Raw genomic sequence first — 461,373 nt, 5'->3', positions numbered from 1 at the left:
TGGCTACTTCCCCCTGGGCGGTACCATGGTGAGTGATCGTGTCGCTGAAGTGATCAAAACCAAAGGTGGCGAGTTTACCCACGGTTACACCTACTCCGCGCATCCGGCTGCCTGTATGGCCGGTCTGGCAACTATCAATATTCTGCGCAACGAGAAGATTATCGAGAATGTCCGCGATGTAACCGGCCCCTACCTGTCCAAGCGCTGGGCTGAACTGGCGGAGCATCCGATCGTTGGCGAAACCCGCAGTTTGGGTATGGTCGGCGCCTTGGAGCTGGTAAAAGATAAGGCCAGCCGCGCTCGTTTTGATGATGACTGCACCGCTGGTGCGGTATGTCGTGACCTGAGTATCAAGCACGGTTTGGTGATGCGCGCCGTTGGCGATGCCATGGTTATCGCACCACCGCTGATTATGACCACTGAACAGGTCGATGAGCTGGTAGAAAAAGCGCACCGCGCCCTGGACGACACTGCTAAAGCACTGGCGTAACATAGCGGCAAGATACTCTGTTGCAGAGGCGATCAGGTACTCCGTTTTCCATGATTTGAATGGAAAAGGGATGGCGGGTCGTCTCTGCGTTTAGATTGGATCACCCCAGGCACCTTATGTCTCAAGAAAAAGAATTCACTGCCCAGCCCGATCTGCTGGAGCAGTCGCAAAAATTCCTGGCAGAGCACTCGGACCTAAAGTGGATCGAAGGCTTTATGTTCGATATCAATGGCGTGCCGCGAGGGAAGTGGTTGCCGGCAGAAGCTGCGGAGAAATTGCTCAAGGGCAGTCTGCAAATGCCGCGTAGCGCGGTCAGTCTCGATATTTGGGGGCGGGATATCGAAGACAGCCCGCTGGTATTTGCCAGTGGAGACAGCGATGGCGTTTGTCTGCCGGTTTCGCCTATTAGCTTGGCGCCCTGGCATCGCGAGTCCACTGCCCAGCTGCATATGCAGTTGCATGAGGCAGATGGCTCCTCTCTCTATGCCGATCCCCGCAGCCAGTTGCAACGCGTGGTAGAGCGTCTCGGCAAACTGGGTTATACCGCCGTGTGTGCGACCGAGCTGGAATTCTATCTGCTCCGCGATGAGGTGGATCATCTGGCGCGTCCGCGCCCGGTTAGCGATAACGACGCCGAGCTGGTGCCTTCCACCGACGTTTACGATCTGTCCGAGCTCAATGCACAGCGACACTTCTTTGCCGATGTGCGAGCTGCTTGCGAGGCGCAGGGTATTCCCGCAGATTCAGTATTGTCGGAGTGTGCGCCGGGACAGTTTGAAATCAACCTGTTGCACAGTGCCGATCCCGTTAAAGTAGCAGACCAAACATTACTGTTTAAGCGCTTGTTAAAAGGGGTGGCGCGCAGTCACGGCTTCCGCGTGAGTACCATGGCCAAGCCTTTCGGGGATCAGGCGGGTAACGGAATGCACGTGCATATGAGTTTGATCGACGCCAATGGAAAGAACGTTTTTGATGATGGTTCTGACACTGGCTCCGATTTACTGCGTTACGCCGCAGCAGGAATGCTGGCGACTGCCAACGACGCGATGGCGTTTTTCGCACCTCACAGCAACTCCTATCGCCGCTTCCAGGAGAGCTCTCACGCACCGCTGAATCTCTGCTGGGGCTACGATAATCGCACTACAACTTTGCGTGTGCCCGCCAGCGATCCTGTGGCGCGGCGTATCGAGCACCGCATTGCCGGGGCGGATGTTAACCCCTATCTGGTGTTAGCTGCGATTCTCACTGGTGTGTGTCATGGCATTGAGAACCAGGTGGAAGCGCCTGCACCTGTGGAAGGCGATGCTTATCAGGTGGAGAGTGAGAAGTTGATCAATACCTGGAGTGGCGCACTGGAGCGCTTTGAGCAGAGCCCCTTGTGGCGCGAGTATCTTGATCCGCGCTTTGTGGAATTGTTCTCTCTGTTGAAAAGACAGGAGCAAGCAGAGATAGCTGCCCGCGTTACCGATGTTGAATACCAGAGTTATCTGCATCGGGTATAAACATTGGCGGTGTGCTTTAGCGCCGATTGCCGTTTTAGTGAACGGCTTTCACGACAGGAGAGTTAGTGGGGGTATTTCCTCTGCTATACCTAAATTTAAGTGCGTAATGTGCTTGAAACTCTCCTCCTGAAAGTGTGTTCGAGAAATCTGGCCCGCCTTTTGGCGGGCATTTTTTTATTTTCGATTGACTTATTTCCACTTCCTGTTCGTATTAATCCCTTCTTTTAAAGTCGCCATGGCTTGAGTGTATCGAATGACACGGTGTGCGGTTGCTGGGCTTTTGTTGCTATTTTGGCTTGCGAGCACACATCCTTGGGCCAGGATACCAAGAGGGTGGACCGCTTCCGCCTAGCAGTCATTTCTCCGCCAGTGTATTCTTCCGCTTTACCAGCGAGACACCCCAGACGGTCGGCTCTTAGACGTTGGCATTCGCAGAATGTCTGTGCGAGAGCGGATAATGTTATGGGGTATAAGAATATTGCAGATGGGGAAACTATGACCGCCTTGGGAAATTGTGCAGACGGTCCAACGGCTGGCGAGACGCAGCCACTAAAAATATGCCTTTTGGGGTATCGCAGCAATCCACACAGTGGTGGTCAGGGCATCTACCTGCGCTACCTGAGTAAAGCACTGGTTGATGCTGGTCACTCCGTGGATGTTATTTCTGGCCAGCCCTACCCAGAACTCGATGAGCGCGTAAAACTCATCAAAATGCCAGGGTTGAACCTCTATGAAGTTGAGCGTCCAGCGCGGGCCTTGAAACCTCGCCACCTGCTCTCGTGGGCGGATTTTTTTGAATGGTGGAGTAAGCTTACCGGCGGTTTTGCTGAGCCTTATACCTTTGGCCGTCGGGTAAATAAATACCTGCGCAAGCACGGCAAACAATACGACATTGTTCACGATAACCAATCACTGTGTTACGGCTTGCTGGATATCGAGAAAAATGGATTGCCTGTTGTCGCGACAATTCATCACCCCATTACCCGGGATCGTCAACTGGCATTAGATGCCGCCCCCGATTGGCGTTTTCGTTTGCTGGTACGTCGCTGGCATAATTTTTTGAATATGCAGATTAAGGTATCGCGGAAGCTTCGCCATATCGTGACAGTTTCCAAGCAATCTGAGCGGGATATTATCGAGCAGTTTGGCGTAGCTCCCGAGCAGATTCACCTGATTTACAACGGTATTGATACCGAATTATTTAACCCAGGGGCAGAAAATAAGCGCTTGTCTCTGCGAATTATGACCACCGCATCGGCAGATCAGCCCCTCAAAGGTCTGCGCTTTTTATTACAGGCGTTGGCGGAACTGCGCCAGGAATATGAAAACATAGAGTTGTTGGTGGTTGGCAAATTACGCGAAGGTGGCGCTACGGAACGCTTGCTTCACGATCTGGATCTTCAGGATAGGGTTCAGTTTGTCTCCGGTATTTCTAACGAAGAACTGGTCGATAATTACCGCAAGGCTACAGCGGTAGTTTGCCCATCGCTCTATGAGGGGTTTGGTTTACCTGCCGGGGAGGCAATGGCATGTGGTGCTCCGGTAGTATCCAGTGACGGGGGTGCCTTGCCTGAGGTGGTTGGGGATGCCGGAATCGTGGTCCCTGCAGGAAATCACGAAGCTTTGGCCAATGCCCTGCGCCAGGTTTTATCCAGCGAAGCGCTGCGAAAAGAACTCAGTGAGAAAGGTCGCCAGCGCATTGAAAATAAATTTTCCTGGAAAATCGCTGCAGAGAGTTTGGTGAAATATTACCGGGAAATTCTCGGACATACATTGGCGGAACAACCCAGTAGTCATGAAATAGAAACTCCGAATATGCGCAGTGCGGAGGCGGCTTAATGATTACTGTAGATCCCCAGCACTTAAATCTTCGCCCTGGCCAAAAAGTCCTCGACTTGGGGTGCGGTGAAGGGCGCCATTCCATCCACTTGATGATCACCGATGATGTCGATGTTTACGGCATTGACCTGTGTTTTGATGATGTGCGCACTGCCAGTGAGCGAGCGGAACCTTTCCGCTCTCCCGAGCACTCAAAAGGTCGCTTGCAGTTCGGAGTTGCCAATGGCTTGCAACTACCATTTGCCGATGGGAGTTTTGATGTGGTTATCTGCTCAGAGGTACTTGAGCATATCCCCGATTACAAGTCTGTCCTGGCTGAGATTAACCGGGTATTAAAACCCTCCGGTATTTTTGCCGCGACAGTACCGGCATTTTTTCCCGAGTGGGTGTGCTGGAAACTCAGCGATGAATACCATCAGGTTGAGGGTGGTCATATCCGAATATTCCGCGAGCGCGAGCTGCGAGAGGATATTGAAAGGCTGGGACACCACTATTTTGCCCGGCATAAGGCCCATGCGTTACATGCACCTTACTGGTGGTTAAAGTGTTTGTTTTGGGACAAGCCCGATTCCCGTTTGGTCTCTGCCTATCACCGCCTGTTGGTGTGGGATCTGATGAAGAAACCAGCCTTTACCCGGGTTCTCGAAAAACTATTGAACCCGCTGTTGGGAAAAAGTATCGCTCTCTATTTTGTGAAACCTGCCGGGTCGACACAACGAGTGGATGCGGCCCTCTCCCTGCCTGAGGGAGTTGAAGCATGAGTAAAATTTCTGTGCCGGCAAAAGCTTCTGGTCTTTTCCCTGAAGGATTTATCCAGGATAGCGCCGCCTATATTCTCTCCCAGCAGCTCCCCGATGGTTCAATTCCCTGGTTTAAAGGGGGCTATGCCGACCCCTGGGATCATGTTGAGGCCGCTATGGGGCTCGCCATTGCCGGAGAGTTCAGTGCTGCTGAAAACGCTTATTGCTGGTTGGCTGAGATTCAGCTGGAAGACGGCAGCTGGTGGGCCGCTTATAAAGATGGCGATATAGACAACCGGGAGCGCCGTGAAACCAATTTTGTTGCCTATGTGGCAACAGGAATTTGGCAATACTTTCTGGTTAGTAGAGACGCGCTGTTTTTACAGCGCTATTGGCCGATGGTGGAGCGTGCAATCGAGTTTGTATTGCGCTTGCAAACGGAATTTGGCGAAATTCATTGGGCGGTAGATTCAGAGGGCGCCCCTATGAAAGATGCCCTGATCACCGGTTGTTCTTCCATTTATAAAAGTCTGGAATGCGCAATTAATATTGCCCACCAGCTAGGGGTTGCTCGCCCTCAATGGATACTTGCCCGGGAAGCTTTGGGCGATGCGCTGCGCAATAAACCGGAGCGCTTTGATCGCACCTGGGAAAGCAAGGCGCGCTTTTCAATGGACTGGTTTTATCCCGTATTAACCGGTGCCTTTTCTGGTGAGGCAGCGCAGTTGCGTCTTCAGCAGCGCTGGGATGAGTTTGTCGTGGCTGGTTTGGGTTGTCGTTGCGTCAGTGATGAGCCCTGGGTGACGGTGGCTGAATCCTGCGAACTCACTATGTCCCTAATCGCTGCTGGCCAGCGTTCGCGGGCGGAAATTTTGTATCGCGGCTTGCACCGCTGGCAGGATAAAGATGGGGGCTACTGGACCGGTTATGTCTACCGGGATGAGGCCATCTGGCCGAAGGAAAAAACCACCTGGACTGTAGGGGCCATGCTTCTGGCTGCCGATGCGCTCGCCGGATTAACGCCAGCGAGCGAGCTGTTTACATCGGTGCGCCTGCCCCTAAATGCGGCGCAGGATTCCCAGGGTGTCGACAGTTTCGACGAGCTCGAATTGAGCGGAAGCCAGGGCTAGTTTGTAAATATCGTAGGGCGCCTGGCCGCCATCGGCGGGGTCCGGGAAAATGTCGTGGATCGCCAGGTAGCCACCGGGCACGATATGGCGGGACCAGCTGCGATAATCGGTCATGGCCGCTTCCAGGGAGTGGCCGCCGTCAATAAATACGAGACCCAAAGGGGTATTCCAGCAGCGTGCAGCTGTTGCGGAGGGGGCGACGACGGGAACAACCCAGTCATCCAATTCAGCCGCGCGAATATTCGCGCGGAAAGTGCGAAAACTGTCCATTAAATTGGCCTGGCCATCAAACAGTTCGGGATCGTGATACTCCTCTCCGGGCTGGTGCTCTTCAGATCCTCGATGGTGGTCCACGGCGAACAGGACGTTATCGGTCAGCTTACAGGCACTGGCCAGGTAAATTGATGATTTGCCGCAGTAGCTGCCCACTTCAAGACAGGGACCCAGTGAGCTGGCTTCAGCTGCCAGGTGGTAGAGAGCTTCCCCTTCATGGGCGGCGAGGAAACCTTTAATTGCTCGAATATCAATAGGTAGATTTAGGGACATGGGTAAACGCTTGCTATTTTTCGTGGCCGAAACACTAAACTGCCACTAATACAAAAGCAATTGGGTTTTTACTCAGGGCTCCGTAAATCCCATAAAATATAAGTAGAAATTAAAATATGCGTAAGGATCACAGGCCCTATTGGCTCAAGCGACTGCAGCTGCGTTGGCGAAAATGGCGAACAGAGTATTTCCTTCTGCCACAATTCGATGCGGTTGGGGTTGAGCCGGAAGTAATGGACCCGGGTTCTGTCCATGTTTTTGGCGGAAATGTTCGGCTCGGAAATTATCCTCACTTAATCTCCAGCAACGAGAAGTGTATTCGCTTTACCACTTTTGGGCACAAGGGGGGAGAGGCATTTATTACTATTGGGGATTTCGTATTGATCTCTCCAGGGGTACGTATTTCTGCGGCTCAATCTATTGAGATTGGCGACGCCTGTATGATCGCAGCCAATGTGTATATTTCCGATTCTGATTGGCATGGGCTCTACAATCGCACGCGGCCCTTCCGTTGTACCTCCCCGGTGCGCCTGGGTAACAATGTTTGGATTGGAGATAGTGCAACCATCTGCAAAGGTGTCACTATCGGTGATAATTCTGTAGTGGGAGCCGGCAGTATCGTCACCAAGGATGTCCCCGCAAATACGGTTGTCGCCGGTAATCCGGCAAAACCCATTAAATCAATTAATCCCAAGCGGCGAATGATTACCCGCGAGGCATTATTTGCCGATGCCTTTCGCCAAGCGCATAATCTGGATGAATTGGATAAGATGATGTTGGGTGGGAACACCTTATTGGGTTGGTTGCGCTCGGTATTCTTTCCCCGCCGTAGCGATTGAATGTGCAAGTATTAATAAAATGAAAAAAAGAAAAAGTATTGTCCTGATTGGAATGCCCGGCGCCGGTAAAAGTACGCTGGGGGTGTTGTTGGCAAAGGAGCTGGCACTGGGGTTTACAGATACTGATGTTCTGATCCAGTCCAGAGAGGGCAAGACTTTGCAGCAAATTATGGCTGAAAGTGACTATCTTAATCTCCGCGCCATTGAAGGGGAGGTATTAGCTGAGGCCACCCTCCCCAGTGATGTTATTGCCACTGGAGGAAGCGCAGTCTATAGCGAAGAGGGCATGGCGAATCTACGCAGTCAGGGTGTGGTAGTGTTTCTTCAGTGTTCAGCGGAGGAGTTGCGCCGGCGTATCCACAATTATGAAAGCCGTGGCATTGCGAAGGCGCCCGGGCAGTCTTTTGCGGACTTATTTGAAGAGCGACAGGCCCTTTACCGGCAATATGCTGAAATAACGGTGGGTTGTGACAGAAAGTCACTGCAGGAAACGCTTGATCATTTACTTAATGCGCTGCGGGAGCTTGCAGAGTAACCGAAATTTTCTCAGTAAGCCCCATGCGTTAAAGCAAGGGGCTTTACTTTTCACACTTTTGGCTTAAAGTGGCAGCTGGGTGGTGTACTTCACCTGCTTGAGGGCAAAGGTGGAGTTGACTGAGGCCACGTTTGGCAGGTGTACCAGGGAGCGCTTCAGTAATTGCTCATAGTGCTCCACGCTATCCACTACCACGCGCAGGACATAGTCTTTGTCTCCGCTGGTGGAATAGCACTCTACCACCTCCTGGACATCCTGAACTGCTGATTCAAAGTTGTTCAGGGATTCCTCATCGTGATTGTGGATGGTAACGTAGCAGTATACGGTGACACCCAGATCCAATTTGCGTGGATCCAGCAAGGTAACACGGCCACGGATAATACCTTCGGCTTCCAATCGCTTGATTCTGCGCCAGCAGGGAGTGTGCGAAAGACCGACTTTATCGCCCAGCTCTGCCATGGAGTAATCTGCGTTCTCCTGCAGCGCTCGCAGAATCTTACGGTCAAAATCATCCAGGTCTGTCGAACGCTTCATAAAGACTCCTATCCTATAAAAATTATCTATATCGAAACTTCTATCACAAATTTACGCATATTTGCGTGAATAAAGCAATGCTCTATTGCGCTTAACGAACTAGTATGACCTGACTAAACCGTTTCGGGATAGGTGCAGTGTGCCCTTAGCCGCTCTGGGACTTTGCGGCAAATATAAAAACAGGCGTATCTGACCACGGAAAACGGACTATTCGGAAGAATAATGACTAATAACTCGAACCGGGTTTCGAGAAGAATAATTAACCGGAAGTAGGTGTATGACTGAAAAAGTAACCAGTCCTCAAAGTACGGCGGATTCCCAAGTAAAAAAACAGGTTTCATTGGACGACCGCTACACCATGCTCAAGGGCCGTGTGCTCCTTTCAGGTATCCAGGCCCTTGTGCGCTTACCCATAGACCAGATGCGAATGGACCGGGATCGCGGCCTCAATACCGCGACTTTTATCTCCGGTTATCGGGGGTCGCCCTTGGGTGGCTACGACCTGCAGTTATCCAGGGCGAAAAAGCTGCTGGGAGAGTACAACATCCGTTTCCAGCCTGGCGTCAATGAAGAGTTGGCGGCTACAGCAGTTTGGGGTTCCCAGCAGGTGGGCTTGTTCCAGGGCGCAGAAGTGGATGGCGTCTGCGGGATTTGGTATGGCAAGACACCGGGTGTCGATCGCTCCTGCGATGCATTTCGCCATGCCAACGCCGCTGGCTCCTCTCCCAAAGGTGGTGCACTGATCGTTGCCGGCGATGACCACGGCTGTAAATCATCCTCCTATCCCGGGCAATCTGAGTTTGCCTTTGTAGATATGCATATTCCAGTACTTAACCCCGCCACCGTGCAGGAAGTGTTGGATTATGGTCACTATGGGCTGGAGCTGTCTCGCTTTAGCGGCTGCTGGGTGGCAATGATCACCCTGGCAGAAAATATGGATAGCTCTGCGACCGTGGAAGTGGACCCTGAGCGGGTTAAATTCCACTACCCGGATATTGAGCGTCCCGAGGGCGGCCTGAATATTCGCAAGCAGGACAACCCTCTCGAGCAGGAAGAGCGCCTGTGGCGTTACAAGCGCCCTGCTGCGCTGGCTTTTGCCCGCGCCAATAAACTCAACAAGGTTGTACTGGAAAACCCTGAGGCGAGCCTCGGTATCGTAACCACCGGTAAGGCCCATCTGGACTTGATGCAGGCCTTCGAAGACATGGGTATCGATGAGCAGAAGGCCAAGCAGCTCGGTATCCGAATCCTTAAAGTGGGTATGACCTACCCGTTGGATGTGCCGGGTATCCAGGAGTTTGCCCGTGGCTTGGATACGCTGCTGGTGCTTGAGGAAAAACGCAGTTTGATGGAAGTACAGCTGAAAGAAGAGCTGTACAACGTCCACGTGAAGGACCCAAATTTCCCGCGTATTCTCGGTAAAGTGGACGATAGTGATCAGCCGCTGATGCCCGCTTATGGCGAGCTGTCGCCAGCGATTATTGCCCAGGTATTGGGTTTTGTTTTGGGTGAGGACAAGTTGGATGAAGGCGGCAAGCACCGCTTGATGCGCCTCAATGCCCTGGCTGAACGTATTTCCCAGCAGACGGGCTCAAGCGTGTCTCGCTTGCCTATGTTCTGTGCCGGCTGCCCCCACAACCGTTCCACCAAGGTGCCAGAAGGAAGCCGAGCCTTAGCAGGTATTGGTTGTCACTATATGGCTCAGTGGTTGGATAGGGAGACTTATACCTTCACCCAAATGGGTGCCGAAGGAGTTAACTGGGTAGGGCAGGCGCCGTTTACAACTGAAAAGCATGTCTTTGTAAACCTGGGTGATGGTACCTATTTCCACTCCGGTATTTTAGCTATTCGTGCTTCCGTGGCTGCCAAGGTCAATATCACTTACAAGATCCTGTTTAATGATGCGGTCGCCATGACAGGCGGCCAGCCCCACGATGGTGAGTTGGCTCCGGATATGATCTGTCGCCAAGTTTTGGCAGAAGGGGTTCAGAAAGTTGTCCTGGTGATGGATAACCCGGATAAATACAAGGGTGCGCTGTCCTTCCCCGGTGAAGTTGAAATTCATCACCGGGATTACTTGCCCGTTGTAATGGATGAGCTGCGTGAGGTTGAAGGTTGTACCGTTATTATTTACGACCAGACCTGTGCCACCGAACTGCGCCGCAAGCGCAAGCGCGGGCTACTGCCTAAAGCCGAGGGGCGCCCCTTTATCAACGAGCTGGTGTGTGAAGGCTGTGGAGACTGCGTCCAGCAGTCGAGCTGCATCGCTGTTGAGAAAGTGGAAACGGCGCTGGGCGACAAACGCAGGGTAAACCAAACCGGCTGTAACCAGGATATGTCCTGCGTTAACGGCTTCTGCCCCTCATTTGTCACGGTGAAAGGAGGCAATATTGCCAAGGGCGCCGGGGTAGGCGACGTTTTGCGAACTGAAGCGGCCAAGTTGCCCTCGCCGCAGCTTCCGGGCTTACAGCAGCCGTATAACTTCCTGGTTACCGGCGTTGGTGGTACGGGTGTGGTGACTATTGGTGCCTTGTTAGCGATGGCGGCACATATCGAAGACAAGGCGTGCAGTACCCTTGATCAGACCGGATTGGCTCAGAAGGGCGGTGCGGTTTACTCCCATATTCGCTTTGCGGCTGCGCCCGAGGCTTTGCAGGCGGTACGTATTTCCGACGGTCGTGCCGATGCCCTAATGGCCTGCGACCTGATTGCAGCCGGCAATGTAGCAGCTTGTTTGGTTAAACTGGATAAATCGCACAGTCGCGCGGTAGTGAATACCCACTTGAGCCCAACGGCGGCAACGGTTCTCGGGCGTGAGGATGTCCATTCACCGCAAGCGGTATTGGATACGGTGAGTGGCGCGGTTAATGAGCTCAGCTCTGTAGAAGCGCATCGCCTGACCAAAGCAGCTCTGGGTGATACGCTCGCCGCCAACATTTTTATGCTCGGCTACGCCTGGCAGAAAGGGTTGATTCCGCTAACTGAAGCCTCCCTACTGGAAGCGATCCGCTTAAACGGTGTCGCTGTGGAAGGTAATCTGCAGGGATTTGCTGCAGGGCGGTTGGCGGCAGAAAATCGCAACGCTCTGGACAAACTGTTAACCCACGAAAAAGTTGCAGTAGAAGTACCACAAACTCTTGAAGCGATCGTGGCTCACCGGGTGGGGCACCTCACCGGTTATCAAAATGCGGACCTTGCCGAGCGTTACCGCAGTTTGGTCGATACGGTGAAATCTGCTGAGATCTTAAAAGTGCCCGGGAACGTGCAGTTGGCTGAGGTGGTTGCGCGCAATTATGCAAAGTTGCTTGCCTATAAGGATGAGTACGAGGTGGCCCGCCTATACACCGATAGCCGCTTTATCGAATCGCTAAAAGAGAACTTCAGTGGTGACTTTACCCTGGAGTTCAATTTGGCTCCCCCGTTATTGGCGCGCTTCGATAAAGGCTTGGGGCGTCCCCGCAAAATGAAATTTGGCGGTTGGATGTACAAGGCATTTGGTGTTTTGGCGAAGCTGAAGTTCTTGCGCGGATCGGCGCTTGATATTTTTGGCTATACAGCTGAGCGAAAAATGGAGAGGGCACTGATTAGCGAATATGAAGAATTGGTTAAGAAAGTTCTGGGCCAATTAAATTCGCAGAATCACGCTGCTGCTGTTGAGCTACTTCAATACCCGGATATCATCCGGGGCTACGGCCCGGTGAAGGAGGCCAATATTGAGAAAGCGAAAGAACAGCGAAATATCGCATTAAATCGATTTGAAAACCCGGTTCGGGATATAAAACTATCAGCTGAGGTTGAGGTTTTTGACCCAGCTAAGGCACAGCAAGTAGGTTAATTGCCCGTTTGATAAAGTGGCTCAAGGACTGTCTTGAGCCACTTTATAATCCCCTACCAAACCCCTTGTAGTCGTATGGCGAATTGGTTGGTTTTGTCTCCAGTAAAATCGTTGTCGCCTAGGGTGATGTTCATCATTACCCGAACTTTGGGGTTGAAGTAATAGTTTACCCCTAACGTAAGGTTACTTGCTCGAAGCTGGTGGAAATCGCGATTTTCGATGGTTTGGTATCTTGCGGCAACTTCCCATGCGCCTTCTGGGGGGGATGGTTTAATTGACTTAAAAACCCCTTTCTTGTCGTCATATGGCTTGTGCTGCCCGGTAATTGCCCAGCTTCCCAAAATGTACCAGGAGTGGACATCCTGTCCGCCAATAAAGCACCCGGTGATAGGATCACAGAAAAAATTCGGAGGCAAACCGAAAAACTCTTCATAGACCAATTCTGAGAGATATATTTTTCCTGAAAAGTGCCCGTAGGCGTATTCCGCCTGACCAAATAAGGGACCGTAGGTTGCAGCCAGCTCGAAACCGGTAATATTGACCCGCCCCCCACCGTCGCCGAGAAAAAATTCATCGTCACCAAAATCGCCAAAAAAATTAATTGATCCACCAGGTGAGATGGCTATAAGTTGCTCTGGCCCCCGCCGGCCCGCATAGGCGACCTCAGCAATAATATCAGGTGTATCTTGGTTAGCTTTTTCGTAACTACGGGATACGCCGAGGTGAACGGTTGATATGGAGTCGCTGATTGGAGCCCAGGTTAATCGAGTTGCGGCGCCAAACCCCGAATTGCGTGGGTCACCGGGGTTTCGCAAGTTGAACAGGGTAAAACCGAAGGTATGGCAGCACCATTGTTTATCCCATTTGATCCCCTGTAAGTAGCCTCGTCCGTCGTAAATACCTGCAGAGCTGGTAAATGCTCGCTCCATAAGTACGAGGTCGTTTGAGCTGGTTAGTTGACTCATTGATCGACTGGGTTTGAAATTGCCAATAGTCAACTTTCCTGTATAGAACTTTGTACTTAAATAAACGTCACGCAACCCTGCGGTTCCACTGGTGGCAAAGTCTCTCTGAAGTTTGTATTCCCACTCCCAGATTTTGCCCCTCATTGTCAATCTAACCCGACGGAAGTCGGTTGTATTGACCGGATCTTCTAGGTCTTTGTCAAAAATGTATGTATCGAAGTGAATCCTTCCGCCGAGTTGTGCGGAGAAATCCCCATCGTCAGAGACAATTTTCAGTCCGCCTTTTGTCTCGGCTTCATCAGCAATAGCCGGGAAGCTAAATAAAAGAATTGATATGGCACAGTATGCTCCCCAGCATTTCATCGGACGCCTCTAGTTGAGAGTTGTCATTGGTCACGGGAAAAGTGCTATTCGAGTTTAGCAATAGAAAAGACTTTGGACGGGGAGGGGGAATGGGACGGCGCAGAAAATCTGCGCCGAGGGTTACTGGACAGTTGATTAAATGCGTTCTAATTTGTAACCAGTGTCGCCTAGAAACTCGATAACACTGCGTTCGCCCACCAAGTGGCCAGCGCCGACTATGACAAACAGAGACTGGTAGTTTGGCCCCTTAAGGGCAATTTTCTCAGCCATCCTTTCATTGCGATTAAAAAAAAGTGTGTCATAGAGCGGCTTATATTCAGGGTTTTCAGTTAGGCCGTCGAGGATAATAAGGCGATTCAAAGCTTCTTCATCTCCTCGCTTCCATGCGCTGGTAAGTTTGGGTAAAAAGGTTGAAATATCCCCAATTTGCTCAAGGGTTTGCTGGAAGAGGAGCGCAGGGTTGTCCAGGTCATTTAACATCTTGAATTGTTGCAAGACACCTTCTAGCTCCAGAACGGATTTCCCATCCTTTTTTGCTTTTTGTAAAAAGTGCCTATCAATGCCTAGTTCTGGGTTGAGGCCGTGGGCCTGCATCTCAATCATACTCATAGAGATCATGGCTATGGCGGGACGCTGCCGGATAAACATAGCCTCGGGCATACTACGTTTTCGCATCCACGACTTCAGTTGGCTGTATATCGCGGGTGGAAGTTCGTCTTTTAAAGTTCGTTCACCTTGGTAGATAGACTCCATCATGATTCGCTGCTGTAACAGGCTGTCGCCTTCTGCAGCGAGAATGTCAGCCTCGACGGCAATGGCATCACTATTGGAGTAGGCCTGTTCAATTTTTGGTCTAAGAGGGTAAAAGTCCTCAGTTGCCAAGTGAACCGAGCCTAATAAGTAAACGGTTTTATCATCTTTAGTTGCTTTCCAGAAGATGCCTTTATCGCTCTCAGCGGCTGAAGCTCCTATTGTTAGTAGAAGCAGTGTAAAGGCGAGAAAGTAACTTATTTGTCGCTGAAGCATTGTCGGGTCCCTGAGTAATTTGCCTTTGCAAATACTATCACTAACACCTTCAGGTACCAGAGGGGCTTTTAGGCATCAAGTCACTGACTTGTAAATTAGTGATGATTTACTGGGAAATTATCTTATTGGAAGTCAAAATAGACCTTTTGGTCTGTTTCACGGAAGTCAAATTGAAAGTTGTACAGTTTTTGCCCAGTCTAGAGCCTGGGATCACAGCAACTCTTGCGCTTGAGTTTGCAAATGAACTGGTCAAAAAAGGCCACGAGTCCCTGGTAATTTCTACTGGTGGACCATTGGAGGCGCGGTTTCGTTTGCACGGTAGTGACTTTATTAGCTTTCCAAAAATCAGTGAGTCAATTTGGTCTTTGCGGCACAAATCCCGCCTGCGTAAGATTCTCGCAAGGTTGCAACCGGATATTGTCCATACCTATGGTCGCTCAACGGCTTTTCTAGCTTGGCGCGCCTTAAAGAGTGAGTCAGCTACAAGTCGCCCTAAGCTGGTGCCCCTCGTGGATCAAGATTTCCCCGACAGTTATTTTAATAAAGGTATGCTGTCAGGAGATGGAATTATCGCAAGCTCCCGAGGGGTTGCAGAGAACCTGAAGAAGTTCTCCCCCAAAATTACAGAAGACTCGATAGAGGTTATTTATCACGGTATCAATATTCGCGAGTTTGATCGTGAAAAACCGGTAGCGAGCCAGTGGCAACTGAAGCTTTTGAATAGCTATCCCCAGCTGGAAGGGAAAAACTGGTGGTTAATGCCGGGAGAGATCTCTGCAAGTGGGGGCCAGGAGGAGTTTTTACACCTGTTGGCCCAGGCTGCGGCACAAAGCGATGATTTTCACGGAGTGATTATAGGAGCTTTGGCTGAAGATAATTTGCGTTATCTGAAAAAACTTGAAGGGCTCGCACAAGATTTGGACCTTGGTGGTAAGGTTACATTCCTTGGTGAACGCCGTGATATGCGTGAGCTGTACGCAACTTCTCAGTTGGTTTTTCAACTCGCCAGCGAGAAAGATGGGAACGCAAAACATTCGAAGGAAGCGCTGGCGATGGGGCGCCCGGTAGTCGCTTATTCCGAAGGTTGTACGGGGGAGGTTTTACAGAAACACTTTCCTGAAGGACTGGTGGAGAAAGGTGATCTGAAATCTTTAATGGAAGCGAGTTTGAATTTGGTAAGCAAGCCAAATAATCTAAATCCTCAAGAGTTTAGCTATGCAGCTTCGGCTGGAAAAACCATAGACTTTTTTCAGGGCTTACTTAATTAAATTAAAAGCAATTTTAGTCGTTAACAATCTGGAAAGTATTAAAAGGTTGAATTTCTAAAAGTTAAGGTGCCCGTTCAAAGAGGCGAAATCAAAACCGGGATTGGGTGTATTGGTTCTGGCGTTTGAAAAATGACTGTACCTTAAAGAAAGGACGTGGCCTCTGGAAAAACGGTACCCGAAAGCAAAGTGCAGGGCAAAATTTAGTTTGGTGCTCAATCCAATATCACCAAAGTTTTTTTGGCTTAAGTAGGATGCTCCTGCGCCTGCTTCAGCAAAGCCACCCCGTAATTCACCTCGGGGGTACCAGCGCAAAATAGGTTTAATTTCGAGAATATTTTGTTGCTGTTTCTCGCTGTGGTGTTCAATTCGCATATGGGAGTAGCTGCCTTGTCCCCACCATTGAAGTGAATTGTCGCCAAGGCTAAATGAAGACAGTAGATAGGAGTAGCTGAATCCAGCCATTTCTGAAGCTGAGATAGAGCGATACTGCATTAACTCATTTCCTAACCCTTTACCTGCGCTTGCAATGAGCTCGGATTCTGCTTGCGTCGGTTGGGCTAGAAGTAGTCCGCCGGCAAAAAAATAGGTACAGCATTTAAAGGCATAGTATTTTTCGTTGAAGACCGCTAACTTACGCATAACTTCGCAATACTAACTGATAGAACTGTTTTAAAGACTAGTGGGAAAGGGTTCGATGGCAAGCTCTCAGGAGGGGCTTGCCATCGACTTCCTCCTTTTCTAGCGCCACTGCCGCTTCAGTTGTCGAAGTGCGTCAGAATGAAGTTGTCGCGCGCGCTCCTGGCTAAGCCCCAATTGCTCGCCAATAACTCGAAAAGAGCAGTCCTTGTCAGAAATTAATCCATACCGCAAGTTGAGGACTGTCCTTTGTCGTGCGGGGAGGCGGGCAACAGCTTCACGGAGGCGTTGAGCTAGCTCCTGGTTGGTTACAAGCTCATCCGTATTGTAAAGTTCATCAGCAGGTGCATAGTCCAGTCGGGTACTGCTCTGGTCGTCTGCGACTGGGTCATCAAGGGACCCTGTTGGTCCTGGGAGTTTTAATAAGCTCTGGATTCTCTCAATATCTAGTCCTGTGTGGCGGGCCAGATTGTCATCGGATGCGGGTTGCCCCTGAGCACGTACTTCACCAATGGCTCTGTAAATCGCTCTTAAATCATCCTGGACATTGGCTGGTTGTCGGACAAGATCTTCATTGCGCCTTAAAGCCAATTGAATTTCTTGCTGAATCCACCAGTAGGCATAGGTCGAAAAGCGGTATCCCATTTGTGGTTTGAATCGCTCAATGGCTTTCATTAATCCAACATTGCCTTCTTGAATTAAATCGATAAAGGGAACTGATGGGTTGCGAAAGCGTTTTGCGATGGCAATAACCAGGCGCAGATTACATTGGATCAGTTTTTTCCGCTGTTGTTGAAAGCGCTGTAGGAGTCCGGTTAGCCTGCTGCGGCCGCGCCTATCCAGGAACTTGCTGGCAAGTAGGATTTCAGTGTGGGCAATTATAAGTCCATGGTCGTAGGCGCCTGTGCTTCCGCGCTGCTCCACTCCTTCGCTGCGAAGCTGAACCAACTCGGTGCCGCTTTCCTGAAGATTGGAAATGAGCTTTTCTTCCAGGTCGCGCAATAGACAGGTGGTACTGTGCTCTTCCTCCGGAGTTAATAGCTCAAGCCTGTAGAGATGCTTGAGATAGCTCTGCATTGGGGTGGTGCCGCTCTCGGAGAGGGTATCACCCGCGGCATGAATCTCTTCCGAGTCAGGGTCTCGCTCGACTTGAGGGTCGGGCTCGCTGGCACCCTGGCAGGAGTCAGAGAGTGGTTCGCCTGTATCCTTCAGCCATTCTTCATCCCTTGAGTAAAAATGTTCTCGGGACAAGTGCTTAAACCTTTGTTGGCTGTGTGAACGAAACTTGTTGATCAGTCTATTAAGGTGTCGATTGACGCCTATTTCTACTTACTATAGATGTATCAGTAAGCTTAAGAAGGGAAAAATGAGACTCGAAGGTTTTGCCGGTCTGAAAAAGGGGGAGAGTTTTATGTGCGCCTCTAGAAACTAGCTTTTACTGGGCGCGCTTGCTCTTACTTTTCGGCCACTATCTTTTGGCGGCATAAAGAATTAGCCAAGCATTGCTTTTTCTGCGGCGACCGAGATTCCAGCCTTCCAGTAGATCCTTTCATTGTCATTTTGGCGCCAGAACCGGCTATTATCCAGTTTGAATAGGGGCTTCTGATAAGTGCCTTTGGTGATTGAAACAATTCTAATTCCGATGAAATTAGGCATTTTAGTTGTTGGACTCTTTTTTTCTTTCCTAAGTCATTTTTTGCCCGCTATTCCGCGGGTGGGTTAACTTGCCAGAGTAAGTTAGTCGTTTCATGTCAGCTTCTATCCCACAAGATCTTCTCAAACAAATAGAAATGCAGATGAGTTCACACTTTTTTGGCTGTCAGCATGAAAGAATTTGAAGAGCCATACATGCTGATTGCCCACAAAATATGGGGCTCGAGTTCGGTTTGTGAAATATTGTCGTTTTTAGTAGTTGTTGTTTGGAGGGTATGACTACTTAATAAGTTGCAGAAAATTCTATCGATTGAGCGATTTTTTATAAAACTAAACTATCCAGGGGCGGAACTATGAAGGGGTTGCTAACACCTGCAGCACTGTTTGCTGTTGTGGTTGGGTACGTGTCTTGCGAGGGGATAAGCCTTGCGGTATCTGATCGATCTGCAGCTTATGCTGTCGGGGTCGCGCTTAGTGAGCGGGATGATCAGTCCGTTGACTACAACCAGTACTCGGGAGATGCTCAAGATATAGAGCTGTTTGATGGCTCCAATATGATGGAGTTTGAAGGCGATGTATTTGCCGATGCTCCCGAGCATATGCCTCCAATTGGAGAGGGGGCGGACTCAAAAGACAGTGATGACAAGGGCTTCGGTGAGTAGCTATCAAGTGCAATGCCAATAAGGCTTACATGGACAAGTACCCGAGACCGAAGCCCGGATTCTTGTCCAGGAGACGGGGTCTCTATTTCTTCTGGGCGCTAAAATGCTTCCCGCTTACGCCGTTACTGTCTCTACCCATTAAATAGAGGTAGGTGGGCATAATATCTTCTGCAGAGGTTACCGACTGTGGGTTTTCTGCTGGGTAGGCAGTTGCTCGCATTGTTGTACGGGTTGCCCCTGGGTTTAGGGAGTTGACCCGGGTATTGGAAACCCCTTCCAGTTCATCGGCGAGTACCTGCATCAGTCCTTCAGTGGCAAACTTCGATACTGAATAGGCCCCCCAATAGGCTCTCCCTTTAACCCCAACGCTGGAGCTTGTAAACACAACAGAGCCTGCTTCTGATTCCTCTAGCAGAGGCAGCATTGCCTTTGTTAGTCCAAACGCTGCATTAACATTCACCTGCATTACTTGTTGCCAAGTGTTGAAATTGTAATTGCCTATAGGGGTGCGTTGCCCGAGTAGGCCGGCATTGTGCAGGAGTCCATCCAGGCGGCCAAACTCGTTGCGAATAGCTTCTGCGAGGCTCTCGAAACCCTCTATTTTTGCCGCACCCAGGTCCATGGGGAAAATAGCCGGCTGTGGTCCGCCGGCAGTCTCGATTTCGTCATAGACCGCTTCTAGCTTGGGGGTTGTACGGCCTAGCAAAATTACTGTCGCCCCGTGAGCGGCAAAAGTCTTTGCTGCAGTTTTACCTATGCCATCTCCGGCACCGGTGATAAGAATAATTTTGCTCTTTAATAGGTCGGAGGGCGCTTGATAGTCGCCAACAAAGTCTGACATGAAATATCCCGATACTGTCACCGGGCTTGGGTGCCCGGTATTACTTCAAGTTTCAAAAATAGTGTTGTTCTAGAAGGGGCCAAATTTCATTGGCGGAATTTACCAGGTGGTCTGCCCCCCAATTGGCGGGGTTGTCTGTAGAGTCAATATAACCATACCCGCAAGCGATAGTCGGCATACCAGCCTTTTGTCCGGCGATGATATCGCGCTTGTGGTCGCCGATATAAATTGCTTCAGCGGGCGCGCAACCAATCTGGCTGCAGGCTAAAAATAGGGGCTCGGGGTCCGGCTTGGATTTGCTGACGTGGTCAGGGCAAACAATTGCAGAGGCTGGCGGTAGATGGGTAAAGGCTTCCATCAGCGGAGTGGTGTAGGCCTCCGGTTTATTGGTGACAATCCCCCAGGGAAGGTTTTTTTCAACCAGGTTGTCGAGCAGGTTGTCGATACCGGGGAAAGTGGTCGTCTTCTCTGCAAGATGTGCCAGGTAGAGGTCTAGCAACCTTTGCAGTAATCCTGGGAAGGCGGGGTCACCTTCTTCTTTGTTAAACCCCAATGTCACCAGCGCCCTGGAACCATTGGATACAGTTCCCCGGATCGTCTCGTCAGGCAGTGGAGGTAACTGTTCCTGTTGGCGCAGTTGATTTAAAACAACAATAAAATCTGGCGCTGTATCAAGCAGGGTACCATCCAGGTCAAATAAAACGGCTTTCATTTTGCAGTTCACTTATTCTGGTTTGCTGGCATACATCAAATAATTGACGTCGACATCCTGGGGGTTCAATTTGTAGCTTCGGGTAACCGGGTTATAAGTCATACCGGTTATATCGTGCGCTTCCAGGGACTCATCGCGCAGCCAGGCGCCCATTTCTGAGGGGCGGATAAACTTACTGTATTCATGAGTGCCCTTGGGCAGTAAGCGTAGGACATATTCTGCTCCGACTACGGCAAACAGCCACCCTTTGGGGGTGCGGTTGATCGTAGAGAAAAATAGCTTGCCGCCAGGTTTTACAAGTTTCGCGCAGGCGCGAATGACAGAGGACGGGTCTGGTACATGCTCAAGCATCTCCAGGCAGGTAACAATATCAAAGCTCTCGGGCGCTTCTTCTGCCAGTTCCTCTACTGCCACTTTGCGATAGTTGACGCTGACGCCACTTTCGAGGGCGTGGAGTTTGGCGACATTGAGTGGGGCTTCCCCTAGATCGATACCAGTAACATCGGCTCCCCTCTGTGCCATGGCTTCAGCCAGGATACCGCCACCGCAGCCCACATCGAGGAGCTTCTTACCGGCAACCGGAGCATACCCGTCAATGTAATTTGCACGCAGTGGATTGATTTCGTGTAGTGGTTTGAACTCGCCTTCCTTGTCCCACCAGCGGCTGGCAAGTTGCTCAAATTTGGCGATTTCTGAGGGATCTACATTGCTCATGAACTTCTCTGCAAACTCCGTCGCTCGTAACCGGCATTTTTCAGTGATTGGGCCGGAATCAGTTAGCTAGCGTAAATTTCCGCTGATTCTATCACGCCATATTTGCGCCCGCTGGATAACCTCAGTTTCGTTTAAGGTTTGTAGCTGGCGCTCCTTTAAAAGTTGTCGCCCGGCGACCCAGACATCGCTGACATTGTGTCCTCCGTTGGCATAAATCAACTGGGACACTGGGTCATGCAAAGGCTGCTGTTCTAGACCGCCGAGATTGATAGCAGCAATGTCTGCGCTTTTACCTACCTCCAGGCTTCCGGTTATATCTTCAATTCCCAGTGCTTTGGCTCCGTTGATGGTCGCCATGCTCAGTGTCTGATGCGCGGGTAGGGCTGTTGCGTTCCCGCTAACAGCTTTTGCCAGTAGTGCGGCTGTGTTGGCTTCGGAGAACAGGTCTTGGGTGTTATTGCTCGCGGCGCCATCGGTGCCCAGGGAAACGTTGATGCCGGCTTCCAGCATGTCATAGGTCGGGCAAAAGCCTGAGGCGAGCTTGAGGTTGGATGATGGGCAGTGAGAAACATGGGCGCCACTTGAACTCACTAGCTCAATATCTCGCTGGTTGGTGGCCACCATATGTACACAAAGTGTCTGCGGTCCCAGCAACCCAAGGCGGAATAGCCGCTCGGTGGGTCGCTCTCCAGTAGCGTTCAGGGCGCTTTCAACTTCAGCGTGGGTCTCGTGGAGGTGCATTTGCATGGGGATCTGCGCTTCGGCAGAGCAGACTGCAATTTTTTCCAGTGTTTTATCCCCCACGGTGTAGGGGGCGTGGGGTGCAAATACCACCTCAATTCGATCGTGCGCACGGTAATCATCGCGTAACGCCAATCCTTTGTGCAAGGCCTCATCGCTATTGCGGCTCCAGGGGGTTGGGGCATCCAGCACGGGGAAGGCGATATGGGCCCTGATTCCGCTCTCCCGCGCAGCAATGGCGACGGCTTCCGGGAAGAAGTACTGATCAGAAAAAGTAGTAGTACCAGAGCGCAGCATCTCGGCAATCGCTTGCCGGCTGCCGTCAGCTACAAATTGCGGACCGACCCAGCGTTGCTCTGTCGGCCAGATGTGCTGCTCCAGCCACTCTTTAAGGGGGCGGTCATCAGCGTAGCCGCGCAATAGCGTCATGGGCGCATGGTTGTGAGTATTAATTAACCCTGGAATTAGTGCGTGTTGCCCCAGGTCGATCTCATTTGTTGCCCTAAAACGAATTGAGGCCTCAGCTGTGGGTACCAGGGCAGAGATTTTGCCCTTTTCTATTGCGAGCGAACAATTTTCGTACACTTTTTTCTCGGGTACGACGGGTATGATCCAGCGTGCGTGGATCAGGGTATCGACAGCTTGTTGCATGAGGAGTTATCTGGTGGCTGCTGTGGGGGTGTTTTACTGTAGCCGCAGTCAATGAGGGCGACAACTGTGGTTTGTGCCGCAGTTGGATATCTCCGAGTCCTGCGGCTCCAAACATCTCAAACTATGGTAGAATCGCCCGCTTATCCCGGGCACAGTACGTACGCCCGCGCTATAAAAGGAACGCCGTAAGCCATGGGCGAATTAGCCAAAGAAATCTCTCCGATTAATATCGAAGAAGAACTCAAGCAGTCTTATCTCGACTATGCCATGAGCGTGATTGTCGGGCGCGCACTGCCGGATGTACGCGATGGCCTCAAGCCGGTACACCGCCGCGTGCTCTACGCGATGAGCGAGCTTAAAAACGACTGGAATAAACCTTACAAGAAATCAGCGCGTGTCGTTGGTGATGTAATCGGTAAATATCACCCGCACGGAGACACTGCGGTCTACGACACTATTGTGCGTATGGCGCAGCCGTTTTCTATGCGTTACACCCTGGTAGATGGCCAGGGTAACTTCGGTTCTATCGATGGTGACAGTCCAGCTGCCATGCGATACACCGAGATTCGTATGGATAAGTTGGCCCACGAACTGCTGTCCGACCTCGATAAAGAAACTGTTAATTTTGTCGATAACTACGATGGCTCCGAGCAAATGCCGGAGGTATTGCCTTCGCGTGTGCCGAACCTCTTGGTCAATGGTTCCTCCGGTATTGCGGTAGGTATGGCCACCAATATTCCTCCCCATAACCTGGGTGAGGTGATCAAGGCTTGCCTGGCTCTGATCAATAATTCCGAGTTGACCGTCGACGACCTGATGGAGTACATCCCCGGGCCGGACTTCCCCACGGGCGCCATCATCAATGGCCGCGCCGGTATTCTCCTTGCTTACCGCACTGGCCGTGGGCGCATTTATGTGCGTGCCAAAGCAGATGTGATCCGCGATGACAAGACCAATCGCGAAACCATCATTATTACTGAGATCCCCTTCCAGCTGAATAAGGCGCGCTTGATCGAGCGTATTGCTGAGCTGGTGAAAGAGAAAAAGATCGAGGGTATCTCTGAGCTGCGCGACGAGTCCGACAAAGACGGCTTGCGCGTAGTGATTGAGCTTAAGCGGGGAGAGCTGGGTGATGTGGTTCTGAATAACCTCTATTCCCAGACCCAGCTGGAAAGCGTCTTCGGTATCAATATGGTGGCCCTGGTCGATGGCCAGCCCAAGGTATTGAACCTCAAAGAGCTGCTCGAGCACTTTATTCGCCACCGCCAGGAAGTCGTTACCCGCCGTACGGTCTACCTGTTGCGCAAAGCCCGCGAGCGCGGTCATATTCTGGAAGGTCTGGCGATTGCCATCGCCAATATCGATCCGGTAATCGAGCTGATCAAATCTTCCGCCACACCGGCAGATGCCCGCGAGGCGTTGCTGGCTAAAGGCTGGCCTGTGGGCAATGTACAGCAGTTCCTGGAGCGGGCTGGTGCTGATGCCTGCCGTCCAGATGATCTGCCGCAAGAATTTGGTTTGCGCGACGATTCTTACTACTTGTCCCCGGCCCAGGCTCAGGCAATTCTTGAATTGCGCCTGCACCGCTTGACGGGTATGGAGCACGATAAGCTGCTGGCAGAATACCAGGATCGACTGGAGCAGATTGCTGAATATCTGCATATCCTCGGTAGCTTCGAGCGTCTGATGGAAGTGATCCGCGAAGAGTTAGAGCAGCTGTCAAAGGACTTTAACGATGAGCGTCGTACCGATATCGTTGCGTCTCGCCAGGATCTGACTGTTGAAGACCTGATTACCCCGGAAGACAAGGTAGTAACTATCTCCCACGGTGGTTACGCCAAGAGCCAGCCTCTGACCGATTACCAGGCCCAGCGCCGTGGCGGTATGGGTAAATCCGCGACCCAGGTAAAAGACGAGGACTTCGTTGAGCATCTATTGATCGCTAACTCCCATGACACCCTTTTGTGCTTCTCCAATAAGGGCAAGGTGTACTGGTTGAAAGTCTACGAAGTGCCTACCGCTGGCCGAGCCTCCCGTGGTCGCCCAATGGTTAATATGCTGCCCCTGGAAGAGGGCGAGCGTATCAGTAGCATGATGCCGGTGTCTGAGTACGACGAAAATCACTTTATCTTCTTCACCACTGCCAATGGCACCGTGAAGAAAACCCCCCTCACCGCTTTTGCCCGCCCCCGCAGTGTTGGTTTGCGTGCAATTGAGCTGGAGGAGGGCGATCGCCTGGTAGCCACTGCGATTACCGATGGTGAGCGCGATGTAGCGCTGTTTACCAGCGCCGGTAAGGCAGCGCGCTTCTCCGAGTCCAATGTGCGCTCAATGGGCCGTGTTTCCCGTGGTGTTCGCGGTATTCGTATGCAGGAAGGTCAGCAGGTTATCGCTATGGTTATCCCTGAAGAGGGTGGCTCTGTGATGATGGCTACTGAGAATGGTTACGGTAAGCGCACAGCTATCAGCGAATTCCCCACCAAGGGACGCGGTACCCAGGGTGTTATTGCGATCGCGGAAAGTGAACGTAACGGTGCCTTGGTTGGGGCCTGTCAGGTGCACCCAGGTGAGGAGATGATGTTGATCTCCGACCAGGGCACTCTGGTGCGCACCCGTGTTGATGAAGTGTCTGTACTTGGGCGCAACACGCAGGGGGTGCGAGTGATTCGCCTGAAGACTGGCGAGAAGCTGGTTGGTCTCGGTCGCATTGAAGAGACCGAAGATGACGGTGAAGAAAACGGTGGGGAAGAGTGACCCACCGCTCTAGACCACTAAGAAAGGCTGCGTTTATCGCGGCCTTTCTTGCCTTTGGCTCCCACGAAAAACGCTAAAGGCGCGATATCTATCCCTCTGAATGGCAATTTGTGCGTAGACACATCTAGTTGTATTTGAAACCTTTTTTGTATTGTGGAAATCAGCTCATGAGGAAGTTTAATTTCTGTGCAGGCCCTGCCGCTTTACCGCAGCCCGTACTGGAGCGGGCGCAAAGGGAGTTGCTCGATTGGCAAGGGCTCGGTTGCTCTGTAATGGAGGTCAGCCACCGCTCTCCAGAGTTTGTTGAGGTAGCTGAGCGGGCCGAACAGGACCTCCGCGATCTGCTCAGTGTGCCGAGCAACTACAAAGTGTTGTTTCTTCAGGGCGGGGCAACTGGGCAATTCAGTGCCGTGCCCTGGAATCTTCTCGGTGCCGGCTCATCCAAAGCTGAATTTATACACTCTGGTAGTTGGGCGGCCAAAGCGATCAAAGAGGCTCGTCGCTATGGTGAGGTAAATGTGGTTGCATCCAGTGAGGATCGCAACTTCAGCTATGCACCTGCGGCAGACAGCTGGCAGTCGAGTGGTGATGCGGCTTATTTCCACTATACCCCCAACGAGACGATTGGCGGTGTTGAGTTTGGCTATGTGCCGGAAGTGGAGTGCCCGCTAGTGGCGGATATGTCCTCAACTATTTTGTCTCAACCGATTGAGGTGGAAAAGTTCGGCGTTATCTATGCCGGCGCGCAGAAAAACATTGGCCCCTCAGGTATCGCTGTAGCCTTGATTCGGGATGATTTACTCGATCGCTCACTGGAAAATATTCCTCGCAGTTTGAGTTGGAAGGTGGCGGCAGAGGCGGGCTCTATGGATAACACGCCACCTACTTTCGCTTGGTACTTATCTGGTCTTGTCTTTCAGTGGTTGAAAGATCAGGGGGGTGTTGATGCGATGGCTAAGCAGGCCGATGTTAAATCCAAAATGCTGTACGACTTCCTCGACAGCAGTGACTTTTTCTCCAGTCCGGTTGAGGAGGGAAGTCGCTCCCGCATGAATGTGCCCTTTGTGTTGGCTGACGACCGCCTGGATAAGCAGTTTTTGATTGAGTCAGAAGAAGCGGGTTTGTTGAGCTTAAAGGGGCACCGCTCTGTGGGTGGTATGCGCGCGTCGCTATATAACGCCGTTCCCATGGAGGCAGTGGAAGCGCTTGTGGCATTTATGGCGGATTTTGAAGTGCGCAAGGCTTAGGTGGTTAATTCAATCTTGATGATTTCTAGAGAAAGTAGATAAACGAATGGCAGAGGAAACTGTGAGTGGTGACCAGCGACTGCTGGAGCTGCGCAACCAGATCGACAGTATTGATGGAGAGATTGCTCGCTTAATTAGTGAGCGGGCTCGCTGCGCCCTGGAGGTTGCAGAGGTTAAGAAAGCTACTGGCGAGGATGCTCTCTATTATCGGCCGGAGCGTGAAGCACAAGTGCTGCGCAAGGCTATGGAGCGCAATAATGGTCCGCTGACTGATGAAGAAATGGCGCGACTGTTTCGCGAAATTATGTCGGCCTGCCTGGCCTTGGAAGAGCCTGTCAAAGTGGCCTACCTGGGCCCTGAGGGTACCTTTACCCAGCAGGCGGCATTAAAGCACTTCGGCAACTCTGCCCAGAGCCGGCCGCTGGCGGCAATTGATGAAGTTTTCCGTGAAGTAGAAGCAGGTGCCGTCAGTTACGGTGTTGTGCCGGTAGAAAACTCTACCGAAGGGGTGATCAACCACACCCTGGACAACTTTATGCACTCCAACCTGAGTATCTGCGGTGAGGTGGAGCTGCGTATCCATCATCACTTGATGATCTCAGATGTAACGCGCCCAGAGTCAATCACTCGTATTTATTCCCATGCGCAGAGCCTGGCGCAGTGCCGCAAGTGGCTTGATGCCCATTATCCCAATGTGGAACGTGTTGCAGTTGCCAGCAATGCGGATGCGGCCAAGCGCGTTAAGGGTGAGTGGAATGCTGCGGCGATAGCTGGCGATATGGCAGCGGAACTCTACGGACTGAAGGTGCTGTCGGAGAAAATAGAAGATCGCCCGGATAATTCCACCCGCTTCTTGATTATTGGTACCCAGCAAGTGCCTGCGAGTGGGGATGATAAGACCTCATTGATGGTATCAATGCGCAATGAGCCAGGTGCTCTGCACGATCTTCTGGAGCCGTTTCGTCGCTACAGTGTCGATTTGACCCGGGTAGAGACCCGGCCATCGCAGTCTGGCAATTGGACCTATGTGTTCTTTATCGATTTTAGCGGCCACCGCGATACCCAGGGAATTGCCGAGGCGCTAAAAGAGGTTGGAGGCTGTGCCTCAGATCTGAAAGTGCTGGGTTCCTACCCTCGCGGAGTGCTGTGATGGCGCAAGCTCAAATTGGCCGACTGCTGGTTGTTGGGATCGGTTTAATTGGGGGGAGTTTTGCCCTTGCAGTGAAAGCTGCCAGGGCTTGCCGAGAGGTTATCGGGGTCGCTCTGGAAGAGAGTGTCTGCGATGAAGCCAGGGCGCTCGGTATTGTTGATCGGGCCAGCACCAGTCTCGAGCTGGTATTGCCGCAGCTGGAGCCGGGCGATTTGGTGTTTGTGGCTGTGCCGACACTGGCGATTGAGTCTGTATTCGCGCAGCTGAAAGAACACCTGCCGGCGGGAGTCACCGTGACAGATGGTGCCAGCGTAAAAGGTAGCGTGGTGGCAGCGGCAGAAAAAGTGTGGGGGAGTGCTCCAGATTTTCTGGTGCCAGGACACCCAATTGCTGGTTCTGAAAAAAGTGGTGTTACCGCGGTGAGAGATGACCTCTATAGGGATCACCGCATTATCCTGACGCCGCTTGCGAATACAGGGGCTGCTCATTTGCAGCTTGTGGAGCGAGCATGGCAGGCCGTGGGAGCAGAGCCCCTGACAATGTCAGTGGAGGAGCACGACGAGGTTCTGGCTGCTACGAGCCATCTTCCCCATGTCATCGCTTTTAGCCTTGTGGACACTTTGGCCCACGATGCGGAAAACGAAAATATCTTCCGCTATGCGGCGGGAGGCTTCCGTGACTTTACTCGTATCGCTTCTAGTGATCCGGTGATGTGGCGAGATATTATGCTCGCCAATCGGGATGCCATCTTAAAGGCTATCGACCTATACAGCCTCAACCTTTCTTCCCTGCGCGACGCTATTGCCTCCGGTGATAGCGCTGCCCTGATGGGGGTTTTTACCCGCGCCAAAGCGGCACGGGATCACTTTACCAAAATGTTGGCAAAACAAGCGTATTCGGAACCTATGCAAGAACAAGAGATTACTTTTATCGTGCAGCCGGGTGAGGCTGTAAATGGCAAGCTCAGGGTGCCGGGGGACAAATCCATGTCGCACCGCTCAATTATGCTGGGCTCCCTGGCCGAGGGAGTTACAGAAGTTGAGGGCTTTCTGGAGGGTGAGGATGCACTGGCAACCCTGCAGGCTTTCCGCGATATGGGGGTCGTAATTGAGGGGCCGGACAACGGTCGGGTTGTAATTCATGGCGTGGGTCTTAATGGCTTGCAGGCACCGCCCGGACCGCTATATCTCGGTAACTCCGGGACCTCCATGCGCCTGTTGGCTGGATTGCTTGCCGGGCAGGATTTCGACGTAACACTCACTGGCGATGAGTCCCTGTCAAAGCGCCCGATGAATCGCGTGGCTAACCCCCTGCGTGAGATGGGTGCAAATATTGAGACTGGCCCGGAAGGTCGTCCGCCGCTTTTGATTAAGGGTAGTAGTGCGTTGAAAGGGATCGATTACCCGCTGCCGATGGCCAGTGCCCAGGTGAAATCAGCGGTATTGCTGGCTGGGCTCTATAGTGAGGGTCAAACGTCTACCGTTGAGCCGGCGCCCACTAGAGATCATACCGAGCGCATGTTGCAGGGCTTTGGTTATAAGGTGGAGCGGGATGGTGCTCAGGCTAAGTTGGTGGGCGGTGGCTCACTGAAATCCTGTCGCATCGATGTGCCTGCCGATATTTCTTCAGCCGCATTCTTTATGGTTGCTGCCGCTATCTCTCCCGGTTCCGATGTTGTGCTGGAGCATGTGGGGATCAATCCCACCCGCGATGGGGTTATCAATATCCTCCGTGCAATGGGCGGCAATATCGAATTGCTGAATATGCGCGAAGTGGGCGGTGAGCCGGTGGCGGATATTCGTGTTCGCTATGCGCCCTTGAAGGGAATTCGCATCCCTGAGGATCAGGTACCCCTGGCGATTGATGAGTTTCCTGCATTGTTTGTTGCGGCAGCTTGTGCAGAAGGTGAGACCGTCCTGACTGGTGCGGAGGAGTTGCGGGTCAAAGAGAGTGACCGGATTCAGGCGATGGCAAATGGCTTGATTGCACTTGGGGTAAAAGTTGAGCCAACACCGGACGGTATCGTGATCCAGGGCTGCAAAGAGGGTGCGGTATTTTCTGGAGGCACCGTCGATAGCTTGGGGGATCACCGTATTGCTATGGCGTTTGCAGTGTCATCGTTGCGCGCAAAGGATACAATCCGCATCCTTCACTGCGCCAATGTGGCGACTTCATTCCCGAACTTTGCCGAACTGGCAACGGGCGCGGGTCTCAAGTTGCAGTTGGCGTGACACGGACATTCAGGTTTGGGCGGTTGTGATTCGTTTGAGCGCATCCGCCAGAGATGTTGAGTTGTATAGATAATATGAGTGATACAAACGGGTTGCCACCAGTAGTTACCATTGATGGTCCCAGTGGTTCGGGCAAGGGGACCATTGCAAAGCTTTTGGCTGATCGCCTGAAATTTTCCTTGTTGGACTCCGGGGCCCTTTATCGGGCTGCAGCTTTGGCCGCACTTAATAAGGAAGTTGACCTCTCCAATGACAAGTTGCTGACCGAATTGGCGAAAGATCTCGATGTGCGCTTTACCGTGAGTGCTGGTCAGTTGCAGGTGTGGCTGGAAGAGAGTGACGTCACCGCAGATATCCGTATGGAGCGGGTAAGCATGGCCGCTTCCAAGGTCGCGGCAATTCCCGGAGTGCGGGCAGCGCTGCTGCAGCGCCAGCGGGACTTCCGTCAAGCCCCCGGCTTGGTTGCCGATGGTCGGGATATGGGCACTACCGTGTTTCCCGACGCGCCGGTCAAGGTTTACCTAACCGCCAGCGCCGAGGAGCGCGCTAACAGGCGTTTCGCTCAGTTGCAGGAGAAGGGGGTTTCTGTTAGCCTCCGCGACCTGCTGGAGGACATCCGTGCCCGAGATGCACAGGATATGAACAGAAAAGCCTCCCCCCTGGCTCCCGCTGAGGATGCGGTTGAGCTGGATAGTACGGGGGTGGGTATCGATGAAGTCCTCCGAAAAGTGCTCGATTTGGTTCAGGACCGTATTTCACCCTGAAGTTCGGGCAGTAAATAGTTTTCTAACGACAGCGGCCGGGATCAGCCAGAATCGCCCGGCCGTTATCGTAATCCGACCCGCGTGCTGGCAGCGCGGTTGGGGTCGCGGCTGGCGGTTGACTAGACTTAACAGTTACCAACGGCTGGACCCAGCACTATAGGTAATGTAATGAGCGAGAGCTTTGCTGATCTATTTGAAGAGAGCCTGAAAAGCGTTGAAATGGCACCGGGCGCAATTGTTACTGGTGTTGTAATCGACGTAGATAAAGACTGGGTTACCGTTCACGCGGGCCTGAAGTCTGAAGGCGTTATCCCTGCTGCACAATTCGCCAACGATAAAGGTGAAGTTGAGCTGCAGGTGGGCGACGAAGTACAGGTTGCCCTGGAAGCTGTAGAAGACGGTTTCGGTGAAACCCGTCTGTCCCGCGAAAAAGCCAAGCGCGCTGAAGCCTGGAAAATCCTCGACGCAGCTCACGCAGCTGACGAAGTGGTTAAAGGTGTTATCAGCGGTAAGGTTAAAGGTGGCTTTACTGTTGATGTTGCCAATATCCGTGCGTTCCTGCCCGGCTCTCTGGTTGACGTTCGTCCGGTTCGCGACACTGCGCACCTGGAAGGTAAAGAGCTCGAGTTCAAAGTTATCAAGCTGGACTCCAAGCGCAACAACGTAGTTGTTTCCCGCCGCGCCGTTATGGAAGCTGCCACCTCCGAAGAGCGTGAAGCTCTGCTGGAAAGCCTGCAGGAAGGCATGAGCGTCAAGGGTATCGTGAAGAACCTGACCGACTACGGTGCTTTCGTAGACCTGGGCGGTATCGACGGCCTGCTGCACATCACCGATATGGCTTGGAAGCGCATCAAGCACCCGAGCGAGATCGTGAACGTTGGCGACGAGATCGAAGTAAAAGTACTGAAGTTCGACCGCGAGCGCAGCCGTGTATCCCTTGGCCTGAAGCAGTTGGGCGAAGATCCTTGGGTATCCATCAAGCAGCGTTACCCAGAGAACAGCCGCGTGAAGGCGGTTGTAACCAACCTGACCGACTACGGCTGCTTTGCCGAGCTGGAAGAAGGTGTGGAAGGTCTGGTACACGTTTCCGAAATGGATTGGACCAACAAGAACATTCACCCGTCCAAAGTTGTCCAGGTTGGCGACGAGGTAGAGGTGATGATCCTGGATATCGACGAAGAGCGTCGTCGTATCTCCCTGGGTATCAAGCAGTGCCAGGAAAATCCGTGGGATGCCTTCGCGCGTAAATTCGCTAAGGGCGACAAGATTTCCGGTAAGATCAAGTCCATCACTGACTTCGGTATCTTCATTGGTCTCGACGGCAGCATCGACGGTCTGGTTCACCTGTCCGACATCTCCTGGAACGAAGCTGGCGAAGAAGCTGTTCGCAAGTTCAAGAAAGGCGACGAAATCGAGACTGTTATCCTGGGCATCGATTCCGAGCGTGAGCGTATCTCCCTGGGTATCAAGCAGTTGGAGTCCGATCCGTTCTCCGACTACGTTACCACCAGCGATCGCGGCAGCATCGTTGTAGGTACTGTTAAGGAAGTTGACGCTAAGCAAGCAGTAATCACCCTGGCGGACGAAGTAGAAGGCGTGCTGCGCGCTTCTGAAATCAGCCGCGACAAGGTTGAAGATGCTCGCAACGTCCTGAAAGAAGGCGAAGAAGTAGAAGCTAAGATCACCAGCGTGGATCGCAAGAACCGCGTGATCAGCCTGTCTATCAAAGCCAAAGACCAGGACGACGAGAAGCAAGCTATCAAGGATCACAGCAAGAAGCAGTCTGAACAAGTTCAGCCCGCTACTATCGGTGACCTGATCAAGGCTCAAATGAATAACAAAGACTAATCGTCTTTGAGTGTTCATAGCTCCAAATGGATCATTTGGAGCGACCCGAAAGCCGGACTGGGGTTGCCCAGTCCGGCTTTCTATTAGATGATTGGTGCTCTACTCCAGAATAATCAATGACTTACAAAGGTTGCGGAGCGCATGACCAAGTCCGAACTGATCGAAAGGATTGCGTTGAGGTTGGATCAGCTGCCAGTTAAGGATGTAGAGCTGGCGGTAAAAGTGGTGCTCGACACCATGTCAGATGCCCTGTCCCAGGGTGAGCGTATAGAGATACGCGGCTTTGGTAGCTTTTCTCTTCACTATCGAGCCCCGCGTACGGGCCGGAATCCCAAAACTGGGGACGCGGTTGATCTCGCCGGGAAATATGTCCCGCATTTCAAGCCTGGCAAAGAGTTGCGCGACAGAGTGAATCGAAGTATGCACGATGAGGCGAGTATCGAAGTATGATTAGACTCCCTGGCAGCAGTGTGAATACTGCCATTAATCGGGGTGAGCTTCGTCGTTAATCGATAAAGTTTTTTGTGGAACGTGGAGGTTCCCTTGTCATTTTTGCGTTGGCTGACACGCATCGTCTATGGGGTCGTCGCCCTGCTTTGCATCGCTTTGGGGATTTATTTCGCAGTTGCCAATCCGGAGACTATCAAGCCAAATATTGTGGGCTATCAACTGCCGGCGGGAAGTGTAGGCTTTTGGTTGATTGGTTTCTTGTTGCTGGGGTTATTGCTGGGTTTTGTCGTTAGTCTGCAGCCTGTTTATGCCAAGCGTCGTCAAGTGCGGTCGCTCGAGAAGCAATTGAAGAAAATGGAGCGGGAATTACACACCGCCCACCGCAAGGCTTCTGGAGACTGATTTGCTCGATTTTACCTATTTCTTTTTCCTGCTTGCGGCAATCGCGATCGGCTGGGTGCTGGGGCGAGGCAGCGCCAAAAAGAAAGTGGCGGATTATAGTGAGCAAGAGCATGCGCTGGTGAGGTCTTACGCCCAGGGCTTAAATTATTTATTGAGTGAGCGCCACGACGATACCATCGATAAATTTATTGACTCTCTGGAAGTAAGTCAGGCTACTTTTGACACCCACCTGGCTCTTGGAAGTCTGTTACGCCGAAGAGGAGAGTACGATCAGGCGATTCGAGTCCATCAAAATTTACTCGGGCGCCCGAGCTTGTCCAGGGTTAGTCAAAACAAAGCTCAACTTGAACTTGCCTGTGACTATATTTCTGCTGGCTGGCTGGATAGAGCTGAACGTCTGCTACAAGAGCTGGTTGAGACCTCTCAGGAGTTAAAGGCTGTTAGCCTGGAGCGTCTGATTGAAGTCTACCGGGATGAAAGGGAATGGGCTAAAGCGATCCATGCTGTAAACCTGTTGCATGGTCGACGGTTCAAGCGCCTCTCGGCTGACTGGGCCCCGGTTCAGGCTCATTTTTGCTGCGAATTGGCAGAGGAGTCAATAGCGGCAAAGGATTACCTAAGTGCGAGGAAGCATATCGATTCTGCCTTGAGTTATGAGCGCAGCTCAGTGCGGGCAAATTTGCTGTGGGGTCGCCTCGAATATCTGCTTGGCAAGCCGAGAGAGGCCATTAAGGTTTTACAGCGGATCCCCAAGCAGAGTCCGGACTATATTCCAGAAATCCTTGAGTTGTTGATTACTTGTTATGGGGATTTAGGGGATGGCAAGGGGTTGGATCGCTATCTTGAATCCCTTTTGAAAGAGCACCCCTCTAATAGCGTATTGATTGCCCTGACTGAGCGTATTCAGCAGCAGGATAGTGAGGCTGCAGCGGCTGCATTTATGGGGAAGCAGCTGGCGCTGCGTCCGTCTTTGAGGGGATTGGGACGCTTTCTCGATCTGCATATAGATAGTACAGAGGGTAGGGCGAGAGAGAATCTCTCCCTACTCAAGACATTAATCGACCAGCTTATAGCGAGCCGCCCTCACTACCGGTGTAGCAATTGCGGGTTTTCGGGCAATCAGTTGCACTGGTTGTGTCCGAGCTGCAAGCACTGGGATTCAGTACGCTCCGTTAAGGGGATTGAGGGCGAGTAAAGTAATGACTGTCCTGTACATTGGGCTGACGGCCTGGTCGGGACGGCTTTTGAAATAAATGAGGTTTTTCTTGCAGTCTAAAGTTTCTTCTCCGGTTATCGTTGCTCTGGATTACGACAATGCTGAGTCTGCACTGGCAATGGCAGATCAGCTCGATCCGTCGCTGTGTCGGGTCAAGGTTGGTAAGGAGCTGTTTACTGCCGCTGGTCCAGACTTGGTGAAAACTCTGGTTGACCGGGGCTTCCAGGTATTTCTGGATCTTAAATTTCACGATATCCCCAATACTGTTGCGAAGGCCGTTAAAGCTGCTGCGAAATTGGGGGTATGGATGGTTAACGTTCATGCAAGTGGCGGTGAGCGGATGATGTCGGCTGCCGCCGAGGCCCTGCGGGAATTTGGTGAAGATAAGCCTTTATTAATTGCGGTTACCGTACTTACCAGCACAACTGCAGAGGAGCTGGCTGCGGTTGGTGTGGCTACTCCGTTGGAAAAGCAGGTGTTGCACCTGGCTTCTCAAGCTAAATCCTGCGGTCTCGACGGTGTAGTCTGCTCCGCGCGGGAGGCCCAACTGCTGCGCAGTGAATGCGGAGCCGATTTCTCCCTGGTGACGCCGGGAATTCGCCCCGCAGGTTCTGATGCTGGGGATCAGCGACGCACTTTGACGCCCGCTGAAGCTTTGGCGCAAGGTTCTGATTACTTGGTTGTGGGTCGCCCCATCACTGCGGCTCCTGAACCTCTAGCGGCCCTAAAGTCAGTACTGGCTGAACTGGCAGATTAGGGTGGTTGCCTTGCTTCGCAACTTGTAATGATGTGTAATTAGGCCTGAGCCGACAGAGAGTCGCCGGTTGATATTATGGTGTTGCTTGGGGGAGGTAATTGTAGTCCCAAAGTGAAACTGATAATTCACTGGGAGTTGACCATGAAATTGACCTACCGATTGTTTTCTGTTGTTTTTGCACTAGCTGTTTTGCTCTTTCTGAACCCCTCTACATATGCAGGGGAGCTAGAGAGTGTTGATGCCAAGGAAGTTGTGCTGTCAGTTAATGTTAATAGTGCTTCAGCCATTGAGCTTGCTGATAAGCTGGATGGCATTGGCGAGGCGCGAGCGCAACTGATAGTTGAGTATCGTGAAGAGCACGGCCCGTTCACATCTGTAGAGCAGTTGTTGAATATCAAAGGTATAGGTGCGACAACCCTGGATAAGAACAGGGGTATAATTCGGCTCTAAAGATTTACGGGTCCCGACTGGTAGGTCCATAGTGGCCTCCTGTCGGGGTTTTAAGTTGATAGACAAGAGAGTCGCGATAGATGAGCCCCCTTGGTGCCGTTCAACTGCTTTCCCCGGTAAGATGTAATGCTTGGATTGCATCAGTCACAAAACCTCGTAATTTATTGTGTTCTACCCCCCGCTCCGATCTTCCTTTAATCATTCATGAATGTTCTCTGCTTGGGCGACCTCTAGGGTTTTTCTTTAGGGGTGTATAGAAATTGTAATTGATTGCGGTGCAAATATTTGTCTGTGTTAAGAGTGGCTGGAGGGATTGGCTTGCGTGAAAGTGATAAGGGGTTGGTTAGTTGAGTAGTGTGGCTTGGGAGTGGGTAATCCCACTATTGCTTGCTGTGGTGACAAGCTATGGTGCTACATCGGTGTTTATTGTGCGAATGCGCAATTTTGCGCTCGATATGCCAAATAATCGCTCTATGCACTCGGTGCCGGTTCCTCGTACTGGTGGGTGGGCTTTCCTGCTTGGTTGCTTGGTCGCGGTAGTTGCTGGCCCGCTTGATTTGTCTCCATTGGTGTTGAGTGCATTCGCGTTACTGTTAGCTGTGTCCGCGCTAGATGACTTGAGGAGTGTGGCGATACATTTTCGCTTTTCAGCCCATCTTCTGGCAGTAGCCTTGCTGTTATTTGCGTTACCGGAAAGGTTGGACTGGTGGCTTTACCCGATATTTGTTTTGGCTGGAGCCTGGACCGTCAATCTTTACAACTTTATGGATGGGATGGATGGCTTGGCTGGGTCAATGACTCTCGTCGGCTTTTCTTCTCTGGGGTTGGTTTGCGCTTTAAATGGAGATGCTGAGCTAGCTTGGCTCTGTGCACTACTGGCTGTATGCGCGTCTGTTTTTTTGATCTTCAATTGGCCTTCGGCGAAGATTTTTTTAGGTGATGCCGGCTCAACAGGTATAGGTTTGGCGGTGGTTGCTGTCAGTTTATATGGTTGGCAGCGGGGGGCGTTTGAGCTTTGGGTGCCGGTGATTATATTTGCACCTTTTTGGCTGGATGCTACTTGCACGTTATTAAAGCGAATGTTGAGTGGTCAGCGTTGGTGGGAGGCTCATCGTGAGCACTTTTATCAAAGATATGCAATTCGAGTCGGAGTAAAAAAAGCACTCGTTGTGCAGTTGGGTGTGATGGCGCTCTGCTCTTCGGTGGTATTAGCAGTTGCTGTATTTCAGAAGGTCTGAGTAGCCTCTACAGAGGATGGTTTTTTGTTTGTAGGTAGATTCCGGGGAGTCATGTGATAAGAGTTTGGCGAAGCGTAAAGAGAATCCACAAGCCGGTATTGATGTTGGCGTTTGATATGCTGATGTTAAGTTTGGCCTTTTTTCTTGCTATGGCTATCCGTCTCAATGGCGTCGCACAATTTCTTGAGTGGCGGATGTTTGCCTGCCTGGCGTTAACACTGGTCGCTACGAGTTTTATTTTTCTTCGGTTGGGTTTGTACCGGACAATTATCCGGTACATGGGGCAAAAAGCTATTATTGCGGTTCTGCAGGGGGTGACCCTGTCTGCAGTGATGTTGGCACTTTTTTCATACTTGACTACGGCAGGGGTTCCTCGCTCTGTCCCTGTGATCTACTGGTGCTTTGCGTTTATTGCCGTGGGTGGGTCCCGCTGGTTGGTCCGCCTTTACTATCAGGCAGCACTTGAGATTCATAAAACCCGGGTGGCCATTTATGGTGCTGGTACTGCGGGCCTGCAAATGTATAAGGCGTTGGTCCACGGGCAGCTATATAAGCCCGTTGCTTTTTTTGATGATAACGCCTCCAAACAAAAGACATTTATTGATGGGCTGCTTGTGTATAACCCTGCAGACATTCTTGAAGTGGTTGCAGGTAAAGATATTGCAGAAGTTATTTTGGCTATGCCGGGAGTGCCCCGGCGGCGCCGTAGAGAGATAACCAAGGCGCTTAGAGAGCGAGGCCTGGTGGTAAAGGCGATTCCCGGAGTGGAGGAGCTGCTTGACGGTGTGGGACGGGCAGAGGATGTTTCGCAGACTTATGAGAATATTCTGGGGCGTGCTTCTGTTGAGCCTCAGAAGGAGCTCGTTTCTGGCTCCATCAGCGGCAAGGTGGTTTTGGTCACTGGTGCTGGCGGGTCTATTGGGTCAGAGTTGTGCAGGCAGATATCGCAATGGAAGCCTGCCAGGCTGGTTGTTGTCGAGTCCTCTGAATATGCCCTCTATCAGATAGAGCGCGAGTTGAGACAGCAGCATCAGGATGACGGGGTCCAGTTTGAAGTAACCGCGCTGCTTGGCGATGTGCGTAACACTGAGCGTATGGCGGAAATTATTCAGGGCTTCTCCGTGCATACAATTTACCATGCGGCCGCATACAAGCATGTGCCATTAGTTGAGCAGAACGTTGTTATTGGTGCCGACAATAATGTTCTGGGCACCCTCTCTGTGCTTGAGGCTGCGGAGCAGTGTGGGGTTGAGCAGTTTGTGCTTATCTCTACTGATAAGGCTGTCCGGCCAACTAATGTTATGGGGGCCACTAAAAGATTTGCTGAGCTGATTTGTCAGGATTTTGGTCGCCGCTTCAACAAGATGCGTGTGTGCATGGTTAGGTTTGGTAATGTTATCGGCTCTTCCGGCTCGGTAATTCCCTTGTTCACGGATCAGATCAATGCCGGCGGTCCGGTAACTGTGACCCACTCAAAAGTAACCCGTTACTTTATGACGATTCCCGAGGCGGCTCAGCTGGTATTGCAGGCTGGGAGTATGGGGCGCAATGGGGATGTATTTGTTCTCGATATGGGTGAACCGGTTCGCATCTACGATCTGGCTGAGCGCTTGATTCGTTTGATGGGGCACACGGTAAGGGATGAAGAAAACCCTGATGGTGATATTGAGATTCAGCTCACAGGGTTGCGTCCTGGGGAGAAGTTGTACGAAGAATTGTTGTTGGGGGATAACGTGCTGGGCACGGACCACCCAATGATTATGCGCGCCGAAGAGGAGCGTCTGGATAGCGAGGCTTTGCAGCTTCTGGTTTCAGAGCTCAGGGATGCGTGCGGCTCTCATGATTGCGAGCAGGTCCGCAGGATTCTATGTCGGGCAGTAAAAGGCTATTCACCCAAGCAGGGGCTGGTCGATGTTGTTTGGTCGAGGCAGGGGCAGGTACGTAAGGCGAGTGGAGGGGCGACTGTGGAGAGGTTGCCTTTAGCTGGGGAGGTTGGCTCCCGCTAGTGTATATTTTGGGCGGCTAACTAATACGGTTGGCCGCTATCTCACAATCTCCATATAGATTAAAAATATTTGAGCAGAAAAGAAAAAGCCCGGATAGATGGAATCTATCCGGGCTTTTGTTTGGCTCCGCCTGCTGGGCTCGAACCAGCGACCCAATGATTAACAGTCATTTGCTCTACCAACTGAGCTAAGGCGGAATTTAATCTAATTTATAGAGCGCAAATTAAGCTGCGCTTTGAAATTTGGCTCCGCCTGCTGGGCTCGAACCAGCGACCCAATGATTAACAGTCATTTGCTCTACCAACTGAGCTAAGGCGGAATATCTTTTCGGCTGTGCCGTTGAGATGGCGCGTATATTATAGAGCACTTCCGAACAGGTCAACCCCTTTTTTCATCTTTAACTAATTGATTTGTCAGGAAATTATTTTTTGGGGTCATACGCAAAATGCCGCAGGTCAGAGTTGGGAAGGGTAGGACGCTATTCTCTTGTAATTGTGGGTCGTATGACGACAGCCTACAATCCTGTGTTGCATGAATGATTAAGCGGTTGGGGGAAGTGTATGGAGTCGCGACCTTTTAAGGTGGAATCCAAGTATCAGCCAGCGGGCGATCAGCCTCTGGCGATAGAGCAGTTGTCAGAAGGAATTGATGATGGTTTGAGCCATCAAACGCTGCTAGGTGTTACCGGTTCGGGTAAGACCTTCACTATGGCGAATATTATTGAGCGCCTGCAGCGGCCGGCCATTGTGATGGCTCACAATAAAACGCTGGCGGCTCAGCTCTACGGGGAGTTTAAAGAGTTTTTCCCCAAGAATGCCGTGGAGTATTTTGTCTCTTACTACGACTACTACCAGCCGGAGGCTTACGTTCCCTCTTCGGACACCTTTATCGAAAAGGATGCATCCGTAAACGAGCATATCGAGCAGATGCGCCTCTCGGCCACCAAGGCACTTATTGAGCGGCGCGATGTGGTTGTGGTCGCCACAGTTTCGGCAATTTACGGTTTGGGTGACCCCGACAAATATTTGAAGATGGTCCTGCATCTGGATCGCGGCGATCTCGTTGACCAACGCACTATCCTCAGGCGCCTGGCTGAACTGCAATACACCCGCAATGATGCAGATTTCCGTCGCGCTACTTACCGGGTGCGCGGCGATATTATCGATATCTACCCGGCAGACTCCGATTTGGAAGCGGTGCGCCTGTCTCTTTTTGATGAAGAGATCGAAGAGATCACCATATTTGACCCTCTCACTGGAGAGCAGATCAGGAAGGTGCCCCGGGTCACTATCTTCCCCAAGAGTCACTATGTGACGCCGCGAGAGACCATCGTCAGTGCTATCGATGAAATCAAAGATGAGCTGCGAGGGCGCCTCGAGCAACTGCGTGGAAACAACAAGCTGGTCGAAGCGCAGCGGCTAGATCAGCGTACCCGCTACGATGTGGAGATGATGCAGGAGCTTGGCTACTGCAATGGCGTAGAGAACTATTCCCGCTACCTCTCCGGTCGCGGTATTGGTCAGCCGCCGCCCACGCTTTTTGATTACCTGCCCAATGATGCACTGTTATTTATCGATGAGAGTCACGTGACAGTGCCGCAAATCGGCGGTATGTATCGTGGAGACCGGTCGCGCAAGGAAACTTTGGTGGAGTATGGCTTTCGTCTGCCATCGGCCCTGGACAATCGTCCTCTCAAGTTTGAAGAGTGGGAGGGGTTGGCACCCCAGACGGTTTTTGTGTCCGCAACCCCAGGGGCCTATGAGCAAGAGAATGCGGGGCAAGTGGTCGAGCAGGTGGTTCGCCCGACAGGGTTGGTGGACCCGGAAGTCGAAGTTCGCCCAGCATTGACCCAGGTAGATGATGCCCTGTCTGAAATTCACCGTTGTGTGGATGCCGATCAGCGAGTACTGATTACCGTATTGACCAAGCGGATGGCGGAAGACCTGACTGAATATCTCTCCGAAAGTGGTGTTCGTGTCCGCTACTTACACTCCGATATTGATACTGTCGAGAGGGTGGAGATTATCCGGGACCTGCGTATCGGTGAGTTTGACGTGCTAGTTGGCATTAACTTGCTGCGAGAAGGCCTGGATATGCCAGAAGTTGCCCTGGTGGCAATTTTCGATGCAGATAAGGAGGGCTTCCTCCGTTCCGATCGCTCGCTGATCCAGACCATTGGGCGGGCTGCGCGAAACCTGGAGGGGAGGGCGATTCTCTACGCGGACAAAGTCACCGGCTCTATGGAGCGAGCACTCGAAGAGACTCGTCGCCGCCGCGAGAAGCAGCTGGCCTTTAACGAGGAGCACGGCATTACCCCCAAGGGTATTCGCAAGAGTGTGGCGGATATTCTGGAGGGGGCGGTGGCCCCCGGTGTGCCCAAGAAAGGGCGCCGCAAAGTTGCCGAGGGTAAAGGTGAGTACAAGGTGGATGTCGAGGCCCTTACCGATAAGCAGCGCTGGGCCCGAATTGCCGAGCTGGAAGAGCAAATGTACCAGCATGCGAAGAACCTGGAATTTGAAGCGGCAGCAAAATTGCGCGATGAGATTACCCACTTAAAAGGTGTGGAATAATCCTTGCTGAAGGGCGGGACTTGGATCTACATTTTGATAGTCCCGCACTGCCTTGTTGGTGCTTGGTCGCTCTTAAAAAATTTCACACAAAAGTTCAGTAAGTTGTTGAAAACACTGAAAAGCGGTGCTAAAGTTCGCGCTATTCACAGCACAGGGTTCCCCCGCTGTAGAGCTTTAGACCCGTAGCTCAGTTGGTTAGAGCGCTGCCTTGACATGGCAGAGGTCGGCGGTTCAAATCCGCCCGGGTCTACCACCTTTCAAAAGGATGGATTGCCCATCCCGATCAAGAGTTCCATGAAAAAATTCATGGATAGTTTCATGCGGTCTTTGGTAGGGATCGCCACTGAGAACAAAGGATAAACAATGCCCGTTGTTACTCTCCCCGATGGTTCCCGTCGAGAATTTTCTGCTCCGGTTTCCGTACACGATGTAGCCGCTGATATCGGCCCAGGTTTGGCAAAAGCCGCACTTGCTGGCGTTGTAGACGGCAAGGAAGTCGATACCAGTTACGTTATTGATACCGACGTAAATCTGGCAATTATTACTGATCGTCAGCCCGAAGGCTTGGAGGTGATCCGTCACTCCACAGCGCACTTGCTGGCACAAGCGGTTAAACAGCTGTACCCCACAGCCCAGGTCACCATTGGCCCGGTTATCGAAAACGGCTTCTATTACGACTTTGCCTACGAGCGTCAGTTTACGCCAGAAGATCTCGAGAAGATCGAAGAGCGTATGGAAGTGCTGGCCAAAGAAGACATCACTGTCAGCCGCCGCCTGATGCCGCGCAAAGAAGCGGTGAAATATTTCCGCGAAATGGGCGAAGAGTACAAGGCTGAGATTATCGACAGCATCCCCAGTGATGAAGATATTTCTCTCTACCGCCAGGGCGACTTTGAAGACTTGTGTCGCGGTCCCCACGTACCTTCCACTGGCAGGTTGAAAGCGTTCAAACTGACCAAAGTGGCCGGTGCCTACTGGCGTGGCGATTCCAACAATGAAATGTTGACCCGTGTTTACGGCACTGCCTGGGCCAACAAAAAAGAATTGAAAGCTTACCTGCGTCGTATCGAAGAGGCAGAAAAGCGCGATCACCGCAAGCTGGCGAAGAAATTTGACCTTTTCCATATCCAGGAAGAGGCGCCCGGTATGGTGTTCTGGCACCCGAACGGCTGGACCATTTACAGCACTATCGAGCAGTACATGCGTCGCCGCCAGCGCGAATTCGGCTACAAAGAAATCAAGACTCCACAGCTGGTAGATTTCAGCCTGTGGCGCAAATCCGGTCACGCCGATAAGTTTGGCGATGACATGTTCACCCTGACCAGTGAAGAGCGTCAGTTCGCCATTAAACCGATGAACTGTCCTTGTCACGTACAGGTATTCAATCAGGGCCTGCGCAGCTACCGCGACCTGCCGTTGCGTCTGGCGGAGTTTGGCTCCTGTCACCGCAGCGAACCCTCCGGTTCCCTGCACGGCCTGATGCGCGTGCGCGGCTTTGTACAGGATGATGGCCATATCTTCTGTAGCGAAGATCAGATCCAGTCAGAAGTTTCTGACTTTATGGATCTGCTGCACTCCGTTTATAAGGATTTCGGTTTCCAGGATGTTATCTACCGTCTCTCCACTCGCCCGGAGAAGCGCGTAGGTTCCGATGAGAGCTGGGATAAGGCTGAGAAAGCCCTGGCCGACGCACTGGATGCCGCTGGCCTGCCGTGGGAAGAGCTGCCGGGTGAAGGCGCCTTCTACGGACCGAAGATCGAATTCTCCCTGAAAGACTGTCTCGGCCGTGTATGGCAGTGCGGTACTATTCAGGTGGACTTCTCCATGCCGGGCCGCCTGGATGCCCAGTTTGTAGCGGAAGATGGCTCGCGCCAGTCCCCGGTAATGCTGCACCGCGCAGCCCTGGGTTCCTTCGAGCGCTTTATCGGAATCCTGATTGAGCACTACGAAGGCGCGTTCCCCACCTGGCTCGCGCCGCAGCAGGTGGCGATCATGAATATCACCGATCGCCAGGCCGAATATTGTCGCAATTTGCAAGATCGTTTGGGTGAGCTGCAATACCGCGCCACAGCTGACTTGAGAAACGAGAAGATCGGCTTTAAAATCCGCGAGCACACGCTTCAGCGTGTTCCTTATCTATTGGTAATTGGCGATAAGGAAGTAGAAAGTCAAGCCGTGGCAGTACGTACCCGTAGCGGTGAGGATCTTGGTACAATGACGTATGAGTCATTCCTCGAGATCCTCGAGCAAGACGTGAATCGTCGCGGTCGTTTGACAGAAGATAATGCATAACAACTTGGCAACTGGGAGACCATAGCTATTAAACGAGACACTAAGGGACGGTCCAAAAAGGCCCGCATAAACGATCAGATTGAAGCGTCAGAAATCCGCCTGATAGGCGCTGATGGCGAACAGGTAGGCATTGTCTCCCTGGATGAAGCGCTGGAAGCTGCACAGAAAGCTAGCTTGGATCTCGTTGAAATTGCCTCGGACTCCACGCCGATAGTCTGTAAGATCATGGACTACGGCAAGCACGTATTCGAAGCTAAAAAAGCTAAGAATGCCGCCAAGAAGAAGCAGAAGCAGCAGCAGATCAAGGAAATGAAATTCCGCCCGGGCACCGATGTCGGTGACTATCAGATCAAGCTGCGCAACCTGGCCCGCTTCCTGGAAGCGGGTGACAAGGCCAAAGTATCCCTGCGTTTCCGTGGCCGCGAAATGGCTCACCAAGAGCTGGGCATGGAAATGATGCAGCGCATCGAAAAGGACCTTGAAGAGCTGGGCACCGTAGAGCAGCGACCGAAAATGGAAGGTCGTCAAATGCTGATGGTGATTGCTCCGCTCAAAAAGAAAAAGTGAGGTTTGGGGAAGTCATTCCCGGGATCTCCTTTGAGAAGTGGTTGGGCGACGGCTGCCTCCCCACTCTCGCAGTGCCGGTAACTTCGGTTGTCGGCAGTTACTAAAGGTGCCTGTTTTACAGGCGAATATTAACTTTGGAGTACAAAATGCCGAAAGCAAAGACTCACAGTGGCGCTGCCAAGCGCTTCAAGAAGACGGCTGCGGGCTACAAGCACAAGCACGCTAACAAGAGCCACATCCTCACCAAGATGACCACCAAGCGCAAGCGTCAGCTGCGTGGCACCCAGACTATGAACAAGTCTGATGCTGGACTGGTCGATCGTATGCTGCGCGCCAAGTAATTGGCCCAAATCGCAAAGGTTTAAGAGGATAGAAGTATGGCCCGTGTAAAACGTGGTGTAGAGGCGCGTCGTCGTCACAAGAAGATTCTGAAGCAGGCTAAAGGTTACTACGGTGCGCGTTCACGCGTATTCCGCGTTGCCAAGCAGGCAGTAATTAAAGCTGGTCAGTACGCATACCGTGACCGTCGCGTTAAAAAGCGTAACTTCCGCGCTCTGTGGATTACTCGTATTAACGCCCAGTCCCGTGCTGAAGGCCTGAGCTACAGCCGCCTGATCGCAGGTCTGAAAAAAGCGGACATCGCACTGGATCGCCGTGTACTGGCTGATCTGGCTGTTTACGATAAAGTCGCTTTTGCTGCCGTAGTTGAAAAAGCTAAGGCAGCCCTGGCAGCGTAAGCTGTCACTTCAGTTGTAAAACTGAATACTCAAAATAGGGAAGGGCTGTAGTGGCCCTTCCCTATTTTTTTATGGAGTTTCCGCTATTTTTTACCGGTGGCGGTGCCTGGGGAAATTCCCTCCGGTACAGAAAGTACCGGCCGAACAAAGCAGAAAAAATTAATCGAAGTTGGATTCAAACGGGAACAGTTCGATGCAAGATTTGCAGTCCCTCACCGAGCAGGCTATGGAGCTGGTGGAAAAGGCCGATGGCCTCGCCGCACTGGATCAGGTGCGTGTTGATTACCTGGGTAAAAAGGGCCAGCTGACGGCGCTGCTGAAAGGCCTGGGCAAGCTGTCGGCTGAGGAGCGTCCGGCGGCGGGTGCCAAGATCAACGAAGCCAAGCAGCAGGTTCAGGAAAAAATTAACGCGCGCCGCACTATGCTGGAGCAGGCCGCCATCAATGCGAAGTTGGCCGAAGAGACCATAGATGTCACTTTGCCGGGGCGCGGCGAAGAGCAGGGCAATGCCCACCCCATTACGCGCACCTTAAAGCGCGTGGAAGAATTCTTTGCGAGCATTGGCTTCTCTGTTGAGAACGGCCCGGAAGTCGAACAGGACTACTACAACTTCGAAGCGTTGAATATTCCCGCGCACCACCCCGCGCGCGCGATGCACGACACCTTCTACGTGGACCCCACTACCGTACTGAGAACCCACACCTCCTCAGTGCAGATCCGCACCATGGAGAAAAAATCTCCACCGCTGCGCATTATCTGCCCGGGCCGCGTATACCGCTGCGACTCCGATGTCACCCACTCGCCCATGTTCCACCAGGTAGAAGGCCTGGTAATCGGCGAGAACATCAGCTTCGCCCACCTGAAAGGCACCATCGACCAATTCCTGCGTGCCTTCTTCGAAGCGGAAGTACCGGTGCGTTTCCGTCCGTCTTACTTCCCGTTCACCGAGCCCTCCGCAGAAGCGGACATCCAGTGTACCGCCTGTTCCGGTGAAGGCTGCCGCGTATGTTCCGGCACCGGCTGGCTGGAAATTCTCGGCTGCGGCATGGTGCACCCGAACGTCTTCGCCGCCTGCGATATCGACAGCGAAAAATACTCCGGCTTTGCCTTCGGTATCGGTATCGAGCGCCTCGCCATGCTGCGCTACGGCGTAAACGACCTGCGCTTGTTCTTCGATAACGATCTGCGCTTCTTGAAACAGTTCTAAGCCAAGTGGCAGCGCGAATGGCAATGGCCCTTCGCAACAGCAGTCGAATTGTGGAGGCCTGGGAGGCGAAATAGCCCCAGGCGAAATGCGCACCAAGTTGCGCTGACGGAATACAGAAAGAGATCAACTATGAAAATCAGCAACTCCTGGTTGCGGGAATGGGTAAACCCGGAACTCACCACGCAGGAACTGGCCGATCAAATCACCATGGCCGGCCTGGAAGTGGACGGTATAGAAAAAGTTGCGGGCGATTTCTCCGGAGTGGTTGTCGGTGAGATTGTCGCCTGTGAACAGCACCCGGATGCGGACAAGCTGCGCGTGTGTAAAGTGGCAGGGCACCCCGACGGTGAAATGCAGGTTGTGTGCGGTGCTCCCAATGCGCGCACCGGAATCAAAATTCCTTTTGCCCTGGTAGGCGCCAAGCTGCCGGGCGATTTTAAAATCAAGAAAGCCAAGCTCCGTGGTGTAGAGAGCTTCGGTATGCTCTGCGCACAGACCGAACTGGAACTGGGCGAAGACAATGACGGTATCTGGGAACTGCCAGAAGACGCACCCACCGGTACCGATCTGCGCGAATACTTGCAGCTGGACGACGAGACCATCGAAGTGGATCTCACCCCGAACCGTTCCGACTGCCTCGGTGTTGCCGGTATCGCTCGCGAAGTGGGTGTACTGAATCGCTGCGCCGTTCAGGGCCCGGAAGTTGCTCCGGTACCCCAGCAGATCGACGAGAGCATGCCCGTATCCCTGCTGGCCGAAGCCGCCTGCCCGCGCTACGTAGGTCGTGTGATTCGCAATATCGATATCAAAGCGGTAACACCTCTGTGGATGCAAGAGCGCCTGCGTCGCAGCGGCCTGCGCAGTATCGACCCGGTAGTGGACGTAACCAACTACGTTCTGCTGGAACTGGGCCAACCCATGCACGCCTTCGACCTGGAGAAACTCTCCGGCGGCATCAAAGTGCGTATGGCGGAAGCCGGTGAAGAGCTGACCCTGCTGGACGGCCAGGAAGTCAAACTGAAAGAGGGCACCCTGGTAATTGCCGATGAGGAAAAACCTCTGGCGATGGCCGGCATTATGGGTGGCCTGGATTCCTCCGTGACCGCAGGCACACAGCATATCTTCCTGGAGAGCGCCTTCTTTAGCCCGCTGGCCATTGCCGGCAAGGCTCGCTCTTATGGCCTCCACACCGACTCCTCCCACCGTTTCGAACGCGGCGTGGACTACCACCTGCAAGAGAAAGCGGTAGAGCGCGCTACCCAGTTGCTGCTGGATATCGTCGGCGGTGAACCCGGCCCGGTACACGTGCGCGAGTTGACCGAAATTATGCCCGCCGAGCGCCACATTACCCTGCGCCGTGCCAAGGTAGAGTTAGGCCTGGGTATCAAACTGGCCGATGACGAAATCGTTGATATCCTCACCCGCCTGGGCCTGGAAAAAATCGACCAGAACGACGAAGGCTGGACCTTCCTCGCCCCCAGCTTCCGTTTCGATATCGCCATCGAAGCAGACTTGCTGGAAGAGCTGGCCCGTGTATACGGCTACAACCGTATTCCCAGTGAAAGCTTTACTGCCGAACTGGAAATCGCCCCGCGCCCGGAGAGTACCATTGCCCAGGACAACCTGGAGCAAACCCTGCTGAGCCGCGGTTACTACGAAGCGATTACCTTCAGCTTTATCGATAGCGACAGCGCCGCGCTGTTTGATCCGGAAGCCGATCCGGTGGCCCTGCAAAACCCGATCAGCGCCGAGCTGGCGGTTATGCGCACCACCTTATTGCCGGGCCTGTGCAAAGCGTTGCAGTACAACCTGAATCGCCAGCAAAACCGCGTGCGCCTGTTTGAAACCGGCCTGCGCTTTGTACCGGGTGCCGAATTGCACCAGGAGCAAATGATTGCCGGTCTCGCCTACGGCAGCCGTTACGCAGAAAACTGGACTGGCAGCAAAGACGCAGTGGATTTCTTCGACGTGAAAGCCGATGTAGAAGCTCTGTTGGCTCGCACCGGTGTAGCCGATGAGTTCCGCTTTGTTGCTGGCCAGCACCCCGCGCTGCACCCCGGCCAAACCGCCAAGATTATGCGCGGCGACCGCGAAGTAGGGGTTATCGGAGCCCTGCACCCGCAGCTGCAGAAGAAGTTGGACCTGTCCAAGCCCGCGTTCGTATTTGAACTGAGCCTGGAAGCGATCGGCGAGGGCAAAACCCCCGCTTTCCGTCCGCTGTCCAAGTTCCCGGAAGTGCGCCGCGATCTGGCCCTGTTGATTGATGCAGAGGTTCCTGCCGCCAGCCTGGTGGAAACTGCTGTCGAAGTTGCAGGTGAAACCTTGACGGACCTCAAGATATTTGATGTCTACCAGGGCAAAGGTATTGATTTAAATAGAAAAAGTGTCGCTTTGGGGTTGACGTTTCAGCATTCGTCACGCACCCTTAATGACGACGAAATCAATGCCGCTGTAGATGCGGTGGTCGGAAAACTAGAAGAAAAATATAACGCTAGTCTGCGCTAGTAGAGCATGATGCTCTCGGGTGCAGGCTGAATTGCACCCCGAGAGCGTCTGCTACCGGGTTGAAAGCCGCCGCGGTTTGGGCCGCTTCCGATCTGGAGTCGACGCCTCTGAATCAATTGGTAGGATCCAATGACAGAGGCACTGACCAAGGCCGGGCTCGCCGAGAAACTGTACGAAGAGCTGGGCTTTAACAAGCGCGAAGCGAAAGAGATCGTCGAATATTTCTTCGAGGAGATCCGCAATGCGTTGGAAAGTAACGAGCAGGTCAAGCTCTCCGGCTTTGGCAATTTCGACCTGCGCGATAAAAGCCAGCGTCCCGGTCGCAATCCCAAGACCGGCGAGGAAATCCCCATCTCGGCCCGCAGGGTAGTCACTTTTAAACCCGGGCAAAAACTCAAGACACGAGTAGAAGAGCATGCTGGAACCGAGCAATAACGCTCAGCTGCCTGCAATCCCCGGTAAGCGCTATTTCACCATTGGTGAAGTGAGTGAACTGTGCGCCGTTAAACCCCATGTCCTGCGTTACTGGGAGCAGGAATTCCCCCAGCTGAAACCCGTCAAACGTCGCGGCAACCGCCGTTACTACCAGCACCAAGATGTCATCATGATCCGCCAGATCCGTGCGCTCCTGTACGAAGAGGGCTATACCATTGGTGGAGCCCGCCAGCAGATCGAAACCGGCAGCGAGCGGGCAGAGGTGGTACAGCTACAGCAAGTACTACCCGAAGTGATCGCAGAACTAAAGGACGTGGTGGCCCTGCTGGAGGGGAAAAATAATTTATAAAAAACTATAAACCTGGGCTTGCAATCCAGCCGCACTCAGGTATGATTCACGCCACATCGAGACACGATGTCTTTAAAAATCAATCACTTAGCGAAGTGAGCGATTTTTCAAAATCGGAGCGTAGCGCAGCCTGGTAGCGCACCACACTGGGGGTGTGGTGGTCGTCGGTTCAAATCCGGCCGCTCCGACCATATATATAGTTGCATTGCAACGGCCAAGAAACCCGCTTTTTAGCGGGTTTTTTTTGTGTCCAAAATAAAGTCAATTAATAGATGGGTCTCCTTACTGGCCCGCACCTATTCTGGGGTTACTTAGCTGTTGTATTGCTGGGAGTCTTCAATAATCAAGGATCTTGGGCGACACCAGCGGCACAATATCGCAGCGCAGATTTTTGAGCGCGCTAGGCAAGTCTCCTGGTGCCAATCGGGATAGCGGTGTATGGGCTAGATTGCGGTGTTATGTCCTTGGGTATAGTGCACAGCTTGTTGCTATTCACAGCGAGCGGCATGGCTCTCCTCCAGTTGCTCGACTCGGCTTCCCACTTTGTTAGGGTTGTTATCCTCCTCTGCAGCGTTATTCAGTTGTGCGATATCTAATTTCTTCTGGTGCAGGGTGATATGTCTCTCACTATTGAAGTACTCCAAAAAATGATATCAGTATGGGCACCCTCGATATTGTTTAGATTGCGCCCCTCTGTGGAGACGGCAAAATAAAAAGTCACCATATCCGCGCATAAATAGTTTGTTGTCTTCACTGCGTTGCAGTTGTTGAGGCCAAGCACTTATTGCCGGCGGCTAGCAAGTTGAGCTCAATAGAACCGAGGTTCCTCTGTTTGTTAAATTCGCTTTATTGGAATTTCCCTTTGGTCGGTGCGATATGGTTTCTTGTGTAACGATTAGATATAGAAGATGTAGATTTAGTGTTGATATTTTTAGGTGTTCTTCCCTATTGATGGTGTGAAATTAGGAGGCTTTGCTCAATTAATAGTATTTTGCGAGGTGGTATTTAGGCACTGAGTTGAAGTGGAGGTATGGGATTTTTGTGTGGCTTGCTGTACAAGTGCTCTATCCTAGGGCTTTTGCCTTAGTGCTAAGTTCAGTTTTTTGGAAGTTATAGTTATTAAATTCCAAATTGACGCAATAAATTGGGGTGAGCTATATTTTTGTTAGAGGTTGGGGAGTTTTAGGGTATTTACGAGTTTTTTGGGGTGTAAAAATTATTTATTTAACAGAATGATACGCTGTGGATCTAAAGGCGGGAACTAATAATAGATTATAGTATTGCATAACGCTGTATCTTAGCGATCGTAATTTGCAATCGAGATCTTTATCAATTCTCCGTCACGGCACTTGGTTTTTGTTGTGTGGATAGATGGATGTTGGGTGAAAAATATACAGCTGTACGCTCTATAACAAAGATCAGCAGTTGCTGCTTCTATTTCTGGATGAAACTTAGTAGCTCATTGATGCTTAAAGAATTTCAAGAGTGATATAAAAAAGAAAAAATACAAAATTATAAAGACGCTTCATTTAATTGAGTGTTAGATTTTGTCAGCAGTGGAGTGCATGGCTTTTGAATTATACAGAGTCTTAAATGTATATATACAGAATAGAAATAAAAAATTATAGAGGTCTGTGAAATTTTTTCTAAAACGAAGATGATGGTCTAGTATTTTTTGTGTTACTGCGAAGCATTGTTTCTGCTCGCAAGCACGGGTGGTTGCGGTCGAAAGTCTCATTTGATGGTAAGGAATTTTATCGCATCTACTATCCCTTTCAGTCGCAACTTAACGCCCAAACAGTTTAATAGGCTCTGCTTAAGTAGAGACAAAAAAGTCTGGAGAAGCTGGTTATGATTTACCGTTCTACTTGGCTAAAATCTAACAAGGCGCGGGACGATTCCCTGCTAAAAACTCAGGGGTCGTTGGCTAGTCGTTAAGCATCAATATACTAACTTTATAGTTCCAAAATATGTCAGGTATAAATGATGGTTAGTGTGAATATACAGCCTTTACCATGAATGGTGATAATGAGTATTTTGTAATAGACGAAATTTCAGATTGTATAGTTGTTGTCGCAGTAGGGGTAGACGAAAAAAATTTAGTGGGACATTTCTGTTCGAGGTGTTATCAGAAAGGGAATTATTCGGAAAAGTGGGATGAATTCAAAAGAGCGGTAGAGGCGATGCTTCAAAATAAGTGTGGGATAATAGCGTCGCCGTGGCCATATCAAAAGGTGGTCGATACTATTCGTCCTCAAATCTTTTCTGAAACTGACGATGTGATTTGAAGGAATGGTAATTCAAAATATGACCTTCGTGTGAATTTTTCCCTTAGCATCATTTTTAATGATAGGAATAATAGGGGGGGTGTATTTCATGGCGCAATGAGGGCACGATTTAGGACACCCAGACATCATCATCAACCTACTACAGGCAAGATCAGCTAACTAAATAGGGAGGGGATTACCTAATCAATATACGCCTTACTTCATAAGGCTCTAGATATGCTGTAAAGCTCAAATGGTTTCAGTCTTATAAGTGGCTAAATTTTATATACCGCGATTGGGGGATGACTATTTCTCTGTTTGAGGCTTTGAATAGGACTCAAATATGTGTAAAAAACACAGGTAAGGCGTTGGCGGGCAAGAATCAACTCTTCAAAAAGGAGTAGTAAAGATGGCATCGATCGGTTTCGACTTTCAACAATGTAGTTGGAATATGGGGCCTGCATGCGCGTCCCCTTCTCATAACCCTGCGCCCAAAACAAACAGGTGTATATATATCATTCACAATTCGACAACTAACCATACATACGTGGGATACGCAGCCGACGCAAATCACAGATGGAGTACGCGCACAGAGGCGTTTTTTTGCCTTGGCATAACGCAGACGTATGCACAGACTGTCTTGTGTGCCGCATGCGTCCCAGTCGAAAACAGCACAGGCTCTTGGAAGGAGATTAATGGGGCGATTTCCGGAAGGTTTAATGCGGAGCACCTTCTGATAAGAGCGGTCAAGAAGGGAGTGTTGGGAGTAACGACGAACACAAACACGAAATTGCGGCAGCTAAAGTATTCATGCAAGGGAGTGGACAGAGTCGATATTCAATTGCCTACGGATCCGTGGGGAAAGCTCGAAGGGTCCAAGTTTGATAAATTTAAGGGTGAATACTAGTGTTCATCTAACAAAAACAATCTAGGACACCCCGTGCGCTCCAGGACCAGTACGATCCAGGACACCCATAAATTGAAAGAATTGCTTTCAAATCGTGTATTTCATCTTCTCTGGGCTTGCTGGTAGTCAAGAAGTAGGTATCAGATTAGTTAGTCGCACATTTTCCTGGTTGATTATAATTTGATCATGCGGGGCGATAGCGTTATGGTTAGCTCGATTATTAGTGGTTTGTAATTGCTTTAGGTGCTGCTAGAGAGATAGATTTCACAGTCATGCAGGCCATGCACCCAGCGTTTATGTTGCGGGGTACAGACTTCTTTGGCTTTTTCAGTTGCGCCGACTAGACGCTTGAAGCGGCTTTCAAAGTTGCAATTCAGATAAAGCCACTGTTTGGGTGAAATGCCCAGCCTTAGCAATATCAAGCGCATAGATGCCGACCAGCTTTTGCATTCTGCCCTCAATCTACTGACGCCGATGCTCATAACCTCTCCCGGATTGGATATCTTTCCCACAAAGAAAAGCTCTGCGCACACAACGGGAGACGCAGTGATAGTAAGGGGTTGCATCGAGGGATATCTGCGAATGCCGAGGCTGGGCCATGAGATAGGGATTTAACTGTTTTAATATCCAGTATTATTATTGTATCCCCTATATTGTGTCAATGAGTGTGGCGTCTCAAGTTTCCTATTTGCTGGGTGTCCAGACATAACTTTGTTAACGGTTTTATATAGGGCAGCCTAGGGAGGGGTGGTAGCTAGAAACTACCGGCTACCAGTTGGCTGAAATAAAGAGAGTCAAGAGTCGGGTTGCTGAGAACATTGACTTAGAATGTCCTGCATGAATAGAAATTGTTCTGGGTAATGATATGGCTCATACGTATTCAAAGGATAGGAGGTATCTCTAGTAGCTACTTTTCCAAAAATGGTTTAAATTTTATAAGTTAGCGAGGACCTTTGCTGGCATCAGCTATTGATTAGCTGGCGAGATCTGCGCTAATGGGTTCTTTACTTGTGTTGCTAGCAATCTTCAGTTGTTGCCGCAACCAGCGGTGCACAATATCGCTATTGCAAATCCGGGGCCATACAAGGTAAATCTCCAGGGGTGCAATTGGCACAGGGAAGGGCAGTATTTGTATGGGGTTATGTGCGGCAAATTGCTGTGCCATGCCCTCCGGCATAGTGCACAAGTAGTTGGTATTCAAAACGACCGGAATCATATTTTGGAAATGAGAGACTCGAACCGCTACTTTCCTACCTAATTGGTCTACTTGAGCCCCAACCCGTTGCGAGCTGTTATCTCCCCACTCCCCCACATGATTCTCGAGGTGGGTCAAACCTGAGGTATTCTGGTGTAGAGTGACATGCCTTTCGGCATTGAATTGCTCCAAACTAATTTCTCTGCGGATCCTGGGGTGATTATTTTTGGTTACAACAACCAGGCGATCAGAGGCAATATGCTCTGCCTGTAATTCTTTGGAATCTACGGGCTGATAATAGAGTGCAAAATCTACTGCACCGTGTTTCATCTTGGATTCCAAGCCGCCAACCTCAAGCGGAGAAATCTCAACAGTTATATTGGGAGAGATAGATTCCAGGTGGTTTAGCAGGCTCCCCAAAAAGATAATATCGGCATAGTCGCCGCCGATAATATTAAAATTACGCTTTTCTACGAAGGGATCAAAATCAACCTTCTCTTCAATCTCCTCACGTATTTGCCTGAGTGCCTCACTCACCGTTGCATGTAAGCGTTCAGCCCTTGGGGTTGGCAAAAAGCCAATACGCCTGCGAATAAAAAGTTCATCGCCCACAGTATGTCGCAATCGCTGAAGTGCGGCACTCATTGCCGGTGGGCTCATACCGATACATTCCCCCGCTTTACCCAGCTGACCATGCTCCATTATGGCTTCGAATACCGGTAGTAAATTGAGATCGATAGATCTGAGGTTCCGTTTCATTCTTAAATTCCGTTTAATGAAATATCCCTTTAATCGGTGCGATATGGTTTCTTGTGCAACGATTAAGCATAAAAATTGCCGATTCGATACTGATATCTTTGTAAAGTTTTTTTTCTTATAGATTGCATGAATTTGGAGGCCGTCCTTAGCTAACACTAGCTTACGATGCCATATATAGGCGCCAAGTTGAAGAGTCGATATGAGAGGTATTTGTTGTTTAGTATGGAGGTGATTTATTCGAAAAATTTCGCTTTATTAAGAGTGGATACAAGTTTGTGAAGTTCATGGCTGTTAAATATTTAATTAATGTGATGATATTGAGTAGGTTGCTTTTGTGTTGAGGAGAGGTATTGGATATGGTGGTCAATTCTAATCGAACATCTCGTTAAGTATATTTCTCAAATTCGATAGGGTTGTGTCCTCAAAAATTTAGGACACTTAAAGGTTAGAGCGGGGCCAGACTAGCAGGGGTTGAGAGGAGGCGTCAGCAGTCGCCTATGCCGTGTACCCAACGATCTAGGACGGCCATAGTTTGAAGGATTAAAAATAATGCTATTAATATCCGCTATAACAAGCATTTTTCTCTGGTTTAAGAGTAAAAGGAGATGTAAATTTCATGACCAGCGATGATATTTACAAATATGGGTGGGAGGGGGAATGGTGAGCAAGATCGAAGTTGGCTTATATAGCGCGAATTCAAATGCTCAGTACCCTCGAATGGGATGACAAATCCAGGACACCCAAAGATTGGGGGAGAAGTGTCCGTTACATGGCAAGCACCAGCTTTGGTGGTTCTTCCTCTCTGATTTAGGGGTAAGGGGGGTGGAATACAGGGGGGGTTGTGTTCAGTCTGTAGGTAGCGCAATTTTTGGATATAAAACCGGCAATCGTGCTATCGAATGTCTGGAGTAGGGCTAGATTAGTGGGGGGGTAGCTGAGAGGAAGCGCCGGCAGTCACCAATACCGTGTACCCAGCGTTTATTGAGCTGGCTACAGGCTTGCTGTACCACCTTCACTGATCCTACCAAGCCTTTAAAGCGACTTTCAAAATTTCGGTTGAGATAGAGCCAGTGCTTGGGTGAGATACCAAGCCGCTCCAGGATGGGAGGTGTGTTTTCGGCAATACAGCCTCGTTTTCTGGGATCTAAATGTCGGCCACTCCAGTCTACTAGCTCCAAATAGTGATCCAGCTGAAAAGGTAGCCCTTTCGGCATACTCAAACGCTCACCGCCGACAAACGGAAGTAGACTTTTGGGCTGCTTGCCTGAGACTGCGGCACGAATACGCTGTTGAATCGAAGTGTAATCGGAGTCTTCAGGGGTCTTGGCAATATTGGCACGGATCGGGTTGAGGTCTACATAGGCCATGCAGGCAGCAAGGGCTCTTTCATCTAGTAAGGCTTGGGACTTAAAACGGCCCTCCCAAAAGCGGCCTGTACAGTTGTCCTCAGCGTTGGCCTGGCGAGCGATAGATTCGTTTAAGCAGCGCATAAACCAGCTGATATCCATTAGACGCTCCCGCCATAGAGAATCGACTTCTTTTAGCCTAGTTACCTCACAGTGATCGAGGGTATCGCCCTGAAGATAGCGCTGAGCCAAGCTGGAAGCTTTGAACAGTTTTTGCCAGCGAGTAATTACCTCTTTGAGAGACCACTTGCTAGCAGCTTCTCTGTCGATATAGAGCACTATATGGTAGTGATTACTCATTACTGCATAGGCGGCAATATCTAACGCAAACACCTCGGCCAATTTATACATACGGCTTTCAATCCACTCGCGCCGATATTCGTAATCTTTTCCGGATTTACTATCTCTGCCACAGAGAAATGCACGGCGTACACAGCGGGAAACGCAGTGATAATAAGGTGTTGAATCCAGAGATATCTGGGTGCTTCGGGGTAGAGTCATCGGCGGCACGTGTATTGTATTGTATGAATATACAGTATCCTGAAGGGTTTCATCCTTTTGTCAATAGGGCTGGCGGTTTATACTTTCTATTTGGTGGGTGTCCAGAAATACCCTTGAGACCTGAATGCCCCTCCCAAAAGTGGCGACCCTACCTCTCCTCATAGCAGTTAGGCGGAAGTTTGTTATAAAACTCTACTCACTATGGTATTTGCCATAGCCCTCTGACCACTCTTGCTGATAGCCTTGCTTTTTGAAGTAACCTCTAAATATATGAAGTGCTTTTTCTAGCCAAGACTGAATATCTGAAATACCCTCAATCATCTTGCAATCTTTTTCGTCATCAACCGCTTGATCCGTCATTTTCCAGAAAAAGTAAGCCAAAGACTCTGCCTCCTCTTTACTATCTAAATTGGAGTTTCCAGAAACAACCGATCGAGCGATTTCAGAGTTTAGTTGTTTCGCATAATACAGAACCAATGTCTTTGCTGGTTGATTATATTCATTGAAATTTATCATGCTTTATAGGTCTCTAGTGGCAAGTCATTCATTATGGCCACTCTTTAAGCTCATGGAGCTTTTCTATTTCGCTAGAATCGAGAGTGTTCCCTTGAAGATAGCGCTGAATTAGTACGGAAGTTCTTAAAAGCCCTCATCAGGGAGTAAGGATCTCGGTATCGGACCAAGTTTTGGCGGCTTCTGTGTCGATATAGAGCAGAATACAGTAGTGGTTTCTTATTACAGCATAGGCTTCAATATCGAGCGCAAAGATGGCGACTAGCTTTTGCATTCTACCCTCAATACACTGACGCCGATGCTCATAATCTCTCTCGGGTTGGGCATCTTTCCCACAAAGAAAAGCCCTGCGTATGTAACCAGAAGCGCAATGATTTACATTGGAGTCAAACTTACGAATGGAGATAGAAATACTCTTGAAATAGTTATCAATATGACTAGCTATTATTGATGGCTACCTATTAAGCGCATTTATAAAGGAGATAACTGCCATGCCATACAAAGAACTTGGAATGCTAAAAGATAGCGGTTTAAGTAAAGATACTTATAGTGGAGTTGTTGTGCCCTATATGAGTGAAGCTGAACGAGAAGAATATCAGGTTACGATACAAGATGGGCTTCTGTTTTGGCGCGGAGAGAGACTTAATACCAATCCTGGCGGATCTTGGGCATTCGTTATGGATAAGAATGGGCGTATCTTTTGTGGTAACAAAAATGGTGACATTCAGCACCATTCAGCATTTTTCTCGGGGCGACCAGTTGCTGCGGCTGGGCATATCTCGGTGGTAGGTGGAATAATAGAGCATATTAATAATTTCAGTGGCCACTATCAGCCCACTAGCGATTATATGGAGCAGTTTAAAGAAGAACTGGAAAAAAATAATGTTGACTTAAGTGAAACTGAAATGGATTTTGGGATTTCGTCAAAAACCTGTAAGTTGCGCTTAAAAAATTTTCAAGATCATAATTATAGAGGCAAATGGTATCAACGTTTTCGCGGTACTGTTGTTAGAGAGACTGTCGATGGGAGCGAGGATACTTATACCGGCCGTACACATATTCAAGGGCAAAGGTTAAGGCTTTATCCTGATGGCCCCAGATGGCAGTGGCTCTGATGTAAATAGCCATAAAAGCTTTCTGCAGACTCTCCATCTCTGACATAGAGGCAGGGGAAGTGGAGTACCAGAAATTGACGTTCAGGTTTTGGGGAAGGCTGATTTTGGGGGTAGGCCAGATTATAAGGAACGCTGAGAGGAAGCTGCCGGCAGTCACCTACAGACTTTAAATCTGCTTTCAAGATTCGGTTGCTACCTAGCCACTGGAGAGGTGAGATATCAAGTCTCTTGGATAGGAGGGGTGATTCCGTAAATACTACCTCGCTTTTAAGAATCTAAATACCGGCCACTCCAGTCACTGGCTCGAAATAGTATTCCAACTGAAAGGGGAGTGCTATAGCTTCCTTAAAGCGCTCACCACCAATAAATAAAGTAGAGCTTTGGGTTGCTCACTAGATACGACTGTGCGAATGCGCTGTTGAGTACAAGTGTAATCAGAGTCTTCAATATCTTGGCAATACTGGTAAGGATAGAGCTAAGCCTGGAATTTTAAATGACCTCACCAGCGGCTACTTGTACGGTTGGTTTTAACTCAAAATAACCAAGCAATAGCACTGATTTGGAGAGGTGACTTGCAAGATGGTAACTCCACGCTGAACTCAGTATTTATCCCTACAATGGAATCCCGCTCTTCCAGTATTTAACAAGGGAGTGCGGATACGAGTATAAAACTAATGAGCCAATTAAATCATTAGTGGACTTTCACATTCCCCGGTTTAGCCTTTAGTCGGCCATGTGATTGAGAATGTTGCTCTTTAATCTTTTAAGAAAAGCATGGAGTGCATTTCAATGTGAATTGAATTTTCCAATGGTTGATTGAGATTTCCTCAACCGAAAACAACAAAAAATATAGGCGCGAAAATAATCTTATTGGAATTTATTCAGTTTGTTTAAATCTCAAAGCTGCGTAAAATCGATAGATATTTTTGGTATTTTGGTCGTAATTGAGCGAGCCGATTAAAAAGGCTTCAGAAGTCTGAAGAATTTTAAAGGCTTCGAGAGAGCCGAGAATTTTCTAAAAGACCCATCCCTTCAAAGGAGAACGGTAGCGTGACATAAGAGTAAGTAAAAGGCGCTGACCCAAGGTGCTAGGAACACCCGGGGCCAGCTGACCAAATTGATAGGATAAGTATCAAGATGGCTATATGGATAATACGCTAGAAACCCGCTCGTCTTCAATAAAGTGGAGTACATTCAGTGGCTTGGGGCCTGTTCCCAAGCGCTGGAAGCCTAGCGCCCGCCTTTTCCTTTTCTCTGCCTACCGCCCCCGAGCGCCACCCCACATTTCCTCCAAACGTTAAGCCCAAGCTTCCCCACCCTGGAAGCGCCCAAACTTTGACCATCGAAGGAAATAAGTATGTTGATCTTAAAGCGACGGACAGGTGAACTTCTAAGGATTGGAGCAAATGTCTCAGTCACAGTGCTGGAGGTGAAAGGCAATCAAGTGAAGATAGGCATAAGCGCACCCAAATCACTCCCCATCCACCGTGAAGAAATCTATGTGCGGATCAAAAAGCAGCAGCGAGCAAAGGCCTGAATATGCTTGAGGGTAGGGCAACTTGAGGCACCCAATAATTGAAAGCGGGATTCCAAGAAGATTCATTGCGTCTCTGTTCGTAAGGCGATATGCGCGCTCTGAATCGAATGCCTCTTGGGTGCTAAAGGTGATCAGGTAGCGAATTCGGAGTGGCCATGCTGGCGTCTTGGAGATGTTTAACAAGCAGACCCTCTTATCCGACAGGAAGAGAGGGTAAGCAAGCCTTGCCAGCGCCATAAGATGTGTACTCAATGCTTGGCTTGCTATGCACAGACCCTCCAGATGCATGTTGCCGAGCCCACCAGCTGCTTCAAGCAGCCTTCAGGATTGCGCTGAAGGCAGACTCTACGCTAAGTGAAGATGCCTAGCCTTTTGATGAAGGAGGTATATTCCCCTCAATGCTCCCTAGCTCTTGTGTACTGAGTCAGTGATCAATCCAGCTGCCAGCAAAGGAGGTTCCACTTTTGATGGAATCTGTGCTTTGGTTTTTCTGCTCCTAGCAACTTATCCTTTCCTGGATGGAGTCTCAAGCAGCTCGCCGACCCTGCAAAGTGCCCCTCCACATCGCTAGATTTCAATCCGTCACGCTTTTTCGAACCTGTATAACCAGCCCCCTAGATTCGTTATCGCTACTTACAAGGTAGTAGTAACGGAAGCACTGTTGACGCCAGGTGATAAAAAATCAGGAGATCAATAAGGTTGGGGGAGTGAGGTGACTGAAGGTGCTGTATATCGACTTGTGTTTACAAGACAGTGAAGCATAGATTTACAGCTTGGATGGGAGGCTATGCCTGATGATATGGAGCACACCGCGTGCAAACACATATCAGTGATGGGGTTGCTTAGACGGCACAAGTGGCTAGCAAGCCATAACCCTCAGATTATCAGTTTTGGGCTATGTAAATTGGTTGGCGCTTATCGAAAAGTGTACAGTTGTACTTTCAATAACAAAAGCCAGCAGAAGCTGCTCCTACTTCTAGTTGAAACTCAGTAACTCATTGATTCTTTAAGGGTTCCAAAGGTGATGTAAAGCAGAGAAAATACAGAATTATAAAAACGCTGTTTTGTATATATTCTTGCGCACTTGCACAGGATCAATATAAGTTATTGATTTTATTGGTTTTTTAGCTTTTAGGGGAGGTGGGACATAGAAATATAAAGCGGGCTGATATAAAGAAGCTTCTTTTGAATTAACAGTTAGCTGTCTGGGGTAGTCATGAGCGAAGTCGCACAACCTAGGGGGAAAGCACTGGCTTTGTGGCTAATTCTATTTTTGATGTTGGCCTACTTTGTTGTCGGAGCACTATCAAATGGAATAGTTATTCCCGGCCGAGACGGTACGATAACTTTATTAAGGCAAGCCGCGTGGGTAGCTTGTCTTTTCCCATTGTTTTGGTTGTCGGGTGATATTATTCGCAACTATCCGGGCATAACATTATCTAGCACTAAACGTAAAGTCGTTGCCTCAGCGCTTACCGTCACAGGGATAGGGCTGTTTTTCTATGCAATCTATCCAGTAATCAACAGTTAACAAGTACATCAATCTCGCCAGCAGAGCTGGCTGAACCACAACAAACTGCCGCGCCGTTGGCCGGTTATGTGAACGTTAGGTATATCATTCATGAATCCGTACAAAGCACCTGAATCAGATATTGAGCTAGAGAAACTAGCTACTCCTACAAGTATCAAGATGGTGTACCTCCTCATAGCCCTAAGCTTTCTAATCTTCTTGATTGAAGAGTTTATCTACGTGCTTAGCTCTGAAACAGGAATATTCGACCCTTTTAATTACATATTCATCCCTATATGGGGTGCCATTTTGCTATGGGTCTCTGGCATGATCAGAAAAAGGACCGAGAATCCTAAAAGTACCTTCCTGATCTTGGCTATCGTAGTTGCCGGCATGAGTATTCTCACACCTCTGGGTGCTTACTCACTATATACGGGGATCGGCGAAGCTTCATGTTTTCTAGCGGTATACTATCTGCTAAACAAAAGAGCACCAGAACGCTGGTTTAAACCTGCCTAACAATCCAATGAAGTCTGACTCAGTAAGCGCCACTGGGTCGGCACGAGGCCGTCACTATTGTAGGGGCCTCACTGGACAGTTTATTGGCGAGTTAGCCTCTACATGAGTTCAAGGAATGGAAGCAAGTATTTTAGATAGACCTCCATTGTCTGGAGAATTTGAAGAGCATTCATTCATAGAGTCAGGAAATAATACTCTGTGGGTTAAATTTTTGGATTCGGAATACTTGGAATGGGTTGGCGTCTTTAGCCAAGGCGATTGCAAATCAACAAATTTAGTGCTCCCGTTACAAGATAAACACCTATTTTTAATTGTTGCTGGTGGTCAAGGCTATCTTGTAGATCCAGATTCTAGAAAAGTAATGGCAAAAACAGATTGGGATATGATTGAAGCAGTCGCGTACAATGGCGAAACAAATTGCTTTGTTGCCACAGATGGATTGTGTTTAGCTGTTATCGAGGGAATTAACATGGTCTGGTCAGGTAATCGAGTATCCGCAGATGGTATTTCTATCGAAAAGCAAGTGGGTTCTACTGTGTATGGAAGAGTCAACGATCTTACAGCTGAGGGCTGTGAATATAGCTTTAATATAAAAACTAAAGAGTTCAACTGTAAGTGGGAATGTTTCTTCTAGTTCCAAAGACTAACAAGTTACTGTATTCAGGCACATACTGCTACGCTCATTTTTATATCTGTCACTGTGCACCATTTTCACACAAAAATGCTCCCTGCAGTATGTCCCGGTGAGCAAGACATTTTCGCAAGGCATTAAGGTTAAGACCAGTATCCATCAGAATGAAATATCAAAGTATTGAACAATATTTGCCTTCGGATTTTGGGTATGATCAATATCAAGTCTCTGATCATGCAGTAAATCACCGGGAAGAAATTCTACGAAGTGTAATTTGTGGGTGTTTTATGTACGAGGAGAATTTTTCACCAAGTGAGATTGTTCGCTGGACTGACAATGAGCAAACAGCTTGTTGTCCAAAATGTGGGTTAGGCAGCGTTGTTGTTGGGGCCTCATCAGGTATGCCAGTAACTAATAAAACATTTTTAAGTTTAGTTGGGTTGCATTGGTCATAAAAAACTTAACAAGTTTAGGCATCTGTATTACGAGATTATGATATGAATCGACTAGCAATATTAACATATTTTTTGTGTGTCTCAGCTTTTGGCTATGATACAAATTTATTACACGTTCACGAGCTAAAATTGAAGGGCATTCTTCCTGAGCCTTATAAGGAGTTTTTTCTCGAAATAGAGCTTGATGAAAATACGGATAATGTCAGAATTTTTAATCTTAGAGTCGGCGACGAACAAATTAAGATGCCCGCTGCTGAGATGAAGAAACTTAAGGACGTAAACCTGGGTAGCTTAAGAATAGAGTATGGTATGTTCGGGCATGTTTTTCCGGATATTGGAGATCGAATTTATATTAGGATGTCTGTAGGAGACTCAAAATATATCGAATGTAAGGGAGCAGAGGGAGTTGATGGTAAACGGGCTTTCGATACAGTATTGATTGATATCAAACCCGGCTCACCAATTGAGGTAACAAGTGAATCCAATTACATTCATTTTATTGGTTCGTATATCCCGTGCTATCGCAGCTCATAACAAAGCGTTACAGTACTTTGTCTAAAGTAGAGGGTCTTTTGTGATCGCTATGCCAATACCAAAAAAGTCACCCAGCTTTGGTTGCGGCTAAATGTAGCGTAGTATTCTTCAGCGGAGAGATATGAATTTTGAGTAAGTGGCTTTATCTTTTAGTTATTTTTGTACTGGCCGGTCTTCTTTATCCGGTAATCTACCTCCTCGGCCTGGAAAGGTTAGGAGGTGGAACGTTACTGAGGATCCCGGAGTTCATCATATATAGCGTACTGATAGGATTCCTATTGTATCCGTTTATAGAGGGCTATAGACGTTATAAGGCAGGTGGTCGCTTATGGGCTGCTATTTTTTTCATTTTCGGAATAATTTTACCAGTTATAAGTGGCGCTTTTTTCATACTTTTATTTGAATCTATGTTGAAGTCTAGAAATCATGGATGACAAAGCTGCACATAATCATGCCGGACAAGTTTGTCCAGCTATATACATGTCATAGGGCATGCTGTTTTCATATGTTATGTAGGTATGGTAGCTACTGCCGTCTTTTGCTGGACGATTCGGTACTATGCCTAACTAGTAAAAGCACCGGACGCACTGGCGTGCCCTCGGTACATATACCCCAATACTCTAAATAGTTGATAAGATAAATGAGAAAATCATCACCTGAAGCTTTATTTACAATAGGCACTATCATTCTGTTGACATTACTTCCACTTCTGGTTGGATGGCTGCTGGTAAAAACCTACAGACTTATAAAACCAATTCAAGAGAAAGAGCTTACGGGCCTTGCAAGTATAGGGTCGCCAAGGCGGGATAGTTTTTTCAAATTTGCAGTCGCAGGGTGGGCTGTCTGCGGTCCAATTTACTATTGGGTTTTCAGTTCTGGGGTTCTTGCTTAGCTCTGTGCTTGACAATCACAACCTTTTCGCTGCCCAATTCAGCCCCAAAACCAGTCGTTAAGGCAATCAAGTATCAGAGAGTTATGAAAAGTTTAGTATCAGTTATATTTGTACTATTCATATCAATTAACACGCATGCTGGAGATTACTCTGTGGAGGTCGAAAAGTTTATTGAAGGGAGCATTGCAGGTTTAAGAATTCAAGCTGATGCTTACGATAAGACATGGGGGCTGGGCTCTGCTAAAACATGGAATGTCGACCAAGACAAAGGCATTATATTTTGGTCGCTTGAGGATGGTCGGATCGCTGTAGCTCCTGTTCAAATAATAGGTACTTACAATCCGAAAGATAGAAGCTTTCTATGGGGGTGGGATCACCCTTCAGTGCTAAAACCTCTTCAGCAACATTCACGTTTAGTTAAAGAGTATGGTGAAAAGCACGGAGTAAAGCTCTTTACCTCAAGAAAGGTCCATGTTTCCGAAGATCAAGCATGGGAATTTTCAGCCGTTGCCAGCCGTTTGGCTGAAGCAAATGGAGCTTACAGGGCTGATGCGGGTGGACCTCTTGTTTATATGACATTTGGTGAAATTGAGCTAAGAAAGCAGCGGCCCTAACAATCGGATGCTGTCAGGTGTAAAAGTTTCAGCCAAAAGCGGCCTCCGCTTTTGGTTAACGCAGAGCCGAACATTTTGCACAATTTTTTGGCCTTTGGCCTCCAGCGGACCCCGTCAAGCTTCGCTTGTCGTGGCCTTCGAACCTGCGCTATGTGTTGTAAAAGAGTAATGAGCATTTTCATAACTTAGCTGATTAGCATAATGTAGAACTAATATCTTTGCTGATCGATTAACTTCATTGAAGTTCACCATGCCTGATAGGCCCCGAATTTGCGTTTAGGGTATGGTATACCATTACTGGATACTGTTTAGAGTTTGTTGTTTTGGTTTTTGAAGAGTGTTTTTTCTAATTTTATCTTTCCACAGACTTGATTTTATAGCTCTTCTGAAAATTTATGGGTATCTACAAATGTGTAATGTTTAGCTGAGTAAAAAAGGCAAGATTGATTGTGGTATTTATGCTGCGGAGCTAATGTTTGACTGAGGTTGTGGCTTGGGATGATTAATATCATCTCGGGAATATCTCACTCGTGAGCGTAAACTATTCTTGTATTAAATGGATAAAGCCCTTTATATTTTCACAATTGAAAGGCTGCTTAAGTTGCATAGATATTAACCAGTAGTGCTCTGCAGCTCAAAATATTATTGATAATTTTGTGGTTTTTGAGTTTTATTTTAATTTTATCTAATAGAAATTTTTTTCATAGTTGGTAAGTTGAAATTCTTCAATTAATTTCTTTGCACCCATGCTATGAGTTATCTCGCGCCGATACACCAGACATATTTCATCTTTAAAGCCTGGTTGGTCTTTACTTACCCATTCGAGCTGATTTCTTCCATGTGTCTGTGCAACTCGACCAGGAATAATACCAACCCCAAACCCCTCTAATGTCATTTTTGTGATTAGCTCGTGACTTGAAGACCTTATATATTGTTTATATCTATTGCTTTCAGATATGGTTTTCAACAGCCAGTTCGTCTGCATCAGTGCTGGATCATATATTAGTACGTCTCTAGATTGAATTTTCTTAGGATTATGCCAAAAACTAACCACATCGTGACAAAGGTGCTTGATTACTAAATCAGGATGAGATACAGGATTTACGACAATACCGATATCGATTTTCCAGCTGATCACGGCCTCTACAATTTCGCGAGAAAGTGCATGTTGGAAGCTCAATTCAATACCTGGATTTTGTGCGATAAAAGCAGGAAGGCTATCAGGTAGCATATGTAGTGAAATCGAGCTATGACATCCAATGGTGAAATGGCCAACGGCCTCTTTATTTTCTCGCAGAGCAGAATACTTAACCTCATCCCAATCATCTAATAGCTGCTGAGCGCTCTTTAACAGCCTAAGACCGGCACGTGAAAGCTGAACACCAGTTTTTTCTCGTATTATTATTTCAGTACCTAGCTGTCTTTCTAGCCTCTTGATAGCAGCACTCAGACTCGGCTGCCTAATCCCCAATCTTTCTGCTGCCCTGGATATGTTTTTTGTTTTTGCAACTTCAATAAAGTAATTAAGTTCATCAGCGTGTGGGAACATAGAGCCTAACTTATTTAGCGACTTAATTTAAAAGCAGCTATCGAGTCTACATCGACATACTCTTGGTTGCCATAGATATTGCCTATGGCAACCAGCGCCGACTTCTATTTTTCATGTTTTTATACTCATGTTAATTTCTTTACTCCCTATTTATTCAAAAAGTTTTGGAGTTAGAGTGTCTACGCCATCTCTCAGCTATCCCGTAGCAGCGAATAGTAATGTAGTATCCACTGAAGCTAATTTTAGTTTAGCTTTAACTTTTCCTTTGCAGACTTGGTATGAGTGGGGATATCTACACAACCCAGTTCTCGCGAGTGACAAAGACATTTCCAGAGTTAAACGCTCCTATGCATTACTTCAAGATCAGATCGATGATACTGATAACCCCATTTATGGCCTACACACTAGCTATGGTGAGAATGAGCGAAATGCCCTAGATCCAAATCAGTGGAAAAATACCCAAGTCAACCTATTGGAATATTTACAAGTTGGTATCGGTACTCCTCTGCCGAAGTCGGTCGTCAGGCGCGCGTTGAAACTACAAGCTCGGAAAACGGCCCATGGCTTATCTGGCATCCATCCTTCTACTTATCAAGCACTTCTTAACCTGGCAAACAGTGAAACTCTTCCCAGAGTTCCCCGAAAAGGTAGCTTGGGAGCCAGTGGTGACTTAATTTCTATGGCCCATGCCATATCTCCTCTATTCGAGGATGGACCAAAGGGCCCTCGCGACGTAATTGGTCTGGTAAATACCAATGCCATGATGGCTTCATGGGCTATCGAACATGATTATCAATTAAGAAAGGTATTAAGGGACTGTTTTAAATCTGTTGCGCTTATGTCCCTGGCGATAGGCACCGGAGATGAACATTTCTCGGAAGGTTTGCATTATGGGGAGGTACACACCAGCTACGCTCGGGCAGGTAACCTACTGACACAACTACGACGTGACTATTTAAAATCGCCGAAGATTGCCGAAGGCAAGAAAACTTTGTTACAAGCTCGTTATTCTGTTCGCTGTGCTCCTCAGATACTTGGGCACTGCCTTGATTTATTGGATTACTCCGAAGCTAAAATTCGTTCCGAAGCTCTAGCCGTCGCTGACAACCCCCTAATTCTTGAGTCTGGTCCCTGGCATGGCGGACTCTTTTATGCGATTGGGCTGGCAGCTTCCGCTGAATTTATGCTGGAAATCATCCATCGTCTATCTGAAATGCTTGATCGACAAATATTGATTTTAATGGATCATCGCCTTAACGGAGGTTTGCCGGATAATTTAAGTGTTGAATCTTTCAATCACTGTAAAGGAATTCACCAGTTAACGTCGGCTTTGTTCCAGGAAATAAAGGCCAGGTCGACACCGGTGCGTCAGATGAGTTTCTCATGTGAAGGTAATAATCAGGACCTCGTGCCCTGCGGAATGGCCGCTCTTAACAATGTTAACGATCAGCTGGATACGTTAAAAGAAATTGTTCGCGCAGCAACTTTTTGTTCAGCTAGAGCCGCAATGATGCGCTCAACGGGTGGTTTACCCGAAGCATTAAAATTGTCGAACTGGTCACAATTTACAACAACCGAGATCGAGAGCATTTTATGAATTTTAACTATTTAACTGGTAATTTCGGTATTGAGATTCAAGCAAAAGAGCTAGCGGATGTGGATCAAGGTACAGGACTAACATTGCAAAACCTATGGCATGAGCATGAGCTATTGGTTATCAGGGATATGGACCTGGATACACAAGCATTTGTCAACTTCTGCAGCTTATTTGGAGAACTTCAAAAAAATTATTTCTTTTTTCAAGGTCACTCTGAGGAGTACCCACAAGTTGCTAGAATTATCAAAGAGATCGGTGAAAAGAAAAATACTGGTGGGATCTGGCATCATGATCAGGGATATTATTCGAAGCCGGTAAAAGGTATAGCTTTGTATGGTATTGATATTCCCAACAGAGGAGGCGATACCCTTTTTACAAGTTCAACACTTGCTTACGAGAGCCTTTCAACTGCAATGCAGCAAGTAGTTAAATCCCTCAATGTGATACATACCACAGAGCTAATGCTCAAGAAACAACCATTATCAAAGTTAATGGAAAGTTCAGGTGAGAGTAACTCTGGTATAGAGCGGGCACTAAAATTAATGCCACTGGAATCTGCAGTACACCCGGCAGTTTGTAGAAACCCTGTAACTGGTAAGCCTTTTCTCTACTTGAATCGGACTACCACCTCGCATTTTGATGGTATGACACTTGATGAAAGTTCGGGGCTGCTAAATTATCTATTTAAACACATCGAAAAACCTGAGTTTAATTGCCGAGTGCAATGGCGTCCCGGCACCCTAGTGCTTTGGAATAATCACCAAGTCTTACACTATGCAGTAAATGACTACAATCAACGACGGGAATTACACCGTGTGCATTTTTCTGCAGAACGACCAATTAAATATCTATAAATAGATTACTAGTGTATTTATGAACTATAGTGAACTACTGGCAGATTTTTTGCACCAAAATAGTCAGTCTAGAACTGAACAGCAGGCATTTAAAAATAATCAACTCAGGTGGCTGCTCAATGAGGCTTTTGCAAAGTCTAACTACTATCGTGAATTACTTGAACAAAACAAAGTTGATATAGAGGCAATTCAAAGCTATAAAGATTTACAACAACTGCCGATTATAAGCTCAGAAATATTTTTAAAGCCTATGCCGACAGTGAGTATGGCTTATGACGATATCATACGCTACTGCCACACATCGGGTAGCACTGGTACTCCCAAACATGTACCTTATACCCGCAAAGATATTAATAATGCAATAATCTCACAAGCACGCAGTTTCCTATTTACAGGTGTCGAGCCGTCCCATAAGTGTTTGTGCGCAATGACTTATGGTCCCTGGCCCAGTGGTATGATTTGTCATGCTGCCGCAGAAATATTTGGCCTCACTATTCCTGCAGATTCATTTCTTGGGGTAGACCATCAGCTCCAGAGCCTTCAAAGGTATCAGCTGGATTATATGGTCTGCCTTCCTTCCTTATTACCTAGGCTCGAACGCCACTGTCTGGAGAAGGATATATCTCTAGCGTCCTTAAATATACGCAATATATTTATGGTGGGTGAACTATTCTCTGAAGAATTTCGGAGCCACTATGAGATGCTATTCAACGCCAGGCTGATTAACATGTATGCAAACACTGAGCTTGGGCTGATAGCAAGTGAATGCCAACATCATAATTTACATGTGTGGGAAGACTTCTTTCATGCAGAAGTTATTGACCCTGATACAGGAGAACCATGTGAAGATGGAGCTACTGGAGAATTAGTTATAACCGCTCTGCAACGTGAAGCCCTTCCACTGATTCGCTATAACACTCATGATCTGGTGGAGATGCACAAAGGCCCTTGCGAATGCGGCCATCCCGGGACCTATTTGGGCCCCATCAAGGGGCGTATTGATAATATGTTCACAATCAATGGTGGAAATGTCTATCCAATTGCGCTAGAAAAAGCTATCACTACCGTCACGGGTCTTAGCTCATTTTACCACTGTATCATCGAAAAAGTTGATGGACACGATCATTTGGCATTTGAAATTGAAGCGAGAGAATCTGTCGATAATCGAGATAAAGATCATTTATCACGAAAGTGTTATAAGAATCTCACCAGTTCAGATGTAACCCTTCGTATGATTTTCCTTGGACTCGAAGCGGCCTCAAGAATCACTATAGAAATTTTGCAACCTGGGGAAATAAGTAACAAATCTGGTAAAGTAAAAAAAATTATTGATCGCAGATAGGTATTCCGACTACTGAGCGAGGCTTGTAGGTGGTTATGGCGACTCCTGTTAGTTTAACTAATTGTGCTTGTGGGAGTTGTATTAATGTCTAGATTTTTATAGCTGGCCTATTGGGAGGTGAAAGGAATTCGTGTCCCACTATGCAGATATAAAAGTTAGCATTTCCCTGAATGATATTTGAGTAGAATTAAATGGGAGATTTTAAAAGCATTAAAAGTCACTGTGAAAGAAGTATAAGTTAAATTAAAAAGGATGATTATGAAACTTGATGCGATTTGCAGCCAACTTAAACTCCCAGAGGGCACACTTGACTATGCAGCGCTTCGCTTGGGGATAAATAGGGAAAAACATATAACACGTTATGATCTTGACAGAATTTCCTCTTTCTTAGAGATATATGGAGGTTATTCTAAGGCTGGTCTAGAGGCAATAAGATATTTCTTCAATATTGGAGATGTATTTTGGGATAGGGTTAATGAAGCTAAACAAACAGACAACAGTGAGATAAAAAATATTCGTATCTCAACCTCTGGGTTCTCTTATCGAGTAGCCGGTGTGAAATATTTTAAAGCAACAACAAATGACGGAAAAAGATTTACTTTAGAAGGAAAAGATGACCAGTGCGATGAATACCGAATTGGGGTGTACTGGCTTCCTTACGAAGCTAATAAAGTCACGCATACAAATCGCAGAGTTTATGAGTCTTTACCGGATGTCAACTTCTTTTTAACCATGGAGCTTTCCGGGTGCCGATTCACTATGACTGATCAATCTGTATGCCATGTTGCTTTCGATGCAGGAACGTCAATGTATCAAACTCCAACCTCTAGCACGCGAGATGTTGCAGAGAATTCTGTGTTAACAAATAATAGTGATAAAAAATTGAAAATACGCAGATTATCTATAGGAGGAGATGATAACAATTCATATGGTTACGCTTACTTTGGTTATGAAAGAAATAGAGCTACAGTGATTGGTGTACGGCAAAGTAATCAAAAATGGGTATACAAAGCCTTTATCTACCATCGCGATTCACATTTGCCTCAAAATACTACTAAGGCCCTTGTACACATTCTTGATAACGTAAAATATTCAAGTAATAACTATTGGGCAGAAAACTTTTTATAAAGGATATTTAATTAAGCAGTTCCTGCTCTTTATTAAATACAGATGCAGAGATGATTCAGAACAGCCAAAGACTGAAGGGAGAGGTTAGTTATGCGACAAGAATCACTTCTGTTGAATCTTTACTCTAATTTGGAATCAAGGAGTGTAAAATAATCGGAGTTTGTGCTCAGATTCTGGAAAACTTTGTTGTTGGATGGAAATAAGGCGATTGTGGCGTGAAGTGCTTGGAGTAGGGCTAGATTAGTGAGAGGAAGCGCCGAAAGTCGCCTTTGCTGTACACCCAAAATATATTGATTTGGAGCTTGCTAAGACCGAAAGTGTTTCGCCAAGACTATAGTTTACAGAGGCTCCTTTACGTCTATGAACTAAAAGTCTCGGATGCTGGACGAGCCCAACTCAAAATTAGAATCTAGCACTATGGCAGCAGGCGATCCGCGTTCCAGATCGCCTGGAGAAATACAAAAGCCTATAGGTGTTAGGCTGATACAGAGCTTTGAACACCCTTGCAGATGTCTACAGTAACCTTTAGCTGATAACTCTTAAGAAAAGGTCACTGCACGCTCATTCAAATCATAATACTTGGTATTAACCTTAATCTTGACAGAGCTGCCAGTAGCGTCAAACCAACCAAGGTACCCAGTAACCTCTAGGCTTTTATGGGTAGTGGCCATCGCCTCACGCAAACGCTGTGCCCAGGGTCTTAGCCTCTCACCGTCATAACCTGACCCGCAAGCACAGAGATGCAAGTCCACAAAACTACCAGGCAAACCTTCTTTAACCAAAGTAGCTGCTAGTTGTGTCGGGGTATAGGTTTTCCATTCTCCACCCTGCCACGACTCTACGCCTCTCTCGAAAACTTTGGTTTGTTTATTCTTACCGTTATTGCGTTGAGCACCAATTTGCTCACCATCACCAGCGCCAGTACCATGAGAAACAATATAAAGAGTATCACCAGATTTGAGGCTACTAAGACACTTATCTATCCAGCGGTACATAGACTTACCAATACCGGATGTCACCTTGTTGGCAAGAATATGATTCTTCGGAATACTCCATGCGCTCGCCATATTCTCCGCAAACTCTAGCATTTCTTCACTGTTTACGGGGAGGTAAATATACTTTGCCATTTTTACACCTTGTTATTATCACAATACGAAAATTATAACACTAAGCGCCTTTCAGAAAGAATTATTAAGGACATCCAAAGATTTGAGTGAGGTATTAGCACTGGACAGGTATAAATCATGAAGGCTATCCATCTCCGATTTGGTTGTTAGGGCCATGAAATACCGGTAAGCGGCTCCACATTCGTTTCAAACTTTAAGGTCCAAGCTACCAGCACCAATGGTGTTCAAATTTTGATCATTTAAGAAAGCGAGCATGTTGGTTTTAAAGTGATGGGCAGGAGAAAACTTGAGAAGTGGTACTGAAGTCTCATCCGCAATGCTGAGGGTTAAGGAGAGCCAAGTTATGATAAGTTTAAGCGTACCCAATTCATGGTGTAGAACCTTATACATGAGTCAAAAGTCACCGAAAGAGAAAGTCTTAATGTGCTGAGAGAGCGCAACAACTCTGAGCTTCGGTAGTAATAAGTCAGATTTTAAACAAGAGTATTTTTGCCCTTTTAAAATAGATGACTTTAGATAGAGGCGGCGCGTTAGCGAGATATGTAATCTTTTGCTGATCAGAAGGTCATTCAGAGATGTTGCATCAAGAGATGTCTGGGCGTTTCATGGTAGGTTTTTCGTCAATTATATTTATTTGCATAATTACCTAACGTTCAGCAAGATTCTGATCCTTTGTCAATAGGACTGACGGCTTATACTTTATATTCATAGGTAACTGATGTCCTTAGCGCGTATTTAGTTAAAAGTAGAGTTGAATTATTAGGCAAAGCTTGCGAAGGAATATGCTTAGTTGTAGCCGCATGCGACAAATTGCATCGGTATAGCAGGCATATAGCTGGCCCGTCCGTTAAATACTTGCACCTTGTCTATATTACGAACTGCCTACCTGTTTATTTAGAAAGGATTAATAATTTTACGATCCACTTAATATGTAGCCGGGTGAGGAAATGGTATGGCTGGTTGCAACACCGGCTATCTATCAAAGTTTCTATTTCACTGCCGCTAGATTACTGTGGAGGGTGCCAATGAGATTTTTGATTTTATGTCTGGCGACATTAGGTAAGTACGGACCAAAGGGTTTTCCCAATCAGTTTTTGAGAGTCATATTTTCACTTAGCTTAGCTGTGGGTGTCACATCAAATGCGCAGGAATCCAGTTCTTCAGAACTGGAGGGCGATAAGTTATCTACTGCTGACTATTTAAGGAAGGAGTTAAAAAGCAGGCAGAATTTAGTTTGGATCGGGCATAAAGTCCCCGATACTGATTCTGTTAGCGGAAGCTTACTAGCAGCCTTTATTTATGGTGGTAAGCCTGGAACACCCAGTAAAGTTAATCCTGAAACTCGCTTTGCAATTGATCAATGTGGTGCTGATGAGCCAAAAATAATCGAAAAGTTTTCAGGAAAGGCTGTTGGCTTAGTTGATTTTAATCAAAGCACACAATTGCCAACTGGAATTGACCCAGACTCGATTGTAGCAATAGTCGACCATCATGCGATTGGCGGATCACCAATTAATATTCCGAATGTAATTAGTATAGAGATAAGGCCCTGGGGATCGACCGCCACGATTTTGACTGACCATGCACGCATGTTTGACATTGAACTGCCGATTCATTTGGCGTGTATGGGGTTGGCCGCAGTTCTTTCGGATACGGTTAACCTGACATCACCTACCACAACTGAATACGATAGAGCTTATGTTCAAATACTGGCCAAGAGAGCTGGCATAGATGATATCAATAAATTCGCAGAGCGTATGTTGATGGCAAAATCTGATTTGGGTGGCTTTTCGGCTAAGGATATCATTTTACTCGACTATAAGGACTTTGAATTTGGGGGAAAAGAAGTTGGCATCGGTGTTGCTGAAACGCTGATAGCCCAGCCGTTGATTAATAGGAGATACGAGCTGCAATCTGCTATGGGCGAGATAAAGAAAGAGAAAGGTATCGATCATTTGATCTTCGCAATCGTTGACACTCGTGAAAATCGATCTTATCTGCTTTGGAGTGATGACCAAGATAAGGCTGTTGTTATCTCGGCATTTGGAGATCATGTAGTCGATGACATGGTTGTTGCTGAGGGGGTGATTTCACGGAAACGCCAAATTGGTCCTGCGATTCAACGAGCCCTAGAGAAGTAAAAAGGGAGATAAGAGAAATGAGAGTGGCTGGGCCTGTGTCAGTTGCGCGACTTCACTACTATCCCTCCTAAAAGAGCTATAGCAACCAGTAGGGACTATCACTTGACCGGACGATCTCGGGTTAGTGTTTCGAGCTGCATATGCTCCTATTACTAGCTGAGGAGTAGATTTCTGTTTAAAGCTCATTATTCCTTGATTGGTGGAGCACTGCTATGGTCGGAAAAAACCTGAGCTAGAATAATAAGGAGGAAAGGTCGTTAGATTAATTTCGGTGTTTTGGAACTATAATCTGCTGTGGCGGGTTTTTACTATTAACACGAACCTATAAAAAATTATCATTCGCGCGTAGGTAAAGAGAAAACTAGCGAGATGAACTATATTTATTTGACAGGGACTTCAGCTTCTCGGCTGTCTCAAAATCGGAACTAAACCATATCTGTAATGGATAGGACTCAAGAATAACCACATCTTTTACCTTTCCTAATTCTTCCAGACGCTGTACTTCCTGTAAAACTGGATCAGGTGTTTTTAGGCTGCCTCTCACCATTATTCGCTGCCATTCGGGTTCATCATCTGCCATCATTCCACATGCACTTAGAAAAAATATTAAAGAAATTAGCGTTCTCATACTTTTAAAAAAGGCGCCCAAGGGCGCCTTATCCTAAATTTGGGTGAAGTAATTTTACTTTATGGGTAATTCTCAATCCAATCCTGCAAAGTGTTATAGACGGAGCTGGTTATACGCGTTCCACAGTTTTGCGAGGATGATCCAGTTGTGTGGATTCCGCGAACACTGTTGGACGTGTCTTTAATCCCACTGCCACTCTGACCGCCAGCTGTATCTAATGTGTAACACACTCTGTATGTACTTGAAGACGTGCTACCGGAATCTGTCCACATAGTAGCAAATGGCTTATCTCCTGGGTATCCAGTAACACTATGAGTGCCGCCAGAATAGACACCCCATCCGGAATATCCATTGTGTGGTGGTTCCGCTAACACAATAATTGCATAGTCATAGTTCGTATCTGAATTATTATGCCAAGCACTGGTAGTCACAGCATTTGTCCAGGATTCACTCCCCCAGGGCTCATAATTACCAGATTGAGCCACTGTAAAATCAAGAGAACTATACCAGTTGCCGGAGCCATCAGAAACACAATGTCCTGCTGTTAGCACATGCTTTGCGGTAATCAATGTACCGGTACAGCCTACATCAATGCGGCCATTGTACCAGTGAGGATTTTGCACGGTATTAGTAATTTGAACTCTGTCGTCGGTACCAATTACAACTGTGGGGAGCAGTTGTTCCTCACCACGAATCATGGTGGGCGCCTGTCCTTTTGATGAAAAAATCCTTGAATCCAAACCATGAGATTCAATAATTGCTATCGCTTGCTCCAATAGCGATAAGGATTCTTGATCTACTTCTGCAGTATATTGCCTACCGTCTGGAGTAACCGAAACAGCTCTTAAAGAAGCGGTGCGTTCCATTAACGTATATTCTTTACTTACTGCGGCATCATTGACTACCGGTTGTTTTGCGACATTATGACCGCTTATAAAACTTGCGGTTTGGTCTATCTCAACAAAGTTATAAAGGGGGGCTGCATGGGATGCCCCTGAGAGCACTACCAATGAAAGAAAAATATGACTTCTGTTCATATCTGATCCCTCTAAATTAATAGGTTTTAAGTAGTGGTACAGCCATTTTTGTTTTCGCACTTAATTTATGTGCGGGCGCATAATATAGTACCGCCGTACATGTTTACAACTCGATGATAGTTAATTAGAAAATAACCGGCGCCAGTTTTTATGTGAGAGAAAGCAGAAAATATTTGCCTAAAAGATTATATTAATTGCTTTAGGTGTTGAGGGTTTTGTGGTTGCTAATATTTGTTAAAGTATTGAGTGGATAAGCTAAGATTTTTTAGTATGCGAACATTAAATTAATTGGTTCATAGTGAGGTCTATGTCATTTGTCCAATGTTTCTCGCAGCTGAAGATTATCACTTGCTCAGCTTATGGTTGCATATTATCTTGGTTATTATTTAAATAGGAAGTGTTTATGTAAGAGATATAGAGCTCGGAAGTGTAGGAATCAGCAAGATAAATAAACTGTTATAGAAGTGCTATTTTCTAAATCAGCTGCGGCGACAGATACCCATTAAAGTCGTGAAGAACCTTGATGGCTATAAATGGAAGAGGGCTATAATCAAAATAAAGGTTTTTGTGGCGCTGGGCACTAGATATTCAATCATCCTCAAAGGAAATAAATGTTTGGCACTCATATATTTTGAAGCGCCAGAGGGATCTGTGAAGTGTTCGAAATAGGTACTCCAACTATTTAAAATAGCAGATTCTTTAGAGCTACTAGTTGGAATCAAGACTAATTGGTAGTAAAGCGGTAAAGGGCCCGCATACTGCAGGCCACTCTTATCTATCTCTGAGAATCTCCATAGCAGCATTATGCCCAGGTACTCCAGTAACTCCGCCTCCCGGGTGGCTACCCGAGCCACAGAGATACAGATCCTGTATCGGTGTGCGGTAATCTGCAAAGCCCATAAAGGGGCGATTACTCCATAGTTGGTCCAGTCCTAGGGCACCATGGAATATATCACCCCCCATGAGGCCAAATTTGCGCTCTAAATCTAGCGGTGAGTGAATTTGTTGGGCGATTACCGCATCACGAAAATTGGGAGCATAGTTTGTGACAGTATCGATAATTGTTTTTGCAGCTTGGTCACGATAGTCGTCCCAGCTTTTTCCTTGCGGAAGTTCTGGAGCGAATTGCTGGCAAAATAGGCTGGCGACATGTTTGCCTTCTGGAGCAAGAGTAGGATCGATGGTGGAGGGGATCAATATTTCTACAATGGGGTGTGTTGACCAGCCGTATTGAGTTGCATCGACAAAGGCCTGCTCCAAGTAGGTCATTGTTGGACCAATGACTATCCCAGATTGATGATGCTGTTGTAGGTGAGTTCCAGGCTTACAGATGAAGTCTGGGAGTTCAGACAGTGCTACATTCATACGGAAAGTACCGGAACCTACCCTGAATCCACGTACGCGGCGGCGGAACTCTGGCTCTAGGTGTTGTTCGTCAATCATCCGGGAGTAAAGCAGCTTGGGACCGACATTGGCGATTACTTTGTCAGCCGTAATAGTTTTTCCACTGCTAAGTCGTACGCCGTTGGCACGACTACGGTCTACCAGAACTTCTTTGACTTCCGCATCTGTACGAATATTGACCCCAAGGCGCTCAGCTTCTTTTCGCATGGCTTGAGTGATAGCGCCCATACCGCCCATAGCATGTCCCCAAGCGCCTTTCTCACCGTTAGCCTCGCCAAATACATGGTGTAACAGCACGTAGGCAGAGCCAGGAGTGCTGGGAGCTGCATAATTTCCGACTATAGAGTCGAAAGCAAATGCAGCTTTGACATGGTCATTTTCAAACCAGGCATCCAATACACTTGAAGCACTCTTGGTGAACAGGTCAAGTGCATCGCGACGAGATGACATACTCAACTTTTTCGCTCTTAAGCCAAAGCCCCCAGCACGAACTAAATCCACAAAGCCACCGCCCACATTAGGGGGAGAGCGGAGTAATTCCTCGCGCAAAATATCTGCTACGGTTTCCAGCATGGCATAAAAGTTAGGTAAGGTAGCTGCGTCCTTTTCTGAGAAACGTGCAATCTCAGCTTGTGTATCCAAGATATTTTTATGGAAAGAGAGACTTTCACTATTTGAAAGTGGAAAGAAGTTAGCTTGTGGCCGTAACTTGATTTCCAAGCCATGTTCACGGAGATTGAGATCTTCGATGATTTTCGGGTTGAGTAAACTTACTGTGTAGCTTGCTACAGAATTTCTAAATCCCGGGTAGAACTCTTCAGTTACTGCTGCCCCTCCGACTATAGATCGGCGTTCAAGGATCGTTACTTTTTTCCCTGCTTTTGCTAAATAACAAGCGCAGACCAAGCCGTTATGACCACCACCAATAATCACATAATCCTTCATTATTATTCTCTATATGGATAAGGACTAGTATGAATATTTACAGAAAACTATCAAAAGATAAAGAGTGTTTTTTGGGTTTCAGTTTTGGAGCGATAACTTTAGTCATTACTTATCTGTTTTAGGGTATTGGGGAAGCGGAATTCAAATGCCCTAACTCCAGATAATGTGGTTTAAGTAAGTCTAAAGTAACTAGAGCTGAAGAAAAAATAACTGCTGAAGTTATTTAGATGTAAATTAAAATACAACATGCTTCTGAGTATTGGTAGGGCGCCAGATGTTGAGGTTTATCTAATCTTGATCAGATAAAGACAATATCGCAGGTTGCAGTCATTTGGTGCTTTTGATTTTCGCCAACGACTACCTATATACGGATGGAGAATAATGTTCCTTAAATTCAAAACTGTTCATGTATGTTCTTATCAATCCTGCAATATATCAATAATTGAGTTGAGTTATGAAAGAGATGTAGTTCAGTTGATGGTTATTTTTTAATTGTCTGGGTTATGTTTGAGTGATAAAGTCAATTAGTAAATGTCTTTATTTAGTATGTGAAGGTTAAAAGGATTTAATAATATGTACAAACGTATAAGTTTAAGTACTGTACTTTCTTTATGTTCGGTATTTCTCGCTGAAAATTCAGTAGCGCATACGAGTGACTTGGATAGTCTTTTTATAAATGCGGTTTCTGAGGAGTCTGTGCCTGGGATTAGCGTGGCTGTAGGGGAAAATGGGCATGTTCGATGGGCAAGAGGTTATGGTTTTGCTGACCTCGAATCTCATGTTCCAATGACTAGAAGAACCAAATTGAGAATCGCCAGTGTTTCGAAAGTTATCACAGCAGCTGCTCTCATGAGGTTGAAAGAACAGGGGATTATTGAGTTGGACACCTATGTCTCTTCGCTGGTAGAGGCTTGGCCTGATTCACACGCTGATATTAGCTTAAGACAGATAACAAATCATACTTCAGGGATTCGCCACTACCAATCTTTGGGGGAATTTCTTTACAATGTGGAGTATAGTTCCACAATAGATGCGTTAGATCTTTTTAAGGGTGACGATTTACTTTTCTATCCTGGGACAGACTCTAATTACTCGACCTATGCTTGGACATTGCTCGCTGCCGCAATGGAATCTGCATCAGGAACTGAATTTAAAAAGTTAGTTCAAGAGGAAGTATTTGATCCTTTGAGCCTCAAAAATAGTATTTTTGATGAAAACTCTCCCATAATTCCCCACAGGCAAAGAGCTTATTCTTACTGGGGAGGAAGTCTAATCAACTCTCCAGAAGTAAATAGTAGCTATAAATATGCTGGCGGAGGTATGCTCTCTACACCAAGTGACCTGGTTAGGTTTGCTATGTCACATCTTGATAGTGGCTATCTGAGTGATGAATCGCTTTCTGAGCTTTTTAGCCCAGGAACTCTAACAAGTGGTGAGGAAGTAAGCTACGGAATTGGTTGGATTGTTGACTTTATCAGTTTAAGCGATTGGTATGATCCGGAGGAGGATGCGGAGCTGATTAGAGTTATCGAGGAGCATCCAAACATTAAATTGATGAGCGGTGAAGGAGTTGGCGGAAGTACCATGCTAATGCTTTGCCCTGATCATGCCCGCTCTATAAGCGTTGTCAAGAATGTAGATAGTGATCAAACGGCTGACTTGATAGAGCTATCTCTGAAAACATTAGATATTTTCCATAATAAAAACTAATTAATTTAAGGTGTCAGAAAGCTAAAGTTGCTAATTTTAAGATTACCCTTCACTCGCTTAGAGCCATTTTCTGGTCTACAAGGAGGGGAAGGGTAATTAAATTCCTCCGCCGTCCTCAGGTGACTATTTAACTGTTTCTTCGAAAATAATCGCGAGCACATTCCAGTGTCGCATGGGGTGAAAGCATATCAAAAGTAAAGTTCTTTGGAGTCCGATTTTGTTTTATGGTATTTGGCCAGTCCTGATTGGCCAGGGCCGTTTTACCAAGCGAGATGATATCTGCTTCATTGTTTTTTAGGACCTGAGCTGCGAGTTTTGGGTCTGTAATTCCGCCGTTGGCAATAACCGGTAGAGTACTATATTTCCTTGCCAGACTTGCTAATGAGTTACTGTTTTCAAAGGCGGGAGTGTCTATTTTTGGTTCGGTGGTATGAATATAGTCGGTACCACATTGCTTCATTAGCTCGAAAACTTCGGCAGCTCCAGCTTCGCCTTCAGGCCAAATATAGTTGGTATCATTCACTTTTTTCTGAGAGAAACGAACGCCCACTACAAAGTCCTTTCCGACCGCTGCCCTTACTGATTCAAGTGTTTCCTTGTAAATACGTAAACGGTTAGTGAGTACTCCTCCATAACAGTCTTTTCGTTTGTTGGTATAGGTGGTTAAAAATTGGTCTAACAAGTAGCCATTGGCACCGTGTATCTCAACACCGTCAAAGCCGGCAAGTTGTGCCATGCGGGCAGCCTGAGCGAAGCCCTCAACAACCATTGCAATATCTCGCTGTGTCATGGCTTCCGGCATGGGATAGAGGCCTTCACCATAGTAGAAGGGCATTTGACTTCCCTGGGGACGAACCTTAGAGGGGCCAGCATTTTGATCGGTATAGGGGTTATATTGCGAAAGGGCGCCGGCATGCATCAATTGGGCATATATCCGGGCTCCTTGCCTATGAACTCTTGAGATAATCGGCTTCCAGCTCTGTGCATGATCGTGATTGGCCATACCGGGTTGATACTTGTAACCCTGACTGTAAAGTCTATCTGTATATAATCCCTCGGTAATAATCAGCCCAAACCCTCCGTGGGCAAATCCCTCATAGTACTCTTCCATCAGTGGACCAATGCGACCATCCAGCCCGGCGCTGACCCGTGTCATCGGTGCGACTGCGAGCCTGTTGGGCATACGTAAGTTACCGATTTCAACGGTGTTGAATAGATTTTGATATTTGATAGCCATAAATATTTCTTACCCATTAAGATTTTTCATATTTTGACAATTAACGAATTGTTGTGTAAATCAGACATTAGGTAATTACAGTTTCAACTATTTATTGAATATGGCAGGAATTAATCAATTAGAGAGCTTGAGGGTTTTCAGTACGGTCGTGGAGTGTGGAAGCTTTACCAGCGCTGCAAAACGTTTGGGTGTGTCTGCAGCTTGGGTTTCTAAGTCGGTAGAGCGATTGGAATCTCGCCTGGGAACCACGCTTTTGCGCCGCAGTACTCGGCATATGCAGGTGACTAGCTCCGGGGAACGGTGTTACATGCGGGCACTTGAAGTGCTCAGCAAGTGGGATGCTTTAGAGGATGACTTGTGTGAATCCAATGAAAGCCCTAGAGGAAAGTTACGGATTGGCGTCCCGATGTCTTGGGGGTTATCCAAGTTCGGTTCTATTTTGAATATGTTTATGGATCGGTACCCGGAAATCCTTCTAGATATTCAAATGGGAGATCATTATGTGAATGTGCTAGAAGAGAAGTTTGATCTTGTGCTACGGCTAACTAATGAGCTAGCTGATAGCGCCTTGTTATGCCGAAAAATTACCAGTTATCATCGAGTTGCCTGTGCGGCGCCTGAGTACCTTAAACAATATGGGGAGCCAGGCCACCCCCGTGAGTTAAGTGACCATCACTGTTTGGTATATACCCTACCGGGTAAACCCAGCGTGTGGCAGTTTAAAGATAAAGGTAAATGGCTCGATATTTATCTGGAACCTAGGTTGACTTCTAATAACAGTAAATTACTCCATTGTGCTTTGTTAGAGGGGAAGGGCATTGCACTGATTCCCCATTTTATCATTGAAGATGATCTTAGAGAGGGGCGATTAGTCCCGATTTTGACAAGCTTTCAAACTGCTGAATTAAACCTCTATTCTCTTAGGCCTGGGGACCGTATGTCCTCCTATCGATTAAAATTACTATACAATTTTATATGTGAGCAGCTTGGTGAGTAAGATTGGGGATGTATCAGAGGTAATATCTTTTACCTTGGGTGCATCCCCTATCAAGCTCTACCCTTTTATAGATTACCTATGATCGTGCGGATTAGTTCTAGTTAAGCATTAGGGTTTTACAAACTTATTTCTTGCACTCTCTATCTTAGATCGCGTGACACATCCCTCTAGATGGTCATTAATTAATCCCATTGCTTGCATAAAGGCATAGACAGTTGTAGGCCCTACAAATTTCCAGCCTAACTTTTTCAAATCTTTCGATAATATGATCGATTCATTTGAGGTAGACATGGACTGAGGCTTGCCAAGCATCTCTTTTTTAGGTTCGTATCTCCAGAGAAATGATGCAAGAGATCCTTCTTTCTTTACGATTTCCTTGGCACATTTGGCATTATTAATAACGGCTTCGATTTTACCTCGGTGTCGGACTATTCCCTCATTTGATAGCAGTTTTTCCACATTTGTATTGGTAAAACGGGCTACTTTATTAAAGTTAAATCCATAAAAAGCTTCCCGAAAGTTTTCTCTTTTGGCAAGAATTGTACGCCAGCTTAAACCAGACTGAAAACCTTCCAGGCATAGCTTTTCAAATAGGCGAAAATCGTCACTAACTGGAAAGCCCCATTCTCTGTCATGGTACTCCAGGAAATCTGGTGCAGAAGCGCACCAGTTGCAACGGTATTTACCATCATGACTTTGAATAAGTTGCGCGGCCATACTAATTACCTAACCGTTTGTCTCTGGGTCTAATAAAAATTCAAGCTGCGGACTAGCCTTGGATGAATCAATTTCTATGACATCGGCACTAACCACTTTTTCAGATACGAAAGGGTCTTGTTCGATGCGTATTAGCAATTCTTCATAAGTGGTGTTAAATGCTAGGATACCTCCACCAATTCCAGGTTTTATACTTCCAGACAGTATAAAAACTCCATCATCGAAGCCTTTCTGTAACCACTCCTTATGGCCAGTCATATATTTTGCTGCTTGTGATTTTCTTTCTGAAAATTTTAACAAAATAATAAACATATACTCACAGTTCCTTGTAAATAGCGCTAAGCTTTCGTCTTGTATGTGTCAACCCAAGAGCACATTTTATTGACTTCGTACTCAACATAGTCCTTGTCCTGAAAAGCATTTGCTAAGGTTGCAACACCCTGGCTCCAAGAGAGAACCTGTAGAGCTAGTTTATCGGCATCAGTATTGGGATTTAGTTGTGTAAATTGTGTTTTTAGCCACTCCCGAAACAGACTGAAAATTTTATTGGCATCCTCTCGCCCTACATGGTTCAACTTGGCAAGTTCATTGGAGAGAGTACCTACGGGACAGCCGAAATCTCTGATCTTATCCCAGTTGGTAATGACAATACGGATATAACATTTTAACCGTTGCTCAGATGTATTCCCTTGTGCTTCCCATTCTTCAAGCATTGCTTGGGTTTTTTGCAATCTTCTCTCTATGACACCAGATAGAATTTGATCTTTAGTCTTGAAATGGTGGTAGAAGTTTCCGCGAGAAATATTTAAAAGATTAGCGATATCCTTGAATGAGGTATGCTCAAAACCCTGTTGATAAAATAAGTCATCTGCTATTGCGATGATTCGCTCGCGGGTGTCTAGTTTTTCCATATCGATTACTTTACTGATTTTCTACTTGGGTTGAGGCAAATGGGTAGTCAGTGTAGCCTTTTTCATCTCCACCGTAAAAAGTTGAGTGATCGGCTTGATTGAGTGATATGCCTTGTTTTAGTCGGTAAACTAAATCAGGGTTGGCTAAAAATGGTGTTCCAAATGCAATTAGATCGGCATTATTGCTTTTCAGGGATTTTTGGGCCAGTTCGAGATTATAGCCATTATTCGCGATATACACACCCTTAAAGCATTCGCGTAAAGCTGGATAATTTACGGTTCTCTCTTTTTTCATCATATCGCCTTCCAGAATATGAACGTAGGCAATATTCCGGTTACTTAGCTGCTCTAAAACATACTCGAAATTTTCTTGTGGGTTAGAGTCAGACATTGAGTTAAAACTATTCTCTGGTGTTAGACGCACGCCTATACGGTTTGAAGGCCAAGTTTCCATCACGGAATCAATTATTTCGTTTAAAAGACGCATGCGATTCTCTATATTTCCACCATAGAGGTCGTTGCGATGATTAGTCCCGTCACGCAGAAATTGATCAATCAGATACCCGTTAGCGCCGTGAACTTCAACTCCATCAAAGCCGGCCTCTTTAGCCATTTGTGCAGCAAAGCCAAATTGCTCCACGATTTTTGGAATCTCACTAGTTTTTAGTGCACGAGGAAGAGCAAAGTCCTTATGCCCCTCGTAGGTAACCGCTTGCCCAATTGGTTTAATTGCAGATGCGCTCACGGGAGCCTTTTTATCTGGTTGTAGGTCGGGATGGGAAATGCGCCCGCAATGTTGCAGCTGTATAAAAATTTTCCCACCAGCTTGATGTACTGCATGGGTTAACTTCCTCCAACCATCAACTTGATCAGCGGTGTATATACCTGTCGTGTAAGGGTATCCCACACCTTGCGTAGAGATAGGAGATGATTCAGCGATAATTAGGCCAGCGCTTGCCCGCTGTTGGTAGTGCGTAACCATCATGGGTGTTACGACTCCATTTTTGTCCGCTCGATTTCGCGTCATCGGCGCCATAACCATGCGGTTTGTAAGTCGAAGACCTGATAAATCGAAGGATTGAAATAGATTTGCCATGCTGTACTTCCTCTTTAACTAGCATTACAGGGTCTAGGACGCTTGACCTAGAATCAATAATGCTAGGTCAGGCGTCCTATACCTGTCAACCGTTTATCATTTGGGATGGGGGTGGAAGCTAAAAGTGGCGATAATTCATACAGGTGGAGTGCCTGGTCGTGGGGTTAAGTCTTTATGGCAACATTTGTTCTGGTACACGGTGCTTGGCAGGGAGGCTGGTGTTGGAAGCGGGTATCAGCGTTTCTTAGGCGGTACGGCCATGAGGTTTATAGCCCAACTCTGACGGGGCTCGGAGAAAGGGCGCACCTTTTAGATGGCACAATCAACCTGGATACGCATATACAAGACATTCTGGGTGTTATCGCATGTGAAGAGTTAACGGATATTGTCTTGTGTGGCCACAGTTATGGTGGAGTGGTAATAACCGGTGTGGCTGATAAGGTTCACCAGCATATACGATCCCTTGTCTATCTTGATGCCTTAGTTCCAGAGGATGGGCAAAACGTCTTAGATCTTTTGCCTGTAGAGGTCGGGTTGAGTTTTCAGGATATTGCCAGAACTCAGGGTGATGGATTTCGCGTAGCGCCAAGTCCTGCAATAGATTTCGGGGTTAACATTCAAGATCAGGCGTGGGTGGATCGGCGCTGTGTCGACCATCCACTGGGATCATTTGAGCAACCGATTCAACTACAGGGCTTATGGAAGCAAGTTGGTCGGCACCGGTACATCTATGCATCGGGCTGGGCACCAGGAATTGGTAGGCCGTTCTTTGAGAGAGCTCAGAAAGAACTTGGTTGGGAGACGATAAACCTTCCCTGTGGTCATGATGTGATGCTAGATATGCCCAAAGAACTTACCCAAATTTTGATAGCCTCGATATAGCGATAGCCGCGCTACTTTAGCAACTTATATGGGGCACCCCTTATGGATGCTCCAATGAGAGATGGGTCAAGTATGTCTCTGTATAATTAAAGTGCGTGTCGATATAAAAAATAATTGATCTATTGAATCCAAGTTTTGTGTTGACTACGCCTAATTACATAGTGAAGAAATCAAAGAGAAAAAACATTTCCTCGGTTGCGGGTGGGTGGCATAAATCTAGGGGAGCAAGATAAGCCATGGTTGGTACTACATCACGGTGGCGTGACTGATGATGCGGCTACGGCTTACCTTTTAGTTGTTCCTGAATGTAAGGCCTCTATAGCTTTTGCGACTAACTATGTGCCAGAAAAATTCTGGCGGATGCGGGGGCGTATGGCGTCAATCTTGAAAGAATACCTTGGTGTTGAAAGATGCAACCGCTGGGATTTCCTTCAGCCCTCTGTATAGTTGCGTTAACTTTTATGTATCTTCATTGCTGCATACGTTGAGCGTGCCTCCCTGCTGACAGCCCTAAGCTTTTGGAAAGGCGAGTTGATGCTCATGTCAAATTTCTATAAGGCCTTTAAAGGCTTCTATACAATATCTCCATTTTCAATTTTGACTTATACCTGAAGTAGAAAGAGATAACTTACTGTTTTTGGTTGAAATGAACTGGGCTGGCTAAACTAAAGATACTAGTAGCAGGAGCTATCAGATTAAATAGAGAAGACGCCTGCATAACACTATAGAAAACGGTCGATATGGGTTGTGCCAAAGGCGGAAAAAAACGCGTTTCTCTGTTGAGTGCTACGCTGCTTAGTGCCACCTGTATGATAGGTTCGGGCTGGTTGTTTAGTGCGCAGCTTACGGCAAACTATGCTGGTAATTGGGCTTTTGGAGCCTGGATATTAGCGGCGCTTTTGGTCTTGATGGTTGGCTTGTGCCTAAGCCGTGTCGTTGCATTCTACCCAGTCCGAGGAGCCCTCGCTCAATCCAGTGCATTGTCGCACAATAGTATTTTTGGAATGCCATTTGCGTTTGCTAACTGGTTTGGCACATTAATGGTTGTTGCGACCGAGGCGCAGGCAACTACCCAATACCTCTCATCTGCTATAGATTCCTCTTTGTTAATTGACAACCACACCTTGACTCCGTGGGGGAAGGTTCTCGCGTTAAGTATTCTTTTTGTATATTTGCTGATTAACTATTATGGAATACGGTTTCTTGCCAAGATCAATAATGTTGTCACTGTTCTAAAGATATTTACTCCCACCTTTGCAATAGTCGTATTGCTTATAGTTGTATTTAGTAGTGATACAAGTGGGTCAAATTTTTCAATTGACTCTAATCAGGAGTTTGGATTTGGAAGCGCTTTTTCTGCTGTTATTGGGGCAGGTCTAATATATTCGTTTAATGGCTTTCAGATCAGCGTTGCCTTTGCCAGTGAGATAAAACACCCCAAACGCAATATTCCTTTGGCCGTTACTTTATCAATTACAATAATGACGCTTGTTTATCTTGCATTGCAATATGCTTTTATGGCCTCAGTGCCGAACGATCTTCTGGTAGAAAATGGTGGTTGGCAAGGGATTAATTTTGACTCGCCGCTTTTGGACTTGGCGACACTGCTTGGCTTGCACTTTCTTGCGATGATACTACTCGCAGACAGTGTGATAAGTCCCTCGGCATCTGGATATACTTATTTGGGGGCCTCGTCAAGAATTCTATTTGCAATGGCCTCTGTAGGGCAAATGCCACGATGGTTGGCTGTTTTAGATCCTGTACATAATTTATCAAGGCGCTCGATGCTTACTAATTGGTTGATAGCGGCAGTTGTACTTGCTCATGCTGATAGCTGGGCAGCACTTATGGTTATCGTATCTGGCTATCATATAGTTGGATATATGGCCGCCCCCATTAGCATGGGAGCACTTGAACCTGGCAAGAGATACTTTGGGGCTGCTGTTTTTGCTGTACTGGGGGTGCTCATGATTACCATAACTTCATCATCCCTTTTGTTGGTGTGCGCCTCTTTGTCAGTACTTATCTGTATTTATGCATCATTGCATATTGCCAGTATTGGGGTTAAGAAATTATCTGTGTTAGTTCTGCCGTTTATTATATATTTATGGATTTTATATTTTATTCAGTATACTTGGGCGGTAATTGCTTTTTCAGTTGCTTTTTATTTGTTAATATCTTCGAAGCCCTATGTTAAATTTTGCAGGGTATATAATAAGCTGTAGCTTGATGTAAGGTTTTAAATGGTTGGTGTCTGTGATATTGGTAAAAGATTCCAGGGTGTTGGGCGCATCCAAGTACATGAGTGAACCCTTTTGTTAGGGCTAAACATTTAAGTGCTAAGTCAGGAATTCTATTGCCTAGGCCAATTCTGGCATGATCTGTTTAAGTTTTTGCATGCCTGATAATACCTATCATTTTATCCGCAGATATATTGGCAGGTGGTAATAGGGGGTATTCGAGTACAGCTCGCGCAGTAGTATCAAGTTGAAGAAGCCTATTAATTCTTGTTTGTTTAATAGGTTATTACTTTTCTCCAAAAAACTACTACTAAAATATTTAAGTCCGGGGTAGTGCTGGGTTTTAACTTTTACTACACAGCCCTCCTGGAGGCTCACTTTCGGAGGGAGCATAGTTAGTAGGCTGGTGTGACAAATTACTCAATTGTCAGAGCTTAGAGAGCCGCCTTACAGCTTTCTCTCTCCATTCATTGGATAAGGGCTGTAGCTGACTTGCAGTCTGGAGTACTTGCTTGGTATTGGGAAATTGCTTATCAAAAAAAACTCTGAACATAGATCGTATGTCGATTGAGTTTGGAGCTTCAGCTATCTTACAAATCGAATCCCCCTCTTTAATATGCCCCTCTTTAACAACTCTAAAATATACACCGCAATTAAAGCTGCTAGTGAGAATCTTGGCTGCAGCGTCATTATCTAGGGCCATGCTTAGCTTAAAGCAGGGTATTCTGGGTTGACTTACTTCAAGGATACAACTGCCTATGCGGAATTGGTCGCCAACAAAGATATTTTCTTCTCGAAGCCCTTCTACCGTTAGATTCTCACCAAATGCGCCATACTTAAGGCCCTTTCTGCCTAACAGGTTCTCCCAGTAAGGGTAGTGGTCATTAGAAAACGCATATATGGCCATATCTTTGCCGCCATGATTTTTTAAGTCTGCCTGCTCATCTCCTTCCAAATTATTCTTACCAACAAAAACTTTTCCTTGGGCTGGTTTCTTGAAGATCCCCGTTGTTACAGTCTTACCCTTGTATTCATAATCTACTTTTTTGGATACGTTTATAGAAAGGAGTTTCATATTTGCTTATTGGTAGATAATTTATGCAGGACCTGGATCTTAGCAAAATATACGCTTATTGCACAGCTATCCAATGTTGCCTTGACATCCTATAGGACGGCTAACACATATCTGTTTATTGGTTAATGGTTGGAAGATTTATCTCGATACCAGCGCCAGCGATCTTCTTCGTATTCATAGCATATATTATCGCAGTGGATCTTCTTCTCTACGCACCAGTCTTGATTTTCATTATCTCTAATGCAGTCATAGTAGCTATTCTTACAGGTTTTTATACACCTGTTTCGAGCCTCACGATCATGAAGTTCTCCAGCTCTAACATTCACAAAGAGGCAAGAAGTCAGTGTAATTAGAATTGTGATTAGATAGCGTAGCTTTGGCATGGTTAAACGCCGTTTGATTTTGCTCCTGAAGAGTAATGTCACTAGCGATAAATCAGTAAAATATTTGTTGGTTGGTTTGCTGGCAGGCGGGTGTGCGGATGATGAGTGCTAAGCGTGTATTTTCTGATAGAGTGAATGTCACTGTCCTTAGGCTAGGCGGCAACTTTTTTTGAGTTGCCGCCTTACATTGTGATGAGATTTTTATCCGTTGGCAGTGGCCAATTGGTCAATTACCTGTTGTATTTTCTGTTTATTGTTCTTAATGAGTCGATCTGAGTGAATCTTGAGTGAGTCGATATTGTCGTATTCGAATAGACCGACATGGGGTTCAGTTACCTCTACATTGAGATAGTCATATTTGATCTTTACATTGTTGGAGAGTAATGAAGCAATTTCCAGGGCGTGCAATTGCTGCTCATCCATTGATCTTTGAACACTTGAGATAGCATCTCGTGCCCACTGTAGTATGCCCCAGTTTTTCAGGTCTTTATATTTCACCTGCGAACTGTTCAGCGGGGACGTGCCGGACCCAAGAATCAGCACATAGTAGTTCTTGTGAGGGAACTCTTTGATGATATCCAGGAGCGCAACACTTGCAGGGTTGTTGGCAGAAATACCTGCGTCGGCAAAGTATTTATGGCCCACTTCTTTGCTGTCAGCCATAAAGCCAACTGGGGGAAACAATGAGACCCCACTAACTGCAGCTGTGACCAGTTGGTATAGGCTGTTGGTAGGAAGCTCACTGGTATCTCCTCCTCGGTTTTTGAAGAGGTGAAGTTCACCAGTATTTACACTGAGTGAGGGGATAATCACATAATTTTTCAAATCGGTGAAGTTAAGCTCTGGTGTATAGTGCTTCTCCATCACTTTGTGAAGACGGCGACCCAAATATTTTGGAGAAAAAAGACCGGATGCCGTAAGCAGTTTATGATACCAAGGGGTTGAAAACAGATAATTACTTTTCGACTTATATAGGTTAATAAGCAAGTCTGTTTTTGAGTCGACATTGGCATAGTTTTTAGCTAGGTGAGATGAGCGGACATTTAAACCGGTAACAATGACAGCGCCCGTCGAGACACCACTAAACACATCGAAAAGCTCGTCAACTGGTTGCCCCAGTGCTTTTTCCAAGTGCTTAATGACATATAGCGGTATGAGTCCACGAATACCACCACCGTCAATGACAAGTATATTGATCGTATCTTTATCAATGAGGTGATTGCGTATCGCAGTCTCATCCTCTTGCACTGGTGAGCGATAAAATGTTGCGCTTGCTGTAAGGATATAGTTGTACAGATAGGCGCAGGCAGTGAAAATCACGATGATCACTGTACATATAATAAGGAAATAACTGAGTTCCATTTCTGCACCTATAAGGTATTTACGTCGCAAGGATATAGACACCGAATCTTTGATATTGACTAAATTGAGAGAGCGGGTTTTGCCGGGTAAGAACGGGGGCGGAAAAACGTATGATATTAATTTTTATGGGTTGAACGGTCCGTAGTTTTTTCTCGGTTGTAAGGGCTTTCGGTGAGAAAAAAGTGCGATTTCTAGGTCTGTGCGTCTTATTTTCAGTTTTCTGGTAATGATTATTTCGTATATCGATTTTTTCGAAATTATCGATATATCGATGATGACCGAATGGTTTAATATGAGCTGAAGATGACTATTTAGTTTAATTCCAATGGTTCAATGCTGGATGGAGTGCTGTCCTAATTTAGGATAATACACATTTCAAAAAATAAGTGTATTTCTGTATTAACTCATTAATTTTTCAGTGCTTTTTGCTTGACTGGAAATTCCACCTTTAGTTACTTTTTACGCATAGAATCTTGAGTGTCCACAGAGTCCAGCCTTCTAGGCTGACTCCCCGCAGGATTGATATCAGCGCTTGGCGTACTGGCTGGTATCAGAGTTCGCCCTTGATAGCGCTAGCCATGCAAATAGCCAAAAAGCTCTCGGTGGCTGAAAAGAGGGGTTCAGCAAGGAGAGGAATGCTTTTTAAAGGTATTGAGCAGGGTTTTGGCTTCTTTAAGGCTTAGCAAGTGTGCCTTGAATGAATTGGCCCCGGCATTTACTCCCAGAGAGATCAATTTCATCACTACATTGAACGCGAGTTCTGATTTTAGGTAGGGGGTAAATGCCAGAAAGGCATTAAATATAGACTGATGAACTCTGTTTAGTAACTCTTGTATATCTGGATTGCTGGTTGATATCTTCTCGGCCTTTTTCTCAAAGGCTTTTAGCTGATTGACATACTCTGAAAATAACCTGAGATTAAACACAACCGTTCTGTGCTCTTTATATCCGGCAATGATGGTGCTGAGTGCATCATTGATCTTGCGTAAGGCTATGTAATCATTTCTTGATAGGTCGGTATAAGAATCGGAGAGATAGCCGATCGTATCTCTCCGTAGCTGACAAAACTCAAATAAGTGTTGATCATGCTTCTTTACTTCCAGAAGCTGATATATTTTCGCGAAAATGAAGACAAGAGCAATTGCCGGCAATAGATAGAGCACTACTCAAACTCCTTTTCATTAATTGGCTTCTTGGGCGCGTTTTTCCTAGTGGGAGGTGAATAAGAGAAGGCGTTGTCCATCAACTTTAAAAACCTGTCCCTATATTCTTTATTATCTGCTGCAAGCCGGTCAATTTCAACTTGTCGGTCCTTCAGGCGCCCACTGTACATCCAGAAGAGGAGGTAATGCGCAAAGATGAAAAATATGACAAAGAGGCCATTCTTAAGCCCCACATTCTGTACGAACTGAAGTATATCTTTGAGGATATCAGTCATGTAGTCCCTTACTTCTGATTTTGACAGCTCCTCATGCATTTTTAACTATTGAGACTCTTGATTCAACTTGGTTTAACTTTGAACAGTAATTTTGGTACTTGAGTCTTATTTGCTTCTGTTTAAACCCCGGATATAGCCTTCGTGAGACTGGAGGTGTCCGGCCTTGCAGCGCAAGCCACTTCTCTAGTTTGGGTAGTTAGTCTAAGCATGTGGGGTCTGAAGTAGTGAACTGGTTTCCACTCCAAAGATTTCTTTCATTGCAGTCGGGGTCAAAGGGATCTGCGAGGTCAAATTGCTGATTGCCGTTTAGGGTATTCCCGGTAATCCGGTTGTTTAAGCTATTCGAGTCAGTAACGATAATACCGCCATTGCTTGATAGTATCGATAGCCCATTATTGGATACCGTGTTGCTTGCAATCGAATTGCTTGAGCCGCCACTTAGATTAATGCCCACCTGCCCATTATCCGCCACATTGTTACTTGCTATGTTGTTGAAATTACCGTTTATCAGGATTCCAGCTTCACCGTTATTCTCAATGATGCTGTTAGATACAAATGTGAAGTTGCCGTCAATCTCGAAGCCGTCCTCGCTAAACCCAGAAACGGTAGTAAAGGAGATATTGTTATAGTCTCCCAGGATTTCAATGCCTTCGTCTCCGCCTCCTAGTACCGTACTGCGACTAATGGTGTTGTAATCGCCAAAAACCTCAATACCATCAGAGATGGTTGAAGTAGCAGGACCTGTAATATCGACGTTGGTGATGGTATTGCCGTTGCCGAATAGCAAAATTGCATTTCTTACAGCGCTATTTATTTCCATATTGGAGATGGAGTGGAAGCCTGAGCTGGAGGTGATGACACCATTGGTGCAGTTGGTTAGTTGGCCGTTGCTGAGATATGCTGCGGTGCCCTGTAGGTCTATTGCGTAGAAATCTGTTTGGGTTGGGTCCAGCGATACGCAGCTAAGCTCAAACTCCGCCATATTCAGGCTCCCTGATGGGCCTACAATGGTGAGTGCTACAGGATTGGCGATACTCAACTCGCAATTCAGGTCCTGAGATAGAGTGGTGGGCTCAGATATAGTGTCGCCGCATTCAATGGCCAGTGCGGCCGTAGATAGGGTAAAGACTGCGGCTAACAAACCTAGCTGCTTAAGTACATTCAGAGTCGTGATATCCATGGCGCTACCCCCTGAAAACTTCTCCTTGTTTCCATAATCCAAAGCCTAGCTGTGTTTTGGTGTTGAGGTTGTCGCAATAAAAAAGGGGCTTACGTCAAAAAACGTAAGCCCCTTGAAAATGGCGCGCTCGGGAGGATTCGAACCTCCGACCGCCTGGTTCGTAGCCAGGTACTCTATCCAGCTGAGCTACGAGCGCGTCGAGGAGGCGCACAATATAGATTGGTGTAGGTAGAGTCAAGCTTTTTTTCATATGAAGCACTTTTTTGGTGTTTGGTGGCCGTAAAACCTGTTTGTCTGTTTCTGTTTTCTCACAAAGGGATTTGGCTCAGGAGCCGTGGGTAGGGCTTTCTAGAGGTTATAAGAGGCTTTTTAGGCTCTACGGCGACTACTGACTGATCGTTCCGCTATTGCTTGTTCCCAGCTGGGTCACATTGGCAAGTTGTGAGGTTCCACCTTGGCTAGCTGTGAGGCTGTTCAGAGTCCCGTTTTGAAGGGATGTTAAAGTGTGGTTCATTCCGCTTTGATTCGACATTACAGAGTTCTCCATGCCGCTTTGGGTGGTCCATGAGCTAATTTGTGAGCCTGTCTGAAACAGTGTTTGTGAATTTTGCATGCCTTGCTGGCTTATATTTAATTGGTTAAAGGAACTGTTGGATTGATTGGCTGACACGGTATTTAGCTCACCAACTTGATCTCCAATAGCAAAATTATTACCGCCTGCACTCTGACCAAGGCTGGATATATTTCCAGTGCCAAATTGTGTAGAGCTGGCAAAATCAGAAATGCTTAAGCTGTGAGATATTCCACTCTCATTTTGATCCCCGATTTGTAAAATTTGAACGGTACCCAGTGAGCTTTCAATCTGTATAGATACTCCGACATTAATCAAAGTACAGCTAGAAAAATTGCTACTTGCTACTGATAAATAATACTTGAATTGGAGTTTTGGGGATTAGGGGTAGTATCTCCGGCAGTATTTATTATTTAGGTGGGATTATTGTATTGCCCGAATAGGACAGCTTATGGTTGGGATAAATCTTAAGGCTCGGATCTAGTTTGTCCTTAACCTCTTGGCGGTTTGTTAGCCTTGGCTAACGTGCGACTCTAGTGAATTGATATAACCCATATATATGTCTCGGTCACGCCTGTCTCCATTTGCATCTACTCCTGCCATAATGTCATTGATTAGATTGAATAGAGTTTCCGATAAAGTCTCTGATGCTTCACTTACAGCTTCAAGTCGGACAGACTGGCTTATATGGGTATAGAAGAAGTCCAATAGCCTTGTATCGTGGAGATTTATCGTTGAGCAAGCCAATTCTATTTGTCGTGCGTATATTTTGTATTCCGTCATGATCATTGCCCTGAACTTGTAGTTACGAGGGAGGGCTTCCTTAAGGATATTTGCATTTCTATTATTATTGTTCTCCAAGTATGCTCTAAAACCCATCATGTCATAGGATGCTGGGGCTTGTTCTTTGTGGGTTATAGTACTGATAGCCGCGGCACAAAAGTCGGCCATATGAACTCGAAAATAGTGGTATGCATTTTTTAATTGTTCGACTCTTTTTTCTTGTCTTAATTTTTCTTGTCGGTTTGATTGGTATTTTGTAAATTCATTCAATAGTAGCCCAAATGTTGCAATTCCCGTCAGTGTTTCAATGGAGGTTAGTAGATAACCGAGCTCATTGACAGGGTAAATTTCTCCGTAGCCCAAAGTTGTTATTGTTACAATGCTGAAGTAGATACTTTTTGTGAAATCGAGCTTTTCATTTATACAGGAGTCACATTCACTATATATGGCAGCAAAGATGAAGATTACTGAAAAATAACCGACAAGTATTTTTTTCCATGTCAGAAAAGATAGGAAACGTGTCATGTTCTGTGCTCATTAACTATAAGCGATATAATTTATGCCTGCGTCATTCCTTTTGGGATAATTACGATCGCGCCAGCAAGTGTAAAAGAGGGCTGCTTGCAATCAGTCAATCTGAATTATGGTGACTGTTTTGATCTTACGTTTCTATTAGCATAGTAACGTTAGCTAAGTTGTGAATTATTGAGTCGATACTATAAGGTGTATTGCTTATGGGTTGGTGGTGATGTTGAGAGCATCATTTGCATTCATGAGTTGATGTGGAGGAGGTAGGTTATATCATCGAGAAGCTCGCCCCTCAATTTATCTAACACCGAAAATGGTCTGTACGCGAGGGGGTATGATTATTGCTCTTCAGCAGAGAGTACTGATGCGTAATTCTATTACACCTGATAATGGCTTTCCGTTGACAGTTTGTCGACTGGGGTTCACCCACTTAATTGTTGCCGGTGGAGCTCAGTTAAAATCTAGTGCTTGCCCAATCGCTGGTTTTCTTCTTGGGAAAGAGGAGCTGGCTCAGCCCCTGCTTATATAAATTTATCTATATCACTGGCAATTTATGTTTCTGGCAGTGAACGGCCAATTCCCTCACTAGCTCCCAGCAATGGGTTCAAGGTGAGGAATACTTCCTAGAAGTTCTTGTATTACGGCCCGGTGACGGATGCCTTATGGTGGAGTTCTGGGGGAGTTGATAGCGGTGGGGCCGACTCAGGCATAAAGGTAGTGCTGGCGGTGATATATGCATGCGGGTTTTACCGCGCTATAACAAAAAAGGGCTTACGCCGTTAAGCATAAGCCCTTTGTTTGTATGGCGCGCTCGGGAGGATTCGAACCTCCGACCGCCTGGTTCGTAGCCAGGTACTCTATCCAGCTGAGCTACGAGCGCGTTACGGATGCGGATATTATAGATGCCCCTGGTGCAAGTCAACCTAAAGAATGAAAAAATCCTTAAAAATCATTATGTTGGCTAAAGATTAGGCATTTTGGGGGTATTTAGTGCAAGCCGAGATTTTCTTGGTTGCCGATTGGCTCCCGGCTACCTCTAGGTGGCCCAGAGGCATTTGATTGTTTTTAACTTTAGTGAGCGAAGGGAGCTGCAGCTGCTTTCTCTGTAGCCCCTCCTGTTTGTAAGGTGGATTAGAAGCGGGCTTCCAGTGATAGGTCAAACCCGTTAACGGCTACAATGTCGTTATCGATTGTCTTCCACTGAAGCTTTCCTGAGAACTTATCGGTAAAGTCATAGGTAGCACCAAGGCCGTATGTTAGATCCACATCTTTTTCACTGTACCTCTCAATTGGAGATATGAGTGACCACCAAGTGGATACAGGTCTGAACTCACTGTCGACCCTGGTGTAGGAAATACCAAGATTCGCACTCAAGGTCAGTTTTTCGAGAACCGGGTAGTGAGCGACACCGCTCAACTGAAAACTGCTGACTTCAAGTGTTTCGTCATCCTCGACGTAGGTGTTTATGTACTCTTCTTTCCACTCGTCATAATAAGTGACGGGGGAGAGATACTCATCCTGGGCGCTGCCAAAATTGCTGTATCCAGCTTCTACAGAGAAGTACGGGTTAAATTTATATCCGAGATAAATATTTAAAGAATTTGTTTGATCGCCGAAGCGCTGCCCCTCAAGGTAGTGGCCGGATCGGGCTTTCTGACCATCGAGGTCATGGTAGCCTAGGCCAAACCCGATATAGAACGGGTTCTCTTCGGCTATAGAGACATTAGAGATTGTTAGAGCTAAGGGGACTAATAATAGTTTAGAGATTTTCATACCGGTTACTTCTATTCCATGAAAAGTTTGGTGTAGATGTCGAATTGTATCGCGTTTATATTTTTTTTTATGAACTTGGTCAAGTTATTTTAAATGAGGTGAAATTTTCTGAGTCTGAATTTTTAGCACTATAGTAATAGTTGCGGCTCGTGGTGATGTTCTGGTTAATACCGTGAGGGGGTATATTTGGCGAATTATTTTTGATGATAAAGAGCTGGAAGAATTTGGCGCTGAAGTGTTTTGGTGATTTTTATATAAAACTAAATTCAGCTGGGTAACTGTGGAACCCATCAAAATCGCCTTTGTTAAGGGGTACACTATAGCGGCGTGCGATTGCATAAACCATACTCATATGGAATAGTAAGTTTGGAAGTATGTATTGATGGATATATTGTGGTTGTGGGAGATCCACTGTTGTAAAACCCGCTTTATCATTGATTCTTCTACTGCTGTCCAGATCGGTTACTTCGGGTAAAGAATCTAAATAGCTTAGTGTTTTCTGGATGGTTCTCAGAATACCCTCCTTTGTACTGCCATCTTCTTCAAATGCCACAGTTTTTTGGTCAACGAGCGGGCAGTACCCACGAAGAGAAAAATTGGCCGCAATTTTTGCATTCTCGGCTAAGCTGAACATATCTGGTGCCAGCTGCTTGTGAAATATTTCCTGCGGAATTTTTTTCACAATTGAAAGCAGTTGGGAAAGATGATTATGAAGAAGGCTCTTGATAGATATTTGCATTAGGTAACCTGATAATAGCGGAGCGAATTATTTTTTTGGTACGCACGTTCCTAGGTATTGCTACATCAGGTATTGTGACAAAATTTCCCAATCAAACCGTCGAGCTTTTCCATCGCTAAATAACACCTCGATACGCTTGTCCCCCCATCCCAAAACCCTTCCATAGCCAAGTTTTCGATGCCGCAGCCCCTCTCCAGGTTCGGGTTTTCGCATTGGTGCCCGGGGTGCACTGATAGTGGGGTTGTAATCGCAAGCTTCTAAATAGTGGAGCGCTTGGCGTGAAACCGGCACATCAGTGTCGATTTTTTCCGGGCGCTCCTTAAGGGAGTCTGCCATCAATTTACTTAAAGGAAGCTGCATTTCATTAATAAATAATGAAGGCTGCGAAGCCTCGGGATCATTCTTTTTGGAGTCTTCTGCAGGGGCCAACAAGAAGAGTTTTGACTTGGCGCGGGTCATCGCCACGTACATCAAGCGGCGTTCGCTCTCCAGTGACGCGGGTGTGCTGAAGTCCCGTTGGGGCTGATAGGGCATATTGTGCTGGGTGAGGGTGGGGATAATCACTTGTTCCCACTCCAAACCTTTAGCCTGGTGCATAGTCGTTATCTGTATAGCATCCGCTTCGGTTTGTTCGCCCTCCCGGTGTTGGCGTTGCAGCTCTTGTAGATGTGCCAGGGCTTCAGCGGGCGGCTGCTTCAGAGTGTCCAGGTATTTGCAGAAAGCGAGGATGGTTTGTTGTCTCTCCTCCCCTTGTTGGCGGGTGAAGGCGTCGTCAGCGATTCCGCTGAGAAGTTCCAGTTCACCGATATGGCGACGCAGTAGCTCTCCAGCGTGACCGCGCCAGCTTTCGATCTGGGTAAGCAGGTCTGCCCGTTGGCGCAAGCGTTTGGTCTGGGGCTTGCTCAGGTTTTCAGGTAGTAGGGCAATTAGCTTCTTGCCCCAGCCTTTGTCCAGCGCTGCCAGAGATGAACAGATGGGCTCCAGGACTTTGCGCGGAATACGCACATGGGGAGAGGTCAGCCATTCGTAAAGTCCCTGCTGGCGACGCTTGGGAGGAAGTTCGGCGAATCGACCGGAGGCAATATTTAAACTCCAAAATAAGGGGCGGAGCTCCCGGCGCGAAAGGACGGTGTTGCGACTTGCTGAGCGGTAGGGAATATTATTGGCCAGCAGTGCCAGTTCAATAGGAGCGGCGATAGACCACAGCCGCACCAGTACGGCGACTTCCCTGAATGACTGACCTTGCTTTTGACATCGGCGCAGGTGCTCTACAAGCCAGCGCCCCTCCTTATCGGTTTTTACCAGCTCGATTTTTGTTTGCTGATCTTCATTGGCTGAAATACAGAATATATCGGCGCGATCGCGATTGTTCTCAATAAAGTGGTTGGCGGCCAGGGATAGCTGGTGGCCGTAACGGAAAGTGCGGCTCAGGTGATAAATATTCGAGGGGGGAAAATCCCCATCGAAAAATGTGAGCAGGAAATCCGGTTTGGAGCCTCGCCATTCGTAAATTGTTTGGTCTGGGTCGCCAATCGCGATGACGTTGCCAGATTTTCCGTAGAGAACTCGCAGTAAAAAGTGCTGTATCTCATTGATATCCTGGTATTCGTCCACCAGGATATCTTCGTAATAGCTGCCGTACTGCTCGGCCATTTCCTCATCCATGCTGAGCAGCATGGCTGGGTCATAAATCAGGTCGGCGTAGGTAACCGCATTTTGGCTGCGGCGCCAAGCTTCAAAAGTGCGAAATACTTGCAGAAAATACATGTATTCATCGCCGAGCTTCAGTTCCTGAAATGCGCTGAGATCTCCCGACAGAATCGTTTTGGTGTAGTCAATAAAAAATTCAGCGGCCTCAATCTCAGATTGCTTCCGTGCTCTAATCTCTTCGAGTTCGTGAGTGGGCGCGCACTCTTCAATGGCCTTCCAGATTTGTAATTGGATTGTGGATTGGGGCAGGGGGGATAGGTTGGCAGCAGCGATATGATCATTGGCGATCATGCGTTGGTATAAACGATATCCAACACTGTGAAAGGTATGTACCGCTGGTGTCGAGCCTTCAGTCAGCTGCCGTAAGCGGCGGTCGAAGTCCTCCCGAGCACTGCGGTTGTACATTAATACCAGCAGTCGTTCGGGGGCGATACCTGCATCAAGGCGGTTCTTTATGTAGTGCAACAGAGCAGTGGTTTTGCCAGAGCCGGCAACGGCAATGATCTTGGCGTGACCACCGGCATGATCTGCAATTGCCTGCTGTTCAGAGGTAAGGTTATTTCCGCCCATCGCGCTCTTTGCTCAAATACTGGATATTTTGCCAGTGTTTGATGCTGTCTTACAAGTCGCGCAACCTTATTCGGATGGTTTGTCGCTATCGGAGATTTGATGGTGGCGCAGAGCAAGCTCTGCGATGTAGGGGGAGAGGAACACGCGGCCGCTCAATTCCTGCAGTAACTTGGAGTGGCCCAGGCGATCCAGTACAGCCCCCTTTACCTCAGCCAGATGCAGCTGGACATTCCGATTCTGTAAATCCCGGTTTACTTGTAACAGACGCTCTATCGCTGTGCTGTCGATCCGGTTAACAGACGATAAGATCAGCACCATATGGCGGGTATTGCGATGTCGCTTTATCTCTACAAAAAGTCGCTCCTCAATCGCATTGATGTTGCTAAAAAACAGGTTCTCATCAATACGCAGGAACAAAATCTCAGAGTCGGTTTTCACCGTATGGCGAAGTACATTGCGGAATTGCTCAGTACCCGGTACACGCCCCACAACAGCGATATGTGGCCGGCTGGCTCGCCAGATCAATGTGGCGAATGAGAGCCCGACGCCCAGGGCAATCCCGGTCTCCACGCCAAAAAACACTACCCCGAGAAATGTGCCGGCCATAGCCAGTCCATCGGTGCGGTCGTAGCGCCAGTGGTGGGCCATACCCTGGAAGTTGATCAGGTTTGCGGCTGCAACAATGATGGTGGCAGCTAGCACGCAGATTGGCAGTTCGGTAAAGACTTTGGTGGCATACAGAAGTAGCAGGGCGATTAGCACTGCGGCTATCACGCCGCTGAGGGGGGTTTTTGCTCCACTCTCATCATTAACGGCTGTCCGTGCAAAGCTGCCGGTTACCGCAAACCCTCCTGAAAATGCGCTGAGAAGGTTGGAGGCGCCCAGCCCCCGCAGCTCCGCATTAGTGTTGAGCTTCTCGCCGCGCCGCTGGGCGATAGAGTGAGCAATAGATAAGCTTTCGACAAAGCCGAGCAGGGCAATAATCAGGGCGGGCAAAAGCAGTTTGTAAATCAGCCCCGGGTTAATAGAGGGGATACTTAGGTTTGGTAGGCCAGCGGGAATAACTCCCACAACGGGTAATTCCTTCTCCCAGTGAAAAATAGTGGTAAGCACAATGGCAATCACCACGATAAGCATGGGCGCCAACCGTGAAAGCAATTTGGATCGTGCTGGGCCGACCCCGATTTTCCTGAGCAGGAAGGGCAAACCTAGACGGGCGGCAATTAAGCTGGCCAGTGCAATGAGCCCTAGCAGAGCTGCTTCCCGATCGGTTTCGGGTAGGTGGTTAAAGGTGCTGATCAATATCTCGAGAACCGTATCCCCATTGCTTGATATTCCCAGTAAAGGGGCAATCTGCCCGGCAATAATCAGTAAGGCGGCGCCGGAGACAAAACCGTCAACAACCGGAAGACTCAAGAGGTTGGCGAGGCTGCCGAGGCCAAGAAACCCCATTAATAGCAGGATTGCTCCACTCAAGAGCGCTAATAATATGGCTCCGGAAATGTACTCGGGACTTCCCGGTGAGGCTGTGGGGGTGAGAGCTGAAGCGGTCATCAGGGCGAGCACGGCCACCGGGCCGACGGACAGCACTGAGCTGGAGCCAAACAGTGCGTATCCTACTAATGGGAGCAGCCCAGCGTAGAGCCCTAGATAAGGGGGCAAGCCGGCAAGTGCGGCATAGGCGAGGGCCTGTGGGATCAGCATCATGCTGGCCAGTAGGGCGGCAACACTATCTCCCACCAGCCACTTGGGCTGGTAGCGTCGAAGCCATGGAGGGATTAGGTGGAGTAGCCGCATCCTTACGCTTGTTTCTGCTCTCTTCCTGCCGCAATTGTGTGGACTGCTCAAACAAGATAGACGGCGGCTGCCTCACCGTAGTGCTTGGGCGCAAGTTACTCCACTGCGGCAGTGCGCTTGATTCCGAAGAGTTGGAATATCCCCATACCCGTGAGCATGGCGAGCATAAAAATTACCGCTTTAAGTTGTCCTGCCCCAGTAGCGACAATCGCCGGTCCGGGGCAAAAACCCGCCAGTCCCCAGCCGGCGCCAAATAGAAGGCTGCCCAATACCAATCGGCGATCAACCTGGTTACTTGCCGGCAGGTGAAGCGGTTGCTTCCAGATAGACTGTCCCCGCCGTCTGATGAAATGGAATAGTGGCAGGCCCACAGCGATAGCGCCAAACATCACCAGTCCCAGAGAGGGATCCCAGGCGCCGGCTAAATCGAGGAAGCCCAGGACTTTCTCTGGGTTGGCCATACCGGAGAGCAATAACCCCAGGCCGAAAGTGAGCCCGGCCAAAAGTGCGCTGATATTGGTTTTCATCATCATTGCCCCAGCTGGCCGATCAGGAGGTGTCGCATTAGAAATACGGTTGCGAAGCCCGCGGCCATAAATATCAGGGTGGCGGTTAGCGAGCGAGTGGAGAGTCGGGACAAGCCGCAAACACCATGGCCACTGGTACAACCGGAAGCCATCCGCGTGCCCAGGCCCACCAGTAATCCCGCTGCAATTAAGGTGGGATAACCTGCCTGGATATCAATGTCGGGCACTGTTGCAAAGATTTTCCAGGCAAGAGGGCTTATCAATAGTCCCCCGATAAAGGCCAGGCGCCATAGGGAGCCCTGGATTTGGTCAAGCAGTCCGCCAATGATGCCGGAGATACCTGCGATACGACCGTTGAAGGCGAGTAAAGCGGCACTGGCGAGGCCAATCAGCAGCCCCCCGGCGAGTGCAGTGCCCGGGGTGAAAGCGGTCCAATCGATGGTCATGGGATTACTCCGCACAGTAGAGCTGGTAAAGGGTTTGCAGCAGGGCGAGTACTCGCGGGTCTGCAACCCGGTAGAAGACGTTTTTTCCTTCGCGGCGTGTTTCGACCAGGCCTTCGCGACGGAGGACACCCAGTTGTTGGGACAGGCTTGGTTGATGAATACCCAGGCGCTCTTCCAATTCGCCTACATTTAACTCTTCCTGGCTGAGCTGACATAGAAGTAGCAAGCGGTCCTGATTGGCCAGGGAGCGCAGCATCGCTGCCGCCTGGCCAGCGGAATCGCGCATTTTGTTGAGATCGAGATGTTCAGTATCAGGCATAGGAACTAAATCAATTTACACAATTACAATATATTGTTTTATATAATATCACATTGTATATTGTTGGTGTAGTGAATACGGGAGAGCAGAAGATGGCTCATGAAGAACACTGTGCCCGGGTACAGCCGTTCCTGGATCGGGATACAGAAACCTGGAGCTATGTGGTGTACGACAGGGAAGGGGGTTCCGCTGCTATTGTGGACTCTGTGCTGAATTTTGATTCAGCCTCGGGTCGCACCAGTAGCCGAGGTGCTGAGGCGCTGGTGTCATTTATTCAAGAGAAAGGCCTGACTCTCGAGTGGATACTGGAGACTCATGCCCATGCTGACCACTTATCAGCGGCACCGTTTTTACGCCAGCAATTGGGTGGGCGTATCGGGATCGGTGAGCACATTTGCCAGGTGCAGAAAATCTTCCGCGATGTATTTAACCTTGAGCGGGAATTCCTGGCAGATGGTAGTCAGTTTGATCATCTCTTTAAGGATGGTGAAACTTTCCAGGTCGGTAAGCTGACAGCGAAAGTGATTTACAGTCCCGGCCACACCCCCGCAGATATGGCCTGGCTAATCGGCGATGCGCTTTTTGTTGGCGATACCTTATTTATGCCGGATGTTGGCAGTGCGCGATGTGACTTCCCCGGCGGCGATGCGTCAGAGCTGTATCGCTCAGTGCGTAAGATCTTGTCCCTTCCCGACCAAACCCGCATGTTTATGTGTCACGACTACCCGCCTAAAGGTAAGCGGGGCTATCAGTGTGAGACCAGCGTGGGAGAGCAACGCAGGGAGAATATTCATTTGCGCGATGGGGTTGCCGAGGAGGATTTTGTCGTGGTGCGCCGCAAGCGCGATGCCACTTTATCTGTGCCGCGGCTGATAGTACCGTCTGTGCAGGTGAATATTCGTGCGGGGCAAATGCCCCCGGCAGAATCGAATGGTACGGTTTATTTGAAAGTACCGCTTAATCAGCTTTAAACGAAATTATTGATCGATATATTTATTCAGTTGAATGCATAGAACTGAGGTGACAATGAATATTAAACAATTAGATGAACAGGTGAGCGTTTCTGAGCATATAGCCTGTGAAAGTATGGTCCCATTGGCTCAGAGTGGGGTGCAAGTTGTGGTATGCAATTGCCCGGAAGGTGAGAGTGAGACTCACCCTTCCTATGTGGAAATGGAGCAGGCCGCATTAGCGGCGGGCATTAAATTTGTGGCTATACCTTTTACTCGCGGACATATGATGCGAAATCACTGCGAGGCATTTCGTGATGTTTTGCAGGACGGAGACAAAGTGCACGCGTTTTGCCGGACGGGAAATCGTTCCAGCCAGGTATGGGCCGGTGCCAAGATCCTGATGGGGGCAGATAAAAAGCAGCTCAATTCCCAGGCCCAGGCCGCAGGATTTGATATTGGCGCTGTGCTGATATCGATTGAACCCTAGCTCTAAAGTGCAGCACTTTCGGTGCTGCAATTCAAACCCTTCTTCTAAGGCGATAGAACTCAGGCCGTAAGGCCAGAGCGGAAAACAGATCATGGCGATGCAGCATCTCACCAGATGGTTTCCCATTCTGGCTACTATTCACTCCTATAATCGGCAGCTGCTAACCCAGGACCTACTGGCGGCTTCAATTGTTACCGTGCTCCTTATTCCCCAGTCCCTTGCTTACGCTTTGCTTGCCGGATTGCCACCTGAGGTGGGCCTCTATGCGAGTATTGTTCCGCTGCTAGTCTATGGCCTGTTAGGCAGCAGTCGAACACTATCCGTAGGACCTGTAGCGGTAATCTCCTTAATGAGCGCCGCTGCCCTTGGAAAGGTAACAGCGAGCGGTGAGGTGGACTACCTCACTGCAGCAGCGATATTGGCGCTCTTATCTGGAGGAATTCTCACAGTATTAGGTATATTAAAGTTAGGTTTTCTCGCTAACTTTTTATCACACCCGGTAATCTCCGGCTTTATAACTGCTTCTGCATTATTAATTGCACTTAATCAGGTTACCCAATTGCTGGGTCTATCGGTCCATGGAGATACAATATTAGAGCTGTTGCCTGGCTTGTTCGAACACTTGGGTGGCTACAATCAGTTGACCTTGTTAGTCGGCTTGGGGGTGGTGCTATTTCTATACCTATCTAGAGCTTGTGCGGCAAAACTATTGCAAAGATTAGGAATCACAGCTGATACCGCTAATCTTCTGTCTAAGTCAGCCCCCGCAGTAGCAGTGCTGATAACCGTGTACTTCTCATATACTTTTAACCTAGAAGCATGGGGAGTAGCCCTTGTTGGCAGTGTTCCTTCGGGGCTGCCTCAATTTAGCTTGCCAAAGCTGTCGGTTTCCCTATTTGAGACACTTGCGTTACCTGCGCTAATGATTGCTATCATCGGCTATGTAGAATCGATATCCGTGGCAAAGACTTTAGCCGCAAAACGTAGACAAAGAATTGATTCCAACCAAGAACTGGTGGCTTTAGGGTTTGCGAATGTTTGGGCAGGTTTTTCTGGTGGATTTCCGGTAAGTGGTGGCTTCTCACGCTCAGTTGTAAATGCTGACGCGGGAGCACAAACACAGTTTGCCAGCCTATTTGCCGCAATAGGCATTGGATTCACGGCTCTTTTTCTAACGTCACCACTATATTTTCTTCCGAAAGCTACTCTCGCTGCCACTATTATTGTTGCAGTACTTTCACTGGTAGATTTTTCTATCTTGCGCAAAACTTGGCAATTTTCCAAGGCAGATTTTCTTGCTGTAGCGGTGACAATCTTCGTTACTCTATTATTTGGCGTTGAGTCGGGCGTGCTCTGTGGAGTGGGTGCATCGCTATTATTATTTATTTGGCGCGCATCAAAGCCTCATATTGCAGAGGTAGGATTAATCGAAGGCACTGAGCATTTCCGCAATATAGATCGACACCCAGTTAAAACTGCTTCTGAGATTCTTACTTTTAGAGTAGATGGCCGTCTGATGTTCTCTAATATAAGTACATTGGAAGAGCGTATTTATACCCGTCTAGCAGGTAATTCCAAGGTCAAGAATATTATATTGATGTGTAGTGCCGTTAATGAAATTGATTGGAGTGCCTTGGAAGTACTGGAAAGTATAAACAGTATCTTACTTAATAGAGGTGTTCGACTTCATCTTTCTGAAGTTAAAGGTCCGGTGATGGATCGTTTGGAGAGGAGTAGTTTTCTGCAGGTGCTGTCTGGTCAGGTTTTTTTGACCCAGTATCAAGCTTTTTCTTCGGTTTCAATTGTTAATGATAGTGCTGAATCGACCTAAATATTTTTTTTAAAAAAATATCTGATCCGAGCTTCTTTGGGATTGTTTTAAATGTTTGGATGGAGGTTACTACCTAGACAGCAGCAAAGAATACAGTCGACTCTTGAAAAAATGATTTTACAAGTTTTCTATTTTTCTTGATACTCTGCTAATCTGCATTTGCACGACTCATTAGTGTCTCACCTTTTTTCAGCGGCTTCTTTGAGGTCCCTATATTTCTCATACGATTCCAGACCAACTCATCTGGATTTAGGTCTGGTGCATATGGCGGTAAGAATACCATTTCAAGCTTGCCATCCTGTGAACCGACATACTCCAATACCTTTTTCGATTTGTGTACTGGGTGCCCATCAACAATGAGAATCACTGGTCTTTTCTGGCTTCTCTGGAAATTTTTGAAGCATTCTACGCACTTTTCTGCCGTGAACTTTTCACTATAAATATGATACCAGAAGCCACCTCTGTTCGATAAAGCTGAGATCGCATTGATTGACTGTCTTTGACCACTCGTTTTTACCACTGGAGTTTTTCCTTTTTCTTCCCATGTCCTTTGGAGTGGATCGTCTGATCTGATACTAGCCTCGTCCAGCCAAAATATTTCTGCCCCAGTTTTTTTCGCATAAGATTTAATCTTTGGGTAGACTTCCTTTACCCATTTATTCACCACCTTCTCATCTCTCTCGTAAGCTCTTCGTAGAGGCTTTTGTGGCGTCAGGCCCAGTCGATATAGAAGTGTGCCGACACTAGAAACGCTAAGTTCAATCTTGAATCTCTCAAAAATCAAATCCGATACGAGCTGACGTGTCCACAACCCGAAGTCAAAGCCATATTGCCTTGGATCGCTACTAATAATCCATCTCTTGACTTCCTCTCCTTCAATAGCTGACAGTTTTCTACCGCGTCCAGGTCTAATTTTTGGAGATAGCGCTTCAATACCTTTCTCCCGAGCAGTCCTTAACCATGGGAAAATAGTTCTGCTCCCCAACCCTAAGCTACGACTAACCTCCGCCGCAGATTCTCCATCAAATACTCGCTGAACAGCAATTTTACGTATGAGGTGCTGCTCCTCAGTACTAAGTTTTCTTGCATCGTATTTCATGCAGTTTATATTACCAGAGTGTACTGATTATTTCTGCCCCGCTAGTAAGTTGATCTCCTTAATTGTTTTATCTGTACCAGTTATTCATGTTTTCTGATGATATGTATTTTAATTGATTTCTGTGGTTAGGCTCATCTTTATATCTTGCAAAAGTTTAACTCTAGCTTATATATGAAATGCACAATAGGCAGGTTTTTAGATGGTTCGTTATTTATTTTAAGTTGCTTCAAGTGAACATTTCCTTAGAATGCCGATTAAATAATTTTATTTATATTGGGTCTTGGCGGAGTTATGAAGCTTCTAGTGGGAATCCTTTTAGCCATTTCATTTTTTTCGGTTAATGCAAATGCAGTTACATCGCCATCAATTGATAAGGATGGGCAATTTACTGTCAGTTGGATTTTGCCGCTTGGTCATGAGGATCCAGTTGTACGAGAGTACAAGAATGGTGTATTTCTGGGAACAACGTCAGTAGGGCCGGTAGGGCCGACCCAAACCTCCGTAACTGTTTCGGGTCGATCTGATGGAATTTGGAAATACTCGATTGCTGCGCATAGCACTATTGGCGATGGAGGGCTTCCTCAGCCTTTACCGGAGCCAGGCCAGCCTGATTCCTCCTCTACGGGAATTGTTACCCTGGGGACCACCACTACAGAAGTTTTACTTTCACCGGGTGTGCCCGGTGGTTTTACTGCACCTACCTCGGTACAAGAGGGTTCCTACCAAATTTCGTGGAGCAACGCTTCTGGTTCTGTAGACAGGTACGAGTTACAAGAGAAAAAGAATAATGGTGGTTGGGCCCGTGTCAGCAACTCATCAAGTAAATCAGTAAACATCAGTGGGCGTGATAATGGTATTTACCAGTATCGGGCCAGAGCTTGTAATGACAGTGCATTTTCTAGTGCAATTTCTTGTGGTAGTTGGACAGGTATAAAGACCGTTACTGTTATTTTCCGGCCATCATCAATCGCAACACCTGCAAGCGATAACAATGGAGTCTATAGCATCAGCTGGCAATCTGTTAGTGGTGTTGAAGAGTATGAGCTGCGAGAAAAGCTCAATAACGATAGTTATAAAACAATATACACGGGGAGTGCTACAGAAATCACCCTCTCTGGAAAAGTTACCGGAAAATACCAATATGCCGTAAGGGCAAAGCTTGCAGGTAAGTATAGTGCCTGGCGATATTCCGGGGGCTTTTATGTCAGTGTGCGGCCGGGATCCATAACATTTCCCTCGGGAGTTGATACCGATGGTAGTTTCTCGATTAGCTGGGATAATGTCTCCGGAGCTAACAACTATATTCTCGAGCAGCAAAAAAATGGCGGTAGCTGGGTGAGTCTGGATACAGGTTCTGATAACTCCCATACCGTATCAGGGTTGCAAACAGCTACTTATGCATATCGAGTAGCAACTGTTATTGAAGGCATACATAGTGAATACCGCAACTCGGGTAGTAAAGTCGTTATTCTAACTCCTGAATCAATTACTGTGCCGTCAGAAGATAATGATGGAAAATTCGCAGTGGAGTGGGCGGCAGTAGCTGCAGCCAGTGATTATGAGCTTCAACAGCAGGTTAATGGCGGTAGTTGGTCGACCCTCGCGAATTTACAAGAAACCTCAAGAGAGCTGACATTAAGTACTTCGGGTAGCTATAAGTACCGGGTTCGAGCCAAGCTAGGTGGAAGTGTTGGAGCTTGGAGAACCTCTGCAAGTGCTGTGGTCTCCATTATCCCCGCAAGTATCACTATCACAGAGGTAGATAAGTCTGCGGGGAAATTGAAAATTTCCTGGGGAGAAGTGCCTGGAGCTGATGAATATATACTAGAGCAAAGCAAGGGAAATGGTGCTTGGGTAGAGACTTGCAGGATCGTTGGGACAGCTTGTGATCTCTCCGGTTTACTTACCGGGGAATATTCATATCGGGTAGCCGGTATAAAGGGTGGCTTGCTGAGTGGCTTTAGAACATCCACCGTTGTTGTTATTCGTGGTGTAGAGCAGCTTTTGGTTCCCTCAGAGGTTTCTGGTAATAGCTTTTCAATTGACTGGAGTGCAGTTGATGGTGCTGATAGCTATGAACTTGAGGAGCGGTTTGAGTCTGGCAGCTGGGCAACAATTTACAAAGGGTCAAACCTTACTCAATTTATTTCCGTCTCTCTTGGCGGGACTTATCAATATCGAGTACGTGCAACATTGGCAAATAGTCAGGGAGCTTGGACTACTTCTAATGGAGTAGAGGTTATTGGCAGTACTAATCCAAGTGATCCAGAATGGGCTCAAGGCTTGGTTGAAGGTATTACACCACTTGATAGCGCCTATATTGAAGCAAGCCCCAAGACTCATAATGCTGGGGTTGGCACAATGGAGGGTAGTGGCTCTGTTTCCGGAGGAGCTGCGTCATACAATATTCCAATTCAACTCCCACCTGGTCGTAATGAAATACAGCCAAGTGTGAGCGTTAACTTTAGCAGCCGAGCAGGCAACAACCTTCTTGGGGTTGGGTGGTCTATTAATGCGACCTCAAAAATTTCTAGGTGCCCTGAATCTCTGGCAATTGACGGGGTAAAGGGGGTTGTAAATTACGATTCAGATAGTGATAAGCTGTGTTTGGATGGTGAACGTTTAATCGCAGTATCCGGAGTTTATGGCCAGTCTGGAGCTACCTATCGGTCGTTGATAGATACTTTTGCCAGAATTACACAAACCGGTGATATCAATGGTGCTTCAACTTACTTTAAGGTGGAGTATAAGAATGGCCGGATAGCCTATTACGGCTCAACCTCAGATTCTCGTCACTCTCACGGTGGTAAAAGCCAGATTTACAGCTGGGCTTTAGCCAAGGTAGAAGACCGTACTATTATTTCTAATTCAATTCACTATGAATATTCTAATTTTTCTCATGGTGAGCACCTATTAACGGATATCTATTACTCTGGGGAGGGGGATTCACAGGGAGATAGAAGGGTTCATTTTGAATATGAAGCTCGCCCTGATATATCTTCGATGTATCTCGCAGGTGGACTTACGCGTTCAACTCAGCGTCTAATAAGTATTGATACCCGTATTTCCAGTAGTGTTATTAGAAGTTATCACTTTTCTTATCATCTAAGTGATGCCTCTGCTCGCAGCCTGCTAAATAAAATTGAAGAGTGTAATTCAAGTGGAGAGTGCTTTCCCGCCAGCACTTTAGGCTGGAATGAGAATTCTCCCACTTTTACCCTTGAAAAAGTGGGGTATTTGAATAGTAGTGGTAGTTTGTCGCCACAATTACAGCACTTAAATCGAGTATTGTCCTTAAACTCAAGAGGTGATGTCGATGGAGATGGTGTTGTTGATTGGCCACTTTGGCGACATGATGCTGAAGGTGTATTTAGAAGCTCTGAAGAGTATGCGGGTGATTTTTGTAGCAGTAACCCACTGACTCATAGGATGTATTGCCTGATTTCAGATTTCGATCGGGATGGCAAAACTGATATGTGGCAAATAAATTCTGGAAAACTACAAATCAGTTATGAAAATAGTAATGGCAACAGATCTTGGCTGAGCACAGATATTTCCTTCGATTTAACCGATGTAGAGTTAATCCGCAGTTTTGGGGATTTTAATGGAGATAACTGGCCAGATGTTATTGTAGAGCGCGGTAGCCTCGATGGTTCGGGATACTTGCAATTGTACTTGCATTCTGGAGAAGTCAGCAGGCCATTTTCTACCGCGCCTGTCAGAGTTTACGATTTTGAAACTTTCAATGCTGGCGCGCCGATAGGTGAATTTAGAACCAGTGAAGTGCAATTTATTGGTGATGTCGATGGAAACGGCTCCGAGGACTTTATTGAGGTTGATCTTTATATTGATGCTGAAAGTCAACTCGCTACAGATCAACCAACTCCCAAAATAGTTTTTTTAGCCAAGCCGAGCTCTGTAGGAAGTTTGGCCTTTGAACAAAAAGCGCTGTTATCTAATGCTGGCGATGCTCCCTTCCAGCAGAGTCACTTTCATTACTTTATGGATGTAAATGGTGATGGTCTTATTGACTGGCTCAGCTGGCAATCCTCACTTTTTATGGTTGCTGTGAACAAGGGAGATGGCACCTTTACAGATTGGCAGCCTGTGGCAGGGGCAGATATTGAAACTCGTCAATTACCGCTTGGAGAGTTTAAGGGGGACATCACATTCTTGCAATATCCCCGCTATTCTCACAGTTTTAGGCAGTTCGATTATGACGCGGATGGACGCGCTGAAATCTTGGTGCCAGGAAATTATCTTGCTGAGGCCTGTCATACAATTATTGACGATGGTGACCAAGAGGAGCGTTGTGGCACAGAATTGTATGACCCGGTCGACCAGCAGCCAGATGGGGCTTTTTCCTGGGCATCGCTGAATACTGAATTCTTCGATGATAGTGTTTTCCAATATAAAGCTATGAAGTTTGTGGAGGATGCGAGCGGAAACTTCTCAGTGCAAATGCTGAATACCCCATTGGTGGGATCTGCTGTGGAAACGGTGGTAGTAGACGGTTTTGGCAACGGACTTAGCGACTTAGTATTTGCTTACGGTTGTAGAACTACGATGACCGATTGCACTATCCGTAATGTTACGGGTGCGATGTCTGGAAAATCTGCGGGGTTGTATATCAATCGGAATAAAGGCGCTGCAACGGGCTCTGAGCGCTATGAGCCACTGGATATGCTGGCTTCTATAGAAAACGGACTTGGGTTTAGGGATGAATGGCACTATCGCCCCTTGTCTTCCCGTGATGACCGCTACCATTCCAGTACAAAACCCTTCTATGAGCGTGGTGGCTACTTGGATAACCTGCCATCCTCAGTACAGGAAGATCACTTCGAGTTTACCTCCAGCATGTATGTGGTGGCAGAGCATCGTCAGTCCAATGGTGTTGGTGGCTTGAATAAAAAGCAGTATCGTTACAAGGGGGCTGTATTTAACAACAATGGCCGTGGTTTCCAGGGCTTCCACACCATTATTGAGGAAGACCTGGCTGCGGATATAGAATCCCAGTCTGACTTCCACCAGATATTCCCCCTGTCGGGCAAACTGCATAAGCAGCGTCAATGGGCGCTGGGAGATCGTACTGCCGATAGCAGCAGCGTCAATGCCTTTAAGGAGTCCAGTTTTGAATGGCAGTTCTGGCCCAAGGGCGGCCACTCATCCCCCGTAGAGGTGGACGCCCTCACGGATTCGTGGAGCGTCTCCGCCAATGACCCCTATTTTGTTGGCCCTAAAGAACAGAGTTCGACTTACCGCACGCTAGAAAAATCTGGCAATAGCCGTACACATTTGTACACCCAGAACCAAACCACCAGCTTTGATGCCTGGGGCAATGTACTATCAGCGGAAAACCGCTATGAGGAAGCCAATAGTTCTCATATTGTCGTATCCACCACGGATACCCAGTATACGGCTGCGGATGAGACCAACTGGTGGATCAATAAACCTTCGAAGCAGACAGTCACCAAAAAATCCATTCAAAGCCGCAATGGAGTTTCTATCGCTGCAAATACGGATGAGCAACAATCCGTAGTGGTGGACTTCCTGCAGTGGGATAGCAACGTCCGTAAACCCAAGCAGGTAAAAACCACACCGTCTAATGGTAAATGGACTCAGGTGGATACCGTTTACAACAGTCACGGTCTGCTCACCAAGGTCACCACGTCAGCAGAAGGGGAGGCGCAAACCCGGGTAGTGGAGACCACCGCCTTTAGCGCCGATGGATACTTCCCCAAAACGGTTAAAAATGCCCTGGGTCACACGGTCACCACCGAGACCAATGCCAAGTTCGGTCAGCCGGATTCGGTCACTGATGCCAATGGTTTGACTACTGGTTACAGTTACGACGCCTTTGGCCGTGCTATTAAGGTGACGGCGCCCTCTGTACTTGGACTTAAGGCCGCACCGGATCTCTTTACCGCTTTACAGTGGTGTAATTCCGGCTGTAGTCGTGCGTCGGATGCGTTATTTAAAACCGTCCAGCAGCAGGCTGGTATGCCGGAACGAATTACCTATTACGATCAGCTCGGCCGTGTAATCCGTACAGAAATTCAAGCCTTCGACGGTAGCGACTGGATTGCACGAACCGTTACCTATAACGCACTGGGCCAGACCACCTTCGAATCGGTACCGCACTACGCCAGCAGCGGCACAAGTTATGGCACTCGCTACCCGGATTACGACACCTTCGGACGCGCCTTGCGCAAGACGGTAAACCAGACCAACGGCCAACAACTGGATGTGACCTACACCCACGAACAGGCCAGTGGATTTACTACCAGTATTCAGGTGAATGGCCGCCTGATGAGTCGCACCTACAACGGCCTGCAGCAACTGACTGAAACCATTGATGCCCTAAGCGGCACTACCCGCTATGCCTACGACGGTGCCGGCAATCCCATCGTATTGCAGGATGCCAGCGGCAATCGCATCACTGCCAAGTACAACGCCCTTGGCCAGAAGGAATGGGTGGACGATCCCAATATGGGTTCCAAATCGTTTACCTATACCGGCTTTGGTGAAGTGGAAACCGAGATAGACGGCAACCTGGATATCACCAGCTTTACCTACGACCGCCTCGGCCGCATGGACAGCCGCAGTGTCAACGGCACCGAGGAAGCCAGCTGGACTTACGACAGCGCCGCCAACGGCAAAGGCCTGCCCGCGCAGGAGAGCCGCAGCGATGCCAACTATGCGCGCAGCTATAGCTACGACGCCCTGAGCCGCCCCTACAAAGTCACTACTGCCATCGATGGTGAAGACTTTGTGACGGTCAATCACTTCGACAGCAACTATGGCCGCCTAAAAGGGCTCAGCTATCCCTCCGGGCTCACCCTCCAATACGGCTATAACAATGCCGGCTACCAATTCCGCACCAGCAATGCCGCCAGTGGTTATACTTACCGGGAAATCACCCAGATGGATGCCTGGGGCGAATGGGAGTTTGCCAATGTCGCCGCCGGCAATTACACCATCGGCCGCAGCTTCCATGCAGAAACCGGGCAGATGGCCGGCACTACTTTTGATAACTTGGTACAAAACCACCAGGGTATTGCCTACCGCTACGACAGCTTCGGCAACTTGTCCGAGCAGGTAGTGCAGCTGCCCTCAAAAACTCCGGCACTCAATGTAGAGAATCACTACTACGATGCCTTAAACCGCCTGGACTACAGCACCCGCACCGATGGCCCCAGTATCGATTACGACTACGATGCTATCGGCAACCTGCTGAAAAAAGACGACTTTGCCAGCAGCTACAGCTACACCGGCGGCAGCAATGGCGGCCCCAGTGCAGTGAAGAGCGTGAGCCTGATCAACGGCGGCACCAAGACCTACGGCTACGACCAGAACGGCAACCGCACCCATGAAAATGGTGCGCAGCAGATCTGGTACAACGCCTTTAACAAGCCCACCCGCATCAACCGCAACGGCGCCAACCTGTACTTCTACTACGGCGCTGACCAGATGCGCTACAAGCAGGTAAATCAAACCAGCGGCAAGACCACCCTGTATATCGGCAAGCTGTTCGAAAAAATTACAGGAGGCGGTGAAACCCAGTACCGCCACTTTATCGGTGATATTGCCGTACTCACTACTACTGAGAAAGGTAGTGAGATCATCCACAAGATTGGCTTCAGCCATCGTGATCGGCTGGGCTCCGCTGTTGCCGTGGGCGATGAAACCGGCAACCTAAAAGAAAGCCACAGCTTCGATCCCTTTGGAAAGCCGCGACAGGGCAATATCCTCGATAAAGATGCTGCGATCCTGGAAAGTGTCTACAGTACCCGGGGCTTTACGGATCACGAGCATCTGGACGATGTGGCATTGATCCATATGAATGGACGGGCCTATGATTATAACCTTGGGCGTTTCTTGAGTGTTGATCCGGTGATCCAGAGTCCTGGCAATAGCCAGAGCTTGAATCCCTACAGTTATATTATGAATAACCCGCTGGCAGGGACCGATCCTTCGGGTTATGAGATGGCTGATGAGGTTGACGAAGAGGAAAGCATTGAGGCGCAAGCGGTAGAGGTTGAGTATCAACAGACCGGCAGCCGGCTGACCCGAACAGCGAAAGTTACACAGACCTCAAATGGTTATACGGTTCAGATGGGCTCGACTGCACTGGGGGGTGCTTCAAGTGCGGCGGCTGCGAGCGTGACCTCGGATTTGATGGGATTGGCTAGTCGGGGGAATACAGGTGTATCTTCTACTGGTGGTGTAAGTGGGCAGAGTGGCGATGCAGGGAATACCACTACTAATCAGTCTCGGCCTGAAGGAGGTGCTGTTACTAGTTCAGATGATGGTGCACAAAAGGGGTTTATTAAACCTTCACCTCCGTACAGGGTTGCTACGTTTCCTGGAAAAGGAGGAACAGTATCCTACGTTGACCCAAACTCTCTAACAGTTTCTGTATCAGAGTGGAAGAGCTTAGATATTGTTGAAAATTTTATTTGGGGTTCGTTTAAGGGACTTGCTGTTATGCGAGGTGGCCAATTGCTTGGGCTTAGTAAAGCCTTATCAGGTGGTGCCGGTGGTACAGCGGCTACTAGTGGCGCCACGGAGAATTTATTTCTTCAAGTGCAAACTACGACATACACAGCTAATGTATCAAATTGGCATGGTCAAGTGTATTTCGGGCTGCTTGGAGGTGTTAAAGCTATTGATTTTCAGGGGCTTTCTAATACAACTCCAATGGTATTAGAAATAACTAGACAGTATCGTGTTATGTCAGGCTCTCAAGTATTGTATACCTCCAGTCCCGACACTATCTCTGCAACACGAGTTTCAAATTATATCCCTAATTCAGCTGGATTCCCTGCATATGATACTTATCGCTAAGTTTTATCATTTTCGTTTGATTTTTATTAGTATCATATTGGGGGTACTTTTTGTTTGGTCAGTGGTTCCAATTTCTTTGGAGATTCATGCGTTTTTATTTGATAGTCCAATAATGAGTCCTGATGAGATAACTAAAATAGTCCAAACCCTTTATGTTATTTTATTGCCTCTTCTGATATCGATATTTTTATATGGCATGTGGTTTACTTACAGCTCTAAAAGAATATTTTGGGAGTTGGTGTTTGAGAAATTTATATTCCATACTTGTGTTTATATTTTGGCAGCAAGCTGTGTGATCTTATATAGGAACAATTTTACCCATAGTAGTTTCAATTTAAGTTGGGATTTTGTTGGGTTTAGCTCTGCTTGTGTGTTCGTTATTTTTCAATGGTCATTTCAATCCATAAAAAATAGCGCTAAGCATGACACCTAATAGCATATGCACAAAAGCTTGACGAAGTCGACCTTTATTTTGAGCATAGCAAAGAGATTTCTCTATCAAATGAGATTCCTTCCCCAATGCCTGCTGAAACCAGAGCTGCTTTACAGTCGATATTGGATTCTCCAGTTGGGGATAAAATTAGGACTTCGGGCACTAGGATAAAATTAGCTTTGACCTTAGGAGTGGATAACATTTTTGAAGTGGTTGAAAATGTTATCTATTACCACACTGATGTGAAAGGTCATTTGAATGTGATGAAGAAATATCACCTCAATGGAGATGGCAATAGTAGTGCGACTTTAGGAAGCCTTCTTTCTCATGAGATCGGCCATGTCATAGGGGCTAATGGTAGTAGCGAGATTTGGACAGTAAGAAATTTCGAAAACCCGTATAGATTATATTATGATTTACCTGCACGCCGCTCGTATTGGAAAGAAAATGATATCATTGAATAATTACTGTATAAAAATATTTTTTTGGTGTTTTTTATTTCTATCAAGTAGCTGTGTATTGAGTGATCCATGTAGGTACTCTCAGTTAAAGAGCGAGTTTGCTAAAACTCAAAAGTTTGTCGAATATGCACCACCAATAGTTCCTAATTATGATGTACTAAAGGGGAGCCTTCGGCGTGCTTGCACGGTCCTTTCTTTCAAGGTTAATGACGCAGGAAGAGCTAGTGAATGGCAGGTAGAAGAATCTTATCCTGCAAAGGTCATGGATCGAGTCGCACTGAAGACATTGATGAAATATAAATTTAATACTCCATCTGTCGGGACGAATAGCTACAAAGGGGAAAGATTATATATCTATTTTGAGTTATCTAAGGAATAGCATTTTTAGAAATGCGATCAATGATTAATTGTGTACTTAAGATAGAATTATCCTTTTTTACTTTATGGCTTATTGCGTCCTGTGCCTCGGTAAATGCGAAATCATATGTCATCGAAGGGCAGGTTTCTTCAACCAGTGGGAGCCCGCTGAACGGATTGAGAGTTTCATTATCTAAAAAAATGATCTTTCATATCCATCCTTCAAGGAGATTGAGAAAGCTGTGTCTGATAATAAGGGTCGTTTTTTATTTACTGTTGAACGTCGCGGAGAATATCTAGTCGAGGTATGGCATCCAAGAAAGTACGTAGTCGTTTCTGGAAGAACTGTTACCATAGATCACGAAGAAACAGTCAAATTATCTCTACAAGTTGATGAAGAGCGACTAGATTAACTGGGCAGAGTGGTAAAGGAGAAACCAATCAAGCAAGTATTGGTGGGGTTGCTTCTGCTGGTTTGGCACTAACTGCGACTGATAGTGCAGCGGGTGCAGCAGCTAGGGGAATTTTAGGGCGCATTGGCCAAGCGCTTTTTGGAACCCCTGTTGGCGCTGACGTAGTAGCAGCGATATTTCCAACCCAGATGGGTGATGGAACAAGACCTCTTCAAGGGAGATTAGATGCGGGGGGCGTGCTAGAGGAGGCTGGAGCACTTGAAGCAATTCGAAGCGCTAGAGGAGCTGTCAATTTAGATACAGGGACACTGAGGGCACTTTCGTCAGGAAACGCTGAAGTTGCCGTAGCTATTTATGCTGCAATTGGCGATAAACATATGTTGGTGACTCAGGCGGCTTTTAGCGAGCTTGTTTCTTCTGTTGCCAGGGATGGAAATGAATCTACGATTTTGGCTGCGGCAGCAGTCTTGTCTCAAACCTCCCTCATTCCAAACCTTCCATCTGCCCGAGTAATGTCTATGCAAACAACCAGAAGTGTTGGGGCAATGGATAAGCTTATCTTTGGAACTGGGGATGCGTTGCGAGTTGCAACTTTTTCATCAGATGCAAAATTTGTAAGAGGGGCAGCATCTTAAGGGATTGCTCTTGATGTGTTTTTGCATCCTCCTGCATCATTTTAGAATAGGAGTCACAGTCTATGGGCGATGTAACTAGGAGGGTATCTCTATGGGATATGGCCGGTTGCGCTCTGATAATTTTGGAAAAAACTGGCGTTGTCTATTTTAATCAGGTTGGTGGTACTGCCTGCTTGTCAGAGGAGGCTGAAGGGTTTTTGTGCCCTGTTAATCGCGAGGATGGTTCGTTAGAGAGCTGTTTAACTAAGCTGTTTTCCAATGTCAATAAGATTGACCCTGATGTTGTGGATGAAGAGTTTAAGAAACATGCTGAAACATCGTTTATTAGTCTTGATAAAAAGGTGCTCGGAAAATCATGTGAGTCGTGGTTGTATGTGAATATCACCCCTGGCTTAAGCGACCTTCTTTCTGGAGTGAATAGCGTTAATGCTATCTTGACTTGGCCTAATAGCGATTAGCTGTTGGTTTGATCCCATCTTGTATTTTTATCCCACAAAGCCCCGGCAGAGTAATCTGCCGGGGCTTTGTCATATCTGGCGGAGTGTGTCAGTGACTAGCCTGCTGAATCACAGTCTCTAGCATCTCACTGACAAACTTCTGCTTGGCCTTGGGCAGTAGGGCTACCTGTTCAACCTGCCGTAGCAGCTTCGGCGAATCCGCACCGCCGTTTTAGCTGGCAACCAGGAGGGGGGCAAGCGCCCCTTCGCTTTAGCTGCTTGCAGCGGCCGGTATCGTCGGCGGTGCGGCAAAGTTAAGCGAAAAAGTGCCTTGGGGGTTGTGACCTGTTAATCTGGGGTTCGCCTTGGCGCGAGTGCTCTTTAAGTCTTTGATTGCATTGGGGTTGTAGCGAAAATAGCGGCGGGTTCGCGTCGGAACAACTCTTCTGGGCAGAGTGGTAGTGCAATGGGGGAGGCTCCCGGCTTGTATCATGTTCAATGGAACTCAGAGCGTGAGTCTTGGGAACGCACTGGACAGGTAAGCCAAGTGGATACTGAATACGCTGCTATCAATGGGATGCTTAACGAGCTTGATTATGCGACAGAATTAATGGGTGCTCATGTTCAACACGCTTTTGGTAAAGGGGTGACTGAATTTACACTGTTTCACAATCCGACTGGAGATCTGCTCGCAGACGGATGGGAATCTTTCAGAGATAAAATTGGCTGGACAACTGATGTAGCTAAACAGTTTTCAGCTGTCTTAGGCAATATCCAATCTAGGGGTAAGGGGGTTAGCTGGGTCGCCCACAGTCAAGGCGGGATAATTTTCTCTGAAGCGGTGAGATATAACGGTGGTAACCTTTCTAACCTGAGAGTTGCTTTCCACTCAGGTGGTAATAATAGGTGGCCAACCAGTGGGATATTGAGAAACACTGGCGTTACAAACTTAGGTTATTAAGACCGCCCTTACGACCCAGTGCCAAGTATCGGTGGATTAAACAAGCTGAATCCAATAAGGATTCTTGGTTCACTAGGGCAACTAGATAATGTAGCTTATGGTGGATCACAAAATAGCCCGCATACGTTACCTTACACTAAGGATAAATATGAAAATAGTGAAAGGAGCATCAGAGTGTCCAATATTTTAAAATTATTTATGGCGTATTTAACTTTAGTTAGCGGAGCCGTGATGGCCGAAAGCTCTAATTGGAATGAATCCAATGTAAAAATTGGAAGGCAGAGCTTTCATATCAAGCTGCCACCAAATGAAAGTAAAGACTTTCCTACCACAGAATCGCTACAGTTTGTAAACTTGACTGATGAAAGGCTGGATGTTGGTGCCCAATCAATAACTGCCATTAAGAAGTATTGGGATTTTAGTGGCGGACTATTACAAGGGGTTCAGGGGGCATTGAATATAAAGGTGAGAGTGAGGAAGGTTCCATCAAGTTTTGAAGGCAGCATCTTCAATGATGCAGACTTAGAGATGTTATTGATGGAAAGGATAAGTAATTCGGGGGTTGACCTTCCATCTCAATGTGTCTACGAAACCATTAACGGTGCCAAATGGATCTCATATAAGCTTACGGGTAACCTGAATTCTACTGATTACGTATTCCCATTAACTGAGAATATCTATATTCAAGTGCAGGCTGATTTTATTACCAACAGTAAAGAAATTAACCCAAAGTGGCTTAACAAAGCACAAAAAATGCTGGTAGATATAGCTTCATCAATGGTGGTAGTCAAAAACGATTGATAAAACGGTAATGGGTAGAGTGGTAAATCTTCTGAAGGTGATACATTTTCCGAGCCACCTGAAATCTCCAATGAGGTAGAGTGGAACAGTATAGTTGCGGAACATATACGGGTTGAGACAAAAGAAAATCGTACCCTAATCGAATTAAATGTCGACCCAGTAAGCCTTTTGAATCCAAATGAGCCTGAATCAGTTTTTGTTGAAACTTTGGAGCGGATATCTAAAGGGTGGAATGTTACTAGGGTGGATGAGAGTGGTCATCAATATACAATGAAGCTAGATTTCAAAGAAGGTGGTGCCGTATATTATGTTACTCAAGGAATGAGATTTCAGGGGCCGCCTGGCATAGCTACTGGTGCACCTGATGGTGTATTTGTGATTAGGTACTCAAAGGATAAGTTTTGGCGCTACCCGACAACCCCAGCACATGAATTTGGGCACTACCTAGGGTTCAGACATCAGCCGAACCCCACAAATTCCATAATGAGTTACAGCGAAGGTCGCCACGTTAAAGCAAGTGACTTATCGCGACTAGCTAATGCATATAAGCAATAAACAATGATTAATAAAATTTTTTTTAGTGTAATCTTGGTCTTAAGTTCTGTTTTTGCTCAGAGTGACGAAGTGGTAAATCAATTTGATAAAAAAGAGTTTATTTCTCACTTAAATGAGGATATGGATAGGTTGTATAGTTTGTCTCAATCAAAGACGTACGACAAAAATTCTTCGTGTAAAGAAGCTGAGATACTGCGTAAATATCTTTTGAAAGACCCTGTTGTAGAAGCGAATAATGCAATAGATAAAGGTGAGCTAAAATACTTGGTTGTCAGTGGACCGCAGTTAGAGATAGTTGCGGATGGGATGCCAGAGACGATAAGTCGGCAGTTAATAAATAGTGGAAAATTTGAAGTTATTGAGGGAGTTGCCGATAGTGTCTCTTGTGGTGAACAGCTTTATCTAACGAGATATACTCATTGGTATATCTATGTATATAACTCGGTTTTGTATATTAATTCTGTGAGTGCTATTCAAGATACACGCAGATAGGGAGATATGAAACACACTCGGGATATCCGGTGCACAGAGATATACCGGAAAAAAGGAAAGACTTGGGCTTTCTTCAAATAGTAATCTTACTGAACCGAAAGAAAGCCCCGGTAGAGCAATCTGCCGGGGCTTTTATTATTATCCGGTACGTGTCTAGCGCCGGGCCTCATACTTCACAATCTGCCTTCCAGCAGCTCGCGGATAATCAAGCGAAGAAGTGCCTTGGGGGTTGTGACCTGATAATCTGGTGTTCGCCTTGGTGCGAGTGCTCTTTAACTCTTTGATTGCATTGGGGTTGTAGCGGAGATAGCGACGGGTTCGCGTCGGAACAACTCTTCTGGCCAGAGTGGCGATAGTTTGTCTGTCGGAGCGAAAAATTCAAGAACTCCACTGGCGAAACAAAAGAGTGGGTACGGTTGGACAGAAATAGACGGCCACCATGTTGCATATTTTGGTGAAGATGTAGTTTCTGATGGGATTGCTGACTTAAAAGCTATAAATGATTTACGCAGCTTGCCGTATCGGAGTGGTGAGGAATTACTGGTTTATAGACTAGATTCAGATGGAGAGCCATATATATCAACAGTGCTCAGCTCTGATGGTGATCAGGTCGACGGAAATGTCTCTAGCTCAGACCCGATGATAGCAATTGCTCATACCCATCCCTTATATTCACGAAGAGATATAGGTCGTTCATATAGAACTCAAAATAGGTTGAATGAAAATCTCGGTCCGGGAGATCACCACAACATTATTAGCAATCAAAAGCCAAATTATTTACGGACCCCGTCGGGTATTATAAAAGTATTGGAAGCAAGATCTGGGAGAATAACTGTGAGAACACTTACTGGTGATGAAGCAGGTAATATTGAACTTTGGGTTAGGCGCAGAGATCAGTAGGGCGAGGCAGAGAATGAAAATTTTTTATTTAATATCATTTTTATCCTTAGTCTCAGTTAGTTTTTTTCGCAGGAAATGCGTGCCAGATCTCCAGATGATCGAATATTATTAATTAAGGTGAATTCTATTTCACAGTTTAGATTTGAGGGGGATCGCTCTATTCCTAGTTGGGTTAACGAAGCACTGTCACCATTACTGTGTGGGCAAGAGGTGTATTTTTCTACAGTGATAGCTGGCGGAGAGCAGCTTAAAAATGTGAAGATTAATGCATTTTTGGATGAATTTTGCGTTTCTCATAAGGAAATTTTATTGAGGCCTTCCATTTACTTGGTGAAGCTCGAGAAGCAATTAGATGGGTTATGGTTGAAAAAATCTAGTTCGATAATTCATAAAGATAAAAATGTAATTTATGTTGATTCACCTGGTTGGCTTTTGTCTATTGAGCAGAATTTAATTTCCGAGGTTGTCTGTACAGATAAAGCTTATAAGCTTGAAGGGATTAGATGTTATGAAATTATAGAGTCGATCAAAAACTTCGTAGATTGAAAGAGAACCTGAAGAGCAATAGTTTAAGGTGTTCATGGATTGGGCAGAGTGGTGATGCATCACTAGATCAGTCTGGTTTTCAAAAAGCCAACTTTTCGATTGGTGTTGGTGAGGTCGCAGGCTTGGCAAATTTGGCTAACGAACTAGATGATGATTTTGCTCGAGACGCAAAGCTTCTAAGTAAGTGGATTCGTAAAAATGAGGATCATAAAGATAATGCCCCTCTCCTTGCGGTGCTTGTTTCGATAGGGTACATAGACAGGAAGAATATAGACTCTTACCGCTTCTTATTAGAAAATAACCCATCTAACAATTTGGAGCTGGGAGCAATGACCCAAGAGGCAATGAGAGGGTTAAGGTCTTCTTGGGCAACGAAACATCTTAAAACTGTTGCAAAACAATATGGTGATTTACAGTGGAAATATTTCCCTGGTGGAGGGAAGTTTGACCCTGGAAAACAGCTTAAACAGCAGATGCGAGATATTGTTTATGATAGGACAAACACTTCAGAGGGGAAAATAAAGGTCTATGAAGCTGTTTATGATGTTGTTGAGACAGGAGTAACTAAGTTATGAAAAAGAGATATTTAGGCGCTCTTGTTCTAGCTTTGATTTCTCTGTGCTCTCTGAGTTGGTCATCTGATGATGCCAAGTTGAATAGGATGTGTAAGGTTTTGTCAGAGCTCAGTTCTGAATCAATTGGTGGTGGCGATTGGCTTAAGCCTGAAGGTTCATTTGGCCGTTACTCTAACCTAAAGACTGTTAAATATCGCTCCTCTTTGGTTCCGGTACTTGATAATCAATTGATCTCAGTTGATGACTTAGCAAAATCCAAATTCGACAAGGTGAAGCTTTATTTTTCAGAAAGCACGACAGAAATTCTGATTGCTCCCCTTGATAATTCCCATTTTGATCTTATTGCGAGTGAAATATCTAACATATCTGAAAAGGATGGGGTTAAATTTAGAGGGTTTATTAAAACAAAAACGTTTAGAGAGCAGCTTGACTCCTATCTTACTGGATTGAGAGATGAAACTAATTGTGGTTCAAATCTTTCACAGTCTTGGTCAAAGGTATATGTGGAAGAAATATTATCTTCGTCAATTATGAGTCCGACGAAGGGGAGCTATGCTCAAGTTTTTGGCGATGGGATAGTATTTGACTTGCAGGGAGGTACAGCGTTTGTATCTGTAACAGACGACAAGAAATATATCCTGATGAGCGTGAGTTATAGAACTAGTCGATGATAGCGAGGTGAGGGGAATGCTTAGCCTTGAACCTTAGGTCATATAAAGCCCCGGCAGAGTAATCTGTCGGGGCTTTATCGTTATGGACTATCAAGCCTGTTTCTTCAGCTTGGCATTCTCGATAAACGTATCGATCACCTGAATGACCTGTCGCTTGGTGGTGGGGTCCAGCTTCTTTACTGCCTTCCCGTCGGCTTCAAATCATCCGTAAAGGCGCGCCGGGCATTGTGCTTGAGAATCAAGCTTTCCAATAATGCCTTGGCGATCTTCCGTTCCTCTTCATCAAACTGGCTCAGCGCCTCGAACTGTAAGCGCAGGTCGTCGCTCGGGCTGCGGTGATCCTCACCAAACACTAGGTCATCAAGGGTGGTGTGCAGTTCCTTGGCGAGCCTGACCAAGGTGTCCAGGGTAGGCTGGGCTGTCCCTGCCTCGTACCGTTTAATCTGATTGACGTGCAAGTCGATGGCGTTGGCCAGGGCTTGCTGAGTCAGACCGCGCTCTTTACGCAGGGTGGTTAGGCGTTTGACAAATTCCATGGTGAGCAACCAAAAGATTGTGGTGCCCATACTGTACTCCCGGGGTAGCTTCACCCGGGGCTTTACGGATCACGAGCATCTGGACGATGTGGAGTTGATCCATATGAATGGACGGGCCTATGATTATAACCTTGGACGTTTCTTGAGTGTTGATCCGGTGATCCAGAGTCCTGGCAATAGCCAGAGCTTGAATCCCTACAGTTATATTATGAATAACCCGCTGGCAGGGACCGATCCTTCGGGTTATGAGATGGCTGATGAGGTTGATGAAGAGGAAAGCATTGAGGCGCAAGCGGTAGAGGTTGAGTATCAACAGACCGGCAGCCGGCTGACCCGAACAGCGAAAGTTACACAGACCTCAAATGGTTATACGGTTCAGATGGGCTCGACTGCACTGGGGGGTGCTTCAAGTGCGGCGGCTGCGAGCGTGACCTCGGATTTGATGGGATTGGCTAGTCGGGGGAATACAGGTGTATCTTCTACTGGTGGTGTAAGTGGGCAGAGTAACGAGCCCGAAAAAAATACTTATGGTTTGAATCTTACTCAAGAAGAGTATCTGCAGGCTGTAGAAGATGGTATTTGGGAAACTGCTCCCGTTATGGATAAGGGGTTTAAAAACAATTCTGAAGTTAAAAAGGCCGCAGCAAGAGTTAATGCTCGTCAAGCATCTAGTGTTGATGACGTTGTATCCCCTGATGCTTATATTGAATTCCTTCGAAATGTTTCTAAGGCAACAGCATTAGCAAATATTAATGTGACAGGAGAAAAGTTCCTGATGATGACACAAAACTCTAAAGGACAAGTCGTTGTTACGGATATTGGTATCTTACCGGCTCAAGGAGGGGTAATCCGAACAGCTGGTGCTTCAGCGATCGCACATGTACATTATCTAGGCTTGGAGCAAAAACCAGGGCCTGGTGATCACAGCTCTGTTAAAGCCTATGCTAAACCTAGCTTCGTAATTGGAGCGAGAGGGAGTAAAATTTGGGAAGTTGGGCGAATATCTCAAAAGTATAAATATCGGCGAGTTGATACAGAGGAGCCTGGGCGCTGGAGAACCTTGAGAGGGGCCAAATAGTGAAATATGGAAATAGATTTACGTTGTTGGTCAGTTTTCTGCTGTTGTTCGATTCGGCTTTTTGCTTGTCAGCTGAGAGCACTCCCGAAGTATTTGTAATTACGGGAGTGCCAAAGTCAGCTTCGCTGTTATCAGAGGATTCTGGAGAGTTAAGAGAATCTTCGGTTCTAATTTCTAATCAGTATAATGTGGTGCTTGAATCTGTAGCCCTTGTAAAGGGCAAGGCAAAAATTGCTGACGAGGTTACAGTTAAGCTTTCAGCAAGTCATTTAGAAAGTGTTACTGGACAAAAAGAAATTTTTGTTGCTGTTCAGCAGTTAGATGATAACTCTTGGAAAGTGCTTTATTGGGGAGTGCCACAAAAGGTTATTTGTATCCCTGTTGGTTTGACGATTGATAAGGATTTAGAAAGAAGTTTTGGTGCATTTGAAAGATACGATGGTTCTAAATGCTCCTCACTGAATTAAATTTGGGCAGAGTGGTAAAGGAGCAACCAATCAAGCAAGTATTGGTGGGGTTGCTTCTGCTGGTTTGGCACTAACTGCGACTGATAGTGCAGCGGGTGCAGCAGCTAGGGGAATTTTAGGGCGCATTGGCCAAGCGCTTTTTGGAACTCCTGTTGGCGCTGGAGTAGTAGCAGCGATATTTCCAACCCAGATGGGAAATGGAGAGCTAACTGAGGAGGATCATATCCTTAGTGATGCCTATAGTGCCAGTATGTCCCGCGCCGAAACTCAAGCGAAAAATCTCAGGAATAAAAATCCAGTGGCAGTTATTGGCGAGGGTCAAGAGGATAGGGTTATACCTTATGCTCGAGCTGTAAATAGCATCTCCTTTTCAATATCGGAAAGATATAAATATGAGTCGGCCTATATGCAGGGTTTTGATGATGCATTTAAAGAAAGAATATCTGTAACCTTTAACAAAGGGTGGATATATGGGGTTATGAATGCAGGCCTAGAAATTCATGATATTGGTGCGCACCCAGCGAGAGGGGGTATTCCTACTAGCCCTTGGTATCTGGCAGAAAGGGAAGCGATTGCAATAAGAGAATATCCAACGTATAGAGTAAAATTCAAATGAGTAGCTATGTTCCTGAGATTGGCAGCTTGCTGCATGAAAAATTTGCTAACCTTTTTTGGGTTTTTAAATCTGAAGGTATCACAGAGCAGTTTTCAGTTTTTCAAGATTTTACTTCTTCCGGTGTTAGCAAAAAAATAATAGTGATAACGGATGACTTGTTATTTTGCTTAGTGTCTAGGGAGTTGGAAAGAACGGGAACATTGTTGATAACTATAAATGATAGACGGTGCCAGCCAGAGCGGTGTTTTATCGGTAAATCAAGTTATTTGTCTGATGTGTTTAGTAAGGCTGGGATGGACCTTGAGTGGAAAGAGCTTGAGGTCGATATCGGTAAGTTAGATAGGTATCTCGATAGCTTTATTCAAGCCTTCATTTTTTATTTAGAGAATAACAGTGCTGGGTATGTATATGAGGAAATGATTAATGCCCTAAAATGAATCGATGGGGACAGCCCCAATTGTTCTGAATTGCCTCAAAGCCCAGCTAAGCGCTGGGCTTTTGTTTTTATTGCCTTCCGGTCGGCTTCAAATCATCCGCAAAGGCACGCCGGGCATTGTGCTTGAGAATCAAGCTTTCCAAGCCCTCAATCGCCTGGACTACAGCACCCGCACCGATGGCCCCAGTATCGATTACGACTACGATGCTATCGGCAACCTGCTGAAAAAAGACGATTTCGCCAGCAGCTACAGCTACACCGGTGGCAGTAGTGACGGTCCCAGTGCAGTGAAAAGCGTGAGTCTGATCAGCGGTGGTACCAAGACCTATGGCTACGATCAAAACGGCAACCGCACCCATGAAAACGGCGCGCAGCAGGTTTGGTACAACGCCTTTAATAAACCCACCCACATCAGCCGCAACGGCGCCAATCTGTATTTCTACTATGGTGCCGACCAGATGCGCTACAAGCAGGTGAACCAAACTAGCGGCAAGACCACCCTGTATATCGACAAGCTGTTCGAAAAGATTACCGGCGGCGGTGAAACTCAATACCGCCACTTTATCGGCGATATTGCCGTGCTCACCAGCATTGAGAAAGACAGTGAGATTACCCACAAGATCGGCTTCAGCCACCGCGACCGACTGGGCTCCGCTGTTGCCGTGAGCGATGAAACCGGCAACCTAAAAGAAAGCCATAGCTTCGATCCCATTGGAAAGCCGCGACAGGGCAATATTCTCGATAAAGATGCTGCGACCCTGGAAAGCGCCTACAGTACCCGGGGCTTTACGGATCACGAGCATCTGGACGATGTGGAGTTGATCCATATGAATGGACGGGCCTATGATTATAACCTTGGACGTTTCTTGAGTGTTGATCCGGTGATCCAGAGTCCTGGCAATAGCCAGAGCTTGAATCCCTACAGTTATATTATGAATAACCCGCTGGCAGGGACCGATCCTTCGGGTTATGAGATGGCTGATGAGGTTGATGAAGAGGAAAGCATTGAGGTGCAAGCGGTAGAGGTTGAGTATCAACAGACCGGCAGCCGGCTGACCCGAACAGCGAAAGTTACACAGACTTCAAATGGTTATACGGTTCAGATGGGCTCGACTGCTCTGGGAGGCGCATCAAGTGCGGCAGCTGCGAGCGTGACCTCGGATTTGATGGGGTTGGCTAGTCGGGGGAATACAGGTGTATCTTCTGCTGGTGGTGTAAGTGGGCAGAGTAAAGAAAATAATGTTTACCCCGCAACACAGGGGGAATTAACTGATGAAGAGTTTTCACTTATACAAAAAGATAGATTTGAAGCATCTACTCGAATAAATAATTTATACGATGAGAAAGTATTGAGTAAGGCCGCTAGGTTTAAAATTAGAAAGAAAGCTGCTGTTGCAATCTTAAGTGCGATTGCAGATATTTCCCACGAGCTTCATATTGAGCTTGGAGGAGCAATTTTTAAGGATAAAGATGGGTGGGGATATACAAAACCTATAGTTGGCGGGAGAGGGCTAATACATCTTCGTCGAAACCCATTTATGTTAGATCGAATACCTGAAGAAGCAATAAGAGGGGCTCACTATCATACGCATCCTCAAAGGAAGGGATCATTTTTTGGTTTTTCGGATCCGGACGTAGGGAATTCAAAACACCATATTATGTATATGATTGAATCTAAGTCAAAACATATTTTTAGGGTTTCAGGGGGGAGTTATGGGTCGATATGTCGAGTGAGCGGTGGATTTAATCTATACAATATGCAGCCTTGTGGATAATGCTTTATGAAATTAATTTCAGTTTTTATATTCCTCCTCATGCCAGCCTTTTCTCTGGCTGATAACATGGAGAGTTTAATTGATTTTCCTAAATTTTCTGTTTCAGGGGAATATGCATCTTCACTTTTCAAGTGTTTTAAGAAAATTGACATTTCTTCATACAAATACCCGAGTGTAGAGGTTTTCGAAAAGGGTGAGATTTTATTAATTCAAGTGATAGATCTTGGCGTAACTGATAAGTATACAGGTTGTAGGTTTAGGGGTGGAAAAATTATTGATGTTAAGTCAAGCTTGAGGGGAGTTGAGCCAGATTTTTAATGGTTTTGGGCAGAGTGCTGAAAGTCACAATGATCCAAGCATTTCAACAACAACAACAAATTACTCGGAGCTTTCTAAGGGAAAACGATTAGCCTTTAATATAGATTTAATTAATGGATGGAATAACAATGAGTTATCGAGAGGCTTCGACTCCCAAGCAGATGCGGCAGAGACATGGATAAATGTAATTAATACATGGGTAAACCACCGCCTCTGGCGGTGAGACTTGACAAGGCTCTGCCGTTCCGGCGTGCAGAGTAAAAATATGGCCTCCATGAACCGGCAAGTTCTTTAAGGAGGCCATATGCGAGATTGGCAGTGCCAAGCTCACGTGAAACATTATTGCAGGTACCATGTGGTATTTGTGCCCAAGTATCGAAAGAAAGCGTTAGTTGGGGCATTGAGACGTGAGATTGGAGCAATATTCCGAGACTTGTGTCGTCAAAAAGGCATTGAGTTGGTCGAGGGGTACGCAATGAGGGATCACATTCATATGTTGTTAATGATTCCTCCCAGGTTAAGTGTTTCCAATACGGTTGGGTTTCTGAAAGGGAAATCTGCGATCCGGATATTTCGGAAGTACAAGCATGTACAGAGAAATTTCACAGGAAGACGTTTTTGGGCTCGGGGCTACTGCGTGAGTACAGTAGGGCTTGATGAGCAGATGATTCGAGAGTACATCAAGAATCAAGAGGTTGAAGAACGCCGGCAAGAGCAGATGCAATTGGCGGGATTGTAACAAGCCCCCTCTGGGGGCTTTCACCATACCACCCGCTATGCGGGTGGTTGCTGATTTAGGAATTTTCTGTCAAGATTTTTCGCTTTATTTTTTAATGCTTTCACTTTTTAAATGATCGACAATTAGATCGATTTGGGCCTGATTGTCTTTGATTAGTTGGTCCGAATAGTCCTTTAACTTTGGGAGCTTCTTATGCTCAAATATGCCGATAAAAGGCTCTCGAATTTCGATATTTAGATAGTCGTATTCTATCCTCCCTTCTTCAGATAAAGACTTTGCAATTTCCAGTGTATGGAGCTGGTGTGTATCCATTGAGCGCTGCATATTTGTTAATGCATCTCGAAACCAGTTTATTTGTCCCCAGTTTTTCAATGTGTCGTAGTTTGTTGTTGAACTAAGGAGTCGAGGGCTGCCAGCACCTAATACCAGGATGTAATAATTTTTATCGGGAAATTCGTTGATAACATCTCGAAGAATCATACTGGCCGGGTTGTTCATAGCTATAGCTGCATCTGCAAACACACATTGGGATTCGTTTTCCGACTCTGCAAATTCAGGCTCACAATGCTGGATACCTTCATCTTCTGAATAATTGAATACGACAGGCGGAAAAGCAGTTTCAGCACTTACCGCAGCTGTCATTAATTGATAAAGCCGATCGGTGGGGAGATAATTAACCGTCTCACCTTTGTTCTTGAAAAGGTGTATCTGTCCATCCTTTAAGTTTAAAGAAGGAATGATTACGTAGTTCTCAAGTTCAGTAAAGTTAAGGTCTTTAGTATAATGTTTTTCCATTACCTCATGTAATCGGCTGCCAAAGTAAGAGGGTGAAAACAGACCGCCTGCGGTTAGGAACTTGTGATACCAAGGGGGAGAGAAAAGGTAATTTACTTCGTTCTCATAGATATCAACCAGATAGTCGAGATGGGATAGCTTTTGCCCGTTTCTGCTGGGAATAGCTTCATCAGGAATATTGAGGCCTGTTGCGATAATGGCTCCAGTGGAAACCCCTGAAAAAACGTCGAACACCTGATCAAGGGGCTTCCCTAATTTGTCTTCAATATACTGCAGTACATGTAGAGGAATTAAGCCTCTGACTCCTCCGCCTGCTACGACGAGGATATTAATCGTGTCTTTTTGCTGGAGATAATCGGTATTGTGAGTAAGATCATAGGTGACCGACTCTCGGGGGAATGTGGTTGTTTGCGTAAAAAAATTGTTATAAACGTAGGCGAAAAAAGCATAACCAACAGCAATATACACAAGTGCAATAATAGTCTTTTTGAAAGAGGCGTTGAACTTACTTGCCATGTTGTACCCAAAACCATCTATTCCTTATGGGTTTTGCCTTTTAAAAGACAAACCCCCAAGGGTATATTAACTTTTATTTTATATCTTCAAAGACTGAATGGTAATAAATCAAAATCTATAAGCAATATAGTAAGGAGTTTACGCGGAGCTTAAGTAGAAAGTGTAATTGTTCTAGATGGTAGTGGTGACTTGTCTCGAAATCCGACGCTGGTAAGCTCCGCCTTTCTATTGATATAGCATATGCAATGATATCTAGCGGAAGTAATGCAGCTAGATTATGTATCTTGGTTTTTGAAATTAATGTGTTTGGATTGTAACAACTAATTCATGCGGTCTTGCAGCAAATGAAACAGCGTGGTAGTGGAGCTATTGTCCAGATATCAAGTATTTTGGGGGAATTCGTATTACCTTTTCTTGGCTCATATAATACTACCAAGCACGCAATAGAGGGAATCGGAGAAAACTACCGCGTGGAGCTGGCTCAATTTGGCATTCAGTCTCTGATTGTTCAGCCTGGTAAACATTCATTTAGAACAACTGTTGATGGTACAGGATTAAATTCCATGATTAGGAAAATTAACAAGGCCACAGAAGAGACGATGCAAGAAATTTATTCAGCTTATGGGGTGAACAATATGTTCCAGATTAAGTAGCTTTGCTAATATAAATAATTGCTTGGCACTTCAAAGAGCAAGTTGATTTTTAGCGGGTTTGTGATGTGCTTGTTTGTATAAGAGTTAATTTTTTAATGGCTGCTTTCAGGGTTTCCATTTTAGGGTTGTTTGCTTAAAGTATTTGCTTGCATGGAATGCTATTCCGAAATAAGGCCATTTAATATACGCATATATTCATTAACAAATAAATCAATACTATGTCTGCTAATCAATGGTTCACAATACCCAAAAACAAAGACCGAATTACGGTAAGTGGTAAAGGTAGCAGCCATTAATGGGTTAATACCGTTAGTTAGAGTGATCATCGGCATCTGAATTTCAAAATACTCCATTTCATCGGCTAAAAGAGGTATGCTGCCTGCATTGGATACAATAATCCCTGCTGGAAAGGACTTCTGTTGGGCTGTTATCTCTGAAGCCATATGAGTTATATCGCTCATCGTATAGTCTGAACTGAGATTTTTTGTCATAGGCCTCTGCTTGAGCAGTACCGAAAAGATTTGCTTTTGTAGCATTTTGGCAACATCAATAACATTGGCAGACTCTATATTTGGGGGGAGCTTCAAGCTAGCGGTTTCGGAAAAGGCTCCAATATGCCCTATGGGAATGTTTGGGGAGCATAGCCCTCTGGCATCCATCGATAAAATTACTTCTGTTAATTTTTTGTCAATAGGTACTGCTCGTGCAGCAATAGATGCAATGGCACAGTAAATAGCAGTAATTTTTATGCCGTTACTCTTGCCCCAATTAGCGAGTTTTTTAGTTCTTTCTGGCGACATAAGATATGAAATTGCACAGGACTTGCGCTCATTGGGAGCGGCTTGCTTTTCTACCGGCCAGATGAAATCGTCAGTGTTCTTATGTTCAACTCCCTTTTCTCCAAAATATCCAGCTGACTCTAGCTGGCTCGCAATGCTCTCTTGTAGTGGAAGTGACTTGGCTTGTTCAAGTGTTTCGTTAGATCGCAGGAATTTGTCTAAGTCTGAAAATATAGTCATTACTGATCTGCCATCAAATGCCGCATGTATATTGATGACGGAAATCCACTCTACGAGACCTTCTTTATTGAGGTATAGCTTTATGCTGTATACATATTTTTCACTGTCCAGGCAGTTTATGCCGTGAACTTTAAACTCATCCTCTAAATTGAGAGTGTCACTAACTTGGCTTATATTTAATGGGATATCATTAAAGTCAACGTCGCAAATCCAGCGAAGTTTTTCCCCTCTTTGGATACGAGCGCGTAGAAGAGGGTGGCGTTTGTGTAGATACTCTAATCCTGTGCGTAAAGTGTCAACACTTAACGATTTGCAGACTCTAATGAAAGAAACAAATTGTAAGCCACCATAGGAGAGTCTTGTCATCTCTATAAACAAGGCCTCTTGGGGGCCAAGTTCTCGAGATGGAGTTTCTAAACTCATATAAGACACCGACCAAAATATCGACGATCTTGATTGTTTGGGTTCAGAGCAGCATGAATGCCGTATGCGGGAATGTATCCTGACTTGCTGTCAAGGATAGTATTACTCCGCAATTGACTACTTCAGTGCACCAAGCTGCTTTAGGAATCCATATTTGTCCCAAGTGACCCAAGCTTCGACTATTTTGCCGTTCTGAATCTTGGAGAATTCCACGGCATCCCAGGTGATTGTTTTTTTGGTTGGAGTTTCCCCCATAAATGAGCCGACATGATTAGCACTGACTGTAACATGGGTTGCGACTAAATCTCCTTCAGCTACTTGCTTGGTACTGACCGCCTTGATGTCTTTGAAAGCCTTGTGAAACTTAGCCACCTCTTCTTCAAATTGTTTGAGGTTACGCTTTTGTGGGCCTGCGCTATCCGTTGTCGCAGAATCCAGGTTGTTTATATAGTTAGGAGATAAAATTGTCTTGGGATCTATCTTATTGCCGCTTAGCCACAACCCCACAGCTTGCATTGCGAGTTTTTTATTCTCTTCTAAGTTATTTGGCTGTGCCGCCACCAAATTGGTGATACTGAATAAAAGGGCTGTTAAAACCAAACAGGAAGCTCGTTTGAACATTTGATAGATTCCTTTCTACATAAATTAGGGTGTGTTTCAGGACGTCTTGTAAACGACATTGAAAATGAGTAAAGAATTGTGTCATCTCCTATTATGGACACATATTTCATAAGGTGAATCGATATTCAGGTAGTTTGGCAAGCTGTCCATCTTTAGACTTTGCTGGATTAAAATTCCGCCGCTAAAGTTGATGTTTCAGATTAGCAGCAGAGTATTTATACGAGGTGAGTAATAGAGATGCTGCTGCCAGCATGGTACCTGGCAGCAGGTTATACGGCCGACCTACAAACTTAGCATTTCCCGTAAGCGAGTAGCGGGGCGTCTTGCAGCCTCTATTTCTTTTCCATCGGTCATTGTTATTAGTAGCCCACTATTGACCCATGGTTGAATATCCTGAATAAAATTCAAGTTTATGATTTGCTGGCGGTTGGCGCGAAAGAAAACCTCAGGATTTAAACGCTGTTCAATTTTGGATAATGATTTATAAATAAACGGCTTGTTGTTATCAAAGAATACTTGGGCATGATTTCCGCAGTTTTCAAAATAACGGATATTCCCTATTTCTATTAGCCAGCAACGCTCTCCGTCCTTGATAAAGATCTTGTTATTGGTGTCTAGGTAATTCGATGAGTGATTATCATCCTGTAAAGGGGAATCACTTAGTGTTTTGTTAAGGGCTCGCTTTAATTTTTCCGGGTTGATCGGCTTGAGGAGATAGTCTAATGCGTTGACTTCGAATGCTTGTATGGCGTATTCGTCATAAGCCGTTGTGAAAATAACCTGGGGTGCAGTTTCAAGCTGTTCTAGTATATCGAAGCCTGTCCCATCTGGTAGATTAATGTCTAAAAAAATTAAGTCTGGTTGTTCTTTTAGAATCAGAGAAACTGCCTGCTCACAATCTTTTGCCTCTGCAACTAAATTTATATTTTTGTGAGGCTTTAACAGCTCTCTTAATTCATTGCGAGCGAGTCTGGAATCTTCAATAATAATGGCTTTCACTTATTATACCGCCAACTGTAGAGATGAAGTAGGAATATGGCATTGGGCAATAACTTGCTGCCCTTGTTGCTTTATCTGGAAGGATGTGTTGTTACCATATTGAAGAGTCAATCGTTTTTGTATATTTGCTAGCCCCAATCCGGTATTTTCATTTTTCTTTTTGCTGGGCTTTGTTTCTATAGGTGCGTTTAGTTCTAAGGTCCCTGGGTTAGCTACCGTGATGACTAGGTGTTCCTCTTCATGGGATACTCTGATGGTTACTTCACCGCCATGCTTGGACTTTTCAATTCCGTGGCGTATCGCATTTTCTGTAAGCAGTTGGATAATAAGAGGAGGGATTCGTTCTCCCATCAATTCTGGATCAGTTATCAACTTGAAAGTCAAACGATCTTCATATTGTATTTTGAGGAGGTCGATATATTGACAAACAATTTCCAGCTCATCTCTGAGTGGCACGGTTTTCTGTTTATGTGCCATCAATGTATATCTCAGTAGATCAGAGAGATTTGTCAGCATCGTTCTTGATTTAGTAGCATCCTCGAGAATTAAGGCCCGAATATTGTTTAGTCCATTGAAAAGGAAATGTGGGTTAAGCTGCCCCATAAGTGCTGCCATTTTAACCTCATTGAGCTGTAGGTTAAGTTGAATGGCTTCCTGTTCAGCTTTGAGTAAACGGTCTTGATTAACTGCTGTAACATAAATCAGGGTCCAGCTTACTAATAAAATAGTCATGATAAGCCAGTTGCCAAGTACGTTGTGCCAAATTGATTCGGGAGTGGTATATCCCATTAAATTGTAATATGAGAATAGAAAAATAACTGAAATATAAGCACATGAAAATGCGAGTGAGATTGAGGATAGAAAGAAGTAGGGCCACTGTTGCCTCCAGTTTTTATCTAAGAGGTCAAAGCGATAAATCATTTCTCTGATGATTAGTGTTAAAGCTCCGCAGGTTAATATCAGGGTGAGTGCATGTATGGCGAGTTGCTCAAAATTTTCATCGGTAAGTAACCCGCGAGAAATGGAGTTCACTAGGGCGAATATTAGCCAGCCGCCAAAATGATACACTAAGAATTTTGTCGTAGGTGCGGGAGACTTCAGTAACTTCATAAATTAATACATGTTAATAAAATGGCCCCTTATTCTGGGGCCACAGAGTTTAGTTGAAAATAAAATCAGAATCTCTCGTTCAGCCAGGTTGATATCGTCTCAAGGGCAATAGGGGAAAAGGTTTCCTCTATTTCCGCATACTCGGCATAGCTACCAGTCTCGGCTGTTTGAAAGAGATGATTCATTTTATTGAGTTCAATAATTTCATAATCCTTATGATTGGATTTACTCAACACCTTTTCTATATTGCCCAAGTTCATTTCCGCATCAACTTGAAAGTCCAGTGAGCCGTTAAGAGCCAAAATCGGACATTTTGTACCCTCTAAATAGGGCTCAGGGTTGAAGTTCAATGCATAACGAAACCAAGGAGTGGAATACTGTTTCTTAAGTACCTCAACTTGAGCTTCCAGTTTGCCTCCTTCCAAGCCTTCGAGCTCAACAGTCTTATAGAGATATTGGTGCAACTCATCACTGATAGTTCCCCCAATAGGAAGTTGAGCAAATTGTTCAAAAACAATTTTATCAATCTTGCGTAACTCTTGTAGGTTTTTCTCAGTCACGCCGCTGTGCTTTCTATCCCTGTACCACTGGTCGAAAAAGAGTTCTTGTAGTTTAACCCCCGGACCGCCGAGAAGAATTGTAAATGCAATATCATCACGATTGCTGGCTACCATGGGGGCAATCATCCCCCCCTCGCTGTGCCCAATCAAGCCCGTTTTACCCTTGGGGAGATCGTTACGACTGTTCAGATAATCCACAATTGCACTGGTATCATTGGCAAAATCTTCGGTAGTTGCCGTGGAGAAACTCCCGGTAGAGTCACCAATTCCTCGTTCATCATAACGCAATACGGCGTACCCTTGCCGGGTTAAATAGTCGGCAATTACCGCAAATGCTTTATGGCCGAATGCGGTTTCATCCCGGTCTTGCGGCCCCGAACCACTAATCAGGATCGCGGTGGCTTTTATCCTTGAGTTTGGTTTGGTTAGTGTCCCAGAGATTATATTATTTGTGATTGTACTTTTAAAACTTACCTCTTCAATAGTATAGGGGTAGGGGCCTGTTGGTGTCTGTGGACGATTCTCCGGCTGAACAGTATTTATCTTTCTGAAGTTAAGAGACAGTGACTTCCCTTGAGTAAATGAACCGAACATAAGCTCAACTACTGGGTTGTACGCCCCCTCGTAACTGAGTCCTAAGTCCTCAATTTCGAAGGATATATTGTTGCTGCTAACTTCCAGTGATGGCATCTCTATGCCATAGGTCTTTTGTGAGGGGCTATCCAGTACCCCCGTCCATTTGCCGTTGTCCTGATCAATATGGAGGACAATCGGAAGTATCTTGTCACTCTCTGTTTGAATAGTGGCCTTCCATTCCCCATCGATGCCACTAGCACTTGCTGTAGTAGAAAACAGGCCGGCGGCTACGAAGAGCGCCTTTAACTTTGCGTTGGTCTTTGAATATCTAGTTTGAATATATCGCATAACTATTCTCTCTGTGTTCACCTGCTGAATGCTTGCCATCTTAGAGCTATCTTTTTCTTCTGGATAAAAATTAGGATAAGTGGCGAATAGGGCTGCTGAACGGCGAGGAAGTCTTGGCTATCCTTTGTCTAGTTAGGCGTGGGGGTACGTTATCAGATAGAGGCGACTTATCCTGATAGATGGGACGGAGAGACTAACTAACGGTGCGGATTGTATCTATGACGAACACGAAATCGCCTATATAAGTTGGTAAAGAACTTGGGTTATTCCTAGGTATGTGGATGTAAGGGAAGAGTTAGTTCGGAAATAACTCTTTGGAAGATGGTCTTTCGGTGCCAATGAGTCCATGGGTGCTGCCCATTTATGGGCAGCACTGCGAGATGAAGCGTTTACTGTAGAATCACACCTACGTTTGCGTTTCCGGTTTGATTGGCAAAAGCAGATTGCGCATCGCCAATTTGTGTTGTTGTTTGGGCGTTACCCACACCATTTTGGTAAGTTTGAGCGGAAGAACCAATACCTGTTGCCGTAATATTGGCAAAGTTGGAAGTCCCAAGCTGCTCGGTCAGTGCGTAGTGATCTGAACCCGTCTGGTTATGAATGGCCACATTGTTGTCGCCAATTTGCCAGAGGTTGCTCTCGTGATCATCGTTGGTTTGAATCACATTTAGGGTGTTGGTAGTACCGTCCTGATATGAGGAGGAGTAGTTGGAGTCTCCATTGACTTGATTGTGGGTCGCCAGGTTGGAGTCGCCGAGCTGATCTACATAGACTTCACTGTTTGACGTCAGTGTTTGGGTAACAAATGCGGTTTGGTTTACTCCAGCTTGAGTCACCACAATAACATCATCGGTACTATTAGTTTGATTTAAGGTTGCACTGTGACCATCTCCATCTTGGGTAATGGACATGGTGCTACCGTCAACAAATGACTGGAGAGTGAAGACGTATTGATTGTTGTCTCCCTGATTGATTTCGATATAGGCGCCTACAGAGTTATCCTGATAGGACTCGGCTGTATTCATATCGCCAGTTTGATTATGAATAATCGTGCCACCATCACTGTTAGCGGATTGCTCCGCATAGCTGGTGTTGTTATCACCGATCTGAGTTTGATCGATGGTATTGTTTGTGGCGGTTGGATCACTTTGATCAGCTGTCGCAGTGTTCCCAAGACCTTCCTGGTATACCGTAGCGGTATTGGTGTCGGCGATAGCGCCCTGACTAATGATTGCCAGGGCAATACTGGCGGCTAGAGGTGCAATATTCTTCATCAGTAACTCCTTTAGTGATGAGACTGTACGACCAATGTCGTTTTCCATTGCATTTTCAAGGTTGAGGTCGTATCAATCACCGTTCACTAGCCTGATCATCGGAATTTGGCCGACAACCTGGCACGTACTCCTTGTGAATGGGGTTGATACAAGTATGAGTTTGATAGATGGCCTAGATAGACGCTATGAGAGGTAAGTGCTGATTTAGTGGGACATTAGTTTAATGGGAGGTTTTACTTATTTTTGTTAAACAACTGATAAATAAATAGTGGTGCTGTTGATAAAGGCGTAGCATTCCAATTCAATGTAAATCCTAAAGTTGCGTTGGTAATTATGTAAGAAGACGATATGGAGCTTTATTATCGTCTTCAAACTAAACCTTCGATTGAGTAATCTTTTCGCTTAATTCAGGCATGAAGGGTCGCTGGTAACAAAAGTATTACCTAACCAAGTATTGGCGGTGCAGCTTGGATCATCGGGGGAGTAAAGATCAAAACTCCCATTGTTTAGCGATGAGTTGGATAAAATGTTATTGCCACTAGCATTTGCATCCTCAATATATATTCCGTAATCCGTATTATCGCTAACGCTATTGATAGTGACTGTATTGCTATCTGCATTATCAATTGCGATGCCGGTTAGACTGTTTGTTACTACATTTTGAGATATAAGGTTTGAATCTGATTCAAATGTTAAAATGCCTTCACCTGCACTCTGATCGATAATGTTTGATGTAACTATGTTGGAGCTGCCAGGGGGTTCAATAGATATACCAACACCAGAGCCATTAGTGTCAGAGGTGTTGGTGATTATATTGCCAGAAACACTATTTGAAGACCCCTCTATTTGCACGCCAACGTTATCCATACCATCAACAGTATTTCCGAAAACCTGGTTGAAATCATTGTCTTCAATTCGTATACCAAAGTTAGAGTCGGGGACGTTCGACTGTATCTGAACACCGGAGATAAAGTTGTGATCGCTTATAACAAATAATGCAGTAGAGGTAGGGTTAACAATATCAACGTCTACAACCTGGTGGGAGCCGTCTCCTGTTAATATAATGCTATTATTACAGTTTTCGACAGTCCCTGAGGATATTCTCGCAAAAAACCCACCAAGAACTATACCATTATTTGCTGTGAGAGGGCATGTAACGGTAAAGCCATTCATATTAAGGCTGCCTGATGGACCCACAATGCTGAATGCAACATTTGTAGTGCAATTTAAATCTTCAGTTAGCGTCTCCGCTGTAGTGATACTGCCTCCACAGGTAACGGCATAGCTATTAATAGAGGTTGATATTGCGGCGGTTGTTAAAAGGATGTAACAAAGGGCTATTGTTAGTTTTTTCATAGGGTTTGTACCATGTCAGTAATTATTGCGGATACCTTAGATAGGCAGTTTTTTAGTCTGGGTGAATTTCGTGAGGATATATCAGTGTTCCCCTTGCAATATTTAGTTGTTTTAATGATTTTTAATAATACTTAATTTAAATGATAGAGGATGGCTTAAGGGCTATTTCTAATAATGAATCTATTACTACGTATTTAAATGGGCTGTTTGTCTGTTTTAGAGCGCTATTTATTGTTGGGGTTGTTTAGGTATAGACAGGCAGGATGGCTGAAGTTTTTATCTCTTGACATACAAAGCGATTCACACTTCGCGTTGCGACTTCTTGAAAGGTCTAGACATCCCTACGCAACAACGCCTTGATTGTGAACCGCTCTGTATCCCAGAGGCATCACGGAGCTATTCAGAGGCTCCCTGGTTATTTATGCTATTTGTTAGCCAGCGATATACTACTCAGCTATTGCTTGTATATTAGGGAGTGTGAATGTAATCGAGTGAATATTTAGTCCAGACAGTTGGGATCATTGGTTGTAGAGATGTTGCCAATCCAGTTGTTCGAAGATGTGCAGTTCGGATCATCAGGGGAGTAAAGGTCGAATATACCATTGTCATTGGCTGTATTAGATAAAATGTTATTGAATTCAGCGCTAGTTCCCTCGATCACTATGCCATAGTCAATGTTATTGTCAGCTTCATTACTGCTTACGGTATTGCTGTCACTATTGTTGATTCTGATTCCAGTGGTGCTGTTCGATATACTATTTTGAGAAATGAGATTTGAATCTGAACTTACAGATATTCCCACATCTCCATCGCCATTTAGGGTGTTGAATATTCTCGCTTTACTGTCACTGATTATAGTGTTAAGTAGGATTAAGTTGTTTCCTCCATCGGAATCAAGAGCTATGCCAAAATCACCAGGGTTAAGAATTTCATTTCCGGTGACTGTATTGCTTCGCCCCTCTATATATATTCCTGAAAATCCCGGGAACTCTAGAAAATTTCCAGTGATCTGATTGAGGCTTGCGGGATTAGCTGTTTCTATGCCTATTGCATATTGCGTACCATTAAAAGGTATCACGATGCCGGTAACAAAATTACTGTTACTTTCAATACGTACGCCCACACCTACAAGATTGTTAATCTCAATATCACTGACAAAATGAACACCATCTTCCGTAAGTGCTATTGAGTCATTGCAATTGTCTATTACACCATTAAACAGGCTTGCAGCTAGCCCTGTTAGATAGATGCCCTCATGTAATGGTTCTATACAGGTAACAGTAAACCCATTTAAGTTCAGCCCGCCACCGGGGCCGTCGATTGTGAGGGCTGGATTGGTTTCGCAAGAGAGATCTTCTGTGAGGGATTCCTGGGTAGTAATCGTGTCGCCACAGCTCACAGCAAAACTGTTTGAGGCTAAAGGTAATCCAAGGGCAGATAATAGACTGAGAAATAGCGCTAAATTTGGCTTCTTCATGGGGGCTCCCAGGTCGATAAACTAAATTTTTATAGTGGGCACATGTTCGGGGGTGGGAATGAATGAGTTATTCCGGTTGATATTCTATCGAATTTATCGGCTTGGTTTTCTGTTTGTTAATAATATATATAAATCAAAGGGAGAGGTTTAGTTTCTGTTGTAAATATGGAGCTAAAGTGGCATGTGAAACCACACCTTCCATTGCTGTTTCTGTATGCGAAGTTGGGCGTCTTATATAGGTGTTGGCCAGAATTTTGGAAGCGGATCGGTTTGATGCGAGTACAATTTTCTTTATTTCTAGGGAGAGTTGTCCCTTTGGTACTTAACAAACTTGGTAATAAGTGTCGGTGCTTTGTTGGCGAGCCCGATTGACGCAAGAAAGGTTATAGAAAGTGCAATGAGAAGAATGGAATCTAAAAAGATATCGTTGGGGAATCCGTCTTGAAGAATTAGATAAAAAAGGAATAAAGGTATTGACCAGACAAAGCCGTGAACCATTAGCGAAAAAGCGTAAAATTTAAACCCTATAGTTTTGCTTTTTCGTGTGAGAAAGCTGATTAGGTCAAAAATTACAGTTAGCTCGACAAAATAGAGAGCAGGAAATATTGCAAGATAATAATTTTGGTATATGAATATCATCCCAAGAATAATGTAGTAGATATGATGTATTTGATTAAATCGACTTATCTGTAAGAAGATTATCTCAAACGCATACATTGATACGCCATACAGCAATGCAAGTCGGAAAAATCTGGTTGCGCCAATTTTGCCGATGCTTTCGTATTCTTGATATAGTGCGATAGCGCCAAATATGACTAAAATAGTGTACAAAATTAGCTGACATACTTTATCGATATTGTCCTTTGAGCTGCTCTTAATAACAATGTGAAGAGATTTATGAATGAGAAAAAAAGTAATGATGAATGCGGAAAAACCAAGTATGATGGTGAAACTGTTAATCATCGCCTAATTCTTCAAGACTCTTTTAGAAAGGTGTAACAACTATTTAAGTTGGGCATCTACATGATCTATATGGAAGTTAACCAGCCAGCTTTACCTATCTTACTTAGATGGCTTTCTTTAATGAGTGGAATTAGTCGCCGGTGAATAGAGGGTATACCTTTGAAAAGTAGGTGAAAATCAAAGTATAGGGCAATGCAGGTGTTGGAGGGCCTACCCCTGAAGTTAATGGGGGGTTTGAGTCAGTGTTTAAATATTAAGTTACTTTTGGAAGTACCCTAAATCTTAGATTGGGGCCTGTGAAAGTTTATTGTGCACTTAATTGTTTAAGCACAGGTCGGCAAAGTGTCGGCCTGTGCTTGCTTAAGGGTTAGTCAACCGAAGATCGAATCAAGTAGTCAAATGCGCCCAGCGAAGCAGTTGCACCTGCACCCATAGAGATAACTATCTGTTTGTAGGGGACAGTAGTTGCATCGCCGGCAGCGTAAACGCCGGGGACTGAAGTTGCGCCGCGCTCGTCGATCACAATTTCGCCCATGCGATTCATCTCGACATCGGTTTCCTTAAGGAATTCCGTATTGGGTACCAGTCCAATCTGTACGAAAACACCAGCCAGTTCGACCTGCTTATTTTCACCACTCTCTCGATCGGTATAGGCCAGGCCGTTCACCTTGTTGCCGTCGCCGAGGACTTCGGTGGTTTGGGCATTGACGATAATATCGATGTTGTCCATCAACTGAGCCTTGCGTACCAGTACCTCGTCTGCACGCAGTTTGTCGGCGAACTCCAGTACGGTGACGTGCTCGACGATTCCAGCGAGGTCGATCGCTGCTTCGATGCCCGAGTTGCCGCCGCCAATAACGGCTACACGCTTACCTTTAAAGAAGGGGCCGTCGCAATGGGGGCAGTAGGCTACGCCCTTGGTGCGGTACTCGGCTTCGCCGGGAACCCCCAGTTCCCTCCAGCGGGCACCGGTAGCCAATACTACAGAGCGGCTGGATAGGGTCGCACCGCTTTGTAGTTTGATATCTACCAATTCGTTGCGTCGCAAGTTGGCTGCACGTTGGTCGGTAATGATATCGACACCATACTCTTTAACATGTTGCTCAAGGCTGGCTGCGAGCTTGGGGCCTTCGGTGTAGGGTACAGAGATAAAGTTCTCGATACCTACGGTATCCATCACCTGGCCGCCGAAGCGTTCTGCCACTATGCCGGTGCGAATGCCTTTGCGAGCGGCATAAATAGCGGCTGCTGCGCCCGCTGGGCCACCCCCTACCACTAAAAGATCGTAGGGTGCTTTTTCATTCAGTTCTTCAGCTTTACGCTCGGCTGCGCCGGTATCCAGCTTTCCAACAATCTCTTCGAGGGACATCCTGCCTTGGCCGAAGTGTTCACCATTGAGGTAAACCGCAGGTACAGCCATAACATTGCGCTTTTCAACTTCCTCCTGGAACAGGCCACCGTCGATCATTTCGTGGGTGATGTTTGGGTTGAGGGTTGCCATCAGGTTCAGCGCTTGGACAACATCCGGGCAGTTTTGGCAAGAGAGCGAGATATAGGTTTCAAAGTGGAATTCACCCTTGAGGCTTCGAACCTGCTCCAGTAGCTCCGGGTCTGCTTTTGAGGGATGGCCCCCCGCTTGCAACAGTGCCAGTACGAGTGAGGTAAATTCATGTCCCAGGGGAATACCGGCAAAGCTAACCCGGGGTTCCTCTCCGGCAGGGGCGATGGCCATACTCGGCGTGCGCTTGGCTTGACTCTGCTGTGCAGTAATTTTGTTGGAGAGTCCGGAGATTTCATCTACCAGCGCTTCCAGCTCTTTGGATTTTTCACTGTTATCTGTGGACACACGAATCTCGATCGGCTTGACGATATTCTGCAGGTAAGTGTCCAGTTGTTTTTTCAGGTTTGCGTCCAACATCGGTGTGTCCTTTCTCTAACAATTTAAGGCTGGGTTGTGGCCCACCTTTTGATGGGCCGGGTCAGAGGTATTTGGGTTAAATCTTTCCTACCAGATCTAGGGAGGGGGCTAAGGTCTCTTCGCCTTCTTTCCACTTGGCCGGGCAGACTTCACCGGGGTGAGCGGCGATGTACTGGGCAGCTTTGATCTTGCGCAACAGCTCGCTGGCATCGCGGCCGATTCCGCCGGCAGTGATCTCGACAATTTGGATACGGCCTTCGGGGTCGATTACAAAGGTGCCGCGATCGGCGATGCCTTCTTCCTCGATCATCACACCGAAGTTGCGGGTGATGGTGCCGGTGGGGTCGCCGATCATCGGGTATTGGATTTTGCCGATGGTGTCGGAAGAGTCGTGCCAGGCTTTGTGGGTGAAGTGGGTATCGGTAGATACGGAGTAGATCTCAACGCCCAACTTCTTGAACTCTTCATAGTTGTCCGCCAGATCGCCCAGCTCAGTGGGGCAGACGAAGGTGAAGTCTGCGGGGTAGAAGAAGAATACGGCCCACTTGCCTTTAACGTCGGCGTCGCTGATATCGAAGAAGTCGCCGTTTTGATAAGCCTTGGCGCTAAAGGGTTTCAGCTGGGATTCGATGTAACGTGACATGGATAGCTCCTTATTCATCACTGTCTTGTTGGTCGTTGTTTGGAAGTGGGATCTATACTATCGGTCGATGCTCTTTGATAAAAATTATTAATGTAAATGCGTGTGATAGCTTTTGGCAATCGCTGTTGGCTATTTGATTGATTGGGTGTTTAGCCGCTATTTAATGGCTTTGGCAAAGCGACAGCCGTTAGGTGAAACCTTATCGGCGCATCCTGATGTCTATTGAGCCGCAAAGACGACATATAGAAGTGTTGATCGCGGTCTATACCCTCAGGCATCAAAAAAGAGTTGAGTCGTAAATCAGCGCACATTAGCAATAAGTTAGAAGTGCGAGCCCGGTTCTGACGATCTGGGTAGTGCCAGCGGATGTGAGGTTAAATGTTGCCGCTATGAATCAGAATGTGGTGCATGTCACGGTGGTTGGTGTCGGTCTGCCTGGGGAGTCAATCGGATGGCTGCATTTGTCTCAGCTAATGAATATGCGAAATGTAGTGGTAGATGCGATTGTTGAAGAGTATTGGCTTTCCAGGGATGCCGAGTCATCTAAAAAAGGGATGGTTTTCCGAAATGAGATGGCAAGGCTAAAAGCTCAGTATGGCGATTTCAAAACTTGTTCCTCGGTGGAGCAAATACCTGATGCGCATCCCTCCTTAAAAAATTTGGTTGTTATCTCGGTGAGGACTCCACACGCGAAGGGGGTTTTTGAATCGGTAATTAGTAAAGGATATAGGAATATATACCTAGAAAAACCTGGTGCAGACTCGCTGGAAAAGCTGCGTGAAATGGAAAGGATCGCCGACAGAAACAATGTAAATGTTGTTGTTGGCTATCAAAAGCATATCGCAAATTACGTGGATAGAGCCGAGAGGCTTAACGAGCAATGGAAGTTGAAGTCCAGGAGCGTGGGATTTATTCATCACAACCCGCATCCGGAAGCCAACCTGGAAAGCATCTTTAGGCAAAATTCCGAAGGTATGCTGCTCAACCAGTGTTGCCATGAACTTGAACTCTGTATAGCAAAGTGGAATCTTGCTCCTCACAACATTACTGATGTAGTAGTGAATCGAGATGAAACCGTGCAGAAGCGCTTCGGTGATATCGAGGACTTCAAAAAGCTGTCTTTCACGCTAAAAACTAATCTAGGAGTAAGCTTCTCTTTTCTGGCTACCCGTTGTGAAGGCGTAGAAAATTGCATAGTGATGCGAAAAGGCCTTCGAGGCGACCCTGTTTTTATTCGGCAGGCCATGGAAGATGTGCTTGATCGGGCACTTGAGCTTACTAGAAAAGAAAAGGGAGGGATGTGGTATTGCTACTTGTTTGAGCGAGATTATTACAATCTGAAGCGGCTGTTTATTGAATCCATTCTAGATAGCGATGATGAGAAATACTTGAGCCTGCCGCGACTGCTTCATGCATGTGGTGTTCTCGAATTGGCTGCAGCGATAGAGCCCAGTATTAAGGCTCAATTAAGAGAAGATGAAAGCCATCATTCTATCGTACAAATTTCAGATACTATTTGTCAGGCTCCAACAAACCAAAGAATCTGGTACCACCATGGACTCTTTAATCCTGGTAATAAATTCCTTATAGAACTTCTAAGACCGCCGCAGAACAGAATTATTTGTTGTGTTGATGACAAGGTATGGGAACTCTATGGGAAGGGTATTACCGAGTGGCAAGAGTCCATGGGGATTGAGTTCATCCCGATAGTTATGAAGGGTGGCGAACAGTCAAAAAATATTAATAGTCTTATCAGTATGATTGATGAGATATGGAAGGCAAATCCTCTTCGTTACAGGGAGCCAATCTTAGCTATGGGCGGAGGGGCGGTAACCGATACGATTGGGTTTGTCAGTGCGGTGTGGCGACGGAATACACCCTGGATACGTATTCCAACGACTCTAATGGGAATGATTGACTCCTCTATCGGCATTAAAGTCAGTGTGAACCACAATATTAAGAATGGGATTGGTGCTTTTCATTGTCCCTTGCATACCATTATTGATCCCTCTTTCTTGAAAACTAATCCACAGCGGGTATTAAAAAGTGCGATTGGTGAAATGATTAAGGTTGGAGTGGTATTCAATAAGGATGTGCTCGATACCTTGTCAGCTCAGGGTGCCACTCTGTTGGAAAATAGTTTTTTAGAACCTGATGGCCTGCCGGGAGATGCATCCTATAAACTGCTGATAAATTGTATTGATGCCATGCTGGATAGTATTGCGGGAGACTTAAAAGAAGAGAACTTATCCAGACCAATGGACTTTGGACATACGTTATCCCGCTGGTTGGAGCGTGATGAGGCTTTTAGGTTGATGCATGGTGAAGCTGTGGGCATTGATTGCCTGTTTACTTCGCTGGTAGCTGAAAAAATGGGATTGATATCCAAGGCAGACATTGAGTTACTGTTTGGAATTTACGTGCAGCTGGGACTTGCAGCTAGTGTCAAAGGGCTGAGCCTGGATGTATACAAGACGGCAATAAAACAGATCTCGATTCATCGCTCCGGTACTTTGCGAGCGCCTCTCCCAGCCCCGCTAGGAAACTGTATTTGGGTCAATAAGATAGAGGCGAACTATCTGGAAAGCGCTTGGTATGACCTGCAAGAAAGGCTTACTCGTCATCCAGAGCTCATATTGGATCCTGATGAAATAGCAGAGGAGGAGTATTTACCTAAGCAATTAGACTTGACCAGTCATCAAAGCGCTAAAAAACTACCTTTGGGAAGGCTGCGCTGGGGATTTATAGGCTGTGGAAGAATAGCAAATGATTTTGCATTAGTCCTCAACTACCTGGATTCCTCAGAAGTGTTTGCTGTAGCTTCCAGGGATTTTAATAGAGCGAGAGAGTTTGCGAATAGTTATGGAGCAAGTAGGGCTTATGGCAGTTACCTGGAACTTGTTTCTGATCCTGATATTGACATTGTCTATATTGCAACTATCCCCGAGTTACACCGACAACATGCTGAATTAGCATTAATGGCAGGTAAGCCTGTTCTTATTGAAAAACCTCTGGCGTTAACAGTTGAGGATGCTGTAAGGATTAAAGAGCTTGCCAATAAAAAACAGCTGTTTTGCATGGAAGGGATGTGGATGAGGTTCTTCCCTGCTATTAAATACTGTAGAGATATTATTAGTCTTGGAAATATAGGTAAGGTAAGCCAGCTTCGTGCAGATTTGAGCTTTGACCTGCGTAAGGATGAAGGGTTGCAGTCTCCAAAATGGAAGGTGGGAGCTGGTATGGATGCCGGTGTGTATCCTGTCCACACGGCGCTGATGGTATTGGGTAGGGGGATATCAGACCTGGAGTTCTCTGGGGTGCTGGATAACTACGGTTTCCAGGAGGATGGCGCCGGACTCATTTATGCGCACTTCGATAGTGGATCAACAGCTGTAGTTTCCTGGAGTCATCTGGTTGAGGGTGCGGAAGAGTTGGAAATCTATGGCACAGAAGGGCGGATAAAAGTGTTTGCCCCGGCACATTGTCCAACTAGGGTGTCAGTGACGCGGATCACTGGTGATCGAAGGACAGATAATGAGACTAAGTTGTACGAATTCCCATTACCGAGAATAAGAGGCAGGTTTAATTATCCAAATTCTGAAGGGCTTTATTATGAGGCACAGGCTGTTCAGTTATGCATTGAGAAAAACTTAATTGAATCACCGGATCTTCCTCTTGCCGACTCTATACAAGCAATCCGAATGATTGAAGAGTGTGATCAATATATCAAAAGAAGGGCTGCGTGAAGCGCAACATCTATTGGTTTGGATTGCTGTCATGCTATGGGGCTCTATTTTTACTGGGCTTTGTGGAGGTCTATAAAGCTCCAATTTATCCAAAAATTTTAGATTTTTTTTCTGTTTCCCCAACAAAAGGCTCCACCTTTTTCTTCCTGTCCACTTTTTCTGCCTTACTTATGACTTTGTCAGGGGCTCTCTGGGTGAAAAAAATCAGAGTGATCTCTGGGTTAGCATTATTCGTAGTGTTTATGGGGGTAGGGTCGGTACTTTCAGGTATTTCTGGATATTTGTACTCGTTTACCCTGCTTATTCTGGGCAGCTTCCTCTTTGGTTTGGGTGCCGGAGGGAGCATGGTTTTGATTAATGTGGCAATCCCCCTTTTTGTGCCTGAAAACTTAACTCGTCAAGGTTATTGTGGATTACATAGTACCTATGGGGTTGCCTCCATATTGTCTCCTTTGTTACCTGGGTTGTTATATAAATTTCACTTTGGATGGGAGGGCGGTTTCTATTTGTTTGGGGGGATAGCTGCAAGCATATTATTTTTTATCTTGTCTGGATTAATAAGAAGAAAAGGAAAACTAAGGAAAAATGGGAGTTCTTTTAACCCTGGCGCCTTTAAAGAGGCGAGCCAACGAGATAAAGAACCGAAAGAGTGGTGGATCGCAATTGGTGGTGGGTTTATTGTTTCTGCCTACAACGGCGCTGAACATATATTGGCGAGTAGGATGGTGCTGTTTCTTGAAGCTAGGGGAGGGCACTGGGCCGTTGAGGCGGATATTTTGCTTTCAATCTTTTTCGGATTGCTTTGTTTAGGGAGAGTGGCCTTCACTTTTATCCTGCTGAAGGGAAGTGCTTTTTTTTGGTTGGTAGTCTCCTTTTTATCGACAGCAGCCGTATTTTCTCTGGGCTACTGGGTGAGCCCACTATGGTTCCCAGTGTGTGGATTGACACTATCCTACTTGTTTCCTTATGCCATGGAATGGTTGACACATTGTAGTAAGAATCCCCCTTTTACAGTTTCATTCTCCTTAGGTATGGGGGGAATTTTCTTGATTCTGGCCCATGCTTTGGTGGGATGGTTAGACGAAAGTTACGGAATACAAACCGCAATCTTTGTAGTTCCTGTGTTCCTCTTGGGAGGAGTTGTATGTTGCTTGCTTTTGTCACTTATTGCGAAGCAAAGAAGCCATTAACACGGATTAGCAATATTTGATTAACGACAATGCCCGCCAAAAGGGCGGGCAAGGCCAGTTCCAATCCTGTGAGGGCTTGGGAAGTCTTAAATTTTGCCTACCAGATCGAGAGAGGGGGCCAGGGTTTCCTCACCTTCCTTCCATTTTGCTGGGCAAACTTCACCGGGGTGAGCAGCGATGTACTGAGCAGCTTTGATCTTGCGCAGCAGCTCACTGGCATCGCGGCCGATACCGCCAGCAGTAATTTCCACAATTTGAACACGGCCTTCCGGGTCGATTACGAAAGTACCACGGTCGGCAATGCCTTCTTCCTCAATCATTACACCGAAGTTGCGGGTAATGGTACCGGTAGGATCACCGATCATCGGGTACTGGATCTTACCGATGGTGTCAGAGGAATCGTGCCAGGCCTTGTGGGTGAAGTGAGTGTCTGTGGAGACTGAGTAGATCTCTACACCCAGCTTCTTAAACTCTTCATAGTTGTCTGCCAGATCGCCTAATTCAGTGGGGCATACAAAGGTGAAGTCGGCGGGGTAAAAGAAGAATACGGCCCATTTACCTTTGACGTCAGAGTCACTTACATCGTGAAATTCGCCATTTTGGTAGGCTTTGGCGTTAAACGGCTTGAGTTCGGATTCGATATAGCGGGACATGGTTAGCTCCTTATTGGGTGCCTGGCTCTTAACTTTGATGCCGCTTATGCTATTGACTGATTATCAATAATAGAAATTAACAATTTAAATATCTGAGATAGTTTTCTGCTATCTAGGCAGCTTGGCGATAATTTAGTCTGCAATCCGTACCAATTTGAGGTCGCTGGTTACATCGGGGATACTCGGGACCAAAGTATTAATACCCATTCATCGGGTATGGGTAATTTTTCACAAGGCGCATCTATGCGATTGATTCGGTTGCTTAAGCATGATCTGGCCCGCGAGGCCGGAGATTGGGTTGAAGACGGTGTGATCAGTGAAGCTCAGGCTGAGCAGATCTGTGCCCGCTATGAAGTGGATTACCACCGGGCGCAAGAAAGAACACTTGGATATCGTATTTTGATTGGGTTGGCCTATCTCTTTATCGGGCTGGCGGTGATTACATTGATTGGGGCCAATTGGGAGGAAATCCCCAGAGCGCTGCGAATGGGGGGGCTGATCGCTTTGACCTTGGTGACCCAGGGAGTGGCGTTTAAGGTTTACCTATCTGGAGACAGGAAAGCCGGAGAGGGCTTGTTCTTGTTGGGCAACCTGTTTTTTGGTGCGGCGATTATTTTGATCGCACAGATATACCATTTGGGCGAGCATATGCCAGATGGTATTTTCTGGTGGGCACTGGGTAGTTTGCCATTTGCTTTAATTACCCGCAGCCCGTGGATCGCAGAGCAGTCCTTGCTCTTGGCTTTGCTTTGGTTCTTCCTGGAGTCGAGTTTAGGCTTTTACCCCGCCCTGTTCCCAATTTTCTTGCTGGGGGCCCTCTATATCCTGTTAAGTGGTCGTGCGAGCGTGATTCTCTTGCTGACCTTTATCTTTGGCTTAGGTTTTTGGCTGGAATTTTCCCTGTCAGAATTTTGGCGTTTGCAGGATGGGAAATTTAGTGCGGATATTTATCCAGAGAACCTTGCTGTTGCAGTCTCACTCTTTATCCTGATGTATTGCTTTGCCCATTGGTTGGCAACTCGCCCGTCGGCGGTAGCCAAGGACTACGCAGCAGTAATCTCTATTTGGTGCCTTCGGTTTACTTTAATTGGCTTACTGATTTTTAGCTTTGAATATCCCTGGGAGGAGATGATAGAAGCCCCCTGGAGTCACCTACCTTCTATGTGGGCGGTAGTGGGGACTATGTCTGCTGTGTCGATAGTGTTGGCGCTGCTGTCTCAGAGGTTGCTATTCGGGCTGGGGTTGTGCGGTGTTTTTGCGGCAGTACTTGCGTTCGTAACAAATGCCAGCTCCAGTGACTACGCAGTTTGGTTACAAATTTTTACAAACTTCGCCCTGATTGCCTGTGGAATCTGGTTGATCTTCAGGGGTATTCACGATGGTATCTCACACTACTTCTTCCTCGGAGTTATGGCGGTCCTGTTGACGGCTCTGCTGCGCTATATTGACTTGATTGGCGACTATATAGGTGCTGCTCTCCTGTTTATTCTCTTCGCAGTTTTATTGCTGGCAGCAGCCAAGTATTGGAAATATCACCAGGCGGGGGGAAGTTTGCGATGAAACGTAGAGTTGTGATTGGCCTGGTTGCCGCCATTGGCGTGCAGTTTTTTATACTGTTAGGAATGTATATTAAGGCTCAAATGCCGCTGTGGACGGGCCAGCCTGTCTCAGTGAAAACTGTTCCTGTAGACCCGCGCTCATTATTTCGGGGTAACTATGCCCAGTTGAGTTACCCCTTTTCCACTTTAGATAAAGCCTTGTTTAAAGGGCAGGGACGGTTGCGTCAGGGAGAGGTGGTTTATGTGGGCTTAGAAAAAGGGCCATCCGGATTGTATGAACGCGCCTCTGTCAGCCTTGAAAAACCACAGGGCGGAGTCTTTGTTCGAGGGCGGGTAGCAGGCCAGAATTTTTGGAATTCATCAGATAGCTACCGGATTCGCTACGGTATTGAAGCCTACTTTGCTCCGAAGGAAAAAGCCCTGGACCTGGAAAAACAACTGCGGGACGGAGGAGTGGCTGAATTGATGATTTCTGCGGATGGGCGAGCGAGCTTGAAGGTTGTCAGAGGCTCAGGAAATCAATAGGCAAAGGGAAAAATCAGGAATGGAAGCGATTGGTCCGGCACGGCGCAGCCTGCCGGTTTTCTTTTTTTTAATGGATATTCAACTGGGCTGTCTATTGCTTGCGGCTCTGGGTCTCTACCTTGTGCCAATGGAAGTTTCATTTATTGGTGATACGGTTTGGCTGCAACTGCTGTTGGGATTGTTAGGCGCTATTGTCACATTTGCGGTAGTACTGACATTGGCTCGTTCTGAGACGCTATTTGGGAAAATGCTGCGGCTCCACTGTACTCAATTGACTCCGCTATTTTCCAAGTTGTCCCCACCACAGATGGTATGGGTTGCTTTAGCTGCGGGTGTTTGTGAGGAGCTGTTGTTTCGCGGTTTTCTACAGTCTTGGCTCTCCCAGCTCAGTACGCCATTCCTCGGTTTATTGGGTGCATCACTGATATTCGCATTACTGCACTGTGTTTCCTGGGTGTACTTCTTCCTTACCTTTATGATTGGGCTTATTTTAGGCATTTTCTACCAAATGTCCGGGGGCTTGGTGGGGGCGATTGTTTGGCATGCGGTATACGACCTTTTGGCAATTTTCGCCATAGTGCACTTTCCCCATTTGCTCGGATTAAAAAATCAAGTCTTAAAGCGAGGGTAAGTAGCCAGCTTTGGTCTGGAGACCTGCAGAGATATTACGGAGTTACTCGCGGGCTCCTAGATCACGGCAACGATCACCACTAGTACCAGGGAGGCCGTTAGGATAAAAGCAATAAGCGCTAAGAGTCCGTCTCGAGCTGCCAGCGATAGCCCAAAAATGGTGAGAGCGAGACCAGCAGTTGAGGCAGAGAAGGGGATTACTTCCATTATTGGCAGGGTCAATGCAATAAAAATGCAGGTTCCAGCAATAGCGTAGGTGCCATATCGGCGCACGATAAAATCCATCCGTGGCTGAATCCAGCGGTCGGCAAATCGGGCGGGCTTTTCCATCCAGTGCAGGGCATCCATCAGCTTCTCGCTTGATATGGAGCGGTTGATTAACCACTGTGGAAGCCAGATATAGTTGCGCTTCATCAGCAGTTGTAGGGCAAACAGTAGTAGCAATACGCCCATCGCGGTAGACATTCCGGGAATACCGCTCAGAGGGGAAAACAGGATCAACCCGATAAGGATAAGGAATGGGGCAAAGGATCGAAGCCCCACAGCCTCAATAACATGCTGGATGGAGATTTTCTCCTGCCCCTGACTTTTCTCCTCAATATCCTTCAGCAGCTGGCCCAGTCCTATGATTTCTTGTGTCATGGTTGGAATTAGTTGCTGTGTAGTTTCTTTGCAAGACAATCTACTGATAAGAGGGCTGGAAACCGGGTAGTCTCTACGAGCTATCCGGTTCCAGAGATATTGTCGAGCATAGCACTGTGACTGGCTTTTCGGCTAAAGTCAGGCAGTTTTTCAAAGGGGATAAGCTGTCTGGCGTCAAACTAAACGGATAGAGATAAGCTGTTGGCGGAGGATTATGCCTGTCATCATTTTCTGTTAGATTATTGCCGATGGCGGGTTTGCTTATTTCGGCTGATTGAATTTCGATGTGGTTTCTAGTTGGAACGGAATCCTAAGGCAGTCTATTTAGGTACTGAGCCACTCGACTACCTCGATAAACTACTAATAAAAAGGACGGTCACAAATGGATGCTGTTGACCAAACAAAAGGGAATCCACCAGTTTTTCTTTTATTAATTGGCACTCAGGTTGTTTGCTTGTTGCTGGCCCTTCTGGGCTTTTATCTGACTTCACTCAAGGTAGTGATCATTGGTGAAAGTGTAGGGTTGCAAGTAATAATTGGCATCATTGGTGCTATGGCTACCTACGGTGTGATGTTGTCGTTAACTCGCTCAGAAACGACCCTTGGCAAGTCAATGCGGCGTCAATCGATCGCCCTGATTCCGCTATTTTCGCGATTGTCTTTCTTTCAACTGCTGTTGATTTCTATTGTAGTCGGAATTTGTGAAGAGCTTTTGTTTCGGGGTTTTTTACAGTCCTGGTTGTCAGAACTTAGTTCGCCATTGTTGGGGTTACTAATTTCCGCAATTGCATTTGCGCTACTTCATTTCTCATCGTGGACCAATTTCTTTCTGACTTTGGGAATTGGTGTGGTTTTAGGAGTGGTTTACCAAGTGTCCGGAAGTTTATTGGGAGTAATAATTTGGCACGCAGTCTACGATGCAATTGTCCTTATTGTTTTGACTCAATACCCGCACTGGTTAGGGATTAAGATAAAAGAATAACCGCAATTTTCGGGAGCGATTTACTTGTTTTAAGCTCCCGAATTTAACCTTTGGGGTTTAAGGAGCCTCCCAGACCCGCAGGGACATTGTAGAATTACTCGGAGGCTCCTTAAGCATTGAATAGCTCATCCAAACGCAGGGTCTCAATCCCTGTTCGTTCTTGTCGACTTAAATAAACCATTTTTTTGGCTACTTCACGCCCCTCAATGGGTCTATAACGTCTCAGCCCCGGCAGCATACAAATTACTGGTAGGAGGGTGCCTCCGATTTTCTCACCGGGGCGGGCATTTGCACGATCTCCGAGAAGTAGGGAGGGTTGCAGAATACTGATGCGCTTAAATGGAAGTTTCTTGATTTTCTCTTCCAGCTCACCCTTCATACGTAAGTAAGCACTGGCGCTATTGGCATTGGCCCCGCTGGATGAAACCAGTACGTAATGGCTGACCCCCGCCTCCGCTGCCAATTGGGCCGCTTTGTATTGATATTCAACGTCAACCTTGTACTGGGCGGCTAGGCTGCCGGCTTGCTTGCGAGTGGTTCCCAGGCAGGAAAATAGAGTATTTCCCTGAAAAAGAGGGGCAGCCTCCTCCAATCGATCAAAATCGACAATATGATTATGTATTCTTTGACTTGCAGTGGCTTTGGGGCGTCGAGTGAGGGTAAGTACTTCATCAAAGACTTCTTCACCAGCCAGTTGCTCTGTGAGATGGCCACCGATAAGGCCCGTAGCTCCGAGGATAATGGCTCTTTTGCTCATTGGAGGTTGATTTCCATTGGGTAGATGTTCGCAAGGCTAATAGCGTACTTTAGCGCAAAGATGTCTATGTTTGTTAAAAGTTGCCAGCTGGAAAGGGTGTCTGGTGAGCAAAGAAGGCCGAAGCGTAATTAACTGAGGGAAATCTAACTCTGGGATTCCTCAGTAATACTGGAGGATACAAAAATTCTCTATCAGATTGTGGATGTTCAATAATTGTTCACTGTGCAGATCCTTGCTGCATCTCATTGCGTCGCATGGGCATGCTGTCGATACGTTGAAAAATTTCGACGGCTGAGAATTTATCGGCTTTATACTTTACTTCCCCATCCTTCCCTATAAGAAGTACTTGCATTGCTGGTCCTTGCAGATATTTTTCCCGTACATTTTTAGCAAAATTGTCTGTGACTTTACCGGGAAAGTTAGTCTCAAGGGTGTCGTTAGAGAATAGGAACCATATCAAGTTTCTCTCTGCAAACTGCGGCGCTAACTTGAGTAATTCATTGATTGTGCTATTGGGATCTTCCGGGATATTCAGTAATAGAATGCGGTTTTTCCACTGGAAATCTTTTAGGTCGTTCACCGTAGATCCCTGGGCGAATGTAGAAGAAGTCAACAGAACCAAGACAAGCACAATGAACTTATGCATTTACTAATCTCATCTATTAGCGTGATCTTAGGGGGCTCAGTAGGCTATCCAATCACTAATTCAATTTTCCGGTGCTTGGATGTCCTTTAAGCATAAGATATGAGCTGCCAGTTACAAGGCAGATGATGATCCGTATCCACAGTGAAAACTGACTAGTCAAAAGGCGTGTAAATGAGCGAGTGGTCTAGGCTCTAGGCGGGAGTATTAAAAATATATCGCAAGCTAATTAGGTTCTGAAGGATTACCTGAGCGGCTCGGGTGTCGAGTGAATTACGCAGTATGGCTAAACAGAGCGGCAAAATTACACGAGATCAGTACTTGGGGTTGGCTGCATTAGTTCTCGCGGCCTTCCTTATTAGTAATGACTATACCGCTTTTGCCCCCGCACTACCTGCCATCGAAAGAGAATTCAATGCAGACATAACTAGCTCCCAGTGGATCATTAACGGCTACGCCTTGGTTTTTGGTGTTTTCATCATAACCGGTGGCCGCTTGGCGGATATCTATGGCCGCCGCAGAGTATTTATGATTGGAGCGGGAATATTCGTTTTCTTTGCCGTGCTGGGTGGCTTGGCAATGGATATGTGGATGTTATTGATATCCCGCGCATTGATGGGAGTGGGTGCGGCATTGATGTGGCCGTCCACTTTGGCAATGACTTTTAATTTGTTGACCTATGAAAGGTCAGGGTTGGCGGGTGGTATCCTGATGGCCACCTGTGGGTTAGCGAATGCAGCTGGACCAGTTTTGGGTGGGGTGCTCGCAGATTTTTTCAGTTGGCGATGGATTTTCTTCGTTAATATTCTCCTCACTCTGGCAACAATGCTGGCTTGTTGGTGGGCAGTGCCCCCCGATAAACCTCGTGACACCGAGGAAAAAATAGACTTCTTCGGTGTGCTACTATTATGCACCTCGCTATTTTGTTTGCTTTTTGCACTGGATGTTTCCGCGGAAATTGGTTTCAAGCATCCTGTGGTTATCAGCCTGATCGTTGTGTTCCTGGTGTTGCTCTGCCTGTTTACCATCGTGGAGTATCGAGTTGGTAAAGATGCCCTGATTCCCCCTGATATTGCAAAGAACCGGAAGTTCCTAGCGGTAGGTGTTACGACACTCCTAATCTCGGTAGTATTCCTATCGGCAATTCTCTATGTCCCCCAATTTTTGGCGAATTTTCGTGGTTACTCAGCATTTCAGGCCGGTTTATCTTTGGTCCCTTTAATGGTCGTATCGGGGCTGGTTGCTATTATCTCCGGCCGCTTCTATGAGCTAGCTGGACCAAAATTACTCGTCTCATTAGGTATTTTGGGGATGAGTGTTGGAATGTTCATGCTCTCGAACCTGACTTCGGACACGGGTTTTCTGGATATGTGTCCGGGCTTGGTCGTGTTGGGAGTGGGTATTGGGCTGTTCAATCCATCCAGTACGACTGCGGGTATTACGGTGGTGGAACCTCACCGTGCCAGCTTGGCAGGCGCTATCCTCTATATGTTTAAAATTGGTGGCGGTGCGGTTGGTTTGGGTATGAATGCTACAATCATTGCCTTCGCTCCAGATATACCTTCGGGTATAGATAGAGCTTTTACAGTAAATGCTTACCTAGCCTTGGTTGGTTTGATTGTTTGCATGTTCTTTGTGATCGGTAGGCCAGAGAGCCAAAGCGGAGAGCTTTCTTGATCGCAAGTGAAGTGCGTCTCACTTCTTTTGTGCTGTAGATCTCTTTTATTTGCTGGAAGTGCTTTTTTCAAAATTTATCCATTCTTTGAGTTTTTGTGAGATTTGAATTTCCTCACATCTGATTAACCCTCTATTCAATACAATGCCGCAGCTCAAGGCTCTGTTGTGCCTGGGTTTATTGCGGTCCTGTTCCAGATTATCTGACAGGAATTGATAGTTTAGGGTTGGGTCGGAGGTAGGCCACATGTTCAGAATTCTTCAGATTGTACTTTTCTTTCTGTTGGCCAGTACTGGGCATGCTCAGACTATTGATAGAGATGATATCCGTGGCCTGGATGAGCAGATCCAGGATGTTAAGAAAGATGTTATTGATCTCACTGCTGAGTTGTCACAGCTGGAGGAAAAGCTCTTATTCCCCTCTAATACGCAGGTAGCTCTTTTTGTCTCGGTGGCTGATGAAAAGCCCTTCGAGCTGGAGTCGGTTGAGGTCACACTGAATGGCAAATTAGTTGCCCATCATCTCTATACCTACCGGGAAATTGAGTCCCTGCAAAAAGGTGGGGTACAAAAAATATACACTGGCAATGTGCAAGTGGGTGGGCACCCATTAGAGGTTAGTTTTCTCGGTAAAACCCCATCAGGAAAAGAGTATCGAGCCACAGCTTCCTACACTGTAGAGAAGGCAGTGGGTCCTAAATTTGTCGAGATTAAGGTTCTGGGAACCGAGTCCACGATAAACTTCAAGGACTGGTAATCATGCTCAGGTCCCTGGTAAATGTGTTGTCCTGTCAAACCAGGGTGATGCTTGGTGCTCTATCCCTTTGTTCTTTGGCTGCTCTCCCCGCTGCAGCGGCGACTGAACCGCAGGAAGAACTTAAAGACCTGTTTTTCGGTGCGGCAATGTTTCATGCCCATCAGGAAAGTTATTTTGATGCGATTGTGGCACTGGACACAGAACTTGCTCAGTATCACCGCTTAGATCAGCCCGAACTCGATCCTTTCAGTGCGCACTTGGGGCAAGCTGAGTTTTCGGTGGGTGACTTGGAATTGTCCTACCGAATGCACAGGGAGGCCGGGCGGGCTATTGAGGCTGTACTGCAGGGAAATGTTTCCCAGCCGGTGCGCAATGAAGCCGCGTATCGACTGGCAAAAATTCACTATCACAAACAACAGCCGCGCAACGCCTTACACGCCCTGGAAATGATTGATGGGCGGGTTCCCGAGAGGGTCCGTGCAGATGAGCAGTTTTTGCGTGCTCGAGTCTATATGCAGCTCGGTCGATTCGAGGAGGCCGTAGAACTGCTGCAAGACCTGAAGGGTGAAGAGTCGCTAGAGGGCTTTGTTTCCTTCAATTTGGGTATTGCCCAACTGAAGGCGGGAGAAGAGGAGCGCGGTGTTCTGGAGTTGACTGCACTGGGAAGAAAGCGCAGTTCAGAGGCGGCCCTGCAGGCCCTTTACGATAAAACCAACCTCTTATTGGGCTCCCATTTAATGGAGCTGGGCAAGCTGGATATGGCGCGCCCCTATTTTGATCGTGTAAACCTCGATGGCCCTTTTTCAAATAGGGCGCTGCTGGGTGCTGGCTGGGTAGAGGCCCGCGCGGGTCGCTATGACCGGGCACTGGTGCCCTGGAAACTGTTGCAAGACCGCAAAGGCACCAGTGAGCCAGTGCAAGAGGTCATGTTGGCGGTGCCCTATGCCTATGGCAAATTGGATGTCCACAGTACCGCTGCAATTAACTACGGCCGCGCATTAGACGCGTTCGGGCGCGAGATTGATACCCTCACTCAGTCTATTCATAGTATTCGCAAAGGTAAGTTCCTTGAGGCGTTGCGTCGTAAAGAGGCTACCCAGGTACAGAACTGGGTAGTGGCCTTGCGCAATTTACCGGAAGCCCCCGAGACCCATTACTTACTCGACCTGATGGCGTCCAATGACTATCAGGAATTTCTGCGTAACTATCGCGACCTCAACGATTTATATGAGCGCAATGAAGAGTGGCTAAAAAGCCTGACAGCCTACGAAGATATTATTCGTATTCGCCGCAACTATTACGAGCCCCTGTTGCCGGAGCTGGACAGGCAATTCCGGGAGCTCGACGCCCGTATCAAGCTGCGGATGGAGCAGCGCGATCAGTTTGCCAGTCGTATAGAGCAGATGCTGATCTCCCGCCGCCCAGAATACCTGGCAACCGCCGAAGAGCAGGAGGCGCGATTGAAGCTCCTGGAACTTAGCGGAAAAATTGCTGAGCATCCCCAGGGCTTTACTGAAACTACTTTGGAGCGGGTTCAGCGGCTCAAAGGTGTATTGGACCTGCGTCTTTCCTTTGAGTACGACCAGCGTTTGACCGAGGCCTACAAACACCTGGCGGAATTAAACCAAGAGATCGAAAGTCTCCAGTCTGTTTACGACTCCTTTGTGCGCAGTCGCCAGGCGGCAACTCACAGCTATACCGGTTACGACCGCGATATTACTCGTTTGCGCGCGCGTATCCAGCAAACCCAACGGCGACTGAAAACCCTGATGGCCCGCCAGGGCACCATGCTTGAGGCATTGGCAATTGCCGAGTTGGAACGCCGTCGCGCGCAGTTGGAGAGTTATCAAATCAAAGCCCGCTTTGCTCTGGCAGACAGCTACGACCGCGCTAATGAGCTGCAGGAGCAGCGTGAAGATGAATTTAAGGTAGAGCAGCACAAGGCGCTGTTGGAAGAGCAAATCCCTGAGGAGAATCCAGCGGAGATGGAGCCGGTGGAGGAAGAAGAATCAGCAGAGGGAGGTGATTCGTGAGTAAGTTGCTCAAATCTAAATCTCAAGCTGGTAAATCTCTCAATCGTGCCGTCGGTCTTCTCTCTGCACTTATAGTGCTAGGGGGTTGTGCGGGAAACAGCGGTAAGACCATCGGCAGCCTCCAAAATGTCGAAGTAGAAATTAAGGAAGAGCATATTGATGGCAGCCTGGAGAAGGCACTGGCCAGCTACCAGAAGTACTTGCAGGAAACCCCTGAATCCAAGCTGACCCCCGAGGCGATGCGCAGGATTGCCGACCTGAAAATCAAGCAGGCACACCGCGCTGAAGATGCAGAATTCGATAACCTTGCTGGAGTTGCTGCTGGAAGCGGGGCGGTGATCTCTGTCGATGCGTCAGAAGCTATGGCTGAAAATACCCTGGATGCTCCAGAGACGACAGCGCCGGTGGCGAAGGTAGAGCCGGTAGTGACTGAGGCGCAGGCCCCAGGGGTTGTCGAGTCTGATGAGGAGTTTGAAACCCGGGCTAGTGGCAGCATAGAAATAGCTGCAGATGAAACCCCGCTTGAAGCGCCGGGCGTTGATTCTGAAGAGATGATGTCAGCCAATGCCCGCGAGGCCATCGATCTCTATATTAAATTGCTGCAAAAGTACCCCCTGTATCACCGCAACGACCAGGTGATGTATCAGTTATCCCGGGCTTATGAAGAGGCGGGAGAGATTGACGCAGCGGTGGATGTATTGCGCCAGCTGGTGGCCAACTATCCGGACTCGCGACATATCGATGAATCCTGGTTCCGGTTGGGCGAATACTATTTTACCCGCAAGAAGTTTCTCGATGCGGAAGAGTCCTACGGAAAAGTTATCGATATTGGTGTGATATCCAGTTTTTACGAGCTTGCCCTGTATAAACGCGGTTGGGCGCTGTTTAAGCAGGATATGTATGAAATGGCCCTGGATGACTATATCGCCATGCTGGATTACAAAGTCTCCCAGGGATATGACTTCGACCAGCAAAACAATAAGGGCGAGCGCAAGCATATTGACGATACTTTCCGTGTGGTCAGCTTGAGCTTTTCTTACCTGGAAGGCCCTGATTCGGTTGTCGATTACTTCACCCGCAAGGGCAATAGAGAATACGAGTTCCGGGTATACAGCCAGCTGGGTGAATATTATTTGGAGAAGCGTCGCTACCAGGATGCGGCAAAATCCTATATTGCGTTTGTTGATCGAAACCAGTTACACAGAGTATCTGCGGATTTCTCAATTCGTGTTATTGAGATCTACAGTAAAGGCGGCTTCCCCAAACTGGTGCTGGAAGCGAAGAAGGATTTCGCCACTACTTATGCACTTAATGCCGATTACTGGACTGTCTTTGATATTAATGAATACGGAGAGGTGGTTGCCTTCCTGCAGACCAACCTGATCGACCTCGCCGGACACTACCATGCGGCTTACCAGAATAAGAAGTTAAAAGACAAGAAGGCCGAGAATTATCGCGAGGCGATTCACTGGTATCGCAGCTATCTCGATTCTTTCCGGGAAACTGAGCGCGCACCGGAAATCAATTATCAGCTTGCCGGATTGATGTTGGAAAACCGGGATTTCCATGGTGCAGCTCTGGAGTATGAGCGCACGGCCTATGAATACCCTGCGCATAAGGATTCCAGCGAAGCAGGCTACGCAGCGGTTTACGCTTATCGCGAACACCTGGCTAATAACTTAAAAGATGCAACGGATGAGCAGCGTGCACCACTATTGCGGGAAATTATCCGTTCATCGCTGACATTTGCAGCCGCATTCCCTGAACATGCCAAAGCCCCTCAGATCATGCTCGGAGCGGTGGAGGATCTTTACGGGTTAAAAGACTATGCCCCGACAATCGCCAATGGTCGATCACTGTTGGAGCAGTTCCCCGCTGCGGAGCAGGAGATTAGACGTTCTGCCTGGCTGCTGGTGGCTCACGCTTCTTTCGATACTGCGGCCTTTGCGGATGCAGAAATCGCTTACGGTGAAACTTTGACGCTGACTGCCCAGGATGCAAAGGATAGGGCGGGACTGGTAGATAACCTGGCGGCTTCCATCTACCAGCAGGGTGATATGGCCCGTAAGCAGGAGGATCATGCAACCGCAGCGAGCCATTTCCTGCGTATTCGAGGCGCTGCACCTGGCGCGACCATTCTGGCTACGGCGGAGTACGATGCTGCCGCATCATTGATCGTTCTTAAGGATTGGGTACAAGCGGCAACGGTATTGAATAACTTCCGCAGTCACTTCCCGGAGCATGAGCTGGCGAAAAATGTCACCAAGAAGTTGGCAGTGGTTTACCAGGAGAGCGGTGAGCTGTTGCTGGCAGCTGCGGAATTTGAGCGTATTGAGCGGGAATCCGAGGACGATGAAATACGCCGTGAGGCCTTAACCCAGGCGGCAGATCTTTACGCAGCGGCAGAAGATAGCGCTAAAGCGCTGTCTGTTTTGCGTCGCTACGTCGATTATTTCCCCGAACCCATGGAGCCGGCGCTGGAGACCCGCCAGAAAATTGCCGATATCTACAAAGTGTCCGGGAATCAAAAGCTTTATATGGCAGAGCTTCGTGAACTGGTGAAAGTTGAGTCCCGCGGTGGTTCCCAGCGCAGCGACCGCACCCGTTATCTCGCAGGTAATGCGGCCCTGCTATTGGCTGAACCCAGCTTTGAGGCTTTCACCCAGGTGGATTTGGTTGCGCCTATCGAGAAAAGCCTCAATCTCAAGCGCAAGCGTATGAAAGCAGCCACCCGTGCATTTACTGACCTGATTGATTATCAGGTGGCCGATGTGACCGCTGCGGCAACCTTTTACCTGGCTGAAATTTATCTCCACTTTAGCGTGGCCCTGAAGGACTCTGAACGTCCAACCAACCTGAATGCCCTGGAGCTGGAAGAGTATGAGTTGGCATTGGAGGAGCAGATTTACCCCTTCGAGGAAAAAGCCATTTCTGTTCACCAGAAGAATGTCGAGTTGCTGGGCGTCGGTATTTATAACCCCTGGATTGATAAAAGTATTGGCAAGCTTGCCAATTTAATGCCCGCTCGCTATGCACGGGCGGAAGAGGCTGGTGAGTATCTCCAGACTATTGTACCTCTGCCGCCAGAGCCGGAATTGCCCTCTGCGGGATCAGCAGTTTCGGGTCAGTAATAACAGGCATTTGCCTTTTGGAGTGGAAAGTTATGCAAAAACAAATGCGTTTGTTTTTTCTGGTGGGCTTAGCCTTGTTGTTAGCAGCTTGCGCCAGCACCCAAACCAAGTCTGGAAAAATCTCTGATTATTCTTCGGTGCGGGTATCGGGCAGTGTGAGTCGGGACTTTGAGCGATCCCTGGAATATCTTGCCGAGCAGGATTATGTGAGTGCTATTGAACTTCTGCAGTCAGTGGTGGAGCGCGAGCAGCGCCTTCCGGCACCCTATATCAATCTGGGTATTGCCCACTACAAAAGTGGCAATGAGGCAAAAGCGGAAGAGGCCTTTTTAAAGGCATTGGCGCTGGACGAAAAACATCCGGTGGCAACTAATGAGCTGGCTGTTCTCTACCGAAAGCAAGGGCGCTTTGCCGAGGCGCGAAAAATATATGTGAATGCTTTGGCAGAAAATCCAGAATATCTACCTTTGATAAAAAATCTGGGCATATTGTGTGATCTGTATCTGCAAGATCTCCAGTGTGCTCTGGCACAATTCGAACAATATGTTCAATTGGAACCAGAGGACCGGGATGTCACTATCTGGTTAGCTGATATTCAACGGAGGGCTGGTAAATGATTAAACTTCGTTGGGCTTTGCCATTCGTGGCCAGCTTTATGGTTTTCCCTTATGCCTTGGCTCAGTCTGAGGGAGAGGAGAAAAAAGAATCTACCGATAAAAAGGTGGATTCAAAAATTAAGGAGTTGTCGGGTATTTCTATTATCGGTAACAAGGAAGCCCCTAAGTCTCTCTATATTGTCCCCTGGAAAAGTTCCGAAGTGGGTGTCGAAAGCGACCTTGTCTCCAGCTTGATGGATGACAAACTCAAACCGCTCGACAAGGAAGTTTTCATGCGTGAGTTGGAGTTCTACCAGCTCAGCCTGTCCGGCGATTAACGCCATATAGACTCCGGCTATCGCCGGAGTAGCACCAAGTTTTAGCTGTATTTCTCAAGAGGGTTTGTAATGGGCTTTTTCAATAACGTCATCGAGTTTTTCCAGACGGGCGGTACTTTTATGTACCCGATTCTCGTGGTTGCCGCACTGGGTGGTGCTGTGGCTATCGAGCGCTTTATCCGCCTGCATTTGGAGCGCCGCAGCAACCGCAATATGTGGGATAAGCTGCAGCCTGTATTAGCTTCGGGAGACTTCGATCGCGCTCGCAACCTGGTAAAACAGGACGAGTCCAGTGTGAGTAAATTACTGTCTATGGGGCTGGCCCGGCAGGGGGCTGTTCGCCGTCGTGAAGATATCGAAATCGCGATGGAAGAGAGCATGATGGAGATTACTCCACAGCTGGAAAAACGCACCCCTTACGTAGCTTTGTTTTCCAATATCGCGACTTTGCTCGGGCTTCTGGGAACCATTATGGGTCTGATCGAAGCCTTTACGGCGGTAGCCAATGCCAACCCGGCAGAAAAAGCAGACCTGCTCTCCGCCAGTATTTCCGTGGCGATGAACACCACCGCCTTCGGTCTAATGACTGGTATCCCGTTGTTGATCGTCCACGCACTGTTGAACTCACTCACCGGTGAAATTATCGACAGCCTGGAGATGGTCTCAGTAAAAGCATCCAACCTGATTGATGGTGCAACCCGTCGCCGTTTTGAAGTGGAGCCCGAAAAATCCAAGCCGTCTAGTGAAAAAACTGCCCCAGCTAAAACCAATCCAGTAGCACAGCAAGCGGAAACTGCGTAATGAGAAGGCGGCGCCACGGGCGGGATAAAGAAGCTCCTGAGCTGGATATCACTGCTTTCTTGAATTTGATGGTGGTATTGGTGCCTTTTCTATTGGTATCGGCGGTATTTTCGCGGGTGACAATTCTCGAACTGAATATGCCGAGTGGTGCCGGTGGTGGAGCACCGGATGATCCCACGGTTACGGTGGAGGTAGTTGTGCGAGAGCAGGCCGTGGAAATCAGTGATGGTGAAAAGGTTATCGCACGTTTCCCCAACCTGAATATCGATGGCGAGGGTGAAAATGCTCCTATTGAGGCTTCCGTTGGAGCAGATACAGAACAGACTGAGATTCTCGCTGTGCTGCCCACAGCAGAAGTGTATGACCTTAAAAAGCTCACGCAGTTTTTGTTGGAAGTTAAGGCCAGTTATCCGGAAAAAACTGATTCCATCATCCTGATGGAGCCCACAATCGCCTATGAGCATTTGGTGGGCATTATGGATACTGTGCGCGGAGCTGAAGTACGGGTTGAGGGGAGTGATCCCAGTGATCTGGATGCGGTGGAAAAGGTGGTTTTATTTCCTGATATTTCCATAGGAGATGCGCCATGAGAAATGAAAGCCGACGCATGAAGCGTATGGCGCGAAGCCATAAGCGCAAGAAAACCTCGGGCATGAACCTGACTTCCCTGATGGATGTTTTTACGATCCTGGTGTTTTTCCTGCTGACTAATACCTCCAGCAATGAAGCGCTGGAGCCTCCCAAGGTGATTACCTTGCCGGACTCAGTGGTGGAAACCAAGCCCCGGGAAACGGTGACCTTGATGGTGACCTATGATGAAATCCTGGTGGAGTCCAACTCGATAATTGCCACCTCCGAAGTGTTGGAAAGTGAGGAAACCATTATTGCGGCCATTAAGGAAGCGATGGTTGCAGAGCTGGCCAAGGCAATTGGAGTTGCACAGGCCTCGGCAGATTCAGGTGAGGGTGATGTCGAGGGGGGGCAGGATCCAGAACCACCGGAGGTCAATATTCTCGCGGACAGAGGCATTCCGTTCAGTTTGCTGAAAAAGGTGATGTCCAGCTGTACAGACGCTGGCTATACCAAAGTTTCACTGGCGGTTATTCAGAAAGCATCTCAGGGTTAATGGAAGTTTGTGAGTAATTTTCTTCAACAACAGCGGGCGGTAGGTGAGGCGCTTGAGGCGGTTCACCATCGCATGCAGCTGCTCGAGGATGAGCGGCACCAGATCGAAGAGAAGCTGGCTGAATTACAGGACCAGGGGTCCAAGTACCAGTTGCTCGACGAGATTTCCGAACGCCTGCGCAAGCTTGAAGAAGCGGGCGCGGGAGAAATGTTCTGGGCGGAAGATTATCGGGAGAATGCTTCTGCGCAGGTTATCGAGCGGATCGGTCAGTCGACGCGCAGTTTCAACCAGAGCCTGGAGCAGCTGCGCGATGAGCGCAGTGCTATACAGAACAGCATAAGCGAGTGCCAGGAAGAGGTCTTTGCGCTGGATGAGCGCGCGGATGAGCTGCGCCGCGAGGAGGAAGAGTCAAAGTTCGAGTTCGAGATAACACGGGAATTCGAACAGCCTAAGTTCCGCCCTATGGTGATGCCATGGCACAAGCAGGGCGAGGACGAGAAGCGTTTTCGCCGCTGTGTCTTTGCCTCACTGTTTATCGCCGCCTTGCTGGGCTACCTGATTCCTCTGTATACGGTGCCCCAGCCCGAGTCTCAAATAGTGGAAATTCCCGAGCGTTTGGCCAAGCTGGTTATTGAGAAGAAAACCAAGCCCAAGCCACCGCCGGAGCCAGAAAAGGCCAAGCCTAAGAAAGAGGAGAAAAAGCCAGAGAAGAAGCCTGAGCAGAAGGTAGCCAAGCAGGACCCGAAACCTTCCAAGGCGGAGAAAAAGCAGGCGCGTAAAAAAGCTGAGCGATCCGGTGTTCTCGCCTTTAAGGATAACTTCCAGGACCTGATACAGGATGATCTGGATAACCGCCTCGGCCAGCAAACCCAGCTGAGCACAGCCGGTAAAAAAGAGAACCGCAGTCAGCGCTCACTGATCACTGCAGCATCTACCGCGGGAAGTGGTGGTATCAATACGGCAGAGTTGAGTCGCAATGTGGGTGGATCTGGTTCGGACTTGGGTGGCGTTGCCTTTGCGCGAGTGGAAAGTTCTATCGGTACTGAAGGTGACTTTGCCGGTGAGGACCGTCCTCTCAGTGATGGTGCTGGACCGTCGCGGACAGATGAGGAAATCCAGATTGTTTTCGATCGCTACAAGGCCACCTTGTACCGTATCTACAATCGTGAGCTGCGTAATAATCCCGCGCTGCAAGGTAAGATGGTGTTGAAGATTACTATTGAACCCAGCGGATCGGTTTCTGCCGTGAGTGTAGATTCCAGTGATGTGGATTCGCCGTCACTCAATGCAAAAATTGTGGCTAGGGTCAAACGATTTAACTTTGGTGAAAAGGCCGGGGTACCGACCATAACCATTCTTTATCCGATTGACTTCTTCCCACCAACCTAGGCTGATAATTGGCCGGAGCCCGCTAATTGTGGGTTCCGGTCGTTTCAAACTGATGAAATTTTCGTCATGCCTGTTCATTTATTATTTGTCCGTTCTGGACAAAAATTTTCCCTCACTGAGGGCCCGCCTGAGAACCACTTGGCAATCCCTACAAAAGTTCCACTTGTCAGCTGGCTAATTATGACTTGTTTCACGGCTACCTAAGTGGGTTGTAATTAAAGTTCGCCCACCGTGGAGTGTCTGGTGTAAATGCCCGATTTACCTCCAAACATCTGTATTAGAAAGTGGCGGCCGTTAAGTGATAATGAAGTCGGAATTTGTTGAGCGAAAATCCTGCAAGTCTGTGATTATTGGATTTTTATTGGTCTGTGCGGTGGTCCTGCTAACTGCACCGCAGGCACTTGCTCAATCCAACTGTCCTTCTATTACCGATGATCCTGCAGGGTTCAATATTCTCAGTCACCGCTCAGGCCAAAGTTGGTGCGTTTTATGTGGTGATGGACAGGTAACCATCGAAGTTGATGTACCCAGTATTTTCAGTGGCCTATCGGGTACCCAGTCTATTCAGGATATCGTTATTACGGAGAACTTCGGGTCCTCCGGTCTCGAGTATGTGACTGGCTCTACTTCAGTGAGTTCTGGGTTTGTTCTGGGTGAGCCCACTATCAGTGGTACCACGATTACCTGGGATCAAAATGACCTGTCAGCACTTGCAGAGCGTGACGAAAATACGACCCTGACTATCACCTTCAACGTGCGAAGCCAGGATGAAGAAGAGGAAGAGCTGGTTGTTAATAATCGCACCCTAAATGCTACCGCAACTTTTGACTACTGCAGTTACCCCACCACTACAGATACTCACAGCATGGAGTTGGCGATCCGCGAGCCGGAACCCTCCATGGACAAGCGAGGCCGTAACATTGACGCGGCGCAAACAAACTACACCAATAATGTCTATGGCAATATTGAAGATGATGTGATCTGGCGTATTCGTATCTCTAATGATGGTGACGCGGATATGCAGGATGCGCGTTTTGATGATTTGATGTCCAACCCCAACATGGATATCAATTACGCCTGTCCGAGTGAAAGTGCCGCTGAAGCTGTTGCCAATAATAATGGTGTTGCGCCTGGTGGCAGTAGCTGCGTTTCAGCAAGTAATTCTATTAATAACTTTGAGCTGGATGGTAATTTTTCCAATGGCTCAGGGCGCACTGACGTTCCGTCTGGTGGTGATCTGGATATTTACTTGGTAGGTAAGGTAAATACCTCCTGCACTAATGGTACTAATACAGTATCAGATTTACAGTGGGGTTGTGAGATTGACGGTGATACGGGTGTTGGCGGTATTTCCAGTCCTGCGGAAGCCTCGGCTCCAGGCTCTGATACTTCGGAAATGCGTGTTGAGGTTTCAACTGATCTCACTATTACCCAGGAGATTACCGGTACCAACTTGAATCAACCTCTCGGTGCTTCCGGTTACGTCACTATAACCGTAAATAACCGGACGGGTGGCTCGGTAAGAGATATCCAGTTTGTCAGCGATCTGCCCGATGAGTATGTGGTTGATACCACCTTTACACCGGAAATTACCCGAGAGCGTCGCGGTATTGATAACCATGGCGCTAACTACAGCTCAGACTATGACGGCAAAGCCGATACGCTGGAATGGCGTGTGGGTTCTACTTGGAATCAATGGGATACGGATCCACTTAATAACAACCAACCGGAATTCCGCTTGTTGAGTAGTACAGTTCACTCGGTATACTCAGACCAAGAGCACATGATGCGACATGGAGATGAAATTCAAATTCGTTTCCGCATCGTTACGATTGAGCCTGACTTCTTTGATCTGGATGCGGACCTGGATGTAGAGGAAGAGTCTTCGACCACCGGTACTGATCCTAATAGTAATATCGCACTGGCAAACAATGTTCTCACTATTGATTACGAGGACTTTTGTTCTTCAACCAGCCCTGCTACTCAGGTAGATACGGAATCGGTTACGCCCGACCCTGAAGACCTGGATATTAGTACTGTTCACCCCCTCTATATTGTTCGCGATAGTGGCACTTCAGAACTAACAGTGGATATCACTAATAATGGTGGCCACGATGCGAATGATTATTCAGTGTATGTCACCTTCGGTGAGGCGATGAGGGTATTGTCTAATGACCGCAGCTGTACGGCGTTGGGCAATCCGAATGTGGGCACTGTACCTCAGCACCCTGTATGGAACCAGCCGGATTACTTGCCAGATTCCTCAACAGTGTATCGCTGTGACAGTGGTGATCTTGGTGGTGAAATTGGACCCGGTGATACAGAGCGGGTGATTTTTGTGGTTGAAAAGAATCACTCGGCCACCGATGACGACCTGACTTTCCGCGCGGATGTGGTCGGTGAGATCACTTTGAATGATGGTACACCTCTGTACTTTCCGAGCCCTGCCGTAATTACCGAGACAACACCAAGCTTGCAGCTGGCCAACAATTACACCCTTGATGGTATGCGCGCACGGGTAATGGGTTTTAACCTGGTCAAGGACCGTTCCGATGAATGTACCGAGCTGACCAGTGAAACTGCTTTCCCAAATAGCAGTGTATTGATTGGTGAAGAGTGTAGTTTTGAAATTCAAGCCGGTGGTTGGTTTGGATTCGATACACCGGGATTTACTTTGATAGAAGTGAAGGACATTGATGTTATCGATGACCTTCCCGACGGCCAGGGCTATATTGCGGATTCACCGCTAAATTGTTCAGACGTCAGCCTTCCTGATCCCACCTCTCAGGCAAATTGTGTGGTGATTTCGAGCAGTGATATTGTTGAGGGCGGTGGTCTGAATAACTCTCTGAGTGAGACAGATTTACGGTGGGATATTACTACCAATATTACAGCGAAAGACCGCTGGTTCCTTGCGGATATGACAACCCGCTTGTTGAATGACCCAGTGGATACAGAAAACACTGATCCGAACCAACACGCAAATGACAGTATCGATTACGCCCGCGCCCAGTTTACTGCGGTTTTTGATACTGAAACGATTATCGTAGATAACTACAATACCAGTGGAACCCTGACCAATATTGATGGTGTTCCAACCACGGTCCCCGGTTTCCCAGATATTACTGAATGGTCGGAATCTGTCACTGTTACTGAACCCTCGATAGAAGTCGATAAAAAAGTCTGTAATGAAAATCTCTACGGCACTGGAACAAGCTGTAGCAATTTTGTGGATTTTACTGATGAAGGGCACAGGGACCAGACTTATATCTTCCGTCTCACGGTGACTAACCGGGCTGCGGATAGCGGTGTTGATCGCGCTCCCGCATACGATGTTGTAGTAACTGATACCCTGGATTCTTCCGGCCAGATGTGTGTGCAGGCAATGGATTCCGATAGCCTGGATAACGATGCTGATGGCAGTTCGGAAACTGTCAGTGGCGACGATGGCTTGGTGGGAATTACCTCCGGTGCAAATAACTATTCGGAAGCTACCCACTGTAGTGATGGTGGCACTCCGGCTATTATTACTTTTTCCTATGAGCATTCCACTGCCCTTGAGCGAATTAACCCGGGTGACTCCGTAACTCTGTATTACCGTGTGAAACCACATCAGTCAGTGGCACCACTGCAGCTGTTTACCAATACTTTCTTCGCTCGCTATGACAGTTTGGAAGGCGATTTTGGTAATCAGACTTCTCCGCAAATTGACAGTGACACGGACAATGATGGTGTCGGTGACGGCACTCTTGCAGCCGGTCGGGCGCGCCACTACCAGTCCGACGATGCCGAAGCACAGATGAGGATTATTGAAGTACAGGCAGAGCCGAAGGAAGCCCTTGAGTTCTCCAACGGCACGGCCAGTGGAACCAGCAGTGACACAGCTGTTGTCGGTGAAGAGGTACGTTACGAACTGACAGCACAGATTCCGGCAGCGAAACTGCGAGACTTTGTGATTCGTGATGAATTGCCGGCAGGTATGCGCTGTATCGAAGGGGAGACCATCGATTTAAGTGCCTCCCCTTATGATGCCGCTGGCTTTGTACCGGGAGGTACTTTTAATGCTACCTGTACCAGCACGGGTACTGCAGATTACGTTGAGTGGGATTTTGGTGATCAGGAACTCACCACCGTATCCGGTAGCCTGTTTGATTTTCCGGTAGAGTTTATTGCCCGTATTGAAAACAGCAGTAACACCAATGACGGTGATGTTTTGGGTAATGGCGGCAGCTATACCACTGCGCAAGTTACCTATGTGGATGAGTCCGGTGCGGCGGTGGCGGTGCCATTTGATGCCCATGAAATAACAGTACTCGAGCCACAAATACAGCTGACCAAATCCTTTGCTGTTACCAATAGTGATGCTGACGATATTTTGACAGTCACAGTTACAGCAGAAAATATTGGCAGTGCTGATGCCTACAACTTGCAGGTGCTCGACGACCTCACCGGTAGCAATCTTATTTACCTGGGAAATGTGGGCGGCAACGATCCTCCCAATAATGTTGATGTCACTACGGTGGGCACCAATGCCCCCATCTTTAGCTGGAATCGCAGCAATAGCGATTACACTATTGCGGTTGGCAATACAAAATCATTCACTTTTGAAGTCCAGGTAGAGCAGGGCGTTGAGCCCCATGAAATTCTGGACAACACCGTTGAAGCCCGCTGGCAGTCCCTGCCGGGCTCGGATGTTGCACTTAACAGTGGCAATTCTATTGGCATTGATGGTGCCGCTGATGGCATGCGTATTGGTGTTTTGCCTAATGTCGGCGATCCCATCAACGATTATGAAACCAATGCCAGCGCCCAGACCGAAGTGCCGTCATTAGCAATGACTAAAACGGATTTGGACACCTCGGTAGTTCCCACCATTGGTGCCCATAAAAAATTCCAACTGGAAATCAGTTTGCCGGAAGGTATCAGTGAAAATGTAGTTATCACTGATCAGCTGGGTAGCCCAGAAGGCTATGTGCTCTCTCACAATACTGACTACGATATTACTTACGATTTTGTCGGTATTGAAACTATTAATGGCAGCGCGCCATCTGAATCGGCCTTTAACAGTTTTCCGGGGGATAATACTTCCGGAAATGCTACCTGGGATATCGGCACCGTCGATACCAGCAGTGAAAATGACACGGCCGGAAGCACAATTGCTCCGCTGATTCGAATTACCTATTTTGCCCGCATCGAAAATGATCTCGCCACTAATGATGGTGACAATCGCCAAAATAGTGCCGCGCTTACTTACAGCAATGGGGAAAGTGGCAGCACAGAAAATATCAACGACAGCACAACCAGTGTAACGGTAGTAGAGCCGTTACTCGAGATTAATAAGACAGTGAGTAATGCCACCAACCCCGGCAATCTGCCGGTGGGTGGTGATGTGCTGGAATATGTTATTACCGTGGAGCATGATGCGGGCTCCAGTGCCGCAGCTTATGAGCTGAATTTAGTCGATACGCTGCCTTCAGAGTTGACCTTTGATAGCAGCTTTACACCTACCGCAGAAATAGGCGGTACCGCAGTATCCGGCTTTGTCGCCACACCAGCGGCAGCTCCAGCAGGTCCACTCGTATGGGGTCGTGACAATGGCGATAACAGTCTGGATTTAGCGCTGGGTCAAACTCTGGTGCTCACCTACCGAACCCAGGTTACAGGCGTTTTTGGTTCGCCTATCAGCAACAGTGTGATGCTGGACTGGACCTCCCTGGACGATGGCAGTATCAATGACCAGGCCTATGAGCGAGACGGTGCTGGATGCCCCAGTATTTCCGCACCTGATGATTACTGTGTTGGTCCTGCAGAAGCCAGTATTAATACGGTAGACAATACTAGCATTACAAAAGCAGTAATTGCCGATACAGATACCGCAACTGCAGTGGGTACCCTGCGTGTTGGCGATACTGTCACTTACCAGCTCACCCTGAATTTACAGGCGGGAACAACACCTGCAGTCACTATTGATGATGTGCTGCCCAGTGGTTTGGAGTTTGACACTGTTGTCAGCGTAAACGGGGACACAGCTGCTCCCTACAGCGATAGTCTGAATGACTTTACCTATTCAGCGATTTCGGTTCCCACTGCCGGTGATACTGGCACGGTGACCTGGGATCTAGGGGATATCACCAGTAATTTCGGTAATACCAATAACTTTGTTATTGAGTACACCGCTAAAGTAGTGGCGGGTTCGGGAATCACCGCACCTACCGCAACCCTGACCAATACGGCCCAGCTAAATTACACCGGTGCCGCCAGTACCTTGCAGGACAGCGCCGATATTACTGTACTGCAACCGGTGATCGACAATCTCACCAAGACCGATGCTACCTGGCCCAGCTCCCATATGAATGTGGACCCGGCCAACGATATTATGCAGTTTACCCTGCAGGCCTGTAACTCGGGTCTTGCCCCCGCCTACAACCTATCGCTAACTGACGATTTAGCGACGCAAATGGATGAGAGTTCCATTGCCAATCTCCAGGTGAGCCTCGACGGTGCTCTACTGACACAGGGAGCAGATTACACCTATAGTGGGCCGGCAACACGCGGTGCTGATATGGGCTTCGATTTCCTGGTACCGGTTGAAGCGGGCACCTGTTTGGAAATCAGTTACGAGATCGGTTTCTATACAGATATTAGTGGCGGTGAAAGCTGGGTTAACACTTTTACCGTCGATGAATTCTGGTCGCTGGAAGCTAGCAATGGCGAACAGTACTCTGCAGTTACTTTGGGCACTCCCTATCCTATGGGCACTGTTGCGACCAGTGTGACTGCTCCACAAAAAACACTGCAAACAGCGACTACTGCTGCTGTCGGTGACGAGGTCGTATACCAGATACAGGTCCCCGGTAGCGGCACCACCTCGGCCATTTACGATATTGAAATTTCCGATGTATTAGACCCCAGCTTAGAGCTGGTGCAATTGCAGGAAATTAATGGGCTTACCTACACCGATAATACCAGTGGCAATAATATCGATCTGGCAATCGATATTATCCCAGCCGGTACCGTGGCAATTTTTGAAGTTCGCGCCCGGGTTGCCAACAATGCCACAGCCCAGGCTGGTCACAGCTTTGAAAATGTGGTGACTTATTCTTATGCCGCGACTGATGGCGGCACTTCTCAGTCCGGAGGCACCGGCACTGCAGCGACACTCACCATCGTCGAGCCAGAGATAAGTGCAATTGCCTCTGTCGCAAATCAAACCAATCCCGGTAACGATCCGGATGCGGGCGATGTACTGCGTTTTACCCTGGACCTCAGTGCTGCGGGTAATGCGGAAAATTCTGCAGCTTACGATCTTTCGGTTAATGAGTTGTTATCCCTGGGGCTTGAGTTTGTACCGGGCACCGTGACTTTTGCCGGAGCCTCCCAGGCAGATCCCACCGTAACTGGTGACGGAATTACTACTGCGCAAAACCTGGTTTGGGATCGGGCCAATAGTGATCTGGATATCGCCGCTGGTGATAACAGTGAACTGGTCTTCGATGTGGTTGTACTCGACAGCGTACAGCCAGCAGCTGCGCTGTCCGCAACTGCCAGCGTGGAATGGACCAGTCTCGATGAAGATAACAGCAGTATTTATGAACGTAACGGTGCTGATGGCAGTGGCGGCCTGAATGATTACTTGCTGGAAAACATTGCTGCTCAGCTAGATGCTGCCAATGACAGCACAATTAGCAAAATTCGTTCAGATGACAGCTATGGTAGCGCTGATGAGCAATTGCGAGTGGGTGATTTGGTTGAATACCAGATTACCCTCTCTCTACCAGAGGGCACGGCTTCCAATGGGCTTATTGTCGATACTTTGCCCCAGGGAATGGTGTTTGTAAGCACACTTTCAATTAATGGCCAAACTTCTGCACCATTTACTGCTGCGGCGCCCTTTACCCACACCGATATCGCAGAACCAGTGCAGTCTGGTGATCCTTCTACTGGTGCCACTACGGTTACCTGGAGCATTCCCGACCTGGTCAATACGGGTGATAACGATACCAGCAACGATGAATTTGTTGTGCGTTACCTTGCCCGGGTTCTCAATGAGGATTCCCACCCCTGGCCGGCAACGAATACTGCTCTGATCAATACCGCAGAGTTTGGTTTTGATGCCGCCACAGGAGCCGAAACCCGTAGTGATAGCGAAACACTGGACCTGTTACAGCCGGACCTCGCCGTAGCCATAAGCTCAACTCCCGCTGATGGCAGCACGCTTTCCGCTGGCGATACGATTGAATATACCGTTACGATTACCAACAACGGTTCTTCACCAGCCTATGATCCAGTATTCCGCGATGTGATTCCTTTAGGTCTGCGCCAAGGGGGAGTCAGTGTCCAATCCCTCACAGTAAATGGTGCCGTAGCAACAGTGGTTGCGCCTACTTTCGATAGTAGTAATGGCGAAGCCGTTTGGGATTTTACCGCAGGTTCGGGCTACGGAATCAACGCCGGTGAATCCATGGAGATGGTATATCGCGTTGAAGCGGATTCTAATTTAGGGGCTGGACTTAGCCTGCAAAATGCGGCCTATGTTGAAGTTTATTATTCGCTTGATGATAACGATTTGCCGTCTCTGAATTCCGTGGCGGTCACTGACGATTTACGCGAGGATTATGGCCCGACTTCTCCGGTGAGTATCCAATTTAATACTCCCAATGCCGCGCCACTGTTGATTGAAGTTACCCAATTAGCAGCTTCCATTGGCGAGCCGTTTAACTATCGCATTACCATCCCGGAAACGGTGCAGACCACAGCGCTTCACGATGTCACTGTGCTGATGGATCTGACTGCGTCTGCTGCGGATCTGGAATTTGTCAGTGCCAGTAAAGTATCTGGCAGTGCATCTTTCACTCCGGAAAATAACGGCAGCTCCACCAGTCTCAGTATTGCAGATAGCACTAACGGAATTGATGTGCCCGCCGGCGAGCAAGTCGTTATTGATGTAACCCTGCGACTGCTGGATATGGACCCGCCGAATGTGGACGGTTTGAATTTTGCCACCAGTGCCAGCTACAGCTACAACTACGATAATGATAATGCCTCTGCGGGGCAGGGTGCGGGTAGCGGCAATACTACGGCGGACATGACAGTAGTAGAACCCACGGCTATTACCCTGACTAAATCTGGCCCCACCAGTGTTCAGTCCGGTGTAGGCGGTACCTTTACTTTAGATTTGCACAATACCGGTACGGGCCCGGCCTGGGATATTAGTGTTACCGATATTTTGCCGGATAATAATCCCGGTGGAATGTGTGAAACGCCCCCGGCCAATTTCACCGCGCAAATTACTGACAGCGCCGGCACCACGACGGCCACCCTGACAGAGGGTTCTGACTTTAGCGCGGTATTTGATAACGATAGCTGCACCCTCACAATTACCTCCATCGGCCCAGCGGCAATGCTGGATGCGGATTACCATCTGCTGATTGGCTACGACGCCTATTTGGATGCCGACACCGTCGATGGGGATACGCTGACGAATATTGCTGGTGTTACTCAGTGGCACAGCTGGGATAGCAGCCTCACTGAAGTTCGCCAGTACACCCGTGCGGCGCCCACTGATGGCACTCCCGGTGTATTGGATCATGAGGATGCTTATTCGGTTAGCGCCTCTGTGCCGAAAGTAACTTTCTACAAAGTAGTGGAAAATATCAGCCGTGGAGAAAACCCGGCCACTGCAGCCAGTCCCACAGAAGTTTTACGTTACACATTGACACTGACCAATATGAGCAGTGTTGATGTGAGCGGAGTCGAAATAACCGATGACCTGGGCCGATTAAATAATTCAGCACTGTTTGAATCGGGCACTTTACAGTTGGTAAGTGCTCCGACTGGCAGTGACAGCAGTGCTATCGATGCCTCTGCCGGTACCTGGAATAGTGGTTATCTGGAAGTCAGTAATCTGGATCTTACTGCGAGCGGCGCCGCGGGAGATTCTATCCAGATTGTTTATGAAGTTACCCTGGCAGCAGTTATTGATAATGGGACCCAAGTCTTCAACCAGGCCCAGGTTCAGCTTCCCGGGCAATTACTGCAAGACAGTGATGATCCCAACATCAACGGCACCGATGATCCGGATACGGCGGGTGATGAAGATCCCACAGAAGTACTGATTGAGTCAGAGCCATTACTGGTGGTAGAAAAAACGTCGGCAGATATGACTGATGACGCAGAACTGCTGATGGTTGGCGATACCCTGCGATATACCATTACCGTGGAAAATGCCGGTAATGAGAATGCGATCAATGCTCTGATATTGGATCAGATCCCATCTAATACAACTTATGTCAGTGGTTCTACCACCCTGAACGGCTCCACATTGTCTGATGTCAGCGGCACCTCTCCTCTGGCTGCAGGTATGAGCATTAATACCGATGGCGAAGCCGATGGTTTTATCGGCGCAACGGCCAATGGTGCAGCCGCAGTGGTCATCACCTTTGATGTCACCATTAATGACGTTAATGATGGCACCGTTATTTCAAACCAAGCGTTCGTAAATGGTGAAGGTGCGGGTAGCGGTACTTTTGATGAAGTGCCCTCCGATGACCCGAATACCGATGCCCCCAATGATCCCACGATCGATATTGTTGGCGATGTACCCCTGTTAATTGCCCACAAGACTGTGGAGATTGCCGAAGACTATATTTCCGCAGGAATTGTCGATCCGGGTGATGTACTTCGCTATACCATCGCAATCACCAATATGGGTGGTGTAGATGCTCTCGAAGTAGCGCTTACCGATCAGGTACCAAATGACACTACTTATGTTGCTGGCACCACCACTTTGAATGGTGAAGTGGTAGCGGATAACGGTGGTGGTAATTCACAGTTGGATTCTGCCTTACCGGTTTCATCCGATGACCTGACACCGCCGCTACCAGGAGCCAATGAAGGCATTATTACCTCGGGTCAAACTGCCACTGTCACATTTGAGGTAATGGTGAATGCTGGCACTCCGACAGGTACAGTTATCAGCAACCAGGGTAGTGTTGATGCAGATGAGTTGGCACTTACCCTGACCGACGCAGATGGCAACCCAGCCAATGGTGCACAGCCAACTGACGTTGTCGTGGGTGATGCCCAGTTGCTCTCCATTGTGAAAGAAGTTGCTGTTGTCGGTGGCGGTGCCGCAGAAGCGGGTGCAGTATTGGAATACCTGGTAACCGTCGAAAATATCAGCGGTGTCCCCGCAACTTATATTGAGATCACCGATGACCTGGCTATAGCTGGAGATGGAGTTCTCACCTATATCGCCGATTCGGCCATGCTCAACGGGCAGACCGATGGAATAACGGTTGTCGACACGCTAATCACAGCAGACTACGCCACAACTTACGGTGACTTGGAACCGGGAGAGATGGTTACTCTGCGATTCCAGGCGCAGATGTCAGAAAACCTGGATTATGGTTTTACTGTATTAAATACCGCAGAAGTACAGTGGAATGATCCTGCTTCCAGCGCTCAGGCCAGTGTTGCCATTGACGTTGGCGGTACCCCGGGCATTGCCAACCTGGCTGGTTATCTGTGGCACGATGTGAATTTCAATGATGCCTTGGATACGGATGAGAGCCTGTTGCTTAATTGGGCGGTAGACCTGTATTTCAATGACGAATTGATGGAAACAGCTCAGTCTGATGAAAATGGTTACTTCCAGTTCCAGGGGCTGGTACCGAATAGCTATGGTGGCCTTAGCTATGAAATGCGTTACACCGCACCAGATGCTACTGAAAGTACAGCTTCATTGGGTAACTCTGTTTCTGATTTCACCAACGGCCCGCAGTCCATTAGTGAAATTTATGTAGATTCGGGAGCGAACCCACAGGATTTGAATTTGCCTCTAACACCCAATGGCGTGGTTTACGATTCAGTAACCCGCTCCGCCATTGAAGGTGCCACCCTCACTATGTTGAGGGTGAGTTCCGGTCAGGAATTGCCTGCGCGTTGTTTTGATGATGAGAAACAACAAGGGCAGGTAACCCAGTCTGGGGGTTACTACAAGTTTGATATCAACTTCAGCGATGCAGCCTGTCCATCCAGCGCGGACTACCTGATTCAGGTGGATATCGCGGATGAGGATTATGTGGGTGGTGAATCACTGGTAATTCCTTCTCAGACAAACAGCGAAACTGCCGGTTTTGATGTGGCCGGTTGCCTGGGCAGCAACGCCGATATGGTTCCTGCGACCGCAAATCATTGTGAGGTTCAGGAATCATTCTCTCACCCCTCTCTTGATGTCGAGGCGCGGGATGCGGCAACGGACTACTACCTGCGAATGACTTTGGATGATGGTCAGATTCCAGGGGAAAGCCAGCTGTTCAACAACCATGTCGCCATGGACCCGGAGTTGGAAGGGGCGCTATCCATCACCAAAACCGCGGCCATGCTCAACGTAACCCGCAGTCAGTTGGTTCCTTACACCATTACTTTTGGCAATACGCTGCCAATTCCACTGACAGATCTACAGCTAGTCGATTACTTCCCGGCAGGCTTCAAATATGTCGCGGGCTCGGCGCGCCTTGATGGAGAAGCGGTTGAGCCTGAAAGCGAAGGCCTGCAATTGAGGTGGTCAGACCTGCGCGTGGAAGCGGAAGAAACCCGTGTATTGAAACTGCTTTTGGTTGTGGGCTCCGGTGTGGGCGAGGGCAAATATGTGAACCGCGCCCGTATGTTCAACCAACTATCAGGTCAGGCTGCCTCTGGTGAGGCCTCTGCCACAGTGCGCGTAGTACCCGATCCCACCTTCGACTGCACCGATGTTATCGGCAAAGTGTTTGACGATAAAAATATGAATGGCTACCAGGATGAAGGAGAGGGTGGTTTACCGGGTGCTCGAGTGGTGACTGCTACCGGCCTGAATGCTACAGCGGACTCCCACGGTCGATTCCATATTACCTGCGCAGTGGTGCCGAATGGGGATCGAGGTTCCAATTTTGTGCTCAAGCTCGACGATCGCAGCTTGCCAAGCGGGTATCGTCTCACCACTGAAAACCCGCGTGTGCTGCGAGCCACCCGAGGCAAGATGCTGAAGTTCAACTTTGGAGCCAGCTTGCACCGGGTAGTGCGCCTGGATATTGCCGAAGCGGTATTTGAACCGGGCACAACAGAATTGCGCCCGCAATGGCATTCCCGAATGGATTTATTGTTGGAAAAACTCAGTGAAGCTCCCTCTGTTTTACGCCTTGCCTATCTTGGGGAGAATGAAGATCCGGATCTGGTGGACGAGCGTCTGCAGGCAATTAAAGATCAGGTCGCCCAGGACTGGGAGAGCCGTGAAGGTGACTACGATTTGACCATAGAAACTGAAGTTTTCTGGCGCCGTGGAGCGCCTCCTGGTAAAGGAGGTTTGGAGTGATGTCCTTTGCAAAACGGAATCGTGATCAGCGAGCTTGCTCGATAAATACTGCCGCGAAGACGACCCGCTTTTTCCCCCGGCGGGACTGCCGTCTCGCCACCGCGATCGCGTTGGCATTAACACTTCCAGCGCAGGCCCAGGAAGCGAGAGCGCAAGTAGATGAGCCTAGTTGGTGGCAGGTCTGGCAAAATATTCCAAGCCTGAGTTCTGAAGAAAGTGGAGCTCAATCCGAACTCGAAGAGCAGTCGATAGGCGGTAATACTGAAGGTATGCTGCTGCGCGCACCTACAAATCAATGGTTGCAGGATGCGACTCAATTTGTTGCACCGCTGGACCCGATTGTGGTGGAAGATTTTATCGACCCAATCCTGTTCTATGGCGTTGAGGATGAAATTCCTCTGGAGGCAGTGGAGTTACTGCGCCAGAGTTTGAATGATTTGGGTGAGACGCCCAATTTTAAGTTGCACTTTATTGGCCATACAGATTCCGATCCCCTTACCGGGGAACAGGTAGCAGACTTTGCCAGCAAAGAAGAATTTACTTTGGCGCGGGCCCAGTTCGTGGCGGACTTCCTTCAAGAGGCCCTTGAACTGCCTGAGCAAATGATTGTTGTTGAAGGGCGAGGGGATATAGAACCCACAGCGGATAATATTACTACCGCAGGTCGTGAAGAGAACCGCCGAGTACAGGTAAAAGTAACCTACGACGCCCTGGATGAAAAAGCCATGGCGGACCGTGCCCGTGCGGAAGCATTGTTGCTCAACCGGGTGAAAGTATGCCGCCAGGAAACGGTGTGCAGGCTTACTTATGCCGCAGGCAGTGAACAGCGGGCACGCCTTAGAAACCTGGTGACGCCACTGAGGATGGAGCCCGGGCAAACAGAATTGCCGGAAGCCTTTATTCGCCGTATCCGCGAGGTTCGATCCAACCTTGCGGATAAAAACAATCTGGTTATTCACTTTATTGGTCATACCGACGCCCGCCCCCTGGACGTGAGTGAAAATCCGGAAGCCCAACAGAGTGCTTATCAGGAGCGATCCTATAGCGAAGCCCGCCGTGTCGCTCAGGCCCTGGGTTCTGCACTGAATTTGCCTGCGGCCATGGTCACCAGCAGTGGCAAGGGGGCAAGTCAACCAATAGCGGCCAACGATACGCCGAAAGGCCGAGCCCTCAACCGTCGCGTAGAAGTGGAATTTTGGTATGACGACCCATTGGAAGTCGCTACAGATTCTGTTCAGGCCTGTCCGGAAGCTGCCGCTGCGGAAACTCTCACTATTGCCTATGAGTCTGCCGGTGGAAAACTGTCGCCGATTCGTTTTGATAATGGCGATCCGATTATCAGTCAGGCACAGCTAACACAAATACGTGCGGCCATGGCTGAAATTTCCAATAAAGCGAATGTTCGTTTGAGCTTTATTGGCTACAGCGATAACCAGCGTATGGATCGCCGCGAAGCGATGGTTTACGGCGATGACCAGGGATTGTCCGGTGCCCGCGCTCAGCGCGCTATGGCACAGGTACAGGAGTTGCTCAACCTCGAAGATACCCAGGTGGAATTTGAAGGGCGCGGCTACGTCCAATCTGCGGATGTAGTGAGCAATGGCTTTGAGCAGCGGGATGGAGCCAGGGTTGAGATCGAAGTCCTGTACGATGAATTGGCAATTCTCACTGAAAGTGATCGCTTGGAAATCGAGCGCATTAATCGTGAAGCCATAGCCAATAATCCCTACGCACTTAACTTAATGCGTATCACTGTCGACGGCAGCCCGGAATACGACCCCTATAAAAACTCGGCGGACTTACAGCGCTGTACTGATGTGGCCTTGCAAGAAGCGAATATTCAATTTCGCTTCGACAATAAAAAAATGCAACCGCGCCTGAATGTGACAGCGTGGCCAAATACCATCCGTTACGCGGATAACCCGGATACCGACCTGGCAGAGAACCGGGTATTTTTCAGTAGCTATACCAACTATCCCTCTTTTATTAAAAGTACCGAAGTGCGATTGTTCGAAGAGGGACAGTCTCTGCGCGATACACCTCTGGCAATTGTACCGCTGGATCACTTTGGCAAAGGGGAATGGCATGCAGAATTTTCTGAATTCCAGGCGCCTCTAAAAAAATTACACTACGTACTGCGTGCCTATGACAACAAGGGCCGCTATGACGAGACCACGGAACAGACCCTGTGGTTGGTAGATCAAATTGAAGAGTCTGCAGAAAATGAAGATATCGGTAGGGAATTATTAGTAGGCTACGGTGAGAACCGCTTAGCGCAGCGGAACATTCCTCTGGATGGTAACAGTGTACTGGTCAATGGCACTCAGGTGCCGCCCGGGCACACCGTATGGTTAGCGGGCAATCCGGTACCGGTCGACAGTCAAGGCCAGTTTATCGCCGAGCAAATTTTTGAGCCGGGTATGCACACGGTTGAAGTGGCGATACTTGATGATGAGGGTAATGGTGAACTTTTCCTGCGGGATTTGGATTTTGCCAAAAACGAATGGTTTACTGTAGGTATTGCCGACCTTACTGTGGGTTACGATAAAACCAATGGCCCAGCAGCCTTGGTTACCGGTGATGAAACTCATTATGACAATTCAGTAAGCTACGATGGCCGTCTGGCGTTTTACACCAACGGCGGTTTCGGGGAAGGTTGGCGTCTGTCGGCCAGTGCAGATACCGAAGAGGGCCCGGTAGAGGATCTGTTTTCCAACTTTATGGAAAAGTCTCCCGATGCCTTGTTCCGCCGCCTGGATAGTGATTTGTATTACCCGACGTTTGGCGATGACTCCACCGTAGTTGAAGACGCCCCCACGTCAGGCAAGTTTTATGTGAAATTGTCCAAGTACGATGACTACGGTCTCTGGGGTAATTTCAAAGCCAACTACGCCGATAATGAGCTCGCTCAAATTGACCGAACGCTCTACGGCGGTAGCGGTCACTTTGAAACCGATGCGATGACCAGCTTTGGTGAGAAGCGCTTTCAAATAGATGCCTTTGGAGCAGAGCCGGGAACCATTGCCGGGCGCGATGAGTATCGTGGAACCGGCGGTTCCCTGTATTACCTCCGTCACCAGGACATTTCCAGCGGTTCGGAAAGTTTACGAGTAGAAGTTCGGGATAAAGATTCCGGGCTGGTGCTCGGAGTTAAGACTCTCACCGCAGTAGTTGATTACGACATCGACTATATCCAAGGGCGTATCCTGCTTAACAGCCCCTTATCTTCCCTGGCAAATGATGAACTGCTCATTGAGGATGGCGCTTACAACGGCAATCCCCAATACCTGGTAGCACGCTACGAATACACACCAGGTTTTGAAGAAATGGACACCCTGGCTGTTGGTGGGCGTGCCCACTACTGGTTGGGCGATCACGTCAAATTGGGCTTCAGCAGTATTCAGCAAGACGAAGATGAAAATGAAAGTTCCTTGCAGGGTATTGACCTGACTTTGCGTAAAAGCGCCAGTAGTTGGGTGAAAATTGAAATGGCCGATAGCGAGGGCAGCAATCTCGATAGCGTCAGTTCGCTCGATGGCGGCTACACCTTTGATGATGAAAGCCTGGATTCCACGGTTGCTGCGAGTGCAACCAACGTGGAAGGCGTTTTACAGCTGGGAGATTTCTTCGAGAGTTTGCGTGGCTCTGGTAGTTTTTACCATCAAGAGCGTGAAGCTGGATTTTCCGGTCCAGGCCAATTTGTGGATGGCGATACCATCCAATATGGCGGTGGCGTTAACCTGCCGATCGGCGAAAGTTTTGATGTAAGAATCAAAGCCGACACCAAAGAGGAAGAGCAGGGGTTGCAAACCAATGCCATGGACTTGATGCTCGGCTACCGTATCAATGATCACTGGCGACTCACCTCCGCAGTTCGCAATGATAGCCGTGAAGATGAATCCGAAGTTGTCGCCGCTACCCAGACAGAAGGGGATCGCACAGATGTTGCTGTCGAGGCGAGCTATGATTCCGGTGAGAGTTGGAGCGCCTTTGGTTTTGTTCAGAATACGATGGAAGTGACCGGTACCCGCGAAGAGAACAATCGCATCGGCCTCGGCGGCGCTTATCGGGTGAGTGACCGTTTGACAATGGACAGTGAAGTTTCCGGTGGTGATACTGGCACAGCTGCCCGACTCGGTACGGACTTTCTGGTGACTGACAGAACCAGCCTCTATATGAATTATGCGCTGGATAACGAGCGCAGCGATACCGGTGTGCGTGCACGCAAGGGCAATATGAGTACCGGCTTCCGCAGTCGCTATTCTGATACGCTAAATATTTACGGTGAGGAGCGCTACAGTCACGGTGATGTTTCCACTGGCCTGACCCACGCCCTGGGTATGGATCTGGCCCCCAATGACCGTTGGACCTATGGCACTACCCTGGAGGCGGGCACACTCGAAGACCCGGATACAGGAGCCAAGACCGAGCGCAATGCCATGGGCTTTAATGTGGGCTATGGTTTGGATGCTATACGCATCGCATCCGCGCTGGAATACCGTACGGATATATCGGAAACGGTATCGGGCGAAAATACTGTATCGGAAACTGAGCGCGATACCTGGCTATTAAAAAATACCTTCAACTACCAGTTCACCCCGGACTGGCGCTTGGTTGGCAAACTCAACTATTCAGACAGCAAAAGTTCGGAAGGTGAATTCTACGATGGTAAATTTACCGAAGCGGTCATGGGTTATGCCTATCGCCCGGTAAATAACGACCGCCTGAATACCCTGATGAAGTACACCTATTTCTATAATGTGCCAACTCAGGATCAGGTTACGGTTGATAATACCTCCACGGAATTTATCCAGAAGAGTCATATCTTTTCGATAGACGCCAGTTACGATATCAATCGACAGTGGACTTTGGGTGGCAAGTACGCCTATCGTCTAGGCCAGTTGAGCATGGATACGGAAGACCCAGAGTTTTTCGATAGCCGTGCGAGTCTCTATGTACTGCGTGCCGATTGGCATTTTATCAAGCGCTGGGACCTCCTCTTGGAAGCACGTCTGCTCGATTTACCCGATGCCCAGGATAGCAAGAGCGGCGCCTTAATCGGCTTGTATCGACATGTTGGCGACCACCTTAAGTTGGGGGTGGGCTACAACTTTACCGACTTCTCTGATGACCTCACCCAGCTGGACTATGACAGTCATGGGGTGTTTATTAATATTATTGGTAAACTGTGATTTGGGGCCCGGCAATTGTCGGGCTTAATTCCAGAAGTTTTAAATAACGGAAGCGTTCAGTAATCGGATAGTTTGCCGCTATACATGATAAATCTTTATTCGTTTCTATACTTCTTCTTGGTATAGCAAGCTTCATACTAGTCTTAACTCTTAAGATTGCTTTTTACTTACTTAAATTGATAGAGCAATCTGTAGCGACAAGATAAAGGCTTCCTGTATATTGATGATATCCATATCAAACAAGGAGTGACCTAGCTCATTGTTTTTATTAGCACTAACCAATTGTTTAAGTCGAACTAAACACTATTTAAGTGTTAAAAAATATATGCTATTTCTTTGAAACTAATTTATACCATTGTAAATGGGGTCGTGAATTTACTAGGTTTTCAAATTGTAAACTCATTTATGGGTGTATTCAGTGTTTGTTGATAAGCATAAGAGGTTATTCATACCTATCAACCTCGGATATTTAGCTATTGTTAGAGGGGTTTGAGTTCACTATGGAGCCATAATAACATCTAAATACTTGGAAATAAGGGAAGGTTATGAGTGCGGATGGAGACTTGATAATAATGGGAGAAAAAATTATTGAGAAGTTCAGGGAGAGGCCGGATAAGGAGAGCGGAGATGGTTTATGGAGGCAAGAAGTGATTTTGTCTTGTGAGATGTTGCTGGGTTGTCTGCGAGCTAATCCAGTCGAAGCAGACAAAGCTTTGCTATTATCGGAAGTGTTGCAAAAGAGGTATGAGCAGAGTAAGCCTCCTGTAGTTCCTTATTGGTGTAGAAGAATAACTGAATATTATACACAGGAGTAAAGCCTGTCAGGGATGGCCGATAAGCAAGAAATATGCTGAAAAATCAGCAATTAAGTTGTCGCAAATTGAAGGTGTAAGTCGATTTTATTTGTAATTGTATTTCCTGTTTTATAGGAGGAAAGAAGTTCTACCTCTGCGTGTAGAAGCCTCATCTATTGAAGTAGATGCACCTCCTGGAAGTTTCATTCTAGTAAGACACTAAAGGTGAGAAGCAGTACTTGAATTCATAGCGGAAAGCCATGGTCATATCTGTATTCATAGTACTATGGTTCATCTCAGCCTTAGTCCGCTATAGGTATAACTTACTACTCGAAAGCATTTCCGATATTAGGGAGTAGCATATGATTGAAAGTACAGAAAACAAACTTGGATGACTCCTGTATCACTGGGTTTAGTTTCCTTCTCACCCAAAAGAAACGCACCTTGGAGGGGGGAGGCAGCTCACCACTTCCAAGGTTATTAAGATGTACTGATGTGTTGAATAATTACTGCATATGGGTCGCGCTGTTATTATCTCCGAGCTGGGTAATATTAACTGTGCCGCTGAATCCAGTTTGAGTTACCATTAGGAAATTGTTGCTTCCAGTTTGAGAGAGGCCACTAGTATTTAGTTGTCCGCTTTGCGTTAAATCGATTTCGTTGAGATTACCGGCCTGGCTAAGAGTGGAGGAAACACCAATGCCATCTTGTAGAGAATTAATTAGGTTATCTTCACCACTCTGAATGGCAAAGAGATTGGAAGTGGCACCGGTCTGTTCACTGTTCAAGGTATTGATATTACCCAGCTGAATTACCTCAATACTATGGGTAGACCCGGACTGAATAATATCTACGGAGTTGTTATCACCAATTTGAGTAATTAAGTGGTTGTTTTCAGTAACTATTTGAGTGGTAACTGAAATATCGTTATTACTACCTTGTTGCAATGTATGGCCGACACTGTTGTTTGAGCTTGTTACATCTATTATTGAACTATTACTGTCACCGTACTGGGTTATGGTGCTAGTCTGGTTGGAGCTTGCGTCGCGAACGGCAAAGCCATTATTGTCATTCCCGAATTGTACAACCACGCCACTAGTATTCGCGCTGCTATTTTGATCTCCACCACCTCCAGAATTATCGTTACCCATTTGAAAAACGGTGATACTGGTATTGATACTCTCACTCTGCGGCGATGTGCCAACGTTGCCAACGCCGTAAGATTCTACAGTCAGAACAGCAAAATCTACATTGCTTTGAACGGAGGAGCCAATATTATCGCTGCCTGTCATGGTAAATTGCATAGAGCTATTTGATGTGTCTTCTTGTACAGAACCACCACCGTTATTAGTGCCGGTCAAAGTGTATGTCATTATGGTATTAGAAGTGGACCTCTGTAGTGAACCGCCGAAATTGGAGGTGCCTGTCATGGTGTAGATCATTGTACTGTTTGAGGTAAATTCTTGATCAGAGCTTGAAGAATTATCAGTTCCTGTTATGGAGTATTGCATTAGCGAGTTACTTGTTGAAATCTGAGTTGTTTGTCCATTATTGTTGTCGCCAAGAATAGTTATTATAGCTGTAGTGTTTGTAGTTCCATCTTGTTCGCTATCTGTGGAGTTATTATTTCCCTGCTGATGGTGAATGACAGTGCCGTTAGTATTTCCATTTATTTGTACCGCTTCAGCGTCATTGTTATCCCCGACCTGGGTCTGCACAACCAAATTGTTACTAATGGTAAGGTCACTCTGGTCTGCCATAGCAGTATTTCCATTGCCCACTTGACTAACAATATAGGTATTGTCCGAGAGGGCTGTATTACTGATGGCTAGGGAGAGAATTGTTGGGATAAATATTGAAATTTTCATGGGCAACTCATAAATTTAAAAAATTGAGTGAATTTCGTTTTGCTGCTGATGGTTTTGTGAGGTAGAGAATTCCCATGCCAATAAATGACATATCGGGGTGTCCTCTATCTGACGCTAAAATATCGATATTGTTGGGGTGGCGCTAAATGGGGATAATTCTATGGGCTGCTTAATAGATTTTTCCAAGCCATTTTTGTTGGTATTACAGCTTTTCTTTACCAGGATGCCGGTTGTATGCGAGCTCCTTAAATGATTTTACCTGAATAAGGTGTTTTGCCATTCAGTTTTTCAGCAGGGTTATCCTCCTCTGTCTGGGGGTAGGTTATATTTCTGCCATGCAGAAATAATATTTTCCATGAGGGGCAGGTCGTTTAATGTTGATAATAAATTCCCAGGAACTGAGTTCCTTTTGTATCCTTACTGCAAGGATAATTGTTGCTGATTTTGTTGGGGGTGGATATGAGATGGAGGTTTGGAATTGCTAGTAATAAAGTTCCATTTTACGGGCTTCTGTGTTGGAGGCTGCTCTGATGCGGTTAGGGGGCGCCCTGGCTTGTAGTTCTTTAATCAGTAAGGTGGTGCTTTATATCAGGCTGAATAAAATAACCAGATTCACAAGTAATTCGAGTTGAGAGGCTGGAAAATCTATGATTGTAATTAATGTGTCGCGCTCAATATATCTACATGAATCGCTGTATCCTGTTAAGACTATTGAAGCATGTTTTTCATTTTAAGTTGGCGGCTTTTCAGTTGCCATGATAAGCTTGAAAAACTTGCACGAATAATAGTGGGTGGGCCATGGTAAGTTATTGGGAAACTATCATACAGAAATTGTCTTCTTTGGGTTGTGCTGATGGATTGCAACTAAATCCGGGCTGCACTCAAATGGAATTGGAAAGTTTGGAGCAGCATATTGGTATCGAGTTGCCAGTAGATGTGAAAGCATTTTTATCGATACATAATGGCCAGTTTTATCGGGGGTTAGGACTTTTCTTCGAATCACAATTTCTTTCAACGTCTGATATCCAGCTTCGTTGGGATGGTTGGCGGGAGTTGGATGAAGAGGAAATGAATGAAGATTGTGCCGATTATATGAAATCCAGTCCAGAAGGGTATATAAAACCCCTATATACTAATAAATATTGGATTCCTTTAACTTTTGATTGGGCTGGCAACCATATTGGTGTTGATTTTGATCCGGATAGTAAAGGCAAGTATGGCCAGCTAATTGCTTTTGGCAGGGATGAAGATACTAAGCTTCTTATCGCTGATAATTTCTCTGACTTTATTTCGAAGTTTATTGTGGCTCTGGATGCTGCTAAGTGGGAGGGCGGAAGATTTCGTGGGGAGTTTGATACAATGAGTGGTTTATTATAAAAGACGGTGCTGCCCGCTAGTTTTATTTTCCAGCCTTTGGGTTAAGAGTAATTGGTAACCGTTATAAATGCTTATAGGTTGGGTGGCCCTGCTGACAATGTAATTGCTTGCAATAATGCAGGGTTGATTAGCGCTCAGTATTCGATACCATATGTAATTATCTACCATCTATTCCTATAGGATGGCTTGGACAAAAAAATGTATGCATGGATGGTCTAATGCTGCTTCGTTATTTTACTTAAATGTTGATTTTAAATTGGAGGTTTTCCTTTCTTATAATGATTTGATTGTGGGTCTTTCTGCCTCTATAAAAGTTGTCTCAATAATGAAAGTATAATAGCTTGAGTGCCAGTATATATGGCTACTGTTCCTAAAGTATGTGCTCCATTTTAGTTGGAGTGACTATGCGAATTCATTAATACCTTTGTTATTTGTATTTTAATCTGATGTTTAGAGGTCCTGTTATCCAATTGAGAAGATCATGCTTTAAATCGGATTCGATATTATTTGTCGGCCTTTGCTTTGTTTATTGGTGTGCTTAAGTTGTCATTTAATTTAGCATTCAAAGTTATACTGATAATTCGGATCTTAAGCTGGGTTTGAGACTACTTCTTCCTATAAGCTAGAGTTTAATTTGATAGGAATTAGGGGGCTGATATAGAAAAAATGGCGAATAAGAGCAATATCTCTGCGAATCAATGCTGGGGTCTATTTGTCCTTTTCCTATCAGTATTCCTTATCGCCAGCGATTTCACCGCCTTTTCACCAGCTCTCCCCGCTATCGCCAAAGACTTTTCTGTCCGCATCTCATTTGTGCACTGGGTAGTGAATGCCTATGCCTTGGCCTATGGAGTCATTATTGTGACCAGTGGGCGTTTGGCGGATATCTATGGGCGTGAAACTGTTTTCTTAATTGGTGTTGGTATATTTTCTTGCTCATCGCTATTGGGAGGGTTCGCGAGTGAGGTAGGGGTGCTGTTAATCGCCAGGGTATTGATGGGGTTGGGAGGTGCATTAGCCTGGTCGGCAATGCTGGGGATGGCTTACACACTGTTGCCATCTGATCGCGCAGGATTTGTTGGGGGCTTTGTTTTGGCTGCATTAGGTGTGGCTACTGCTTGCGGGCCTGTTATTGGAGGAGTGCTGTCAGATTTTTTGAGCTGGCGCTGGATTTTATTTTTGAATATCCCCATTGCTATCTTTGTGGTCGTTATTTACATATTGAAGTACCCGTCAGAGCGCTTTGAGAAAAAAGACGAACGAATTGATTACTTGGGCGTGTTAACTCTCTCCGTATCCCTTTTCCTGTTTTTGTTGGCTCTTGATTTAATGACTCAGACAGGTATTTCTCGACTCTTGGTTTTCTGTCTTCTGGCAATATCTTTATTGGCTGCGATAACTTTTGCTTTTGTTGAAGCTAGAATGGCAGATGATGCTCTTATTCCAGCGAGCTTGGTGAGAAATCGTGTGTTTATGGCATCAGGAGTTAGTGTGTTTTTTGTCGCTATCGCCTTCTTTGCAACCCTTGTCTATATCCCTTTACTTTTTATTAGCGTGCATCATTATTCTGCATTTCAGGCCGGATTGGCTTTGTTGCCAGCTATGGTCTCTTCTGGCGTTTTTGCATTTGTATCTGGAGCAATTCATGAGCGGTTTGGCCCCAAATTACTGCTCTGTTCAGGCGCCCTGGTGATGAGTCTGGGGCTTTTTATGCTTTCGGTTCACGGTCATCATATTGTCTACCCAGTCTTTGTGCCGGGCATGTTATTGATTGGCATTGGGTTAGGTATATTTAGCCCTGCCGCTGTGACTGCCGCAATAACTTCTGTGGAGGCCAGTAAATCCAGTTTATCTGGTGCTGTTGTCTATATGTTCCGTTTTTTAGGTGGTGCTGTGGGTTTGGGGATCAATTCAGCCATATTGGCGTCAGCGCCGGATATTGCCACCGGTGTGAACCGGGCACTACTGGTAGATGGATTTATTGTCCTTATAGGGTTCTTGATTGCAATTTTCTTCTTTCAGGAGCCCCAGAGAAGGTAATTAACGCGCTGCTTAGATTCCTCTTAGGCAATACGGTTTCTTATCGGTCTTTAGGAGCGTGTTTCCTATTTTCATTCTCTCTAAATGTTGACTGCAAGGGATAGGGCGAGTGGTCGGGGCTATCCTTCAACAAGTATTAGCGATGTTAACTCGTATGGGTTGTTAGCCGTTTAATATTGGCGGCTCAGGAAGGGCTGAGTTCTTAGAGATTGCTAATAGTAAATTTATACGAAATGGATCTCGGATATGAAATTGTCTTGGTTGCGGTTCTTGGCTGATAATTCTTTTGTTGTATCTCTTGTTGTAATCTTGATGGTGTCAGGCCCCATTGCTCTGGCAGAGAATTTACGGGGAAGTACTACGGGGCCAACTTCTGCACCAGGATACAGCCATCCGGATCAATTTTTGCATTTAAAGCCTGTAAAGCTGGCTGACAATATGTATCCCGTAATCCAGCATCCGCAGGAAGAAAAGCAAGCTAGAAAGAAGCTGACACTTCTGGAAGAAAGGTTTGGCAAGAAACCTAACATACTGATATTTCTACTCGATGATGTGGGCTGGATGGATGTTGGTTTTAACGGAGGAGGAATTGCTGTCGGCAATGCTACACCCACCATGGATAAGTTGGCGAATGAGGGGCTTATCTTAACCTCTGCCTATTCAACACCTTCATGCTCGCCAACACGGGCTACGATTCATACCGGCCAAAATCCGCTACACCATGGAATCCTACGCCCCCCTATGTACGGTGAGGCTGGTGGCTTGGACGGAGCGGTAACTATGCCGGCGGTACTCAAAAAGTTAGGCTACGTGACCCAGGGGGTCGGTAAATGGCATATGGGAGAGAATAAGGGCTCACTACCGCAGAATATTGGTTATGACGATTACCGAGGGTTTCTCGGTGTATCAGATATGTATACGGAATGGCGGGACGTTTATTTCAATCCAGAAGTGGCGCTGTCTCCAGAGCGCTTTGCCATGATGCAGAAGGAGCCATTTAGTCATAGTGAGGTTCATTGCACGCCGCAGGACACGGAACGGTGTGAAGATCTCCATCTGATTGACCTGGACACTATCAAGGTGCTCGATGACCAGTGGATGGATTACAGTGTAAATTTCATTAGGCAAATGAAAAGCTCTGAAAAGCCATTCTTTTTGTATCACGCCCCCCGAGGTTGCCACTTTGATAATTATCCATCTGATAAATGGGCAGGGAAATCGCGAGCTCGTACAGTATATAGCGACTGTATGGTACATATGGATTATGTACTTGCACAGCTATTTAGTGCTTTGCAGGAAACAAACCAGCTGGATAACACTCTGATTTTCTTCACCTCGGATAATGGCCCCGAGTGCGAGGTTCCCCCTTATGGCCGAACCCCTTTCCGGGGTTGTAAAGGTACGAGCTGGGAGGGTGGAGTAAGAGTGCCGACATTTGCCTATTGGAAGGGGATGATAGAGCCGCGCCGAACTGAAGGGTTGTTTGATCTGGCTGATCTCTTTAACACAGCAATTTCAATAGCGGGCAAGCCCGGTAGGGAGGTGGCAAGTTTTGTTAGTGAAGATCGATATATCGATGGTATCGATCAAACGGGAATGCTGTTGGCGGATAATGGCCAGTCTGCACGCCGTAGTCGGCCCTATACGATGAATCAGTATTTTTCTGCCATGCGTATTGATGAGTTCAAATATGTATGGACGGCAGAAATCGAAAATGGTGTCGTACAGAGGGGAAACTGGGGCGGGTTCAGTGGTCCCATTTTTGTTGAGAGTGGCGGGGCAATATTATTTAACCTTTATTCCAATCCTCAGGAAGATGTCAGTATCGGTGTGCGTCATTTGCCAATGCTTGTGCCGGTGATGACAACAGCAGGGGACTACATGAAAGAACTCATCAAATACCCCCCACAATTCAAGATCGGTTTCATATCCAACAATCCGCCAATCTATGACCTCTTACCTCAGGCGAAAGAGAAGTTGGAGCAGTTTGAGAAAGAGGGTACTGGTAAGTATCCCTGGCCTTAGAGTTGATCCCTGAAATGTAGCTTTAACTCTATAAGTGGATTTATGCTTGAGCCGTATAAGTATGTAATATTTTGACGGCTATTAAATAGGGTGGCGGGAGTCATTCTCTTGAGATACAGGCCTCGATAGATCAAACAAAATGGCCGGCCTCGCTCGTGTTTCTGGAGACCGGCCTGTGGACTACTGCAAGATTGTGCCGGTGTTACTGGTTCCCACTTGCGTAGCGGTTGCAGAGTTGCCAGATGTTGCCTGGGTGGTATCATGGGTGTTTGTTGTGCCCATTTGCATAATGTTGGCGGTATTCATCGTCATTGATTGGTTAATCGTAACCGTATTGGAATCTCCAATCTGTTCCACATCGGCAACCAGTAAATCTCCAAGCTGGAATAGCGTAGAGGAATTGCTTAAGCCATCCTGTTCGATCTCAGCATCGTTACTGTCACCAAATTGAATGGCAAAAACCATATTGGTTGTACCCAGTTGTTCGGCAAAAAGGTTATTACCGAGGCCGTCCTGCTGTCCAAGATCAGCATCGTTTGAATCGCCATCCTGTATTAGCTCAGCAGTACCACCGGTAGATGTAAATTGTGTTATGAGTGAGGTATTACCTGTCCCTAACTGGATTGTGCTCTGGAAATTTCCCGAGCCAACGGCGACCTGAAAAAAGGTAGCCATATTTGATGTGCCATCCTGAAATATGGTGGCGGTGCTAGAAGTTTCACTTGACTGGGTACCGCCTACGTCATTAGTCGTTCCCAGTTGGATGACAACAAGTCCATTCCCCGAAGAGTTTGATTGAATAATAGAGCCAGTGTTTGAATCACCATTCTGGGTGATTGTGGCAGTATCGAGGGAGGAATTGAGTTGTGTTGTGGTGAATTGGTTGGAAGTGCCAATTTGTGTTGTTGTCGAAGTTACCGATGTGGTATTGGTTTGAGTGGCATCGAATAAATTAGTTTGACCGTTTTGCAGTACAGTAATTGTCGATGTGATCGCATTATCTTGCTCAATCGTCGAAACGGTATTGTTGTCGCCAATTTGGGTACTGTTGATAACACTATTTGTAGAGTTGGTTATCTGTGATGTGGTTGATGAATTGTTGTCGCCGGTTTGAGTGAATATCGCGAAGTTGCCCGACGTGGTGGGGTCAGCTTGGTTGGCTGTTGCTGTATTCCCGGTGCCATTTTGATTGACAATCGTGGTATTGGCGACAGCATGCGCGCTGATTGCTAAAGCAAGTGCCGAAGCAATATAGGTGTAAGTTTTCATATCTACTTCCTTACAAATCAACATATTAATCTTTATCAAGCGGATTACCGCCTGCTTGTCGATTTGGGACTCTGCGGAATATCTGGTTAGGCAAAGACGGCTCTCAAATCCCTGGGTAATTACTTGAATTGTTCCCATCCAAAGTTACTGCTGACACCCAAGATACTACCGTTAAAATGATATTGGGTGATGGTGTAGGATGACCTAACGATTTTCGGTCAGGTGAGCAGTATTTTCCTTGGGATTTAACTATCAATCTACTGAGAAGAAATCCCTAAAGAGATAGTTGCAGGCCTATATTGCAGCTTGTCTTGTGTAAAAAAGAAGTGACTAATTACGTTAGTCATTTCTTTTATGCATTTAAAATAGGGGCGGGGAAAAACCTGGGGGCTTTAATTGTTGAAAGATTTACTATAGCAAAGTAAATATCACTATATCATCAGGTATGGCCGGCTCCAGCTTGAGTCTCACAGGAGCCGGCCGATAAATTACTGCAAGATGGTACCTGTATTACTGGTACCTAGCTGGGTAGCAGTTGCTGAGTTTCCACTTGTTGCCTGGGTGGTGTCATGGGTGTTGGCGAAACCCATCTGCATAGTACTGGCATTATTGTTGGTTGATGTTTGGGTAATTGTTGCAGTATTCGAAGTCTGGATTTGTTCTATATAGGCTACGAGCAAGTCGCCATCCTGTGATAGATCTGCTGAGTTACTTAATCCATCCTGGAGAATTTCACCATCGTTACCCGCACCAGTTTGAAAGGTCATGACCGTATTGGTGGTGCCTAGTTGTTCAGCGTAGAGACTATTGCCCGCGCCTAAATCTTGTTCAATATCTGCATCGTTTGAATCACCTTCCTGTATTAATTCAGCAGAATCTCCGACACTGGTAAATTGAAGAACTAATGAGGTGTTACTCGTTCCCACCTGGGTTGTACTTTGAGTATTCCCTGTTCCGAGAGATTGTGTACTTCCCGACATATTTGATGTGCCATCTTGAAGTACCGTGATGGTGCCGGAAGTCTCAGTTGATTGAGCTGCTCCTGCGGTATTAGTTGTTCCAAGCTGGGTAATAAAAAGCCCATTCCCAGAGGAGGATGACTGAACCATGGAACCCATGTTGGAGTCACCATTCTGGGTGATTACGGTGTTATCCAAAGATGAGTTAGTTTGTACGGTGGTATATTGATTGGAGGTGCCAGTTTGTGTCGTTGTTGAAGTGCTTGAAGTAGTGCTAATTTGAAGCGCATTAAACAAATTGGTTTGGCCATTTTGCAGTACGGTAACAGTTGATGTAGTAGCGTCGCTTTGATCAATCGATGAAACAGTGTTGTTGTCGCCAAGTTGAGTGCTGTTAATAACACTATTCGTAGTGTTGACTACCTGAGATGTGGTCGATGAGTTGTTGTCACCGATTTGTGTGAATATCGCAAAGTTACCTGACGTGGATGGGTCAACCTGGTTGGACAGGGCTGAATTCCCGACGCCATTTTGATTGACAATGGTAGTATTGGCGGCAGCGTGCCCACTGATGGCTATAGCGACTGCCGCAGCAATGGAGGCGTAAGTTTTCATATCTATTTCCTTACAAATCAACATATTAAGTTCTATCAAGCGGATTACTGCCTGTTTGTCGATTTGGGACTCTGCTGAATAGCTGGTTAGGCAAAGACGGCTCTCAAATCCCTGGGTAATTACTTGAATTATTTTCACCCAAAGCTACCACTGACATCCAAAGCACTATCGTTAAAATGATATTGGATGACGTTATAGGATGACCCTCCGATTTTTGATTATGGGCCGGGTGTTTTCCCTGGGAATTAACTATCAATATTCTGAGAAGAAACTCCCAAGCGTGAACTTAGGCTTTTATTTCTTTTCTTGAGAGAGGGTGAGGTGGCAGATTTTTAGTTGCTTTCTATGCCTTCATCAGATTTTCTAACAAAGTAATGGCATAAAAATGCAATGGGAATTGAATATAAAGCGATAAGAAGTGCAGAAGCAAAGAAACCTGATTCTGAAGTCGCAACTCCAGCACATGAAAGGAGAATACTTGGAAGAGCACCACCCAACATCATAGAAATTCGGTTATATCTCTGCATCTTTAATAGGAAATACTCTACAAGTTTCCCGTAGGTTAGGGTGGCGATTAAAGATATCAGGGTGGTCATCAGATAGAATGTCAGCATCGGAACTGTGCCATTAAGAATCTGAATTCCGGAAGCACCTGGCAAGGAAAAAACCGCAATAATAGTTGGCAATACGACGCAGGTTAGCGCAGTAGCTTTAAGGGCAATAAGGAAGGATATAGTTTTGGGCGCAGAAGTGGTTTTACTTTCCAGGTTGGCTTTAGGCGCTTTGTAATAATTTGTAGGCATGTACTTATTGATGAAGCTCGTTTAAATCTGTTTTTTCAAGTGGAATGTAGCTTAATTAATGGTAATCATTAGCTGTTGTCATGTAAATGTGATAGTGGCTCGAATTATATTGATTTTTGATTACGAATTGAGGCTTTGCTGGGGTGGGTGTTGGAACAAATACACCATACTGGATATAAAGTACCTGTAGATTTAATCGATGGCATCCAATGAAAGCTCTTTAACTCCCACTCACTACTGGGGGCTCTTTGCCCTGCTACTGGCGGCATTTCTTCTTGCCAATGATTATACGGCATTTTCGCCGGCACTCCCGGCAATTCAAAAGACATTCAATGTCGATATCACCACCATTCATTGGGTCGTTAACGCCTATACCCTGGTGTATGGTGTTTTGATTGTGTCTACGGGCAGGATGGCTGATATCTATGGTCGTCGGCGAATGTTTATTACCGGCATCTATATCTTTACTGCATCTTCCCTTGTAGGTGGATTTGCGGGAAATATAGGGACGTTATTATTCGCCCGTGCATGGATGGGTTTGGGGGGAGCCTTGGCCTGGGTTGCCATCCTGGGTATGATTTTCTCCCTCTTGCCCAGGGATAAGGCCGGGCTGGCCGGAGGATTGATTCTCACTACAACGGGGTTGGCCAATGCCAGTGGCCCAGTGATTGGTGGTCTGTTGGCTGATTTTGCCAGCTGGCGCTGGATATTATTTATTAATATTCCCATTGCTTTGCTGGTTATTCTTCTGTGTTGGAGCAAATATCCTCCAGCTAGTACGCAGAGAAGCAATAAGAAAATTGACTATTGGGGTGTTATTACCCTCTGTGGGTCTTTATTTAGTTTCCTCCTTGCTATGGATCTGGTGGTTCAGTATGGCTTGTCCCACTTCTATGTGTGGGGCCTATTGGTACTGTCCATATTTCTCATGATATTTTTTGCTGTTGTTGAAACTGTTGATCCTAATAACGCGCTAATTCCAGGTGAATTGATAAAGAACAGAGGCTTTATCGCCGCTGGACTCAGTATGTTCTTTGTTGCTATCGCATTTTTTGCGACCCTGGTTTATATCCCGCAGCTATTTATCAAGGTGAAGGGCTTTTCTGCCTTTGGGGCTGGGTTGGCGTTGTTACCATTAATGGTCAGCTCTGGTGTTGTAGCCTATATTTCTGGCGCTTTATACGAGCGGTTGGGCGCCAAGATTTTGATTTGTGCTGGTGCTTTGGGTATGTGTGTAGGGCTGTTTCTACTGTCGGCTGTTGAGCCCCAGGCATCTTATATTCGCTTCCTTCCCGGGCTTTTGATAGTTGGCAGCAGTATTGGCATATATAGTCCTACGATTGTTACAGCGGCAATTAGCGTAGTTGGGCCCAGTGATTCCAGTTTGGCAGGGTCGATTATCTATATGTTTAAATTTGTGGGCGGGGCCCTTGGGTTGGGAGTTAATGCGACTTTACTGGCTATGGCTCCCAACATCGCTGTTGGGATTGAGCGGGCCTTTGTGGTTGATGCTTATCTGGCACTACTTGGGTTCTTGATTTCCATGATTTTCTTTTCTGGTCTTTCTACAAAAACGATTCGTTAATGGCAGCTATTTTCACTGAGAACTAGCCGAGTTTTTAGGTATGGTTGATAAAAAGGCCTCGGTGAAAAGTAATCTATATCTTGGTCTAGGCGCGCTGTCCCTGGCCATCTTTCTTGTGGCCAATGATTTCACTGCATTTTCGCCGGCATTGCCTGTGGTTGAACAAGAGTTCCAGTCAGATCTTACTACAAGTCAATGGGTAATTAGTGCTTACGCATTGGTTTGCGGTGTGTTGATAGTTTCAGGAGGTCGTCTGGCTGATATGTATGGTAGGAGGCGAACATTTATTGTCGGGTTATTAATTTTCATGTTTTTCTCGTTTTTGGGCGGAATTGCTGGAAGTATGGGAATGCTATTGGTTTCCCGTGCATTTATGGGGGCGGGGAGTGCGCTGATTTGGCCGTCTGTTTTGGGGATGATGTACAGTCTGATGACACCGAAGAATGCAGGGTTGGCCGGTGGACTGATTATTACGATATGCGGTATAGCAAATTCTGTAGGGCCATTAGTGGGAGGTTTCCTGGCTGACTATATCAGCTGGAGATGGATTCTATTTATTAATTTACCACTTTCTCTAGTGGTTCTTTATCTTTGCTTCAGAGTGATTCCACCAGATTCGTTAAATGTGCCTAAAGATAAGTTAGATTATCGAGGAGTTGCTCTACTGTCATCGGCACTATTCTCTCTTCTGCTTGCTTTCGACTTTGTAGTCGATGTGGGGTTTAAAAACTATCTGGTGTTTGGACTGTTTATGGCTTTTTTTCTCTTGTTTTGCCTCTTTATATTGGTTGAGGGGAGAGCAGCTGAGGGGGCATTAATCCCTCCAGATGTAGCAGGAAACAAGTCTTTTGTCACTGCAGCCTGTGTCGCTTTGTTAATTGCCCAGTTCTTCTATGCGGGGTTCTTTTTTATCCCGCAATATTTAAGTAAAGTCCATGGAGCTTCTGCAACAATAGCAGGTCTGGGATTGGTTCCACTTATGTTGGCATTTAGTGTATTTGGTTTTGTTGCTGGTAATGTCTATAAGGTGCTGGGAGCCAAGCTAATTGTCTCCATAGCAACACTATTAATGGCTTTAGGTTTATATATGCTGTCTCATATCTATCAGGACGGTCAATATATTCGCTTGGTTCCCGGGTTGTTAATTTTGGGGGCGGGTATTGGCTTATTCAATTCTACTATAATCACGTTTGCAATATCGGTTGTTGATCCGCGCCGAGCAAGTTTGGCCGGAGCAATAATCTTTATGATTCAAATAGCGGGTGGTGCAGTGGGGTTGGGCCTGAATACCACAATAGTCGCAATGGCTGGTGATATATCTTATGGGATTAGTCAGGCATTTACATTAAACGCATACTTGGCGATGTTATCTTTTATTATTTGCGTTTTATTTATAGGGTCTAAGGAAGAAAAAGCTTAACGTCATTTTGTATGTCAATTGGTTTATGTATATGTAAGTACAGGTTTACGCAATGGAAAGACAAGAGGGTCTCTTAGATAAGAATTTATACCTTGGAATGTTGGCTCTGTCTCTTGCCATTTTCCTTGTCGCCAATGATTTTACGGCCTTTTCTCCCGCGCTGCCGGCAATGGAGCACGAGTTCCACTCTGACCTTACAACGACCCAGTGGGTCATTAATGGTTACGCCTTAGTCTTTGGAGTACTGATTATTTCAGGTGGTCGCCTTGCCGATATGTATGGCAGGAGGAGGGTATTCTTTATTGGAACCCTGCTATTTATGGCGTTCTCACTTATCGGTGGGATTGCAGTTAATATGGGAATGTTATTGATATCCCGGGCACTGATGGGGATTGGAGGGGCTATGATGTGGCCGTCGATCCTGGGTATGACCTATGGCCTGATGACTGAAAAGCGAGCGGGTTTGGCTGGAGGGCTGGTGATTACTGTTTGCGGTATTGCCAATTCAGTTGGACCACTGTTGGGTGGTGCGCTGGCAGATTATGCCAGTTGGAGATGGATTTTCTTTATTAACCTGCCGGTATCAGCAGTTGCCTTATATGTTTGCTGGAGAGTGATTCCTGATGACTCTCCAGAAGCTTGTGATGAACGTATTGACTATGCCGGAATCACTTCGCTGTCGATGGCTCTATTTGCCTTGCTGCTGGCGTTTGATCTTGTGGTTGATGTCGGTTTCAAAAGCCCATTGGTCCTCGGCCTTATCGCTGCCTTTTTCTTACTTATATGCTTGTTTAGTGTCGTTGAGAAGCGAGTTGGGGCTCAGGCGTTGATTCCACCGGATGTGGCTGGGAATAAACGGTTTGTTTTCGCCTCTATTGCTACGTTATTGATTTCAGCACTTTTCTTTGCGGGATTGTTTTTTATTCCCCAATTCTTAACCCATGTTCGAGGTACCTCGGCGATGAAGGCGGGGATGGGGTTGATCCCTATGATGCTCTCCTTTAGCGTTTTCGGCTTTCTGGCAGGGAAGCTATATGATGTGATTGGAGCAAAGAAGATAGTATCGGCAGCTACTTTATTGATGACGCTGGGAATGTATCTTCTATCTCATATCCACAAGGATACTCAATATATGTCTTTGGTTCCTGGCCTGGTGATATTAGGTGCTGGTATTGGTTTGTTCAATTCCACCATTACCACTGTGGCTATAACGGTTGTTGATAACAGTAGAGCGAGTTTGGCGGGTGCAATCATTTTTATGTTTCAAATAGCGGGTGGTGCCGTAGGATTAGGGTTGAATACAACGATAGTGGCGATGGCCACTGACATGCCATCGGGTATTGAATATGCATTTACTGTAAACACCTATCTCGCCATGTTTGCTTTTATTATTTGCATTTTATTTGTTGGGGATAAAAAAGCCTGAGGTTTGATTTTAATAACCTATCCGTTGTCTATCTTTCCGCTTCAGTTGTTAATTGATCGGCAGCCTTTAAAGGCAAAGTTTGTGCTTCTTTGCCAAAGTTCCAAAATGGGAAAATTCCCGTTTCGATTGGGAAAACAGGTTTGCATTGGCTGATTGGTACGGCATTAAGTTCTATTTTTAGCTCTCCATAATGTTGTCTGTAGGCATAGGCTATTGGGATCAGTCTCTGCCGATCGAAATGCTTGGCGCCCTTGTTGTTTTCGAATGCTTGTAGAAAATTATCTATTCCCTGCTGGATGCCAGCCCCATTTCTTGCTGTGAAGTTCCAGAAATTTTCATCAATTGTTTCTGCGAGACTGGCAAGATAAATCCATAATTGAAGATTTAGGCATTCATAATGAACACTATTTTTACTCTTGATTTTCGATACTTGGTTATCCGAGTGATCAAACTGCTCTAATATTCGGAAGCGGGAGTCCCTGAGAGTTTTTCTGGCAGCTTGTATTTGATTGAGATAGAGCGCTAAAGCTACAACTTGTAAATCATACTGTGTGCCAAGATGCCCAAGTTTTGGACGCATTGATTGCCCGCGATGACTATCTATCAGCCAGCTAAGGTATTGCTCCAGATGGTAGTCTAATCGCTCAACTCCTATCAGACGAATCTGCTGTTCTTGTTTAAGTTCTTTTAAAGTGCAGAGGGTGTGGACCAGTAGGTTGGGATTTACAGATTGTAATTGTTTGCTGTATTTCGTTTCATATTTGTTGGGGAATAGCTTGATGAGGCTATTGTCGATAAATTGAATGAATTCCGGCTTCGAGCAGTGGGATTGGGCAAGGGCGACAATGGTCAAATCCTGAAGCAGGCTGTTAATCGAACTGGGCCGCGCCCTCTGTTTTGCTTTTACCGATCTTTGCGTGGCCTCTCTTAATAGTATTAGATAGGGAAGGTCGCACCTGTTTGCTACGGCCAACTTGCTGCCAGGGGCGCATGTGTCGGCGGAAAAGCTGGAATCATCGAGTTGATCCAGCATGGCAAGGATAGCTTCAGAGCGAGTTGTTCCTCGATCCCGGCTGGACTGCTGATCTGTTCGCTCCAGATGCGGCTTTCCGGAAAATAGTCTGGCTACCCAGCCTCCCTGAGTATAGTGACCTGCGGCTTCCGAGTAATCCGGGCAGGGGAGATCCCATGGGAAAATCGCCCACTCATCCCATTTCCCCGATACGCCTAGCCGCCATAAAAGTTCTACCTTGGGTCGCCTGCCATAGCAGTAGCGGCTATCAAATACCTCTGTACTATCAGATCGAAATACTATTTGTGGCTCTTCAGTGGGAGTTGGTTTGAAGTTCTCACATAGAATGGATTGGTTATCCAGCAGTCTTGTCATTGGAATAACATGGTAGGGGTAAGCGTTGTTGTTGAGTACTTGTTGTTTTATAGCTTGCCAGGCTTTTGGTGTTACGAAGCAATTGCCGTCCCAAGGTAAAATCCAGTCGGCTTTTGATTTACCGTCCTGGAGGGCGAGATTTCTGGCCCCATTATTGTTCATTACATAATTGTTTTTATGGCGGTAAAGGCTCAGCTCTGCCTGAACCGCTAAGTCCTGGCGTAATCGTAGCCCTTTTAATTTATAGGGGGCATAGCTGATGGGGTGGTCGAGAATATTCCACTCTATTTTTCGGTAGTCGTCCCAGCTAAAGGGGATTCTGAGAAAGGTTTGTTGATAGTCATTGAGTAGTTTAATGATGGCAGCTTCTTCATTAGGGTCGACTATTCGATTGAGGACAAATACTTTTTTGCAGTTGTCGAGTACCGACTCATGCTTCAAAATAAATTCCAGATTCTTGCGGGACTGTCCCACACTATGCCGGGGAGCTAAGTCGTTGCCGATGATTCTGTAGAGGATAAAGGTCTGGATATTATTTGATGTGTTTAGGTAGGTATTGATTGGTGTGGTTTTAGGGTAGGGTGGGCGGCTGTAAGGAAAGTAAAAGGTTGGGAAGAAACGATTTCTGTGAATGATGATACGGATTAGAGTTCTGAAGAATTTTAGTGTTTTTCTTTTGAGTTTGCGAGTGAAAAATATCCAGCGATTCTGCCACTGTAACCAAAAGGCCTCCTTGTGGGCGACTATTATCCTTTGTTTAGGCTTGGTGGGCTTCTGCATATATAGATATGTCTTTAGGGAGCCTCTGAATAACTCCGTAATGCCTCTGCGGGTCTTGAAGGCTGCAGATGTTAGGCGCAGCTCGCCGCGAATGGCCGTAGCCCTTTGCAAGAGCTGCAACGCAGCAGCTGTGGCCTTCAAGGCCCGCCCTTCGGGGCTTGCAGAGCGATTCACACTCCGCGTTGCGACTTCTTGAAAGGTCTAGACATTCCTGCGAAGCCGCGCCTTGATTGTGAACCGCTCTGCATGCCAGAGGTATCACGGAGTTATTCAGAGGCTCCTTAGTTCAGTTCGAGGGCTCTTAATGGTTGTTGGCAGGTATGATAAATGCCTTTGATATCAATTTAGCCGTGTGATTATGGGCTTAATATAGCAGGTTTGATTTTTGATTGGGATTTCGGCGCTATAAAATACGCCAATTAACGGCTAAACCGTAAATTAAGAAATCTCCAATTGACTAAGGTGTGGACGTTAACGTATTGAACTCTAACCTGAATCAGGCTTCCACTTAAACCTTCTCTTCTTTAGTGAAGTACAATTCTCTTTGCGGTGGATAGGATGGTTAGTTTATGTTTATTAATTGAGGCGAAAAGATGATTGGGTTTACTAGGGTTAGGCCAAGGTGGGCGGGATTTGTATTTTTTTGACTAAGTCGATTTTACTCCCGCTCTTGCTCTTTTGTTTTCTACTGACGATTTTCTTTTGCTGAAAATATTGACCCATGCTTTTCTGTAAATCGTTCGAATATTTCTATGTCGTATTTGCAGATATCTTCGATCTTTTTAATGGTTTTGAGGTCGGATTTTATTTCTTGGGCCAGTTTATTGTTGGGGTTCTTGTTGATTTCAGGGATGTTCAACTGTATATCAAAATCCTCTTCGATCTGCTGTGTTAGTAGGTCAAGGTGGCCAGTTGTGCCTACAATGGAAAATTGTTGGAGGTTATCCAGGGCCTCTGCAATATGTTCTGATGGATTTCGATTATTAAAGTTAGAAAAATATTGAAGATACTCTTGTCCAGCGTTAATCCCAGTTTTGGAGTCTAAGTATTCATTTAGAGAGAGTGTATTTTTATCCCACTGACTTTTCTTGTAAGTATTGTAGGTATAGAGAGATATCCATCTATCAACAGGATTCCTCAGTACCGTCAGAAAGTTCCACTCGCCGGAGAAACTTTTGACGACATTTGGACGGCAATATGAATGACCTCGGCCGTAATAGTTCGATTTTATTGATAAGTTGTGGACCATTACGATTTCTCGTACCGACATCATTGGGATATCTAATATGTCTGCTGTACGTTTGCTTACTGCTCGCTTGATACCAAAAGTGTCTAGTTTGTTGGGCTCATAGTATTGAGAGCTAATGGCAGAGTTGAGTGAGGAACCGGCACATTTTGGTACGTGACAAAAGAAAATTTTAGGTGGGGAGGTTAATTTTATAGGGAGTCTAGCAAGTGATGGGCGAACCAACTTTTTTAACATTCTTTTCATTTGATGAAGTACTGCTAAGTTTTTGAAAGGCTTGGTCTGAAGTAATGGAAGGGTAAGTTTAATATATTGTACGGAAATTAAAAAACCCGCCTTTAGGCGGGTTTTTTAAAGGCTCGTCCGTACTTAAACGGTAACTTCCTGGATCTCAGTCGCTGCGATGCGCTTGCCTTCTTCGGCAGACTTCTGGAAGTCTTCAATCTGATCGAAGTTCAGGTAGCGGTAGATCTCGCTGGACATGGAGTCCAGGTTCTGTGCGTATTCCTGGTACTCAGCCGGAGTTGGCAGTTTACCCAGGATGGCGCCTACAGAAGCCAGCTCAGCGGAGGTCAGGTACACGTTGGCACCATCGCCAAGACGGTTGGGGAAGTTACGGGTAGAGGTGGACAGTACGGTGGCGTTCGGTGCCACACGTGCCTGGTTACCCATGCACAGGGAACATCCGGGCATCTCGGTGCGGGCACCGGCAGAACCGTAGATGTTGTAGTAACCCTCTTCCATCAACTGGTGCTCGTCCATCTTGGTGGGCGGGGAGATCCACATGCGAGTGGAGATGCCACCTTTGTGTTCTTGTAGCAGTTTACCGGCAGCGCGGAAGTGACCGATGTTGGTCATACAGGAGCCGATAAAGACTTCATCTACCTTGTCGCCAGCAACGTCGGACAGCAGGCGTGCGTCGTCTGGATCATTAGGAGCACATACGATTGGCTCTTTGATCTCGGCCAGATCGATCTCAATCACTTCCAGGTACTCGGCGTCGGCGTCCGCTTCCATCAGTTTCGGGTTGGCCAGCCACTCTTCCATGGCGCGCGCGCGGCGCTCCAGGGTGCGCTTGGAGCCGTAACCTTCAGCGATCATCCAGCGCAACAGGGTTACGTTGGAGCGCAAGTACTCAGACATGGTGTCTTCGGACAGCTTGATGGTACAGCCAGCAGCGGAGCGCTCGGCGGAGGCGTCGGACAGCTCGAATGCCTGCTCTACAGTCAGGTCTTCCAGGCCTTCGATCTCGAGGATGCGGCCGGAGAAGATGTTCTTCTTGCCTTTCTTCTCAACGGTCAGCAGGCCTTGCTTGATGGCGTAGAGAGGAATGGAGTGCACCAGGTCGCGCAGGGTAATGCCGGGTTGCATTTTGCCCTTGAAGCGCACCAGTACGGACTCAGGCATATCCAGCGGCATAACACCGGTAGCGGCGGCGAAAGCTACCAGACCGGAACCTGCCGGGAAGGAGATACCCATGGGGAAGCGGGTGTGGGAGTCACCACCGGTGCCTACGGTGTCCGGCAGCAGCATGCGGTTCAGCCAGCTGTGGATGATGCCGTCAGCCGGGCGCAAGGAAACACCGCCACGGTTCATGATGAAGTCTGGCAGGGTGTGCTGGGTGCTGATATCAACGGGCTTCGGATAGGCCGCAGTGTGACAGAAAGACTGCATTACCAGGTCGGCGGAGAAGCCGAGGCAGGCCAGGTCTTTCAGTTCGTCACGGGTCATGGGGCCAGTGGTGTCCTGGGAGCCCACAGTGGTCATTTTCGGCTCGCAGTAGGTGCCCGGACGGATACCTTCAACGCCACAAGCTTTACCAACCATCTTCTGCGCCAGAGTGTAACCTTTGCCGGTGTCGGCAGGTTGCTCAGGCTTGCGGAACAGCTCGGAAGGCGCCAAGCCCAGGGCTTCACGGGCTTTGCCGGTCAGGCCGCGACCGATGATCAGGTTGATACGACCGCCAGCCTGAACTTCGTCCAGCAGTACGTCGGACTTCAGTTGGAATTCAGACAGGACTTTGCCGTCTTCGGCCAGGATCTTGCCGTCGTAAGGGCGGATCTCGATAACGTCGCCCATGCCCAGTTCGTCAACGGGGGCTTCGAATACCAGTGCGCCGGCATCTTCCATGGTGTTGTAGAAGATCGGGGCAACTTTACCGCCGATACAAATACCGCCACCTTTCTTGTTGGGCACGCCAGGCATTTCTTCACCGAAGTACCACAGCACGGAGTTGGTGGCTGACTTACGGGAAGAACCGGTACCTACTACGTCGCCAACGAAAGCAACGGGCAGGCCTTTGGCTTTAACTTCTTCGATCTGCTTTAGCGGACCGGTAACGCCTGCTTCTTCTGGCTCCAGGCCGTCGCGCTTCATTTTGTACATGGCCAGCGCGTGCAGGGGAATGTCCGGACGGGACCAGGCATCCGGTGCCGGAGACAGGTCGTCGGTGTTGGTTTCGCCAGTTACCTTGAATACGGCAACTTTGATGCTCTCGGGTACTTTGTTGCGCTTGGTGAACCACTCGGCGTCTGCCCAGGATTGCATGACTGCTTTGGCGAATTCGTTGCCGGCTTTGGCTTTCTCTTCCACATCGTGGAAGGCGTCAAACATCAGCAGAGTGCCTTTCAGCTGCTCGGCAGCCAGTTCGGCCAGATCTTTGTCGTCCAGCAGCTCGACCAGGGTGGAGATGTTGTAACCGCCCAGCATTTGGCCCAGCAGTTCTACAGCGTGTTTGCGATCGATCAGCGGGGATTCTGCTTCACCTTTGATAATGGCGGACAGGAAACCTGCTTTAACATAAGCGGCTTCGTCAACGCCCGGCGGAACGCGTTGGGTGAGCAGGTCAACCAGTTCCTGTTCTTCGCCTTTTGGCGGATTTTTCAGCAATTCAACCAGGCCGGCGACTTGCTCGGCGTCCAATGGCTTTGGCGGAATGCCTTGTTCGGCGCGCTCGGCGACGTGTTTGCGATAGGCTTCAAGCACTGATAAGTCCCTCTTGGTGTGTGGGGTGGCACCTACAGCGGGTGGAATTCCCGGTCTATTAACTGTCAGCCGGGATTTTTTTTTCGAGGCCGCTGATGGCGGGGGGCGAATACTACAGGAAAGCCCTACTGCTGTTAAGTTTATCGAAAAATCAATAATTTAAGTGAATTATGACTATTTGCCAGGTGAATTTTAGTAGTTTGGCAGCTGGTACTTCCCCCCTTTTCTTGGCGGCGGAAACAAAATAGGCTACGCGCAATTTGAAGGCCGCGCGGGCGGCATAAATAGGTTGGTCGGATAGTTAATGTATAAGAAGGTTCGCACGCCCTGTATCGGTGTTTGCTCCACGGGAATTGGCGATGATGTTTGCCGTGGCTGCAAGCGCTTTGCACATGAGGTTATTGATTGGAATGCCTACAGTGAAGAGCAGCGCCGGGTAATTGCCGAACGCCGAGAAGGGTATTTGGTGAACGCAGTGCGCAGCCAGTTGGAGATCGTGGATCGCGAGCTGCTATTGGAGCAGCTTCATCACCAGCGGGTCCGTTTTGATGAAAGTCAAAATCCCTACTGTTGGGTGTTCGAACTGTTGAGGGCAGGGGCCAGCCAGATATCAGACCTCAAGGCTTTTGGGTTGCAACTCACTGCACAGGCGCGCGGCGTCCCACTGGTGGAAATTCGCCGCCTTATTGATGAGGATTTTTACGCACTGTCTGTCGCCTATTACCAGCGCTATGTGGCACCTGGTATTACCTAGGACGGTTCAAAAGTTGATGGCAGCCCCATTTGGGGGGGCTTGGATTTAGCGCTGCTGGCGCAAAAATACTCTGAGCGCCGGTAGAAAGGGTTCACTGGCGATTGCCAGATCCCGCCGCTGGCGCCGCCGACTCAAGCTCGGTTGGTGGTCAACTCGGGTGAATTCAGGCAGTTGCCCAGCCTCACTGGCTTCTACCAGAATCGGCATGGAGGAATAGCCGACCTGATGATATTCCTCTTCCTCACCTAGCTCGTGCCCATAGAAGATTTCCGCTACCTGGAGATTGGGGCGACTCTGCACTTGCACCTGGCGTAAATCCTCCTGCTGGCTTTTGTGTAGCCCGGCGAGTAGCTGGCGCTGGTATTGGATACCGGGATCGGACCCCTGAGGGTCCAGCTGCACCAACTTCTTTTCACACCATTTCACCGTGACCTTGCGAATAGATTTACGCGCCTTGATCCATGAAAGGGTGATGGCATCGGGCCGCTTCGGGCACATCAACACCAGGCGGTAGCATTGGCGTAGATGTGCGCGGGGGAACCCAGCATCCGCAAGGATTTCCCGCACAGTGCGATCCTGCTCAGCTACTGGCCGCTCCGCTAGGGCGCTGCGAAGTTCGGCGATAGCCTTGGCAAAGATCTCTTTGTGGTTATTGAGTTGTTGGGCAAGCTCAAGGGTTTTGGCCGGTACCGCCAATAAACCTGGTACCTGTAAAGTAGCGCGGGCATCTCCTCCGGCGCTAATGGGCTCCAGGTAGTCGAGTTGCGAGTAGAGAGCGCCTGACAGTGAATAGGGGCGTTCAAAGCTCTGATTGAGACTGAGTGCGGCATCCTGTGCGAAAGGGGGCTGAAGTAGATAGTGCTGCCAGGGTTTCTCGGCATTTTGCAGCAATTCCAGGGATTCTCTCAGGGCTTGGGCGGCACCATGGACATTTTCTAATAGCGGTGGGATAGCTTTTGCCTGGGTTCTGTAGTCATTCATCAGATATGCCGGATAAAAAGTGATTTTTATATTAATGCACTTAATAAATCGTTATCAAGTTGAGTGTATTTATCACTAGGGACCTTCTTGGGTAATTGCTGCCAGGCTCTGTCAGTCGGTGAAGTAGTGCCCGCTAGAGGTTTAAAAGCGGGCGTTTGTGGCTTGGGGCCGCTATAATCCCGCGCCAAGTTATTTTGCTCCGGTTAAGTTTGTTCGCCCTATGAATGCTCAAATCCCAGATCTGTCCGCTATCAATGAATTCCTGCTGTGTCCCACGCCCGATGCCTGGGTGGAGGCGGCATTGAAGGAGCCGGAAATGATGCTGATCGATCATGCCAACTGCGAGAAAAAAGCGGCGGGTACTGCCCTGAACCTGATGTTTCGCTATCTGAATGACTTTGAGCTGCTGAACAAAATGTCGCGTCTGGCTCGCGAAGAGTTGCGCCACTTTGAGCAGGTGCTGGCGATTATGGAGAAGCGCGGTATCGCCTATCCCCACGTTAGTGCCTCCCGCTACGCGGCCGGTCTTCGTGCCGAAGTCCGCAGTGCGGAGCCGGGGCGACTGATCGACACGCTGATTTGTGGCGCTATTATCGAGGCGCGCTCCTGCGAGCGCTTTGCACGGATTGCGCCTCAGTTAGATGATGAGTTGCAGAAGTTTTATCTCTCCCTGCTTAAATCTGAGGCGCGTCACTTCCGCGATTACCTACACCTTGCCCAGAAGGCTTCCGATGAAGATGTTCAACCTAGGGTTCAGGCACTGCTGGAGAAAGAAAAGGAATTAGTGGAAGGCAGTGATGGACAGTTCCGCTTTCACAGTGGTGTGCCGGAGAGTGCAGGGCAGTAATTCTCGCTTGGCCTGCTAAGGTGGCTCAGATTTTCAGGAAGCTTTTGCATTGATGTTTATTAGCTACAAGCTTCCTGATTCTTTAGTAAAAACACCAGAATACTCGCTGCCTAAGCCCACTGAACTGGGTCATACCGGCAGTAGCTCTAATCGTTGGCTGTGGCATTATCATAGGACTGCTTGGTAGTTCTGCTGTCTTTACCCGATTCTACGTTTATGCTCTAAAAATCAGCACAGGTCTCTTTGGGATCTCGCCGGCACAAGTCGATATCGACTGATCAAACGCTATAAGTAAGCTGGGTGAGCGGTAGTAAACTAATACTAAAGGGTATTTGTAAGCTGTACTATCGTAAGCTCGCTAGAAGATCAAACTCGTACACTAGGGGCTGTTCATCAATACCCTGTTGGCCACAATCTTGAAAAAGATATGTACTGCACAGTGGATTTCTCCTGACCATCCTTCCGTTAAAATGACAACTTAGGTCTGGCATAGCGTCACTGTGTGGGAATAGAGTTTTTTGAACACCATCTTTTGAAAGTTTAAGTACCGTTTCTTAATCAGCTTTTTATTTTCAATCAGTTATTTTGTAATCAGAAGGCATATATTGTATGTGAAATGTGGAATGAGTATTTCTAATAGTACGTAATCGGTATCTATACACAGGGTATAGTATTACTTAAGCAGATGTCGTAATTCTTTTGTACTGATTCGATTACTTCGAACTCTCTAAAGAAGTAGATTGTGAATTATTGAGTTCTCCAAAAAACTACAGGAACTTGTTCGGGCTAGTGCCAAAAAAAGTCTAGCTGGCTTTTGGCTATAATTTTCTACTGAAAACCAGATAGAAAACTCTATTTAACTAAGCATGGGGCAAGTTGCTAGGGAAGGGTAGGGCCTGAATCCAGATTGTTAAAATAGGGATGCTTGGGACTTTTAGGGTGCTTATACATCACGGGATATGGCGGCGCTGAGAATTGATAATCCCGCTAACCTTCAGTGGCCAGCAGTGCTCAGCGCAATTGGGTTAGATCGGCGATGGTTTTCCCCTCTCTCTTTTTTAAATTGTGCAGATGTGCCAATTTCGTTCAAATTCAGGTGAATACTAAATCGGAAGTTTCTTTGTGTTACAGGAGACTGCTGATTAATTACTGAGAGAGGCATTGTAGCCGATAGAGTTGCACCAAGTTTATCTGGTTGGGGAAACAAGGTGAATGTGGCAATTTCTCAGTTCTTCCTAGGTAACAGCATACTGAGCCCGCAGGCTTGATCGAGCCGATGACTTAACGGACCTCACGCCGAAAGTGGCCACGTAAAAACATTCCCATTAGACACTAGTTTTGCTAGCTTTGGAGGTGTGTTGGCAGCCCTAAATGTAAATCCAAGATGTATCGTATTTGTGGTTCTTAGCGAACAACTAATGACTAGGTGTAGATTTGTAGAAAGTTCTTGATCAATATCAATGGTTTATGGTCATCGTTATCGGAGTGATTCAAGGAAGGCAAAAGTGGCTCGTTAGATGCTTTTGTAGTGGATTAAGGGGTAATGAAACTGCTTAACGACATATAAGAAAGATACTAGGTAATGGGCTGTTTATGCTACCTGGAAAATACACCCAAATAGGAAAGCCTAGGACGGTATACCTGTTGGTGTTCCTACAGGGCCGCATCCGGCGACCTTGGATTGCTGAAGATTGAGGGTTACATAATAATCAGCCAGGATGGTTGTCATGGTGAGTTTGTACTAGGTAGCCCGGTATTTCTCCCCTCCTCCACCCAAAAAAAAGTAAGTAATGGAAAAGCTATATTAAAGGGAGATCGGGGAGATGCTGTTATTTGGGATTGGTGTTTGATGAAGTATCTGGTTATGGATAACCAATTATTGGACTTTTTAAACACAATTCTACCAAGTTGGCAGGTGGTGACCCTCTGCTTTTAGACGTGGCAAAAAAGTACTAGGCGCGTATCCCAGCGATAACACTGAACCTTTTGGAGGTGTTGATGCCAGGGGGATTTAATATGATCCGGAAGATATTGGCAACCGCAATTTCAATCTTGCTGGCTACTTTGTTCCGTCTGGGAGTTATGCCCAGACTGATCTCGCTGGTGTTATTTCGTTCTTGGAAGCTGATAAGGTTTCATGTGAGATTTTTAATTTTAATCAAATAGGTTTGAAGGCAGTTCAAATATCCATTAATGTGGATCCTCCAAAAATAGGGAGATTTTTGGAGGATGGAAAGAAGGAAAGATGGAAAACTTGATCAATTAGGAAGAATGTTAATGAAAGTTATATATAAATTGTTTTTTATGGTCTTAACTGTCAGTGTATGTTTTGCTGGATCAATACATGAGGATGTGATTCACACTCAGATATCTGAAGAAGGGAACACCATTTCAGCACATATGTTAATGGCTGGAAGTGATGTGTCTGGTGGAGTGACGGATAGTGTTGGTTATATTCTTGGGGCAATAATTAAAATTCTATTGGGAGAGGCTTAATATTTAGCCCAGCGGACTTTGGGTGAAGTGATGGGTCAATGTTTCGCTGGGCTTCAAAATTCTGTGCCAGCCGTAAAAGTCCATAAGATGATCAGTTTATCTGGAAGATAGCTGCGGTAGTATTAGGCTGTAATTTTAAACCGGATGCGTTGAATTTTCTGAGATTTTTAAGTTTGGTGGCGGATAGTGTCTCCATTTGTGCTTACGGTGTTCTTTTAGTGAATATCGAAAAGTTGCTCTCAATGTGTCTCATTTTGGTGTTTAACATTTACTTTTGATTGAGGTTCCTAGGCTCTTTTCTCTTATCCTGAATCAAGCTTTTTCAATAGCCGAATAAACTCTTCGAGCTCTTTGCTGCTGGTGGAATCCACAGAAAATTTATTGTGGAAAAATATGGTGAGTTTCACTTTGGAGGAGTTGATAAAAACCGTATAGCCGTCAAAGTCAGTGCTGACTGCCAGCCCCTGGTAATGCCATTCGTTACCTTCCTTGCGCCCCTCCTTTGTCGCCCTATCAAACACCCGCAGTGCTTGTTTGACGTCAATCTTCTGTTCGGCATCCATTGCTGCTTGCTCCTGCCGCTAAGCTTGTTGTTTGAGACGAAACTGTCTTTGACTTGGAAGCTTAGACGACATGGACACTGACATCCATCACTACCCACCAGTAGATACGCGGCTGTTTGACTGGCTGGCTTACCTTGGTTTGATTCCATTTGTCGTAGGAATCATTATGCAGTGGTTAGGGTTTTCTCTTTGGGGAGTGACTCCGCGCCTGCTGTTCACCGCCTACAGCGCCGTGATTCTGAGCTTTCTCTGCGGTGTTTGGTGGGGCGCTGCACTCAATCAAGTGGGGCATCCGCACAGGATGATTTTAGCGCTACTGAGTAACCTGGTGACGTTGGTGGGGTGGGTGGCGCTGCTGATGTTTCGCACCACTTGGGCGCTACCGGTATTACTAGTTGCTTTCGGTTTTGTGGTCTGGGCCGAGGCCCGGTTGAACCCCAATCTGCCCGGGAGGGATCAGTACTTTCGCACCCGCAGTATTGTGACCTATTTAGTGATGGCCTGCCATCTTCTTATGATTCTGCTGCTCCTTTGAAATGCCTGGCGCAAACTAAACTGTTACCAGCGAAGATATTTTGGGGTAGCCCTTATGCAACCTGTTTCCTCTGAGGTGCTCGACCAGCTATTCAACAAAGCCCGAACCCATAGCCATTGGCAAGATAAGCCGGTTTCAAAAGAGGTTTTGAAACAGCTTTACGACTTGGTCAAATTCGGACCCACCAGTGCTAATTGTTGCCCTATGCGATTGGTGTTTGTTGTAAGTAAGGAGGCTAAGGAGCGGCTCAAGCCAGCGCTTAATGAAGGAAACATTAAAAAAACTATGCGGGCTCCGGTGACTGCCATTGTTGCTTACGATATGCACTTTTATGAACACCTTCCGGAGCTCTATCCCCAGACTCCTGCGCGGGAATGGTTTGCCGATAGCCCCGAATATGCCGAGGTTACAGCATTTCGCAATGGTTCCTTGCAAGGAGGCTACTTTATTTTGGCGGCGAGGGCCCTGGGGCTCGATTGCGGCCCAATGTCGGGGTTTGATAACGCATTGGTTGATGAGGAATTCTTTAGTGACAAATGCTCAGCACCGGCTTTTCTGCCGGAGCACTTCCCCGATTGTCATATTAAGTCCAATTTCTTGTGCAATCTTGGCTATGGCGAAACTGACAAATTATATCCGCGCAACCCTCGGTTGGATTTCGATGAAGTGTGCAGAACTCTGTAAATTGTTGCGTTTAACATAATTCGTATTTGTTAATACGGGTTAATGGCAGTGGATCAAGAATTAGGTGTGATTAAGTGGTTCTTAAACGATCTCAGCGGTTGATTGACCCGGAAGAATATTTTTTACCTAGGCAAGAGGACGCGCTTTATGAGTTGTTTGGCCGGGACATTAGCCGGGCTGTGGTTGAGCGATTTTTGTCGATGCAAGATGAGGAATACTTCCGCTGTGTCAGTTCGGGAAATTTCGGTATCTATGCCGCAGACCAACTGCTGATAGATTGCTACGCAAAGAAAATTAATGAGCAGGCGATTCTCGATGAAAAGTTGTTGTTTAGTCGAGAAGAGCTGGAGCCGATTATTCAGGCATATAGAGCGGAAACACTTTATATGAACCTGGCAATGGACAACGCAGCGCTGCCACACGATGTAATTACCACCGAGGAATTTGTCTTACATTTACAGGCGACCATTCTTAAGGCATTGGAAAAAAAGCGGGATGCTGATGATTTTATCGTGGTTATTCCGACCACCAGCTACAAAGGGGAACTCATTCCCAAGGCCATTTGCAGTAAAGCCAAGTTGAATGATGAAACCTTTGAGCGTCAATTCCAGTTGGGGCTTGTTCGCAATCAACACCTGCAATATGTCTTAAGTAAATCCTACTTGTGGACCCTGGCGCATGCCTGGCCCTTTATAACGGGTTCGGAAGTGGGGGAGGGGTTGTTCAAAGGGGTGGTATTTCGGCAGTTTGATCTAGGTTTTGGCACTATAGCTTCGGATCTAGACAGTGATACCAATGTATTTGTGATTACAGATGCAAGTTGTACTGGTGGTGAGGCAGAGCATATTCGCAGCCGTCTGTTGAGAATGGACAGGCATGAACGATCGGCGATTATTGTTCCTTTATGTAAGAAAGAAGCGATACATCGTTTGGATAAAAGTGCGGAAGGTAATGCAGAAATTGTGTCTGGGGTAGTCCTGGATGACTTCAAGCGGCAGTGGAAAGATGTTGGCCATCGAGCGAGCTATAAGACCCTCAGGGGGGCGAAGAGGTAAGGGCCAGGCATAAGTTCCTTATAGTACTGGTTTGGATACCATCAGATAGACAATGGTAACGGTCATGGGAAATGCGATAGCCCCGAGCAGGCACCAAGCCATCATTAGCTTGCGCATTTTGTCTATATTACCGTCTTCTTTGGCATGTTTACGCAGCTGGTACTGAAGGTAAACAACCGGCAGCCACAACAAGAACACGGTTGCGCTGAGACCGGCGGCTAATTGCAACCAGGCTTGTAGCATCCAGCTTGGATTAATCAGCAGCATACCCACCGCACTACCGAATAGACCGATTACCGCCGATCCGGTAAATATCCAGTCTGCCTGTACCGTTTCCCGGCTGACCCACTGCATAACTTGGGCATTTCCGGACAGCCAGCCCCTCAGGGTGTACCAAGCGATGCCGGTCCCTGTGCCGAGTACGATTATGGCGCAGAGGATATGCAGTGTTTTCAGTATCAGATAGTAATTCACAGAGCTGCCGGCCAGACTAAAGTTGGAGATAAATTAGTGGCTGCGGTCGTTAATTTCAATGCCAATTATCGCTGCCTTGATATCTGCTAGCTCGAGCTAGTAGGACGATAAACGATATGGGGGAGAAAAGTGATCTTCCGACCGGAGAAAATTATCAGTGGTGGTCAGACAGGGGCGGATACCGGCGGCTTGCTGGCAGGACAGCGCCTGGGAATTCCCACCGGTGGCACAGCACCGCAGGGTTACTGGACTGAGATCGGTGATCGGCCGGATTTTCTGAAAGGGCTTGGGCTAGTTGAAAACACGTCCCCGGATCTGGAAGAGCGTACTCGTGAGAATATCCGCAACTCTGATGCCACTGTTATCTTCACAACCAATCCCAGTAGTGATGGCACCCTGTTTACTATTGAGTTCTGCCAGGCATCGGGGAAACCACACTTGGTAGTCAATCCGACTGATGCCGATCGAGTACAATTGGTGCGCGACTTTATCCTCAAGAATCGTCCGCAGACGCTCAATGTGGCGGGTAACCGTGAATCCAACTCCCAAGGGATTACTGAAATTACCGCGGAAACCATCGAGAGGGCGCTAACCTGCTGAGTCTAGGGTTCAATGTGCCTCTCAAGATGATGACCCGAGGGGTTGGGTGCGCGCAGGCGCAATTCCAAGTCCGGGTATTGCCCTACGGAAAACCAGAAGAACAGGCACAGGGCAGCAATTGTGGCAAAGAGAGTGAAGTAGTGAACCCAGGCTGGTTCTGGCCCACCGGGTAGAAAGTGCTTTTCTTCAACGCTGCGACGGCGATTTAAAATTAGCGCATAAAAAATGACTGTCGCAATCACAAAGATCAGGGACCAGCGGGTTTGTTGCCCGTCAGATCCCACCAGGGCCACAAGGCAGTACACCGCTGCAATCAGCAAAATCACAGTAAACAGTCCGTACTGCTGAGGCGGCATTTTGCCGTAGGCTAAAACCCGCAAAGCTACCGCTGAATAGATATAGGGCATCAGCGTCATAATCACAGCGACAGAGGCAATTTTGCCAAACTGCTGGCTGGCCGTTGGCGATATGGTGGTAAGTATCAATACAGACATCAGCACGGCCACCAGGGTTAATCCGCCGGTAGGCACGCCTTTGTTATTGGTGCGGGCAAATAGTGCTGCAAACAGGCCATCATCTGCCGCCGCCTTGGCAGACTGCCCCACCAACAGTATCCAGCCGCCCAATGAACCGATACAGCCAATAGCGGCGCACAGGGCTACGACATTGGCCGCAGTATTTCCCAGTGCCAGGCGAGCAGCATCGGCAAAGGGAGCGGAGGAGCTGATTAATTCCTGGTTCGGCAGCATCCCCATAATGACCGATGAGCTGAGTACATAGGCAATAGAAGCCAGGATAACTCCCCCAACCGTTGCGATTGGGACGTTCTTGGTGGGGTCTTTTACCACTGCGGCGGATACAGAGGCGGTTTCCACCCCAATAAAGGCCCAGAGCGTGAAGGTCAGGCTGGCCATAATGGCACTGGGGTCGCTTTTGCCTGAAACATTCCAGCTGCTGGTAAAGTTTTGCTGGTCGAACCAGAACCAGCCAAAAATAGCGGTGCCGAGGATTGGAAGCAAAACCAGGCCGGTGGTGAGGGATTGGATGCGACCGACGGTGCGCGGGCCCAGTACATTGGCGTAAGTCAGCAGCCAGACCATGGCAACCTGGGCCATGGCAAAAGTCAGTGGGTCTTTTAACGGAGGAAAAAAATGGGTCAGATAGCCCAGGCCTGCAGTAATCAGCGCAACATTACCGATTACATTGGCCAGCCAGTAAACCAGATTGGTTTGGTAGCCAATGTAATCGCCAAAAGCGCGGCGGGCATAGGCGTAAGGGCCGCCGGCTGCGGGATAGATAGCGGCGAGCTTGGCAAATACCAGGGCCAAGGAGATAGCGCCGACAATGGTTATCAACCAGCCGATCAAAGAAATACTGCCGACTGCGGCGAGATTGGCGGGGAGCATAAAAACCCCAGAGCCCATCATATTGCCTGCAACCATCAGGGTTGCGGGCACTAAGCCTATTTTATGCTCCTCTTTGATAGGCGAGCCTATGGCGAGTCTCCCCGCAGGGCGTAAATATGATAATGGCCGTCCCGCACCTCTACTCCGTGGTTATCGTGGGTAAAGCCTGGAAATTGCTGGTCGAAGGCTTCCAGAGTTCTCAAGTAAATCAATGCCGGACTATCTTCATCGCCAAAATTTTCGCCGGGCATTAACAGAGGAATACCTGGAGGGTAGGGTACAACGCCCGTGGCTGCGGTACGTCCCGGTAACTTGCTTAGCGGAAGCATTTCCACATTGCCGCGAACCAGGGTTTCATAAGCTTGTACCGGACTGCAGTCAGCTCTAGGTAAGGCTGAAAATCCTGCAGACATTTGCACTGTGGTTTGCAATTTTTTCATGGAAGCAAACATATTGTCTGCAAGGTCGCGCAGCCCGATATTGCGATAGGCTGGGGACTTTTTTATAAGGTTTGGCAGGCATTCACTTAAGGGCCGGTTGGCATCGAAGTCGCGCTTAAAGGCCAGTAAAGCATTGATTAGAGTGCCCCACTTACCCTTGGTAATACCGATAGAAAACAGGAACAAAATCGTAAAATCGGTAGTTTTCTCCACGATAATGCCGAGGTTGTCCAGGTATTTACTGACGATGTTGGCAGGTATTCCAGATGCAGACAGTTTGCCATTAGGGTTTATCCCCGGGGTGGTAATCGATACTTTAATCGGGTCCAACATGCAGTAATCTGGCTCAATATCACCAAATCCATGCCATGACTCGCCAGGGTCTAATAACCAGCAGCTGGGCTCATGACACAGGAGTTCTGCTGGGGCGCTGTGAAAGGCGTAGTTGTGCCCGTTACTGGGGTCGGTGACATGCTCAGGCTGCCAACCTCCGAAGAACCACTCTTCTTTATCGCGATACTCCTGCTGCAAACGGGCCAATACTTGTCGGAACGCTACGGCCTCAGCAATTGACTCCTCTGTTAATGCTTTTCCACCCGGCCCATCCATCATTGCTGCGCTCACATCATTGGAGGCCATGATGGAGTAAAGTGGGGAGGTTGAGGCATGCATCATAAAGGCTTCATTAAAGCGCCCATGCTCAATGGGTTTACGCCCATCGCGAATGTGAATCATCGATGCCTGGGACAATGCGGCGAGTAATTTATGTGTTGACTGAGTGGCAAATTTGCTCGGGCCATTTTTCGCGTCGGCTTCGCCCAAATCGTACATCGCGAAGCGATCCCGGTAGATAGGATTAAATCGAGCGTATGAGTACCAGGCTTCGTCAAAGTGCAGGCGATCAACGGACTCGCCGAGAAGTTCTTCCACTCTGCGCACGTTGTAACAGAGACCATCGTAGGTGGAGTTGGTAATGACGGCGTGAACGGCACGGGAATTTTGGGCGTGCTTGGACAAAGGGTTTTGCCGAATAGCATTGGCAACAGAGCTGGCCGTCAGCTGCTGGGGAGGGACAGGGCCTATGAGGCCGTAGTTGTTGCGTAGGGGTATCAGGTAGGTCGGAACTGCACCTGACATGGTGATCGCGTGTTCAACGGATTTATGGCAGTTTCGATCGCATAGAGCCATTTGCCCCCGGGTAACCGATGCCATCAATATGACTCTATTCGATGTCGAAGAGCCATTGGTTACATAGTAAGTGCGATCCGCACCAAATACTTTTGCTGCATATTGCTCTCCCTTGGCAATGGGGCCCGAGTGATCCAAAAGCGATCCCAGCTCTGTTACAGAAACAGACAGGTCCGAGCGCAACATATTTTCCCCAAAGAAATCGTAAAAAGCGCGACCCGCAGGGGATTTGAGAAAAGCTGTTCCCCCCGTGTGGCCGGGTGTGTGCCACGAATATTCATGGACCCGGGCAAAGTGGGTCAGGGCGCGAAACATGGGGGGAAGAATGGTGTGGCGGTATCTCTCAATCGCGCTTTGGATGCGACCGCCGATAAAGGTCGGGGTATCTTCCAGCATCCAGATAAAATCGTTGGCTAATTCCAGGGCCCGTCGCGGCATGGTGCTGACAGTCTGCTGATCTGCCAGAAGGAATACCGGCATTTGGGGATTGCGGGCGCGTAGCTCTTCCAATACAACCAGGGCGGGGCATTTCGCTTCACCGGGCAGGGTCCAATTAATCAGCAGGCATTGGATCGCGGTGTTAGTACTCAGTATGGCGCAGGCATCACTACCGCTGGTGGTTGTTATTACGTCAATTTTTCGCTCTGATAACTCTGCCTGTAGCCTCATGGCGGCGCGGCCGGGAGCGCTGTTGTCGTCGACTTCACTGCTGGCGATCAGGGCCAGCATGCTGTTATGGCGTTGCTGTCCGAAATGATGCATGAGTGCCGCACAAACCTTTTATTGTGGCCTGCTAAAAAGTCTCAGCGCAGGAAATTGTCTCGCAAAAGATCTACCACCTCATCTGCGCGGCCGTTGAGTATTGCCTTAAGTCCGAACAGTGCGGTGGAGGTGACTTGCTGCGCCGTAACTTCCGGCGGCATCACCAGCTCCACGCGGTTCGTCGGTACGCTGAGTAGTGCCGGCCCGTCAGTGGCGAGCCAGCGCTTCATGCTGTCCTCAAGCTGATCCGCACTCTCGATACTGGCACCGCTGATGCCACAAGCTTCGGCAACGCGGCCGAAGTCCGGGTTGTGTAAGTCGGTATAGCTGTCGAGTAGCCCCTCAATACGCTGCTCCATCTCTACGAAGCCGAGGGAATTGTTGTTAAATACCAGGACTTTTAATGGGATTTTTTCTTGCACCAGTGTCAACAGGTCTCCCATTAACATGGTCATACCACCGTCGCCGCACATAGCGATGACCTGGCGCCCGGGATAGGCTTTGGCCATGCCCAGGGCTTGGGGGTAGGCGTTGGCCATGGTGCCATGGGAAAGGCTGGTGAGAAATGAGCGTTTGCCGTTGGCAGTGAGGTCGCGGAGCATCCAAACCATACAGGCGCCGCCATCGGCGGTGAATACGGCATCCTCATCGGCCAGCTTGTTGAGCGTCTGGGCGACAAATTGAGGGTGGATCAGGCTGGGGTCTTTCTCTTTGCCGCGGCTCTTCATCTCTTCCCGATCTTTTTTGTATCGTTCGAGAAGGTCATCGAGGAAGGTACTGTCGGTGCGGGCCTTTAATCGGGGCAAGAGGGCTTCAATGGTTGGACCCACATGCCCTACCAGGCCCATATCCACAGGGGCGCGTCGCCCCAGGTGCGGCGCTTCCGCATCAATTTGAATAATGGTGGCTTTTTCCGGGTAGAACTGGGTATAGGCAAAATCGGTACCCAGGCACAGTAACAGGTCACAAGTCTCCATGGCCCGGTAGCCTGCGGGATTGCCGAGAATCCCGGTCATGCCTACATGGCAGGGGTTGTCGTATTCGAGAAACTCTTTCGACTTGGTGGTGTGGGCAATAGGAGCGGCCAGGTGTTGCCCTAGTTTTACTACTTCATCGTGAGCGTGACGGCAGCCGATACCGCCGTAAATAGTGATATTTTTTGCGGCGTTGATTTTCTTTGCCAGGGCGTCGAGCTCAGAGTCAGACGGACGCGCTAGCCATTCAGGGCGATGTACCGACCAGGGCAGACTGTCTTTGCTTTTCTCCTTGAACAAGTCGCCGCTAATTTGCACCACCGCGACTCCACCGCGAGTAAGCGCAGTTTGTGCAGCCTGCACAATCATTCGACGGGCTTGTTCCGGGTGGGTCATGGTTTCACAGAAGACCGAACACTGTTCGTAGAGCTTTTGCTGATCCACTTCCTGTGGATAGCCGAACCCCTGTTCCGCACGGTCGATTCGAGAGGCAATCAGTACCACCGGGGCGCCATTGCGATGGCTTTCAAAAATGCCGTTGATAAAGTGCAGGCTGCCGGGCCCGGCAGTTCCGGCGCAGACGCTCAACTCACCGGTAAGGTAAGACTCACCCCCAGCGGCGAAAGCGCCCACTTCCTCATGGCGCACATGTATCCACTCCAAGTCGGAAGTGCGTACCGCTGATGTGAAGTGATTGATGGTATCGCCGACAATGCCGTAACACCGTTTGGCGCCGGCCTTGACCAGTGTATCGACAATAATTTCTGAAACGGTCTGCATAGCAGTCTCCACAGATTGGGTGGGGCTAGCGGTTAATAGCGCGTCGGATCGACGCGTACTTGCCTTCTTCGAGCTTGATCGCAGGCTGAAAACTGTCTGCCTGTGCGGCCAGCCACCAGTGCCAGTAAGGCGTATCTTCCGGTGCGTCGATTAGGGAGTTGGTGTCGAGAAAATGCCAGATACGATCTATCGGCCTGGATTCAGCGCCATTAATTCGGTGAACCAGGTGATAGGGTTTCAGGTCCCGGGGATCGGTAAGCCCTGCGCCGGCCACTATATCCCCCAGTGCTTCGAGAGTTTTTGCCTGGAAAGCAGCCGCCCTTTTACTCTGCACATCCACCACCAGCCCGCGCTGTCGCCGAGGGTCCTGGGTGGTAACGCCAGTTGGGCAGGTATCCGTATGGCAGCGCTGGGACTGGATGCAGCCCACGGAAAACATAAATGCCCGCGCCGCATTGCACCAGTCAGCGCCAATGGCCAGGCACTGTGCCAGGCCGGACGCGGAATAAACCTTGCCGCTGGCGGCCAGCTTCACCTTATCTTTCAGGCCCGCCCCCACCAGAGCATTGCGCACGATAATCAGCCCCTCCAGCAGCGGCATGCCCACGTGGTTGGACAGCTCCAGCGGCGCCGCGCCGGTGCCGCCTTCGGCGCCATCCACAACAATAAAGTCCACCAGTTTCCCGGTCTCGTGCATGGCCTTCATAATGGCCATCACTTCGTAGATATGCCCTACGCAGAGTTTTATGCCTACCGGTTTGCCGCCGGAGAGTTCGCGCATCTGCTCGGCGAATTCAAGCATTTCAATGGGGGTGGAGAACATGGAGTGCGCGCGAGGGGAGACGCAGTTCTGCCCGGGTGTAACCTTGCGGGTGGAAGCGATCTCCTGGGTAACTTTGGCGCCGGGTAAAACTCCACCGTGCCCAGGTTTGGCGCCTTGGCTCAATTTAATTTCCGTCATTTTGACCTGGTCGTTGCAGGCCTCGCGGAATAGATCCGGGTTAAAGCTGCCGTCATCGTTGCGCGCACCGAAATAACCGGTACCCAATTCCCACACTAGGTCGCCGCCGTGCTTGCGGTGATAGGGGCTGATACCTCCCTCACCGGTATCGTGATAGAAGCCGCCAATTGAGGCTCCCTTATTCAAGGCTTCTACTGCGGCAGCGGACAGAGCGCCAAAGCTCATGGCAGAGATATTTAACAGGGCGGCGGAGTAGGGCTGTTTGCAGCGGCCCGTGCCCACTTCAGTACGGCAGGAAGTGTCTGCATTTTTTTCGGGCTTCACCGAGTGAGTGAGCCAGGTATATTCCTCACTCTGCACATCTTTTTCAGTGCCGAACGGATGCATATCGGAAAAACCTTCAGAGCGGGCGTACACCAGTCGTCGGGCTTCAATGCTGTAAGGGCGCCCCTCCTCATCACCCTCGACCATATAGGCGCGGAAATAGGGACGCAGGTTCAGGAATATCCAGCGAATGCGGCCGGCAACCGGGAAGTTCCGCGTAATGCTCCAGTGGGGTTGGAGCATATCGTAGATTCCCAGTAGTACCAGTGAAACGCTAGTCAGTAGAGCCACCAGCCACCAGGCGCTGTCTGTAAACGTGAGCACCAAGAAGAACGGGGTCAGGATGAGAGCGGTAATGGGGATTATTGCGCGCTTTATACCATTCCGGCCGGAATAGGCGCACCAGGGGTTGGAGCTACTCATAAAATCAGGTTCAGCATCGTTACATAAAGTTCCGATACTGAACCTAGATCATTTGTAAGGGTTCTGCCTTGATAAGGTCAACTAAAGGGCTTTTTCCCCTAGCTCGCCGCCAACGCAGGCAGTGAATTTTGCTCTGCAGGTAAAAACTCGATGGCAGTGACGATGGAGTAATCCTTCAGTTCATCCAGAATTTCATCCAGCTTCAATAGTTGCCAGCATGCGCGCGCGCCACTGTCTGAAATCTCACCGCGAAGGAATTTTCTCGCTAAAGCCACTGCGGGTGCTGCAGGAATCCAGACGCCATCGCCATCCATTCCAAGTATTTGCCACTGCCTACCAGCTGTCCTACCGTCAGCATCTTCACCCAGTGCGCGGACAATCATGCCGCCGTGAGAGCTGCCACCAGGCCAGCGGGCACTCAATTTATGGGCAATCTGTGCGATGCGGGAGCTTGTAGCGGGCAAATTTAGGCGCGAGAGTTGGGCGCACAAAGACAGGCCGGCCTGGAGAATCAGGGGCTCTGTCCCCGTGGAAAATAGTGCTGTGTTTAAATCTGGCAGGTACCTGGGGCACAACTCCAGGTCGGGTACTTCAAAGTCGCACAGCCAGCGTTTTCCCACAGGGTGGGCAAGACTTACCGAGCGCAGGTGATTGCCGGCAAATGATTCTCTCCAGCGCCCATCCCGCAATTGGGGGAAGCTCTCCCCCAGTGCTTCAAAACCGGAGCGCACGGTGGCGAGGCCGCGTTCTACCTTGTGTGCCGGAGCAATTGCCGCCTGCACGGAGCGAATGACCGGCAGCTCTTTCTGGATCTCAGCTATGGCTGCTGAACTGAGGCCGGGCAGGCTGCTGGCACCGGATACCATGGCGATACCGGCGGCCTCGGCGGCCGGGGAGAGACGGTGAAAATCACATACAAAGCGGCGCGCATCTGAAATATCGATGTAGGGTGTGCGGGCTTCAATGCAGGCTTTGGCCACCCGGTAATCGGTTTCTCTCTGGTAGGGGCCAGCGCAGTGGATTAATAAATCCAGGTGCAAGGCTTTCAGTTGCGCAGTCAAGTTGATGGAGTCCCTCTCCAATCGTAACCCCTCGGCGAGGCCACTGAGTGATTGGGCGCAGCGGTCTGCCCGTGTCTTGTTATGGCCGGCAATAATCAGCTGGATATTGGGCTCAGAACTCAGCATTTGTGCAATACGTGCACCGAAATTGCCGTAGCCGCCGAGAATCAATACGCGTTTATTCAGGTTATTGATCACCTGGATGGAACTCCTGCCCCTTATAGTTTGTAGAGATCATGCATCGTGCCGGTGACTTAAATCAAGAGAATCTTGTCTGCGCCTTCAGCATACCGCCGTTGTCATTTCACTGTTTTGTATATTCTAAAAGTAACGTTCCCGATGATCTTGTGCAGTTTTATCAGACTCATTAGTGATCTTGTGTCGGGCAAATGATTTTTGGAGACCAGAATGGCCGGTTGGAGTTTATCGACTCAGGTCCCCCTATCGATCACTGAGCAGCGTATTTATGATTTGCATCACCGCAAGGATCTGGTCGACCTGATTACCCGCGCCATGGTTTTCAAAGGAGAATTCGATGTTGAACTGTTTAAGAAGTCTATTTCAGAGGTGGTAAACACCTATCCGATTTTTCGCTGTCGTTATAGCGGGGAACCGGCTGTTCGCTCCTTTGTAGATATTGAACTGGACTATATCGACATCCGCCACTTAAGTGATGCTCACTTCGAGAGCTTTTTGCGTCAATTTGGTAGCTCGCCAATGGATTTGACGCAGGACCAATTGTTGGGACTCAGTGTTCTTCGCAGTGGAGAAGATGAATACATTTTCTTGACCAAGTGTCACCACATCATTGCCGATGGGATTAGCTTGTCACTCCTCTGGTCTGAATCCTTGACTCACTATTTGGATAGTGTGAAGGGTAAGGATTATCAACCTAGGGTGGAAACTGCAGACTTTGCTGATTATGTGAATTATGAAAATACCTATCTGAGATCGCCGAGGGGGGATAAGGCGCGAAATCTTTGGCAGCAAAAGTTGCAATCCCAAAAAGATGAGATAGAGCAGTTGCCCCAATCGGAAGAGACCTCGGTTATTTGTAGTGAAGTAATCCAGCACATAGATGAGATTGAGCTGGAGCAGATAAAGGCATTGGCCAGCTCGGAGAATGTGAGTCTCTTCGCCTATCTGACAGCCGCATTTCAGCAGGTTTTATGTGAATTCATACCTCACTCTTTTTGGATGAATGGCAATTTATCCCTTCGGCTTAAGAGGGAGTATCGGGAAGTGTTTGGCCCTATGTGCCGGTATGTCAACCTGATGGTTTGTAGGGATGAATCCTGGCAGGAGAAGCTCACGCGCCTGTCTGCGGAGATAAAGTATGCCATGCGCACGGTTTATGCTGCTGATGCAATTGGGCCCCACGGCCTGATTGGCCATCACCTCGATGCATCCCATTGCTACTTGGTGACTTTCCTGCAAACAGAGGAGCATCGGGAAGGTTTTTTTGCGGTTTATACCGGTGAAACTTCTGACTGGGTCAAATTGGATGACCACTTGAAGATTCGCATTGTCCCTCTGGCGACGCGCTTAACGCCATATGGCATCTATCTATCTATTACCGTCTTTGGGAAGCAGTTGCGCTCGAGCTTTATCTACAATGAAAATTGCTTTGAACAAAAACAAGTAGAAGCAATGGTAAGTCGCTGGTGTGACAGATTATTGTGCGGACCTGAAGATATTCTACCGCCGCTGTAAATAAAGCTGTATAGGGACTGTAGAGCCAATTGTTATGTCAAGATGTGCCTTTGTGACCCTGGTTAATAGTCCTGATTATGTGATAGGTGCGCAGGCACTGAAACACTCATTGGATCGTACGGCCAGTGCCTATCCGTTAATTTGTATGGTGCCACCGAACAGTTGTGATCCAGCGCCATTGGAAGCGGCGGGCTGCAAGATAAAAGAAGTTTATACGCCTCGTTTTTCCGATGAGTTTATCCGCCGCCATAAACGCGATTCTTTGCACCGGCGCGCGCCCTTTGACAAGGGTAGTAAGCCCGCTTTCCATGACCCACTGAATAACTTTTGCAAATTGGCACTGTGGCAATTGACCCAATTCGATAAGCTTGTTTTCCTGGATGCGGACACCCTGGTATTGCGCAATATTGACCACTTGATGAATTACCCGGAATTTTGCGCAGCTCCCAATCTTTACGAAGACTTGGATGGATTTCATCGTATGAATTCGGGATTGTTTACTGCAGTACCGAGTGAAGCGACTTACCAAAAAATGCTTGAGCAACTGGATCGACCAGGGGTTTTCTGGCGACGCACAGACCAGACATTTTTGCAGTCCTTTTTTCCTCGTTGGCACGGCCTGCCTTATATCTATAACGCCTTGCAATACCTCTACCTGAATTTACCGCAGCTGTGGCAGTGGGACAGTATTCATGTCATTCACTACCAATATGAAAAACCCTGGCAAAAACAGCACTCAAAAGTTGAAAAGCTCAAGCCCCTGATCGACTTGTGGTGGGCGGTTTACGAAGGGCGAGATATCGCCGTTGATCTGGATGAGTTAGCCCGTGCTTAGAAAATAAAATCGAGAGAGGGAATTGTGAGAATAGGGATAACTGGTGCGAGTGGCTATGTGGGGCAATTTCTAGTCAGGCATTTTTTACGGCAGGGCTATGAAGTGCGAGCATTACTGCGCAGGGAGGAAAGTGCAGCTCTTTTTCGCAGTATTGCTTCACCCAGATTGGCGTGGAGTATCGGGGATATTACTTCTGATACAACGCTACAGACATTCGTCAGCAATCTAGATGTGGTGGTGCATGCAGCTTTCGAGCATCTTCCTGGGTGCTATCGAAAAGGGGAGGGGGACGATCTCGAGGGTTTTCTACATGTAAATCTCAGTCAAACCCTGGCATTAATCCGATACGCCTATGCAGCGAAGGTAAAAAAATTTGTTTTTATTTCCAGTCGTGCCGTTTATGCCACTGGAAAGTTGAGCGGTTCTTTAAGTGAGGAGCAGGTTGTTCAGCCGGATACTTTCTACGGCGGCTATAAAGCGGCTGTGGAAGCCATGCTGTCTGCTTGGGCATATCAGCGTGGCTGGCATGCGGTGTCATTGCGCTTAACTGGAGTTTACGGGCTGGTGAGTCCGCTAAGTCGCAGCAAGTGGTATGACATCGCTCGAGCCGTGATATCTGGGGAAGCCTATTTAAATTCCCGGCTTTCAACGGAAGTGCACGGAGAAGATGTGGCGCGGGCGGTAGAGCTATTACTTGAGCACGAAGATGCCCGGGGGCGGGCAGTAAACTGTAGTGATTGCCTGGTTAGCAGTCGCGAGTTGGTAAAGATTCTAAGATCGATATCTGGACAGCAGGGACCGCTACCTCTCCAGCCACAAGTGAAACCACCGGCAGTGATGGATTGCGCTTATTTACAGGGGAAAGGTTTTCAATTTGGGGGTGTGCAGCGTTTGCGGGAGACGCTTGAGGAATTGGTAGAGGCTGCGCAGCAACAGCAGAGCCTCATCCAAAACGCCGGCTCCTAGCCGATCGGCCAGTGAATCAACTCCAGTGAGTCTTTGTCCGCTTTCAGGCACCAGGCATTCTTATCCCAGTCTCCCAGCACAATACGCTCCGCCGGTTCACCGTTGATCGTCAACGCGTGGCGGGCGGGCCGGTGGGTGTGGCCGTGGATCAGTCGAAGCACATTGTGCTCAAGCATCACCCGCTCCACTTCTTCCTGGGTTACATCCATGATGTCTTCGGCCTTGCGGCTGTTCATACTCTTGGATGCCATACGAATCTGCGCGGCAATAGCGCGGCGTTCCTGTAGAGACCTGGCCAATAGCTCTTGTTGCCACTTGGGGTCCCGGGCCTGGCGGCGGAACGCCATATACTCTTTGTCGAGGGTGCAAAGGCTGTCGCCGTGCATAAGCAACACGCGCTCATTACCGAGGGACAACGCAGTCGGGTCCTGAAGTAAAGTGGCTCCCGCGCGCTGGGCGAAGTCGGTACCCAGCAGGAAATCCCGATTGCCGTGCATCAGGTACAACTCTACGCCGGTACCGCTATAGCGACTTAACTCGCCAATCACTTCGCGGGCCAGCGGGGCATCGTCGTCGTCGCCAACCCACGCCTCAAAAAAGTCGCCGAGAATATATAGCGCCTCAGCACCGGCAGCTCGCCCGTGCAGAAAATCAAAAAACGCCCGGGTAATATCCGGGCGTTTTTCGTCGAGGTGCAAGTCAGAAATAAAATAAGTAGACAATGTCCCCGCCTTAGAGTCGGTACTGACCCGTGGAATTACTTATCGGCGTAGGCGTCAGAGATGCTGATACCGGTGATTTCGATAGTCTCCAGGGGTACGTCCTGGTGGAAGCCTTTGCTGCCGGTTTTAACGTCTTTGATTTTGTTGACCACGTCCATGCCGTCGACAACCTTACCAAATACGCAGTAACCCCAACCCTGAGAATCTTCGCTGCGGAAGTTCAGGAAATCGTTGTCCTTAACATTGATAAAGAACTGGGAGCTGGCGGAATGCGGGTCCATAGTGCGGGCCATGGCCAGGGTGCCAGTGTCGTTCTTCAAGCCATTGTTGGCTTCGTTTTCGATGGAGTCGCGGGTTTCCTTCTGTTGCATGTCCGGAGTCATGCCGCCACCTTGGATCATAAAGTTGTTGATCACCCGGTGGAAGACAGTGCCGGTATAGAAATCGTCACGGCAGTACTGCAAAAAGTTGGCAGCAGTCTTGGGTGCCTTTTCGAAATCCAATTCGATGGCTATATCTCCATGGGTTGTGTGAAGGGTGATCATAAAATGTCCTATGAGGGTTGATTTGGGGCGGCATGATACCTTGTAGTCTGTAGCTGTAAAATGCTGTGTCGGAATATCTGTGTCAATTGCACAAAAATCAAACGCTTGCAGTGAATTTCTATGAAAAGCGTTCCTTCAAATTCGATATTCTGTCTCTCAAGTAGGTTATAATTCGCCGTTTACGTTCGCACAGCTGTAAATTAAGAGAATCCTATGACATCCGAGAGCAAGCCAGCTCACTTTTTACAGAACCTTATCCGTGAAGATCTGACTGAGGGCCGGGTTACGCAGATTGCGACCCGCTTCCCGCCGGAGCCCAACGGCTACCTGCATATTGGCCACGCCAAGTCCATCTGTCTGAATTTTGGTCTGGCGCAGGAATTCGGTGGCACCTGTAATTTACGCTTTGACGACACCAACCCGGCCAAGGAAGAGGAAGAGTTTGTCGATGCGATAAAGCGCGATGTCTCCTGGCTCGGTTTTGAGTGGAATGGCGAGGCGAAGTACTCCTCGGATAATTTTGATCAATTGTACGAGTGGGCGCTGCACCTGATTAAAGATGGCAAGGCCTACGTCTGCGACCTGTCCGCAGAAGAAGCGCGTCACTATCGTGGCACGCTGAAAGAGCCGGGCAAAAACAGCCCCTTCCGCGATCGCTCTGTCGAGGAAAACCTGGCGCTGTTTGAAAAGATGCGCAACGGTGAAATGGAAGAGGGCCAGTGCAGCTTGCGCGCCAAGATCGATATGGCCGCGCCGAATATTAACCTGCGCGACCCGATCATCTACCGCATCAAAAAGATGGCCCACCACCAGACTGGTGATAAGTGGTGTATTTACCCCAGCTATGATTTCGCTCACGGACAGTGTGATGCGATTGAGGGTATCAGCCACTCCATCTGTACCCTGGAGTTTGAAGATCACAAGCCGCTGTACGATTGGCTGATTGAGAACCTGCCGGTGCCTTCGCGCCCGCGTCAGTACGAATTTGCACGCCTGCACCTCAACTACACCGTGGTGTCCAAGCGCAAGCTCAAGCAGCTGGTAGACGAAGGCCATGTAGACGGCTGGGATGATCCCCGCATGCCGACCCTGTCCGGTATGCGCCGTCGCGGCTTTACCCCGGCTTCCATTCGCAACTTCTGCGAGATGATCGGTGTAACCCGCTCCGACTCAGTTGTCGATGTGGGCATGCTGGAATACAGCATTCGCGACGATCTGGATAAAAATGCACCGCGCGCCATGTGCGTGATGGAGCCTTTGAAGATTACCCTGAAAAATTACCCGGAAGGCCAGGAAGAGATGCTGTCAGCACCCGGCCACCCGGTGCGCGATGATCTGCCGGCCCGTGAACTTCCTTTTGGCCGCACTCTCTATATTGAGAAAGAGGATTTCCGCGAAGAGGCCAACAAGAAGTACAAGCGTCTGGTGCTGGGCAAAAAAGTTCGCCTGCGCAACGCCTATGTGATCTTTGCTGAAGAAGTCGTGAAGAACGATGCCGGTGAAATTATTGAAGTGATCTGCTCGGTTGATCTGGACACCCTGGGCAAAGACCCGGCCGACGGCGTTAAGCCAAAGGGCGTGATTCACTGGGTATCTGCGGACAACAATGTCGATTGCGAAGTGCGCCTCTACGATCGCCTGTTCAATGATGCCGCGCCGGATGCCGGCGGTAAGAACTTCCTCGACTGCGTAAACCCGGACAACCTGCAAGTCCTCAAAGGCTGTAAGGCCGAGATTGGCCTGGCCAAGGCGGAGCCGGAGCAGGGCTACCAGTTCGAGCGCAACGGCTACTTCTGTCGCGACAGTAAGTACGGCAGCGCAGAAGCGCCGGTGTTTAACCGCACCATTGGTCTGCGCGACAGCTGGGCCAAAGAGCAAAACAAATAGCAAAGCGGAGAGCTGCCCGAGCGGCAGTTTTCGCGGCTGGGTCAATGACTGGCCCAGCCACACAGCAAAAAGAATTCGAGAGAAAAGATGTCTCTACAGGTCTACAACACGTTTTCCGGGAAGAAAGAACCCTTCGTACCACTGGTGGAAGATCAGGTGCGCATGTATGTGTGTGGCCCCACTGTGTACAACCGCGTGCATATTGGCAATGCCCGCCCTGTGGTGGTGTTTGACACCCTGTACCGGGTACTCAAAAGAAATTTCAGCGATGTGATTTACGCGCGCAATATCACCGATATTGACGACAAAATCATGAAGACCGCGCGGGATAACGGAGAGGAAATCGGCGTGCTGTCGGCGCGCTATGCCCAGGCCTACTACGAGGATATGGCCGCGCTCAATAACCTGGAGCCGGATATCGTCCCCTACGCCACCCAGCACTTGCCGGAAATGATCGCGATGATCGAAAGCCTGCTGGAGAAAGGTCACGCCTACGCCGCTGAGGGCCATGTGCTGTTCGCCGTGGAATCCATGCAGGAGTACGGCCAGCTGTCCAAGCGCTCCCTCGACGATATGCTCGCCGGTGCGCGGGTGGAAGTGGCGCCTTACAAAAAGTACGCCGGTGACTTCGTATTGTGGAAGCCGTCCGCCGATGATGAGCCCGGCTGGGACAGCCCATGGGGCCGTGGGCGCCCGGGTTGGCACTTGGAGTGCTCGGCCATGATCAAGAAGCACCTGGGTGACACTATCGATATCCATGGCGGCGGTCGCGACCTGACCTTCCCCCACCACGAAAACGAGCGCGCCCAGAGCTGTTGCGCCAATGGTGTGGATTTTGTGCGCTACTGGATGCACAACGGCTATGTAAATATCAATGGCGAAAAGATGTCCAAATCCCTGGGCAACTTCCGCATGGTCAAAGACCTGCTGAGCCAATACCCCGGTGAAGTGCTGCGTTTCGCACTGCTGTCTGCCCACTATCGCTCTGAGCTGAATTTCAGTGCTGATTTGCTGGATCAGGCATGGCGCACCCTGGATACTCTCTATGGCGCACTGCGTGAAACGGAAGCGGTTGAGGCTGAAGCGGCAGATCTTAATGACACCGCCTTTATCAGGGCGTTGGAAGACGATCTGAATACGCCGATCGCCATCAGCGAATTGCACCAGATTGCCCGCGATTTGAACAAAGCCGATGAGGTGGATAAAGCGCGCCTGAAAGGCTTGCTACTGGCCGCTGCAGATATGCTGGGCATTCTCCAGCAAGACCCGGAAGCCTGGTTCAAACAGGCCCGTGGTGGAGATGAAGGTATTTCTGCCGAAGAAGTTGAAGCACTGATCGAAGAGCGCGCACAAAGCAAGAAGAACCGTGACTTTGCCCGCGCCGATGAGATTCGCGAAGAGTTAAAATCCAAAGGTGTGGTGCTTGAGGATAGTCGCGAAGGGACCAAGTGGCGCCGCGAATAGCGCGGTCCCACCCCGAGACACGGATAGACTTGAGACACCGATAGATTTTCCCCGGTTTGGCACATTGCGGCCGCCGGGGAAGTGAAATTCGAATTTCATTTGTAGAAGCGAACCATGAAAAAAGTATTTGTCCTGACCAGCGCTGTGATCGCCCTTATCGCACTGACCGGCTGTGAGCCCAAACGGGGTTCCGATGCCTGGTGCGAGAAAATGGATGGCATTCCCAAAGGGCAGTGGACTTTTGACGATACCCGCGACTACACAAAATATTGTGTCTTCAACCAAAAGCCGGAAGAGGAATAAGCGGGCCTATAGTCGTTGTTCTTCGTCGATTCCTACCAACACTTCTTCCGCCCGCTGACCGGTAAATACCGCGAACAGGTGGTTGAGTGCTTGCGTCTTTTGTATGAGCGTCTGTACACCGCCAAGGCTGACTACGGTGAGTCTTTGCTGCGGGAGCAGATTCTGGAAATTTTTGCCGAGGCCCTGACCCGCGCGCCGCAGCTCGATAGCGAGGATGGAGTGCAGGACCCCGAGGGCCGCTTCCGCAACCTGCGCGATCAGGCCGTCTGGGTACTGAACAGCCTGGTGGAGTTCGGTTGGCTGGAGAAGCAGGTAGACAGCGCCACGCTCACCGCCACCTATCCGTTTAGCCGCCGGGGCCGCCTTTTCACTCAGCCGCTAGTGGAAGTGAATGGCACCCGCGTGCGCACCCGCCACCGCAATACCCGCAACACCTTAAATGCCCTGGAAGCCTTTGCCAGCCGAGGTGAAATACACGACTTGATCGATGCCTGGGAATACTCCGAGCGTATCGTGGCGGATTTCACTGATATGATCGCCGAGCTGGAAGAGCGCAAGCGGGAAATGGTGCGGGAAGTGGAGGCTCAATTGTTGGTGCAGCAGGCCACCGATGAGTTTTTCTCCTTTATGGAGAGCCGCTTCCAACCGGACCTGGCTATCCGTCTGTCTGCGGACAGCGTAGAAAAACATCGCGATTCCATCAACCGGGTGATTGACTGCATTCGCCGCAAGGAGGATATGCAGAAAGCGGAGTGGGAGAAGCGCCTGCGCCAACTGCTGCCGGAGTTGATGCAACCGGGCCACTCCCTGCTGTGGCTGATGCTCGATACCATCGAAGACCGCATGCGCCGCGCCTGTGAGGTGAAGTTGCCCGCTTTGCGCCGCGCACTACAGGGCTTTACCAAGCGTGCGGATATTATTATCCGCCAGCTCAGCTACCTGCACAGCCAGGCCGAAGGTGAATTTGCCGACCTGTGCCAGCGCCTCGGTGAAAGCCAGCAAAAAACACAAATTCTCGAGCAGCTGGGTGAACAGTTAGGTGGCTTCCAGCTGCGCCTGTTTGACCCCAAACAAACCCAGCTGTGGCAGCGCAATCGCCGCCAACCGGTAAATACCCGGGTCGAAGATGAAACTCCCATCGGTGAAGAGAACCGCCGCGAGATCGAGCTGCAACAGCTGCTCGACCAGGCGTTTAATTTCAACAACAGTAACCTGCGCGATTATCTGAGTGATGCCCTCGGCACCGGCCGCCAGATCAACAGCCGCAACCTGCCATTGCGGGACGCGCGTGATCTGCTCGCTATGAGCCATGTGATCGAAGCAGCGGCGGTGAACCAGAGCGGCTCCGCCGACCTGCAGGTGAAATTTACCGGTGAAATCGCCAGCAATGACTATTTCACCGAATTTGACGAATATATCCTGGAGCTGAAAAACAGTGATTGAACAGGCTTTGGAAGAGGCCCTGGCGCAGTGTCGCCTGAACCGCAGCGAATTTTCCGAGCTGCTGGTGCGCCTGTTGGATTACGGCGTTATCTGCCGGGATGAAAGCGTAATTGAGACCACCCTTTACGATCGCTTCCAGCGCTGCGAGCAGCTGGTGCGCGAGTGGTTGGCCCCGCTGGGATTGCGTTTGCAGCACGACAGCCGTTTCCAGTTTATCCGCGTGTATCCGCCCGGCGCCGAAGTGCCAGGTCTGCCGGATCAGGAAGAGCCGCACCACGGCGGCTTCCGCGCCCGCCTCAGCCAGCAGGAAGTGGCAGCGATTCTCGCCCTGCGCGTGGAATACGATAAAGCGCTGCGGGAAGGGCAGGTGGATGAGAGTGGTTGCGCCGCGCTATCGATGGAAGCCCTGGAGCTGGGCATGCGCAACCTGCTGAAAATGTCCCTGCCGGATAAGCACGCCGAGCGTAAAAACCTGCTGAAGAAATTGCGCCAGCTGCGTCTGGTGCAGTTCAGCAGTGAAGAAGTGGAGACCAGTGCGGAGGTTTGGTTGCGCGTACGCCCGACCATCGCCCACTTTGTCAGCGAGTCGGTATTGCACCAGCTGATCGACAGCGAAGTCCCGCCCGCAGTGGAGAGCGGGGCCACTCAAGCTGATGAAATTGATGAGGCTGAAGAAGTAGAAGAAGAGCAAGCGCTCGAACGCATCACTCCAGAAGTCGAAGATAACAGCCTGTTTGAGAGTGAAGCCGCTTCCTAGTTGAAAATAGAGGCCGCACTAGCGGCTATAAGAAATCGAAAACATTCGACCGCCCGGGTTTGCGTAAATCGCACCCGGGAGCCTCGGAGAGGGGTGTCGGCTTCCCGCCTGCAAAAAGACCCTGCTTTTGAAAAGACCGTTTTTTTGAAAAGACTATGTTCCTAAAAAAACTGATCCTGATTAACTGGGGCAATATCCCGCAGTTGGAATATGATTTCGGCCCGATCAACCTGTTTTCCGGTGGCAACGGTTCCGGTAAAACCACGGCGGCCGATGCTATCCAGACATTGATGACCGCCGCCCACGACACCCTGTTTACCTTTAACCCGGGACAGGATGAAACCACCCAGCGCGGGCGCGGTGGCAAGCAGGTGCGGACGCTAGCTTCCTATGTGCTGGGTTGTGACGACGGTAGTTATGCCCGTGTCGAGCCCACTGACTGTTACATCGCCGGTATTTTCCATCCCACCAGCGGTGAAGACGATGCTGAGCCTTTTACCGCAGTGATGGGGATTCGCGCGCACCTGGATAACAGCAGCAAACCTGCCCAGGCCCGCCAAAGTGATTTGCGCTTTTTCGTATTCCCCGGCGAACAGTTGGTAATGGGAGATTTTGTCCGGGATTACACCGATGGCAAACACCTGCTGCCGCTGGATAAATTCAACCAGGTCCTGAGCAAGCAGTTCGAAAAAGTAGAGCAGTACGACAAGAAAAAGGCCTACCTGCGCCGCCTTTACGGCGCCCTGCGCGGACGCCGCGATGCGGTCTCCGATCGCGAGGCCATGCACGCCGCGCGCACCTTTGCCAATTTTATGGCCTACAAGCCGGTAAAAAGCATCAACGATTTTGTCGCCCAGGAAGTATTGGAAAAACGTGATCTGGGTGATGCCATCCGCTCCGTCTCCGAGCTGATGAAAACCATTCACAGCATGGAGCAGGAAGCCCGCCAGATTGTGGAGCGGGTCAGTTCCCTGGAGGCCATCGCCCAGTCGGTAGAGCTCTACCGGGAGCAGTGGTTACAGTTGCGGGTGCAGGAATATTTGTGCGCACGCCACCGCCAGCAGCGGGTACAAAAGAGTTATCTGAGCGGCAAGAACGATCAGAAAAAACTGCGCAGCGATCTGGACAACAATGAGCGCGAAGTGCGCGTCGCCTCCGAACGCGTCGAGCAGCTCAATGGTCAGCTGGTAGAGCTTCAAGCCCAGCGCCTGGGTATCGATGCGCTGCGCAATAAGGACGAAATGGAACAGCGTATTAACAATGCCCTGAGCCTACTGTCCCAGCAGCACACCCCCATGTCTGCCGAAGAGGCCCGCTGGCGCGAGAACCGCGAGGCCGCCGAAGAATTATTAAACCTGCTCAACTCCACCTCCGCTGAGCTGGAAATTCCCGCCTTCGCCGATAAGGCACTGGTGCAGGCGATCAAGCAGGTAGCCCGCGAGGAAGACCTGCCGGATTTGCACAAGTTGCTGGGCAAGGACTGGATCGATCTGGCCGCACTGGAGCCACTGCGCGAGCGTGCCGCCAGCAGTGAGGCCCTACAGAACCGCCTCTTCGACCTGCTAGATAGCAGTGGTAAAGCTGGCGCCAGTGATGAGGTTTCCCCCAAAGAGCAGATTGCCCAGCAGGCCTCCCGCTGGGAGCAAAAAGTGCAGCAACTGCAAAAGCAGCTGCGCACCCAGGAGAGCCGCATTCAGCATCTCCAGGCTAACCGCGTGCGCTACCCCCAATCGGTGGAAGTGGCCCTGGCCGCAATTCGCGAGCAGTGCCCAGAGGCGGAGCCCCGCGTCCTGTGTGATTATGTGGAAGTGCTGGATGAGCGCTGGCAGATGGCGATTGAAGGCTATTTGGGCGGCGCGCGCTTCTCGATTATTGTGGAGCCGGAACACGAGGCCCGCGCGATTCGCATCGTGCGCAGCCTGCCCGGGCGCAACAACCGCGCCCGCGTGATCCAGGGGGATAAAGCCCGCCGCGATGCGGAGCGCCTGGATATGCCGTCGGGCTCCATTATCGAACTGATGGAGTTCACCCATAAAACTGCCGAGCACTATTTGCGCGCCTCTTACGGTGCCGTGGTTCAGGTGGAGGATGAACACGAGCTGCGCGGCACCCGCCGGGGCCTGACTGCCGACGGTATGGCCAGTGGCAACTACAGCATGTGGCGCTGCGATATGGACGATGCCGAGCTGGTATTCGGCCAGGGCGCCCGCGCCCGCGCACTGGCGGCGCAGCAGCGCGCTATGGAGCAGTTGCTGGAAGAGGCCGCCCACGTCAACGAGCGCCACCAGCTCTACCGTCGCGTCACCAATGCAGTGCGCGGACTGGCGAATATCAAGCTGTTGTCCATTGTGGATACCGCCCTGGCGGCCCAGCGCGAGTGGCGCAGTGCCGAGCGCGCCCTGGAAAACCTGGACCTGAAGGACTTCGAGCAGTTCGAGCAGCAGGTCGATGAACTCAAGGCCCAGCTCAAAGATCAGCAAAAGCAGCTGTCGGACCTCCAGCGCAAACATGGCTCTCTGGAGACCAAGCTAAGAAGCAACGACAAACTCTTATACGCGCTGTCTGGCGAGCTGGAGTCCCTGGACGATGCCGCCAGTGACAGCGAGGAAATGGTAAGGCGTATTACCGCCATCGACCCCACTTTCGATGCCGAGCAAGTACTGGTTACTGCCGATGAGCAGGTAGAGCGCGCAGCTGACAACTTCGACTTCTCAGCGGATATCGAAAGTTGGCAGGGGCAGCTGGAGAAATACAGTCGCCAGTTGGATCGCGCGGTGATGGAGTACAACGCCACCTGTGCCAGCGTCGATACCCTGGTATTTGAGCCAGACTTGAGTGGCGGCCACAAAGATGGTTTGTTCAAGTTGATCAGCGGTCTCGGCGATCAGATAGAGACCCTGCGCAACCGCTTGAAGAATAACCTGTTGGTGGAGCGCCACGATCAACTGCTGGGATTGAAAAAATCCTTTAACACCACTTTTGTAACCCACTTGTGCCACGCTATTTACCAGTCCATTAACGATGGTAAGCGCGTGTTGGATGATCTGAACAAAGAGCTGGAACACCACCGCTTTGGAGCCGACCGTGAGCGTTTCCGTTTCGACTACCAGTGGGTGGCAGAATTCAAGGAGTACTGGAGCTTCTTTAAGGCGGTAATTGAACTGCCGAATCTGGGTGAAGAACAGAGCTTGTTCGACACGGACTTGGCACCCAAGCACCGCAAGGTGCGGGATCGCCTGTTGAGTATGCTGCTGAGTGAAGACGAGCAGGTAGCGCGGCGCGAGCTGGATCGAATCAGCGACTATCGCAACTACCGCAGCTATGAGATTTATAAGGAACCGGAAGGTAAGGAGCCGATTGCGCTCAGCCAGTACGGCACCGGTTCCGGCGGCCAATTGGAAACTCCGGCTTATATTATCCGCTCCGCAGCGGTCACTTCGGCCTTCCGCTTTGGTGAAAGCGGTAGCCATTTGCAGATGGTGCTGGTGGATGAGGCCTTCTCCAAAATGGATGAGTCTCGCTCCAAGGAAGTGATCCGTTACCTGACCGAAACCCTGGGCTTACAACTGCTGTTTATTATGCCCAGCAGTAAATCAGGGCCTTTTATGGACCTGATTTCGAATCAGTTTGTATTCAGCAAGTGCCCCAGTGCCAAGCCCATCGGCCAGCTGAATACGCGGGTGTATGTCGATCGCAAGGTGTGCAACCAGGAGCGTATCGCCGAACTCTGGGCCAATCACCGCCGCACGATTCGCCAGCAGGCGTCGCTGGATTTTATGGACCTGGTAGAAGTAGAAGGATAGGTATTTTCGGGGGAAACCCCTCCATTGGCAGGGAGGCAACCGATGGAAAAGACATTGCCCTATTGGGTAGAGGAAAACCCGCTGTTAATCGGCATCCTGAATTTTATTCTGGATCGGCGGGACAGCCAGCTGGAACGCGGCAAGGAAGCCCGCATTAGTTTCAGGTTGGATTTGCGCGCTGGCAGTAAGCGCTGGCTGGAAGTGCTGGAGCCCCTCAGGGACCCCGATCAAGACGAGCAGGAGCTATGGAATGAATTGCAGCATTTTGCGCGGGAATACCAGTGTTTTACGGTAAAACCGAATCCGAAAAGGCGGCCGGGTATTGCCGAGTGGCAGGGGGCCCAATTGATTTTTCGGGATGCCAGCGAGGAACAGCTGCGCCTGTGGCTCAATCGCCCATCCCCCACCGTTCGCCAATCCGCCTGGACCAGCCTGCTGGAACCCTATGTCGATCGCTTTGAAAATCCCTCTGCTTTTCCCCTCGAAGGCTTGGAACTCCAACCGGGGTTTGATTCCGTCGAAGAAATTATCGCTTGCTGGGTGTCCGTCGGCAAAGAGCTGATCTTTGCCGATAAAATTTCCTGGCGACAATTAGCCGCGCGCTGCTTTAAAGGGGATTCCAAATACCTGGAATTACCCAGCCGTCAATCTCTGGTGCGCAACCTCTATCCTGACCTGAGCCGTAAAATCCAGGATCGCCAGCTTTTACTCCACGCCTACCTGCCCAGGCAATTTGAGCAGGTCATTTTTATCGAAAACCAGGACACTTTTATTAGCCTGGCGGAGCTGCAACCCAGTCGTGCTGCGCTGGTTTATAGCGAGGGCTACCAGGGCGGCGCAGAAAGGATTCGCAATGGGGAGAGGGTGCGCTTCAGCACTATTAATGTGGTTAGTGAAAATATCCGGCAGCAATTCCTAAGCTGGTGGCACGATGGGGAATCCCGAACGGTTCCAACATTTTTCTGGGGGGATCTGGACTATGAAGGATTGCGGATTGCCGCAGCGCTGAGAAAGAGCTTTCCCGACTTGCAGTGCTGGCGCCCGGGCTACGATCTGTTACTGCATTTTCTGCGCACGGGAAAAGCCCATGCTCCGGAGCAGGCGGAAAAGGTGGGGCAAAAGCTGGTGCAAGCGATTGGTTGCCAATACGCAGATAGCACGCTGTTGCCAGCAATTTCAGACAGCAATCGCTATGTGGATCAGGAGGCTGTTGAGATTGGGGAGCTGGCTGGGACATTAGTATGAATATGTCGCTATCCGATAAATTTTAATTGTTCGTTTTTATGGAATGGTGACTATTAATGCGTCGGCGGGCGTTTGAACTTGTTTTTTATGCGCAATTTCTCGGAAGATAGAAAAAATATGCTGTAAAAATGCCCCTCAGAATAACAAGTGCAGTTTCCGGAGTTTGCTATGCGTCAGTTTTCCATCCTGGTCATTTTTGCGTTGGCCTTTGGCGGCGCCGCCGTGATGTACGAAAAGGAAAGCCGTAAAGTAAAAGGCGTGTTGACCCAGATTACTGAACTTCAGGCGCAGATGGGTGATTTACAGGCGGAGATCAACCGCCTGAACAGTGAGTTGGAAACCGTGAAGCTTGCGGAACGCCGCCGCCCTAATCTCAGTGCTATGGCCAACCGCATTCGCCGCGAAGGTAGCGGCAACTCCGCACAAGTTGCGCCCAAGCCAAAAGTGGAAGACCGCTTCGACAAGTCGCGCAACCTGATGCAATCAGACGTTACCAGCGCGCCGCCGGCTATCCAGTCGAACACTCGTAGCAACAATGATGAAAGCGAGTGGTCTCGCCCAACTGTAGATGCCGATGAGTATCGCGGTGAGACCGGTGAAGAGCCTGCAGTGGTCGATCCCTACCAGTAATTTTGCACTCTGCATATTGATTCCCTCGCCAAAGCCCGCAAAATACCTGCCTCCCGCAGGATACTGTTTTGCGGGTTTGCCAGTTTTAGCTGACACGACTTGAAATTATAAGTGGGCAAGGGGCGCTAGGTATGTCGCTGAACAAGTTTTACACCACCTTAAATGGGCAGCTGGAAGGATTGCTTTCTGGAGAGCGAGACTGGCTGGCCAACACCGCCAATGCCAGTGCGCTGTTGTTTATGGAGTTGGAAGATATCAACTGGGCCGGTTTCTATTTCCTCTACGGTGATGAATTGCGTTTGGGGGCCTTCCAGGGCAAGCCTGCCTGTACCCGGATTCCAGTGGGCGCCGGTGTTTGCGGTACTGCTGTTTCGACCGGTGAATCCCAATTGGTAGAGGATGTGCATCAGTTCCCCGGCCATATCGCCTGCGATGCCGTGTCGGCCTCAGAGGTGGTGGTGCCACTGTATGATGACGCGGGTCGTTGCCTGGGAGTGCTGGATATCGATAGCCCCAGTGTGGCGCGCTTTAGCGAGGAAGACCTGGCGGGCCTACAGGAATTTGCCCGGGTATTGCTCAAGTCCTCAGACCTCCCGGCGAGCTGATGGCGCTGCTTTGGCAAAAGCAGGTTGACGACACTTGTTACCAGGTGCGCAACCATGGCGCCAGTGTGCGCCTCTACAGCAACGGGGTTTTCCACTCTCAGTGGAATTCCCGCGATCCGCTCAAAGGCTCCCTTTGGGAGTTATTGCTGCTACCGGCATTTTTCCTCCCTGAAGAGCGCTTGAATTCGGTATTGGTACTCGGCGTCGGTGGTGGTGCACTGATTCGCCTTTTGCAGGCGTTCACCTCCGCTAAGCGTATTGTCGGCGTAGATTTGGACCCGGTGCACCTGGATATTGCCCGTCGCTTCTTTGGCGTGCGCGATGTTGAACTGGTGTGTGCGGATGCCTGTGACTTTGTACGCGACCACTTAAAGCGACCCTCTCACAGCACTTTCGACCTGGTAATCGACGACTTATTTGGGCACTGCGACGGCGTAGCGCAGCGAGCGGTACCCGCCGATAAGTCCTGGTGCTCCAGCCTGATGCGCCTGCTTCATAAGGATGGCGTGCTGGTCAGCAACTTCGGGGATAGGCCCGAGCTACAGAACAGCGCCTGGCGCGACAAAGCTATGCGCGAGCGACTCGACGGTGCTTGGATGGCCTATATGCCCCAGTACGAGAATCACATCCTGGCAGTGAGCAGAGGAACTCTGCGCAAAGGTGAGTTAGCGGCCAGGGCCCCAGAAAAGATCAATCCCGCCAACCCCAACCGGCGCCTGGATTTCCGCATGAGCCAGCTTCGCTGATCTCGACAGCCCCCACAGAGGCCGGCTTCAAAAATCCCTGTCACTTTAATAGTGATATTCATTGGCGCCCTTTGTCACCTCGTGACTATACTCAAGGTGAGCGAAGTGTTCTGCCGGGATCGATTGATGCGGTACAAAACTGTTGAGGAAGTGATTCAGGAAGGAAGGGATTTTCATGCCAAGTTGGCGCTGCAATACGAAGAGTATGAGCAGCTTGCCACCAATGAACGGGTCGAGTTGCTGCTGGATCAGCTGCGACGACGGGAAGATTCCATGAAGCATTCATTGGAAAACTTCCATGCAGACCTGCCCCCTGGAGCCCTACATACCTGGGTGCAATTTGCCCCGGAAGGGCGAGAGAAAGAATTTTTGCAGCGCTTGCGCGGCATTGATATTGAAGACTTGGAGCAGATTGCCAAGTTGGCCATGGATATCGAGATCTACCTGGCCGATCAATATCGGGATCTTGCCCAGGGTGCTGAAACTCCATCAGCCAGGGATGCGTTCGAGCGGTTGCGACAACTCGAAGAGTTGGAAGAGCATACGCTGTCGATGAACTTATTTAATTTGCGTGATTACTAGCCTTTAATCCTGTTTCCAGGCGACTGCTGCCGGTCTGCGCCCCCAGCTCTTAGGGGCGCAAGCGGTATACGCAAAATCCTTGCTCTTTGGTGATCAAATCCACCTGGGAAAAATAGCGGGGCCCTTTTTTCGCCAGGGGAATAAATTCATTCACCACAAAAATCGCAGCGCCGGAATCTCGGAGAATCCGTGCACTCTGTTGCAGAAAGCGATCGGTCAAATCCCCCTCCACCTGAAAGCCCTGGTGGAAAGGTGGGTTGCACAGCACCAGATCGGCGATTTCACTCTCCAGCTCAGAGCCAGCATCAGAGGGCACAACGATGCCTTCGACTCCCTGTTCGGTAAAATTCTTGCGGCAGGCCAATAGAGCAGCGGCGTTATTATCCGTAGCGGTAAAATGATATTTACCCAGAGCGGCTAATTGCATACTCAGGTAGCCATAACCACAACCGAGATCAACAATACGAGAACCGTCCTGTGGCAACTCCGTCGTTAATTGCTGGGCGAGTAGGGCACTGCCTTTATCGATTTTGTTCCAGCCGAACAATCCCGGCTTGGAGTAGAGGTCGCCAAGCTCGAGCAGCTTTTGTAACTGGGCATACTGAAGCTCACCGATTGGATTGCCGGTGTCCTCGTGAGCGACAACATTACTGCTCAGGTAGTCGTTGCCGTTTTTTTGCAAGTGCTTGGCAGTGCCCAGGCGCTCGGCTACTTTCGCAGCGTAGCTTTTGATTCCGCTTTGCTTTTCACCCAGCAGAACCAACTCGCCACCTTCACCGAGGAAGTGGGGTGCACAATCAATAATATGGTGAACTACGGCCTTCTCTTTCGAAACGGCGTAAACAATACGGCGGTATTTGCGGTCCAGTTCTTCAAAGTGGAAATCGTTGAAGAAGCTCCGCTTCACCGTATTTTCGGCGAGTTCGGCAATATCCCAGCGGTTACTGATTAAATCTCCGGCAAAATGAAACCCCTCCTGGTGTAAGAGGGGTTTGCTGTTTTCATCGGCGATCCACAGTGTTTCCTCTGGGGCCTGGATAAGTTCCTGATGTAGAAGGGCTGACATATCTTTTTTTAATTGATAGAGGCAATTTCTTCAGGGGTCAGGAGGCGGTAATCACCTTCCTGAAGTTCTTCATCCAAGATGATTTCGCCGATCTTTTCCCGGTGCAACTCCAATACCTTGTTGCCCAGGGCCGCAAACATACGCTTCACCTGATGATAGCGCCCCTCACCGATGGTGATGCGCACTTCGTTGGCAAAGAGGATCTCCAGCTTGGCAGGCTTGGTTCTCTTCTTTTCATTATTGAGCCAGACACCCTTGGCAAGCTTGGCCACGGCATCTTCCTCAATTTTCTCGGCCAACAGAGCGTAGTAGGTCTTGTCGCAATGGTGGTTGGGGGAGGTCACCTTGTGGGACCACTGGCCGTCATCGGTAAGCAGCACCAGGCCGGTGGTATCAATATCCAGACGCCCGGCAATATGCAGCTTTTCCTTGTTAGGCTCATCAATCAGGTCCAGCACCGTAGGGTGCTCGCCATCTTTGGTGGCACTGACATAGCCCAGGGGCTTGTTCAACATAATGTAGCGGGGCCCCGGCTCGTGCAGGGGCTCATCATCCAGGCACAACTCATCACTGACTTGTATTTTGGTGGCCGCATTGGTGACCACCTCACCATTGACGGTAATGCGCCCCGCCCAGGCGGCGCGCTTTACATCAGTGCGGGAGAGGTCGGTGACCTGGCTGACCGCTTTATCCAGACGAATCAGGTTAGCCAATTTTACGTTCACCGGAATCGACAGATTGATAGATCAGGGTATTGATGGTCATGGGACCAACGCCACCGGGTACCGGGGTGTAAGCTGCAGCGCGTTCGGTCAGTGGGCCCAGCTCGATATCGCCGACACCGCCGGGGTGGTAACCGGCATCCACAACCACAGCGCCATCCTTAATCCACTCGGCCTTGATAAACTCAGGCTTGCCCACGGCGCCCACTACGATATCGGCGCGGCGGATATGCTCGGCCAGGTCTTGGGTGCGGGAGTGGCAGATAGTCACGGTGGCATTGGCATTCAACAACATGGCCGCCATCGGCTTACCCAAAATGGGGCTGCGACCCACAACCACAGCGTGCTTGCCTTCCAATTCAATATTGTAGGCCTCCAACAGGCGCATAATTCCTTTAGGAGTCGCGCAGCCGTAAGCCTCTTCTCCCATTGCCATACGGCCAAAGCCCAGGCAGGTTACACCGTCTACATCTTTTTCCAGGCTGATCGCATCAAAACAAGCGCGCTCATCGATCTGCGCCGGTACCGGGTGCTGGAGTAAAATGCCGTGGACGTTGGGGTTGGAGTTGAGTTCTTCGATCTTGGCGAGCAGCTGCTCAGTGGTGGTGGAGGAGGGCAGTTCCACCTGGAGGGAGTCCATGCCGATTCGGCGGCAGGCATTGCCCTTCATCTTTACGTAAGTGGCGGAGGCGGGGTCATCACCTACCAGAATGGTCGCCAGGATTGGCGTTTGGCCACCACTCTTTTCCTTTAGTACGGCTACCCGAGCCGAGAGTTCCTCTTCAGTTTTCTGTGCCAGGGCCTTGCCGTCCAGAACCAGTGCAGACATAGATACTATCTCTAACAGTAAAAAATCGATGGCTAATAGACCGGAATCTGCTTCAGCACCTACTTTATATAGAAGGGCGGAAGCAGGCGATTTTTAAAAACGCTTACTTTTTATCCGGTCGGATTCGCGAAGTGCGCCATTTTCGCACAGGTTGGAAATAATTTCGCCACTTCTGGGCCCAGATAGGCAAAAGGATAAACTTCTTTAAAAATAATAGCTTAGAAGCGTTGACATGGGCCGGGGGTATCATTACTATGCACGCACTTCGCAGCTACAGCGACTTACACAACCACCTACGGGGCGGTTAACAGGGTCAAAGAGGTGCGAATGATTGGAAAAACGGGGCATAGCGCAGTCTGGTAGCGCGCCTGCTTTGGGAGCAGGATGTCGGGGGTTCGAATCCCTCTGCCCCGACCAATTTTCCGGGTTCACCTTGCGCCCGTAGCTCAGCTGGATAGAGCATCCGCCTTCTAAGCGGATGGTCGCAGGTTCGAGTCCTGCCGGGCGTGCCATCTTCACAAGATGGTGCTGGTTTGGCAAAAAGGACTTAGTCTGAAGCCAGATTGGCTGCAAGAGGTATCCGGCAATCAGTACTGCCACAAGGTGCTGAAGTATATCACTTTTATGGTGGCCGTAGCTCAGTTGGTAGAGCACAGGATTGTGGCTCCTGAGGTCGCGGGTTCGATCCCCGTCGGCCACCCCAGATTCTTCCTTGTTTATCAAGGACTTAAAACCCCGCCTAGTGCGGGGTTTTTTGGTTTTGGGCCTCAGTGTACGAATTCGGTGTACGAATTCCTGTCTCAATCTATGTTGAGGTTTACGTTTGACGGAAAATGAGGCTTGCCCATTTGGCGGCAAAAAATCTCTCTATTGAAACCACTAAGAAGTAGCTTGGAGCTGTAATGAAGTACCTGCTGTGCGTATTTTTCTTAACCTGTTCTGCTTTCGCCTCTGCGGCTGGGGACTCAAACTTTTCATTAGGTGTGGGTGGGGATCATGGTGGGCTCGGGGCAAAGTACGCAATTAACCGAGATGAAGATAAATACTTTGCCACTTTGGGTTTATTGGGTTACTCAGAACATGCCGGTTGGACCGAAGGTTATGGTATTGGTTGGGAGCGCTTAGTGTCTTCCGATCGCCACTCTGTGGGAACATTCCTGGGGACTGTTGGTTACGATAGTGGAGGTAGAGTCTCGACTCGTTATCACGGGATTTCCTTACTCTATAACTACTATTTTTCAGGGTTTTCTGATTCCTCATGGGTGATAGGTGGCGATATTTATGGCGGTGTTAGCGAAGAGGATGACTTGAACTTTGATGATGAGCTATATGGTATTAAGTTGAAGTTTGCTTATCAGTGGTAGGTTAAAGATTTGTTCTTTCGCGGTTGATTGGTTCGGTAAGCTGATAAAGATCCCAATCAAGTAAGCATATAAAACCTCGCATAGTGCGGGGTTTTTTGTTGCCTGCTGAATGTCGGTGGCAGTTACAATCCTTCCGATCATCTAGAGTGAAGTTTGCACAAAAAGGTAGGGCTTTTCGAGAATGCTTAGATTTTAAGAGTTCGAGCGTGGTATTTTCTGCCTATTTTTTTGTGGCCGGCAATAATGCTCACTGCTTCTCTGAACTCTCTTTTGGCATTGCTTTGAATATGCCGAATGTATGAAGGAAGATTGCTTTCATTAATGGTCAGTATTTCTAATCCCTCTGCCTCACTTGCGCTATCTTGAACAAAAGAATATAAGGCAATGTGCTTTGGGGTTCCCGACCTGTAAATGGCAATTTCTGCAGAGTAGACGAGGTTGTATTCTTTGTCGGCGAGAGATATCCCGTTAGTGTCTGATAGTATATCGATAGTGATAGTATCATCTTCTAGCAGCTTGGTTAAGATTGCTTTCCTGCAATTTGCCTCTTCCTTAAGGGATGGAAATACTGAATCTAGGCTTTTCGTAAAATTGCAGGAATCCTCTATATAGCTATTAATTTTCTCTAATCTTTGTCGTGCGCAAGACCAAAAAAATGCTAGCTTGTTGATTGGAAGCGACGAGAAATCTTCAGATTCTATAATGACTCTGGTGGTTTCTGGTTCGGGAATGAGGTTATGTTCCATCCAATTTTTCTGCAACTTGAGGATTACTAAGTACTGCTCTCGTAATTTGGTCTCCTTCAAGAATGTGAATTTTGTACGGTTTTACATGGGCAATCTTATCAATCCATGTTCGAGCATTATTTGTCAAGTGCGAGCTGATTAGAAAAACAAGATGGTCTGGATTTTCTGCATCTGCCCAAGCTATTTTTGAATTTAATGGTTCTGGAGGGACTCCATTTGAGTACCTCTTACATTCAAAAAACCAAGTTTCATAGTATTTGTCGACCAATCCGAAGTTGCTTTCTAGCACTGCTTCGATATCTCTGCCATTATCAGCCCCACCTTTTCGCCATGTTACTTTTTCGAAGTTATAAGTTAAAATTATTTCGAAACAAAGCTCTTCAAATTCCTTATCAGAAAGCTGGGCTAGATCGATCCTTCTCTTACTCATCTCTTGGTTACTCAGGCAATAATTAAATTGAGTGTGTACAGTTGGCTTATGGTTCATCTCAGTTTAAGTATTATGCCTGATTTTCCCCCTGGTGATTAGGTGTGAGGAGGTTCTCAGTTGTGTTGCCAAAGGTGTCCTTAAGTACATCTGTAACACCTAGGATGTCTGAGATTATTGCGATTTCAAAAGCCATCATCATTGTTGGTAGGATGTATGGTATGGAATATAGGATGAATGCTTTAGTGTAAAGCAAGCTTCTGGGGATGCCCGAGATATCGAAATCTTCTTTTGATTCTAAAGTTGCAAGTATATAGTCTACTCGGCGGTGGTTTTCTGGTTCGGAGGATATTAAATGATATTCCTGGTGGTAGTTATCTAAATCTATATTTGTTCCTTCTTTTGTCTCTTTCGCGATATCAACTCTAAGTTTTCTTATCAGTTCTTTTATTTTAATACCGCAGTCATCAAGTTTGGAGGATCTTGTGTGGTACTTTGAAGTTGCATTAACTACCGAATAAACTAGAACGGCAACTGCAAGGAAAATCTGTAGCATGTGTATAACTGGCTCAGTATATGGAATGGGGAGGCCAGATTTTTGATATAAAGGTATGAATATTAATCCTAGCGATAAAATAGTCGTGGTGAGGAATGAGTATGTTGAAAGCCTTTCAAGTCTGATTGATGCATTAAATCTACATTTAGAGGTTAAGCGCATGCTATTTAGTAGCTTTTTTGCAGGGTCTGCCTCGGCCTTTTCTGAGATGTTCAATGAGAAGAGCCAGGTAAAGAAGTTGCTAACTTTTTCCATTTTGGTAATTCTTGGCTTTGAAATATAGGTCACAGGTATACTTGGTGGTAGTAGTTATTAAAAGCTGTTGGTGTCATATTTGTTGGGGGAGTCAGGCTCAATATGAAGCGGCTCCTTTTTAATTTCGCCACTTTCATGCAAGTAATGGATGTTATTTGATACGATATCTTCTATTGCTGCATCATATGGATTTATGATTGTATCTTTTAAGGGGGAAGACTCAACGCTGACTGCATCAAATGCGATGGATCTGATTAATATTTTTCCAAGTTTTGGGATGTTTAGGTATAAGTTAATGTTGTCGAGGGTATTTCTCCCTTCGGATATTGGCTGTTTTCTAAGGAGGGTGTTGAATGTTTCGGCTGGTACACCTTTGTCATTGTAAAGGGGTTCGTTCCCGCTGTATATGTATGGGCTGTTATAGCTCTTTAATCCATTTCTAGTCAGTGCTTCTTTGACACTGTTTGAATTAAAGCTGATGTCAAAATTGCTGTATTCTTTTTTGATGGGAAGTAAATTTATATGTATTTTTTTGACTAATTGATTTACGAGTACCAATCTAATATTTCTTTGTTTTGCTAATAGTTTAGCGCCACTCTGATAGGAGCTTGTAGTGGCTATAACTCCGTTGGTGTTGCCAATATCATCTAAAACTGCTGCAAAAGATGCAATATGAGATTTTTTTACAGCTGAAGAGTAGTTTTTGCACTCAATACACGTTCTATAAATGTTATCTGCGATCTTAAATTCCCAAAAAACGTCAATTTGGTGTTTGGCTCCACTTTTACCTGTTAGCTTAACATCATGCTCTACCCTAAGATTTTTATACCCCTCATGATTGAGAATTGCTTGATAAATCCGAACGACTAGTCTCTCATATTCTATATTTTTGTTAGTCAAGAACGATCCCCCCTTGAAGGGTAAATTCTAAATTTGCTTTTGTATTCTCTTATTGGATAAGTATGTGTAGGTTGTTATTCACCCTGGTCTTTAACTTAAGGGCAGCAAAATACTTTTAATTCATACTTAACTTTAACAATTGAGCGTTGTCACCTTGCGCCAATATGCAATGTTAATAATATTTTTCTTTAAATCAAGATTGCGGATACTCAGATTTAGGAGGATTTTCTAGTTTCTTTACCTCTAGGGTCTAAACTCAACACCCGATCTGCCGTTCGGTTATACCGTTCAGCCATAGACCGCGTCTTATGTCCGGTGAATTTTTGAACATCCCCCTCAAAGTCACTGGCTGCTTTGATCTTCAAATCATGAAAGCGAAAGCGCTGCTTGATAGCGCCAGCTGCTAGGGCTGCTCGTTGTTCTCTTTGTCAAATGGCATTGAACCCGGTGCGGGTGTAGGCGCGGCCTACGCGGCTGCGGATGATATGGGTAGTTTGGATTTGTGCTTCGGTGTTAGTGGCTACTGCGCGATCAACGGCTTCTTTAAGGGCTGAGCTCCATAGCTTTAGCTGGGCTTTGCCTGTTTTGGCTTGCACTATCAGAAGGCCATCTTCTTGGATGTCTGCACGGGTGAGGGCGAGTACATCCTGTTGCCTGGCTGCACACAGATAGCTAATTTCCATAGCGCACTGGTGCATCACGTGGCCGCGATCACCCAGCCATTGCCAAAAGGCTTGGTATTCCCAGTCTTCTACATAGCGCCCGCCGGGCTTTACTTTAATTGTTTTTACTACTGCTGTGGGGTCTTCAATCTTCACGAAGCCCCTGGCTTTGCCCCACTTCATCACAATGCCTAGAAAGGTTCGCTCTCTATTGGCTGAGGTGGGGTACTCAGCGCCGCGCGCATCCATAAACATCTGTACCAGTGGGGAAGTGATATTGTCTGGTTCCATCTCCCCAAATACCGCGAGAACACGTTGGCTATAGCGATGGTAGTCTTTTTGAGTCTGCGGCTTTATGTGTTTGGTGTACTGGGGGGAGGCGAAGTAGGGCTCTACTAAATCCGCGAAGGTAAAGGTCTTTTGCACTAGACCGGCTAGGTATTTCTCATAAGCAGCCCAAACTTCAGCCTGAGAGGCATTGGTGCCGGCCACTACCTTAATACCGGCCCGGTAGTGCATGACACTATCGAATTGTTCTATCTGGATGGTCAGCAAGTACCAGTCTTAGAAGAGCAAAATGGCTGGGGTATCGATAGCGTGGAATTCAAAGTCCGCCTGGATGCCGCAACCAAAGCCTGGAACCCCAAAAACCAGCTAACCGCTAATTCTAACAACGCTCATTGAAGAGGGCGCATCGCGCGGCCTTTTTGCTTTCAGTTATTAACCAAGTCGAAGGAAAGTGAAATGGCTAAAAATTTTTTACAAGACGGGCGCATGCTGGATTACACCAACACCAACACCAACACCAACACCAACACCAACACCAACACCACCAGCGCGGATATTACCTATGGCCAGGTGGTACCAGTCGGCGCGGTGCTAGGTGTGGCAATGGATGATATCGCCGTGGGTGAGTCAGGTGTAATTGGTATTGATGGTGTATTCTCCGTGCCCAAGGTATCCGCCGCAGAGATCAATCAGGGGGAAACACTCACCTGGGTGGTTGCTTCCAAATCGTTTGATAACAACGCAGCCACTGGCAATATCACCGGCGCAACGGCCTTTGCCGCTGAGACTGCAGGTTCCAGTGTTACTAGCCTGGCGGTTAAATTCACCGGCGTACCGGGCACGGTTAAATCCTAGGTGAACGATGGATCTGGATCAGAGAGCCGCAGAGCGCGCGTTTCGCAAGTGGGGCAAAGCCGCTACCTATGAGGATGCTAGCGGCGGTGAACCTATTGCTTGCCGGGTAATAAAGGATCAGGTGATTGACGAGTTCGGCGATGAAGAGCGAGTTCGGGTGCCGCGTATTGAGTTGAGTCTGCTGGTGAGTGAGGTAGGGGCTTACAACTCGGAGGCGGTGTTTATGCTCAGTGGTATGGTGTATCAGGTGTGCAAACGGTTGTCGGATGATGGGGTTGTTTGGCGAGCGTTGGTGGATGGGTAATCCTATCTCTTTTCAAGGGGTTGTAGAACTAGGGAGATATCGAAGCGTAAAGGCACTACTTTATATATATTTTATGCTTGTGTACCATATTCGAATAACTGGTGACTCTTTAAACTGTTCTGTTTCTTGTGGAAGTGGAATCTAAAATATAAAGTGGGATGATATAGAGTCGCTTCTTTGGAGTTAACAGTTAGCTGTCAGGGAGCATTAAGTTAGACATGGCAATATTTGATTTATTTTCTAAAAGGCAGAAAAGGTTAAGGGGGGAGTTTCCTGACGTATATCAATATGAAAATATTGTGCAAAGCTTCCGTGTCCAAGTTGTCCACATAGTAAAAGCTACCATTGGTGAGGAGAGCTCTTATAGATGTAGAGCTAGTGACATCTATAGAAGGATTCATGAAACTCTCTGTAGAGAATACGGCGTATTTTATTTAAGGCAGAATGCAGACACAAATTTTTCAGCAGTATTTGATTACTTTCTAAATGAGGAGGATCATGAAAAGTGCTTAGACATTATAGAGCTTACATTCAGAATAATTGATAGATATGTTAGAGCTCATGAATGGGAATTTCGCGATGCAATTGGTGTCTCTCAAACACCAGGTCAAGCTATTGATGAATTAAATGCTAGGTTTAAAGAGGCAGGGATCGGGTACCAATTTGAGTCGGGTGAACTGATCCGAGTTGACTCCCAATATGTCCATTCTGAAGTCGTAAGGCCCGTTCTTTACCTTCTTGGAAAAAGCGAGAAGTATGCTGGTGTAAACGATGAATTTTTATCTGCTCATGAACACTATCGCCATAAGCGATATAAAGAATGCCTTAACGATTGCCTGAAATCATTTGAAAGTTTAATGAAAGCAATACACGAAAAACATTCGTGGTCTTATAACAAGAACGATACTGCAAGGAAATTAATAAGTAGCTGTCTTACCAATGGCCTTGTACCAGACTATCTGCAAACCCAGTTCTCCTCTGTTCGATCTCTCCTTGAAAGTGGAGTCCCAACAGTACGAAACAAAGAAGGAGGTCATGGACAGGGTACTATGGTAACATCTGTTCCAGAGCATCTGGCCAGTTATATACTGCATCTTACAGCTACTAATCTGCTTTTTTTGGGTAATTGTGAAGAGCAATATAGCTAACAAAGCGCTGCTGTTGGACAATTTTTCCACGGCGTTAACTGCTGCTCACCCCTGAGTAGTAATAAAAACCCTATCAGTTTGTACTGGCAGGTTTTTAATTCCCTGTAATAAGAATCTGTGGCCTAAAGTTAAGCCATAGTACAATGATTGTCTTTAGCCTTGAGCAGATTCTAAGTGTCTAGGGTAAGTGTTGGGATGTCTATGGACGACAAATATTTTAATATAGAAGCGGGGCACTATTTTTTATGCTTCGTTGCAGCTTTTGTACTTTTCTTCAAACTCCACAAAGAGGGGCAGCCTCCTTTTGCTGTCCTGGGGTATATACATCCACAAGCGGCCGGATCACCTGTAGGAAAGTTCATTGAGGCAATTTTATTTGCTGCTTTGGGAGCTCTGATCGGAACAGTTTTAACAGTCCCATCATCACCCGCTCAGGCAATTGCGGCAGGTCTAGGATGGACGGGCCTGTTATCTGCAACACATTCAGGTGGGAGTGAAAAGTGAAATCTAGAAATTCTGAGAATGTGCCTGGAAAATATGAATATATTCGATCTATTCTAAAGTCTCTTGAGAAAGATTCTATAGATCAGAGTTATGAGTATGATAATTTCAGAGAGATATTTAAAAAATATTACGTAGAAAATTTAAATTTTTCTAATTGTGCTGAGATGAACTTTACGGCTTCAACTTTTATAAATGAAAATAAATACGCTTTAGAGAAAATTCAAAAAATTGAGAAACTTGAGAATCAAATTTTTAATGCAACAAGTAATGCTGCAATATGGTCAACTGTTGGTGCGGCTGTTTTTGCGTCTCTTGCTCCGACTTTCGTTGGTCCTGTAGTAGTTTTTGCGGCAGCGACGGCTATAGTTGGGTATTTAGGAAAACTGAAACTGGATAGCGATGCTGAGAATGAGGCGAGAAGTCTTATGGGTAAGTTAGAGGAGATTGAGATGAAGGAGATTAGGATAGAGGCGGTTAGGATAGAGAACTATGGAAAAGAAAGCAAAAAGAATCAAGCTAGGGGATAGTCGTAATTGGTGGTGATCATTATAACTGGATTAGTTCAGCTCTTTGGAGGTGACCGTTAATTACTACAAAAGGTAGCTATTCCAGAAAGTGCTATTTCCTTGTTGATATCCAAACCCGCATCAGCGGGTTTTTTATGCCCAAAATTAAAAGAGTGATCCCCAATGACCCAACGCATAACAATTCGCGATGCCGTACTAAATAAATTGAAAACTCTATCGGGCTATACAATCCCGCCTCCTGGCACCACAGAAGAAATTGAATCAAAAAAACTGCCGGCGATTGTTGTGGGCTTTGCAACTGAAAACACCGAACACGAAATGCATGGCGGAACCGAGCAGCAACTGGATATGACGGTTTCTGCGGTAGTGAAAACTAGCGGTGATGTATATGCCGCGTTAGACCAGGCAGCGGCAGATATTGAAAGCGTCTTGCAGGATGCTTCTCTGGAGGAAGCCTGTAATTTGTTCCTGCTCAGTCAAACCGAGTTTGCGCTGGACCAGGATCACCCATTAGGTGAAGTACGCCTGACGTATAGCGCCAAGTATTCCACCGAACCCACAGACTTTTAACGAAACAACCCGATGAGGTTGTGACTATGGCACAAGGTTATAAAACTAAGTTTTATCGCAGTGATGATGGCAGTTCCTATTTTCAAGTAGCGGACATGTTGGATCTTGAGCCCGGTGAAGAGTCTCGTGGTTCTGTTGATATGACTCCCATTGATGGCACCAGTGGCTATATAGATTATGACCCTTCGGGCTTGCGTGATGCCTGAGAGGTCTCTATTACCTTGATCTGGAAAGAGAGCGACAGCGGCCAAAAGGCTCTGCGCTCAAATTACGAGCCTCATAACCAAGTCCGCCCACCTCGTGGAAATCGTTTTCGCGAATACGGTGGATACCTAGTTCTGGATAAACCAGGGCCACATAAATTACCTGGGCACCTATCACCGCGATAATTTGCACGCGGCTGAAAGGCGATTTCAGGATTACTACGAGAGTATGCCGAAGGCTGCTTGACGGGGTGTGTGGTTGGTTTTTGGTTGCTTGAAAATTGCTTGGGGGGCATTACATGAAATTCGAAAGTGCTAGACAAGCGTGGCACGACGCCTTTGATAGCTCCACCGCTGCATTTGATTATGAAGACATGGGCGGCAGAAGTACGGTTTCCTCGGCTGGGAGAGGGCGAAAAGTTGTAATTCGTGGAGAGGTGCAGGGCAGGGCGAACCAAGTCATTTGCCGGGTTGCGGCCCCAACACTAGTTGCAAAAGAAACCCCGGGAGCCAAGGACAGTAGTAACCGCATCATGGATGCCTGTGAAAAGGGATTAATCCAAGATGCAGTCGCAAAGCTGCGAGCGAGTGATCCGTTGGCATACTGCTGGGGCATGGCCGCCTACGCCCCGCCAGCCTCAAGAGTCAAAGAGCGAGCAACACTACTGAAATACTTGATGAGTGAATTCGACAAATGGGAGGAGCCGCACCCAAGGGAGAACGTTAGCCAGCTGGCGCTATTTTGTATTAATGCATGTGCATTGCGCGATGTGAATGGTCGATTAATAGATCTGGGTCAAGCGCGGACAATTTTAGGATGTGACAAAAAGCGGTGGGATAGGGAGTGGGTAAAAATTTGGAAACGTTTGCAACGGCGCTTGGACCCTCTACCCGCAAGAGCTTTAGGGCCTATTTCTGAGATTGTGCAGGAGTACAGAGGTCGGCTTAAAGCCGCTTGTTGACAGCTTTGTCCTGAGGGGGTATAAATTTCCTAGCGTGCAGTTTTTCTGCTTTGCAAAATTAAACCGGCCACTGAGCCGGTTTTTTTGTGCCTGGAAGTTGGTCAGCTCAGTAAGTTTCTTCAAGCTTTAATCGCACTTTATGTATTTTTTAAATGGCTGTTTTACAAAGTGTGATCAGGCGCTGGGTTTTTATGCGTTCTGTTTGTATTAATTAATACATGGGTAAACCACCGCCTCTGGCGGTGAGACTTGACAAGGCTCTGCCGTTCCGGCGTGCAGAGTAAAAATATGGCCTCCATGAACCGGCAAGTTCTTTAAGGAGGCCATATGCGAGATTGGCAGTGCCAAGCTCACGTGAAACATTATTGCAGGTACCATGTGGTATTTGTGCCCAAGTATCGAAAGAAAGCGTTAGTTGGGGCATTGAGACGTGAGATTGGAGCAATATTCCGAGACTTGTGTCGTCAAAAAGGCATTGAGTTGGTCGAGGGGTACGCAATGAGGGATCACATTCATATGTTGTTAATGATTCCTCCCAGGATAAGTGTTTCCAATACGGTTGGGTTTCTGAAAGGGAAATCTGCGATCCGGATATTTCGGAAGTACAAGCATGTACAGAGAAATTTCACAGGAAGACATTTTTGGGCTCGGGGCTACTGCGTGAGTACAGTAGGGCTTGATGAGCAGATGATTCGAGAGTACATCAAGAATCAAGAGGTTGAAGAACGCCGGCAAGAGCAGATGCAATTGGCGGGATTGTAACAAGCCCCCTCTGGGGGCTTTCACCATACCACCCGCTATGCGGGTGGTTGCTGATTTGGTGAATGAGAAAGACATTGTTCGTGAAATTTTGAGTTTCTTTATTTGGTAAGGTCGTACTGGAAAAGGATGTTAAATTAAGTTCAATTTAATTTACTTAGTTTAAGGTGTACTGTAAGTTTTACTTCCTCTTTCACTAGTTAATTCAATATATTTTTTGGTGAGTTTTTATGTTTTTTAGAAATACCGTTAAAACAGTAGCTGTTTCTGTGGCCTTGTTGGCCTTCGGCGCGCAAGCTAAAACGTTCCAATACGAACTTCAAGATCTAGGTTCATTTGGTGGTGAACTACAGTACCCCGGTCTAGATTTAGAAGGCGCTAGCTCTGCAACTTTGACTGTTGATCAAAAAGATCAATGGTCCCCCGCTATACTTACTTCGTTGGAAATTAACTTTCCTAATGCGCCCAGTCTGTCAGTAAGCAATTTCCAGGTGGATGACGGAGGTTGGAGACATGAAGCGACCGTCGATGGCGCCTGGGTGTATCGTCAGCTTGATGTTGTAGTAGATGGCTTGGACCTAGAAAGCTTAAATAATACAATGATCAACATTGATGGTTATGTCTCTGAGGCTGAAAATTTTATTGGGGCAGAGCGTTCACTGAACTATGATCAAAGACTATTTACTGTTCATGGGCAGTTGGTTGATGTGACTCCAAGCAAGATTGTTGATGTCGCAACGTTCACAGTTGACGGTAAGCAGGTTGAATTATCTCTAAGAGATAATCCAGCTCTTGATCCAAATTCAAACAATGGTGATATGGCATTTGTTGTCGAATTACTGTGGTTTGAGGAGGGGAAAGAGGTTTACCATTTTCACGCACCTTTTGGTGATGAATCAAAATTTTATGAAGCATATAAGCTAGAAGTGTCAACAACACCTGGTCCTGATGGTGATGAAACAGCTATAAGTGTTAAAGTTAAAGACGCGCAAGGTATGGAATTTGAAACTCATCATGTATATCTTGAAGATATGCTGAGAGAAGCTTACGAGTTCTAAACGCATCCTTAATTTTGACTTAAGGTTTAAGATGTACTGTATGCTAAAATCAGTTAAGAAATCTTAGATAGTCGCTCAGTAGCGATACTTATTTCATAAAAATTAACCCGCCTTGTGCGGGTTTTTTTGTTTCTGGTGCTCTCATGTTTGATAACGATTATTTCACAGAAGCGGAATTGTCTTGTCGCTGCTGTGGCAAAAACAATTTCGAAGATGAAACCCTCAGGCGCTTGGTTCGAGTCAGAGAGCTTTATGGTAATCCGATGATCGTCAGCTCCGGTTATCGTTGTCCAGCACATAACACTCAGTTAAATGCCACTATGACCCACGCCACCGGACAAGCTGTTGATGTTCAGGTAGCTGTAGGGCGAGCCTATCGGTTAATCCAAGTCGCTCAGGAGTTAGGGTTTACTGGTATAGGAGTAAAGCAGAAAGGCCCAATAGGAAGGCGATTCCTTCATCTGGATGACCTTGAGTCAATACCCGGCGAGCGCACCCGCCCCACCGTCTGGAGCTATTAACTGATCAAGATCCGAAAAATGGGTATTAAGTGGGAGGTGAAAAAGTAACCGCCAGGATTGAGGGAGTGTCGTGAGGGGCAGTCAATGTAGGAAAGCCTAGGGCAATTAGTACGGTTGGGTAGGAAATGTGACTAAAAACGGACTCGATAATGTTTAGCGGCTTTCATTACTAGAAGAATTCGCATAACTCGTTGATATTATTTGCAATCTTAGGTAGCTTCGCGCACGTTAAGTGTGCTGGTAGTGGTCATGGGGCCGCTATATAAACTTCAGTCTAAATCTTGGGGATCTCAACAGGTGCAACCATCTCAATCAGTAATAATTCTTCTCCTAGTGGCAAATTTAGTTGCAACCGTATGGTTTGGCCTCAATGAGAGGACAGCTCCAGTACAAACTCAAGCAGAAAAAACAGCAGAGCACGAGCTACCATTGTTTATAGACTCTAAGGTCCGAGTGCATATATATAATGAATTCGTCAAAGCATTTAATGCTGGTGATAATGATGCCTTATATGACATGTTCGGCCCTGCAGCAAAAGCCCAATTTACAAAAGAGAGTGCAGAAACTGAGTTCCAGAGATTAACCAAAATTTTCAATTCTGTTGAAAGTGGTGCTTTCACCCACTCTCAACTAGCCGGAACAGAGGGGAATACAAGTTTCTACGTTTTGCATTATGCAGTTAAGTTTCCTGAAGAGAGTGAGTTTGGTACATCAGGTACACTGAAAGTGACTATTGCCATTCAGGGAAGTGAATACCAAATATATGGCATCATGATTAATGCAGGGTAGTGCTTAAATAAGCCAGCCAGATACTCAATCATATAAACCGGCCACTGAGCCGGTTTTTTTGTACCTAAAAAAACCTTAATCAGGAGCTACCTGTGATTTCAGCGATATCCAACCTGCTTGGTAAGGTCATCGATAAAGCTCTCCCAGACAAGACGGAAGCCAACCGCCTAAAAGCTCAGGTTGATTCACAGCTGATTTCAATGGACTTGGAAGAGCTAAAGGCAGCAACCAAGGTAATCACGGTAGAAGCCTCGGGGGAGTCATGGCTACAGAGAAACTGGCGGCCAGTAACAATGCTCACATTTGTCGGGCTGATTGTATTTCACTGGCTGGGATGGACAGCTCCAAACTTAAGCGAGGATCAAACTCTGGCACTGTTGGAGATAGTAAAAATCGGCCTCGGTGGTTATGTCGTAGGGCGCAGCGCTGAAAAAGCGATGAAAGCTTGGAAGCAGTCATGACACTTCACGATACCCTAAGAGAATTAGCAGATAAGGCTGGCTATATGACTGCCATTGGTGCTGGAACTCTCGCTGGTTGGCTCGCGGATAACTGGTTAGGCCTTGCTGGAGTGCTGATAGCTGCGGCGGGCTTGATGGTTAATTGGTATTACAACCACAAGCGTTTAAAGCTGCAGGAAAGAGAGTGTGGATAATCATGATGTTATCTGAGGGTTTGTGTTTTTTTCTTAGATGCAGTATTTCTATTTTGCGAATACGTATTTTTTGTTAAGGATTATCCGTATTTTGGGATTCTGTACCAAGTAATCCTCCAAAAAAACAATGTGTACTTAATTCATAATCTAATGTAAGATTTTTTGCTCTATTTTGGTTTAAATCAAATAAAACTACTCTTTTGTGGTTTTGTTTGATTTGTGTATTTTTTTATTTTTGATATTGAATAGATTTTATGATTCTTAAAAAATCCATGAAGGTTGCGGCAATTTTTGCAGCCCTGTTAGTTGTAAATGTACAAGCAAAAACATTTAAGTATGAGGTGCAGGACGCGCGTGTATCCAACTTTGGTCTATATCACCTACCATTTGGAAATGATATTAACTCTGTAGTTTTGACGGTAGATGTTGAGCATCCAGAGTCTGATTCTGCGTCTGCGTCTGTGTCTCTCGAAATAGACTTTATTGAAGCAGCCAAGTTGGTAGTGAAAAAATTCAGGCTGCATGAATACCATTGGGGCGGGGCTGCTGGAAACTATCGAGGATCTGTAAATAATGCTTGGGTGTATCGACAGCTTAATTTTGAGATACCTCATTTGGAACCTTTATATTCGCATTTTGATGACTTTGAGTTTATAGCTTTTGTATCAGAAAGTGATAGTTTCACAGGTGCGGGTAGATCAGATGAATTAGGTGAACCGCTATTTGAGATTTCGGGTCGCCTTATTGATGTGACCCCAAGTAAGATAGTTGATGTAGAAAAACTAAAAGTTAATGATAGTACACTAAAGTTATCCCTAAGGAATCATATTTCTGGTCTGCCAACCAGTCGTGATAGCGGCATTATTATTGATTCTCTGTGGTTTGGAAAGGGAGAGGCACAGTTGGTTATTCCTTCAGAATGGGTTTATGATTTTTATATGAAGCCTGTTGATCTTATAATATCAAAAGATGCTGGTTCTGAAATTGATGAATACTTTGTTAGTGTTCGGGCAATAAACCAGGACGGTGAAGAATTTATATCGGATACTTTACCTTTGCAGCAGTTGTTGAATGATGCTTATGGGGATGCATCATCTCTGTAAATAGATATTAGGTTCTGAGATTTAATTAAGTTATTGTTAATTTTACCCGCCTAGTGCGGGTTTTTTTATTTTAGGTGATACGGTTTCTATATGGCTTGCTGGTTTTTAAGGAAATAATTTAGAGGTTCAAATAACGTAGGAATATTTTTCAGATGGACGTTAATGTAAAGCTCGATACCTCAAAGTTCGATCGAGCAGCTGCTGAACTGAAGAAGCAATTACCTTATGCCAGTTCGGTTGCCCTAAATAACGTGGCCTTTCGTATACGTGGAGAAGAGCGCGCAGCAATTGGGCGCATCTTTGCAAGTCCAGCGAAGCTGACACTGAACTCTGTACTGGTGAAGAAAGCCACTAAGCGCTCGGGTGTTGCGAAGGTTTTTATTCGTGATCAAGCAACCAACAGCACGGCACCGAGTAAATACTTGGCGCCGTCGGTTATCGACGTGAAGCGCAACGATAAGAGATTTGAGCGTGCCCTGCGGCATTTAGGTGTACTGCCTGCGGGTATGTATGCCGTGCATGGAAAAGCAGCAAGGCTAAACCGGCATGGGAATATCTCGGTCGGGACCTATAAGAAGATTCTGGCAGAACTCCGTGCTAGTTCAGGTATCAACAAGGGTGGGGCAAATAGTACTCAAGGGCCTACAGGCAAGCACTTTGTCGGAAAGGTAAACGGAGTGTTGGGTGTCTGGAAAAGGGCCGGAGGTAAGCGACGCCCTACAGTAAAGCCCATTCTTATTTTCCTAAAGGGAAAGCCAGACTACCGCAAGCGCTTTCCTTTCTTTCGAATTGCTGACGGCATAGCTCGTAGGCATTTGCCATTAGAACTTGATAAAGCCATGGACCATGCGATTGCGACCGCAAAGAGGCGCTGAATGGGTCCTCCTGAGTGGGGGTAGCACACGGGTAATTCGGACCGTGTTTTTTTAACAGATATCTGAAATTTCCTAGGGGGTTATACCTTGGCTGACAACCTATCACTTGATGATCAGGCCACTCAGTCTGGTTTTGCTCGCCTGGTTGGTGCTACTCAACCTGCTATTGCCAAACACTTCAAGGCTGAGGTTTTTACCGTAGGCGCCAGTTACGAAGTTTGGCTTCATGAATATTGCGAGCGACTGCGAACCGAGGCCGCAGGCCGCCAGACGAATGAGGCCCGAAATCGTCGCGATATGGCACAGGCGATTGAGTCTGAAGTTAATGCAAAACTAAAAATGCGCGAGCTGTATCGAGAGGATCAATTAATCCTTGATGTCGAGTCAACGCGCAAGGCGATGGTGGAGTGGTCCACCATTGGAAAGAATGAATTTATAGGAGCGGTAGAGAGCATCATTATTGCTATCGAAAGTCAGTATGCCATTACCGTCGACAGAGAACCCCTACAGCCAAACATTGAAGCTGCCCTCAGAACTATTGGCGGTTACGAGATTGAATTTACAGAGGCTGGTGAAGGAGGTACGCCAGACCTGGATACCGCAGCCTAAAATTCCGCTGATTGAGTGGTTGCCAGAAAATATCAAACTGCCCTCTGAAGATAGTGATAACGCAGGATATTACAGAGTAGATTTTGTGCCCTATTTCTGGGGCGTAATGTACGCGCTCGATAGCCAAGTCTCCTGGATGGTGGTAATGCAAAAAGCGGCGCAGATTGGCTGGACGGTACTGCTAGCGGCAGATATCTGTAAGGTGGCGGTGACTGATCCCGCGCGGGTTTTGATGCTCTTTCCTAAGGATTCAAAAGGCCAGAACTTCATGGACGAAAAGTTTGTGAAGATTGTTGAGGGCTCGCCGAATGTAGCGCGTGTGATCGATGTCTCCACCAGTCGCAAGCTAGGCAACAGATCTACCAGAAAAGTATTCCCGGGCGGGGAAGTGCGTACAGTCGGTTCTAACTCCGTCTCCAATGTTAAATCCACCACTGCCAAGCGCGGTTATGTGGAGGAGCCGGACGATACTAATAAAGACGTCGGCGATCAGGGCGACTCCATTCGCCACCTGCGCGAACGCCTCAAGCGGATGCGCAATAAGAAATTAATTATCGGCGGCACCCCTGCAGTTGCCGATCTTTCCCAGGTGGAGCACTACACCAAACTCGGCACCATGCGTGTATTGCCGGTTACTTGCCATGACTGCGGTGATTCTCATGTACTGGATTGGGAAAACGTCAGTTGGTTGGAAAAAGAGGGAGGCACACCGCACCCGGTATTCGGCTTGAATCAGCCAGAAACCGCAATTTACGGTTGCCCCAAGTGCGGCAGTGAATGGGATGACTACCGCCGCCAAGCCAACATATTGCAGACCTGTAAAACAGCGCGTGAAAACGGCGATGAATTTGCCGGCTGGGTTAAAACTCAATGCGGCGAAGACTATGAGCAGGATGAGATAGAACCGATAGAGACGTTTATGGAGCTATCGGAGCTTTATGTGTGTATCCCTGGCACAGGATTGGCGGAGGTCGTTAGGGATTTCTTAGAGGCTGAGCACGAAGCCAAAAGCGGCGATGAATCTGCACGCATCGTATTCCAAAACAACAAGTTAGGCAGACCTTATAAATATGCTGCCAATCGGTTACTGGACCACGAGAAACTTGAAGAAGCTGCTGAAGACTACCCAGAACTGTTTTGTCCTGCTGGTGGTTTGCTGGTGACTGCCGGTGTCGATGTCCAGCACGATCGACTCGCAATCACCATCCGCGCATTTGGTCGCAATGAAGAAAGTTGGCAAATGTACTGGGGCGAAATTGATGGCGACACGGTAGATAAGCGTGATAGCTGCTGGGATGCCCTGGATAAGTTAGTTTTTCAAAGCTTTAAGCACGAGCGCTTTGGTGAGATTTACGCATCTGCGGTGAGCATCGATTCCTCTGATGGAACTACCAGCGGCGCAGTGTATGAGTGGGTAAGAACCAGAAAAAGAAAATATCGACGCGTTCTTGTGATGGCGATTAAAGGCGATAGCAGAGACTTTGGTAGTAAAGAAATATTTTCGCACCCAAGGAAAGCAGAAGTTAGCAACCCTACGCGCACTACTAAAGCCGATCGCCACGAAGTGAAGGTGTATATGGTAGGCACCCACAAGGCTAAGGATCTAATTGCCCGGCGACTACTAGGCACCAGTGCCTATATGCACAGCTGTAAGCATGTGCGACAGGATTACTGGGAGCAGGTGACTGCTGAAGTAAAAGCACCGAGTAAAAAACACAAAGGTAGAGAGACCTGGCAGCAGCGACCCGGGAGACCGAATGAGGGCACAGATACCGAGGTTTATGCCCTACACGCAGCTTACGCCATGGAAATACACAAAAAGACTGAGAAAAAATGGTCAACTCTTGAAGCGCGTTTAGGTCAGCGCACTTTGTTTAGTGAGTCTGATCGGGGCTCTGAATCAACGCACACCACTAAAAAGCCGCTCCGGCCAGCGCAGCCCGTTGGCTCCTTACTGGATAGTTAAATGTCTAAAACGCCTCAAGAAATGGTCGACCTCTATATTGAGGCCGAGATAGACGTGCTCGCCGGTAAAACCACGGTGATCAATGGTCGGCAATTTACTGCAGAGAACCTGCAGGAAATCCGTGCAGGCCGCCAGGAGTGGGAGCGCCGTGCATATCAAGAAAAATTAAAGGCTGCAGGTAAACGCTGCGGACCTGCCTACGCGAATTTCTACTAATGAACAAACTGGATTCTCTTATCGGGTTTTTTGCGCCCGAGGCCGCTTTGCGCCGTGTGCAAGCTCGCCGGGCATTAGAACTGGTTGCCGCCTACGAGGCCACGCGCCCTAGCCGTACAAGAAAAAATCCCGGGGATAACCGCAGCGGGGATTTGGTGCTTGAGAGCAGTGTAGAAACCCTGCGCGGCCAGGCTAGGCACCTGGAGCAAAACCACGATTTTGCCTTTGGCATTCTTACCACCCTGGTAAATAACATTGTCGGCCCGCGCGGTATCGATGTGGAATTCCAGCCCAAAACCTTGGATGGCGATATCCATGACGATCTTGCCAGCCAAATGAATGATGCCCACAAGGAATGGGCGCGGCGCCCGGAATGCACCCGGCAATTTAGCTGGGGCAAAGCCCAGCGGCTTTTGTGCAATACCTGGCTGCGCGACGGTGAAACTTTAATGCGGCACTTGCAGGGCACAGTGCCTGGATTAAAGCACCGCACCCCGGTGCCTTACACCATCGAATGCCTGGAGCCAGATTTCTTGCCGGTGGATTACAACGACCCTAGCAAGCGTATTGTTCAAGGTATTCAAAAATCTGCCTGGGGTGAGCCTGCGGGCTTTTGGTTGTACGACGAACACCCCGGGGCCTCATTTAACTGGCGTATGAAGCGCAGGTTTCACAGTGCGGAAAATATCGAGCATCTGAAATTTGTACGCAGGCTGCACCAAACCCGTGGGGTTTCCATTTTTGCCGCGGTAATGAATCGCCTTACTGATATTAAAGACTATGAAGAAAACGAGCGTGTCGCTGCCAAAATTGCCTCGGCCATGGTGGGCTTTATCCAAAAGGGCAGTCCAGATGATTACTCGCAGAACGAAGTTGATGATGAAGGAAATCGCACCCTGGATATTCGCGCTGGTGCTATCTACGACGATCTCCGCCCAGGGGAATCTATCGGCACCATTCAAAGCAATCGCCCCAGCGGTCTACTAACGCCATTTTTAGAAACCATGCACCGCATGACTGCTGCCGGCACCATGGCCAGCTTTAGCAGTATCAGCAAAAACTACAACGGGACTTATAGTTCGCAACGCCAGGAACTGGTGGAGCAGTGGGGAAACTACGAAACCCTCAGCCTGGAATTCTGTGAGGAAATTGTAGAGCCGGCCACCCGCCGCTGGGTGCAGATGGGTCTACTGGCAGATGCCTTCAAAGTGCCGAGTGATGTCGATCCATCCACATTAATGCATGTCGATTTTATTACCCCGGTGATGCCCTGGATTAATCCGGTCCATGAAGCCAGCGCCGATGAAACCCTGCTGGAAAATGTACTGGCCAGCCCACAGCAGACCATCCGCCGCCGTGGCAAAAAGCCGGACGATGTAATTAAGCAAACTGCTGCCTGGCAGCGAAAGCTTAAAGAAAACGACATTACCACCCCAAGCAAACGCGAAGCCGTACCCGCGCAAGAAACTGAATCTGAATAGGAGGCAGCCATGCCGAATAAATCCTGGTACAGCATCACCGCTGCCGCCAATACCAGTGAAGCCGATATCTATTTGTACGATTACATCGGCTACTGGGATATGACTGCCAAGGACTTTGCTCGAGACCTCAAAGCTCTCGGTGATGTCAGCAAGATCAATCTGCATATCAACTGCCCCGGCGGCGATGTGTTCGACGGCACGGCTATTTACAACCTGCTCAAAGATCACAAGGCCGAAGTGGAAACCTGGATTGAAGGCATCGCAGCCAGTATGGGCAGTGTGATCGCCCTCGCCGGGGATAGGGTCCATATTGCCGAAAATGCCTATTACATGGTGCACAACCCCAGTGCCGGTGTTCGCGGTGACGAGCGCGCTCTGGAAAAAACCAAGAGCCTGCTGGCCAAAGTCAAAACCACCATGAAAAGCCTGTACTCCTCCCGCACCGGAATGTCCGATGAGGACATCAGCCAAGTGATGGATGACGAGACTTGGTATACCGGTGCCGAAGCCGTAGAGGCCGGCTTCGCCACCGATACCACCGCAGCCATCGAGATGGCTGCCAGTTTCAGTGCCGATCACTTAAACCAATTTAAAAACACTCCTCAAGCCATTAACGCATTGGTCATGCAGGGGCCCACTGAATTTAGATTCCCGTCTGCGGTTGCAGGCAATCCAACCCAAACCAAGGAAGCGCAAGCCATGCCTAAAACTACCTCCACCACGCCAGCTGCAACCGCTGCGCCCGAGGTTACTCCAGAAATGAAAGCGCAGATCGAAGCCAGTGCCAAAGCCCAATTTGCCGCCGATGAGAAAAAACGCAAAGGCGATATCACGGCCGTATTTAAAGGCTTCGACGCGCATAGTGTTGTGATGCAGGAATGTCTCAATGATATGGACTGCACCGCCGAAAAAGCCAAAGACAAACTGCTCACAGCCCTCGGCAGCCAAACCCCAACCCCCGTGCAAAGCTATAGCGTAGTAGTGCAGGAAGGTGAAGGCATTAAGCGCATGAAAGCTGATGCGGAAAATGCCATTGCTGTACGTGCCCTCGGTGAAAAACGCACAGAGGGCAATGAACTCAGCGGCTACACCATGATGGAGATTGCCCGGATTTTGATGCAGGCCCACGGCCAAAGCTTGTCCGGACTCGACAGAATGGGTGTGGTTGCCGCAGCCTTTACCCATAGCTCGGGTGACTTCGCAACGGTACTCGGCAATATCGCCAATAAATCCATGCTGAAGGGCTATGAAGAAGCACAGGAAATCTTCCCGCGCTTTACCAGTGTCGGCAACCTCAGTGACTTTAAACTCACCACCCGCACGGACCTGGGCAGCTTCCCCTCACTGCGCCAAGTCGCACCGGGGGCAGAATTTAAATATGTGAGTATCGGCGAACGGGCCGAGACCGCCGCACTGGCGACATACGGGGAACTCTTCTCCATTAACCGCCAAGCCATTATTAATGACGACCTGGGGGCCTTTACCCGAATCCCGCAAAAGATGGGCCTCGCCGCCGTGCGTACCGTGGGGGATCTGGTATTCAGCATCCTGCTCAACAACCCCAAAATGGCAGATGGAAAAGCCCTGTTCCATGCGGATCATGGCAACCTAGCCAGCGCCGCTCTAATCAATACCGCCAGCATCGATGCCGCACGGGTGAAGATGGGCAAGCAAAAGGATGGCAGCGCAGTGCTCAATATCCGGCCCAAGTTCCTGCTCTGTGATATTGCCGACGAGGGCAGCGCAAAGGTTGCTCTGGAATCCGAATTCGAAGTGGACGAATCCACTAAAAACAACACCACTCCAAACAGCGTGCGCAATATTGCCGAAGTGCTCTCTGATGCGCGCCTTAGCGGACACAACGGCTGGTACCTCAATGCCGACCCGGTAGTGCACGACACCATCGAAGTGCTCTATCTGGATGGTCAGCAGGCCCCGGTGTTAGAAGAGCAAAATGGCTGGAGCGTAGACGGGGTGGAATTCAAAGTCCGCCTGGATGCCGCCGCCAAAGCCTGGGATGCAAAAGGCATGGTGAAAACACCCTAGACCTAACCCCAACCCCAACTGAAATTAAACCGGAAAGGGCCGCATCGCGCGGCCTTTTTTATTTCTACTGCTTTATCCACTGAGAAAAATATTATGGCTACGAATTTTGTACAAGATGGGCGCATGCTGGATTTCACCAACAACACCAGCGCAGCGATTACTTCCGGCCAGGTGGTAATCGCAGGTGCCGTCCTGGGTGTCGCGATGGACGATATCGCCGTGGGCGCCTCCGGGGTGATTGCCATTGATGGCGTATTCACCGTGCCCAAGGTATCCGCCGCAGAGATCAATCAGGGCGAAACCCTCACCTGGGTGGTCGCCTCCAGCTCATTTGATAGTAATGCAGCCACCGCAGCCACTGGCGATATCACCGGCTCCACCGCCTTCGCCGCAGAGGCTGCCGGGAATGGCGTAACCAGTTTTGCCGTGAAGTTTACCGGCGTACCTGGCACTGTTAAATCCTAGGTGAACCATGGACCTGGACCAGAGAGCCGCAGAGCGCGCGTTTCGCAAATGGGGCAAGGCCGCTACCTATACCGATGGTAGCGGTGCTGAGCCTATAGATTGCAAGGTGATCTTTGAGCAGGAGATCGACGAGTTCGCAGAGGAGGAGCGGCTGCGGGTAGCGCGTATTGAGTTGAGTTTGCTGGTGAGTGAAGTGGGTGCTTACAACTCAGAGGCGGTGATTACGCTGGGTGGTGTGGAGTATAGGGTGCGTAAGCGGCTGGGAGATGATGGGGTTGTTTGGCGGGTGCTGGTGGATGTGTAGCCTTAGTGGGTAGGTCAGCACAGGATTTATGATCATTGTGACTGTTATTTTTTTGAGTTGCTCATAATTACGAATAAATGCCTTAAAATCAGTGGGTTAAAGGGACGGTTAAAAATGGGGATAGTGGTCAAGTTGATCATTTTTCTAGATGGGCCGGTAGTGCCAAATGATCGTAATCTATTGATTTAGTGGAAGAAGATGGCGTGTTGGCGTAAATTTGTATCAGAAATAGTAGTCAAAATAATAGTGGTCATGATGACCACTATATAAATGTTATGCACTTGAAAAGGATTGAGCATGTCCAAGAAAATGGAAGCTAATGAACTAGAAAGCTTAGAAGTTAATGGCGTCGGTCAAGTTACTCCAGGCATGCAACTAGAACACCCTGTTTTTGGTTTGGGTCAAGTAGAAGCAATCTTTCAGTTTGTTAAGTCTGACGACATAACAATACGCATAAATTTCGAAAAGCATGGTTCAAAGGCATTGGCACCAGAGTATGCAAATCTCTCATTGCCAAAAGCTAAAACACAAGAATCCTCACTTATCTCTAAGCTATTTGGGCGGGGCAAATAAATGCATAACAAGCGCAGCCATGCTCGCCCTTCGGGCTGGACCTCCGTATATTGTCACGTTTTGCGCGGGGCGCAAAAAGCGCCAATATACTCCGGCCCATGCTGCGGGCGTTATGCGGTAAGAATATGAAGAAAATTTTAACTGTCAGCTTTATATCGCTCCTTCTAATTTCCTGCGGGAAAAGTGAGTTACATGAAGCATCCAAACAGAATGATGTAGAAAGGATATCAGCGCTGATTCAAGATGGAGCGGATACAAGTGTAGAGCATATGTCTTGGGGAACTCCATTACATACAGCTTCGGAGCACGGTAACATTGAGGCCATCAATATTCTTCTTGATGCAGGTGTCGACATCAACAAAAAATCCGGTGTACATGGCTATACACCGCTACATCGAACAATGGGTAGGTGGAACCTTGACGCAACAAAAGTTTTGTTGATACGAGGCGCAGACCACAAAATAGAAGATGATAAAGGCCGAACGGTAGAAGATCTTATTAGGCAATATGGTCCTGCCGAGCTGGGTGATAAAAAGACATCTGAGATACTCCGTACTTATAAAAATTTAGTCGTCCAGCATGGTGGCGCATAACAAGTTACTGCACGCGGAAAAATTATTCGTTGCGCTCCCAATTTTCCGGTGAGTAAGGCGTTATTGTGGCGGTCGGCTTTATTGATTTTTCGTAGTAACTGAAGCTTTAGTGCCACTAAATAGCACCTGGCATTGAGAAATTTTACTGGTTGTTATTCAGGCAGTTTCACTCCTAGAGCGTTCGCTCAGGTACTGTAAAAAGAGGCAGTTCGCTGTAATTTCGCGGGTTTCCAGTAAGATAGGAATTGGTTGGGGAAGTGCGGTATTCTTTCCTCGTAAATATTGGGCAGCGGCCAGCCAAACTATGGCTGGCAAAGTGCTAGTAGTCGGTCCCGAGGCGCCAGCCATAACCAGGCTAGTCAAGCTCGCCCAATCCCTTCGGGGCTGGGCTGGACAGCCTACGCGTTGCTTCGGCTGCCCTTGCTAGCGGCGTTAGAAATATATGAAATTTATACCAATAACACTAATTCTAGTTCTCCTAAGTGATGCGGTATTTTCTGTAGATCTATCAGCTCTTGTAACACCTATATCTGTCAAGTCTTCGAACTATTCTGAAGGTGAGACATGCGCCCCGGAAGATGAGTGTATGCAAATGGGTTGGTGGAGAGAGTATGAGGTTACAAACATTAAGCCAATCTATGGCTCTATAGATGAAAAGACCATTTCGGTATTACTATTTAGCCACTCAAATTGGTATTACGAAGAAAAAGATCAAATGCAGTGGTATGTAGAGCTGGAACGTATGCCGGAAGCAAAAAACAAATTTATAGTGATAAATTGGTCTATCGAGCAGTCTATCATCTGCGTGGGTCATAAGATCGACAATTACGATGTTGTTGCGCTTTCTAGTTCGGAAGGTACGCAGTTTTGCTACGATACTTATGATTTTGGTGGAGAATAGAATTTCTAACAAAGCCATCAAAAACGCGCCCGTTGGGCGCTGGACTCGCAACAAGTTGCTCGCCTGTGCGGCAGGCGTTATGTTTACTTATGAATAAAGTTCTTCTCGTGATTTCAAGCTTCCTCTCGGTTAGCTGTTTTGCTGTCGAAGTGCCCAATCCATGCCCTAGCCGAGTAGAAGGTACTGAGCATGGGTATAAAATGGATATAGACGCTTACTCAATAAAGAGTGAATTTGATGGCGAGCTTTATTATGTATCTATCTCCTTGCCTCAAAAATACAACTCAAGAGATTTGAGTAGTATTAATCTGTATAAAAAAGAACAAGGAAGGGTTAAGCTAGCGTCAGGGCTAGCCTTAGAAAGCGAAAGAGGTTTTTCCAAAGCATACTTTTATGCAGCTCCATCTGAAATTGAAACACTAAGCATTAGCGCTGTATATTTTTCTTACTATGAGTGTCAAGGAAAGTTAGTTTGGGACACAATGAGAGGGTATGACCTACCCATAAACATAACAAGGCGCTCAATGTCGCCTTCGGCGGGACAGCCTTAAGCGTGGCTTCGCCACAAGGCTGTCCATTACCTTGGCGTTAAGGTTCCGAATAGAAATGAGGAAATTTATAAGCTTACTGTTTATGTTTTCCGTTCCTACAGCTTATTGCTGGGAGTGCCCAGAAAACCCTTTTGACTTAGAGGAAAATTGGGATATTCGAAATCAAGTATTTGTGGCGCAAGTCATGAAGGGAACTTACGCTCCAGAAAACCCAATTGAGACATTTAGCTATGAATTGAGAATTACAGCTAAGCTAAAAGGGGAAGTAGCTGATAATCTTATGTTATACGGCGATTCAAGCTCGCGCTCTCTTGAGCTGTCTGGGGAGTATATATTTTTCATGGATAATAAAATGATGAGTTTATGTACACTAGTATTCCCTTTTAGCTTTTCCTGGGCTGAGAGAAATGACATTCGGGAGGCGGAATATGTCCGTAAAGTTATCAAACTTAGTGGGTACCAACCCTAACGAGTACAAGCAGGTTGCAACGGGCTTATGGCCCTTCGCAGGACGGCCTACGCTATGCTCCAGTCGCCCCAGTTGTAGTCGTTAGATTTTAAAATTGTACATTGATTTGTAGCGTTCTTTGCTCCGCAAATAGACACCCAAACCCGCACCGGCGGGTTTTTTTATGCCCAAAATTCAAGGAGTGATCCCCAATGACCCAACGCATAACAATTCGCGATGCCGTGCTAAACAAACTGAAAACTCTATCGGGCTATACATTCCCGCCTCCTGGCACCACAGAAGAAATTGAATCAAAAAAACTGCCGGCGATTGTTGTGGGCTTTGCAACTGAGAACACCGAACACGAAATGCATGGCGGTACCGAGCGGCAACTGGATCTGACGGTTGCTGCGGTAGTGAAAACTAGCGGTGATGTATATGCCGCGTTAGACCAGGCAGCAGCAGATATTGAAAGGGCTTTGCAGGATGCTTCTCTGGAGGACGTGTGTGATTTGTTCCTGCTCAGCCAAACCGAGTTTGCGCTGGACCAGGATCACCCATTAGGTGAAGTGCGCCTGACGTATGGCGCCAAGTATTCCACTGAACCTACAGATTTTTAACGAAACAACCCGATGAGATCATAACTATGGCACAAGGTTACAAAACCAAGTTTTATCGCAGTGATGATGGTAGCTCCTATTCACAGGTGGCGGGCATGTTGGATCTTGAACCCGGTGAAGAGTCCCGCGGTTCTGTCGACATGACCCCGATTGATGGCACCAGCGGCTATATGGACTATGACCCCTCCGGCTTGCGGGATGCCGGCGAGGTTTCCATTACTTTGATCTGGAAAGAAACCGACAGCGGCCAGCAGGCACTGCGTGCAGATTACGACTCCGATACCAATAAGCATTACAAGGTTGAATACCCAGAAGGTACCACCGTCGAGTTTCTTGGACATATTACCGGCTGGGGTAAGGCGGTACCTAAGGATGACAAGATTACTCGCACGGTTAAATTCAAGATCTCAGGTAAGCCTTCGGTAACTGCAGGTAGCTAACCATGAATTTAGTTCCAGCCCCTATTTTAAAGTCTGAAACAGTGCTTTTTGGTGAGCAAGAAGTTGAGCTATTTGAGCTGAGTGCTTACCACCGCTGTGAATACCTGCAGAAAACTACCGAGGACATCCCCCTACCGCAAGGTGACGATGTTCCAAAAACTGAACTGGAATCCTTTGGCCAGCTCTGGGCTTTTCGTGCTGGGGAAGTTAGCAATAAATTATTGCTGATTGCCTACGCAATTTGGATGAAGCCGGACTGTCAGGATTCGGTGGAGCAGATTCATCAGGGGCTTATCCGCAGTATTACTCCTGAATTGATCGATGTGCTCTATGTGCCTGCAGCTAAGCTATCCGGCCTTTTTGTAGAGATACCCGATGAGGGTGAGGGTAGCAATACGGAAGGTGAGGACAGCGAAAAAAAAGGCTAGTGCCGGGTTTCTACTTTGCCCGGCAGCTCGCGCGGGATTTTAATCGCCCTGACTATTTCAACATGTTGCGCTCGATGAGTTCTACCGAGTTTGATCACTGGTATGAATTCCACTCCGAGCGGCCCTTACAGACCGAAGTCCAGCAATGGCAACTCGCCCATATCGCCGCTGGCACCTTGGGAGGCAAAGTCTCTCAATACCTACCTCAGACGCACAAACCTAAAACCGTGCAGCAGCAAATCGCAATCTGGAACTCCATGAGTTGAGCAATGGCTAAACAAACATCCATGGCCACGATGGTGGCCAACTTGGAGCTGCGCTCCACTCAATATAAGCGGGAGATGGACCAAGCTACTGCACGCAATAAAAAGCTAACCCGAGAACTGAAGTCCACCAGTTCAGCGGGGGATATGTTTGGCCGTTCCATGCGCGGAGCTGCACAGGGTGTCGCCGCTATCGATGGTCCCTTGGGGGGTGTTTCTGGTCGAGTCGGTGCGCTTAATGGATTGCTTACCAGTGGGAACTTGGCATGGGCGACTTTTGGTGTCGCGATCGCTGGTGTCACAGCCGTGATGTACAAAAGTATTCGTGCTGGTGAAGAAATGGAGCGGGGTCAGCTCAAGATTGAGGCACTGCTGAAGGCGACCGGTAGTGCCAGTGGTCGAACTGCAGAGCAGCTGGATGAACAAGCCCGTTCAGTGGCCCGCGCAACCCTGGCTAGTGTTACTGGTATCCGTGAAGCTCAGGGCATATTGCTCACCTTTAAAGGTGTTCAAGGCCCGGTATTCGATGATGCTATTCGCCTCAGCCAGGATATGGCAGCGGTGATGGGAGGCGATGCAAAGAACGCGGCACTTCAGTTAGGTAAAGCGTTAGAGGAACCCTCAACCGGAATCACCGCACTGAAGCGTGCCGGTGTCAGTTTCACGGCTGCAGAAAAGGAGCAGATCAGGACTCTGGAGCAATCGGGACGTGTCGCCGAAGCTCAGCGCATGATTCTGTTAAAGCTTGAGCAGCAGGTGGGCGGTGCCGGTGCTGCTGAAGCGGGTGGCCTCACCGGTGCAACAGACTCTCTTGGACAGGCCTGGGAAGAGTTTCTGGAAGGCCTCAGTCAAACAAGTGGCTCGACCAGTATGGCCACTGTAGGGGTTAATAAGTTGACCGAGGCGGTGAATACCTTGCGGCGAGGTATTGCAGCCACCGACGAAGAAAAGCAGCGCAATCAGTTTGCTGAACTGCATAAGCAGTATGTTTGGCATCAGCAGATGCTGGCCAAGGCAGAAGCCGAAGGCATTCAGGTTCAGATCGAAATCCACCGCAACAGATCTGACATGATACGCGGCCAACTTGCTGAGCTACAGAGTGAACAAATAGCCGCGCAAAAAAAGCGGCAGGATGAAGAGAGGAGAGCTGAAGAAGCCGCGGCAGCTGCGAGAGAGCAATCTGAGCGTGATCGTATAGCTCAGCAGCGTGCAATGGCAGAGGAGGCGGGCACTGCTCAGTTAATGCAACTGGATCAGTTCCTAGCCAATCAACAAGGCAAAATAAAGCTGGATCATGAACAGCGACTCCAACAAATAGCTGGGTTGCAAATTGCCGAGGAAGAGCTTACCAGGCGAGGCTTTGAATCCATTGAGGCACTTCGTACTGAATACGCTGAGCGTGAGAAAGAGCGCTTCCAATTGGCCATGGCTGAAGAGCAGGCACGCACAGCCAATGGTGAAGGCGAAGAGGGGCTGATCGGTGAGGATGGTTTAACTGAAGCAGAACGCCAACGCATGGTTGCCCGCTTGGAGACGTTGCAGCTTTCCTGGCTTACCGAAATGGAACAGCTGCAGGTACAACAAGATGAAGAAATGGCACTGCTGGATCAGGCATTCGCCAGCAAATTAATTGCGCACGATACCTATGAGCGCAATCTCACCCTTTTAGAAAACAAACATCGAAAGCAGCGTGAGAAGTTCGAGAAGGCATCCAATAAAAGCAGACTTCAACTGTTTGTTACTGGAGCTAGCCAAGTGCTATCTGCAGCAGCGGCCTATAACCAAAAAGCTGCGAAAGCGGAGATGGCAATGGCCGTTTTCTCTACCGGGGTTTCCCTTGTAAAAAATATCGCAAAAGCTTCTGAAATTGGATACCCGCAAAATATTCCCATGATTGCCGGCGCTATTGGCCAGGGTATTCAAATCGCTGGGATGCTGTCTGATTTGCAGGCGCCCAGCGGCGTTTCAGGCAGTGCTGCCGCACCCAGTATTAGCACAACGGGTTCAGCCGTAGAGAGCCCTGGTGTGTCTGGTATTGATGAGGTAGTCGAAGGGGAATCGCAACAGCCAGCTTCTCAAGTGATTATCCAGATTCAGGGAGATGTCGTTGGCGATAGCGGTGAACGATTTATAGAAGAAATTCAAACCAAGATGAGTGAGGGAGAACTGGTTCTGTTCGATAAGAACAGCCGTCAAGCTCTAGAGCTTACTGGATAAAGGAGTAGCTCATGCTGATTCAATACACACCAACTCGCTCACTAGTTGGTGATGGTAGTGACTTCCAGATTGAAGCGAAGTTGAAGCGCTATGACAGCAGTGACCGGCTTGAAGGTAAAGAACATAAAGCGCTCAGTGGGCAAAGCGAGTACACGGTCTATCGCATTGAAGAGGAATATGTTTGCCAGACAGTGCCTATCAAAGTTACTAGCGCAGAATTAGCGCGCTGGCGTGAGTTCAAAAGAAGCTGCGCATTCGGTGAGTTCTTTACTTTCGATGCCTACGGTACGACAGCGCTTGCTGATGATCCCCAGCAAGTACAACTCAAATTTAAATCCTTCAAAGAAAAGCGGCAGAAAGATGGTCGCTTTATCTTCTCGTTTACCACAGTTCAAGTGATTGCTTAATTATGCGCAACAACTCTGAGACATTTGATATATACAACCAGGCACCGCAACGGCAATTACGTTTGGTGGTTGAAATTGGTTATGACATACCACTCTATATCAGTAGTCATACGGATATTCCCGGGCTTCCTGCGAATGCGATTCTTGGGACCTTAAAGAAGTGCAGTTCCACCAGCCAAAAAATTATTCCTGAGCAGGGGTTGGCACAGATAGGAGCAATCTCCTTTGAAGTGGTTGATATCGCCGCTCAGTTGTCCTATGTACTGCGTGATGAGCTGGAGCAGGGGCGCGGTATTAAGGGAAGTACAGTCCGCTTATATCAAGGTTTTGCTGGCCTTGCTTGGGAGGATTTTAGGCTTGAGCAGACTCAGATTGCTGAGGAGTCTATTTCTTACACGAACGGTATTTACCGTGTGCGTTGCCGGGATATTCAGCGGGAAATGCGCAGTGATATTTTTGTACTTAACAGTACGCGCTTATCTGCAGACTTCTCTAAATCTGACGTTACCCTACAAGTTTACGATGCAAGCAGCTTCGAACCAAACCCGCACACCTCAGCCTATGGCGATGCCCCGAATCAATCAGTTTATTACCTGAAAATTAAGTATCAGGATGGTTTCGAAATTGTTCGGGCTACCGGTAAAACCGATAGTAGCTTTACTGGCTGTACTCGAGGCCTATTCGGTACCTATGCCCGTGACCATATACTCCCAGAAGACAGCGATGATGAAAGCGGGGTAGAAGTAGAAGAGTTTGTCTACCTGGAAGGTCCAGGCCCTCAGCTGGCGTATGCGCTCCTTACTGGCGCTATCTTAGGTACCGATGATGCACTGCCCAGCAATTGGCATCTAGGGATAGATCCTAACTATGTGGTCCTCGATCAATTCGAAAATATAGGTTCAGACTGGTACAAGCCCAGCGACCACTCCAAAGGTAAGATTTTAAGATTCGACGGACTCGAAGAAACGGATGGCAAGAAGTTTATCGAGACTGAAATCAATCTGCTGCTCGGTGCATTTATGCCAGTTAATGCTGCCGGCCAGTTGGGGTTTCGTCGTATGGCTGGAGTACTCGCCGACTCTGGAAGTGTAGCGACAATTGGTCCTGATGATGTTACCAGCCTTGGTGAGCTGAAATATAGCTTGGCGGGTGTGCGGAATGTATTTTCGGTTGAATGGAGTTGGTTTGAGCAGCCTGGATTTGATGGCAAGTATCTGCGTACAAACCACGTACTTGATGCTGATTCAATCGCTGTTCATGGTGAGGCAAAACAGCATACTTTGGCATTTAGAGGGCTCCATAATTCACGCCACACCTACACTACGATTAAAAACACTTTTGATGCGCTTAGGGATCGCTTTGCCGGCCCTCCATTGAGCCTGCGCTTGGGATTACTGCCCAGTAAAAACGATCTGGAAGTGGGGGATATCGTACGGGTGAGCTTACCGCAGCTGCGTGATCACTCGATTCGTGGTGATAGGCCCTACGATTTTAATTTCGCCAGTGATAATGAAGGCTGGATACCTCGTGATGGTATTACCACCTCCATTGTGAATGATGGAGTGCTGGCGATTAATGTCGTTGGTGAGAATCCCTGGATTAGCCGCAGTTTCTCCCCCACTTTTCCGGGTGCAGATCTGCCCTATCTGAAATTGCGCATTCGTCGCACCAGTGATGAGCCGATCGCTGCAGGTACAGGCAGTAAACTGTTTTTCAAACACACCGGAAGTAGCAGTTATTTTTCAGCGGGCGCGGATGAAATGCTCGATCTCATCGAGCGCATGAACAGTGTTAAAGATGAGTGGCAAGAATTTGTATTGGATCTATCCCAGGAGGACGACTGGACCGGCGGTGATATCGAGCTAATCCGCATCGATATAGGCCATGACCACACTGCAGACTATAGCTATGAGCTGGATTACATCCGGCTACTTCCTGCTTTAGGGATGGATGAATACAGCTTAGATCGGGCTATGGAGGTTCAGAGAGTCAGTATTAACCAAGTGACGGGCGCGGTCAGTGTTGACCTGTTCGGAAGCTACCAACCTGCCGGCATGATTGCCGATCAATCCGAAAGCACCAGCGCTGAATTGCCAGATGAGTGGTATGAGAGTGAGGGTACTGCAATGGCGGCTGCCGGCCTCAGCATTGATGCCAGCGGTTTTTTAAGTGCCGACGGCCTATTAACTGGCGACACTAACAGCCGAGTGATTTATTTCCATGCCGGTGACCTCACAATTCCAGCAGAGCGAACCCTTTCTGTTAGTGACAATGTAGAGCTTCGTATTCGCGGCGTATTGCAGGTAGAGGGAGAATTGATTGGTATACCTGGCAACAAAAGCAGGGGGTTTCTGGGGTCGTGTCGCGGGGGCTCTGGTGAGATGTCAGGCGTATCTGCTTCAGCCCCAACGACTTCTGCTTGCAGTGGCGAGCTGGTTGTTGGTCGCAACGAAGTAATGCCGCAGCTTAATATTGAAAACTATGGTGGCGAATTGCAGGGCATTCCTGATGATCTGCGTGGTAGTGGCGGAGCGGAGGGAGGCAAATCCTATCACTATCAACCTGGGGATTGGGCCTATGACCCCAGCGGTTTAGGCGGTGCTGGAGGAGGCGGCGGTGCGGGGATAGTAGCTATTGCCCGGGGCATTGCATTTGGAGTCAGCGGCAAAATTGATAGCTCTGGCGGAGATGGGATTCCAGGCACGAAATTATCCGGCTCCCCGGGTAATTACGGTGGAAGTGGTGGCGGCGGTGCACCGGGTGGAGTTGTTCTTTTAGTGGACGGCACTGATAACCCGATGCCGGTGCTTACCAATAGCAAAATTATTGCTTGCTATGGCGACAGCCCGGATAGCCCAGGGCGTGCCGGGCTAGGGGGGACCTGTCTCGGTACTAACGCCGTGCGCTTGCTGTTTGTACCGAAATCGCGTGTAGCCTATCCAGACCACGGAGATCCCGCACTCGACCCCGACGTTAAAGCCGCCCTGGATGCCGCCGATACTGCTCAGGCCTCTGCTGAAGCTGCACAGGCAGATGCTGATGCGGCCCTGGATGATCTGGCTAGTATTGCCGCTGATGGAATCCTGCATCCCACAGAAAAGCTCCAGGTGATTCGTGAATATAGCCAGCTCATTGCCGAGCAGGCTGGGATAGAAACCCAGGCTAACGAATACGGTATTACCGATGAGAAAACCGATTACACAGCAGCAATTAGCGCTCTGGCCAGCTACCTTAACGGGCTCACGCCAACCTGGAATGATGCAACCGCGAGCACCCCGATAAGTCGGAGTATTTGGGAGGCAAACTGGGAGTATGTTTATGAGCAGCGTCAGGCATTGCTAAGAAAAGTTTCAGAGCGTGCTGCAGAAGGGGCGCGCCTCGCAGGATTAGGCAACAACCTTTTGCCTGGCAGTTTGTCTGTATTTTCTGGATATGCCTTGCCCCCATTTTTTGGAGGCTCCAGATACAGCTTATCAGTGGCAACGGTAACCTCCCCACCGAACTCGCGATGCTTGCAAGTCGATTTTACTGGCTCTACAGGCCAGGGGATGTGGCTTGATTTTCGTCACTATGAAGGCCAACGAGTTTTTGAAGTGGAGGAGGGCAAAACCTACATCATCTCTGCTTGGAGCCGGACAAAAACTCAAACGATGGATGTGAGAATTGAACTGCGTAATGCCGATGACGAGAATTCTCATTTTGGCTACTCGCCATACTTATCCTACGGTTATTGGTTTTCCCGTCGTAGCTGGACTGTGACTGCTACTGGTTCCGGATTTTGTTATCTGAGAGTGGCAGCGGTCAATTTAGATGCAGAGGAATACTTACGTTTTGATTGCTTAATGATTGAAGAGGCAATTGGAAACCAGACCAAGCCAAGTAGTTATTCTCGGCCTAGTGGAGGGTATACCGACCCTGAAACTGGAATGATATTTGACCAGCGTGGCCTACCTCAAAATATTGGTAGCGTCGCGAGCTTGCCCACCAGTAGTACGGTGCTATCAGGATCCGATAATGGCTCGTCCGCAAAAATAACGATTTCTGCCCATACCGTTCAGTATGCGGGATTTACGGTTAGCTATAACAGCGGATCTATTACCGGGCTAAATTTTTCAACTACATACTATGTTTACGTGAATGACGCCGACTATACCGGTGGTGGGGTCACTTATTACGCAACCACGGAAATTTGGCAGCTTGCGGCCGGGATTGGCCGTAGAGCAATAGGTACTATCACTACTCCTGCCGATGGTGGGGGAACGACAACCCCGCCAGATCCCTTTTGCGTGGACTATGACACAGTTTTGTCGGATGGACGCTACGTGCGAGATCTCCAGCCTGGTGATTTGGTTGAGTGCATCGATATGCATACTGGTGAACGCGGGGAATTTCCATTGCGTGCAATGGGCGAAGGTGAGGAAGAGTGTTATAGCCTGCGCACTCCCGAAGGGGCAGAGATATGGCAGTCAAAGTCCACCCCTATGGATTTACCGGATGGTTCAATGGTGCGTACCTCAGAAATGCTAGGCAAACCGGTTTACGTGCTTAGCAATGGTGTCACGCAACTGTCTGTGGTTTCAGTGCTGCAAAAGCTAAGTGTGCGCCGTGTGTTAAAGCCCGATTTGGGCAATCGCATGTTTTTTGCCGGCCGTAAGTCTGATCTAACTATTGCTACCCATAACGCAACTTATAAACCCTAAGGAGGGTGGAATGCCCAGCTTTTCCCCGAAAACTATTGATAGCCTTGAGGCTTGGCAGTTCGCCTATACCATTGATGATGGCCATAGCGCCGGCACTATTGTCAGAGCTTCAATAACTTCCAAAGCTGAGGCTGCAACCTCTGATGCCCAGGCCGCAGCAGTATTGAAATGCACCATTGCCGTGATTGACGATCAGGGAAATTTACTAACTGACGCAGCCGGCGATGAAATGAGCAGCGTCTATGTAACTACAAAAACGCTACAGACTGATGCAGGTCAGACAGTAAATGTTGCTGACCATATAGCAGACTTGGTATCCGACTGCATCGTTGAAGTTGCGAATCGCCTTGCTGTACATAGCTCAATTGCAGCTTTGGCAATTCCGAATGGATAACTAAAACAATCGGTGGCCAACCGGCGGGAGATATTGTTGGCGGTTATTGGGGATGCAGGCAGTAACTTTACCCAGGTGATTACGCAACCTCTATCTGCGTAAAAATATTTATTGGGATAACTAGATTTATTAGTAGTGCCGTATTTAGTTTTTATTATACCTGGTACGGTTAGAGGGGAAAAAATTTTGTAGGGGTAGGAATGGGTGAAATACAATGCTTCGGGCAGTTTTAGCCTAGTAAACTGATAAAGTTATTTTTCCAAATTGGAATTTGCCAAGACTTCGAATAAATGCTTGATTGTCAAGGAACTGGTCTTGCTTTATCGGGGTTCGGCTCTAAAAAACTGTTCAAAGTGTTGTTGTATTTCACAATGTAAGTAATGGAATGTAGTTTTGAAAGAATTGACAAATAAATACCCTCAGTGCAGAGCTGTATTAAAAAATGCTATCGCTAGTGCAGCTTTAATCTGCGCATCGACATTAGTTCAGGCGGAAACGATAAGCACAAAAATAGACCTGGGCGAACCGTACCCATTTATAATGGAAGATGGGGTTGACTACGAAGTAGATTTGGATCTTGGTTTTCAGTTCGATAGCATTGACAAAATTTGTATCAATACCGAAATTAAAGATGCAGATGCCTCCTCGGTAGGTTATGGAGTGATAGCTGAAGCAGTAGAACCTGGCAATATCATTAGGGGTATAATGCATATGAGCCTTATCGGTTATTCAGTTTCCGTTTCAACTCCAGAAAATCCCAACCCTCCTCCTCAGATAGAAGATGTCGTTTTTTGTGAAAATGAAAGTAGTATTTTGGCAAATAACTTTCTTGATGGAGAGAGTGAGCTTAAACTCCGTGTGTCTGGTGGTTTCGTAGAATTCTGGGATATTGAGGTAGTTGTTGAGGGTGATGTTTCGGATATTCAGCTGGCGATTGAGCTTGATGAGCCTGTCGAGTTTTCAGTGCCTTCCTATGGGGGGAGAGTTAATTATGATGCGAGTATTCGTAATTTAGATTCTGAGAAATCACTGGTCACATTCGAACAGTGGAGTGTACTCAAATTCCCCAATGGGGATTATTATCCCATTCATAAATCAAGGGATGTGGTATTAAATTATTCTGAGTCGAAAGATTACACTAGAAATTATCTAAACGTACCTGCTTGGTTCGAAGCTGGAGATTACGAGCTAATTTGGTATGTAACTGATCCAAGTACCGGTAGTCGAGTGAAAGATAGTCTGCATTTCACAAAGAGTGCTGACTAAGTTTTAAGCTGCTAGCGAGCTGAGGCGCTCTTGTGTTTTAGCTACTCTATTCGAAAGAATCGTTATACTTCATAACATATTAAGTGAATTATTATTTTGAAAAAGCTGACTATAAATCAACCTTTGCATAGATCTGTGTTAAAAAAATCTATCAGTGCCATCGCGTTAACCTGCGTATCAACATTAGTTTATGCAGATACGATCAGTACAAAAGTAGACCTGGGTGAGCTGTTCCCCTTTAGAATGGAAGATGGGGTTGAGTATAAGCTAAATGTAAATGTCGGATATCAATTTGATACCATTGATAAAATTTGTATCAATGCTGAAGTTGATAATGGAACTGCTAACTCAGTATCTTATTCTCCGAAAAATGAATCTGAAAATCCTTTTCTCGCTTTTGTTCCGCAAAAGTGGTGGTTGTATAGGACCATAGAATTTCCAACACCTGAAAACCCTAACCCTGTTTCACAGTTGCAAAAAAATATCAATCTTTGCAGTGATGAAAATGGTGTCTTAGCAAATAGCTTTCTCGATGGAGAGGGTGAATTTACATACACTGTGTCCGATGGTTATATAGACTTTTGGAACTTTGAGCTGGTTGTAGAGGGGGATATTTCTGACATTCAGGTGGCGGTTGAGCTTGATGAGCCCGCTGAGTTTTCAGTGCCCTCCTATGGGGGGAGAGTCAATTATGATGCGAGTATTCGCAATTTAGATTCTGAGAGGTCATTGGTCACATTCGAACAGTGGAGTGTGCTCAAATTCCCCAATGGGGATAAATATCCCATCCATAAGTCACGGGATGTGGTGTTAAATTATTCTGAGCCCAAGGATTACACTAGAAATTATCTGAACATACCAGCTTGGTTTGAAGCTGGAGATTACGAGCTAACTTGGTATGTGGCTGATCCAAGCACTGGGAATCGAGTGAAAAATAGTATGCATTTTTCAAAGAGTGCTGACTAAGTTTTAAACATGCTGGGGCGCTCTTGTGTCCCAGCTGCTCTAGAAGGCCGCGCAAAATACTCCGGCAACCATAAGTAGCAATCAAAGACAGAAGTTTGAGCGAATCCTACCGGTATGGTGGGGGGGGCGACTAAAGGCCTATTTTCCCCAGTAGTGGGCGGTGGGTAATGGATGCGGCGTTTCAGAATTGCCACTCCAGGGCAGGCAAGCAGCGAATCGCATTAAAAGCGGGCTACTTGCCTACGACAGTTAAGCTTGAGCGGACTATTCGTCGCCCTTCGGCTTATCCTTAATCGGTGCGCACATGCCGCCGCCTATGTACTCCTCACCAGTTGGGCAAGGATCAATTACGGCTTCGGGTCCGGCAATAATATTAGTATCAAATAGCATTTTGTATTTCCTTTTTAAATGCATTGCGGAATTTGAAATTATCAAACTTCGAAAGTTGGCGCAATATTCAATGTACCCTTTTTGGTGCCTATCCGTACCAGAACAAACTAGCTAAGGGTGGATTTAATCTGGTGCCGACCTCTTTGCTCTTTTTTTGTTCTTTGCCATTGTATCCCCAAGTGCTTACTTTATCCTATTTGTAAGGCTTGCAACCCATTGATTTGAAACAGATTTTAGAGAATAAAGGATGCAGATTTTCGGGCTGCGGGGTACAGTACCCTGGTTAGTAGTGAGATAGGGCAAGTTAGGAAGCAATTAAAGGGTGCAGTTTTAGTGTCGCCGCGCGGTACCAGAAAATGAAGCAGGACGGTGATGAGCTTATTAAAAATTTTGAAGTTTGATTCGAGCTGTTTCAGTCAAACCTGAGTATTGAATCCTTTATTAAGAGCGTTATTTGAAGTATCTATATGTCCCAAAATAAGCATAACCAGGCTAAGCAAGGCCGCACAGCCCAAGCTGGGCGGCTGCTATTGCTGGCAGCGTTAGGTGGTCAAGGAGGGTCATGAGTGAATAGAGATCCGGGCGAAGTATTGAGCAAAGCCAGAAAGGCCTATCAGGATGAAGATTACCCGGCGGCTTTGGAAAATTATCAATGGTTTTATCACAATGCATTGGATGTAGATGAGGCTTATTATGGAGTTAGGCTGTCCTATTGCCTAGGTGAGTGGGCAGATTTAGGGAGGGAATTTCCAGAAGCTGCTGATGCATTGCTCCAATTAAAGAAAGTAACTTTGTCAGACTTTTCTAGCACGAAGTCTAGAGAGGCTTTCCATGAGTATTCTAGAATTTGCGAGTACCTAGAGTGCAAAGAAGAGGTATATGATCAGTTCCTTGCTGTTTATGGCTCAGATAGGGAGCTTGCTGAGAAACTGTTTCCTTATGTCTATGAATACTGTGCTTCAAACGAAAAGTGGGATATTTGCCGAGAATATCTTGGTACTGGCAACAGCCAGTACAAGCAATCACTTGAAATGTTTGACCAGATGATGGAATTTGTGGAAGAAAATTCAGGTGAGGTAGGTGAATCTCTATATAGAGATGCTGCTGCGATCATAAAACAGGAAGCTCTATGGATTTTGAATATGCTCAATCATATAAACGCGCCAGGCGAATATGAATCCGCTATATCTAAAATGGAGTCTGATTTTAAGAAAAGAGGCCGTGGAAGTATATATGAACAAATCTGCGAGGTTGCACCTCACAATCAAAGACAGTCAACGCTGTAAAATGCATAGCCGTTTCGGGTATTTTGCCTCATAGGAGAGTTAAGTGCTAAATAAATTTTTGTCCGGAGTCACCTTGGGTGCGGGGTTTTCGATTTCGGCTCTATGTGTTTATACGATATGGATGTTTTATGTCTTTCCGCTGTTAATTGATCAAAGTTTTACTTCCAAACTTGAGGAGACTGAGAATTTGAGTCAGCTTCAGCATTATGAAAATACCCCCAATTTTCATAATTTGCCTGTCGATGATCAAATTGAATTGGCTACAGCTATCATAATCGTGAAGTTTGAAGAGGGTGACAATGGAAGTTACAGAAGCGTAGTTGAAGAAATTCTCAAAAAAGAAGATGGGATTGAGCTCTACTATAACGTAGGAGAGGTGTACGAAGAGGCCCCGACTTACAACCGCTCAAAAAACTTTATGCAAGAAAGAGCGATTGTTTTTATGTAAGGAAATCCTGCAACTATGAGGTTTTCGACAACTTTTGAAGGTGAGAGGATCATTGGATTGGGTGGTATTTCACTGGCCTTGTTGAGAGAGAAGTGTAATGGCGCATAGCAAGCCAATAAACTTTTCGCCTTTAGTGGTGCCGGGCAGCTTACACTTAGGTTCGCTGTGTTACAGCTGAAGGTTATTGGGACTTTAAATGGCATAAGGAGGGTAAATGAAATCATTTATCATTAATTTTGTCGGCTTAGTTGGATCTTGGGATATGATTGATCTTGCGTCCGAAAGCTCGCTTAACTCTATTTTTGCCCCTCTTTTATGTACAGGCTTCCTGATTTCCAGTGTGATCTGGATTATTGTGAAGCTCAAAGTAACTCATGGCTCTAGCTTTGATGGTGACTTTGGCAGTGGTGGTTTTGGTGGCGGAGATGGAGAGGATGGTGGGTGTTAAATCACTTGACAAGTTAATTCTGTCGACCGCAGTTTTCTTTGTACACCGTTTCTATTTCTGAAATTTGATATGACATAACACGGACATTTTGACTGCTGTGCAATCCTTATCCTCGCCTGTTCCCGCAGGCGATCGCCCATTGTTATACGCCTACATAAAATCAATGAACCTAGAAGATTTTAAATTGTGATTAATTTCAGGGTTCTGTAAGTAGTTGTCCATCTACCAATTAGTCTGAGTAGCTTATATTCACTTGCTAGAATCTGTCAATGCGTGGAATTATTTTGTGCTACCTAATAAGTCAAGGGTAATAAGTAAAGATAAAGAATAGGTAAAGAGTAAAAGGTCTAATTTTAAGGAAGTAGGAATTCTCGAGACTTTCTTCTTGTGTGTGCTCCATCAAAAAAAATTGTGTTGGGTATTGTCATCTTTTTTCATCTTGGGTATCGTCAAAGGCGAAGAAACAGAAGTAAGGAGATTTATCATGCAAGTAGAGACTGATATCACAGCAGGCCCTGACACTTCGATCAATCCTATTCCCTAACAATAGATCGCTGAGGCTGGCTTAGTTCGCCTCACTACTGATTTCTCAAGCATATAAGGAAAGTTGTTATGCAAGTAGAGACTGACATCAAAGCAGGTCCTGATTCTGCAATAAACCCTGTTCCCTAGTAATAGGGCAGTTAGGTTCGCTTAGCTCGCCTCACTACTGATTTCTCAAACATATAAGGAAAGTTATTATGCAAGTAGAGACTGATATCAAAGCAGGTCCTGATGTTGCAATAAACCCTGTTCCCTAGTAATAGGGCAGTGAGGTTCGCTTAGCTCGCCTCATTACTGATTTCTCAAGCATATAAGGAAAGTTGTTATGCAAATAGAGACTGATATCAAAGCAGGTCCTGAATCTGCAATAAACCCTATTCCCTAGTAATAGGGCAGTGAGGTTCGCTTAGCTCGCCTCATTACTGATTTCTCAAGCATATAAGGAAAGTTGTTATGCAAGTAGAGACTGATATCAAAGCAGGCCCTGATTCTGCAATAAACCCTGTTCCCTAGTAATAGGGCAGTTAGGTTCGCTTAGCTCGCCTCATTACTGATTCCTCAAGCATATAAGGAAAGTTGTTATGCAAGTAGAGACTGATATCAAAGCAGGTCCTGAAGCTGCAATAAACCCTGTTCCCATGTAATAGGGCAGTTAGGTTCGCTTAGCTCGCCTCATTACTGATTTCTCAAGCATATAAGGAAAGTTGTTATGCAAGTAGAGACTGATATCACAGCAGGCCCTGAATCTGCAATAAACCCTATTCCCTAGTAATTGGGCAGTGAGGTTGGCTTAGCTCGCCTCACTACTGATTCCTCAAACATATAAGGAAAGTTGTTATGCAAGTAGAGACTGATATCAAAGCAGGTCCTGAAGCTGCTATATCTCCTATTCCCTAGCAATAGGGCAGTGAGGCTGAGCTTAGCTCGCCTCACTACTGATTTATCAAACGTATAAGGAAAGTTGTTATGCAAGTAGAGACTGATATCAAAGTAGGTCCTGACCCCGCGCTAAATCCTATTCCCTAGCAATAGGGCGGTGAGGTTGGCTTAACCAGCCTCACTGACTACCAGGGCTTACATTATCCAGAAGTAGCAGCTAACTTCTAAGCTGGATCTGAAGCGCAGACTTACATGAGCCCTGACTGATAATTCCTTTGTGAGTTGGCGGATACACGGTGCAGATCTCAGCCTCAATCCCCAATTAATCACCAATTCTCCGGTCGTTTCATGCCATATTTTAATGGCAACTCAATGCAGAAGGTGCTGTAGCGTCTTCAATTTGATCGCCCCTTGACTTCTGTGAGCGCAATATAGTTTTGTTCTCTCTGGGCGGGCAGTTATCTAGCAAAACATAAGTCTGGAACGCAGTTTACCAATGTCGGATATAGGCCCGTGCTATCAAGAGAAGAGCTTGAGCTGATTTTGAAGGGCGCGGCTAATGTGTCGGTGTGGTATTTTTAATTTAATTAAGGGCGCCAGACTGGAAAAGGGTGGTTTCCATTTGTAAGTAGATCGTGGGCAAGTCAGTCATAGAGTTGGTCCAGCTACCTTGCTAGTAGGGGCAGTAATAAGTAGATGGTGAGGCAGGTGTATTACTTTCTTGATTTTGCAATTCAGTGGAATCGGTTACCGGCGATTGCAGTTTGACTTCTGTTCAAATATACAGTTTTCGCGTGTGCCAAAAATTGATTAGTTGAGTAATTATGGGCTTTGTAGAGCGGATGAGCCGCCCCATTGTTTGCACACAGTTTGCTATAACTGCATGATAATTAATAAGTCTTCTGGCTGATTGTGGCTCCTGAGGTCGCGGGTTCGATCCCCGTCGGCCACCCCAGATTCTTCCTTGTTTATCATGGACTTAAAGCCCCGTCTCGTGCGGGGTTTTTTCGTTTCTGATTCCGGTATGGTAATTTTGGCCTTAGTTTATGTTGAGGTTTTGATTCCATCAATTGGTACGGGGGGGCTTTGAGGGGGAATGATAAAGAAGAAGGAATCATAGATCTGAAAATTGAGGTTGGCGATATGAATTAATTTTCTCCTTTTTTTGGCAAAAAACTTCTCACAAGAGGGGGAAGTTGATGAGGCGATAGAGATCTTACAGAACCTCAAGGGTGGAATTAAAGTCAACCTTGTCTTTTAGAGGGGCTGGGGGAGTTGTTACTGGGCTGGCTTGAGTCTGAATGCCCAAGAAAAGTAATAGATAGGGTGGGGTTGAGGGAGGTTGTTAGCAATCTGCTTTAGCATTTTTATTACAAGAGGCCGCATGTGGCTATGATACAAAGCGTTGACGCTACAATTGGAGGAGTTCCTGTTGCAAAAATAGCTCTGTGGATTTCTATTATTTTTGGGTATATTGGTAGTTTTTTCTCTGTTTCTCAATGTAGCTAAAATAAATTTATAGAGTTTTCCTCTGGGTCGATTAATAGGCTTAGCATTGAAGTGGAGGCTAAAATTGAGGATAGTAAAGGCCTCTCAGTATCTGTTGCTTTGCCATCATCAATCAAATTTTAACCTGTGACTCTTTCTTCCAATTCTGCAAGTCAACTACTGGTAGTGGCGCAGGTTAAGCTTCGAAAAAGGGAGGTATCTATAGATGCTAGGATGAAGGAGTAGGAGTCGACAAGAACTGAGCCTGAAAATAAAAGGACAGCCGCTACAAAATTCAGAGTAGGGAGGGAGAAAAGGAAAATTAAATTATTTTTTCCTTGGGTACTTCCGATCTGGGTTGGCAACTTTATCTGCTGTTCGATCATATCTCTGCAACAGAATGGGTTTTCTGTCCAGTAAGTTTTTGCTCATCACCGTCAATATTACTGGCGGCTTTAACTTTCAAATCAGTGGAACTGAAACCACCTTTAATAACTCCCACTTCAAGCACGCTTCGCTGTTCTGTTAGCCTGGTGGTATTAAAGCTCATGTGGGTGAAGAGACGCCCGGTGCGGCTGCGAATTTTGAATTTGTGCGCTAACATTGCTCGTAAATGCGTGGTCTACAGCTACCCTTGATACTGGCTCTAAATTTTTGTCTATGCTCTTCCGGTCTTGCTATAAATAATTAATAGACCATTTTCTTTCATATCTGCTAGTGCAAGGGTTAATACATCTTGCTGCCGGGCCGCATACAGGTAGCTAATTTGATGCATGATGTGACCGCGTTGACCAAGTCACAGCCAAAAGGCTTCGTACTTCCATTCTTCGAGATAGCGACCACCGGCTCTAACCGCGCTCTATATTTTTTTTGAATGACACTTTTGCAAAATGTGATCAGGTACTGGATTTTTATGTGTGTCATTTAGGTTAAATTCGGTGAGAAAGAAAAAATCTATTCGTGAAATCGTGAAGCTCTCTACATGGTAATATCGTCCCGGAAAGGGATGTTAAATTGAGCGCGGTATAATTTACTTAGTTTAAGGTGTGTTATAAGCTTTACTTTCTCTTCCGTTAGTTAATTCAATATATTTTTTAGTGAGTTATTATGTTTATTAGAAATGCCGTCAAAACCGTAGCTGTTTCTGTCGCCTTGTTAGCCTTCGGCGCGCAAGCTAAAACATTCCAATACGAACTTCAAAACCTAGACTCAATTGGTGGTGAAATACAGTACCCAGGTTTAAATTTAGAAGGCGCGAACTCTGTAATTTTGACTGTCGATCAAGAAGATCAATGGTCACCTGCTGTACTTACTTCGTTAGAAATTAACTTTCCTAATGCGCCCAGTCTGTCAGTAAGCAATTTCCAGGTGGATGACGGAGGCTGGAGACATGAAGCGACCGTCGATGGCGCCTGGGTGTATCGTCAGCTTGATGTTGTAGTAGATGGTCTAGACCTAGAAAGTTCAAATAATACAATGATCAACATTGAGGGTTATGTCTCAGAGGCTGAAAATTTTATTGGGGCAGAGCGTTCACTGAATTTTGACCAACGACTATTTACCGCTCATGGGCAGTTGGTTGATACGACTCCAAGTAAGATTGTTGATGTCAAAACTTTTACTGTTGATGGCAACCAGGTTGAATTGTCTTTAAGAGATAATCCAACTCTTGATCCAAATTCAGCCAATGGTGATATGGCATTTATTGTCGAGTTGCTTTGGTTTGGGGAAGGGAAAGAAGTTTACCATTTTCACGCACCATTCGGTGATGAATCAAAGTTTTATGAAGCATATAAGCTAGAAGTTTCAACAATGCCTGGTCCTGATGGTGATGAAACAGTCATAAGCATTAAAGTTAAAGATGCGCAAGGCATGGAATTTGAAATTCATCATATATATCTTGAAGATATACTGAGAGAAGCGTACGAACTCTAATCGTACTCTTCTTTTTGATTTAAGGTTTTAGATACGCTAATTATCCAAATCAGTTAAGCTATCTTAGCGAAGTCGCTTTGTAGCGATACATATTACAGAAAAAAACCCGCGCTATGCGGGTTTTTTTCTGGTGTTTAAATATTTGACAATGATTTTTTCACGGAAACGGAGTTGTCTAGTCGCTGCTGAGACAAAAACTACTTCAAAGATGAAACTCTCAGTCGCTTGATTCGATTCAGAGAGCGTTATAGTAATTCAGTGATTATTGATTCTAGGTACCGCTGCCCGGCTCATAACGCCCAGCTGATGAGGGTTTGTGAGCATTTTTTAATAGGGCTCACAAACTGGATGACTATTATTTAGCAAAGCTCAGTTACTGCCTTCACCATTGACTTTGTAGATTGCTTCGGGCAGTCATTGATCTTACTCTCAATCACATTTTCATCGATAATATTAAAAATTCTCGCTTTATCAGTTCCCTTGTCGAATATCTGAGCCCAGTGAGTAAATGGGTCAGTTTTGGCAATCTGTTCTATCTCTTTGTAGGCGTCATCTTCGTTGTGAAATGACCGCTTAAAGTCCTTTATTCCACCCATAAGCAGGTTGTAAGTACCAGTAAACAATGCGTATCTTTCCATGGAATTCTCCAAATTTATAAATCTGGGCTCCGAGTCGGTAGCCTTGGGTAGTTATTGGCGACTGAATGCGCCGAAGCGCAGTTGGCTAATTGCCTGGCCAGAAGTAATAAAGCCTGCATACTAACCATGCACTCTAATTTAACCCTTTTGTTTATGTACAGAAGCTTAACCAGTATTTGCTTTTGCATTTTGAGGAGAACTTGTGTCGTAATTTGCATCATATTTTCGTAAGAATAATAGGTCTAAATTGTACTACATTTTATATTGTTCGATATATTTTTATTTTTACTTGCCTGTATAGATGAGGGGGAGGATTTTCTCTCTCTCTACCGCTCTTAACTTCCCTGGCTTGATCTAAATGTTTTGTTTTAGCTTAAAGGGTAGAATTTCCAGCCCAGAAACCTGATCGATATGTCCTTAATTGATAATGGAGGCTTTGTTTAGTTAATGATTTTGGTGGCGATATTTTCTAGATTTGTGCATTAGTACTTAATATTTAAATGTATGATATTGCGTAAAATAGATGGGTACATTTAGAGTGGGTTATCAATCAGGTTTAAGTGCTTTAATGGTTGATTCTTTGGTTGGATATACGTGAACAAAAAAAGCCTTGAAGGCTGTAAGAGTTACTTTTGTATCTCTTATATGGTTTAAATAGTTTAAATAGGTTGAATGAGTCAATTCGTGCTTTGTATGTGAGAGAAATAGTATACCTAATACTATTTCTCTGTAGTATCTATTTTGGATTGGCTTTTGTTTGTGTCTGAGTAATAGCTCTTCTCTTAAAACATAGGAAACTTCTAAATGAACAACGTGCTCAAGATCGTTACTTGTCTGGTTTTATCTATGATGACTTACAATAAGGTTTTGGCTATTGAAATCCTTGCTCACAGAGGAGCATCTGGTGAGTACCCTCAAAGTACCACCCTGGCTTTTGATATGGCATTGGAGCAGGGGGCAGATATTTTAGAGTTGGATATACATTTGTCAAAAGATCAGTTTATTATTATCAATCACGATGCAGACCTTAAAAAAAATACAGGTGTCTCGGATAAAATAGAAGATTTGACTTTGGGAGAAATAAAAGCATTGGATGCTGGATATGAGTTTACCCTAGATAATGGTGATAGTTACCCATTTCGAAACCAAGGACTCGCCCTCTTAACATTAAATGAGCTATTTGAGCGCTACCCCAATGCCATATTTAATATTGAAATTAAACCAAATGATAGAGTCCTCTCAGAAATACTATGGCAAGTAATTGTTGATTATAGAATGGAGCAGCAAGTTACTGTGGCCAGCCAGCACAGTAAAGCCATGGGACACTTTCGTGATATCAGTGGGGGAGAGATTAGAACAAGCGCAACAGTCGGTGAACTTATAGAGGCCAGTCTGGCCTGGAGTTCGGGCTTTGGATGGGCTTTCAAGCCGGATTTTGAAGTTGCCCAACTGCCATACAGTATTACCACTAAGCCCTATGTTCGCTTTTTTCAGAGTAAAGGCGTGGCCGTCGATCTCTGGACAGTTAACGATATAGATGACATTGAGCGCAGTATATCCCTTGGTGTAGATGGGATTATTGGTGATTTCCCTGGGCGAGTTTATCAACTACTTGAGAGTGCTGGAGAGCGGTAATTTTGCTAGATGTGGGTCGGAATTACCGAGTACAAAAATTTTCTTGTAAAAGAATAATGAAGTTAGTGTTAACTTGATAATTTTAACCTTAAAAAGTCAGTGCTTTATTGGCTTTTTAAGGTTCTAGGAGACGGCGATATCGATCTTTATGGGCAAAAGTAGTATACAAAGAGTTTTTGTTTAGCCTGGAGGCAAAAATCTACATACTTCATTGAGCCTCCCGAAGCTTCAGATTCAACAATTAGAGAGGGTTGGGATAGGCCTAGCTGCAATCTATTCTGGCTTACAAAAAAGTGCTGTCGAGTGGTGTGCTGTGGTACCCACAGGCCCCCACTTTTTGATACTTTCATTGCTAGTCGATAATTCGGCATTGGGTTTGCTATATGCAATCCGTAGGAGAGACTGTAATTGTTCCATCTTTAGGAGCTAGGGTTCCCTACGGGCTTCTGTGTCAATTCCTAGAGTTAGCCCACTGGCGACAACACTGTTTCTAGCAGCAATATGGCTGGCTATTTTTTGGTCTATTTCATTCCATTTTTGTCGTATCTGTGGATCCAATTATTGCAATGCCAAGCTACTTAAGTAAGCTAATATTACTGCGCGCATAAACAGTTAAGAGGGGATTGGGAGTGTCTTCTAGTCCATAGGGATATTTGTAATTACCTTGTCGAATCTTTGCTACTTCCATTCTGCAGATTAAAAGAACCCTTTTACTTTCTAGTATGTCTAATTAGGTCGGAGGCAGCTTACAAAGAGTTATAGCCGCTAAACATGAGGCTTTCATATCAGGTTTCTTTCGGCCTTTGAGTGACACCGCGCTTTATAATGCAAATCCTGCTGGAGAAACAATTGGCTTCTGAAATAGAGCTTTGTTTTGGGTGCAGGGCTGGGAATGTAATGTCATAGTTGCCTCAAGTTATACAATCAGCTCTAGGGGCGAGACTTGTTGAAAGCGATGAGTTGGCAGTTTAAAAATAACAGAAAGCCCTGCAATTGATGTCTTCTGCTAATGGATTTTTTGTGAGATAGACTTGTGCCAAAATAGAAGAGAGCTAGGGCTGTAAATGAGATGTTATTAGGTATACATTTTTCTGAAGTTGAAAGTTCTTCTATTGATATCATCTGCGTGGATAAAGATGTCTATCGTATAGTAATAAATTTTTGCTTGCGACGCAGATGTGTCCTATCCGTTTGTTGCTTATATCTTCTCGGTCTTTAATTTTTTAGAACTTACAGGAGGTTTAGTCAAGAAAATGATAACTTCTGGCCTCCTATGGCTGTTTGAGAGTTGTGCCGTAATCGAGGCTTTAGTCCGTTCGGGTTGAATAGATAACAGGTGGTATTAGGTTGATTTTTTAATTTTCCCTCTTTGTGCTTCGAACTCTTTTCATTTAAGCTGTGGTGGAATCGGTGCTCTATAAGTTCAGTTGTTATTAGTCAAATATACTGGAGGGGGAATATGTACAATACTATCCTTTGCGCTATAGAAGCGTCTCAAGAAGGGAGGTATGTGTTGTCTAAAGCGGTAGAATTATCTAAGAAATTTGATAGCAAGCTAGTAGTTTTAAATGTACTGCCTTATAGCTTCCTGCCCAAGGATTATCAAAAAGAGCTGAAAGAGAGTGCAATTCCGAAGTTTGAGGAGATTACGGAAGACTTTGGGGTTAGCAAGAGAAATCGTGCCCTTAAAGTGGGAAAGCCTTATGAGGTTATCTGTAAGGAAGCTGAAAAAAGGAAGGTGGATCTGATAGTTCTGGGAACTCACTCCAAGAAAGGTTTGAGCTCCCTGATTGGTTCTACCGCTAATAGCATAGTGAACTATGCACATTGTGATGTAACTTTGGTTCGAATCTAAGTTATAGGGACATAGTCGACTCAATTTTGCCTTCTATTCGTTCATTATTCGTAATGATGCTTTTGGAGGCCGGGCAACCGGAGTTTGCCCGGCCTACTTTGATTGTTACTGTTTAGTTGGAAGTAGCTTGGGCTGGGTAATCTGGCTCCTCGCCCTTGACTTCATTTTTTTCTGAGACAGGAGCGTTACGCAGTACCAAAAAGCCAGCTGTCCCAGCGATAACTGATGCTAATAGAATGCCGGCTTTCGCCTGAATAAGCAGCTCATTTTGTGAGCTAAATGCTAGTTCGGCAATAAAAATTGACATGGTGAACCCAATACCTGCGAGCAATGCTACACCGACAATATGTTGGAAATTCGCCGCTTTGGGTAATTGGCCCCAACCTAGCTTCCAACCTACCCAAGTGGCCCCTACAATCCCAAGCAACTTACCGACCACCAAGCCAAAGATTACCCCGAGAGTGACCGGGTTGAGTATCGCTTCGGAGCTACTGAAGCTGTCGACCGGAATTCCCGCGTTAGCCAGTGCAAAGATAGGTATCACTACAAACCCGACCGGAATGTGCAGGCGAGTCTCCATGCGTTGTAGCGGAGATTGGGCTAAGTTCACGCCATTACCCAAGCCCATTACGCGAGCTCGTAAATCATCGTTAGCGATAATCTTGTCACCTGGGCGGAAGCAGCGGTCAAAGCTGCGAATGATATCTTTTACGAAGGTGCTAAATGCTACAGGATCGTATTTTGGCTTGGCAGGTAATGCCATAGCGGTAATGACACCAGCGAGAGTAGCGTGGACACCGGCTGAGTGAAGTCCGTACCACAATAGACCTCCAACAAAGACATAGGCCGCGGATCGGCGAATACCCGCAGCATTGAGCAGCCCGAGCACTACAACCAGGCCACCTGATGCGATGAGCGCTGTCATGTTTACTTGCTCTGTGTACCAGATGGCAATAACGAGAATTGCCCCTAAGTCATCTACGATCGCCAGTGCGACCAAAAAGGTCACTACTGCTCGTGGTACACGGTTGCCTAGTAGTGCAATACAGCCTACCGCAAAGGCAATGTCTGTTGCCATCGGGATACCCCAGCCTGGACCGGCTTCGTTACCTAAATTAAGGGAGCTGTATAGTAGGGCTGGCACCACCATACCGCCGATAGCGGCCATCACAGGTAGTACTGCCTGACGGAGATCTGAGAGTTCTCCCACAAGAAACTCTCGTTTTAATTCCAAGCCGACTAGAAAGAAAAAGATGGCCATTAGGCCGTCATTGATCCAGTGATGTAGGGAAAGGGAAAATGTCCAGTCTCCTGCACCTACCGCAATAGGCATATGAAGTAGATGCTTGTAAGCCTCTTGCAGAGGAGAGTTAGCAACAATCAAAGCGATAAGCGCAGAGAGCATTAGCAATATACCACTGCTGCTTTGGCGATGAATAAATTCCTCAAAAGGAGTAACCAGGCGACCAAATGCCTCTTCTAGCGGGGCTTCAAAAATTTTTCCTTTGCGAATTTTAAATCTATTTAAAACCCCTTTACTCATCGTTGAGCATCCTCCTTTACTGGCTATAGACCCTAAGAAATATAGGGCTGTTTTTTCTCGATTCAGGCCCACAGATTACCATGGAACTTGTATTTTTAACTAGATTAATGCGCGTCACTCGGTAGTCGGCCGCAAATATGATGAATGAGAAAACCTGCGCAGTTGTCGGGGGGTATTCGCTTCGTGTGAAAAAGTTGAGGGTGTCGATGACTTGAAATTAAATGATGCTTTTTATCGGCAGGTGACAAGTTTAATTCTAATCTCATATAATTTTATTGTATTCGGGTTGTACGGAATAATAGTTTTTTGTGTTAACTGTAATAATCAATTGTCTATGGATTTGAATGGTCTACTTTAGTTTGCCTAGCTAGTCCAAAAGGGTAGTGATGCTCCTAAGTTTCTTTGCTTGAGATTAAGGAGGGTAGCATTGCATGGGAGCCTCCTTGCCAAATTTTCCTACCTGTTTTTGGCTCCTCAGCTGATGATAATTCAACGGCATATTGTTCATTGGAGCGAGTAAAAGGAGCTGACGGAAGGAGCTTGCATCTCCGGTGAGAATTTATAGATTTACAAAATATATAGATGGGTATTGGCTGCGAGCGTTTGTGACTAGTGATACTTCTTGCTCGATTCTTTATTTCGCTCAATAGCTTATAGAAGTACCTAGTTATAGATGGATTAGTGTAACAATCTGATGTCCCACTCAGCCTTCGCGTAACGAAGGGATGGTAGTGGCAGAATGGTTTAAATGATGCTGCCTGCAGTAGTACCACTGGAGTAGATTCCAAGCAAAAAAGTCCTGTCTATAGGGTTATTTTGCCCATTCGGCCCCACTATTAGAACAATGCCACTTTGTTGCTTATGCACTCAAGACTTTGAGTTGAATAGACACGTTATAACAGAGGGCTTTACGCTTACCGCCCAAATACTCGATAATTAGCGCCCATATCACAGGCAGGCATTGGCACAGAGTGCAATGAAATGCTTGATACCTGTGACACTAGGATTGTATTCAAGACTTGGAGTAATCAGTGACAGCTACAGTTGAGCAAAAAGCGACCAATGTCCATTGGCATGAGGGTGATGTGACCCGCGAAAACCGGGCGAGTATCCTCGGCCACAAAGGCGTGACTCTCTGGTTCACCGGCCTTTCGGGCTCTGGTAAGAGCACTGTGGCTGTTGCCGTAGAGAAGGCTCTGGCTGCTCGTGGCGTGCTCAGTTACCGTCTGGATGGCGATAACATCCGCTTGGGCATCAATTCTAACCTTGGCTTCTCAGCTGAGGACCGCCAGGAAAATATCCGACGTGTAGGCGAAATTTCCAAGTTGTTTGCGGATACTGGCGTGGTTGTTTTATCCAGTTTTATCAGTCCGTACCGTGAAGATCGTGATTTAGTAAGAAAGATGCATGAAGCAGGAGATCTTCCGTATATGGAAGTCTTCGTAGACTGCCCACTGAAAGAGGCTGAGGCACGCGACCCCAAAGGCTTGTATAAGAAAGCTCGCGCAGGTGAGATCAAAGGTTTTACTGGTATAGATGATCCCTATGAGGCACCTGTTTCACCAGAATTGCACCTGAATACTGCTGAAATGACTCTTGAAGAGGAAGTAGAAGTGATTCTCTCCACTCTCCAAGAGAAAGGCATTATCGCTAAAGACTAGGCGGTACTGCTTTCGAAAGGGGGATCACTAGATCCCCTTTTTTTGTTTTTGTCCTAAAGATATTTGCGCTTCTGCGCACCGCTCTACAAGTCCTGCCTCTCTTTAAGTCTTCCTCGGCGCCAACTGCCAGTAGCCTGGGACATCCGTTCATATACTCAAGCTGTACAGAAAGTGATGTTTCCTGTGGAGGCGCTTATGTCCGTTAGGAGAGGCTGGATACTCTCTATTTTGCTCTTGGTGCTAGTGGGCCTGGGGGCAGCAGCTTGGTATGGGTATAACCAGCTGCCAAAAGTCCACGGGAGCGTAGATGCTCCGGTGTTGAAGGTTCCTGAAGGGGTGTTGGACTATCAACCTGCGCCAGCTTATTCCGGCCCTCACCCCCGAATGATGTCCCGCCCGCCTGAATATTTCCCATTTCCTATTGGCTTGGGAGAGGTAGGGCCTGTAGAGACTCTATTCAGTGGACCAGCCAGGTACCCTCTTTATTGCGGGAAAAACAATATTACAAATAAGCAGCCCCTGGTAGACAACCAGGATGGTGAAGGGGTGCCTATCTTTGCCCTAAATGATAAGGGCAGGAAGACAAAAGAGGTTATTGGGTATAGCCGGGATTGCAGTCACGCTACAGAGGTTACCTATTTTTACCGTAGTACCACTGATGGCCAGTTTCACTATATGCATGAGGCCAGAAATGATATCGATAAGGTGACGGTAAACGGGAAGCAGGTAGATTTTATTGTTCGTGTAGAGACAGGCACGATCAACCGTCACTTTTATGCAATAGCAGTATTAAGGGGAGAGGGTGAGTCTGCAGGTAGGCCAAGTGGTAGTAACTGGAATAAGCGGCTGATCTATCAGTTTCGTGGTGGTGTAGGCATTGGAGGGCGCCAGGGAAAAATCAACAAAGGAGATATCACCACACGGCGAATGGATGAGCTTGCGCGCGGTTATGCGATTGTCTATTCGACCGCCAATCAGACTAGAAACCATTACAACATGTGGCTGGCAGAAGACACTGCTCGTAGGGTGAAAAAGCAATTTGTATCGTTATACGGGGATCCAATGTACACCGTTGGCATTGGGGGGTCAGGTGGAGCGATCCAGCAGTATCTATTTGCGCAGAATGCTCCGGGCCTCTTAGATGCCGCTATCCCCTTGTATTCCTACCCAGATATGGTGTCCCAAACAATCTATGCCTTCGACTGTGAGCCACTGGAGTACTTCTTTGACATTGTGGATAGGCAGAATCAACGCTGGAAAAAAGCAGAGGAGCGCACGGTTATCCAGGGGTTAGCTGCCAGTGAGAATGGTTCAAGTAAATTTGGAGTGTTGAGCTTTTTTGCTGGGATTTTTGATAGTCGCTACCGAGATAGGATGCAGGGAACCACTGAATGCGTCGAAGGGTGGCGAGGCTTAGTACCGTTGGTTAATAACCCTAACTTTGTTCACTTTGCTAAGAGTTTCGCTGCTGAGGTTGTCCCAAAAGTGCATTGGACGCACTGGGAGGATCTTCGCCAGTTTTATGGTGCAAACGCATCAGGGTACGCAAATAGTTCTTGGGACAATGAGGGGGTGCAGTACGGCCTGAAAGCCCTGGTGAACGGCGAAATCAATATAGATACATTTTTACGTGTCAATGCTGCTGTAGGTGGCTGGAAAGCGCCAGAAGACCAGAGTCAAGAGCAGCTGTGGTTCATGAATGGGAATATGTTTCCGGTTCGCTTGTCCCTTTGGAGCGAGCAAAACCTCAATATGGGAACACTCCAAAAGCCGGCGAAGCGCAGCCGCGCAAGTCTGGAGGCTATTAATGGAATATATCGTTCCGGGCACGTTTTCCTGGGGGATGTAGAGATTCCTATTATTGATTTGCGGCACTACCTCGATAAAGAGCCTGATATGCACCACAGCTCTGCCTCTTTTTCTGCACGCGAGCGTATTCGGCGTGCCCGTGGACATGCGGAGAACCAACTGATTTGGATGAGTGACAAAGGCTACAACCCATTGCATGAGGCGCTGGATTTAGTCGACCGGTGGATGCAGGGCATCATAGAAAACCCAGGTAAAGGTGTCGTGGAAAACCGCCCGGATGATGCCAATGACCGATGCTTCGACAAGGAAGGAAATTTACTTGCGTCTGGAGATAAGGTTTGGGATGGCCCATGGAATAGCCAAGCTCCCGGGAAGTGTATGAGGGTATACCCGATTCATAGTACGTCAAGGCAGGTGGCGGGGGCACCGGTGACCGATGATGTCTTTAAGTGCGCTCTACAGCCGGTTGAGCGGGCGTTGGCGAAGGGGATCTACGGTCCATTCACTGAGGAAATTTCCAGTCGTGTGGCAGATCTAAAGAGAATATTTCCTACCGGTGTGTGTAATTACAACGAGCAAGACTTGGCCCGCCCAAAAGAGCAGCTGATACCGAGGGGGATACCTGTGAAGATAGCTGGGCATCTGCTAGACCCAGACTATCGGCAGGGTAAGGTCTTGCAGGGAGCAAGTACTGAAGAGGCTGAAATGAGGGGGGTTCCTGTCTCTTTACCAGACGAATCGGATGGAAATTAATCGGACGTGATTATTTGGCGTGAAAATTGTTGACAGGAATCTACAGTCGGGTAATATGCGCCTCGCTCAAGGGGGCACGGCCCCTATAGCAAAGAGCACCGGGTGGTTAGCTCAGTTGGGAGAGCGACGGCCTTACAAGCCGTAGGTCACAGGTTCGACCCCTGTACCACCCACCAACTTCCAGAGAGGAAGTTTACTACCGAGGACCGGTAGTTCAGTTGGTTAGAATGCCGGCCTGTCACGCCGGAGGTCGCGGGTTCGAGTCCCGTCCGGTCCGCCAGACACAAAAAAGCCCTCACATGTGAGGGCTTTTTTGTGTCTGGCTATTGCTGCTATTTACCCTTCTTGCTTTTGCTTTCCACTAAGTTCTTGTTCTTTTCTTTCTCTTCTTCTTGGGTTCAGTGTCACTATTGTGTTGAAAGTGGGGGGAGCAGGCTGTTGCATGATGAGGTGTTTGTAATCTGGCAAATTGGCTTAAATAACCTTTTAACTGGTTTACTGATGGGTATTTATGGATTTTCTTGAGCGCTTGGATCTGAAAACCTTTACGGAGGCGGCTCGAAGAGTTCCTTACGAAAGGGTTTATAGTCATTTGTTTCCCGGGATTGAACTTTGGGTTCGTAGGGATGACCGGCTTGACCCCATGCTTTCCGGAAATAAAGCATATAAGTTGCTTTTTAGTTTACTTGAAGCGAGAGAGAGGGGGATAAAGACAGTCGTGACCTGCGGAGGTGCTTGGTCTAATCATATTCATGCAACGGCTGCAGCAGGGGCTCGCTTCGGTTTTTCGACGCTAGGTGTCATCAGGGGGGAGAGACCGTCCAGTCTTAGCGCGACACTACAGGATGCTCAGCGCCTGGGAATGAAGTTGGTTTTCGTAACACGAGCTCAATATCGCCGAAGAGGAGAAGCAGAATTTCTTTGTGAGATTGGCATAGATGAAGAATCCATGTTGTTTGTGCCGGAAGGAGGTGCTGGGCTACCTGGTGTTAGAGGGGCGAGACTGCTGGGTAGGGTGATAAAGGAGACTTCACCGGTAAGATTTGACCAAGTATGGGTTGCGAGCGGGACGGGGGCTACCTTCGCTGGGTTAGTCGCAGGTCTGCGGGAATTTCCGGTAGTTGGAGTTGAGGTACTTAAAGCTGGTGGCAGTATCGAAGCTGGCGTCTCTCAATGGCTGAGGGAGTTGAAAGGTGAAGTTGAGCAGAGTATCGAGCGTGTAGATACTCAAGGTGCCGTCTATCGCGGTTTCCTGGGTGATTCTTGCTGTAACTTACTAAGTTCGTTTCATTGTGGGGGATATGGAAAGTTTCCAAGTTACCTGAGCAGCTTTCTCGATGATTTTGATGCTCAAGTAGGTATACCGTTAGATCCTGTCTACACTGGCAAGTTATTTTATGCGCTGTCCAAGAGCGCCAGCAGCGGGAATATAGCTGCTGGCAGCAAGGTTTTAGTGGTCCATTCTGGGGGAGGGCAGGGGCGTCGCGGGTACTTTTGATCTATTTGAGTCCCTTTAAGCTTGGGCCGGGATATCTAAATTCAGTGGGTGCGTTCGACTCATCCGCTTGTCTTCGGCATAATGGTCGGTTTAGTTCGGCGGCTCGCCTCAAAGTATGATTGACTTGGGCGTCGAAATTGTTGTCGTGTGTACAATGGCGCGAGTCACGGAGGTGTTGTGTCAGAGTTTCAAAATATCGGGCTAATAGGGCGAACTGAGAGTGAGAGTGCGGTCATTTCTCTTAAGCGCCTGATGGCCTACCTCGAAAATGAGGGGTATAGCATTGTTTTGGAAGAGGACACTGCCACATCGGTTTGCGGCCACAACGCACGTGTTTCCGAGAGGAATCGACTAGGTGAGCTATGCGACCTTGTTATTGTTGTTGGGGGCGATGGCAGTCTTCTTGGAGCTGCTAGGGCGTTAGCGCGCTATAGCGTCCCGTTGTTAGGAATAAACCGGGGGCGTTTAGGGTTTCTTACCGATATTACTCCCGATCAGGTGGAAGATAAGGTCGGCGAAGTATTGGCTGGTAAATATATGGCAGAGAGCCGATTTTTACTAGACATGTCTGTTACCCGTAATGGTAGGCCTGTTGGGAAAGGGTCTGCGCTTAATGATGTTGTGCTACATCCTGGTGAGTTTATTCGAATGATCGAATTTGACTTGTATATAGATGGACAGTTTGTTTATACCCAGCGATCTGATGGGTTAATTGTTTCAACACCTACTGGGTCTACAGCTTATGCTTTATCCGGCGGCGGCCCAATTATGCACCCCAAGTTAGATGCGATTGTATTGGTTCCGCTGAATCCTCACACTCTGAGCAGCCGCCCGATAGTAGTTGAAGGAAGCAGCGAATTTAAATTAGTTGTCGGGAAGCAAAGTAATACAAGACCATATATTACTTGTGATGGCCATGACCAAGTGGTTACTGAGCCCGGTGACGTTATTCGGGTTCATAAAAAACCACATAGACTCACATTAATACACCCTATCGATCATAACTTTTATGATACTTGTAGGTCCAAACTGGGTTGGGCGGGCTAAAAAATGATCCTGCTTACCAGGACTCGGAGATTGTGAAGACTGAACTGCTGCATTATATGTTGAAAGCTAATGATTCAGGCTTCGTCAATAACCGTCAGTCACACTTTATCGGCTGAATGAAAAATGTTTTTCACGGATATCAGATTTTATGAGTTTTACAAAGGTGTAAATGCGGTTTTAGGTTTTTTAGGGGAGAAGTGCTAGAGGTGCCCTTGAGGAAAAAGTCTTGTGTTTAGTTTTGGTAAGCAGGGTTGATTTGTAATGAGAAGTAATTCAGAGAAGAGCTTAAGCTTTTCTGCAATTGTAACGTTCCATAGAGAGGGATTGTTAGCCCACAGAACGCTAAGATCAATAGATGTTTGTCGACAATATGCGGAATCGAAAGGTATTAGATGCCGGATATTATGCTCACTGGATAATGCCGATGCGACTACTTCTTCAACAGTAAAAGATTCCCCTTTCCTCAGAGATGACGATATTGTTGTCGACCTAAGTGTTGGAGATTTAGGTACCTGCCGAAATGAACTTATCTCATTAGCTAAAAGTGACTTTGTCGGTACTTTTGATGGAGATGATTATTTTTCCTCAAATTGGATTTATGAATCAGTCATTTTGGCTTCTTCGGATTCAAGATATATTTGCCACCCTGAGATTATAGTCACGTTTGGTGGCGAAAAACACTGGTGGCGACAGCCGGATCAGCTTAACGACAAAATAGATAAGACTTTACTGTTTACCATCAATCCATGGAATGCTTGTATGGTCACTAATACAGCACTGGCAAAACAATATAGATACTCTTCTGTCGACCCCAAAAGAGGGGTTGGATTTGAAGATTGGCATTGGAATAGCGATACGATGGCGGCAGGAAAGGTGCACCGGACGGTGCCTCAAACGACAAGATTTGAGAGAAGGAAGTTATTTGGTTCTCTTTGCTCTGAGCATGAATCAGCAAAAACAATTATTGGAAATACCCCACTTTTTGATTAGTTGATTAGGCTTACATTATGAATAGGCAATTTACGGCAATTAGAGCTCATTTCTTTCTTAAGCTTAACAATTTAAAGAGGCGAATTTCTGTTGATGGTTTAATTCCCACGGTCAAACTATTTGCACGCCACTACGGAGCAAAGATAATTCAGAAAATGCGACTTCCGGTTGCAACCTCAACACCTAGCTTGCCGGAGTGGACCCTTGCCCAAATGCAAGAAATTGGAAAGGATATTGATTCCAATCTATGGCCCCACTCTTGGCGTTTAGCTGAGATAAATTATCACCATGTCCCTGTTGAAAGAAGGGGGGCGGGAGAAAAATATTTCCAGATAAAGTCAAAGATTAAGGCAGATAAGTATGACGTTCTGATTTTTGTGCCATGGATGAAGATGGGTGGGGCCGATTTGGCAACAGCGCGATACATTGATGCATATGCCAGCCTCGGAAAAAACGTTCTTCTTGTGTTAACAGAAGAGTCCGAAGTTCAATTTATAAATCAGGGTACTTCAAACTTTGATTTTGTAAGCACAAAAGAGCTAAAGTGTGATCCTGCTTTGGAGTTAGCTGTTGTTGAACGTTTAATTGTTCAGCTGTCTCCGTCATATATACATATTATCAATTCAAAGGTTGCTTGGGAGCTTCTTAAGTTAAGGGGTCATCTGGTATCTAAATATACTAATGTTGTAGTATCACTTTTCTGTAATGATTATCTAGATGAGGGGCTTCCAGTCGGATATGCTGAGCAATACCTTGCGGATTGCAGTCAATACATTTACCGCATTGTAAGTGATAATAGCATTTCCGGTAAGGTTTGGCAGGATAGGATCGGCGTAAGGGAAGAGCACGTTTGCCCTATATATTTGCCAGCAAGACAGTTGAAAAGAAAGTGTTTTAGCTCAGAGTCAAAAAATATCCTTTGGTCTGGACGGTTTGATAGGCAAAAGAATCTCTCAACTTTGTTCAAGGTCGCTGCAGATATGGGAGAATTTAATTTCTATGTCTATGGTGATTTTGTAATTGATAGCGGGAGCGCCTTATCTTATCCGCCCAACGTATATCTAATGGGAACCTATAATGATATTGAAGAGGTTGCAGTTCGTGATTACTTACTTTTCTTAAATACCTCTCTGTGGGACGGACTGCCCAATATTATTTTAGAGTGTCTTGCTTTAGGTTTACCAGTTATATCCTCTTCTGTGGGAGGAATTCCTGATATCCTTGATAAGAAATTTTTGGTTAACAATCCTCTCGATAGTGAAGAATATAAGATAGTTATAAGTGAATTCCTTGAAGATATTGAAGAGAGTATGAGAATCTTTGAGGAATCGACACTCCCTTTATTGGAGTCTCGACATAATACGAAGGCATTCCAAAAAGCTATGCATGGAGTGCTGGCATGAGCCGGGTAGTCTGTACGGTTTGTACTTCCGATAGGGTTAATGGTGCCTTAGCAGTTTATTCATCTTTAAAAGACGCTAGGTTTGATCACTTTTATATCTTTTGTATTGGTGATCTAAATGGGGGTGAAGTTAAAGCCTTAGATGACAGAATAGAAATTATTGACTTGCTACCATTTTTTTCTGAATCAAAAAAAATGTATGAGAGGGATTTCTCACAATTAAATTTAACAGAAATTTGTTGCTACTTTAAGCCGTTTGCACTCCGTTATCTGCTGGGCATACATGGCAAAAGAGATGCGGAAATCCTATATGTTGATTCTGATATGTATTTCTTTCAGTCAGACCTGGGGTTTCTTGAGGGAAAGTGGGGAGTTCTCCTTACCCCGCATTTAACGCCAAATGTTAAACATAATTTGCCTGATTTTGAGGTGATTATAAAGTCCGGCACATTTAATGCGGGTCTATTAGCGGTAAAGTCAGGAAAAACGGGAGTCGAATTTGTCAACTATTGGTGGGAGTCGGTAAATAGGGACTGCAGTATTGATTATTACCGTGGCGTAAATGCCGATCAGAAGTGGCTCGATTTGGTTCCACATATGTTTGCCGACGTAAAAGTAGTCTCGGGTGAGGGGTTAAACGTTGGCCATTGGCGAATAGATTCGATCGAAGAATTTTCTCGAACCGAGGATAAGTTACTTCACAAAGAAGAGGCTTTAGTTTGTTTTCATTTTAGCGGTTTTGCAGAGGGGCTTTTGCCAAAGTTATCCCGTCATTCCGATCTTACGGTGAAAAAAAACTCTACTCTTGAGTGTATTACAACGTCTTACGCATCCACACTTTCTCAGTTTTCAAAATACAATAAGGAATTGAGCTTAAAAGGAGGTGGCCCTAAAGGGTATCTACAGAAGGTGGGTGGGAAATTTAGAAGAGCAATATTGAGAGCTTTAGTATAGCATGTCAAATTATAGTAATGTATTTGTTATTACTTATGGGCGAAGCGGGTCAACTCTACTTGTTGGTGTCCTTAATTCCATTAGCGGTTATATGATTCGGGGCGAAAATAATAATTTTGTTTGGCAGTTATATAAGGCCTATCGAGCATTAGAGCAAACAAAGAAAGATTTTGGCAATTCTAAGGCAGATTCTCCCACGTCCCCTTGGTATGGAGCAAATGGTATCGATTTGGATGCGTATATTTCCGATGCCAGAAAAATGATTTTTGGGCAGCTAGAGGGGAAAACCGGGATTTTTAGTCGCGGTAGCAAAGTTGTAGGTTTTAAGGAGATTCGTTATACCGAACCACACCAGTTAAATAATCTAGAGGGTTACTTGGACTTTTTAAGGGCTGTCTGTGATAAGCCTGCTTTTGTATTTAATACGAGAGATTTGGATCAGGTTTGTAAGTCAAGTTGGTGGAAAAATGTAGATGAAGTGAAGGTAAAGGAAAAGCTTGGGAGGGCTGATGCAAAGTTTAGAGAAGTTGCCAGCCGGCATTCCGATTGTATTCATGTTGATTACGAGAAAATTGTATCTAGAGAGGATGTAGAACGACTATTCAACTTTCTTGGGGAAGAATACGTGGAGACACGGTTGAATACTGTTTTCAAAAAATCTCATAGTTATTAGCAATTATTAAAATGAAAAAAGAATTATTGATCTCTGTTATTGTTCCAGTTTTTGGTACGGAGCACTTGTTGCTGCGCGCGTTGAATTCTTTGCGTGATCAGTCGTACTCGAATTTGGAGATAATTGTTGTTAATGATAAATCTCCAGGGGATTGTGCTGATATAGTAGCTTCGCTGATGGAGCATGATAGTAGAATCCTTTACGTTGAGAATACGGATAATTTGGGTCTTTTCAGAGCTCGAATTGAAGGCGCCAAGCATTCATCAGGGGATTATATTGCTTTTCTTGATAGCGACGATTATTTAGCTAAAGATGTTTACCGTAGGCTGATAAATGAAAGTGTTGCGACAGGGGCAGATTTGTCGCAATGCAATATGGTCTTATTTAACGAACAAGATGAATATTATATTCATCCAAATAATCGAGTGGTAAAAGAGGAGCTTTCTGCTGAAGACTATAGAGAGCAGTTCTTCGGGCAGAGAGGATTGGCATTTCATTGGCATACTGTTTGGAATAAGTTAATTAGGCGTGACTTGTGGGATAAGTCATTCGCTACTTACATGGAGGTTGATCGCCATTTGATTATGGCCGAAGATTTGCTGTATTCCACGATACTTGCTACAAATCTGAAAAAATATTGCAGTATTGACTACGACGGAATCTTTTATTTCCAAAATTCCGGTGCTTCTACCTCTAACACCAAAAATGATTTCAAGAAGTTTAAAAAAAATATCACCGACTTGGGGTTTGTTTTTAAGTTTCTAAACGAAAAACTCTCTGGGTGTAACTTAGATTCTAAGTTGCTGGCTGACTTTGAGGAATGGAAGCTTTTATACTCAAGATTCTGGGTTGATAATGTTCTAAATAGTTTTGATTCATCTCTTGATAAATCCAAATTGCTTGAACTGGTCTCAGAAGAATTCCAGTTGGACTGTCAGCCTGAAAGAACATCAGCAATCGATCATTACTCATATCGGGCTAGGGTTGAGTGGGATAGAGGTTATGAGCAGCTTGTTGAAGCTATCCTGTGGCCGGAGTTCGAACTAGTCTCATTTGACATCTTCGACACCTTGATTACTAGGAGAATGCTGGAGCCTCATGATGTTTTTGATATTTTGGAGGCGCGCTGTAAAGAGATAGGGTTAATCCCCACCAATGTTTCACTTTCACGATATAGGGTATTGGCAGAAAAGCTCGTTCGTGACTCTTTGTCGAACGGTGAATCCGGTGCAGAAGAAATTACTTATGATCAAATTTATGAAGAGCTAGGAAGATTACTAGGCAGCTTATCTATTCCAGTTGAAGTTCTTGCCAAGATAAAGCAAGAAGAAGTTGAGTTGGAACTTTCTATGCTAGAGCCCTGTGAGGGCATGCATGATTTAGTTCAGCTTGCAGCTTATTCGGGTAAAAAAGTTTATTTCGTTTCTGATATTTATTTTAATAAAGAGGTTATAAAGCAGTTCCTTTCTGCATGTGGGATTTCGATAGATGATGAAAATCTACTGTTAAGCTCTGAAGAGCTTAGCTCTAAGCACTTTGGCGGATTGTTTGAAGTGTTGAATAGTAGATCGGGAATTCCCTATGAGGTAATGCTGCATGTCGGAGACAATAGGCATGCCGATGATTATATCCCTAAATCATATGGCATCCATACATTCCACATTCCTTGTAAAAGTAACATCCTGAGAGGGGAGACAAAATATTATAGTGGTGCACTTTATGCTCCCTATAAAGATTGGGACGGTTTTTCTTTCAATGGGCATGAGGCCAGGGGGTTGCTGTCAAATCGAGCAACACTAGGAGCAATAAAGAATTTAATATTCCCGACTCCATTCCCCAATCGCCATAAAGAGTCTTTTGCAGCTGCATCATTATATTCCTTGGGGGCTTCCGCATTGGGGCCTCATGTTTGGGCTATTCTGGAATGGTTTAAAGAAACCGTTAAAAAAGGAAAAACGCTTTTCTTGATTGGGCGGGATGGATGGTTGTTATTTAAAGGGCTCGAATATTTAGAATTAAATGGGGCTAAGTTCGATTTTAAATATGTTTATTTAAATACTTCTAGAAAAGCGTTAATTAGTAGCTTTCTTGCTCAGCCCAGCCCTATGAGAGCCATTACTGATCTAGTTGATTATGGCTCTTTTAATCGCTCTAAATTGATTAGCTACCTATTTCCTAGTTATAAAGAATCTGATATCACTGCTCTTCTTGGAGAGTTGGATTGGCTTTCAAATCGAAAAACTTTCGAAGGGCTCAATGAGTTTCTCGGAGCTCTAGAGTGCATATTGTCAATTAAAAAGGCAAAAGGACAGCTGGATAGCCAGGCGGAAGGGTTGTCATCATATATTGCCTCTCTGGATATGAAAGAGGGAGATTATGTGTTTGATATTGGATATAGTGGGACGGCGTCATATTATTTGCAGGCCGTAGCCAATGTGAGACTTAATTCCTTATTTATTCACACTGCTGGAGATAAAGTTGTATCTAGGCAGCTAGAAAGCTCCACATTTTATGAGTCGACTCCGGCGGTAAGTGGTGCTATACGCGAATTACTTTTTTCTCAGCCTGTTGGTAGCTGCATTGGGTATAGTGTAGCGGGGGAGCCTATACATGGGACATTGAAGCACTCATACCAGATTGCACACTCTTATAGGGAGGTTGAAAGAGGGGTTTTCGATTTCCTGAAAAAGCGTGACTTCCTCTCTCAGATAGTACCCGAGATGGCTCGACTTAGAAAAGCGGAGCAGTCATACGCATGGGAGCGTTTTTTAAGCGAGAGGTGGAGTTTTGAACGCTCCATTTTTGGAGTGCTGAGTTTTGAGGATGGCGTTAGCAGTAAGTCCAATTATGTTTCGATGGCTGAGGAGTGGCCGGTAAGTAAGTTTTACAATAATAAGAAGGCAATGTACTCAAAGGTGGAGAAGCCTATAAGGCCTACTGAAGAGGCGGCGCCGGTAGAGAGAGGAGATCAAGTAACAATTGATTTCCAGAAATTGGGGAAGATTGGTAAATTTGTATATTTAACATTTTTTGCTCGTTCGCATTTGGTCTTAGCATTGAAGGCTCGATTGCGAAAGCTGGTTAAGGTTAAGGTTAAGGAAGGTGTTTATTGAAAGCTCTTGTTAGTACTAAAGGCCGATTTGCCTATGTCCCCATTCCTAAGAATGCTTGCACATCAATTAAGGAGTTCATTTTTGAATTAGATAATGGTGAGCGCTTTGAGCCCTATGAGAGTGAGGGCAAAAAGATTTGGATTCATGATTATTTTTTGACTAAAAAACAAAAGCTGGAAGATCTGGGTCCGGATTTCTTTTCGTTTGCCGTTGTTCGTGACCCGGTGGAAAGATTTATTTCTGCATATAATAATCGGGTTGGGCAGCATAATGAGCTTTCAAGTGATATGCTTGGGGATGCGGCTAGCGACCTTCCACGTTCTCCTGGCTTGGGTCAATTTATAGATGACTTTACGAGATACTTCCATCGCTCTAATAGCATTAGTCATCACTTTGGTGTGCAGGCAGGGCATATACCAAACCCTGGAAAGCTGACTAAAATTTATTTTATAAGCGAGCTTAAGTCTTTATCTAGTGATTTGTCTGACTTAGTCGGGGCATCAGTTACTCTGAAGCGTGAGCAGGTGGGGGGGAAGCGAATAACTATTCGAGATCTATCCCGTAGTCAGTTAAAGGTTCTAATTGACTTTTACGAGCGGGATTATCATTTGTTGAAGCGACACAAGGGCTACACTATAGAGGATACGTACAAAAAATGGATGGGTTAATTTACTAACTCATTTATACCTACTCCTACTTAAATAGCAAAATCTCTAGCTGGCATCTAGGCACTGCTTTGCAGTGCTTGGATCTGGTTTTGAAGTGAAACTTTATTCTCCACATCTTCTTTTTTGTCTCAGTATACTTTTTATTAAATTCACCTTGCTTATACCTTTGAGTCGCTATAGTGTCTATTTAACCTTGCTCGACCACAAAAAGTAATTATCAGAAATATGAAGAGTTTTTGCATTTATAGGGCTTGTTGAGGGTTAAGCTGATTGTAGCTTATTTATTGTTAAGGTTGGTATTCAAGGCGCCTAGTTCGAAAGTTATTTTTTAAGATGGATCGAATCATATGTAGGTGATGCAAAGATTATCTAAGTGTAGGTTGGGCGTTGGCGAATCTGGGGTGATGGTATAGTGCTCAATGATTATCGGCTATTTTTAAAATTTAGTTATTTTTGAATATGTGTTGCCTGAAGATGAATGGTGGAGCGATAGCTGTTTAATCGTCTATTTGTGCTCTTTTCAGGAAAGGGGGGGATAATTAGCTATATAGAATCCCCAAAATATACTGCTTGAAAGTTCACAGGCTGAACCAGGCTGGTAGGGACTTTCTTTGCTTTTCATCTTCTTGAGATTGGTAAGCCAAATATTCTTTTAGTGGGAGTTTATTTTCAGCAAATAGTGACGCTATATAAAAAGGAGGGAGGGCTAATTGGAGCTTCTTTGCCAGCCCCAATCTTGACGGCTGAAAAGATATGTAAAGAATTGTGAGGAATGAAGGGATGCCAACTGTCCCCGGTGGTAATCCAATACCATTAACTATAAAATAATATAATAATAAAAGTTGTCCGATTTCTGTATGATATGAAAACTTTATACTTACATATAGGTACAGGTAAGACTGGCTCGACTTCAATTCAGAAGACATTTTGCTCGCTTAAGAGCAGTGCAATTGATTTCAGGTTTGATGGGAACGGCGTTGTCGGTGTTGGAACTCCTGAAGATTTCTTAAGTAGACTAGAGTCATCAAGTAAAGAGACAATCGTTTACTCAAATGAATGGTTATTTAAAGCTGGTGATAAATTTCTTGGTACTTTCAGTCAAAAATTGCGGGAAATTTATAAGGTTAAGGTTGTTCTCTATATCCGACGACAGGATGAATTTGTTGTTTCTGCGTATCAGCAGGCGGCAAAAAATAGCCTCTCAAGTTCAGAGTTTGGGTCTATTGCTTTACCGTGGGCATACCCGGAGGTAAATCTTAACTACTACAAGATAGCTTCTAGGTGGGCCCAATATTTTGGAGAGGATAACATAATTGTGCGAGTTTTCTCTGGGGAGCAATTAATTGGCGGTTGTGCAGTTAGGGATTTCGCTGAGGTGATTGGGGCTCCCATGGAAGCATCAGAAGTTATCCAGGCAAACGAGAGTGCAGGGGTAATAGCCGTCAAACTTGGGCATATCCTAAACTCTTTGGGTGTCAATCTTGATGAGGAGCTTAGAGAAGAGCTTGTACTGAATGCTCCAGAGTCAGTTAAATCTCTCCCGGATAAGGCGTCGGCCGAACTGTTTTACGAGCGTTTTAGGCCATCTAATGCACTATTGAAGGAAAAATTTAAAATTAATTCTCCTTATGAAAGCATATTTAATAGTGACTTTTCAAAATATCCGGCGTTGAGGAGCGATTTGTGGACTGATGATTTAGCTAATGAGGCTATAGTTCATATTCTTAATACCTTTCTTTTGTCAAAGAGTGAGGGCGGGGATGATGTATGTCAAAGCTCCTCTGATGTTATTGCGTGGAAAAATAGAGCTGTAAATGTGGTGTCGGGGTTAATTGGGCGTATTAGAAATTTAAGGTCAAGGGCTTAGAAGTATCGTCACTTTAGCTCTCCTTACGGTGGGCTCGCATAAGGATTAATGCTAGGAGTAGATAGATTTTAGAGTTATGGCTTTTAACTTGACTGCTATATTGCTCTGCAGTTTTTATACACTGCTTATTTTGGAAGCCTATGCCTATTGTTCAGTTAATTTTTACAGAATGGCTCCCTCTGAAGGGATTAATTTACCTTAGACTTCTTATCGCTTTGTTTTTTGGGTACATTCAATTCTTGCCAGAGGCGAACTCTCCTTTTGTGTGTTTTCGCTAGCTGGTTTGCAATAAGGTTCTCGGATTCTGTTACAACATCAGATAGCTTTGGCAACCCAATAGAGTTGGGAATTCGGTTACTAGGTAAAATTATCTTTTTTGAGTCGAAGGTGTAGAGATTATAAATTCTAGATAGTATGTGAGCGGTAGCTCTTTTCCCCCAGCCTAGAAGAGCTCCTTTCTTGGCGTGTTGAGGGTCTTTTGCAAGGGACAAAATAAGTTGACGGCGAAGTTCGAAGAGTTTATTGCGAGTTAAAATTGAAATTGCATAAACTCCGGTTATGCCGGGTGTAACATTTTGGCTATCTTGAGTTGTCTGGATGACTTCCTGGGTGTCTCCAAGGGAAATACTGTAAAGAAAGTCTGAGATAAGATCATTCATTTCCCACTGCTGTTTATTGTATGGGCGAATAATCATACTAGTGGGATAATGCGCCCGCCAACTTTTGACAAAATGTGTTTTAAATGCTGCGCTGTAAACATACGGGTCAAAAAGTGCAGGTAAGTGTTTTGCTATCAAGTAGTGCCTTTTGAAAGCGTTAAATGAGGTTGCACTTTTAAGTCTCTGCATTGTACCTGATTCAAGGTATTCATCCGCTCTGCGGATATAGGCAATTATGTTGGTGTCGCTATGGTTAATCCATTCCTTAAATCGAGATATTTCTGCTTTTTTTAGGGTGCAGAAAGCTTCGGCACTTAGGATTAGATGGTTGGGCTTACTGGCAATGACTTTACTAAGCCTGTGCCAGCTTTCTCCTTTTTTGCCTGTTCTAAGTTCTCTAACTAGGCTTTCGTGGTGGTTGTCTTGTTTGTGAAGCTTTGGGTACTCTACGCCTTTTGCCCGAAGAGTATTTTGGTTCTGGCTTAGTGCGGATTGTATGGAGGTCGACCCGGTTTTGTCTGACCCAATATGCACGTAGATTTTCATGCTGGCGCTACCTCTATCTCATACGCCTTTAAAACCTCCGTGGTGGCTCCAATATCTTTAATTGTTCCATTTTCAATCCATAGAATCCGGTCGCAAAAATCTTTTAAAGTTTGCGTTGAGTGAGAAACTAAGACTACCGTTTGGTCAGACTTTACTTTTTCCTTTAGTGTCTTTGATGATTTCCTTTTAAAGTCCTTGTCACCCACGCCAAGAATTTCATCAAGCAGAAGTATATCTGGAGTTGAGTGAATTGCCGTTGCAAAGCCGAGGCGTGCTTTTTGTCCTGCAGAGAAAGTGCCGACAGGCTCCTTAATAGTAGCCCCTAACCCCGAAAATTTAGTAATAACAGGGATAAGATCTTTAGCTTGCTGAATATTGCAACCCTGAGTAACCAAAGCCATTAATGCATTGTCGATACCGCTAAGGTTTTTATTAAAGCCAAGTCCCAGTGAGAGCAGCTGAGACCTTATGTGAGGAGGGCGGACAATTTTGCCTGAATTGGGTGTGATTATATTTGCCAATAATTTAAGTAGGGTTGACTTGCCTGCACCATTGCGTCCAATAACGCCAAGAGTCTCTCCTGGATATAGGTCAAAAGAAATATCCTTCAAGACCCAGTTTGGCTTGGTAAACAGGCTTAGTTTTCCTCGATAAGCAAGCCCTACATTTGAAAAAGTCAATATGGGGGCAGTCATAATAGTACTCGAGGGTAAGTTCTATCTAGGGCTTTAATTAGGCCTAATGCAAACAAAAGGGAGGATATCCCGACTGTAAATGGGTATGTGAGCGATTTAAAAGTCGGAAGCTTGTTTTCCAGTAGAACTTCCCTGTAGTTATCGAAAATCCCAGCAAAGGGGTTTATTAGTAATAGCTCTTGTATTTCAGGAGGCCTGCTATTAATGTCGAAAAAAATACCTGATGTAAAAAGAACCCCTGTCACACAAAGTGGCACAAGATTCCTTAAGTCCGGTATTAAGGGAATTGTTGCTGCAGCTAAAAGGCTCAGCCCCAGATTAATAATTATCTGGGTAAATATGATAGGGATGATACCCAGCCAAGCAGTCGACGGCGAAAAGCCCGAAAGCCATAGTGCCCCTAGCAGAACTGGTAGAGTACACATAAAACGAAACAGCATTGATAGGTTGACTGAGCAGGGAAATATCCACTTAGGCAAATAAAACTGACCAAGTATTCCTTTGTTATTGGTAATTGATTCTGCGCTAGTACTTAAGCAGGATGCGAACCACTTGAATGGCAACATGCCACAAAGCAAGAATATTAAGAAGTTTGTTCCGGTTTGACTTCCGCGGAAACCAGATGAAAATGCGAGGTAGAGAAGCCCTGTAAGCAGAAGAGGCTCCATAACCCACCAGATAGTCCCGAGGTAGGTGTTTTCCATGTCCGCCTTTAAAGCGTTAACGCCCCTAAGCCAAACAATATTGAGGTGATTCTTAAGCATCCAAGTGGTACGGTTACAAGTTAGGAGGGCATTATAAAGGCTTAGTCGAGCCGAATATACAGTAAAAGCTTTAGAAACAACAGCTTACATGCTGTAAACTGATGCGTCGAATTTGTAAAGGCCGTATGTTTTGGTACAAAAAGTAACCGCAGCTCATTGTTATAGGACGTTCCTTCCTGAAACTCAAGGGGGACTGGAACAGGCCATATTTCAGATGGCCCGATCGGGGGGGGAAGTATTGGCACTTTCTTCCAGGCCTGGCTCCTATGAGATTGAGCCGGGCTTGCAAGTTCGGGCAAGTCGCCGCTGGTTTTCTTTCAAGTCAATGTGTTTTGGACCTGGTTTGCTACTGGATGTATGGCGTAGCAAAGCGAAAGTGTTGCACTTGCACTTTCCTTGGCCTTTTGGTGATCTTGCCTATCTGTTTGCGGGCAAGCGGCGCCCTTTAGTCGTGACTTACCATTCAGATGTGGTGAGACAGAAGTGGCTGCTTAAGCTTTATACCCCTCTTATGAATCGTTTCTTTGCCAAAGCGGATCGTATCGTAGCCACTTCAGAGCGGTATGTGGCAACAAGCCCTGTTTTGCAGCGCTGGAAGCATAAGGTCTCTGTGATTCCCTTGGGGGTTGATGAGGATACCTTGCCACCCCCGCGTGAAGATGACTTGAAGCGTATTGAGGGCACCTATGGCCGGGGTTTCATGCTTTTTGTCGGTGTTCTTCGTTACTATAAAGGCCTTGAATACCTGGTTCGCGCGGCTGAGGGGGCGGGCTGCCGCATATTGATTGCGGGGGCGGGACCAGAAGAGGAGCGTATGCGCGCTCTTGTTTCTAAGCAGGACCTGGATAACGTTGAATTTCTGGGGTTTGTATCCGATGAAGAAAAGGCAGCATTGTATAGACTATGTGGTGCTGTAGTTTTTCCTTCTCATCTGCGTTCTGAAGCCTTCGGGGTCACCTTGATTGAAGGGCTTATGGCCGGTAAGCCCCTGATAAGTTGTGAGATAGGCACTGGTACAAGCTTTGTAAATGAGAATGGTGTAACTGGCCACGTGATACCTCCAGCGGATAGCGCCGCGCTGCGGGCGGCTATGAATGACCTCAGCTCCAACCCTGAAAGAGCCAAGATAATGGGGGCTGCAGCTCGCCAGCGTTATGAGACCCTGTTCACGGGCGAGAAGATGCGAGAATCGTATCAAGAACTTTATCGGGAAGTTCTAGGGTCTGATGTTGGTAGTGAGGTGATTGACTCCGACAGGAGTTCCTGTGCTTAGGATTGGTGTTGATGCCAGGCCGTTGTCAGTTGTCACTACAGGTATTGGCCGTTATACGGAAGCCCTCATTGAACGTATGGTAAAAAGCGAGCATGAATGGTTCCTTTATAGTGATGCGCCGCTGCCTGAGAGGTTCTGTGATGCAGCTAATGTGGTCGTACGTACAGGGAAGGTTGGGCGTAAATCACTGGGTACTCTTTTTGCTCAAGCCCGCTTCCCATCCTGGGCTAGGCATGATGACTTGCAGGTATTCTGGTCCCCCAGGCATCATTTACCACTGATGATGCCGTCTTCAGTAAGCCGGGTGGTGACGATTCACGACATGGTTTGGGCACGCTTTCCTGAAACTATGTCTGTATTTGGTAAACACCTTGAGCGTGGGTTGATGCCCGCTTCGGTGAGTTCGGCGCAAACGGTGATAGCGGTATCAGCATTTACTGCCGATGAGCTCATAGAGTTAATGCCGAAGTCTGTGGGTAAGACTGTTGTTATTCCCGAAGCACCGTTCCTGGAAAATACTGGCGACCGCATTGATGGGGAGTATTTCCTTTTCGTCGGTACCCTGGAGCCCCGGAAAAATTTGGAGCGCCTGCTGGCCGCATATCGAGCTTACTTGGATATGGCTACTCAAGGAGCATTGCCGCTTTATATTTGCGGTGGGCAAGGCTGGGGGCTGCCTCGATTAAGTGAAGTTATTGAGGGGTTGGGTTTAGGAGAAATGGTAAAGGTGCGGGGTTATGTGCCTGATCACGAGTTAAGTGGCTTGTATCATAATGCCAGAGCTTTGCTTATCCCTTCGATTTATGAGGGGTTTGGGCTGCCTATTGTTGAGGCATTTTCGCAGAACACGCCGGTTTTGACCTCTAATACTGGAGCTATGCGGGAGGTGGCTGGAGATGGAGCTATTTTGGTCGACCCTCTTTCGGTTTCTAGTATGGCTAATGGTATCCATCAGCTGCATTCAGATTTGGATTTGGTCCATAGTCTTCAAGAATCTGCATGCGTTAGGGGAAGTGAGTTTTCTTGGGATCGAGCAGCGGAAGCCACCTTGAAGGTGTTGGAGGAGGCTGCTATCAACGGATAGCTGGCTTTGGTTCATCTTTTTATAGCGCTAGCTTCTACGCTATGCTCTTTTCGGGCGGGTCTCTTGCTATTCCCTGGAGTATGTTTGTGTTCTGCGGTTTCAAGTGTGTGGGGCTGTAAGGCTTATCCAAATTTATTTTCTCATTGATTGTTTCGGTCTTCCCTTGAGGTTGTCAGGTTCCAACTACCCTGGCAGCTGTCGAAATTTCCATCTATCTCTCTCCTGATCCAGTTGTTGAAATTCCCGCCCATCCTGTTTGTTGGCTAATGTTGTAGGTTGCTAATTCCAAGTGTTGTGCTAATCGTTTAGTCAGTGTGTGATGATTCTAATGTCTAACAATATCTGTAATTGGTGCTGCTATGCGGGTTAAATTTTCCGTGATTGTTCCGGTTTATCAGCAGTGGCACTTCATTGAGGAGTTGGTTTGTTGCTTGGAGTCTCAGGTCATTTCAAAAGACCTTTTTGAGCTTGTGCTGATATCAAATGACGGGAATTCTCCATCCTTTTTAGGGGGGGGGAGTTTTAAGATCAAGAGAGGAAAGTGCAAAAAGCCTGGATCTTATGCGGCAAGAAACAGAGGGGCAGAGTTAGCTGAAGGAGATTGGCTTATATTTACGGATGCTGATTGCCTGCCGGATTCAAAGTGGATAGCCGGAGTTGATAGGGCGGTTGGGTGTTGGGGGGGGAGTGTAAAGTTATTTGCCGGTGATGTGCGAAGTCAAAAGCAATATGGATTCTCCAATATCTATGAAGTCTATGACTTTATGAGAGGGATACCACAAGAGGTTTACGTATCTGCAGGAGTTGCGGCTACAGCAAATATGGTAGTTGATCGGTTTTTGTTCCTGAAGTTTGGCGGCTTTAGTGAGAATTCCTTTTCGAGTGGTGATTTTGAGTTTTGCAGAAGGTTGAGGGCGAGAGGGTACCAAGTCTTATTTCTGAAATCTGCTTTTGTTTATCATCGAGTTAGATGCTCCTGGCAATCTGTAGCGACAAAAGCAAGGCGGATAAAGGGAGGGCAGTTTTTCCTCTCTCAAGGGGCAGGGAGGTTTAAGCTGATCCTACATACCCTTCTTCCGCCGGTAAGGTCGGTCGTATTTTTTTGGCGGAAAAGGGAAATTTATATTGGTTATAGATTGTTGGCAACTTTCGTTCAGATAAGGTTGTGGGGGGTTGAAATACGGGAGATGGCTCGCTTGATGTTAGGGGCGAAACCTGAGCGACATTGATCTTTGTAAATGTTTGGACGGTATTGGATGTGGAGATGTGGTGCGCTTGTATACCAATAATTCTAACAGGCTGAGACATGAAAAAAGCATTAATAACCGGTGTAACAGGCCAGGATGGCTCTTATTTAGCTGAATTCTTATTGGCGAAAGGGTACGAGGTTCATGGGGTTAAAAGAAGGTCCTCTTCATTTAATACGAGCCGCATAGATCACTTGTACCAAGGGCCGCAAGATGATAATAGAAGGTTTTTTCTTCACTATGGAGACCTTACTGATACGAATAATTTGACCCGAATTCTTCAGGAGGTGCGGCCTGATGAAATCTATAATTTGGGTGCTCAGTCACATGTTGCGGTCAGTTTTGAATGCCCTGAATATACTGCAAATGTGAACGGGCTTGGAACCCTCAGAATACTAGAGGGGATGCGTCTTCTGGGGTTGGATAAAACCAGATTTTACCAAGCCTCAACATCGGAGCTTTATGGTGCTGCCAAAGCTTCCCCTCAGAATGAAAACACTCCTTTTTACCCTCGCTCTCCATACTCAATTGCAAAATTGTTTGCTTATTGGACTGTGGTCAATTTCCGCGAGGCCTATGGCTTATATGCTTGCAATGGAATCTTATTTAATCACGAGTCATCACGACGTGGTGAAACTTTTGTTACTCGAAAGATAAGCCGGGGTTTGGCAAATGTTGCCCAAGGTTTAGAGCGGTGCCTGTATTTGGGGGAGCTGAATGCGCTGAGGGACTGGGGCCATGCTAGAGACTATGTTGAAATGCAATGGTTGATGTTGCAGCAAGAAAGTCCTAGGGATTTTATCATCTCTACAGGGCTGCAATACTCCGTTCGAGATTTTGTTCGTAATTGTGCTCAAGAGTTGGGGATAGCGATAGAGTTTCATGGAGAGGGGCAGAAAGAGGTAGGTGTTGTTGCTTCAATTGTGGGAGAAGATGCTCCAGCAGTTAAGTGTGGAGATGTAATTGTTAAAGTGGACTCTCGTTATTTTCGCCCCGCAGAGGTGGTGTCACTAGTAGGTGACGCCTCATTGGCGCGGCAAGAGCTGGGGTGGGCACCTAAAAAAACCTTGAAAGATTTAGTTGGGGAGATGGTTAAGTATGATTTGAGGGAAGCGAAGCGGAATTTGTTGTTGGCTGGGAATGGTTATCGCACTGAGCCTATTTTTGAGGAGTAGTTAGTGAAATACTCCCAGAGAGTTTTTGTCGCAGGTCATCGGGGCATGGTTGGTTCGGCATTAATTCGGAGGCTGAGACCGGTAAAAAACTGTGAGGTCATTACTTGCCCTCGAGATTCGCTGGACTTGACAGATGCTAATGCTGTTTCTGATTTTTTTAATTCGGAATCGATTGATACTGTTTATTTGGCTGCGGCAAAGGTGGGGGGCATATTGGCGAATAGCAAACTCCCAGCTGATTTTATTTACCAGAATCTGATGATTCAGTGCAATGTAATTCATCAGGCTCACAAGGCTGATATCCAAAATTTGCTGTTTATTGGGTCGTCTTGTATTTATCCAAGGAATTCCCCCCAGCCGATACGGGAGCGGGACCTGCTTGGTGGCAGGTTGGAGCCGACTAACGAGCCTTATGCTATTGCCAAGATTGCCGGAATTAAGTTGTGCGAGTCCTACTCAAGGCAGTATGGACGTAACTATCGCAGTGTTATGCCGACAAACCTTTATGGTCCACATGACAACTTTGACTCTGCAAATTCACACGTTATCCCTGCATTAATATATCGTTTCCATAAGGCCAAAAATGAAGGGCTGCAGAATGTCAGGATTTGGGGGAGTGGTGATGTTCGACGAGAATTTCTGTATGTAGAGGATCTGGTTGATGCGTTGGTGTTTGTAATGGGTTTGGAAGATCGAGTATATCGATCCGTGACAGAGCCTATGTGCTCCCACCTAAATGTGGGTACTGGGGTGGATTGCACTGTCAAGGAGCTGGCTTATTTAATCGCCGAGATCACTGGGTTTGAGGGAAGTATTACATTTGACAGGTCAATGCCTGATGGTGTGCCGCGGAAGTTGCTAGACACCTCAAAGCTATCGAAGTTGGGGTGGGATTCCCAGACTTCCTTGGGGGTAGGGTTAAAGAAAACGTACGACTGGTATAGAAGTATTTTACGTTGATCGAATGTCAGATATTGTAATTTGTACTAGAGTTCTCAAGAGAGGTTTTACTTTTCACGAAACGACAACTTGAGACTTTTTGTGATAAAAATAAGCCTGATAACGGTTTGTCTAAATAGTGCTGACACCATTCGCGACACAATACTATCCGTGTTGGCTCAAGATTATGTAAATATTGAGCATATAATTATTGATGGTGGCTCTACTGATGGCACGCTAGAGATAATATCTGAGTTTAAAGACCAAGTCGCGGCAGTTGTGTCTGAAAAAGACTCGGGTATTTATGATGCTATGAATAAAGGCATATGCCTAGCGTCTGGCGATATAGTCGGCACTATTAACTCTGATGATGTCTATTCTGATAATCGTGTAATTTCAAATGTTGTTAATGAATTTTTGGTTTCGGGAGCCCAATCTGTCTATGCAGATCTGGAGATTGTGGCTCGCAATAACTTAAGCCAAAGAGTGCGTTTTTATGGCTCCAGTAAATTTAGGGTATCTAAATTTCGCTGGGGCTGGATGCCACCCCACCCTACATTTTTTGTACGGCGTGACTGTTATAAAAAGCTAGGTTTATATAAAACCAACTACCGTGTTGCAGCAGATTTTGAATTGCTAGCTCGTTTTCTTCATCGGGATAAAATCAGCTTCAGGCGCTTGCCAAAGTGTATTGTGAAAATGCGTGAAGGGGGTGTTAGTTCCCAGGGCGTTTGGGGGCGGATTCATCAAAATCTGGAAATTGTTAGGGCTTGCAAAGAAAATCATATCTACACAAACTTTTTTCTAATTCTATTTAAAGTACCTCTTAAATTGCTCGAATACACAGGAATTGGCCTTACCCACAGGCGGTGAAGGCCAACCTTTCCCTGTTTTATGTGAAGTGGCTCCTGTTAAGAGAACAGTGAGGGCAGGGCGCTATCCGTTTCACTGGGTTCACTTTCAGGTTTCGCGTTCAGTAATAAGTCGATTATTGCTTTCACCTTATTGATGTCCAAAGGGCTAGCCGGTGACTTGTAAATAGCGGCGTCCAGAACTGCTAGGAGCTGATCCAGCTCATGGATGTTCAGTTGCCTCGCGGTCTCAGCCAGGCTCTTCCCATTTACTTGCGGCCACTTTGCAGCAAGCCACTTTAAAGTGGCTTGCTGGATATGGATGGGGTTCTCACTCTCCAGAGCTTTTTTAAGGGCACGGGTTTCACGTTGTAAGTCGGGAGCCTGGGCGTGGTTGCTCGGTATTTGCTGGGCCGGTTTGCGCCTCTGAAAGAAAAAGTACAGCACCCACAGTAAGTGAGAGGCAATCGCGATAATAGCCAGGTTGCGCCAAAAATGGCTCACAGTACCGACTTGTTCGGTGGGTGTAGCTGACTGAGGTACTTTAGCACTGGTTTCACTGTCGCTGGTTACTGCAGCAGCAGTACCGGAAACTGAGAAGCGGAATGCCGGTAGTTGAGTGGTGCGTTGTCGTTGGCTTTTTGTATCCCACCAGGTCACAGTGACGGGAGGAAGCTCGTAGTCCCCGGGTTGTGTAGCCACAATCGCGGTTGTCTCAATACGGCTTCCGGTAACGCCGTTGGGCCCAACCTGGTCTTCTTGTTGCGGTTGATCGGGGTAAGTTTTAAGGCCATCCACGTTGAGTTTGGGAAGTGGGGGCAACTGTGCGGCTCTGAGCCCTTCGGCACGTACGGTAAGAATTCGGGTAATAGGTTCGCCTACGGCAAAGGTGTCCGGGTCCTGGCTCCAGCTTTGAACAATGCCGAGACTGGCAGCGGGCAGCCATTGGCTGCCAGAGTAGTCAGCGGGTTTTGGCAGTACTTCAATAGACTTCTCCTGGGAGCGAAGTCGAAGCCTTTGGCTGTTGCGATTAAATAGGGAGAAGGGATCCCTGCGCCCAGCGATGGCCACGTAGGTTAGTGCGGGGATGCTGAGCTTGCCTGAGCTATCAGGGAAAACGGCGTAGGTAACTTCGTAAACCGCATGGCTCACGTCATTGAGCTTGCGCTCATATCGCTGCTCATCGACTTTTTCTGCATGAGCGCCGGCAACCTTGAGAGGCTCTGTTGCGATATCGTGTAAGCCGATAGTGGTGTACAGGCGAATTTTTACCAGCAGTTGCTCTTGGACATAGACCTTTTCCTTGTCGAGTGTTACTTCCAGAAAAGCCTGCTTTTCACCGCCGTTAGGTCCACTTTGCGCCTCGGTGACTGTGACGGGAACCGCATCGGAAACCTCTCCTTGATAGTTAAAAGAGGGGATAAACAGTTTGCCTTCCCGTTTGGGGGCTAGCGCCAGTACCCACTCGACAAAACTCTCTGCACGGCCATTGATAACGCGATACTGGTTGGACTGTTGGCGTGAGAGAATATCGAAATCCTGTTCCAACAAGTCAAAGTCCGGTTGTCCACCACTTTTGTCTCCTGAATAGCGCACACGTAAATTGACTGTCTCATCAATTCCAATCTTATCTCTATCGACCGTTGCGCTGAGATCGCTTGCTAAAACCGGTGTCGACAGACAAAGTGCTATTGCAATAAGTAGCAAAGCGAAGGCGTGGCTGAGTGGGAGGCTCCAAAGTTTTATTCGGTTGTTAATGATTGCGTCCATAGGCATTTTTGAAATCAGTGTCCTTGAATCCAGCGACATTGCTCTACTGTTCTTTACCATCTTTGTGTCGCCCCATTTTCCGGTGGCTCCCACTCTCCGCTGCGATAGGCACGGCGCCTTTGCAGGCTCTCGTATTTGAACTTCTCGCGCATCAGGCCGGCTGGATCATCGGGAATTTGACGGAGCCATTGGTCCAGGGCTTGTTGGGTTTCCTGGTCGAGTGGGCTTTCTTCAGCGCCAGTAGGTTGCGATTCCCCTTGCTGCGGCTGTTCTTCACCCTGTTGTTCGCCTTGCTGTTGTTGTTCGCTCTCCTGCTCTTCCTGGCCCTTTTCTTGGGAGCCCTGCTGCTCCTCACCTTGAGGCTGTTGCTCAGAGGACTCTGGTGAACCAGAGGGCTGTTGATTATTGCCCTGTTGTTGCTGCTCGCTGGACTGCTGTTCGTTGTTCTTAGCTTGCTGCTCTTGGTTTTGCTGTTGTTCCTGGCTCTGCTGCTGGCCCTGCTGGTTCTGTTCCTGCTCGCTTTGCTGCTGTTCACCGGACTGCTGTTGGGATTGCTGCTGTTTTTCTTGCAACTCTTTCAGCTTTTCAGCAATTTCCCGATTGTGCTCGGCATCGGCAAACTCGGGCTGCTTTTGCAGGGCTTCATCGTAAGCTTCGATAGCTTTATCGTAGTCCCCCTGTTGCACCAGGCTGTTGCCAAGATTGTACAAGCTCTGTGAATTATTACGTTGGGCGAAATTTTCCTGGGCCTCTGCGTAATTGCCTGCGCGATAGTTGGCAGTGCCTTTCCATTCGGGGTTGTGAAATTCTTGCGCGGCCTCTGACGGCTGTCCCTCTTCTAGTAGGCGCTGGCCCTGCTGGTCTTTGCGTTGCCATAAATCCTGCCACTCAATAGCCTGGCTTTCACTTGAAATTCCAGTTAGCAGTAGTAAGGGCAGTGCGCATGCCAGAGCTCCCCGACGGAAGAGTAGAGCTGCAAAAGGTAGTATTAAAAGGAGTAATAGCGGCCCTTCATCCCGCCATTGGTCGAACTCTCTTTCAGTGAGCTGCGCTTGTTGCGGGCTGTCAGTTTGAGGCAGTAAATAGTCGATATCGCTGTCATTTACCGTAATTTTGGCAAAACGCCCTCCGCTGGACTGGGCGAGCTGGCGAAGCTCACTGGCATCGAAATTGGAGATGACGATGGCCCCTTTACTATCAGTCACAAATCCACCGGTATTCCCCCGTGGGATGGGGCTGCCCTCGCCGCTGCCCACGGCGAGTATGCTCATCTCAACTTTTGCGTTGGACAGAGCTTTGGTGACCTCATCGGCGGCCATTGAGTCTATGCCGTCGGTAACGGCAAGTAATTGTCCGCGTCCTGCGGCTCCATCCTTTAACAGGCGAATCCCGGTATCGACGGCCATTTCGATATTGCTGCCGGGGACTGGCATGATTGAGGGCGATAACGCGGGTACCAGATTGGCGATAGTAGCCGTGTCCTCGGTAAGAGGGGTGACGACATGGGCTTCTCCAGCATAGGCGACGAGTGCGGTGAGGCCGTCTTTTCTCTGGCGCAAAATATCCAAAATTTTAAGGCGGGCGCGGGTTAGTCGATTGGGTGATAGATCTGTCGCCATCATGGACGGTGACAAGTCTAGCAGTATGACCAGGGCATCCTGGTTGCTGTACACTGGGGTTGGCAGCTTGCGCCAGGCAGGGCCGGCCAGAGCGATAATCATCGCGACCAGCAGCGCAAATATTAATGCGAATAACCAGGGTCTTTTACTGCCACCGCGCAGTAGAAGGTGGGGCAGCAGATCTGGGTCTATGACCTTTTGCAATTGAGCGCTGTTGAGCACCATCTTTGCCAATCCCCAACAGAGTAGTGCTGCGGGAATTAGCAGCCACAGAACCCCAGGGCGCAGGAAGTGGAAGGATTGGATTAGGTCGAGCATATTCACTGGGCTTGACCTCCATTGTTACGACTTATCTCTTCTCGTCTGGCAGGGAGCTGAAAATTGCTCGCCAGGGGAATCAAGGCCCAAATTCCAGCCAGTAGTAGGGCGATACTAAGGGGCCAGGTGAACAGGGACTTCATGGGGCGGTAACTTTCCGCTTCTTGTTCGACAGGCTCTAACTTATCCAGTTCGGCATAGATTTCTGCCAGCTCCTGCGGGTTGTGGGCGCGGAAATAGCGGCCCCCGGTTTTATCGGCGATTTCCTTGAGTGTCTTGCTGTCGAGGTCTCGCGAAGGGTTAATTCTGCGGCTGCCAAAACGGCTCCCCAGAAGACCGGGTTGAACCATTTCGTCGGCACCTACACCGATGGTGTAAACCGTAATACCCGCTTGTTGTGCCAGTTCGGCAGCTTTGAGAGGGGAGACTTCCCCCGCAGTGTTGGCGCCATCGGTGAGGAGTATCAGCACGCGTTGCTCTGCGGGGCGTTGGGTCAGGCGTTTGACCGATAGCCCAATGGCATCGCCGATGGCAGTTCCTTGTCCAGCAAAGCCGATCTGGGCCTCTTTTAGTAGAGTTTCTACCGTCTCCCTATCGTAAGTGAGTGGGGCTTGCAGGTAGGCGCGAGTCCCAAACAGTACCAACCCCAAACGGTCACCTTTACGCCGTTCAACAAAGTCACCAACCACCTGTTTTACTGCATTGATACGCATCGCCGGTCGGCCATTAATTACCATATCGGGCGTTTCCATGCTGCCTGAAATATCTACGGCAATAAGGAGATCCCTTGCGCTGCTGGGTTGAGATATCGGCTCCCCATACCACCGGGGACGGGCTGCGGCGCTGATTAAAAGCAGCCAGATCAGAATCAGCAAAAAGAGATTGAGCAGATTGCTTTGTTCGCCGCCGCCGCGTTGGGATAGCTCAGAATAAAATGGCACCTTCAGGGCGCTGCTCATGGGTTTGGAGCGGGGTAGCAGCCAGCGAGCGAGTAGCGGGAGTGGGGCTAAAAAGAAAACCCATGGCCAGGCGAATTCAAACATGTGCGGCCTCCCCGCCCTGGTGTTGCGGGCTGCTTTTGGTGGGTTGTCCATGCTGCTTCACCCACAAAATGGCATATTCCTGTAGCGCTCGGTTTTTGTCTGGGTCACAGCTGCCACGATAGAGGTTTTCGACGAGTGCTTGTTGCGCATCAGAGGGGCACTCGAGTGGGGCTGACTTTTTCAGGAATTCGACCCATGCTGTGCCGATAAGATTGCCGCACTCTGTGCGACTGTATGTTGTAACTGCCACTCGCTTAAGTATTTCATTAATTTCTGGAACTGCATCCAGCTCCTCAGTATTTACTGCGGCGAGCAGTGAGGCTGCTTCGACACGATAGCGATTGCGTTCAATTTTTTTGCGCCGCTGCCGCCACCATAGGGCAGCGGCGGCCACACAGACAAGAATTAATACGGCCAACATCCACCAGCCTGGAGCGGGTGGCCACCAATTAACCGCATTGGGCTCTTGTATATCGCGGAGTTGCGATAACAGTTCCTGGGCCTCGGGCGAAGGCGCTTGCGGTGTTGGGGATTGCATTTGTTTTGCCAGAAGACTTCCTTTTATCACGACTGGCCCTCAATTAAATTGCCAGTGCGTTTTGCCTTCGCTCCTTGGTTCGCCAAAACACTGGCGACTAGCTTTTTCTGCACTTTCAAACTCATTACTACTTGGGCCTTCTCGTATTTTGCCAGCCATTATTTCTTTGCCGCGAGCCGTAGACGGACATCAGTGCTGGAATAAGCGGTTGGGTGTTATCAAAGTCCAGCAGCGGCAGCCGATAACGCCGGCACAGTTGTTCAACCTCGGCGCGGGCGCGGGCTTGCTTTTCGGCAAAATGTTCGTGTACCGGCCTGTTGCCGGCATGAAGGAATGTGCGCTGGCGACCGTCAGATATGGTGAGGGATTGGCCGGGCAGATGTTGCTCCAGCGGGTCCGATACCCTCAGTACCTGCAGGTCGGCATGGCGGGATAAAAGATAGAGTGGCTGTGAGCAGCTCTCGTCGAGATCGTGACAATCACTGATTAAAAAGAGCGCACTACCGGGACGTGCGATTCTTCGCGCTTCCTCCAGCAATGTTTTCAGTGTTTGGCTGCCCTGTTCGGGGATGGGGCTGCTCAGTTCCGCAGCGCGGGCAACCGTACTGTGAATCATCGAAAGTACGGCGTGGTGGCTGCGGCGCGGACGCACTGTGTCTATTTCCCGGTCGGAGAAAAGCAATGCCCCGATCCGATCGCTGTGCTGTAAACCAGCCCAACCCAGCGCTGCCGCAATGCCGCTGGCCGTCACCGATTTAAATGCCCTTTGGCTGCCAAAAAACATCGGCGAGCGCAAATCCAACAGGATAACTACCGGGCGTTCGCGCTCCTCTTGGTAAAGTTTGGTGTGGGTTTGGCCGGTTCGAGCTGTTACGCGCCAGTCAATGGAGCGTACATCATCGCCGGCCTGGTAGTTCCGCACTTCCTCAAAATTCATGCCGCGGCCGCGGTAGCGAGTGAGCAGGCTGCCGGCCTGATCACTGCGGGCCAGGCGCGGTTTGAATAATTGCAACTGCCGTGCGGCGTAGCGCATTTGTACCAACGGCGTTACTTCGGGATAAGCCCCGCGCAGTTCGAGCTCAGTTGGGGATGCTTCAGCGGACATCAGATCGCAGGCACCTGTTGAAGTAATCGCTCAATTACCTGGTCGGTAGTAATTCCCGCCGCTTCGGCCTCAAAACTCAACAGGAGTCGGTGGCGTAAAATATCGGGGGCGACATTCATCACATCATCTGGGGTGACGTAGTCGCGCCCAGCGAGCCAGGCGTGAGCGCGCGCGCAGCGATCCAATGCAATTGTTGCTCTCGGACTTGCACCAAAATCTAGCCATGACGCCAGCTCGCTGTCATACTTCGCCGGCTCGCGAGTAGCAATGACAAGTTGGACAGTATAGGTTTCCACGGCCTCAACCATCTGCATTTCCAGAATTTGGTTGCGCGCCTGAAGAATGGTTTCTTGGCTGATAATTTCAGTGGGGCGATTTTCGCCAAGGCTAGCCTCGGATCTGGCCAGGCGCAGGATTTTTGCTTCCGCCTCCGCATTGGGATAGGCAAGATTTACCTGCATTAGGAATCTATCTAATTGTGCCTCTGGCAGAGGATAAGTCCCTTCCTGCTCAATAGGGTTTTGGGTAGCCATTACCAAAAATAACTGGGGAAGGGGATAAGTTTTTCGGCCGACACTGATCTGCCGTTCTGCCATAGCTTCGAGCAGCGCCGACTGAACTTTGGCTGGCGCACGGTTAATCTCATCGGCCAGTATCAGGTTGTGAAACACTGGACCTGGTTGAAAATGGAACTCTCCGGTTTCCGGCCGGTAAATGTCGGTGCCGGTAATATCCGCCGGAAGCAGATCTGGCGTAAATTGAACGCGATGGAAGTCACCCTCAATAGCTTCGCCCAGTGTTTTAATGGCCTTGGTTTTGGCCAGGCCTGGCGCTCCCTCCACCAAAAGGTGGCCATCGGCCAGCATGGCGATCAGCAATCGGTTAACCAATCTCTCTTGACCGATAATCTGCTCTTCCAACCAATCGCCCAAAGCGGCGATATGATCCCTAATAGTCTGGTTTGCTTCCATAGTATCTCTTCTTCTGAGAATTTAGCCGCCGCACGGACCTGGCTGGCTTTCTACCATCTATATATAGTCGCCGCCGAGAAGGTGGCGACTGATGATTTTAGCGGCACCAAATGAAGAGGCAACTCCTGAGACGTAGGCCTCTGCCGAGCCGACTAGATTCTGAGGTGGAATGGACTTCTCCTCACTGTCTGACTGAAAGTGTAATTTTTAGGACTCGACCCTGCAGCTGCGTATGGGCTGAGATGATGACCTTTTCGGATCTACAGTGTTTGGATTCGATGTGACAAAAATGAGATTGGGAGGTTCCCCGTGAATATGGCGACGGTTATTACCGACAGCCGTGAAGAATTAGTTGCGCAGATTTGCGAGCTGATTCGTGACAAGCTGACCAGCGAAGCCGAACCCGTTGTGGCTTTTGCCCAGCAGTTCCTCAATCAGTACCCATTAGAGGATCTGGCCGGTCGTCGTCTTGTTGACGTCTATGGCTGCATATACACCTGGTGGAACTTTATTCAACAGCGCCCGGGCGGCCTACCCAAGGTGAAGGTTTTTAACCCCCGCCTCGAAGACGATGGTTGGGAGTGCTCGCATACGGTCATTGGCGTGCTGCAGCGGGATATGCCATTTCTGGTGGACTCCATTCGCATGGAGATCAATCGCCGAAATACAGTGACTCATTCGATAAAGAGTACGGTAGTTCGAGTCGAACGCGATGCCAAGGGGAAACTGACTCGCCTGTTGCCGCCAGAGGAAGAGTTACTGGGTGAAAAGCCGCAGGCAAAAGGGAAGCGCATCACGAACGAAGCGATGATTTATGTCGAGATTAATCACGACACTTCATCTGAGTTCGCTTCAGGCATGATGACTGGCTTAAAAGACGTACTCGGCGATGTGGAGCTGGTAGTGGACGACTATGTCCCGATGCTGGAAACCTGCAGCGCAATGGAGGGACAGTTACAGGCGGGACTTCCAGACGAAGACACCAACCTATTGGAAGCTAGTGCATTTTTACAGTGGATGCGCGATGGTAACTTCACCTTCCTGGGATATCGCGAATACGAGTTCAGTGTTGTCGGGGATAAAAAAATCCTCAATGAAGTTGAAGACCGCAGGCTCGGTATTTTCAAAAAGCTGGAAGAGGCTGCGCCGATGCTGGAAACCTCTTTTAGTGAGGGGAAGCAGCGTTTCTACCAAGGGCCCAATTACCTGACATTTGCCAAGTCCTCCGTTAAGTCCCGGGTGCACCGCACGGCCTATTCGGACTACGTGATGATTAAGCGCTACAACACCGAGGGTGAGGTGATTGGTGAAGCGGCGTTTATGGGGCTTTATACCTCGCCGGTTTACACCGAGAGCCCAGCGAAAATTCCGATTATTCGCCGCAAGATGGCCTCGATCATCGAGTCTAGCGGTCTCTCCGGACAGGGGCATGATGGCAAAGCCCTGCGCCGGATTCTCGATACCTTCCCAAGGGATGAACTTTTCCAGGGCAGCACCAAAGAGCTGTTTGACGTGGTAATGGGTGTGCTGCAGTTAAATGAGCGGGCTCACCTTCGTCTGTTTATGCGTCGCGACCCCTTTGGTAAATTTGTTACTGCCACGGTATACGTTCCCCGTGAGCTGTTTAACAGTGATGTGCGCGAGGTGATTTGCGCGCATATTGCCAAAGCGATTAATGCGAAGGACTCGGACTTCACCACTTTCTTCTCCGAATCCATTCTCGCGCGGGTTCATTTTGTTTTCCGCGTGTCCCCCGATGAGCCTGTTGATTTTGATGTCGCGCTGCTGGAGGCGCAAATTGTGGATATTACCCGCTCCTGGGAAGATGTTTTCCAAAGATCACTAATTGAAAATAGCGGGGAAGAAGAGGGCAGTCGTCTCTATCGTACTTTTGGCCGCGCCTTCCCGGCGGGGTACCGTGAAGACTTTGAGCCTCGTATTGCGGTGCAGGATGTAGCAGCCGTTCAGAGCCTCAGTGAAGATAACCGGGTAGCAATGAGTTTCTACCAGCCGGTGGGGGCCGCTCAGGGCAGCCTGCGGTTCAAGGTATTCAACTGGGGCAGCGGCCTGACGCTCTCCGACGTGATTCCCGTGCTGGAAAATCTGGGCTTGCGGGTTATTGGTGAATTCCCCTATACGATTCGCCCCCGTGGCTATACCGATGTGTGGATGCACGAATTCCATCTGGAATTTGGTCTGCCCACCAAAATTGATGCGCAGGCATCCCGTGGCCTGTTCCAGGATGCGTTCGCGGCGATCTGGAATCATACGGCGGAAAGCGATGCCTTCAATCGCCTGGTGCTGGCCGCCCGCCTTAACTGGCGCGAAGTATCCATGCTTCGTGCCTACGCCCGTTACCTGAAACAAACCAAGTCTGGTGCCAGCCAGAGCTATATTGCCGCTACCCTGGCCAGCCACGTGGATATCACCCGCAACCTGGTAGCCTTGTTTAGGGCGATGTTCGATCCCCGTTTAAGCACTGGTAAGCAGGAGCAGCCCCGTGTCGAGCGCTTGATCGCTAAAATTCACGATGGTTTGGATACGGTTGATAACCTGAATGAAGATTTGGTTCTGCGCCGTTATTTGGAATTAATCCTGGCGACCCTGCGCACTAACTTCTTCCAGGTGGATGATGAAGGGCAGCCCAAGGATTATATTTCGATCAAATTCAGTCCCCGGGATATTCCCGGCATTCCCGAACCCCGCCCGGAGTTTGAGATTTTTGTTTACTCCCCTCGTGTGGAAGGTGTGCACTTGCGCGGCAGTAAAGTCGCTCGCGGCGGCCTGCGTTGGTCTGACCGACTGGAAGATTTCCGCACAGAAGTTCTGGGCCTGGTAAAAGCCCAAGCGGTGAAAAATGCGGTTATTGTACCCAGTGGTGCAAAAGGTGGATTTGTTGTTCGACGCCCGCCTACCGATGGCAGTCGCGAAGCCATGATGGAAGAGGGAATCTCCTGCTACAAAACCTTTATTCGCGGCCTTTTGGATATCACTGACAATCTGAAAGACGGCGAAGTTGTACCACCCAAATATGTTGTTCGCCGGGATGAGGATGACCCCTACCTGGTAGTGGCTGCGGATAAGGGGACGGCGACTTTCTCAGATATTGCCAACGACATTGCCGGGGAGTATGGCTTCTGGATGGGCGACGCTTTCGCCTCCGGTGGCAGCCAGGGATACGACCATAAGAAAATGGGTATTACAGCCCGTGGAGCCTGGGTATCGGTGCAGCGCCACTTCCGTGAGATGGGGGTGGATGTCCAGAAAGAAAACTTCTCTGTTGTCGGCATTGGCGATATGGGTGGAGATGTTTTTGGTAACGGCATGTTGCTGTCTGAGCATATCTGCCTGAAAGCGGCCTTTAACCACCTGCATATTTTTGTGGACCCCAATCCGGATGCAGAATCCAGCTATAAAGAGCGCCAGCGTTTGTTCGCGTTGCCCCGGTCGAGCTGGAGAGATTACGAGCGCAAATTAATTTCCAAAGGTGGTGGTATCTTTGAGCGTCGCGCCAAGGCCATTGCTATTACGCCTGAAATGAAAGAAGCGTTTGATATCAAACAGGATCAACTGAACCCCAACGAGCTGATTAGTGCCTTGCTCAGAGCGCCGGTGGATCTGATCTGGAATGGCGGTATTGGCACTTATGTTAAGGCTACTACCGAGACGGACTCCGAAGTTGGTGATAAGTCCAACGATCACTTGCGCGTTGATGGCCGGGAGTTGCGTGCCAAAGTCTTTGGCGAGGGCGGCAACCTGGGTATGACCCAGCGTGGACGTATTGAGTTTGCTCTCAATGGCGGGCGTTGTAACACCGACTTTATCGATAATGCGGCTGGTGTGGATTGTTCTGACCACGAGGTAAATATCAAGATCCTTCTGGATAAAGTCGTTGCCCAGGGTGATTTGACGGAAAAGCAGCGCAATGAGCTGCTGGATGGGATGACCGATGCTGTCGGTGAATTGGTGCTGCACAATAACTATGAGCAGACTTTTGCCCTCAGTGTGGCGGAATATCAGGTTGCCAAGCGCCTGGATGAGTACCGCAGAACCATCAACACTTTGGAAGACGACGGCCGATTGAACCGCGCGCTGGAGTTTATTCCTGATAACGAGCAGATTTCTGAACGCGAGCACAAAGGGCAGTCCCTGACCCGCCCTGAATTATCGGTTCTAATTTCATACGTGAAGGTCAAGTTGAAAGAAGAGCTGCAAAATGCACAAATCACCGACAATGAGCGGGTGCGTTTTGCGGTTGAGTCTGCATTCCCGGAAAAATTGGTCGAGCGTTATCGCGACCAAGTCTATGACCATCCGCTGTTGCGCCAGATCGTGGCTACCCAGGTCGCCAATGAGATGGTTAACAGTATGGGTATCACCTTCTACAACCGTATCGGTACAGCTACTGGCGCCGATGTGAATGATGTAACTGCTGCTTACGTCAGCGCTCGCGATGTGTACGAGATGCACGACTTCCAGGAGCAGCTGGCTGCGCTGGACTACAAGGTGCCAGCGGAGCTGCAAACGGAACTGCTGAACTCGATGATAGGCCGTGTGCGCCGGGCAACCCGGTGGTTCCTGCGCAATCGCCGCAATGAGTTGGAGCCAGCTACCAACTGCGAGCTGTTCCAGGAGCCGGTACAGCGGGTTATTACAGCGTTGCCGCAGGTCTTGAGTGGCGAGCCCCTTAACGAATGGGAGCAGCGCTACCAGAAACTCCTGGAAGCAGGGGTACCAGAGGCCCTGGCCCTGCTGTCGGCGTCGCCCACCTACCTCTACTCGGCACTGGGTATTTCCGAGTCGGCGCGAGCTAGCGATACTCCCGTAGAGGAAGTTGCCACGGTTTACTTCAGGCTGTCGGATGAGTTGAACCTGCATTGGTTTGGCAATCTGATCGTCGATTTGCCGGTAGACAGCTTCTGGCAGGCGCAGGCCCGGGAGACCAGTATGGATGACCTGGACAGCCAGTTGTCGACACTGGCGGTGAACATCCTCCGCTTGGGCAAGGCTGAAAATCTTGATGTAGAGGGTGCAATGTCCCGCTGGAGCGCTATCATGGCGCCCGCAATTCAACGCTGGCACAATATGATTGCCGAGTTGAAGTCTACTTCTGTCGGTGACTTTGCCATGTTCACTGTGGCTTTGCGCGAGCTAATGTATCTCGCCCACGCCACTGCGGACCGGGAAACCCTGGCAGAACAGTAGCGGAATAGAGCCCAGGGGCCGCTCAAAGGTCCCTGTAGTATCGTCATCACAAGATAGAGCCCTTCGTTTTTCTGAAGGGTTCGCCTCCCCACGTAAGGAAAGGTATGTATTCAACACTGCGTAAAGCCTTGTTTGCGCTTGACCCTGAGCGGGCCCACCATTTGTCGATTGATGCCATTGGCGCTGCAGAGCGTCTCGGTTTGATGTCCCTGTACAAAAAGTCGGTGCCGGATGATCCGGTCGAGTTGATGGGGCTCACTCTACCCAACCCAGTTGGTTTGGCCGCTGGTCTGGATAAGAATGCGCAGGCCTTTAATGGTTTCGGAGCCCTGGGATTCGGGTTTGTTGAAGTGGGCACCGTGACACCGCGTCCCCAACCCGGCAATCCGCTGCCAAGGCTGTTTAGGGTGGAAGAGGCCGATGCGATTATTAACCGTATGGGTTTTAACAACCTCGGTGTTGACTACCTGATTGAAAGAGTGAAAAAGCGCCGTTATAGCGGTGTTTTGGGGATTAATGTGGGTAAGAACTTAGATACTCCAGTGGAAAAGGCCGCCGATGACTACTGCCTGTGTATGGAGAAGGTGTACCGCTACGCCGACTACATCACTGCCAACGTTTCTTCTCCCAATACCAAAGGGCTACGTGACCTCCAGTTTGGTGACAGTCTCAATCGCTTGCTGGGCAGCATCAAAGACAAGCAGATGGAGCTGGCTCAAAAGAGTGATCGCTACGTCCCTGTTGCCGTCAAGATTGCCCCGGATATGGAAGGCGATGCGGTGGCGCAGATAGCCGAGGCGCTGTGTGAGTACGATATCGATGGCGTGATCGCTACCAATACGACGATCGATAAGTCTTCAGTCGCCAAGCTGCCCCATGGTAGCGAAGAGGGCGGTTTGAGCGGAAAACCCCTGAGAGCGCAATCCACCAAGGTCATCGAGCTGTTATCGAAAGAGTTGAGCAAGCAGATCCCGATTATTGGGGTTGGCGGTATTTTTGATGGTGACAGTGCGGCTGAAAAGATTCGTGCTGGGGCGACTGCCGTACAGATGTATACCGGTTTCATCTATCGGGGGCCTGAATTGATTCGTGAGGCGGCAGAGGCAATTGCTTTGGAGCGCCGCCGAACAGGGCAAGGGTAAGCTGTATTAGTTGCTGACTGCTAGGAAAAGGGGGGCTTTTGACGATAAGCCCCACTTGCCATCGCTAAATGGTGCTCCACCCGTCAGGGTATTGGATGTCGGTAGAAACGGCGCCATAAATCTCCAGTTTTTGCGCCTTGGTCACTCTGTCGAAGCCATTCCAGTAATCTTCCCGCCCCTCACGCCAACCATTGATCCACTCCTGATGAGGATCCTCTTCGACAAATGGGCAGCTATCCATAGACTTGTTGTTCAGGGCTGCCAAATAGCCCTTGTAAAATGCCCTGTCGGCGTGATTTCGTTTTTGGCGTTTCATCGTATACGGCACCTCTACTTTGTCGGTCTGTGGACAGTTTGTCGGCAGGTTCGCAAACGGCTCTATTTGGGGTGTCTCTCAATGAATTTTAGTGAAGGAAATAAGTCTTTGAACGGACCGACCCAATCCACCTTATTAGTAAGAGTAAAGTGGCTGCGTGGGAATCGGAAAATATCTCTAGATGACAGTATGACTTATGGGGCAGGTAGTAATTAATGGCAGGGCGTATTCTCTTCTGCCACAAAATGGGATAATCGTCCTCTTTTGGGGCAAGGCGATAGCGCTCAATTTCCCTAGTTGGGGACTGTAAAGGTTTTGCCTCCAAGTTTTATTTGTGCGTACTGGCGGCGCAGACTTTGCCGGCAGCTTTAAGTGGGCAGTCTTCATTGACGCACAAAACTTCCTCCACAGGAGGAGCTTAATGAGTAAGTATTTTGACAGATTTACAAACTGAAGAATTTGAGTTTACGGCTACGTGTCCCAAGGGAATAGAGGGACTGCTCGCTAATGAATTACGCGACCTGGGTGCAGGGTCTGTAAGGGAGCAGCCGGCGGCAGTGTATTTTTCCGGCTCCCTGAAGCTGGCTTACCGCTGCTGTCTGTGGAGTCGCTTGGCAAACCGCATTATGTTGCGTTTGGCGCAGGTGCATGTAGCCACCGCTGAAGACCTCTACCAAGCAGTTGCCGAGCAACCCTGGGAACTCCACATTCGCCCCTCGGGCAAACTGTGGATGCAATTCTCTGGGACCAATCGAGAGATCCGCAATAGTCAGTTCGGTGCTCAAAAAGCAAAAGATGCCATTGTCGACCGCCTTCGCCGCCAGTCGGGAGCCCGTCCAAGTATTGATAAACATCATCCAGATTTGACGGTTGCCCTGCGCTTGCATCGGGATAAGTTGGATATCGCCATCGATCTAAGCGGTGACAGCTTGCATCGCCGTGGCTACCGAACCCATATCGGTGCAGCCCCACTGAAAGAGAACCTTGCGGCAGCACTGTTGCTGCGAGCCGGCTGGCCAAAGATTGCTGAGCAGGGTGGAGCCTTGCTCGACCCGATGTGTGGCTCGGGCACTATTCTGGTGGAGGCGGCGATGATCGCTGCGGATATGGCACCGGGATTAATGCGGGATAGCTTTGGTTTTGAGCGCTGGCTGAACCATCAAAGCGATATTTGGAATGAGCTTCGCGAGGAGGCATTGCAGCGTCAAGGCGTTGGCCTGGCGCGCGAACTGCCAGAGATTCGCGGTTACGATGCCGATGCGAAAGTCTTGTTTGCGGCTGAGGCTAATATTGCCCGGGCCGGTCTGGAGCGCCAGGTGCGAGTGAGTTGCCGCCCAGTAGCAGGGTTTAGGGTACCGAGCCATAGAGAAGTCAAAGCGGGATTGGTTATGACAAACCCGCCCTACGGTGAGCGCTTGGGTGAGCAGGAAGCTCTGCGGGAGACCTATTTTGAACTGGGGCGGCAGTTAAAGGCGGAGTTCCCGGGCTGGTTGGTCGGTGTGTTTACCGGCAATCCGGAACTGGGTTATGCCACCGGTTTACGCTCTCACAAGCAGTACCAGCTATACAATGGCAGCATCCCCAGTCAGTTGCTGATGTTTGAGGTTCGTGCGCAAAGTGGGGTGGCGGCGAGTGAAGCCACTGGGCCGAAGTTGTCACCCCAGGCGGAGATGGTAGCGAATCGCTTGCGCAAAAATCTGCGCACTACGGGTAAATGGGCCGCGAGGAGTGGCGTGGATTGTTATCGCCTCTACGATGCGGACTTGCCTGAGTATGCTGCGGCTATCGATATCTATAAAACCCTAGATGGCGCCGTGTACGCGCATTTACAGGAGTATCGTCCGCCGGCCACTATCGAGGAAGAGAAAGCTCGGGGGCGCTTGCGCGATTTGTTAAGGGCCCTTCAGTCCGTGCTCGAATTGCCTCGTGCGAATATCAGTATTAAAGAACGCCGTCGCCACAGCCACAAGGGCGGAGGTAAGGGTGGAAGTCAGTACCAGAAGCAGACGGAATCCAGAAAGGAGCTCTGGGTTGGGGAGTATGGTGCTGAGTTGGCGGTAGATCTGTGGAGCTACCTGGATACAGGGCTTTTCCTCGATCATCGCCCGGTGCGCAAATATCTACGAGAGATTTCTGCCGGTAAAACATTCCTAAACCTTTTCTGCTATACCGCCAGTGCGACGGTCCAAGCGGCTCTGGGTGGTTGCAAGCAAAGCACTAGTGTCGATATGTCGCGAACCTATCAAAACTGGGCGGGACAAAATTTCCGTGCTAATAACATGGATCCTTATCGCCATCAGTTGGTCGAGGCCGATTGTTTACAGTGGCTTGAATCTGCTCAACAGAACAGGAAAGGCCATTACGATTTAATATTCATGGACCCCCCGAGTTTCTCCAATTCCGCGAAGATGAGCGGGGTATTAGATATTCAGAGGGACCACGGGAAATTGATTCGTCAGTGTATGTCCCTGTTGTCGCCTCAAGGTCGCTTGGTGTTTTCCAACAACTTGCGCAGCTTTAAGATGGACGAGGACGTTTCCAGTGAATATTCGGTAGAGAAGCTGAACCTTTTGGATAAGGACTTTCAGCGCAACCCAAAAATTCACAATGTTTGGGAGCTCCGGCTGAAGTAGGGTGGTACTAACGCTTTAGTGATTTATGGCCGGCTTGATTTAATAGCCGGCCTAAGATACCTAAGGTCTAATAGGTTTTGACCATTGAAATTGAGGGATTTTACAAGCTGGAAGTAAATCGCCGTCCAGTGTCAATTTACTTGTAATTCAATTCTAGGTTAATTTGGGCCAGCGGCTTTCAGCTAGAACTTTGCATAAATAAAAAGATAGCGAAAGTTGACGGTACAACCACAGAAACCCGATTCGCTGTGAGCTCGGATCTATTCATTCAGATCCATTACAACCCGTATCCCCACATCCTTTGAGCGCGCGGTTTCATTGAGGCCTTTTCGGTAGTCAGAAGAAATCTTACTAGAGGTATCACGCATTGAGCCGCCCCTTACAGAATGAAGTTGGCAACCGTTAATCTTTATAGGCGCTGAAGTAGTTTTTGTTGGGTTGTATCCAGCTTGGTAGCAGTCTTCCACCCACTCAGCCACGTTCCCTGCAGTGTCAAAAAGGCCAAAAGGATTCGCCTGGTAATGCCCTACGGGAGCTGTACTGATACTGAACAGCTTTGTAAATTCGCTAGAGCAACCCCTGCGGCAATTCGCTTTTCCCCGGACGTCGCTGGAAGCCCACCAGTATTGGTGGGAACTACCTCCCCGGGCTGCGTACTCCCACTCGGCTTCACTGGCCAGCCGATACTGCTTGCCAGACTCCTTTGACAGCCACTTCACATACCTTTGTGCGTCCCGCCAGGTCACATTAATTACCGGTCTATCGCCGCGCCCCCAGCCTGCATCGCTGGGTTTAGCACTGCCGGTGGCCTCGGCGAAACGATCGTATTCGGCAAAGGTGACCTCATAGATGGATATAGCAAAGTCCTGCTCTACATTTACCCTGTGTGCAGGGCTGGCCAATCGCCGCTGGTTATTGCCCATGGTAAAGCTGCCTGCTCCCACTGCGACCATTTTCGGGCCCAAGCCACCAGAGGATAATTCAGATTGAAATCGCTTGCCGATAAAGTAGGCAGGTTCCAGCTCGATTGCCACTTCGAGGTTTTGTTCTTCTAGCAAGACCCACTGGCGAACTTTACTGAAGCCCCGTTTACTCACTTCCACATCATATTTGCCTGGGCTCAATTCAAGCCCCGGCTGGTAGCGGGGGGCTATGTTCATAATCCGCACACGGGCATCAGACGGCTTTGTGTTAATCGTTAGGCTGTACAGCTTGGGTTGGTTCTCTGCTCTTGGCTCTGCAGGCTCAGGCGTGAGAACTTTTGGGGGCTCAATATTACTCCTGGCAATCAGTGCCTGATTACCACTGAGGGGTAGTTGTGCATCTGCATTGAGCGAGGAAGGTAGATTTAGCTGGGTAACTTGTACCTGTGAGTCTAGGGCATCTGCTGCTGATTCAGTTGGCGCAGACTCTGTATTTGAATTTGGAGCAATATTGGCAGGCTGCTCCGCGGTACCTAGTAGGGTGGCAGCTGTAAAATCGGCAGCGCCGTCCAATATAGGTAGTCCAAGTTGCCAGCCGGCCTTGTGATCAACGATGCTATACAGGCCCCAGGTTGAGGTAAGGCCAACAGCGATAAAGCTGCTCATAAGCCAGGAGCGCTTGTGTTTTTTTGGCTCAGCGAGGAACTGCCGCAGGCGTACAACAGTATCCTGCTCCTTACGCTCTGGCTTCTCGGGCGTTTCCTTCCGTTTCCAACTGGAAGCAACTCTCCCGAGTTGGTCTGCCACACTGCCGTAAATGGTCAGTACAAGTGCTTTTGCCAAGCTGGAAGTTTTTAAAGTTGAATTGTTGAGCTGGCTGATTTGGTTGGCCGGCTTTCCGGCGAGGGCTGCAACCAAATCATCTGCGGCATCGGCGATATCCAGGCCGCGTTGAAATCGCTTATCCGGATCTTTGGCCAGGAAGTGATCAAGTAGAGGCTGATAAAGTGCGTATCGGGCTGGCAATCGCGGTATTGGGTCGGTGAGGTGCTTTATTGCAATGGCGACGGCTTCGTCTGCCTGATAGGGCACGGCTCCTGTGAGCATTTCATAGAAAACAACTCCCAGGCTATACAGGTCGGCACGACCGTCAACCGCTGCTCCGCGAGCTTGTTCCGGGCTCATATAGTGAGGGGTTCCCACAACCATCCCGCTGTTAGTCATACGGGTGGTTCTCGCGATAGCCCGGGCAACCCCAAAATCACTGAGTACGGCCGATCCGTCTTCGCGAAACAGGATATTCTCCGGTTTCAGGTCTCGGTGTACATAGCCCTTGCTATGGGAGTGGTCTAGGGCCATGGCTATCTGGCGCACAACATTAAGCGCCTCAAGAGGCTCAAGCCCACCTTTGCTTAAACGCTCTGCGACCGAGCCCCCAGGCATGTAGTCCATGGCGATATAGTTCAGGCTGCGGTAGCGGCCAATATCGTGAATACCGACGATATTTGGGTGTGACAGCTGCCCAACGATATTTGCTTCCCGCTGGAACCGCTCACTGAATATTGGATCAGCGTTCAATACTGGCGACATAACTTTTAGTGCCACCTGCCGGCCCACACTGCGCTGTATAGCCAGGTAGACTGAGGACATTCCCCCCTGATTGATCTTCTTGAGGATGCGGTAGCCCGGTATCTGCAGTGAAGAGGTGCCGCTATTGACGACTTCCATGAAGTGCTTTCCCTATCTTAAAGCAGAGTTGAAAGTCCGTAGGCAACTGCGGTGGCTAAGGCGACTGTGAAGAGGAGAATGAAGGGGCGATACTTTCTGAGTGTGGAGCCGGGCAGGGTGGGCTCGCTAATTGGGTTGAGGGATGCGGTAGAAGAAGGTTGCGCTGTGGATGGGGCATCTATGACCTGAACAGTGACGTTATCTTTGCCTCCTGCATCCAATGCTGCAGCGATTAGAAGTTCTGTTGCTCTGTGTGTATCACTGTTTTCTGTCAATATCTGGCTGATTGAATTTGCTGGTACTTCCGAACTAAGTCCATCGCTGCAGATGAGTAGTCTCTGTCCTGCTGCCCAGCGATAGGAGACTCGGTCCACTTCGAGTTTGGGGTTGGTACTACCGCCGATACATCGGGTAATTACATGCCGGTTGGGGTGAATTGCGGCTTCTTCGGAGTTGATAGCGCCTGAATCCATCAACATCTGTACGTAGGAGTGGTCGCTGGTTAGTTGGGTGAGCTTCCCTGTTGTGCCTTCGGGAGCCCAGAGGTAAGCGCGGCTGTCTCCAACCCAGTAGATATGAAAGTAGTCACCCTCTTCAGCAACAACGACCGCAGTAGAGCCCATATTGGCTGTGGTTTGTTCATCGCCCAGTAAAAGGGCGTGCGCTTTTTGCAAGGCACGCTCGTAGTGCTTGTCAGTTTCCGCTGACTTTTGGATTTCTTCAACAACAGTTTTGCTCGCGAGTTCACCAGCGTGGTGACCGCCAAGGCCATCGGCTACAACCCAGATACCTTTGTCTTCCGCAGCCCAATAGGCATCTTCGTTCTGTTCACGCTTATAGCCGGTATGGGTTGCGCCGGCACTGCGTGTAGCGTCTTTGCTTTGCTGAACTATCCCGCTGTGCCGTGATACTTCGCGTACTTTGGCTTCACTCACTGGCGTGCAACTACCTGTAATTTATTTAATCTTTCTAACGGTGATAACCCTCCGGTAATCACACGCCTCTTCCCTGTTGTGCTCTCGGCTTATTCAAGTTGCCGATCACTTTGTAGGTCATCGCTGAATCTGTTAAATACTAGACCTTTGGGCCATTTTAAGCTGCAAACCGAATCACACGCTAATGATATCGCCCATGATAAACTCAACTTTATCAATAAAAGTGAGTGTTTCGGCTGCTTTTTAACATTAGTTAAGCTCACTGTCTTCAATAATTGGCCAATTTCACACGGCCATTTTGGCTTTAGGAGCGATTTCGATGCTCAAACTTTGTGATGTCAATGATCTCAGCCAGAGCGTATGGCTGGTATCGCCGGGAGTAACTGTGGGGCGGGCGCAGAGCAGTGACTTGTGTATTGCCGATGATTCCGTAGCGAAGTCGCACCTTAAAATTGCGGTTAATGGCGATGTTCTGACTTTGCACAATTTGTCGGGCGCGGCCCGTGTCTTGCTTAATGGTCAGCCAACTGGTACACCGTGCCAGTTAAAAATAAACGATCAGGTCAAAGTGGGCAGCCGTTTACTCCAGGTAATCGACCCTAAGGTAACTAAGCTTAAGTCTGGCCCCCCTAAGGCTGCTTCGAATCAGGGCGTTGCCTGGGCGCTAAGAGCCAATCACCGGGCTATTGCAGGAAAGGTGTTCCCTGTGAAAGAGAGTGCGGTAATTGGGCGCTCCGATGAGTGTGATATAACTTTTTCGCTTTCTCATCTTTCGCGTAGGCACGCTCGTCTCGAAGTAAGGGAGGGCTTACTGTTCGTTATTGACTTAGGTTCGGCAAATGGGACTTTTGTCAATAATAGAAAGGTTAGTGAGAGTCGGGTGCGCAGGGGAGATGAGCTCCGGCTCGACACTTTAAGTTTTTCAATTGTCGGCCCAGCTGACGATAACAACCGCACGGCTGTACGCCCGGCTTTGCCGGAGTTCGAATTGCCCAGTTCTACCTCTGTCTCTGGAGAAGCCGATACAGTCCCCTACGCAGTGCAACCCAGTTTGTCCGAGGAGGTACCTGAGGAAGTCGATAAGCCAAAGGCTAAAAGTAAAACGTGGCTTTTAATAGTGGGGCTTGCGCTAAGTGTTGCGGGATATCTCTGGGGCAGCAGCCAGGGGGTTTTTGGATGAGCGATATAAAAGAGCTTTTGCTCTACACCACTTTGGGTTGCGGCCTGTGCGAAAAAGCCAAAATTGAAATTTGGCCTGCGCTGGAAAAATTCAACTTGCGTCTTCGCGAGGTGGATATCGCCGAGGATGAAGCGTTAATGGAGCGCTTTTCTATCCGCATTCCGGTGGTTGGCCTTGGAGACCCCGACGATGTTTGCGGTTGGCCGTTTGACCAGGTCCAATTGCAAGATTGGCTGAAGGAGCGGCTTTAAATTACAGCCGGCTCGCAGCTTCACTCTCCCTTAATAGTTGCAGCTTGGTGCCGCTTCGGTAGGCGTAAATTACAGAATAGGCGAGTACATTTTGCACATAATTACGCGTTTCCCGGAATGGAATGGTTTCAATCCACACATCATAGGGCAGCTGTTTTCGGGTCTCTTTTAGCCATCCCGCTACGCGGGTTGGCCCGGCATTATAGGCGGCGGCTGCCAGAAAGCGGTTATTGTCAAAGCGGTTAAGTAAGCTACTTAAGTAAAAGCTGCCCAGCGCAATGTTAGTATTGGGGCTCAAAAGGTCCCAGCTGCGTCGATAGCGCACCCCCGCTCTGCGTGCAGTAGCTTTTGCCGTGGATGGGAGCAATTGCATAAGTCCCAGGGCCCCGGAGCTGGATTTTGCATCGTGGCTAAAGTGGCTCTCTTGTCGTGCCACAGCGTAAATCAGATATGGCTCTAGTGCCGAGCTTTGGGCACCAACCTGTTTGCTCACATCGTGAACAATATCGGAAAAAGCGAGTGGGAATCGCAGTTCCAAGTCGTCGAGGTAGTCAGCCGCAAGCACTGACTGGATTGATTTATGGTACCAACCCCAGGCGCTAGCTACTTTGCCAGCCGCAAGTAATTCCTGGTGGTCCATAGCTCTTGTGGCATAGCTCCATTCCCTTCGGGCATGGAAGAGTTCGCCTATCGCTTGTAATTCTCGGGCCCTCAGCAGTTCGGGGCGCTTTGCCATCTCCTGCACTTGAATGGGGGTGATTGGTGCCGGCCGGTGCTCAAAGCTGTACTGTTGCCCCAAGGTATCAGCGGCAAGGAAACCGTAGTAACTGCGATTGCGGGCGGCTTTGCGGTAAAGGTGGGAGGAAGCTTCGGAACTTCCTGTGCCATAAAGTTCTTCCAGTGAGCGGGCTTTCCAATATATCCACCGGTCGAGTTGTTGTTTCTCCTCTGGCAGGCGGTCAATCCAGAACGCGACCTGTTGCCAATTTAATTCACGTAGGGACTGTCTGGCTAGCCACTCGATGGTACGGCCATCGGTCACTGTGTGATGTTCAACCAGCTGTTGCAAGCGCTGCATATTATCCTGGCGAGCAAATTGACGCGCCAAGTGCTTGAACATGGCTTCTTGTTGGGCATCGGAAAACAAGTAGCTGGCCTGATAGCGGTGCCACGCAGTTTCAGCTTTGATCGCGTCTTTTTTCGCCAATTGGTGCAATCCATGCAACACGATATCGCGATATTCCAGTGGGTTGTAGGCGAACTTGGTGTCAGTGAGAAGCTTCTGTGGGTTGCGATGGACCGAGCGCAAAAGTTTGGCTTTCTCTGCTTGTGCTGGCGTCATTTTTTTGGCGATATAACGTGCCAAATCGAGATTGCCTTCTTCGACTGCCAGCAGGTGCCGCTTCCAAGCGAGTTCCTGCGTCAAGCCGCCGTTTTTCATCCAGCGGGCAAAAACGGGGTCGCACTCCTCGACTTGGGACCGCCCAACAAGCCAGAGTTCTGATATCAACTGCTGTGTTTCTGCCTGATAGCCGTCTCGGCGCGATAGGGCATCGGCGTAATAGCAGCGGAGAGAGGTGCGACTGTGTTGCGAAGGTTGGTAATAGCGCAGGTAAGTCGAGAACTTTTTTTGACTACCGAGTTGGCGCAACAACCTGACCATCATCCAGTCGCCAATAGCCGTGCCTCTGTTGCTCTCCAGGAATTGATCAACTTCTTTTAAGGGCAGTTGGTGCAGTTTTTCACTGAGCGCCCAATAGTCAATATAAGCAGCGAGGGGATAATCTTTGAGCTCAGCTTTAAGTGCTCGAAGTTGCCGTCGATCCTTGTATTTTATCGCCTGCCGGGCCTGGCGCAGCTTTTCTCTCTGCGCCGCACGATTATCTTCGGATACTTCCGGTGCGATAGCGGTTGCCTGAACAGATTGTGCATTAGTGGGCACGGCTGTGCAGAGACAGGTGATGATTAGGGCAGAAAGAAGCGCGATTCCTTTTGCGTCAGCTGACATCTCAATTACCTCAGTTGGACGTGTGTTTCCAGCTATGACTGACTATACGGTAAAAACGCGTAAAATAGCTGATTTTTCACAGAACCCGAAAGAGCCGACTTCGCTTCTTTCATCAGCGGGATTGAGGTTCGGGTTTGATAATTGTAGTGCCTATTTATGTTGCTTCTATTGGATGGGGTCAGTCTTCGTTACGGGACCCAGGTACTGGCAGACAATGTCAGCGCAAAAGTTGAGCGTGGAGATCGTATATGCCTTGTGGGGCGTAATGGGGAGGGGAAATCCAGCCTGTTGCGCTTGATAGCGGGGCAAGTTGACGCGGATAGCGGTGAGATTGTTCGTGCCAGCGGTATGGTTCAAGCGGTTTTGGAGCAGGAGTTACCTGCCGATTGCCCCGATTCTGTCTACGGATATGTGGCTATGGGATTGGGCGAAATAGGCGCTGTTTTGTCGGCGTACAGGGACTCCCCCACAGCAGAGCTACAAGCCAAAATCGAAGCGGCTCACGGTTGGGAGCTGCTGCCGAAAGTGGACAGTGTATTAGATCGTTTGGGGCTCGATGCAGACGAAAAGGTTGCCGACCTTTCCGGTGGCTGGCAGCGCCGTGCTGCTCTGGCTCGCGCTTTGGTGGTGGAGCCTGATCTGCTGATACTGGATGAGCCAACCAACCACCTGGATATTGCTGCAGTCGAATGGCTTGAGAATTTCCTCGCCAGCTATCGTGGCGCTCTTTTGTTTGTGAGCCATGATCGTGCATTGGCACAACGTTTGGCCACCAGCGTATGGGATTTGGATCGTGGACACCTGCGGACATTTCGCTGCAAGTTCGACCGTTACCAGGAAGAAAAAGAGAAGCTTCTTGAAGAAGAGGCAAAGAATGAAGCTCTTTTCGACAAGAAGTTGGCACAGGAAGAGGCCTGGATTCGCCAGGGCATCAAGGCTCGCCGAACCCGTAATGAGGGGCGGGTAAGAGCGCTTCAAGCACTGCGTCGCCAAAGGGAAGCGCGCCGGTCCCAGCAGGGTATAGCCAAGATGGCCCTGGATAGCGGTGAGATGTCCGGCAAATTGGTCGCTGAGTTGAAGGGCGTCACTTTTGCTTACCCCGATGAGCAAGCGTTGATTAGGGATTTATCATTCACGCTGATGCGTGGAGACCGCGTTGGCCTAATAGGCCCCAATGGTGTCGGCAAAAGTACCCTGATTAAATTGCTGCTGGGAGAGCTAAAGTCCCAGAGGGGGAGTGTGCGCCTGGGTACCAAGCAGCAAGTGGCCTATTTCGATCAGCGCCGGGATCAGCTGAATCCCGATTTGACTGTGCTAGATAATGTCGCCGAAGGGCGCGACTCAGTGACTATTGGTGGAAAAAACCGCCACGTAATGTCTTATTTGGCCGATTTTCTTTTTAGTGGTGTTAAAGCCCGTACTAAAGTCAGCGCCTTGAGTGGTGGAGAGCGAAATCGCGCCTTGCTGGCAAAATTGTTTAGCCAGCCCGCCAATATTTTGGTGCTTGACGAGCCCACCAATGACCTGGATGTAGAAACCCTGGAGCTGCTTGAACAGTTACTCCTGGACTTTGGCGGAACGGTTCTGCTGGTGAGCCATGACCGTGCTTTCCTGGATAATGTGGTGGGCTCATGCCTCGCATTTGAGGGGGATGGCCGCATCCGTGAATACGTGGGTGGTTATGGGGATTTTGTGCGCCAAGGTGGCAGCTTTGTCGCTGAGCTGAAAGAAGTTAAGCCAGCTGCTAGTAAACCAAAGGAAAAGCCCCAGTCCCAGGAGGCGGCTCCGGCGAAGAAAAAGAAACTGAGCTATAAGCTTCAAAGAGAGCTGGATAGCCTGCCCGCCTTGATTGAGTCTTTGGAAGAAGAGATAGGGGCTATTGAGCAAGAGGTTGCCGACCCCAGTTTTTATCAGCAGGAGCAGGCGTTGGTGCAGGCTAAGCTGAACACCCTGACGGAAAGACAAGCCCAGCTCGAAGAGGCATTTGAACGCTGGTCAGAGCTGGAGGGGGGAGACGACTAAGTTGAAGGGGAAGCTGCAATTATTGCTGCTTCCCCCTCCCCAATTTTGAAGGATTATTCGTCTTCCATATGTACCCGAATCGCCAGAACATCGCATTTGGCGCCATGGAGAACGCCGTTGGCGGTAGAGCCGAGTAGTAGTGCTAAGCCGTGACGACCGTGGCTGCCAATAATGATTAAGTCAGCTTCGATATCTTTGGCTAAGCGATGAATCTCAGTAGATGGCTGGCCGAGTATTACGTGTTGGCGATCTGCGGGGATATCCAGCCGATCGGCGGCTTTTTGCAATTGCTCCTTGGCCTGGGATTGTAGTTGGTCCTGTACCTCGGAGAGGTCCATTGGGATGTCGCCGCCATAGGCAAAAGTCAGGGGCTCAATGGCGTGAAGTAAGCTTAGCTCTGCACCAAATGCTTCAGCCATATCAGCGGCCCTATCAAGCACCTGAGAAGATTCTTTTGACAGGTCCAAGCCCACGAGGATGTGTCGGTATTTCGCCATAATTTACCTGCTCCTATCCCTTTTATTGACTGTGAAAAACACCCTTGTGACACCTATTTTGAGTCTACCGCAAAAAAAACCGATTGACATAGATCACGCGGAACACCGCACAATAGTCACTTTTTTCCACTGATGAGGAGTGGTTATGTCTGATTGGTTGCCGGTGATTATCGTCGGATTTGCCATCGCTTTGGTGCTGGGGCCGGTGATGTGGCTCAAGCCCAATGCCCGTGACAGCCGTCTTGCAGATTTGCGTAGCCGGGCGGCCCAGGCTGGCATTACCGTACAAATCCAAGCGCTGCCTGCGGCGTTGGGTGATGGGACTGCGGCTGTCTATTATCACCGCTGGCAGAACCGCAAAGGCCTGAGTGTGGGGTGGGTTTTGGATAAACAACGGATTGAGCACGAACTGAATTTTTCCGGTGTTTGGGATTGGGCTGATGGCCAGCCAGCTCCGCAAGGGGCATGGAAATATTTGCGCGAGCTACTGGAGAGAATCCCTCGGGACGCCTGTGCGATTACTGCAACACCAGTGGGGCTCGGTATTCAGTGGCCGGAGTCAGGAGGCAATCAAGCCTTCCAGAAACTGATGGCGTCGCTCGATGAGTACACCCCCTTAATAGAAGAAGCTATTCGAAAAGTGAGTTCACGCGCGGCGACTGAGGGGCTGTCTTGATTGCCGTATTAGCGGTGTAAAAGAGCGTCTACTGAGTCGCATTTAGGCGGACTGCCCAGTGCCAAATTTGGTGACTGTGAGTGGAAAATTGTCAGCTTTGCTTGACCGCGCTTGAAGTGAGGCTTATATATTCGCGCAGCACAAGCCCGATAAGAGGGCTTGAAAGACTTGCAATAGCAGTAAATTTTCATTTGAAATCAAAGGCTTATGGGTAAATCACTGGTCATCGTCGAATCACCGGCCAAAGCGAAAACCATCAATAAATATCTCGGCAAGGACTTTGTTGTGAAGTCCAGTGTCGGCCATATTCGCGATTTGCCCACAGGTGGGGGCAATAAACAACCGGTTGACGCAAAGGAGCGCGCCCGTCGTGCAGCGGAAACACGCAAGCTTTCCCCCGAGGCGAAAGAGGCTTACAAGCGGAAGAAAAACCGCGATCAGCTGATTAAGCGTATGGGGATCGACCCGGATCACGAGTGGCAAGCCCACTACGAGATACTGCCGGGTAAAGAGAAAGTGGTGAGTGAGTTACAAAAACTCGCCGAAGGCGCCGATCATATCTATCTCGCAACGGACTTGGATCGCGAGGGAGAGGCAATTGCCTGGCATTTGCGTGAAGCAATTGGTGGCGATAACGATCGCTACCGCCGGGTAGTGTTTAATGAAATTACCAAGTCTGCGATTCAGGAGGCCTTTAAAGATCCCGGCCGTCTGAATATTAATCGGGTAAACGCCCAGCAAGCACGCCGTTTCCTCGATCGAATCGTTGGCTATATGGTATCCCCTCTACTGTGGGAAAAAGTGGCCAGAGGCTTGTCTGCGGGGCGTGTGCAATCTGTTGCGGTCCGCCTCGTAGTTGAGCGGGAGCGGGAGATTCGCGCGTTTATCCCGGAAGAGTACTGGACTCTGTTTGCCGATACGGCGACGGCAAAGGCTTCCAAGCTGCGCCTCGAGGTGAAAAAGCAGGCTGGTGAGGCTTTCCGTCCTACCAACGAAGAGCTGGCAATGAGTGCTGCCAAGCAGCTTCAGTCCAGTGAGTTTGTTGTTTCCGCCCGTGACGATAAGCCAACCAGCTCCAAGCCCAGCGCACCATTTATTACTTCCACCTTGCAGCAGGCGGCCAGTAACCGCCTCGGCTTCAGTGTGAAGAAGACCATGACCCTGGCCCAGCGCTTGTATGAAGCCGGTCATATCACCTACATGCGTACAGATTCCACCAATCTCAGTAAAGAGGCTGTGGAATCTGCACGGGATTATATTGCCGAGAATTACGGCGATAAGTATCTTCCAGAAAGCCCCAATAGCTACAGCAGTAAAGAGGGCGCTCAAGAGGCGCACGAAGCGATTCGCCCATCCGATGTTCGTATCGCCCCAAATATGTTGTCCGGTGTTGAGCGGGATGCGGAGAGGTTATACAACCTGATTTGGCAGCAGTTCGTGGCCTGCCAGATGACGCCTGCCCAATTTACCTCCTCTTCAATCGTGGTCAGCGCAGGTGACTTTGAATTGCGTGCGCGGGGTCGAGTAATTCGTTTCGATGGTTTCCTGAAAGTTGCGCCACCGAGCGGCAAAAAAGATGAAGATCTGGTGCTTCCAGATGTGAAGGTAGGCGAAAAGCTATCCCTGCAACAGCTGGATCCCAAGCAGCACTTTACCAAGCCGCCTGCGCGGTTTAGTGAAGCGGCCCTGGTTAAGGAACTGGAGAAGCGCGGTATCGGACGCCCCTCCACCTATGCTTCCATTATTTCCACGATCCAGGATCGTGGTTATGTCCGCTTGGAAAACCGTCGTTTTTACGCTGAGAAAATGGGGGATATTGTTACCGACCGTCTCAGCGAAAGTTTCAAGAACCTGATGGACTACGGATTTACCGCAAACCTGGAGGAATCCCTGGATGCGGTTGCCGACGGCGATAAGGGTTGGAAGCAACTGCTCGATGAGTTTTATCAGGACTTTTCCGGGCGCCTGGAAAAAGCCCAGTCTGCCGATGCAGGTATGCGTCGCAATACGCCGACAGACACGGATATCGAGTGCACCAAATGTGGCCGCCATATGCAGATCCGCACTGGCTCCACCGGTGTATTTCTGGGGTGCTCTGGATATGCACTGCCGCCAAAAGAGCGTTGTACCAATACCATGAACCTGGTTTCTGGTGATGAGGCGGTCGATGCGGATAAGGACGAGGAAGCTGAATCCAGGTTGCTGCGGGAGAAGCGCCGCTGCGGCAAGTGCGGCACGGCTATGGATAGCTACCTGTTAGATGAGCAGCGTAAATTGCATATCTGTGGCAATAACCCGGATTGCAATGGCTACGAGATTGAGCAGGGCACTTTTAAAATTAAAGGCTATGACGGCCCCATTATTGAGTGCGATAAGTGTGGCAGTGATATGCAGTTGAAGTCTGGTCGCTTTGGCAAGTACTTCGGCTGTACCAATGAAGACTGTAAAAACACCCGCAAGCTGCTGAAAAATGGGCAGCCGGCGCCACCGAAAATGGATCCGGTTCCCATGCCGGAATTGGCCTGTATCAAAGTGGAGGATCACTATATCCTACGCGATGGTGCCTCGGGTCTATTCCTGGCTGCCAGCCAGTTCCCGAAAAACCGTGAGACCCGTGCGCCCCTGGTTAAAGAGCTGCTGCCTCACCAGAGTGAGATCGATCCAAAATACAGCTTCCTATTCTCTGCACCGACTCAAGATGACAGTGGGCGGGATACCGTAGTTCGATTTAGCCGCAAAACCCAGGAGCAATATGTTCAATCTGAGGAAGAGGGCAAGGCGACCGGTTGGCGTGCTTTTTATCGCGATGGTGGTTGGAAAGTAGAGGCCTCCACCAAGAGCACTGCTGCCAAGCGCAAGAAACCGGCAGCTAAAAAGACAGCGGCAAAGAAGTAGGTAATGAGTAACTCTTACACGATTCATGTCACTTCGGCTCTACGCAAGAGCCAGCTGTTGCTGCAACAGCCGTGGGACTTGCCTCTCCAGCGCGATGCGCTGGAAGAGGCAGCGTTGATGCAGTTGTGCAAGGCCTATCGGGCTTTTCTTGCAGAGCAGGCCGCCCAGCTTCAGCTGGGATTTGAACCGGAGTCTCCGCAGTTGATCATTGATGCGCTGGGCGTTCAGGGTAGGGCTAGTGCGGAGGCCAATGAGCTGTCCGGCCTGGTCGGCGATCCGCAGAGTTGGTTATCCCATATGCTTTACGCCTGGGAAGAGCAGCAGAAAATATCTGTGGGTGCTGATGAAAAACAGCAACAGGTTAATTTAATCCCGCTACACAACGAAGTTGCCAAGCCCGAGTTTGCACCTTTGTCCAAAGAGTTATTGCTTCAGTGGCATCGTTCTCTGAGTGAGTTGGTGGTGAGGCAGCGCGCTCACTTGGATGAGTGTTAACTAATACGCTTACTCGACCTCGGTGAACTTCTGAATAGATTCGTAATATTCCTGCGAATTTTGAAGGTTGTTGATATTAGGCGCACCTCTGCGGGAAAGTCCGCTGTCCTTTGAGTGAGTCACAATAGAGTAGTTGTGGCCCACTCGACATAACCCGCAACCGGTGCAACGTGCAAAGCAATTCACTTTTCTCTTGTGATCTCTTGAGTGGTTTAGGTAATTCTTTGATATAGCGTACTGGTAATAGACTGCCTCGAAAGTCAGGAGCCAGAAGCCCTCAAATTGGATGAATGAAACTTATCGCAAGCCTGTGGTACACTGGGCGCAAACTGTTGTGCCGTGAAGGAAAAGCGAATGTCCTCCGAAACTTTTGAAATAATCGAGCTGGCTAATGGCGATGTAGCTTTGCGTCGTGCTGGCCATAAAGAGGACCCTTTGGTAAGCATTTCTTTTTCTGCAGAAAGCCTTCAGTTTCTGCGCAAGAACAAGGTTGCTGTGGCAAGGGCTATGTTGGAAGCGGGCATTGAAGCCGTACAAAATCTAGACGATCTTGAGGCTGGTTACTTCGAGGAAGAAGACGATTTAATGCCGGTAAATCATACTATTCACTAACATCAGCGTTAGTTCGAGTCTTATCAACAGCGGCCAATGGCCGCTGTTGTCGTTTTTAGGGGCTTAAGGCGTTTGGCGAATAACCCCTACGGCTAATCCCTCAATCACAAAGTTCTTATCTCTCATATCGACTTGAATTAACTCAAAGTCATCATTTTCAGGTAGCAACTGAACGGTTGCCTGATTTCCCTTGCGGCGAAAGCGCTTCACAGTGACTTCATCATCGATACGGGCAACCACGATTTGGCCATTGCGCACCTGCTCGGTCTTTTGCACTGCCAGCAAGTCTCCATCGAGAATGCCCGCATCTCGCATACTCATACCATGCACCCTCAACAAATAATCTGCGGGAGGATGGAAGAAGCTCGCGGGCAAGTCGCAATAATCTTCAATATGTTCGCTGGCGAGTATGGGATTCCCTGCAGCTACTCTACCCACAATCGGCAAGCCGGATTGGTGATCCGGAATTCGAATGCCTCGGGAAGCGCCGGCAACCATCTCAATGGCGCCTTTTCTGGCGAGCGCTTTCAGGTGTTCCTCGGCGGCATTGGGTGAGCGGAAGCCGAGCTCCTGGGCAATTTCTGCCCGCGTTGGCGGGTAGCCTGTTTCATCCAGGTAGGACTTGATCAGGTCGAGAACCTGGGACTGACGAGCGGTGAGATTGGTCATAGATTTACCTAGTTTTCTGTATTTATATACAGTTGCTGGAATTATATACAGATTTATTGTTCGCGCAATCCTCAGGTTTTAGTCTTTGTGAGCTGCTACATTGATGGAGAAAGCAAGGAGAGAAGAAAGCGTTGAAGGAACTGACAAAGAGGGAAAAATAATGTTGGATGCAAAAATGCCGGAAGCCTGGAGAGTGCTTCGTATTCAGTCTGAATTGGTAGATGGGATAGAGCGGCTGATAGCGTTAGGTGGTGCAGTGACAGTGTTTGGAGGGGCGAGATTTACAGAGGACAGTCCTGAATATCAGCAGGGGGTAAAGTTGGGAGAGTTGCTCGCGGCTGAAGGGATCCCCGTGATTACCGGTGGTGGGCCGGGGCTGATGGAGGCTTGTAACCGAGGGGCTTTCGGGCAGCCCGGCGCATCAATTGGGTTAAACATAGAGCTGCCTTTTGAACAGGCGGCAAATCCATATCAGGACATCAGTTTGAACTTCCGATACTTTTTTGTACGGAAATTTATGTTTGTAAAACACGCACTTGGATTCGTTGGACTTCCCGGTGGCTACGGCACGTTGGATGAGTTGTTTGAAGCTCTTACCTTGGTGCAAACGCAGAAAGTGCGGCGTTTCCCAATTGTGTTGGTAGGTAAGCGTTACTGGAGTGGGCTGTACGATTGGTTGGTAGATACAGTGTTAGAGCGCGATTGTATCGATGCCAGTGATCTAGACCTTTTTCATATCGTTGATAGTGTGGAGGAGGCTGCGGCCCTGATTATGAAATATATGCAGGTGAAAGAATAATTAATCGGGTGATCTTAAAATACCGAAAAAATTTTCAAAGTTATTTTTGTTAAAGCTACCCCCCGGACTAAAAGGCTATGCCGGCTGGTGGGGTGGCGTACTTGCACAAGTTGGCGGGAGATCAACTCCTGCAGTATTGATCTTACCGCCTGACATACATTTCCCTGTTATTTTTACTCTTGTACCTTGCTGAGTGGAGAGCTTAGCTGGCGGGCTCTAGATCAGTGAGAATATGCTACTCTGGCGTCGATTAAACGTATGTTTTAAATGGTGGTTTGATACTTATGAGCCAGATAGATACGGTCAGCCGGATACTCGATGCAGCGGAAGTGCTGTTTGCTGAACGGGGTTTTCCTGAAACCTCATTGAGAACAATTACGAGCACGGCCGGGGTTAATCTGGCGGCAGTTAACTACCATTTCGGCTCCAAGAAAGAATTGATACAGGCGGTATTTGAACGCTTTCTAACGCCTTTCACTAACGCTCTGGAAGAAGAGCTTGATCGCCGTATTGCCCTGGGGCAGCCCCTGGGGGTGGAGGAGCTGATCGAATGCCTGTATCGAGTTGGGTTGGGAAGCCTCGGGTTGGAGGGAAAGGATCCACAGCGATTTATGCGTCTTTTAGGATTGGCCTATACCCAGTTCCAGGGGCATTTGCGTCGATTTATCGTATCTCGATACGGGGATACTTACCGTCGTTTTGCAGGATTGCTGGCTGAAGCGTTACCGGGCTTGGACCCAGAAACTTTCTATTGGCGCCTCTACTTTATGCTGGGAGCGACCATTTTCACACTGTCGAGCCACGATGCGATTGAGGCTATCCTGCGGGAGGATTTCGGTTCTGACAGTACCCTGACCCAGACTCTTGAGCGATTGGTACCCGCTGCTTCGGCCATGTTGAAGGTAGATAATTAGTGGGCGCACTCTTAAATCGATAAGGAACTTAATATGTCTTTACCACCCGGACCGGTCATGGTGGATATCGAGGGGCTTGAACTCACCGAGGAAGACTGTGAGTTACTTCGGCATCCGATGGTGGGCGGGCTGATCTTTTTTGCGAGAAACTATCGGGATCGCAAGCAGCTTATCCAATTGGTTAACTCCATCCGTGCGGTGCGACCAGAGATCCTGCTGGCGGTAGATCAGGAGGGTGGTAGGGTTCAGCGGTTTCGCGATGACTTTACGCGAATACCCTCAATGCAGGCCCTCAGTGCTGTCGCCAGTAACGAGCAGTTGCAGGATGTGGGGTGGCTGCTGGCCGCAGAGTTGCTGGCTGTAGGAGTGGATTTTAGCTTTGCGCCGGTTTTGGATGCGGATGACAGTCACAGCAGGGTGATCGGCGATCGGAGTTTTTGCCCCGACCCCGCCCAGTTAACCGCACTGGCTCGCCCCTTTATCCAAGGGATGCGCGAAGCGGGAATGGCCACGACAGGCAAGCATTTTCCGGGGCATGGCCACGTGCTGGAAGACAGTCATGTGGAGTTGCCAGAGGATAAGCGCTCGTTGGATCAGGTCATGGCAACCGATGCACTTCCGTTTATCGATTGTATTGGAACCCAGGAACTTACCGCGGTGATGCCGGCCCATATCCGCTTCATCAACATTGATAGCCAGCCGGTGGGATTCTCCCGCTATTGGCTGCAGGATGTATTGCGGCGACAGCTGGGATTCAATGGAGTGATTTTTAGTGATGATCTGTCTATGGAAGGGGCGGGTGCGGCCGGAGGCTATGGCGATAGGATTCGCGCAGCCCTGGAAGCCGGTTGTGATATGGGTATCGTATGCAACAATCGTGTCGGCGCTTTTGAGGCGCTGGCGGCACTGGATACCTTTGTGCCCAAACCGGAGTCCACTCATCGGTTGTCGGCTATGGGTGGCAGGCCGGTGATCGGCTCCTGGGAGGAGCTTGAGAAGAGTGCGCGGTGGCACAGAACCAGGGAGTGGTTAGCTTCCATAATGCGCTGAAATAAGTTGTTGAGATCCGTCGTCTATTGAGAAGGCGTTGTACGGATATTACTGATTGTTGGTTAAAGCGGAGGGGTTCGAGTGGAGTCCGTTGAGAGCGTGCTGTTGTCCTGGCTTGGTGAGAACCGGGTCTGGATAGTTTCTGTTTTCCTCATAGTACTTGCGTCTGGGGTGTTGGCCTGGTTATTTGGCCGGTTTGTGCAGCGCATGGCCATTAAGGCGGAAAAGACGGTTAACCCCTGGGATGATGCCTTGGTTGGGGCGCTCTCCCCTCCCGGGCAGGTATTGGTATGGCTGTTGGGCTTGACTGTCGCTGCCCAGCGAGCGGGGGACGCCACTGGTGCCGAGATATTCTCCCTGGCTGCACCGACGCGGGAAATAGGCTTGATCCTGGTGATGGCTTGGTTTGCCTGGCGATTCTCACACAGCGTGGAACATAACCTGTGCGATCCGCGCTATATGGGCAAGCCGATGGATGCCACTACGGTACGTGCGATCGGCAAACTGGTCAGGGCCTCAATCGTGATCACGGCGGGAATTGTGGTCATGCAGTTCCTGGGTTACAGCGTCAGCGGTGTTTTGGCATTTGGTGGTATTGGCGGACTGGCTGTCGGTTTTGCGGCCAAGGACCTGCTGGCAAACTTTTTCGGTGGCCTGATGATCTATCTGGATCGGCCCTTTGCGGTGGGCGACTGGATTCGCTCCCCCGATAAGGAGATTGAGGGGACCGTGGAAGATATCGGTTGGCGCCTGACCAGAATCCGCACTTTTGATATGCGACCCGTCTATGTTCCCAATGGTATCTTCACCCAGATTGCGGTAGAAAATCCTTCCCGTATGTTAAATCGTAGGATTTTTGAAACGATTGGTATTCGTTATGAAGATGCCCACCATATGGCGGCCATCGTGGCGGATGTTAAAAATATGTTACAGGAACATCCGGAAATTGATTCTAATCGTACGCTTATTGTTAATTTTAATAGTTTTGCTTCCTCCTCTTTGGATTTCTTTATATATACGTTTACCCGCACTACCGATTGGGTTCGTTATCATGAAGTAAAACAGGATGTTCTATTAACGATTCTTAAAATAATTGAGGGATATGGGGCATCCTGTGCATTCCCAACCTCAACATTACATATTGCCGATATACCTTCATTAACGCGAGAGGCCGCGTTAGACAGTTGAGGAATGGGAGTGCAATAAGGTACAAATGATTAGTTTCTAATTGAGCACTATTGAAGATTTTGACGGTTAATTACGCATATTGGGAAAAACGTAGTATTTATTTCACATAGAAAACTAGACACTGGCGCTGTTTTATCTAAGAATCAGGGTACGTCCTTTGAGTATATGCTCATCGGATTAAGCAAGATAGCATTCTGCATGGAGCAGTTTGTTAACAATGGGGTGGCGTTTGCCCCTCTTGCCGAATTGAGCAGTGAGGTAAAAGAGGTAGGCGCAATAACAATAATGAGGTTTTCTCAATGAGTGATCGCGTTACAGGTACAGTGAAGTGGTTTAATAACGCACGGGGTTATGGCTTCATCACCTGTGGAGAAGGAACTGAAGATATTTTCGTTCACTATCGCAGCATTCGCGGCGAGGGCTACAAAACCCTTAATGAGGGGCAGGCGGTAGAGTTCGAAATGCAACAAGGTGACAAAGGACTGCTGGCGGAAGATGTTGTTCCCTGTGAGTGATTTATAGATCACTCGTTGAAAGAACTGTTGTCGTGTAGGGTCCTGCGGCTCGATTGACGCCGGCCCTGTCAGCGCCTCTGAAAAGCGGATCTTTATGATCCGCTTTTTTGTTTGCTACTTTGCAGTGGATATAGGCTTTTCTTCTTTAAGTTGCATTTGTGTCCCTCTTTGTAGATTTGGTCATATCCCACCCCACCTAAAGTCCCCAATGTAATTGTGTGTATATGAGTGAGTTTATTGTGCTCAATACCGCTGTGCTAATTATTATTTTAATACTTCCGGAATATTGGCCCACTGATTGCAATTTTATGTTGTTGTGGGGTGGCGGTATTTGCTTGTTTGCTGGCAGTATTTTGATTAAAGATAAATTGATTAAATATCGGCTGGGTGGGGTGTGCTTGCAGTGATGGTGAAATTAATTCGTTTGAGGTGAAGAGTTTTAAAGGTATATTTAAAATAATCGCCCCTGCAAGATTTGCAGGGGCGATTGGCGAAAGTCGATTATTTAAATAAATTAACTTTCTGTGCGGTTATCTTTTTCTTGGTCGGAATTAAGTATATTCATATTTTGCGAGTCTTCTTTGGGTTTGGCTACAGTGCGCACTTCAATAAGAATGCCAAATGCAGGGTGGTCGATATAATGAAGTTGTCCGCTACGCAAACGTCTCTCGTGTTGCAGTCTTGCAGCATGGGCTACATATAATGGCTCTTCTTTTATAAATTCCGGCTCGCCCAGTGTGAGTGGCTCAGTTGTGTTAATTGCGCCCTGACTATTTTCGATATCAAACCCGTTATTTTGTGAATATGAATTTTCAATATCACTGTAATTGCCGGTTAGGATTTGTAGTGGCTTTTCGATTTTATTTTGTGGGCGCTGAGGAAGAAGAATGCTGTGTTCCCCGGGTTGCGTATAAAAATCGCTGAGCCACAAATTAGTACTGATATGTAAATAGCGAGCGACACTCAGGGTGATAGATCCCTCAAGCTGGCTGTGGCCGCTGAGCTGGCTGCCGCCATCAATCAGAATGGCCGGGGAGTTTCTCTTGGTTTTTAAAACCTGGCGCCAGGCCTTGTGAAACAGGACCCTGTCACCAGCCCTGGAAATTGCGGCGGCTTTGTTGTCCAGCAGCCTGGGTACTGGTCTTAGCAGCAAGTTTCTTGGTGCTTGCTCAGAGTTCTGCAAACTAGTAGATGCGTCGCCCTCAAGTTCCGATGATTCAATATCGGCTGGGCCGCTCGTATCTGGGCTCGAGATGATGTCTTCAAGCGATAACACCTCATCCTCTGTTGGCTGAGTTGGGGTGCGCAGGGTGTCAAAGTCGATCCACTTTGATGGATACTGAAGACGGGGTGCCGTCGGCCAGGTCTCTGCGGTTCTTTCCATCCCCTGGGGGCGCTCGAATACGATCATTTCTATTTCGAAAGTATTGCCAGCGTAGTTGACGGCCTGGGCACTGGTTGCTGCCAGCGTGAGCGCCAGGGTTGAGCAGAGGCTAATTATCCTTTTCATGGGTTTACCACTTAAACAATTCTATTTGGGTGCCGAGGGTGTCATTGCCGACAGGCCGTTTAAGCGGGAGTAGGAGACTCATTAGTTTTGCCGCCAGCTCCCGCTGCTGCCTGCCGGATGGTATCATTGTGCAAGCTTTTCCAGAACTTCGTTAATTTCCTGGAGCTTGCGATCAGTACCCTCCTCATCGAGACTGAAATTCAGTTGGTTTGCGCCGGCCAGCTGGTAGCGTCCCGGCTGGGTTTGCACCATCTTAACCAAAGTGAGCGGATCTACACGGGTATTCTCCGCAAATTCGATACGCCCTCTTGCCGCAGAGGCCTCAAGTTTGCGGATGCCCATATTCTCGGCCTTTAACTTGATCTCCGTGGTGCGGAACAAGTGTTTTACCGATTCCGGCAGTAGCCCGAAACGGTCGATCATCTCTACCTGAAGTTCTTTCAGTTGCTGCCCGTCAGTGGCATTGGCAATGCGTTTGTACATGATCAGTCGGCCGTGGACATCGGGCAGGTAGTCCTCGGGAATCAGCGCAGCAACCCGCAGATTGACGTCCACCGCAGGGGATTCGAGGGGTTCGTCAATATTCGGTGTGCGGCCCTCGCGAATGGCCTTCACTGCCTTGTCGAGCATCTCCATATACAAGTTGAAACCGACACTCTGAATCTGCCCGCTTTGTTCCTCACCTAGCAGTTCGCCTGCACCGCGAATTTCCAGGTCGTGGGTAGCCAGGGTAAAGCCTGCACCTAAATCCTGGGCCTCGCTAATCGCTTCCAGGCGCTTCACGGCGTCATTGGTCATGGAGCGTTTGTTGGGAGTCAGTAGGTAGGCGTAGGCCTGGTGGTGCGAGCGTCCCACGCGACCGCGCAACTGGTGAAGCTGGGCCAGGCCGAACTTGTCTGCGCGCTCGATCAGTATCGTGTTGGCTGTGGGGACGTCGATACCGGTTTCGATAATGGTGGTACAGACCAGGACATTAAAGCGCTTGTGATAGAAGTCACTCATTACCTGTTCCAGCTCCCGTTCGCGCATCTGGCCGTGGCCTATGCCGATACGGGCCTCGGGAATCATCTCCTGTAGCTCCCGCGCGATTCGCTCAATGCTTTTGACTTCGTTGTGCAGGAAATACACCTGACCGCCGCGCAATATCTCCCGCAGGATAGCCTCTTTTACCAGGGCATCATCGCGCTCGCGCACGAAGGTTTTCACGGAGAGACGCCGTGCTGGTGGGGTGGCGATCACCGATAGATCGCGAATACCGGCCATGGCCATATTCAGGGTGCGGGGAATAGGGGTGGCGGTAAGGTTGAGGATATCCACCTCGGAGCGCAGGCTCTTCAGACGCTCCTTCTGCCGGACGCCAAAGCGGTGCTCTTCGTCGATAATCAGCAGGCCGAGATTTTTAAAGTCCAGATCGCTTTGCAACAGCTTGTGGGTGCCAACCAGGATGTCCACCTTGCCACTGGCAACCTTCTCTTTCACGCTGTCCACTTCCTTGCCGGACCGGAAGCGGGAGATCACCTCGATATTGATCGGCCAATCGGCAAAGCGATCCTGGAAGGATTGATAGTGTTGCTGGGCCAACAGGGTGGTGGGAACCAGCATGGCCACTTGCATACCTGCGTGGGCCGAGACAAATGCAGCTCGCATGGCCACTTCTGTCTTGCCGAATCCCACGTCACCGCAAACCAGTCGGTCCATCGGCTTATCTGAGAGCATATCCCCCAGAACTGCCTCGATGGCTTGTTGTTGATCTGGAGTTTCCTCGAAGGGGAAACCTGCGGAAAATTCTCGGTAGGCCAATTGAGGGTTATCGAAGGCATGGCCAATACGGGCTTCGCGGCGGGCGTAGATATCCAGCAGCTCTGCAGCTGCATCGCGGACTTTCTCGGCGGCTTTGCGTTTGGCTTTTTGCCACTGTTCACTGCCCATTCTGTGCAGTGGGGCCAGGGCTTCATCGGCACCGGAGTAGCGGCTGATCAAGTGCAGGCTGGCTACCGGTACGTAGAGCTTGGCATCGTCGGCATATTCAAGGGTCAGGAATTCTGCCGGTTGCCCGTCGATCTCTAGGTGCTGTAGGCCGCGATAACGACCTACGCCGTGATCAATGTGAACGACGGGAGTGCCCATGCGCAGTTCAGCCAGGTTTTTAACCGCGTTGTCCGCTTCATCTTTGGCTTTTTTACGGCGGCGTTGTTGCAGTACCCGTTCACCAAATAACTGCGGTTCCGCGATCAAGTTGATTTGCGGGTCCTCAAGCAGCAGCCCTTGATCGATGGGGGCTACGGTAATCCCGATAGTGTCCTTTGCGGCGAGGAAGTCCTGCCAACTTTGGAAGCTGGGAGGGCTGAGCCGTATGCCCTTTAATAGCTCCAGCAGTGCCTCGCGGCGCCCGCTACTTTCAGCACAAAAAAGCACCCGACCGGAGTATTCCATCAGGTAGCTTTCCAGTGCAGCCAGGGGTTGTTCGGACTTGCCATCTACTGGCAGTGAGGGGGGGGCGGAAGTGTCAAAATTACAGTTGCCCTGGGCTTCCGGAAGACTCTCCGCAGAGAAGATTGCCCGGGGCATGGACTTTAGGGCACCGTTAAGCTCATCAATTTCCAGTAAAATCTGGCGCGGTGGCAATATGGGACGGGTCAGGTCGCCGCGACGACTTTCATAGCGGTTGCTGACTTCGCGCCAGAAATTGTCCAGCGGCTGTTGGATATCTCCCTGTAAAAATGCCTGGCTGCCCTCGGGCAGATAGTCGAACAGGCTTGAGCAGTTGCCATCGAAGAACAGGGGCAGGTAGTACTCAATGCCCGCCGGGGCAATTCCTGCACTGATATCCTGGTAAATTGGCACTTGGCTGGGATCGCTATCGAATTCACCGTGCCAATTTTGCAGGAATCCTGATAGGGCAGCCTTGTGCAAAGGGAATTCCCGCGCAGGTAAAAGGTGAATGGTTTTCACCTTGTCGATGGTGCGTTGGGTTTCCGGGTCAAAGGTGCGCAGGGATTCAATTTCATCGTCGAACAGATCGATGCGGTAGGGCAGGGGGCTGCCCATTGGGAAAATATCCATCAGTGAGCCGCGCACAGCGAATTCGCCGTGTTCGTAGACGGTGTCTACGCAGTGGTAGCCGGCCTGCTCCAGCAGTCTCCGCTGGATATCGATATCAAACTGCTGCCCCTCCTCCAATATCAGCGCATTGCCGGCAATATAATTGCAGGGTGGTAGCCGGTGCATCAGGGTGCTGACTGGGATTATGACGATCCCGGCCCCCATTTTCGGCAGCTGGTAAAGGGTGGCGAGGCGATCCGAGATGATGTCCTGGTGGGGAGAGAAGGTGTCGTAGGGGAGAATTTCCCAGTCGGGAAAATGGAAAATTTCCAGCTCCCCGTTTTCCCCCTTATCTCGCCGCGCTTTGTTAAAAAATTTCAATTGCACCTCTAAACGGTGCGCTTCGAGACTGTCCTTTGTGATTAACAGGGTGGGCGCTTTGTTATTGCGTGCCGCGTTGAGGATGGCGAGCGCGGCAGCTGCGCCATGCAGTTGTCCCCAAAATTGTCGGTCACTGGAGGAGCGAAACTTCGGTGGGGTCAGGGGCTGTATTTCTGTCATCTTTCCTTATATATCCGCGCATTCATTCGAGATGTCTTCGAGGTCGGCTATTGTAGCCGCGAACAGTTTTGCTTGCAGGGAATGTTAACCCTGCCTGTGTTTCCAGTCGGGAACAACTACGCTTTTTTATGGATTGCGCAATGTCGCTCGGGTGGACTACAAAAAGGTAGTTTTACTACATTTTTTTGGCTCTTTTTTGCTCAGTTGCGCAGTGTAAAGCGAACACTATAATGCGCAGCCATGCGGTCGTGAGTGGTTTCAAGGCCGTATTTCTTGCCTACTAAATACATTGCAGAGGTGTCCGATAGTGACTCAGAAGCGACCGAAGCCCGCGGACTTTTTCAAGGACTGGAAACAGCGTGAAGCACTGGCTGAATCCATGATCCCGATGATTGGAAAGCTCAACCGTGAGAGCAACGTCGGTATTTATATGTACGGCCGCAACCTGGTTAATCGCTCAGTTCTGAGCATTATGAAAGCGCACCGTTTCGTGCGTCAGGTTGAGGAAAATGAACTCTCCGAGTTTGAAACCTTCCCTGTATTGGAAGCCATCTGCAAGATGGAGCTGGGTCCCGTACATATCGACCTGGGAACCATGACCAACAAGTACATGCGCGACGATCGCGGCTTGTCTGTGGACGAGTTTGTACGTGAAGAGCTGTCCGACGCAGCGGGTGCCGGCAAGCCTCTGCCCGAATCCAAAGATGTTGTGATCTACGGTTTTGGTCGTATCGGCCGTCTGGTTGCCCGCCTGCTAATCGACAAGGCTGGTAGTGGTGATGTTCTGCGTCTGCGCGCTATCGTACTGCGCAAGGGCAAGGCCCCTAACGATCTGGTGAAGCGCGCTTCTCTGCTGCGTCGCGACTCCGTACATGGCGCCTTCCAGGGCACTATCCGTGTGGACGAGGAGACCAACTCCCTGATCTGTAACGGTAATGAAATCAAGATCATCTACGCCAACTCCCCCCAGGAAGTGGATTACACCCAGCACGGTATCAACGATGCGATTATCGTTGACAGCACCGGTGTATGGCGCGATGAAGAAGGTCTGAGCCAGCACCTGCAGAGCCCAGGCGCTTCCAAGGTGCTGCTGACTGCACCGGGCAAGGGCGATATCAAGAATGTTGTTTACGGTATCAACAGCAGCGATATCAAGCCGGAAGACAAGGTACTGTCCGCTGCTTCCTGTACCACTAACGCCATCGTACCTGTCCTGAAGGCGATGATGGATGGCTACGGCGTTGAGCACGGCCACGTAGAAACCGTACACGCCTACACCAACGACCAGAACCTGATCGACAACTACCACAAAGGTGAGCGTCGCGGTCGCGCAGCAGCGCTGAATATGGTTCTGACTGAAACCGGTGCTGCCAAGGCGGTTGCCAAAGCGCTGCCCGAGCTGAAAGGTAAGCTCACCGGCAACGCAATTCGCGTTCCGACTCCTAATGTTTCCATGGCGATCCTTAACCTGAACCTGGGTAAAGAGACCACCAAGGAAGAGCTGAACGAATACATGCGCGATGTGGCACTGCACTCGCCGCTGCGTCAGCAGATCGATTTCACCAACTCCCCGGAAGTGGTGTCCAGCGATTTTGTTGGCTCCCGCGTTGCCTGCGTATTCGATTCCACTGCGACTATCGTGGATGGCAAGAACGCTGTGCTTTACTGCTGGTACGACAACGAGTTCGGCTATAGCTGTCAGGTAGTTCGCTGCCTGGAAGATATGGCTGGTGTTCGTTACAAGTTGTTCCCGCAAGAGGACTAAGGCGTCACGCCTCCTCGCCGCAGTCGGTACCCAGATCCGACTGCGGGGTTTCGGCGACTGTTCCAGTCGCCGCACCATATCTCCCCAAATCCCTGTTTTTTCAACAGAAATTTCCAATCTTAGTGCCACTTAAAGACTTTCCAGACTGGTAATGACTCTGGCCCATCTTTATAATGCGCGCGATTTTGCGGGGCGGCCGTGCGCCGAGAAGTTAGCGCGCACATCCTTTTTAGTTAGCTTCCTTCCTCCCGGTTCACGGGTGATACGGCATAAGCCCTCGCAGCACGGAATTCCACAATAGGACCCGTCATCCCAGGCATGGGACGGTGGGTCCTATTGCAATTTTTTTAAACTAGAAACTTAGGCATAGGCGTATGAGAAAGATCCGTCGGGGATTGGACTTACCCATATCCGGCGCGCCCGAGCAGGTCATTCAAAAAGGACCTGCGATCAAGACCGTTGCTGTTCTCGGCCCCGATTATCACGGGATGAAGCCGACAATGGCAGTGGCTGTAGGGGATCGCGTCAATCTTGGTCAGCTGTTGTTTAGCGACAAAAAAACTGAAGGCGTGCGCTACACAGCGCCTGCTGCCGGTCGTGTTGTTGCGATTAACCGTGGCGCTCGTCGTGTTCTGCAATCCGTCGTGATTGGCATAGACGGCGATGCAGCGGAACAGTTCCAAAGCTACAGCGCAGATAAACTGTCTGGTCTGACTCGCGAACAGGTCGTTGAAAACCTGGTTGAGTCCGGCATGTGGACCGCACTGCGCACCCGCCCGTTCAGCCGCGTTCCCGCCCTGGACGCTGAGCCGGTAGCTGTGTTTGTCAATGCGATGGACACCAACCCTCTGGCAGCCAATCCAGAAGTAGTGATTGCTGAGAATCCCAAAGCCTTCTCTCAGGGCGTTGAGATTCTTTCCAAACTGGCAGAAACCACTTACGTCTGTACTGCTCCAGATGCGGATATTCCAGTACCGAACGCAGCGAATATTCGCCGCGAAACCTTTGCCGGCCCCCATCCGGCAGGCCTGTCCGGTACCCACATCCACTACCTGAAGCCAGTTTCTGGCAACCGCAGTGTATTTACCATTAATTACCAGGATGTGATCGCCGTAGGCAAACTGTTTACCACCGGTAAGCTGTTTACCGATCGCGTCATTTCCCTGGCAGGGCCTCAGGTCAAGCAGCCGCGTCTGCTGCGCACCCGTCTCGGTGCCAGTCTGGAAACCCTGACTTCTGATGAGCTGAAAGGCGATAACGATCGCATCATCTCCGGCTCTGTATTCGGTGGCCGCACCGCTGCTGGCCCGATGGCTTACCTGGGCCGCTATCACAACCAGATTTCTGTACTGGAAGAGGGCGATGAGCGTCCATTCCTGCACTATCTGCGTGCTGGTAATAAGCGTTTCTCTGTATTCCCGATTTACCTGTCGCGCCTGGTGAAGAACAAGCTGTTCAACTTCACCACCAGCACCAACGGTTCTGAGCGTGCCATGGTACCGGTCGGTAGTTATGAGAAAGTCATGCCGCTGGATGTACTGCCCACTCAGTTGCTGCGCTCCCTGATCGTTGGCGATACTGCAATGGCGCAGAAGCTGGGCGCACTGGAGCTGGACGAAGAAGATCTGGCGTTGTGCACCTTTGTGTGTCCGGGCAAGTACGAGTACGGCCCCATTTTGCGGGACAACCTGACCCGTATTGAGAAGGAGGGGTAAGTATGTTGCGTAAATTCCTCGATTCGATCGAACCCAAGTTTCACAAAGGCGGTAAGTTCGAAAAGTTCTACGCCCTGTTTGAAGCGATTGACACCGGTCTGTTCCAGCCGGCAGACAAGACCAAAACCACTGCTCACGTGCGCGACGGTATCGACCTGAAGCGTATTATGATCACCGTTTGGGCTTGTGCCATGATCCCGGCGTTCTACGGTATGTGGAATATCGGTTTCCAGTCCAACACCATTCTGGAAGGTATGACCAACCCGGATCTGTCCGGCTGGCGTCACGCCATTATCGGCGCTCTGACTTCCTACAACCCAGCTAGCCTGTGGGACAACTTTGTCTACGGCGCTATGTACTTCCTGCCTATTTATGCGGTCACTTTTATTGTGGGCGGTATCTGGGAAGTCCTGTTTGCTGCGGTGCGCGGTCACGAAGTCAACGAAGGCTTCTTTGTAACCTCCATCCTGTTCGCCTTGACCTGTCCGCCGGATCTGCCTCTGTGGATGGTGGCTATGGGCATCAGCTTCGGTGTGGTTATCGGTAAGGAAGTATTCGGTGGTACCGGCAAGAACTTCCTCAACCCGGCTCTTACCGGCCGTGCCTTCGTATTCTTTGCCTATCCGGCAGCAATGTCTGGAGATGCGGTTTGGACTGCGGTTGACGGTTATACCGGTGCTACTGCGCTGTCTGTTATGGCCAGCGAAGGTATCCAGAACGGTATCGTCAATGCTGCTGTTGGCCAGGTAACCTGGTTCGACGCTTTCTTCGGCCAGATCCATGGTTCCATTGGTGAAACTTCTACCCTGGCTATCCTGATTGCCGGCGTAATCCTGATGGGCATGAAGATCGCCAGCTGGCGCATCGTAGCCGGCACTCTGCTGGGCATGATGGCCACCTCTTTCATGTTTAACATGATTGGTTCCGAGACCAACCCGATGTTCCAGGTACCCTGGTACTGGCACCTGGTAGTGGGCGGTTTTGCCTTCGGTCTGATCTTTATGACTACGGACCCTGTATCCGCTGCGATGACCAACACCGGTCGCTGGTGGTACGGTATCCTGATCGGGGTGATGGTTGTCCTGATTCGTGTGGTGAACCCGGCCTTCCCGGAAGGCATGATGCTGGCGATTCTGTTCGCCAACCTGTTCGCTCCGCTGTTTGACCACTTTGTGGTGCAGTCCAATATCAAACGGAGGTTGGCACGTGGCTAATAAAGATTCCGTAACCGGTACTCTGATTGTCGCGCTGGTAATGTGCCTGGTGTGCTCCGTAGTGGTATCCACCGCTGCGGTAATGCTGAAGCCTGCCCAGCAGGCGAATGCCGAGCTGGACATGAAGCGCAACGTACTGATGGCTGGCGGCCTGTTGAAAGACTCTCACGCTGATAAAGCGGAAGTCGAAAAGGCCTTCGCCGACGTAAAAATCAAATACGTCGACCTGAATACCGGTAAGTTTACCGATCAGGCTCCGGCTGGTGGCAGTGGTCGCGCTGCTGCCAAGATCCCGTCTGACAGTGAAAAACTGCCGGCTGACGAGGACACTGCCAAAATTATCCGCCGGGAAAATACCAAAGAGGTATACCTGGTAGAGAAAGACGGCAAGCTGGACAAGATCATTCTACCGATTCGCGGTTATGGCCTGTGGGGCACCCTGTACGGCTTCCTCGCTCTGGAGAGTAACCTCGACACCGTAGCGGGCCTCGGCTTCTACGAGCACAAGGAAACTCCGGGACTGGGTGGTGAAGTTGACAACCCCAACTGGAAGGCCCAGTGGATTGGTAAGAAAGTCTTCAACAACCAGGGCGACGTGGATATCGCAGTGATCAAGGGTCAGGTTAACCCCAACAGCCCAGACGCGATTCACGAAGTAGATGGTCTGTCTGGTGCAACTCTGACCAGTAAGGGCGTTAGCAACCTGGTGAACTTCTGGTTGGGTAACCAGGGTTATGGTCCCTTCCTGAAAAACCTGAAAGCAGGGGAGGCGTAAGCATGAAAATTAAAGATACTCTGCTAGAGCCGATTTTTAACAACAACCCGATCGCGCTGCAGATCCTGGGTATCTGTTCTGCACTGGCTGTTACCAGCTCGCTGCAGGTTACCCTGGTAATGTGTATCGCACTGACCTCGGTTGTGGCTTGTTCCAACGTTGCGGTATCCCTGATCCGCAAACAGATCCCGAACAGCATCCGTATCATTGTACAGATGACCGTGATTGCCTCTTTGGTAATCCTGGTAGACCAGCTGATCAAGGCCCTGGCTTACGACATCTCCAAGCAGCTGTCTGTATTCGTTGGCCTGATCATTACCAACTGTATCGTAATGGGCCGTGCGGAAGCCTTCGCTATGAAGAACCCGCCGCTGCCCAGCTTCTTCGACGGTCTTGGTAACGGTCTGGGATACAGTGTGATCCTGATCGGTCTCGCGGTGGTTCGTGAACTCTTCGGCGCCGGCAAACTGTTCGGTGTAGATATCCTGACTACCGTGAGCAACGGCGGTTGGTATATCCCCAACGGCCTGCTGCTGTTGCCGCCGAGTGCATTCTTCCTGATCGGCCTGTTCATCTGGGCGATCCGTGCCTGGAAACCGGCACAGGTGGAAGAAGATGAGTTCAAGATTGCGCCTAATTCCCAAGCGCAGGAGGCCTAATCCGTGGAACATTATATTTCTTTGATTATCCGCGCCGTTTTCGTTGAAAACATGGCGCTGGCCTTCTTCCTCGGTATGTGTACCTTCCTGGCGGTATCGAAGAAGATCGAGGCCGCTATTGGCCTGGGTGTTGCGGTTATCGTGGTGCTGACTCTGACAGTACCAGTGAACAACCTGATCTACACCTACCTGCTGAAAGACGGTGCACTGGCCTGGGCCGGTTACCCCGACGTGGACCTGAGCTTCCTCGGCCTGTTGTCCTACATCGGCGTAATTGCGGCACTGGTACAGATCCTGGAGATGTTCCTGGATAAATATGTACCAGCTCTCTACAACGCGCTGGGTGTGTTCCTGCCGCTGATTACCGTGAACTGCGCCATCATGGGTGCTTCCTTGTTCATGGTTGAGCGCGAGTACGCGTTTGGCGAGAGTGTTGCCTATGGCTTCGGTGCCGGCCTCGGCTGGGCACTGGCGATTACCGCTCTGGCCGGTATTCGCGAAAAGCTGAAGTACAGTGACGTTCCGGATGGCCTGAAAGGTCTGGGTATCACCTTCGTAACTGTTGGTCTGATGTCCCTGGGCTTCATGTCCTTCGGCGGCATCGATATCTAAGCGGGGAAAACAATAGAATGAGTATTGAAATTATCCTCGGCGTAGCGATGTTTACCGTCATCGTTTTGGCGCTGGTAGCGGTGATCCTTGCGGCCCGCTCGCGCCTGGTAAACACCGGCAACGTCAACATCCTGGTTAACGGTGAGAAGACTCTCACCGTACCGGCCGGCGGCAAGCTGCTGCAAACCCTGGCTGCCAACAACCTGTTCCTGGCCTCCGCCTGTGGCGGCGGCGGCAGCTGTGCGCAGTGTATCTGTAAGGTGAATTCCGGTGGTGGCGATATGCTGCCGACTGAAGCGGCTCACTTTACCCCGCGCGATGCAAAAGAAGGCAAGCGTCTTTCCTGTCAGGTTGCGGTTAAGCAAGACATGGAAATCGAAGTGCCGGAAGAGGTGTTTGGTGTTAAGCAGTGGGAGTGCACTGTGGAATCCAACCCGAACGTGGCCACCTTTATTAAGGAGCTGACCCTGCGTCTGCCAGAAGGTGAAAACGTTGACTTCCGCGCTGGTGGTTACGTACAGCTGGAAGCTCCGGCTCACCATGTCAAGTTTGCTGACTTCGATGTCGAAGAGCAGTACCGTGGCGACTGGGAGCACTTTGGCTTCTTCAAGCTGGAGTCCAAAGTGACCGAGCCTGTGGTTCGCGCTTACTCCATGGCTAACTACCCGGAAGAGAAAGGTGTTGTTAAGTTCAACATCCGTATCGCGACTCCGCCGCCCCGTACTGAGGGCATTCCGCCGGGTCAGATGTCTTCCTACGTTTTCAGCCTGAAGGCAGGTGACAAGATTAAGGTGTACGGTCCCTTTGGTGAGTTCTTCGCCAAGGAAACTGACAACGAGATGGTATTTATCGGTGGTGGTGCCGGTATGGCGCCAATGCGTTCACATATCTTTGATCAGCTCAAGCGCCTGAATTCCACCCGTAAGATCAGCTTCTGGTACGGTGCGCGCTCCCTGCGCGAGATGTTCTACGAAGATGACTACAACGGTCTGGCTTCCGAGTTCGATAACTTCCAGTGGCATGTGGCTCTGTCCGACCCACAGCCGGAAGACAATTGGACGGGTTACACCGGATTCATCCACAACGTGGTATATGAAAACTACCTGAAGGACCACCCGGCTCCGGAAGATTGTGAGTACTACATGTGTGGGCCGCCCATGATGAACGCGGCAGTCATCAATATGCTCAAGGACTTGGGTGTAGAAGATGAAAATATCCTGCTGGATGACTTCGGCGGATAATTGGAGGGCTTAGCTTGCTAAAAGCAATCACAGGCCCGACAAACTCAAAAACAGGGCCCGTCTTTACGGCCCTGTTTTTGCTTTGGGCGGCTGTAATTTTATCGGCTTGCGCTCCTTCGCCGGAGTCCTGGCAGTTGGCTGGCCGCACCATGGGAACCAGCTATCACATCACCGTCGTTCAGGTGCCCTCTGGGCTGGAGCAGGGTGAGTTGCAGCAGTTGATCGACGATGAGTTGCAGCAGGTCAACCAGGAGATGTCGACCTATATCGACGACTCTGAGTTAATGCGCTTTAACCAAAGCCCGGTAGGGCAGGCGATCCCGGTTAGCCAACACTTGGCAGATGTACTGGAAATGTCCCTGGATATTTATCGCCGCAGTGAGGGCGCTTTCGAGGTGACGGTCGGCCCTCTGGTCAACTTGTGGGGTTTTGGTCCTCAGCCCGAACCGGAGCATATCCCCTCAGATAAAGACATTGCCGATCTGCTAACCGTCGTCGGTTCCGATGCGTTAACCCTGACCCGTAAGCCAGACACTGTTATCAAGAGCCGCCCCGTTGAGGTGGATCTTTCAGCGATTGCCAAGGGCCATGGCGTTGATCGGGTTGCCGAGCTATTGGAAGACCTGGGTATTCGAAACTACTTGGTCGAAATTGGCGGTGAACTGCGAACTAAGGGTGTGAATCCAAAAGGTAAGACCTGGGTAATTGGCATTGAAGTACCCAGCGTGGCAGGGCAGATGGTGCAGGAGCCAATTGCGGTGAGTGGGAAGGCAGTAGCTACGAGTGGAGACTATCGCAACTACTACGAAAGGGATGGTGTTCGTTACTCCCATAGCATTGACCCACGCTCCGGGCGGTCCATCAAGCACAAGTTGGCATCGGTAACCGTTATTGCGGAAACCTGTGCTGAAGCCGATGGTCTGGCTACCGCGATCAATGTCCTCGGTGCTGATGCCGGCATGGCGTTGGCAGAAAGAGATAATCTAGCCGTCTTTATGGTGGTGAAAACTGATTCAGGTTTCGAAGAGCGTTCTAGCTCTGGCTTTAAACCTTATGTAGAGAGGTCTGAGAAGTGACAATTTTCATATTTGCCTTTGTGGCCATGTTGCTCGTTGTTGCCGGTATGGCGATCGGGGCCATGGTTCAGAACAAACCGTTAAAGGGAACTTGTGGCGGGCTCAACAATATCGGCATGAAGCAGGATTGCACAGTCTGCGGTGGCGATGACGATGAGTGTGAAAAGGAACAGGAGAGGCAAAGACAGCAGCAGATGACTGCCGAAGATCTCGCTTACGACGCATCTAAACGCAAGTAAGCTTTCCCTCTCCAACAAGCCCGTGATCAACGGGCTTGTTGTTTTATGTCATTGGCACAAGTGGTGTCGATAACCGTATATTTAGTATTGAGTAAATGGCGTTAGCGCGCTGTGGACTCCGTTTGGAAAATAGAATTAGAGCATTTAATGGCAGAGCAAAAATTTGACCTGGTAGTAATTGGTTCTGGCCCGGCTGGAGAGGCCGCCGCAATGAGCGCAGCAAAAAAGGGCATGCGCGTTGCGGTTATTGAAAAGCGCCAAGTGGTTGGTGGTAATTGTACTCACAAAGGTACCATTCCCTCCAAGGCGCTGCGCCACTCTGTCAAACAGTTGATGCGTTATAACACCCAGAGCGTTTTTCGCGCATTGGGTGAACCCCGCCGCCTTACTTTCCCCCAGGTAATGCAGACGGTGAATAAAGTCATTTCCTATCAGGTGGAAATGCACACTTCATTTTATGCCCGCAACCGGGTTGAGCTGATCGTCGGCGAAGCCAAGTTCCGCGATGAACATACTGTCGAGGTACTTATGCCCGATGGTGCGGCGGAAACTATTACAGCGAAGAAATTTATTGTTGCTACTGGCTCACGCCCTTATCGCCCCGCCGATGTAGACTTTGATCACGAACGGGTCTACGACAGCGATATGATCCTGGACATGCAGCACACCCCTCACTCCATTATGATCTATGGTGCTGGTGTTATCGGCTGTGAATACGCGTCTATCTTCGCTGGCCTCGGCGTTAAGGTGGATTTGATTAATACCCGTAACAGCCTGCTGGAATTTCTTGATGATGAGATTTCTGATGCGCTGAGCTATCACCTGCGCGATATGGGCGTGACTGTTCGCCACCAGGAGGAGTATGCGCGGGTACTGCCCAATGAGCAGGGCGTAATTATGGAGATGCAGTCCGGCAAACGTATTCATGCGGATGCACTGCTCTGGTGTAATGGCCGTACTGGTAACACCAGCTCCCTCGGCCTGGAGAATGTCGGCCTGGAAGCGAACCATCGCGGACAATTGAGCGTTGACGATCACTACTGTACCGAAATTGAAAATATTTTTGCGGTAGGTGATGTGATTGGTTGGCCCAGCCTTGCCAGTGCCTCTTATGACCAGGGGCGTGCGGTTGCAGCAGCGATTGCGGGCCGTGGCCATCGAGTAATTGAAGATGCGCCTACCGGGATTTATACCCTTCCAGAGATTTCCTCTGTGGGTAAAACCGAATCAGAGCTAACCGCAGCCAAAGTACCTTACGAAGTGGGCCGCGCACTGTTCAAGCACACTGCGCGGGCGCAGATTTCTGGTGAGCGCGTAGGCATGCTCAAGATTTTGTTCCATATCGAGACTCACGAAATCCTGGGCATTCACTGCTTTGGAGCAGAGGCTGCTGAGATTGTGCATATTGGCCAGGCCATTATGAAACAGCCAGCACCGAATAATTCAATCGATTATTTCGTTAATACCACCTTTAACTACCCCACCATGGCAGAGGCATATCGCAGTGCTGCACTGGATGGGCTCAACCGGGTTGCCCGCCTATGACAGAACCCTCACCCAGTGAGTTTCAGGCGTTGGTAAAGGAATTTTTTGAGCAGATTCCTTTTAATCAACAAATTGGACTTGAGATGCGCGGCCTGGACTTGGAGGCGCTCACACTTTCCGCAGGCTTTGAACTGAACCCACAGTTGATCGGCAATGTGTGGAAGAACATCCTGCACGGTGGCGTAATTGCCACCGCCCTGGATACGGTTGGTGGTTTGACCGCAATGGTCGCCGCCTACCAGCATCTGGGGGATGTGCACTGGAAAGAAAAAGTGGATCGCCTATTAAAGCTGGGTACGGTCGACATGCGTGTAGACTACCTAAAGCCGGGAAGGGGAGAACACTTTCTCTGCCATGGCTCAATTCTGCGCACCGGTAACAAGCTGGTTGTAACGAGAATGGAGCTGATTAACGACAAGGATGAATTGATTGCTACGGGTACGGCAACTTACCTGTATTGACCCTGGTCCGAGCCAACCCTTGGCTCGGCGACCTCCTTAGATATACCCCTTAGATGTACCCCTTATCCACTGGCTTTCTTTAAGGTGTTTATTGTTATGAGTGAAATCCTCGCATTTGCTGCAATCTCTCTTTTGTTGGTTATTTCACCAGGGCCGAACAGCGTCCTGATTCTTAAAACAGTAGCTAGTAGGGGGCTGAGGCCGGGAGTAGAGAATATTTTGGGGCTGGTTTCAGCAACATTTGCCCATGGTGCCATTTCAATTTTGGGCTTGTCGGCGATTATATTGCAGTCGTCTGAGGTTTATACAATTATCAAATATCTTGGGGCTGCCTACCTGGTTTATTTGGGTGTGAAAACGATATTAGCCACGCTGTCAAAATCTTCGGTGAAGGATACAGGGGATGAATTGTTACCAATTACAGCAGCTCCTGGGAACTCATACCGAAATTTTGGCGAGGGCTTTCTAACCCAGATTCTTAACCCCAAGGTATCGATGTTTTATCTCGCGGCCTTTCCGCAGTTTATCTCAGTTGGCAGCTCTAGTTACTATGAGGCTTTCCTGCTGGTCTCACTTCATGCATCAATAATATTCCTGTGGTTTCTGGCACTTGCGACTATGTTGTCGAAGTGGAAAGTGGCTTCCATTGGTGGGAATATGCAAAGATGGGTTCAGCGTTTTAGTGGTGGCCTATTGATTGGTTTTGGCAGTTTAGTGGTTCGCCAGGATACTTAAGATTCTCTCGTGTAACTGATGTTGTTTCCAGGGCTTCCAGTATTTATTCCTTCCGCCCTAGGTTAAAGCTTCCCCTGGCAGGTATGGAGCACAACAATAGCAATATCCCTCCGAGACAAAAAAGAGCCACGATGTAGTGGCTCTTTAGCCTTTTTGATCCAAGTTCATTGATTCTTTCTTCTGATCGTTTGTTTATGTCTCTTTTGAGTACGTTATGCGGTGTAGCGGAAGGTGCTGATTGCTGCCTGTTTACCGAGGGTAATTAAGTCAATGTGTTGATTTAAAATTAACTGGGTGTTTAGTTAAATTGCTGTACTGATAAGTATATTTAAAACCAGTCTCTATTTAGTAAACCGAAATACCTTGTTGCCTGTAGTGAATTTTAAATAACAGTAATTATTTTGTGGTTGTTTTGCCTGATGGCGACATTGATCGCTTGTCGTGGACTTGTAGTCTCTAAAAATATAGCATGTTGAAAACGTTATATTTTCGACCATTCAAACTAATATAGTCATTGCTAAGCTGCGTTTTAATTTTAAGGTTCCCTTAAAGTTGGGTGATACCTCAGTGTTTTGTTTGTCACTTTCTTGTGATGAGTTGATCGGTTGAGGTGTAGTCTTTGAATTTTTGTCGTGGTTTTTAAAGGAAATGTTCGGGTGATATTTTTTCTAATAATAATTAATTACTAAATTTGCACATTGTTTGCATAAAGCCCGGATAATATAAATAAAGCCGAATATTCGGTTGTGATGTGAGGATAAAAAATGCCAAGTTTACTGAATAGTGATGCAAGTGCGTCCAATTACGGCGGGCAGTTAACCTGGAAGTTCAGTCAGGGAAGCTATTCAAAAATCACCAAAAAGCATCCACATACCAAGGGTGGGATTTGTGAGGCTCTGTCAGTTAGTTGGATCAGTAAAGCCCTTCAGTCGGGGCTTCAGGATGCCCTAACGACTGGTAATAGTATCGATGAGACAAAAATAGCGGTGGTCGCCCAGCGCTTCGCCTCTATGTATCGATTTAAGTTTGCAAATGGAAGTGAGGGTAGGCCTAGCACATCTCATGAGATGATTAAGGAGACTAAACAATATTTGGAGTCTCAGGGATTTCGCAATATTGGGCAGGCGGGTAGCGGTATTGCACAGAAAAAGAAAAGTCCTTCGTTGAACGATCAGTTCGCAGCATCTTTTGATGTTCTTGAATCCAAAGACTGCTTCAAGCAGCAGTCCAATACTATCCACTGCGTCTTAAGGACGGCTGGTACTGGTTGGGGACATGCGATGGCATTTCGTGTTGAGCCATCTGCTGATAAAGTAAGTTATTTTTTTGATCCTAATAAGGGTGAGTTTAAATTTCTTAAATATTCACAATTTAGAAAGTGGTATGAGCACTATCATAGTGATTCTAGATTGTATAGAACTTCAAGGGCTCTGGGATTTGATATCTTTGTGCATAGCGACAGATAAATTAGGGCTTGTGAGTTAGCGCTTGCGCATTTGAAGAGCACGTTGGATAGTTGGGTAGGGTGTCTACGGGTTGTAAACCTAGAGGAGCCGCTCTCCCTTCTACTTTAGGCTTATTCAGTTTTTATTTTGGCCTTCCGTTTTTCGTACGTGTCTTAGCATAAACTTTGAAAGGCCTTTGTGAGTCAAAACTCCGGTTATTCGCCTGAATTATAAGTCTCGCGCTGACATAGTTTTTGAGTTTGTAAAAATAGGTTTTTAACTCACTTTCAATATGTTCTCTTGGCCTCTCAATACTTTTTCTACTTTTTATAGTTGCCGATGATATGTTCGCCTGGCTCAGGGTTATTCAGCCCTTTTCTTGGGTCTATTTTTGGCGTTCTCAGTATCTCTTGAAGAGGCTATCGGATTAGTCCAATCTTTCAATTTCAGTCTAGGCCCTCAAAGAAGCCTAGCGAAGTACGCTTTTGGTGGTAGGGATAAGCCTCACAGCGGCGTTTATACTGTCATTGCCAAGCGACTTGGAATAAGCGGTTTTGGCAGAGGGTTTCACATCTTTCGCGAGCGGTGTTTGCAGCTGACAATTATCCTTGAGAAAATCACCGGCGCCTTTCTCTGAGAACTGCTAGTACCTTACATTTCAGGGGTTAATAACTTATCAATGGGAATCTCAATCCAAATGCTGGGCGACCTTCTTGTCTCCCGTGATGGCAGCCCAGTTAATCTACCACCCTCAAGAAAAACTCGAGCACTTTTGGCTTTCTTACTGTTGGCTGCGAGACCTCACAGGAGGGATCGCTTATGTGAGATATTCTGGGAGCTGCCCGACGATCCGCGCGCCTCCCTGCGCTGGTCTTTGAGTAAAATTCGATCCATTGTCAACGACCCAGAAATAGAGCGCCTCATTGCTGATAGAGAGCGTGTCAGCTTGGATACGGAAGGCATTTGTATTGATGTTGCCGAAATAGCACTTAAGCTTGATTCCCCCGGCGTTTTGGCAGCAGAGCTGGAAGATATCCATCGACAGCTGCAGGAGCCTTTCCTGGATGGGATCGATCTGCCCGATCAAGAACTATTTCAACGGTGGTTGATGTCTGAACGTCAAGAGATTGTTCAATTGCAAGGGAGGGTGCTGTCCCGCTTGTCCTCTCACCCGGGCGTTCCTATACCGGACCAGTTAACTTGGGCCCGCAGCTGGGTGGCATTGGAGCCCTATAACCCAAACGCTGCAACGCAGTTACTGCATTTGTTGAGTTCATCGGGATTGAGTAGTGAAGTGGAGTTTGAACGGACAAGGCTTGCTGACAGATTCCGCAAAGCAGGCATTACATGGTCGCCCTGCAGGCTTGGTGAGTCGGTAGTTCAGAAATCCGGTGATGATTTAGCTACGGGGCGTAAACTGCTAACTCAACAGAAGGTTGAGTTTTGTACGGCCAGCGATGGTGTGCGTATTGCCTATGCCAAGATGGGAGAGGGGCTTCCTATAGTTAAAGCCGCAAACTGGTTGAGTCATTTAGAGCATGACTGGGACTCTCCCATATGGAGTCCATTGTTTCGGGAGCTTTCTGTCGACCACCAGTTTATTCGTTACGATGAGCGTGGGAATGGCCTGTCGGATTGGGAAGTTGAAAATATCTCTTTTGAGTCGTTTGTTACAGACCTTGAGACAGTCGTCGATGCTTGTGAAGTTGATAACTTTACTTTGCTAGGTATATCGCAAGGAGCGGCAGTATCTATTGAATATGCAGTAAGACACCCAGAGCGTGTTAGGCAGCTGATTTTGTTTGGGGGTTATCACGCAGGTTGGCGAATAGGTGCCAGTGAGGCCACGATAAAAGAGCGCGAAGCAGTAATGACCCTGACAGCGACGGGCTGGGGGCAGGATAACCCTGCTTATCGGCAGATTTTTTCCACGACATTTATGCCAAGCGCGAATGCCAGCGAATTAGAGTGGTTTAATGAGTTTCAGCGGCTGACTACTTCGCCGGAAAATGCTGTCCGCTTCCTATCGGTTTTTGGCAGTATTGATGTGCGGGACAAGCTCAAAGAGATTAATGTGCCCACTTTAGTGATCCATTCACTAGGGGACCAGCGTATTCCTGTTCAGACGGGCTGTGAAATTGCTTCTGCTATACCTGGCGCTCGATTTGTTGGTCTCAATAGCGACGGTCACTTACTCCTGGGGCGGGAGCCTGCTTCCAATGTATTTGTGGAGGAGGTTCGTCAATTTATATCAAAGCATTAATCGCTGATAGTGATGTCTATAAAAATAATAAGAGGGAGGGCGGCTCTGCGGCGCAGCCACCCTGCTCAAAAACCAACAACTAAGCTCTTAAGGGTTGGCTATAGGTAAACAGCCAGTTCTTTAGCTGAAAGATAGCGAATAGATGCTTCTGGAAATTTTCGAATGATATCGAGGGCGGCAGAGCGGGCATCGGCCTCATCGGCATATATATTGGGGAGTTTAACATTGGAGGTTGTTCTACCCGATATATAGCGCATTACCACGATATATCGCCCTTTCCATTTACCCCAAAAAACGTCATTAGGAGCGTTGTTGACTGAGGACTTTTCAGGGGCTGCTTCTTTCTCTTCCTGGGGCTTAAGCTCCAACTCCGCTTCTTGCTCCCACATAAGTTGGGCAAGCCGATTCAATTCTTTAGAGTAACTAGTTGACATAAATCTCAAAGGCTTAAGAGTTTATTGGTTTAGGGTGTTTTGCTGATTGCTAATACTGGCAAATTAAAGAGTTAACAGAAAAGATCTTGATAAATACTAACCTATAGTTGAAATATAGAAGTTAAGTATGGGTATGATCTTATCCGCTTGCATAGTTTATATATAAAACTTCTCTCAATTTATCAATAAATATTCCGCTTGGTTCCATGGCACCTATTTGGTGCAGAGTCTGTCATGAAGAGCCGAGGGGTATTGTTAAGGGGTATTTTCCCACATTTTAGAAAAAAATCATACCTGGTACAAATCAAATGTTTATTAAGTTTAAAGATAGTTAAGTTAACAGCTGCATTACCCGGCAGTATCTTTGTGATTACCTAGCGGTTCTTGGGTGATTACACCAGAGTGAGGGACTTAATCAGGCAAATTGTTTGGGTTTTCCATAATTTACAAGGCCTGTAGATGGTTATGGGGTCTGCTTTAGATATCTTTTGCCAAATACCTGAGGTCTCTCATTACCGGGCTACTAGTGAATACTTAGAGTTTTTAAGTCAGTAATTTTCATATGGTGACACTATTTCTAATAGAATAGGCGATGCTTAAACCTCACAATCCCTCACTCTCAGAGACTCTTCTTGTTCCGTTTAAGGTAGTGTAAATAAATGTAAAGGGTGCACTGGGGTGTCTACTTGCTTTGTCGTGCATGAAGAATAATTGAATTTTTCGGAAGGGCCCGGTAAGTAGTGCAGGATTGTATGCTCCTGTTTATAGGTTAATTTACGAGACTTCCCCCTTATCCTGGCTAATAAAGTTGCCCTTCCCAAAGAGGTTGGCACTTTAGTCCTGCAAATAGTTTCGCTGTATCCGCCTTTCAAATGATTCTTCAAACGCTCAATTCAACGATTGTGAGTTTTAATGGCTGAACTCGAAAGCGGCTTTGTCTCCCCCTTGGTGACCACACACCCCGTGCACGGATCTCTTGATGAGTGCTCCCTGAGCACAGTGGAAACAAAAGTGTCGTGATTGGAGCATGGCTTCAGCTGAGTCAGGTGAAGCGTAAAGATACAGAAGAAGTAAATTTAGTGGTGAATTCCATGATTGCCCCTCGCCAAAAGGATTTGGACACTCACATAAGGCAAAATGTCTTATTTGAAAGTCAGTATTTAGGTGACTTATTTCGGTTTCAAAAGATACTTGTTTCACCAAATGGAAATGTTTCAATTGGGTTTTCTTCAGATTTTAATCTGACAATGGTGATTTCAGGTGTTGCTGATATCAATAGTGATGCTTGCGAATTCCCTATGGCTTCGGGGGAGATCTGGCTATCGAGTGAAATGAGCCATGTTACAGTTGATAATTTGTCTGAGGGAGAAGACCTAATAATCATCTGTGCGAGTATCAGCCCGGTCATGCTGACACGATTTTATGAGCGACACACTCGCGTACTGATTAAAGCAAAGAATGCTCTTGCATCCAGCGTGACAACGCTCCCCAAAAGCGGGCCTTTTGTTTTTCCAAAGTGTGATCTCACGCGCTTTACTTTGGATTCACTGAGTGCATTTAGCAAGTTAAATGATGAGAGTTTGAATTATTTAAAGCTGGAAGAATTACTTCTCTTAAAGCTGAAGGGTGCTTGCGGTTGTCGCTTAGCTGACGAGCTGCTTCGGCAGGTTAATCCGGTGAACGAGCGTTTCCGTCGATTTATGGAGGAAAATGCTACTCAGCACTGGTCTGTAGCAAATTATGCTAAACAGATTGGGATGAGTCTCACATCATTCAAGAATAAGTTTGGCCAAGTCTTTAAGGCTGAGTCACCAAAGGCTTGGATTAACGAACGTAGGTTACAACATGCTGATATTCAGTTGAAGACTACCAATAAGCGTTTAGTCGATATAGCTCTGGAGAGCGGATTCTCAAGTCAATCTTATTTTACCCAGCTTTATAAATCGATGTATGGGTACCCCCCTTCAGAGGTAAGGCAGAAATCCGTAAAGTCAGCTTGAAAAGTTACTTGTGATTTCTTGTGACCGTATGCGCCTAGTCAGTTCCCGGAGAGCTGTTATAGTATTCGGCACTCTACGAATAACTAAATAATTGGTCCACAGAAATGGAAGTTAGAGAATTTGAAGGCCTGGAATTAGTGGGTTTTTATACCCGCACTAAGAACGCCAATGAGTCTGACCCAAAAACAGCAAAGATAACGCCAATGTGGGAGCGCTTCGGCGCAGAGGCGGCCCCTAAATTAAGGGGCAACCCTAAGGTATTTGGTGTTTACTCCAACTACGAATCTGACCATAACGGTTTTTTTGATGTCTATGCATGTTCAGATATGTTGTCGAAGGATATGTCTGAGGATTTCAAGTCGATTCAAATACTGCCCGGCAAATACCTGATGTTTTCAGCCAAAGGGGAAATGCCTCAGGTCGCCATTGAATTGTGGGGCGAGGTTTGGAGTTATTTCGCTGCGGAGGATTGCCCCCATCAGCGAGCTTTCACCACAGATTTTGAGCAGTATGTGGATGGAAACGAGGTCCAGATAGCCATATCCATCAAGTAGTTGAATCGCGTATATATTCGGGCTATTTGACTCTAGGGTGAATACCAAATTGGCGAGCTGAATGCTCGCCCCTGCTGGGTAAGGGGTACTTTTTCATCCATTTCAATACCGAAGCGTACCTTGTCAAATAAAGTCCATCGGGGTGTGGGTATCTCCAGGGCGCGCAGGTAGTAGACGGCTCTTTCCTTGGGGTTAAAGTCGGGATCTTTGAATACCGCGATTAGCTGAGGGGAGCCGATGGAGTTGGTGTATTCCGCCGTCTTCATATCCACAGTAGTCCCAACTGGGGGTAGTTTTCCCTCGGTATCCAGCTTACGGCTTCCAGACCATTTCAAATTAAAGATCTTTTCCCGGGTGAGTCCGCTGCTATCCAGCCAACCCTTGATGATTTGGATACGGTCCAGGTTGGCACCCTCAGGGTCTTTCAGTGCTGCGATAAGGAATGTCGGTACCTGTCCCTCACTGGCTTGAGGTAGTTTCCCGCCCATTGGTACGCCTTTTTTATAGCCATTGGCGACCAGATCACCGTGAATATCCCCATCGTTATAGTCATAGCCTCCAAAGAAGCGAACTGAGATCCGGGGGCCTGTGGTGGCGAAAGTCTCTTTGCGGTACATCGCATCCCATATTGCCTCCCGGGTATTCTCGTTGGCCCAGACTCCCGTAACGCCTGAGGCAGCTTGTTCCCAGCCGAAGTACTCTCCACCAACCCCCTTGAGCAGGGGAAATGCCCAGCGCTCCTTGTTGCTGGGTTCCAGGGTCTTGAACTTGCCAAAGAAGTTGTCCTGGTCCGGTGTCGAAAGCCCGGTATGGGTGTCGGTAGCTGCGTTTGCGCCTAGCACGAAAGGGTTGGTGCCCAGCTTCTCCTCCAGGCGTAGGCCAGACTTCAGTGCCTCCCTCCAGTATTCGTATTGCAGGGCTCCGGGGGGCTTGGGCTTTAAGATCAGGTTGCCTCTATCCCACAGATCCCAGTTGGCAAATTCATCTTCCGGGGAGAGGGCAGGGTGGGACTCACTTTGTCCCTTTACCTGTACCAGCTCATAAAGGGGTTCATAACGGGCGCGCATTTGTGCCCACTCCGGAGTGAGTTCGGAGCCATCAAACTGCCGCTCGATAAACATACGGCCATTAGACATATTGCCGTTGTGGGGAATGGCGAGGACCCGGCCGCCGGTTTTGTCTTCGTAGGCTTTCATCCACTCCCAGAGTTTTACCGGGTTCTCAGTATCAAAGGTAGTTAGGGGAAGCAGGGTCTTAGTGCGGTCTGCGCCATCACGAAAAATAATATTGCGGTGCAGGTTGTCGCCACCATCGGCGTTAACTGTCCACTCAAAGGCGATAAAGGTAGAAAACTCTCCGGGTTTGTAATATTTCTCTGCGGCTTCAACAGTTTTTTCCCAGGCGGATTTCATCCATTTGGGGTCCATTACCTGCTCGGGCAGTTTGCCTTCTGATTGAAGCACGATGACTTCACTTTTTGCTTCATTGGTCGCTTCTTCGCTGCCTGAAATTAATGCCTCATGCCATTTTTTCAAGGTGGCATTGGACATCATTTCCGGATTGCCATCGACGATCTCGCTGATAACTCCCATACCGTCTGAATGATCGGTGATCATGAACCAGTCGTAAGGGCGGCTGAGCTTGGCTTTCAGTCCGCTGTTGGAGGTAACAGTTTCTCCCAGGGCAAATCGATAGGCGTCATCGGGAGTAAGAATTGCGCCATCCAACCCCGCATCTACCGACCAGCCAGTATGGACATGTGTGTCGCCAAAATAGACATTGCGAGCGATGCGTTTATTGCTGTCCCGTTGGGCTTCCAGCTCCGCCTCTATCTCCGGTGCCATCGCCGTGAGCGGCCGTTGTTTTTCTGGAGTGGCGCCCTCTGTCTGTCGGGCGTTTGAATTTGTATTTTTATCTCCGTCGGACTTTTTACTGCAACTATAAAGGCTGAGTACAAGAATAAAGAGGAACAGGGTTAATCCAGCTTTGCTCTTGTGCATCGATGGCGGCTCCATTTCCTGAATGTGTCGGATCGCTTTTTAACGTAAAAGAATTCGTTGCGAAGGGAAGATAAATTACAGCTAGCATAGTTGAGCGACTCTGTTTATTCGCGAATTGGGCCACACTGGGGGCCTTGTTATCTATCGGCACAATAGATAGTCTTCGGCTCCAGTTGAGTTAGCACATTTATGCAACTTCAAGAACATGGTTGGCTAATTCAGTCATATTGAAATATGGCTACGCAATAATCATCGCTTCGGGCGATAGGCAAAAGCAGGCATATGAGTAACAACGAAAAGCGTCCACTTTACATCCCCCACGCAGGCCCCTCCCTACTGGAAATACCACTGCTCAATAAAGGCAGCGCATTTAGCTTGGAAGAGCGTCTCGAATTTAATTTGGTCGGTCTTCTGCCGAATACCGTTGAGACGATTGAGGAGCAGGCCAAGCGCGCTTACCTCCAATTCCAGCAGTGTAAGACTGGCTTGGAAAAACATATCTACCTGAGGGGAATCCAGGACGATAACGAGACGTTGTTCTTCTATCTGATCGAACATCATACGGAAGAGATGCTGCCGATTATCTACACCCCAACTGTAGGTGCAGCTTGTGAAGAGTTTTCCAGTATTTATCGCAACCACCGGGGATTATTTGTCTCCTATCCGGACCGGGAATATATCGACGATATACTGCGCAGCGCCACTAAAGAGAATGTCAAAGTCATTGTGGTGACCGATGGCGAGCGGATACTCGGGTTGGGTGATCAGGGTATCGGCGGCATGGGTATCCCTATTGGCAAGCTCTCTCTGTATACCGCCTGTGGCGGTATCAGCCCAGCTTATACCCTGCCTGTCACCTTGGATGTTGGCACCAATAACCGCACTTTGCTGAATGATCCCATGTATATGGGGTGGCGCCATGAGCGGATATCCCAGGAAGAGTACGATGAATTCCTGGAGCAATTTATTGAAGCGGTAAAACGTCGCTGGCCCAAGGTATTGGTTCAGTTTGAGGACTTTGCCCAAACCAATGCCACGCCGTTGTTAGAGCGCTATCGCGATCGCCTGTGCTGTTTTAATGATGATATCCAGGGCACGGCTTCTGTAGCACTGGGTACTATCCTGGCTGCCTGCAAGACCTGGCAAGAAACCCTCGCCGCGCAGAAGGTGACGATCGTGGGTGCCGGTTCAGCAGGGTGTGGTATTGCCGAGCAAATCGTCAGTGCAAAAGTGCAGGCCGGTCTATCCGATGCCGAGGCTCGTGAACAGATCTTTATGTTCGATCGCTATGGGCTTGTGACTTCCGATATGAAAGGCCTGCACGACTTCCAGGCAGCTCTGGCCCAGGACCCGAGCAAGTACGAGGGAGTGTCCAGCTGGAATCTTGAGACGCTGATCAGCAATGTTGAGCCCAGCATCCTGATTGGTGTTTCGGGGCAGGGTGGCTTGTTTACCCAGCCAGTAATCGAAGCTTTGCACAAGGGGCACCGCCGTCCTTTGGTGATGCCACTGTCAAACCCCACTTCCCGTGCTGAAGCGACTCCAACTGAGATATTCAGCTGGACCAAGGGCGAGGCTTTGGTGGCTACCGGCAGCCCCTTTGCAGCGGTAGAAATCGATGGCCATCACTATGCGGTAGCGCAATGTAACAATGTCTACATATTCCCGGGCATTGGCCTCGGCGTGATTGCTTCCGGTGCTTCGAAAGTGACTGACAGTATGTTGATGGCAGCATCCAACGCCCTGGCAGAGCAGGCGCCGGTGGTGAAAGATGGCGAGGGTGCCTTATTGCCACATCTGAATGATATTCGCGATGTGAGCATGCATATTGCCAGGGCAGTGGCTGCCCAGGCGCAATTGGATGGCGTTGCGCCCAAGGTGAGCCGCGAGCATCTAGAGCGTTTGCTAGAGCGTAACTTCTGGCGTGCAGATTACCGCTCTTACCGTCGTCGCTCTTTCTAAATAAGAGCGCTGGGCCCGTTGCGACTATCGCTTCGGGCCTGCATTTAAGCCAGCTTTTCCCCGGTATAGAAGGAGTCCGGCTGGCGCAATACCAAGTAATCCTCCCAGTGGAATCCCTGATTCAAAAACTCAATTGCTGCATTGACGCCAGATAAGAACAGGTGTTCGCAGTGGTGGTCCGGCATGGAAAAATCCAGCCAGTGCGGGTTTTCTCCGGTATCGGTGGGGTTAATGGGGATTTCTTTTACCAGCGCATGGTATTCCGCGTTCAAGCTCGCGCGCACATGGTTGTCGAGCATATTGCGACAAGTGCTGATCAGCCCCATCGCAAACCTTCCTACCTTATCTGATTTTGGCTGGTACAGATCCACTTCCAACTTGATCCCAAATGTTGGCAATTTGGGGGTGCCTATGGGTTTATGGAAGATATCGAAAGGGAAGTTGGAGACAAGGCCGCCGTCTACAAATTCAATATCTTTGGGAAAGCCAGCGCGGAAAAAACGTTTGGGATCACCGATGCCTTTAATGCTGCGCCAATTCTCGGCGACAGTATTACACTCACTTAATTGGGGGATGCCCTTTACGGTGTAGGGCTTAAAGAAACCGGGTACCGACATGGAGGCACGCACGAACTCCGCGGGGTTTACTGCGCTCGGATTATCGAAGTAGAGCGGCGCCTTGGCTGGAAATACCGCGCGGGTCTCTGTAGTGATATCCGCTGCCACCAGGGCAACCTCGCCGCTACCTATCAAGTGATCTGGTGTGCCGCGGTACAGAAGCTGTGGGAACTGGTTAATTCTCTGGTTGAGCTGTGCGGTGTTGGTAATGCCCAGCTGTTTCAACTCCGTTTGTAACCACAGGGTAAAGGTATCTCCCGGATTTAGCCCCTTATGTCTGAGCAGGTGCCGCAAGGTGCGGATAGAATCGAAGGGGTGCAATGCCAAACTGCTCATCAAGCCTTTGCCCTTGAGCAGGCGCTGTACCGTTTTGCGCGCATAGCGCTCGCCATCTTCAAAACTGGCAAAGTCCGCATTGGCCAGGATACTCAAGAGCTTTTCGCTCTTGCCAGTGCTCGGTGTACCGGCCGCCGCCAAGAAGAGTGCGTTAATGGCGCCCGCTGAGGTTCCTGCAATTTTGCGAAACCGAATTCCCGCCTTTTCCAAAATGTAGGTATATCCCACCAGGGCGATCCCCAGCATACCGCCACCTTCCATCACGATATCGACATACTGAAGGCCCTGGTTGTCCTGTACATCACTGAATACTTTGCCCTCAACAGTGGACTTGGATGCCTGCCAGTGTGCATCCGCTTTTGCGATGGCGTTTTCAACCCATGGCGATTTTTGCATGTCGGCTTTCCGTAGTGTGACAGCGATCTACTTTAGATAACTTATGTGCAGGTTGGTGAAAAAGCCAGGGTATCACCCAGGATCAAATTCGTCATAGTATCTAGTCGTCTTTATTTGCTTTCCCCCTTGAATACTACTTGACTCATTAAACGACGAGATATCTCGCTGTGGCTGTGTTTGGAGATATAGCAGGATTCGTACTTACTGGCATGGTCGATGCAATGGCGTGGTGCTTACCTGATGGAGACTGAGGGTGAGTCGTTCAGGAGGACGATGTCATTTGCGAGAACAGCTTCCCTTCACTGCGAAGTGGGAGGTCCACTTGTCCAGCTCTTGAAACGCACTGAGAGCTTCATTTATTGGTTGGAAAATGGTTTGGTTAGGGGAGTATCTAGTTGTTGGATTATTTACTTGATAAGTACCACGCCCCACCCAAAAAGGCTCAGAGGAGCACTTTGGGTGGGGCAGCCAAATAGCTTGAAAATAATGACTATTTTCCAGCAGATAAAGTTATTGCTTATTAAATTGAGACACCCATATTGCCTTCAGTACCGACACAGTACCCAAATATTTCATGGAAATAGAGACTTTTACATTCAAAATTGGATGCAATATGGAAAGTGTCATTCGGAAATTTGGGGTCGTAGAGTCCCAGGTTCCCCTTGGTTCCCACGCAGTAGATATCACCTCTTGGGTCACCAGGTCTAAAGGCAATCCAATCCAGTTTCCAGCCGCCAAGATCCCCTTGATCATCCCACTTGTTGTCAATTGGGTTCCACTTGCCTACATTGCCCTCAGTGCCAACACACCACATTTCCCCAGTGTTATCGAAGGCAATCATTTTTAGGTCCCAGGGCTTTTCAATGTCTGGTTCCTCCCAGGCTCCAGTGGTGGTATTCCACTTGGCAAGATTACCTTTAGTCCCAACACCCCACATTGCATTTGACTTGTCAAATGCAATCATTTTGGAATCCCAGGATTGGTTGTACTCTTTTTTGTCAACGAGGCCAAAAGTTCTTGAATTCCACTTTCCGATATTATTTGAAGTTCCAACGCACCACAGGTTATCTTCTCTATCAAAGGTGACCATATTTAAATGCCACGTTGAGAGAAATCCTCTATCTTTAAAGTTCATTTCCATGATAAACCTCCTTAGGGTTTTTGGATTAGGGCTTTCTGATACTCAGGGGTGTCAAAATTTTAAGGCTTAAAGTGAATTCATTTGAAAGCTAGTAAATAATCCAGTTGGAGTTTTGGTTACATTTTGTTGACAGTTTTCAGACAAAAAGTATGCGCAGCCTTTTGAAAGAAAAGATGTTTTAGATGCGCTTTGCACTTTCCAGCAAAGACCTATATTGTGCTGGCCTATTTATTTTCCATTCGCCGGCTGTGGTCTATCCAATGGCGGCTATTACTGCAAAAAGTGAGATTGTAGCTTTGTGGCTAATTATATTTCTATTCACTAAAAGGCTGGGTTAATTAATAGAACTGGCCACTCGGCTTGATAAAAACCTCCTAATCAGTTGTTTCAAGCGATCTTAAAGCAAAGGGCTGTGGTTTAAAATCCTCCTCGACTAAAAGGGCGGGGATTGCTACAGGTGGTTGGTGCCTTTTGGTAGTGGTTAGTAAATATAAGGCCGATTAGAACTACCAAATAGCGTGGGTTAGTTGGATTGATTTTTATAGTTTTTCGCCTTGGCGCGTTTATCAAATAATTCTGGCTTGTGGGATAGAACTTCTGTCAGCTTTTCTCAGTGATGTAGCAGCTTCGAAACACTTAGGTAAACAGCTTCGCTTGAGCGGAGGGTATTTATTTATTGCATTTTCTGAGAGGTTTTTTCAGGCAGGACGCGGGCTATTACTAAAAGCGGAGAGTGAAAGAAATACACGGCGTTCAAGCTTTCTGCTGCTGCTACAGGAACAAGGGGGGCGTTGAGGGTCGTGATGATTTCCTGAGAAGCTAAGTGATGGCGGTGTCCCCGGTTGATTTGAGTCTCGGGCAAGAAGCTCCCAAAACGGTGAGGCTACGCGACATAGCGTCGGTCTGAGGCGGATACATGCGCCAGCTTCATTGTATTGAGTAGTGGTTGACGGTCATTGGAGCTTCACTCTTTCAACGAAGTTCCAGGATGTGCGGCAGAACTTGAGCGATCAACCCGAAAGCCTTGATATTCGGTAATGGGGAGAGGTTCCAGATCGATATCGAAGCTTGGCTTTTCATGTGGGCCATATGCACATTGGTCAAGTAACGCGGCAAGGGCGGTATGAGAGCCCTGCGCCCATATCTCTACGCTTTTGTCCGGTCTATTCAATACCTTTCCGACGATGCCTTTACTAAATGCTGAACGTTGAACCCACTTTCGATATCCAATACCTTGAACTTTTCCTTTGACCCTGATTCTCCAGTGCTGCAACTGAACTATGGTTTGTTCCAACTTGGGAAAGAGTTGCAGTAGCAATGCCGAGGCGACATCGCGCCCAACACCATAAGTGGGAAAGTAATGCCAATCTAGCGAGGGGCTACATGTGATTTGGCTTACCATCCAGTACTGAGAGGGTAATGGCCGACTAATGTCTTCTGCGACTATGTCGACTCCCGCAATTAGTGGATTAAATAGCGCCTCTACAGATTGGGTCGCAATTGATGCGAAATCTGCATGCAATATTTCACTGACGTCGCGAAAAAATTCTCCGAAGCGCTGTTGGTGTGTCTCAATGTTATTACTTTCATAATTGCGGATTGGCTCTATCCCTCTTTCCAATGCGGCAACAACCTGTCCGCCAATGGTAAGGGCACGAAATTTTCGGAGCCGAGAAGGCACTTTACCAGGATCATGAGTGGATGAAGTCAAGCTCGTATTGATCCCTGCTTCGTTTAGCCTCTTGTTTCGTAATACACGGTTTAGGCAGGCACGACGCGCAACTTGAGGCACAACATCGGGGGTCGATTGATGAAACAAGACATGTTTGTCGCCGTATACGATACCAGAGATACTGGTGCTGATGTTGTAGGGCTTCAAATCGTATTTATATGCAGCCAAGCTGATCAGCGCGTTTTGTCGGTTTCGGAATCTTGGTGTGTAGAATGGATAGTTCCATGGTGCCGCTAGTCGTATAGGGTGGAGCTCGGGACAATACTGGCCTTTCTCAGCGTGCTGAATGGTGCGGGCTGGCCCGGAGGCACTGAATAGATATTCCAGAAGTAGCCTTGGGAGGTCGATCGGTTTACCAAAATCAGGAAAAACTGGTGTTGAGGTTGCAGAGTTTGTATTAACTTCGATCACATAGGGAGAGCTGGCTGTCTCGGAGGAGTTGTCAGGGACAATAATATCCACTCCAACATAGTAAATCCCAGGAAATGCATTGGCCGCACGCTCTGCAACCTGAATGACCTCAGTGTCGAGTCTGTCCAATAACTGAATACTTTCTCCTCCCGCAGAAATATTTGCTACGCCCGCCAACCAGATGCGTTCTCCTTCAGCAGGCACATATTCACGGGAAATACCATTCACATCCAGCAGTTCTGTTCTGAGTATGTACTCCGAGTCCACACGATACTTTGGATTGCGTTTGCTTTTGTTGTTTTTTTTCTCCGAGATTAGTTCGTTGATGTTATGCGTTCCATCTCCAATGACGTTGGGAGCAATTCTCAGGCAAGCAGACACCGCGCATCCCCCGATAACATTCACTCTTAAGTCGCAGCCACTGATATGACGCTCGATGATTATTTTATTTGATTTGGCGCTGGCGGTTTTCCAAGCATCTTGCAATGCATCGACCGATGTGATCCCCGTGGTAATACCCCGGCCATGACTACCCGTAACTGGCTTTATGACCACAGGGTAGTGAAGTGTTGAGAAATAGTCTGTTGCAGCTTTGATATCGTCGAAGACCCGACCTGCTGCCACGGGGATACCATTCCTAGCAAGCAAGTCTTTCGTCAGATGCTTCTGTTGAGCGCAAGCACGATAGGCCTCAGATACCAGTGCAGAGTTTCCACAAAAGAGTACATATTTTCCTTGATATGTAATCTTGTATAAATCTTTGGAGTAGTAGTCGACCTGCATTCCCATATCTTTGGCTGTTTCAGTAATCAACAGCTGATTAATTTCTCCTTTCATTCCGAAATACTTCGAATCGAGATAGCTATTTTCACGCTCAAAGAGGTCGCTTTTTAGCAGGTTATCTAAGGAGAACGAGGGTGATTGCTTGGCATTGAGGTTTTCAACAATTTGGGTCATGGCTGAACACTATTCATTGCATTGATGGGAGATTTGAACTGAGAAATGCAATCAAAAAGGCAAGTATCCTGCCGAGAGTCAGGCCGCTCGTCATAGTATCTGAGACCACTTCGCAAGAATTGGGTGATGGCAAGCTTGCTAACATTTTGGCGTCGATAAGATTGAACAGCGAAATGCAGGATGATTCTTGTGGAGCCTTAGCCAGATTCTCTCAATTGGATATCGGTAGGCGCAGTATGATTGTAGTCAATGGGATGCTGTTGAAAGCTCGTTTCTACTTTAAGGAGTTGGGCTGGTTGTTTGCTGTTCAGTGACGAGTGGGGTAAATCAGTGAGATTGAATATGGCTTGGAAGGGGCTGACCTGTCTGGTTACCCCTTTTTAGAGTGAGGGATTTGTAGTTGCTACTGGTGCGCTGTGTAATATCAGCAGCTGTCGAAGAGTTCATACCTGTCAGAACTGAACTGTTCGCTTTAATTGGTTTCGGTAGATTCGACAATGAGTGATATGGGCATCCAGCCCAGATAATTGTGGGCATTTTCATAGTGGTCCATGCCAACTTCCCAGGTGCGCGTAATAACACCATTAGAGCTGTTGGTGGATTTCCATATGACTCGGACGTAACCGCGAGAGGTCGCATCGGACTGTTCTGGCAAGCGTTCTTGGCAATTAATCCATTGGGGCAATTCTAAGTTGGGTACACCTTTGGCAGAGGGTGACAGATCTTGGCTCAATGGAAGTCTCCGGTTCGAATTTTTAAGAAATATATCAGTTTTTCTGTCTTTTTCTAGATTGTTTTTTTTAGGCGTCCCATTTTTTTCTTTTTAAATTTTATTCGAGTATCGCTTTTAGATTTATTGGTTGATTTGTGGTAGTGGTTTTTTTACTGTCAGTTTGAAAAAGCAGGTTATGTGTAACTACTTTTTGTTCGGTCTTAAGGGGAAAGTTTGATCAAACTAAAGTGGATGCTTCTAATATTAATGGTGTATTGAACTTTCATCTCGATGGTTGTTTGTTTTTTGTTAGGGGATAGTGTTTATGCAGAAAAACTTGGGTGCAACAGTTTTAGGTTTTGTATTCTTCTTTGCTGCAATAAATTACGCTAACTCTATAGATAAAAAAGTGGGAGAGGTAAGCGTTCTCACTAGTCCTTTCGACTACTGTGCGGCGGTGGTAAACGATGATAACCCAGTTCAGCGCTTTGCCGGCCAAGCTATGCCGAAGGAAATCGTTGATGGTATCAGAAGAGCGGCCAATCTCGGTGCAGAAGCGCCTGAAGGTTGGATTGCGAGGGGGACTTATTGGCGATGTATGGATGGAAGTGTCTATGCCTGCTTTGTTGGGGCTAATCTTCCCTGTGATGAGAAAGCTGACACTAGTCGGGAGCCGAGTAGTGCCATGCTTTCATATTGCAACGATAATCAAAGTTCCGGGATCATTCCTGCGGTAGTGGCTGGCCGTGCCTCTATGTACCAATGGCGCTGCAGGTCCGGTACCCCGGAAATTATCAGGCTGATTTCTAAACCTGATGCCCGGGGTTTTTTGTCTAATTACTGGTATCGGTTAGGTAAGCCTACTTCTGTTGAATAGGGAAAGCCTACCTATAAGTTATCCCTGTCCTTCCATCTTTTCATTGTCCATGCGCTTGGCGAGTTTGTGGCCTTCGTCCGACTGCCCGATTTTCCAGTAACTGGAGATATAAATATGGGTTTTGGGGATTACTCTTTCCTGCTTAAAGAATTGCCGTAGGGTGCGCATGCTGTCGAATTCACAGGCGGCCCATACGGAGGCCTGTCCATCGAGCCAGGTTAGAGCCTGTAATTTTTCCAGGAGTTTCTCGCCGGATGGAGCCGGATTGATAATCCATTGGATTTGCAGGTTCTCTGGGTGTTCCAGCTCCTGAATATCAGCTTCACTGGAGACCTCAATTAATGCGTAACCCTTTGCATCCTTGGGTAGCTCTGCAAGGTTTACGCTGATGGCTGGCAGTGCAGTCATGTCCCCCAATAGTAAAAACCAGTCTGCCTCGGGATTGGTCATTTTTTTGGGGCCGGGGCCGCGGGTTAAGATCGTATCACCGGGCTGCGTTTTAAGTGCCCAGCTTAGAGCGGGCCCTTCGTGTTCATGCAGGGCGAAGTCGATATCAATTTCAGTTTCACGCTGATGTCTGATGGTATAGCTTCGCAATAGCGGGCGCTCGCTTCCAGCTTGTGGAAACAGAAATTTGATATAGGCGCTTTCCTGATTGGGGGCGAGAGTTTTTAGATCATCGCCACCGAGGGTGATGCGCAGCATATTTTCAGTAACTTGTGTCCTGCGAATAACGACCAATTCTCTGGTAACTTTCTCGGCCATAGGGTTTAGCTCCTTTCGTCAGGGGTGGGGTGCTCTTTCATATTGGCGACCATAACGCTGGCAATGCGGGCGAAGTTTTCTAGCTCTTCAGTACTTAAGTTGCGAGTCATTTGCCTGGCCACTTCAGCTTCTTGTCTGCTTACTTTTTCCAGCGTACTTATTCCGTCTGTAGTTAGTGTCAAAAACTGGCTGCGCCGGTCATTGGGGTTGTCGGTCTTTTCGATTAACCCTGAGTGCACCAGGTCGTTTAGGACTCGTGTTACTTGGGCTTTGTCCAAATTCATCCGCTGGGCAATTGACCGGGCAGTACTCAGTGGAAATTTGAAGACACCTTTGAGTACCCGTATATGGCTCACCGGCAAGCCAATATGCTGCTCCTGTATGCCAGCTCGCAAACGCCGTTTGTAGGCGTGAATAAGCTGGTGGAGGGATTCATTGATTGCGGTATCTTTCATGGCGCCATGCTAACTGGTTGATAGTGTCAACTTTATGGGTGTTGGTTGACTCTGTCAACTAAGCTCAGGTGGAAGGAGGTTGGGTTGATAGTCTATGGAGGGTAATTTGGTTGGTGCTGCAGGGAGGCTGGGAAGGGGGTATCCCCTTCCCGTGAGCTTAATTAGGTGCTACCAAGTTAAGCTGATATCGGTTCCATCAAACTTTACATCTGAATCGTACACATACTTCAAGGTGCCTTTCCAGAAGGAGCCGTGCCATTCCCAGTCGGCATCGTAACTGACTTCATTGAGCACCTTCTGTCTAAAAGCATCAAAGCTCCCGTAGCGCTCTTCACTTCCCATAATGACGACCCAGGTCTGCTCGTTCCAATCGCAGGTCACAGTGTTGGAGTCACCGTTGCCACAGGGGTAGCGGACGGCAACGTATCCATCATCTTCCCTACCAAACTTCCAGTTACCGCTGCGGGACTCCTCCTCGAACTCTTCGGGCCACTGTAGAGCGACATCGGAGCCGCCGGAGTGAAACAATTCTATCTCCGGGTAGGGGTTGTACTGGATCACGGCGACATTGTTTACCTGCTTTATTTTCGGCAGGTGGTCATTTTGCATGGTGCTATTGCCGTCGCCGACTTTTGCCCAGATAGACTGGGAGCCGGTGGTGGCTATCCAGGGAGTTTGCTGGTAGCCCTGGCGGCCTCCCCAATAATTCTGGATGGAGTGCATCATAACTCCGCCATCTTTGTACATGGAGAAGTTGGCCGAGGAGAGGACAGAGCTGCGGCTGAATACAGCCCCCGCCTTGGCGGCCGCAGGGGCGGCTGCTTCGGATAGTCCCAGGAACTGGTCAAATGCTTTGAGCCCCTCATAACCTTCGAGTTGGTATTTGCTGGCGAACCAGGCGGTATCCGCTGCGACATCGGGATGGAAGTAGGCTCCCTGGCTCCAATAGAAGGGTACGCGCTCTTCTCGGGGGAAGTCTGCATAGATCTCGTTTCTGGCATCCCCCAGCGAATGGCCGACTGAATAATTTATGTTGAGATCTTTACCGAAATATTCGAAAACCTCATCGGTGATTTCCAAACCTGATGTGGCGAGCATTACGCCGGCGGGACTGGGGGTGCGTACTGACTCTTTGCCCAGACCTGTCAGGAGGTAGATAATCCGGTTGATATTCCCTCCGGACCCATTTCGGCGGTAGCCGTCATTACTGCGCCCGGCTGCGGCGAAGTTGATCCCCTGGTCGTTGGTCACCAATAAAATATCTTGCAGCAAGCGATGAGCAGCGCCGATGGCAAGTTCACGGATTTCCTCATCCTCTGCAAAGTCTACGAGGTTTAGCAGTGCCGAGAGGGTATAGGGGTAGTAAACAGGGGAGTAGAACTCATAGAAACCATATTGGTTCTTCACTTCCAGGTAGCGCTTTAGGCGCTTATAAGTTCTGTCGTCCTCAAATGCCCCATATTTCTCCTGGAGGAGATATTGGGCAGAGGTGTACATGATCATATGGTTTTCTGAAGCAAAGACATGGTCACCCGTCCCGCCTTCTTTAAACCAGAAGTGATAGCCGTCGAGTGCGGCAAAGAGTTCGTCTTTTATTTCGGGGCGGAAGAATAAGATGCGGATTAGGCGGGTGAGAGTGAAGTCAGAATTTTTCTTGCCGCCGTTGCGGAGTACATCCAGGTTCTTATTTAGCGCATCCCAGTTGAGATCATCACCGGTGTATGCCTGAAGTACGACGGCAGTATCGTTGGTAGAGGTGACTCCTTCCTCAATATATTGCAGCTGCCTGTCAATATAGGCGCTCTCATCAAAGGACTGGGCTTGAGACGTCGCTGACTGAATCGCCAATCCTAATAAAATCGGGTACAGCACTCCTGCTGATGGCACTTTCATAAGTACTAGTTCCTATTTGGTTTTAATTGATTTATAAAATAAATACAAGCGTACCACTTATCTATTACATAAATTTGGCGCTTGAGAAGCTAGTTATTTTCTTTCGGGATTAGTTGCAAAAACGATCAGCGGATATTGCTGGTTCTCAAATTGAAAATATTTTTTAAGTAGTCATTCTTGAGAAGTAGGGGGCTAGTGCTTTATCTAATTTTTCTGGCGTTTCCGTTGTGTCTAATTGGTACGCAGGCGTACTCAAGATAAATCTGGTTTATGTTCTGTATTATTGGGCAGGTAAAGTAGAAAAGTTACTCTGTCATCTCGGGTGGGGTTGTGATTCGTACGCGAGGTTATTTTCCATTGAGTGACGATGGTTCTTCTATATTGAGGTGTGATTCGCGAGTAAATATTGCAGTGGTCCTACAGTTCTAGGAGAGGAAGATGAAAAACCTACTGATATTCTTCGCAGCCGGAAGCCTCGGTGCTTTGGCAAACAGTATTGCGGTGTGGCTATTTGGCCAGTTGGGGATTAATGCCGCTTTTGGCGTATCAATTGCCCCTCCTCTATCTCCTGAGTGGCTTTATCCTCGTATTGTTTGGGGGGGCTTATGGGGACTGCTATTTATTCTTCCGTTCTGGTCATCAAAGTTACTTTTAAAAGGAGCTCTTCTTAGTTTGTTTCCCTCTGCATTTCAATTGTTTATGGTTTTCCCTGTGATGGCTGGGAAGGGTGTTGCCGGATTTGAGTTGGGAGTCTTAACACCAGTCCTGGTGTTGTTTTTCAATTGGATTTGGGGTGTTGTTACTGCCCTAACTATTAAGGCTGCTCGGTAATAGGGTGTTAACTTTGTGGTGGTAGGCTTGGCGCTATAGAAATTTTGGCCGTTGTTACTTCAGGGGCAGTTTGATCTCGCTATGTCGCTTTTCTCCTGCAAACTATCGATCTTATGACAAGGTTGTACGTTACTCATGTAATCTATCTATTACGTATCAAAGTTATTCGAATGGGGAAGTTAAACGTGAGAAAAACGGCAAAAATCTGTAGCCTTATCTGCTCTATGATAATTCTTGTGACGGGCTTTATTACACCTTCACAAGCAGCTGAGACTAAGCGGATACTAATCGTTGCTTCTAATCTTCAGGATATGGGTGATCCGGAGAAACACGATGCGAGAAATAATTTGTGGGAGTACGCTCCGCCTTACCATATTTTTGTTTCCCATGGGTATGAAGTGGACTTTGTTTCGCCAAAAGGTGGGGTGGTCCCGTTTATGATGGATCCACTGGGAATTAGTAGTTACACCATCAAACATGAAGGTTTTTTGGAGCGGGCTAATAGTTCACTAAAGCCTGAGCAAGTAGTTATAGAGAATTATGCAGCTGTTTATATCGGTGGAGGCTATGGAACCTTGTTTGATGTGGCATCTAATCGTGAGCTGCTAAATATTATGGGTGGGATTTACCAGAAAGGGGGAGTTGTGGGCAGCTGTGGCCATGGGGCAGGTGCGTTTGCTGATGTGAAACTGAAAGATGGTCATTATATGGTAAAGGGCAAGAAGGTTGCCGGTTTCCCGGACTCCACAGAAAAAGAGAAGTCTTGGGCTAAGCAGGGCACTTTGTTACCGTTCTTGGTAGAGGAACGCCTTCGAGAGAATGGAGCCATTATTATTAATAAGGATAATGTTGCAGATAAGCATGAGGTCATATCCGATCAGCGTATAGTTTCTACAATGTTTTTACCTTCTTCTGCGCTGGTTGCAAAAGAAATGCTGGGTTTAATCGAGAGCAACTAAATTGCTCCAGTACCTTATTGTGTATTTGCTCTATCGTTAGGCAGTCATTCTGCGGGTCAAGCTCTAACGAGTTTGGCCTCGATGCGACCAATCTCAGCCTGTTGGTTTCAATATGCTATAGCGAGGGCATACCAACTCGGGATCACTCGATCGCCCTGTAGCTAAATCTTGTCTCTGCATATTTATCTACCATTCTTTCTAAAGGGAACTGAAATCGGCGGCAGTGAATATGCGTCCATTTATTGTATTAATAATATCGGTAACTTTGGGGAAGCTGGCCTATATGTTTAGCCCCTCTCTGGGGAATAATGTAATAGTGGCCTTATTGGCCCTATTGGGTGTGGTTCCCTATTTGTTAATGCCGATTAGATCCGAGTTTTTCAAAGCGCAAATTCTTCAATGGGCTAAACAGAATGATATTGACGTTTTGAGACTCGAGAGTAGGGGGTTTTCCAAAGGACGATTGTTTTGGCGTGTATCTGATGCGCAAAGCGTCTTCTGTGTTACCTCAAGAGAAGCCTCTTACTGGGTGGCCTGCGGCTCATGGGTGCTGGGTTCTTATAGTCGGAAGCTAATCATATATAAAGAGGTTGGGGGTGCCTTGGATTTGATTGCAGCATTTGACGGAGATAGTTGCCAGGCTGAGTGATTTTGATCGGTGGTTACTGGACTAGAGGGTCCACTTTAATAGCAGTAATGTGAATATAAATGTATTTTTTCTTGCGATTCATTATAAGAAGCAACCTATCTCGATAATTCTGTAAAGGATTCCCAGGCTGAAGAGCAGAAAATTGCTGATCTAAAGCAGGATATCAAGAATTTACAGGCAGATATAAAATCCCTGACTGCCGGCATCGTTACGCTGGATATTGCCGATGCCATTGCTATCTCTCTGGGCACTGTTGTTTCTATCGTGGCTTTTCCTGAGGGCTTGTTGAAATGGTTTGTGATGGGGCCGGTGGCCACTACAAAAATTGTTGCCGATTAAAAGAGTATTTAGGATCAACAGGCAGAGATGGACCTGATCACTACTGATGTATCCACTCTACAAATACTGTCTCAGAGCTTTGGGCAGCTAGTAGAAGAAACCCAGCAAGTTGAAGATAATTTACAGGCCTTTTTGCTAGAGCGGCAAAGAATTGAAAGTGATGTTTCCGATGCGATAAGCGATATTCAAATTGCAATCTCTGATGAAGAGAGGGCGAGACTATATAGCAGTTATTATTGACCTCAGTGAGGCGGTGGTCGAGTGGAATATGTTTATTCCCAAGCGGGAAGCCTGTTTTTTTGAGCTCAATGTGAACAATGCAGATTTGAAAATTGGAATGAGTTCAGAGCAGGTTAAATCTGCTTTTGCTGCTGGAAGCACTGTTGGTGTGATTCAGTATTATAATAATCTCTGAAGATGTTCTTGCAGTTTAGTTTTGAAGGCTTATTTCTGTGGAATAAGCCTTTTTAATTACGGGATTGCTAAATTGACTCCTTCAAACTAAGTATTTGAGAAAGCCAAGATCTCTACTCCTCGTAACGAATGTCAGTAATATAGAAAGCCTGCCACTTTTCCCCCTGACGGATATCCACTTCATCATCGAGCTTGCGCCCTAATAAGGCGCGGGCAACGGGGGAGTCCATGGATATCAAGCCAGCTTTTACATCGAATTCATCGGGTCCTACAATGCGGTAGCAAACGCTCTCGCCCTCATCATCTTCAAGCGTTACCCAGGCCCCAAAAAAAACCTTTTCCTTATCGTCCGGTATTCGATCTACAACAGTAATCTCTTCCAGACGCTTGGTGAGAAAACGCACGCGGCTGTCGATTTCCCGCAGTCTTTTTTTACCGTAGATATAGTCTGCGTTTTCCGAGCGATCTCCCAGCTTGGCGGCGTCGCTAACCGCCTGGGTTACCCGGGGGCGCTCCTCCTCCCAGAGATGCTTAACTTCGGCGCGCATACGTTGCGCGCCCTCTGCAGTGATGTAGCGGGAGCCGCGTGGACGCGGCGGTCTCCATCTTCCCATAGTATTTTTTAAACTCTTTTTAATGCAATATTATTTAATTATAGGTTTTCGATGGTAATTCCCGGGCCGGGTTCCGCGAGCGGGAAATTAAATATGCGGCTGTAGAATTCCAGCTCTCCCTCCAGGGCCAACTTGATACTGTCGCCACTGCGGAACCCATGCCCTTCATTGGCAAATGTAATATAAGACACCGGGATACCTCGCTCCCTCAGGGCATCCACCATGGTTTCGGCTTGGTTGGGTGGTACTACCTTGTCCTCCATGCCCTGGAAGAAAATCACGGGGCAATTCAGCTTTTCCACATCGTTAATGGGTGAGCGCTGAAGGTAGACTTTTTTTGCGGAAGGCCAGGGTCCTACCAGTTTATCCAGGTAGCGGGACTCAAACTTATGGGTGTCTTTGGCGAGGCTGCTCAACTCCCCAATTCCATAATGGCTGGCACCCGCTTTAAAGGTATCGTGGTAGGTCAACGCTGCCAGAACCGTGTAACCGCCCGCACTACCGCCTTTGATCAGAAGGCGATTGGGGTCGGCGAGTCCATCTTCTACCAGGTATTCTGCACCAGCGCAGACATCCTCCACGTCATAGATGCCCCATTTATCGGTGAGGCGGTCCCGATACCTGCGGCCATAGCCGGTACTGCCGGAGTAGTTTACGTCCAGAATGGCGAACCCCCGGCTTGTCCAGTATTGAACTTTTAGGCTGAGACCTGCTGATGTGGCGCCGGTAGGGCCTCCATGACTAAATACAATTAGCGGTGGCTTGTCGCCACTGGGTGCTTGGAAGTTGGGGTTGTGGGGTGGGTAATAAAATCCGTGTACCGCGCGATCATCCACTTGGAAAGTGACGGCTTGAGCGATGGAGAATAAATCGGTTGGCAGCGAGCTGCTATTGCTACTGGCAATCTGTTCCGTTTTACCCGTCTTTTGGTTAAAGCTAATAACAGCGGGAAAGCTCTCTGCACCTGCGGCAATCATCACCCCGTTGCCATTTTCACAGTGCAGGCTTTCGATATCACAATAAGGCTGGGGAAGAGTTTGATGCTCTTCGCTTTTTATGTTGACCTTTCCAAGGTGCCAAGTGCCATTCTGGGTGTAAGTACAGAGGATTTCCGTGGGGCTAATAAAGCCGTAAGTGGACATTCCAAATACCCACTGTGGTGTGGCGAATTCTGCTTCTTTTTCCCACAAGGGTTCGCTTTGTCCCAGCCTATATAGGTTCCACCAGTTGTTGCGATCAGAGACATAGCAGAGTTCGCCCTCAGGAGACCACTGGGGCTGAAAGACGGATTCATTCTCACCGCCGGCTACTTGGGTGACTTCACCGATATCCCCCACCTGATCGAGTTTGGCGATACAAAGTTCTGTCGCGTCCCAGGGGAGGTTAGGGTGGTGCCAGCGCAGAAATGCGAGTCGATCACCGGCCGGATTCAGAGTTGGGTTCGAATAAAAGTCTGCGCCTTCTTGAAGGATTGTCGGTGGATTAGCCAGTGGGTTGTTTAGGTCTACCGCGATAATGCGCGCACGGGGTTCCTCGCCCTGCTGGTGGCCACTGGTATCTTCCTCGACACAAATTAATCGATTTCTCAGGGGATCGATAATCAGATCGGCGTAGCGGGAGCTATTTTCTGCGGTGATTGCTTCGGGGATCGCATTGTCGAGCTTCATGCGATAAATGCGCTGATCTTCTGCCAGTACGAAATAGGCGGTGTCACCGTAAACAAGATAACTGCCGCCTCCATATTCATGGGCTTTGGTGCGTACGGCGATAGGGGTGGGGGTGAGATCTCTGCGCCCATTTTTTGGACAATACTGCACCAGTACATTCCTGCCTTTTTCAGACGGGCGGGACTCCAGCCAGTAATAGCGGCCATCTACTAAATTGGCTTCTGCCAGGCGAACGCTGCCCTCCACGAGAAGTTCTGCGTTGATTGCAGATTTCCAGCTGCCGTAAGGGGCGATGGTTGGAGTGATAGTCTCGCTCATGAGGTACTTACTTCCTTATTGGGTTTTTTCGCATTCTGCCGAGATGAATCCGGGGAAACAAGGTGCCTTGGCGGGGGCCCTATGATAGTCTCGTATAACCAAGCAAGCGCTTGGTGCTGTATTTTGTCGATGCGCTATCCAGAATCAGCTCTTCCACTCGCCTTGGTCCTTTTACGATCAGTTGGTGCTGTAGGAGCGACGCGCACACGCTGGATAGCCCTGTAAACAGCGGCCTTAACAAAGATAATTCAGGAGAGCCAGCGATGTCTGATGAAGTGGTGATTACTTGCGCCCTAACCGGAGTGCTTACCAACCCCCAGCAGCACCCGGTCCCGGTAACCCCCAAGGAAATGGCGGAATCCGCCCGTGAAGCCTACGATGCGGGGGCTTCCGTTATGCATGTTCATTTCCGCGCGCAAGAGGAAAACAAAGGCCATTTACCCACCTGGGACCCGCAAATAGCCTTGGAAATTGCCGATGCAATTCGCGATAAATGCCCTGGCGTTATTCTAAATTTTTCAACTGGCACTATCGGACGGGATCAGCAAGGCCCCTTGAGTTGTGTGCGTGCCGGTAAGCCGGAAATTGCCGCCTGTAATGCGGGAAGCCTGAACTATTTAAAGGCGCGATCCAACGGCACCTGGGCTTGGCCACCCATGGTATTTGATAACCCGGTCGATAAGGTAGAGGAGCTGCTGGCGGTCTGCCGGGAGACCGGTACCCGCCCAGAGTTTGAGTGCTTTGATATCGGTATCGTTCGCTCTGTAGGCATGTATGCGGATGTAGGGATGGTGGATAAGCCCAACTACAACCTGGTGATGGGAGTGGCTTCAGGTATGCCTGCCGATCCCGATTTGCTGGAAATTATTCCAAAATATATGAAGCCCGGCAGCTTATGGCAGAGCACAGTGATCGGCCGTGAGGAAATCTGGCCGGTGCATCGCAAGACTGCAGAATTGGGCGGCCATTTGCGCACTGGAGTTGAAGATACCTTTTACTTGCCGGGAGGAGAGCGGACTTCAGGGAATGGTCAATTGATTGAGGCTCTTGCGGCTGTAGCTGAAGAGACTGGGAGAAAGGTGGTGTCACCGAGCCGGGCGCGAGAGATTTTCTGCTAAAAGCAGCATGCGCCATTGATTGCGTCCAGCCCCTTGCTGCGGAATTGCTTTCTGAGGCTGTAGACTGTCAGCTATTACTTTTCTTCCTTTTGGGCCGCATCAGAATACTGATGCGGCTCTGTTATATGGAGCCGATGGGCTCTGTTTTTCCAGCATTAACTCCAAGGTGACTAGTAGATTGGCCTGCTAGTCTTAGAGCCAAATAACAGATTTGTTTAATAACGATAAGTTGTCCTGGGAGTGGTCAATGCAAGGGTTTCTGGATCATTTCACTACCCTGATCGAGTGGGCAAACCTGCTTGCCTGGGGTGGCGTCGGTGGCATCTGGTGGCTTGGAATCTTGATTTTAGGATTGCTGCCGGCGGGGCTCTACTTTTCTATTCGCACTCGCTTTATACAATTTCGTCACTTTGGTCATATGGTCAAAGTCATGATTCGTGGCATCCATAAGGAAAATGAAAATTCAGTAACCGCATTTCAGGCATTTGCCACTAGCGCAGCTGCGAGAATCGGCACCGGAAATATTGCTGGTGTGGCTGTGGCTATAACCGCTGGCGGGCCCGGAGCGGTGTTTTGGATGTGGCTGGTGGCCTTGTTGGGGATGGCTACCAGTTTGGTGGAGAATACTCTCGCGCAAACTTACAAAGAGCGCGGCGATGTTCCCGGGGCGTTTCGCGGCGGGCCTGCCTATTACATTGAAAAGGGGCTGGGACCACAGTGGAAATGGCTGTCCCTGACTTTTTCAGTTTTTCTTATGATTTGTTACGGATTTACCTTTAATGCTGTGCAGTCAAATACGATGGCTGCCGCATTGTATGGAGCTTGGGGTGTAAACCCTTTATGGGTGGGGTTTTTTATTGCACTCTTTGCCGGGATCATTGTTTTTGGTGGTATTCGTTCAATTGCGCGCTTTGCAGGTATTGTTGTCCCTTTTATGGCAATTGGTTACTTGTTGGTAGCTTTCTATGTTTTGATCGCCAATATTGCTGAATTACCTGGCGTGCTGTTGGAAATTCTGGCAAATGCCTTTGGATTTCAGGAGGCTGGGGCGGGGGCCTTTGGTGCGGCGGTGGCCAATGGAATCAAGCGGGGCCTCTTTTCCAATGAAGCTGGACTTGGCTCCTCGCCCAATGTCGCTGCTGCTGCAGATGTAAAACACCCAATGGTGCAGGGATACGTGCAAATGGCATCGGTATTTCTCGATACCATTATTATCTGCACTTCCACGGCAGCAATTATCTTGGTGGCAGATGTCTTTATGGTCGGTAATTTGGAAGGGGTTGAGTTGGTTCAAGACGCGCTGGCGAGCGAGGTGGGTACCTGGGGAAGCAGTTTTATTGCTACTGCATTAATGTTTTTTGCCTTTACATCAATTATCGGTAACTACTATTACGGCGAAACCAATATTTATTACCTCTACCATACCCGAACATCCATCTTATGTTATCGGCTATTGTTTTTGATGTTCGTACTTTTTGGGGCTTGGGTGGCAGATACGGGAAGTGCGGAAAACTTTGTCTTTCTTTGGCGTATGGCCGATGTCTCGATGGGTTTTATGGCATCGGCAAACCTTATAGCCATCTTACTTTTGTCTGGTGTGGCCTTTAAGGTAATGGCAGATTACGAGAGTCAGTTGTCTTCCGGGGTGCGTGAGCCGGTGTTCAATGGAAGTAAATTCAAAATAAAAGGCATTGAGCACGATGTTTGGGGTTGATACCAATTTGAGGTTGATACCAAGAGTGCTCAATGCCATCCAGTTACAAGCTGGGCTTGTGCATAGCCAGATAAAAAATAGCGACTACTTGCAGGAAGGCAAGTACACAGGCAGTGATTCTAATTGGCTTGGAAAAGTTGGGGCGTAAAGCAAAGACGCCAGCAATAATGTAACCAAATACCAGGGCTACTTTCGCACCTAGCCAGGGCGATGTGCCCGGGTTCCAGCTGCCGAGAATCACCAGTCCGGCAGCCGCAGCTAACAGCAAAGTGTCGTTGAGGTGTGGCACCCAGCGCAGAGGGCCATTTCGCCAGCCCGTGTTGTGGCTGAACTCCAATCCCACTCTGATGGTAAACAGCAGGATACTGAGCGCTGCGGCGGTCATGTGGACGTGTTTTATAAGGGCATAATCAATCATGGTTATGATCTGGCTGTATGTTGACCAAGGTGTTCTGTGTGCCTTCCAGACAAAGGGAAGGTGTGATTCTAGCCGCCAAAGCATAACGACATGCTGTGGTCGGATGCAATATGCAAAGCGGGGAAGGCAAGAAACCTACTGCTAGCGATATCTTATAAGTTAATACCGCTAGCAGTAGGTACAGATCATATCTGTCAGTTTGCTTTGGTGGGCCGGCCTCAGGTTTTGGTGCCGGTGAGGCGCATATGCATGAGATTAGTTCAGGTTTCTGATCTGGCCATACTTCATCCGCTGCGCTACGCCATGCTCAGCCCGAATCATATTTTCATTAATGACTAGCGGGTCAGTAGGCACATTACCGTCATCATCACTGAGCCCGACAGTGGCGATCTCCTCACGCAATTCCATGGAGCCACCTACCCATATCCAGCCGCTAGTTCTGGTTGAGATCAGGTTGTTGCGGTTTGGGATAGTTATATTGTTATAAACAATATTTAGACCGCCATTGGCAATACGGGCCATGGTTAAGGGGGCATTTTGCTGGCGGAGCACTCTGCCCATGGGGGCCTGGCGTTCATCCGCCAGGAAAGTGGAGTTTGCACTGCCCGACAGGTATCGCCCGCGATTACAGCGGTCAGCGTGAACCAATTCATGGGCCAGCGTGATATAGCTTGGGCAATTCCCCATTGCTACGGTGCCGTTGTTAGCCAGGTTGGCGGTTTGCAGGGCTGTATTGTTCCACATTACTACGCCGCTGGAGCCACTGCTCATCACTTTGGCCATAAAGCCTTTGTCCGGGCTTACTAGTGGGAGGTAGCTCTTAAAGCCGCTCCATACCTGATCCACCAGCCACTGGTCGGGACGAAATCCGAGAGCGTGGTGCTCAGTAATTCTGGTGTCGTGGCGGCTGGTAATTAGTCGGCGTAGCAAAGTGGTGCTGTTTGCCCTCAAGCCAGCTGCAGTCAAAATACCAACTCCCTCTGTAATTCGCAGCACATGTCGCCCCCCGGTTCGGTATCGCTCCTGTGTATAGGTAAGTGCGGTACCGACACCGCCAACAAGAGTATTCAGGGCAGCCCTTACTTGTGTGATAAACGTGATATTACTGGAGTCAATGCAGAGTCCCATTGTTATTCTCCTGTCCTGCTCGCAATACGAATTATCGTGGCTGAGAAAAGCTGTGACTTTTTGAAGTTTCTTAAATGGAAATTAATACGTAAGCAGCATAAAGCTAAAGGTATTAATCGATATGATTTTGATAATAGTGTTCTGTACTTGCCTAGAATTTTTGAACTGAAAAGTTCTCTTTGGTCAGGTTGTATATTTTGTAAGCGAGGCAGGATGAATTCCTGGAAAATTAAAATTTTTTTTGTAATTTTTTTGAAATACATCTTGTAACTATCTAAATGATTATTTTAGGGATGCCTCTACGACTCTACTCCCAACTGGTACGTTTTGCTATATATTTTATTTTCCATGGTAATTATTTAAATAAATTTAAATAATTACCCATTGAGCAGTGTTGGAGGGCGCTATTTGGCAACTTACTACTGGGGTGGAAGGAAAGAATACACCGCACTCGAGACACGCTGTGAATACATCCCTGTAAGCTCCTAATCGGCATCCATGCCTCATAGGGTCCCCAGCGCGGTGTATTCTTTCCTTCTCCCTTTTTAGTATGTGCTTGTCTGCTTTTGGGTACTGCGAAATGCTAAGTTTGGCTTGCATTGTGTGTTTTCTTGGTTCTGATTGGGCCTCAAGGGATGTAGCTGTGACGTATTAAGGAAAGTATTTGGGGGAGAGATGTGGGATTAACCGTTAAATTAGCGCTGGTGTTAGTTGTTGTTGCGGTTTTGATATTGGTATATGCAAATGTTTACTATAAAAAATATAAATGGGTAGCGATTGAGTATCCTGTTGATGTTACAAAAAAGGGGAGAAGTGAATTTAACTTCCGATCGCAATTAAGTGTGCCCTACGAGCTGGAGTTGCAGACAGAAAGGGTGCTTGATTTTCGCGAGCAAAATTGTCGGTTGAGTATTCAATTTCTTGATAAGGAAAAGTATAAAGATCATTCTGAAACGCTGGCTATCGATTGGGCAATTTTAGAGGAGGGGGTCGAGGTTGCAGTGGGTAGGAGCGGTGACAAGGCCTCAGGGTTTTGGGGGGGCAACAATGGGAAAAACACTGCATGTATTCGAAACAATAAAGGGCAGGAATTATACCATTCTAGCTTCTGTGATAGAGCCTGACCCTGCACTTGTTGTCACGGACCCGGTGCTTAAGGTGGTAATTGATCGGGTAGAACACAAAAGTGCCGCTGTTTACTCCGGTCTGCTTAATTTAACTTCTTATCTGCTTATTGTTATCGCTGCTGCAATTTGCTTCATTGGATTTATCTTCAAGTGGCTGACTTGAAATTGCTAGCTTGAACCACACATAAGTAGATCCAAATGGCGATTTGTAAATGGGTTTGATTTATCAGGAGGAATCTAAATGGCCCCACTGTTAAAAAGCGTCAAACTCTAGTGTTCATGGTACATTTTTTACAGAGTGAAGGTTGTTGTTCATAATCAATCGAAAAAAGGATACGGCGATATGTTAAAGGCGGAATATCAAGAGCGCGGACCAGTGCCGCAGGATGTTATTGAGGCGGTGTCCTTTGATACCCCTGAACTTCAAGAGGGGCAGGTGTTGCTGGAGATGCTGGCAGCTCCAATTAACCCTTCAGATGTTCTGACCCTGACGGGCGATTATGGGATGTTGCCTCCTCTTCCTGCGGTTGGAGGCAATGAAGGTGTTGCTAAGGTCGTCAAACATGGACCTAATGTTACCGCGCCAGCCATTGGCCAGGTCGTTCTCCTGCCGGTAGGAAGTGGCACCTGGGCTACACATATGGTGGCCAATGCCCAGGGGCTGATTCCGCTCCCGAATAATGTAGACCCCCTACAGCTTTCCATGATAACGATTAATCCGCCAACGGCTTACTTGCTGTTGAGCGAATTTGTAGATCTCAAGGAGGGGGATTGGGTTATTCAGAATGCCGCAAATTCCGGTGTGGGGTCTTATCTGACAACCCTGGCCAAGTTGCGGGGCCTGAAAGTGATCAATGTTGTCCGCCGTGAGTCTTTGATTGAGCCGATGAAGGCCGCAGGCGCTGATGTGGTTCTCGTGGATGGCGAGCACCTGGGTAAACGAGTGGCTGAGGCTACTGGCGGTGCTGAGATCAAGCTAGGCATTGATGCTGTTGGTGGAATGGCAACTGCTCGCATGGGCGAAGCTCTGTCAAATGGCGCAACCTTAGTGAATTATGGCGCACTTAGTGGGGAACCCTGCGTTATCGCACCGGGGATGATCATCTTTAAAGATATCACCGTGCGCGGGTTCTGGTTGGCCAAATGGTTCGGCTCGGCATCCCCAGAGCGGCAACAGGAAGTTTTTGGCACTATCACAAAGCTTGTAGCGGAAGGTAAGTTATCTGCACCAGTTCATGGCACATACCCTCTGTCTGAAATTAAAGAAGCGGTACGAATAGCTGCGGCAGGCGGGCGTGACGGCAAAGTACTGGTTGTTAGTGAAAGCCTGACTGGCTGATTGCTCGCGCATTTATTTTTCTAGCGGAAGTGTCACCCAAATAGGCGACACTTCTGCAGACCGCTCCGTCATTCGTACGGAGCGTTACTTCCCAAATGCTACCCTTGATGTCAGTCCTGACATTTCGTCTAAGTTTGTTTGTTGCGATAGTTTTCAGCAAAAGCATTCGTTCGCAAAAATGAACACAAATACATTCTGCTTGCATAATACTTTGATCTCTAGTTCATCAGCCGGAGGCTGCTGCCAGATAATGGAAGAGGGTTCCAGTGCTTGTCTTGTATTGTCTCAGGAGGTGCCAAAGTACCTGGGGGATGAGTATCGATCATGGCATCAGAAGCTGGTGGATGTTGCGCTAGATTGTGATGGGCTGCTCGAGGTGAATTTGTTAGAGCCCGTTTCTAATATCCAAAATGAGTGGGTGCAAATATTTCAATTTGATACGGTTGCTCACCTTGAAACGTTTCTTGGAAATAACTTACTTAAAGATCTAATTGCTTTTTTAGAGAAGAAATTCTCGGTTGAAGTAGTATCTCAAGTTATCGCTGGTGCAGATCAACTAACAGTGCCCGTAACGATTGTGATATCCAAAAAAGTGAAGCCTGAATTTTTTCGTGAATATATGCAGTGGCAGAAAGAAATTGATAAAGCACTTAAAAAATATCCAGGCTTCTTGGGTGCTGGTCTAACTAAGCCAATAAAGGGGGTTCAAGAGGAGTGGGTTGCAATATTTCGATTTGACTCCAATAAGCATTTAGATAACTGGCTTAATTCTGATGAACATAAGCGATTGGTAAAACGTGGTGAAGGGTTTTTTGAAGATGTAAAAATAAAGCGGATAGGGCATGGCTTTGAGGATTGGTTTTCTCGGGCTCGTGGCCGAGCTCAAGACACCGCGCCCTCGCAGTGGAAAATGGCCATGCTCATTTTATTGATGTTATATCCGATAGTTATGGTTATTACGATGTGGTTGTTACCTTTGGTAGAGAGTTGGCCCTTTGCGACGACTAACTTCTTTATCAACTTATTAATTGTTGCGTCGCTTACTTGGGTGGCGATGCCGCTGATAACTAGAGCTTTTAATATTTGGTTGTCTGACAAGTCAGGAAAGCTAACAAAAATCAACACTATCGGAACCCTTATCATTATTGTTCTCTATGGGGTCTCGATAATGCTTGTTGCTTGGCTGTCGAGCCTGAATTTAAAGTAGTCTTTCATGATGATCAAAAGAGAGCTGTTTATCTGTTTTTAGTTTTTTTCGGACGGGGTATTTTTAGTGGTCTAAGCTTGGCGGTTAACAGAAGGCACTAGGTATCGAGCGAGTCAAAGGATAGATGGAGCACGTATAGTGAGCAACTTAAAGAATCGGTCTGAGAGTAAAGACTGGCCAGAGTTACCCTACGCTGAGTCGGTAAATACGATTGCCACCTTGCATATGTGGATGCAAGTTATTGGCAAGATTCGCCTGGTACAAACCCCTTGGATCAATCACTCCTGGCATGTTCCTTTATATATTACCGCCAGAGGGCTGGAGACATCCCTTATCCCTTATGGAGGACGGTCGTTTTCTATTGGCTTTGATTTCTATCATCACGTACTGAAGCTATTGACCACTGAGGGGGGAGAATGGGTATTACCCTTGGAGTCCCGCACAGTTTCTGATTTCTACTGGGAAGTGATGGCTGCACTCAAGCAGCTAGGTATACCGGTTGAGATTAACACTATGCCATCTGAAGTGGCGGACGCGATACCCTTTGAGAGGGATCAGGATAACTACGAGTATGATCCGGATTATGCTAGACAGCTTTGGCAGGCGTTGGTGCAAATTCATCGGGTTTTCACCGAGTTTCGCAGTCGTTTTATTGGTAAGTGCAGTCCAATTCATTTTTTTTGGGGAAGTTTTGATTTAGCACTTACCCGTTTTTCTGGCAGGGAGGCGCCTCCGCACCCTGGAGGCGTTCCACACTTTCCCGATTGGGTGGCCAGGGAAGCATACTCCCATGAAGTTAGCAGTGCCGGTTTTTGGCCTGGTGGCGGTGGTGTAGATGGTGCTTGCTTCTATTCATATACTTACCCAGAGCCCCAAGGATTTCCCGAAGCAAGGGTCGCGCCCGCCTCAGCTTACTATTCCAAAGATTTGGGTGAGTTCTTGCTGCCCTATGATGCGGTGAGAGCTTCACGCTCCCCTGATGAGGCGCTGTTTGATTTTTTGCAGAGTACTTATGAAGCCGCAGCCGATAAGGGAATGTGGGATAGGTCCGCCTTGGAGGAAAGTTTCCCCCCACAAGCCCGGTAGAATTTGTGGGGGCTTTGCTTATTCTCTGTTTTTAAGCTGCTCGATAAATGCATCAGATGCTTGTTCAATAAGCTGGAGAATATGTTGAAACCCTTCAATACCGCCATAGTAAGGATCGGGCACTTCAGCTAAATCACTATCTTGCAACACTGATAAAAATAACCCTAGTTGGGCGCCTGATGAATCAGGCTGTAAGGATTGCAGTGCTTCCAGGTTATCTTTGTCCATCGCAAAGATATGATCATATTTTGTAAAGTCGGTGGTGGCTACCTGGCGAGCGTAGCTATTTTCAAATGAATAGCCATTTTCTTCACCAATAGCCAAAGTTCGCGGATCTGGTCGCTTACCCGCGTGGTAGCTGATAATGCCCGCAGAGTCGACGGAAACAGGAATACCTGTCTGCTGTGCCTTGGTGCGGAAAACGGCTTCGGCTAAGGGGGAACGACAAATATTACCGAGGCAGACAAATAATATCGAGAGACCTGAATTAGCTGTCAAAATAGCTCCAAGATACTTTGGGTAAATTAAAGAGGGGTATTTTAATCAAAATATCGAATGTTTACACGCTGGCTATCAGGGGCAATAGAAAGTACAGCTTTAGTCTCAATATAAAACGGCTGGTGTTTACTTGAAAGGTAGTTGGGATTAAGCTGCTTTTTAATAAAAGAGACCGTATTTTCTGTCGTCCAGTAAACTTGGTCTGGTCCCCAGTTTTCAGGCTTTAGCTCGTATAGTAAGTCCAAAGAATTTGCAGATAAGCTGTAAACTTGTAAGGCATTTTCATTAAAACCGGCGTCCAGGTCTTGTTCGGCAACAAAAAGATATCCGCCTTGCGGAGACAGCAAAGGGTAGCCGGCAAGAGAATATTCATGGCCGTTTCTCAAGTCTAGCAAAATATAGGAATGTGCTTCCCAGAGCTGTTGATGAATCAGTAGCAGGTTATCAGTTATTTGCTCAATTGCAGAGTAGGCTATATGTTCTGCGGGATTATTAGCGGGAAGGATGTCTGTGTACGTCAGTAATTTCCCGCTATTCAGGGCTATAGTCAGGTGCCCTGGTTGCGTCCGCTGGATATGGTTGACCTGATCACTCAATCCACTTTCGATTGACCGTGCACAGTTTAGAGAATTGTGAATATCAATGCACTCAAATTTATCTTCAAACACACTGAAATGCAGGCCCAGGCAATAAGTGGGAGCTACTGCTAAAGCTAACAAGGTAAGGAATATCAGTGGACTATTCAGCCCCAACTTAAACGAGAACTTCATCCTCATAAGTGCCCTATAGATACTCTAGCCAGTGATTTTGTACCGCGCACTGAATAGTGCTACACACCCGCGAACCTCTATTTTGTACTCCTTAAATCGACTGGCAAGGAATGTATTGAGGTCCTCTTCACAATCCTGGGTATTAGAAAATATCCCTTTCTTATTGTAGATAGCCATTAATTTCTTAGCAGCTCCACTTTTCGGTACGCCTTCGGACAGGATGGTGGAACCAAATACGGTGCCTGAATCCGATAGCAGGGTTGCGACATTATCCAGCGCAACCAGTTTTTCTGACAGCTTGCCGGGAAGGCAGTGAAATAGGTAATTTAAGGAGATTGAATCAAAAACTTCAGTCTCTAAAGTAATTTTATCCAGGACATTGCAGCGGAACTGTGCTGGATTATACCGGGCCACTCTTTGCGCTGAGATATCCAGGCTGTTTTGATTCAGGTCCATCAGGGCGAGGCGGACTTTGTCGGAGGGGAAATGGCACTTGTCCATAAAGTAGCCCGTTCCAACACCTACATCCAAGTGGTTGGAAGATATATTTCGATTGAAGTGCTCTAGTATTCCAGGAGTTGGGCACTTCCAAATAAAGCGGTTTGATATGCCCAGAACCCACATATCATAAAGCCAAAGTACGGGTTTGGAATAGACAGCTTGGCCTTGTTCGACCTCTTTAGTGATTGTCACTTCAAGCTCCAATGTATGACTGTTGTGCGGCTTTACCAATAAAGGAGAGGGGATGTATCTACAGTGTATTTCGAGAGTATTGTTTTCACTCTCTTCAGCCCCAGTAGCAAGCCGCTTATTATTGTTCTATGGTACCACCTAATGTGGTGCTAAACAGCTGAGTGTTTCACAGAGGATCTCTAATCGCTGCAGAGTTCTTTAGTGGCACATTCTCACTCATCAAACAGGCTAAAGTCATACTCCTGCAAGCGCTCTTGTGCAAAGTTCAAAAAAACGTCAATTTTCTTTGAATCTTTTCGCTTTACTTTATAGATAGCGCCTACAGTTTTATCTTTTCGCTCCAAGTCAGGGAGTACCTCTACCAGTCGCCCCTTTTTGATATCCCGTTGGCAAAAATAGGAGGGAAGCTTGGCAATGCCATTCCCGTTTAATGCGGCTGCTCGTGTATGGAAAGTTTTGTTGGATATTAAATTTCCATTGAATTGATAGAACTTCCCATCAATTGACCAGCCATCTTCCAGGCCATCAAGGCGGGTTAGCATGATGTTGTGTTGGCTGAGCTCGGCAATGGATTTGGGGCAGCCGTGTTCTTCCAGATAGGTCGGTGCGGCAATAAAAATAGGGCGGATACTAAATAGGGGCTGGGCGTAAAACTGGCAATCGGGCAGTGTTTCCCAGACGCGAAAAGCAATGTCGATATCGTCCTCGATTAAATCCAGGTGATAGGGGCTGAAGATAAGCTCCAAGCTGAAATCGGGGAATGCTTTCTGAAAATCATTGCAGATATGACTGAATACTTTTAAGCCGAGGGTTTCCGGAAAAGTGATTTTTAATTTTCCTCGGGTGAGCGTTGCCGCCTCTGCAATCTGGTCTTCCAGTTCGGTGAATGAGCTGATTATTTTTTGCCCTTTCTGGTAAGCAATCCTTCCGGCGTCTGTGACAGCGATTGCCCGGGTGGTGCGATTGAGTAATACCTGGCCAAGGGCCTGTTCAAGTTGGGCGAGAGTCTTGCTCACGGTGGGCGTAGACAGGCCCAAGTGCTTGGCAGCTTTGCTTAAGGAACCGTGATCAACAACACTGCAAAAAACGTTGATCAAGTGGTATTTGTCGTACTCTCTGCGCACAGACTGTTTCCTTAAAGCTAAAAGATCTTTTCAATATATCCCCTTTGTTAAATTAAAGTAAATAGTAAACTCCTTCCCCATACTAATCGACCAGGGAGATAAGGCTATGAATCCGTTAACTTGTCATTGTGGAGCGATTCATTTCAACAAGCTTATAGATGCCCTGTTTGTACCAGCGGGCCAAAGGGGGCACGCTGATACTGAAGTCGCTATCCATATCAGCGATCCTGAAAAGTCACTGCGCAAATATCACTTTAAAGAGGGGGCTTTGCGGGAGAAGGCATTCTGCAAGCACTGCGGTGCAGAAATCTATGCGATCAATCGTAGCGGCGAGCTAGTGCACAACCCATCAGCAGAGGCAGCCTCTCGGCCGAACTATGCCGGTGTCCTTAATTACGGCTTTTAGCTAGCGGCACCTACTGATTGTGCAGTTTTGTCAGTAGATGCCTGCCGGCTTGCTATCCAGAAGCTCTTTAGGCCTGAGTGGTTAAGTACTTCAGGATATCGACAACCTGTGCGGGGGTCTGTGCCCAGGCCTGGGCGGCACCGTCCACTTCCTTGAGTGCGTGCACCAAGGATTCATCGTGAAGTGTGATATAGGACTTGCCTAAGGCTGCACAAAAGCCGGCATCAAATGCGGCGTTCCATTGTTTGTATTTCTCGCCAAATCGAATCACCGCCAAATCACAGTTTTCAATCAGGTGCTTGATTCGGATTGCGTTAACTTTGGCAGATTTGTGATCCCGCCAGAAAGCGTTCTGCTCCTCACCCAGGCCATCACCAGCGGCATCGCTGGCATCGTGGTTGGTGACTGCGGAAGAGAAGGAGATATCCAGCCCTTCTTTTTGGCAACCTTCGATAATTTGCGCACGCCAATCGGAGTGGATTTCGCCGGAGAGGTAAACTTTAAGCTTCATTGAGTGGCCCTTTAGAACTGGAGACTAATATGCAATTTAGAGTCACATACTAGCACTTGGAAGCTTTGAAATCCGGTAGTTGTTCCAGTTGGGAGGGACCTGAGAGAGATCAAATGGACACAGGCCCTGTGCGGGCAGGGCCTGTAAGGCATTTTATTAGAGGACTTGCTGCTCAAACTGGACGTCTTTGGGGAATTTCTCTGCGGGCAGGCGGGTTGAGTGCAATTGGGCTACTAGCCACTTGCCATCGATTTTCTTAACAATGGCGCTTTCCAACCACACCGCTTCTCTATTGCCATCCTCGGATTTAAAAATGGACTTGGTCCAGTAGTTGATGGTCAGCAGGTTCTCACGCTCTTCAAAATTGATAATGCTGAAGTAGTTGATTCTTTCCAGCTTTGAGGGCTTGGGTTTCATTACGGCGATAAGGTCTTCAATATCCCAGACTTCACCGTGCTCAAGGAGTATAAAATCGTCGCTGACACCGTCTCGCATAGCCTGGTGGTCCAGGTTTGAAAGCGCAGCAAACAGCCCGTCTATCGTTTTAAAACCTTCGGGTTTCTCTACCGCTTGTGCGTTGATTGCGGTCAAGGTAAGTAGTATTGCAAAAAATGATCTGATCACAGGAGTACCTCTGTGGTTATTTTTCAGGGGTGTGAAAAAGGGGGGTATTTTAGCCGAGTCGGGCCCTAGTTGAATTACTTCGACAGCAACCTCGAAAGCAACTTGGATTGCGCCGCAGTGACTGAAAGTCGCTTCTTAGGGATTAGGCCTATTCTAGCAGGGATTACTCAGCTGAGGCTGTGAGCCGATAGGCCTTTCAATAACTGTTGGGCTTTTTTCCCGATATATCTCCCTTGCTCCGGGGACCTTAGGGTTTGGTTACTCCATTGTACCCCGTGCCAGAGAATACAAAGGTAACCGTAGATCAGCTGCCATAACCCCAAGCGCTGATTGTCTTCAGGTGACACAGTGCGATTAAGATAGCACTCCAGTAAACTATTTTGCTCTCGCTGATTCAAGTTGTGTTCCTCTACCAAAACAGCGAGGTCATAAAATTTATCCCCCATTGCTGCGTACTCCCAGTCGATAGCGTATAGCTTGTCAGAGGGAGCCCAGATCAGGTTGCCAACCGTTAGATCGTTGTGACACAGGCAAAATTCGTCGCCCATCCGATAAGCAGCGTCAATTAATTGCGGAAGTTTCTCTTGCAGTGTGTCGAGCAAGTGGAAATAACTGGCTCGCTTGTCGATAAACTGCCTGTAACTAGAGATTTTCTCACCGATGTTTAATTGGGCATCAATTGCAGGGGAGCCGTGTATACGGCGCAGCAGATCGGCAAGTTTTTCCAAACTGTGGGCGACATTTTTATCCCAGGGAGTGCCTTCAATATAGCGGGTCAGCAAATATCGGTAATGCGGGTCACAGTAAACCAAAGGGGCACAACTATCGGAATATGTGGCAGCTTGCAGCGCCTGCTGTTCAGCAGCCCTGTCGAGATTGAGCTGATCGCTGATGCTGGAGTTTATCCGCAGCACCATCCGCTGATCGGCGGACTCAACCAGAAAGGCGTTATTGGTCAGCCCCCCAGCCAGGGCCCTGACCACCGTGGGCCGGGCCTTGCTCCAATGATGCCAATCGTTGGGGATGACGTTGCTCAAGTCCTGGCTCATATCAGTTGTTCACTGTGCCGCTGCCATTGTTTGAGGAGCGCTATCGGGTTGTTGTTTCTCTTTTCGGAAAATGGCCAACCACTGGAAATAGCCAATCACAACCAGCACCAGGTACAGCATAAACAATACGGCAGTAAGGTAGAGTTCTCTGTCCAGGTAGAGATAGATTGAAGCTCCGTCTACGACAATCCAGTAAAGCCAGTTCTCCAGTACCTTCCGGGTGACCATATAGGTGGTGACGATTGCCCCCAGAGTCGTGAATGAATCCAGGTAGGGGAGGGCGGCACTGGTGTTGCGATCCAGCAGGTAGCCGATCAGTAACGTCAGTATCAGGGTAGCGCCAATAACTATCGAGTGGGTTTTTCCGCTCCAGCGGTGGATTTTGAGATCGTCCTGCCGGTTGCGGTGATTTCGCCATTGCCACCAGCCATAAACCGCCATCAGCAGATAGAAAACCTGTAGAGCAGACTCCATTAACAGGCTGACATCCCAAAACAGAAACAGATAGATCGCCGTACTGACAAAGGCGGCATACCAGCAGCTGATTTTCTCCCTCATGGCCAGGAGTAAATAAGCCAGAGCCAGTATTACAGCGGCTACCTCCCAGAGGGACATGGCCGCAATCGAAGCGCTGATTGCGGTGCTGATATCCTGGTCAAACATGCGCTTCTCCCGGGGCCAGGTCGCCGTCAATAAACTTGCATACAAAAATGGCGCGGCCAAACTGCTCGTAGGATTTGCGCATTTCCAACTTGAGCACATCCATCAGCAGATCGTAATCGCCAAACACCTGAGTACTCATTGTATTGGTGATTACCCTGAGTTCTGGGTGGCTGTTTAACTGTGCGATAAACGCTTGAATAGCCGGGATATACTCGTCCTTTAACGGATACATACTGATTTCGATAGAGAGCTGCATAATTTCCCTCTTGATAGAGAGTTCTGGAGCAGCGAAGCGCTGCCCCAAAGTCACTGAGTGATTAGAAGGTGTAGGTGCCTGTTACCCCGGCAATCCGTGGCTCACCATACTGATAGTAGGGCTCGGGTGCGTAGCCATTGGCCGGGTTGTTGCCATACTGGTTACTGAAGTAAAACCCGCGCACATAGTAATCTTCATCAGTCAGGTTTCTTCCCCACAGGGCAACATCCCAGTTATCTCCCTGGTAGGTCAGGCGAGCATTGACCAGTTCGTAGGCTGTGGATTTTTCGTCGTGGCTGTTTGAGAAGTAGAATTCGTCTTTACCCTCAAGCTCCAATCGCAAGATCAGGTTGGGAAGCAGATCGATTTCTGTACCGGTGAAGAACTGGTAGTTGGGGGCGTGAGCGATATCGCGGCCATCCAGATCAACCGCAGCCAACACCGTTCCTGCGTAGTCATCTCGGGCATCGACGTGGGAACTGCTTTCGTAGTCTTCGAATTCTGCATTCAGCCAGCCAGCAGAGGCGAAAAAGCGCAGGGCGTCGGTAGCCTGATAGTTCAGTTCCACCTCAAGACCAGTAGTACTTCCGCCGGCTGCATTGGCAAGGTAGTCACTAAATGAGTAGTCGGCAGGGTTAAAGATAGAAACCTTGGCCTGAACGTCATCCCGGTCCTGGTAGAAAGCGGCAACCTGGGCTTGCAAACGATTCTCCAGCCAACTGCCCTTAATACCTAATTCATAGTTGAGCAGTTGTTCGGTATCGAACTCGAACATGTCACTGTTGATCTCAGTGTTGCTTGTTGATTCTGAGATGATTCTGCCGTTTACACCGCCGGCTTTATAGCCCCGGGAAACCGTAGCGTAGAGCAGGGTGTTGCCGGTGTAATGGTATTGCAGGGAGATATTGCCGCCCCACAGATTTTCACCATTATCTGCATCGATGTTATAGGAGTCAGAGTAATCGGCTTCGCGTCTTTCCAGTCTAAGACCGGTGATCAAGTTGATCGCTGGGGTGATTTCCGTAGAGAGCTGGCCGTAGATGGCAGAGTTTTCAGTATCAAAAGTGCTGCGGAAGCTCTGGTTGCGATTCAGGTCCTCGCGCTCCGTGCGGCCGTAAAGGCCCACTACCCAGTGGCTGCGATCCCAGAATAACTTGGACTCTTCGGTAGAGAGTGCGCGAAGGTCAATACTGATATTGTCTTTATCGCGCTGGTAATTATCCGTGGAGCTGTACTCCCAGGAATGAAAGCCGACATAGCTCCAATCCTCATCGTAGCCATATTCTGTATCTGAATCGGCGAGGCTGAGAGTGCCTTCTAGAGTAAAGTTCTCGTTACCAGACCATTGAGCAGTCAATGCGCCGGCAAAGGTTTCCTGGCGATCCCAGCCGGGCTGGTCAGATTGGGTTTCGCGAGTGTTATAGAGAGAGAAAGCATCGTAGCCGTTATCAACATCGATATAGAAGAGGGTAACGCCCAGCTTTAAATCGTCGGACGGGGAGTAGGCCAGCTTACCGCGCAGTACAGACTCATCAATATTACTGGTGTCATCTCGGTTGAGATACACATTCTCGGTATAGCCGTCGGATTTGCGTTTGCTGGCAGCCAATCGATAGCCAAGAGCATCGCTCAAAGAACCACTGGTAGCCGCGGACAGACTCTGTCCATTGTACTCACTTAGCTCGGCGGACACCTTGGTGGTTGACTCACTGGTGGGCGCTGCACTGGTCATGTTGATCAGGCCGGCCAGGGCATTAGCACCGTACACGGTGCCCTGTGGACCCCGCAGGATTTCCACTTGGTCGATATCCAGGGTGCTGGCTGCGAGCCCCAGGCCAGTAAAGTCGATACCGTCGATGATCAGGCCTACAGAGGGGTTTACCGGATCGATAAACTGGCTGCGCTCACCAATTCCGCGAATCTGTACAAATCGTCCCCTGGAGGCGCCGGAGGAAAAATTCACATTGGGCGCCATGTTCAAAAGCTGGTCCAGATTGGCCGCGCCCCGCGCATCGATCGCGCTTTCATCCAGCACGGTAACACTGGAAGGAAGCTCCAAAAGGTTGGTTTCCCGTAGCTGTGCCGTAACCACCACTTCCTCAAGCCCTGTCTCTGCGGTATTAGCGGTGGCGATACCAGCGAACAGGCTGCTGGCAAGGCTGACAGACCAGGCAATAGGGTGGGTGGGAAACTGTTTTTTCATGGTTCTCTCTCGAATAGCGGCAGTGAAAGAGACCCGGAGTGCGACGTGGGGAGGTTTTGCTTTGTCTACCTATTCCTACGCCGGTATTAACCGGATCAGGTTCAAGGGTTTGTCGTGACAGACCAATTTGATCCCCGGACATCTCAGGCAAGGCCACCCCTTAGGTTTTGCGGGCGCGATGATAGCAGAAACTGGGGTATAAAGTGGTAAAAGCAAGGAAGGGAAAGCGCTTATGGATCAGGTATCTTACTTTAGTGGCAAGACGGCACTGATTACCGGTGGTGCTTCTGGAATCGGTGCGGCCTTGGCCTGTCGACTGGCAGCACTTGGGGCTCAAGTCATTATCGCGGATATCCAGCGGGACCTGGCTACGCAGGTTGTCAGCCAAATACAGGAGTCCGGTGGGAGAGCATCGTTTGTTCACTTGGATGTTCGTAATTTTGATCAATTTTTTCAGGTCATTAGTGAAATATCTCCGTTAGATTTCCTTTTTAACAATGCTGGTATAGGAGTGGGTGGATATTTTTCCGATCATAATCTTGAAGATTGGAAAGCGGCGATTGATATCAATTTGTTTGGCGTTATTCATGGGCTCCAATGTGGTTTCCAGGCCATGAAGCGCCAGGGCTCTGGCCATATTATCAATACTGCCTCAATGGCGGCTTTAGTTCCGTCGCCAGCAATGGCCGCCTACTCAGCCTCCAAGAGTGCTGTGGTGGCAATATCAAAGGCTATTCGCCCTGAGGCTGAGTCCTGCGGTGTACGAGTGAGTGTTTTGTGTCCCGGGGCAGTATCAACGCCGATTTTGCAGGGAGGTGGCGTCAGTGGGCGGATGCCAACCCCCATTCCACTTCAACAGCAGGCAGAGATGTTCGAGCCTCTGGGGCCAATATCTGCTGATGCTTTTGCAGAAAAGGCTTTGTTTCAAATTGCAAAGAACAAAGAAATCATTGTTGTGCCAGCAAAACTTAAGTTGCTGTGGTGGCTGGAAAGATTATTTCCTTCTTTGCTGTGTCGCCTTTCCTTTAAGCAGATGGAGAAAATACTTCAGCCTTTGGGACTAAAATAATTGTATCTTTGGAAAGGCGGAGTAAATTGGGAAATGATGATTTCCTGTGACCACTGTGGTGAAGTTTGGGAGTTTGCTGATAAGGCCCTGCCGAACATTCAAAAAATTACGCGGAATTTTTCTGAGGGGCGTATTAGCGTAAGTTTGATAAAAGCGCTGAGCGGTGAACTTAAATTGCCTATGCTCTACAGCAAAAAATTGGCTGTTCATATAACGGTAAGATCTGGGCACTGCTTTTACTGCCAGGAGCCCCTGGGCATAGAAGAAGCGTTTATAAAACACTGTCAGGGCTGTGGTGCCTTGAATTTGGATCGCAGATTCGCTTAATGGGAAGTAGCTTATTTAGAAGCACCCGGCGTGCCGAATTATCAGCATGCCGAGTTGGGGGAGGGGCAACTTTATGCCGCTAATAGCAGAATCTAATATCCGGGTTTGGGAAAAGTATATCTTTTAAGGGGCTGGTGGTTGTATTGTACGACAACAATATGAAGCTCTGTTCAAATTATTCACAGATTAAGTATTATTTCTTTGCTAATAGAGCTGGCGGCTTACGCTTCCTATTTGGTACCCCCTCAGAACTTGATTCGATTTTCTGTTTTTTTGGCTCTGAATGATAAATTGCTATTTTTCAGGGGCACAAGTTAAGTACTATCTAGTCTAGGCATTATGCCAGTACAGTCTCTGTCTCCAGCTACGCCAAAACCATTCACTTTTTTGTGTTAATAATCAGGGTAAGTAAAAAGGAATTTATTTTATGAGCAAGTTTAATTCTCTACTGTATTCGATTGTTTTAATTGTGGCTTCTCATTGTGTGTCTGCCGGTGCTATTAAGAAAGAGGTGAACAGCTTTGAGGACGTCCAGAATATAATTGAAGAGTCAGCCACCCCAATAAATACGTTACTGGTTATGGATAATGATGACACCTTGAGTATGATGCCTTGCGCTGAAAAGTCTCAATGTCAATATCTTGGTGGCGCAGCTTGGTACTCATGGCAAGAAACTTTATTGGAAACCGATCCTAATTCAGGTTTCCTTGTGGCAAAAACAAAAGAGGAGTTGATTAATATATCCGGTTTGCTCTTCTCTGTGAGCAATATGGTTTATACAGATGACAATATTGTGCCGGTACTTGACAGTTTGAGGCAAAGTGGGGTGCGATTGATGGTTGAAACTGCAAGGGGCGATGCAGATGTTTCAGCTACCGAGAGACAGTTCAAACGCTTGCCAACCCCGAATACGTCCTACCAAAATTTATTAGAGCTTATTCGGTCAAATACTCTCAACTTCAGTCCAAATAATCAATTTAGCCTTGCAAGTCCGTTTAAGCCCTGTGATTTAAGTGAGGCAAGGCCAGTAAGCTATCGGCAAGGTATTATGTACTTAGCCGGGCAAGATAAAGGTTTTATGCTTGACTGCTTGCTGCGATCCTACAATTCTTCGGCTAATAGTAGTGAGCACTACCTAATTTCCAACATTATCTTCATTGATGACAGTTTTGAGAATGTCGAAAGTGTTTACCAGGCATTCAAGGACAATAAGAAATATGAGGTAATAGCCCTGCACTACACCCGTCTAAGTAAGCACAAGCAGGATTTTATGGACGGGCCTCAGAAAAAAGCATTACAAGAAACTGCGAAAAAGAGATGGGAAACCATCATGGCGAGTCTTAATAGTGCGCTATTAATGCCGGCTGTTGAAAACTAGTTTAACTTCCTTGTAACTAAGCTCAACGGCTCCATTTCTAAACTGTCATCCAAGTAAAAAGGGAAGTGTATACGTCTACCTCTAATGTTTAATCGATTTTGGAGGTGCAGAGCACTCAGAAGAGATGGTAGTCGTTGTATAACGATTAATCGGTTATAACTCAGTTGAAGAGGGAGGAGCATTAACCGGCTGTAATTTCGCGAGCCACGCGCCTAGGTCTTTTTAGCGGAGTGCAGGCTTGCCGCACCATTGCTACTGAATCGATTTTTTAAGTTTTGATAAAAATAGAGCACGTTATTTGCGGATGGACGTTTCTGTAAAAGCTTTGAATTTTTCCAGTGAACAATAACGTATATCTCCACCAGAAAGGTATCCAGCAAGCTATGACCTTAGCTGGATACCCTTGTGATTGGTTAGGTTATGGTTTACAGCGACTGTAAGAACTTGAGTAGCGAGTTTCGCTCTGAAGCCGACAGATCAATATAGTTCTGTTGGCTCTCAGCAGCTTCTCCCCCGTGCCAGAGAATGGCTTCTTCAATAGACCGGGCGCGACCATCATGCAACAAATTACTGTGACCATTCACTGCGCTATTAACACCCAATCCCCATAAGGGAGGCGTTCTCCACTCGCGGTTGTACTCCGCGCTAATCGTCAAGTTGTCTGCCAAACCTTCGCCCATATCATGCAGGAGTAAGTCTGTATAGGGGCGAATGACCTTGCCTCTCAACTCCTCAAGAGGGTGAGCGTGATTGGTGTTCATCTCTGGCCGGTGACAGGATGAGCAGTTGATCGATTCAAATAGAGCTTCACCCTGAGCCACGATGGATTCATTGATTAAATCGGGATTTCTGGGCGGTGCGCCCAGTGCCTGAAGATAAGTAGTTAGGTCGTCCAGGTGAGAATCAGTGAGCTCTTCGTTGTGATTACTGTGCTTTTTACATTCCAGCTGTTCGATACCACAGTTTGCATTGGGTTCCAGTGCTGTGTTCACGCCAATATCATTGTTCAACGCATCTGCTGAGAAGCTGCGCAAGCTCGGTTGGGTAGCCTTCCAGCCAAAGCGTCCTACCTGGGGAAGAGGTGTTGAGCCCGTATCGACCAGTGATACTCGCCCAGAGATACCATCGCTATTGGAATCGTTAGGGTCGTGCCACTCAAGGATTTCTGTTTCGTCAACCGCCTCAAGTAAGCCCAAGCCAGTGATGTTTTGTGGCATACGTGGCGAAAAGTAATCAGCGGATGTGTTTTCACCTTCATTGGTTGTTACTACATAAGTGGGGGACTGTAGGGTGTAGCTATCCCCATTGGCATAGCTACCTTGAATGGGGCTATAGGTGACTTGAATAGATCCTTCTGGGGCTATGTCACTATTGAGTGAATGGGTTTGGAGGACAGGGCCAAAGTAGTGGTTTGGCAGGGGTTGTCCTGCTTGGGTTATTGCACCGGACGACAGCTTAAAGACCATCGAATTGGGAACACTAGCCTCTGAGGGGGCCGGGCCCCGGCCGTTATTGATATGGCACGCCAGACATGATTGCTCAATGGTTAAGCCTGCTGATAGGTTTGCCATATGGTTGAAGTCTGGGTTCCCGAGTTCCTCGTGCTCTCCGGTATTAAACCGGGTGTGGAATATCCTGCGACCATCTAGAAACTCGTTGTGCGTCTCCCACTGGATGTTGAGGGCTTCTCTGAAATAGGCTGTCCAGTCGGCGATTCCGCTATCCACGATGTAAGTATCATAGACATCAATACCATCCAGTATTGGGTAGGTGACTTCAACGGCATCAGCGTCGGAAGCCGTTGCCCATTTACCATCGCTGCCTGCATAGTAGGTAAGAGTATTATCGTCAGTATTTACTGAAATGACTTCTGAAGCGGGTACCGGGTCAGTAGCCCTGATGTATGCTGCGGTTGCTTCACCGGCACTTTCAACAGCGGTCTCAGTTTCCAGGTCTGCAACCATATGAATACCGGGTTGGCCCAGGAGAATGCGGTAGGTGTCTGTGTAGTAAACTGTCTGCCCACTGACATTCTCATCGCCCTCCTCAATGCCAATGAATTGCTGAAACTCCACCTCCATCCATTCGCCGACTTCCAGCTGCCCGTCATCACCATCGTGAGCATCGTAGGTGATACGACATACCCAGACTTGGCCTCTCCCATCTTCATCAGCTTCCCGGAAAGGGGTTTCATCAAATCTGGCGTTGCTATTAAAGTCAGCGCGGTGTTCATTTGAATAAGAGGAGCGGCATTCGGGTGGCCGATAAAGCGCGTATTCGGCAGAGTAAAAGATCTCAATCAGGTTCTCACCGGCGGGCGTATGGTCGTGAATCTCTATGCCAAAGGTTCTGTGTTCAAAGTAGAAGGTCGGGAACTCGTAAAAACTATCCTCGGATTCATGTCGCAGACGTGCTCGGCCACTTGCCAGTGTTACAATGGTGCCATCTTCCTGAATATACCAGTGTTGGGACTCTTCTCCTGGCTGCTCAGTATCAAATAGAGGGGTATATTCTATGGGCACGGTTTGATTAATTTCCTCTGCCGCACGATCAAAAACCATCAGTTCCCACAAACTATATTGCGAACTCCCCTCACTGAGTTCAGTTCCGTTTAGCTGGACATAGCGATACTCTCCACCAATTAGGTGAGAATCAATGCGTTGGCCATATTCTCCTGAATCAGCTGTTGCCAGGGTGGTCCATGTTGTGCCGTCGCTTGAGCCCAGTACCTCGTAAGATTTTGCGTTGTGATCGCCCCAGTCTATGACCACTTTGCTGAGCAAGTGTGTAGATTTAAGGTCAAGGGTGAGGCTTGATGTGCTGGCAGTATCACCACTTTCCCAAAGTGTCCTTCTTAAGTCATCAATGGCAAGGACCCCGTTGCCAGAACTGGAAGAAATAGTTCCACTACCTGCAATATTTTGTCCAACCTCTTTATCGGACTCAGCTGGATCACTGTTTGAATTTGGTGTCTCTTCGTCGGACTCATCCGGGTCATCGCTTGAAGTCGGTGTTTCATCACTGGAGCCGTTGCCCTGAGAGTTGGGGGTAGCTTCTGTGGGGTCTTCATCAGAGCTATTATCCCCGCCTCCACCACCACATCCGGACAATACCATTATGAATAAGGCGAAAAATGCTGTTAAACAGATTTTTGCCAGTGGATTGATTGTTTTCTTGAAATACGGATCCATATATTTCTCGTTTTATCAACAGCTATTTATAGTAATAGTGATGAAATGAACTTTATCTGTAATTTAAAAGGAGAATTTTCAAAATTCCTGTTGAGGGTGCTTGGTTCGGGGTAAAAATAATTTAACTATTATTTTTGGTGTGTGTCCTTTTGTTTGTATGTGCTGCTGTCTTTTGGTGATGATTACTCTTGGCCAATATTGGATATGAATTTTCTAGCTTGATTTGTAGGGCGACATAATAGTTATATTTTTTATTTGCATCGTTATGCTGCGTCCAGAGGGGGTGAATTTAAGTTAAAAAGGACAGCGATATGAGCTTGTTCTCAGTTTCCTGTTTTACTTCGCATGATGTATGTGATAGAGCGCACCTTATGTCTGTGATTTAGATTGGTGTATTTAATAGGTCTGGCTTATAGATTGATATCGTGTGTCAGTTGTGATGCTGAGTGCGTTAAAAAGTTAATCTTTAGTCTTATGTTAGATTTGATACAAGTAAAAATAGTTATTTAAAGATTGGTATTTGGTTTTCTACCCATAGTTACTTTTATTCCCTTGGGTGTTTTTTATTAATTAACAAGCCCCCGATGCTGGGAATCATGCTCCAAGTCTCGATAATTGATTTTTTATGCGTGAAGGTATTATGTATATTGAAAGCTGGGCTTTACTTTTTTATGAATGGTTATCGAACATTGATCATCGCTACGTCGAGCCTGATTCTTATAAAAAGCCCAAGCTTACTGGAGTGGCTGGTTTTAGCTATTGATTAATACAGCAATGACTTGAGCAGGGTGTGTAGATTATTTAATGGTGCTCATCGTTTGGAAAGTAAGTTGAAATCTCTTCGGCTCAGATAATATCGAGAAATGAGTATAGTTTTTAAAAGCTACTTGTATTGCTGAGCTTTGAATCTTTATCGCGATTTTATAAATAGACTTAGGAAGGGCTCCAGCGTTCAATAGGATCAGAATGCCGGAGGCCTTCAGCTAGTGAGACACTACTTCCTCACTAGCAATAACCCGGTTTCCGTATGATCTGTATAAGGGAACTGATCAAACAGAGCAAATCGCTCAATACGATGGGTTTTGGTCAGCGATTCCAGGTTTTCCAATTGGGTTTCCGGATTGCAGGAGATATACAGGATTCTCGGGAAGCGGGCGACCATCGCACAGGTTTCTTCATCCAAGCCCGCTCGGGGAGGATCAACCAGGACGGTGGAGAAGTCGTAGCTATCCAGGTCTATATCCTTAAGGCGGCGAAAGGGGCGTACCTTATCGATGGCCTGGGTAAACTCTTCACTGGATAGGCGTACGATATCCAGGTTGGTGATCTGGTTGTTGGCGATATTCTCCTGGGCGGAATTTACCGATACCTTGGAGATTTCAGTGGCCAGGACCTTGCGGAATTTCTCACTGAGCGGGATGGTGAAATTGCCATTGCCACAGTAGAGCTCCAGCAGATCGCCATCACTATCTCCGCAGGCACTTCTCGCCCACTGGATCATGGAACGACAGATCTCTCCATTGGGTTGGGTAAAGCTGCCTTCTACCTGTTTGTACTGGTAAGTTTTCCCATCGATATCCAGTTTCTCGGTAACGAAGTCACGCTCCAAAACCACTTTTTGCTTGCGTGAGCGCCCCAAAATCGGGAATCCCAGCTGTGCCTGGAGTGCTTTGGTTTCCTCCTCCCAGGTCTCATCCAGTTTCTTGTGGTAGATCAGCGTAATCAGCGCATCACCATTCAGCGTGGTAAGAAACTCGGCGGAGAACAGGCGTTTGCGTAGGACTTCGCTATTATTGACAGCAGCCAGCACCTTCGGCATCAACTGGTTCATCAGCTCAGAGCCGACGGTAAACTCATCGATGATAAAGGGCTTCTTGTACTCACCCTGGCGGTACATGGCGTAATTGGCTACACCTCCCTCATGCCACACCTTGAATTCGGCGCGCAGGCGGTAGTGAATGGGTGGGGAGGGGAAGAGTTCCGGCTCCAGGTCAGTGAACTTGCTGTAAGCCTCTTGCAGGCGCTCGGCCTTGTCTTGAAGCTGTTGTGGGTAGTCGTCAGTATTAACGCGGTACAGTGCCATATTACAATGCGGTGTCAGTACAAAAAGCGGGCGCGAATTATATAGGAAACCGTATGGCAATAGGTGAGATAAAAATTCCGGTTCATGGGCAGGGGCTTCACGAGTTTACCGGCAGTGTAGTTGATTGGGTCAGTAAGCAGGCTCTCGATGAGGGGTTGTGTACACTTTTCATACAGCACACCTCTGCAAGCTTACTGATCCAGGAGAATGCCGACCCCAGTGCGCGCCGTGACCTTGAGAACTGGCTCAATCGACTGGTGCCGGAAAATGACTCGCTTTATACCCATACCCTTGAAGGGCCAGATGATATGCCGGCCCATATCAAATGCAGCCTTACCGCGACCAGCTTGTCCATTCCAGTGCAAAAGGGGCGCTTGATGCTGGGTACCTGGCAGGGGATTTACCTTTGGGAGCACCGCCATCACCACGGGGCTCGGCACGTTATCCTCCATATCTGATTCAATACCGCGCGTTGGTGGCGATAGCTAGACAGCTACGCCAACTGCCTGACAGTACTGGTCGATCAATGACTGGGTTGCGTGGGCCCTCTCTATAGCCTGGATACGATCAACTTGATTATCTGGGGTTGTTAAGCTGCAGAAGTCTTCGATCATCTGTACCGCCTGCGATCGCTCTATTGGCACTTGTTGGTGTTCGAACTTATCTGGCGATGCCTGCCCCCTGCGAACCACAAATTCTGGCGTATATTCAGGATTGTAAAAGGCAGCGCTGTCTCTCCAGTCGAGTACAAAGTCGTCTAGCTGGATCAGGCCGCTTTCTCCCAGAATATCCAGGTCCATTTGCCAAACGCCTGAGTCATATCCGAACTCAAAAGTTGAAGTCTGCCCGCTGGCAAATTCAATCAGGCCTGCACCGCTAATAATGGTCCCTGTTTGTGAGTCCCGCTTTATCGCTCCTGAAATTGTCTTTATTGCTCCTGTGGGGTGCATATATTCGACGATTGCACGCATGTTGTACCAGCCGATATCCCCGATTGCGCCAGTGGGTTCTTTGTGTGAATCGAAGCGAATATTGTTGCGGTCCATCATCGAGACAAAAAAGGCGCTGTGAATTCTGTTAACTGGGCCCAGATTCTTTTTTTGTTGCTGAATGATTTTGGCCGTGCGGGGGTGGTGGGTGAAATGTGTGGCATCCATAAATGCCAACCCTTCAGACTGAGCCCGAGCGGCAACTTTGTCGACCGAGGCAGTATTGAGAAAAGGTTTCTCACAGAGAAGATGCTTATGGTTGGCCAGTGCCGCGAGGCAGATTTCCTCGCGGCTGGTGGTGGGGCTAGCCACGTAAATGGCATCCGAATCTTCCGCCTCTACCAGCGACCTCCAATCCGGGTAGACATTGGGAATTCCGTGTTCGCGGGCGAACTCTTTGGCCCGTGTGTGCCGCCTGCTGGCGACGGAGGAAAGGCTGGCACTGTCTGCCTGGCTGATGGCTCGGGAGGTAAAGTCAGCAATATTGCCTGTGCCAACAACTCCGAAACGTATGCTCGCCATTGAAGGGTGCCTTGAGGTGGATTGAGGGATGGCAGGGACCAGTTTAGTAGAGAATAGAATAACCAAAGCTTGTTAAGCTGGTTTTGTGTTTGGTTATCAAATTTGGCCTTGCTTTTAAGGATAGTGGTTTCAGTGTCTAATAAAATAAAGTGAGGCAGGCTGATTTTTCAGGATATTTAAAAGCGCATGATTAGGTCTTTTTGCCGTTGTGGTTTGAGTGTATTGGTGTTGCATTTTCATCGGTTTTCTATGCAAGTGTTAAGCGCGGTTCAATAAAGTCTAAAAAAGCACGAATACGAGAAGAGAGGGCTGTGTTGCGATAGAAAACGGCGTTGACGAGTTCCCGCTGGTTCTGCTTGGACACACTCCCAGGTAGTATTTCTACTAGCTTCTTTGTTTTTAAATCTTTCTTAATCATGAAATGCGATAATAATGCCAAGCCTTCCCCTTGCAGGCACATTTGGCGAATTAGCTCTCCGTTGCTGCTACTGATATTCGGTTTTACGTCAACGCCTTTTCCGATAGGCCAACTATTAAGATGTGTGGATTGAGTAAAGCCGATGACCCTGTGGTTAGTTATTTCATTAATATGGTTAGGGGAGCCGTAGAGCTCTAGATATTGCCGGCTGGCAACAATGGATAAAGGGCTTCGCCCTAAAAAACGCGCATGCAAGTTGGAGTCTTTTAGGGGGCCAATTCGAATCGCAACGTCGGTTCGACGCTCAATGAGATCAATAATGCTCTCATTGCTGACAAGCTCTAATTCTATGTGTGGATAGGCTTGTTGAAATTCAGGTAGTAGTGGCACTAATTGGTGAATCATAAACGGCGTCACCGCATCCACTCGCAGCCGCCCTGACGGCTGCTCCTTCAGTTCTTTCAGCGTGTCTTCCGCTTGGCTTAAACATTGCAGCCCTTGCCTCACCCTGTCGCTGAAGAGGCGCCCCTCCTCCGTTAGCTCCAGTTTGCGTGTGGTCCGATTTAGCAGGGGGCAGTCTAGTTCTGACTCCAGGCGGCTCAAGGCCCTGGATACCCGTGCAACCTGAATATCCAGGGCGCGCGCGGCTGCGGACAAGCTGCCAGAGTCAATGGTTGCCAGGAAAATTTCTAGATCTTCGGTACGCGAGATTATTGCCATATTTGCAAAGGTGATTTGATAGTGTTGCGGTTTTTAATAAAATTATCAGCCCGCATACTCCGGCGCAACCTTATTGCTCCGGGAGAAGAGTATGCCTATTGCATTGTTGGCACTGACGCTAAGTGCCTTTGCTATCGGGACTACCGAATTCGTGATAGTAGGATTGGTGCCCATCATTGCTCAAGATTTGAGTATTTCATTGCCGTCAGCTGGATTGCTGGTCAGCTTGTACGCTGTTGGAGTCGCCGTGGGCGCGCCGGTGTTAACGGCCTTAACCGGCCGTTGGCCGCGGAAGCATGTGCTGTTGGCCCTGATGTCGCTGTTCGTGGTAGGGAATCTTTTGGCATGGATGGCGCCTAGTTATAGCTCGCTGATTACGGCGCGTATTTTGACGGGCCTCGCCCATGGTGTTTTCTTTTCAATTGGCTCGACTATCGCCACAGGGCTGGTGAGTAAAGACAAAGAAGCTAGTGCCATCGCCATTATGTTCACGGGGCTGACGGTTGCACTTGTGACTGGTGTACCTTTGGGTACATGGATCGGCCAGCATTTTGGCTGGCGAGCAACCTTCATTGCGGTAGCGGGGTTGGGGGTGCTTGCTTTAATTGGCAGTGCGCTTTTGGTGCCCAATAATCTTAAACAATCGCCGCCTACGCGCCTATCTCAGCAGCTCAGTGTGTTAACCCAACCAAGATTACTTTTAGTGTACGCAATGACTGCTGTTGGCTATGGCGGTACTTTTACCGTATTCACATTTTTAGCTCCAATCTTAGAGCAGGTTTCTGGATTTGAGACCGGTGCTATCGGATTAATAATGCTGGTATATGGCTTTTCGGTAGCTGTCGGTAATATTTGGGGTGGCAAACTTGCAGATAACTTAGGGCCAATTCGGGCGTTAACCATTATCTTTGCTGCACTCGCTTTTATCTTGTTTATTTTTACGTTTACCGCAGCCAATCCCATCACGTCGGTATTGACAATTCTAGTTTGGGGCGCATTTGCATTTGGCAATGTCCCAGGGCTGCAAGTTTATGTTGTGCAGCTCGCCAAAAAATATACACCACATGCAGTGGATGTAGCATCAGGGCTCAATATTGCAGCTTTTAATATTGGCATTGCATTAGGTTCAATCTTGGGCGGCTTCATTATTGAGGGTATGTCACTCATGGATACGTCTTGGGTCGGAGGCTTAATCGTAATTTTGGCACTGATGCTTACCCGATTATCTGGGTCATTGGATAAACATAGTCATTTAAAAATGGCGTAAGCCAATTTATTAAATGTGAAAGACAACCTGTTAAATATCATTAAGAGAGAAGTACTATGAGTGAATTACCAAGCTTGGGAATGGGCACCTTCCGCTTAGAAGGTGATGTCGCAATCGAATCAGTTAAACAGGCACTTGAAGCGGGATACCGCCATATTGATACCGCACAAATCTATGGCAATGAGTCTGAGGTTGGAATCGCCATAGAGAAAAGTGGAATAGCCCGTGAAGAATTGTTCCTCACTACAAAAGTATGGCTAGATAATTTAACGCAAGAAGCATTCATAAGCAGCGTAGAAGCTAGCCTCAAAAAATTAAAGGTTGAGTCGGTCGATCTGCTGTTGATTCACTGGCCAGAAAAAGATGGGAAAGTCTCCATGGAAACCTATCTTAAGTTATTAGCCCAGTGTCAACAAAAAGGCCTTACCAAATATATCGGTGTCTCAAACTTCACAATCAAACAGCTAGACAACGCCATTGATATTTTGGGTGAGGGCAAGATTTACACCAATCAAATTGAAGTGCACCCGTACCTGCAAAATACTGCGGTTATTGAACATTGCAAAAAGAAAGGTGTTACGGTGACGGGTTACATGCCGTTAGCGGTCGGAAAAGTTATGTCTGATGACGTGTTATTAAAAATTGCAGAACGCCACAATGCAACCTCAGCTCAAATTGCCATTGCATGGCAATTGAAACAAGGGCTTGTGACCATACCTTCCTCAACAAAACGCAAGAACCTGGATGCAAACTTGGAAGCACTTAAGATCACGTTAACAGATGAAGATATGCGGAAAATTAGTGCTTTAGAGGCTGGTGAACGTATCGCCAACCCGGAGTTTGCTCCTAACTGGGACTAAGCAATAGTAGGCTTAAAATATTGATGCGTGTAATAGAGGTAATCGCTTTGTGTATCAGTTTGTGAAGTGATTGCTTCTTTATGGAGATGGTGAAAACCTTTCCTGAAGCGAGCTTGTGAATCCAAGTAGAGCTGATTTCTTTAATAGTTTTCAGCTCACAGTGATCAAGGGTATTGCTTTCAAGAAAGTATAGGGCCAAACTAGAGGCTTTGGATCTCTTTTGCCGATGAGTAATCGCCTCTTAATTAGACCATTTATCAGCAGATTTTTACTAATGTAGATTGTCACATGGTCGTGATTGCTCGTCATGGCATAGGCGGTAAGATCCGGGGTAAGACCCTAGTCAAATTATACATGTAATTTTCAACCGCGCTTGCGACGATACTAGTAATCTATCCTGGGAACAGTATGTCGACCGTAAAGGAATGCTCGTCGTACACAGCGGGGCACGCGGTGGTGATAAGGTCTTGTATCAATGGATATCTGTGGTAGATCCACCGATCGCACGATCTTTTGTCTGAGTAAATGAGTTTCTAATCCTTGATGGCTTGCAGTATAAAAATTTAAAGGTTTTTAATGTATTTATTCTTTTTATTTTTAGCTTTTTATCTGGTGGTTTGGTTGCTGGTAAGACGGCTCTTATCTTTTGGTCGCTATATGGTTGCCTTGTTATATGCCGTGCTTGTTTTTTTAGTGTTTTGGAACTTTTATGTCATGTATACGTTTGGCATGTTGCATGTGAATGACTTTGATTTTTCCTTTTCTAATGTTTTTCAACTGTTTGCATATACGTCAATGTTTTCAATGTGTACAGCTCTTTTGTCTGGAAATTCTAAAGGTTGTAGGTAGTTATGCTTAATGGTGCTGCGGAGAACTCCAAAGGAATTCTATGGATTAATGAAATTATAAGTCCTCTTTCGATTGCATGCTTTCTATTAAAATTTTTTCAGCAAAGGGGGCGTTTATTAATTTGGGGCAGCCATAGACTAGAGGAAGGCATTAGCAGCGTTGCTGATGCTAGTTCCAGTGTCTAATTATGTTTGCTTAGAAGTTAAGGTGAGGTGAGGCACTGAAGACCTATGCTAGGGCTAAGTAATCTGTGGCTTTGGGTAAAGGTGGAAAATAGTATCCAGAGAGATAGAGGGAATCAGCAGGGTGTTGTAGAACGCTAGGGTTGACAATCCTTGTGCCGTACACCCTGTGTTTATTGATGTACTTTTAAGTGCTTCGACTGGCCTCAGCAGACCCTACCAAATCTTTAAAGCAGCTTTCAAAATTTCGAATGAGATAGAGACGGTATTTTGGTGATATACCCAGCCGTTTAAGTATAGGGGCGCTTTTATCCAAGGACTTAAACGCTCCCCTCAAAAAAGTGACCCGTACAATTGTCTTCATCAGTGACTTGGCTAAAGGCTTATCTAAGCAGCACATAAACCAACCCTCATTCATTCAATTTATTATTAACTTTCCTCTGCAGCCTTAATATTGCACTTTTCAACTGCATCGTAAACTTTTTTTGATATCTCTTGGAACATATTAATTTGGGGCTTTTCTGCATTTCTGTTGGTGAGAATTACCAGTGCTAGCCCTGTTTCTGGAGCAACATAAGCTGCTGTGAATACTCCAATATTGCCACCAAAGTGGCTTAAATAAGAGCGTCCTTTGTAGTTATAGCTATTCCATGCAACAAATTGATTTTCCAGGTGGTCTGGAATGCCACTGATTGAGCGCCCGGAAAATATCTCCTGAAGCACTCTATCGGAGGAAATGGCTTTGCCCATAAAGATCCCTGAATTGGCAACTGCGCCAAAGAATTTTGTCATGTCTGATACTGTTGAGCGCAACATTGCTGCTGGATATCCAGGTGTACTACTCTGTGCAACAGCGACAAGCTGGCCATCAGAAAGTGCTTGATATGGCGTTGCAACTTCTAACTCATGTGTGTCTGCTATAGTCCAGAAAGTATGATTCATTCCCAGTAATTCAAAGAAGTTATTCTTGGTCCAATCTTTAAAATTCAATCCAGACTGTTGCTCAGCCCAGTGGCCTAGTAAGTTATAGCCGATATTACTATAACTCCATTGCTCCCCGGGCGCGGATTTAAGAAAAGATTTATTTGCTGAATAATATTTACCATTCTCTAGAAGGATACCTTCCAGCAGCTCGGAAAGCTCCATTTCTGAATCTTGCCCGGGTGTTCTAAAATCCACTTCATAATACATGCCGTCTTGGATGCTGGATGTATGTGTAAGTAATTGGATCAGGGTAATTTCCTTTGAGGGGTGGTGGGGGGAAACTAAGTGGGAGCCAGGACCTAAATCTACAGTACTTTCTAAGTCGACCGCATGCTTTTCAGCAATCTCCATTACTGCTAGAGCTGTTATTGGCTTGGTTACAGAGGCTATCTGAAAAATAGTGCTGGGAGTAACTGGTGTTTTGCGTAACTTATCAGCAAAGCCAAAACCTTCTTCATACACCGGTTCTCCGTATATTGCTGCTCCTATCGCCATTCCCGGTACATCAGCTTCCACTCTAAGAGTTTCAAACTCCTTTGAAAGGTCTTGTAATTGAACGGAGCAATTTGTTTGAGCTATCGCACCCCACGATTGTAAAAGAAGTACGAAGGCTATCCATTTTGTATTCATTATTAGTCCTTTTTTTAATATATTTATAAATATGTTTATAAATATATTTTAAGTGTATGTTAGAATCAAGTGGCAATTACCCGCTGATGGACCCCATATTAAATCGACAGGTGAATACGAGTTGGCTTTATGACCTCTGAGAATTACTTTATTGGCAAGACTGCGGAGGCTATCTCCACCCTTATTACCAAGCAGTGTGAGGTAATTCTAACGAGGAATGGCGTGCAAGCTCCGGTTAAATCTTGCTCAATCATCGTGACTTTGTATCGATTGAATGGGTTGTCATTAAATGAAATTGCTCGTGAGACAGACTCTTCTCCTCAGCTTATTAAGCAGAAACTTCCCAAGTTGCTTAAGCTCTCACTTATAAAACAGGAAGATGATTCAAGTGATAAACGAAGGAGGCTTTTCTTTTTGACAGACAGAGGAAAGCTGCAGGCAGAGAAAATACTTGAAACATTCCAAGAGTTAGAGCTTTCTATGGATAGACTCAATAAACATCTGGGATTCAGGCTTTCTGACAAGTTAGAGGAAATAAAGCGCGCACTTAATGAAGTCCCACTACATTCAGAGGCTCCCTAAGTAAAAGTTTATAGTGTGAATCTAGGATGTGCTTTTATAGCTCGCGTATGGATTTGAGCCCAAGGGCAAAGAGCTCGCAAAATAGAGCGGACTTTATAGACTGGTTAGATTAAGTTCATTTAGCTAGTTTGCTGGCCAGGTTGTTTCAAACTTACCTGGCCAAGCATAGGGTGTTACAAGCAGTTGGTTGGCTTAGGCAAGCCGGCAATTTTACTGGCCACTTTTGCTGGGCTTGGGGGGAAGAGCTGCATCAAATAGATACTGCGGCCCTTTTCTGCACCGAGATGCTGGCCAATATATTTCACCAGCGGGCGCATCGCGGGGGAGAGTTCAAACTCGCGGTAAAATTCTTGCAACAGCTCAATAACTTGCCAGTGTTCCTCGGTTAACTCGATGCCCTCAGCATTGGCTAACTGAAGGGCGGCATCCCGGCTCCAGTCGCTGAGGCTGCGCAAGTAACCCTCTTTGTCCAAGGGGATTTCCTGGCCATTGACTACTAGGTTGCTCATTTTTTGTTACCGAAACCAGCTGACTATGGGGTGATGCTCGGTACAGAGCTGTACCCAGCGTGCATCATCGATCATTTCCACTCTATCCATGTTTGCTGCAAGTTGCTGCTGGCCACGGGCAGAGGTGTCTGCTTCAAGGCAGAAAATTTGGGTACTTGGCACTGTTTCCAGAACCTCGTGCCTCAGCGCATAGACACCATCTTCAATAAGTAAGAGCGAGTCACCCTGGGCAAAAGCACCCAGGCATTCCTTAAGGGCGCTGCTGGTATAAGGGGATTTACTGACAATATGCAAAGTCATATCAGAAGCTCAATACAGTGGGGTAGGCGCTGATCAGTGAGCCGGTATCTTTTACGGCTTTAGTCTCTGCGCCGGCAACCTGGATCTGCTCCAGGGTGATATTGCGTTCAGCGAGGCTTTTCTCACAAACGAAAAACTGCTCAATGCCAAACATCGGCAGAGCCTGCAAATTGCGTCGCAGGCTTTTCTGGCCGATATCCGCAGGTGATTGCTGGTCCAGCAATTGGAATACCCCATCGCCGAGAAATAGCAGGTCCATGTCCTGTTCCATCGCCGCTGCTGCCAGTACGGCTTCGATACCTTCCCGCGCCAGGGCATTGCCGTAGGGGGCGGTGCGGCATAGGGCCAATGATTTAGTATTCATGCTCAGCCTCCAAAGGTAATCAGACGATCGGAGTTGGCGACAGCGTCGGATAGTTGGCCGAGTCCAGCCAGCTCAAAACCCTCAGCCAAGTTGGCGGCGGGTCTTTCCAGGCGCTCGGCCTCTCTCTGATTCAGCACACCGCGCCGTTGCGCAGCGGCAATACAAACTACCAGGTCCAATTGGTGCTGGTGGCCCAGTGCCTGCCACTCCGAAGTCAGGTCAGTTTCGTCCTGGGGAGGGGCGGCAATGGCATTGCTGTTTTGCACGCCGTCGCAGTAGAAAAACACTCGATAAATTTCGTGGCCTTGCTCTAGGAGGGCTTTGGCAAACTGGAGTGCACTGGATGAAGACTGGGTGCTGTGGGGGGCTGAGTAGATAGCTAGGGAAAACTTCATAGGGGGCCAAATAGTAAAATGCCCCGCGGTGCGGGGCATTGTGACTTGCTCAACAAGGCTGTTGCTTAGTCGTCTGAAGCAAATCCAAAGATATGCAGCAGGCTGGTGAACAGGTTGAGGATATTCAGGTACAGGGAGGCGGTCGCCATCAGGTAGTTGGTCTCGCCACCATTGATGATTTGGCTGGTGTTGTAAAGAATGAAACCAGACATCAGTAGGGCGATCACGCCACTCAGGGCAACGCTAAACAGCGGCATGTGGATGCCGAAGAAGCCAGCGATGACTACGCCCAGGATACATACCAGTACCGCGATCAGGCCAACAGCCAGGAAACCGCCCATAAAGCTGAAGTCTTTGCGGGTAGTCAACACGTAGGCAGACAGGGCAAAGAAGATCACTGCAGTGGTACCCAGGGCTTGCATAACGATCTGACCGCCGCCAGGAATGCTTAAGTAGTGGTTAAGCATTGGGCCAAGTGAGGCGCCTAGCAGGCCAGTAAATGCGAACACAACACCCACACCTGCGGCGGAGTTTGCTGTGCGCGGTAATACGAACCAGATGAGGGCCAGGGCTCCGAGGGAGCAGACCAGGCTCATGCCACGACCCATGCCAATAGACATGGAAATGCCGGCGGTAATGGCACTGAAGAGAACGGTCATTGCCAGTAGGGCATAGGTATTGCGCAACACCTTCGCCGATTCCGAGCGATCCAGTGCGCGGGTTTGAGTATAAGCTTGCGGTTGCATTTAGCGACTCCTGCTATTAAGTGATAGAAGAATCATATAGCTCGCAGTGGGGACCTTCAAGTCGGGAAAACCCTTTTAGCGTCCGTCTGCCAGTCTCTATGAATTCACAAAAACCCTATATTTTTAAAGGATTTATTCAAATATTCTCCGCTTATTGTGGGGGCTCTGGGGCATTTTTCAAGTGTTATCGCTCGGGTTGGAGGGTGCGAAGAGTGTGGGGCTCGATAAGCCGAGATCGATTATTTTCCCCCCTTGATGGGTAGGTCGATATCCACGATCAATGGCAGGTGATCTGAGGCTTGGCGGGTCAGCGATGTCCTGGGCACCCGCACCCGTTTCACATTGAGTCCCGCACTTAGGAACATGTGATCAATACGGACCTTTAGGAAGGTCCCTTTGGGGTTGTGGCGGGGCGCCTGTTCCTGGGCATCCCTGAGATAGCCTCCGAGTCGCTTGCACTCGGCAGAGTTGGGTAGCGCGTTGAAGTCTCCCAGCAGCACTCGCTCTCCGGTGCAGCGGGGATTGCTAAGCCATTCGGGGCCGAGAAGGGCATCTACCTGACGCAGCCGCTCTGCACGGGATAGCCCCAGGTGGGTGTTGATGATCTGGATAGGTTTGCCATTGGCTTCGATTTCCACCCAAACAGCTCCGCGCGGTTCGTCTGCAGCGGGGTTAAAAAGCCCCCCTTTGCCGGAGGGAGGGCCGGGCAAAATCCCTTTCTTGATGAGCCGGGCGGGGAGATGGGTGAGGATCGCATCACCGTAGCGCTCCTCTTTCATATTTATAGTGGGCTGGAAGTGCAGGTCCATTGCCAGTAGACGAGCAAGTCTTTCGGCCTGGTCGAGGCCGCCGGTGCGTTTGCGCATGACATCCAGTTCTTGTAATGCCACCACATCCGGGCGATAGCGGGCAATTACCCGGGCAATTCGCTGTGGGGAGAGCTTGCCATCTAGCCCTCGGCAACTGTGCACGTTGTAGGTCATGATGCGCAAAACAGTTTTTGGCATCCTGTGGTTATCTACCTTCATGGGGCGGGCGCCACGGAGGTAGGCGCGGGCTGTGGAGCGCAGATCCTGCGGGCGCCAGTAGCCCCGACTGGGGTCTGGGGGCTGGATATCCTCTGGCATCAGGGCGAAGGCATGGGTCTCATTGGGGCCAGAGCCGCCGTGACTGCCATTTTCCATGGCGAAAGTCATGGGTTGCCGCATACCGGCACACCAGCCGTACATCATAAAGTCGCCAGAGTCTGGGTGCCGGCACAGGCTGGCCATATCCTCTGCGGCTTCAACCGGGTAGGGGTGTTCGTCCCCCATCAATTTGCGGCCGTCTTCAGGAAGCTTGATGGGGCCATCTTTCCACCACCCATGCACTGGTGAGGAAGCGGGGGAGGATGGGTCTTCCAGATAGAGTACTAGGGGCACTTTGGCTTGCTCCACCATCCTTTTGGCGGCATCTGCCCGGCTGGTACCGTTCAGGTCTATGTTGTACAGCATCGCGATTGGGCCCAGGGCCGCTATGGCAGTAGGCGTTCTATCGCCCTCTTGCGTGGATTCCTCCTCGGTGCTGCTTTTGTCCATCCACTCACTGCCGAACAGTCGAGCTCGCTCGAAACGGACTTTTTTGGGGATAGTGGTAGATTTGATCTGCGGCGCTGAAGGTAAATTGGATAGAGCTTCCGAAAGGGCATCGCCAAGGCTGCGCCCGTTGACCTCTTCATAGGCCACTGTTTGTTCCTGGCCATGGTCTGAAAAAATCCATACGTCGTAGTGTCGTCGCTCAGAGCCGTGAGCGGCCTTCCAGATTTTGGCTATCGCACTGTCTATCCCCTTCAATACCCAGTGGGCAAAGGCCGATTGCGGCCCGCGCCGGTGGGACTGCTCATCGTAACCGAGCAGGTTGATATAAATAACCGGCAGGCCGCGGGTGATATCAACTTTCACCCCCATGGTGCATAGCTCTCTAGTGAGAATGGTGATGGCGACCCGTGTGGGAATAAACATCAATTCCTTAATCAGGTTTTGGCCACCGATTATCCCGCGTACGCAGTCGACTAGAGATAAAACCAGCTCGATCAAAATTAACGCGGTAGTGCGAACAAGGCTCCAAATATTGGTGACAATCAGAATGGCGATTGCCATGGGGCTGGCTTCGCGCAGTGCCGGACCCCATCCCTGGTCGGCGGGGCAGAAGTGCGCTTCACCGGTTTTTGTTCCGGCTTTAAATAGGCTGAGATAACAGCTGCCCCCTCGCAACAGAGGATCGCGGTGTTGAGTCTTAATTCTTTTTTCGACCAGGGCGGCAACCTCAGGATCGTACATGCGTCCGAGTTTTTGCGTTTCGTGGACGAGGAAGCCAAATGCAGGTACGGCCTGGCGCACTCCATAAAAAAGTTCGGCCTGTACCGCAGGAGTTGTCGATGGGACTCCCGGGTACATGTGCTCCAGGCGATAGTGCTCTTTTCTGATTAGCCGCTTCAGAAATGGCATTCGCCCTCGGGCCAGTGCTTTGAGAAGTTCGGGGTAGGCCAGTCCGTCAATCTGGATCAAAATTAGCCCCGGAGCATGGGGGCTATTTGGATTGGTGGATAGTCCGAGCAAGCGAGTAATCCATTCGCTGCGACTGAGTCGGCGGCGCCAGCGTCTGATTGATAGTCCGATACGGCTTAACATAGTTTTTGGACTAACGCTTAGGTGGTTGATTCAAGGCTGCGCCTGCGGCTTCTGTGAAGCCCTCGAAAATCTCCCACTGTATGGTGATTAATTTTCCAGTGCGTATACATCGCGCATAAATAGAGTTATCGAGCGGCCAGTTGTAGTGCACGAGGGGTTGATAGAGATCCAGTGCACGCTGGGCACAGCTATTCATGGAAAAGTCCTGGGCCGTAATTCTGGCTTCCTTAATCATCTGTTGGCGGCGATCGTCAGGCAGATTGTGGAACCAGCGTATCGCGGCGACAAAATCATTGAGCGATTCTTTGGTTACCAGGCAGCCGTTAATACCTTGCTTCAATATATCTCTCGACCCATTGGCTTCCAGGGCGATCACGGGAACTCCAGAGGCCATTGCCTCAGACAGCACTAGACCTTGGGTTTCAGTAGTGGAAGTAAATAGAAAGGTGTCCATTGCGCTGTAGACATCACGGCGGGCATCACCAATGACTTTCCCTGGCATATGTACACGTTGTATTAATTTTTTGTCGGTAAAAAACTGCTGGAGCTGATTTTCCAGTGGGCCGCTGCCAGCGAGAAGAAAGTGTGCGGATGGATATTCCTGTAAAAATTTGGCGACGGCCTGACAAAGAAAAACCAGGTTTTTTTCCTTCCCGAAGCGGCCCAGATGTCCCAACAAGAATGCTGATGCAGGTATTTTCAGTTTTTTCCTGAGCTTATTTCCTTTTCCATGGGCGTATTGCTCTGGGTGCACTCCCGTAGGGACTTCCGCGATTGGAGTTTGTACCCCTCGCTCCCGGAGAAGTCTCACAATACTCAGGCTTGGGGCTAAGACCAGATTTGCTTTATTGGCGAAGCGGGTGGCAACTTCCATTACAAAGCGTTTGAGTGCTTGTGAATCTCCCATCAAGTTGTGGGTGTAGTGCTCGTACAATGTGTGATGGGTAAAAACGAGCGGTAGCTCACGTTCCCGCGAAATACGTAGGGCAGTCAGTCCCAGGAGAAAAGGGTGGTGGGCATGGAGGATATCCGGACGGAATTTATCCAGGGCATCATTCAAGACGCCTGAGAATGGCAGAGCCATGGAAAAGTCGGTGCCATTAAAATTCTGGATGGAGTGAATTCTCAGAACATGTTCTTCATCGTCAGACTTTTGCGGGAACTCAGGTGCGATCACAAGTACTTTGTGCCCACGTTTGCGATATTCCTCACTAAACGCGGCGACGGAGTGCGCAACGCCGCCCACGTGAGGTAAGTAGGTGTTGGTGAGCATCACGATATTCACTTGGGGCTCAACTCCGCACTCTGCGATTCGTCAGTGATCAGCACTGGCCGGAATCCGATGGCCTTAATGGCGATAGGTGGGGGCTTACCATGCCAATCGGCAGCCCAAGAGACCGTTGGCGTGGAGCCTGGTTGAATTTCCAGGGTGACCGAGCCAAACCGGGTTGGCGCGGGCCCAAAGCGGATGGGCTGATCTGAGTCAGTACCTTTGAGCCACTCGGGGGGGAGCCCGGAGATGATAACCAGAGCGTCCTGCTCTTCGCGGACAAAGCAATTGCGTTGCATCGCCACCCACTCAGCCGCTGCCCAGGCGTGCTGTCCATCCCCCATGCATCCGCCGAGAGAATGGGGGTGGATGGCTTCCGGCCATTGCCCTGTTGGCGATGCCAGTTCTGCCACACTGCGCATAAGGTCAATACAGCGGGCATCTCCAGCGCGAAGCAATACCTGGGCAATGTGGAGGGTGAGGTAGGCGTTAATGCCGGAGTGGATCATGTCCTGGAAAAATCCGCCGCTCACAAAGCACTTTTCCATCAGGTATTCCGCCAGGTCTACCAGCCTCGGGTCCTCTGGTGGGTAGAGTTGCAAGGGATAGCCTGCGGCGATCGACCCTACGGCACCGGCATCCAGGCGCCGGTTTGGTGAGGCTGGCATCGCGGGGCGGCCCAGGCGTTCCTGAGCATCCTGCAGGCTTTGATCGATAGTGCGCTGGAAGTCGCCGGCCGCAGTATTGAAGCGGTGGGCGTTGTCATCCATACCTTCGCGCGTACAAATACTGGCAGCACTCTGCAGGCCGGCGACGCCCCAGAAGTCGTCCCAGTAGTAGCAGTCGTTGGGCCCCAGGTGTTCTGCACTGAATCCCGCAGGGAGCAGGCCCCCACAGGGGCTGCCATCATTCGGAAGGCGCTTGTTGATAATCCATTTGGCACCCCTGACGACAGGTTCGCACCACGGCTGCTTTAAGGGTTTGCCGGTTAATTCACAATAGAGGTTGAAGATCCACAGGGCTTCACCATTGGAGTCCCACTCGCCGTCCTGGGAGTGAAAAAAACCATCCCGCTTTTGCCGGTGGGGAAATTGCTCCAGAGCTCTTTCTGCGCGGTTTGTCAGTCCGGCATAAAGCAGCGATTGAATCATAAATGCCGCGTCCCGAAACCAAAACCGTTTATACGTGTAAGGGCCTGGGTAGACATCTTTGGGAGAGTGGAGAATAAGGGTGCGTATTGCTGAGTCGTAGAGAAACTGAAACTTTTCGTCGGGAACGGTCAGGGCGCAGTGACCTTCCAGGACGTGTTCCCAGCAAAGGGGAGAGCGCTGCTTACTCTCCTCTGTGACCAGGGGAATAGTAACCTCAATCTTGCGGGATTTTCGGTCTTCGATGCGAAACATGGCGGCAGCGGAGGCCATGCCAATATCGCAGAGCCCCTCACGATTGCTCTCTTTGTCCCGAAGATGGAGGTAGATATCGCCCCGTTTGTAATTGGATGCCAGGTGTTTGTCTACCGGCTGGCTGAACTCTACGGCGGCCCTGTCTTCAATAAGCCAATTGCGCCCGCTATCGCCCAGGCGAACCTTGTGAACAAAGCTGACGCCCTCAGGATTGCAGGGGCGCAAGACCACCATTAACCAGCCGCCTCCCGGGCATTGGGCATTGAGTTCAAGCACACAGCGGGGGTGGCCTTGAAGCAGGCTCGCTGAGGCCCTATTGTGCAACTTCAGACCCCGACGATGGGATTCGGTAACTATTGCAATATCATCTCCCAGTTCCTGGTGCTGGTTGCAGAAGCCGAGGGTGGAAGGCATTAGCTCTTCACCGCTATCACTGATGACCCAGACATCGATAGACCAGCCATCGTAGTGGGGTGTAAGCAGGCCCCGGGGATCAACAATCGGCAGTTCTTCGCAGTCGGGTATACCTACAGCAGTCCAGTTGCGGTGGCTCAAATTACAGTGGCTAATGGAAAAAGCCCGGGGGATAAACGACTTGTCATAGGGGTCGAACTGGCGCTGAATCCAGTAGGGCCACACCCAGTCCAGGTTGTGTTGTATGACTTTGCTGTTGATCAGTGCTCGAGCGTGAAATACCGCCCCTGCGCGTAGCAGCTCGATGGGTTCACTCACCTCTGAAGGCTCGGCAAAGCGCTGTAGATGCGCCATCAATGTGAGTGGATCAAGGAAACCGTGAGCGGTGGCAAAGCGGCGTACGAAGAAGCGCCAAGGTAGCCATTTCATCCAAGGCATCAGAGGTCCTCTTCTTTAATAATTCTTTTCAATGCACGGCGAGCCATTCGGGTGAGCCCGATGAGTGCGATGACGGCCAGGGCGAATCCGGCAATATAGAATCCCCACTGAATTGGAGTGCGCTCCTCAACCTTGCCCAGGGAGGTGAGATCTGCTGCGATGGAGCCGATGTAAACGTTGTGCAATGTAAGGGGGATAATTCCAAGGAAATTTCCGATCACAAAGTCACGCAGTCGAACTGGAGTCAGTCCAAAGAAGTAGTTCGACAACTTGAAGGGAAATAGGGGAACCAGTCGGGTCAACATAATCATTTGCCAGCCCTCGCGACGAATCACTTCGCCAACAGTCGCGGGCTTGATATGAGACATAACCCACCGAGAAGGCTTCTCGCCGAGAAGGTAGCGGGCAATAAGAAATGCGAGGGTTGCCCCAAGTACGGTGCCGGCAATAACCAGTAGAGTTCCTTTTATAACGCCAAATACGAACCCCGCCCCCATGGTAAAAATGACGCCAGGAAGTAAAAAGACGATTGCTGCGGCCACAATTAAGATAAATAGCAAACTTGTCTGCCAGCCCTGCTCATTGAGCCATTGCATCAGCTCAATAATCTGATCATCCAGGTCAAAATAAACCAATAAGCTCAACACCCCAGCCACGGCGATAGTGCAAACCGCGAGAATCAATAGAGGAATAAACTTCACCGCCATAGGGTTTTCCACGGAACCAAAGAAATACGGTTTTGATTGCCGCCATTAACTAGCCTAGCTAAAGGATCACGACAGGTGATGCTTCTTTATGGCGTCTACACAGTTTCTGTTCGGAAAACTGATGGGAGGGGGCTGTCCGCTCTAAGAGGTGCTGGTGTTTTCGAAAATGAATCTCTAGTCGCCAGTCGGTGGAATATAAACTTACTAAGTTATTAAAAATGTGAATATTGTCCAAGGGGACAAATAGGAATCCGCCAGTCTGGGGTCAGCAGTCCGGCCAGTGGCTGTCAACAGATATACTTACTCGATCCTAAATTTATTTGCGCAGTGAGCAGATTTAAATTGTTGCTGGAAATAGAGGTGGCCGTTGTTCGAGTGCGCGCTCGCAATACTGCTGACTGGCGGCGGAGCCTGGAGCTATGCCAGCGAGCCGGTTTTGACTTTGGAAGATGCCGTCGATTTGGCAGTGACAGCTAATTTACGGGTTCAGGCGGCTGCGCTTGAAGTTAGTGAGGTTTGGGATGACGTCGAGGCATTAAAAACAAAGCGCTATCCCCGGCTGGAAATGAATGCGGGAATAATCGATAACCTAACACGCCAGAGGTATACCTTTGATCGTGGCGTTTTTGTGCAGAATTCTCCGATAGGCCCTATCCCCCCTAGGGATATAGAGATCACATCAGAGGAAGGTGTGACCAAGACCTTCTCCGTCAGCGCGACTCAACCTATCACACAGTTGTACACCATAGAGCTAGAGATTTGTGAGGGCTACGTTGTCACTGAAATGGCAGAGGAAAAGGTTCGCTTGGTGCAGCAGGATATAGGCTACCTCACCAAGATCCAGTATTTTGAAATTGGCAGAATCCTTGGTGATTTACAGGCCGTGGATGAAGCCATTATCTTCCTTACCTCATTGAGTGAACTTGTAGGGAATTATGTTGCACAACAAGTTGCCCTCGAGTATGAACTTTTGGATGTGCGAGCACGCCTGGCCCAGCGCAGGCTGGAGCGCCAGCGCCTTACCGATGAGATGGCGACAGCGAAGGAGCGTCTCAATGCATTGATGGATCGGGATGTTGAAACGCCTTTCAATATTCAGAGCCTTCCAAACCCTCATCATTTAGCTTTCGATGTTGAGACTTCCTTAGGGCTTGCCTTTGAGCAGCGTCCAGATCTCGCGGAATCAGAGTTGTCGATTGAGCGGGCTGAATATAGTTACGATGTGAAGAAGTCTGAATATATCCCTGATATTGATTTGAATATTGAGTACCTAAAGCTCTATGACGTCAGGCTGATTCCAGATGCTGAAGCATTTATTGCTTTGGAAATGCGTTGGGAGTTTTTTGATTGGGGGCGGAAACGCGATGAACTGTCCAGTCGTGCCAATAAAATTCTTGAAGCGGAAAAAAAGTCTGAAGAGGTTCGAAATCGAATAGAAATAGAGGTTCGTGAGAGTTTGCGTCGCTTGCGTACTTCTCAAGAGTCTGTGGGGGTTGCGCGGGAATTACAAGCCGCTTATAGGGAGAAAGTGCGGGTAATGACAAATCGTTACCGCGAGCAAGCTGCCGTCCTGAGTGATGTCCTGGAGGCGGAGAAGCAGCTTTTTCGTGCGAATAGCGACTACAACCGCGCGGTACTGTCTGTATGGGGAACCCTGGCTGAATATGAAAGGTCGGTGGGGGAGGTGTGATAAATGCGCGTTATCAGCCTCTGTATTATCGCTATATTTGTGGTGGTTGGTGGTTGCCACCGCCAACCACCGGAAAGAAAGCCTACGCCGGTGGAAGTTTTTGTTGCCCGCTCGCAAGACGCTGCAGCTGGTTATCCCTACTCTGCAGTCGTCAATCCTTATACGCAAGTTGATGTAGCATTTCGTACAGAGGGCTATGTACGTGTAATACCCTCGCGAAAGGCACTCGGGCAGACTCGTTTGCTGCAAGGAGGGGATTACGTTAAACGCCATGAAGTATTGGCGAAGATTGATGACGAACAATATAGAGATCGCGTGGTGGAATCCGCTGCAAATGTGAGTAAAGCAGAAGCAGAGAGGCGTAAAGCTGACCTCAATTACAAACGGGCAACTGCGCTTTTTGCCACTGCCAGTATTACCGCGCCTGATTATGATTCAGCCAGGGAAGAGTATGAAATTGCGCAGGCGGCAGTAGTTGGCAGTAAGGCCCATTTGGACAGGGCAGAGGAAGAGTTACGAGATACCGTACTGCGCTCTCCGCTGACTGGAATTATCCTGCAACGTAACATTGAGGTGGGCACATTGGTTCACTCGCAGTCGGTTGGCTTCGTTGTGGCTGATATTTCCCGCGTTAAGGTTGTATTTTCCGTACCGGACATCGTGTTGAGTTATGCTCCACTGGGCAGTGTGGTGTCATTGCGTACAGAGTCTTTACCGGATCTTATTTTTAAGGGAATGATCACTGAAGTCTCACCCATGGCAGATCCCCGCACCAGGGTTTTTGCGGTCACTGTTACCGTTGATAATCCCAAGGCGCAATTGCGGGTAGGAATGATTATGTCTCTGGCCTTGGACAAAATACCGATACCTCCAGATAGGGTTCTCATACCACTTTCCTGCTTAGTTGCTCACCCTGGAAAATCCAAAGGATTCGCTGTATTTGTGCTGGAGCGAGATAGTGAAGTTTTACGAGCAAAACTAAGAAAAGTGCTCCCGGGACAAGTAGTTGGCAATAATATTGTCATTATCCAGGGGTTAACTGAGGGCGAGGAGGTTGTATCAACTGGTGCTGCCCAGCTCAGTGATGGGAAAGCTATAATTGTCGTGCCTTGAGGGCTAGGGAATGACAGATCAGGAAGAAAAAAGACAGGCGGAAATTATTGAAGCGGAGAGCCACCATCGCTTTAATACTGCACGCTTTTTTGTAGACAACCCGAGTATTTCTGCTGCATTACTGGTTACTGTTCTGGTATGGGGGGTAGTTGCTTATCTCTTTATGCCGAAAAGCAAAGATCCAGATATTCCTGTGCGTATTGCTGTAGCAACAACTCACTGGCGTGGGCAATCTGCAGTAAGAGTTGAAGAGTTGGTAACTCGAAAGGTTGAGGAAGCTATAGCGCAGAGTGAATATCTTCACGAGCCAGACTCACGGACCTTTGCAATAAAGTCCCTTACATTAAATGGTGTCTCTATCGTACAAGCGCAGTTGGCACCGAAAACCGATGTTACAAAAGCATTTAATGATCTAAATCTGAAGCTGATTGATGCTCAGCAGCAATTGCCATCTGGAGCTAGCAAAATTTCTCTGAACTCGGAGTTTGGTGATACTGCAGCTATATTACTCAGTGTTGCTAGCCCCCGTGCTGGGCCTACTGAAATTACACTACGTGCGGAGGATATTAGGGAGGGTATTTCAGAGGTTCGAGGGCAAGAGTCAAATAGTAAGGGACGGGTGAGTATCGTTGTTGCCCTTCCTTTATCTTTAGCAGATACGTACTCTGCTACAGGCCTATGGATCTTTGCGAATTGGCTTGAAGCTCAGGGCTATGGAACAGGATTTGAAGTTTTAAATGGGGCCGGTTATTTGGGATTGGATTTTTTATCTGATAAAAGTAATAGTGAATTACTAGCGGCAACAAAAAGATACCTATCCGATAAGCTAAGTGCCCAGAGATTCTTTCCCGATGCTTGGGACCCTTTTGTGGTTCGTAATCTGGCCAATACTCGCGACCATTTAATGAAAGTGGCAGGTGCGAAATATAGCTATCGTCAACTTGATGATTTCTCTGATCTTATTGCAGCAAATATAAGGGCCATTCCGGAAGTAAAAAGAGTGCTAAGAACTGGTGTGCTGACTCAGGAAGTAAAATTACTGTATTCGCAGGAAAGGCTGGCCTCCTATGGGTTGCGACCTGACATGATTGCCCCTATTCTCAATGCCCGCAATACAACTATTCCCGGCGGTACCATTATTTCGGATGATTTGGGTATCGCTATTATGCCCAGTGGTGAATTTAATAATCACGAAGAAATTGCCAATGTTCCGGTGGCCTTAAGCGATACAGGAACGCCGGTATATTTGCGCGGAATTGTCGATATTATTATGGGGTATCAAGCGCCACCGCCCCTGTTAAATTACTACGTAAATAAAGATGAAAATGGAGACTGGCAGCGTAGTCGCAGCATTAACCTCTCTGTGCAGATGCTGGATGGCAAACAAATAGGCGAGCTTGGTCGCAATGTTAGCACAGTCTTGGAAAAGGTTAAGGTTGATTTACCCAAAGACCTTATTATTGAAAGAGTTTCTGATCAGCCGCGTCAAGTGCGAGAGAGTGTAAGCCTCTTTCTAGAAGCTTTGATAGAGGCGATTATTTTAGTTGTGATAATTGCATTTATCGGGTTTTCAGATTGGAGATCTGCTGTACTGTTAATGATATCTATACCAGTAACATTAACGATGACCTTTGGATTTATGCAGTTGCTGGGAATAGATATTCAGCAGGTGTCAATTGCTGCGTTAATAATAGCTCTGGGGCTTTTAGTCGATGACCCAGTAGTTGCGAGTGATGCGATCAAGCGGCAAATGGCATCCGGTAAACCCTCTATCATTGCTGCTTGGTTGGGGCCAACTTTGCTGGCTAAGGCGATTTTTTTTGCGACACTGACAAATATTGTTGCGTATTTACCGTTTTTATTGCTAACGGGGAATCAGGGGGATTTTCTACATAGTCTTCCTATCGTGATGGTTTGTGCATTGGTTGCATCCCGTATTGTCTCCATGACATTTATCCCTTTTCTTGGGAATACGTTACTACGTCCTCCGGAGCAAGCAGAGCGAAGTTTGGAGGTGCGGAGGAGAGAAGGGCTTACCGGACGCTACTATCGAGCAGCGGACTGGGCTATTAGCAACAGAAAAATTGTTATATTAATCGCTTTGGGTATTCTTGTATTGGGTGTGGTTATAAAAAGCCAGCTGAGGAATGCATTCTTTCCTGCTGATGTTCAGTATTTATTTTATGTTGATATCTGGTTGCAAAATGATGCGAGTATTGATGCAACGGATAGTGTGGCAAAAGTCGCTGAGGAAATAATTAGAGAAACTATTGAAGAGTATCAACGGAAGCATATAAAAAAGAGTGATGGACCCATTTTGGAGGGGATTAGCAGTACCTTAGGCGGTGGGGCACCACGCTTTTGGTACACATCTAATCCTCAACAAAAGCAATCTAATTATGGACAAATAATCGTTCGATTAAGTGATAAGTATCTGACTCCCATTCTGGTTCCAATTATCCAGACCGCTCTTTCTGAACGAATTCCTGGGGCGGAGTTGGATGTTCGCCAGCTACAAACGAGTACTGTTGATCATCCTGTCGAGATAAGAGTCTCGGGACGTGTGGCAGTAGGGTCTTTGGAGGAGGAGAAGGATATAGCACTTCTGCGAGGATATGCTGCAAAAGTTAAAGAAATTGTTGAGAAATCTCCCTATGCTCGAGTGGTTCGCGCTGATTGGGCTGGAAAAAGCCTAGTAATGAATATGAATGTGTTAGAAGATCGAGCTGAGATGTCGGGCGTAACCAATGCTGATATCGCTCTGGCATCGTCTTCTGGTTTTACTGGATCTACAGTGGATACCTTGCGTCAGGGAGATAAGGAAATACCTATTGTTGCTCAGCTTCGATTGGCGGAGCGTGGGCAGTTGGAGGATGTCAATAATCTATATGTATTCGCATCTGATAGCGATATTCATATTCCATTGAGACAAGTGGCAACCACTTCCATTCTCTTTTCGACAGAAAGAATATATAGATTGGAAAAGTTTCGAACGATTACTGTTTATGCATTTCCATATTCCGGATTTATTTCATCAGATATTATGTCTGGTGTTCAAAAAGAGTTAAAAGAACTCTCAAATTCTTTGCCTGCTGGATATCAATTGCAGATATCTGGAGATGCAGCCAGTACTCGTCATGGATTCCTGCAATTACTAATGATCATGGCTGTTTCCTCCAGTGCAATATACCTTGCTTTGGTATTCCAATTTAGTAGTTTGATAAAGCCTCTGGTAGTGTTCGCCACGGTTCCATTAGGTATGGTGGGTGCACTAGTAGCGTTGTTTATATCTGGTCAGCCATTTGGCTTTATGGCGTTTTTAGGGATAGTGAGCCTAATAGGCGTCATTGTCAGTCATATTATTGTCCTATTTGATTTTATTGAGATGCGTCATACTGCAGGAGATTCGCTTCGTCAGGCATTACTTGATGCAGGTATTCTTAGACTGCGCCCCATTTTAATCACTATTGCAGCGACGACCTTCGCCTTGATCCCCTTAGCTATTCACGGAGGCCCCCTCTGGCGGCCATTATGTTTTGCGCAAATTGGCGGCCTTATCTTGGCCACTTTTGGAACACTATTTTTGGTGCCGGTCATCTATACAACTATGGTAGAGGACTTAAAATGGATTAAGTGGATTGAGCGTAAGCCAAAGAAAGGGAGCGATCCCAGTGACTTGGTGACTACCTAAGTCATGTTTTCTCTTCCCTGGGGCATGCTGTAGAGATTCGATGGCGCCTTCAGGTAGTAATACTATTGGCCGGAAGGAAAAGGCTACTTACTGAATATCAGTTGTAAATCACCACTGATATGCTCTGAGAATTGTCACTTAATGCAGCGCAGCTGGATAGTGAAAAGGCTATGTTTTGATCCTGCAAACTCGACAACTGCTAGGATCAAAATGCGCCTATTAATGAAAATCCTGATACCGGCAAAGGCCGGCAACAAGTCCATTGCTGATGATAGTATGTCTGTAGCGATGAATGATTTTATCGCCTCAGCCAATCCTGAGGCTTCCTATTTCTTTTTGGAGCAAGGAAAGCGTGCAGCAATTTTTATCTTTGAGGAGAACTGTCAAGATCAGTTGATGACCTATAATGAAAAATTTTTTGCGGCCTTTGATGCTGAAATATGGATCACTCCGACCTTAAACCTTAAGGAGTTGCAGTTGAATTTATAGGCATTTTTTATGGTTGCAGTTTCTGACTTGAAAATCTGTCAGAACATCGCAATTTTGCCTGCTTAATTCTGTGGGATATTAGAAGGTAAATATGTTATCGATTTTTTTATGTGTTCTGGTGGGGCTGTCAGCGTATTAAAGGGGTGCTTGTTACGCAGTGCTGAGAAGTAGGGCAGAGGGAGTTTGATGTTCGATGAGAACCCTATTTGAGAACGTATTTGAAGTTATTATTCCCGTATTTATCTGCGTTCTTATTGGATACCTGTTTGCAGTAAGTAAGCAAGAATTAAATTCCAAAATGGTATCCAAATTAATGGCTCATATTGGTTATCCGGCGCTGATATTGGATCATATGCTGGGCCAGCAGATAGTATTGGGTAGATTTCTATGGATGCTGTTGGCCGCCTTCCTGATGTACTCGTTGATGTCAGTGCTAGCCCTTCTATTCTTATCTTTATTTAGGCAAAATATACGTACTTACTTTTCTTGTCTAAGTATGAACAATGTAGGCAATATCGGCCTCGCAGTATGTGCGTTAGCATTTGGACATGCGGGAGTTCTATACGGAATTGCTTTTGTTGTTGTGGGAATGATTTTTTTCTTTGTGGTTGCTCCTGGAGTAACATCGGGTAGTTGGTCTGCCAAGGAAATTATGCTTAGTCCAGCAATTTATAGTGTGGTTTTTTCTATAGTTGCATTGATTTTTAATATAAGTTTACCAAAGCCTGTCATGTCTTCTCTTAATATCTTGGGCGGCATGGCAATCCCTCTAATGTTGTTGACTCTCGGACATAGCCTGGCTCAAATTAAGCTGGGTGATATTAAGATTGGATTGGTCTTTGCTATTGGGCACATAATTCTCGGTGGCGCCGTCGCGCTTATTTTGACCAATCTGTTTAACTTTACGGGTGCTATGCGAGGGGTGCTTATTCTGCAATCCCTTATGCCATGCGCTGTTAGTACTTACCTCTGGATATCTATTTATCGCCCCCAAGATACCCCGAAGATATCCGGTATTATTTTCCTCTCAACTATTATGAGCATTTTTATTTTGCCTGTTGTGTTGACTTATTGGGTACAGTAGTTCATAGCTAGTGCCTGAGCTTCAGGCTATTTGGGAGTGATAAGGTGGTTCACTAAACTTCTGTGTGTTGTTCATTTGGCCTTCACAGTACGGAATTCACAGCCGTAGGTAGATTATTTAGGGAGGCTCCAGACTTCAATGCCAACACAGATTTTGACTGGGCGGCCACTCTTGTTGCTGTTGACGTTGCTACTTTTCATGCTGGCTGTGCCGCTTCTTGTTCTTGCAACTCCCCATCCTCCAGGGCTATTAACCAGCTCCCATCGTGATCAGTATGATAGTGAAGAGTTTTTGGTTGTTACGTCTTTTCGCGCGCTCTATCTGGATAGTGCTGCGGATAAGCAGGTTGGCCTGGATAGGAAAGTACAAGCGCCACCGATCCGCCACTTTGAAGGTGCTACTGCCAAGAACTTTCAGGAAAAGATAGCCCATAAAAAATACCACCAGATTTGTGATCGTCAGTCACCCAAAGGGTTGTCTCTTTGCGAGGAGGCGAACTGGAAGTACAAGCAAGCGAAAGCCTGTTTACAAGCCAGGGAGGCTTGGGAAGCCCGCTGGGGCAGGCCGGATACTCAAGCTCCACATGGGAGAGCCCTGAAGAATGTCCGGGCTCGGCTTAAAAATGCTATTACTGACAAAGAACGCCTTTGTGGTATTGAATAGAGTTCTAATAGCCAGCGATGCTTGGATAGTTTGTCATGCTCACTATGTAGTTGACGAGATAAAGGTGTGTCGAAAAAGTGGTCCGTGTAAACTAACGTGAATTCTACAGCTAAGAAATAGGCCCCCATTGAAAGGACGTATATTACTAACCGGCGCTAGTGGCTTTGTGGGAACCGCACTCTTGCCGCAGCTTCGCAAAGACGGTTACCAGGTTTTGCCGGTGTATCGCCGAGATGTTGAGGGTGGCTTTCAGATTGGTGACCTGTCAAGCAATACGGATTGGGCACAGGCGCTTGTCGATATAGATACAGTCATTCACACCGCTGCGCGCGTCCATGTAATGGAGGAGACCTCTGCTAACCCTCTGGAAGAATTCCGTCGGGTGAATGTCGGGGGTACTATCAAGCTGGCACAGCAGGCGGCTTCATCCGGTGTTAGACGTTTTATTTATCTTAGTTCTATTAAGGTTAACGGGGAGTCTACCGACAACCGCTTACCATTTAATGCGGATGAACAATGTGATCCTACGGATCCCTATGGGATTTCAAAGAAAGAGGCCGAAGACGCACTGCTTGAGCTGGCTGAGTCTACGGGGATGGAAGTTGTTATTATCCGACCACCTCTGGTCTATGGCCCTGGGGTCAAGGCGAACTTTCAAGCGATGATGCGTTGGCTTACCAAGGGGATCCCGCTGCCACTAGGGGCTATTCATAATCGCCGAAGCTTGGTATCTATCGGCAATTTGATCGACCTGATCCGCGTTTGTATTTCTCATCCCAATGCGGCAAACCAGGTATTTCTGGTATCCGATGATATGGATGTATCGGTAACAGATTTGTTGCGTGGTTTATCCCATGCCATGGGATGTGATGCTCGACTATTGCCTCTTCCCCAATTCGCACTCACCAGTGCGCTGAAGCTAATAGGAAAGGGGGCAGTTGCCGAGCGCTTGTGCGGTTCACTACAAGTGGATATCACTAAAACCAAAGAGTTACTTGACTGGACCCCCCCGGTGGCCTTAGGTGAAGGTCTGGCGGAGACGGCACAGGCATATTGCCAGGCAGGAAGCTCTCAGACCCCGCAAAAGAGCACTTAGTCAACATTTATTGCCTACGGAGAGGGGTAGTCACCCCTCGTAATTGGCAACCGCAGCGTAAAAACCAAGCAAGTAGGTTGCTGGAACCTCAATGGTAGAGCTGTGCCCGGATCTTGCTCTCAGTTTAAGTTTGAGTTTATCTCGATTGCGCACCGAAGCCTGTATTTGTTCCTCAGTGAGAGCAATATCCAGAATCTCTTCAAGCATACATTCATTGCCACTTACGCATTGAAGGACATTTTTGTTAATAGGAGCCGTCTCTACTGGCTGTCCGCTATTTAACTCCGCAGACTCATAGTGACGCCACGCCTTGCGATAGGTGATATGGATCTGTAGGTGGTACTTCGTTGATTCGTTAGTAGCGGGTTCAAATGCACGGAGGTTGTAGTAGTAGAGGTTCAGGTCAGAGCCATCAGTAGTGGCCTGCAATTTCGGCCCTGAGAACTGAGTACCAGAATTTTCCCCACTAGCTTGGATAGATACGGCCTGCCTGATTTCCCCTGCCGTTTTTTCCGAGAGCTGAGTGACTGAGCTACAGCCAGCCAATAAAACCGCTACCAGAGTTAGTGTGAATTTGGTCATGGGTCTTCCCTGTTTTCTTTTCACTTCTTTTGGGGCGGAAGTATCGCATAGTTGGGGCGCTGGCTGGAACTCAAGGTTGTCGTTTAGTTGGGTTTTACTCAGGAATCGTTATGCAGATGTACGAGTATGTCACTGATTTATCAGAGAGGCAGGCTGACGCCAAAAGATAATATTCTGCAAGTGTTATTTGGGGAGATTACTTCAGGTGTGGCAAATACAGTGAAATATACCTTTATCAGGCTTAGCTAATTAATCTTGAGGAATTAACTGGAATAGGTGTCACTGGTTGGTAGAATTATTTTGGGCCCATGCTAGACATAGCTCCCTCATGGTCTTGTCATAGTTGTAATTCAATACGATTCAAAGCTGCTAACACCGCCTTGCCGAGTAATTGTCGGCAAGGGGTATTCTTTATGAGGCTTATTGTTTTTTAAAGATTACAGGTGCACCTTCTCCAAAAACCAATATGGATCTTCTGATATTTGGATCGTTTGGATCATAGGAAACAAACAGATTCCCGGCAGAGTCACCCGTAAAGAAGTTAGCTTCGAAGGACTTCCAGTCTTGGTCGTTTTTTACGCGGTGTTCAGCTGCACATAATTTTGTATTGCATGAGAAAACGCTCTCTACTTCGATGTTGAGGTTTGCGATGGTGGATCTGGCTAGTTGATTAAAATCCTCCGATTTCATTATATTTTCTGACAGTAATTTGGGGATTGCACTCATTACATCTGTATAATTTTTACTATTGATGACGAGCCCAATTTCTTCGAGGTTTGTTACATTTAGATTTTCATCGATTAATATTTCAGCTAAGTCAATATCTAGCCTTATATTGCATGAGTGGTTTTGTATTTTATCTGCACACAGTACACTCTCTGCTGCCGCCTCAGAGTCTTCGTTGTTTGATAGAGGTAGGTCTATACCTATTGCCACTTCAGAGTCCATGGGACTTGAGGGAGGCAGGTCTACATCTGCTGTACTTCCAGTAAGGGTATATTCTTCCAGTTTGGTATGATTCTGTTTTGATCTTTCAAGTCCTAGATTATTATTTTCTTTGTTCCCTGTTATCGTAGTCTGGGAAGACTGTTTATTAGCATCGTCTGTAGAATTTTTTGTATATAGGTAAGTTGTTGCGGCAATTAAACCAGCAATCAGAGAAATATAAATTTTGTGCATATCACTTCCATGGATTTTCTTGGTTGAATAGATTCGTAATTGGTGGATTTTTAGTTTTGTTTATTTGTAGGGGCTGCCAATAAGTGTTCTAGCTTTAAAGTAATGCATGCGGCGGTATAAAACTTGCTGTGAGTTTTCCATGTTGGGGATAGCGAGGCTATATATTGCAGGCGTCACCGCCGAATACTGGCTTGAATTCATGGGAACTATTATCACTTCTGGTTGTTGGTTTTATTTCTTGAGAGAATATACATCTTTATATTTATTTTTCCAGCAAAACCTTGATTTTGTTGGGTATTTGTACCAATTGGCGAAATCTGATAGAGAAAGTTTAGAGGCATTTATAATGGTACTTTTGAGATGCTATATTGATATCATATGTGACGGAAAATAGAGGGGCCGGCCCTGGGGTGTTCACTAGGTGCTTGTGTCATTTGATTCAATACGATGTTGATTTCTCTATCTGCAGTATATCCATGTTAGAAAATGCCATGTTAAGTAGGGGTAATAGTTTTTCCGGATTCTAATAGGGCGTTCACATTTGTTCATGGTGATGGGTTACTATTTATCTGACGTGGAGGTTCTGCAAAGTTGTTGTCGAGATGAGGTAAGTGTGGGGTTTTCTTTATCCTGGATGGATTTCTCCAGGCCCGGTAAATGAGTAATTAAGATTTCTTCCCTGTAATTATCACTGAGTCTGCTTGGATTATAGTATCTCCAAAAGGAACCATTTCCTTATTAAAAAAAGAGGACTCAACAGCTTTAAACCCCGCATCTTTCATAAGGAATTTGATTTCGGCTGTAGTGCGTATGTGAAATTTGAACTGAGTAAAGGGTAATTGTTTAAGTGACTTGTCAGATCGAACTCCAAATGCCACTCGGCCTCCAGGTTTAAGCCATTTGAAAATATGCTTGAAAAAAATTGACAGATCTTTAATGAAGTAGAGGAGATTAACCCCAATAACACCATCAATGCTTTCATTTTTAAGTTGGACCTCCAAGCAATCACCATAAACTACTTTAGTGGTGCAATGATTTCCTGCCAAATTTCTCTGGAGTTCTTCTGCCATCACTTCCGACATTTCAATACCCAGATAGTGTCCGTTACGACCTAAGTTTTCCAATATTGGTAGTGACAGAGATCCGTTGCCTGGCCCTATCTCGATAATTGACTCACCTTTTTGGGGAGACAACTTCTCAATGGTTTGACTAGTAATAATCTGGTTGAGAACATTCATTTTATTGCCTATATCGATACCAGCATCCCCCTCAGGGCATGAAAGTTGGTTTGCGATAGATTGCAGATCTTGATCTTGCATTGGTGTTCACTTTGCCGTTGTTTGTTTCGCCCATTAGTATACTCCGAAAATTCCGCAATGCTGGATTGCTTGGAAAAAATTGTTA

At 47.9% G+C, this 461,373-nt stretch carries 382 protein-coding genes, 11 tRNA genes and 1 riboswitch (1 of these 394 running past the window's edge); of the genes, 245 read left to right on the top strand and 148 right to left on the bottom strand.

What is annotated here, in order from left to right; translation table 11 throughout:
* From ACJJIM_RS13205 to ACJJIM_RS13185, 5 genes are all read left to right on the top strand, one after another.
* Positions 1 to 490, top strand: partial view of an aspartate aminotransferase family protein gene (locus ACJJIM_RS13205; protein WP_282932024.1) — the 3' portion only. The gene continues 860 nt to the left of window position 1, outside the view; only the last 490 of its 1,350 coding nucleotides appear in the window; its start codon lies beyond the left edge, outside the window; its stop codon occupies positions 488 to 490.
* A 116-nt stretch (positions 491 to 606) separates the two neighbouring features.
* The gene (locus ACJJIM_RS13200; protein ID WP_444911177.1) at positions 607 to 1,992 is read left to right on the top strand and encodes a glutamine synthetase family protein; all 1,386 of its coding nucleotides are present in this window, start codon (positions 607 to 609) and stop codon (positions 1,990 to 1,992) included.
* Between the two features lie 462 nt (positions 1,993 to 2,454).
* On the top strand, positions 2,455 to 3,831 hold the full coding sequence (locus tag ACJJIM_RS13195; RefSeq protein WP_413662689.1) for a glycosyltransferase family 4 protein: 1,377 nt from the start codon (positions 2,455 to 2,457) through the stop codon (positions 3,829 to 3,831).
* Positions 3,831 to 4,592 (top strand): class I SAM-dependent methyltransferase, encoded by a 762-nt coding sequence (locus ACJJIM_RS13190; protein ID WP_413662688.1) that lies wholly within the window; start codon positions 3,831 to 3,833, stop codon positions 4,590 to 4,592. Before ACJJIM_RS13195 ends, ACJJIM_RS13190 begins: the two co-directional genes overlap by 1 nt.
* Positions 4,589 to 5,701, top strand: a complete 1,113-nt coding sequence (locus ACJJIM_RS13185) for a prenyltransferase/squalene oxidase repeat-containing protein (protein ID WP_444911176.1) — start codon at positions 4,589 to 4,591, stop codon at positions 5,699 to 5,701. The genes ACJJIM_RS13190 and ACJJIM_RS13185 overlap by 4 nt, the downstream gene beginning before the upstream one ends.
* On the opposite strand, the gene ACJJIM_RS13180 is transcribed toward ACJJIM_RS13185, so the two are convergent.
* Positions 5,630 to 6,247, bottom strand: a complete 618-nt coding sequence (locus tag ACJJIM_RS13180; RefSeq protein ID WP_282932028.1) for a class I SAM-dependent methyltransferase — start codon at positions 6,245 to 6,247, stop codon at positions 5,630 to 5,632. The two genes, ACJJIM_RS13185 and ACJJIM_RS13180, sit on opposite strands and share 72 nt — an antisense overlap.
* Positions 6,248 to 6,363: 116 nt before the next feature.
* Here ACJJIM_RS13180 and ACJJIM_RS13175 point away from each other — a divergent pair, with 116 nt between their 5' ends.
* Together ACJJIM_RS13175 and ACJJIM_RS13170 are read left to right on the top strand one after the other, a co-directional pair.
* Positions 6,364 to 7,086 carry an acyltransferase gene (locus ACJJIM_RS13175; RefSeq protein WP_444911175.1) on the top strand — a complete coding sequence of 241 codons (723 nt, stop codon included), beginning with the start codon at positions 6,364 to 6,366 and terminating at the stop codon, positions 7,084 to 7,086.
* Positions 7,087 to 7,105: 19 nt separating this feature from the next.
* Positions 7,106 to 7,621 carry a shikimate kinase gene (locus ACJJIM_RS13170; RefSeq protein ID WP_444911174.1) on the top strand — a complete coding sequence of 172 codons (516 nt, stop codon included), beginning with the start codon at positions 7,106 to 7,108 and terminating at the stop codon, positions 7,619 to 7,621.
* A gap of 63 nt (positions 7,622 to 7,684) precedes the next feature.
* Here the strand turns inward: ACJJIM_RS13170 and ACJJIM_RS13165 are convergent, their stop codons facing one another.
* Positions 7,685 to 8,155: an Lrp/AsnC family transcriptional regulator gene (locus tag ACJJIM_RS13165; RefSeq protein WP_020413378.1), complete on the bottom strand. Its 471-nt coding sequence runs from the start codon at positions 8,153 to 8,155 to the stop codon at positions 7,685 to 7,687.
* A 277-nt stretch (positions 8,156 to 8,432) separates the two neighbouring features.
* On the opposite strand from ACJJIM_RS13165, the gene ACJJIM_RS13160 reads away from it, so the two are divergent.
* Positions 8,433 to 11,990: an indolepyruvate ferredoxin oxidoreductase family protein gene (locus tag ACJJIM_RS13160; RefSeq protein WP_444911173.1), complete on the top strand. Its 3,558-nt coding sequence runs from the start codon at positions 8,433 to 8,435 to the stop codon at positions 11,988 to 11,990.
* Between the two features lie 53 nt (positions 11,991 to 12,043).
* On the opposite strand, the gene ACJJIM_RS13155 is transcribed toward ACJJIM_RS13160, so the two are convergent.
* Entirely contained in the window at positions 12,044 to 13,318 is a 1,275-nt protein-coding gene (locus ACJJIM_RS13155) for an OprO/OprP family phosphate-selective porin (RefSeq protein WP_444911172.1), read from the bottom strand.
* Positions 13,319 to 13,453: 135 nt separating this feature from the next.
* Entirely contained in the window at positions 13,454 to 14,344 is an 891-nt protein-coding gene (locus ACJJIM_RS13150) for a TraB/GumN family protein (RefSeq protein WP_413662682.1), read from the bottom strand.
* 170 nt (positions 14,345 to 14,514) lie between these two features.
* Between ACJJIM_RS13150 and ACJJIM_RS13145 the strand changes: the two genes are divergently transcribed.
* Entirely contained in the window at positions 14,515 to 15,612 is a 1,098-nt protein-coding gene (locus ACJJIM_RS13145; protein ID WP_413662681.1) for a glycosyltransferase, read from the top strand.
* 54 nt (positions 15,613 to 15,666) lie between these two features.
* On the opposite strand, the gene ACJJIM_RS13140 is transcribed toward ACJJIM_RS13145, so the two are convergent.
* Both ACJJIM_RS13140 and ACJJIM_RS13135 read right to left on the bottom strand, forming a co-directional pair.
* On the bottom strand, positions 15,667 to 16,251 hold the full coding sequence (locus ACJJIM_RS13140; RefSeq protein ID WP_413662680.1) for an acyloxyacyl hydrolase: 585 nt from the start codon (positions 16,249 to 16,251) through the stop codon (positions 15,667 to 15,669).
* 99 nt (positions 16,252 to 16,350) lie between these two features.
* The gene (locus ACJJIM_RS13135) at positions 16,351 to 17,499 is read right to left on the bottom strand and encodes a sigma-70 family RNA polymerase sigma factor (protein ID WP_413662679.1); all 1,149 of its coding nucleotides are present in this window, start codon (positions 17,497 to 17,499) and stop codon (positions 16,351 to 16,353) included.
* A gap of 755 nt (positions 17,500 to 18,254) precedes the next feature.
* Between ACJJIM_RS13135 and ACJJIM_RS13130 the strand changes: the two genes are divergently transcribed.
* Positions 18,255 to 18,563, top strand: coding sequence for a hypothetical protein (locus tag ACJJIM_RS13130; RefSeq protein ID WP_413662678.1), 309 nt, complete (start codon positions 18,255 to 18,257; stop codon positions 18,561 to 18,563).
* Between the two features lie 82 nt (positions 18,564 to 18,645).
* On the opposite strand, the gene ACJJIM_RS13125 is transcribed toward ACJJIM_RS13130, so the two are convergent.
* The 4 genes from ACJJIM_RS13125 to ACJJIM_RS13110 all read right to left on the bottom strand — a co-directional run bounded on the left by ACJJIM_RS13125 (position 18,646) and on the right by ACJJIM_RS13110 (position 22,222).
* Complete coding sequence (locus ACJJIM_RS13125) at positions 18,646 to 19,404, bottom strand: YciK family oxidoreductase (protein ID WP_413662677.1); 759 nt, start codon at positions 19,402 to 19,404, stop codon at positions 18,646 to 18,648.
* A 52-nt stretch (positions 19,405 to 19,456) separates the two neighbouring features.
* The gene (locus ACJJIM_RS13120) at positions 19,457 to 20,116 is read right to left on the bottom strand and encodes an HAD family hydrolase (RefSeq protein WP_413662676.1); all 660 of its coding nucleotides are present in this window, start codon (positions 20,114 to 20,116) and stop codon (positions 19,457 to 19,459) included.
* A gap of 12 nt (positions 20,117 to 20,128) precedes the next feature.
* Positions 20,129 to 20,830 (bottom strand): bifunctional 2-polyprenyl-6-hydroxyphenol methylase/3-demethylubiquinol 3-O-methyltransferase UbiG, encoded by a 702-nt coding sequence (ubiG, locus tag ACJJIM_RS13115; RefSeq protein WP_413662675.1) that lies wholly within the window; start codon positions 20,828 to 20,830, stop codon positions 20,129 to 20,131.
* A 66-nt stretch (positions 20,831 to 20,896) separates the two neighbouring features.
* The gene (locus tag ACJJIM_RS13110) at positions 20,897 to 22,222 is read right to left on the bottom strand and encodes a TRZ/ATZ family hydrolase (protein WP_413662674.1); all 1,326 of its coding nucleotides are present in this window, start codon (positions 22,220 to 22,222) and stop codon (positions 20,897 to 20,899) included.
* A 192-nt stretch (positions 22,223 to 22,414) separates the two neighbouring features.
* Here ACJJIM_RS13110 and gyrA point away from each other — a divergent pair, with 192 nt between their 5' ends.
* The 13 genes from gyrA to ACJJIM_RS13045 all read left to right on the top strand — a co-directional run bounded on the left by gyrA (position 22,415) and on the right by ACJJIM_RS13045 (position 38,735).
* Positions 22,415 to 24,976: a DNA gyrase subunit A gene (gene gyrA, locus ACJJIM_RS13105; protein WP_108733855.1), complete on the top strand. Its 2,562-nt coding sequence runs from the start codon at positions 22,415 to 22,417 to the stop codon at positions 24,974 to 24,976.
* A 167-nt stretch (positions 24,977 to 25,143) separates the two neighbouring features.
* Complete coding sequence (gene serC / locus ACJJIM_RS13100; RefSeq protein ID WP_413662673.1) at positions 25,144 to 26,223, top strand: 3-phosphoserine/phosphohydroxythreonine transaminase; 1,080 nt, start codon at positions 25,144 to 25,146, stop codon at positions 26,221 to 26,223.
* A gap of 46 nt (positions 26,224 to 26,269) precedes the next feature.
* Positions 26,270 to 27,373 carry a prephenate dehydratase gene (gene pheA / locus ACJJIM_RS13095; RefSeq protein WP_282932042.1) on the top strand — a complete coding sequence of 368 codons (1,104 nt, stop codon included), beginning with the start codon at positions 26,270 to 26,272 and terminating at the stop codon, positions 27,371 to 27,373.
* Positions 27,373 to 29,604, top strand: coding sequence for a bifunctional prephenate dehydrogenase/3-phosphoshikimate 1-carboxyvinyltransferase (locus ACJJIM_RS13090; protein ID WP_444911171.1), 2,232 nt, complete (start codon positions 27,373 to 27,375; stop codon positions 29,602 to 29,604). Before pheA ends, ACJJIM_RS13090 begins: the two co-directional genes overlap by 1 nt.
* Positions 29,605 to 29,678: 74 nt before the next feature.
* On the top strand, positions 29,679 to 30,368 hold the full coding sequence (cmk, locus tag ACJJIM_RS13085) for a (d)CMP kinase (protein ID WP_413662671.1): 690 nt from the start codon (positions 29,679 to 29,681) through the stop codon (positions 30,366 to 30,368).
* Between the two features lie 168 nt (positions 30,369 to 30,536).
* Complete coding sequence (gene rpsA, locus ACJJIM_RS13080) at positions 30,537 to 32,216, top strand: 30S ribosomal protein S1 (protein WP_413662670.1); 1,680 nt, start codon at positions 30,537 to 30,539, stop codon at positions 32,214 to 32,216.
* Between the two features lie 141 nt (positions 32,217 to 32,357).
* Positions 32,358 to 32,666: an integration host factor subunit beta gene (ihfB, locus tag ACJJIM_RS13075; RefSeq protein ID WP_282932044.1), complete on the top strand. Its 309-nt coding sequence runs from the start codon at positions 32,358 to 32,360 to the stop codon at positions 32,664 to 32,666.
* A 93-nt stretch (positions 32,667 to 32,759) separates the two neighbouring features.
* Positions 32,760 to 33,068, top strand: coding sequence for a lipopolysaccharide assembly protein LapA domain-containing protein (locus tag ACJJIM_RS13070; RefSeq protein ID WP_413662669.1), 309 nt, complete (start codon positions 32,760 to 32,762; stop codon positions 33,066 to 33,068).
* A gap of 1 nt (position 33,069) precedes the next feature.
* A complete protein-coding gene (gene lapB, locus ACJJIM_RS13065; RefSeq protein ID WP_413662668.1) occupies positions 33,070 to 34,263 on the top strand; it encodes a lipopolysaccharide assembly protein LapB in 1,194 nt (397 codons plus the stop codon).
* Between the two features lie 70 nt (positions 34,264 to 34,333).
* Positions 34,334 to 35,041 carry an orotidine-5'-phosphate decarboxylase gene (pyrF, locus tag ACJJIM_RS13060; protein WP_444911170.1) on the top strand — a complete coding sequence of 236 codons (708 nt, stop codon included), beginning with the start codon at positions 34,334 to 34,336 and terminating at the stop codon, positions 35,039 to 35,041.
* 141 nt (positions 35,042 to 35,182) lie between these two features.
* Positions 35,183 to 35,491, top strand: a complete 309-nt coding sequence (locus tag ACJJIM_RS13055; protein WP_413662666.1) for a ComEA family DNA-binding protein — start codon at positions 35,183 to 35,185, stop codon at positions 35,489 to 35,491.
* 356 nt (positions 35,492 to 35,847) lie between these two features.
* On the top strand, positions 35,848 to 36,729 hold the full coding sequence (locus ACJJIM_RS13050; RefSeq protein ID WP_413665880.1) for an MraY family glycosyltransferase: 882 nt from the start codon (positions 35,848 to 35,850) through the stop codon (positions 36,727 to 36,729).
* A 53-nt stretch (positions 36,730 to 36,782) separates the two neighbouring features.
* Entirely contained in the window at positions 36,783 to 38,735 is a 1,953-nt protein-coding gene (locus ACJJIM_RS13045) for a polysaccharide biosynthesis protein (protein WP_413662665.1), read from the top strand.
* Between the two features lie 121 nt (positions 38,736 to 38,856).
* On the opposite strand, the gene ACJJIM_RS13040 is transcribed toward ACJJIM_RS13045, so the two are convergent.
* Positions 38,857 to 38,932: transfer RNA gene (locus ACJJIM_RS13040), tRNA-Asn, on the bottom strand.
* A 46-nt stretch (positions 38,933 to 38,978) separates the two neighbouring features.
* A tRNA-Asn gene (locus ACJJIM_RS13035) sits at positions 38,979 to 39,054 on the bottom strand.
* Between the two features lie 241 nt (positions 39,055 to 39,295).
* Between ACJJIM_RS13035 and uvrB the strand changes: the two genes are divergently transcribed.
* From uvrB to ACJJIM_RS12980, 11 genes are all read left to right on the top strand, one after another.
* Positions 39,296 to 41,305, top strand: coding sequence for an excinuclease ABC subunit UvrB (uvrB, locus tag ACJJIM_RS13030; protein WP_413662664.1), 2,010 nt, complete (start codon positions 39,296 to 39,298; stop codon positions 41,303 to 41,305).
* 176 nt (positions 41,306 to 41,481) lie between these two features.
* Positions 41,482 to 41,558 (top strand) — tRNA-Val (locus ACJJIM_RS13025).
* A gap of 110 nt (positions 41,559 to 41,668) precedes the next feature.
* Positions 41,669 to 43,597 carry a threonine--tRNA ligase gene (thrS, locus tag ACJJIM_RS13020; protein WP_444911169.1) on the top strand — a complete coding sequence of 643 codons (1,929 nt, stop codon included), beginning with the start codon at positions 41,669 to 41,671 and terminating at the stop codon, positions 43,595 to 43,597.
* Between the two features lie 21 nt (positions 43,598 to 43,618).
* The gene (infC, locus tag ACJJIM_RS13015; protein WP_444898242.1) at positions 43,619 to 44,164 is read left to right on the top strand and encodes a translation initiation factor IF-3; all 546 of its coding nucleotides are present in this window, start codon (positions 43,619 to 43,621) and stop codon (positions 44,162 to 44,164) included.
* 146 nt (positions 44,165 to 44,310) lie between these two features.
* Positions 44,311 to 44,505 (top strand): 50S ribosomal protein L35, encoded by a 195-nt coding sequence (rpmI, locus tag ACJJIM_RS13010; protein WP_020413351.1) that lies wholly within the window; start codon positions 44,311 to 44,313, stop codon positions 44,503 to 44,505.
* 36 nt (positions 44,506 to 44,541) lie between these two features.
* Positions 44,542 to 44,901, top strand: a complete 360-nt coding sequence (gene rplT / locus ACJJIM_RS13005; protein ID WP_108733840.1) for a 50S ribosomal protein L20 — start codon at positions 44,542 to 44,544, stop codon at positions 44,899 to 44,901.
* 193 nt (positions 44,902 to 45,094) lie between these two features.
* Complete coding sequence (pheS, locus tag ACJJIM_RS13000; protein ID WP_282932052.1) at positions 45,095 to 46,108, top strand: phenylalanine--tRNA ligase subunit alpha; 1,014 nt, start codon at positions 45,095 to 45,097, stop codon at positions 46,106 to 46,108.
* 129 nt (positions 46,109 to 46,237) lie between these two features.
* Positions 46,238 to 48,613 (top strand): phenylalanine--tRNA ligase subunit beta, encoded by a 2,376-nt coding sequence (gene pheT, locus ACJJIM_RS12995; RefSeq protein ID WP_413662663.1) that lies wholly within the window; start codon positions 46,238 to 46,240, stop codon positions 48,611 to 48,613.
* Between the two features lie 129 nt (positions 48,614 to 48,742).
* Positions 48,743 to 49,048: an integration host factor subunit alpha gene (gene ihfA / locus ACJJIM_RS12990; RefSeq protein ID WP_108733837.1), complete on the top strand. Its 306-nt coding sequence runs from the start codon at positions 48,743 to 48,745 to the stop codon at positions 49,046 to 49,048.
* Positions 49,029 to 49,397, top strand: coding sequence for a MerR family transcriptional regulator (locus tag ACJJIM_RS12985; RefSeq protein ID WP_108733836.1), 369 nt, complete (start codon positions 49,029 to 49,031; stop codon positions 49,395 to 49,397). Before ihfA ends, ACJJIM_RS12985 begins: the two co-directional genes overlap by 20 nt.
* Positions 49,398 to 49,511: 114 nt before the next feature.
* Positions 49,512 to 49,588 (top strand) — tRNA-Pro (locus ACJJIM_RS12980).
* A 297-nt stretch (positions 49,589 to 49,885) separates the two neighbouring features.
* Here the strand turns inward: ACJJIM_RS12980 and ACJJIM_RS12975 are convergent.
* The 6 genes from ACJJIM_RS12975 to ACJJIM_RS12950 all read right to left on the bottom strand — a co-directional run bounded on the left by ACJJIM_RS12975 (position 49,886) and on the right by ACJJIM_RS12950 (position 57,219).
* Entirely contained in the window at positions 49,886 to 50,041 is a 156-nt protein-coding gene (locus tag ACJJIM_RS12975) for a hypothetical protein (RefSeq protein WP_413662662.1), read from the bottom strand.
* Between the two features lie 2,769 nt (positions 50,042 to 52,810).
* Entirely contained in the window at positions 52,811 to 53,053 is a 243-nt protein-coding gene (locus ACJJIM_RS12970; protein WP_413662661.1) for a hypothetical protein, read from the bottom strand.
* Positions 53,054 to 53,544: 491 nt separating this feature from the next.
* A complete protein-coding gene (locus tag ACJJIM_RS12965; RefSeq protein ID WP_413662660.1) occupies positions 53,545 to 54,525 on the bottom strand; it encodes a LysR family transcriptional regulator in 981 nt (326 codons plus the stop codon).
* 914 nt (positions 54,526 to 55,439) lie between these two features.
* Positions 55,440 to 56,432, bottom strand: a complete 993-nt coding sequence (locus ACJJIM_RS12960; protein ID WP_413662659.1) for a transposase — start codon at positions 56,430 to 56,432, stop codon at positions 55,440 to 55,442.
* Between the two features lie 192 nt (positions 56,433 to 56,624).
* Complete coding sequence (locus ACJJIM_RS12955; RefSeq protein WP_413662658.1) at positions 56,625 to 56,948, bottom strand: hypothetical protein; 324 nt, start codon at positions 56,946 to 56,948, stop codon at positions 56,625 to 56,627.
* A gap of 136 nt (positions 56,949 to 57,084) precedes the next feature.
* Positions 57,085 to 57,219: a hypothetical protein gene (locus tag ACJJIM_RS12950; RefSeq protein WP_413662657.1), complete on the bottom strand. Its 135-nt coding sequence runs from the start codon at positions 57,217 to 57,219 to the stop codon at positions 57,085 to 57,087.
* Between the two features lie 217 nt (positions 57,220 to 57,436).
* On the opposite strand from ACJJIM_RS12950, the gene ACJJIM_RS12945 reads away from it, so the two are divergent.
* The 8 genes from ACJJIM_RS12945 to ACJJIM_RS12910 all read left to right on the top strand — a co-directional run bounded on the left by ACJJIM_RS12945 (position 57,437) and on the right by ACJJIM_RS12910 (position 64,752).
* Entirely contained in the window at positions 57,437 to 58,060 is a 624-nt protein-coding gene (locus ACJJIM_RS12945) for a hypothetical protein (RefSeq protein ID WP_413662656.1), read from the top strand.
* A gap of 1,357 nt (positions 58,061 to 59,417) precedes the next feature.
* Positions 59,418 to 59,597, top strand: coding sequence for a carbon storage regulator CsrA (csrA, locus tag ACJJIM_RS12940; RefSeq protein WP_444893306.1), 180 nt, complete (start codon positions 59,418 to 59,420; stop codon positions 59,595 to 59,597).
* A 1,216-nt stretch (positions 59,598 to 60,813) separates the two neighbouring features.
* A complete protein-coding gene (locus ACJJIM_RS12935; RefSeq protein WP_413662654.1) occupies positions 60,814 to 61,128 on the top strand; it encodes a hypothetical protein in 315 nt (104 codons plus the stop codon).
* Positions 61,129 to 61,218: 90 nt separating this feature from the next.
* Complete coding sequence (locus ACJJIM_RS12930; protein WP_413662653.1) at positions 61,219 to 61,626, top strand: hypothetical protein; 408 nt, start codon at positions 61,219 to 61,221, stop codon at positions 61,624 to 61,626.
* A gap of 115 nt (positions 61,627 to 61,741) precedes the next feature.
* Positions 61,742 to 62,260, top strand: a complete 519-nt coding sequence (locus tag ACJJIM_RS12925) for a hypothetical protein (RefSeq protein WP_413662652.1) — start codon at positions 61,742 to 61,744, stop codon at positions 62,258 to 62,260.
* A 161-nt stretch (positions 62,261 to 62,421) separates the two neighbouring features.
* Positions 62,422 to 62,712 carry a hypothetical protein gene (locus tag ACJJIM_RS12920; RefSeq protein ID WP_413662651.1) on the top strand — a complete coding sequence of 97 codons (291 nt, stop codon included), beginning with the start codon at positions 62,422 to 62,424 and terminating at the stop codon, positions 62,710 to 62,712.
* Between the two features lie 42 nt (positions 62,713 to 62,754).
* Positions 62,755 to 63,246, top strand: coding sequence for a hypothetical protein (locus ACJJIM_RS12915; RefSeq protein WP_413662650.1), 492 nt, complete (start codon positions 62,755 to 62,757; stop codon positions 63,244 to 63,246).
* Positions 63,247 to 64,221: 975 nt separating this feature from the next.
* Positions 64,222 to 64,752, top strand: a complete 531-nt coding sequence (locus ACJJIM_RS12910) for a DUF6882 domain-containing protein (RefSeq protein ID WP_413662649.1) — start codon at positions 64,222 to 64,224, stop codon at positions 64,750 to 64,752.
* A 685-nt stretch (positions 64,753 to 65,437) separates the two neighbouring features.
* On the opposite strand, the gene ACJJIM_RS12905 is transcribed toward ACJJIM_RS12910, so the two are convergent.
* Positions 65,438 to 66,301, bottom strand: a complete 864-nt coding sequence (locus ACJJIM_RS12905) for a LysR family transcriptional regulator (protein ID WP_444911168.1) — start codon at positions 66,299 to 66,301, stop codon at positions 65,438 to 65,440.
* 175 nt (positions 66,302 to 66,476) lie between these two features.
* Between ACJJIM_RS12905 and ACJJIM_RS12900 the strand changes: the two genes are divergently transcribed.
* From ACJJIM_RS12900 to ACJJIM_RS12885, 4 genes are all read left to right on the top strand, one after another.
* Complete coding sequence (locus ACJJIM_RS12900) at positions 66,477 to 67,898, top strand: aromatic amino acid lyase (protein WP_444911167.1); 1,422 nt, start codon at positions 66,477 to 66,479, stop codon at positions 67,896 to 67,898.
* Positions 67,895 to 68,752 (top strand): TauD/TfdA dioxygenase family protein, encoded by an 858-nt coding sequence (locus tag ACJJIM_RS12895; protein WP_444911166.1) that lies wholly within the window; start codon positions 67,895 to 67,897, stop codon positions 68,750 to 68,752. The genes ACJJIM_RS12900 and ACJJIM_RS12895 overlap by 4 nt, the downstream gene beginning before the upstream one ends.
* Positions 68,753 to 68,771: 19 nt before the next feature.
* Positions 68,772 to 70,094: a phenylacetate--CoA ligase family protein gene (locus ACJJIM_RS12890; protein WP_444911165.1), complete on the top strand. Its 1,323-nt coding sequence runs from the start codon at positions 68,772 to 68,774 to the stop codon at positions 70,092 to 70,094.
* Positions 70,095 to 70,352: 258 nt separating this feature from the next.
* Entirely contained in the window at positions 70,353 to 71,222 is an 870-nt protein-coding gene (locus ACJJIM_RS12885) for a hypothetical protein (protein WP_413662644.1), read from the top strand.
* Positions 71,223 to 71,761: 539 nt separating this feature from the next.
* Here ACJJIM_RS12885 and ACJJIM_RS12880 read toward each other — a convergent pair.
* On the bottom strand, positions 71,762 to 72,349 hold the full coding sequence (locus tag ACJJIM_RS12880) for a hypothetical protein (RefSeq protein WP_413662643.1): 588 nt from the start codon (positions 72,347 to 72,349) through the stop codon (positions 71,762 to 71,764).
* 1,025 nt (positions 72,350 to 73,374) lie between these two features.
* Here ACJJIM_RS12880 and ACJJIM_RS12875 point away from each other — a divergent pair.
* Positions 73,375 to 74,490 carry a manganese-dependent inorganic pyrophosphatase gene (locus ACJJIM_RS12875; RefSeq protein ID WP_444911164.1) on the top strand — a complete coding sequence of 372 codons (1,116 nt, stop codon included), beginning with the start codon at positions 73,375 to 73,377 and terminating at the stop codon, positions 74,488 to 74,490.
* A 361-nt stretch (positions 74,491 to 74,851) separates the two neighbouring features.
* Here ACJJIM_RS12875 and ACJJIM_RS12870 read toward each other — a convergent pair whose 3' ends face one another.
* The 3 genes from ACJJIM_RS12870 to ACJJIM_RS12860 all read right to left on the bottom strand — a co-directional run bounded on the left by ACJJIM_RS12870 (position 74,852) and on the right by ACJJIM_RS12860 (position 78,504).
* Positions 74,852 to 75,073: a hypothetical protein gene (locus ACJJIM_RS12870; RefSeq protein WP_444911163.1), complete on the bottom strand. Its 222-nt coding sequence runs from the start codon at positions 75,071 to 75,073 to the stop codon at positions 74,852 to 74,854.
* A 104-nt stretch (positions 75,074 to 75,177) separates the two neighbouring features.
* Entirely contained in the window at positions 75,178 to 76,155 is a 978-nt protein-coding gene (locus ACJJIM_RS12865) for a trypsin-like serine peptidase (RefSeq protein ID WP_444911162.1), read from the bottom strand.
* A gap of 771 nt (positions 76,156 to 76,926) precedes the next feature.
* Positions 76,927 to 78,504: a phytoene desaturase family protein gene (locus ACJJIM_RS12860; RefSeq protein WP_413662639.1), complete on the bottom strand. Its 1,578-nt coding sequence runs from the start codon at positions 78,502 to 78,504 to the stop codon at positions 76,927 to 76,929.
* Between the two features lie 573 nt (positions 78,505 to 79,077).
* Here ACJJIM_RS12860 and ACJJIM_RS12855 point away from each other — a divergent pair.
* Positions 79,078 to 80,214: a serine hydrolase domain-containing protein gene (locus tag ACJJIM_RS12855; RefSeq protein ID WP_413662638.1), complete on the top strand. Its 1,137-nt coding sequence runs from the start codon at positions 79,078 to 79,080 to the stop codon at positions 80,212 to 80,214.
* Positions 80,215 to 80,341: 127 nt separating this feature from the next.
* On the opposite strand, the gene ACJJIM_RS12850 is transcribed toward ACJJIM_RS12855, so the two are convergent.
* Complete coding sequence (locus ACJJIM_RS12850; protein ID WP_444911161.1) at positions 80,342 to 81,451, bottom strand: oxidoreductase; 1,110 nt, start codon at positions 81,449 to 81,451, stop codon at positions 80,342 to 80,344.
* Between the two features lie 100 nt (positions 81,452 to 81,551).
* Between ACJJIM_RS12850 and ACJJIM_RS12845 the strand changes: the two genes are divergently transcribed.
* Positions 81,552 to 82,448, top strand: a complete 897-nt coding sequence (locus ACJJIM_RS12845) for a LysR family transcriptional regulator (protein WP_413662636.1) — start codon at positions 81,552 to 81,554, stop codon at positions 82,446 to 82,448.
* Between the two features lie 108 nt (positions 82,449 to 82,556).
* On the opposite strand, the gene ACJJIM_RS12840 is transcribed toward ACJJIM_RS12845, so the two are convergent.
* From ACJJIM_RS12840 to ACJJIM_RS12825, 4 genes are read right to left on the bottom strand one after another with little or no spacing between them, the layout of a single operon-like run.
* Positions 82,557 to 83,165, bottom strand: a complete 609-nt coding sequence (locus ACJJIM_RS12840) for a DNA-3-methyladenine glycosylase I (RefSeq protein WP_413662635.1) — start codon at positions 83,163 to 83,165, stop codon at positions 82,557 to 82,559.
* A gap of 9 nt (positions 83,166 to 83,174) precedes the next feature.
* Positions 83,175 to 83,477 (bottom strand): YciI family protein, encoded by a 303-nt coding sequence (locus tag ACJJIM_RS12835; protein ID WP_413662634.1) that lies wholly within the window; start codon positions 83,475 to 83,477, stop codon positions 83,175 to 83,177.
* 26 nt (positions 83,478 to 83,503) lie between these two features.
* Positions 83,504 to 84,076, bottom strand: a complete 573-nt coding sequence (locus ACJJIM_RS12830) for a TetR/AcrR family transcriptional regulator (protein ID WP_413662633.1) — start codon at positions 84,074 to 84,076, stop codon at positions 83,504 to 83,506.
* Between the two features lie 10 nt (positions 84,077 to 84,086).
* Positions 84,087 to 85,172, bottom strand: a complete 1,086-nt coding sequence (locus ACJJIM_RS12825) for an alkene reductase (protein WP_444911160.1) — start codon at positions 85,170 to 85,172, stop codon at positions 84,087 to 84,089.
* A 174-nt stretch (positions 85,173 to 85,346) separates the two neighbouring features.
* Between ACJJIM_RS12825 and ACJJIM_RS12820 the strand changes: the two genes are divergently transcribed.
* Together ACJJIM_RS12820 and ACJJIM_RS12815 are read left to right on the top strand one after the other, a co-directional pair.
* The gene (locus ACJJIM_RS12820) at positions 85,347 to 86,054 is read left to right on the top strand and encodes an alpha/beta fold hydrolase (protein ID WP_444911159.1); all 708 of its coding nucleotides are present in this window, start codon (positions 85,347 to 85,349) and stop codon (positions 86,052 to 86,054) included.
* Positions 86,055 to 86,794: 740 nt separating this feature from the next.
* Entirely contained in the window at positions 86,795 to 88,279 is a 1,485-nt protein-coding gene (locus ACJJIM_RS12815) for an APC family permease (RefSeq protein ID WP_444911158.1), read from the top strand.
* A 442-nt stretch (positions 88,280 to 88,721) separates the two neighbouring features.
* Here the strand turns inward: ACJJIM_RS12815 and ACJJIM_RS12810 are convergent, their stop codons facing one another.
* The 16 genes from ACJJIM_RS12810 to ACJJIM_RS12735 all read right to left on the bottom strand — a co-directional run bounded on the left by ACJJIM_RS12810 (position 88,722) and on the right by ACJJIM_RS12735 (position 103,495).
* The gene (locus tag ACJJIM_RS12810) at positions 88,722 to 89,369 is read right to left on the bottom strand and encodes an MOSC domain-containing protein (protein WP_444911157.1); all 648 of its coding nucleotides are present in this window, start codon (positions 89,367 to 89,369) and stop codon (positions 88,722 to 88,724) included.
* A 584-nt stretch (positions 89,370 to 89,953) separates the two neighbouring features.
* Positions 89,954 to 91,114, bottom strand: a complete 1,161-nt coding sequence (locus ACJJIM_RS12805) for a patatin-like phospholipase family protein (protein ID WP_444911156.1) — start codon at positions 91,112 to 91,114, stop codon at positions 89,954 to 89,956.
* A 620-nt stretch (positions 91,115 to 91,734) separates the two neighbouring features.
* On the bottom strand, positions 91,735 to 92,277 hold the full coding sequence (locus ACJJIM_RS12800; RefSeq protein WP_444911155.1) for a hypothetical protein: 543 nt from the start codon (positions 92,275 to 92,277) through the stop codon (positions 91,735 to 91,737).
* The gene (locus ACJJIM_RS12795) at positions 92,277 to 92,591 is read right to left on the bottom strand and encodes a hypothetical protein (protein WP_413662626.1); all 315 of its coding nucleotides are present in this window, start codon (positions 92,589 to 92,591) and stop codon (positions 92,277 to 92,279) included. Before ACJJIM_RS12795 ends, ACJJIM_RS12800 begins: the two co-directional genes overlap by 1 nt.
* Positions 92,592 to 92,748: 157 nt before the next feature.
* On the bottom strand, positions 92,749 to 93,732 hold the full coding sequence (locus ACJJIM_RS12790; protein WP_413662625.1) for a right-handed parallel beta-helix repeat-containing protein: 984 nt from the start codon (positions 93,730 to 93,732) through the stop codon (positions 92,749 to 92,751).
* 119 nt (positions 93,733 to 93,851) lie between these two features.
* Positions 93,852 to 93,928: transfer RNA gene (locus ACJJIM_RS12785), tRNA-Arg, on the bottom strand.
* A gap of 189 nt (positions 93,929 to 94,117) precedes the next feature.
* The gene (locus ACJJIM_RS12780; RefSeq protein ID WP_413662624.1) at positions 94,118 to 94,621 is read right to left on the bottom strand and encodes a hypothetical protein; all 504 of its coding nucleotides are present in this window, start codon (positions 94,619 to 94,621) and stop codon (positions 94,118 to 94,120) included.
* Positions 94,622 to 94,813: 192 nt separating this feature from the next.
* A complete protein-coding gene (locus ACJJIM_RS12775) occupies positions 94,814 to 95,611 on the bottom strand; it encodes a potassium channel family protein (RefSeq protein ID WP_444911154.1) in 798 nt (265 codons plus the stop codon).
* An 806-nt stretch (positions 95,612 to 96,417) separates the two neighbouring features.
* Positions 96,418 to 96,494: transfer RNA gene (locus tag ACJJIM_RS12770), tRNA-Arg, on the bottom strand.
* A gap of 251 nt (positions 96,495 to 96,745) precedes the next feature.
* Positions 96,746 to 97,387, bottom strand: a complete 642-nt coding sequence (locus tag ACJJIM_RS12765; protein ID WP_413662622.1) for an outer membrane beta-barrel protein — start codon at positions 97,385 to 97,387, stop codon at positions 96,746 to 96,748.
* Positions 97,388 to 97,637: 250 nt separating this feature from the next.
* On the bottom strand, positions 97,638 to 98,126 hold the full coding sequence (locus tag ACJJIM_RS12760; protein WP_444911153.1) for a DUF1993 family protein: 489 nt from the start codon (positions 98,124 to 98,126) through the stop codon (positions 97,638 to 97,640).
* Positions 98,127 to 98,186: 60 nt separating this feature from the next.
* Positions 98,187 to 100,406 carry an ATP-dependent helicase gene (locus ACJJIM_RS12755; RefSeq protein WP_444911152.1) on the bottom strand — a complete coding sequence of 740 codons (2,220 nt, stop codon included), beginning with the start codon at positions 100,404 to 100,406 and terminating at the stop codon, positions 98,187 to 98,189.
* A gap of 66 nt (positions 100,407 to 100,472) precedes the next feature.
* Positions 100,473 to 102,203 carry a SulP family inorganic anion transporter gene (locus ACJJIM_RS12750; protein WP_444911151.1) on the bottom strand — a complete coding sequence of 577 codons (1,731 nt, stop codon included), beginning with the start codon at positions 102,201 to 102,203 and terminating at the stop codon, positions 100,473 to 100,475.
* A 95-nt stretch (positions 102,204 to 102,298) separates the two neighbouring features.
* Positions 102,299 to 102,733 carry a DUF6691 family protein gene (locus tag ACJJIM_RS12745; RefSeq protein ID WP_444911150.1) on the bottom strand — a complete coding sequence of 145 codons (435 nt, stop codon included), beginning with the start codon at positions 102,731 to 102,733 and terminating at the stop codon, positions 102,299 to 102,301.
* Positions 102,733 to 103,176, bottom strand: a complete 444-nt coding sequence (locus ACJJIM_RS12740; RefSeq protein WP_413662617.1) for a YeeE/YedE family protein — start codon at positions 103,174 to 103,176, stop codon at positions 102,733 to 102,735. Before ACJJIM_RS12740 ends, ACJJIM_RS12745 begins: the two co-directional genes overlap by 1 nt.
* 4 nt (positions 103,177 to 103,180) lie before the next feature.
* On the bottom strand, positions 103,181 to 103,495 hold the full coding sequence (locus ACJJIM_RS12735) for an ArsR/SmtB family transcription factor (RefSeq protein WP_282932131.1): 315 nt from the start codon (positions 103,493 to 103,495) through the stop codon (positions 103,181 to 103,183).
* A gap of 92 nt (positions 103,496 to 103,587) precedes the next feature.
* On the opposite strand from ACJJIM_RS12735, the gene ACJJIM_RS12730 reads away from it, so the two are divergent.
* From ACJJIM_RS12730 to ACJJIM_RS12720, 3 genes are all read left to right on the top strand, one after another.
* The gene (locus tag ACJJIM_RS12730; RefSeq protein ID WP_444911149.1) at positions 103,588 to 104,466 is read left to right on the top strand and encodes an MBL fold metallo-hydrolase; all 879 of its coding nucleotides are present in this window, start codon (positions 103,588 to 103,590) and stop codon (positions 104,464 to 104,466) included.
* 55 nt (positions 104,467 to 104,521) lie between these two features.
* Entirely contained in the window at positions 104,522 to 104,935 is a 414-nt protein-coding gene (locus ACJJIM_RS12725; RefSeq protein ID WP_444911148.1) for a TIGR01244 family sulfur transferase, read from the top strand.
* A gap of 91 nt (positions 104,936 to 105,026) precedes the next feature.
* Positions 105,027 to 106,766: a SulP family inorganic anion transporter gene (locus ACJJIM_RS12720; protein ID WP_444911147.1), complete on the top strand. Its 1,740-nt coding sequence runs from the start codon at positions 105,027 to 105,029 to the stop codon at positions 106,764 to 106,766.
* Positions 106,767 to 106,914: 148 nt separating this feature from the next.
* Here the strand turns inward: ACJJIM_RS12720 and ACJJIM_RS12715 are convergent, their stop codons facing one another.
* Complete coding sequence (locus ACJJIM_RS12715; protein ID WP_444911146.1) at positions 106,915 to 107,865, bottom strand: IS630 family transposase; 951 nt, start codon at positions 107,863 to 107,865, stop codon at positions 106,915 to 106,917.
* Positions 107,866 to 108,156: 291 nt separating this feature from the next.
* On the opposite strand from ACJJIM_RS12715, the gene ACJJIM_RS12710 reads away from it, so the two are divergent.
* The 11 genes from ACJJIM_RS12710 to ACJJIM_RS12660 all read left to right on the top strand — a co-directional run bounded on the left by ACJJIM_RS12710 (position 108,157) and on the right by ACJJIM_RS12660 (position 124,949).
* Positions 108,157 to 116,712 (top strand): RHS repeat-associated core domain-containing protein, encoded by an 8,556-nt coding sequence (locus ACJJIM_RS12710; protein ID WP_444911145.1) that lies wholly within the window; start codon positions 108,157 to 108,159, stop codon positions 116,710 to 116,712.
* A gap of 519 nt (positions 116,713 to 117,231) precedes the next feature.
* The gene (locus ACJJIM_RS12705; protein ID WP_413662611.1) at positions 117,232 to 117,609 is read left to right on the top strand and encodes a hypothetical protein; all 378 of its coding nucleotides are present in this window, start codon (positions 117,232 to 117,234) and stop codon (positions 117,607 to 117,609) included.
* 1,003 nt (positions 117,610 to 118,612) lie between these two features.
* The gene (locus tag ACJJIM_RS12700) at positions 118,613 to 119,011 is read left to right on the top strand and encodes a DUF1308 domain-containing protein (RefSeq protein ID WP_444911144.1); all 399 of its coding nucleotides are present in this window, start codon (positions 118,613 to 118,615) and stop codon (positions 119,009 to 119,011) included.
* A 62-nt stretch (positions 119,012 to 119,073) separates the two neighbouring features.
* Positions 119,074 to 119,469 carry a DUF6210 family protein gene (locus tag ACJJIM_RS12695; protein ID WP_413662608.1) on the top strand — a complete coding sequence of 132 codons (396 nt, stop codon included), beginning with the start codon at positions 119,074 to 119,076 and terminating at the stop codon, positions 119,467 to 119,469.
* Between the two features lie 526 nt (positions 119,470 to 119,995).
* Positions 119,996 to 120,409 (top strand): hypothetical protein, encoded by a 414-nt coding sequence (locus ACJJIM_RS12690; RefSeq protein ID WP_413662607.1) that lies wholly within the window; start codon positions 119,996 to 119,998, stop codon positions 120,407 to 120,409.
* Positions 120,410 to 120,583: 174 nt separating this feature from the next.
* Positions 120,584 to 121,210, top strand: coding sequence for a hypothetical protein (locus ACJJIM_RS12685; RefSeq protein WP_413662606.1), 627 nt, complete (start codon positions 120,584 to 120,586; stop codon positions 121,208 to 121,210).
* A gap of 558 nt (positions 121,211 to 121,768) precedes the next feature.
* On the top strand, positions 121,769 to 122,257 hold the full coding sequence (locus tag ACJJIM_RS12680) for a hypothetical protein (RefSeq protein WP_413662605.1): 489 nt from the start codon (positions 121,769 to 121,771) through the stop codon (positions 122,255 to 122,257).
* 357 nt (positions 122,258 to 122,614) lie between these two features.
* A complete protein-coding gene (locus ACJJIM_RS12675; protein ID WP_413662604.1) occupies positions 122,615 to 123,157 on the top strand; it encodes a hypothetical protein in 543 nt (180 codons plus the stop codon).
* 117 nt (positions 123,158 to 123,274) lie between these two features.
* Complete coding sequence (locus tag ACJJIM_RS12670; protein WP_413662603.1) at positions 123,275 to 123,703, top strand: hypothetical protein; 429 nt, start codon at positions 123,275 to 123,277, stop codon at positions 123,701 to 123,703.
* Positions 123,700 to 124,278 (top strand): hypothetical protein, encoded by a 579-nt coding sequence (locus ACJJIM_RS12665; protein ID WP_444911143.1) that lies wholly within the window; start codon positions 123,700 to 123,702, stop codon positions 124,276 to 124,278. The genes ACJJIM_RS12670 and ACJJIM_RS12665 overlap by 4 nt, the downstream gene beginning before the upstream one ends.
* Positions 124,275 to 124,949 carry a hypothetical protein gene (locus ACJJIM_RS12660; protein ID WP_413662601.1) on the top strand — a complete coding sequence of 225 codons (675 nt, stop codon included), beginning with the start codon at positions 124,275 to 124,277 and terminating at the stop codon, positions 124,947 to 124,949. The genes ACJJIM_RS12665 and ACJJIM_RS12660 overlap by 4 nt, the downstream gene beginning before the upstream one ends.
* A gap of 176 nt (positions 124,950 to 125,125) precedes the next feature.
* Here ACJJIM_RS12660 and ACJJIM_RS12655 read toward each other — a convergent pair whose 3' ends face one another.
* Entirely contained in the window at positions 125,126 to 125,515 is a 390-nt protein-coding gene (locus tag ACJJIM_RS12655) for a helix-turn-helix domain-containing protein (protein WP_444911142.1), read from the bottom strand.
* Here ACJJIM_RS12655 and ACJJIM_RS12650 point away from each other — a divergent pair.
* The 7 genes from ACJJIM_RS12650 (at position 125,484) to tnpA (ACJJIM_RS12620) (ending at position 130,914) form a co-directional block, all read left to right on the top strand.
* Entirely contained in the window at positions 125,484 to 126,563 is a 1,080-nt protein-coding gene (locus tag ACJJIM_RS12650; protein ID WP_444911141.1) for an RHS repeat-associated core domain-containing protein, read from the top strand. The genes ACJJIM_RS12655 and ACJJIM_RS12650 overlap by 32 nt on opposite strands.
* Positions 126,563 to 127,030, top strand: a complete 468-nt coding sequence (locus ACJJIM_RS12645) for a hypothetical protein (RefSeq protein WP_444911140.1) — start codon at positions 126,563 to 126,565, stop codon at positions 127,028 to 127,030. The genes ACJJIM_RS12650 and ACJJIM_RS12645 overlap by 1 nt, the downstream gene beginning before the upstream one ends.
* 64 nt (positions 127,031 to 127,094) lie before the next feature.
* On the top strand, positions 127,095 to 127,646 hold the full coding sequence (locus ACJJIM_RS12640) for a hypothetical protein (protein ID WP_413662596.1): 552 nt from the start codon (positions 127,095 to 127,097) through the stop codon (positions 127,644 to 127,646).
* The gene (locus ACJJIM_RS12635) at positions 127,643 to 128,083 is read left to right on the top strand and encodes a hypothetical protein (protein WP_413662595.1); all 441 of its coding nucleotides are present in this window, start codon (positions 127,643 to 127,645) and stop codon (positions 128,081 to 128,083) included. The genes ACJJIM_RS12640 and ACJJIM_RS12635 overlap by 4 nt, the downstream gene beginning before the upstream one ends.
* A 118-nt stretch (positions 128,084 to 128,201) precedes the next feature.
* Entirely contained in the window at positions 128,202 to 129,857 is a 1,656-nt protein-coding gene (locus ACJJIM_RS12630; RefSeq protein ID WP_444911139.1) for an RHS repeat domain-containing protein, read from the top strand.
* A gap of 6 nt (positions 129,858 to 129,863) precedes the next feature.
* The gene (locus ACJJIM_RS12625; protein ID WP_413662592.1) at positions 129,864 to 130,175 is read left to right on the top strand and encodes a hypothetical protein; all 312 of its coding nucleotides are present in this window, start codon (positions 129,864 to 129,866) and stop codon (positions 130,173 to 130,175) included.
* 304 nt (positions 130,176 to 130,479) lie between these two features.
* Positions 130,480 to 130,914, top strand: a complete 435-nt coding sequence (gene tnpA, locus ACJJIM_RS12620; RefSeq protein ID WP_413662175.1) for an IS200/IS605 family transposase — start codon at positions 130,480 to 130,482, stop codon at positions 130,912 to 130,914.
* Between the two features lie 84 nt (positions 130,915 to 130,998).
* Here the strand turns inward: tnpA (ACJJIM_RS12620) and ACJJIM_RS12615 are convergent, their stop codons facing one another.
* On the bottom strand, positions 130,999 to 132,225 hold the full coding sequence (locus tag ACJJIM_RS12615) for a patatin-like phospholipase family protein (protein ID WP_444911138.1): 1,227 nt from the start codon (positions 132,223 to 132,225) through the stop codon (positions 130,999 to 131,001).
* Between the two features lie 323 nt (positions 132,226 to 132,548).
* Between ACJJIM_RS12615 and ACJJIM_RS12610 the strand changes: the two genes are divergently transcribed.
* On the top strand, positions 132,549 to 132,878 hold the full coding sequence (locus tag ACJJIM_RS12610; protein WP_444913395.1) for an SDR family NAD(P)-dependent oxidoreductase: 330 nt from the start codon (positions 132,549 to 132,551) through the stop codon (positions 132,876 to 132,878).
* A gap of 158 nt (positions 132,879 to 133,036) precedes the next feature.
* Here the strand turns inward: ACJJIM_RS12610 and ACJJIM_RS12605 are convergent, their stop codons facing one another.
* The 10 genes from ACJJIM_RS12605 to ahpC (ACJJIM_RS12560) all read right to left on the bottom strand — a co-directional run bounded on the left by ACJJIM_RS12605 (position 133,037) and on the right by ahpC (ACJJIM_RS12560) (position 146,165).
* Complete coding sequence (locus ACJJIM_RS12605; protein ID WP_444911137.1) at positions 133,037 to 134,320, bottom strand: hypothetical protein; 1,284 nt, start codon at positions 134,318 to 134,320, stop codon at positions 133,037 to 133,039.
* Positions 134,321 to 134,437: 117 nt separating this feature from the next.
* Positions 134,438 to 134,941 carry an ester cyclase gene (locus ACJJIM_RS12600; protein WP_444911136.1) on the bottom strand — a complete coding sequence of 168 codons (504 nt, stop codon included), beginning with the start codon at positions 134,939 to 134,941 and terminating at the stop codon, positions 134,438 to 134,440.
* A 282-nt stretch (positions 134,942 to 135,223) separates the two neighbouring features.
* Complete coding sequence (locus ACJJIM_RS12595) at positions 135,224 to 135,940, bottom strand: LytR/AlgR family response regulator transcription factor (protein WP_444911135.1); 717 nt, start codon at positions 135,938 to 135,940, stop codon at positions 135,224 to 135,226.
* Between the two features lie 3 nt (positions 135,941 to 135,943).
* Positions 135,944 to 137,050 (bottom strand): sensor histidine kinase, encoded by a 1,107-nt coding sequence (locus tag ACJJIM_RS12590; protein ID WP_444911134.1) that lies wholly within the window; start codon positions 137,048 to 137,050, stop codon positions 135,944 to 135,946.
* A gap of 65 nt (positions 137,051 to 137,115) precedes the next feature.
* A complete protein-coding gene (locus ACJJIM_RS12585; RefSeq protein WP_444911133.1) occupies positions 137,116 to 138,534 on the bottom strand; it encodes an alpha/beta hydrolase family protein in 1,419 nt (472 codons plus the stop codon).
* Between the two features lie 389 nt (positions 138,535 to 138,923).
* On the bottom strand, positions 138,924 to 139,808 hold the full coding sequence (locus tag ACJJIM_RS12580; RefSeq protein ID WP_444911132.1) for a hypothetical protein: 885 nt from the start codon (positions 139,806 to 139,808) through the stop codon (positions 138,924 to 138,926).
* A gap of 402 nt (positions 139,809 to 140,210) precedes the next feature.
* Positions 140,211 to 141,164 carry a NosD domain-containing protein gene (locus ACJJIM_RS12575; protein WP_444893354.1) on the bottom strand — a complete coding sequence of 318 codons (954 nt, stop codon included), beginning with the start codon at positions 141,162 to 141,164 and terminating at the stop codon, positions 140,211 to 140,213.
* A 499-nt stretch (positions 141,165 to 141,663) separates the two neighbouring features.
* Positions 141,664 to 142,641, bottom strand: coding sequence for a right-handed parallel beta-helix repeat-containing protein (locus tag ACJJIM_RS12570; RefSeq protein ID WP_444911131.1), 978 nt, complete (start codon positions 142,639 to 142,641; stop codon positions 141,664 to 141,666).
* 1,330 nt (positions 142,642 to 143,971) lie between these two features.
* Positions 143,972 to 145,522, bottom strand: a complete 1,551-nt coding sequence (gene ahpF, locus ACJJIM_RS12565) for an alkyl hydroperoxide reductase subunit F (RefSeq protein WP_444911130.1) — start codon at positions 145,520 to 145,522, stop codon at positions 143,972 to 143,974.
* Between the two features lie 76 nt (positions 145,523 to 145,598).
* On the bottom strand, positions 145,599 to 146,165 hold the full coding sequence (ahpC, locus tag ACJJIM_RS12560; protein ID WP_413662579.1) for an alkyl hydroperoxide reductase subunit C: 567 nt from the start codon (positions 146,163 to 146,165) through the stop codon (positions 145,599 to 145,601).
* Between the two features lie 389 nt (positions 146,166 to 146,554).
* Here ahpC (ACJJIM_RS12560) and ACJJIM_RS12555 point away from each other — a divergent pair, with 389 nt between their 5' ends.
* On the top strand, positions 146,555 to 149,911 hold the full coding sequence (locus tag ACJJIM_RS12555; RefSeq protein WP_444911129.1) for a Gfo/Idh/MocA family oxidoreductase: 3,357 nt from the start codon (positions 146,555 to 146,557) through the stop codon (positions 149,909 to 149,911).
* Entirely contained in the window at positions 149,908 to 151,101 is a 1,194-nt protein-coding gene (locus tag ACJJIM_RS12550; RefSeq protein WP_444911128.1) for an MFS transporter, read from the top strand. The genes ACJJIM_RS12555 and ACJJIM_RS12550 overlap by 4 nt, the downstream gene beginning before the upstream one ends.
* A gap of 86 nt (positions 151,102 to 151,187) precedes the next feature.
* Here ACJJIM_RS12550 and ahpC (ACJJIM_RS12545) read toward each other — a convergent pair whose 3' ends face one another.
* On the bottom strand, positions 151,188 to 151,754 hold the full coding sequence (gene ahpC, locus ACJJIM_RS12545; RefSeq protein ID WP_413662577.1) for an alkyl hydroperoxide reductase subunit C: 567 nt from the start codon (positions 151,752 to 151,754) through the stop codon (positions 151,188 to 151,190).
* A 243-nt stretch (positions 151,755 to 151,997) separates the two neighbouring features.
* Between ahpC (ACJJIM_RS12545) and ACJJIM_RS12540 the strand changes: the two genes are divergently transcribed.
* From ACJJIM_RS12540 to ACJJIM_RS12530, 3 genes are read left to right on the top strand one after another with little or no spacing between them, the layout of a single operon-like run.
* Positions 151,998 to 153,314, top strand: coding sequence for a DUF2157 domain-containing protein (locus ACJJIM_RS12540; RefSeq protein WP_444911127.1), 1,317 nt, complete (start codon positions 151,998 to 152,000; stop codon positions 153,312 to 153,314).
* Positions 153,311 to 153,838 carry a GDYXXLXY domain-containing protein gene (locus ACJJIM_RS12535; RefSeq protein WP_444911126.1) on the top strand — a complete coding sequence of 176 codons (528 nt, stop codon included), beginning with the start codon at positions 153,311 to 153,313 and terminating at the stop codon, positions 153,836 to 153,838. The genes ACJJIM_RS12540 and ACJJIM_RS12535 overlap by 4 nt, the downstream gene beginning before the upstream one ends.
* Positions 153,839 to 153,857: 19 nt before the next feature.
* Positions 153,858 to 154,469 (top strand): CPBP family intramembrane glutamic endopeptidase, encoded by a 612-nt coding sequence (locus tag ACJJIM_RS12530; RefSeq protein WP_413662574.1) that lies wholly within the window; start codon positions 153,858 to 153,860, stop codon positions 154,467 to 154,469.
* A gap of 56 nt (positions 154,470 to 154,525) precedes the next feature.
* Here ACJJIM_RS12530 and ACJJIM_RS12525 read toward each other — a convergent pair whose 3' ends face one another.
* Positions 154,526 to 155,110, bottom strand: a complete 585-nt coding sequence (locus ACJJIM_RS12525) for an exopolysaccharide biosynthesis protein (RefSeq protein ID WP_282932146.1) — start codon at positions 155,108 to 155,110, stop codon at positions 154,526 to 154,528.
* Between the two features lie 382 nt (positions 155,111 to 155,492).
* Here ACJJIM_RS12525 and ACJJIM_RS12520 point away from each other — a divergent pair, with 382 nt between their 5' ends.
* Complete coding sequence (locus ACJJIM_RS12520; protein WP_413662573.1) at positions 155,493 to 156,092, top strand: CPBP family intramembrane glutamic endopeptidase; 600 nt, start codon at positions 155,493 to 155,495, stop codon at positions 156,090 to 156,092.
* Between the two features lie 109 nt (positions 156,093 to 156,201).
* On the opposite strand, the gene ACJJIM_RS12515 is transcribed toward ACJJIM_RS12520, so the two are convergent.
* On the bottom strand, positions 156,202 to 156,849 hold the full coding sequence (locus ACJJIM_RS12515; RefSeq protein ID WP_444911125.1) for an NAD-dependent epimerase/dehydratase family protein: 648 nt from the start codon (positions 156,847 to 156,849) through the stop codon (positions 156,202 to 156,204).
* A gap of 217 nt (positions 156,850 to 157,066) precedes the next feature.
* A complete protein-coding gene (locus ACJJIM_RS12510; RefSeq protein ID WP_444911124.1) occupies positions 157,067 to 157,495 on the bottom strand; it encodes a DUF4174 domain-containing protein in 429 nt (142 codons plus the stop codon).
* A 279-nt stretch (positions 157,496 to 157,774) separates the two neighbouring features.
* Between ACJJIM_RS12510 and ACJJIM_RS12505 the strand changes: the two genes are divergently transcribed.
* The 13 genes from ACJJIM_RS12505 to ACJJIM_RS12445 all read left to right on the top strand — a co-directional run bounded on the left by ACJJIM_RS12505 (position 157,775) and on the right by ACJJIM_RS12445 (position 188,698).
* Positions 157,775 to 159,169: an MFS transporter gene (locus ACJJIM_RS12505; RefSeq protein WP_444911123.1), complete on the top strand. Its 1,395-nt coding sequence runs from the start codon at positions 157,775 to 157,777 to the stop codon at positions 159,167 to 159,169.
* A 244-nt stretch (positions 159,170 to 159,413) separates the two neighbouring features.
* Positions 159,414 to 159,923 (top strand): hypothetical protein, encoded by a 510-nt coding sequence (locus ACJJIM_RS12500; protein WP_282932151.1) that lies wholly within the window; start codon positions 159,414 to 159,416, stop codon positions 159,921 to 159,923.
* Between the two features lie 2 nt (positions 159,924 to 159,925).
* The gene (locus ACJJIM_RS12495; protein ID WP_444911122.1) at positions 159,926 to 161,956 is read left to right on the top strand and encodes a tetratricopeptide repeat protein; all 2,031 of its coding nucleotides are present in this window, start codon (positions 159,926 to 159,928) and stop codon (positions 161,954 to 161,956) included.
* Complete coding sequence (locus ACJJIM_RS12490; RefSeq protein ID WP_444911121.1) at positions 161,953 to 165,087, top strand: tetratricopeptide repeat protein; 3,135 nt, start codon at positions 161,953 to 161,955, stop codon at positions 165,085 to 165,087. The genes ACJJIM_RS12495 and ACJJIM_RS12490 overlap by 4 nt, the downstream gene beginning before the upstream one ends.
* 32 nt (positions 165,088 to 165,119) lie before the next feature.
* Positions 165,120 to 165,704 (top strand): tetratricopeptide repeat protein, encoded by a 585-nt coding sequence (locus ACJJIM_RS12485; RefSeq protein ID WP_444911120.1) that lies wholly within the window; start codon positions 165,120 to 165,122, stop codon positions 165,702 to 165,704.
* The gene (locus ACJJIM_RS12480) at positions 165,701 to 166,021 is read left to right on the top strand and encodes a hypothetical protein (RefSeq protein ID WP_238152012.1); all 321 of its coding nucleotides are present in this window, start codon (positions 165,701 to 165,703) and stop codon (positions 166,019 to 166,021) included. The genes ACJJIM_RS12485 and ACJJIM_RS12480 overlap by 4 nt, the downstream gene beginning before the upstream one ends.
* A gap of 69 nt (positions 166,022 to 166,090) precedes the next feature.
* A complete protein-coding gene (locus ACJJIM_RS12475; RefSeq protein WP_444911119.1) occupies positions 166,091 to 166,822 on the top strand; it encodes a MotA/TolQ/ExbB proton channel family protein in 732 nt (243 codons plus the stop codon).
* Positions 166,822 to 167,412, top strand: a complete 591-nt coding sequence (locus ACJJIM_RS12470; protein ID WP_444911118.1) for an ExbD/TolR family protein — start codon at positions 166,822 to 166,824, stop codon at positions 167,410 to 167,412. Before ACJJIM_RS12475 ends, ACJJIM_RS12470 begins: the two co-directional genes overlap by 1 nt.
* Positions 167,409 to 167,948 (top strand): ExbD/TolR family protein, encoded by a 540-nt coding sequence (locus ACJJIM_RS12465; protein ID WP_444911117.1) that lies wholly within the window; start codon positions 167,409 to 167,411, stop codon positions 167,946 to 167,948. Before ACJJIM_RS12470 ends, ACJJIM_RS12465 begins: the two co-directional genes overlap by 4 nt.
* 9 nt (positions 167,949 to 167,957) lie before the next feature.
* Positions 167,958 to 169,337 (top strand): AgmX/PglI C-terminal domain-containing protein, encoded by a 1,380-nt coding sequence (locus ACJJIM_RS12460; RefSeq protein WP_444911116.1) that lies wholly within the window; start codon positions 167,958 to 167,960, stop codon positions 169,335 to 169,337.
* A gap of 304 nt (positions 169,338 to 169,641) precedes the next feature.
* Positions 169,642 to 182,691: an isopeptide-forming domain-containing fimbrial protein gene (locus ACJJIM_RS12455; protein ID WP_444911115.1), complete on the top strand. Its 13,050-nt coding sequence runs from the start codon at positions 169,642 to 169,644 to the stop codon at positions 182,689 to 182,691.
* Positions 182,691 to 187,883, top strand: coding sequence for an OmpA family protein (locus ACJJIM_RS12450; RefSeq protein ID WP_444911114.1), 5,193 nt, complete (start codon positions 182,691 to 182,693; stop codon positions 187,881 to 187,883). The genes ACJJIM_RS12455 and ACJJIM_RS12450 overlap by 1 nt, the downstream gene beginning before the upstream one ends.
* A 545-nt stretch (positions 187,884 to 188,428) precedes the next feature.
* Entirely contained in the window at positions 188,429 to 188,698 is a 270-nt protein-coding gene (locus tag ACJJIM_RS12445) for a hypothetical protein (protein ID WP_413662561.1), read from the top strand.
* 485 nt (positions 188,699 to 189,183) lie between these two features.
* Here the strand turns inward: ACJJIM_RS12445 and ACJJIM_RS12440 are convergent, their stop codons facing one another.
* Positions 189,184 to 190,545 carry a hypothetical protein gene (locus ACJJIM_RS12440; protein WP_444911113.1) on the bottom strand — a complete coding sequence of 454 codons (1,362 nt, stop codon included), beginning with the start codon at positions 190,543 to 190,545 and terminating at the stop codon, positions 189,184 to 189,186.
* Positions 190,546 to 191,430: 885 nt separating this feature from the next.
* On the opposite strand from ACJJIM_RS12440, the gene ACJJIM_RS12435 reads away from it, so the two are divergent.
* The 3 genes from ACJJIM_RS12435 (at position 191,431) to ACJJIM_RS12425 (ending at position 195,987) form a co-directional block, all read left to right on the top strand.
* A complete protein-coding gene (locus ACJJIM_RS12435; protein ID WP_444911112.1) occupies positions 191,431 to 191,922 on the top strand; it encodes an SMI1/KNR4 family protein in 492 nt (163 codons plus the stop codon).
* 666 nt (positions 191,923 to 192,588) lie between these two features.
* The gene (locus ACJJIM_RS12430; RefSeq protein ID WP_444911111.1) at positions 192,589 to 193,962 is read left to right on the top strand and encodes an MFS transporter; all 1,374 of its coding nucleotides are present in this window, start codon (positions 192,589 to 192,591) and stop codon (positions 193,960 to 193,962) included.
* 246 nt (positions 193,963 to 194,208) lie between these two features.
* The gene (locus ACJJIM_RS12425; RefSeq protein WP_444911110.1) at positions 194,209 to 195,987 is read left to right on the top strand and encodes a sulfatase-like hydrolase/transferase; all 1,779 of its coding nucleotides are present in this window, start codon (positions 194,209 to 194,211) and stop codon (positions 195,985 to 195,987) included.
* A gap of 180 nt (positions 195,988 to 196,167) precedes the next feature.
* Here the strand turns inward: ACJJIM_RS12425 and ACJJIM_RS12420 are convergent, their stop codons facing one another.
* The 3 genes from ACJJIM_RS12420 to ACJJIM_RS12410 all read right to left on the bottom strand — a co-directional run bounded on the left by ACJJIM_RS12420 (position 196,168) and on the right by ACJJIM_RS12410 (position 199,633).
* The gene (locus ACJJIM_RS12420) at positions 196,168 to 197,394 is read right to left on the bottom strand and encodes a hypothetical protein (RefSeq protein ID WP_444911109.1); all 1,227 of its coding nucleotides are present in this window, start codon (positions 197,392 to 197,394) and stop codon (positions 196,168 to 196,170) included.
* A gap of 350 nt (positions 197,395 to 197,744) precedes the next feature.
* Positions 197,745 to 198,968 (bottom strand): hypothetical protein, encoded by a 1,224-nt coding sequence (locus tag ACJJIM_RS12415; RefSeq protein ID WP_444897801.1) that lies wholly within the window; start codon positions 198,966 to 198,968, stop codon positions 197,745 to 197,747.
* Between the two features lie 194 nt (positions 198,969 to 199,162).
* Positions 199,163 to 199,633, bottom strand: coding sequence for a hypothetical protein (locus tag ACJJIM_RS12410; protein ID WP_444911108.1), 471 nt, complete (start codon positions 199,631 to 199,633; stop codon positions 199,163 to 199,165).
* A gap of 199 nt (positions 199,634 to 199,832) precedes the next feature.
* On the opposite strand from ACJJIM_RS12410, the gene ACJJIM_RS12405 reads away from it, so the two are divergent.
* The 3 genes from ACJJIM_RS12405 to ACJJIM_RS12395 are packed head-to-tail and all read left to right on the top strand — an operon-like array spanning position 199,833 to position 204,064.
* Positions 199,833 to 201,218 carry an MFS transporter gene (locus ACJJIM_RS12405; RefSeq protein WP_444911107.1) on the top strand — a complete coding sequence of 462 codons (1,386 nt, stop codon included), beginning with the start codon at positions 199,833 to 199,835 and terminating at the stop codon, positions 201,216 to 201,218.
* Positions 201,219 to 201,258: 40 nt separating this feature from the next.
* The gene (locus ACJJIM_RS12400) at positions 201,259 to 202,638 is read left to right on the top strand and encodes an MFS transporter (protein WP_413662552.1); all 1,380 of its coding nucleotides are present in this window, start codon (positions 201,259 to 201,261) and stop codon (positions 202,636 to 202,638) included.
* A gap of 52 nt (positions 202,639 to 202,690) precedes the next feature.
* Positions 202,691 to 204,064: an MFS transporter gene (locus tag ACJJIM_RS12395; protein ID WP_444911106.1), complete on the top strand. Its 1,374-nt coding sequence runs from the start codon at positions 202,691 to 202,693 to the stop codon at positions 204,062 to 204,064.
* A gap of 28 nt (positions 204,065 to 204,092) precedes the next feature.
* Here ACJJIM_RS12395 and ACJJIM_RS12390 read toward each other — a convergent pair whose 3' ends face one another.
* The 3 genes from ACJJIM_RS12390 to acnB form a co-directional block, all read right to left on the bottom strand.
* Complete coding sequence (locus ACJJIM_RS12390; protein WP_444911105.1) at positions 204,093 to 206,231, bottom strand: alginate lyase family protein; 2,139 nt, start codon at positions 206,229 to 206,231, stop codon at positions 204,093 to 204,095.
* A 685-nt stretch (positions 206,232 to 206,916) separates the two neighbouring features.
* On the bottom strand, positions 206,917 to 207,723 hold the full coding sequence (locus tag ACJJIM_RS12385; protein ID WP_413662549.1) for a sulfotransferase family 2 domain-containing protein: 807 nt from the start codon (positions 207,721 to 207,723) through the stop codon (positions 206,917 to 206,919).
* A 123-nt stretch (positions 207,724 to 207,846) separates the two neighbouring features.
* Positions 207,847 to 210,462: a bifunctional aconitate hydratase 2/2-methylisocitrate dehydratase gene (gene acnB, locus ACJJIM_RS12380; protein ID WP_413662548.1), complete on the bottom strand. Its 2,616-nt coding sequence runs from the start codon at positions 210,460 to 210,462 to the stop codon at positions 207,847 to 207,849.
* 304 nt (positions 210,463 to 210,766) lie between these two features.
* Between acnB and ACJJIM_RS12375 the strand changes: the two genes are divergently transcribed.
* Positions 210,767 to 211,216: a DUF1289 domain-containing protein gene (locus ACJJIM_RS12375; RefSeq protein ID WP_413662547.1), complete on the top strand. Its 450-nt coding sequence runs from the start codon at positions 210,767 to 210,769 to the stop codon at positions 211,214 to 211,216.
* Between the two features lie 45 nt (positions 211,217 to 211,261).
* Here ACJJIM_RS12375 and ACJJIM_RS12370 read toward each other — a convergent pair whose 3' ends face one another.
* A complete protein-coding gene (locus ACJJIM_RS12370; RefSeq protein WP_444911104.1) occupies positions 211,262 to 212,197 on the bottom strand; it encodes a hypothetical protein in 936 nt (311 codons plus the stop codon).
* A gap of 220 nt (positions 212,198 to 212,417) precedes the next feature.
* Between ACJJIM_RS12370 and ACJJIM_RS12365 the strand changes: the two genes are divergently transcribed.
* Together ACJJIM_RS12365 and ACJJIM_RS12360 are read left to right on the top strand one after the other, a co-directional pair.
* Complete coding sequence (locus ACJJIM_RS12365) at positions 212,418 to 213,044, top strand: tRNA-(ms[2]io[6]A)-hydroxylase (protein ID WP_444911103.1); 627 nt, start codon at positions 212,418 to 212,420, stop codon at positions 213,042 to 213,044.
* Positions 213,045 to 215,273: 2,229 nt separating this feature from the next.
* On the top strand, positions 215,274 to 215,540 hold the full coding sequence (locus ACJJIM_RS12360) for a hypothetical protein (protein ID WP_444911102.1): 267 nt from the start codon (positions 215,274 to 215,276) through the stop codon (positions 215,538 to 215,540).
* A 302-nt stretch (positions 215,541 to 215,842) separates the two neighbouring features.
* On the opposite strand, the gene ACJJIM_RS12355 is transcribed toward ACJJIM_RS12360, so the two are convergent.
* Positions 215,843 to 216,103, bottom strand: a complete 261-nt coding sequence (locus ACJJIM_RS12355; RefSeq protein WP_444911101.1) for a DUF3081 family protein — start codon at positions 216,101 to 216,103, stop codon at positions 215,843 to 215,845.
* Between the two features lie 70 nt (positions 216,104 to 216,173).
* Between ACJJIM_RS12355 and ACJJIM_RS12350 the strand changes: the two genes are divergently transcribed.
* The 3 genes from ACJJIM_RS12350 (at position 216,174) to ACJJIM_RS12340 (ending at position 218,377) form a co-directional block, all read left to right on the top strand.
* Positions 216,174 to 216,638 (top strand): DUF3429 domain-containing protein, encoded by a 465-nt coding sequence (locus tag ACJJIM_RS12350; RefSeq protein ID WP_413662542.1) that lies wholly within the window; start codon positions 216,174 to 216,176, stop codon positions 216,636 to 216,638.
* A gap of 54 nt (positions 216,639 to 216,692) precedes the next feature.
* Positions 216,693 to 217,322: a malonic semialdehyde reductase gene (locus ACJJIM_RS12345; protein ID WP_413662541.1), complete on the top strand. Its 630-nt coding sequence runs from the start codon at positions 216,693 to 216,695 to the stop codon at positions 217,320 to 217,322.
* 74 nt (positions 217,323 to 217,396) lie between these two features.
* On the top strand, positions 217,397 to 218,377 hold the full coding sequence (locus tag ACJJIM_RS12340) for a hypothetical protein (RefSeq protein WP_413662540.1): 981 nt from the start codon (positions 217,397 to 217,399) through the stop codon (positions 218,375 to 218,377).
* Between the two features lie 18 nt (positions 218,378 to 218,395).
* Here the strand turns inward: ACJJIM_RS12340 and ACJJIM_RS12335 are convergent, their stop codons facing one another.
* Positions 218,396 to 218,851: a DUF2269 family protein gene (locus ACJJIM_RS12335; RefSeq protein ID WP_444911100.1), complete on the bottom strand. Its 456-nt coding sequence runs from the start codon at positions 218,849 to 218,851 to the stop codon at positions 218,396 to 218,398.
* A gap of 129 nt (positions 218,852 to 218,980) precedes the next feature.
* On the opposite strand from ACJJIM_RS12335, the gene ACJJIM_RS12330 reads away from it, so the two are divergent.
* Entirely contained in the window at positions 218,981 to 219,451 is a 471-nt protein-coding gene (locus tag ACJJIM_RS12330; protein WP_444911099.1) for a YpsA SLOG family protein, read from the top strand.
* 2 nt (positions 219,452 to 219,453) lie between these two features.
* Here ACJJIM_RS12330 and adiC read toward each other — a convergent pair whose 3' ends face one another.
* The 5 genes from adiC to ACJJIM_RS12305 form a co-directional block, all read right to left on the bottom strand.
* Positions 219,454 to 220,935 (bottom strand): arginine/agmatine antiporter, encoded by a 1,482-nt coding sequence (gene adiC, locus ACJJIM_RS12325; RefSeq protein WP_444913394.1) that lies wholly within the window; start codon positions 220,933 to 220,935, stop codon positions 219,454 to 219,456.
* 8 nt (positions 220,936 to 220,943) lie between these two features.
* On the bottom strand, positions 220,944 to 223,247 hold the full coding sequence (locus ACJJIM_RS12320) for an Orn/Lys/Arg decarboxylase N-terminal domain-containing protein (protein ID WP_444911098.1): 2,304 nt from the start codon (positions 223,245 to 223,247) through the stop codon (positions 220,944 to 220,946).
* Positions 223,248 to 223,288: 41 nt separating this feature from the next.
* Positions 223,289 to 225,001: a thiamine pyrophosphate-dependent enzyme gene (locus ACJJIM_RS12315; RefSeq protein ID WP_444911097.1), complete on the bottom strand. Its 1,713-nt coding sequence runs from the start codon at positions 224,999 to 225,001 to the stop codon at positions 223,289 to 223,291.
* Between the two features lie 25 nt (positions 225,002 to 225,026).
* A complete protein-coding gene (locus tag ACJJIM_RS12310) occupies positions 225,027 to 226,709 on the bottom strand; it encodes an FMN-binding glutamate synthase family protein (RefSeq protein ID WP_444911096.1) in 1,683 nt (560 codons plus the stop codon).
* Between the two features lie 98 nt (positions 226,710 to 226,807).
* Positions 226,808 to 227,968, bottom strand: a complete 1,161-nt coding sequence (locus tag ACJJIM_RS12305; RefSeq protein ID WP_444911095.1) for a saccharopine dehydrogenase family protein — start codon at positions 227,966 to 227,968, stop codon at positions 226,808 to 226,810.
* Positions 227,969 to 228,178: 210 nt separating this feature from the next.
* Between ACJJIM_RS12305 and ACJJIM_RS12300 the strand changes: the two genes are divergently transcribed.
* The 3 genes from ACJJIM_RS12300 to ACJJIM_RS12290 are packed head-to-tail and all read left to right on the top strand — an operon-like array spanning position 228,179 to position 231,284.
* Positions 228,179 to 229,483 (top strand): condensation domain-containing protein, encoded by a 1,305-nt coding sequence (locus ACJJIM_RS12300; protein ID WP_444911094.1) that lies wholly within the window; start codon positions 228,179 to 228,181, stop codon positions 229,481 to 229,483.
* Positions 229,484 to 229,517: 34 nt separating this feature from the next.
* Complete coding sequence (locus ACJJIM_RS12295; protein ID WP_444911093.1) at positions 229,518 to 230,318, top strand: glycosyltransferase; 801 nt, start codon at positions 229,518 to 229,520, stop codon at positions 230,316 to 230,318.
* A gap of 24 nt (positions 230,319 to 230,342) precedes the next feature.
* Positions 230,343 to 231,284, top strand: a complete 942-nt coding sequence (locus ACJJIM_RS12290; RefSeq protein ID WP_444911092.1) for an NAD-dependent epimerase/dehydratase family protein — start codon at positions 230,343 to 230,345, stop codon at positions 231,282 to 231,284.
* Here the strand turns inward: ACJJIM_RS12290 and ACJJIM_RS12285 are convergent.
* Both ACJJIM_RS12285 and ACJJIM_RS12280 read right to left on the bottom strand, forming a co-directional pair.
* Complete coding sequence (locus ACJJIM_RS12285) at positions 231,281 to 232,006, bottom strand: UDP-2,3-diacylglucosamine diphosphatase (RefSeq protein ID WP_444911091.1); 726 nt, start codon at positions 232,004 to 232,006, stop codon at positions 231,281 to 231,283. The two genes, ACJJIM_RS12290 and ACJJIM_RS12285, sit on opposite strands and share 4 nt — an antisense overlap.
* 35 nt (positions 232,007 to 232,041) lie before the next feature.
* Positions 232,042 to 232,551 carry a peptidylprolyl isomerase gene (locus ACJJIM_RS12280; RefSeq protein ID WP_108733726.1) on the bottom strand — a complete coding sequence of 170 codons (510 nt, stop codon included), beginning with the start codon at positions 232,549 to 232,551 and terminating at the stop codon, positions 232,042 to 232,044.
* Between the two features lie 213 nt (positions 232,552 to 232,764).
* Between ACJJIM_RS12280 and ACJJIM_RS12275 the strand changes: the two genes are divergently transcribed.
* The 11 genes from ACJJIM_RS12275 to ACJJIM_RS12225 all read left to right on the top strand — a co-directional run bounded on the left by ACJJIM_RS12275 (position 232,765) and on the right by ACJJIM_RS12225 (position 246,016).
* Complete coding sequence (locus ACJJIM_RS12275; protein ID WP_413662529.1) at positions 232,765 to 234,438, top strand: glutamine--tRNA ligase/YqeY domain fusion protein; 1,674 nt, start codon at positions 232,765 to 232,767, stop codon at positions 234,436 to 234,438.
* A gap of 87 nt (positions 234,439 to 234,525) precedes the next feature.
* Positions 234,526 to 235,902: a cysteine--tRNA ligase gene (gene cysS / locus ACJJIM_RS12270; protein ID WP_444911090.1), complete on the top strand. Its 1,377-nt coding sequence runs from the start codon at positions 234,526 to 234,528 to the stop codon at positions 235,900 to 235,902.
* Positions 235,903 to 236,016: 114 nt separating this feature from the next.
* Positions 236,017 to 236,205, top strand: coding sequence for a DUF3012 domain-containing protein (locus ACJJIM_RS12265; protein WP_108733723.1), 189 nt, complete (start codon positions 236,017 to 236,019; stop codon positions 236,203 to 236,205).
* A 15-nt stretch (positions 236,206 to 236,220) separates the two neighbouring features.
* The gene (locus ACJJIM_RS12260; RefSeq protein ID WP_413662527.1) at positions 236,221 to 237,648 is read left to right on the top strand and encodes a Wadjet anti-phage system protein JetA family protein; all 1,428 of its coding nucleotides are present in this window, start codon (positions 236,221 to 236,223) and stop codon (positions 237,646 to 237,648) included.
* On the top strand, positions 237,641 to 238,405 hold the full coding sequence (locus ACJJIM_RS12255; protein WP_444911089.1) for a DUF4194 domain-containing protein: 765 nt from the start codon (positions 237,641 to 237,643) through the stop codon (positions 238,403 to 238,405). Before ACJJIM_RS12260 ends, ACJJIM_RS12255 begins: the two co-directional genes overlap by 8 nt.
* A 155-nt stretch (positions 238,406 to 238,560) precedes the next feature.
* Entirely contained in the window at positions 238,561 to 242,208 is a 3,648-nt protein-coding gene (locus tag ACJJIM_RS12250; RefSeq protein WP_444911088.1) for an ATP-binding protein, read from the top strand.
* Positions 242,209 to 242,250: 42 nt separating this feature from the next.
* Positions 242,251 to 243,453 carry a Wadjet anti-phage system protein JetD domain-containing protein gene (locus tag ACJJIM_RS12245; RefSeq protein ID WP_444911087.1) on the top strand — a complete coding sequence of 401 codons (1,203 nt, stop codon included), beginning with the start codon at positions 242,251 to 242,253 and terminating at the stop codon, positions 243,451 to 243,453.
* A gap of 168 nt (positions 243,454 to 243,621) precedes the next feature.
* A complete protein-coding gene (locus ACJJIM_RS12240) occupies positions 243,622 to 244,083 on the top strand; it encodes a hypothetical protein (protein WP_444911086.1) in 462 nt (153 codons plus the stop codon).
* A 131-nt stretch (positions 244,084 to 244,214) separates the two neighbouring features.
* Positions 244,215 to 244,688: a GAF domain-containing protein gene (locus tag ACJJIM_RS12235; protein ID WP_444911085.1), complete on the top strand. Its 474-nt coding sequence runs from the start codon at positions 244,215 to 244,217 to the stop codon at positions 244,686 to 244,688.
* Positions 244,688 to 245,434 (top strand): spermidine synthase, encoded by a 747-nt coding sequence (locus ACJJIM_RS12230; protein ID WP_444911084.1) that lies wholly within the window; start codon positions 244,688 to 244,690, stop codon positions 245,432 to 245,434. The genes ACJJIM_RS12235 and ACJJIM_RS12230 overlap by 1 nt, the downstream gene beginning before the upstream one ends.
* Before the next feature lie 126 nt (positions 245,435 to 245,560).
* A complete protein-coding gene (locus tag ACJJIM_RS12225) occupies positions 245,561 to 246,016 on the top strand; it encodes a hypothetical protein (RefSeq protein ID WP_282932198.1) in 456 nt (151 codons plus the stop codon).
* A gap of 49 nt (positions 246,017 to 246,065) precedes the next feature.
* On the opposite strand, the gene ACJJIM_RS12220 is transcribed toward ACJJIM_RS12225, so the two are convergent.
* The 3 genes from ACJJIM_RS12220 to folD are packed head-to-tail and all read right to left on the bottom strand — an operon-like array spanning position 246,066 to position 248,633.
* The gene (locus ACJJIM_RS12220; RefSeq protein ID WP_444911083.1) at positions 246,066 to 247,082 is read right to left on the bottom strand and encodes a class I SAM-dependent methyltransferase; all 1,017 of its coding nucleotides are present in this window, start codon (positions 247,080 to 247,082) and stop codon (positions 246,066 to 246,068) included.
* 8 nt (positions 247,083 to 247,090) lie between these two features.
* Positions 247,091 to 247,807 carry a 16S rRNA pseudouridine(516) synthase RsuA gene (gene rsuA / locus ACJJIM_RS12215; protein WP_444911082.1) on the bottom strand — a complete coding sequence of 239 codons (717 nt, stop codon included), beginning with the start codon at positions 247,805 to 247,807 and terminating at the stop codon, positions 247,091 to 247,093.
* Entirely contained in the window at positions 247,788 to 248,633 is an 846-nt protein-coding gene (folD, locus tag ACJJIM_RS12210; RefSeq protein WP_282932201.1) for a bifunctional methylenetetrahydrofolate dehydrogenase/methenyltetrahydrofolate cyclohydrolase FolD, read from the bottom strand. Before folD ends, rsuA begins: the two co-directional genes overlap by 20 nt.
* A gap of 340 nt (positions 248,634 to 248,973) precedes the next feature.
* Between folD and ACJJIM_RS12205 the strand changes: the two genes are divergently transcribed.
* From ACJJIM_RS12205 to ACJJIM_RS12190, 4 genes are all read left to right on the top strand, one after another.
* Positions 248,974 to 249,050: transfer RNA gene (locus tag ACJJIM_RS12205), tRNA-Pro, on the top strand.
* 18 nt (positions 249,051 to 249,068) lie between these two features.
* A tRNA-Arg gene (locus ACJJIM_RS12200) sits at positions 249,069 to 249,145 on the top strand.
* 115 nt (positions 249,146 to 249,260) lie between these two features.
* Positions 249,261 to 249,336 (top strand) — tRNA-His (locus ACJJIM_RS12195).
* A gap of 199 nt (positions 249,337 to 249,535) precedes the next feature.
* On the top strand, positions 249,536 to 249,997 hold the full coding sequence (locus ACJJIM_RS12190) for a hypothetical protein (RefSeq protein WP_444911081.1): 462 nt from the start codon (positions 249,536 to 249,538) through the stop codon (positions 249,995 to 249,997).
* A gap of 185 nt (positions 249,998 to 250,182) precedes the next feature.
* Here ACJJIM_RS12190 and ACJJIM_RS12185 read toward each other — a convergent pair whose 3' ends face one another.
* The 5 genes from ACJJIM_RS12185 to ACJJIM_RS12165 form a co-directional block, all read right to left on the bottom strand.
* Positions 250,183 to 250,743 (bottom strand): hypothetical protein, encoded by a 561-nt coding sequence (locus tag ACJJIM_RS12185; RefSeq protein ID WP_444911080.1) that lies wholly within the window; start codon positions 250,741 to 250,743, stop codon positions 250,183 to 250,185.
* A complete protein-coding gene (locus ACJJIM_RS12180; protein ID WP_444911079.1) occupies positions 250,733 to 251,173 on the bottom strand; it encodes a restriction endonuclease in 441 nt (146 codons plus the stop codon). The genes ACJJIM_RS12185 and ACJJIM_RS12180 overlap by 11 nt, the downstream gene beginning before the upstream one ends.
* Before the next feature lie 70 nt (positions 251,174 to 251,243).
* Positions 251,244 to 251,981 (bottom strand): SLATT domain-containing protein, encoded by a 738-nt coding sequence (locus ACJJIM_RS12175; protein WP_444911078.1) that lies wholly within the window; start codon positions 251,979 to 251,981, stop codon positions 251,244 to 251,246.
* Positions 251,982 to 252,038: 57 nt separating this feature from the next.
* Positions 252,039 to 252,881, bottom strand: a complete 843-nt coding sequence (locus tag ACJJIM_RS12170) for a restriction endonuclease (protein ID WP_444911077.1) — start codon at positions 252,879 to 252,881, stop codon at positions 252,039 to 252,041.
* 428 nt (positions 252,882 to 253,309) lie between these two features.
* Positions 253,310 to 254,062 carry a tyrosine-type recombinase/integrase gene (locus tag ACJJIM_RS12165; RefSeq protein WP_444911076.1) on the bottom strand — a complete coding sequence of 251 codons (753 nt, stop codon included), beginning with the start codon at positions 254,060 to 254,062 and terminating at the stop codon, positions 253,310 to 253,312.
* On the opposite strand from ACJJIM_RS12165, the gene ACJJIM_RS12160 reads away from it, so the two are divergent.
* The 39 genes from ACJJIM_RS12160 to ACJJIM_RS11970 all read left to right on the top strand — a co-directional run bounded on the left by ACJJIM_RS12160 (position 254,057) and on the right by ACJJIM_RS11970 (position 286,518).
* Positions 254,057 to 254,227, top strand: coding sequence for a hypothetical protein (locus ACJJIM_RS12160; protein WP_444911075.1), 171 nt, complete (start codon positions 254,057 to 254,059; stop codon positions 254,225 to 254,227). The two genes, ACJJIM_RS12165 and ACJJIM_RS12160, sit on opposite strands and share 6 nt — an antisense overlap.
* Positions 254,228 to 254,287: 60 nt before the next feature.
* Positions 254,288 to 254,686 (top strand): capsid cement protein, encoded by a 399-nt coding sequence (locus ACJJIM_RS12155; protein ID WP_444911074.1) that lies wholly within the window; start codon positions 254,288 to 254,290, stop codon positions 254,684 to 254,686.
* A 7-nt stretch (positions 254,687 to 254,693) separates the two neighbouring features.
* Positions 254,694 to 254,990 (top strand): head-tail joining protein, encoded by a 297-nt coding sequence (locus ACJJIM_RS12150; RefSeq protein WP_444911073.1) that lies wholly within the window; start codon positions 254,694 to 254,696, stop codon positions 254,988 to 254,990.
* Positions 254,991 to 255,208: 218 nt separating this feature from the next.
* Positions 255,209 to 256,138: an STM4504/CBY_0614 family protein gene (locus ACJJIM_RS12145; protein ID WP_444911072.1), complete on the top strand. Its 930-nt coding sequence runs from the start codon at positions 255,209 to 255,211 to the stop codon at positions 256,136 to 256,138.
* A gap of 201 nt (positions 256,139 to 256,339) precedes the next feature.
* Positions 256,340 to 256,642 (top strand): hypothetical protein, encoded by a 303-nt coding sequence (locus ACJJIM_RS12140; protein WP_444911071.1) that lies wholly within the window; start codon positions 256,340 to 256,342, stop codon positions 256,640 to 256,642.
* Positions 256,639 to 257,169 carry a hypothetical protein gene (locus ACJJIM_RS12135; protein ID WP_444911070.1) on the top strand — a complete coding sequence of 177 codons (531 nt, stop codon included), beginning with the start codon at positions 256,639 to 256,641 and terminating at the stop codon, positions 257,167 to 257,169. Before ACJJIM_RS12140 ends, ACJJIM_RS12135 begins: the two co-directional genes overlap by 4 nt.
* Positions 257,170 to 257,331: 162 nt before the next feature.
* Positions 257,332 to 257,739, top strand: a complete 408-nt coding sequence (locus tag ACJJIM_RS12130; protein ID WP_444911069.1) for a hypothetical protein — start codon at positions 257,332 to 257,334, stop codon at positions 257,737 to 257,739.
* A gap of 26 nt (positions 257,740 to 257,765) precedes the next feature.
* Positions 257,766 to 257,945, top strand: coding sequence for a hypothetical protein (locus ACJJIM_RS12125; RefSeq protein WP_444911068.1), 180 nt, complete (start codon positions 257,766 to 257,768; stop codon positions 257,943 to 257,945).
* 296 nt (positions 257,946 to 258,241) lie between these two features.
* A complete protein-coding gene (locus ACJJIM_RS12120) occupies positions 258,242 to 258,904 on the top strand; it encodes a hypothetical protein (protein ID WP_444911067.1) in 663 nt (220 codons plus the stop codon).
* 327 nt (positions 258,905 to 259,231) lie between these two features.
* On the top strand, positions 259,232 to 259,666 hold the full coding sequence (gene tnpA, locus ACJJIM_RS12115; protein WP_413663507.1) for an IS200/IS605 family transposase: 435 nt from the start codon (positions 259,232 to 259,234) through the stop codon (positions 259,664 to 259,666).
* Between the two features lie 227 nt (positions 259,667 to 259,893).
* A complete protein-coding gene (locus ACJJIM_RS12110) occupies positions 259,894 to 260,721 on the top strand; it encodes a hypothetical protein (RefSeq protein WP_444911066.1) in 828 nt (275 codons plus the stop codon).
* A 143-nt stretch (positions 260,722 to 260,864) separates the two neighbouring features.
* Complete coding sequence (locus tag ACJJIM_RS12105; protein ID WP_444911065.1) at positions 260,865 to 261,242, top strand: D-Ala-D-Ala carboxypeptidase family metallohydrolase; 378 nt, start codon at positions 260,865 to 260,867, stop codon at positions 261,240 to 261,242.
* A 297-nt stretch (positions 261,243 to 261,539) separates the two neighbouring features.
* Positions 261,540 to 262,031, top strand: coding sequence for a hypothetical protein (locus ACJJIM_RS12100; RefSeq protein WP_444911064.1), 492 nt, complete (start codon positions 261,540 to 261,542; stop codon positions 262,029 to 262,031).
* Between the two features lie 92 nt (positions 262,032 to 262,123).
* Complete coding sequence (locus ACJJIM_RS12095) at positions 262,124 to 262,492, top strand: 3TM-type holin (protein WP_444911063.1); 369 nt, start codon at positions 262,124 to 262,126, stop codon at positions 262,490 to 262,492.
* Entirely contained in the window at positions 262,489 to 262,686 is a 198-nt protein-coding gene (locus ACJJIM_RS12090) for a holin (protein WP_444911062.1), read from the top strand. The genes ACJJIM_RS12095 and ACJJIM_RS12090 overlap by 4 nt, the downstream gene beginning before the upstream one ends.
* Positions 262,687 to 262,940: 254 nt before the next feature.
* The gene (locus ACJJIM_RS12085) at positions 262,941 to 263,789 is read left to right on the top strand and encodes a hypothetical protein (RefSeq protein ID WP_444911061.1); all 849 of its coding nucleotides are present in this window, start codon (positions 262,941 to 262,943) and stop codon (positions 263,787 to 263,789) included.
* A gap of 152 nt (positions 263,790 to 263,941) precedes the next feature.
* Positions 263,942 to 264,664, top strand: coding sequence for a hypothetical protein (locus tag ACJJIM_RS12080; protein WP_444911060.1), 723 nt, complete (start codon positions 263,942 to 263,944; stop codon positions 264,662 to 264,664).
* Positions 264,665 to 264,751: 87 nt separating this feature from the next.
* Positions 264,752 to 265,273, top strand: a complete 522-nt coding sequence (locus ACJJIM_RS12075) for a hypothetical protein (protein ID WP_444911059.1) — start codon at positions 264,752 to 264,754, stop codon at positions 265,271 to 265,273.
* On the top strand, positions 265,236 to 267,239 hold the full coding sequence (locus tag ACJJIM_RS12070) for a terminase gpA endonuclease subunit (RefSeq protein WP_444911058.1): 2,004 nt from the start codon (positions 265,236 to 265,238) through the stop codon (positions 267,237 to 267,239). The genes ACJJIM_RS12075 and ACJJIM_RS12070 overlap by 38 nt, the downstream gene beginning before the upstream one ends.
* Positions 267,240 to 267,455: a primosomal replication protein PriB/PriC domain protein gene (locus ACJJIM_RS12065; protein ID WP_444911057.1), complete on the top strand. Its 216-nt coding sequence runs from the start codon at positions 267,240 to 267,242 to the stop codon at positions 267,453 to 267,455.
* Positions 267,455 to 268,936, top strand: coding sequence for a phage portal protein (locus tag ACJJIM_RS12060; protein WP_444911056.1), 1,482 nt, complete (start codon positions 267,455 to 267,457; stop codon positions 268,934 to 268,936). The genes ACJJIM_RS12065 and ACJJIM_RS12060 overlap by 1 nt, the downstream gene beginning before the upstream one ends.
* Positions 268,937 to 268,945: 9 nt before the next feature.
* Positions 268,946 to 270,982 carry a ClpP-like prohead protease/major capsid protein fusion protein gene (locus ACJJIM_RS12055; RefSeq protein ID WP_444911055.1) on the top strand — a complete coding sequence of 679 codons (2,037 nt, stop codon included), beginning with the start codon at positions 268,946 to 268,948 and terminating at the stop codon, positions 270,980 to 270,982.
* A gap of 93 nt (positions 270,983 to 271,075) precedes the next feature.
* Positions 271,076 to 271,447 (top strand): capsid cement protein, encoded by a 372-nt coding sequence (locus ACJJIM_RS12050; RefSeq protein WP_444911054.1) that lies wholly within the window; start codon positions 271,076 to 271,078, stop codon positions 271,445 to 271,447.
* 7 nt (positions 271,448 to 271,454) lie between these two features.
* On the top strand, positions 271,455 to 271,751 hold the full coding sequence (locus ACJJIM_RS12045) for a head-tail joining protein (protein ID WP_444911053.1): 297 nt from the start codon (positions 271,455 to 271,457) through the stop codon (positions 271,749 to 271,751).
* Between the two features lie 297 nt (positions 271,752 to 272,048).
* Positions 272,049 to 272,324: a hypothetical protein gene (locus tag ACJJIM_RS12040; protein ID WP_444896937.1), complete on the top strand. Its 276-nt coding sequence runs from the start codon at positions 272,049 to 272,051 to the stop codon at positions 272,322 to 272,324.
* 125 nt (positions 272,325 to 272,449) lie between these two features.
* Complete coding sequence (locus tag ACJJIM_RS12035) at positions 272,450 to 272,917, top strand: ankyrin repeat domain-containing protein (protein WP_444911052.1); 468 nt, start codon at positions 272,450 to 272,452, stop codon at positions 272,915 to 272,917.
* A gap of 442 nt (positions 272,918 to 273,359) precedes the next feature.
* Positions 273,360 to 273,818: a hypothetical protein gene (locus ACJJIM_RS12030; protein ID WP_444911051.1), complete on the top strand. Its 459-nt coding sequence runs from the start codon at positions 273,360 to 273,362 to the stop codon at positions 273,816 to 273,818.
* A gap of 89 nt (positions 273,819 to 273,907) precedes the next feature.
* Positions 273,908 to 274,369, top strand: coding sequence for a hypothetical protein (locus ACJJIM_RS12025; RefSeq protein ID WP_413662487.1), 462 nt, complete (start codon positions 273,908 to 273,910; stop codon positions 274,367 to 274,369).
* A gap of 55 nt (positions 274,370 to 274,424) precedes the next feature.
* Positions 274,425 to 274,838 (top strand): hypothetical protein, encoded by a 414-nt coding sequence (locus ACJJIM_RS12020; protein WP_444911050.1) that lies wholly within the window; start codon positions 274,425 to 274,427, stop codon positions 274,836 to 274,838.
* A 191-nt stretch (positions 274,839 to 275,029) separates the two neighbouring features.
* Entirely contained in the window at positions 275,030 to 275,437 is a 408-nt protein-coding gene (locus tag ACJJIM_RS12015; RefSeq protein WP_444911049.1) for a hypothetical protein, read from the top strand.
* Positions 275,438 to 275,463: 26 nt separating this feature from the next.
* Positions 275,464 to 275,877, top strand: coding sequence for a phage tail tube protein (locus tag ACJJIM_RS12010; protein ID WP_444911048.1), 414 nt, complete (start codon positions 275,464 to 275,466; stop codon positions 275,875 to 275,877).
* Between the two features lie 2 nt (positions 275,878 to 275,879).
* A complete protein-coding gene (locus ACJJIM_RS12005) occupies positions 275,880 to 276,305 on the top strand; it encodes a hypothetical protein (protein WP_444911047.1) in 426 nt (141 codons plus the stop codon).
* A complete protein-coding gene (locus tag ACJJIM_RS12000; protein ID WP_444907878.1) occupies positions 276,305 to 276,571 on the top strand; it encodes a hypothetical protein in 267 nt (88 codons plus the stop codon). The genes ACJJIM_RS12005 and ACJJIM_RS12000 overlap by 1 nt, the downstream gene beginning before the upstream one ends.
* A 3-nt stretch (positions 276,572 to 276,574) precedes the next feature.
* Complete coding sequence (locus ACJJIM_RS11995; RefSeq protein WP_444911046.1) at positions 276,575 to 278,785, top strand: phage tail length tape measure family protein; 2,211 nt, start codon at positions 276,575 to 276,577, stop codon at positions 278,783 to 278,785.
* An 11-nt stretch (positions 278,786 to 278,796) separates the two neighbouring features.
* Positions 278,797 to 279,192: a hypothetical protein gene (locus ACJJIM_RS11990; protein WP_444911045.1), complete on the top strand. Its 396-nt coding sequence runs from the start codon at positions 278,797 to 278,799 to the stop codon at positions 279,190 to 279,192.
* Between the two features lie 2 nt (positions 279,193 to 279,194).
* The gene (locus tag ACJJIM_RS11985; protein WP_444911044.1) at positions 279,195 to 283,892 is read left to right on the top strand and encodes a hypothetical protein; all 4,698 of its coding nucleotides are present in this window, start codon (positions 279,195 to 279,197) and stop codon (positions 283,890 to 283,892) included.
* 10 nt (positions 283,893 to 283,902) lie between these two features.
* Positions 283,903 to 284,286: a hypothetical protein gene (locus ACJJIM_RS11980; RefSeq protein ID WP_413662478.1), complete on the top strand. Its 384-nt coding sequence runs from the start codon at positions 283,903 to 283,905 to the stop codon at positions 284,284 to 284,286.
* A gap of 393 nt (positions 284,287 to 284,679) precedes the next feature.
* Positions 284,680 to 285,552: a hypothetical protein gene (locus ACJJIM_RS11975; RefSeq protein ID WP_413662477.1), complete on the top strand. Its 873-nt coding sequence runs from the start codon at positions 284,680 to 284,682 to the stop codon at positions 285,550 to 285,552.
* 96 nt (positions 285,553 to 285,648) lie between these two features.
* On the top strand, positions 285,649 to 286,518 hold the full coding sequence (locus ACJJIM_RS11970) for an RbmA family biofilm matrix protein (RefSeq protein WP_444911043.1): 870 nt from the start codon (positions 285,649 to 285,651) through the stop codon (positions 286,516 to 286,518).
* A 264-nt stretch (positions 286,519 to 286,782) separates the two neighbouring features.
* On the opposite strand, the gene ACJJIM_RS11965 is transcribed toward ACJJIM_RS11970, so the two are convergent.
* Positions 286,783 to 286,908, bottom strand: a complete 126-nt coding sequence (locus ACJJIM_RS11965; protein ID WP_413662475.1) for a hypothetical protein — start codon at positions 286,906 to 286,908, stop codon at positions 286,783 to 286,785.
* A 566-nt stretch (positions 286,909 to 287,474) separates the two neighbouring features.
* On the opposite strand from ACJJIM_RS11965, the gene ACJJIM_RS11960 reads away from it, so the two are divergent.
* The 3 genes from ACJJIM_RS11960 to ACJJIM_RS11950 all read left to right on the top strand — a co-directional run bounded on the left by ACJJIM_RS11960 (position 287,475) and on the right by ACJJIM_RS11950 (position 289,090).
* Positions 287,475 to 288,194, top strand: coding sequence for a hypothetical protein (locus ACJJIM_RS11960; RefSeq protein WP_413662474.1), 720 nt, complete (start codon positions 287,475 to 287,477; stop codon positions 288,192 to 288,194).
* Between the two features lie 43 nt (positions 288,195 to 288,237).
* Positions 288,238 to 288,642: a hypothetical protein gene (locus ACJJIM_RS11955; protein WP_413662473.1), complete on the top strand. Its 405-nt coding sequence runs from the start codon at positions 288,238 to 288,240 to the stop codon at positions 288,640 to 288,642.
* 214 nt (positions 288,643 to 288,856) lie between these two features.
* On the top strand, positions 288,857 to 289,090 hold the full coding sequence (locus ACJJIM_RS11950; protein WP_413662472.1) for a hypothetical protein: 234 nt from the start codon (positions 288,857 to 288,859) through the stop codon (positions 289,088 to 289,090).
* A 3,292-nt stretch (positions 289,091 to 292,382) separates the two neighbouring features.
* Here the strand turns inward: ACJJIM_RS11950 and ACJJIM_RS11945 are convergent.
* Entirely contained in the window at positions 292,383 to 292,604 is a 222-nt protein-coding gene (locus ACJJIM_RS11945) for a hypothetical protein (RefSeq protein WP_444911042.1), read from the bottom strand.
* 503 nt (positions 292,605 to 293,107) lie between these two features.
* On the opposite strand from ACJJIM_RS11945, the gene ACJJIM_RS11940 reads away from it, so the two are divergent.
* Complete coding sequence (locus ACJJIM_RS11940) at positions 293,108 to 293,935, top strand: hypothetical protein (RefSeq protein ID WP_413662470.1); 828 nt, start codon at positions 293,108 to 293,110, stop codon at positions 293,933 to 293,935.
* Between the two features lie 359 nt (positions 293,936 to 294,294).
* Here the strand turns inward: ACJJIM_RS11940 and ACJJIM_RS11935 are convergent, their stop codons facing one another.
* Entirely contained in the window at positions 294,295 to 294,573 is a 279-nt protein-coding gene (locus ACJJIM_RS11935) for a hypothetical protein (protein ID WP_413662469.1), read from the bottom strand.
* A gap of 804 nt (positions 294,574 to 295,377) precedes the next feature.
* Between ACJJIM_RS11935 and ACJJIM_RS11930 the strand changes: the two genes are divergently transcribed.
* Positions 295,378 to 296,208: a glycerophosphodiester phosphodiesterase gene (locus ACJJIM_RS11930; protein ID WP_444911041.1), complete on the top strand. Its 831-nt coding sequence runs from the start codon at positions 295,378 to 295,380 to the stop codon at positions 296,206 to 296,208.
* A 146-nt stretch (positions 296,209 to 296,354) separates the two neighbouring features.
* Here the strand turns inward: ACJJIM_RS11930 and ACJJIM_RS11925 are convergent, their stop codons facing one another.
* On the bottom strand, positions 296,355 to 296,597 hold the full coding sequence (locus tag ACJJIM_RS11925; RefSeq protein ID WP_444911040.1) for a DNA-processing protein DprA: 243 nt from the start codon (positions 296,595 to 296,597) through the stop codon (positions 296,355 to 296,357).
* 1,070 nt (positions 296,598 to 297,667) lie between these two features.
* Between ACJJIM_RS11925 and ACJJIM_RS11920 the strand changes: the two genes are divergently transcribed.
* Positions 297,668 to 298,063, top strand: a complete 396-nt coding sequence (locus tag ACJJIM_RS11920) for a universal stress protein (protein WP_413662467.1) — start codon at positions 297,668 to 297,670, stop codon at positions 298,061 to 298,063.
* A 112-nt stretch (positions 298,064 to 298,175) separates the two neighbouring features.
* Here the strand turns inward: ACJJIM_RS11920 and nhaA are convergent, their stop codons facing one another.
* On the bottom strand, positions 298,176 to 299,606 hold the full coding sequence (nhaA, locus tag ACJJIM_RS11915; RefSeq protein ID WP_413662466.1) for a Na+/H+ antiporter NhaA: 1,431 nt from the start codon (positions 299,604 to 299,606) through the stop codon (positions 298,176 to 298,178).
* A 1,031-nt stretch (positions 299,607 to 300,637) separates the two neighbouring features.
* Here nhaA and cysC point away from each other — a divergent pair.
* The 13 genes from cysC (at position 300,638) to ACJJIM_RS11850 (ending at position 316,041) form a co-directional block, all read left to right on the top strand.
* Positions 300,638 to 301,267, top strand: coding sequence for an adenylyl-sulfate kinase (gene cysC, locus ACJJIM_RS11910; protein WP_282932285.1), 630 nt, complete (start codon positions 300,638 to 300,640; stop codon positions 301,265 to 301,267).
* 195 nt (positions 301,268 to 301,462) lie between these two features.
* Complete coding sequence (locus tag ACJJIM_RS11905) at positions 301,463 to 303,829, top strand: DUF6351 family protein (protein WP_444911039.1); 2,367 nt, start codon at positions 301,463 to 301,465, stop codon at positions 303,827 to 303,829.
* A 100-nt stretch (positions 303,830 to 303,929) separates the two neighbouring features.
* A tRNA-Val gene (locus tag ACJJIM_RS11900) sits at positions 303,930 to 304,005 on the top strand.
* Between the two features lie 27 nt (positions 304,006 to 304,032).
* A tRNA-Asp gene (locus ACJJIM_RS11895) sits at positions 304,033 to 304,109 on the top strand.
* Between the two features lie 231 nt (positions 304,110 to 304,340).
* On the top strand, positions 304,341 to 305,327 hold the full coding sequence (locus ACJJIM_RS11890) for a 1-aminocyclopropane-1-carboxylate deaminase/D-cysteine desulfhydrase (protein WP_413662464.1): 987 nt from the start codon (positions 304,341 to 304,343) through the stop codon (positions 305,325 to 305,327).
* 177 nt (positions 305,328 to 305,504) lie between these two features.
* Positions 305,505 to 306,374, top strand: a complete 870-nt coding sequence (locus ACJJIM_RS11885; RefSeq protein WP_413662463.1) for an NAD(+) kinase — start codon at positions 305,505 to 305,507, stop codon at positions 306,372 to 306,374.
* Positions 306,375 to 306,635: 261 nt separating this feature from the next.
* Positions 306,636 to 307,364, top strand: coding sequence for a glycosyltransferase (locus ACJJIM_RS11880; protein WP_413662462.1), 729 nt, complete (start codon positions 306,636 to 306,638; stop codon positions 307,362 to 307,364).
* A 17-nt stretch (positions 307,365 to 307,381) separates the two neighbouring features.
* Positions 307,382 to 308,767: a glycosyltransferase gene (locus ACJJIM_RS11875; RefSeq protein ID WP_413662461.1), complete on the top strand. Its 1,386-nt coding sequence runs from the start codon at positions 307,382 to 307,384 to the stop codon at positions 308,765 to 308,767.
* Entirely contained in the window at positions 308,764 to 309,720 is a 957-nt protein-coding gene (locus ACJJIM_RS11870) for a hypothetical protein (RefSeq protein WP_413662460.1), read from the top strand. The genes ACJJIM_RS11875 and ACJJIM_RS11870 overlap by 4 nt, the downstream gene beginning before the upstream one ends.
* Before the next feature lies 1 nt (position 309,721).
* Entirely contained in the window at positions 309,722 to 310,393 is a 672-nt protein-coding gene (locus ACJJIM_RS11865; protein WP_413662459.1) for a sulfotransferase, read from the top strand.
* Positions 310,394 to 310,404: 11 nt separating this feature from the next.
* Complete coding sequence (locus ACJJIM_RS11860) at positions 310,405 to 313,506, top strand: glycosyltransferase (RefSeq protein ID WP_413662458.1); 3,102 nt, start codon at positions 310,405 to 310,407, stop codon at positions 313,504 to 313,506.
* Positions 313,503 to 314,174 (top strand): sulfotransferase family 2 domain-containing protein, encoded by a 672-nt coding sequence (locus tag ACJJIM_RS11855; protein ID WP_413662457.1) that lies wholly within the window; start codon positions 313,503 to 313,505, stop codon positions 314,172 to 314,174. Before ACJJIM_RS11860 ends, ACJJIM_RS11855 begins: the two co-directional genes overlap by 4 nt.
* An 862-nt stretch (positions 314,175 to 315,036) precedes the next feature.
* Complete coding sequence (locus ACJJIM_RS11850) at positions 315,037 to 316,041, top strand: hypothetical protein (protein ID WP_413662456.1); 1,005 nt, start codon at positions 315,037 to 315,039, stop codon at positions 316,039 to 316,041.
* Between the two features lie 188 nt (positions 316,042 to 316,229).
* On the opposite strand, the gene ACJJIM_RS11845 is transcribed toward ACJJIM_RS11850, so the two are convergent.
* The 3 genes from ACJJIM_RS11845 to ACJJIM_RS11835 are packed head-to-tail and all read right to left on the bottom strand — an operon-like array spanning position 316,230 to position 318,645.
* The gene (locus tag ACJJIM_RS11845) at positions 316,230 to 317,246 is read right to left on the bottom strand and encodes a hypothetical protein (RefSeq protein ID WP_413662455.1); all 1,017 of its coding nucleotides are present in this window, start codon (positions 317,244 to 317,246) and stop codon (positions 316,230 to 316,232) included.
* Positions 317,243 to 317,941, bottom strand: a complete 699-nt coding sequence (locus tag ACJJIM_RS11840) for an ABC transporter ATP-binding protein (RefSeq protein WP_413662454.1) — start codon at positions 317,939 to 317,941, stop codon at positions 317,243 to 317,245. Before ACJJIM_RS11840 ends, ACJJIM_RS11845 begins: the two co-directional genes overlap by 4 nt.
* Positions 317,938 to 318,645: an ABC transporter permease gene (locus ACJJIM_RS11835; protein ID WP_413662453.1), complete on the bottom strand. Its 708-nt coding sequence runs from the start codon at positions 318,643 to 318,645 to the stop codon at positions 317,938 to 317,940. The genes ACJJIM_RS11840 and ACJJIM_RS11835 overlap by 4 nt, the downstream gene beginning before the upstream one ends.
* Before the next feature lie 274 nt (positions 318,646 to 318,919).
* Here ACJJIM_RS11835 and ACJJIM_RS11830 point away from each other — a divergent pair, with 274 nt between their 5' ends.
* From ACJJIM_RS11830 to ACJJIM_RS11805, 6 genes are all read left to right on the top strand, one after another.
* A complete protein-coding gene (locus ACJJIM_RS11830; protein WP_413662452.1) occupies positions 318,920 to 319,978 on the top strand; it encodes a glycosyltransferase in 1,059 nt (352 codons plus the stop codon).
* Positions 319,971 to 321,062 (top strand): glycosyltransferase family 4 protein, encoded by a 1,092-nt coding sequence (locus ACJJIM_RS11825; RefSeq protein WP_444911038.1) that lies wholly within the window; start codon positions 319,971 to 319,973, stop codon positions 321,060 to 321,062. Before ACJJIM_RS11830 ends, ACJJIM_RS11825 begins: the two co-directional genes overlap by 8 nt.
* 359 nt (positions 321,063 to 321,421) lie before the next feature.
* Positions 321,422 to 322,291 carry a glycosyltransferase family 2 protein gene (locus ACJJIM_RS11820; RefSeq protein WP_413662450.1) on the top strand — a complete coding sequence of 290 codons (870 nt, stop codon included), beginning with the start codon at positions 321,422 to 321,424 and terminating at the stop codon, positions 322,289 to 322,291.
* A gap of 77 nt (positions 322,292 to 322,368) precedes the next feature.
* On the top strand, positions 322,369 to 323,484 hold the full coding sequence (gene gmd, locus ACJJIM_RS11815) for a GDP-mannose 4,6-dehydratase (RefSeq protein WP_413662449.1): 1,116 nt from the start codon (positions 322,369 to 322,371) through the stop codon (positions 323,482 to 323,484).
* Positions 323,485 to 323,487: 3 nt separating this feature from the next.
* A complete protein-coding gene (locus ACJJIM_RS11810; protein ID WP_444911037.1) occupies positions 323,488 to 324,444 on the top strand; it encodes a GDP-L-fucose synthase family protein in 957 nt (318 codons plus the stop codon).
* 81 nt (positions 324,445 to 324,525) lie between these two features.
* The gene (locus tag ACJJIM_RS11805) at positions 324,526 to 325,296 is read left to right on the top strand and encodes a glycosyltransferase family 2 protein (protein WP_413662448.1); all 771 of its coding nucleotides are present in this window, start codon (positions 324,526 to 324,528) and stop codon (positions 325,294 to 325,296) included.
* Positions 325,297 to 325,334: 38 nt separating this feature from the next.
* Here ACJJIM_RS11805 and ACJJIM_RS11800 read toward each other — a convergent pair whose 3' ends face one another.
* The 6 genes from ACJJIM_RS11800 to ACJJIM_RS11775 form a co-directional block, all read right to left on the bottom strand.
* The gene (locus tag ACJJIM_RS11800; RefSeq protein ID WP_444911036.1) at positions 325,335 to 327,104 is read right to left on the bottom strand and encodes a BatD family protein; all 1,770 of its coding nucleotides are present in this window, start codon (positions 327,102 to 327,104) and stop codon (positions 325,335 to 325,337) included.
* The gene (locus ACJJIM_RS11795; protein ID WP_444913393.1) at positions 327,098 to 328,981 is read right to left on the bottom strand and encodes a VWA domain-containing protein; all 1,884 of its coding nucleotides are present in this window, start codon (positions 328,979 to 328,981) and stop codon (positions 327,098 to 327,100) included. The genes ACJJIM_RS11800 and ACJJIM_RS11795 overlap by 7 nt, the downstream gene beginning before the upstream one ends.
* 2 nt (positions 328,982 to 328,983) lie before the next feature.
* Positions 328,984 to 330,024 carry a vWA domain-containing protein gene (locus ACJJIM_RS11790; RefSeq protein WP_282932302.1) on the bottom strand — a complete coding sequence of 347 codons (1,041 nt, stop codon included), beginning with the start codon at positions 330,022 to 330,024 and terminating at the stop codon, positions 328,984 to 328,986.
* Positions 330,017 to 330,562, bottom strand: coding sequence for a DUF4381 domain-containing protein (locus tag ACJJIM_RS11785; protein ID WP_413662446.1), 546 nt, complete (start codon positions 330,560 to 330,562; stop codon positions 330,017 to 330,019). Before ACJJIM_RS11785 ends, ACJJIM_RS11790 begins: the two co-directional genes overlap by 8 nt.
* 127 nt (positions 330,563 to 330,689) lie before the next feature.
* A complete protein-coding gene (locus ACJJIM_RS11780) occupies positions 330,690 to 331,667 on the bottom strand; it encodes a DUF58 domain-containing protein (RefSeq protein WP_413662445.1) in 978 nt (325 codons plus the stop codon).
* Positions 331,667 to 332,638: an AAA family ATPase gene (locus ACJJIM_RS11775; protein ID WP_282932305.1), complete on the bottom strand. Its 972-nt coding sequence runs from the start codon at positions 332,636 to 332,638 to the stop codon at positions 331,667 to 331,669. The genes ACJJIM_RS11780 and ACJJIM_RS11775 overlap by 1 nt, the downstream gene beginning before the upstream one ends.
* A gap of 315 nt (positions 332,639 to 332,953) precedes the next feature.
* On the opposite strand from ACJJIM_RS11775, the gene ACJJIM_RS11770 reads away from it, so the two are divergent.
* Both ACJJIM_RS11770 and ACJJIM_RS11765 read left to right on the top strand, forming a co-directional pair.
* Positions 332,954 to 337,843 (top strand): NAD-glutamate dehydrogenase, encoded by a 4,890-nt coding sequence (locus ACJJIM_RS11770; RefSeq protein WP_413665875.1) that lies wholly within the window; start codon positions 332,954 to 332,956, stop codon positions 337,841 to 337,843.
* A gap of 104 nt (positions 337,844 to 337,947) precedes the next feature.
* On the top strand, positions 337,948 to 338,985 hold the full coding sequence (locus tag ACJJIM_RS11765) for a quinone-dependent dihydroorotate dehydrogenase (RefSeq protein ID WP_444911035.1): 1,038 nt from the start codon (positions 337,948 to 337,950) through the stop codon (positions 338,983 to 338,985).
* A gap of 64 nt (positions 338,986 to 339,049) precedes the next feature.
* Here ACJJIM_RS11765 and rmf read toward each other — a convergent pair whose 3' ends face one another.
* Positions 339,050 to 339,301, bottom strand: coding sequence for a ribosome modulation factor (gene rmf, locus ACJJIM_RS11760; RefSeq protein ID WP_108733677.1), 252 nt, complete (start codon positions 339,299 to 339,301; stop codon positions 339,050 to 339,052).
* Between the two features lie 434 nt (positions 339,302 to 339,735).
* On the opposite strand from rmf, the gene rlmKL reads away from it, so the two are divergent.
* Positions 339,736 to 341,934, top strand: a complete 2,199-nt coding sequence (gene rlmKL / locus ACJJIM_RS11755; protein WP_444911034.1) for a bifunctional 23S rRNA (guanine(2069)-N(7))-methyltransferase RlmK/23S rRNA (guanine(2445)-N(2))-methyltransferase RlmL — start codon at positions 339,736 to 339,738, stop codon at positions 341,932 to 341,934.
* A 260-nt stretch (positions 341,935 to 342,194) separates the two neighbouring features.
* On the opposite strand, the gene ACJJIM_RS11750 is transcribed toward rlmKL, so the two are convergent.
* Together ACJJIM_RS11750 and ACJJIM_RS11745 are read right to left on the bottom strand one after the other, a co-directional pair.
* Positions 342,195 to 344,585, bottom strand: coding sequence for a bifunctional serine/threonine-protein kinase/formylglycine-generating enzyme family protein (locus ACJJIM_RS11750; RefSeq protein ID WP_444911033.1), 2,391 nt, complete (start codon positions 344,583 to 344,585; stop codon positions 342,195 to 342,197).
* 17 nt (positions 344,586 to 344,602) lie between these two features.
* Positions 344,603 to 345,520: a PP2C family protein-serine/threonine phosphatase gene (locus ACJJIM_RS11745; protein ID WP_413662441.1), complete on the bottom strand. Its 918-nt coding sequence runs from the start codon at positions 345,518 to 345,520 to the stop codon at positions 344,603 to 344,605.
* A 319-nt stretch (positions 345,521 to 345,839) separates the two neighbouring features.
* Here ACJJIM_RS11745 and ACJJIM_RS11740 point away from each other — a divergent pair, with 319 nt between their 5' ends.
* Positions 345,840 to 346,700, top strand: coding sequence for an FHA domain-containing protein (locus tag ACJJIM_RS11740; protein WP_413662440.1), 861 nt, complete (start codon positions 345,840 to 345,842; stop codon positions 346,698 to 346,700).
* On the top strand, positions 346,697 to 346,951 hold the full coding sequence (locus ACJJIM_RS11735; RefSeq protein ID WP_413662439.1) for a glutaredoxin family protein: 255 nt from the start codon (positions 346,697 to 346,699) through the stop codon (positions 346,949 to 346,951). The genes ACJJIM_RS11740 and ACJJIM_RS11735 overlap by 4 nt, the downstream gene beginning before the upstream one ends.
* 1 nt (position 346,952) lies before the next feature.
* Here the strand turns inward: ACJJIM_RS11735 and ACJJIM_RS11730 are convergent, their stop codons facing one another.
* Positions 346,953 to 348,959: a transglycosylase SLT domain-containing protein gene (locus ACJJIM_RS11730; protein WP_444911032.1), complete on the bottom strand. Its 2,007-nt coding sequence runs from the start codon at positions 348,957 to 348,959 to the stop codon at positions 346,953 to 346,955.
* Positions 348,960 to 349,115: 156 nt separating this feature from the next.
* Between ACJJIM_RS11730 and ACJJIM_RS11725 the strand changes: the two genes are divergently transcribed.
* Positions 349,116 to 350,981, top strand: a complete 1,866-nt coding sequence (locus ACJJIM_RS11725) for an ATP-binding cassette domain-containing protein (RefSeq protein WP_444911031.1) — start codon at positions 349,116 to 349,118, stop codon at positions 350,979 to 350,981.
* A gap of 53 nt (positions 350,982 to 351,034) precedes the next feature.
* On the opposite strand, the gene ACJJIM_RS11720 is transcribed toward ACJJIM_RS11725, so the two are convergent.
* Positions 351,035 to 351,478 carry a universal stress protein gene (locus tag ACJJIM_RS11720; protein WP_282932316.1) on the bottom strand — a complete coding sequence of 148 codons (444 nt, stop codon included), beginning with the start codon at positions 351,476 to 351,478 and terminating at the stop codon, positions 351,035 to 351,037.
* A 145-nt stretch (positions 351,479 to 351,623) separates the two neighbouring features.
* Here ACJJIM_RS11720 and ACJJIM_RS11715 point away from each other — a divergent pair, with 145 nt between their 5' ends.
* The 4 genes from ACJJIM_RS11715 (at position 351,624) to ACJJIM_RS11700 (ending at position 356,156) form a co-directional block, all read left to right on the top strand.
* Positions 351,624 to 352,154: a hypothetical protein gene (locus ACJJIM_RS11715; RefSeq protein WP_444907928.1), complete on the top strand. Its 531-nt coding sequence runs from the start codon at positions 351,624 to 351,626 to the stop codon at positions 352,152 to 352,154.
* A 207-nt stretch (positions 352,155 to 352,361) separates the two neighbouring features.
* A complete protein-coding gene (gene topA, locus ACJJIM_RS11710) occupies positions 352,362 to 355,049 on the top strand; it encodes a type I DNA topoisomerase (protein WP_282932318.1) in 2,688 nt (895 codons plus the stop codon).
* 3 nt (positions 355,050 to 355,052) lie between these two features.
* The gene (locus tag ACJJIM_RS11705; protein ID WP_444911030.1) at positions 355,053 to 355,544 is read left to right on the top strand and encodes a DUF6586 family protein; all 492 of its coding nucleotides are present in this window, start codon (positions 355,053 to 355,055) and stop codon (positions 355,542 to 355,544) included.
* A 354-nt stretch (positions 355,545 to 355,898) separates the two neighbouring features.
* Positions 355,899 to 356,156, top strand: a complete 258-nt coding sequence (locus ACJJIM_RS11700; protein WP_282932320.1) for a hypothetical protein — start codon at positions 355,899 to 355,901, stop codon at positions 356,154 to 356,156.
* A 63-nt stretch (positions 356,157 to 356,219) separates the two neighbouring features.
* Here the strand turns inward: ACJJIM_RS11700 and lexA are convergent, their stop codons facing one another.
* A complete protein-coding gene (gene lexA, locus ACJJIM_RS11695; RefSeq protein WP_444893501.1) occupies positions 356,220 to 356,825 on the bottom strand; it encodes a transcriptional repressor LexA in 606 nt (201 codons plus the stop codon).
* Between the two features lie 160 nt (positions 356,826 to 356,985).
* Here lexA and ACJJIM_RS11690 point away from each other — a divergent pair, with 160 nt between their 5' ends.
* The 5 genes from ACJJIM_RS11690 (at position 356,986) to ACJJIM_RS11670 (ending at position 361,291) form a co-directional block, all read left to right on the top strand.
* Positions 356,986 to 357,624, top strand: a complete 639-nt coding sequence (locus ACJJIM_RS11690; protein WP_282932322.1) for an LOG family protein — start codon at positions 356,986 to 356,988, stop codon at positions 357,622 to 357,624.
* Positions 357,625 to 357,908: 284 nt separating this feature from the next.
* Positions 357,909 to 358,538: a TetR/AcrR family transcriptional regulator gene (locus tag ACJJIM_RS11685; protein ID WP_282932323.1), complete on the top strand. Its 630-nt coding sequence runs from the start codon at positions 357,909 to 357,911 to the stop codon at positions 358,536 to 358,538.
* A 33-nt stretch (positions 358,539 to 358,571) separates the two neighbouring features.
* Positions 358,572 to 359,588, top strand: coding sequence for a beta-N-acetylhexosaminidase (gene nagZ / locus ACJJIM_RS11680; RefSeq protein ID WP_413662433.1), 1,017 nt, complete (start codon positions 358,572 to 358,574; stop codon positions 359,586 to 359,588).
* A gap of 81 nt (positions 359,589 to 359,669) precedes the next feature.
* On the top strand, positions 359,670 to 360,776 hold the full coding sequence (locus ACJJIM_RS11675) for a mechanosensitive ion channel family protein (RefSeq protein WP_413662432.1): 1,107 nt from the start codon (positions 359,670 to 359,672) through the stop codon (positions 360,774 to 360,776).
* Positions 360,777 to 361,075: 299 nt separating this feature from the next.
* The gene (locus ACJJIM_RS11670; protein ID WP_020413094.1) at positions 361,076 to 361,291 is read left to right on the top strand and encodes a cold-shock protein; all 216 of its coding nucleotides are present in this window, start codon (positions 361,076 to 361,078) and stop codon (positions 361,289 to 361,291) included.
* A 514-nt stretch (positions 361,292 to 361,805) separates the two neighbouring features.
* On the opposite strand, the gene ACJJIM_RS11665 is transcribed toward ACJJIM_RS11670, so the two are convergent.
* Both ACJJIM_RS11665 and mfd read right to left on the bottom strand, forming a co-directional pair.
* Positions 361,806 to 362,801 (bottom strand): CsiV family protein, encoded by a 996-nt coding sequence (locus ACJJIM_RS11665; protein WP_413662431.1) that lies wholly within the window; start codon positions 362,799 to 362,801, stop codon positions 361,806 to 361,808.
* Positions 362,802 to 362,924: 123 nt separating this feature from the next.
* Entirely contained in the window at positions 362,925 to 366,404 is a 3,480-nt protein-coding gene (mfd, locus tag ACJJIM_RS11660; protein ID WP_444911029.1) for a transcription-repair coupling factor, read from the bottom strand.
* A 304-nt stretch (positions 366,405 to 366,708) separates the two neighbouring features.
* Between mfd and ACJJIM_RS11655 the strand changes: the two genes are divergently transcribed.
* The 14 genes from ACJJIM_RS11655 to ACJJIM_RS11590 all read left to right on the top strand — a co-directional run bounded on the left by ACJJIM_RS11655 (position 366,709) and on the right by ACJJIM_RS11590 (position 382,149).
* Complete coding sequence (locus ACJJIM_RS11655; protein ID WP_444913392.1) at positions 366,709 to 368,169, top strand: glyceraldehyde-3-phosphate dehydrogenase; 1,461 nt, start codon at positions 366,709 to 366,711, stop codon at positions 368,167 to 368,169.
* A gap of 374 nt (positions 368,170 to 368,543) precedes the next feature.
* Positions 368,544 to 369,884 carry a Na(+)-translocating NADH-quinone reductase subunit A gene (locus tag ACJJIM_RS11650; protein WP_444911028.1) on the top strand — a complete coding sequence of 447 codons (1,341 nt, stop codon included), beginning with the start codon at positions 368,544 to 368,546 and terminating at the stop codon, positions 369,882 to 369,884.
* A gap of 2 nt (positions 369,885 to 369,886) precedes the next feature.
* Entirely contained in the window at positions 369,887 to 371,098 is a 1,212-nt protein-coding gene (locus ACJJIM_RS11645; protein ID WP_108733655.1) for an NADH:ubiquinone reductase (Na(+)-transporting) subunit B, read from the top strand.
* Positions 371,091 to 371,873, top strand: a complete 783-nt coding sequence (locus tag ACJJIM_RS11640) for a Na(+)-translocating NADH-quinone reductase subunit C (protein WP_282932330.1) — start codon at positions 371,091 to 371,093, stop codon at positions 371,871 to 371,873. Before ACJJIM_RS11645 ends, ACJJIM_RS11640 begins: the two co-directional genes overlap by 8 nt.
* A gap of 2 nt (positions 371,874 to 371,875) precedes the next feature.
* Positions 371,876 to 372,532, top strand: a complete 657-nt coding sequence (locus ACJJIM_RS11635; RefSeq protein WP_282932331.1) for an NADH:ubiquinone reductase (Na(+)-transporting) subunit D — start codon at positions 371,876 to 371,878, stop codon at positions 372,530 to 372,532.
* Positions 372,533 to 372,535: 3 nt separating this feature from the next.
* Positions 372,536 to 373,144: an NADH:ubiquinone reductase (Na(+)-transporting) subunit E gene (nqrE, locus tag ACJJIM_RS11630; protein WP_020413086.1), complete on the top strand. Its 609-nt coding sequence runs from the start codon at positions 372,536 to 372,538 to the stop codon at positions 373,142 to 373,144.
* Between the two features lie 17 nt (positions 373,145 to 373,161).
* On the top strand, positions 373,162 to 374,385 hold the full coding sequence (gene nqrF / locus ACJJIM_RS11625; protein WP_108733652.1) for an NADH:ubiquinone reductase (Na(+)-transporting) subunit F: 1,224 nt from the start codon (positions 373,162 to 373,164) through the stop codon (positions 374,383 to 374,385).
* Between the two features lie 14 nt (positions 374,386 to 374,399).
* Positions 374,400 to 375,461 (top strand): FAD:protein FMN transferase, encoded by a 1,062-nt coding sequence (locus ACJJIM_RS11620; RefSeq protein WP_282932333.1) that lies wholly within the window; start codon positions 374,400 to 374,402, stop codon positions 375,459 to 375,461.
* The gene (gene nqrM, locus ACJJIM_RS11615) at positions 375,458 to 375,700 is read left to right on the top strand and encodes a (Na+)-NQR maturation NqrM (RefSeq protein WP_282932334.1); all 243 of its coding nucleotides are present in this window, start codon (positions 375,458 to 375,460) and stop codon (positions 375,698 to 375,700) included. The genes ACJJIM_RS11620 and nqrM overlap by 4 nt, the downstream gene beginning before the upstream one ends.
* A gap of 147 nt (positions 375,701 to 375,847) precedes the next feature.
* Positions 375,848 to 377,245, top strand: coding sequence for a Si-specific NAD(P)(+) transhydrogenase (sthA, locus tag ACJJIM_RS11610; protein WP_444911027.1), 1,398 nt, complete (start codon positions 375,848 to 375,850; stop codon positions 377,243 to 377,245).
* Positions 377,242 to 377,706, top strand: coding sequence for a thioesterase family protein (locus ACJJIM_RS11605; protein WP_444911026.1), 465 nt, complete (start codon positions 377,242 to 377,244; stop codon positions 377,704 to 377,706). The genes sthA and ACJJIM_RS11605 overlap by 4 nt, the downstream gene beginning before the upstream one ends.
* A gap of 96 nt (positions 377,707 to 377,802) precedes the next feature.
* Positions 377,803 to 378,441, top strand: coding sequence for a LysE family translocator (locus ACJJIM_RS11600; protein ID WP_444911025.1), 639 nt, complete (start codon positions 377,803 to 377,805; stop codon positions 378,439 to 378,441).
* 764 nt (positions 378,442 to 379,205) lie between these two features.
* The gene (locus ACJJIM_RS11595; protein WP_444897692.1) at positions 379,206 to 379,907 is read left to right on the top strand and encodes a YopT-type cysteine protease domain-containing protein; all 702 of its coding nucleotides are present in this window, start codon (positions 379,206 to 379,208) and stop codon (positions 379,905 to 379,907) included.
* A gap of 658 nt (positions 379,908 to 380,565) precedes the next feature.
* Complete coding sequence (locus ACJJIM_RS11590; protein WP_444911024.1) at positions 380,566 to 382,149, top strand: alpha/beta fold hydrolase; 1,584 nt, start codon at positions 380,566 to 380,568, stop codon at positions 382,147 to 382,149.
* A gap of 98 nt (positions 382,150 to 382,247) precedes the next feature.
* Here ACJJIM_RS11590 and ACJJIM_RS11585 read toward each other — a convergent pair whose 3' ends face one another.
* On the bottom strand, positions 382,248 to 382,583 hold the full coding sequence (locus ACJJIM_RS11585; RefSeq protein ID WP_413662424.1) for a hypothetical protein: 336 nt from the start codon (positions 382,581 to 382,583) through the stop codon (positions 382,248 to 382,250).
* Positions 382,584 to 383,629: 1,046 nt separating this feature from the next.
* On the opposite strand from ACJJIM_RS11585, the gene ACJJIM_RS11580 reads away from it, so the two are divergent.
* Complete coding sequence (locus tag ACJJIM_RS11580) at positions 383,630 to 384,583, top strand: helix-turn-helix transcriptional regulator (protein WP_444913377.1); 954 nt, start codon at positions 383,630 to 383,632, stop codon at positions 384,581 to 384,583.
* Positions 384,584 to 384,687: 104 nt separating this feature from the next.
* The gene (locus tag ACJJIM_RS11575; protein ID WP_444913376.1) at positions 384,688 to 385,137 is read left to right on the top strand and encodes a GyrI-like domain-containing protein; all 450 of its coding nucleotides are present in this window, start codon (positions 384,688 to 384,690) and stop codon (positions 385,135 to 385,137) included.
* A gap of 32 nt (positions 385,138 to 385,169) precedes the next feature.
* On the opposite strand, the gene ACJJIM_RS11570 is transcribed toward ACJJIM_RS11575, so the two are convergent.
* On the bottom strand, positions 385,170 to 387,137 hold the full coding sequence (locus ACJJIM_RS11570; protein ID WP_444913375.1) for a DUF3604 domain-containing protein: 1,968 nt from the start codon (positions 387,135 to 387,137) through the stop codon (positions 385,170 to 385,172).
* Between the two features lie 282 nt (positions 387,138 to 387,419).
* Between ACJJIM_RS11570 and ACJJIM_RS11565 the strand changes: the two genes are divergently transcribed.
* Positions 387,420 to 389,099, top strand: a complete 1,680-nt coding sequence (locus tag ACJJIM_RS11565) for an NAD-dependent malic enzyme (RefSeq protein WP_444913374.1) — start codon at positions 387,420 to 387,422, stop codon at positions 389,097 to 389,099.
* A 44-nt stretch (positions 389,100 to 389,143) separates the two neighbouring features.
* Here the strand turns inward: ACJJIM_RS11565 and ACJJIM_RS11560 are convergent, their stop codons facing one another.
* The 4 genes from ACJJIM_RS11560 to ACJJIM_RS11545 form a co-directional block, all read right to left on the bottom strand.
* On the bottom strand, positions 389,144 to 390,448 hold the full coding sequence (locus ACJJIM_RS11560; protein WP_444913373.1) for a patatin-like phospholipase family protein: 1,305 nt from the start codon (positions 390,446 to 390,448) through the stop codon (positions 389,144 to 389,146).
* Between the two features lie 520 nt (positions 390,449 to 390,968).
* Positions 390,969 to 391,589, bottom strand: coding sequence for a hypothetical protein (locus ACJJIM_RS11555; protein WP_444913372.1), 621 nt, complete (start codon positions 391,587 to 391,589; stop codon positions 390,969 to 390,971).
* 964 nt (positions 391,590 to 392,553) lie between these two features.
* Complete coding sequence (locus ACJJIM_RS11550) at positions 392,554 to 394,689, bottom strand: acylphosphatase (RefSeq protein ID WP_444913371.1); 2,136 nt, start codon at positions 394,687 to 394,689, stop codon at positions 392,554 to 392,556.
* A 472-nt stretch (positions 394,690 to 395,161) separates the two neighbouring features.
* On the bottom strand, positions 395,162 to 395,422 hold the full coding sequence (locus ACJJIM_RS11545) for a hypothetical protein (protein WP_444913370.1): 261 nt from the start codon (positions 395,420 to 395,422) through the stop codon (positions 395,162 to 395,164).
* 304 nt (positions 395,423 to 395,726) lie between these two features.
* Between ACJJIM_RS11545 and ACJJIM_RS11540 the strand changes: the two genes are divergently transcribed.
* Entirely contained in the window at positions 395,727 to 396,278 is a 552-nt protein-coding gene (locus tag ACJJIM_RS11540; RefSeq protein ID WP_444913369.1) for a hypothetical protein, read from the top strand.
* 18 nt (positions 396,279 to 396,296) lie between these two features.
* Here ACJJIM_RS11540 and ACJJIM_RS11535 read toward each other — a convergent pair whose 3' ends face one another.
* The 3 genes from ACJJIM_RS11535 to ACJJIM_RS11525 all read right to left on the bottom strand — a co-directional run bounded on the left by ACJJIM_RS11535 (position 396,297) and on the right by ACJJIM_RS11525 (position 399,391).
* The gene (locus ACJJIM_RS11535) at positions 396,297 to 397,043 is read right to left on the bottom strand and encodes a siderophore-interacting protein (protein ID WP_444907950.1); all 747 of its coding nucleotides are present in this window, start codon (positions 397,041 to 397,043) and stop codon (positions 396,297 to 396,299) included.
* Between the two features lie 5 nt (positions 397,044 to 397,048).
* On the bottom strand, positions 397,049 to 397,498 hold the full coding sequence (locus ACJJIM_RS11530) for a MarR family winged helix-turn-helix transcriptional regulator (RefSeq protein ID WP_444913368.1): 450 nt from the start codon (positions 397,496 to 397,498) through the stop codon (positions 397,049 to 397,051).
* Between the two features lie 168 nt (positions 397,499 to 397,666).
* Entirely contained in the window at positions 397,667 to 399,391 is a 1,725-nt protein-coding gene (locus tag ACJJIM_RS11525) for a hypothetical protein (protein ID WP_108733635.1), read from the bottom strand.
* A 438-nt stretch (positions 399,392 to 399,829) separates the two neighbouring features.
* On the opposite strand from ACJJIM_RS11525, the gene ACJJIM_RS11520 reads away from it, so the two are divergent.
* The 4 genes from ACJJIM_RS11520 (at position 399,830) to ACJJIM_RS11505 (ending at position 402,584) form a co-directional block, all read left to right on the top strand.
* Positions 399,830 to 400,222, top strand: coding sequence for a hypothetical protein (locus ACJJIM_RS11520; protein ID WP_444913367.1), 393 nt, complete (start codon positions 399,830 to 399,832; stop codon positions 400,220 to 400,222).
* Positions 400,223 to 400,407: 185 nt separating this feature from the next.
* Positions 400,408 to 401,181 carry a type 1 glutamine amidotransferase domain-containing protein gene (locus ACJJIM_RS11515; RefSeq protein WP_444913366.1) on the top strand — a complete coding sequence of 258 codons (774 nt, stop codon included), beginning with the start codon at positions 400,408 to 400,410 and terminating at the stop codon, positions 401,179 to 401,181.
* Positions 401,182 to 402,196: 1,015 nt separating this feature from the next.
* Complete coding sequence (locus ACJJIM_RS11510; RefSeq protein ID WP_444913365.1) at positions 402,197 to 402,409, top strand: hypothetical protein; 213 nt, start codon at positions 402,197 to 402,199, stop codon at positions 402,407 to 402,409.
* Positions 402,410 to 402,437: 28 nt separating this feature from the next.
* Entirely contained in the window at positions 402,438 to 402,584 is a 147-nt protein-coding gene (locus tag ACJJIM_RS11505) for a hypothetical protein (protein ID WP_444913364.1), read from the top strand.
* 112 nt (positions 402,585 to 402,696) lie between these two features.
* Here the strand turns inward: ACJJIM_RS11505 and greB are convergent, their stop codons facing one another.
* A complete protein-coding gene (gene greB / locus ACJJIM_RS11500) occupies positions 402,697 to 403,197 on the bottom strand; it encodes a transcription elongation factor GreB (RefSeq protein WP_444897666.1) in 501 nt (166 codons plus the stop codon).
* 38 nt (positions 403,198 to 403,235) lie between these two features.
* Complete coding sequence (locus tag ACJJIM_RS11495; RefSeq protein WP_444913363.1) at positions 403,236 to 405,182, bottom strand: prolyl oligopeptidase family serine peptidase; 1,947 nt, start codon at positions 405,180 to 405,182, stop codon at positions 403,236 to 403,238.
* Positions 405,183 to 405,445: 263 nt separating this feature from the next.
* Between ACJJIM_RS11495 and ACJJIM_RS11490 the strand changes: the two genes are divergently transcribed.
* Positions 405,446 to 406,300 carry a 3-keto-5-aminohexanoate cleavage protein gene (locus tag ACJJIM_RS11490; protein ID WP_444913362.1) on the top strand — a complete coding sequence of 285 codons (855 nt, stop codon included), beginning with the start codon at positions 405,446 to 405,448 and terminating at the stop codon, positions 406,298 to 406,300.
* Positions 406,301 to 406,547: 247 nt separating this feature from the next.
* Positions 406,548 to 408,014 carry an alanine/glycine:cation symporter family protein gene (locus tag ACJJIM_RS11485; RefSeq protein ID WP_444913361.1) on the top strand — a complete coding sequence of 489 codons (1,467 nt, stop codon included), beginning with the start codon at positions 406,548 to 406,550 and terminating at the stop codon, positions 408,012 to 408,014.
* Positions 408,015 to 408,057: 43 nt separating this feature from the next.
* On the opposite strand, the gene ACJJIM_RS11480 is transcribed toward ACJJIM_RS11485, so the two are convergent.
* Together ACJJIM_RS11480 and ACJJIM_RS11475 are read right to left on the bottom strand one after the other, a co-directional pair.
* Positions 408,058 to 408,432, bottom strand: a complete 375-nt coding sequence (locus ACJJIM_RS11480; protein WP_444913360.1) for a SirB2 family protein — start codon at positions 408,430 to 408,432, stop codon at positions 408,058 to 408,060.
* A 255-nt stretch (positions 408,433 to 408,687) separates the two neighbouring features.
* Entirely contained in the window at positions 408,688 to 409,560 is an 873-nt protein-coding gene (locus ACJJIM_RS11475; RefSeq protein WP_444913359.1) for a M91 family zinc metallopeptidase, read from the bottom strand.
* A 677-nt stretch (positions 409,561 to 410,237) separates the two neighbouring features.
* Between ACJJIM_RS11475 and ACJJIM_RS11470 the strand changes: the two genes are divergently transcribed.
* The 4 genes from ACJJIM_RS11470 (at position 410,238) to ACJJIM_RS11455 (ending at position 414,319) form a co-directional block, all read left to right on the top strand.
* Entirely contained in the window at positions 410,238 to 410,684 is a 447-nt protein-coding gene (locus tag ACJJIM_RS11470) for a hypothetical protein (protein WP_444913358.1), read from the top strand.
* A 346-nt stretch (positions 410,685 to 411,030) separates the two neighbouring features.
* Positions 411,031 to 412,026, top strand: a complete 996-nt coding sequence (locus tag ACJJIM_RS11465; protein WP_413662400.1) for a zinc-dependent alcohol dehydrogenase family protein — start codon at positions 411,031 to 411,033, stop codon at positions 412,024 to 412,026.
* 250 nt (positions 412,027 to 412,276) lie between these two features.
* A complete protein-coding gene (locus ACJJIM_RS11460; protein ID WP_444913357.1) occupies positions 412,277 to 413,233 on the top strand; it encodes an antibiotic biosynthesis monooxygenase in 957 nt (318 codons plus the stop codon).
* Between the two features lie 138 nt (positions 413,234 to 413,371).
* A complete protein-coding gene (locus ACJJIM_RS11455) occupies positions 413,372 to 414,319 on the top strand; it encodes a DUF5996 family protein (RefSeq protein ID WP_444907964.1) in 948 nt (315 codons plus the stop codon).
* A gap of 18 nt (positions 414,320 to 414,337) precedes the next feature.
* Here the strand turns inward: ACJJIM_RS11455 and ACJJIM_RS11450 are convergent, their stop codons facing one another.
* The 4 genes from ACJJIM_RS11450 to ACJJIM_RS11435 form a co-directional block, all read right to left on the bottom strand.
* Positions 414,338 to 414,817, bottom strand: coding sequence for a low molecular weight protein-tyrosine-phosphatase (locus ACJJIM_RS11450; RefSeq protein WP_444913356.1), 480 nt, complete (start codon positions 414,815 to 414,817; stop codon positions 414,338 to 414,340).
* A gap of 41 nt (positions 414,818 to 414,858) precedes the next feature.
* Positions 414,859 to 415,485: a hypothetical protein gene (locus ACJJIM_RS11445; RefSeq protein WP_444913355.1), complete on the bottom strand. Its 627-nt coding sequence runs from the start codon at positions 415,483 to 415,485 to the stop codon at positions 414,859 to 414,861.
* Between the two features lie 126 nt (positions 415,486 to 415,611).
* Positions 415,612 to 416,280 carry a class I SAM-dependent methyltransferase gene (locus ACJJIM_RS11440; RefSeq protein ID WP_413662395.1) on the bottom strand — a complete coding sequence of 223 codons (669 nt, stop codon included), beginning with the start codon at positions 416,278 to 416,280 and terminating at the stop codon, positions 415,612 to 415,614.
* A gap of 212 nt (positions 416,281 to 416,492) precedes the next feature.
* Entirely contained in the window at positions 416,493 to 417,404 is a 912-nt protein-coding gene (locus tag ACJJIM_RS11435; protein ID WP_444893545.1) for a LysR family transcriptional regulator, read from the bottom strand.
* A 106-nt stretch (positions 417,405 to 417,510) separates the two neighbouring features.
* Between ACJJIM_RS11435 and ACJJIM_RS11430 the strand changes: the two genes are divergently transcribed.
* Entirely contained in the window at positions 417,511 to 417,810 is a 300-nt protein-coding gene (locus ACJJIM_RS11430; protein WP_444893546.1) for a hypothetical protein, read from the top strand.
* A 67-nt stretch (positions 417,811 to 417,877) separates the two neighbouring features.
* On the opposite strand, the gene ACJJIM_RS11425 is transcribed toward ACJJIM_RS11430, so the two are convergent.
* From ACJJIM_RS11425 to ACJJIM_RS11400, 6 genes are all read right to left on the bottom strand, one after another.
* Entirely contained in the window at positions 417,878 to 418,321 is a 444-nt protein-coding gene (locus ACJJIM_RS11425; RefSeq protein ID WP_444893547.1) for a YtoQ family protein, read from the bottom strand.
* Between the two features lie 156 nt (positions 418,322 to 418,477).
* Positions 418,478 to 418,945: a nuclear transport factor 2 family protein gene (locus ACJJIM_RS11420; protein ID WP_444913354.1), complete on the bottom strand. Its 468-nt coding sequence runs from the start codon at positions 418,943 to 418,945 to the stop codon at positions 418,478 to 418,480.
* A 167-nt stretch (positions 418,946 to 419,112) separates the two neighbouring features.
* Positions 419,113 to 419,994, bottom strand: coding sequence for a phosphotransferase (locus ACJJIM_RS11415; RefSeq protein WP_444913353.1), 882 nt, complete (start codon positions 419,992 to 419,994; stop codon positions 419,113 to 419,115).
* A 9-nt stretch (positions 419,995 to 420,003) separates the two neighbouring features.
* Positions 420,004 to 420,657: a nicotinamide riboside transporter PnuC gene (gene pnuC, locus ACJJIM_RS11410; protein WP_413662390.1), complete on the bottom strand. Its 654-nt coding sequence runs from the start codon at positions 420,655 to 420,657 to the stop codon at positions 420,004 to 420,006.
* Positions 420,650 to 420,913 (bottom strand): hypothetical protein, encoded by a 264-nt coding sequence (locus ACJJIM_RS11405; RefSeq protein WP_413662389.1) that lies wholly within the window; start codon positions 420,911 to 420,913, stop codon positions 420,650 to 420,652. Before ACJJIM_RS11405 ends, pnuC begins: the two co-directional genes overlap by 8 nt.
* A 61-nt stretch (positions 420,914 to 420,974) precedes the next feature.
* Positions 420,975 to 423,116, bottom strand: a complete 2,142-nt coding sequence (locus tag ACJJIM_RS11400) for a TonB-dependent receptor (protein ID WP_444913352.1) — start codon at positions 423,114 to 423,116, stop codon at positions 420,975 to 420,977.
* Positions 423,117 to 423,171: 55 nt separating this feature from the next.
* A riboswitch (TPP riboswitch) is annotated at positions 423,172 to 423,287 on the bottom strand.
* A gap of 61 nt (positions 423,288 to 423,348) precedes the next feature.
* Between ACJJIM_RS11400 and ACJJIM_RS11395 the strand changes: the two genes are divergently transcribed.
* The 3 genes from ACJJIM_RS11395 (at position 423,349) to ACJJIM_RS11385 (ending at position 425,890) form a co-directional block, all read left to right on the top strand.
* Entirely contained in the window at positions 423,349 to 424,185 is an 837-nt protein-coding gene (locus ACJJIM_RS11395) for an SDR family NAD(P)-dependent oxidoreductase (RefSeq protein ID WP_444913351.1), read from the top strand.
* Between the two features lie 33 nt (positions 424,186 to 424,218).
* On the top strand, positions 424,219 to 424,512 hold the full coding sequence (locus ACJJIM_RS11390) for a hypothetical protein (protein WP_413662386.1): 294 nt from the start codon (positions 424,219 to 424,221) through the stop codon (positions 424,510 to 424,512).
* A 427-nt stretch (positions 424,513 to 424,939) separates the two neighbouring features.
* Positions 424,940 to 425,890, top strand: coding sequence for a DUF2608 domain-containing protein (locus ACJJIM_RS11385; protein WP_282932393.1), 951 nt, complete (start codon positions 424,940 to 424,942; stop codon positions 425,888 to 425,890).
* A 425-nt stretch (positions 425,891 to 426,315) separates the two neighbouring features.
* Here the strand turns inward: ACJJIM_RS11385 and ACJJIM_RS11380 are convergent, their stop codons facing one another.
* Both ACJJIM_RS11380 and trmA read right to left on the bottom strand, forming a co-directional pair.
* On the bottom strand, positions 426,316 to 429,081 hold the full coding sequence (locus ACJJIM_RS11380; RefSeq protein WP_444913350.1) for a di-heme oxidoredictase family protein: 2,766 nt from the start codon (positions 429,079 to 429,081) through the stop codon (positions 426,316 to 426,318).
* Positions 429,082 to 430,075: 994 nt separating this feature from the next.
* Entirely contained in the window at positions 430,076 to 431,164 is a 1,089-nt protein-coding gene (trmA, locus tag ACJJIM_RS11375) for a tRNA (uridine(54)-C5)-methyltransferase TrmA (RefSeq protein WP_444913349.1), read from the bottom strand.
* 53 nt (positions 431,165 to 431,217) lie between these two features.
* Here trmA and ACJJIM_RS11370 point away from each other — a divergent pair, with 53 nt between their 5' ends.
* Positions 431,218 to 431,622 carry a secondary thiamine-phosphate synthase enzyme YjbQ gene (locus ACJJIM_RS11370; protein ID WP_413662383.1) on the top strand — a complete coding sequence of 135 codons (405 nt, stop codon included), beginning with the start codon at positions 431,218 to 431,220 and terminating at the stop codon, positions 431,620 to 431,622.
* Positions 431,623 to 431,649: 27 nt separating this feature from the next.
* On the opposite strand, the gene ACJJIM_RS11365 is transcribed toward ACJJIM_RS11370, so the two are convergent.
* Both ACJJIM_RS11365 and ACJJIM_RS11360 read right to left on the bottom strand, forming a co-directional pair.
* Positions 431,650 to 432,675 carry a Gfo/Idh/MocA family protein gene (locus tag ACJJIM_RS11365; protein WP_444913348.1) on the bottom strand — a complete coding sequence of 342 codons (1,026 nt, stop codon included), beginning with the start codon at positions 432,673 to 432,675 and terminating at the stop codon, positions 431,650 to 431,652.
* A gap of 247 nt (positions 432,676 to 432,922) precedes the next feature.
* Positions 432,923 to 433,813: a LysR family transcriptional regulator gene (locus tag ACJJIM_RS11360; RefSeq protein ID WP_444913347.1), complete on the bottom strand. Its 891-nt coding sequence runs from the start codon at positions 433,811 to 433,813 to the stop codon at positions 432,923 to 432,925.
* 91 nt (positions 433,814 to 433,904) lie between these two features.
* Between ACJJIM_RS11360 and ACJJIM_RS11355 the strand changes: the two genes are divergently transcribed.
* Positions 433,905 to 435,080, top strand: a complete 1,176-nt coding sequence (locus tag ACJJIM_RS11355; protein WP_444913346.1) for an MFS transporter — start codon at positions 433,905 to 433,907, stop codon at positions 435,078 to 435,080.
* Between the two features lie 56 nt (positions 435,081 to 435,136).
* Positions 435,137 to 435,940 (top strand): 2,5-didehydrogluconate reductase DkgB, encoded by an 804-nt coding sequence (gene dkgB / locus ACJJIM_RS11350; protein ID WP_444913345.1) that lies wholly within the window; start codon positions 435,137 to 435,139, stop codon positions 435,938 to 435,940.
* A gap of 1,460 nt (positions 435,941 to 437,400) precedes the next feature.
* Here the strand turns inward: dkgB and ACJJIM_RS11345 are convergent.
* Positions 437,401 to 438,585 (bottom strand): serine hydrolase domain-containing protein, encoded by a 1,185-nt coding sequence (locus ACJJIM_RS11345; RefSeq protein WP_444913344.1) that lies wholly within the window; start codon positions 438,583 to 438,585, stop codon positions 437,401 to 437,403.
* 129 nt (positions 438,586 to 438,714) lie between these two features.
* On the opposite strand from ACJJIM_RS11345, the gene ACJJIM_RS11340 reads away from it, so the two are divergent.
* On the top strand, positions 438,715 to 439,167 hold the full coding sequence (locus ACJJIM_RS11340; RefSeq protein WP_444913343.1) for a hypothetical protein: 453 nt from the start codon (positions 438,715 to 438,717) through the stop codon (positions 439,165 to 439,167).
* A gap of 173 nt (positions 439,168 to 439,340) precedes the next feature.
* Here ACJJIM_RS11340 and ACJJIM_RS11335 read toward each other — a convergent pair whose 3' ends face one another.
* The 9 genes from ACJJIM_RS11335 to ACJJIM_RS11295 form a co-directional block, all read right to left on the bottom strand.
* Positions 439,341 to 439,676, bottom strand: a complete 336-nt coding sequence (locus ACJJIM_RS11335) for a TusE/DsrC/DsvC family sulfur relay protein (protein ID WP_444913342.1) — start codon at positions 439,674 to 439,676, stop codon at positions 439,341 to 439,343.
* A 6-nt stretch (positions 439,677 to 439,682) separates the two neighbouring features.
* Positions 439,683 to 439,976, bottom strand: a complete 294-nt coding sequence (tusB, locus tag ACJJIM_RS11330; protein WP_444913341.1) for a sulfurtransferase complex subunit TusB — start codon at positions 439,974 to 439,976, stop codon at positions 439,683 to 439,685.
* 1 nt (position 439,977) lies between these two features.
* On the bottom strand, positions 439,978 to 440,340 hold the full coding sequence (gene tusC, locus ACJJIM_RS11325; protein WP_444913340.1) for a sulfurtransferase complex subunit TusC: 363 nt from the start codon (positions 440,338 to 440,340) through the stop codon (positions 439,978 to 439,980).
* A gap of 2 nt (positions 440,341 to 440,342) precedes the next feature.
* Positions 440,343 to 440,735 (bottom strand): sulfurtransferase complex subunit TusD, encoded by a 393-nt coding sequence (tusD, locus tag ACJJIM_RS11320; RefSeq protein ID WP_444913339.1) that lies wholly within the window; start codon positions 440,733 to 440,735, stop codon positions 440,343 to 440,345.
* Between the two features lie 65 nt (positions 440,736 to 440,800).
* Positions 440,801 to 441,481 carry a Bax inhibitor-1/YccA family protein gene (locus tag ACJJIM_RS11315; RefSeq protein ID WP_444913338.1) on the bottom strand — a complete coding sequence of 227 codons (681 nt, stop codon included), beginning with the start codon at positions 441,479 to 441,481 and terminating at the stop codon, positions 440,801 to 440,803.
* 239 nt (positions 441,482 to 441,720) lie between these two features.
* On the bottom strand, positions 441,721 to 444,150 hold the full coding sequence (locus tag ACJJIM_RS11310; RefSeq protein WP_444913337.1) for an endonuclease/exonuclease/phosphatase family protein: 2,430 nt from the start codon (positions 444,148 to 444,150) through the stop codon (positions 441,721 to 441,723).
* Between the two features lie 10 nt (positions 444,151 to 444,160).
* On the bottom strand, positions 444,161 to 445,435 hold the full coding sequence (locus ACJJIM_RS11305) for a glycosyltransferase (protein ID WP_444913336.1): 1,275 nt from the start codon (positions 445,433 to 445,435) through the stop codon (positions 444,161 to 444,163).
* Positions 445,432 to 447,675 (bottom strand): hypothetical protein, encoded by a 2,244-nt coding sequence (locus tag ACJJIM_RS11300; RefSeq protein ID WP_444913335.1) that lies wholly within the window; start codon positions 447,673 to 447,675, stop codon positions 445,432 to 445,434. Before ACJJIM_RS11300 ends, ACJJIM_RS11305 begins: the two co-directional genes overlap by 4 nt.
* On the bottom strand, positions 447,675 to 448,382 hold the full coding sequence (locus ACJJIM_RS11295; protein WP_413662359.1) for a TVP38/TMEM64 family protein: 708 nt from the start codon (positions 448,380 to 448,382) through the stop codon (positions 447,675 to 447,677). The genes ACJJIM_RS11300 and ACJJIM_RS11295 overlap by 1 nt, the downstream gene beginning before the upstream one ends.
* 367 nt (positions 448,383 to 448,749) lie before the next feature.
* On the opposite strand from ACJJIM_RS11295, the gene ACJJIM_RS11290 reads away from it, so the two are divergent.
* The 7 genes from ACJJIM_RS11290 to ACJJIM_RS11260 all read left to right on the top strand — a co-directional run bounded on the left by ACJJIM_RS11290 (position 448,750) and on the right by ACJJIM_RS11260 (position 458,208).
* Positions 448,750 to 450,072, top strand: a complete 1,323-nt coding sequence (locus ACJJIM_RS11290; protein WP_444913334.1) for a TolC family protein — start codon at positions 448,750 to 448,752, stop codon at positions 450,070 to 450,072.
* 3 nt (positions 450,073 to 450,075) lie between these two features.
* Positions 450,076 to 451,185, top strand: a complete 1,110-nt coding sequence (locus tag ACJJIM_RS11285; protein WP_444913333.1) for an efflux RND transporter periplasmic adaptor subunit — start codon at positions 450,076 to 450,078, stop codon at positions 451,183 to 451,185.
* 10 nt (positions 451,186 to 451,195) lie between these two features.
* A complete protein-coding gene (locus tag ACJJIM_RS11280; protein ID WP_444913332.1) occupies positions 451,196 to 454,876 on the top strand; it encodes an efflux RND transporter permease subunit in 3,681 nt (1,226 codons plus the stop codon).
* Positions 454,877 to 455,017: 141 nt separating this feature from the next.
* The gene (locus tag ACJJIM_RS11275) at positions 455,018 to 455,365 is read left to right on the top strand and encodes a hypothetical protein (RefSeq protein ID WP_444907997.1); all 348 of its coding nucleotides are present in this window, start codon (positions 455,018 to 455,020) and stop codon (positions 455,363 to 455,365) included.
* 193 nt (positions 455,366 to 455,558) lie between these two features.
* Positions 455,559 to 456,449 (top strand): AEC family transporter, encoded by an 891-nt coding sequence (locus tag ACJJIM_RS11270; protein ID WP_444913331.1) that lies wholly within the window; start codon positions 455,559 to 455,561, stop codon positions 456,447 to 456,449.
* Positions 456,450 to 456,587: 138 nt separating this feature from the next.
* Positions 456,588 to 457,112 (top strand): hypothetical protein, encoded by a 525-nt coding sequence (locus tag ACJJIM_RS11265; RefSeq protein ID WP_444913330.1) that lies wholly within the window; start codon positions 456,588 to 456,590, stop codon positions 457,110 to 457,112.
* 127 nt (positions 457,113 to 457,239) lie between these two features.
* The gene (locus tag ACJJIM_RS11260; protein ID WP_444913329.1) at positions 457,240 to 458,208 is read left to right on the top strand and encodes a UDP-glucose 4-epimerase family protein; all 969 of its coding nucleotides are present in this window, start codon (positions 457,240 to 457,242) and stop codon (positions 458,206 to 458,208) included.
* A gap of 30 nt (positions 458,209 to 458,238) precedes the next feature.
* Here the strand turns inward: ACJJIM_RS11260 and ACJJIM_RS11255 are convergent, their stop codons facing one another.
* The 3 genes from ACJJIM_RS11255 to ACJJIM_RS11245 all read right to left on the bottom strand — a co-directional run bounded on the left by ACJJIM_RS11255 (position 458,239) and on the right by ACJJIM_RS11245 (position 461,288).
* Complete coding sequence (locus ACJJIM_RS11255; RefSeq protein ID WP_444913328.1) at positions 458,239 to 458,790, bottom strand: hypothetical protein; 552 nt, start codon at positions 458,788 to 458,790, stop codon at positions 458,239 to 458,241.
* 420 nt (positions 458,791 to 459,210) lie between these two features.
* On the bottom strand, positions 459,211 to 459,969 hold the full coding sequence (locus ACJJIM_RS11250) for a hypothetical protein (protein WP_444913327.1): 759 nt from the start codon (positions 459,967 to 459,969) through the stop codon (positions 459,211 to 459,213).
* A gap of 665 nt (positions 459,970 to 460,634) precedes the next feature.
* A complete protein-coding gene (locus ACJJIM_RS11245) occupies positions 460,635 to 461,288 on the bottom strand; it encodes a class I SAM-dependent methyltransferase (RefSeq protein WP_444913326.1) in 654 nt (217 codons plus the stop codon).
* Positions 461,289 to 461,373: the final 85 nt, after the last annotated feature.

The sequence above is a fragment of the Microbulbifer maximicatervae (SeqCode) genome (assembly GCF_052467615.1).
This window is presented reverse-complemented; position numbering and strand designations above follow the sequence as displayed.

What these genes read in the sequence shown, in the direction of transcription:
- ACJJIM_RS13200 (WP_444911177.1), top strand. Translation starts at nt 607, where the DNA reads ATGTCTCAAGAAAAAGAATTCACTGCCCAGCCCGATCTGCTGGAGCAG.
- ACJJIM_RS13195 (WP_413662689.1), top strand. Translation starts at nt 2,455, where the DNA reads ATGGGGTATAAGAATATTGCAGATGGGGAAACTATGACCGCCTTGGGA.
- ACJJIM_RS13190 (WP_413662688.1), top strand. Translation starts at nt 3,831, where the DNA reads ATGATTACTGTAGATCCCCAGCACTTAAATCTTCGCCCTGGCCAAAAA.
- ACJJIM_RS13185 (WP_444911176.1), top strand. Translation starts at nt 4,589, where the DNA reads ATGAGTAAAATTTCTGTGCCGGCAAAAGCTTCTGGTCTTTTCCCTGAA.
- ACJJIM_RS13180 (WP_282932028.1), bottom strand. Translation starts at nt 6,247, where the DNA reads ATGTCCCTAAATCTACCTATTGATATTCGAGCAATTAAAGGTTTCCTC.
- ACJJIM_RS13175 (WP_444911175.1), top strand. Translation starts at nt 6,364, where the DNA reads ATGCGTAAGGATCACAGGCCCTATTGGCTCAAGCGACTGCAGCTGCGT.
- ACJJIM_RS13170 (WP_444911174.1), top strand. Translation starts at nt 7,106, where the DNA reads ATGAAAAAAAGAAAAAGTATTGTCCTGATTGGAATGCCCGGCGCCGGT.
- ACJJIM_RS13165 (WP_020413378.1), bottom strand. Translation starts at nt 8,155, where the DNA reads ATGAAGCGTTCGACAGACCTGGATGATTTTGACCGTAAGATTCTGCGA.
- ACJJIM_RS13160 (WP_444911173.1), top strand. Translation starts at nt 8,433, where the DNA reads ATGACTGAAAAAGTAACCAGTCCTCAAAGTACGGCGGATTCCCAAGTA.
- ACJJIM_RS13155 (WP_444911172.1), bottom strand. Translation starts at nt 13,318, where the DNA reads ATGAAATGCTGGGGAGCATACTGTGCCATATCAATTCTTTTATTTAGC.
- ACJJIM_RS13150 (WP_413662682.1), bottom strand. Translation starts at nt 14,344, where the DNA reads ATGCTTCAGCGACAAATAAGTTACTTTCTCGCCTTTACACTGCTTCTA.
- ACJJIM_RS13140 (WP_413662680.1), bottom strand. Translation starts at nt 16,251, where the DNA reads ATGCGTAAGTTAGCGGTCTTCAACGAAAAATACTATGCCTTTAAATGC.
- ACJJIM_RS13130 (WP_413662678.1), top strand. Translation starts at nt 18,255, where the DNA reads ATGAAGGGGTTGCTAACACCTGCAGCACTGTTTGCTGTTGTGGTTGGG.
- ACJJIM_RS13125 (WP_413662677.1), bottom strand. Translation starts at nt 19,404, where the DNA reads ATGTCAGACTTTGTTGGCGACTATCAAGCGCCCTCCGACCTATTAAAG.
- ACJJIM_RS13120 (WP_413662676.1), bottom strand. Translation starts at nt 20,116, where the DNA reads ATGAAAGCCGTTTTATTTGACCTGGATGGTACCCTGCTTGATACAGCG.
- ubiG (WP_413662675.1), bottom strand. Translation starts at nt 20,830, where the DNA reads ATGAGCAATGTAGATCCCTCAGAAATCGCCAAATTTGAGCAACTTGCC.
- ACJJIM_RS13110 (WP_413662674.1), bottom strand. Translation starts at nt 22,222, where the DNA reads ATGCAACAAGCTGTCGATACCCTGATCCACGCACGCTGGATCATACCC.
- gyrA (WP_108733855.1), top strand. Translation starts at nt 22,415, where the DNA reads ATGGGCGAATTAGCCAAAGAAATCTCTCCGATTAATATCGAAGAAGAA.
- serC (WP_413662673.1), top strand. Translation starts at nt 25,144, where the DNA reads ATGAGGAAGTTTAATTTCTGTGCAGGCCCTGCCGCTTTACCGCAGCCC.
- pheA (WP_282932042.1), top strand. Translation starts at nt 26,270, where the DNA reads ATGGCAGAGGAAACTGTGAGTGGTGACCAGCGACTGCTGGAGCTGCGC.
- ACJJIM_RS13090 (WP_444911171.1), top strand. Translation starts at nt 27,373, where the DNA reads ATGGCGCAAGCTCAAATTGGCCGACTGCTGGTTGTTGGGATCGGTTTA.
- cmk (WP_413662671.1), top strand. Translation starts at nt 29,679, where the DNA reads ATGAGTGATACAAACGGGTTGCCACCAGTAGTTACCATTGATGGTCCC.
- rpsA (WP_413662670.1), top strand. Translation starts at nt 30,537, where the DNA reads ATGAGCGAGAGCTTTGCTGATCTATTTGAAGAGAGCCTGAAAAGCGTT.
- ihfB (WP_282932044.1), top strand. Translation starts at nt 32,358, where the DNA reads ATGACCAAGTCCGAACTGATCGAAAGGATTGCGTTGAGGTTGGATCAG.
- ACJJIM_RS13055 (WP_413662666.1), top strand. Translation starts at nt 35,183, where the DNA reads ATGAAATTGACCTACCGATTGTTTTCTGTTGTTTTTGCACTAGCTGTT.
- uvrB (WP_413662664.1), top strand. Translation starts at nt 39,296, where the DNA reads ATGGAGTCGCGACCTTTTAAGGTGGAATCCAAGTATCAGCCAGCGGGC.
- thrS (WP_444911169.1), top strand. Translation starts at nt 41,669, where the DNA reads ATGCCCGTTGTTACTCTCCCCGATGGTTCCCGTCGAGAATTTTCTGCT.
- rpmI (WP_020413351.1), top strand. Translation starts at nt 44,311, where the DNA reads ATGCCGAAAGCAAAGACTCACAGTGGCGCTGCCAAGCGCTTCAAGAAG.
- rplT (WP_108733840.1), top strand. Translation starts at nt 44,542, where the DNA reads ATGGCCCGTGTAAAACGTGGTGTAGAGGCGCGTCGTCGTCACAAGAAG.
- pheS (WP_282932052.1), top strand. Translation starts at nt 45,095, where the DNA reads ATGCAAGATTTGCAGTCCCTCACCGAGCAGGCTATGGAGCTGGTGGAA.
- pheT (WP_413662663.1), top strand. Translation starts at nt 46,238, where the DNA reads ATGAAAATCAGCAACTCCTGGTTGCGGGAATGGGTAAACCCGGAACTC.
- ihfA (WP_108733837.1), top strand. Translation starts at nt 48,743, where the DNA reads ATGACAGAGGCACTGACCAAGGCCGGGCTCGCCGAGAAACTGTACGAA.
- ACJJIM_RS12985 (WP_108733836.1), top strand. Translation starts at nt 49,029, where the DNA reads ATGCTGGAACCGAGCAATAACGCTCAGCTGCCTGCAATCCCCGGTAAG.
- ACJJIM_RS12970 (WP_413662661.1), bottom strand. Translation starts at nt 53,053, where the DNA reads ATGAGCATCGGCGTCAGTAGATTGAGGGCAGAATGCAAAAGCTGGTCG.
- ACJJIM_RS12965 (WP_413662660.1), bottom strand. Translation starts at nt 54,525, where the DNA reads ATGAAACGGAACCTCAGATCTATCGATCTCAATTTACTACCGGTATTC.
- ACJJIM_RS12960 (WP_413662659.1), bottom strand. Translation starts at nt 56,432, where the DNA reads ATGACTCTACCCCGAAGCACCCAGATATCTCTGGATTCAACACCTTAT.
- ACJJIM_RS12955 (WP_413662658.1), bottom strand. Translation starts at nt 56,948, where the DNA reads ATGATAAATTTCAATGAATATAATCAACCAGCAAAGACATTGGTTCTG.
- ACJJIM_RS12950 (WP_413662657.1), bottom strand. Translation starts at nt 57,219, where the DNA reads ATGCAAAAGCTAGTCGCCATCTTTGCGCTCGATATTGAAGCCTATGCT.
- ACJJIM_RS12945 (WP_413662656.1), top strand. Translation starts at nt 57,437, where the DNA reads ATGCCATACAAAGAACTTGGAATGCTAAAAGATAGCGGTTTAAGTAAA.
- csrA (WP_444893306.1), top strand. Translation starts at nt 59,418, where the DNA reads ATGTTGATCTTAAAGCGACGGACAGGTGAACTTCTAAGGATTGGAGCA.
- ACJJIM_RS12935 (WP_413662654.1), top strand. Translation starts at nt 60,814, where the DNA reads ATGAGCGAAGTCGCACAACCTAGGGGGAAAGCACTGGCTTTGTGGCTA.
- ACJJIM_RS12930 (WP_413662653.1), top strand. Translation starts at nt 61,219, where the DNA reads ATGAATCCGTACAAAGCACCTGAATCAGATATTGAGCTAGAGAAACTA.
- ACJJIM_RS12925 (WP_413662652.1), top strand. Translation starts at nt 61,742, where the DNA reads ATGGAAGCAAGTATTTTAGATAGACCTCCATTGTCTGGAGAATTTGAA.
- ACJJIM_RS12920 (WP_413662651.1), top strand. Translation starts at nt 62,422, where the DNA reads ATGAAATATCAAAGTATTGAACAATATTTGCCTTCGGATTTTGGGTAT.
- ACJJIM_RS12915 (WP_413662650.1), top strand. Translation starts at nt 62,755, where the DNA reads ATGAATCGACTAGCAATATTAACATATTTTTTGTGTGTCTCAGCTTTT.
- ACJJIM_RS12910 (WP_413662649.1), top strand. Translation starts at nt 64,222, where the DNA reads ATGAAAAGTTTAGTATCAGTTATATTTGTACTATTCATATCAATTAAC.
- ACJJIM_RS12905 (WP_444911168.1), bottom strand. Translation starts at nt 66,301, where the DNA reads ATGTTCCCACACGCTGATGAACTTAATTACTTTATTGAAGTTGCAAAA.
- ACJJIM_RS12895 (WP_444911166.1), top strand. Translation starts at nt 67,895, where the DNA reads ATGAATTTTAACTATTTAACTGGTAATTTCGGTATTGAGATTCAAGCA.
- ACJJIM_RS12890 (WP_444911165.1), top strand. Translation starts at nt 68,772, where the DNA reads ATGAACTATAGTGAACTACTGGCAGATTTTTTGCACCAAAATAGTCAG.
- ACJJIM_RS12885 (WP_413662644.1), top strand. Translation starts at nt 70,353, where the DNA reads ATGAAACTTGATGCGATTTGCAGCCAACTTAAACTCCCAGAGGGCACA.
- ACJJIM_RS12880 (WP_413662643.1), bottom strand. Translation starts at nt 72,349, where the DNA reads ATGGCAAAGTATATTTACCTCCCCGTAAACAGTGAAGAAATGCTAGAG.
- ACJJIM_RS12875 (WP_444911164.1), top strand. Translation starts at nt 73,375, where the DNA reads ATGAGATTTTTGATTTTATGTCTGGCGACATTAGGTAAGTACGGACCA.
- ACJJIM_RS12870 (WP_444911163.1), bottom strand. Translation starts at nt 75,073, where the DNA reads ATGATGGCAGATGATGAACCCGAATGGCAGCGAATAATGGTGAGAGGC.
- ACJJIM_RS12865 (WP_444911162.1), bottom strand. Translation starts at nt 76,155, where the DNA reads ATGAACAGAAGTCATATTTTTCTTTCATTGGTAGTGCTCTCAGGGGCA.
- ACJJIM_RS12860 (WP_413662639.1), bottom strand. Translation starts at nt 78,504, where the DNA reads ATGAAGGATTATGTGATTATTGGTGGTGGTCATAACGGCTTGGTCTGC.
- ACJJIM_RS12855 (WP_413662638.1), top strand. Translation starts at nt 79,078, where the DNA reads ATGTACAAACGTATAAGTTTAAGTACTGTACTTTCTTTATGTTCGGTA.
- ACJJIM_RS12850 (WP_444911161.1), bottom strand. Translation starts at nt 81,451, where the DNA reads ATGGCTATCAAATATCAAAATCTATTCAACACCGTTGAAATCGGTAAC.
- ACJJIM_RS12845 (WP_413662636.1), top strand. Translation starts at nt 81,552, where the DNA reads ATGGCAGGAATTAATCAATTAGAGAGCTTGAGGGTTTTCAGTACGGTC.
- ACJJIM_RS12840 (WP_413662635.1), bottom strand. Translation starts at nt 83,165, where the DNA reads ATGGCCGCGCAACTTATTCAAAGTCATGATGGTAAATACCGTTGCAAC.
- ACJJIM_RS12835 (WP_413662634.1), bottom strand. Translation starts at nt 83,477, where the DNA reads ATGTTTATTATTTTGTTAAAATTTTCAGAAAGAAAATCACAAGCAGCA.
- ACJJIM_RS12830 (WP_413662633.1), bottom strand. Translation starts at nt 84,076, where the DNA reads ATGGAAAAACTAGACACCCGCGAGCGAATCATCGCAATAGCAGATGAC.
- ACJJIM_RS12825 (WP_444911160.1), bottom strand. Translation starts at nt 85,172, where the DNA reads ATGGCAAATCTATTTCAATCCTTCGATTTATCAGGTCTTCGACTTACA.
- ACJJIM_RS12820 (WP_444911159.1), top strand. Translation starts at nt 85,347, where the DNA reads ATGGCAACATTTGTTCTGGTACACGGTGCTTGGCAGGGAGGCTGGTGT.
- ACJJIM_RS12815 (WP_444911158.1), top strand. Translation starts at nt 86,795, where the DNA reads ATGGGTTGTGCCAAAGGCGGAAAAAAACGCGTTTCTCTGTTGAGTGCT.
- ACJJIM_RS12810 (WP_444911157.1), bottom strand. Translation starts at nt 89,369, where the DNA reads ATGAAACTCCTTTCTATAAACGTATCCAAAAAAGTAGATTATGAATAC.
- ACJJIM_RS12805 (WP_444911156.1), bottom strand. Translation starts at nt 91,114, where the DNA reads ATGGAACTCAGTTATTTCCTTATTATATGTACAGTGATCATCGTGATT.
- ACJJIM_RS12795 (WP_413662626.1), bottom strand. Translation starts at nt 92,591, where the DNA reads ATGCATGAGGAGCTGTCAAAATCAGAAGTAAGGGACTACATGACTGAT.
- ACJJIM_RS12790 (WP_413662625.1), bottom strand. Translation starts at nt 93,732, where the DNA reads ATGGATATCACGACTCTGAATGTACTTAAGCAGCTAGGTTTGTTAGCC.
- ACJJIM_RS12775 (WP_444911154.1), bottom strand. Translation starts at nt 95,611, where the DNA reads ATGACACGTTTCCTATCTTTTCTGACATGGAAAAAAATACTTGTCGGT.
- ACJJIM_RS12765 (WP_413662622.1), bottom strand. Translation starts at nt 97,387, where the DNA reads ATGAAAATCTCTAAACTATTATTAGTCCCCTTAGCTCTAACAATCTCT.
- ACJJIM_RS12760 (WP_444911153.1), bottom strand. Translation starts at nt 98,126, where the DNA reads ATGCAAATATCTATCAAGAGCCTTCTTCATAATCATCTTTCCCAACTG.
- ACJJIM_RS12755 (WP_444911152.1), bottom strand. Translation starts at nt 100,406, where the DNA reads ATGGGCGGAAATAACCTTACCTCTGAACAGCAGGCAATTGCAGATCAT.
- ACJJIM_RS12750 (WP_444911151.1), bottom strand. Translation starts at nt 102,203, where the DNA reads ATGCGGCTACTCCACCTAATCCCTCCATGGCTTCGACGCTACCAGCCC.
- ACJJIM_RS12745 (WP_444911150.1), bottom strand. Translation starts at nt 102,733, where the DNA reads ATGATGAAAACCAATATCAGCGCACTTTTGGCCGGGCTCACTTTCGGC.
- ACJJIM_RS12740 (WP_413662617.1), bottom strand. Translation starts at nt 103,176, where the DNA reads ATGACCATCGATTGGACCGCTTTCACCCCGGGCACTGCACTCGCCGGG.
- ACJJIM_RS12735 (WP_282932131.1), bottom strand. Translation starts at nt 103,495, where the DNA reads ATGCCTGATACTGAACATCTCGATCTCAACAAAATGCGCGATTCCGCT.
- ACJJIM_RS12730 (WP_444911149.1), top strand. Translation starts at nt 103,588, where the DNA reads ATGGCTCATGAAGAACACTGTGCCCGGGTACAGCCGTTCCTGGATCGG.
- ACJJIM_RS12725 (WP_444911148.1), top strand. Translation starts at nt 104,522, where the DNA reads ATGAATATTAAACAATTAGATGAACAGGTGAGCGTTTCTGAGCATATA.
- ACJJIM_RS12720 (WP_444911147.1), top strand. Translation starts at nt 105,027, where the DNA reads ATGGCGATGCAGCATCTCACCAGATGGTTTCCCATTCTGGCTACTATT.
- ACJJIM_RS12715 (WP_444911146.1), bottom strand. Translation starts at nt 107,865, where the DNA reads ATGAAATACGATGCAAGAAAACTTAGTACTGAGGAGCAGCACCTCATA.
- ACJJIM_RS12710 (WP_444911145.1), top strand. Translation starts at nt 108,157, where the DNA reads ATGAAGCTTCTAGTGGGAATCCTTTTAGCCATTTCATTTTTTTCGGTT.
- ACJJIM_RS12705 (WP_413662611.1), top strand. Translation starts at nt 117,232, where the DNA reads ATGCCTGCTGAAACCAGAGCTGCTTTACAGTCGATATTGGATTCTCCA.
- ACJJIM_RS12695 (WP_413662608.1), top strand. Translation starts at nt 119,074, where the DNA reads ATGGGCGATGTAACTAGGAGGGTATCTCTATGGGATATGGCCGGTTGC.
- ACJJIM_RS12680 (WP_413662605.1), top strand. Translation starts at nt 121,769, where the DNA reads ATGATTAATAAAATTTTTTTTAGTGTAATCTTGGTCTTAAGTTCTGTT.
- ACJJIM_RS12660 (WP_413662601.1), top strand. Translation starts at nt 124,275, where the DNA reads ATGAAAAAGAGATATTTAGGCGCTCTTGTTCTAGCTTTGATTTCTCTG.
- ACJJIM_RS12650 (WP_444911141.1), top strand. Translation starts at nt 125,484, where the DNA reads ATGGTGAGCAACCAAAAGATTGTGGTGCCCATACTGTACTCCCGGGGT.
- ACJJIM_RS12655 (WP_444911142.1), bottom strand. Translation starts at nt 125,515, where the DNA reads ATGGGCACCACAATCTTTTGGTTGCTCACCATGGAATTTGTCAAACGC.
- ACJJIM_RS12635 (WP_413662595.1), top strand. Translation starts at nt 127,643, where the DNA reads ATGAGTAGCTATGTTCCTGAGATTGGCAGCTTGCTGCATGAAAAATTT.
- ACJJIM_RS12625 (WP_413662592.1), top strand. Translation starts at nt 129,864, where the DNA reads ATGAAATTAATTTCAGTTTTTATATTCCTCCTCATGCCAGCCTTTTCT.
- tnpA (WP_413662175.1), top strand. Translation starts at nt 130,480, where the DNA reads ATGCGAGATTGGCAGTGCCAAGCTCACGTGAAACATTATTGCAGGTAC.
- ACJJIM_RS12615 (WP_444911138.1), bottom strand. Translation starts at nt 132,225, where the DNA reads ATGGCAAGTAAGTTCAACGCCTCTTTCAAAAAGACTATTATTGCACTT.
- ACJJIM_RS12605 (WP_444911137.1), bottom strand. Translation starts at nt 134,320, where the DNA reads ATGAGTTTAGAAACTCCATCTCGAGAACTTGGCCCCCAAGAGGCCTTG.
- ACJJIM_RS12600 (WP_444911136.1), bottom strand. Translation starts at nt 134,941, where the DNA reads ATGTTCAAACGAGCTTCCTGTTTGGTTTTAACAGCCCTTTTATTCAGT.
- ACJJIM_RS12590 (WP_444911134.1), bottom strand. Translation starts at nt 137,050, where the DNA reads ATGAAGTTACTGAAGTCTCCCGCACCTACGACAAAATTCTTAGTGTAT.
- ACJJIM_RS12585 (WP_444911133.1), bottom strand. Translation starts at nt 138,534, where the DNA reads ATGCGATATATTCAAACTAGATATTCAAAGACCAACGCAAAGTTAAAG.
- ACJJIM_RS12580 (WP_444911132.1), bottom strand. Translation starts at nt 139,808, where the DNA reads ATGAAGAATATTGCACCTCTAGCCGCCAGTATTGCCCTGGCAATCATT.
- ACJJIM_RS12575 (WP_444893354.1), bottom strand. Translation starts at nt 141,164, where the DNA reads ATGAAAAAACTAACAATAGCCCTTTGTTACATCCTTTTAACAACCGCC.
- ACJJIM_RS12570 (WP_444911131.1), bottom strand. Translation starts at nt 142,641, where the DNA reads ATGAAGAAGCCAAATTTAGCGCTATTTCTCAGTCTATTATCTGCCCTT.
- ahpF (WP_444911130.1), bottom strand. Translation starts at nt 145,522, where the DNA reads ATGTTGGACGCAAACCTGAAAAAACAACTGGACACTTACCTGCAGAAT.
- ahpC (WP_413662579.1), bottom strand. Translation starts at nt 146,165, where the DNA reads ATGTCACGTTACATCGAATCCCAGCTGAAACCCTTTAGCGCCAAGGCT.
- ACJJIM_RS12555 (WP_444911129.1), top strand. Translation starts at nt 146,555, where the DNA reads ATGAATCAGAATGTGGTGCATGTCACGGTGGTTGGTGTCGGTCTGCCT.
- ahpC (WP_413662577.1), bottom strand. Translation starts at nt 151,754, where the DNA reads ATGTCCCGCTATATCGAATCCGAACTCAAGCCGTTTAACGCCAAAGCC.
- ACJJIM_RS12540 (WP_444911127.1), top strand. Translation starts at nt 151,998, where the DNA reads ATGCGATTGATTCGGTTGCTTAAGCATGATCTGGCCCGCGAGGCCGGA.
- ACJJIM_RS12535 (WP_444911126.1), top strand. Translation starts at nt 153,311, where the DNA reads ATGAAACGTAGAGTTGTGATTGGCCTGGTTGCCGCCATTGGCGTGCAG.
- ACJJIM_RS12530 (WP_413662574.1), top strand. Translation starts at nt 153,858, where the DNA reads ATGGAAGCGATTGGTCCGGCACGGCGCAGCCTGCCGGTTTTCTTTTTT.
- ACJJIM_RS12525 (WP_282932146.1), bottom strand. Translation starts at nt 155,110, where the DNA reads ATGACACAAGAAATCATAGGACTGGGCCAGCTGCTGAAGGATATTGAG.
- ACJJIM_RS12520 (WP_413662573.1), top strand. Translation starts at nt 155,493, where the DNA reads ATGGATGCTGTTGACCAAACAAAAGGGAATCCACCAGTTTTTCTTTTA.
- ACJJIM_RS12515 (WP_444911125.1), bottom strand. Translation starts at nt 156,849, where the DNA reads ATGAGCAAAAGAGCCATTATCCTCGGAGCTACGGGCCTTATCGGTGGC.
- ACJJIM_RS12510 (WP_444911124.1), bottom strand. Translation starts at nt 157,495, where the DNA reads ATGCATAAGTTCATTGTGCTTGTCTTGGTTCTGTTGACTTCTTCTACA.
- ACJJIM_RS12505 (WP_444911123.1), top strand. Translation starts at nt 157,775, where the DNA reads ATGGCTAAACAGAGCGGCAAAATTACACGAGATCAGTACTTGGGGTTG.
- ACJJIM_RS12500 (WP_282932151.1), top strand. Translation starts at nt 159,414, where the DNA reads ATGTTCAGAATTCTTCAGATTGTACTTTTCTTTCTGTTGGCCAGTACT.
- ACJJIM_RS12495 (WP_444911122.1), top strand. Translation starts at nt 159,926, where the DNA reads ATGCTCAGGTCCCTGGTAAATGTGTTGTCCTGTCAAACCAGGGTGATG.
- ACJJIM_RS12485 (WP_444911120.1), top strand. Translation starts at nt 165,120, where the DNA reads ATGCAAAAACAAATGCGTTTGTTTTTTCTGGTGGGCTTAGCCTTGTTG.
- ACJJIM_RS12480 (WP_238152012.1), top strand. Translation starts at nt 165,701, where the DNA reads ATGATTAAACTTCGTTGGGCTTTGCCATTCGTGGCCAGCTTTATGGTT.
- ACJJIM_RS12475 (WP_444911119.1), top strand. Translation starts at nt 166,091, where the DNA reads ATGGGCTTTTTCAATAACGTCATCGAGTTTTTCCAGACGGGCGGTACT.
- ACJJIM_RS12470 (WP_444911118.1), top strand. Translation starts at nt 166,822, where the DNA reads ATGAGAAGGCGGCGCCACGGGCGGGATAAAGAAGCTCCTGAGCTGGAT.
- ACJJIM_RS12465 (WP_444911117.1), top strand. Translation starts at nt 167,409, where the DNA reads ATGAGAAATGAAAGCCGACGCATGAAGCGTATGGCGCGAAGCCATAAG.
- ACJJIM_RS12455 (WP_444911115.1), top strand. Translation starts at nt 169,642, where the DNA reads ATGAAGTCGGAATTTGTTGAGCGAAAATCCTGCAAGTCTGTGATTATT.
- ACJJIM_RS12450 (WP_444911114.1), top strand. Translation starts at nt 182,691, where the DNA reads ATGTCCTTTGCAAAACGGAATCGTGATCAGCGAGCTTGCTCGATAAAT.
- ACJJIM_RS12445 (WP_413662561.1), top strand. Translation starts at nt 188,429, where the DNA reads ATGAGTGCGGATGGAGACTTGATAATAATGGGAGAAAAAATTATTGAG.
- ACJJIM_RS12440 (WP_444911113.1), bottom strand. Translation starts at nt 190,545, where the DNA reads ATGAAAATTTCAATATTTATCCCAACAATTCTCTCCCTAGCCATCAGT.
- ACJJIM_RS12435 (WP_444911112.1), top strand. Translation starts at nt 191,431, where the DNA reads ATGGAATTGGAAAGTTTGGAGCAGCATATTGGTATCGAGTTGCCAGTA.
- ACJJIM_RS12430 (WP_444911111.1), top strand. Translation starts at nt 192,589, where the DNA reads ATGGCGAATAAGAGCAATATCTCTGCGAATCAATGCTGGGGTCTATTT.
- ACJJIM_RS12425 (WP_444911110.1), top strand. Translation starts at nt 194,209, where the DNA reads ATGAAATTGTCTTGGTTGCGGTTCTTGGCTGATAATTCTTTTGTTGTA.
- ACJJIM_RS12420 (WP_444911109.1), bottom strand. Translation starts at nt 197,394, where the DNA reads ATGGGAACAATTCAAGTAATTACCCAGGGATTTGAGAGCCGTCTTTGC.
- ACJJIM_RS12410 (WP_444911108.1), bottom strand. Translation starts at nt 199,633, where the DNA reads ATGCCTACAAATTATTACAAAGCGCCTAAAGCCAACCTGGAAAGTAAA.
- ACJJIM_RS12405 (WP_444911107.1), top strand. Translation starts at nt 199,833, where the DNA reads ATGGCATCCAATGAAAGCTCTTTAACTCCCACTCACTACTGGGGGCTC.
- ACJJIM_RS12400 (WP_413662552.1), top strand. Translation starts at nt 201,259, where the DNA reads ATGGTTGATAAAAAGGCCTCGGTGAAAAGTAATCTATATCTTGGTCTA.
- ACJJIM_RS12395 (WP_444911106.1), top strand. Translation starts at nt 202,691, where the DNA reads ATGGAAAGACAAGAGGGTCTCTTAGATAAGAATTTATACCTTGGAATG.
- ACJJIM_RS12390 (WP_444911105.1), bottom strand. Translation starts at nt 206,231, where the DNA reads ATGCAGAAGCCCACCAAGCCTAAACAAAGGATAATAGTCGCCCACAAG.
- ACJJIM_RS12385 (WP_413662549.1), bottom strand. Translation starts at nt 207,723, where the DNA reads ATGAAAAGAATGTTAAAAAAGTTGGTTCGCCCATCACTTGCTAGACTC.
- ACJJIM_RS12375 (WP_413662547.1), top strand. Translation starts at nt 210,767, where the DNA reads ATGTATAAGAAGGTTCGCACGCCCTGTATCGGTGTTTGCTCCACGGGA.
- ACJJIM_RS12370 (WP_444911104.1), bottom strand. Translation starts at nt 212,197, where the DNA reads ATGAATGACTACAGAACCCAGGCAAAAGCTATCCCACCGCTATTAGAA.
- ACJJIM_RS12365 (WP_444911103.1), top strand. Translation starts at nt 212,418, where the DNA reads ATGAATGCTCAAATCCCAGATCTGTCCGCTATCAATGAATTCCTGCTG.
- ACJJIM_RS12360 (WP_444911102.1), top strand. Translation starts at nt 215,274, where the DNA reads ATGGAAAGAAGGAAAGATGGAAAACTTGATCAATTAGGAAGAATGTTA.
- ACJJIM_RS12355 (WP_444911101.1), bottom strand. Translation starts at nt 216,103, where the DNA reads ATGGATGCCGAACAGAAGATTGACGTCAAACAAGCACTGCGGGTGTTT.
- ACJJIM_RS12350 (WP_413662542.1), top strand. Translation starts at nt 216,174, where the DNA reads ATGGACACTGACATCCATCACTACCCACCAGTAGATACGCGGCTGTTT.
- ACJJIM_RS12345 (WP_413662541.1), top strand. Translation starts at nt 216,693, where the DNA reads ATGCAACCTGTTTCCTCTGAGGTGCTCGACCAGCTATTCAACAAAGCC.
- ACJJIM_RS12320 (WP_444911098.1), bottom strand. Translation starts at nt 223,247, where the DNA reads ATGCATCATTTCGGACAGCAACGCCATAACAGCATGCTGGCCCTGATC.
- ACJJIM_RS12315 (WP_444911097.1), bottom strand. Translation starts at nt 225,001, where the DNA reads ATGCAGACCGTTTCAGAAATTATTGTCGATACACTGGTCAAGGCCGGC.
- ACJJIM_RS12310 (WP_444911096.1), bottom strand. Translation starts at nt 226,709, where the DNA reads ATGAGTAGCTCCAACCCCTGGTGCGCCTATTCCGGCCGGAATGGTATA.
- ACJJIM_RS12300 (WP_444911094.1), top strand. Translation starts at nt 228,179, where the DNA reads ATGGCCGGTTGGAGTTTATCGACTCAGGTCCCCCTATCGATCACTGAG.
- ACJJIM_RS12295 (WP_444911093.1), top strand. Translation starts at nt 229,518, where the DNA reads ATGTCAAGATGTGCCTTTGTGACCCTGGTTAATAGTCCTGATTATGTG.
- ACJJIM_RS12280 (WP_108733726.1), bottom strand. Translation starts at nt 232,551, where the DNA reads ATGATCACCCTTCACACAACCCATGGAGATATAGCCATCGAATTGGAT.
- ACJJIM_RS12275 (WP_413662529.1), top strand. Translation starts at nt 232,765, where the DNA reads ATGACATCCGAGAGCAAGCCAGCTCACTTTTTACAGAACCTTATCCGT.
- cysS (WP_444911090.1), top strand. Translation starts at nt 234,526, where the DNA reads ATGTCTCTACAGGTCTACAACACGTTTTCCGGGAAGAAAGAACCCTTC.
- ACJJIM_RS12265 (WP_108733723.1), top strand. Translation starts at nt 236,017, where the DNA reads ATGAAAAAAGTATTTGTCCTGACCAGCGCTGTGATCGCCCTTATCGCA.
- ACJJIM_RS12250 (WP_444911088.1), top strand. Translation starts at nt 238,561, where the DNA reads ATGTTCCTAAAAAAACTGATCCTGATTAACTGGGGCAATATCCCGCAG.
- ACJJIM_RS12245 (WP_444911087.1), top strand. Translation starts at nt 242,251, where the DNA reads ATGGAAAAGACATTGCCCTATTGGGTAGAGGAAAACCCGCTGTTAATC.
- ACJJIM_RS12240 (WP_444911086.1), top strand. Translation starts at nt 243,622, where the DNA reads ATGCGTCAGTTTTCCATCCTGGTCATTTTTGCGTTGGCCTTTGGCGGC.
- ACJJIM_RS12235 (WP_444911085.1), top strand. Translation starts at nt 244,215, where the DNA reads ATGTCGCTGAACAAGTTTTACACCACCTTAAATGGGCAGCTGGAAGGA.
- ACJJIM_RS12230 (WP_444911084.1), top strand. Translation starts at nt 244,688, where the DNA reads ATGGCGCTGCTTTGGCAAAAGCAGGTTGACGACACTTGTTACCAGGTG.
- ACJJIM_RS12225 (WP_282932198.1), top strand. Translation starts at nt 245,561, where the DNA reads ATGCGGTACAAAACTGTTGAGGAAGTGATTCAGGAAGGAAGGGATTTT.
- ACJJIM_RS12220 (WP_444911083.1), bottom strand. Translation starts at nt 247,082, where the DNA reads ATGTCAGCCCTTCTACATCAGGAACTTATCCAGGCCCCAGAGGAAACA.
- folD (WP_282932201.1), bottom strand. Translation starts at nt 248,633, where the DNA reads ATGTCTGCACTGGTTCTGGACGGCAAGGCCCTGGCACAGAAAACTGAA.
- ACJJIM_RS12190 (WP_444911081.1), top strand. Translation starts at nt 249,536, where the DNA reads ATGAAGTACCTGCTGTGCGTATTTTTCTTAACCTGTTCTGCTTTCGCC.
- ACJJIM_RS12185 (WP_444911080.1), bottom strand. Translation starts at nt 250,743, where the DNA reads ATGGAACATAACCTCATTCCCGAACCAGAAACCACCAGAGTCATTATA.
- ACJJIM_RS12180 (WP_444911079.1), bottom strand. Translation starts at nt 251,173, where the DNA reads ATGAGTAAGAGAAGGATCGATCTAGCCCAGCTTTCTGATAAGGAATTT.
- ACJJIM_RS12175 (WP_444911078.1), bottom strand. Translation starts at nt 251,981, where the DNA reads ATGGAAAAAGTTAGCAACTTCTTTACCTGGCTCTTCTCATTGAACATC.
- ACJJIM_RS12165 (WP_444911076.1), bottom strand. Translation starts at nt 254,062, where the DNA reads ATGCACTACCGGGCCGGTATTAAGGTAGTGGCCGGCACCAATGCCTCT.
- ACJJIM_RS12155 (WP_444911074.1), top strand. Translation starts at nt 254,288, where the DNA reads ATGGCTAAAAATTTTTTACAAGACGGGCGCATGCTGGATTACACCAAC.
- ACJJIM_RS12150 (WP_444911073.1), top strand. Translation starts at nt 254,694, where the DNA reads ATGGATCTGGATCAGAGAGCCGCAGAGCGCGCGTTTCGCAAGTGGGGC.
- ACJJIM_RS12145 (WP_444911072.1), top strand. Translation starts at nt 255,209, where the DNA reads ATGGCAATATTTGATTTATTTTCTAAAAGGCAGAAAAGGTTAAGGGGG.
- ACJJIM_RS12140 (WP_444911071.1), top strand. Translation starts at nt 256,340, where the DNA reads ATGGACGACAAATATTTTAATATAGAAGCGGGGCACTATTTTTTATGC.
- ACJJIM_RS12130 (WP_444911069.1), top strand. Translation starts at nt 257,332, where the DNA reads ATGACCCAACGCATAACAATTCGCGATGCCGTACTAAATAAATTGAAA.
- ACJJIM_RS12125 (WP_444911068.1), top strand. Translation starts at nt 257,766, where the DNA reads ATGGCACAAGGTTATAAAACTAAGTTTTATCGCAGTGATGATGGCAGT.
- ACJJIM_RS12120 (WP_444911067.1), top strand. Translation starts at nt 258,242, where the DNA reads ATGAAATTCGAAAGTGCTAGACAAGCGTGGCACGACGCCTTTGATAGC.
- tnpA (WP_413663507.1), top strand. Translation starts at nt 259,232, where the DNA reads ATGCGAGATTGGCAGTGCCAAGCTCACGTGAAACATTATTGCAGGTAC.
- ACJJIM_RS12110 (WP_444911066.1), top strand. Translation starts at nt 259,894, where the DNA reads ATGTTTTTTAGAAATACCGTTAAAACAGTAGCTGTTTCTGTGGCCTTG.
- ACJJIM_RS12105 (WP_444911065.1), top strand. Translation starts at nt 260,865, where the DNA reads ATGTTTGATAACGATTATTTCACAGAAGCGGAATTGTCTTGTCGCTGC.
- ACJJIM_RS12090 (WP_444911062.1), top strand. Translation starts at nt 262,489, where the DNA reads ATGACACTTCACGATACCCTAAGAGAATTAGCAGATAAGGCTGGCTAT.
- ACJJIM_RS12085 (WP_444911061.1), top strand. Translation starts at nt 262,941, where the DNA reads ATGATTCTTAAAAAATCCATGAAGGTTGCGGCAATTTTTGCAGCCCTG.
- ACJJIM_RS12080 (WP_444911060.1), top strand. Translation starts at nt 263,942, where the DNA reads ATGGACGTTAATGTAAAGCTCGATACCTCAAAGTTCGATCGAGCAGCT.
- ACJJIM_RS12065 (WP_444911057.1), top strand. Translation starts at nt 267,240, where the DNA reads ATGTCTAAAACGCCTCAAGAAATGGTCGACCTCTATATTGAGGCCGAG.
- ACJJIM_RS12060 (WP_444911056.1), top strand. Translation starts at nt 267,455, where the DNA reads ATGAACAAACTGGATTCTCTTATCGGGTTTTTTGCGCCCGAGGCCGCT.
- ACJJIM_RS12055 (WP_444911055.1), top strand. Translation starts at nt 268,946, where the DNA reads ATGCCGAATAAATCCTGGTACAGCATCACCGCTGCCGCCAATACCAGT.
- ACJJIM_RS12050 (WP_444911054.1), top strand. Translation starts at nt 271,076, where the DNA reads ATGGCTACGAATTTTGTACAAGATGGGCGCATGCTGGATTTCACCAAC.
- ACJJIM_RS12045 (WP_444911053.1), top strand. Translation starts at nt 271,455, where the DNA reads ATGGACCTGGACCAGAGAGCCGCAGAGCGCGCGTTTCGCAAATGGGGC.
- ACJJIM_RS12040 (WP_444896937.1), top strand. Translation starts at nt 272,049, where the DNA reads ATGTCCAAGAAAATGGAAGCTAATGAACTAGAAAGCTTAGAAGTTAAT.
- ACJJIM_RS12035 (WP_444911052.1), top strand. Translation starts at nt 272,450, where the DNA reads ATGAAGAAAATTTTAACTGTCAGCTTTATATCGCTCCTTCTAATTTCC.
- ACJJIM_RS12030 (WP_444911051.1), top strand. Translation starts at nt 273,360, where the DNA reads ATGAAATTTATACCAATAACACTAATTCTAGTTCTCCTAAGTGATGCG.
- ACJJIM_RS12025 (WP_413662487.1), top strand. Translation starts at nt 273,908, where the DNA reads ATGAATAAAGTTCTTCTCGTGATTTCAAGCTTCCTCTCGGTTAGCTGT.
- ACJJIM_RS12020 (WP_444911050.1), top strand. Translation starts at nt 274,425, where the DNA reads ATGAGGAAATTTATAAGCTTACTGTTTATGTTTTCCGTTCCTACAGCT.
- ACJJIM_RS12015 (WP_444911049.1), top strand. Translation starts at nt 275,030, where the DNA reads ATGACCCAACGCATAACAATTCGCGATGCCGTGCTAAACAAACTGAAA.
- ACJJIM_RS12010 (WP_444911048.1), top strand. Translation starts at nt 275,464, where the DNA reads ATGGCACAAGGTTACAAAACCAAGTTTTATCGCAGTGATGATGGTAGC.
- ACJJIM_RS12005 (WP_444911047.1), top strand. Translation starts at nt 275,880, where the DNA reads ATGAATTTAGTTCCAGCCCCTATTTTAAAGTCTGAAACAGTGCTTTTT.
- ACJJIM_RS11995 (WP_444911046.1), top strand. Translation starts at nt 276,575, where the DNA reads ATGGCTAAACAAACATCCATGGCCACGATGGTGGCCAACTTGGAGCTG.
- ACJJIM_RS11990 (WP_444911045.1), top strand. Translation starts at nt 278,797, where the DNA reads ATGCTGATTCAATACACACCAACTCGCTCACTAGTTGGTGATGGTAGT.
- ACJJIM_RS11985 (WP_444911044.1), top strand. Translation starts at nt 279,195, where the DNA reads ATGCGCAACAACTCTGAGACATTTGATATATACAACCAGGCACCGCAA.
- ACJJIM_RS11980 (WP_413662478.1), top strand. Translation starts at nt 283,903, where the DNA reads ATGCCCAGCTTTTCCCCGAAAACTATTGATAGCCTTGAGGCTTGGCAG.
- ACJJIM_RS11965 (WP_413662475.1), bottom strand. Translation starts at nt 286,908, where the DNA reads ATGCTATTTGATACTAATATTATTGCCGGACCCGAAGCCGTAATTGAT.
- ACJJIM_RS11950 (WP_413662472.1), top strand. Translation starts at nt 288,857, where the DNA reads ATGAAATCATTTATCATTAATTTTGTCGGCTTAGTTGGATCTTGGGAT.
- ACJJIM_RS11945 (WP_444911042.1), bottom strand. Translation starts at nt 292,604, where the DNA reads ATGTTAGCGCACAAATTCAAAATTCGCAGCCGCACCGGGCGTCTCTTC.
- ACJJIM_RS11940 (WP_413662470.1), top strand. Translation starts at nt 293,108, where the DNA reads ATGTTTATTAGAAATGCCGTCAAAACCGTAGCTGTTTCTGTCGCCTTG.
- ACJJIM_RS11935 (WP_413662469.1), bottom strand. Translation starts at nt 294,573, where the DNA reads ATGGAAAGATACGCATTGTTTACTGGTACTTACAACCTGCTTATGGGT.
- ACJJIM_RS11930 (WP_444911041.1), top strand. Translation starts at nt 295,378, where the DNA reads ATGAACAACGTGCTCAAGATCGTTACTTGTCTGGTTTTATCTATGATG.
- ACJJIM_RS11920 (WP_413662467.1), top strand. Translation starts at nt 297,668, where the DNA reads ATGTACAATACTATCCTTTGCGCTATAGAAGCGTCTCAAGAAGGGAGG.
- nhaA (WP_413662466.1), bottom strand. Translation starts at nt 299,606, where the DNA reads ATGAGTAAAGGGGTTTTAAATAGATTTAAAATTCGCAAAGGAAAAATT.
- ACJJIM_RS11905 (WP_444911039.1), top strand. Translation starts at nt 301,463, where the DNA reads ATGTCCGTTAGGAGAGGCTGGATACTCTCTATTTTGCTCTTGGTGCTA.
- ACJJIM_RS11890 (WP_413662464.1), top strand. Translation starts at nt 304,341, where the DNA reads ATGGATTTTCTTGAGCGCTTGGATCTGAAAACCTTTACGGAGGCGGCT.
- ACJJIM_RS11880 (WP_413662462.1), top strand. Translation starts at nt 306,636, where the DNA reads ATGAGAAGTAATTCAGAGAAGAGCTTAAGCTTTTCTGCAATTGTAACG.
- ACJJIM_RS11875 (WP_413662461.1), top strand. Translation starts at nt 307,382, where the DNA reads ATGAATAGGCAATTTACGGCAATTAGAGCTCATTTCTTTCTTAAGCTT.
- ACJJIM_RS11870 (WP_413662460.1), top strand. Translation starts at nt 308,764, where the DNA reads ATGAGCCGGGTAGTCTGTACGGTTTGTACTTCCGATAGGGTTAATGGT.
- ACJJIM_RS11865 (WP_413662459.1), top strand. Translation starts at nt 309,722, where the DNA reads ATGTCAAATTATAGTAATGTATTTGTTATTACTTATGGGCGAAGCGGG.
- ACJJIM_RS11860 (WP_413662458.1), top strand. Translation starts at nt 310,405, where the DNA reads ATGAAAAAAGAATTATTGATCTCTGTTATTGTTCCAGTTTTTGGTACG.
- ACJJIM_RS11850 (WP_413662456.1), top strand. Translation starts at nt 315,037, where the DNA reads ATGAAAACTTTATACTTACATATAGGTACAGGTAAGACTGGCTCGACT.
- ACJJIM_RS11845 (WP_413662455.1), bottom strand. Translation starts at nt 317,246, where the DNA reads ATGAAAATCTACGTGCATATTGGGTCAGACAAAACCGGGTCGACCTCC.
- ACJJIM_RS11840 (WP_413662454.1), bottom strand. Translation starts at nt 317,941, where the DNA reads ATGACTGCCCCCATATTGACTTTTTCAAATGTAGGGCTTGCTTATCGA.
- ACJJIM_RS11835 (WP_413662453.1), bottom strand. Translation starts at nt 318,645, where the DNA reads ATGGAAAACACCTACCTCGGGACTATCTGGTGGGTTATGGAGCCTCTT.
- ACJJIM_RS11830 (WP_413662452.1), top strand. Translation starts at nt 318,920, where the DNA reads ATGGCCCGATCGGGGGGGGAAGTATTGGCACTTTCTTCCAGGCCTGGC.
- ACJJIM_RS11820 (WP_413662450.1), top strand. Translation starts at nt 321,422, where the DNA reads ATGCGGGTTAAATTTTCCGTGATTGTTCCGGTTTATCAGCAGTGGCAC.
- gmd (WP_413662449.1), top strand. Translation starts at nt 322,369, where the DNA reads ATGAAAAAAGCATTAATAACCGGTGTAACAGGCCAGGATGGCTCTTAT.
- ACJJIM_RS11800 (WP_444911036.1), bottom strand. Translation starts at nt 327,104, where the DNA reads ATGGTAAAGAACAGTAGAGCAATGTCGCTGGATTCAAGGACACTGATT.
- ACJJIM_RS11795 (WP_444913393.1), bottom strand. Translation starts at nt 328,981, where the DNA reads ATGCTCGACCTAATCCAATCCTTCCACTTCCTGCGCCCTGGGGTTCTG.
- ACJJIM_RS11790 (WP_282932302.1), bottom strand. Translation starts at nt 330,024, where the DNA reads ATGTTTGAATTCGCCTGGCCATGGGTTTTCTTTTTAGCCCCACTCCCG.
- ACJJIM_RS11785 (WP_413662446.1), bottom strand. Translation starts at nt 330,562, where the DNA reads ATGCAATCCCCAACACCGCAAGCGCCTTCGCCCGAGGCCCAGGAACTG.
- ACJJIM_RS11780 (WP_413662445.1), bottom strand. Translation starts at nt 331,667, where the DNA reads ATGTCCGCTGAAGCATCCCCAACTGAGCTCGAACTGCGCGGGGCTTAT.
- ACJJIM_RS11775 (WP_282932305.1), bottom strand. Translation starts at nt 332,638, where the DNA reads ATGGAAGCAAACCAGACTATTAGGGATCATATCGCCGCTTTGGGCGAT.
- ACJJIM_RS11770 (WP_413665875.1), top strand. Translation starts at nt 332,954, where the DNA reads ATGGCGACGGTTATTACCGACAGCCGTGAAGAATTAGTTGCGCAGATT.
- ACJJIM_RS11765 (WP_444911035.1), top strand. Translation starts at nt 337,948, where the DNA reads ATGTATTCAACACTGCGTAAAGCCTTGTTTGCGCTTGACCCTGAGCGG.
- rmf (WP_108733677.1), bottom strand. Translation starts at nt 339,301, where the DNA reads ATGAAACGCCAAAAACGAAATCACGCCGACAGGGCATTTTACAAGGGC.
- ACJJIM_RS11750 (WP_444911033.1), bottom strand. Translation starts at nt 344,585, where the DNA reads ATGGAAGTCGTCAATAGCGGCACCTCTTCACTGCAGATACCGGGCTAC.
- ACJJIM_RS11740 (WP_413662440.1), top strand. Translation starts at nt 345,840, where the DNA reads ATGCTCAAACTTTGTGATGTCAATGATCTCAGCCAGAGCGTATGGCTG.
- ACJJIM_RS11735 (WP_413662439.1), top strand. Translation starts at nt 346,697, where the DNA reads ATGAGCGATATAAAAGAGCTTTTGCTCTACACCACTTTGGGTTGCGGC.
- ACJJIM_RS11730 (WP_444911032.1), bottom strand. Translation starts at nt 348,959, where the DNA reads ATGTCAGCTGACGCAAAAGGAATCGCGCTTCTTTCTGCCCTAATCATC.
- ACJJIM_RS11725 (WP_444911031.1), top strand. Translation starts at nt 349,116, where the DNA reads ATGTTGCTTCTATTGGATGGGGTCAGTCTTCGTTACGGGACCCAGGTA.
- ACJJIM_RS11720 (WP_282932316.1), bottom strand. Translation starts at nt 351,478, where the DNA reads ATGGCGAAATACCGACACATCCTCGTGGGCTTGGACCTGTCAAAAGAA.
- ACJJIM_RS11715 (WP_444907928.1), top strand. Translation starts at nt 351,624, where the DNA reads ATGTCTGATTGGTTGCCGGTGATTATCGTCGGATTTGCCATCGCTTTG.
- topA (WP_282932318.1), top strand. Translation starts at nt 352,362, where the DNA reads ATGGGTAAATCACTGGTCATCGTCGAATCACCGGCCAAAGCGAAAACC.
- ACJJIM_RS11705 (WP_444911030.1), top strand. Translation starts at nt 355,053, where the DNA reads ATGAGTAACTCTTACACGATTCATGTCACTTCGGCTCTACGCAAGAGC.
- ACJJIM_RS11700 (WP_282932320.1), top strand. Translation starts at nt 355,899, where the DNA reads ATGTCCTCCGAAACTTTTGAAATAATCGAGCTGGCTAATGGCGATGTA.
- lexA (WP_444893501.1), bottom strand. Translation starts at nt 356,825, where the DNA reads ATGACCAATCTCACCGCTCGTCAGTCCCAGGTTCTCGACCTGATCAAG.
- ACJJIM_RS11690 (WP_282932322.1), top strand. Translation starts at nt 356,986, where the DNA reads ATGTTGGATGCAAAAATGCCGGAAGCCTGGAGAGTGCTTCGTATTCAG.
- ACJJIM_RS11685 (WP_282932323.1), top strand. Translation starts at nt 357,909, where the DNA reads ATGAGCCAGATAGATACGGTCAGCCGGATACTCGATGCAGCGGAAGTG.
- nagZ (WP_413662433.1), top strand. Translation starts at nt 358,572, where the DNA reads ATGTCTTTACCACCCGGACCGGTCATGGTGGATATCGAGGGGCTTGAA.
- ACJJIM_RS11670 (WP_020413094.1), top strand. Translation starts at nt 361,076, where the DNA reads ATGAGTGATCGCGTTACAGGTACAGTGAAGTGGTTTAATAACGCACGG.
- ACJJIM_RS11665 (WP_413662431.1), bottom strand. Translation starts at nt 362,801, where the DNA reads ATGAAAAGGATAATTAGCCTCTGCTCAACCCTGGCGCTCACGCTGGCA.
- mfd (WP_444911029.1), bottom strand. Translation starts at nt 366,404, where the DNA reads ATGACAGAAATACAGCCCCTGACCCCACCGAAGTTTCGCTCCTCCAGT.
- ACJJIM_RS11650 (WP_444911028.1), top strand. Translation starts at nt 368,544, where the DNA reads ATGAGAAAGATCCGTCGGGGATTGGACTTACCCATATCCGGCGCGCCC.
- ACJJIM_RS11645 (WP_108733655.1), top strand. Translation starts at nt 369,887, where the DNA reads ATGTTGCGTAAATTCCTCGATTCGATCGAACCCAAGTTTCACAAAGGC.
- ACJJIM_RS11635 (WP_282932331.1), top strand. Translation starts at nt 371,876, where the DNA reads ATGAAAATTAAAGATACTCTGCTAGAGCCGATTTTTAACAACAACCCG.
- nqrF (WP_108733652.1), top strand. Translation starts at nt 373,162, where the DNA reads ATGAGTATTGAAATTATCCTCGGCGTAGCGATGTTTACCGTCATCGTT.
- sthA (WP_444911027.1), top strand. Translation starts at nt 375,848, where the DNA reads ATGGCAGAGCAAAAATTTGACCTGGTAGTAATTGGTTCTGGCCCGGCT.
- ACJJIM_RS11605 (WP_444911026.1), top strand. Translation starts at nt 377,242, where the DNA reads ATGACAGAACCCTCACCCAGTGAGTTTCAGGCGTTGGTAAAGGAATTT.
- ACJJIM_RS11600 (WP_444911025.1), top strand. Translation starts at nt 377,803, where the DNA reads ATGAGTGAAATCCTCGCATTTGCTGCAATCTCTCTTTTGTTGGTTATT.
- ACJJIM_RS11595 (WP_444897692.1), top strand. Translation starts at nt 379,206, where the DNA reads ATGCCAAGTTTACTGAATAGTGATGCAAGTGCGTCCAATTACGGCGGG.
- ACJJIM_RS11590 (WP_444911024.1), top strand. Translation starts at nt 380,566, where the DNA reads ATGGGAATCTCAATCCAAATGCTGGGCGACCTTCTTGTCTCCCGTGAT.
- ACJJIM_RS11585 (WP_413662424.1), bottom strand. Translation starts at nt 382,583, where the DNA reads ATGTCAACTAGTTACTCTAAAGAATTGAATCGGCTTGCCCAACTTATG.
- ACJJIM_RS11575 (WP_444913376.1), top strand. Translation starts at nt 384,688, where the DNA reads ATGGAAGTTAGAGAATTTGAAGGCCTGGAATTAGTGGGTTTTTATACC.
- ACJJIM_RS11570 (WP_444913375.1), bottom strand. Translation starts at nt 387,137, where the DNA reads ATGCACAAGAGCAAAGCTGGATTAACCCTGTTCCTCTTTATTCTTGTA.
- ACJJIM_RS11565 (WP_444913374.1), top strand. Translation starts at nt 387,420, where the DNA reads ATGAGTAACAACGAAAAGCGTCCACTTTACATCCCCCACGCAGGCCCC.
- ACJJIM_RS11560 (WP_444913373.1), bottom strand. Translation starts at nt 390,448, where the DNA reads ATGCAAAAATCGCCATGGGTTGAAAACGCCATCGCAAAAGCGGATGCA.
- ACJJIM_RS11555 (WP_444913372.1), bottom strand. Translation starts at nt 391,589, where the DNA reads ATGGAAATGAACTTTAAAGATAGAGGATTTCTCTCAACGTGGCATTTA.
- ACJJIM_RS11550 (WP_444913371.1), bottom strand. Translation starts at nt 394,689, where the DNA reads ATGACCCAAATTGTTGAAAACCTCAATGCCAAGCAATCACCCTCGTTC.
- ACJJIM_RS11540 (WP_444913369.1), top strand. Translation starts at nt 395,727, where the DNA reads ATGCAGAAAAACTTGGGTGCAACAGTTTTAGGTTTTGTATTCTTCTTT.
- ACJJIM_RS11535 (WP_444907950.1), bottom strand. Translation starts at nt 397,043, where the DNA reads ATGGCCGAGAAAGTTACCAGAGAATTGGTCGTTATTCGCAGGACACAA.
- ACJJIM_RS11530 (WP_444913368.1), bottom strand. Translation starts at nt 397,498, where the DNA reads ATGAAAGATACCGCAATCAATGAATCCCTCCACCAGCTTATTCACGCC.
- ACJJIM_RS11525 (WP_108733635.1), bottom strand. Translation starts at nt 399,391, where the DNA reads ATGAAAGTGCCATCAGCAGGAGTGCTGTACCCGATTTTATTAGGATTG.
- ACJJIM_RS11520 (WP_444913367.1), top strand. Translation starts at nt 399,830, where the DNA reads ATGAAAAACCTACTGATATTCTTCGCAGCCGGAAGCCTCGGTGCTTTG.
- ACJJIM_RS11510 (WP_444913365.1), top strand. Translation starts at nt 402,197, where the DNA reads ATGGACCTGATCACTACTGATGTATCCACTCTACAAATACTGTCTCAG.
- ACJJIM_RS11505 (WP_444913364.1), top strand. Translation starts at nt 402,438, where the DNA reads ATGTTTATTCCCAAGCGGGAAGCCTGTTTTTTTGAGCTCAATGTGAAC.
- greB (WP_444897666.1), bottom strand. Translation starts at nt 403,197, where the DNA reads ATGGGAAGATGGAGACCGCCGCGTCCACGCGGCTCCCGCTACATCACT.
- ACJJIM_RS11495 (WP_444913363.1), bottom strand. Translation starts at nt 405,182, where the DNA reads ATGAGCGAGACTATCACTCCAACCATCGCCCCTTACGGCAGCTGGAAA.
- ACJJIM_RS11490 (WP_444913362.1), top strand. Translation starts at nt 405,446, where the DNA reads ATGTCTGATGAAGTGGTGATTACTTGCGCCCTAACCGGAGTGCTTACC.
- ACJJIM_RS11485 (WP_444913361.1), top strand. Translation starts at nt 406,548, where the DNA reads ATGCAAGGGTTTCTGGATCATTTCACTACCCTGATCGAGTGGGCAAAC.
- ACJJIM_RS11480 (WP_444913360.1), bottom strand. Translation starts at nt 408,432, where the DNA reads ATGATTGATTATGCCCTTATAAAACACGTCCACATGACCGCCGCAGCG.
- ACJJIM_RS11475 (WP_444913359.1), bottom strand. Translation starts at nt 409,560, where the DNA reads ATGGGACTCTGCATTGACTCCAGTAATATCACGTTTATCACACAAGTA.
- ACJJIM_RS11465 (WP_413662400.1), top strand. Translation starts at nt 411,031, where the DNA reads ATGTTAAAGGCGGAATATCAAGAGCGCGGACCAGTGCCGCAGGATGTT.
- ACJJIM_RS11460 (WP_444913357.1), top strand. Translation starts at nt 412,277, where the DNA reads ATGGAAGAGGGTTCCAGTGCTTGTCTTGTATTGTCTCAGGAGGTGCCA.
- ACJJIM_RS11430 (WP_444893546.1), top strand. Translation starts at nt 417,511, where the DNA reads ATGAATCCGTTAACTTGTCATTGTGGAGCGATTCATTTCAACAAGCTT.
- ACJJIM_RS11425 (WP_444893547.1), bottom strand. Translation starts at nt 418,321, where the DNA reads ATGAAGCTTAAAGTTTACCTCTCCGGCGAAATCCACTCCGATTGGCGT.
- ACJJIM_RS11415 (WP_444913353.1), bottom strand. Translation starts at nt 419,994, where the DNA reads ATGAGCCAGGACTTGAGCAACGTCATCCCCAACGATTGGCATCATTGG.
- pnuC (WP_413662390.1), bottom strand. Translation starts at nt 420,657, where the DNA reads ATGTTTGACCAGGATATCAGCACCGCAATCAGCGCTTCGATTGCGGCC.
- ACJJIM_RS11405 (WP_413662389.1), bottom strand. Translation starts at nt 420,913, where the DNA reads ATGCAGCTCTCTATCGAAATCAGTATGTATCCGTTAAAGGACGAGTAT.
- ACJJIM_RS11400 (WP_444913352.1), bottom strand. Translation starts at nt 423,116, where the DNA reads ATGAAAAAACAGTTTCCCACCCACCCTATTGCCTGGTCTGTCAGCCTT.
- ACJJIM_RS11395 (WP_444913351.1), top strand. Translation starts at nt 423,349, where the DNA reads ATGGATCAGGTATCTTACTTTAGTGGCAAGACGGCACTGATTACCGGT.
- ACJJIM_RS11390 (WP_413662386.1), top strand. Translation starts at nt 424,219, where the DNA reads ATGATGATTTCCTGTGACCACTGTGGTGAAGTTTGGGAGTTTGCTGAT.
- ACJJIM_RS11385 (WP_282932393.1), top strand. Translation starts at nt 424,940, where the DNA reads ATGAGCAAGTTTAATTCTCTACTGTATTCGATTGTTTTAATTGTGGCT.
- ACJJIM_RS11380 (WP_444913350.1), bottom strand. Translation starts at nt 429,081, where the DNA reads ATGGATCCGTATTTCAAGAAAACAATCAATCCACTGGCAAAAATCTGT.
- trmA (WP_444913349.1), bottom strand. Translation starts at nt 431,164, where the DNA reads ATGGCACTGTACCGCGTTAATACTGACGACTACCCACAACAGCTTCAA.
- ACJJIM_RS11370 (WP_413662383.1), top strand. Translation starts at nt 431,218, where the DNA reads ATGGCAATAGGTGAGATAAAAATTCCGGTTCATGGGCAGGGGCTTCAC.
- ACJJIM_RS11365 (WP_444913348.1), bottom strand. Translation starts at nt 432,675, where the DNA reads ATGGCGAGCATACGTTTCGGAGTTGTTGGCACAGGCAATATTGCTGAC.
- ACJJIM_RS11360 (WP_444913347.1), bottom strand. Translation starts at nt 433,813, where the DNA reads ATGGCAATAATCTCGCGTACCGAAGATCTAGAAATTTTCCTGGCAACC.
- ACJJIM_RS11355 (WP_444913346.1), top strand. Translation starts at nt 433,905, where the DNA reads ATGCCTATTGCATTGTTGGCACTGACGCTAAGTGCCTTTGCTATCGGG.
- dkgB (WP_444913345.1), top strand. Translation starts at nt 435,137, where the DNA reads ATGAGTGAATTACCAAGCTTGGGAATGGGCACCTTCCGCTTAGAAGGT.
- ACJJIM_RS11345 (WP_444913344.1), bottom strand. Translation starts at nt 438,585, where the DNA reads ATGAATACAAAATGGATAGCCTTCGTACTTCTTTTACAATCGTGGGGT.
- ACJJIM_RS11340 (WP_444913343.1), top strand. Translation starts at nt 438,715, where the DNA reads ATGACCTCTGAGAATTACTTTATTGGCAAGACTGCGGAGGCTATCTCC.
- ACJJIM_RS11335 (WP_444913342.1), bottom strand. Translation starts at nt 439,676, where the DNA reads ATGAGCAACCTAGTAGTCAATGGCCAGGAAATCCCCTTGGACAAAGAG.
- tusB (WP_444913341.1), bottom strand. Translation starts at nt 439,976, where the DNA reads ATGACTTTGCATATTGTCAGTAAATCCCCTTATACCAGCAGCGCCCTT.
- tusC (WP_444913340.1), bottom strand. Translation starts at nt 440,340, where the DNA reads ATGAATACTAAATCATTGGCCCTATGCCGCACCGCCCCCTACGGCAAT.
- tusD (WP_444913339.1), bottom strand. Translation starts at nt 440,735, where the DNA reads ATGAAGTTTTCCCTAGCTATCTACTCAGCCCCCCACAGCACCCAGTCT.
- ACJJIM_RS11315 (WP_444913338.1), bottom strand. Translation starts at nt 441,481, where the DNA reads ATGCAACCGCAAGCTTATACTCAAACCCGCGCACTGGATCGCTCGGAA.
- ACJJIM_RS11310 (WP_444913337.1), bottom strand. Translation starts at nt 444,150, where the DNA reads ATGTTAAGCCGTATCGGACTATCAATCAGACGCTGGCGCCGCCGACTC.
- ACJJIM_RS11300 (WP_444913335.1), bottom strand. Translation starts at nt 447,675, where the DNA reads ATGCCTTGGATGAAATGGCTACCTTGGCGCTTCTTCGTACGCCGCTTT.
- ACJJIM_RS11295 (WP_413662359.1), bottom strand. Translation starts at nt 448,382, where the DNA reads ATGGCGGTGAAGTTTATTCCTCTATTGATTCTCGCGGTTTGCACTATC.
- ACJJIM_RS11285 (WP_444913333.1), top strand. Translation starts at nt 450,076, where the DNA reads ATGCGCGTTATCAGCCTCTGTATTATCGCTATATTTGTGGTGGTTGGT.
- ACJJIM_RS11280 (WP_444913332.1), top strand. Translation starts at nt 451,196, where the DNA reads ATGACAGATCAGGAAGAAAAAAGACAGGCGGAAATTATTGAAGCGGAG.
- ACJJIM_RS11275 (WP_444907997.1), top strand. Translation starts at nt 455,018, where the DNA reads ATGCAGCGCAGCTGGATAGTGAAAAGGCTATGTTTTGATCCTGCAAAC.
- ACJJIM_RS11270 (WP_444913331.1), top strand. Translation starts at nt 455,559, where the DNA reads ATGAGAACCCTATTTGAGAACGTATTTGAAGTTATTATTCCCGTATTT.
- ACJJIM_RS11265 (WP_444913330.1), top strand. Translation starts at nt 456,588, where the DNA reads ATGCCAACACAGATTTTGACTGGGCGGCCACTCTTGTTGCTGTTGACG.
- ACJJIM_RS11255 (WP_444913328.1), bottom strand. Translation starts at nt 458,790, where the DNA reads ATGACCAAATTCACACTAACTCTGGTAGCGGTTTTATTGGCTGGCTGT.
- ACJJIM_RS11250 (WP_444913327.1), bottom strand. Translation starts at nt 459,969, where the DNA reads ATGCACAAAATTTATATTTCTCTGATTGCTGGTTTAATTGCCGCAACA.
- ACJJIM_RS11245 (WP_444913326.1), bottom strand. Translation starts at nt 461,288, where the DNA reads ATGCAAGATCAAGATCTGCAATCTATCGCAAACCAACTTTCATGCCCT.